At 54.4% G+C, this 330,654-nt stretch carries 312 protein-coding genes, 4 tRNA genes, 1 other RNA gene, 1 pseudogene and 1 other annotated feature; of the genes and pseudogenes, 163 read left to right on the top strand and 155 right to left on the bottom strand.

Features of this window, described 5'->3' with window-relative positions:
• The 7 genes from RT644_RS13540 to RT644_RS13570 form a co-directional block, all read left to right on the top strand.
• A partial coding sequence (locus RT644_RS13540; RefSeq protein WP_313627188.1) for a hypothetical protein occupies positions 1-110 on the top strand: 110 nt, incomplete at its 5' end.
• A gap of 21 nt (positions 111-131) precedes the next feature.
• Positions 132-464: a preprotein translocase subunit YajC gene (gene yajC / locus RT644_RS13545; RefSeq protein WP_020456740.1), complete on the top strand. Its 333-nt coding sequence runs from the start codon at positions 132-134 to the stop codon at positions 462-464.
• A gap of 27 nt (positions 465-491) precedes the next feature.
• Positions 492-2,339, top strand: a complete 1,848-nt coding sequence (gene secD / locus RT644_RS13550; RefSeq protein ID WP_313627040.1) for a protein translocase subunit SecD — start codon at positions 492-494, stop codon at positions 2,337-2,339.
• Between the two features lie 10 nt (positions 2,340-2,349).
• Positions 2,350-3,321, top strand: a complete 972-nt coding sequence (gene secF / locus RT644_RS13555; RefSeq protein WP_313627041.1) for a protein translocase subunit SecF — start codon at positions 2,350-2,352, stop codon at positions 3,319-3,321.
• Between the two features lie 233 nt (positions 3,322-3,554).
• A complete protein-coding gene (locus RT644_RS13560) occupies positions 3,555-4,187 on the top strand; it encodes a response regulator (protein ID WP_097406303.1) in 633 nt (210 codons plus the stop codon).
• A 16-nt stretch (positions 4,188-4,203) separates the two neighbouring features.
• On the top strand, positions 4,204-4,929 hold the full coding sequence (locus tag RT644_RS13565) for an Hpt domain-containing protein (protein WP_313627043.1): 726 nt from the start codon (positions 4,204-4,206) through the stop codon (positions 4,927-4,929).
• 81 nt (positions 4,930-5,010) lie between these two features.
• Positions 5,011-6,909, top strand: coding sequence for an ATP-binding protein (locus tag RT644_RS13570; protein WP_313627045.1), 1,899 nt, complete (start codon positions 5,011-5,013; stop codon positions 6,907-6,909).
• Positions 6,910-7,005: 96 nt separating this feature from the next.
• Here the strand turns inward: RT644_RS13570 and RT644_RS13575 are convergent, their stop codons facing one another.
• The 5 genes from RT644_RS13575 to RT644_RS13595 all read right to left on the bottom strand — a co-directional run bounded on the left by RT644_RS13575 (position 7,006) and on the right by RT644_RS13595 (position 12,158).
• Positions 7,006-7,689: a response regulator transcription factor gene (locus RT644_RS13575; RefSeq protein WP_313627046.1), complete on the bottom strand. Its 684-nt coding sequence runs from the start codon at positions 7,687-7,689 to the stop codon at positions 7,006-7,008.
• 280 nt (positions 7,690-7,969) lie between these two features.
• The gene (locus tag RT644_RS13580) at positions 7,970-9,244 is read right to left on the bottom strand and encodes a hypothetical protein (RefSeq protein WP_313627048.1); all 1,275 of its coding nucleotides are present in this window, start codon (positions 9,242-9,244) and stop codon (positions 7,970-7,972) included.
• Positions 9,241-10,032, bottom strand: coding sequence for an outer membrane lipoprotein-sorting protein (locus RT644_RS13585; RefSeq protein ID WP_020456748.1), 792 nt, complete (start codon positions 10,030-10,032; stop codon positions 9,241-9,243). The genes RT644_RS13580 and RT644_RS13585 overlap by 4 nt, the downstream gene beginning before the upstream one ends.
• A 35-nt stretch (positions 10,033-10,067) precedes the next feature.
• Complete coding sequence (locus RT644_RS13590) at positions 10,068-11,465, bottom strand: ABC transporter permease (RefSeq protein WP_020456749.1); 1,398 nt, start codon at positions 11,463-11,465, stop codon at positions 10,068-10,070.
• 12 nt (positions 11,466-11,477) lie between these two features.
• Positions 11,478-12,158: an ABC transporter ATP-binding protein gene (locus RT644_RS13595; protein ID WP_045509262.1), complete on the bottom strand. Its 681-nt coding sequence runs from the start codon at positions 12,156-12,158 to the stop codon at positions 11,478-11,480.
• A 247-nt stretch (positions 12,159-12,405) separates the two neighbouring features.
• Here RT644_RS13595 and RT644_RS13600 point away from each other — a divergent pair, with 247 nt between their 5' ends.
• Both RT644_RS13600 and RT644_RS13605 read left to right on the top strand, forming a co-directional pair.
• Complete coding sequence (locus RT644_RS13600) at positions 12,406-12,771, top strand: VOC family protein (protein ID WP_020456751.1); 366 nt, start codon at positions 12,406-12,408, stop codon at positions 12,769-12,771.
• Positions 12,772-12,822: 51 nt separating this feature from the next.
• The gene (locus RT644_RS13605; RefSeq protein WP_045509259.1) at positions 12,823-13,512 is read left to right on the top strand and encodes a helix-turn-helix transcriptional regulator; all 690 of its coding nucleotides are present in this window, start codon (positions 12,823-12,825) and stop codon (positions 13,510-13,512) included.
• A gap of 40 nt (positions 13,513-13,552) precedes the next feature.
• Here RT644_RS13605 and RT644_RS13610 read toward each other — a convergent pair whose 3' ends face one another.
• Both RT644_RS13610 and RT644_RS13615 read right to left on the bottom strand, forming a co-directional pair.
• Positions 13,553-14,422: a nucleoside-specific channel-forming protein Tsx gene (locus RT644_RS13610; protein ID WP_097406294.1), complete on the bottom strand. Its 870-nt coding sequence runs from the start codon at positions 14,420-14,422 to the stop codon at positions 13,553-13,555.
• Positions 14,423-14,716: 294 nt separating this feature from the next.
• Positions 14,717-15,259 carry a DUF3251 domain-containing protein gene (locus RT644_RS13615; RefSeq protein ID WP_017458859.1) on the bottom strand — a complete coding sequence of 181 codons (543 nt, stop codon included), beginning with the start codon at positions 15,257-15,259 and terminating at the stop codon, positions 14,717-14,719.
• A 153-nt stretch (positions 15,260-15,412) separates the two neighbouring features.
• On the opposite strand from RT644_RS13615, the gene nrdR reads away from it, so the two are divergent.
• The 6 genes from nrdR to pgpA all read left to right on the top strand — a co-directional run bounded on the left by nrdR (position 15,413) and on the right by pgpA (position 19,513).
• Positions 15,413-15,862 (top strand): transcriptional regulator NrdR, encoded by a 450-nt coding sequence (nrdR, locus tag RT644_RS13620; RefSeq protein ID WP_017458860.1) that lies wholly within the window; start codon positions 15,413-15,415, stop codon positions 15,860-15,862.
• A gap of 2 nt (positions 15,863-15,864) precedes the next feature.
• The gene (gene ribD / locus RT644_RS13625; RefSeq protein WP_020456755.1) at positions 15,865-16,968 is read left to right on the top strand and encodes a bifunctional diaminohydroxyphosphoribosylaminopyrimidine deaminase/5-amino-6-(5-phosphoribosylamino)uracil reductase RibD; all 1,104 of its coding nucleotides are present in this window, start codon (positions 15,865-15,867) and stop codon (positions 16,966-16,968) included.
• Between the two features lie 89 nt (positions 16,969-17,057).
• Positions 17,058-17,528, top strand: coding sequence for a 6,7-dimethyl-8-ribityllumazine synthase (ribE, locus tag RT644_RS13630; protein ID WP_020456756.1), 471 nt, complete (start codon positions 17,058-17,060; stop codon positions 17,526-17,528).
• A 19-nt stretch (positions 17,529-17,547) separates the two neighbouring features.
• On the top strand, positions 17,548-17,967 hold the full coding sequence (gene nusB, locus RT644_RS13635; protein WP_017458863.1) for a transcription antitermination factor NusB: 420 nt from the start codon (positions 17,548-17,550) through the stop codon (positions 17,965-17,967).
• Positions 17,968-18,042: 75 nt separating this feature from the next.
• On the top strand, positions 18,043-19,020 hold the full coding sequence (gene thiL / locus RT644_RS13640) for a thiamine-phosphate kinase (protein ID WP_020456757.1): 978 nt from the start codon (positions 18,043-18,045) through the stop codon (positions 19,018-19,020).
• Positions 18,998-19,513 (top strand): phosphatidylglycerophosphatase A, encoded by a 516-nt coding sequence (gene pgpA / locus RT644_RS13645; RefSeq protein WP_020456758.1) that lies wholly within the window; start codon positions 18,998-19,000, stop codon positions 19,511-19,513. Before thiL ends, pgpA begins: the two co-directional genes overlap by 23 nt.
• A gap of 37 nt (positions 19,514-19,550) precedes the next feature.
• Here pgpA and RT644_RS13650 read toward each other — a convergent pair whose 3' ends face one another.
• The 4 genes from RT644_RS13650 to xseB are packed head-to-tail and all read right to left on the bottom strand — an operon-like array spanning position 19,551 to position 23,615.
• Complete coding sequence (locus RT644_RS13650) at positions 19,551-20,525, bottom strand: aldo/keto reductase (protein ID WP_313627052.1); 975 nt, start codon at positions 20,523-20,525, stop codon at positions 19,551-19,553.
• A 60-nt stretch (positions 20,526-20,585) separates the two neighbouring features.
• Positions 20,586-22,448, bottom strand: coding sequence for a 1-deoxy-D-xylulose-5-phosphate synthase (gene dxs, locus RT644_RS13655; protein ID WP_313627054.1), 1,863 nt, complete (start codon positions 22,446-22,448; stop codon positions 20,586-20,588).
• Between the two features lie 24 nt (positions 22,449-22,472).
• Positions 22,473-23,372: a (2E,6E)-farnesyl diphosphate synthase gene (gene ispA / locus RT644_RS13660; protein ID WP_045509236.1), complete on the bottom strand. Its 900-nt coding sequence runs from the start codon at positions 23,370-23,372 to the stop codon at positions 22,473-22,475.
• Entirely contained in the window at positions 23,373-23,615 is a 243-nt protein-coding gene (gene xseB / locus RT644_RS13665; RefSeq protein ID WP_017458869.1) for an exodeoxyribonuclease VII small subunit, read from the bottom strand. It abuts the gene before it with no gap.
• Between the two features lie 213 nt (positions 23,616-23,828).
• Here xseB and thiI point away from each other — a divergent pair, with 213 nt between their 5' ends.
• Positions 23,829-25,277: a tRNA uracil 4-sulfurtransferase ThiI gene (thiI, locus tag RT644_RS13670; protein WP_313627056.1), complete on the top strand. Its 1,449-nt coding sequence runs from the start codon at positions 23,829-23,831 to the stop codon at positions 25,275-25,277.
• 92 nt (positions 25,278-25,369) lie between these two features.
• Here thiI and yajL read toward each other — a convergent pair whose 3' ends face one another.
• Positions 25,370-25,963: a protein deglycase YajL gene (yajL, locus tag RT644_RS13675; protein ID WP_045509234.1), complete on the bottom strand. Its 594-nt coding sequence runs from the start codon at positions 25,961-25,963 to the stop codon at positions 25,370-25,372.
• Positions 25,926-26,837: a 2-dehydropantoate 2-reductase gene (gene panE, locus RT644_RS13680; RefSeq protein ID WP_020456764.1), complete on the bottom strand. Its 912-nt coding sequence runs from the start codon at positions 26,835-26,837 to the stop codon at positions 25,926-25,928. The genes yajL and panE overlap by 38 nt, the downstream gene beginning before the upstream one ends.
• Before the next feature lie 139 nt (positions 26,838-26,976).
• Between panE and RT644_RS13685 the strand changes: the two genes are divergently transcribed.
• The gene (locus RT644_RS13685; RefSeq protein ID WP_020456765.1) at positions 26,977-27,468 is read left to right on the top strand and encodes a YajQ family cyclic di-GMP-binding protein; all 492 of its coding nucleotides are present in this window, start codon (positions 26,977-26,979) and stop codon (positions 27,466-27,468) included.
• A 41-nt stretch (positions 27,469-27,509) separates the two neighbouring features.
• On the opposite strand, the gene RT644_RS13690 is transcribed toward RT644_RS13685, so the two are convergent.
• The 8 genes from RT644_RS13690 to RT644_RS13725 form a co-directional block, all read right to left on the bottom strand.
• Positions 27,510-28,871, bottom strand: a complete 1,362-nt coding sequence (locus RT644_RS13690) for an MFS transporter (RefSeq protein ID WP_313627059.1) — start codon at positions 28,869-28,871, stop codon at positions 27,510-27,512.
• 147 nt (positions 28,872-29,018) lie between these two features.
• A complete protein-coding gene (gene cyoE / locus RT644_RS13695; RefSeq protein WP_017458875.1) occupies positions 29,019-29,906 on the bottom strand; it encodes a heme o synthase in 888 nt (295 codons plus the stop codon).
• Between the two features lie 12 nt (positions 29,907-29,918).
• Entirely contained in the window at positions 29,919-30,245 is a 327-nt protein-coding gene (locus RT644_RS13700; protein ID WP_017458876.1) for a cytochrome o ubiquinol oxidase subunit IV, read from the bottom strand.
• On the bottom strand, positions 30,245-30,859 hold the full coding sequence (locus RT644_RS13705; RefSeq protein WP_017458877.1) for a cytochrome o ubiquinol oxidase subunit III: 615 nt from the start codon (positions 30,857-30,859) through the stop codon (positions 30,245-30,247). The genes RT644_RS13700 and RT644_RS13705 overlap by 1 nt, the downstream gene beginning before the upstream one ends.
• A complete protein-coding gene (gene cyoB / locus RT644_RS13710) occupies positions 30,849-32,840 on the bottom strand; it encodes a cytochrome o ubiquinol oxidase subunit I (protein ID WP_020456767.1) in 1,992 nt (663 codons plus the stop codon). The genes RT644_RS13705 and cyoB overlap by 11 nt, the downstream gene beginning before the upstream one ends.
• Before the next feature lie 19 nt (positions 32,841-32,859).
• Positions 32,860-33,807 (bottom strand): cytochrome o ubiquinol oxidase subunit II, encoded by a 948-nt coding sequence (gene cyoA / locus RT644_RS13715; protein WP_017458879.1) that lies wholly within the window; start codon positions 33,805-33,807, stop codon positions 32,860-32,862.
• Between the two features lie 631 nt (positions 33,808-34,438).
• Positions 34,439-35,914, bottom strand: a complete 1,476-nt coding sequence (ampG, locus tag RT644_RS13720) for a muropeptide MFS transporter AmpG (protein ID WP_313627062.1) — start codon at positions 35,912-35,914, stop codon at positions 34,439-34,441.
• Between the two features lie 39 nt (positions 35,915-35,953).
• Positions 35,954-36,532, bottom strand: coding sequence for a lipoprotein (locus RT644_RS13725; protein ID WP_017458882.1), 579 nt, complete (start codon positions 36,530-36,532; stop codon positions 35,954-35,956).
• Positions 36,533-36,830: 298 nt separating this feature from the next.
• Here RT644_RS13725 and bolA point away from each other — a divergent pair, with 298 nt between their 5' ends.
• The 9 genes from bolA to RT644_RS13770 all read left to right on the top strand — a co-directional run bounded on the left by bolA (position 36,831) and on the right by RT644_RS13770 (position 47,253).
• A complete protein-coding gene (gene bolA, locus RT644_RS13730) occupies positions 36,831-37,148 on the top strand; it encodes a transcriptional regulator BolA (RefSeq protein WP_017458883.1) in 318 nt (105 codons plus the stop codon).
• 349 nt (positions 37,149-37,497) lie between these two features.
• Positions 37,498-38,796: a trigger factor gene (gene tig / locus RT644_RS13735; RefSeq protein ID WP_020456770.1), complete on the top strand. Its 1,299-nt coding sequence runs from the start codon at positions 37,498-37,500 to the stop codon at positions 38,794-38,796.
• A 287-nt stretch (positions 38,797-39,083) separates the two neighbouring features.
• On the top strand, positions 39,084-39,707 hold the full coding sequence (gene clpP, locus RT644_RS13740) for an ATP-dependent Clp endopeptidase proteolytic subunit ClpP (RefSeq protein ID WP_017458886.1): 624 nt from the start codon (positions 39,084-39,086) through the stop codon (positions 39,705-39,707).
• A gap of 125 nt (positions 39,708-39,832) precedes the next feature.
• On the top strand, positions 39,833-41,107 hold the full coding sequence (clpX, locus tag RT644_RS13745; RefSeq protein WP_017458887.1) for an ATP-dependent protease ATP-binding subunit ClpX: 1,275 nt from the start codon (positions 39,833-39,835) through the stop codon (positions 41,105-41,107).
• 183 nt (positions 41,108-41,290) lie between these two features.
• Complete coding sequence (gene lon / locus RT644_RS13750; protein ID WP_313627064.1) at positions 41,291-43,645, top strand: endopeptidase La; 2,355 nt, start codon at positions 41,291-41,293, stop codon at positions 43,643-43,645.
• A 210-nt stretch (positions 43,646-43,855) separates the two neighbouring features.
• Positions 43,856-44,128 (top strand): nucleoid-associated protein HU-beta, encoded by a 273-nt coding sequence (gene hupB, locus RT644_RS13755; protein ID WP_017458889.1) that lies wholly within the window; start codon positions 43,856-43,858, stop codon positions 44,126-44,128.
• Between the two features lie 209 nt (positions 44,129-44,337).
• Positions 44,338-46,215 carry a peptidylprolyl isomerase gene (gene ppiD, locus RT644_RS13760; RefSeq protein WP_313627066.1) on the top strand — a complete coding sequence of 626 codons (1,878 nt, stop codon included), beginning with the start codon at positions 44,338-44,340 and terminating at the stop codon, positions 46,213-46,215.
• A gap of 151 nt (positions 46,216-46,366) precedes the next feature.
• Positions 46,367-46,750, top strand: coding sequence for a helix-hairpin-helix domain-containing protein (locus RT644_RS13765; protein WP_045509224.1), 384 nt, complete (start codon positions 46,367-46,369; stop codon positions 46,748-46,750).
• A 95-nt stretch (positions 46,751-46,845) separates the two neighbouring features.
• Complete coding sequence (locus tag RT644_RS13770) at positions 46,846-47,253, top strand: YbgC/FadM family acyl-CoA thioesterase (protein WP_313627069.1); 408 nt, start codon at positions 46,846-46,848, stop codon at positions 47,251-47,253.
• A gap of 97 nt (positions 47,254-47,350) precedes the next feature.
• On the opposite strand, the gene queC is transcribed toward RT644_RS13770, so the two are convergent.
• On the bottom strand, positions 47,351-48,046 hold the full coding sequence (gene queC, locus RT644_RS13775; RefSeq protein ID WP_045509222.1) for a 7-cyano-7-deazaguanine synthase QueC: 696 nt from the start codon (positions 48,044-48,046) through the stop codon (positions 47,351-47,353).
• A 66-nt stretch (positions 48,047-48,112) separates the two neighbouring features.
• Positions 48,113-49,810 (bottom strand): SgrR family transcriptional regulator, encoded by a 1,698-nt coding sequence (locus RT644_RS13780; RefSeq protein WP_313627071.1) that lies wholly within the window; start codon positions 49,808-49,810, stop codon positions 48,113-48,115.
• A 110-nt stretch (positions 49,811-49,920) separates the two neighbouring features.
• Between RT644_RS13780 and cof the strand changes: the two genes are divergently transcribed.
• A complete protein-coding gene (gene cof, locus RT644_RS13785; protein WP_313627072.1) occupies positions 49,921-50,739 on the top strand; it encodes an HMP-PP phosphatase in 819 nt (272 codons plus the stop codon).
• A 42-nt stretch (positions 50,740-50,781) separates the two neighbouring features.
• Here the strand turns inward: cof and RT644_RS13790 are convergent, their stop codons facing one another.
• Entirely contained in the window at positions 50,782-51,828 is a 1,047-nt protein-coding gene (locus RT644_RS13790) for a PLP-dependent cysteine synthase family protein (protein WP_097406280.1), read from the bottom strand.
• A gap of 115 nt (positions 51,829-51,943) precedes the next feature.
• On the opposite strand from RT644_RS13790, the gene RT644_RS13795 reads away from it, so the two are divergent.
• From RT644_RS13795 to amtB, 5 genes are all read left to right on the top strand, one after another.
• Positions 51,944-52,402 (top strand): Lrp/AsnC family transcriptional regulator, encoded by a 459-nt coding sequence (locus RT644_RS13795; RefSeq protein WP_017458897.1) that lies wholly within the window; start codon positions 51,944-51,946, stop codon positions 52,400-52,402.
• Between the two features lie 51 nt (positions 52,403-52,453).
• Positions 52,454-54,217, top strand: coding sequence for a SmdA family multidrug ABC transporter permease/ATP-binding protein (locus RT644_RS13800; RefSeq protein WP_045509212.1), 1,764 nt, complete (start codon positions 52,454-52,456; stop codon positions 54,215-54,217).
• Positions 54,210-55,988 (top strand): SmdB family multidrug efflux ABC transporter permease/ATP-binding protein, encoded by a 1,779-nt coding sequence (locus tag RT644_RS13805; protein ID WP_097406278.1) that lies wholly within the window; start codon positions 54,210-54,212, stop codon positions 55,986-55,988. The genes RT644_RS13800 and RT644_RS13805 overlap by 8 nt, the downstream gene beginning before the upstream one ends.
• A gap of 255 nt (positions 55,989-56,243) precedes the next feature.
• Positions 56,244-56,582, top strand: a complete 339-nt coding sequence (gene glnK, locus RT644_RS13810) for a P-II family nitrogen regulator (RefSeq protein ID WP_002891893.1) — start codon at positions 56,244-56,246, stop codon at positions 56,580-56,582.
• Positions 56,583-56,613: 31 nt separating this feature from the next.
• Positions 56,614-57,900 carry an ammonium transporter AmtB gene (gene amtB, locus RT644_RS13815; RefSeq protein WP_313627073.1) on the top strand — a complete coding sequence of 429 codons (1,287 nt, stop codon included), beginning with the start codon at positions 56,614-56,616 and terminating at the stop codon, positions 57,898-57,900.
• A gap of 84 nt (positions 57,901-57,984) precedes the next feature.
• On the opposite strand, the gene tesB is transcribed toward amtB, so the two are convergent.
• Complete coding sequence (tesB, locus tag RT644_RS13820) at positions 57,985-58,845, bottom strand: acyl-CoA thioesterase II (RefSeq protein ID WP_313627074.1); 861 nt, start codon at positions 58,843-58,845, stop codon at positions 57,985-57,987.
• Positions 58,846-59,060: 215 nt separating this feature from the next.
• Between tesB and RT644_RS13825 the strand changes: the two genes are divergently transcribed.
• Positions 59,061-59,630 (top strand): YbaY family lipoprotein, encoded by a 570-nt coding sequence (locus RT644_RS13825; RefSeq protein WP_020456783.1) that lies wholly within the window; start codon positions 59,061-59,063, stop codon positions 59,628-59,630.
• A gap of 32 nt (positions 59,631-59,662) precedes the next feature.
• Here the strand turns inward: RT644_RS13825 and RT644_RS13830 are convergent, their stop codons facing one another.
• Positions 59,663-59,974, bottom strand: a complete 312-nt coding sequence (locus tag RT644_RS13830; RefSeq protein WP_313627075.1) for an MGMT family protein — start codon at positions 59,972-59,974, stop codon at positions 59,663-59,665.
• A 165-nt stretch (positions 59,975-60,139) separates the two neighbouring features.
• On the opposite strand from RT644_RS13830, the gene ffs reads away from it, so the two are divergent.
• An RNA gene (ffs, locus tag RT644_RS13835) (signal recognition particle sRNA small type) lies at positions 60,140-60,236 on the top strand.
• A gap of 31 nt (positions 60,237-60,267) precedes the next feature.
• On the opposite strand, the gene RT644_RS13840 is transcribed toward ffs, so the two are convergent.
• Entirely contained in the window at positions 60,268-60,678 is a 411-nt protein-coding gene (locus RT644_RS13840) for a GFA family protein (protein ID WP_313627076.1), read from the bottom strand.
• 156 nt (positions 60,679-60,834) lie between these two features.
• Here RT644_RS13840 and RT644_RS13845 point away from each other — a divergent pair, with 156 nt between their 5' ends.
• On the top strand, positions 60,835-61,428 hold the full coding sequence (locus tag RT644_RS13845; protein ID WP_313627077.1) for a hypothetical protein: 594 nt from the start codon (positions 60,835-60,837) through the stop codon (positions 61,426-61,428).
• A 3-nt stretch (positions 61,429-61,431) separates the two neighbouring features.
• Here RT644_RS13845 and RT644_RS13850 read toward each other — a convergent pair whose 3' ends face one another.
• Positions 61,432-62,853 carry a PLP-dependent aminotransferase family protein gene (locus RT644_RS13850; protein ID WP_045509198.1) on the bottom strand — a complete coding sequence of 474 codons (1,422 nt, stop codon included), beginning with the start codon at positions 62,851-62,853 and terminating at the stop codon, positions 61,432-61,434.
• Positions 62,854-62,937: 84 nt separating this feature from the next.
• On the opposite strand from RT644_RS13850, the gene RT644_RS13855 reads away from it, so the two are divergent.
• The 7 genes and pseudogenes from RT644_RS13855 to RT644_RS13885 all read left to right on the top strand — a co-directional run bounded on the left by RT644_RS13855 (position 62,938) and on the right by RT644_RS13885 (position 69,859).
• Positions 62,938-63,549, top strand: a complete 612-nt coding sequence (locus RT644_RS13855) for a YitT family protein (RefSeq protein ID WP_160271074.1) — start codon at positions 62,938-62,940, stop codon at positions 63,547-63,549.
• A 134-nt stretch (positions 63,550-63,683) separates the two neighbouring features.
• Entirely contained in the window at positions 63,684-64,229 is a 546-nt protein-coding gene (locus RT644_RS13860) for a GNAT family N-acetyltransferase (protein WP_045509194.1), read from the top strand.
• A 234-nt stretch (positions 64,230-64,463) separates the two neighbouring features.
• Positions 64,464-64,715 carry a hypothetical protein gene (locus RT644_RS13865; protein WP_017459970.1) on the top strand — a complete coding sequence of 84 codons (252 nt, stop codon included), beginning with the start codon at positions 64,464-64,466 and terminating at the stop codon, positions 64,713-64,715.
• Entirely contained in the window at positions 64,712-64,930 is a 219-nt protein-coding gene (locus tag RT644_RS13870) for a hypothetical protein (protein ID WP_020456790.1), read from the top strand. The genes RT644_RS13865 and RT644_RS13870 overlap by 4 nt, the downstream gene beginning before the upstream one ends.
• Before the next feature lie 256 nt (positions 64,931-65,186).
• A complete protein-coding gene (locus tag RT644_RS13875) occupies positions 65,187-66,266 on the top strand; it encodes a LacI family DNA-binding transcriptional regulator (protein ID WP_313627078.1) in 1,080 nt (359 codons plus the stop codon).
• 105 nt (positions 66,267-66,371) lie between these two features.
• Positions 66,372-69,446 carry a beta-galactosidase gene (locus RT644_RS13880; RefSeq protein ID WP_313627079.1) on the top strand — a complete coding sequence of 1,025 codons (3,075 nt, stop codon included), beginning with the start codon at positions 66,372-66,374 and terminating at the stop codon, positions 69,444-69,446.
• A 60-nt stretch (positions 69,447-69,506) separates the two neighbouring features.
• Positions 69,507-69,859: pseudogene (locus tag RT644_RS13885) on the top strand (DUF1428 domain-containing protein).
• 8 nt (positions 69,860-69,867) lie between these two features.
• Here the strand turns inward: RT644_RS13885 and RT644_RS13890 are convergent.
• The gene (locus tag RT644_RS13890) at positions 69,868-70,413 is read right to left on the bottom strand and encodes a flavin reductase family protein (RefSeq protein WP_313627189.1); all 546 of its coding nucleotides are present in this window, start codon (positions 70,411-70,413) and stop codon (positions 69,868-69,870) included.
• 43 nt (positions 70,414-70,456) lie between these two features.
• Positions 70,457-72,016, bottom strand: coding sequence for an EAL domain-containing protein (locus RT644_RS13895; protein ID WP_045509186.1), 1,560 nt, complete (start codon positions 72,014-72,016; stop codon positions 70,457-70,459).
• A gap of 99 nt (positions 72,017-72,115) precedes the next feature.
• On the opposite strand from RT644_RS13895, the gene RT644_RS13900 reads away from it, so the two are divergent.
• Positions 72,116-72,832 (top strand): GntR family transcriptional regulator, encoded by a 717-nt coding sequence (locus RT644_RS13900; protein WP_045509184.1) that lies wholly within the window; start codon positions 72,116-72,118, stop codon positions 72,830-72,832.
• 2 nt (positions 72,833-72,834) lie between these two features.
• Here the strand turns inward: RT644_RS13900 and RT644_RS13905 are convergent, their stop codons facing one another.
• The gene (locus RT644_RS13905; protein WP_313627081.1) at positions 72,835-74,034 is read right to left on the bottom strand and encodes an enolase C-terminal domain-like protein; all 1,200 of its coding nucleotides are present in this window, start codon (positions 74,032-74,034) and stop codon (positions 72,835-72,837) included.
• A gap of 276 nt (positions 74,035-74,310) precedes the next feature.
• Here RT644_RS13905 and RT644_RS13910 point away from each other — a divergent pair, with 276 nt between their 5' ends.
• Positions 74,311-75,681, top strand: coding sequence for a PTS transporter subunit EIIC (locus RT644_RS13910; protein ID WP_020456798.1), 1,371 nt, complete (start codon positions 74,311-74,313; stop codon positions 75,679-75,681).
• 2 nt (positions 75,682-75,683) lie between these two features.
• On the opposite strand, the gene RT644_RS13915 is transcribed toward RT644_RS13910, so the two are convergent.
• The 4 genes from RT644_RS13915 to RT644_RS13930 are packed head-to-tail and all read right to left on the bottom strand — an operon-like array spanning position 75,684 to position 78,985.
• Positions 75,684-76,343: a methionine ABC transporter permease gene (locus RT644_RS13915; RefSeq protein ID WP_165501864.1), complete on the bottom strand. Its 660-nt coding sequence runs from the start codon at positions 76,341-76,343 to the stop codon at positions 75,684-75,686.
• Positions 76,340-77,131 (bottom strand): ATP-binding cassette domain-containing protein, encoded by a 792-nt coding sequence (locus RT644_RS13920; protein ID WP_313627082.1) that lies wholly within the window; start codon positions 77,129-77,131, stop codon positions 76,340-76,342. Before RT644_RS13920 ends, RT644_RS13915 begins: the two co-directional genes overlap by 4 nt.
• Positions 77,128-77,934, bottom strand: coding sequence for a MetQ/NlpA family ABC transporter substrate-binding protein (locus tag RT644_RS13925; RefSeq protein ID WP_045509176.1), 807 nt, complete (start codon positions 77,932-77,934; stop codon positions 77,128-77,130). The genes RT644_RS13920 and RT644_RS13925 overlap by 4 nt, the downstream gene beginning before the upstream one ends.
• 22 nt (positions 77,935-77,956) lie before the next feature.
• Positions 77,957-78,985, bottom strand: coding sequence for an isopenicillin N synthase family oxygenase (locus RT644_RS13930; protein WP_313627083.1), 1,029 nt, complete (start codon positions 78,983-78,985; stop codon positions 77,957-77,959).
• Between the two features lie 261 nt (positions 78,986-79,246).
• Between RT644_RS13930 and RT644_RS13935 the strand changes: the two genes are divergently transcribed.
• The gene (locus RT644_RS13935) at positions 79,247-79,507 is read left to right on the top strand and encodes a type B 50S ribosomal protein L31 (protein ID WP_017459984.1); all 261 of its coding nucleotides are present in this window, start codon (positions 79,247-79,249) and stop codon (positions 79,505-79,507) included.
• A gap of 3 nt (positions 79,508-79,510) precedes the next feature.
• A complete protein-coding gene (gene ykgO / locus RT644_RS13940) occupies positions 79,511-79,651 on the top strand; it encodes a type B 50S ribosomal protein L36 (protein WP_025263710.1) in 141 nt (46 codons plus the stop codon).
• Here the strand turns inward: ykgO and RT644_RS13945 are convergent.
• Complete coding sequence (locus RT644_RS13945; RefSeq protein ID WP_313627084.1) at positions 79,648-80,349, bottom strand: GNAT family protein; 702 nt, start codon at positions 80,347-80,349, stop codon at positions 79,648-79,650. The two genes, ykgO and RT644_RS13945, sit on opposite strands and share 4 nt — an antisense overlap.
• A gap of 100 nt (positions 80,350-80,449) precedes the next feature.
• Here RT644_RS13945 and RT644_RS13950 point away from each other — a divergent pair, with 100 nt between their 5' ends.
• Positions 80,450-81,898 carry a PLP-dependent aminotransferase family protein gene (locus RT644_RS13950; RefSeq protein WP_313627085.1) on the top strand — a complete coding sequence of 483 codons (1,449 nt, stop codon included), beginning with the start codon at positions 80,450-80,452 and terminating at the stop codon, positions 81,896-81,898.
• Here RT644_RS13950 and RT644_RS13955 read toward each other — a convergent pair.
• The 6 genes from RT644_RS13955 to acrA form a co-directional block, all read right to left on the bottom strand.
• Positions 81,864-82,343: a YlaC family protein gene (locus RT644_RS13955; RefSeq protein WP_045509168.1), complete on the bottom strand. Its 480-nt coding sequence runs from the start codon at positions 82,341-82,343 to the stop codon at positions 81,864-81,866. The two genes, RT644_RS13950 and RT644_RS13955, sit on opposite strands and share 35 nt — an antisense overlap.
• Before the next feature lie 100 nt (positions 82,344-82,443).
• Entirely contained in the window at positions 82,444-83,010 is a 567-nt protein-coding gene (gene maa / locus RT644_RS13960) for a maltose O-acetyltransferase (protein ID WP_313627086.1), read from the bottom strand.
• A gap of 76 nt (positions 83,011-83,086) precedes the next feature.
• Positions 83,087-83,305, bottom strand: coding sequence for an HHA domain-containing protein (locus tag RT644_RS13965; protein ID WP_017459990.1), 219 nt, complete (start codon positions 83,303-83,305; stop codon positions 83,087-83,089).
• A gap of 23 nt (positions 83,306-83,328) precedes the next feature.
• Positions 83,329-83,703 (bottom strand): Hha toxicity modulator TomB, encoded by a 375-nt coding sequence (gene tomB, locus RT644_RS13970; protein ID WP_017459991.1) that lies wholly within the window; start codon positions 83,701-83,703, stop codon positions 83,329-83,331.
• Between the two features lie 527 nt (positions 83,704-84,230).
• On the bottom strand, positions 84,231-87,380 hold the full coding sequence (acrB, locus tag RT644_RS13975; protein WP_097406263.1) for a multidrug efflux RND transporter permease subunit AcrB: 3,150 nt from the start codon (positions 87,378-87,380) through the stop codon (positions 84,231-84,233).
• 22 nt (positions 87,381-87,402) lie between these two features.
• Positions 87,403-88,596: a multidrug efflux RND transporter periplasmic adaptor subunit AcrA gene (gene acrA, locus RT644_RS13980; protein ID WP_045509162.1), complete on the bottom strand. Its 1,194-nt coding sequence runs from the start codon at positions 88,594-88,596 to the stop codon at positions 87,403-87,405.
• 142 nt (positions 88,597-88,738) lie between these two features.
• Here acrA and acrR point away from each other — a divergent pair, with 142 nt between their 5' ends.
• Both acrR and mscK read left to right on the top strand, forming a co-directional pair.
• A complete protein-coding gene (gene acrR / locus RT644_RS13985) occupies positions 88,739-89,392 on the top strand; it encodes a multidrug efflux transporter transcriptional repressor AcrR (protein WP_045509160.1) in 654 nt (217 codons plus the stop codon).
• A 127-nt stretch (positions 89,393-89,519) separates the two neighbouring features.
• Positions 89,520-92,876: a mechanosensitive channel MscK gene (mscK, locus tag RT644_RS13990; protein ID WP_020456811.1), complete on the top strand. Its 3,357-nt coding sequence runs from the start codon at positions 89,520-89,522 to the stop codon at positions 92,874-92,876.
• Between the two features lie 14 nt (positions 92,877-92,890).
• Here the strand turns inward: mscK and rsmS are convergent, their stop codons facing one another.
• Both rsmS and priC read right to left on the bottom strand, forming a co-directional pair.
• Entirely contained in the window at positions 92,891-93,046 is a 156-nt protein-coding gene (gene rsmS, locus RT644_RS13995) for a pleiotropic regulatory protein RsmS (RefSeq protein ID WP_020456812.1), read from the bottom strand.
• Between the two features lie 13 nt (positions 93,047-93,059).
• The gene (priC, locus tag RT644_RS14000; RefSeq protein WP_020456813.1) at positions 93,060-93,587 is read right to left on the bottom strand and encodes a primosomal replication protein N''; all 528 of its coding nucleotides are present in this window, start codon (positions 93,585-93,587) and stop codon (positions 93,060-93,062) included.
• Positions 93,588-93,655: 68 nt separating this feature from the next.
• Between priC and RT644_RS14005 the strand changes: the two genes are divergently transcribed.
• The 9 genes from RT644_RS14005 to RT644_RS14045 all read left to right on the top strand — a co-directional run bounded on the left by RT644_RS14005 (position 93,656) and on the right by RT644_RS14045 (position 103,131).
• The gene (locus tag RT644_RS14005; protein ID WP_020456814.1) at positions 93,656-94,033 is read left to right on the top strand and encodes a DUF454 family protein; all 378 of its coding nucleotides are present in this window, start codon (positions 93,656-93,658) and stop codon (positions 94,031-94,033) included.
• A 153-nt stretch (positions 94,034-94,186) separates the two neighbouring features.
• Entirely contained in the window at positions 94,187-94,738 is a 552-nt protein-coding gene (apt, locus tag RT644_RS14010; protein WP_017459999.1) for an adenine phosphoribosyltransferase, read from the top strand.
• Positions 94,739-94,859: 121 nt separating this feature from the next.
• Positions 94,860-96,797 carry a DNA polymerase III subunit gamma/tau gene (gene dnaX / locus RT644_RS14015; RefSeq protein ID WP_044489580.1) on the top strand — a complete coding sequence of 646 codons (1,938 nt, stop codon included), beginning with the start codon at positions 94,860-94,862 and terminating at the stop codon, positions 96,795-96,797.
• Positions 96,130-96,194: a sequence feature (DnaX frameshifting element), on the top strand. Its footprint overlaps the gene before it by 65 nt.
• A gap of 81 nt (positions 96,798-96,878) precedes the next feature.
• Positions 96,879-97,208 carry a YbaB/EbfC family nucleoid-associated protein gene (locus RT644_RS14020; protein WP_007373594.1) on the top strand — a complete coding sequence of 110 codons (330 nt, stop codon included), beginning with the start codon at positions 96,879-96,881 and terminating at the stop codon, positions 97,206-97,208.
• Positions 97,208-97,813 (top strand): recombination mediator RecR, encoded by a 606-nt coding sequence (gene recR, locus RT644_RS14025; RefSeq protein ID WP_017460002.1) that lies wholly within the window; start codon positions 97,208-97,210, stop codon positions 97,811-97,813. Before RT644_RS14020 ends, recR begins: the two co-directional genes overlap by 1 nt.
• A 108-nt stretch (positions 97,814-97,921) precedes the next feature.
• Positions 97,922-99,796, top strand: a complete 1,875-nt coding sequence (gene htpG / locus RT644_RS14030; protein WP_045509154.1) for a molecular chaperone HtpG — start codon at positions 97,922-97,924, stop codon at positions 99,794-99,796.
• A gap of 235 nt (positions 99,797-100,031) precedes the next feature.
• Complete coding sequence (gene adk / locus RT644_RS14035) at positions 100,032-100,676, top strand: adenylate kinase (RefSeq protein WP_313627087.1); 645 nt, start codon at positions 100,032-100,034, stop codon at positions 100,674-100,676.
• A 124-nt stretch (positions 100,677-100,800) separates the two neighbouring features.
• On the top strand, positions 100,801-101,763 hold the full coding sequence (gene hemH / locus RT644_RS14040) for a ferrochelatase (RefSeq protein ID WP_313627088.1): 963 nt from the start codon (positions 100,801-100,803) through the stop codon (positions 101,761-101,763).
• A gap of 63 nt (positions 101,764-101,826) precedes the next feature.
• Positions 101,827-103,131, top strand: coding sequence for an inosine/guanosine kinase (locus RT644_RS14045; RefSeq protein ID WP_313627190.1), 1,305 nt, complete (start codon positions 101,827-101,829; stop codon positions 103,129-103,131).
• A gap of 78 nt (positions 103,132-103,209) precedes the next feature.
• Here the strand turns inward: RT644_RS14045 and ybaL are convergent, their stop codons facing one another.
• Together ybaL and RT644_RS14055 are read right to left on the bottom strand one after the other, a co-directional pair.
• Entirely contained in the window at positions 103,210-104,886 is a 1,677-nt protein-coding gene (gene ybaL, locus RT644_RS14050) for a YbaL family putative K(+) efflux transporter (protein ID WP_020456820.1), read from the bottom strand.
• Between the two features lie 229 nt (positions 104,887-105,115).
• Complete coding sequence (locus RT644_RS14055) at positions 105,116-106,315, bottom strand: MFS transporter (protein ID WP_313627089.1); 1,200 nt, start codon at positions 106,313-106,315, stop codon at positions 105,116-105,118.
• Positions 106,316-106,485: 170 nt separating this feature from the next.
• On the opposite strand from RT644_RS14055, the gene ushA reads away from it, so the two are divergent.
• Positions 106,486-108,138: a bifunctional UDP-sugar hydrolase/5'-nucleotidase UshA gene (gene ushA, locus RT644_RS14060; RefSeq protein WP_313627090.1), complete on the top strand. Its 1,653-nt coding sequence runs from the start codon at positions 106,486-106,488 to the stop codon at positions 108,136-108,138.
• A gap of 15 nt (positions 108,139-108,153) precedes the next feature.
• Here the strand turns inward: ushA and ybaK are convergent, their stop codons facing one another.
• From ybaK to RT644_RS14080, 4 genes are all read right to left on the bottom strand, one after another.
• A complete protein-coding gene (gene ybaK / locus RT644_RS14065) occupies positions 108,154-108,633 on the bottom strand; it encodes a Cys-tRNA(Pro)/Cys-tRNA(Cys) deacylase YbaK (RefSeq protein WP_045509145.1) in 480 nt (159 codons plus the stop codon).
• A 79-nt stretch (positions 108,634-108,712) separates the two neighbouring features.
• Positions 108,713-109,522: a TraB/GumN family protein gene (locus RT644_RS14070; protein WP_313627091.1), complete on the bottom strand. Its 810-nt coding sequence runs from the start codon at positions 109,520-109,522 to the stop codon at positions 108,713-108,715.
• An 86-nt stretch (positions 109,523-109,608) separates the two neighbouring features.
• Positions 109,609-112,107 (bottom strand): copper-exporting P-type ATPase CopA, encoded by a 2,499-nt coding sequence (gene copA, locus RT644_RS14075; protein ID WP_313627092.1) that lies wholly within the window; start codon positions 112,105-112,107, stop codon positions 109,609-109,611.
• A 164-nt stretch (positions 112,108-112,271) separates the two neighbouring features.
• Complete coding sequence (locus RT644_RS14080) at positions 112,272-112,568, bottom strand: TM2 domain-containing protein (RefSeq protein WP_193821933.1); 297 nt, start codon at positions 112,566-112,568, stop codon at positions 112,272-112,274.
• Between the two features lie 172 nt (positions 112,569-112,740).
• Here RT644_RS14080 and cueR point away from each other — a divergent pair, with 172 nt between their 5' ends.
• Positions 112,741-113,148 (top strand): Cu(I)-responsive transcriptional regulator, encoded by a 408-nt coding sequence (gene cueR / locus RT644_RS14085; protein ID WP_017455692.1) that lies wholly within the window; start codon positions 112,741-112,743, stop codon positions 113,146-113,148.
• On the opposite strand, the gene RT644_RS14090 is transcribed toward cueR, so the two are convergent.
• From RT644_RS14090 to tesA, 7 genes are all read right to left on the bottom strand, one after another.
• Positions 113,105-113,845, bottom strand: coding sequence for a DUF3142 domain-containing protein (locus RT644_RS14090; RefSeq protein WP_313627093.1), 741 nt, complete (start codon positions 113,843-113,845; stop codon positions 113,105-113,107). The two genes, cueR and RT644_RS14090, sit on opposite strands and share 44 nt — an antisense overlap.
• Positions 113,815-116,007 (bottom strand): hypothetical protein, encoded by a 2,193-nt coding sequence (locus RT644_RS14095; RefSeq protein ID WP_313627094.1) that lies wholly within the window; start codon positions 116,005-116,007, stop codon positions 113,815-113,817. Before RT644_RS14095 ends, RT644_RS14090 begins: the two co-directional genes overlap by 31 nt.
• Positions 116,008-116,029: 22 nt before the next feature.
• A complete protein-coding gene (locus tag RT644_RS14100) occupies positions 116,030-116,491 on the bottom strand; it encodes an NfeD family protein (protein ID WP_065369131.1) in 462 nt (153 codons plus the stop codon).
• On the bottom strand, positions 116,488-117,402 hold the full coding sequence (locus RT644_RS14105) for an SPFH domain-containing protein (RefSeq protein ID WP_017455696.1): 915 nt from the start codon (positions 117,400-117,402) through the stop codon (positions 116,488-116,490). Before RT644_RS14105 ends, RT644_RS14100 begins: the two co-directional genes overlap by 4 nt.
• Before the next feature lie 84 nt (positions 117,403-117,486).
• The gene (locus RT644_RS14110; protein WP_200552928.1) at positions 117,487-118,341 is read right to left on the bottom strand and encodes a co-chaperone YbbN; all 855 of its coding nucleotides are present in this window, start codon (positions 118,339-118,341) and stop codon (positions 117,487-117,489) included.
• A 61-nt stretch (positions 118,342-118,402) separates the two neighbouring features.
• Positions 118,403-119,173, bottom strand: a complete 771-nt coding sequence (locus RT644_RS14115) for an SDR family oxidoreductase (RefSeq protein WP_020456830.1) — start codon at positions 119,171-119,173, stop codon at positions 118,403-118,405.
• A gap of 28 nt (positions 119,174-119,201) precedes the next feature.
• Positions 119,202-119,825, bottom strand: a complete 624-nt coding sequence (tesA, locus tag RT644_RS14120) for a multifunctional acyl-CoA thioesterase I/protease I/lysophospholipase L1 (RefSeq protein WP_020456831.1) — start codon at positions 119,823-119,825, stop codon at positions 119,202-119,204.
• Here tesA and ybbA point away from each other — a divergent pair.
• The 6 genes from ybbA (at position 119,796) to RT644_RS14150 (ending at position 127,108) form a co-directional block, all read left to right on the top strand.
• A complete protein-coding gene (gene ybbA, locus RT644_RS14125) occupies positions 119,796-120,482 on the top strand; it encodes a putative ABC transporter ATP-binding protein YbbA (RefSeq protein ID WP_313627095.1) in 687 nt (228 codons plus the stop codon). The two genes, tesA and ybbA, sit on opposite strands and share 30 nt — an antisense overlap.
• Positions 120,479-122,893: a putative ABC transporter permease subunit YbbP gene (ybbP, locus tag RT644_RS14130; protein ID WP_313627096.1), complete on the top strand. Its 2,415-nt coding sequence runs from the start codon at positions 120,479-120,481 to the stop codon at positions 122,891-122,893. The genes ybbA and ybbP overlap by 4 nt, the downstream gene beginning before the upstream one ends.
• 198 nt (positions 122,894-123,091) lie before the next feature.
• Complete coding sequence (locus tag RT644_RS14135) at positions 123,092-124,237, top strand: porin (RefSeq protein ID WP_020456834.1); 1,146 nt, start codon at positions 123,092-123,094, stop codon at positions 124,235-124,237.
• A gap of 302 nt (positions 124,238-124,539) precedes the next feature.
• Positions 124,540-125,376 (top strand): MetQ/NlpA family ABC transporter substrate-binding protein, encoded by an 837-nt coding sequence (locus RT644_RS14140; RefSeq protein ID WP_313627097.1) that lies wholly within the window; start codon positions 124,540-124,542, stop codon positions 125,374-125,376.
• A 57-nt stretch (positions 125,377-125,433) separates the two neighbouring features.
• A complete protein-coding gene (gene sfbB, locus RT644_RS14145; protein WP_313627098.1) occupies positions 125,434-126,456 on the top strand; it encodes a virulence-associated ABC transporter ATP-binding protein SfbB in 1,023 nt (340 codons plus the stop codon).
• Positions 126,449-127,108, top strand: coding sequence for a methionine ABC transporter permease (locus RT644_RS14150; protein WP_020456837.1), 660 nt, complete (start codon positions 126,449-126,451; stop codon positions 127,106-127,108). Before sfbB ends, RT644_RS14150 begins: the two co-directional genes overlap by 8 nt.
• Here the strand turns inward: RT644_RS14150 and mnmH are convergent.
• The 5 genes from mnmH to ppiB form a co-directional block, all read right to left on the bottom strand.
• Positions 127,105-128,184 carry a tRNA 2-selenouridine(34) synthase MnmH gene (gene mnmH, locus RT644_RS14155; protein WP_313627099.1) on the bottom strand — a complete coding sequence of 360 codons (1,080 nt, stop codon included), beginning with the start codon at positions 128,182-128,184 and terminating at the stop codon, positions 127,105-127,107. The genes RT644_RS14150 and mnmH overlap by 4 nt on opposite strands.
• A gap of 90 nt (positions 128,185-128,274) precedes the next feature.
• A complete protein-coding gene (gene purK, locus RT644_RS14160) occupies positions 128,275-129,342 on the bottom strand; it encodes a 5-(carboxyamino)imidazole ribonucleotide synthase (RefSeq protein WP_313627100.1) in 1,068 nt (355 codons plus the stop codon).
• A complete protein-coding gene (purE, locus tag RT644_RS14165) occupies positions 129,339-129,848 on the bottom strand; it encodes a 5-(carboxyamino)imidazole ribonucleotide mutase (RefSeq protein WP_020456841.1) in 510 nt (169 codons plus the stop codon). The genes purK and purE overlap by 4 nt, the downstream gene beginning before the upstream one ends.
• Before the next feature lie 128 nt (positions 129,849-129,976).
• Positions 129,977-130,699, bottom strand: coding sequence for a UDP-2,3-diacylglucosamine diphosphatase (gene lpxH / locus RT644_RS14170; protein ID WP_313627101.1), 723 nt, complete (start codon positions 130,697-130,699; stop codon positions 129,977-129,979).
• 3 nt (positions 130,700-130,702) lie between these two features.
• Positions 130,703-131,197 (bottom strand): peptidylprolyl isomerase B, encoded by a 495-nt coding sequence (ppiB, locus tag RT644_RS14175; protein ID WP_020456843.1) that lies wholly within the window; start codon positions 131,195-131,197, stop codon positions 130,703-130,705.
• 173 nt (positions 131,198-131,370) lie between these two features.
• Between ppiB and cysS the strand changes: the two genes are divergently transcribed.
• The gene (gene cysS, locus RT644_RS14180; protein WP_020456844.1) at positions 131,371-132,771 is read left to right on the top strand and encodes a cysteine--tRNA ligase; all 1,401 of its coding nucleotides are present in this window, start codon (positions 131,371-131,373) and stop codon (positions 132,769-132,771) included.
• A gap of 63 nt (positions 132,772-132,834) precedes the next feature.
• On the opposite strand, the gene RT644_RS14185 is transcribed toward cysS, so the two are convergent.
• The 5 genes from RT644_RS14185 to folD all read right to left on the bottom strand — a co-directional run bounded on the left by RT644_RS14185 (position 132,835) and on the right by folD (position 137,430).
• Positions 132,835-133,359, bottom strand: coding sequence for a metal-dependent hydrolase (locus RT644_RS14185; RefSeq protein ID WP_313627102.1), 525 nt, complete (start codon positions 133,357-133,359; stop codon positions 132,835-132,837).
• A gap of 166 nt (positions 133,360-133,525) precedes the next feature.
• The gene (malI, locus tag RT644_RS14190; RefSeq protein WP_313627103.1) at positions 133,526-134,542 is read right to left on the bottom strand and encodes a Mal regulon transcriptional regulator MalI; all 1,017 of its coding nucleotides are present in this window, start codon (positions 134,540-134,542) and stop codon (positions 133,526-133,528) included.
• A 70-nt stretch (positions 134,543-134,612) separates the two neighbouring features.
• Complete coding sequence (locus tag RT644_RS14195) at positions 134,613-136,112, bottom strand: PTS transporter subunit EIIC (protein WP_044489584.1); 1,500 nt, start codon at positions 136,110-136,112, stop codon at positions 134,613-134,615.
• Positions 136,113-136,349: 237 nt separating this feature from the next.
• On the bottom strand, positions 136,350-136,562 hold the full coding sequence (ybcJ, locus tag RT644_RS14200; RefSeq protein WP_045509114.1) for a ribosome-associated protein YbcJ: 213 nt from the start codon (positions 136,560-136,562) through the stop codon (positions 136,350-136,352).
• 1 nt (position 136,563) lies between these two features.
• A complete protein-coding gene (folD, locus tag RT644_RS14205) occupies positions 136,564-137,430 on the bottom strand; it encodes a bifunctional methylenetetrahydrofolate dehydrogenase/methenyltetrahydrofolate cyclohydrolase FolD (protein WP_020456848.1) in 867 nt (288 codons plus the stop codon).
• 536 nt (positions 137,431-137,966) lie between these two features.
• Between folD and fimA the strand changes: the two genes are divergently transcribed.
• The 6 genes from fimA to sfmF all read left to right on the top strand — a co-directional run bounded on the left by fimA (position 137,967) and on the right by sfmF (position 143,656).
• Positions 137,967-138,512: a type 1 fimbrial major subunit FimA gene (gene fimA, locus RT644_RS14210; protein WP_020456849.1), complete on the top strand. Its 546-nt coding sequence runs from the start codon at positions 137,967-137,969 to the stop codon at positions 138,510-138,512.
• A 69-nt stretch (positions 138,513-138,581) separates the two neighbouring features.
• Complete coding sequence (locus tag RT644_RS14215; protein WP_114413889.1) at positions 138,582-138,770, top strand: hypothetical protein; 189 nt, start codon at positions 138,582-138,584, stop codon at positions 138,768-138,770.
• Positions 138,771-138,816: 46 nt separating this feature from the next.
• Entirely contained in the window at positions 138,817-139,509 is a 693-nt protein-coding gene (fimC, locus tag RT644_RS14220; protein ID WP_313627104.1) for a type 1 fimbria chaperone FimC, read from the top strand.
• 24 nt (positions 139,510-139,533) lie between these two features.
• Positions 139,534-142,119, top strand: a complete 2,586-nt coding sequence (locus RT644_RS14225; RefSeq protein WP_313627105.1) for a fimbrial biogenesis usher protein — start codon at positions 139,534-139,536, stop codon at positions 142,117-142,119.
• A 4-nt stretch (positions 142,120-142,123) separates the two neighbouring features.
• The gene (gene fimH, locus RT644_RS14230; RefSeq protein WP_097406240.1) at positions 142,124-143,128 is read left to right on the top strand and encodes a type 1 fimbria D-mannose specific adhesin FimH; all 1,005 of its coding nucleotides are present in this window, start codon (positions 142,124-142,126) and stop codon (positions 143,126-143,128) included.
• 9 nt (positions 143,129-143,137) lie between these two features.
• Positions 143,138-143,656 carry a fimbria assembly protein gene (gene sfmF / locus RT644_RS14235; protein WP_097406239.1) on the top strand — a complete coding sequence of 173 codons (519 nt, stop codon included), beginning with the start codon at positions 143,138-143,140 and terminating at the stop codon, positions 143,654-143,656.
• Between the two features lie 52 nt (positions 143,657-143,708).
• On the opposite strand, the gene fimZ is transcribed toward sfmF, so the two are convergent.
• The 3 genes from fimZ to RT644_RS14250 all read right to left on the bottom strand — a co-directional run bounded on the left by fimZ (position 143,709) and on the right by RT644_RS14250 (position 146,338).
• The gene (gene fimZ, locus RT644_RS14240; protein ID WP_020456855.1) at positions 143,709-144,341 is read right to left on the bottom strand and encodes a fimbria biosynthesis transcriptional regulator FimZ; all 633 of its coding nucleotides are present in this window, start codon (positions 144,339-144,341) and stop codon (positions 143,709-143,711) included.
• Positions 144,342-144,945: 604 nt separating this feature from the next.
• On the bottom strand, positions 144,946-145,671 hold the full coding sequence (locus RT644_RS14245) for a DNA-binding response regulator (RefSeq protein ID WP_233500408.1): 726 nt from the start codon (positions 145,669-145,671) through the stop codon (positions 144,946-144,948).
• Positions 145,672-145,690: 19 nt separating this feature from the next.
• Complete coding sequence (locus RT644_RS14250) at positions 145,691-146,338, bottom strand: hypothetical protein (RefSeq protein ID WP_313627106.1); 648 nt, start codon at positions 146,336-146,338, stop codon at positions 145,691-145,693.
• 274 nt (positions 146,339-146,612) lie between these two features.
• Here RT644_RS14250 and RT644_RS14255 point away from each other — a divergent pair.
• Positions 146,613-146,689: transfer RNA gene (locus RT644_RS14255), tRNA-Arg, on the top strand.
• Between the two features lie 459 nt (positions 146,690-147,148).
• On the opposite strand, the gene RT644_RS14260 is transcribed toward RT644_RS14255, so the two are convergent.
• The 4 genes from RT644_RS14260 to RT644_RS14275 all read right to left on the bottom strand — a co-directional run bounded on the left by RT644_RS14260 (position 147,149) and on the right by RT644_RS14275 (position 149,607).
• Positions 147,149-147,379 carry a hypothetical protein gene (locus tag RT644_RS14260; RefSeq protein ID WP_020456859.1) on the bottom strand — a complete coding sequence of 77 codons (231 nt, stop codon included), beginning with the start codon at positions 147,377-147,379 and terminating at the stop codon, positions 147,149-147,151.
• A 496-nt stretch (positions 147,380-147,875) separates the two neighbouring features.
• Positions 147,876-148,202, bottom strand: a complete 327-nt coding sequence (iraP, locus tag RT644_RS14265; RefSeq protein WP_045508675.1) for an anti-adapter protein IraP — start codon at positions 148,200-148,202, stop codon at positions 147,876-147,878.
• Positions 148,203-148,709: 507 nt separating this feature from the next.
• A complete protein-coding gene (locus tag RT644_RS14270; protein WP_216848957.1) occupies positions 148,710-148,880 on the bottom strand; it encodes a YnfU family zinc-binding protein in 171 nt (56 codons plus the stop codon).
• A gap of 259 nt (positions 148,881-149,139) precedes the next feature.
• Complete coding sequence (locus tag RT644_RS14275) at positions 149,140-149,607, bottom strand: Hsp20 family protein (RefSeq protein ID WP_020456862.1); 468 nt, start codon at positions 149,605-149,607, stop codon at positions 149,140-149,142.
• A gap of 958 nt (positions 149,608-150,565) precedes the next feature.
• Here RT644_RS14275 and RT644_RS14280 point away from each other — a divergent pair.
• The 6 genes from RT644_RS14280 to RT644_RS14305 all read left to right on the top strand — a co-directional run bounded on the left by RT644_RS14280 (position 150,566) and on the right by RT644_RS14305 (position 156,742).
• Positions 150,566-150,790, top strand: coding sequence for a hypothetical protein (locus RT644_RS14280; RefSeq protein WP_017455732.1), 225 nt, complete (start codon positions 150,566-150,568; stop codon positions 150,788-150,790).
• Between the two features lie 154 nt (positions 150,791-150,944).
• Positions 150,945-151,148 carry a hypothetical protein gene (locus RT644_RS14285; RefSeq protein WP_313627107.1) on the top strand — a complete coding sequence of 68 codons (204 nt, stop codon included), beginning with the start codon at positions 150,945-150,947 and terminating at the stop codon, positions 151,146-151,148.
• A 166-nt stretch (positions 151,149-151,314) separates the two neighbouring features.
• On the top strand, positions 151,315-153,459 hold the full coding sequence (gene scpA, locus RT644_RS14290; RefSeq protein WP_313627108.1) for a methylmalonyl-CoA mutase: 2,145 nt from the start codon (positions 151,315-151,317) through the stop codon (positions 153,457-153,459).
• A complete protein-coding gene (meaB, locus tag RT644_RS14295) occupies positions 153,452-154,450 on the top strand; it encodes a methylmalonyl Co-A mutase-associated GTPase MeaB (RefSeq protein ID WP_160271020.1) in 999 nt (332 codons plus the stop codon). The genes scpA and meaB overlap by 8 nt, the downstream gene beginning before the upstream one ends.
• 12 nt (positions 154,451-154,462) lie before the next feature.
• Positions 154,463-155,248 (top strand): methylmalonyl-CoA decarboxylase, encoded by a 786-nt coding sequence (gene scpB / locus RT644_RS14300; RefSeq protein WP_020456866.1) that lies wholly within the window; start codon positions 154,463-154,465, stop codon positions 155,246-155,248.
• A 15-nt stretch (positions 155,249-155,263) separates the two neighbouring features.
• Positions 155,264-156,742 carry a succinate CoA transferase gene (locus tag RT644_RS14305; RefSeq protein ID WP_160271019.1) on the top strand — a complete coding sequence of 493 codons (1,479 nt, stop codon included), beginning with the start codon at positions 155,264-155,266 and terminating at the stop codon, positions 156,740-156,742.
• Here the strand turns inward: RT644_RS14305 and srsR are convergent.
• Both srsR and RT644_RS14315 read right to left on the bottom strand, forming a co-directional pair.
• A complete protein-coding gene (srsR, locus tag RT644_RS14310; protein ID WP_160271018.1) occupies positions 156,713-157,642 on the bottom strand; it encodes a LysR family transcriptional regulator SrsR in 930 nt (309 codons plus the stop codon). The two genes, RT644_RS14305 and srsR, sit on opposite strands and share 30 nt — an antisense overlap.
• A 166-nt stretch (positions 157,643-157,808) precedes the next feature.
• Positions 157,809-158,486: a hypothetical protein gene (locus RT644_RS14315; protein WP_020456869.1), complete on the bottom strand. Its 678-nt coding sequence runs from the start codon at positions 158,484-158,486 to the stop codon at positions 157,809-157,811.
• Between the two features lie 208 nt (positions 158,487-158,694).
• On the opposite strand from RT644_RS14315, the gene RT644_RS14320 reads away from it, so the two are divergent.
• The 4 genes from RT644_RS14320 (at position 158,695) to RT644_RS14335 (ending at position 162,563) form a co-directional block, all read left to right on the top strand.
• The gene (locus tag RT644_RS14320; protein WP_313627191.1) at positions 158,695-159,120 is read left to right on the top strand and encodes a GNAT family N-acetyltransferase; all 426 of its coding nucleotides are present in this window, start codon (positions 158,695-158,697) and stop codon (positions 159,118-159,120) included.
• A gap of 281 nt (positions 159,121-159,401) precedes the next feature.
• Entirely contained in the window at positions 159,402-159,938 is a 537-nt protein-coding gene (locus RT644_RS14325) for a FlhC family transcriptional regulator (RefSeq protein WP_313627109.1), read from the top strand.
• Positions 159,939-160,306: 368 nt separating this feature from the next.
• On the top strand, positions 160,307-161,137 hold the full coding sequence (gene licT / locus RT644_RS14330; RefSeq protein ID WP_313627110.1) for a BglG family transcription antiterminator LicT: 831 nt from the start codon (positions 160,307-160,309) through the stop codon (positions 161,135-161,137).
• Positions 161,138-161,165: 28 nt separating this feature from the next.
• Positions 161,166-162,563: a 6-phospho-beta-glucosidase gene (locus tag RT644_RS14335; protein WP_313627111.1), complete on the top strand. Its 1,398-nt coding sequence runs from the start codon at positions 161,166-161,168 to the stop codon at positions 162,561-162,563.
• 52 nt (positions 162,564-162,615) lie between these two features.
• On the opposite strand, the gene RT644_RS14340 is transcribed toward RT644_RS14335, so the two are convergent.
• Entirely contained in the window at positions 162,616-162,741 is a 126-nt protein-coding gene (locus tag RT644_RS14340) for a hypothetical protein (protein ID WP_269231522.1), read from the bottom strand.
• Positions 162,742-163,285: 544 nt separating this feature from the next.
• Here RT644_RS14340 and RT644_RS14345 point away from each other — a divergent pair.
• Positions 163,286-165,172 (top strand): beta-glucoside-specific PTS transporter subunit IIABC, encoded by a 1,887-nt coding sequence (locus RT644_RS14345; RefSeq protein WP_313627112.1) that lies wholly within the window; start codon positions 163,286-163,288, stop codon positions 165,170-165,172.
• Positions 165,173-165,367: 195 nt separating this feature from the next.
• Complete coding sequence (locus RT644_RS14350; protein ID WP_313627113.1) at positions 165,368-166,957, top strand: carbohydrate porin; 1,590 nt, start codon at positions 165,368-165,370, stop codon at positions 166,955-166,957.
• A 109-nt stretch (positions 166,958-167,066) separates the two neighbouring features.
• Here the strand turns inward: RT644_RS14350 and RT644_RS14355 are convergent, their stop codons facing one another.
• Both RT644_RS14355 and RT644_RS14360 read right to left on the bottom strand, forming a co-directional pair.
• Positions 167,067-167,471, bottom strand: a complete 405-nt coding sequence (locus RT644_RS14355; protein WP_017455745.1) for an H-NS family nucleoid-associated regulatory protein — start codon at positions 167,469-167,471, stop codon at positions 167,067-167,069.
• Positions 167,472-168,389: 918 nt separating this feature from the next.
• Positions 168,390-169,295 (bottom strand): LysR family transcriptional regulator, encoded by a 906-nt coding sequence (locus RT644_RS14360; RefSeq protein ID WP_020456875.1) that lies wholly within the window; start codon positions 169,293-169,295, stop codon positions 168,390-168,392.
• Between the two features lie 165 nt (positions 169,296-169,460).
• Here RT644_RS14360 and RT644_RS14365 point away from each other — a divergent pair, with 165 nt between their 5' ends.
• From RT644_RS14365 to RT644_RS14390, 6 genes are all read left to right on the top strand, one after another.
• Positions 169,461-170,210 (top strand): glucose 1-dehydrogenase, encoded by a 750-nt coding sequence (locus tag RT644_RS14365; RefSeq protein WP_313627114.1) that lies wholly within the window; start codon positions 169,461-169,463, stop codon positions 170,208-170,210.
• Positions 170,211-170,264: 54 nt separating this feature from the next.
• Complete coding sequence (locus RT644_RS14370; RefSeq protein ID WP_313627115.1) at positions 170,265-170,630, top strand: nuclear transport factor 2 family protein; 366 nt, start codon at positions 170,265-170,267, stop codon at positions 170,628-170,630.
• A 164-nt stretch (positions 170,631-170,794) separates the two neighbouring features.
• On the top strand, positions 170,795-170,965 hold the full coding sequence (locus RT644_RS14375) for an antibiotic biosynthesis monooxygenase (protein ID WP_313627116.1): 171 nt from the start codon (positions 170,795-170,797) through the stop codon (positions 170,963-170,965).
• 202 nt (positions 170,966-171,167) lie between these two features.
• Positions 171,168-172,133 carry a fatty acid desaturase gene (locus tag RT644_RS14380; RefSeq protein ID WP_313627117.1) on the top strand — a complete coding sequence of 322 codons (966 nt, stop codon included), beginning with the start codon at positions 171,168-171,170 and terminating at the stop codon, positions 172,131-172,133.
• The gene (locus RT644_RS14385; protein WP_313627118.1) at positions 172,099-172,917 is read left to right on the top strand and encodes a PhnD/SsuA/transferrin family substrate-binding protein; all 819 of its coding nucleotides are present in this window, start codon (positions 172,099-172,101) and stop codon (positions 172,915-172,917) included. The genes RT644_RS14380 and RT644_RS14385 overlap by 35 nt, the downstream gene beginning before the upstream one ends.
• Positions 172,918-173,072: 155 nt before the next feature.
• Positions 173,073-174,164: an NADH:flavin oxidoreductase/NADH oxidase gene (locus RT644_RS14390; protein WP_313627119.1), complete on the top strand. Its 1,092-nt coding sequence runs from the start codon at positions 173,073-173,075 to the stop codon at positions 174,162-174,164.
• Between the two features lie 50 nt (positions 174,165-174,214).
• On the opposite strand, the gene RT644_RS14395 is transcribed toward RT644_RS14390, so the two are convergent.
• The 4 genes from RT644_RS14395 to RT644_RS14410 all read right to left on the bottom strand — a co-directional run bounded on the left by RT644_RS14395 (position 174,215) and on the right by RT644_RS14410 (position 179,298).
• Positions 174,215-174,412, bottom strand: a complete 198-nt coding sequence (locus tag RT644_RS14395) for a hypothetical protein (RefSeq protein ID WP_020456882.1) — start codon at positions 174,410-174,412, stop codon at positions 174,215-174,217.
• Positions 174,413-174,573: 161 nt separating this feature from the next.
• Complete coding sequence (locus RT644_RS14400; RefSeq protein ID WP_313627120.1) at positions 174,574-176,238, bottom strand: methyl-accepting chemotaxis protein; 1,665 nt, start codon at positions 176,236-176,238, stop codon at positions 174,574-174,576.
• Positions 176,239-176,813: 575 nt separating this feature from the next.
• Positions 176,814-178,523 carry a pectate lyase gene (locus RT644_RS14405; protein ID WP_313627121.1) on the bottom strand — a complete coding sequence of 570 codons (1,710 nt, stop codon included), beginning with the start codon at positions 178,521-178,523 and terminating at the stop codon, positions 176,814-176,816.
• Between the two features lie 73 nt (positions 178,524-178,596).
• Positions 178,597-179,298 (bottom strand): oligogalacturonate-specific porin KdgM family protein, encoded by a 702-nt coding sequence (locus RT644_RS14410; RefSeq protein ID WP_044489587.1) that lies wholly within the window; start codon positions 179,296-179,298, stop codon positions 178,597-178,599.
• A gap of 811 nt (positions 179,299-180,109) precedes the next feature.
• Here RT644_RS14410 and RT644_RS14415 point away from each other — a divergent pair.
• Entirely contained in the window at positions 180,110-180,646 is a 537-nt protein-coding gene (locus RT644_RS14415; RefSeq protein WP_020456886.1) for a helix-turn-helix transcriptional regulator, read from the top strand.
• Positions 180,647-180,698: 52 nt separating this feature from the next.
• On the opposite strand, the gene RT644_RS14420 is transcribed toward RT644_RS14415, so the two are convergent.
• Together RT644_RS14420 and RT644_RS14425 are read right to left on the bottom strand one after the other, a co-directional pair.
• Positions 180,699-181,592 (bottom strand): proline iminopeptidase-family hydrolase, encoded by an 894-nt coding sequence (locus RT644_RS14420; RefSeq protein ID WP_020456887.1) that lies wholly within the window; start codon positions 181,590-181,592, stop codon positions 180,699-180,701.
• An 84-nt stretch (positions 181,593-181,676) separates the two neighbouring features.
• Positions 181,677-182,432 carry a LuxR family transcriptional regulator gene (locus RT644_RS14425; protein ID WP_020456888.1) on the bottom strand — a complete coding sequence of 252 codons (756 nt, stop codon included), beginning with the start codon at positions 182,430-182,432 and terminating at the stop codon, positions 181,677-181,679.
• A 265-nt stretch (positions 182,433-182,697) separates the two neighbouring features.
• Between RT644_RS14425 and RT644_RS14430 the strand changes: the two genes are divergently transcribed.
• The 5 genes from RT644_RS14430 to RT644_RS14450 are packed head-to-tail and all read left to right on the top strand — an operon-like array spanning position 182,698 to position 187,987.
• Positions 182,698-183,636 carry an ABC transporter permease gene (locus RT644_RS14430; protein WP_045508744.1) on the top strand — a complete coding sequence of 313 codons (939 nt, stop codon included), beginning with the start codon at positions 182,698-182,700 and terminating at the stop codon, positions 183,634-183,636.
• On the top strand, positions 183,633-184,478 hold the full coding sequence (locus RT644_RS14435; protein WP_313627122.1) for an ABC transporter permease: 846 nt from the start codon (positions 183,633-183,635) through the stop codon (positions 184,476-184,478). The genes RT644_RS14430 and RT644_RS14435 overlap by 4 nt, the downstream gene beginning before the upstream one ends.
• Positions 184,475-185,455 carry an ABC transporter ATP-binding protein gene (locus tag RT644_RS14440; protein WP_313627123.1) on the top strand — a complete coding sequence of 327 codons (981 nt, stop codon included), beginning with the start codon at positions 184,475-184,477 and terminating at the stop codon, positions 185,453-185,455. The genes RT644_RS14435 and RT644_RS14440 overlap by 4 nt, the downstream gene beginning before the upstream one ends.
• On the top strand, positions 185,455-186,492 hold the full coding sequence (locus RT644_RS14445) for an oligopeptide/dipeptide ABC transporter ATP-binding protein (RefSeq protein ID WP_313627124.1): 1,038 nt from the start codon (positions 185,455-185,457) through the stop codon (positions 186,490-186,492). The genes RT644_RS14440 and RT644_RS14445 overlap by 1 nt, the downstream gene beginning before the upstream one ends.
• On the top strand, positions 186,473-187,987 hold the full coding sequence (locus RT644_RS14450; protein WP_160271008.1) for an ABC transporter substrate-binding protein: 1,515 nt from the start codon (positions 186,473-186,475) through the stop codon (positions 187,985-187,987). Before RT644_RS14445 ends, RT644_RS14450 begins: the two co-directional genes overlap by 20 nt.
• 40 nt (positions 187,988-188,027) lie before the next feature.
• On the opposite strand, the gene RT644_RS14455 is transcribed toward RT644_RS14450, so the two are convergent.
• Positions 188,028-188,960, bottom strand: coding sequence for a nucleoside recognition domain-containing protein (locus RT644_RS14455; RefSeq protein ID WP_305736849.1), 933 nt, complete (start codon positions 188,958-188,960; stop codon positions 188,028-188,030).
• Positions 188,961-189,276: 316 nt separating this feature from the next.
• On the opposite strand from RT644_RS14455, the gene RT644_RS14460 reads away from it, so the two are divergent.
• Together RT644_RS14460 and RT644_RS14465 are read left to right on the top strand one after the other, a co-directional pair.
• A complete protein-coding gene (locus RT644_RS14460; protein WP_313627125.1) occupies positions 189,277-190,581 on the top strand; it encodes a hypothetical protein in 1,305 nt (434 codons plus the stop codon).
• Position 190,582: 1 nt separating this feature from the next.
• Positions 190,583-190,987, top strand: a complete 405-nt coding sequence (locus RT644_RS14465; protein ID WP_020456896.1) for a hypothetical protein — start codon at positions 190,583-190,585, stop codon at positions 190,985-190,987.
• Positions 190,988-191,032: 45 nt separating this feature from the next.
• Here the strand turns inward: RT644_RS14465 and RT644_RS14470 are convergent, their stop codons facing one another.
• The 3 genes from RT644_RS14470 to RT644_RS14480 are packed head-to-tail and all read right to left on the bottom strand — an operon-like array spanning position 191,033 to position 193,829.
• The gene (locus tag RT644_RS14470) at positions 191,033-191,791 is read right to left on the bottom strand and encodes an ABC transporter ATP-binding protein (RefSeq protein WP_045508757.1); all 759 of its coding nucleotides are present in this window, start codon (positions 191,789-191,791) and stop codon (positions 191,033-191,035) included.
• Positions 191,788-192,828, bottom strand: coding sequence for an iron chelate uptake ABC transporter family permease subunit (locus RT644_RS14475; RefSeq protein ID WP_313627126.1), 1,041 nt, complete (start codon positions 192,826-192,828; stop codon positions 191,788-191,790). The genes RT644_RS14470 and RT644_RS14475 overlap by 4 nt, the downstream gene beginning before the upstream one ends.
• Complete coding sequence (locus RT644_RS14480; protein WP_313627127.1) at positions 192,825-193,829, bottom strand: ABC transporter substrate-binding protein; 1,005 nt, start codon at positions 193,827-193,829, stop codon at positions 192,825-192,827. The genes RT644_RS14475 and RT644_RS14480 overlap by 4 nt, the downstream gene beginning before the upstream one ends.
• A gap of 206 nt (positions 193,830-194,035) precedes the next feature.
• Between RT644_RS14480 and RT644_RS14485 the strand changes: the two genes are divergently transcribed.
• Complete coding sequence (locus RT644_RS14485; protein ID WP_313627128.1) at positions 194,036-195,277, top strand: MFS transporter; 1,242 nt, start codon at positions 194,036-194,038, stop codon at positions 195,275-195,277.
• Here the strand turns inward: RT644_RS14485 and RT644_RS14490 are convergent.
• The 3 genes from RT644_RS14490 to RT644_RS14500 all read right to left on the bottom strand — a co-directional run bounded on the left by RT644_RS14490 (position 195,274) and on the right by RT644_RS14500 (position 196,608).
• A complete protein-coding gene (locus RT644_RS14490) occupies positions 195,274-195,372 on the bottom strand; it encodes a YoaK family small membrane protein (RefSeq protein WP_017455774.1) in 99 nt (32 codons plus the stop codon). The two genes, RT644_RS14485 and RT644_RS14490, sit on opposite strands and share 4 nt — an antisense overlap.
• 104 nt (positions 195,373-195,476) lie before the next feature.
• The gene (locus RT644_RS14495; protein ID WP_020456901.1) at positions 195,477-195,710 is read right to left on the bottom strand and encodes a KTSC domain-containing protein; all 234 of its coding nucleotides are present in this window, start codon (positions 195,708-195,710) and stop codon (positions 195,477-195,479) included.
• 418 nt (positions 195,711-196,128) lie between these two features.
• Positions 196,129-196,608, bottom strand: a complete 480-nt coding sequence (locus RT644_RS14500) for a hypothetical protein (protein WP_020456902.1) — start codon at positions 196,606-196,608, stop codon at positions 196,129-196,131.
• A 1,357-nt stretch (positions 196,609-197,965) separates the two neighbouring features.
• Here RT644_RS14500 and RT644_RS14505 point away from each other — a divergent pair.
• Positions 197,966-198,853 (top strand): LysR family transcriptional regulator, encoded by an 888-nt coding sequence (locus RT644_RS14505; protein WP_020456904.1) that lies wholly within the window; start codon positions 197,966-197,968, stop codon positions 198,851-198,853.
• A 471-nt stretch (positions 198,854-199,324) separates the two neighbouring features.
• Here RT644_RS14505 and RT644_RS14510 read toward each other — a convergent pair whose 3' ends face one another.
• The gene (locus RT644_RS14510; protein WP_269231508.1) at positions 199,325-199,891 is read right to left on the bottom strand and encodes a LuxR C-terminal-related transcriptional regulator; all 567 of its coding nucleotides are present in this window, start codon (positions 199,889-199,891) and stop codon (positions 199,325-199,327) included.
• A gap of 302 nt (positions 199,892-200,193) precedes the next feature.
• On the opposite strand from RT644_RS14510, the gene yjbE reads away from it, so the two are divergent.
• Positions 200,194-200,442: an exopolysaccharide production protein YjbE gene (yjbE, locus tag RT644_RS14515; protein ID WP_020456906.1), complete on the top strand. Its 249-nt coding sequence runs from the start codon at positions 200,194-200,196 to the stop codon at positions 200,440-200,442.
• 301 nt (positions 200,443-200,743) lie between these two features.
• Here the strand turns inward: yjbE and RT644_RS14520 are convergent, their stop codons facing one another.
• The 3 genes from RT644_RS14520 to RT644_RS14530 all read right to left on the bottom strand — a co-directional run bounded on the left by RT644_RS14520 (position 200,744) and on the right by RT644_RS14530 (position 203,369).
• Complete coding sequence (locus RT644_RS14520) at positions 200,744-201,595, bottom strand: Vmh family MBL fold metallo-hydrolase (protein ID WP_313627129.1); 852 nt, start codon at positions 201,593-201,595, stop codon at positions 200,744-200,746.
• Positions 201,596-201,607: 12 nt separating this feature from the next.
• The gene (locus RT644_RS14525) at positions 201,608-202,246 is read right to left on the bottom strand and encodes a DsbA family protein (RefSeq protein WP_045508775.1); all 639 of its coding nucleotides are present in this window, start codon (positions 202,244-202,246) and stop codon (positions 201,608-201,610) included.
• Between the two features lie 142 nt (positions 202,247-202,388).
• Positions 202,389-203,369, bottom strand: a complete 981-nt coding sequence (locus RT644_RS14530; RefSeq protein ID WP_313627130.1) for a helix-turn-helix domain-containing protein — start codon at positions 203,367-203,369, stop codon at positions 202,389-202,391.
• A 129-nt stretch (positions 203,370-203,498) separates the two neighbouring features.
• On the opposite strand from RT644_RS14530, the gene RT644_RS14535 reads away from it, so the two are divergent.
• The 4 genes from RT644_RS14535 to RT644_RS14550 all read left to right on the top strand — a co-directional run bounded on the left by RT644_RS14535 (position 203,499) and on the right by RT644_RS14550 (position 205,815).
• Entirely contained in the window at positions 203,499-204,272 is a 774-nt protein-coding gene (locus tag RT644_RS14535; RefSeq protein ID WP_409521861.1) for an alpha/beta fold hydrolase, read from the top strand.
• 27 nt (positions 204,273-204,299) lie between these two features.
• Positions 204,300-204,926, top strand: coding sequence for an FMN-dependent NADH-azoreductase (locus RT644_RS14540; protein ID WP_160271526.1), 627 nt, complete (start codon positions 204,300-204,302; stop codon positions 204,924-204,926).
• Between the two features lie 17 nt (positions 204,927-204,943).
• Positions 204,944-205,252: a YciI family protein gene (locus RT644_RS14545; protein WP_313627131.1), complete on the top strand. Its 309-nt coding sequence runs from the start codon at positions 204,944-204,946 to the stop codon at positions 205,250-205,252.
• Between the two features lie 230 nt (positions 205,253-205,482).
• The gene (locus tag RT644_RS14550) at positions 205,483-205,815 is read left to right on the top strand and encodes a helix-turn-helix domain-containing protein (protein ID WP_020456913.1); all 333 of its coding nucleotides are present in this window, start codon (positions 205,483-205,485) and stop codon (positions 205,813-205,815) included.
• A 78-nt stretch (positions 205,816-205,893) separates the two neighbouring features.
• On the opposite strand, the gene ompC is transcribed toward RT644_RS14550, so the two are convergent.
• Positions 205,894-207,021, bottom strand: a complete 1,128-nt coding sequence (gene ompC, locus RT644_RS14555; RefSeq protein WP_097406385.1) for a porin OmpC — start codon at positions 207,019-207,021, stop codon at positions 205,894-205,896.
• A 680-nt stretch (positions 207,022-207,701) separates the two neighbouring features.
• Here ompC and RT644_RS14560 point away from each other — a divergent pair.
• Complete coding sequence (locus RT644_RS14560) at positions 207,702-208,592, top strand: LysR family transcriptional regulator (RefSeq protein ID WP_313627132.1); 891 nt, start codon at positions 207,702-207,704, stop codon at positions 208,590-208,592.
• Positions 208,593-208,602: 10 nt separating this feature from the next.
• Here RT644_RS14560 and RT644_RS14565 read toward each other — a convergent pair whose 3' ends face one another.
• The 3 genes from RT644_RS14565 to RT644_RS14575 all read right to left on the bottom strand — a co-directional run bounded on the left by RT644_RS14565 (position 208,603) and on the right by RT644_RS14575 (position 211,707).
• Positions 208,603-209,016, bottom strand: coding sequence for a transcriptional regulator (locus RT644_RS14565; protein ID WP_020456916.1), 414 nt, complete (start codon positions 209,014-209,016; stop codon positions 208,603-208,605).
• Positions 209,017-209,111: 95 nt separating this feature from the next.
• Entirely contained in the window at positions 209,112-210,347 is a 1,236-nt protein-coding gene (locus RT644_RS14570) for an EAL and HDOD domain-containing protein (RefSeq protein ID WP_269231501.1), read from the bottom strand.
• Between the two features lie 595 nt (positions 210,348-210,942).
• Positions 210,943-211,707 (bottom strand): SDR family NAD(P)-dependent oxidoreductase, encoded by a 765-nt coding sequence (locus tag RT644_RS14575; RefSeq protein ID WP_313627133.1) that lies wholly within the window; start codon positions 211,705-211,707, stop codon positions 210,943-210,945.
• A 184-nt stretch (positions 211,708-211,891) separates the two neighbouring features.
• Here RT644_RS14575 and RT644_RS14580 point away from each other — a divergent pair, with 184 nt between their 5' ends.
• The 3 genes from RT644_RS14580 to RT644_RS14590 all read left to right on the top strand — a co-directional run bounded on the left by RT644_RS14580 (position 211,892) and on the right by RT644_RS14590 (position 216,064).
• Positions 211,892-213,229, top strand: a complete 1,338-nt coding sequence (locus tag RT644_RS14580) for an aspartate aminotransferase family protein (RefSeq protein WP_045508790.1) — start codon at positions 211,892-211,894, stop codon at positions 213,227-213,229.
• Positions 213,230-213,389: 160 nt separating this feature from the next.
• Positions 213,390-214,103 (top strand): GNAT family N-acetyltransferase, encoded by a 714-nt coding sequence (locus tag RT644_RS14585; protein ID WP_044489588.1) that lies wholly within the window; start codon positions 213,390-213,392, stop codon positions 214,101-214,103.
• A gap of 281 nt (positions 214,104-214,384) precedes the next feature.
• Positions 214,385-216,064, top strand: coding sequence for a methyl-accepting chemotaxis protein (locus RT644_RS14590; protein ID WP_313627134.1), 1,680 nt, complete (start codon positions 214,385-214,387; stop codon positions 216,062-216,064).
• A gap of 162 nt (positions 216,065-216,226) precedes the next feature.
• Here RT644_RS14590 and RT644_RS14595 read toward each other — a convergent pair whose 3' ends face one another.
• Positions 216,227-218,500 (bottom strand): TonB-dependent siderophore receptor, encoded by a 2,274-nt coding sequence (locus tag RT644_RS14595; RefSeq protein ID WP_269231498.1) that lies wholly within the window; start codon positions 218,498-218,500, stop codon positions 216,227-216,229.
• 252 nt (positions 218,501-218,752) lie between these two features.
• Between RT644_RS14595 and fes the strand changes: the two genes are divergently transcribed.
• From fes to entF, 3 genes are read left to right on the top strand one after another with little or no spacing between them, the layout of a single operon-like run.
• Positions 218,753-219,964, top strand: a complete 1,212-nt coding sequence (fes, locus tag RT644_RS14600; RefSeq protein WP_313627135.1) for an enterochelin esterase — start codon at positions 218,753-218,755, stop codon at positions 219,962-219,964.
• Positions 219,965-219,992: 28 nt separating this feature from the next.
• The gene (locus RT644_RS14605) at positions 219,993-220,196 is read left to right on the top strand and encodes an MbtH family protein (protein ID WP_249882611.1); all 204 of its coding nucleotides are present in this window, start codon (positions 219,993-219,995) and stop codon (positions 220,194-220,196) included.
• Positions 220,197-220,206: 10 nt separating this feature from the next.
• On the top strand, positions 220,207-224,094 hold the full coding sequence (gene entF, locus RT644_RS14610; protein ID WP_313627136.1) for an enterobactin non-ribosomal peptide synthetase EntF: 3,888 nt from the start codon (positions 220,207-220,209) through the stop codon (positions 224,092-224,094).
• A 152-nt stretch (positions 224,095-224,246) separates the two neighbouring features.
• Here the strand turns inward: entF and fepC are convergent, their stop codons facing one another.
• From fepC to fepD, 3 genes are read right to left on the bottom strand one after another with little or no spacing between them, the layout of a single operon-like run.
• Entirely contained in the window at positions 224,247-225,047 is an 801-nt protein-coding gene (gene fepC, locus RT644_RS14615) for an iron-enterobactin ABC transporter ATP-binding protein (protein ID WP_097407226.1), read from the bottom strand.
• Positions 225,044-226,036, bottom strand: a complete 993-nt coding sequence (fepG, locus tag RT644_RS14620; RefSeq protein WP_313627137.1) for an iron-enterobactin ABC transporter permease — start codon at positions 226,034-226,036, stop codon at positions 225,044-225,046. The genes fepC and fepG overlap by 4 nt, the downstream gene beginning before the upstream one ends.
• Positions 226,033-227,037, bottom strand: coding sequence for a Fe(3+)-siderophore ABC transporter permease (gene fepD, locus RT644_RS14625; protein WP_313627138.1), 1,005 nt, complete (start codon positions 227,035-227,037; stop codon positions 226,033-226,035). Before fepD ends, fepG begins: the two co-directional genes overlap by 4 nt.
• A gap of 112 nt (positions 227,038-227,149) precedes the next feature.
• Between fepD and entS the strand changes: the two genes are divergently transcribed.
• On the top strand, positions 227,150-228,391 hold the full coding sequence (entS, locus tag RT644_RS14630) for an enterobactin transporter EntS (RefSeq protein WP_313627139.1): 1,242 nt from the start codon (positions 227,150-227,152) through the stop codon (positions 228,389-228,391).
• Here the strand turns inward: entS and fepB are convergent, their stop codons facing one another.
• Entirely contained in the window at positions 228,392-229,279 is an 888-nt protein-coding gene (fepB, locus tag RT644_RS14635) for a Fe2+-enterobactin ABC transporter substrate-binding protein (RefSeq protein ID WP_313627140.1), read from the bottom strand.
• 259 nt (positions 229,280-229,538) lie between these two features.
• Here fepB and entC point away from each other — a divergent pair, with 259 nt between their 5' ends.
• The 7 genes from entC (at position 229,539) to RT644_RS14670 (ending at position 236,857) form a co-directional block, all read left to right on the top strand.
• Complete coding sequence (gene entC, locus RT644_RS14640) at positions 229,539-230,714, top strand: isochorismate synthase EntC (RefSeq protein ID WP_313627141.1); 1,176 nt, start codon at positions 229,539-229,541, stop codon at positions 230,712-230,714.
• Positions 230,715-230,723: 9 nt separating this feature from the next.
• Positions 230,724-232,334 (top strand): (2,3-dihydroxybenzoyl)adenylate synthase EntE, encoded by a 1,611-nt coding sequence (gene entE, locus RT644_RS14645; protein WP_313627142.1) that lies wholly within the window; start codon positions 230,724-230,726, stop codon positions 232,332-232,334.
• Positions 232,335-232,344: 10 nt separating this feature from the next.
• Complete coding sequence (locus tag RT644_RS14650; protein WP_313627143.1) at positions 232,345-233,196, top strand: isochorismatase; 852 nt, start codon at positions 232,345-232,347, stop codon at positions 233,194-233,196.
• Positions 233,196-233,951: a 2,3-dihydro-2,3-dihydroxybenzoate dehydrogenase EntA gene (gene entA, locus RT644_RS14655; RefSeq protein ID WP_020456938.1), complete on the top strand. Its 756-nt coding sequence runs from the start codon at positions 233,196-233,198 to the stop codon at positions 233,949-233,951. Before RT644_RS14650 ends, entA begins: the two co-directional genes overlap by 1 nt.
• Entirely contained in the window at positions 233,952-234,365 is a 414-nt protein-coding gene (gene entH / locus RT644_RS14660) for a proofreading thioesterase EntH (protein ID WP_313627144.1), read from the top strand.
• Between the two features lie 168 nt (positions 234,366-234,533).
• A complete protein-coding gene (cstA, locus tag RT644_RS14665; protein ID WP_045508832.1) occupies positions 234,534-236,639 on the top strand; it encodes a pyruvate/proton symporter CstA in 2,106 nt (701 codons plus the stop codon).
• 20 nt (positions 236,640-236,659) lie between these two features.
• The gene (locus RT644_RS14670) at positions 236,660-236,857 is read left to right on the top strand and encodes a YbdD/YjiX family protein (protein ID WP_017455812.1); all 198 of its coding nucleotides are present in this window, start codon (positions 236,660-236,662) and stop codon (positions 236,855-236,857) included.
• A 120-nt stretch (positions 236,858-236,977) separates the two neighbouring features.
• On the opposite strand, the gene RT644_RS14675 is transcribed toward RT644_RS14670, so the two are convergent.
• On the bottom strand, positions 236,978-237,721 hold the full coding sequence (locus RT644_RS14675; RefSeq protein WP_313627145.1) for a 3-oxoacyl-ACP reductase family protein: 744 nt from the start codon (positions 237,719-237,721) through the stop codon (positions 236,978-236,980).
• A 110-nt stretch (positions 237,722-237,831) separates the two neighbouring features.
• On the opposite strand from RT644_RS14675, the gene RT644_RS14680 reads away from it, so the two are divergent.
• Positions 237,832-238,422: a TetR/AcrR family transcriptional regulator gene (locus RT644_RS14680; RefSeq protein WP_020456942.1), complete on the top strand. Its 591-nt coding sequence runs from the start codon at positions 237,832-237,834 to the stop codon at positions 238,420-238,422.
• Positions 238,423-238,450: 28 nt separating this feature from the next.
• Here RT644_RS14680 and RT644_RS14685 read toward each other — a convergent pair whose 3' ends face one another.
• On the bottom strand, positions 238,451-240,481 hold the full coding sequence (locus RT644_RS14685; RefSeq protein ID WP_045508842.1) for a choline transporter: 2,031 nt from the start codon (positions 240,479-240,481) through the stop codon (positions 238,451-238,453).
• Between the two features lie 238 nt (positions 240,482-240,719).
• Here RT644_RS14685 and betI point away from each other — a divergent pair, with 238 nt between their 5' ends.
• Genes betI through betA form a run of 3 tightly spaced genes read left to right on the top strand, consistent with a single transcriptional unit; the run spans position 240,720 to position 244,508 of the window.
• Complete coding sequence (gene betI / locus RT644_RS14690; RefSeq protein WP_044489591.1) at positions 240,720-241,316, top strand: transcriptional regulator BetI; 597 nt, start codon at positions 240,720-240,722, stop codon at positions 241,314-241,316.
• A 12-nt stretch (positions 241,317-241,328) separates the two neighbouring features.
• A complete protein-coding gene (betB, locus tag RT644_RS14695; RefSeq protein ID WP_313627146.1) occupies positions 241,329-242,801 on the top strand; it encodes a betaine-aldehyde dehydrogenase in 1,473 nt (490 codons plus the stop codon).
• Between the two features lie 27 nt (positions 242,802-242,828).
• Positions 242,829-244,508 carry a choline dehydrogenase gene (betA, locus tag RT644_RS14700; protein ID WP_313627147.1) on the top strand — a complete coding sequence of 560 codons (1,680 nt, stop codon included), beginning with the start codon at positions 242,829-242,831 and terminating at the stop codon, positions 244,506-244,508.
• 54 nt (positions 244,509-244,562) lie between these two features.
• Here the strand turns inward: betA and RT644_RS14705 are convergent, their stop codons facing one another.
• Positions 244,563-245,651: an oxidoreductase gene (locus RT644_RS14705; protein ID WP_269231481.1), complete on the bottom strand. Its 1,089-nt coding sequence runs from the start codon at positions 245,649-245,651 to the stop codon at positions 244,563-244,565.
• 162 nt (positions 245,652-245,813) lie between these two features.
• On the opposite strand from RT644_RS14705, the gene RT644_RS14710 reads away from it, so the two are divergent.
• Genes RT644_RS14710 through RT644_RS14725 form a run of 4 tightly spaced genes read left to right on the top strand, consistent with a single transcriptional unit; the run spans position 245,814 to position 250,645 of the window.
• The gene (locus tag RT644_RS14710; RefSeq protein WP_313627148.1) at positions 245,814-247,316 is read left to right on the top strand and encodes a sugar ABC transporter ATP-binding protein; all 1,503 of its coding nucleotides are present in this window, start codon (positions 245,814-245,816) and stop codon (positions 247,314-247,316) included.
• A complete protein-coding gene (locus RT644_RS14715; RefSeq protein WP_313627149.1) occupies positions 247,313-248,308 on the top strand; it encodes an ABC transporter permease in 996 nt (331 codons plus the stop codon). Before RT644_RS14710 ends, RT644_RS14715 begins: the two co-directional genes overlap by 4 nt.
• Before the next feature lie 18 nt (positions 248,309-248,326).
• Entirely contained in the window at positions 248,327-249,391 is a 1,065-nt protein-coding gene (locus RT644_RS14720; RefSeq protein WP_313627150.1) for a sugar ABC transporter substrate-binding protein, read from the top strand.
• Between the two features lie 9 nt (positions 249,392-249,400).
• Complete coding sequence (locus RT644_RS14725) at positions 249,401-250,645, top strand: LVIVD repeat-containing protein (protein ID WP_160270974.1); 1,245 nt, start codon at positions 249,401-249,403, stop codon at positions 250,643-250,645.
• A 36-nt stretch (positions 250,646-250,681) separates the two neighbouring features.
• Here the strand turns inward: RT644_RS14725 and mtnK are convergent, their stop codons facing one another.
• Positions 250,682-251,881: an S-methyl-5-thioribose kinase gene (gene mtnK / locus RT644_RS14730; RefSeq protein ID WP_313627151.1), complete on the bottom strand. Its 1,200-nt coding sequence runs from the start codon at positions 251,879-251,881 to the stop codon at positions 250,682-250,684.
• Positions 251,882-251,982: 101 nt separating this feature from the next.
• Here mtnK and mtnA point away from each other — a divergent pair, with 101 nt between their 5' ends.
• The gene (gene mtnA, locus RT644_RS14735) at positions 251,983-253,005 is read left to right on the top strand and encodes an S-methyl-5-thioribose-1-phosphate isomerase (protein ID WP_313627152.1); all 1,023 of its coding nucleotides are present in this window, start codon (positions 251,983-251,985) and stop codon (positions 253,003-253,005) included.
• 75 nt (positions 253,006-253,080) lie between these two features.
• Here mtnA and RT644_RS14740 read toward each other — a convergent pair whose 3' ends face one another.
• Both RT644_RS14740 and RT644_RS14745 read right to left on the bottom strand, forming a co-directional pair.
• Complete coding sequence (locus tag RT644_RS14740) at positions 253,081-253,650, bottom strand: hypothetical protein (RefSeq protein ID WP_313627153.1); 570 nt, start codon at positions 253,648-253,650, stop codon at positions 253,081-253,083.
• Positions 253,651-253,741: 91 nt separating this feature from the next.
• The gene (locus RT644_RS14745; RefSeq protein WP_045508868.1) at positions 253,742-254,167 is read right to left on the bottom strand and encodes a hypothetical protein; all 426 of its coding nucleotides are present in this window, start codon (positions 254,165-254,167) and stop codon (positions 253,742-253,744) included.
• 217 nt (positions 254,168-254,384) lie between these two features.
• Here RT644_RS14745 and RT644_RS14750 point away from each other — a divergent pair, with 217 nt between their 5' ends.
• The 3 genes from RT644_RS14750 to RT644_RS14760 are packed head-to-tail and all read left to right on the top strand — an operon-like array spanning position 254,385 to position 257,367.
• Positions 254,385-255,503 carry an ABC transporter substrate-binding protein gene (locus RT644_RS14750; protein WP_313627154.1) on the top strand — a complete coding sequence of 373 codons (1,119 nt, stop codon included), beginning with the start codon at positions 254,385-254,387 and terminating at the stop codon, positions 255,501-255,503.
• Between the two features lie 50 nt (positions 255,504-255,553).
• Positions 255,554-256,582: an iron ABC transporter permease gene (locus tag RT644_RS14755; RefSeq protein ID WP_313627193.1), complete on the top strand. Its 1,029-nt coding sequence runs from the start codon at positions 255,554-255,556 to the stop codon at positions 256,580-256,582.
• The gene (locus RT644_RS14760; protein WP_313627155.1) at positions 256,579-257,367 is read left to right on the top strand and encodes an ABC transporter ATP-binding protein; all 789 of its coding nucleotides are present in this window, start codon (positions 256,579-256,581) and stop codon (positions 257,365-257,367) included. Before RT644_RS14755 ends, RT644_RS14760 begins: the two co-directional genes overlap by 4 nt.
• 44 nt (positions 257,368-257,411) lie before the next feature.
• Here RT644_RS14760 and RT644_RS14765 read toward each other — a convergent pair whose 3' ends face one another.
• The 3 genes from RT644_RS14765 to RT644_RS14775 are packed head-to-tail and all read right to left on the bottom strand — an operon-like array spanning position 257,412 to position 259,680.
• Positions 257,412-257,891, bottom strand: coding sequence for a tetratricopeptide repeat protein (locus RT644_RS14765; protein WP_045508879.1), 480 nt, complete (start codon positions 257,889-257,891; stop codon positions 257,412-257,414).
• A gap of 59 nt (positions 257,892-257,950) precedes the next feature.
• Complete coding sequence (locus RT644_RS14770) at positions 257,951-259,249, bottom strand: sorbosone dehydrogenase family protein (protein WP_313627156.1); 1,299 nt, start codon at positions 259,247-259,249, stop codon at positions 257,951-257,953.
• 11 nt (positions 259,250-259,260) lie between these two features.
• A complete protein-coding gene (locus RT644_RS14775) occupies positions 259,261-259,680 on the bottom strand; it encodes a DUF2231 domain-containing protein (protein WP_313627157.1) in 420 nt (139 codons plus the stop codon).
• Between the two features lie 286 nt (positions 259,681-259,966).
• Between RT644_RS14775 and RT644_RS14780 the strand changes: the two genes are divergently transcribed.
• From RT644_RS14780 to RT644_RS14810, 7 genes are all read left to right on the top strand, one after another.
• Positions 259,967-262,063, top strand: coding sequence for a TonB-dependent receptor (locus tag RT644_RS14780; RefSeq protein WP_409521863.1), 2,097 nt, complete (start codon positions 259,967-259,969; stop codon positions 262,061-262,063).
• 36 nt (positions 262,064-262,099) lie between these two features.
• Positions 262,100-263,008 (top strand): iron-siderophore ABC transporter substrate-binding protein, encoded by a 909-nt coding sequence (locus RT644_RS14785; RefSeq protein WP_313627158.1) that lies wholly within the window; start codon positions 262,100-262,102, stop codon positions 263,006-263,008.
• Positions 263,005-263,991 (top strand): iron ABC transporter permease, encoded by a 987-nt coding sequence (locus RT644_RS14790; protein ID WP_313627159.1) that lies wholly within the window; start codon positions 263,005-263,007, stop codon positions 263,989-263,991. Before RT644_RS14785 ends, RT644_RS14790 begins: the two co-directional genes overlap by 4 nt.
• On the top strand, positions 263,981-265,012 hold the full coding sequence (locus RT644_RS14795) for an iron ABC transporter permease (protein ID WP_313627160.1): 1,032 nt from the start codon (positions 263,981-263,983) through the stop codon (positions 265,010-265,012). The genes RT644_RS14790 and RT644_RS14795 overlap by 11 nt, the downstream gene beginning before the upstream one ends.
• Positions 265,013-265,027: 15 nt before the next feature.
• Positions 265,028-265,822 (top strand): ABC transporter ATP-binding protein, encoded by a 795-nt coding sequence (locus tag RT644_RS14800; protein ID WP_020456966.1) that lies wholly within the window; start codon positions 265,028-265,030, stop codon positions 265,820-265,822.
• Complete coding sequence (locus RT644_RS14805; RefSeq protein WP_313627161.1) at positions 265,809-266,555, top strand: IucA/IucC family C-terminal-domain containing protein; 747 nt, start codon at positions 265,809-265,811, stop codon at positions 266,553-266,555. Before RT644_RS14800 ends, RT644_RS14805 begins: the two co-directional genes overlap by 14 nt.
• A 62-nt stretch (positions 266,556-266,617) precedes the next feature.
• Complete coding sequence (locus RT644_RS14810) at positions 266,618-267,379, top strand: helix-turn-helix transcriptional regulator (protein ID WP_313627162.1); 762 nt, start codon at positions 266,618-266,620, stop codon at positions 267,377-267,379.
• Here the strand turns inward: RT644_RS14810 and leuA are convergent.
• The gene (gene leuA, locus RT644_RS14815) at positions 267,369-269,039 is read right to left on the bottom strand and encodes a 2-isopropylmalate synthase (RefSeq protein WP_313627163.1); all 1,671 of its coding nucleotides are present in this window, start codon (positions 269,037-269,039) and stop codon (positions 267,369-267,371) included. The two genes, RT644_RS14810 and leuA, sit on opposite strands and share 11 nt — an antisense overlap.
• 183 nt (positions 269,040-269,222) lie before the next feature.
• On the opposite strand from leuA, the gene RT644_RS14820 reads away from it, so the two are divergent.
• The 7 genes from RT644_RS14820 (at position 269,223) to RT644_RS14850 (ending at position 277,488) form a co-directional block, all read left to right on the top strand.
• A complete protein-coding gene (locus tag RT644_RS14820) occupies positions 269,223-269,420 on the top strand; it encodes a hypothetical protein (RefSeq protein ID WP_020456970.1) in 198 nt (65 codons plus the stop codon).
• A gap of 1 nt (position 269,421) precedes the next feature.
• On the top strand, positions 269,422-270,192 hold the full coding sequence (locus RT644_RS14825; protein WP_020456971.1) for a hypothetical protein: 771 nt from the start codon (positions 269,422-269,424) through the stop codon (positions 270,190-270,192).
• A 278-nt stretch (positions 270,193-270,470) separates the two neighbouring features.
• Positions 270,471-274,646: an MBG domain-containing protein gene (locus RT644_RS14830; protein WP_313627164.1), complete on the top strand. Its 4,176-nt coding sequence runs from the start codon at positions 270,471-270,473 to the stop codon at positions 274,644-274,646.
• Between the two features lie 100 nt (positions 274,647-274,746).
• Complete coding sequence (locus RT644_RS14835) at positions 274,747-276,408, top strand: ShlB/FhaC/HecB family hemolysin secretion/activation protein (RefSeq protein ID WP_313627165.1); 1,662 nt, start codon at positions 274,747-274,749, stop codon at positions 276,406-276,408.
• A 170-nt stretch (positions 276,409-276,578) separates the two neighbouring features.
• A complete protein-coding gene (locus RT644_RS14840; RefSeq protein WP_313627166.1) occupies positions 276,579-276,914 on the top strand; it encodes an SdpI family protein in 336 nt (111 codons plus the stop codon).
• The gene (locus RT644_RS14845) at positions 276,914-277,186 is read left to right on the top strand and encodes a MafI family immunity protein (RefSeq protein WP_020456975.1); all 273 of its coding nucleotides are present in this window, start codon (positions 276,914-276,916) and stop codon (positions 277,184-277,186) included. Before RT644_RS14840 ends, RT644_RS14845 begins: the two co-directional genes overlap by 1 nt.
• Before the next feature lie 41 nt (positions 277,187-277,227).
• The gene (locus RT644_RS14850; RefSeq protein WP_269231681.1) at positions 277,228-277,488 is read left to right on the top strand and encodes a hypothetical protein; all 261 of its coding nucleotides are present in this window, start codon (positions 277,228-277,230) and stop codon (positions 277,486-277,488) included.
• Positions 277,489-277,561: 73 nt separating this feature from the next.
• On the opposite strand, the gene RT644_RS14855 is transcribed toward RT644_RS14850, so the two are convergent.
• The 6 genes from RT644_RS14855 to RT644_RS14880 form a co-directional block, all read right to left on the bottom strand.
• Positions 277,562-278,014: a DUF1311 domain-containing protein gene (locus RT644_RS14855; protein WP_313627167.1), complete on the bottom strand. Its 453-nt coding sequence runs from the start codon at positions 278,012-278,014 to the stop codon at positions 277,562-277,564.
• 317 nt (positions 278,015-278,331) lie between these two features.
• Complete coding sequence (locus tag RT644_RS14860) at positions 278,332-279,870, bottom strand: methyl-accepting chemotaxis protein (RefSeq protein WP_313627168.1); 1,539 nt, start codon at positions 279,868-279,870, stop codon at positions 278,332-278,334.
• A 436-nt stretch (positions 279,871-280,306) separates the two neighbouring features.
• Positions 280,307-280,879, bottom strand: coding sequence for a DUF1349 domain-containing protein (locus tag RT644_RS14865; RefSeq protein ID WP_313627169.1), 573 nt, complete (start codon positions 280,877-280,879; stop codon positions 280,307-280,309).
• A gap of 567 nt (positions 280,880-281,446) precedes the next feature.
• Entirely contained in the window at positions 281,447-281,989 is a 543-nt protein-coding gene (locus RT644_RS14870) for an acireductone dioxygenase (RefSeq protein ID WP_313627170.1), read from the bottom strand.
• Positions 281,986-282,675, bottom strand: coding sequence for an acireductone synthase (mtnC, locus tag RT644_RS14875; RefSeq protein ID WP_313627171.1), 690 nt, complete (start codon positions 282,673-282,675; stop codon positions 281,986-281,988). Before mtnC ends, RT644_RS14870 begins: the two co-directional genes overlap by 4 nt.
• On the bottom strand, positions 282,672-283,286 hold the full coding sequence (locus RT644_RS14880; RefSeq protein ID WP_045508930.1) for a methylthioribulose 1-phosphate dehydratase: 615 nt from the start codon (positions 283,284-283,286) through the stop codon (positions 282,672-282,674). The genes mtnC and RT644_RS14880 overlap by 4 nt, the downstream gene beginning before the upstream one ends.
• A 116-nt stretch (positions 283,287-283,402) precedes the next feature.
• Between RT644_RS14880 and RT644_RS14885 the strand changes: the two genes are divergently transcribed.
• Positions 283,403-284,563 (top strand): pyridoxal phosphate-dependent aminotransferase, encoded by a 1,161-nt coding sequence (locus tag RT644_RS14885; protein WP_313627172.1) that lies wholly within the window; start codon positions 283,403-283,405, stop codon positions 284,561-284,563.
• Positions 284,564-284,603: 40 nt separating this feature from the next.
• Here RT644_RS14885 and dsbG read toward each other — a convergent pair whose 3' ends face one another.
• Positions 284,604-285,350, bottom strand: a complete 747-nt coding sequence (gene dsbG, locus RT644_RS14890) for a thiol:disulfide interchange protein DsbG (protein ID WP_020456990.1) — start codon at positions 285,348-285,350, stop codon at positions 284,604-284,606.
• A 367-nt stretch (positions 285,351-285,717) separates the two neighbouring features.
• Between dsbG and ahpC the strand changes: the two genes are divergently transcribed.
• A complete protein-coding gene (gene ahpC / locus RT644_RS14895; protein ID WP_002894394.1) occupies positions 285,718-286,281 on the top strand; it encodes an alkyl hydroperoxide reductase subunit C in 564 nt (187 codons plus the stop codon).
• Between the two features lie 241 nt (positions 286,282-286,522).
• Positions 286,523-288,088 carry an alkyl hydroperoxide reductase subunit F gene (ahpF, locus tag RT644_RS14900; RefSeq protein ID WP_313627173.1) on the top strand — a complete coding sequence of 522 codons (1,566 nt, stop codon included), beginning with the start codon at positions 286,523-286,525 and terminating at the stop codon, positions 288,086-288,088.
• A gap of 80 nt (positions 288,089-288,168) precedes the next feature.
• On the opposite strand, the gene uspG is transcribed toward ahpF, so the two are convergent.
• The 4 genes from uspG to dcuC form a co-directional block, all read right to left on the bottom strand.
• On the bottom strand, positions 288,169-288,597 hold the full coding sequence (uspG, locus tag RT644_RS14905) for a universal stress protein UspG (RefSeq protein ID WP_017455865.1): 429 nt from the start codon (positions 288,595-288,597) through the stop codon (positions 288,169-288,171).
• Between the two features lie 149 nt (positions 288,598-288,746).
• Positions 288,747-289,157 (bottom strand): nucleoside diphosphate kinase regulator, encoded by a 411-nt coding sequence (rnk, locus tag RT644_RS14910; protein ID WP_249882561.1) that lies wholly within the window; start codon positions 289,155-289,157, stop codon positions 288,747-288,749.
• A 138-nt stretch (positions 289,158-289,295) separates the two neighbouring features.
• Positions 289,296-290,099 carry a ribonuclease I gene (gene rna / locus RT644_RS14915; RefSeq protein WP_313627174.1) on the bottom strand — a complete coding sequence of 268 codons (804 nt, stop codon included), beginning with the start codon at positions 290,097-290,099 and terminating at the stop codon, positions 289,296-289,298.
• A gap of 97 nt (positions 290,100-290,196) precedes the next feature.
• On the bottom strand, positions 290,197-291,573 hold the full coding sequence (gene dcuC, locus RT644_RS14920; protein WP_313627175.1) for an anaerobic C4-dicarboxylate transporter DcuC: 1,377 nt from the start codon (positions 291,571-291,573) through the stop codon (positions 290,197-290,199).
• A gap of 346 nt (positions 291,574-291,919) precedes the next feature.
• Between dcuC and RT644_RS14925 the strand changes: the two genes are divergently transcribed.
• The 7 genes from RT644_RS14925 (at position 291,920) to cspE (ending at position 299,708) form a co-directional block, all read left to right on the top strand.
• Entirely contained in the window at positions 291,920-292,330 is a 411-nt protein-coding gene (locus tag RT644_RS14925; protein ID WP_044489809.1) for a hypothetical protein, read from the top strand.
• A 55-nt stretch (positions 292,331-292,385) separates the two neighbouring features.
• The gene (locus tag RT644_RS14930) at positions 292,386-292,736 is read left to right on the top strand and encodes a copper-binding protein (protein ID WP_313627176.1); all 351 of its coding nucleotides are present in this window, start codon (positions 292,386-292,388) and stop codon (positions 292,734-292,736) included.
• 12 nt (positions 292,737-292,748) lie between these two features.
• Entirely contained in the window at positions 292,749-294,002 is a 1,254-nt protein-coding gene (locus RT644_RS14935; RefSeq protein WP_313627177.1) for a TolC family protein, read from the top strand.
• The gene (locus RT644_RS14940; RefSeq protein ID WP_313627178.1) at positions 294,002-295,456 is read left to right on the top strand and encodes an efflux RND transporter periplasmic adaptor subunit; all 1,455 of its coding nucleotides are present in this window, start codon (positions 294,002-294,004) and stop codon (positions 295,454-295,456) included. Before RT644_RS14935 ends, RT644_RS14940 begins: the two co-directional genes overlap by 1 nt.
• Positions 295,453-298,572, top strand: a complete 3,120-nt coding sequence (locus RT644_RS14945) for an efflux RND transporter permease subunit (RefSeq protein ID WP_269231450.1) — start codon at positions 295,453-295,455, stop codon at positions 298,570-298,572. The genes RT644_RS14940 and RT644_RS14945 overlap by 4 nt, the downstream gene beginning before the upstream one ends.
• A 200-nt stretch (positions 298,573-298,772) precedes the next feature.
• Complete coding sequence (gene pagP / locus RT644_RS14950) at positions 298,773-299,306, top strand: lipid IV(A) palmitoyltransferase PagP (protein WP_409521869.1); 534 nt, start codon at positions 298,773-298,775, stop codon at positions 299,304-299,306.
• A gap of 192 nt (positions 299,307-299,498) precedes the next feature.
• Positions 299,499-299,708, top strand: a complete 210-nt coding sequence (cspE, locus tag RT644_RS14955; RefSeq protein ID WP_007373839.1) for a transcription antiterminator/RNA stability regulator CspE — start codon at positions 299,499-299,501, stop codon at positions 299,706-299,708.
• 62 nt (positions 299,709-299,770) lie between these two features.
• On the opposite strand, the gene crcB is transcribed toward cspE, so the two are convergent.
• On the bottom strand, positions 299,771-300,154 hold the full coding sequence (crcB, locus tag RT644_RS14960; protein ID WP_017455875.1) for a fluoride efflux transporter CrcB: 384 nt from the start codon (positions 300,152-300,154) through the stop codon (positions 299,771-299,773).
• A gap of 89 nt (positions 300,155-300,243) precedes the next feature.
• On the opposite strand from crcB, the gene RT644_RS14965 reads away from it, so the two are divergent.
• Together RT644_RS14965 and tatE are read left to right on the top strand one after the other, a co-directional pair.
• Positions 300,244-301,032 carry a deaminated glutathione amidase gene (locus RT644_RS14965; RefSeq protein WP_020457000.1) on the top strand — a complete coding sequence of 263 codons (789 nt, stop codon included), beginning with the start codon at positions 300,244-300,246 and terminating at the stop codon, positions 301,030-301,032.
• Positions 301,033-301,159: 127 nt separating this feature from the next.
• Positions 301,160-301,354, top strand: coding sequence for a twin-arginine translocase subunit TatE (gene tatE, locus RT644_RS14970; protein WP_017455877.1), 195 nt, complete (start codon positions 301,160-301,162; stop codon positions 301,352-301,354).
• A 69-nt stretch (positions 301,355-301,423) separates the two neighbouring features.
• Here the strand turns inward: tatE and lipA are convergent, their stop codons facing one another.
• The 11 genes from lipA to RT644_RS15025 all read right to left on the bottom strand — a co-directional run bounded on the left by lipA (position 301,424) and on the right by RT644_RS15025 (position 312,204).
• Positions 301,424-302,389, bottom strand: a complete 966-nt coding sequence (gene lipA / locus RT644_RS14975; RefSeq protein WP_020457001.1) for a lipoyl synthase — start codon at positions 302,387-302,389, stop codon at positions 301,424-301,426.
• A 210-nt stretch (positions 302,390-302,599) separates the two neighbouring features.
• On the bottom strand, positions 302,600-303,553 hold the full coding sequence (locus RT644_RS14980; RefSeq protein WP_160270948.1) for a YbeF family transcriptional regulator: 954 nt from the start codon (positions 303,551-303,553) through the stop codon (positions 302,600-302,602).
• A gap of 304 nt (positions 303,554-303,857) precedes the next feature.
• On the bottom strand, positions 303,858-304,499 hold the full coding sequence (lipB, locus tag RT644_RS14985) for a lipoyl(octanoyl) transferase LipB (RefSeq protein WP_313627180.1): 642 nt from the start codon (positions 304,497-304,499) through the stop codon (positions 303,858-303,860).
• An 88-nt stretch (positions 304,500-304,587) separates the two neighbouring features.
• A complete protein-coding gene (gene ybeD / locus RT644_RS14990) occupies positions 304,588-304,851 on the bottom strand; it encodes a DUF493 family protein YbeD (protein WP_017455881.1) in 264 nt (87 codons plus the stop codon).
• Between the two features lie 104 nt (positions 304,852-304,955).
• On the bottom strand, positions 304,956-306,167 hold the full coding sequence (gene dacA, locus RT644_RS14995; RefSeq protein ID WP_020457003.1) for a D-alanyl-D-alanine carboxypeptidase DacA: 1,212 nt from the start codon (positions 306,165-306,167) through the stop codon (positions 304,956-304,958).
• A 139-nt stretch (positions 306,168-306,306) separates the two neighbouring features.
• Complete coding sequence (rlpA, locus tag RT644_RS15000) at positions 306,307-307,500, bottom strand: endolytic peptidoglycan transglycosylase RlpA (protein ID WP_313627181.1); 1,194 nt, start codon at positions 307,498-307,500, stop codon at positions 306,307-306,309.
• A gap of 10 nt (positions 307,501-307,510) precedes the next feature.
• Complete coding sequence (mrdB, locus tag RT644_RS15005) at positions 307,511-308,623, bottom strand: peptidoglycan glycosyltransferase MrdB (RefSeq protein ID WP_020457005.1); 1,113 nt, start codon at positions 308,621-308,623, stop codon at positions 307,511-307,513.
• 1 nt (position 308,624) lies between these two features.
• Positions 308,625-310,526: a peptidoglycan DD-transpeptidase MrdA gene (gene mrdA, locus RT644_RS15010; protein ID WP_020457006.1), complete on the bottom strand. Its 1,902-nt coding sequence runs from the start codon at positions 310,524-310,526 to the stop codon at positions 308,625-308,627.
• A gap of 29 nt (positions 310,527-310,555) precedes the next feature.
• Positions 310,556-311,023, bottom strand: a complete 468-nt coding sequence (gene rlmH / locus RT644_RS15015) for a 23S rRNA (pseudouridine(1915)-N(3))-methyltransferase RlmH (protein WP_017455886.1) — start codon at positions 311,021-311,023, stop codon at positions 310,556-310,558.
• A 3-nt stretch (positions 311,024-311,026) separates the two neighbouring features.
• The gene (gene rsfS, locus RT644_RS15020; protein WP_017455887.1) at positions 311,027-311,344 is read right to left on the bottom strand and encodes a ribosome silencing factor; all 318 of its coding nucleotides are present in this window, start codon (positions 311,342-311,344) and stop codon (positions 311,027-311,029) included.
• 242 nt (positions 311,345-311,586) lie between these two features.
• The gene (locus RT644_RS15025; RefSeq protein ID WP_045509062.1) at positions 311,587-312,204 is read right to left on the bottom strand and encodes an adenosylcobalamin/alpha-ribazole phosphatase; all 618 of its coding nucleotides are present in this window, start codon (positions 312,202-312,204) and stop codon (positions 311,587-311,589) included.
• A gap of 99 nt (positions 312,205-312,303) precedes the next feature.
• Between RT644_RS15025 and cobD the strand changes: the two genes are divergently transcribed.
• On the top strand, positions 312,304-313,398 hold the full coding sequence (gene cobD, locus RT644_RS15030; protein WP_313627182.1) for a threonine-phosphate decarboxylase CobD: 1,095 nt from the start codon (positions 312,304-312,306) through the stop codon (positions 313,396-313,398).
• Here cobD and nadD read toward each other — a convergent pair.
• Genes nadD through leuS form a run of 4 tightly spaced genes read right to left on the bottom strand, consistent with a single transcriptional unit; the run spans position 313,373 to position 318,207 of the window.
• Complete coding sequence (gene nadD / locus RT644_RS15035) at positions 313,373-314,014, bottom strand: nicotinate-nucleotide adenylyltransferase (protein ID WP_313627195.1); 642 nt, start codon at positions 314,012-314,014, stop codon at positions 313,373-313,375. The two genes, cobD and nadD, sit on opposite strands and share 26 nt — an antisense overlap.
• Position 314,015: 1 nt before the next feature.
• Positions 314,016-315,047, bottom strand: a complete 1,032-nt coding sequence (gene holA, locus RT644_RS15040; protein WP_313627183.1) for a DNA polymerase III subunit delta — start codon at positions 315,045-315,047, stop codon at positions 314,016-314,018.
• Positions 315,047-315,610 carry an LPS assembly lipoprotein LptE gene (gene lptE / locus RT644_RS15045; RefSeq protein ID WP_045508977.1) on the bottom strand — a complete coding sequence of 188 codons (564 nt, stop codon included), beginning with the start codon at positions 315,608-315,610 and terminating at the stop codon, positions 315,047-315,049. Before lptE ends, holA begins: the two co-directional genes overlap by 1 nt.
• 14 nt (positions 315,611-315,624) lie before the next feature.
• Complete coding sequence (gene leuS, locus RT644_RS15050) at positions 315,625-318,207, bottom strand: leucine--tRNA ligase (RefSeq protein ID WP_114413825.1); 2,583 nt, start codon at positions 318,205-318,207, stop codon at positions 315,625-315,627.
• 235 nt (positions 318,208-318,442) lie between these two features.
• Here leuS and RT644_RS15055 point away from each other — a divergent pair, with 235 nt between their 5' ends.
• A complete protein-coding gene (locus RT644_RS15055; RefSeq protein WP_313627184.1) occupies positions 318,443-318,925 on the top strand; it encodes a zinc ribbon-containing protein in 483 nt (160 codons plus the stop codon).
• Positions 318,926-318,964: 39 nt separating this feature from the next.
• Here RT644_RS15055 and gltL read toward each other — a convergent pair whose 3' ends face one another.
• The 9 genes from gltL to miaB form a co-directional block, all read right to left on the bottom strand.
• Positions 318,965-319,690, bottom strand: coding sequence for a glutamate/aspartate ABC transporter ATP-binding protein GltL (gltL, locus tag RT644_RS15060; RefSeq protein WP_313627185.1), 726 nt, complete (start codon positions 319,688-319,690; stop codon positions 318,965-318,967).
• Positions 319,690-320,364: a glutamate/aspartate ABC transporter permease GltK gene (gene gltK / locus RT644_RS15065; protein WP_020457016.1), complete on the bottom strand. Its 675-nt coding sequence runs from the start codon at positions 320,362-320,364 to the stop codon at positions 319,690-319,692. The genes gltL and gltK overlap by 1 nt, the downstream gene beginning before the upstream one ends.
• A 2-nt stretch (positions 320,365-320,366) precedes the next feature.
• Positions 320,367-321,107 carry an amino acid ABC transporter permease gene (locus tag RT644_RS15070; protein WP_020457017.1) on the bottom strand — a complete coding sequence of 247 codons (741 nt, stop codon included), beginning with the start codon at positions 321,105-321,107 and terminating at the stop codon, positions 320,367-320,369.
• Between the two features lie 158 nt (positions 321,108-321,265).
• On the bottom strand, positions 321,266-322,192 hold the full coding sequence (locus RT644_RS15075) for an amino acid ABC transporter substrate-binding protein (RefSeq protein WP_017455899.1): 927 nt from the start codon (positions 322,190-322,192) through the stop codon (positions 321,266-321,268).
• A gap of 385 nt (positions 322,193-322,577) precedes the next feature.
• Entirely contained in the window at positions 322,578-324,116 is a 1,539-nt protein-coding gene (gene lnt, locus RT644_RS15080; RefSeq protein ID WP_313627186.1) for an apolipoprotein N-acyltransferase, read from the bottom strand.
• Between the two features lie 5 nt (positions 324,117-324,121).
• A complete protein-coding gene (gene corC / locus RT644_RS15085) occupies positions 324,122-325,000 on the bottom strand; it encodes a CNNM family magnesium/cobalt transport protein CorC (RefSeq protein WP_044489811.1) in 879 nt (292 codons plus the stop codon).
• A 105-nt stretch (positions 325,001-325,105) separates the two neighbouring features.
• Positions 325,106-325,573, bottom strand: a complete 468-nt coding sequence (ybeY, locus tag RT644_RS15090; protein ID WP_045508988.1) for an rRNA maturation RNase YbeY — start codon at positions 325,571-325,573, stop codon at positions 325,106-325,108.
• Positions 325,570-326,616 (bottom strand): PhoH family protein, encoded by a 1,047-nt coding sequence (locus RT644_RS15095; RefSeq protein ID WP_045508990.1) that lies wholly within the window; start codon positions 326,614-326,616, stop codon positions 325,570-325,572. The genes ybeY and RT644_RS15095 overlap by 4 nt, the downstream gene beginning before the upstream one ends.
• Before the next feature lie 142 nt (positions 326,617-326,758).
• Positions 326,759-328,183: a tRNA (N6-isopentenyl adenosine(37)-C2)-methylthiotransferase MiaB gene (miaB, locus tag RT644_RS15100; protein WP_020457022.1), complete on the bottom strand. Its 1,425-nt coding sequence runs from the start codon at positions 328,181-328,183 to the stop codon at positions 326,759-326,761.
• 171 nt (positions 328,184-328,354) lie between these two features.
• Between miaB and ubiF the strand changes: the two genes are divergently transcribed.
• A complete protein-coding gene (gene ubiF / locus RT644_RS15105; RefSeq protein ID WP_313627187.1) occupies positions 328,355-329,530 on the top strand; it encodes a 3-demethoxyubiquinol 3-hydroxylase in 1,176 nt (391 codons plus the stop codon).
• Positions 329,531-329,559: 29 nt separating this feature from the next.
• On the opposite strand, the gene RT644_RS15110 is transcribed toward ubiF, so the two are convergent.
• The 4 genes from RT644_RS15110 to RT644_RS15125 all read right to left on the bottom strand — a co-directional run bounded on the left by RT644_RS15110 (position 329,560) and on the right by RT644_RS15125 (position 330,571).
• Entirely contained in the window at positions 329,560-330,147 is a 588-nt protein-coding gene (locus tag RT644_RS15110) for a hypothetical protein (RefSeq protein ID WP_269231438.1), read from the bottom strand.
• 119 nt (positions 330,148-330,266) lie between these two features.
• A tRNA-Gln gene (locus tag RT644_RS15115) sits at positions 330,267-330,341 on the bottom strand.
• A gap of 33 nt (positions 330,342-330,374) precedes the next feature.
• Positions 330,375-330,449, bottom strand: a tRNA-Gln gene (locus tag RT644_RS15120).
• A gap of 45 nt (positions 330,450-330,494) precedes the next feature.
• A tRNA-Met gene (locus tag RT644_RS15125) sits at positions 330,495-330,571 on the bottom strand.
• Positions 330,572-330,654: the final 83 nt, after the last annotated feature.

The following is a 330,654-nucleotide window of genomic DNA, read 5'->3' on the forward strand; positions in this document are numbered from 1 at the left end:
GTTTAATGGCTGGTTTACGCAAGGCTATCGAAGAGGGTAAATTAGAGAGCTTCGTCGCGGATTTTTACCAGCGTCAGGGGCGGTCTGTACCACCTTTGAACGTTGATTAATTTAATAATGAGGGAATTTGAATGAGCTTTTTTATTTCTGATGCGGTAGCAGCAGCAGGCGCACCGGCAGCCCAAAGCCAGTGGACGTTGATTCCGATGCTGGTGGTGTTCGGTCTGATTTTTTACTTCATGATCCTGCGCCCGCAGCAAAAACGCACGAAAGAGCATAAAAAGCTGATGGACTCCATCGCCAAAGGTGATGAAGTGCTGACCAATGGTGGTCTGATCGGCCGCGTGACCAAAGTAGCAGACACTGGCTACATTGCTATCGCACTGAACGACACCACCGAAGTGGTAATCAAACGTGACTTCGTAGCTGCCGTTCTGCCGAAAGGCACGATGAAGGCGCTGTAATCTATTGTTTTCCCAAAGGGAACTGCCGTGTTAAACCGTTATCCTTTGTGGAAGTACATTATGCTGGTCGTCGTCATTATCGTCGGCCTGCTTTACGCACTTCCCAACCTGTATGGTGAGGATCCGGCTGTTCAGATCACTGGCGTGCGCGGTGTCGCCGCCAGTGAGCAAACGCTGATCCAGGTCCAGAACGATCTACAAAAAGAAAAAATCAACGCGAAGTCTGTGGCACTGGAAGAGGGCGCGATTCTTGCTCGCTTCGATTCTACTGATACGCAGCTGCGCGCCCGCGAAGTGCTGGTCAGCGCGTTAGGCGATCAGTATGTTGTCGCGCTTAACCTTGCTCCGGCAACACCACGCTGGTTGACCGCCATTAAAGCCGAACCGATGAAACTCGGTCTCGATCTGCGCGGCGGTGTGCACTTCCTGATGGAAGTGGATATGCAAACAGCGCTCAGTAAACTGCAGGAACAAAACATGGACAGCCTGCGCAGCGATCTGCGCGACAAAGGCATTCCTTACACCACCGTGCGTAAGGAAGATAACTATGGCCTGAGCATTCAGTTCCGCGACAGCGCGGCGCGCGATCAGGCGAATGCTTACCTGACAGCCCGCCACCGCGATCTCGTTATCTCCAATCAGGATGACAACGTACTGCGCGCCGTGATGAGCGATGCTCGTCTGAGCGAAGCCCGCGAATATGCCGTTCAGCAGAACATCAATATCCTGCGTAACCGTGTAAACCAACTGGGCGTGGCTGAGCCACTGGTACAGCGGCAGGGTGCTGACCGTATCGTGGTTGAGCTGCCGGGGATTCAGGATACCGCGCGTGCGAAAGAGATTCTGGGCGCCACTGCGACGCTGGAATTCCGCCTCGTTAACAGCAGTGTGGATGCTTCTGCCGCCGCCGCTGGCCGTGTACCGGGTGACTCCGAAGTGAAACAGACGCGCGAAGGTCAGCCCGTTGTGCTGTACAAACGCGTGATCCTGACCGGCGACCATATCACCGACTCCACGTCCAGCCAGGATGAGTACAACCAACCGCAGGTGAACATTTCACTGGATAGCGCGGGTGGCAACATCATGTCTAACTTCACCAAGGACAATATCGGTAAACCGATGGCGACCTTGTTTGTGGAGTACAAAGACAGCGGTAAAAAAGATGCCAACGGACGTGCGGTGCTGGTGAAACAGGAAGAGGTGATTAACATCGCCAATATCCAGTCTCGCCTTGGCAACAGCTTCCGTATTACCGGTATCAGCAACCCGAACGAAGCGCGCCAGCTCTCCCTGCTGCTGCGTGCCGGTGCGCTGATTGCGCCGATTCAGATTGTTGAAGAACGCACCATTGGCCCAACGCTTGGTTCGCAGAACATCACGCAGGGTCTGGAAGCGTGCCTGGCAGGTCTGGTGGTTTCCATCATCTTTATGATCTTCTTCTATAAGAAGTTTGGTCTGATCGCCACGTCCGCGCTGATTGCCAACCTGGTGTTAATTGTCGGCATTATGTCGCTGTTGCCTGGCGCAACGCTGACGATGCCGGGGATTGCGGGTATCGTGTTAACTCTTGCGGTGGCGGTAGATGCTAACGTCTTGATAAACGAACGTATTAAAGAAGAGCTGAGCAATGGCCGTTCGGTGCAGCAGGCGATTCATGAAGGTTATCAGGGCGCGTTTTCATCCATTTTCGATGCGAACGTCACCACGTTGATCAAAGTGCTTATCCTTTACGCGGTAGGTACTGGTTCAATTAAAGGGTTTGCGATCACTACCGGTATCGGTGTGGCGACCTCAATGTTCACCGCTATTGTCGGTACCCGTGCCATCGTCAACCTGTTGTACGGCGGCAAACGCATTAACAAGCTGTCTATCTGAGGAGTGCGTTGTGGCACAGGATTATACTGTTGAACAATTGAACCACGGCCGTAAAGTCTGGGACTTTATGCGCTGGGACAACTGGGCTTTTATCATTTCCGGCGCGCTGCTGATCCTCTCCATCGTTGTGATGGGCGTTCGCGGCTTTAACTGGGGCCTGGATTTTACCGGTGGTACGGTTATCGAAATCTCGCTGGAAAAACCAGCGGATATGGATTTGATGCGTGACGCGCTGGAGAGAGCGGGCTTCCTGGAGCCGCTGCTGCAAAACTTCGGTAGCAGCCGCGACATCATGGTACGTATGCCGCCTGCTCAGGGCGAAACCGGTGGCCAGGTGCTGGGAAGTAAAGTCGTTAGCGTGATTAACGAAGCGACCAGCCAGAATGCTGCTGTAAAACGTATTGAGTTTGTCGGTCCGAGCGTGGGCGCTGATCTGGCGCAGACCGGTGGGATGGCGCTGCTGGTCGCGTTGATCAGTATTCTGGTTTATGTCGGTTTCCGCTTTGAGTGGCGTCTGGCGGCGGGCGTGGTTATCGCGCTGGCGCACGACGTTATTATCACCATGGGCGTACTCTCGCTGTTTCAGATTGAGATTGACCTGACCATCGTGGCGTCGCTGATGTCGGTAATTGGTTACTCACTTAACGACAGCATCGTGGTATCTGACCGTATTCGTGAGAACTTCCGCAAGATCCGCCGCGGTACGCCATACGAGATCTTTAACATCTCTCTGACGCAAACATTGCACCGTACGTTGATCACGTCCGGTACGACATTAGTCGTGATTTTGATGCTTTATCTCTTTGGCGGCGCGATGCTGAAGGGCTTCTCACTGACCATGCTTATCGGTGTTTCCATCGGTACGGCTTCGTCTATCTATGTCGCGTCTGCTCTGGCGCTGAAAATGGGGATGAAGCGCGAGCATTTACTGCAGCAGAAAGTGGAAAAAGAAGGGGCGGATCAGCCGTCTATTCTGCCGTAATCATTCGTTGCACAGAACAAACCGCAGCCATGTGCTGCGGTTTTTTTTATCTGTAGTATTTTTTCTATTTATAATAAAGGAGTGTTTATTTATTGAAGATATTAATCTGCTTTTTTTATTTTTATAAAATGTGAGCGCCTTTCCTTTATTCAATATTCATTCTGCATTGCCATTTTTTTTTGTTAAAGTGCGAGAACTCGTAATGCTATGGCTGTGACCAGAGATTTGTAAGCGTGTTGAAACCTAAAAAAGTGTTGATTGCTGATGATCACCCTATTTATTTAATGGGGATGCGAACGTTGCTCGCACCACTTTCCGCGCAATACCTCATTATTGATGAAGCCAGGACCGCCGATGAAGTTGTGGCAAAGCTGGAGCAGCACGCAACCGATATTCTGATAACCGATCTCAGCATGCCCGGAGAACGATACAACGATGGTCTGGCGCTCATTCAATTATTAAAAAGACGCTGGCCAGATTTGCTGATAATTGTCGTTTCGATGATCAATAACCCCGGAATTCAGCACTCGTTACTCCGTCTCGGAGTGCACAGAGTATTAAATAAAGCCAGTTTGTCGACAAAGCTATTACAGACATTGCAAGCGCTCACCTCGCCTGCTATTTCCCCAAAAACGAATACGCCGCAAGTGGACGCTGTAGCGCAACTTGAGGTGAGGCTAACGCCAAAAGAGAATGAGGTGCTGCGCCTGTTACTGCGCGGTATGACAGTGAACGATATCAGTACCCGGCTTAACAGGACGAAACAAACCGTCAGCGCACAGAAAAAAAGTGCCATGCGTAAACTGGGTGTCACCTCCGAGTACGAACTCTATCAATACTTACAGCAAATTGGATTAACAAGTTAACGACACGGAGTTTGTTATGCATGGAATGCAGACACTACTTGCGACGTACAGTGCTGAACAGCAGCGCACTCTCGCCCAACAGCTGCGTTTTTGCAGTGATTTAAATATCGCTACTGTGAATATAAGCGATGCGCATGATGCGCTTTCCCGTCACGTCTGGCACGCGCTACTGGTCGATTTAAGCGAGAATGCAAATTCAGGTGTTGCGTTAGTTGAGAAGCTACTCGCAGCGGAACTGGCAGGAGAATTAACACTACCTCCGTTATTACTGGCCTGCACAGACGATGAACAGGCGGAAACAGAATCAATGCTGCGTCTGAAAGGTTTCGATCATATTTTGTATTTTCCTTTATCTGAAGCGCGCTTACGCTGCGTATCTCAATCGAGGGATATGGCACAACCGGAACTGCATGAATTACATAAGCTGGCGAATCATCAGCAGACAGTCATTGATGCAATGCTCCCGAAACTTTTGCAAGCGTTGGCCAGTGATATTCAACAACTCGAAATCATCGCGCGGGCTGGAACACTTCTTCAGATCGCCAGGCTTGCCCACCGAATGAAATCTTCCTGGTATCTTTTGGGAATGCGCCGGGCGATACGCTGCTGCATTGTGATGGAACAATTGCCGAAGTTGATTGATGAGGGAGTTATAAATCAAAGAAGTATTTCTAAAATGCGTCAGCGTTTTATTTCGCTCATGTTTAAAGATTATAAGCAACTGGTTTTATTATTGGGTTGATTTATTGTGAGTATGCTCGCGTCGAATTATTAATAGGTTTCACATATTGCATCGACCAGCAATTGCAAACGGGAAAAGCGAATGTCTTCTTTTATTTTTCACCGTATTAAGTGGTGCATCTTTTTATTATCGCTCCTCTTTACTTGCTGCCTCGTAGTTAATGCTCGTCCGACAAATATCGCTTTTTATACAGCCGATATTTCCGGCAGCAGAGCAGCAGAAAAGCAAATAGCTCAAGCAACGCCTCCTGTCGGGTCGGCAGTCGTGAACACGTTTCCGGTGAATAATGCTGGGTTTGCTGCGCAAAAGAGCGTGTTCTGGCAGGGCGGGCGTCGTCATATCAAGGTCATTAGCCTGATGATGTTGGCGATTGTTGTCATCTCGATGCTGTGGATTATTTCGCTCAGACGCCAGGTCAACCAGCGCATACGTATGCAGCAGCGGCTTAAAGAGCAACTCTCCTGCATGAGCAATATGATGTTTTCCGTCCCCTGGCCGGTTGCGGTGCGTAATCTGCGCGGGGAGCTTGTCAGTTGTAATAGCCGCTATCTGGAAGAGATGAACGTCACGCGCGAAGAGGTGTATGGGAAAACCGTCGATGTTTTGCCTTTGCCGGATTTCATGATCCGCGAGTTTCACCGGGACTATCAACGGGTGATTACCACAGGTGTCCCGCACATGCGTGACAGGTTGCTGATGTTTAACCACTCTGCGCAATCACGCACTGTTTTTTACTGGATCATTCCTTTTCACGGGAGCGATGGCAGAAACAATGGTGTTTTAAGTGGCTGGATAGACATGACCGAGCGGCAGGAATTTATTCAGCAATTGAATGAAGCGAGGGATGAAGCCGTAGCGGCAAACCGGGCGAAGACGAATTTTCTCTCGGTGATGAGTCATGAAATTCGCACGCCGTTAAACGCAATCCTGGGCATTCTGGAACTGCAAATCAAACAGAATGTGCTGGCGCAACAGTCACAGCCCATGCTGGAAGTTGCGCACGATGCCGCAAAAAATTTACTCGCTGTCGTGGGGGATATCCTGGATATTTCACGGATTGAATCGGGCCGTATGGCAATAGCGCCGCGAAAAGAGGAGCTGATTGCGTTGACACGCTCGGTGGCGCTGTTATTCAAAGAGGCGACCGATCAAAAACAGCTAACTATTAATATGCATGTCGAAGGTGGCGATCGGTGTCTGCTAAAAATTGACCCTCATCGTTATAAACAGATCCTTTCTAACTTGCTAAGTAATGCGGTTAAATTTACTCGCAAAGGTTCAATAGAGGTCATTCTAAAACATGAACCGGCTGTTGAGGGGATGATTGCGGTTTCGCTGACCGTTAAAGACACCGGCATCGGGATTACGCCCGAAGACCAAAAAAGACTTTTTAAACCCTTCACCCAGTTGGGTTCCGATAAAGACGCCTCGCGGCTCGGCTCAGGGCTGGGGCTGTTTATCTGCCGTACCCTGTGTGAACTGATGAAAGGCGAATTAACGCTGGAAAGTACTCCAGGCGTAGGTACTGCGGTCCATGTGCGCCTGCGCCTGCCTGCTGTGGCGATAAATCCCGCTGAGCTCGTGTCGATTGCGCCAGTAAGGCGCTCATCTTGTGGCGTTAAACGGGTACTCATTGTTGATGATTACCCGCCAAACCTTATGTTGTTGCGTCATCAACTCGAATTTCTCGGTCATCAGGTCAGCGAAGCAACGAATGGAGAAGAAGCGCTAACCCTTTGGCTGATGACCCGCAATTACGATTACATACTGATTGATTGCAACATGCCGGTGATGGATGGTTTCACGCTTGCAAAGCTGATACGTGCGGAAGAGCTGCGCTCCGCAGAGACGCGTGCAACCCTGTTGGGGTTTACCGCCATTGCGCAAGCCGAGGTTGTTGAACAGTGCATCGCGGCAGGAATGGATGGCTGTTTGTTCAAGCCTTGCAGTCAGGAAGTTATCAATAAATGGATTAAATAACCGGTGATAATTTTAAAGTTCTACATAAAGGCCTGAGTGGGAAAATACAGAGGCCTTTTCATTTACCGGGTAATAGATTAAATGCGGGACAGCGATTTACATGGCGATATCAAACATCCGCGTCTGAAATAATAAACAGTAAAGCTGGCAATCCGTTCGCACATTTAGTTTTCCCATGGCGCGGAGTTTATGTGCGCTGACTGTTTTAATACTGATATTCATGCGTTTGGAAATCGTTGTTAACGAAAGCCCGCGGCACAGTAAGCGTAATACCTCACTTTCGCGCGTTGATAATTCCTGCGGTGCCAGCGCATCGCGGCGGAAAAGTGAATCCATTAGCCCTCGTTCAATATAGACTTCGTCCATCAGCACGGTAGTAATGGCACGCCAGAGCGTTCGTTCGCTGGTGTTACGGCTGATATAGCCTTTGGCACCCGCCTCCAGCGCAATACGAATAAGATTCGTATTGTTATAAGGGGATAAAACGATGGTTTTTGTATTGGGGTAACGGCTTGAAATCCATTTCACCAGCGCAACGCCATCGAGCTCCGACACAGGGTTACCGGTTTTAATGGTGTGCAGGCCATAACCCAGAAAGAGAAGGTCCACTTTTTTACTGGCGAGAATATCAAGAAGCTCTGTTTGCTCATTGGTATCACCGATAACGTCGATATCAAGTTTATCGGTATTAAGATTGCTGTTTTTTAGTGAGTTAATCATCGAGGTCATTCCCCGACGTATAATTGCATGCTCATCCACAATTAAAATATTAATGGGCATAGATTAACCTCCTAAACCTGCCTGAGGAATGTAAGCGGGATAGAGAAGATACGATGTTCTATTCCTGTTTTCTATCTGACCAGTAAGAAAAATGACCATTATATTTAAGCCTGGTTTGTAAGGTGTGATAAATAAACCGTCAACGTTATTTTCAGGGCTGCTCGTTATATTCCTGAAATGGATAGATTCCCATTCAACAATTGTTGAGGTGATGAGTCAGGTTATTCGTATTATCATTGCGGGTGGGGGATTGATGATGCCCCCGGCAATATCACGCAGTTTAAAAATAGTAATCCACGGAGAGTTGCCAGCGCCTGTCTGGCTGCACGCTATAAGTCTTTTTCACCTCAGCGCGGTAGATTTTTTGCCACTGAAGGGCGATATCCACCGAATTCAGGTGACGCCTTAGCTCCACAAATGCCATATTTTTCTGGCGCTGCAAATCCCGCTGCCAAATCAGATTGAAATCATACTGGTCGGCGATGTCTTTCCAGTATGCCTGAAATAGTGCACCACGGCGTGGTGTCAGCCCGTCTTGTGCTAACTGCGCTGTGCTGTCTGCGGGAGCGGCGGCAATCTGCGCGGCAATATAAGGGGGCGCTGCACGAAGTGCGGAGATGGCCTTTTTGCTGTCGGCACTGCCGTTATAGTGGCCCTCCAGGCGCAGAGTTAGATGGTTCTCGCCAGTCCAGGTTAAACCAACGGCTACACGGTTACGCCACGCCGTATCCCACTGGCTTTCGGGCAGCGCTTCCTGCCAGTTGAAGGGCTGGCGTCCTCCCGCCCATTCAGCATAGACCAGCGCGGAGCGCGACAGCACCCGCGAAAGATTTACGCCCAACTGTGCAGAGCGGTGTTCTTCCTGTAGCAGCAACAATTGCGGATTAAGGTTTTCGGCAAAGCGATAGCTTCCCGCCAGCAAGACGCGTTCCCGGGGATTACTGGCATTCCAGTCCAGGCTGGCGCTGTTCTGCCGCCGGCTGGCACTGATTTTTGGCGACCAGATCACCGTTGCAGCCGCCTTGTCCCAAAACTTTTGCAAACGGATCATCGCATTGCCCAGACGGTTACTGCGCAACGACTCCGGATCGGCCGAAATGGCTGAACGCACCGTACCGCGACCAAGAAAGTCGGTAGGGTTGTAGCCCAGCGCAACGCCATAACGGGTGTTAATGCGCCCGACATCGACGGAAGCCTGAGAGGTCAGCGCATGGCTAAGCCAGGCTTCACGCAACGTATTGATATTGCGGTTTTGGCGCAAGTGGCTGGAGAAACGGCTGTCGAAGCGGTTCGAAAGTACAACCCGCCAGTTGCGTAACAGGTTTTTGTCCCAGCGCATATCCAGTGACACGCGTTGTTCTTTGGCGCTGTTTTCGTTCAGGCTACCGGCAATTTCGAGTAGTGCACTCAGCGCCTTGTTTTCCACGGCGGTAAACTCGGTTTTATCCGCCAGTTCAAGCGCCGCCATGGTGCTGTCCTGCTGTGCGCTGGCAGAGGCGTTGCACAGCGCGCCGAGTGCGATGAACCAGCTTAAGTGCGCGCGCGTTGCCTTCATTGATCTGTATCCTTAAAGTGCGCCAGATAATCGCGTTGTAGCCACGCTTCCGGAACATCCCGCCAGGCAAAATTCTGCTGGCGCAGAACAGTAACAAGCTGGGCGTTGACGCCATCTATGATCACCGCCTCGGTGGGACGCACACCGCCCAGCGCGGGTTCGTAGCGACGATACCAGGTCGTTTTCAGCAGGTTGCCATTAACGGCGTAAAACTCCGCTTTACGGCTTTTGAAATCGTTTTTATCGACCCAAAGATCCATCGAAGGGTACGGCGCGTCCGGATTGGTTGCGACCAAATGCAAGTGGTAGCAGTCGCGCATTTGCTTTTCACCATCCATGATCTGCTCTTCCGCCAGCAGGCTTGCCTTGTAATCTTCAGCCCAGTTTGCTGTTACGACATCGCCGTTAGACGCTTGCCCCAACAGGCGCTGTTGCGGGGAAATTGGCACGCTCGCCTGGCTTGCCGGGTCATAAAGCCAGAGATCGCGACCGCTTTTCAGGGTCAATTTACCCGCATCGCGTTGCGGGCTGATAAAGCGCAGCAGGCTGCGGAATTGGCCGCCATTCGGCGATGCGCGCGAGTAAAGTACCAGTTTGCTGGTGTCGTTCTGCTTGCCGTTTTTATAGCTAATGAGCGTTGTGACCAGGCTAAAGGAGCGATCCGGGTTACGCACCTCGTCGCTTTTTTTCAGGATTTGTTGCGCATCAAGCGCGGCACTTGCTGGCATAGCGGCCAACAGGAGCCACACCAGGCACAATGGTGCCAGTGGTTTCTTTTGCAATTGCATGACGTTCTTCCTTGTTAATAGATGAAGGGCAGGAGTCAGATATGGCGCAGCGCCTCGACGATCGAGACATTCGCCGCGCGGCGTGCAGGCCACCACGATGAGATCACGGTTATTAGCAACAACACACCGACCACACTGCTAATCATTGCCCACTCTCCCCACACGCTGATATGGATCCTGATTGGCACTGTCACGCCGGGAGGCTGCCAGGTAAGCCCGGCGTGATTAATCAGAAACGCCAGCAATAAAGAGACGATGACCCCGATAATCGAGCCAAACATCCCCAGGAGCGAGCCTTCGCTGAGGAACAGGCGCTGGATATCACGCCGTTTCTGCCCGACAGCACGCAGCGTACCAATCTCCACCGTGCGCTCCATTACCGCCATTCCCATGGTGTTAGTTACGGTAAATAATGCGATGGCGAGGATAAGAACCAGCATGAAATTGAGCATATTGGCGAACATTTTCAGCACCTGGTTATACAACGGCTGTAGCTCGGTGAAGTCGTATACTGCCAGTGGGTAATCCGCGAGTTCGCTGGTAAAAAGCTGCTGGAGACGCGCTCGCGCTGCCGCCAGTTGCGAGGTGCTGTGCAGTTGCAGGATGATTGCCGTCACGCCTGGCGTCTCCTGACCAAACAGCAGTTGTTGCGCCTGGTGCAGGTGGATGCCGACGAAGCTATCATCCAGCTCGCGAGCGGGTTGCGGCTGAATCCCTTCCACTTTAACGCGCACAATATTTGGCGCACCGTTACCGGAAGCCGCCAGCAGTTCGATGTAATTATCACTGTCCGCAGCGTGTGCCTGCCGCGCTTGTTGCGACAGTTGCAAAAGATCGCTTGGGAGATCGGCGGCGTGGTTCTCTTTGGCTGGTGGAGCACTGCAAGGCTGGTTTCTGGCGAGGTTGCACAGTTGCAGCAAACGCGCCAGACCGCCGCCAATAAATGCCGAATCCGCTGCGGCACCAGAGTATATCTGGCGGTTTTGCAGGAAATCCCCGAGGTGGTATTCGTCCCATTTGTTCAGTTGTACTTTTCCTGCGGCTTCACTGCCGTAAATAAGTGCCGGACGTGACGTCCCGACCGCGTAATGCCCGGCGATGCCTGTCAGCATGAGCACTGGTGTGCTGACGGTGAGCATTGGTTGCAGTACCGGATCGTGGGCAATGATATCCATCACTTTCTGGTAATGGCGGATGCTGTATTGCGCCGGGTTTCCCGTACCGTGCAGTAAATAATCCCGATGCTGGATTTGCAAATGACCGGTGCTACGCACAAAAGTCGTTTGCAAACTGTATTTGATCGAGTGGTTATAACCGCCAAACAGCAGAATACCGACGGCGCCAACCACGATGGCGCAAAGCGTTGATAAGGTACGGCGACGGTTACGCAGAAGGTTGCGCAGCGCGTGTTTCAGCGTTTTTAGTTTCAGCATGTTCTCTCCTTATCAAGCCCCCGGACCGTTCACACTGCCATCGTGGACGACATACAGGTCATCGGCCTCGGCAATCACCTGCGGATCGTGGGAAGAGAACACCACCGTGACGGCATGCTCCTGCTGCAAACGCCGTAACAGCTGTAAAATGGATTTGCCGGTTTTGCTGTCAAGATTCGCCGTGGGTTCGTCGGCCACCACCAGCGCTGGGCGGTGAATAAGCGCCCGGGCGATGGCGACGCGCTGGCGCTGCCCGCCAGAGAGCTGGTTCGGCAATGAATCGGCTTTATCGCCAAGACCGACGCTCTCGAGCATGTCGTTGACCGCCTGTTTGCGCCAGGCCGCCGTTCGATGCTGTGCGAGAAGTGGAATTTCGACATTTTCACGTGCGGTCAGCACCGGGATAAGATTGAAGTTCTGAAAGATAAATCCAAGGTTACGGGCGCGAAAAGCGCTGCACTGGTCATCATTGAGGCTGTTCATTTCGCGATCGGCAATCACCAGACGGCCACTGTCGGGCGTATCGATGCCGCCGATTAAGTTCAGTAGTGTCGTTTTGCCACTGCCGGACTGACCGGATAATACGGTAAACCGTTTTGCTGCAATGTTGAGCGTCACCTCTTTTAATGCGTCAACACGAACCTGTCCTAACAAATAACTTTTACTGACGGCCTGCATTTCAACTGCCCACATCGTTCCCTGTTCCTTAGCGTGTAATTCCTGTTTGTGTCGGCTACCCATTACGGCAGGGGGCGGAGTTTATAGATATCATTTTGCTTTGAATATATAGCCTGCTCATTAATGCTTTGATTAATTATGTTTTTCGGATAATTATCGCGGCGGAACGGAAAATAGTAAGACGATCCCTACTGACAATATGCTGTCAGTAGCCCTCTGGCAGACTCGCTGTGTTGATTTTTTTAACGCAGAGGAACAGAGCATGAATACATTAGTGAATTGGTTTGAATTACCGGTACAGCAACTGGATCGTGCGGTAGCGTTTTATGAGCATGTATTGGGCGGTCAGTTTCGCCACGAGAGCGTAGCCGGTATCGAAATGGCGGTATTTCCCCATGTCAAACCCGCCACCGGCGGTGCGCTGGTAAAAGGACCAATGTTCCAGCCGGTAAGCGGTGGTACAGTGGTTTACCTGGCGACGGCAAACCTTGCGGCTGCGCTGGAGCGCGTGCGTGAAAAGGGCGGTGAATGCTGTTTTGGCCCGGAAGTATTGCCGCAGGGCATTGGTACTATTGCCCTGATTATTGACAGTGAGGGTAACCGGGTTGGACTGCATCAACCTGCATGAACCACTGATGCCCGCGCTGAAAGCGCGGGCTTTTCCTCAACCGGATAAGTTATGAGCCGCCGTGCTGATCGATTGTTTCAGATAGTTCAGGTTTTGCGTACCCGGCGTCGCGTGACCGCGGCGCTCCTGGCCGAGCGGCTGGAGGTTTCTGAACGCACCATTTACCGCGACATTCGCGATTTGTCGCTCTCCGGCGTACCGATTCAGGGCGAAGCGGGTAGTGGCTACCGTTTGCTGCCCGGTTTCGATTTGCCGCCGTTAATGTTTACCGGTCTGGAGGTTGAAGCATTAATTGCCGCTATCGGTATGTTACAAACCTGGAGCGGCGATACGCTGGCACAGGCTGCCGGTTCGGCGCAGGAAAAACTTTTGGCAGTGCTACCCTACGACAAGCGCATTACGGCTGAACGCAACCGCATCGTTTCACCCAATTTTGATAAATACCCGCAGGTACGCGTCTGGTTTGATGTGATGCACCAGGCGATGCGGCTGCATCAGGAGCTGCATCTGCATTATGAAGACGACAAAGGAAAAGCCTCGGAGCGGGTGATCCATCCGTTAGGATTGTCGTTTATGGGAAGCGTGTGGGTACTGGTGTCGTGGTGTACGTTACGCGATGACTATCGTTGTTTTCGTCTCGATCGCTGCACGTCGGTTGCTTTTACAGGCAAGACATTTACGGAACGCGCGGACAGAACGATGCAGGATTTCGTTAACCTGCAGAAAGCGCGCTTTCAATAAAAAAGCCGACCATAGGTCGGCTTTTTGCAATGCAGTGGGATTAGAAGTTGTAACCAACAACCAGGTAACCACCCCAACCGGTAGAACGCACATAGCTATCGCCCAGGGCTGCATCATCTTTGAACTGACCGCCATTGTGCCAGTAACGCGCAACCACAGAGTAGTGCCAGTGATCATAGCCCAGGGAGAGGATATGGCTGGAGGCAATCGAGTTGTTGGTGCGGAACTGTTCGCCGTTAACATAGTAGCGGCTGTCACCCAGTTTTGAGCCCCAGTCAAAGTTGGTAAAACCGATATAGCTCAGTTGGCCGCCCCACAGGCTGGTGATCGGCACGAAATATTTCACTTTGAAACGGTAACCGTCCCACTCGTTCTGGTTTGGCGCATCGTAGTTCTGCCACTGGTATTTCGCATAGACGTTCAGGGAGAGGCTCATCGGCAGACCGGTGTCGATGTCGGTACCCAGGCCCATGTACCAGGTGCTCTGGCGACCGGAGGCGTTGCGACCCATGTCGTAAATGTAGTTGTTGGCGAAGTACCACTCTTTGAACGGACCGAAACTCAGGTCGGTTCCAGTCAGTTTATCAATAGAGAAACGCGGCTCGATTTCCATAAACAGCGGCGAACCGTGGTTCCAGATCCCCTTCGCACCGGTGTTACCACCGAAGAAGACCGGCGCATCCAGGTAGCCGTAGAAATCAAACCAATCTTTCTTGGCGAACGCTTCATATTCCAGATAAGTATCGTTACGCGGAACAGGTCCGAAACGGGTGTGGTAACTGCCCACCACGTTTACGCTCTGGTGCCACCAGTCGGAAACGTATTCAGGTTTGCTGTTTTCCGCTGCGTTAGCAGTAAAAGAAGCGGAAAGCGCCAGAGCAGCACCGGCTGCGAGAATTGTTTTTTTCATCATTACGCCACTGATTGAGATCCCAGACGGGAGTGAAAGAAAGCACGCATGGAGTTTCTAAATGTTTCATATTTCTGCGCGCCTATTATAAGTATCCGCGTTCACAAAAATATGTGTTGTTTCACATTATTGACACACGCGTAATCGATTGCGTTCACGTTTGCGTGCAATAAACGACGGCGATTGTACTGGCATTTATCGATATTGCAAATTGGTGAATGTGATGAAGAGATGACAAAAAAGAAGAAAATGCATGACAGAGAGTAAGAAAGGGCGACAGCGTCGCCCCAGATGTTACTGCAAATTGGCGGGCTGGATATCATGAATGCGGACAAAGCCTAACTGTTCTGGCGTGATGCCGTTAAGTTGCAGCGGAATATCAACGTCGCTCGGTGCGAGTGTACTGGCCGGTGCGTTAATCAGTTGGTTTTGTACATTCACTTCCTGATAGTTCTCGGTGGTGCCCTGAATTTGTCCCCACTCAACGGTGCCGCTAAAAGCCGGTAACGGATCGTTGGATTCGCCCTGGATCCGCAACACGACGCGGGTTCCCGCTGCATTCGGCGCGATATTTTGCAACGACATTCGCAGCATACCGATTTGGCTATTCAAGCGGGCGGGCGTGTTCGCACCGGGCAGCAGGTAAACGCCGCTCCCGGATTTGGCATTCAGCGTGTTCTGCTGGGTGATTTTCACCGTCTCTTTGTTCAGCTTGCTCATTTCATTATTTAGCGTACTGACACTTTGGTGAAGCTGGCGAACTTCGCTTTGCTGGGCGCAGGCACTGAGGGCAAAAAGGCTTCCCAGTAACAGGGTTCTTAGGTAACGTCTTGTCATTGTGTCTGTTTCCTTGGATAGGATCTTCTCTGTAATGGTAGATCGCAACGGCCTCGTTGCCATCGATCCATTGTCTCAAAAACGGTCTGCCTTTGTTGTCATGCCAGTTCAGGGTAAAATAGATTTCAGTTAACTCTAACATCAGGACGCCGTATGCATTGCCCATTCTGTTTCGCCGTGGATACCAAAGTTATCGATTCTCGCCTGGTGGGTGAAGGTTCATCCGTTCGCCGTCGCCGGCAGTGCCTGGTCTGCAATGAGCGTTTCACCACCTTTGAAGTGGCGGAGCTTGTGATGCCGCGCGTCGTGAAAAGCAATGATGTGCGTGAACCTTTCAATGAAGAGAAGCTGCGTCGTGGCATGTTAAAAGCGCTCGAAAAGCGCCCGGTCAGCGCAGATGACGTCGAAATGGCGCTGAATCACATTAAATCGCAACTTCGCGCAACCGGCGAAAGGGAAGTGCCGAGTAAGATGATTGGCAATTTGGTGATGGAGCAGCTGAAAAAGCTCGATAAAGTGGCCTATGTCCGCTTTGCCTCCGTTTACCGTAGCTTTGAAGATATTCGCGAATTTGGCGAAGAGATCGCCCGTCTACAGGACTAATCATGCACGACGAAATGTACATGGCGCGGGCGCTGAAACTGGCGCAGCGCGGGCGTTTTACAACTCACCCGAACCCGCGTGTCGGCTGCGTAATTGTCAACAATGGCGAAATTGTCGGCGAAGGTTTTCATTACCGCGCTGGCGAACCGCACGCGGAAGTTCATGCGCTGCGCATGGCGGGCGAACGGGCTCGCGGCGCGACGGCGTACGTCACGCTCGAACCGTGCAGCCATCACGGACGCACACCGCCATGCTGTGAAGCGCTGATTAATGCCGGCGTTGCGCGCGTGGTTGCCGCAATGCAGGATCCGAACCCACAGGTTGCCGGGCGCGGTTTGTATCGCTTGCAGCAGGAGGGCATTGAAGTCAGCCACGGGTTAATGATGAGTGAAGCCGAAGCGCTGAATAAAGGCTTTCTCAAACGCATGCGCACCGGGTTCCCTTACGTGCAACTCAAGCTTGGCGCGTCGCTTGATGGCCGTACCGCGATGGCCAGCGGCGAAAGTCAGTGGATCACTTCAGCGCAGGCGCGCCGTGATGTACAGCTTTTACGCGCGCAAAGCCACGCGATACTGACCAGCAGCGAAACGGTGCTGGCGGACAATCCGGCGCTGACCGTGCGCTGGGCAGAGTTAAATGCGGATACACAGGCGCTTTACCCGCAGGAAAATTTGCGTCAACCGGTACGCATTGTTGTAGACAGCCAGAACCGGGTGACACCGCAGCATCAATTAGTCGGCCTGCCGGGAGAAACCTGGTTTGCCCGCACGCGCGCCGATGCGCGCCAGTGGCCAGAAAATGTGCGTGAAATTATTGTGCCGGAACATAATGGCCACGCCGATCTGGTCACGCTGATGATGCTGCTCGGCAAACAGCAGATCAACAGTGTGTGGGTCGAAGCGGGTGCGCACCTTGCCGGCGCGTTACTGCAGGCAGGTCTGGTGGATGAGCTGATTGTCTATCTGGCACCTACACTGTTAGGCAGCGATGCGCGCGGTCTGTGCGTGCTGCCGGGGTTATCGGCGCTTGCGGACGCACCACACTTTAAATTCAATGAGATACGTCAGGTTGGCCCGGATGTCTGCCTGCATCTCACTCATGCGTGATGCCTGCTGTAAAAGGGAAGCAGCGCGTAAAATATTATGCTAAAATCCGCCCCCCTGCGGGGTCCGAACTGAACCTGTGAAGGAAGTGTATGAACATTATTGAAGCCAACGTTGCTGCTCCGGACGCTCGCGTCGCCATCACCATTGCGCGTTTCAACAACTTCATCAACGACAGCCTGCTGGAAGGCGCGGTTGATGCGCTGAAACGCATCGGTCAGGTGAAAGATAACAACATCACCGTTGTGTGGGTGCCTGGCGCTTACGAACTGCCGCTGGCGGCAGGTGCGCTGGCCAAAACCGGCAAATATGACGCGGTGATTGCACTTGGCACCGTGATCCGCGGCGGTACCGCGCACTTCGAATATGTTGCTGGCGGTGCAAGCAATGGCCTGGCGCATGTTGCCCAGGACAGTGAAATCCCGGTGGCTTTCGGCGTGCTGACCACTGAAAGTATTGAACAAGCCATCGAACGCGCTGGCACCAAAGCCGGTAATAAAGGTGCGGAAGCCGCACTGACCGCGCTTGAAATGATTAATGTATTGAAAGCCATCAAGGCCTGATTTTTGTAAGGGGAATTCCGTGAAACCTGCTGCTCGTCGCCGCGCTCGTGAGTGTGCCGTCCAGGCGCTCTACTCCTGGCAGTTGTCCCAGAACGACATCTCTGATGTTGAATACCAGTTCCTGGCAGAGCAAGACGTTAAAGATGTTGACGTCCTGTATTTCCGCGAGCTGTTGACCGGGGTGGCGACTAATAGCGCATATCTCGATGGCTTAATGAAGCCTTACCTGTCCCGTTTGCTCGAAGAGCTGGGCCAGGTCGAGAAAGCGGTATTGCGTATCGCACTGTTCGAACTGTCCAAACGTGATGATGTGCCGTACAAAGTGGCGATCAACGAGGCTATCGAACTGGCAAAAACCTTCGGCGCTGAAGACAGCCACAAGTTTGTTAACGGCGTGCTGGATAAAGCCGCACCTGCGATCCGTCCCCACAAGAAGTGATCCGCAAGCCGGAAACTGGCGCTGCACGTTGCGCGTCGGTTCCGGCTTTTTCTTTTTTCTACAGAGGCATAACGTATGGCATGCGGCGAATTTTCCCTGATTGCCCGTTATTTTGACCGCGTACGAAATTCCCGTCGCGATGTAGAAACTGGCATCGGCGACGACTGCGCGCTACTCAATGTTCCCGAAAAACAGACGCTGGCGATAAGCGTCGATACGCTGGTGGCGGGCAACCATTTTCTGCCGGATATCGATCCGGCCGATCTGGCGTATAAAGCGATGGCATCGAATCTCAGCGATTTGGCGGCGATGGGTGCCGATCCGGCGTGGTTAACGCTGGCTCTGACGCTGCCCGAGGCGGATGAAGCCTGGCTGCAAGCCTTTAGTGATAGCCTGTTCGAACAGCTCAATTACTACGATATGCAACTGATTGGCGGCGACACCACGCGTGGCCCGCTGTCGATGACGATTGGCATTCATGGTTATGTGCCGGTTGGGCGGGCAATGAAACGTTCTGGTGCAAAGCCGGGTGACTGGATCTATGTCACCGGTACGCCGGGCGACAGCGCTGCCGGGCTGGCGATTTTGCAACAGCGTTTAGCCGTGAACGATAGCGCTGATGCACAGTATTTGCTCAAGCGCCATCTACGACCAACGCCGCGCGTATTGCAGGGGCAGGCGCTGCGCAATCTCGCAAGTTCGGCGATTGATCTCTCTGATGGCCTGATTTCTGACCTCGCGCATGTGCTGAAAGCCAGCGGCTGCGGCGCGCGTATCGATCTGGATGCGTTGCCATTTTCCAACGCCGTTCGCCGCCATGTTATGCCGGATCAGGCGCTACGCTGGGCGCTTTCCGGCGGGGAAGATTACGAGTTGTGCTTTACCGTGCCGGAGCTGAACCGCGGTGCGCTGGATGTCGCGATTGGTCAGTTGGGTGCGCCTTTTACCTGTATCGGGCAGATCAGCGCGGATATTGAAGGGTTGCATTTCACCCGTGACGGCAAAGCCGTGACGCTTGACTGGAAAGGATATGACCACTTTGCCGCGCACTAAAGATGTGGCTAAAAGCCGTCTCAACTTACGCAACCCCTGGCATCTGCTGGCTACTGGCTTTGGTAGCGGTTTAAGCCCTATCGTTCCGGGAACGATGGGATCGCTGGCGTCGATTCCCTTCTGGTGGGCGATGACCTTTTTGCCCTGGCAGCTCTACTCGCTGCTGGTGATGTTTGGGATCTCGCTTGGCGTTTACCTCTGCCACCAGACGGCAAAAGATATGGGTGTGCACGATCACGGCAGTATTGTCTGGGATGAGTTCATCGGCATGTGGATAACGCTCATGGCGCTCCCGACCAATGACTGGCAATGGGTCGCCGTGGGGTTTGTGCTGTTCCGTATTCTGGATATGTGGAAGCCGTGGCCGATCCGCTGGTTTGATCGTAATGTTCACGGCGGAATGGGGATCATGGTCGATGATATTGTCGCCGGGATCATCGCCGCCGGGCTGCTCTATCTGATTGGCCATCACTGGCCGCCTGGCCTTATCTGAGCTTTCCCTCTCCCGGCGGGAGAGGGAGGTTTCGCGTTTACTTAAAGCCAACCACTGGATGCGGTTTATATGGCGTCTCCAGCTCGGCTATCTGCTCCGGTTTCAGCGTTAAATCCACCGCGCCCAGCAAGTCGTCCAGTTGCTCTTCACGCGATGTACCGATAATCGGCGCGGCAACACCGGGTTTACTCAGCAGCCACGCCAGCGCGACCTGTGCGCGCGATGCGCCAATCTCTTCTGCCACACCCGCCAGCCGCTCGGCGATCTGCGCGTCGTTGTCATCCGTTTCGCTGTATAGTGTTTTGCCAAATTCATCCGACACCAGACGCGCAGTGGTTTCCCCCCACGGGCGCGTTAAACGACCGCGCGCCAGCGGGCTCCACGGAATAACCGCCACGCCCTCTTTGTAGCACAGTGGTAGCATCTCGCGCTCTTCTTCGCGGTAGATCAGATTGTAGTGATCCTGCATGGTGACAAAGCGCGCCCAACCGTTTTGCTCCTGCAATGCTAACGCCTGGGAAAACTGGCGGGCGTGCATTGATGATGCGCCGATATAGCGGGCCTTACCGGCTTTAACAACCTCGTCCAGCGCTTCAAGTGTCTCTTCGATAGGCGTGGTGTAATCCCAGCGATGAATTTGCAGTAAATCCACATAGTCCATGCCAAGACGCCGCAGGCTGTCGTCAATGGAGCGCAAAATTTGCGCGCGTGACAGGCCTTCGGGCAGGTCGCCAACCTGGTGATACACTTTGGTCGCGACGACCACATCTTCGCGGCGGGCGAAATCACGCAGCGCCCGGCCAACAATCTCTTCACTGCTGCCGTCTGAGTAGCTGTTTGCGGTATCGAAAAAGTTAATCCCGCCTTCCAGGGCGCGTTTGATGATGGGGCGGCTGCTCTCTTCGGGCAAAGTCCAGGCGTGTTTACCGCGATCCGGTTCGCCAAACGTCATGCAGCCCAGGCAAAGGCGGGAAACCTTCAGGTCTGTTTTTCCTAATGTGTTGTATTGCATGGTTCCACTCCTGCTTGTCAAAACGTACGTTTAAGCATAGCAGGAGCGGATGGGGGAGGGTCAGGCAAGCCAGTTTCTGATGCGGGATTCAATGCCTGCGGCATTCAGGCCTATTTCAGCGCGGGCTTCATCCTGCGTACCCTGCGGGATAAAGAAATCCGGCAGCCCAAGATTCAGCACCGGTACAGGTTTGCGGTGGGCCATCAGCACTTCATTCACGCCGCTACCTGCGCCACCGATAATGGCGTTTTCTTCCAGCGTTACCAGCGATTCATGGTGTGCGGCGGTTTCCAGAATCAGCGCCTCATCCAGCGGTTTGGCAAAACGCATATCGATAAGCGTGGCGTTCAGCGCTTCGGCGGCTTTTTCGGCCTCCGGCAATAGCGTGCCAAAATTAAGAATTGCCACTTTTTCGCCACGGCGTTTCACCACACCTTTGCCGATAGGCATTTTTTCCAGCGGTTGCAGCGGCACACCAACTGCATTACCGCGCGGGTAGCGCACCGCGCTTGGGCCATCTGCGTAGTGATAGCCGGTAAACAGCATCTGGCGACATTCGTTTTCATCGCTCGGTGTCATCACCACCATTCCCGGGATGCAGCGCAGATACGAGATATCAAACGCCCCCTGGTGAGTCTGACCGTCCGCGCCAACGATCCCGGCGCGGTCGATAGCGAACAGCACCGGCAGTTTCTGGATCGCCACATCATGAATAACCTGATCGTAGGCGCGTTGCAGGAAGGTGGAGTAAATCGCCACCACCGGCTTGTAGCCGCCAATCGCAAGACCTGCGGCAAATGTCACCGCGTGCTGTTCGGCAATCGCCACATCAAAGTATTGATCCGGGTATTTGCGTGAGAACTCGACCATGCCGGAACCTTCACGCATCGCCGGTGTGATCGCCATCAGCTTGCTGTCTTTCGCCGCGGTTTCGCACAGCCAGTCGCCGAAAATCTTCGAATAGCTCGGCATGCCGCCGCTGCTTTTTGGCAGCGTTCCGCTGGTCGGATCGAATTTCGGTACGGCGTGGAAAGTGATCGGATCTTTTTCGGCCGGTTCATAACCGCGCCCTTTTTTGGTCATGATATGCAGGAACTGCGGGCCTTTCAGATCGCGCATATTGCGCAGCGTCTGCACTAACCCCAGCACATCGTGACCGTCGACCGGGCCGATATAATTAAAACCCAGCTCTTCAAAGAGCGTACCCGGCACCACCATGCCTTTGATGTGCTCTTCGGTGCGCTTAATCAGCTCTTTAATCGGCGGTACGCCGGAAAGCACTTTTTTGCCGCCTTCGCGCAGCGTGGAGTAGAGCTTGCCGGAGAGCAGCTGCGCCAGGTGATTATTCAGCGCGCCGACATTCTCAGAAATGGACATCTCGTTGTCGTTTAACACCACCAGCATATCCGGGCGGATATCACCCGCGTGGTTCATGGCTTCAAATGCCATGCCAGCGGTGATCGCGCCATCGCCAATCACGCAGACGGTGCGGCGCTGTTTGCCTTCTTTTGCCGCCGCGACGGCGACACCAATACCGGCGCTAATGGACGTCGATGAATGGCCTACGCTCAGCACGTCGTATTCGCTTTCGCCGCGCCAGGGAAAAGGGTGCAACCCGTTCTTCTGGCGGATGGTGCCGATTTTGTCACGACGTCCGGTCAGAATTTTATGCGGATACGCCTGATGGCCCACGTCCCAGATCAACTGATCAAACGGCGTGTTGTAGACGTAATGTAGCGCGACGGTCAATTCAACCGTGCCAAGCCCGGAGGCAAAGTGCCCGCTGGAGCGGCTCACGCTGTCGAGCAGGTAGCGGCGCAGTTCGTCGCATAGCTTCGGCAGGCTCTCTTTCGGCAGCAGGCGCAACTCTTGCGTGGTATCAACCAGCGCCAGCGTCGGGTATTTGGCTATATCAAAACTCATCAGAGACTCATCGTGGTGTTTTCGTTATTTATCACGCTGGATTATGTAATTCGCCAGTGCTTCCAGTGCCGTCGTATCCAGCGACTGTGCCGCAAGCAGGCTTAAAGCTTGCCGGGCGTCGTCAATCAGGTCGCGGGCTTTTGTCCGGGCTTGCTCAAGGCCCAGTAGTGCGGGATAGGTGCTTTTCCCCAGTTGCTGGTCAGCGCCCTGGCGTTTGCCAAGCGTCGCAGTATCGCCGACAACATCCAGAATGTCATCCTGAACCTGGAACGCCAGACCAACGCATTCGGCATAGCGATCGAGCAATGGCAGGGCTTCGCGGCCTTTATCCCCAGCGCTTAGCGCGCCCATTCGCACCGCTGCGCGAATCAGCGCGCCGGTTTTGTGGCGATGGATCTGCTCCAGTTCAGCCAGCGAAACCCGCTTGCCTTCCGCTGCGAGATCCAGCGCCTGGCCGCCGCACATTCCTGCGACGCCGCTGGCGTGAGCCAGTTCCGAAACCATCGCGAGCCGGTCACGCGCATCGACTTCTGCCATTGGCGCATCTGCAAGAATGGAGAAAGCCAGAGTTTGTAACGCATCACCCGCGAGGATGGCGCTGGCTTCACCAAACTTAATATGGCATGTCGGTAAACCCCGGCGGAGATCATCATCATCCATGGCGGGCAGATCGTCGTGGATCAGCGAGTAAGCGTGAATACACTCCACCGCCGCTGCAGGCGCATCCAGCGTTTGCTGGCTAACGCCGAACATGTTGCCTGTGGCATAAACCAAAAAAGGACGCAGACGTTTACCGCCTAATAATGCGCCATAGGAAATGGCCTCAACCAGAGGAGTGTTCTGAAAGGGCAGTGGCGCGATAAATCGGCGCAGCGCTTCATTGGCCTGAGAGACACAGGCCTGTAGCTGTTGATCGAAATCCATTTATTCAGCGTCCGGAGCAAAAGGCGTAAGGGGAGCCTCTTGTGAATCAGAGAGCAGGATCTGCACGCGTTGTTCCGCTTGCTGGAGTTTCACCTGTCCCTGGCGCGCCAGCTGCACGCCGCGTTCGAATTCATTGAGTGCCTCTTCAAGCGGTAGATCGCCGCTTTCAAGACGAGTGACAATCTGTTCCAGTTCGCTTAGCGCTGTTTCAAAACTGGCCGGTGCGTCGTTTTTCTTTGGCATAGTGAATGTCTGACTCTTCTATTGTTCTGGCTCAACGTAGCTATGGTAGCGAAGTCACGGCGCTTAGCAAATAACGCGCAATGGTAATGCAATGTGCGCAGCTTTATTGCGATGGTGGTATACTCCTGCGCCTGGATGCAGCCGCGGGTATGGGGCTGCTGTACTATTTTCCTATACAGGCCCAGCCGGGCTTGCCAACGAACCATTGCCGCCATGAAGTTTATCATTAAATTGTTCCCGGAAATCACCATCAAAAGCCAATCTGTGCGTTTGCGCTTTATTAAAATTTTGACCGGGAACATTCGTAACGTTCTGAAGCACTACGACGAGACCCTCGCCGTTGTCCGCCACTGGGATCATATCGAAGTGCGCGCCAAAGATGAAATTCAGCGCCTGGCTATCCGCGACGCGCTGACCCGTATTCCGGGCATCCACCATATTCTCGAAGTGGAAGATGTTCCTTTCACCTCGCTGCACGACATTTTTGAGAAAGCGCTGGTGCAGTACCGCGAGCAGATCGAAGGTAAAACCTTCTGCGTGCGCGTTAAACGCCGCGGCAAACATGAGTTTAGCTCGATTGAAGTTGAACGTTACGTCGGCGGCGGTCTGAACCAGCATGTCGACTCTGCGCGCGTCAAACTGACTCACCCGGATGTGACGGTGAATCTGGAGATCGAAGACGATCGCCTGCTGTTAGTGAAAGGCCGTTATGAAGGTATTGGCGGTTTCCCGATCGGCACTCAGGAAGATGTGCTGTCGCTCATCTCCGGCGGTTTCGACTCCGGCGTTTCCAGCTATATGCTGATGCGTCGCGGTTGCCGCGTACACTACTGCTTCTTTAACCTGGGCGGCGCCGCGCATGAAATTGGTGTTCGCCAGGTCGCGCACTACCTGTGGAACCGTTTTGGCAGTTCTCACCGTGTACGGTTTGTGGCGATCAACTTTGAGCCAGTGGTCGGTGAAATCCTCGAAAAAGTGGATGATGGCCAGATGGGCGTGGTGTTGAAACGCATGATGGTGCGCGCAGCGTCAAAAGTGGCTGAACGCTACGGCGTGCAGGCGCTGGTGACCGGTGAAGCACTGGGCCAGGTTTCCAGCCAGACGCTGACCAATCTGCGTTTAATCGATAACGTTTCTGACACGCTGATTTTGCGCCCGCTTATCTCTTACGATAAAGAGCACATCATCGATCTGGCGCGTGAAATCGGTACTGAAGATTTCGCCCGTACCATGCCGGAGTATTGTGGTGTGATCTCGAAAAGCCCAACTGTAAAAGCGGTGAAGGCGAAAATCGAAGCGGAAGAGGAACATTTCGACTTCTCCATCCTCGATAAAGTGGTCGCTGAAGCGAGCAATATCGATATCCGCGAAATCGCCCAGCAGACCCAGGAAACCGTGGTCGAAGTTGAAACGGTCAATGGTTTTGGCCCGAACGATGTGATCCTGGATATCCGCTCTATTGATGAACAGGATGACAAACCGCTGAAGCTGGAAGGGATCGACGTGGTTTCGCTGCCGTTCTATAAACTGAGCACCAAATTTGGCGACCTCGATCAGAACAAAACTTGGTTGTTGTGGTGCGAACGTGGCGTGATGAGCCGTCTGCAGGCGCTCTATCTGCGCGAGCAGGGTTTTACCAACGTTAAAGTTTATCGCCCATAAAAAACTGCCGGAGAGGGTGACCTTTTCCGGCAGTTTTCGCGTTACTTTGCATTGAAAGCCCGGCAGGCATCGCACCGCCGGGCTTTTTGTTTTCAGGCTTCGTAGTAGTTATAAATTCCGGCAGCCATCACCAGTTGTGACGCCACTTCGTGCGCTTTTTCGCGCCCCACCAGTAAGTCAATGATCTTCAAACCAAAATCGATGGCGGTACCCGGCCCCTGGCTGGTGAGCAGATTAACGCGCGGATCCCACACGACGCGTTTATCCTGCCACTGTTCGGCGGGAATAGTCTCTTTCAGGCCTGGAAAGCCGGTCATATTGCCCAGCGGGAAAATCTCATGCGGCACCAGCACGGTGCCCGCCGCCGCACAAATTGCGGCGACGATACGGCCCGAGAGGTGAAACTGGCGCACGGTTTCCACCAGTAACGGACTATCGCGAAAACACTCCGCCCCTTTCAGACCGCCGGGCAGCACAATCACGTCGTAATCGCCATCGGCTACTTCTACTAACGGCGCATCCGCCAGCAGTTTTACGCCGCGTGAGCAAGTAACGACCAGGTTGCCATCACTGGCGACGCTGGCGGTAGTAACGGCAATTCCACCACGTACCAGCAGATCAATAGTGGTGACCGCTTCGGTTTCTTCACTACCAGGGGCGAGACATATCAGAGCCGATGCGCTCATACTCACTCTCCTTACGTTTAATCATTTCATACAGACGGGCGTTTTCCGGCACCGCAATACCGTGCGCGCGGGCGCGTCTGAGCAGGTAACCCGTAATATAATCACACTCGGTATGGCGCATCGCGCGTACGTCCTGCAGCATAGATGAGATATTTTCTGCCGTGTTTTCAATAATCTGATTCACGTAGCTCAGTAAATCATCGGCAGAAATATGGTGGCCTTCACGTTCAATCACCGCAGCAACTTCACGCGTCACCTTTTGGATCTCCTCCGGGAACGCTCGCAGATCGCCATTTTTACAGTCATGCAGCGCGGTTAACGGGTTGATGACGCAGTTCACCGCCAGCTTGCGCCACAGCGCCGGACGGATCGTGTTATGCCAGGCCACGTCCGGCAGCACATCCTGCAGGATGTCGGCCAGATAGCTGAACTCGCCATCCTGCTGTCGCGCCGGGCCAATGTGCGTGGTACCGCTGGCAACGTGCACGATAACGTTGCCATCACGGCGCGCAGCATGAGTAGTCGTACCGATCAGTAACGGATTCGCCAGTGCTTTCAACTCTTCGACAGTACCCATGCCGTTGTGAATCAGGAGCACGGGGGTTGAAGGTGAGAGTGTTGCTGCCAGCCCTTTCACCGCATCGGAAACTTGCCACGCTTTTAACGTCACCAGCAATAAATCGCTACGCGCCAGGAATTCAGGATCGTTGGCCGTCAGGGATTCGTTAAATATTGAGCCGTCTTCATCAACGACATTCACACTGCAAAATGGCTGTGGCACGCGCAACCAACCCTGTACCTCATGTCCCTTTTTACACAACGCGGTTAACCACAATTGCCCTAAAGCACCGCATCCGAGTACGGTAATTCTCATTTATCCTCCTCACCTGCAACGTCGCCAGGTGTTGCTTTCACCATTATAGCGCTGTCGGCTAAGCTTCCCGTATTACAAGTTGAGTTATGCCTCGTTGCGGGTATTATGCAACGCAACAAATGCAGAGGGAGAAGAAAAGATGCCATCTTTCGATATCGTTTCCGAAGTTGAAATGCGTGAAGTGCAAAACGGCGTTGAGAATGCGACCCGTGAAGTAGGGACTCGCTTTGATTTTCGCAACGTTGAAGCCACGTTTGAACTGAACGAAGAGAAACAGACCATTAAAGTTCTGAGCGAATCCGATTTCCAGGTTAACCAGCTTCTGGATATTTTACGCGCGAAATTGCTGAAACGCGGCATTGAAGGGGCGTCGCTGGACGTGCCGGAAGAGTTTGTACACAGCGGCAAGACCTGGTTCGTGGAAGCAAAACTGAAACAGGGTATTGATGCAGCGACGGCGAAGAAAATCATCAAGCTGATTAAAGACAGCAAGCTGAAAGTGCAGGCGCAGATTCAGGGCGAAGAAATTCGTGTGACCGGGAAATCCCGTGATGACTTGCAGTCTGTTATGGCACTGGTGCGCGGCGGTAATCTTGGCCAGCCGTTCCAGTTCAAAAACTTCCGCGATTAATGTGCGCGCTCTCTCCCCGGCGGAGAGAGCGTGTCGCAGCGTTAACCCGCTACGGCTTGTTCAACCTCAAAGCGGTTAGTGACCTTACTGTCAATCTTGACGTAAGCGCTACGCTCTTCGGCAACCACCAATACTTCACTTACTCCCTTTGTTGCCAGCAAACGTTTTTCCAACGCTTCATTGATGGTGACATTTTCCGGGATCGCGATGCGCAGGCTGCTGACATAGGGCGGTTCCTGCATGGTGCCTGCGACAAGCAGCCAGACCATCGCCAGCAATGCACCGGCAAGAAATACCGTTTGTGAATCAAACAGACCATCTACCCAGCCGCCGAGCGCGCCGCCAATTGCCACGCCGATAAACTGGCTGGTGGAGTAAATCCCCATCGCCGTGCCTTTATAGCCCGCGGGCGCTTCTTTGCTGATTAACGAGGGTAGTAATGCTTCCATCAGGTTAAAGGCGAGGAAAAAGATCTGTACACCAATGACAATTTCCCAGAAATGTGGCCCCGCGCCCCACAACACGATTTCCGCAATCAGCAACAGCGCCACGCAGAACACGAAAACGCGCTTCATGCGGCGCTTCACTTCGGCGTAGATAATAAATGGCACCACCGAAACGAAAGAGATAAGCATGGTGACCAGGTAGATTTTCCAGTGATCCGGTGCGAGAAAACCGGCGGCTTCGAGTTGGCCTGGCAGGGCAACAAACGTCGACATCAGCAGGATATGCAGGCACATAATGCCAAAGTTGAGTTTTAGCAGCTTCGGGTTGACCATCACCATCTGGAAACAGTCTTTCACCATGCCGGATTCGCGGTTACGCACATGTTGCTGACTGTCTGGCACGACCCAGATAGTCAACGCAATACCGGCAGTTGCCAGCCCGGCAATCATCCAGAACAGCGCATGCAAACCCAACTGATGTGTGATAATCGGGCCAAGAACCATGGCGATGGCGAAGGTGACGCCAAAACTAACGCCGATAAAGGCCATCGCTTTAGTGCGATTCTGTTCGCGAGTGAGATCGGAAAGAAGCGCCATAACAGCGGCGGCGATGGCACCGGAGCCTTGTAATGCGCGGCCAAGAATAATGCCCCAGATAGAATCGGAAAGGGCGGCAATCACGCTACCGGCGACAAAAATCGCTAACCCGCCAACGATAAGCGGCTTGCGGCCGATGCGGTCAGAAAGCAAGCCAAAGGGAATTTGAAACACGGCTTGCGCGAGGCCATAAATACCAATCGCCAGACCGATGAGCGCTTCACTGGCGCCCTGCAGCGCCATACCGTACGTGGTCAGAACGGGCAGGACCATAAACATGCCGAGCATGCGCAGTGAGAATACAGTCCCTAAACCCCAGGTGGCGCGCAACTCGCCTGGCGTCATTTTATAATCGTTCATTACCACCTCAATTTGAAAACCGGACATAGTGTAGTGCGGGGGCAGGGCGGGGTAAATAACAGCTTAATTAACAAATATTACCTGTAGAGCGGGGCGTTTGGGCATGAAAAAAGGGTGCCGTAGCACCCTTTATAATGGCGGTTTGGATCACCAGACGTAGGTCAACAGGTTATGGGAATCCGGCACCATAAAATCGACCGACATCATCACGCTGAGCGAGGTGATAGCGACAATGGAGAAGACGAACAGTTTGCGCGCCCACACCTTGTCATCCTCAACTTTATAACCACGTAGCGCCATACCCAACCACCAGAGGCTTACCGCTGCGGCAACGACCAGGTATTTGTAACCGGCGTAGCCGCCAAGCGACAGCATCAGGGTGGCGATAGCGAACGCCAGGATGTAGAGCGTGATATGGTTTTTCGCCACGGAAATACCTTTCACCACCGGCAGTACCGGGATATTCGCTGCCTGATAATCCTTAAAGCGGAAAATCGCGATGGCATACGAGTGAGGCATCTGCCACAGGCTGAAAATCGCCAACAGGATCGCCGCGCCGCTGTCAAACTCGTTGGTGACGGCGCAGTAGCCAATCACCGGCGGCGCAGCGCCGGAGAGTGAACCAATCAGCGTACCGTAAACAGAGTGGCGTTTCATATACAGGCTGTAGACGCCCACATATACCACGAACCCCATTACCCCGAGCCAGCAGGCCAGCGGGTTGGCGCCAAACCACAGCAGCATGAAGCCAGCAATACCCAGCAAGGCGGCGTAAACCAGCGAGACTTTTGGCGAGATCAGCCCTCTGACCAGCACCCTGTTTTTCGTCCGTTCCATCTTTTTGTCGATGTCACGATCGATGTAGTTGTTAAAAACACAACCAGAGGCGACCACCAGCGACACACCAATCAGCGTGTAGATGAACAGGGGGTAATCAATGTGGCCTTTAGAGGCCAGCAGGAATCCCCCGATCACGGAGATCAAGTTGCCAAAAATAATGCCCGGTTTCGTGACTTGCAGGTATTGCTTAAACATACTTCGCCGCTCTTATCGAACCATCATGTTGTAGTTGAGGTTCCACATAATCCAGATGGAACCTACCACCACGATCGCGATGATCAGCACAGTAAAGACGAAAGCCGTCATGTTCCAGCCTTCATCAGACTTGGTGTTCATGTGCAGGAAGCACACCAGATGCACCAGAATCTGTACCACTGCTGTCACCAGCACAGTGCCGAGAATCGCCACGTGGGACGCAGTACCGCTCATCACCATCCAGAACGGGATCACCGTCAGGATGATCGACAGGATAAAACCTGTCATGTAGGTTTTTACGCTACCGTGGGAAGCGCCATGATCGGTTGAATGACTCATTACATCGCCCCCATCAGATAAACGACTGAGAATACACAAATCCATACGACGTCCAGGAAGTGCCAGAACAGGCTCAGGCACAGGATACGCGTACGGTTTGTACTGGTCAGGCCGCGACGGGAAATCTGGAACATCAGCACTGCCATCCAGATCAGACCCGAGGTCACGTGCAGACCGTGGGTGCCAACCAGCGCGAAGAACGCTGACAGGAAGCCGCTGCGATCCGGACCCATACCTTCAACAATCAGGTGATGGAATTCATAGAGTTCCATCCCGATGAAGCCTGCGCCGAACAGCCAGGTCAACGCCAGCCAGGAAACAACCTGGCTTTTGTTGTTCTTATACATGGCGATCGCCGCCATGCCATAGGTGATGGAGCTGAACAGCAGCAGGGCGGTTTCCACCAGAACGAACGGCAGTTCAAAGATGTCTTTACCCGACGGGCCACCCGCCGTGTTATTCACTAACACGGCATAGGTCGCGAACAGGATCGAGAACAGAATGCAGTCGCTCATCAGGTAGATCCAGAAACCGAAGACTTTGGTCGGTCCTGAATCATGGTGCCCATGTTCGTGCGCGTGGGCGTTCGCAGTCGTCAGAGTATCAGTTGCCATTTTTCAGCCCTGCCTTTTTGATCTCATCGAAATGCTGGTTTTCCAGTTTTTCGATTTCTGCAACCGGTACGTAGTAATCCACGTCCTCGTCAAAGCTCTTCACAATCCAGCTAATTACGATGCCGGCGAAACCGACGATCGCCATCCACCAGATGTGCCAGATCATGGCAAAGCCAAACACCGTTGCGAAAGCGGCAATAACAATGCCCGCACCGCTGTTTTTCGGCATATGAATTTCTTCATAATGCGCAGGTTGCTTGTACGCTTCGCCTTTTTCTTTCATTTCCCAGAATGCATCACGCTCATGAACGTGTGGCACTTCAGCGAAGTTGTAGAACGGCGGCGGAGAAGAGGTTGCCCACTCCAGCGTACGGCCGCCCCACGGGTCACCGGTCAGGTCACGGTTGAGGTGACGGTCGCGGATGGAGACGTAGTACTGAATCAACTGGCACAGAATACCGCAGGCAATCAGCGCAGCGCCGCAAGCGGCAACCACCAGCATTGAGTGGAACTGTGGATCGATCTGCTGGCTCAGGCGACGGGTCATACCCATAAAGCCCAGCACATACAGCGGCATAAATGCTACGAAGAAGCCGATGATCCAGAACCAGAACGCGCGTTTACCCCAGGTTTCATTCAGGGTGAAGCCAAACGCTTTCGGCCACCAGTAAGTGATACCCGCAAAGCAACCAAATACCACACCGCCGATGATGACGTTATGGAAGTGAGCAATCAGGAACAGACTGTTGTGCAGCACAAAGTCCGCGCCCGGTACCGCCAGCAGTACGCCGGTCATACCGCCCACAGAGAAGGTCACGATAAAGCCGATGGTCCACATCATTGCTGAATGGAACACGATACGGCCCTGGTACATGGTGAACAGCCAGTTGAAGATCTTCACCCCGGTCGGGATGGCGATAATCATGGTGGCGATACCGAAGAAGGCGTTAACGTTCGCGCCTGCACCCATGGTGAAGAAGTGGTGCAACCAAACGATAAACGACAGTACGGTAATACACACGGTCGCCCAAACCAGCGAGGTGTAACCGAACAGACGCTTACGCGAGAAGGTCGCGGCGACTTCCGAGAACACACCGAATACCGGCAGAACCAGGATGTACACTTCCGGATGGCCCCAGGCCCAGATCAGGTTGATGTACATCATCATGTTGCCGCCCATTTCGTTGGTGAAGAAATGGGTACCCAGATAGCGGTCCAGGGTCAGCAGCGCGATGGTGACAGTCAGGATCGGGAACGAGGCGATGATCAGCACGTTGGCGCACAGCGATGCCCAGGTAAATACCGGCATCTTGAACATGGTCATGCCCGGCGCACGCATCTTCAGAATGGTCACGAAGAAGTTGATACCGGTCAGCGTCGTACCGATACCGGAGAGCTGAAGCGCCCAGATCCAGTAATCAACCCCGACACCAGGACTGTATTCAATTCCCGATAGCGGAGGATAAGCCAGCCAGCCAGTCTGCGCGAATTCACCCACGCCGAGAGACAGGTTAACCAGGATCACACCGACAACCGTGAACCAGAAGCTCAGGTTGTTCAGGAACGGGAACGCCACGTCGCGAGCGCCGATCTGCAGTGGGATCACCACGTTCATCAGACCGATAACCAGCGGCATTGCTACGAAGAAGATCATGATCACGCCGTGGGCGGTGAAGATCTGATCGTAGTGGTGCGGCGGCAGGAAACCTGCTTCACCCGCCGAGGCGAGTGCTTGCTGGCTACGCATCATGATGGCGTCAGCAAAGCCACGAATCAGCATCACAATACCGACGATGCAGTACATGATACCGAGCTTTTTGTGGTCAACCGAAGTCAGCCACTCTTTCCACAAGTAGTTCCACTTACCGAAGTAAGTAATCAGGGCCAGTAATGCCAGGCCACCGATGATAATGGCAGCCACCGTAACCACAATAATGGGTTCATGGTAGGGGACTGCATCCAGTGTCAATTTTCCGAACATCGTTTTCTTCCTCGACCCCTTAGTGAGAGGTTTCCGCGTGGCTCATGTCCATGCCTTCCATACCTTCGTGCTCGCTATGCTCGCCCTTCGGTTGGTTCATGTCCATGCTCATGCCGTGGCCCATAAATTTGTTGATAACGTCTTTAAACAAATCGGGTTTCACGCTGGAGAAGTATTCAACCTTGTTGTATTCGCTTGGCGCAGCAAGTTTGTCATACGCTGCCATATCCGGCAGGGTATTCGGAGCTTGTTTCGCTTTTGCGACCCACTGGTCGAATGCGGCACGGTCCGGCGTAGCAATTGCTTTAAACTTCATACCCGAGAAGCCCGGGCCGCTGTAGCTTGCGGAGATACCATCGTAGGTACCAGCTTCGTTGGCGATCAGATGCAGGTTAGTCTGCATACCGGCCATCGCATAAATCTGGCTACCCAGTTTCGGGATAAAGAACGAGTTCATCACGGAGTTGGAGGTCACTTTGAACTGAACCGGAACGTTAGCCGGGAAGGCGATTTCGTTCACGGTAGCAATGCCCTGCTCCGGATAGATGAAGAACCATTTCCAGTCCATAGAAACAACTTCAATGGTGATCGGTTGTTCGTCATGGGCTAATGGTTTGCTCGGTTCGAGCGCGTGGGTGGTTTTCCATGTCAATACGGCGAGGAACAGGATGATCAGAATAGGTACCGTCCAGACCACAGCTTCCACTTTATTGGAGTGTGACCAGTTAGGGCTATACTTCGCATCTTTATTGCTCGCACGATACTTCCAGGCGAAACCAACGGCCATCAAGATGGCGGGAATAACGACAATCAACATCAGGCCAAAAGCCGTCAGTATCAGTGAACGTTGCTCCAGTCCAATCTGTCCTTTGGGGTCAAGAAGTGCAGAATCGCAGCCACTGAGTAAAACAGTACCGGCGATTAATGACAACCATCCCAAACTTTTATTGTATTTCCTGAGTCTCATTTAACGACCTCAATTCCACGGGATCTGGTGGCGCTTAAAGTGTGCGGGCATTTTACGGAAAGGTTACGTTACTGTAAACATGATTGGCTCCGTGTCAGTAAGGTGTTACTGGCTTTTGCCGTTTATGTCACATCGAATGCAACAATCTGTAAAAAAAGCGATTCGCACTGCCAGAGAGTGAGATTATAACGGAAAAATTACATGACAATCAGTCCAGGGGGTAAATTGGTATAACCAATCAGTTAAATATACATTTATTTAACAAATATCCAGCAAATATCGAACATTATTGGAACGAATTTGAAACCCAACAATTAATAACCGTGCTGAATCGTTAAAGAGTAGCCTTTAATTTATAAGGCACAAAACAATTAAGATTTTTTTATTTGCTCAATTTGAATTAGGCGATTTGCTAAAAAGATGCGGTGTTTAATTATTGAACATAATAATAACTGCGGTGAATTGTTTTAGGTCGTTTTTATTTTTTGGTGGCCTGATTTTAATAGGAAAATAGCCAGTAAATATATTCTTAAGCGATTTTATTTGCCATTTTACTGTTTTTTAACATTTCGAGGCTTTGACGCCAAAAAAAGCGCCCGCAGGCGCTTTTTTATCACGTCGTTTTAACACGTTATAGCAACTCTGTTTTACGTAGCGCCAGCAGATCCAACACACCGCCAAACACAATGCCGATAAACGCTAACAGTGCGCCCCATTCCAGCAGCGTGGTGCCGAAAGACCAGTCGGTAAACCCTGCGGCATTGATCATTAACACCAGCAGCCAGCATCCTAACAGTACGCAACCGGCGCTCAGTATGCGCAGCGCCAGCCGGTAGGCCGTAGCGTATTCGGTTCTGCAGAGAAAACTTTCACTCTGTTGCGTAAATGCCAGTGTTTTTTTGCACAGCATCAGCAATAACAGACCGGGAAGCGCGGCCACAATCGAAAAGAGATAGAACGTCGACCAGCTGTAACTTTCAACAAACCAGCCAGCCAGCGGGCCGACATAGACGCGTCCTACCGCCGATAGCGCCGAGAGCAGAGCAAACTGCGTTGCGGAGAAGGATTTGTTGCAGAGCGTCATTAATAGCGCAACAAACGCCGCAGTCCCCATGCCGCCACACAAGTTTTCTAAAAAGACGGCTGAACCCATCGTAAAAATGCTTTTCGCCGTTATCGAAAGCAGCCAGTAACCGGCATTCGAAATGGCCTGCAGTACGCCGAAAATTAACAGCGCACGGAACAGGGATAACCGCTGCATCAGTACGCCGCCAAACAACGCGCCGATAATCGTGGCGATAAGCCCCAGCGTTTTGTTCACCACTCCCACTTCTCCGGCGTCAAAACCAACGCCGCGGATGAGAAATGTTGTTGTCAGGCTCATGGCGAACGCATCGCCCAGTTTGTACAGCACTATTAATAGAAGAATAAGCCAGGCGTTGTTACGCCCAAAGAAATCACGCAGCGGCTCGACAACGGCGCGTTCCAGCGTTTTCGGCACCGGAATCACATCCTCTGGCTCCGGTGCGAGCAGGGTGGCGATAATGCACGGGACCAGTAGCACGGCCATCAACCAGTACATTCCCTGCCAGCCGAGCCAGCGATCCGCCAACCATAAAGCCAGTCCTCCGGAAACCAACATTCCGAGTCGATAGCCCAGCACGCTTATTGCCGCACCTGCGCCTCGCTCTTCGAGCGGCAGTACATCCGTTTTCCAGGCGTCGAAAACAATATCCTGAGACGCAGAGCAGAAAGCGATAAGCACAGCCAGCGCCGCCATCCAGCGCAGATGGTTGGCCGGATCGAGGAAACCCATTGCGGCAATCGACACTAGCAGCAGAATTTGCGTGAGGAGCAGCCAGCCGCGACGACGCCCGAGTAAAGGCGGCGTGTAGCGATCCATCAGCGGCGACCACAAAAACTTAAACACGTAAGCCTGGCCGACCAGAGAGAAGAAACCGATGGTTTTTAAATCGATGTTTTCAACGGTCATCCACGCCTGGAGCGTGCCGCTGGTCAGGGCGAGAGGCAAACCGGAAGCAAAACCCAGAATCAGCAGGATGGCTGATTTCGGTTGGGTGAAGATACGTAAGTAGTGACTGGACATGAGTTAAAAACTGGCCCGGAAAACCGGGCCAGAAAAAGATTAACGAGCGTTTTGCTTGATGAAGTCGTGAATGCTGGTGTCCTGAGACATATCAGCGATGGTGTCAGTCAACACGCTGTTAACCGCACCGGCAATCTTGTCGTTGGTAGCCTGGAATGCGCCTTCGACGTTATAGCTTGCGCGGTAGTTTTTGGTCATCTTGTTGCCGTTCGCAGCAGTCGCGATGATTGCGATATCCGCTTTGGTCGCGATGTTGTAGCGGACGTTGCCCTGAGAGACATCCGCATATAGCTGGTTAACAATAATCTGCAGGTTTACCGCGCCGTTCGGCCCGATCATATAACCGCGCGCGGTCATCTGTTTTTCCAGCACTTCTTGCAGCAGGAAACGCAGATCGCGGGAGGCTGTCAGGGTAACCAGCTGGTTATCGCGTGTCACTTTGGCCAGCGCTTGATCCGGGCGCTGATCGGCACCGTTGATGCTCACGGTGACACCCATCAGGCTTGGATCCTGCTGCGGCAGAGTAATTTTTGGGGTGACATCAAGTGTTGTCGGTGGGGTTGCGCACCCGGCCAGCATAAATAAAGCGACCAACGGAAAGAGTAGTTTTTTAAACATGTTCAGGCTCTCAAGGATCTAAGCTTCTGGGGGAAAATTCTCGCCATCATAACATTGCCGCTGTTAAGAGGAAGTCCTCAATGCATGGAAATTCATCGTCTTGTGCTTTTTTTGCCGTCAAAAACCGTTTTATGGGCAATGCCACGCAAAAAAAGCTGCTTTCAGTAGAGTTCATCCCCTTGAGCGGGAAAATAGGACGAACGCTAATTTTTTGTTGTTTTATTGTTATAGAGACGGTAAAAGCGGCTAACATTTAAAGAGATGGCTGGCATCTCAGCGTTGTCGGAGGTGTAATATCATGATGATGCGTGAACAAATAGAAGCAAAGCTGAAGGCGGCGTTTGAGCCCCTCATTCTCGAGGTTGTTGACGAGAGCTATCGTCACAATGTCCCCGCAGGTTCTGAAAGTCACTTCAAAGTTGTACTGGTGAGCGACCGTTTTACCGGAGAGCGTTTTCTTAACCGTCATCGCATGATTTACGGCACGTTGGCAGATGAACTGTCTACGACGATTCATGCACTGGCTCTGCATACTTACACACTTAAGGAGTGGGAAGGTTTGCAGGATACCCTGCTAACCTCGCCAGCCTGTCGCGGTGCCGGAAGCATCGCGTAGAAAACCTGGTTGCAACAGCCCAAACTTTTCCAGTATGTTGCATGCAGATTATGTAAAAACGGCCTACGGGCCGTTTTGTTTTGTCTGAATTTTGAGCGAGAAACGCCCTTTTTTGAGCGAAATTGCTTCAGAAGTGTGAAAAATGACGCACCATTGCGACATTCCCGTTCTCGACTCATATCTGTGATGCCGCTATAATGCTGCGTCTTATTTTTCGGAATGTCTTCGGGATGATTCTGACGACAGGGAATGTATATCTGATTTGAGAGAACATCCCGGTTCTGCAAGCGAAACGGTTTGCTTCGCAGAGTAGAGTTGACCGAGCACTGTGATTTTTTGAGGTAACAAGATGCAAGTTTCAGTTGAAACCACTCAGGGCCTTGGGCGCCGTGTAACGATTACAATCGCTGCTGACAGCATCGAGACCGCTGTGAAGAGCGAGCTGGTCAACGTAGCGAAGAAAGTGCGTATTGACGGCTTCCGTAAGGGTAAAGTACCGATGACTGTTGTTGCTCAGCGTTATGGCGCGTCTGTTCGCCAGGACGTTCTGGGCGATCTGATGAGCCGCAACTTTATCGATGCGATCATTCAGGAAAAAATCAACCCAGCTGGCGCGCCGAACTATGTTCCGGGCGAATACAAACTGGGCGAAGACTTCACGTACTCTGTAGAGTTCGAAGTGTACCCGGAAGTTGAGCTGAAAGCGCTGGATACCATCGAAGTTGAAAAACCGGTTGTTGAAGTGACCGATGCTGACGTGGACACCATGCTGGAAACGCTGCGCAAGCAGCAGGCGACCTGGAAAGACAAAGACGGCGCTGCTGACGCTGAAGATCGCGTGACCGTTGATTTCACTGGTTCCGTTGATGGCGAAGAATTCGAAGGCGGCAAAGCCACTGATTTCGTACTGGCAATGGGCCAGGGTCGTATGATCCCGGGTTTCGAAGACGGTATTAAAGGCCACAAAGCGGGCGAAGAGTTCACCATCGACGTGACCTTCCCGGAAGAGTACCACGCAGAAAACCTGAAAGGTAAAGCGGCGAAATTCGTCATTAACCTGAAGAAAGTTGAAGAGCGTGAACTGCCGGAACTGACCGAAGAGTTCATCAAACGCTTTGGCGTGGAAGATGGCTCCGTTGCGGGTCTGCGCGCTGAAGTACGCAAAAACATGGAGCGTGAGCTGAAAGGCGCGGTGCGTAACCGTGTTAAATCTCAGGCGATTGAAGGCCTGGTGAAAGCGAACGAAATCGACGTTCCGGCCGCACTGATTGACAGCGAAATCGACGTTCTGCGCCGTCAGGCTGCACAGCGTTTCGGTGGCAACGAGAAACAAGCTCTGGAACTGCCGCGTGAGCTGTTCGAAGAGCAGGCAAAACGTCGTGTTGTGGTTGGTCTGCTGCTGGGCGAAGTTATTCGTACCCACGAGCTGAAAGCTGACGAAGAGCGCGTTAAAGGCCTGATCGAAGAGATGGCTTCTGCATATGAAGATCCGAAAGAAGTGATCGAATTCTACAGCAAAAACAAAGAGCTGATGGAAAACATGCGTAACGTTGCGCTGGAAGAACAAGCGGTTGAAGCGGTTCTGGAAAAAGCGAAAGTGACTGAAAAAGCCACTTCCTTTAACGAACTGATGAACCAACAGGCTTAATCGACTTCTGCGATAGCTAAAAGCAATAAGCCCGTCACCTGCTTGCTGGTGACGGGCTTTTTTTATCGCATCAGGACTATCAGATCTGTGCTAAAAGGTCGTTTCAGTGTTAGCGTAACAGCAAAAGATTGTTATGCTTGAAATCAGGTAATGTCATCCCCACTAAGGGAATAGCGACAGAAAAGACTCTGGCTGATAATCCGTCCGTGAGGCGTCGTAGTCAGACCCCGCTCACTCAAGTACAATCAGTACAGCAGGTTTGTTAATTTTTTATCCAGGAGACGGAAATGTCATACAGCGGCGAACGAGACAACTTTGCACCCCATATGGCCCTGGTGCCAATGGTTATTGAACAGACCTCACGCGGTGAGCGCTCTTTCGATATCTACTCCCGTCTTCTCAAGGAACGCGTAATTTTTCTGACTGGTCAGGTTGAAGACCACATGGCGAACCTGATTGTGGCACAAATGCTGTTTCTGGAAGCGGAAAACCCGGAAAAGGACATTTACCTGTACATTAACTCCCCTGGCGGGGTAATTACCGCAGGGATGTCAATTTATGACACCATGCAATTTATTAAGCCGGACGTCAGCACAATTTGTATGGGCCAGGCTGCGTCAATGGGCGCATTCCTGCTGACGGCGGGTGCGAAGGGCAAGCGTTTCTGCCTGCCAAACTCACGTGTGATGATTCACCAGCCGCTGGGCGGCTATCAGGGCCAGGCGACGGATATTGAAATCCACGCGCGCGAGATTCTGAAAGTGAAAGGGCGCATGAATGAACTTATGGCGCATCATACGGGTCAATCTTTAGAACAAATTGAACGCGATACAGAACGTGACCGCTTCCTTGCCGCGCAAGAGGCGGTTGAATACGGGCTGGTTGATTCAATTTTAACCCATCGTAACTAAGCTCAGGCTGCAGGTGCCGCTATACTAATGAGTACAAGCGGCACACGCTTGAGTAACGTTTTGCGCCTGGAATGGCATATGCGTCGTCATGTGCGGCACAAAGAACAGATAAGAGGTTTTGACTCATGACAGATAAACGCAAAGATGGTTCGGGCAAACTGTTGTACTGCTCTTTTTGCGGCAAAAGCCAGCATGAAGTGCGTAAGCTGATCGCCGGGCCATCCGTGTATATCTGCGACGAATGTGTGGATCTGTGTAACGACATTATTCGCGAAGAGATTAAAGAGGTTGCGCCGCATCGCGAGCGCAGCGCGCTGCCGACCCCGCATGAAATTCGCCACCATCTTGATGATTATGTCATCGGTCAGGAGCAGGCGAAAAAAGTGCTGGCGGTCGCGGTATATAACCACTACAAACGTCTGCGCAATGGCGACACCAGCAACGGCGTTGAACTGGGTAAAAGTAACATCCTGCTTATCGGGCCGACGGGTTCCGGTAAAACGCTGTTGGCGGAAACGCTCGCGCGTTTGTTGGATGTCCCGTTCACCATGGCCGATGCTACGACGTTAACCGAAGCAGGTTACGTGGGTGAAGACGTAGAAAACATTATTCAGAAACTGTTGCAGAAGTGCGACTACGACGTGCAGAAAGCGCAGCGTGGGATTGTCTACATCGATGAAATCGACAAGATCTCCCGTAAGTCTGATAACCCGTCGATTACTCGTGATGTCTCCGGCGAAGGTGTACAGCAGGCGCTGCTGAAGCTGATCGAAGGCACCGTGGCTGCGGTTCCGCCACAGGGTGGACGTAAGCATCCGCAGCAGGAGTTTTTGCAGGTTGATACCTCTAAAATCCTGTTTATCTGTGGCGGTGCGTTCGCAGGCCTGGATAAAGTGATTTCTCACCGTGTTGAAACCGGCTCCGGCATTGGTTTTGGCGCAACGGTGAAAGGAAAATCTGAAAAAGCCAACGAAGGCGAACTGCTGGCGCAGGTTGAACCGGAAGATTTGATTAAATTTGGTCTGATCCCTGAATTCATCGGCCGTCTGCCAGTTGTTGCAACGCTGAGTGAATTGAGTGAAGAAGCGCTGATTCAGATCCTGAAAGAGCCTAAAAATGCCCTGACTAAGCAGTATCAGGCGCTGTTCAACCTGGAAGGCGTGGATCTCGAATTCCGCGACGAAGCGCTCGACGCTATCGCGAAGAAAGCAATGGTGCGCAAAACCGGCGCTCGCGGGCTGCGTTCTATCGTTGAAGCCGCGCTGCTGGACACCATGTATGATCTGCCATCACTTGAAGATGTCGAGAAAGTGGTGATTGATGAGTCGGTCATCGCGGGTCAAACCAAACCCTTGCTGATTTATGGCAAACCGGAAGCGCAGCAGGCGTCTGGCGAATAATTAGCCAAATCTTACAATCAGTTAATCGAAAAGGGGGGATTTTATCTCCCCTTTTATTTTTCCGTAAACACAGCGTTGAATGTGTGGGAAACATCCCCATATACTGCTTTACATGTTAATGGTGCGTGTTGCACAGTCACGTCACCTGATTACCTGGCGGACTTTAAACTAAGAGAGAGCTCTATGAATCCTGAGCGTTCTGAACGCATTGAAATCCCCGTATTGCCGTTGCGCGATGTGGTGGTTTATCCGCACATGGTCATTCCGTTATTTGTGGGACGGGAAAAATCTATCCGTTGTCTGGAAGCGGCCATGGACCATGATAAAAAAATCATGCTGGTTGCACAGAAGGAAGCCTCAACGGATGAGCCGGGTGTAAACGATCTATTCACCGTCGGGACCGTGGCGTCTATTTTGCAAATGTTGAAACTGCCCGATGGCACGGTAAAAGTGCTGGTCGAGGGGCTTCAGCGCGCGCGCATTACCACGCTTGCTGACGATGGTGAGCATTTCTCAGCGAAAGCAGAATACCTTGACTCGCCGGCTATCGATGAGCGCGAGCAGGAAGTGCTGGTGCGCACTGCGATCAGCCAGTTTGAAGGCTATATCAAGCTCAACAAAAAAATCCCGCCAGAAGTGCTGACGTCGCTCAATAGCATCGACGATCCTGCGCGTCTGGCTGACACCATCGCTGCACACATGCCGCTGAAGCTGGCGGATAAGCAGTCCGTGCTGGAGATGTCCGACGTCAACGAACGTCTGGAATATCTGATGGCGATGATGGAGTCTGAAATCGATCTGCTGCAGGTTGAGAAACGCATCCGCAATCGCGTGAAAAAGCAGATGGAGAAATCCCAGCGTGAGTACTATCTGAATGAACAGATGAAAGCCATTCAGAAAGAGCTGGGCGAAATGGATGACGCGCCGGACGAAAACGAAGCGCTGAAGCGTAAAATCGACGCTTCGAAAATGCCGAAAGAGGCAAAAGAAAAAGCCGAATCGGAGCTGCAAAAGCTGAAAATGATGTCGCCGATGTCTGCGGAAGCAACCGTGGTGCGCGGCTATATCGAATGGATGGTGCAGGTACCGTGGAACGCGCGTAGCAAGGTCAAAAAAGATCTGCGCCAGGCACAGGAAATCCTTGATACCGACCATTACGGCCTCGAACGTGTCAAAGACCGCATCCTTGAATATCTTGCGGTTCAGAGCCGTATGAACAAACTGAAAGGGCCGATTCTGTGCCTGGTTGGACCTCCGGGAGTAGGTAAAACCTCTCTGGGTCAGTCGATAGCGAAGGCTACCGGGCGCAAATACATCCGTATGGCGCTGGGCGGCGTGCGTGATGAAGCAGAAATCCGCGGTCACCGCCGTACTTACATCGGTTCTATGCCGGGTAAGTTGATTCAGAAGATGGCAAAAGTGGGCGTGAAAAACCCGCTGTTCCTGCTCGATGAGATCGACAAAATGTCATCCGATATGCGCGGCGATCCGGCTTCAGCGCTACTGGAAGTGCTGGATCCGGAACAGAACGTGGCATTTAGCGATCACTATCTGGAAGTGGACTACGATCTCAGCGATGTTATGTTCGTTGCGACTTCCAACTCCATGAATATTCCGGCGCCGCTGCTGGACCGTATGGAAGTGATACGTCTTTCTGGTTACACCGAAGACGAAAAACTGAACATTGCCAAACGTCACCTGTTGACCAAACAGATTGAGCGTAACGCACTGAAACCGGGTGAGTTGACCGTTGATGACAGCGCGATCATTGGTATTATCCGTTACTACACCCGCGAAGCGGGTGTGCGTGGTCTGGAACGCGAAATTTCGAAACTGTGCCGAAAAGCGGTGAAACAGCTGCTGCTGGATCCGTCTCTGAAGCATATCGAAATCAACGGTGAAAACCTGCATGACTACCTTGGTGTGCAGCGCTTTGATTACGGTCGAGCGGACGATGAAAACCGTGTAGGTCAGGTCACCGGCTTGGCCTGGACGGAAGTGGGCGGCGACTTGCTGACTATTGAAACCGCCTGTGTCCCAGGCAAAGGTAAGCTGACTTATACCGGTTCTCTGGGTGAAGTGATGCAGGAGTCTATCCAGGCTGCGCTGACGGTTGTGCGTGCCCGCGCGGAAAAACTCGGTATCAACGGCGATTTCTATGAAAAACGTGATATTCACGTTCACGTGCCGGAAGGTGCGACGCCAAAAGATGGCCCAAGCGCAGGGATTGCGATGTGCACCGCGCTGGTTTCTTGTCTGACCGGTAATCCGGTTCGTGCAGACGTGGCGATGACAGGGGAGATCACCCTGCGTGGCCAGGTTCTGCCGATTGGCGGACTGAAGGAAAAACTGCTGGCGGCGCATCGTGGGGGCATTAAGACTGTTCTGATTCCTTACGAAAACAAGCGCGATCTGGAAGAGATCCCGGACAACGTTGTAGCGGATCTGGATATCCATCCGGTCAAGCGTATTGAAGAAGTTCTCGCCCTCGCGCTGCAGAATGTACCCTTTGGTATGCAAGTCGTAACGGCAAAATAGTGACCTTGCGCAAAGTGCGTTAATAAAAACAAGGCTGGTGAGTGATTTCGGACTTGCCAGCCTTTTTTTGTATAGCTAATTTAGATTGCTGGTTGGGTGTGTCATCATCAACTGGTGTTGTAAGGGCATGACAGGCCTGATATAACTGCTGCGCGGTCGCGCTGTGAAGGATTCAGGTGCGATATAAATTATAAAGAGAGGAAGAGTAGAGTGAATAAATCTCAACTGGTAGACAAGATTGCCGCAGATGCTGACATCTCTAAAGCTGCGGCTGGACGTGTGTTAGATGCTTTTATTGCTGCCGTTACTGATTCTTTGAAATCCGGGGACGACGTAGCGCTGGTAGGTTTTGGCTCTTTTGTTGTTAAAGAGCGTGCTGCCCGTACAGGCCGCAACCCTCAGACCGGCAAAGAAATCACCATTGCTGCGGCTAAAGTTCCTGGTTTCCGCGCAGGCAAAGCACTGAAAGACGCAGTAAACTGATCGCCTTCCCCTTGAAGGGATAGCGACAAACTACAAGGGCGCATCGCGAGATGTGCCTTTTTTATTTGTGCAAACGCACTTTCTGCGAGTTAATACGCGATGCGGGCTAACAATTGCCCCGTTTTCTTGTCAAAATACGCGTTTACACGCAGCGGGCAACTTGAGCTGCCTGAGATCTACAGTCACCTACAGCGGAGTGTTGTTACACCATGATGGACAATTTACGCGCGGCGGCAAATCACGTCGTGCTCAAGATCATTCTGGGTTTGATTATCGTGTCATTCATTTTGACTGGCGTAGGTAACTACCTGATTGGCGGTAACAATAATTACGCCGCAAAAGTAAATGGTCAGGAAATCGGCCGTTCACAGTTTGAAAATGCGGTGAATAGCGAGCGCAACCGCATGGCGCAACAGCTGGGCGATCAGTTCTCGGAGCTGGCGGCCAACGAAAACTACATGAAATCTGTGCGCCAGCAAGTGCTTAACCGCTTAATTGATGAAGCGCTGCTGGACCAGTACGCAAAAAGCCTGGGTCTTGGCATTAGCGATGATCAGGTGAAAAAAGCGATTTTCGCTACTCAGGCATTTCAGGCTAACGGTAAATTTGATAACAATCGCTTCAGCGCCATCGTAAACCAGATGGGGATGAGCACCGATCAATATGCTCAGGCGCTGCGCAACCAGTTAACCTCGCAGCAGCTGGTTAACGCCGTTGCCGGTACTGATTTCATGCTCAAAGGTGAGACTGACGAGCTGGCTGCACTGGTCGCTCAACAGCGTGTTGTGCGCCAGGCAGTGATTGATGTCAACGCGCTGGCGGCGAAGCAGACCGCAAGCGATGAAGAAGTTGCCAGTTATTACGATCAGAACAAGAGCCGCTTTGTTTCGCCCGAGCAATTCCGCGTAAGCTATATCAAGCTGGATGCTGCATCGATGCAGGAAAACGTCACCGACGAGCAAATCCAGGCCTATTACGATGAGCATCAGGATCAGTTCACGCAGCCGCAGCGTAATCGCTACAGCATTATCCAGACCAAAACGGAAGATGAAGCGAAAGCGGTGCTGGATGAGCTGAAAAAAGGCGCGGACTTTGCGGCTCTGGCAAAAACGAAATCTGCGGACATTATCTCTGCGCGTAACGGCGGTGATATGGGCTGGCTTGAAGACGCCACCACGCCGGAAGAGCTTAAAAACGCCGGTTTGAAAGAGAAAGGCCAGCTATCTGGCGTCATTAAATCTTCTGTGGGTTACCTGGTTGCACGTCTGGATGATATCCAGCCTGCGCAGGTGAAACCGCTGAATGATGTGCGTGATGAACTGGCAGCAAAAGTGAAGCAGGAAAAAGCGCTGGATGCATGGTACGCGCTGCAGCAGAAAGTGAGCGAAGCGGCGAGCAACGATAACGAATCGCTGGCAGGTGCGGAGCAGGCTGCTGGTGCCAAAGCAGTACAGACCGGCTGGTTCGGTCGCGATAACCTGCCGGAAGAACTGAATTTCAAACCGGTAAGCGATGCCATTTTCAATGGTGGTCTGGTAGGGCAGAACGGCACGCCGGGCAGCAACTCCGACATCATCACCGTTGATGGTGACCGCGCATTTGTGCTGCGTATCTCCGATCACAAAGCCGAAGCGATCAAGCCACTGGACGAGGTAAAAACCCAGGTCAGAGAAATCGTGAAGCACAACAAAGCGGAGCAACAAGCAAAACTCGATGCGGATAAACTGCTGGGTGAGCTGAAAGCCGGTAAAGGTGATGATGCGCTGAAAGCGGCGGGGCTGAGCTTTGGTGAGGCGAAAACGCTGGCACGTACTGGCCAGGATCCGGTAAGCCAGGCGGCGTTTAATCTGCCGCTGCCAGCAAAAGATAAACCTTCCTTCGGTACCGCCAACGATCAGCAAGGCAATGTCGTTATCATGGCGCTGGACGAAGTGAAAGCAGGTACGATGCCGGATGCGCAGAAGAAAGCGATGGTGCAGGGCATCACGCAGAACAATGCGCAAATCGCTTTTGAAGCGTTGATGAGCAACTTGCGTAAAGAAGCGAAGATCAAACTGGGTGACATCGTCGCTGAGCCACAGCAATAAAAAGGCTCGATGCGTCTCGCAAAAAAAGAGTAATACTCTGCAAACCTTAAAGGCCGCTTTCGCGGCCTTTTCCATTTTGAATGTTTGTGTTTTGTCTGCGTCCTTTGTTGTGGTTATTGTTGCCTGGCGTTGAAAACAAAGGAGAAACACGATGAAACATGGAATCAAAGCACTCTTAATTTCGCTGTCCTTCGCTTGCGCGACGCTGAGCCACAGTGCGCTGGCAGCGCCTTCTGCTGCGGCTAAGCCACCCGCTGCGCAGCAAAGTAAAAGCGATACCGCCACATCAGCGCAAACCAAAGCGCAGGATGCGGCGAAAAGCGCGGATGATGAAGGTGGTACCCGGGTGAGTATCAATAGCGCAACGGCGGAAGAGCTGTCACGGGTCATGAATGGCGTGGGTATCAAGAAAGCCCAGGCGATTGTCAGCTATCGGGAAGAGTACGGCCCGTTTAAATCTGTAGACGATCTTAAGCAGGTGCCAGGCATAGGAGGGACGCTGGTTGAGCGTAATTTGTCGAATCTGAAGCTGTAAGCCGCTTGCGTAGTCGCTAATCTTTGCCAGAATAGAGAGGTCATACCAGTATGACCTCTGTCTCTATAACTATAAACAGTGAAGGTTAAAGCGCTATGCAGACGCAAATCAAAGTTCGTGGTTTTCATCTTGATGTCTACCAACATGTGAATAATGCCCGCTATCTTGAGTTCCTTGAAGAGGCGCGCTGGGATGGGCTGGAAAACAACGAGAGCTTTAAATGGATGACTGCCAACAACATCGCTTTCGTGGTGGTCAATATCAATATCAACTATCGCCGTCCGGCCATATTGGGCGATGTGCTTACAGTGACCAGCCATGTGCAGCAGATTAATGGCAAAAGCGGTGTACTGAGCCAGGCGGTGACATTGAACCCTGAGGGGCAAATGGTTGCTGATGCGCTGGTGACGTTCGTCTGTATCGATCTCAAAACGCAAAAAGCGCTGGCGCTGGAAGGTGAATTAAGAGAAAGGCTTGAGAAGATGATCCGCGAAGGCGATTAATTCATCCTTTTCGCGTCGTTTCGTCGTTCGGATAAAGCAATGCCGCCATCAGGCTAAAGCCCGGTGGCGAGCATACTCACCGGGCCATGTATTGTGCTTACTTCAACCCGGTTTTTTGTTTCATTGCCGCCATCACGGCGGGTTTGTCCGCCAGGTAGTGCTGTAAACCGTTGGCGCGCAGGTTACAGGCTGCGCAATGCCCGCAGCCATCGCCTTTGATGCCGTTATAGCAGGTCAGTGTCTCGCTGCGTACCAGATCCAGCTTGCCCCAGTAATCAGCGAGCGCCCAGGTTTCGGCTTTATCAATCCACATCAGCGGCGTTTCGAAACGAATCTCTTTTGCCAGGCCCAGGTTAACCGCATGATTCAGCGCCTTAACAAACTCATCGCGGCAGTCGGGATAACCAGAAAAATCAGTTTCGCATACGCCGGTGATCACCGCTTCCGCCTGTACCTGATAGGCATACACGGCGGCCAGCGTCAGAAACAGAATATTACGCCCCGGTACGAAGGTGTTCGGAATGCCGGTAGCGTCGGGTTCATAATCCGGAACCGGGATGCTGTCGCGCGTCAGGCTACTCACCGCCAGTTCATTCAGCAGCGTTACATCCAGCACTTTATGCGCGCGTGCGCCCAGCGTTAGCGCCAGTTCTCGTGCCACATCAATTTCAGCACGATGGCGCTGGCCGTAATCAAAGGTTACGCAATGCACTTCATCGTACTGCTGTAACGCCTGGACCAGGCAGGTTGTGGAGTCTTGTCCGCCACTAAACACAACAACGGCACGTTTCATAATTCTTCCTGACAATGACAAATAAAGCGCTATGGTAGCGCGAGCGACTGGCAGCGACCAGCTTCTTCACAGCAATGGGGCAGGGAGCCAGGCTTCGGCAAAATCAAACCAGCCGCGCGTATTTAAGTGGATCCCTTCCACGCCCGGCGGCGCACTGATACGGTACTGATAATTAAACATCGGCGTGAGAATGGCGTTGTCCATCAAGTGATAAAAAACATCCTGTAGCGCGCGGTTGCGCTGCTGTTCGTCGGGCTGGCGCTGAACCGCATCCAGTGTAGCTTGCAGATGCGCAAATTGTTGCGTACTCAGCAGGTTTGGCCACAGCGGATCGCAGCGCAACCACTGTTCCATCGTGCATTCTGGCGCTTCGCCGATCAGCCTGTCACCCATCATCAAATCGGCGCTGACGAGATGAGTACAACCTTCCCAGTTTTTGCCGTCATGGAAAATCACCGTCAACTCGCAGCCAAGCGTCTGCAAATGCCGCTTAAACTGTTCCGCCATGGTGTGTAACTCCACGGGTAAGTGATAAACCAGCGTAAGTTTGCCCGGTAGCGAAACCTGTTCAGTGGGCCAGTCTGGCATTTGCCAGCCGGGTAATAGCTCCTGGCTTGGCGTGATGAGATTCTCATCCAGCGGCAGCGTTTGCAGCAGCGAAGAGTGATGAATAATCTGCACCAGCCTGCGTAACTGGGCATCATTCAACCGTGCACCCGGGCGCAGAGTAAGGTAGCAGAACCCCAGGCTGATACTGTTACTCACCGGCTGCAAGTGTTGCAACTCATCGGCCTCGCCAATGGCAATCTGTACCGGGTGCCGACAACTGGTGCCGAGATCTTGCTCAAAGAGTTGCGGGGTTATCCAGAATTCCACCGCTTTAAGCAGCGGGTGGCCCAGGTGGTAATAGTCGTGGCTTTCCAGGCGAACCAGTTCCCGGCTGAATGTCACCAGCCGAAAAGGCCCGGTGCCCAGCATCGGCTGCTGCGGGTGCGCCAGGCGGCTGCCATAGCTGGCTAGCCTGTGCGCCAGCCAGTAATCCGGGTGATGCAGCTTGAAGGTCAAACACCAGGGATGCGTTATGTCGATGCGTTCGACACTGGCAAATAGCTTTTGCAGGGCGGGCAGCGTCAGCAGCTTGTGCAGTTGCGCCTGCAACTGTTCAGCCGTCACGGCGTCGCCGTTATGCCAGTGCAACGTTGAGTGCAGATGAAAATGCCAGCACAAGCCATCCGGGCTGATATCCCAGTGATGCGCCAGGTCGCCCTGCGGCTGGAAACTGCGCGTGACGAAACGCGTTAAGCCGCTAAAAATCTGCCCGGCTAAATGCTGCTCCGCACGGCCGGGGAGAAAGCCCGGTACCAGCGGATCCAGCGGGCGATAATAGGGAATACGCAGCGTCGGCGTTTCGTTTTGCCATAAGCCACCCAGAAAGGGATTGAGCAACGCGCGCAGATCGTCAGGATCGAGCTGCGCCAATGCCAGCGCGTTCTGCTGTTGCCCGGCGTTTAACGCGAACTCCAGCATTTCGCTACGCAGGGATTCAGGCGTGGCGAGAAAATGGAGCTCGCCGCGCTTGCCGCGCCCGGATTGCGACTGCCAGGTTAACCAACCTGCTTCCTGCATCTGGCGCAGTAGCGTGCGCATATGCCTCTCGCTGCAAAAACAGCGCGCTGCCAGTTCACCAATGCTGACGGATTGCGCCTCACCGGCGGATGCCTGCCACAGACGCTGGTATTGATTAAGCCGATTGAGTTGTCGCATAAACCCGGAACAATAATTTTTATCTATTCACTATTACTTCCGTATATCCCACGCAATACTGGAACACAACACTGAACTTCACAAAAACGCACGACAAGCGGAGAAAAATCATGGCACGTCTGGCCGCTTTTGACATGGATGGCACCCTGTTAATGCCCGACCATCGTTTGGGCGACCAAACCTTAGCAACCCTCCGGCGCTTGCATGAGCGGGAGGTGACGCTCGCTTTTGCCACCGGGCGTCACGCGCTGGAGATGCGCCGTATTCTTAGCGCTATCGCGATCGACGCTTTTTTAATTACCGGCAACGGTACGCGGATCCATTCTCGTGAAGGTGACGTATTGTATCGCCAGGATCTCAGCCCGGAAGTGGCCGATCTGGTGCTGCACAGCCGCTGGGAAACCGAGGCCACTGTCCATGTTTTCAATGATTCGGGTTGGTTGACCGACAAAGCGCTGCCAGAGACATTGCAGGCGCACCTTTACAGCGGGTTTACTTACCAGATCACCGATCTCAAACGCCTGTCCGCGCATGACGTGACCAAAATCTGCTTTGTTGGCGATCACGACGATCTTTGCCGTTTGCGCATTCAGTTAAATGAGGTGCTGGGCGCACGCGCACACTTGTGTTTCTCCGCGATGGACTGCCTGGAAATCCTGCCGGTGGGGTGCAATAAAGGCTCGGCGCTGGCGGTGCTCAGCACAACGCTGGGTTATTCGTTGCAGGATTGCATGGCATTTGGCGATGCGATGAATGACAGAGAGATGCTCGAAAGCGTCGGAAAAGGAATGATCATGGGCAACGCCATGCCGCAACTGCGTGCGGCGCTGCCCCATTTACCGGTAATTGGACACTGCCGGGATCAGGCAGTATCACACTTTTTGACCCACTGGCTGGACACACCCAATCTTCCTTATTCCCCCGAATGAAAAGATCTTTCCAGCGAGCCAGGCGCTACTGCCTGGCTTTTTTTATGCCGTAAGGCGGGTGATTTCGGCTTTCCACTGCTCAATATCACCAAAGTTCGCCGCTACCCATTGCGGGTTGTAGTAAGTGTCCAGATAGCGTTCACCGCTGTCGCACAGCAGCGTCACGATTGAGCCGCTGCGACCTTCTTCACGCATTCGTGCGGCAAGCTGCAACACGCCCCACATATTGGTACCGGTGGATGCTCCCACTTTGCGCCCCAGTTGCGTTTCCAGCCATTGCGCGGTGGCAATACTTGCCGCATCCGGCACGCGCAGCATCTCATCAACAACGTCGGCAATGAACGAGGGTTCCACACGCGGGCGGCCAATGCCTTCGATTTTACTGCCTACCGCGCTTCGCAGACTGGCGTCGCGATGCTGCCAGTAGTCGAGAAACACTGAATTTTCAGGATCGACCACCATCAACTGGGTGTCATACCCCTGGCTGCGAATATAGCGGCCAATGGTGGCGGAAGTCCCGCCAGTACCCGCGCTCATCACAATATAGTCGGGTTGCGGATGCGGTTCATTTTTCATCTGGCGGAAAATACTGTCGGCAATGTTGTTATTGCCACGCCAGTCGGTTGCGCGCTCGGCAAAAGTAAACTGATCCATATAGTGACCATTCAGTTCTTTCGCCAGCCGTTCGGACTCAGCGTAAATCTCGCAGGCGCTATCGACAAAGTGGCAGCGACCGCCGTAGAACTCAATCTGTTCAATCTTGCGTTTCGCCGTACAGTGCGGCATCACGGCAATAAACGGTAAACCTAAAAGCCGTGCGAACCACGCCTCTGAAACCGCCGTGGAACCGGAGGAGGCTTCAATAATCGTGGTGCCCTCTTTGATCCAGCCGTTGCATAAGCCGTAAAGAAACAGCGAGCGCGCCAGACGGTGCTTCAGGCTGCCGGTCGGGTGAGTGCTTTCATCTTTTAAATAGAGGTTGATGCCTGCAAAACCCGGCAATGCCAGGCGGATCAAATGGGTATCTGCTGAGCGCTGTGCGTCCGCATTGATTTCATTGATAGCGTATTTAACCCAGTTGCTATTCATGGTGGTTATCCGTTTGTCATTTTGTGCCCAGTCTAGCGAAAGAGAAAGAAAAAAGGGTTGTCATTTCGCCTTTGTATTAGACTGTTAAGAGAAAAATATTCTCCTGAGGTGGGTAATGTTAGATAAAATTGACCGCAAACTGCTTTCGCTGCTGCAACAGGATTGTTCGCTCTCTTTGCAGGCGCTGGCAGATGCCGTTAATCTGACCACCACACCGTGCTGGAAACGTCTGAAGCGGCTGGAAGATGACGGCATTTTACTCGGTCGGGTGGCGGTGCTGGATGCCGAAAAACTGGGGTTAAATTTAACGGCATTTGTGCTGATCAAAACCCAGCATCATAGCAGCGACTGGTACTGCCGTTTCGTTAACGAAGTCACGCAGATGCCGGAAGTGCTCGGTTTCTGGCGCATGGCGGGAGAATACGACTATCTTCTGCGTGTGCAGGTGGCAGATATGAAACGCTATGACGACTTTTACAAGAAGCTGGTGAACAGCGTTCCGGGGCTGTCAGATGTCACTTCTAGCTTCGCCATGGAACAGATAAAATACACCACGGCTTTGCCCATTGAATAACCCTCGCGGCAGTAATTCACTGCCGGAAAATCACGTTCAGGATGTAACCGCGTGCGATTATTTGCTCAGTTAGGCTGGTACTTTCGCCGGGAATGGCAACGCTATCTCGGGGCTGTCGCCTTACTTATTATCATTGCTATCTTGCAGCTCATCCCGCCCAAAGTAGTGGGGATCGTGGTGGATGGCGTCACCGAACAGCACTTCACCACGCAACAAGTGTGGATGTGGGTAGGTGTTTTGGTCGCTGTGGCTATTGTCACCTACTTGCTGCGCTACGTCTGGCGCGTCTGGCTGTTCGGTGCATCCTATCAACTGGCCGTTGAGTTGCGGGAAGATTTTTACCGTCAGTTGAGCCGACAACACCCGGAATTTTATCTCCGCCACCGCACCGGTGATTTGATGGCCCGCGCGACCAACGATGTCGATCGCGTCGTTTTTGCCGCGGGCGAAGGGGTGCTGACGCTGGTGGATTCGCTGGTGATGGGCTGCGTGGTGCTGGTGGTGATGTCAACGCAAATCAGCTGGCAGCTCACGCTGCTGTCGCTATTACCGATGCCGATTATGGCGCTGGTTATCAAGCGTTACGGCGATCAGTTGCATCAGCGCTTTAAGCTGGCGCAGGCGGCGTTTTCCGCGTTAAACGATCGAACCCAGGAGAGCATGACCAGCATTCGCATGATCAAAGCGTTTGGTCTGGAGGATCGCCAGTCGGCGTTGTTCAGCCGTGAGGCGGCAGATACCGGAGCAAAAAACATGCGCGTGGCGCGCGTAGATGCCCGTTTTGATCCCACTATTTATATCGCCATTGGTATGGCAAATATGCTGGCGATTGGCGGCGGTAGCTGGATGGTGGTGCACGGTTCCTTAACGCTCGGCCAGTTGACCAGCTTCGCTATGTATCTGGGGCTGATGATTTGGCCGATGCTGGCACTGGCGTGGATGTTTAATATCGTCGAGCGCGGCAGCGCGGCTTATAGCCGTATCCGCGATATGCTGGCGGAAGCACCGGTAGTGAATGACGGCACCGAACCTGTGCCGGAAGGGCGCGGTAACCTGAATATCGCCATCCGTGAATTTCGTTACCCGCAGACCGGGAGCGCGGTGCTTAACAACGTGGCAGCGACGCTGGCGCCAGGCCAGATGTTGGGCATTTGCGGCCCGACAGGCGCCGGGAAAACCACATTGCTTTCTCTGATTCAGCGCCATTTCGATGTTGAGCAGGGCGATATCCGTTTTCACGATATCCCCCTGACGCGCCTGCAACTGGACGCCTGGCGCAGCCGACTGGCGGTGGTCAACCAGACGCCATTCCTCTTTTCCGATACCGTGGGCAACAATATTGCGCTGGGTAAACCTGGCGCGACGCAGGAGGAGATCGAGCATGTGGCGAAACTTGCCAGCGTGCACGACGATATTCTGCGTTTGCCACAGGGGTATGACACCGAAGTGGGTGAGCGCGGTGTGATGCTTTCCGGCGGGCAAAAACAGCGGATCTCGATTGCCCGTGCGCTGCTGCTGAATGCGGAGATTTTAATCCTTGATGATGCGCTCTCCGCCGTGGATGGCCGTACTGAACACCAGATTTTGCACAACCTGCGCCAGTGGGGCGAAGGACGCACCGTTATTATCAGCGCGCATCGCCTGTCGGCGCTGACCGAGGCCAGTGAGATTATTGTCATGCAGCATGGGCACATCGCACAACGCGGCCAGCACGAGCAACTGGCGCGCCAGCCGGGCTGGTATCGCGATATGTATCGCTATCAGCAACTTGAGGCGGCGCTGAATGATGTTCCGCAGGAGGCGGTTGATGCGTAATTTCACCAAACAGTGGCCAACGCTGAAACGCTTGCTGAAATACGGCTCGCCGTGGCGCAAACCGTTGGCTAAAGCGGTGCTGATGCTGTGGGTCGCGGCGATTGCCGAAGTCTCCGGCCCGGCGCTGATCAGCTACTTTATCGATAATATGGTGGCGAAAAACTATCTGCCGCTCGGCGTGGTTGCCGGGATGGCGGCGGTGTATGTCGGCCTGCAATTACTTGCGGCCCTGCTGCATTATGCGCAAGCGCTGCTGTTTAACCAGGCGGCGGTCGGCGTGGTGCAACAGTTGCGTACCGATGTGATGGATGCCGCCCTGCGTCAGCCGCTCAGCGCGTTTGACACCCAGCCTGTCGGGCAGATTATTTCGCGCGTGACCAATGATACTGAAGTGATCCGCGATCTCTACGTCACGGTGGTGGCAACGGTGTTGCGCAGCGCGGCGCTGATTGGCGCGATGCTGGTAGCGATGTTTAGCCTCGACTGGCGCATGGCGCTGGTAGCGATGGCGATTTTCCCGGCGGTGCTGATAGTGATGCTGCTTTACCAGCGTTACAGCACGCCGATTGTGCGGCGTATGCGTGCTTATCTGGCGGATATCAATGATGGTTTCAACGAAATCATCAACGGGATGAGCGTTATTCAGCAGTTTCGCCAGCAGGCGCGTTTTGGGGAACGCATGAGCGAATCCAGCCGTTCGCACTATATCGCCCGCATGCAAACCCTGCGGCTGGACGGCTTTTTGCTGCGTCCGCTGTTGAGCCTTTTCTCCGCGCTGGTGCTGTGTGGCTTGCTGATGCTGTTCGGTTTCTCGTCCGTAGGCACGGTAGAGGTTGGGGTGCTGTATGCCTTCATCAGCTATCTCGGGCGTCTTAACGAGCCGTTGATTGAACTGACAACGCAGCAGTCGATGCTGCAGCAGGCGGTAGTCGCTGGTGAGCGCGTGTTCGAGCTGATGGACAGGCCGCGCCAGACTTACGGCTACGATGACGCGCCGCTGCAAAGCGGGTCTATCGATATCGACAATCTCTCTTTTGCTTACCGCGACGATCAACTGGTGCTGCAGGATATCTCCTTGCACGTGGAGCCGCGCAGTTTTGTCGCGCTGGTCGGGCACACCGGCAGTGGCAAAAGTACGCTGGCCAGCCTGTTAATGGGCTATTACCCGCTGACGAAAGGGGAGATCCGGCTGGACGGGCGTCCTCTGTCTGCATTAGGGCATGCGCCGCTGCGCAAAGGTGTGGCGATGGTGCAGCAGGATCCGGTAGTGCTGGCGGACAGCTTCTACGCCAACGTGACGCTGGGGCGTGAAATCAGCGAAGAACAGGTGTGGAAAGCGCTGGAAACGGTGCAGTTAGCTGAGCTGGCGCGCACGATGAGCGACGGTATTTACACACGATTGGGCGAGCAGGGTAATAACCTCTCGGTGGGGCAAAAACAGCTGCTGGCGCTGGCGCGCGTGCTGGTTGATACGCCGCAGATCCTGATTCTGGATGAAGCGACAGCGAACATCGATTCCGGCACCGAACAGGCAATTCAGCACGCGCTGGCGGCCGTGCGTGAGCATACGACGTTGGTGGTGATCGCCCACCGTTTATCGACCATTGTTGAGGCAGAAACGATTCTGGTGCTGCATCGCGGTCAGGCAGTTGAGCGCGGTACTCATCAGCAACTGCTTGAAGCGAAAGGCCGTTACTGGCAGATGTATCAGTTGCAGCTTGCCGGTGAGGAGCTGGCTGCCAGCGCGCGCGAAGAGTCGCTTATCGCCTGATGCACCAAAATTAAGCACGCACCTTCACGGACTCTCTGTTGGTGCAAAAAAGTAACGCACCATGCACTGTCATGGTGCGTTTTTCTTTGCGCTTAACCTGCCGAATCACAAGCAAACTTTTTCCCCTTTCTTGCTCTGCCCGTCCGGGCGCACTAACAACCTGAAATCTTCCCTGTTTTCATTCCTGGCACAACGATTGCAATGTCTATTGCGTGTTAGCTGCGGCCATTATCGAATTCGACTGGAGGGGGATCTATGAAGCTGGTTACCGTGGTGATTAAGCCATTCAAACTTGAAGACGTGCGTGAAGCGCTTTCTTCTATTGGTATTCAAGGGCTGACCGTAACTGAAGTGAAAGGCTTTGGCCGTCAGAAGGGTCACGCAGAGCTGTACCGCGGTGCGGAATATAGCGTCAATTTCCTGCCAAAAGTGAAAATTGATGTGGCTATCGCTGACGATCAACTCGATGAAGTGATCGATGTGATCAGCAAAGCGGCCTACACCGGAAAAATTGGCGACGGCAAAATCTTCGTTGCCGAGCTGCAACGCGTCATTCGTATTCGTACCGGCGAAGCCGACGAAGCGGCACTGTAATACAAGACACACAGTGATGGGGATCGGAACAATGAAAAACACAACATTAAAAACAGCTCTTGCTTCGCTGGCATTGTTGCCAGGCCTGGCGATGGCGGCTCCCGCTGTGGCGGATAAAGCCGACAACGGCTTTATGATGATTTGCACCGCGCTGGTGCTGTTTATGACCATTCCAGGCATTGCGCTTTTTTACGGCGGTTTGATCCGCGGTAAAAACGTACTGTCGATGCTGACGCAGGTTGCCGTCACCTTCGCTCTGGTGTGCATCCTGTGGGTGGTGTATGGCTACTCGCTGGCATTTGGCGAGGGCAACAGCTTCTTCGGCAGCTTCAACTGGGCAATGTTGAAAAACATCGAACTGAAAGCCGTGATGGGCAGCATTTATCAGTACATCCACGTGGCGTTCCAGGGTTCCTTCGCTTGTATCACCGTTGGCCTGATTGTCGGCGCGCTGGCTGAGCGTATTCGCTTCTCTGCGGTGCTGATTTTTGTGGTGGTATGGCTGACGCTCTCTTACGTGCCGATTGCACACATGGTCTGGGGCGGCGGTCTGCTGGCAACCCACGGCGCGCTGGATTTCGCGGGCGGTACGGTTGTTCACATCAACGCCGCGATTGCAGGTCTGGTGGGTGCTTACCTGATTGGCAAACGCGTGGGCTTTGGCAAAGAAGCATTCAAACCGCATAACCTGCCGATGGTCTTCACTGGTACCGCTATCCTCTATGTTGGCTGGTTTGGCTTCAACGCTGGCTCTGCAAGCTCGGCGAACGAAATCGCGGCGCTGGCCTTCGTGAACACTGTCGTTGCTACTGCGGCCGCTATTCTGGCGTGGGTATTTGGCGAATGGGCAATGCGCGGCAAGCCGTCTCTGCTCGGTGCTTGTTCTGGTGCCATCGCGGGTCTGGTTGGTATCACCCCGGCCTGTGGTTATGTGGGGGTCGGCGGCGCACTGATTGTGGGTCTGATTGCCGGTCTGGCTGGACTGTGGGGCGTTACTGCGCTGAAACGTATGTTGCGTGTAGATGACCCGTGCGATGTCTTCGGTGTGCACGGTGTGTGCGGCATCGTCGGTTGTATCCTGACGGGTATCTTCGCGTCTACGTCGCTGGGCGGTGTCGGTTTCGCTGAAGGTGTGACCATGAGCCATCAGGTGCTGGTACAGCTGGAAAGCGTTGCCATCACTATCGTGTGGTCTGGCGTGGTGGCCTTTATCGGCTACAAACTGGCGGACATGACGGTAGGTCTGCGCGTACCGGAAGAGCAAGAGCGTGAAGGGCTGGATGTGAACAGCCACGGCGAAAACGCCTATAACGCCTGATTACGTTGAGTTATCTCCTGAGCATAAAAAAGCCTCCGATCGGAGGCTTTTCTTTTTAAAGCATTTAAAGCGTTTAAAGCGCAGTTAGTTGCGATTGCGCATAACGCCTTCCTGCACGCTGGAGGCCACCAGCACACCCTCTTGCGTATAGAACTCGCCGCGCACAAAACCGCGAGCGCTGGAAGCTGACGTACTTTCCACACTGTAGAGCAACCACTCGTTCATATTAAACGGGCGATGGAACCACATGGAGTGGTCAATGGTGGCAACCTGCATACCACGCTCAAGAAAGCCCACACCATGCGGCTGAAGCGCAACCGGGAGGAAGTTAAAGTCCGAAGCATATCCAAGCAGATATTGATGCACGCGGAAATCGTCCGGCACGGTGCCGTTTGCGCGGATCCATACCTGGCGGGTGGGATCGGCAACGTGGCCTTTTAGCGGGTTATGAAACTCAACCGGGCGGATCTCCAGAGGCTTGTCACTGAGAAACTTTTCTTTGGCCTGCGGAGGCAACAAGTGGGCAAGCGCGCGGGCAATATCCGTTTCGGATTGCAGTGAATCCGGCGACGGTGCCGGCGGCATCGTTTTTTGGTGCTTGTAGCCGGTTTCGGGTGCCTGGAACGACGCGGTCATATAGAAAATAGGTTTGCCGTTCTGGATGGCCGCAACGCGTCGGGCGCTGAAACTGTTGCCATCACGCAGCACTTCCACATCATAAACAATCGGTTTTTCGCTATCGCCCGGACGTAAAAAGTAACTATGGAATGAATGCACCAGGCGCTCGGCAGGAACGGTCTCTTTGGCGGCATACAAAGCCTGGCCTACGACCTGGCCGCCAAAAACCTGGCGCAAGCCGAGATCTTCGCTCTGCCCGCGAAACAAGCCCTCTTCAATTTTTTCCAGGTTCAGTAATGCCAGCAGATTGGATAACGCCTGACTCATAGATTTCCTCAAATTAATAACGGCTGACGGAGCGAATTATCCGAATAGTATAACCTGGAAAAATTGCTGGTCCGATGGGTTCAATAATCTGAATAGATGGCAGTTTGCAGGAATATATCTCGCACGTGTGCCACACTTGTTCAGGTTACGATGGTTTGACCACACATCCTGGCGGGCGAAACGCCTGCCGGTGCATTGAAGATAAGGAGAAATCAATGAAACTCGTGCACATGTTAAGTGGTTTAGCAGTCGCGGTCGCGCTGTCTGCCTGCGCCCAAAAGGGCGGCGATATTCCGACACCTGCACCTAACCCAAATGCACCTGCGGCAACAAATAAACCGGCGATCACGCAACCGAATGTTTCGGGTACGGTTTGGATCCGTCAGAAAGTGGCGTTGCCGCCAAACGCGGTACTCACCGTGACGGTTTCTGATGCTTCGCAGGCAGATGCGCCGTCGAAGGTACTGGCGCAGAAAGCTGTCCGTACTGAAGGTAAACAGTCACCGTTTAGCTTTGTGCTGCCATTTAACCCGGCGGATATTCAGCCCAACGCCCGCATCCTGCTGAGCGCGGCGATTACCATTGACAACAAAATCGTCTTTATTACCGATACGGTTAAGCCGGTTATCAACCAGGGCGGTACGAAAGTTGACCTGACGCTGGTGCCGGTACAGCAAACCGCTGTGCCGCTGCAACAAAGTGGTGGGGCGGCAACAACAGTGCCTTCCACTTCTCCGACTCAGGTAAACCCGTCGGAAGCGACACCTGCGCCGACGCAGTACTAATCTGATTGTGCTCCTCCCGGTTGGGAGGAGCCTTAATAGATCCAGCGATAATGCTGTAAATCGATTTGCCCATTTCCCGACACCACCACGCCTTCCGCCAGCAGCGCCTGACGCTGACGCTGTAGATCCGGCCCGGTCAGCGAGATACAACCATGACGATTCACCACCCGATGCCACGGTAATGTGCTGCCTTCCGGTAAGCGTTTCAGCACGCCGCCCACCTGGCGTGCCGCGCGCGGTGAACCGGCCAGCTTCGCCACATCACCATAGGTCGTGACATAGCCTTCGGGTATGGCGGCAACGATTTGCCACACTCGCTGCGGGAAAGAGTCCTGTGTATCCATTGTGATGTCCTGAAGGAAGAAGAGGCAGCATAAACAGCCAATCGTGTGCTGTGAAGAGGGGATTGCGCAAGAAACCAGCATCCGCCCCGGCGCGGCTTGCAATTGCCATCCCGGATAGGGATAATGCGCCAGCGCGTTGGTTAACAACGCTCTCAATGGGGGCTCTGTTGGTTCTCCCGCAACGCTACTCTGTTCACCAGGTCAGGTCCGGAAGGAAGCAGCCAGGGCAGATGACGTGTGTGCCGGGATGTAGCTGGCAGGGCCCCCACCCAATTCTGCTTCCTTTGTTTTTCTCACTCGCGTGAATAACGCAAATACCCCGCAATGCCATCTTCTCCGCCATCCGAAGGGTGATTAACACCTTCTGAAACCGGAACTTGCGCAAAATCGAAGGGCGAAACGCCAGCAATACAGGCCACATTGACACCATACTGATCCGGGTTTGAGCGCCGCTGATGGAAGGTGTAGATGCCGCAAATCGAGCAAAAATAGTGCACAGCTGTTCCGGTGTTAAAGCGATATTCGGTCAATTTATCCTTGCCTTTAATCACCTCAATGCCCGAGAGCGGGGCCGACACGGTAACTGCGCCGCGCATTCGGCAAAAAGAGCAATTACAGCGCCGCACAGTGTTAAAACCGTCCGAAAGCTGCACAGAAAACGCCACCGCGCCGCAGTGACACTGCGCCATTAATTTTTCCGCCATCGCTTTCCTCATCAAGACAAATCAAACGGGTCTTTCAACCTTAGCCTTTTTTACCTTTTTTGGTGGGGGAAAACGCGTGGGTTCACTGGTGATGTTTTTATGCAGAAACGGTACGCTGTAGCCGCAAAAAATAATTCTGATAAAAGGGCAGGGAGTATGCGCAACATCGTATTGGCATTGACGTTATGGGTACCGACGGCATCTTTTGCCGCTACGTTGCAGTCGGGGGTTTATGAAGAGCTGCAACTGGCGGTATCACCCTCCGGGCAGGTCACGGGCTACTACTCTGAAACCATGGGTGTTGGCATGACGCGAAACTGTTCCTTTGCGTTGGCGGGTAACGTCTCTCCGGCCGGGGAGGCGGAAATTTCCAGCTGGTCTTCCGATATGCTGCCGGGGCATCTTTCCGCTACGGCGGACGGCGTGACATTGAAGATTGCGAACGGGCAAAACCATGACGGCTGCATGAATGTGATGGTGCCGCAGATCAACGAGGGGATTGTGTTGAGTAAAACCCAGTCGACACAATGGGTTTCTCTCGCCGAAGTGGTTGATGAGCGGGTTTATCTCAGCAGCACACCGGATACCAGCACGCGGCGCAAGGCGTGGATTGTTAAAGATGATGTGGTGGGAGTGCTGAAAACCGGGCAGGGCTGGACGCAGATCCAGTTTATTAGCGAGTCAGGGAAAAGCACCACTGGCTGGGTTAACAGCCAGTCGATAAAGCCGCTGACAGCGCCTGCGGCCTGAGTTTTACACCACGCTACGTTTTAATGGCGCTTGCGTTTCGCGAAGCGCCAGCCACAAGGGTTTAAGTCGCAGTAGCGCGTTTTCCAGCTCATTTGAATCCAGCGCGAAAGGGATACGCAGATAACGCTCAAACGCCCCTGTCAGCCCAAAACGCGGGCCAGCGCCGAGGTGGATACCAATCGTTTCTGCACGGGCAGCAAACTGCGTTGCCAGCATATCGGGCAGCTCTATCCAGAAAGAGAGGCCGCCTTCCGGCAGTGAGAAACGCCAGTCGGGGAAATGTTCCCGCAGCAACGCTGCACAGCGATCGCGTCGTGCTTTGAGCATATCGCGACGCGCGGGCAGGAAGTTTTCGCCATTTTCCATCAGCCATAGCGTTGCCAGTTGTTCCAGCAGCGGTGAGCCGAGTTCCAGCGTATCGCGCGTCTGCACCAGCGTGGCAATGGTTCGCGATGAGGCGCGGATCCACCCTAAACGCAGCCCACCCCAGAACGTTTTCCCCGCCGAACCGAGCGTAATTACCGTGCTGCTACTATCAAACGCCGCCATTGGCGGTGGTGGCGGAGATTCGTACCACAAATCCACCATCGTTTCGTCAACCACCAGGGTGGTGCGCGCTTGCGCGGCAACGCTGACGATGGCCCTGCGCGTGGCGATATCCATACAGCGGCCGGTTGGATTGTGATAATCAGGCATTAAATAAGCCAGCCGTGGCGCGGTCTGCGCCAGCGTCGCGGCGAAACCGTCGATGTCCCAGCCCGTTTGTGGTAAAGAAACGCCAACCGGCCTGCACGACGCTCCCTGAATGGCGGCAATCGCCAGCGGGTAGGTTGGATGATCGACCACCACGCGATCGCCGGGCCCGGTCAGCATGCGCAGAATCAGCGCCAGACCGCTGAGCGCGCCATTGACTACCATCACTTCATCAGCATGCGTGGGTAAACCGCGGGCGGTGTATCGTGTGGCAATCGCTTCGCGCAATGCCTGCACACCTAATTGCCCGTAACCGGTGCGGGAAAGATAGGGCGGAATGGCCGCCAGCGCGTGGGTATAAGCCTGGTGAATTTCCGGGCCAGCGCTGAGCGCGGCAGTGGAGAGATCGAGTGCTGTGCCCGCCGTGCTTAGCGTGGGTATCGCGCGGCTATCGGGCAGGATCACCCGCGAGCCACTGCCGTGGCGGCTTTCCAGATAACCTTCATCACGCAAGTGTGCGAGTGCGCTGGCAACGGTTGTGCGGCTGATCTCGAGCATTGAGGCCAGTTCACGCTCTCCGGGAAGGCGTGTCTCCATTGCCAGCCTGCCATCAAGGATCAGCAGGCGCAGCGCGTCGGCAAGTTGTCGCCATAACGGTGTACGCGAAGCGGGTTGTTGCCAGTGGCCCAACAGACGGTGTAACGAGTGGCTACCCAGACGGCGTGATGACATATACAGTCCACTATTTGAAAACTGGACATTAATAATAAGTCCATTTCCGGTAAAGATGAAAGCCTGGACAACCGGAGAAAAATAATGCTGCGTCGATTAATTCAACTGTATACAGGTCTGGTTCTGTACGGCGTTTCTACCGCCATGTTTGTACGCGCGGATCTGGGCGCGGACCCATGGAACGTCTTTCATTTAGGCATAATGAAATTGTTATCGCTGGATATTGGTACGGTGATGATCGTGACCGGTGCGCTGGTGCTGCTACTGTGGATCCCGCTGCGCCAGCGGCCCGGATTGGGAACGATCAGTAATGTGATTGTATTAGGTCTGGCCGCCGATGCTGCGTTGTCGCTGATGCCGGTGCTGAATTCGCTGGTGGCTCGCGGCACCTTACTGGTTTGCGCCGTGGTAGTGAATGCCATCGCGACCGGAATGTATATTGGCGCGGGGTTTGGTGCCGGGCCGCGTGATGGGTTAATGACCGGTATTCATGCGCGCACCGGCTGGTCGGTGCGGACTATCCGCACGGCGATTGAAGTTTCTGTGCTGTTTATCGGCTGGCTGCTGGGGGGAACCGTTGGCGTGGGCACGGTGGTTTACGCACTGGCGATTGGCCCGCTGATCCAGCTTTGCCTGCCGTGGTTTCGTCAGAAACCAACGCGAAAGCCTGAGCCACAAAGCGAGCCAGCCTTATAAATGTGTATTCACTGCAATGCGCTGCGCCATTCACCCCCCTCAATTTTGGTGTTGAGCGGGCGGTTTACTTTATAAAACGACCAGGGGATTCTGGTGTAACAACATCCGTTGGCGTTGAAAAGGAGTGATGGTCAATGGCAACACCCGAGCTCGAAACCGCAAGACTTCTTCTCAAGCCGCTGGCATCGGAAGATGCCACACAAATTCAGCGTATTTTCCCGCGCTGGGAAATCGTACGCTACCTGATAGCCAGTGTGCCCTGGCCCTACCCGGAAGGTGCCGCGCAGCATTATGTAGATAATGTTGCGCTGGCGGCAAACCGCGCAGGGGAAGGCTGGTTTTGGACGCTGCGTCGCAAAGCAGACCCGACAGAGTTGATGGGGGTTATTTGCTTAATGAATACGCCAGATAATAACCGGGGTTTCTGGCTGGCACCGGAGTGGCAAGGGCAGGGCTATATGACGGAAGCTTGCCATGCGGTGAATGATTACTGGTTCAATGTGCTCGATCGTGATGTGCTGCGCGCACCGAAAGCCGTGGCGAATGCGCGTTCGAAAAAGATTTCTGAACGTAGCGGAATGCGGCTGGTTCGCTGCGAGAAAGGGCAATACGTCTCCGGAGAACTGGACACCGAGCTTTGGGAGATAACGCGCGATGAATGGAATAATTTTCACCGCTGAAACCTGTCAGCCGCAGGAGGCTGACAGGTTATTTAAATTTCATTGTCGATATATTTATTTACGCAGGTTTATTTGTCATTTAAATGACATATTAATTTAATGTTTTTGTCATAATTCTTAGGCAGATTAATCTAGGGTTTTTTTAAGTTGTTATAATTCTGAAATATATTTCTGGATCAGTTCCATAAGTTCGTGTATTAATTAGCATGTTTATTCACACAAGAAGGGATAATCATGGCCAGTGCTGTATTAAACGTCAAAATTGATGAAGCGCTAAAAGAGAAACTTCGTCATTACGCAGAAGTAAATAGTGAAAATCTCGGTACCGCGACAGAAAAACTGTTGCTGCTGGCTTTTCAGGCTGCGGAAGAGGCGGGAGTATCGGAAGACGACATTGATAACCAGCATACCGAAGAAGAGAGTTCTACTCCGTTAACTCCTAAAGAAATTAAAGCGTTACGTAAACTTCTGAAGAAGAAAAAATGAACCAACAACTCCTATCAACCGCCAGCAACTATGGCGAAGCCTGTGAGCTGCTGCGCTCAGGTTTTGTTAAACAAGTTCGTCTGGACTGGAATATCGGAAGTGATGAGTTTTTTCGCATCGCATCAGACTGGTGCGACGCCGGAGCGAAAATTAAAAAAGAAGGGCACAGCTTTATTATTTCGATAAAAGGCTTCCCGATCCCGCGTCAGCAGTAATTTATTTGTCATGAAACTGTCATTTTAATTGCATTAAAAAATGTGATGGTGGTTTCATAATAAAAATACGTAACCATCTCAAATGCACATTACGGATGATGTTTCCGACGAGCCTTTTGTGGCTCGTCGCTATTTCTTTTCCCGCACAATATCCTTCAACTGTATTTAGCCCCGTCTGGTATTTTCTCCGAAGCGCTCACAGGCACTGACCTGCAAACCGGGTATACTGGAAAACTGTTTGCAGCCGGGAAGCGCTATGAAAACCATCACTCTTTATGATGTCGCCAGCCATGCGGGCGTCTCTTACCAGACCGTTTCGCGCGTGATTAACGATGCGGCACATGTCTCGCCAAGGACGCGCGAGAAAGTGCTCGCTGCAATGGCGAAACTGCATTACATCCCCAATCGCGGTGCTCAGCAACTGGCAGGTAAACGCACAAAAACGCTCGGTTTGTTGACGACCGATCTGGCTTTGCATGCGCCATCGCAAATCGCGTCGGCGGTAAAATCCCGCGCCGGCCAGGCCGCGGCCAGCGTGATCATCTCTATGCTGGAGCAGCACGATGCAGCCAGCTGCTCGGCTGCCTTACAGGAACTGCTGGCGCAGCGCGTTGAAGGCGTGTTGATCAACGTGCCGCTTGATGATGCGCTGGCGCAGCAACTCGCGGCGCAGGCGGCACCCACGCCTGTGCTGTTTCTGGATGTTGGCGAGACGGCCGCGGTGAATAGCCTGGTGTTTGACGCCATGCAAGGCGCGCGGCTTGGCGTAGAACATCTGCTGGCGCAGGGGCACCGTCAGATTGCGTTACTCGGCGGGCCGCAGACTTCGGTTTCCGCGCGCACCCGCTTTGCTGGCTGGCTGACGGCGCTCCAGCAGGCAGGGCTTACGCCTTGTGCCAGCGCGCACGGTGACTGGAGCGCGGCTTCCGGTTATGAAAAAGCGCACAGTTTGCTTGCGGGCAACCAGTTACCCGACGCGGTGCTGGTGGCAAATGATCAAATGGCGCTTGGCGTTATTCGCGCCTGCGTCGAGAAAGGAATTGATGTGCCGGCGCAAATCTCGGTGGTGGGTTATGACGATACCGCCGATAGCGCCTGGTTTTCCCCTCCGCTCACCACTATCCGTCAGGCATTTAAAGAGGCCGGGGAGCGAAGCGTCGACTGGCTACTCAGCCCGTCAGCTCAGGGCGATGTCACAGGTCAAACGCGGCTGCCGGTGATGCTCATCGAACGCCACTCCACCGCGCCAGCCCAGCAACAGAAACTGAGTGGTGAAACCCTTGCCAGACGCTTAAACGAACTGGCGCAGCAGATTGCGATGCTGGATCGCCGTTAACACTTTTGTGATCCCCTTCGCTTTGATCCTGCTACCGGCTTTACCTGTGGTGAAAAATGCGTCATCGTGCCGTTAATTGTGAGCGCTTCGCAAAATGAGGTTTTTATGTCTGCTTTCGCGTTAAATTCGCTTCTCTCCCGCCGCGACTGGGAGAACCCGGTCCTCACGCACTGGCACCGTTTAGCCGCGCATGCGCCGATGCGCAGTTGGCGCGATGAAGTCTCTGCGCGTGATAACGCGCCATCGCCCGCCCGCCGCTTACTCAACGGTCAATGGAAATTCAGTTTTTTCGCTGCGCCAGAAGCGGTGCCGGCAGGGTGGATCGAGGAAGATTGCGCTGATGCGGTGGCAATGCCAGTCCCTTCAAACTGGCAAATGCAGGGTTTCGATACGCCGATTTATACCAATGTCACTTACCCGATCCCGGTAAATCCTCCGTTTGTACCACGACAAAATCCGACCGGTTGTTACTCGCTCACATTCGAGGTGAGCGAATCAGAACTGGCGCACGGGCAAACCCGTATTGTTTTTGACGGGGTGAACTCGGCTTTTTATCTGTGGTGTAACGGGCAATGGATCGGCTACTCACAGGACAGCCGCCTGCCTGCTGAGTTTGATTTAAGTCAGGCACTGAAGGTCGGAGAGAACCGGCTGGCGGTGATGGTGCTGCGCTGGTGCGATGGCAGTTACCTGGAAGATCAGGATATGTGGCGGATGAGCGGCATTTTCCGTGACGTTTCTCTACAGCGTAAGCCCGTCACGCACATTGCCGACTTTCACCACGTTACGCAGTTAAATGCGGAACTGACTCACGGGCAGTTGCAGGTTTATGCCCAGCTTGCAGGCGATTTTACCGATTGCCGCGTCGCTTTTGCGTTATGGCGAGGGGAAGAAAAAATCGCCGAAGCGCAACAAACACCGGGCAGCGCAGTGGTTGATGAGCGCGGATGCTGGGCAGAGCGCCTGAGCGTCACGCTGCCGGTGGCTTCTCCATTGTTGTGGAGCGCCGAAACGCCGCACCTTTATCGCCTGACGCTAACACTGCTCGACGCACGGGGAAATGTACTGGAAGTGGAAGCCTGTAATGTCGGGTTCCGCCAGGTTGAGATCAGCAACGGCTTGCTGAAACTTAATGGAAAACCGTTGCTGATCCGTGGCGTTAACCGCCACGAGCACCACCCGGAAAACGGGCAGGCGATAGATGAAGCCACCATGCGTCGCGACATTGCGCTAATGAAACAGCATAACTTTAATGCGGTGCGCTGCTCTCACTATCCCAATCATCCGTTGTGGTATCAGCTGTGCGATGAATACGGTTTATATGTGGTGGATGAAGCCAATATCGAAACCCACGGTATGGTGCCGATGAGCCGTCTCGCTGACGATCCGCTCTGGCTTCCGGCGATGAGCGAACGCGTAACCCGCATGGTGCAACGCGATCGTAACCATCCATCGATCATCATCTGGTCGCTGGGAAATGAGTCTGGGCATGGCGCGAACCACGATGCGCTCTATCGCTGGCTGAAAACCACCGATCCGACGCGCCCGGTGCAGTATGAAGGTGGCGGGGCGAACACCGCCGCGACCGATATTGTTTGCCCAATGTATGCGCGCGTTGACCAGGATCAGCCATTTCCGGCGGTGCCGAAGTGGTCAATCAAAAAGTGGATCGGTTTGCCGGATGAAAACCGCCCGCTGATTTTATGTGAATACGCCCACGCGATGGGCAACAGCTTCGGCGGCTTTGCCAAATACTGGCAGGCCTTTCGCGCCGCGCCGCGCTTGCAGGGCGGTTTTGTCTGGGACTGGGTCGACCAGGCGCTAACGAAAAAGGACGAGAACGGACAACCGTTCTGGGCGTATGGCGGTGACTTTGGCGATACGCCAAATGACCGACAGTTCTGTATGAATGGGCTGGTTTTCCCGGACAGAACACCGCATCCGGCGCTGTATGAAGCGCAGCGCGCCCAGCAATTTTTCCAGTTCAGCGTGCTGAGTACCCAGCCGCTGGTTATTGAGGTGGAGAGCGAATACCTGTTCCGCGCTGCCGATAACGAGTCCCTGCGCTGGCGCGTGGAGCGTGATGGCGAGGTTCTGGCACAGGGAGAAACGGCACTCGATATCGCGCCGCAAGGAAAACAGAAAATTGCGCTCACGCTCCCTGAACTGCATGCGGCCCCGGGAGATGTATGGCTGAATGTCGAGGTTTACCAGCGGGCGGCAACGCGCTGGTCGGCGGCGGAACACCTTTGCGCGTGGGATCAGTGGCGTTTACCTGCCCCGCTGTATAGTGCACCGCGTGAGGTTAAAGGTACGCGTCCGGCGTTGCAGACGAGCGAGCTGGATTACACAGTCAGCGCAGGTCATCAGCGCTGGCAGTTCAGTCGCCAAAGCGGCAACCTGGTGCAGTGGTGGCGCGATGAGCAACCGACGCTGTTAACGCCGCTCACGGACTGCTTTGCCCGTGCGCCGCTGGACAACGATATCGGCATCAGCGAAGTGACGCGCATTGATCCCAACGCCTGGGTAGAGCGCTGGAAAGCGGCTGGCATGTATGACCTGCACGCGCAGTTGCTCTATTGCGAGGCGGAAGAGGGGGCAGCAGACGTTGTTATTCATACGGGACATTGCTGGGTGGGCGCGGGAAAAACGGTGTTTATCAGCTATAAGCGCTGGCGCATTGATAGCCACGGTGTATTGCACGGTGACGTGGAGGTACAGGTGGCAACCCATATTCCGCCACCGGCGCGTGTCGGTCTGGTTTGCCAGCTCGCAGAACTCCATTCGCAGGCAAGCTGGTTAGGGTTAGGGCCGCATGAAAACTACCCCGACCGTAAACTGGCGGCGCGCCAGGGTTTGTGGACATTACCGCTTGCTGCGCTGCATACGCCCTATATTTTCCCCGGCGAGAATGGCCTACGTTGCGATACGCGCATGTTGCGCTATGGCGCGCATCGGCTGGACGGCGATTTCCACTTCTCGCTGGGGCGCTACAGCGATAAGCAACTGCGCGAAACCACACATCATCATCTGCTGCGTGAAGAGGCTGGTTGCTGGCTGCATGTTGATGCGTTCCATATGGGAGTCGGCGGCGATGACTCCTGGAGCCCAAGCGTGTCGGCAGAGTTTATTCTCAACACGGACAAGGTGCGCTACGCCTTTTGCTGGCGGCAAGACTAAACTTATCGGGCCTGATGCGGCGGGGGTGTCCTGCCGCACGGCCACTTCGGAGATCAACTCATGAAGTATGTTGATGGTTTTGTGGTTGCCGTGCCGGCCGATCAAAAAGAGGCCTACCGCCAGTTGGCAGCAAAATCTGTCGCGTTGTTTAAAGCGTATGGCGCCACGCGGATTGTCGAATGCTGGGCGGACGATGTTCCCGACGGTAATTTCACCGACTTTCGCATGGCCGTGAAAGCTGAAGACAACGAAGAGGTCGTCTTCAGCTGGATTGAATATCCATCAAAAGAGATACGCGACGCCGCGAATCAGAAAATCATGGCTGACCCGCGAATGCGCGAGCTGGGCAACGAGATGCCCTTTGACGGCAAGCGTTTGATTTACGGGGCTTCGTTCCCATTCTTGACGAATAAGTGGCCGCTCAGGAAACTTTGGTAAACAGCGCCTTGCGCTCCAGCACGTCGCCATCAGTACGGAATACTCCCCCACCGACATAATGCAGGGTTTGCGGCCACTCCGGCTGGGGGGTAACCCGTGCGGCAACCACTTCAAAAACAAAGAAGTTGTAGTTATCCACCATCGCGTCATCGTAGAGCCGGCACTCGAACTGCCCGAAACACTCTTTTATCGACGGTGCGCTGACCTTGTCGCTTTTTTCTGCCGTCAGGCCAAATTTCGCGAACTTGTCGACGTCATCGCCGGTGCAGTTACCGATGCGTGAAACGGTATCAATCATGCTGGCTTCCGGCAGATTAATCACACATTCACCGCTCTGGCGAATGCGCGCAAAACTGGCGTTTCCCGCTGAAATCATGCAGCCCACCAGCGACGGCGTAAACTCCAGAATCGTGTGCCAGCCCAGGGTCATAATATTGTTTTGCCCTTGCCAGTGGCTGCTGAGCAGTACCACCGGGCCGGGTTCCAGCCAGTGCCGGACATCATGCAGCGGCCAGGATTGCTTTTTCATCATGCTTCCTCCGCGTGTTAAACCACTTTTAACAGTAGCAAAACTAGGCGGCGCGCAGGTTGTTTTCCGCCCACTGAATAAACGCGTCAGGCGGCAGCGCTTTGCTGTAGAGCCAGCCCTGGCCGTACTCCACGCCATACTTCTTTAGCCACTGAAGCTGGCCTTCGGTTTCAATGCCTTCCGCCACCATCGCCAGCCTGAGCGCTTTCGCCATATCGATGATGTGCGGCGTTACGGCTTTGTACTCCAGCGCATCGACAAACGATTTGTCGATTTTGATGATGTCGACATCCAGATTTTGCAGATAGCTCAGGCTGCAATAGCCGGTGCCAAAGTCATCAATGTAAATTGCGTGTCCGGCGGCGCGCAGCGCACTGATTGCCGGGCCGCTCACCGCCGGATCGGCGAAACCGCGTTCGGTGAGCTCAAGGGCGATTTGTGTTGGCGAGAGCTGCCACTGGGCGATGAGACGCGCCAGCAGATCCGGCAGTGTGGGATCAAGCAGATCCGCCGGCTCAAGGTTAATCGAAATATGTTGATCCGGGTGTTGGTGCAGCCAGGATCCGAGAGTGGAAAATACGGTTTCGACCACCAGTTTGGTCAACTGCGGCATCAGACCGCTGTGCACCGCCAGCGGAATAAAAATATCTGGCGCAAGGTAACTGCCATCTTTCTGCCGCCAGCGTGCCAGCGCCTCCGCGCCGACTATCTTGCCGTTATCGAGCTCAACAATCGGTTGAAAAAAAACGGTAATTTCGCGTCCGTGAATGGCGTCCTGCAACTGCGCGCGCGGTGAATGCAAACGGCGCAGCAGCCTTAACATGACAAAAGCGAGCAGCAGGCTTACCAGCAAACCGAGTGGCAACCAAATCATCAGTAACCGATGCCAGTTTTTTTCCAGCGGCGCAATCGCCATCCAGGTAACAATTGCCAGCCCCATGTCCGCATCGCGCTCGATCCGGTAGACCTCGCCATTGGTAATGATGCGCGTTGGACCCTGCTGGTTTATTTGTGCCAGCCTGGCCGCAGTCAGCCGGGGGCTTCCGGCAATGCGCTGGTGCGTTTTGGTATTGATAAGCGCGATATAAACGGGGGCGGTGCCATGCGACAAAATATCAATAAACGACGTCGGATCGACCATCACCACATAGTGCGCACTGCCGATCGCGACCATATATTTCGCCAGACCCAGATCGTTGTGGCGAGTCAGCCAGGCGCGAAAGCCATCGGTGGTGATCTTCCCGGGCTCGGGAAAAGGCGGAATATGGCTGTCGGCTTGTAGTGATGAGCAGATCGGTTGCAGCCCGTTCATATAAAGAACTTCGCGCACATAGCGCCATGAATAAGAAATACGCCGCATCGTCAACAAATGTTCTGGCGTACAGGGCGCGCCATCGTAGGCATCCAGCTCACGAAGCGCGGCTTTACTCTGGTTGATGACGCGTTGGGTACGCATTTCTGCCAGCGTAGAGTACGCGTCCAGATCATTCATAAAGTTTTCTTCAGCCTGGCGGTGACTCATCCAGATACTCAGGCTCACCGGCAGGAAAATGGCGAGCACCAGAGCAACTGTCGCAAGACTCATCAGTCGTCGGTTGGTCATGATCAAAAATCCTTCTTTGATACTGATAAACGAGGAGTATCTTTTAGCCGCTGATGTTATAACACGCGGCAGCGATTGTTTTCTTTCAGGAAAGAAAGGATGAAGAAAAAAGAGTTTGTGACCCAGGATTTGCTAAGCAAAATTTATCAAATCAGCGCGCCTGGCCCGCGCAAACTCCCGCCTGAACGCCAACTGGCTCAGGAGTATGGCGTCTCGCGCTTTACTATCCGACAGGCGCTGGAAAAACTCGCGAGTATTGGTGTGGTGAATATTGTGCAGGGTTCCGGCATCTGGATTAACGAGCAGGCGCGCAGCAATCCGCTGGTTTACAACTCCATCACCGAAAAGCGTTTTGATCAGATTCGTTTTCGCATGATTAGCCTGCATAAAAAGCGCCCGGACCGCGATGAACAGCAAATCTTTGGCCTGAACGAAGAGAGCTTTATCTGGCAATTTTGCCGCCTGCGGTTTGTCGACGAACAAGCGGTACAGATTGAGATTTCCCGCATGCCGGTGGAAGGGTTTGCCGATCTCAACCAGCAGGTCATTGAACGTTCGATCCAGCAGTATGTGCTGGGCAAAGGCTACCGGATCTCACATCTCCTGACCACCTACCGGGCGGTGAGCGTGAGCCGCGAACAGGCGGTGCTGTTGGGCTGTAAAAAGGGCAGCCCGGCAATGCATATTAGTAACCGCGGTATCCTGGAAGGCGGGCAGGTGTATGAGATCAGCGACATTATTGATATCAACTACACCTGTACGTATGTCATTCCGCATAACCGCGAAAACCTCACCTTCCGCCAGGGCGGTGGCTGACGTTACGGCGTGTGGATGGCGCCATCGGCAAGGCGGCTTTGTGTCCACTCATGCGGGCGATAGATGCCAGGGTGCGCCAGCGCTTGCTGCTCGTCGAAACTGACGCCAATGCCTGGTTTTTCCGGCGCATAGACGAAGCCATCTTTGACTTCCGGCGCGCCAGGAAACACCGCGTCTGTGCTGGCGGAGCGGGGGATATACTCCTGGATCGCCGCATTATGCAGATGAATATTCAAATGCGTATTCACCGCCACACCAATGGGCGTCATATCTCCCGGCCCGTGCCAGGCCAGTCGTACACCGAATGCCTGGCACAGAATCGCCAGTTTTAATGCCGGTGTGATGCCGCCAATCTGCGAAATGTGGCAGCGGATGAAATCGATGCGGCGATTGACAATCAACTCGTGCCACTCTGCCGGGTTGTTAAACAACTCGCCCATCGCCAGCGGCGCACTGCTGTGCTGGCGCACTTGATCCAGCCATGCGCTTTGCGCTGGCGGCAGAATATCTTCAATAAAATAAGGCTGATACGGTTCAAGCTGCTTTGCTAACTGCACCGCTTGTTGCGGGAATAAGCGCTCGTGAACATCGTGCAGGATCTGCAAGCGATAACCATATTTTTCCCGCAACGCTTTAAACATCGCCACGATGTTGGCCATGTACTCCTGCTGATCAAAATAGGCGCCGGTTGTGGGATTTTCCGGCGTATGCAGTTGCGCGGGCGTGCCGCCGTAAAAACCGAGCTGGCAGCGAATGTGGCGATAGCCCTGAGCCGCCAGCTTGTCGACGGCGGTGAATAATTCTTCCAGCGTTTCGCCACTGGCATGGCTGTAGGCGGCGATAGCATCCCGTGATTTCCCGCCGAGCAACTGGTACAGCGGCATGCCCGCCAACTGACCTTTGATATCCCACAGCGCCATATCAACGCCGGAGATGGCGTTGTTCATGATCGGGCCGTTACGCCAGTAGGCGTTAACGTTCATCATTTGCCAGAGATCTTCAATGTTGTTGGCATCACGGCCTATCAGCAAGGGTTTCAGATATTCATCGACCAGCGTTTTCACCGCCAGTGGGCGTTGCTGGAAAGTGGCACAACCGTGCCCCGAGATGCCTTTATCGGTTGTCACCCGCACTACCACCAGGTTGTGGCGGTCGGGCCGGGTGATAAAACATTCGATATTCTGGATAAGCGTGGGCGTCACGGGAACTCCTTTACAACGTGAGATAAGCGAGTGAGGGCTATTATCTTCGCCCTAATTTTGGCGAAAGGTAAACTGTTTTGTGGAATAAATTTTTTGGTCAGTTATTTCTTCCTTTTTTAATTAAAAACCAAACCAATTTAAGGTTTGTTGCGTTTTTATGGCTTGTTGATTGGTAATTGTGATGCGATTCATATTTTATTGGTTTGTTTTAAAATTTTGCTTTCTCTACTATTTGAGGCAATGAGTAAAACGACAACACATCCGGCAGGAGTTTTTATGGGGACGCAAGAAGCCATTGGCAATATTATTCGCCTGGTGGGCGGACGGGATAATATCAACAACGTCTGGCACTGCATGACACGCTTACGTTTTGATCTGATCGACGATGACAAAGTGGATCAGAACGAAATTAAAAAACTGCCGGGCGTGCTGGGCGCACAGCTGCAAAGTGACCAGTTCCAGATTGTGATTGGTCCAAAAGTGAATAGCTGGTACGAGCAACTACTGGCCATGCTGGGTAAGGCACCAGAACACGCGGCAGGGCAGGGGAAAGCGCGCAAAAGCCTGGTGTCGATGTTTATGGATACGGTATCTGGCGTGTTTGGGCCGATTGTGCCCGCCATTGCTGGTGCCGGGATGATTAAAGGTCTGCTGGCCGGGTTGATTGCGCTAAAAGTGGTATCGGCGAAAAGCGATACGGTGATGGTTATCGATCTTATCGCCAGCGGTGTTTTCTATTTCCTGCCGTTTTTCCTTGCGGTTTCGGCGGCAAAAATATTCAAGACCAATGAATATCTCGCAGCGGCGATTGCCGCTTGCCTGATGTATCCGTCGCTGATTGAGGCGGCAAAAGCGCTGGCAACACATCAGGATGGCGCGGTCAGCGCGTTCTGGTTGCTTAATGCGCTGCCGGTGTCGGTGTTTAACTACTCGGCCAGCGTCATCCCGGTTATCTTCTCGATCCTCGCGTTAAGTTACATTCATCGCTGGGTCGATAGCATCATGCCCGATGTGTTGAAAACCGTTTTTACCCCAACATTGACGCTGTTTCTCGGCGCGCTGGCGGCGCTGGTGGTGATTGGCCCGATTGGTATTTACCTGGGCAAAGCGCTGGCGTGGTTTATTGAAGGGCTGTTTGGCGTGTCGGCGAGTTTTGCCGGGCTGATTGTCGGCGCGATTCGCCCGGTGGCGATCCTCACCGGGATGCATCACGCGATGACGCCGATTGCCTTACAGAACTTTAGCGAGCGCGGCTACGACATGCTGATGCCGATGATGTTTATGGCAAACATGGCGATTGCCGGGGCGACGTTTGCTATCTGGCGGCTGAGTAAAAACCGCCAGGACAAAACCGTTACGCTGTCGGCGGCTATCTCCGCGCTGCTCGGGATCACGGAACCGGCGCTGTTTGGCGTACTGACGCGCTACAAAAAAGCCTTTATCGCCGCCACCGTCGCAAGCTCGCTGGCCTCTGCGTTCATCGCCTTCTTCGGCGTGCGGCTGTATGGCTATATTTTGTCGAGCATTTTCAGCCTGCCGGCCTATATTGGCCCGTACTTTGTCTTTGCGGTTTCAGGTGTGATCATCGCGCTTGTCCTGTCGTTTGTGCTGACCACCTTGCTCGTGGGTAAAGAGGCGCAAGAGTAACCTTATCGTCGGTGCGCCAGGCGGCGCACCAGCCTGTCTCCCGCCATTTGTACCCCTTGCACCAGCGCCACCAGAATCACCACTGTGCCGACCATGACCTGATCGTTAAACCGCTGATAGCCGTAACGAATCGCCAAATCGCCAAGACCGCCGCCGCCAATTACGCCAGCCATCGACGAGAAACCAATCAGCATAACAATAGTAAGCGTGATACTTGCCAGCAGGGTGGGTAACGCCTCCGGCAGCAGCGCTTTGGCAATCACATGCCACAGATTACCGCCCATCGAAAGAATGGCTTCAATACGCCCGTAATCCACTTCATCGAGCGCGTTTTCCGTTAACCGTGCGAAGAAGGGAAATGCGCCGATGGTCACCGGCACCACGGCCGCCGTGCTGCCAAGCGTGGTACCAATCAGCGCGCGGGTAAAAGGGATGAGCGCAATCAGCAGCACAATAAAAGGCAGTGAGCGGCCAAAGTTAATCACCGCACCCAGCAAGGCATTCAGTTTTGGCATTGGTGCCAGCCCGTTACCGCGGGAGACAAATAACAGCACGCCGACGGGCAAACCGATCAGTACGGTGAAAAATGCCGCCAGCCCAACCATATAAATCGTCTCCAGCGTGCCGTTAAGCAGCAGCGGCCAGAGATCGTCCCAGCTCATGCGACCACGCATAACGGCCTCCCGTTAAAACCATGGCGGGCTAAAAACGCCTGTTCGGCTCTTGGATCGTGCAGTAGCGCCTGGCGCAGTTTTGACCACGGCGCGACCAGCAAATCGGCGATTTTTCCGCTCTCGATAAGCTCGCCGTTCTCCAGCAGCGCGGCGTGATCGCACAGGGTTTTCACCACTTCCAGCTCGTGGGTGATCAGCACTATGGTGAGCTTCAGTTTCTGGTTGATATCTGCCAGCAGCTCAAGCACAGACGCGGTGGTTTGGGGATCTAACGCGCTGGTGGCTTCATCACACAGCAGCACGTCTGGCCTTGTCGCCAGCGCGCGGGCGATACCGACACGCTGTTTTTGCCCACCGGAAAGCTGCGAGGGAAAGGCATCGGCTTTTTCACTCAAGCCGACCAGCCAGAGCAGCTCTTCGACGCGCGCCTGGCGCTGCGCTTTTGCGACGCCAGCGATTTCGAGCGGCACGGCAATATTGTCGGCCACTGTGCGCGCATGCAGTAAATTGAAGTGCTGGAAAATCATGCCGGTGCGCAGGCGATGCTCGCGTAATGCCGCTTTGTCTAACTGCGTGATGTCGTTGCCGTTGATAATAATGCGGCCCGCCGTGGGCCGCTCCAGCAAGTTAAGACAGCGAATTAGCGTGCTTTTGCCTGCGCCACTGCGCCCAAGGATGCCGTAAATCGCCCCCTTCGGTACGCTCAGCGAGACCTCTTTCAGCGCCGGTCGGCCTGTTCCGGCATAGGTTTTGCTCAGCCCTTCAATCTCTATCATGACTGCGGTGCGACCGGGATCACCGAGCCGTTATATTGCTTACGGATAAACTCCGCCACCTGCGGCGAGGTGAGATCTTTCGCCAGCTCTTTGATGCGCGGATCGTTAGCCAACTGCGGGTTGGTAACCAGAATATTGGCATACGGGTTGTGGCTCGCGCTTTCCAGGCCGAGCGCATCTTTCGCCGGGGTTAACCCGGCTTCCAGCGCGTAGTTACCGTTTATCACCGCCAGATCGACATCATCCAGCGAGCGTGGGATCTGCGGCGATTCGATCTCAAGGATCTTCAGATGTTTTGGGTTTTCGGCAATATCTTTCGGCGTTGCCAGCGTAGTTGCCGGGTCGGTGAACTTACTGTTGAGTTTTATTAATCCCTGCGCTTGCAGCAGAAACAGCGCGCGACTCAGGTTGGTGGCGTTGTTCGGTACGGCTACGGTGGCGTTATTGGGCAGCGATTTGAAATCTTTATATTTGTGCGAGTAAATACCCAGAGGTTCGATATGTACCGTCGCGGCAACCGCAAAGGTTTTGCCCAGCGCTTTTTCCTGATCCTTCAGGTAAGGAACATGCTGGAAATAGTTCGCATCGACGTCGCCGTTCGCCAGCAGTTCGTTGGCGTTAGCACCACTGGTTAGCTCGACAACTTGCAGATCCAGTTTGGGGTCGATCTTTTTGATGTAGTTAAGGATTTCCGCGTGTGGTACCGGATCGGCAGCAACGCGCAGAGCGGCAGCCTGGGCGGAAGACCAGGCCAGTGAAAGAGACAGTGCAACCCCTGCCAGAGTGAATGCGGCATGTTTCATGATGTGTGTTCCTGTGTTGTTATTAGACGATCAGTTGTTCTGTGCGTTCGCGCAGCACATCGCGGTAATAGCGTTCCGCCACATCCGGGTGGGAGCGCAGACGCCCTTTCAGGTAGTTCCATCCCACGTCGCGCAGTAGCGGATTTTGTGGGTCGCTCTCTGGCCCGCGCGCTTCCTGTGCCAGCTCAGGCGGCAGTGTGTAAAGCGGGACGACGGCATCCAGTTGCGCGCCGAGGAAGAAGGCGATAGAGAGGCGCTGCTGGCCGGCCGGGGGCGATACCACGCGATGCACGGTGGCGCGCAGATAACCGTTTGTCGCCAGCTCCAGCAACTCGCCAATATTGACCACAAAGCTGCCTGGCAGCGGTAACGCATCGATCCAGCGGCCGGGTTCGATTTCGACCTGCAACCCTTTTTGCTCGTCCTGCAGCAGGAAACTGAGGAAACCCGAATCTTTATGCGCGCCGACGCCCTGTGAGCTCTGCGTGTTTTGCTGGCCGGGATAGCGGATCAGTTTGATGTGTTCGTTGGGCTTGCTGCCATACAACGCATCAAAGGCGTTGGCTGGCAGGTGCAGTGCTTCGGCAAAGGCGCGCAGCAAGGTGATCGCCATGTTGGTCATTGCCTGTTGCCAGTTAAGTAGGGCGGGTTTTAGCGTCGGCTGCGCCGTCGGCCACAAGTTTGGGCCTTGTAACCGTCGCCAGCGCGGGTCATTTTCATTGAGCTGCAAAGCCGGGCGTTCCGCGCCGATATCAAACTGTTCGCGCCAGTCAGGCTGCCCGCGGGTGATTTCTGATGCTGCGCGGTTGTAGCCGCGAAAATGCGGAGAGTGGATCATCGCCACTTGCTGTTTTTGCGCATCAGAAAGCGCGAAAAATTGCCGGGCTTCGTGCTGGACAGTCTGCTGCAGCGCGTCATCGACGCCGTGGTTAATAAGGTAAAAGAAGCCGATATCGCGCGCGGCATGGCGCAGGTCGGCAAGAAAGGTGTCGCGCTCAGCGCGTTGCGTATAGCGGGCGAGATCGAGAATAGGCAGTGTTGTCGCGGTCATTGTGGTCTCCGGGGACGTTAAAAAGATGTCGGTTCTGGCTCAGGGTTCGGCGGCAACAACAGCGCATTTTCTTTTCCTCACATTTTGGGTGTCGTCACAGCTTGCCTTATGACAAACACTTCAACCAATAACGTTCTTTTCTAATTTATGACCGGGCAGGATCATGTGCTTTTGCAAAAAACGCATAACGCGGAATGCTTGAAATGGGCAAATAAGTTCGATAGACTTTTGTTATGTTATAACAAAACAAAAGAGTGAATAATGAGACCTGATATCCACCCCCATTACCGTACCGTTGTGTTTCACGACACCAGCGCCAATGAGTATTTCAAAGTGGGTTCGACCATTAAAACGGACCGCGAAATTGAACTGGAAGGCGTGACGTATCCGTACGTCACGATTGACGTCTCTTCCGCTTCGCACCCGTATTACACCGGTAAACAGAAAGTGATTGCTAACGAAGGCAGCGCGGCGCGTTTCCAGCAGCGTTATGGCCGCTTTTTTGCCGATAAAAAGGAGTAAATGATGCAGGTGCTGAATTCACTACGTAGCGCGAAGCAACGCCACCCTGACTGCCAAATCGTTAAGCGCAAGGGGCGTTTGTATGTGATTTGCAAATCTAACCCGCGCTTCAAAGCCGTGCAGGGTAAAAAGAAAAGACGCTAAGCGCGAAGCGATGCCAGGGAATAACGCTGCTTGCCGTCAGCCGTGAAATTATCGGCGGCAAGCCAGCGTTGCAGCGCGCTATTCACGGCAGGCCATTCACTATCAATAATTGAAAACCAGTCTGTGTCGCGGTTATAGCCTTTACTCACCAGTGCCTGACGAAAGCGGCCTTCAAACTGAAAACCTAAGCGCAGCGCGGCCTGGCGTGAAGGTTCATTCAGACTGTTGCATTTCCACTCATAGCGGCGATAGCCAAGCGTGTCGAAAATGTAGCGCATCAGTAACCATTGGGCTTCTGTCGATGCCGGGGTACGGCTTAGCAGGGGCGAAAAATGCACGCTGCCCACTTCCACCACGCCGTTTTTTTCATCAATGCGCATCAACGATAAGCTGCCAACCGGCAAACCGGTTGACTTATCGATAACGGCAAAATGCAGCGGATCGCGAAGGTCGCATACGCTGGTGACCCACGCGCTAAATGCGGCTTCATCCTGCTCGGGTTCGCGCAACAACCATGTCCAGCTACGGTTGTCGCCTGCACGTTGATGCGCCTGAAACAGCGCGGCGGCGTGTCCTGGTTGCAAGGGTTCGAGACGACAATAATCGCCTTTCAGCACTACGCGCTCGGGGAAAGGTCGCGGCTGCCAGCCCGGCAGCGCTGCACCGATCGGCTGTTGATACACGTTGAATGCGTTCATTTGTGGCTCCTTTTGATATGCCGCCAGCGTAACGTGGTACTGGTTCCCTAAAAAGAGCCATACCGCTATAGTCTTATGGGGCCACGATTGAGAGCGTGAAATGAACATTCCGGACGATGAGTTATATGCGCTACTGCGCCAGCCGCTGGCGGCGCGCGCGGGAGTGACGCGGCAGCGGACGCTTTATCTGGCGCTGCGTGATGCGATACGTAATGGCAGGTTAAAATCGGGCAGCCTGTTGCCGGGGTCGCGCGTGCTGGCGCACGCGTTGGTGCTTTCGCGCAATACCGTTAACACGGCGCTTGAGCAGCTGGCGGTGGAAGGATATGTATTGCGTGACCGGCAAGGAACGCGTGTCGCTACACTGACAAGTGTTGAACGTTCACCGCAGACGCCGCCACCGGTCAGGCTGGCGCGCGGCGTACAACAGCTACCCGGCGGTGTTCAGCGTAATTCACCCGCGCTGGCATTCACTCCCGGCATTCCCGCCGCCAACTATTTTCCGCTGGCTATCTGGCGGCGTCTGACGGAGCGAGTATGGCGCGACGAGGGCAACACGTTGCTGAATTATGGCGCGTCTGCCGGTGAACTGCGTCTGCGCGCGGCGATTGCGCGCCATCTGGCGATTTCCCGCGGTATTCATTGTGACGCCGAACAGATTGTGATCACTGAAGGTGCGCAGGAAGCACTGATGTTGTGTGTGCGTTTGTTGTGCGATGCCGGTGATGAAGCGTGGGTGGAAGAGCCAGGTTATGGCGGTGCAAAAACCGCGTTTTTATCGGCGGGGTTAAATGTCACGGGAATCGGCGTCGATAGCGAAGGTATGCGGCTGGATGTGAAGGCAACTACGCCGCGCATTATTTACACCTCGCCGTCGCATCAATATCCCTTAGGCCAGGTGATGAGTGCAACCCGGCGACTGGCGTTGCTGGATTATGCCCGTCGTGCGGGGAGCTGGATTATCGAGGACGATTATGACAGCGAGTTCCGTTATCCGGGCGAGCCTATTCCCGCGATGCTCGGCATGGTGGCTCATCCGCCGGTGGTCTATATCGGGACATTCAGCAAGACGCTGTTTCCATCGCTGCGTATTGGCTTTATGGTCATGCCGCCCGCCCTGGCGCAGATTGCTGCGCCGGTTATTGGTAGTTTATTACGCGGCGGCCACCGGGCAGAGCAACTAACGCTGGCGCGTTTTATTGAAGAGGGACATTACACGCGCCATCTGGCGGCGATGCGGCGTCTTTACCGCAAGCGGCAGGCACATTTGCTGGAGGCGTTACACAGCGAAATGCGGGTTGATCATTATGTATATGGTGGCGGCGGTGGGCTGCATTTAGCGTTGTCGATTCCGGGGATTGACGATCAGGCTCTTGTTCGCGAAGCGCATCAACTCCAGCTTGCGCCGCATGCGTTAAGCCGTTTCTGGCTTAAGCAAAACGCGGCATCAAGTGGGCTGGTATTGGGTTACGGTAATACCTCCGCCGCGCGGTTTCCGGCGGCGGTAAGTGCGCTTAACCGGCTGATTGTGCGCCAGCAGGGCGGGTAAGAGTGAAAACATCGTAAAAAGAGAGTTCGCCTTTACGCTCAACCATTTTCCGTAGCTGCGCTTTGTGTTCCTCATCCACACTCGGCGAGTGAAGAATGGCCTCAATCAAACCATCAGGTACAAAGCGGGTGTTGTACCACTCGCCGTTGTAACAGACGCGAAAATCGAGAACATCGATATCGTCGTAGTTGTAGCGCGGATATACATCGAAAAAGAAAAAGCCGTTTAGCACGATGAACAGCACAACCAGCAACCATACCGAACCGGAGAGGGTTTCGGACTGCAGCATCACGGCGAGCGTAGCCAGCCAGGCCAGATACATGCCGATAAACAAGCCAGGATGTTTGCGGATAAAACTGATACTGAAGCGCGGCCGGTTATCCCGTTTCTCGCGCTGATTTATCTCTTCAATCGTTTCGGTGAGCAGCCGCTGTATCTCTGTCATCTTACGCCTTTGTTGATACTGTTTTGCAGGTGGACAGCCTATTTTAAGTTGCCACCATGTATGAAAAAAGTAACAGTTTCAGCACAAAAAACGATAACAGTTACAGCGCGGCGGGGGGCAGTGTTTTGATGATCTGCGCCGGGTTACCGCCGACGATCACATTGGGTGGTACATCTTTGACCACAACCGCACCGGAAGCAATCACGGCGTTATCCCCGATTGTGACGCCAGGATTAATCACCGCTCGCCCGCCAATCCAGACGTTATGGCCAATGGTGACGGGCTTTCCATATTCAATGCCGCTTATGCGTTCAGCGGCATCAACCGGATGCGTTGCTGTGTAAATATGCACGCCAGGTGCCAGCATGCAATTGTCGCCGATGTGAATAGGGCAGACATCGAGCATCACGCAATCAAAATTAGCGTAAAACGACTTACCGAGGAAAATATTGTACCCATAGTCACAGCTGAAACTGGGTTCAATGTAAGCATCTTCACTTTTACCAAGCAGATCTTTGAGAATGGCTTTGCGTTCACCTTTTTCCTCAGGGCCTGAATGGTTATAGCGATGAAGCAACTGCCGGGCGCGCAGACGGTCGGCACGCAAGGTTTCATCAGACGGGCGATAGGGCAGGCCGGCTGTCATTTTTTGTTTTTCATCATTCATTGGGAGCGGATACACCTGTCACCAAGGTTGAACGCCATGTTGCGGTAGAAAAATCTTCGATAAACATTCAGGATAATTAGCGCACAAACTTCCACACGGAGGAGGGGATTTTGTCATAAAGCTTATTCATGGTCAGTTCTGCCAGACGATGATCCGCTGCTGAATAAAACACCGCGAGTTCCTCGTCGGGAAGTTCATATTTATTTTTTTCAATTACACGTTCAAGGGTATCAATTGTCTGACAGCGTCTTAAACGCATCAAATAATCAATTTTTGTTAATGGTTTTTCGGACATACCTTCACCTTAGTGTTGAAAAATTAACAAGAGTGGCTAACAGGATTAGCCTTGCTTACATTGACGAAACTGCGGAACAGTTTGTTACCTGTTTTACGCCATTTCTGTAAGTCGTGTGTATTTATGCCATAGCTGCTGAACAACATAAACGTATCGTCGAGGTATTCGTCTATCAGTTCAATCAGCTTATTATCTTCATTGTACTTAATTTTATAATTAAGTGCGAAAGTGGCTATGTGTTCTATCAGCTCGTTTAACTGCAAATTGATTGCTGAAGTAGGATCGTTAACCCACCCATGATGGCTCTCTTCAAGATTAACGAGGCAATCATGGTACAACGTTTCGCAGAGAAATTTGAGCTGCGCAATATCATGCCTTTTCGGCGAGTATTCGTCCATAACGCATCCCCTTCTGAGTGGTAATTTTTTTACTAACCAAACGCTGTTTCAGGATGGGAAACTTCTGCTCTGACCAGAGACACAGGCTGCTTTATGATGTTGATATAACTATAAGCTAGTCTGAATAGGATTTCATGGTGCCATCATGAAAAATTACAAATAATATGTTTTTCTGCCCAAAATGGACGAAATAGCAATCGACTCAATGGAGATAAAATGTCGCGGATATGCGTTTTATTGTTCGCGCATCCTTATGATTCATTAAGTTAGCGCAATTGAGATTATTCCTCAAATGGGAATATTTTTATACCAGGATTTTTCTGACTTAATCTGATTGTACCAGCTAATTAAGAGTATTACCTGGCGATCAAAGTTTTATCCCAAATACACAGTAATTATATGCTTATATTTGCAGCATAAAATAAACAAACAGACAATAAATGCTTTTAATGGCCGTTTATGGACGAATGCGTTGATGTGAAAAAGGCCGCTAAGCGCGGCCTTTTCTAATATAGAGACTGAGAAACTTACTGCTGCTCAACCTTGTGGCTATGTTCGATATCTTCGCTGCGGCGGCTAAAGCGGCGGCGGACCACCACAAAGAACACCGGAACAAAGAAGATAGCCAGTACGGTTGCGGTGATCATGCCGCCCATTACGCCGGTACCTACGGCGTTCTGCGCGCCGGAACCTGCACCGGAGCTGATAACCAACGGCAGTACCCCGAGGATAAACGCCAGAGACGTCATCAGAATCGGGCGCAAACGCATACGTACTGCTTCGAGCGTCGCTTCTATCAGCCCTTTACCCTCTTTATCCATCAGATCCTTGGCGAATTCGACGATAAGTATCGCGTTCTTCGCCGACAAGCCAATGGTTGTCAGCAGGCCTACCTGGAAGTACACGTCATTGGTCAGGCCACGGAAAGTCGCCGCCAGCAATGCGCCAACTACCCCCAGTGGCACCACCAGCATGACCGAGAACGGAATCGACCAGCTCTCATACAGTGCCGCCAGACAGAGGAAGACCACAATCAGCGAAATGGCGTACAGCGCTGGCGCCTGGTTACCGGAGAGACGTTCCTGGTAGGACATCCCCGTCCAGTCATAGCCGATGCCGGTAGGCAACTTGCTGGCCAGTTCTTCCATCATTGCCATTGCTTCACCGGTACTTTTACCCGGAGCCGCCTGGCCAAGAAGTTCCATTGACGGTAAACCGTTGTAACGTTCCAGACGCGGTGAACCATATTCCCAGTGCGTGGTGGAGAAGGCCGAGAACGGCACCATCTGACCATCGGCTGCACGGACGTACCAGTTACCGATGTCGCTTGGCAGCATGCGGTATTTCGCCTGTGACATCACGTACACTTTCTTCACGCGACCACGATCGATGAAGTCGTTAACGTAGCTCCCACCCCATGCTGCTCCCAGCGTGGTGTTGATATCGCTAATTGAGACGCCCAGCGCCTGCGCTTTTTCCTGATCGATATCGATCTTGAATTGCGGCGTATCTTCAAGTCCGTTAGGACGCACACCGACCAGCAGATCCGGATGCTGCGCGATTTCACCAAACAACTGGTTACGTGCCTGCGTTAACTTCTCATGACCGAGGTTGGCCTGATCGATTAACTGGAAGTCAAAGCCGGTAGCCGTACCCAGCTCGACAATCGCTGGCAGGTTAAAGGCGAAGACCATCGCATCTTTAATTGATGCAAAGTGCGCACTGGCACGACCCGCAATGGCCGGAACCTTGTTCGCTTCACCTGGGCGTTCATCCCAGTTTTTCAGCGAAACGAATGCCAGACCGGTGTTCTGACCGCGACCGGAGAAGCCGAAACCGTTAACGGTAAAGACGGAGTTAACGTTGTCTTTCTCGTTTTCCAGATAATACTTCGTCACTTCATCCAGCACTTTCTGCGTGCGTTCTTGAGTCGCACCCGCAGGCAACTGAGCCATGGTCAAAAATACACCCTGGTCTTCATCCGGCAGGAACGAACTTGGCAGACGCACAAACAGCACCGCCATGCCCGCAACGATAATGATATAGAGCAGTAAATAACGACCGGTGCTGCGCAGGATGTTGCCCACGCTGTCGGTGTAGTGGTGCGTGCTCTTCTCGAACATGCGGTTGAACCAGCCGAAGAAGCCTTTTTTGCCTTCGCCGTGATCGCCTTTTGCGACCGGTTTCAGCATCGTGGCGCACAGCGCAGGCGTCAGGATCAACGCCACCAGTACAGAGAGCACCATCGCAGAAACGATAGTGATCGAGAACTGGCGATAGATAGCGCCGGTAGAACCACCAAAGAAGGCCATCGGGATAAATACGGCTGACAGAACCAGCGCAATACCGACCAGCGCGCCCTGAATCTGCTCCATCGAGCGGCGTGTCGCCTCTTTCGGGGGCAAGCCCTCTTCCATCATCACACGCTCGACGTTTTCCACCACCACGATGGCGTCGTCCACGAGCAGACCTATCGCCAGCACCATACCAAACATGGTGAGGGTGTTTATCGAGTAGCCAAACGCGGCGAGTATGGCGAAAGTACCGAGCAACACCACCGGCACCGCGATGGTCGGGATAAGCGTTGCGCGGAAGTTCTGCAGGAACAAATACATCACCAGGAACACCAGCACGATCGCTTCAACCAGCGTTTTCACCACCTCGTTAATCGAGATTTTAACGAACGGGGTGGTGTCGTACGGGTAAACCACTTTCAGACCGTGCGGGAAGAACGGTTCCAGTTTGGCAATAGTCGCGCGTACTGCCTCGGCGGTATCCAGTGCGTTCGCGCCGGTTGCCAGTTTAATCCCCAGACCCGCTGCCGGTTGACCGTTGTAGCGGGCGATAACGTCGTAGCTTTCGCCGCCCAGTTCGATCTTCGCGACATCACGCAGACGAACCTGCGAGCCATCGCTGTTCACTTTCAGCAGGATTTTGCCAAACTCTTCGGTCGAGGTCAGACGGGTCTGCGCGATGATGGAGGCGTTCAACTGCTGCCCTTTCACCGGCGGTGTACCGCCTAACTGACCAGCCGCTACCTGGGCGTTCTGCGCTTTAATAGCCGTAATCACGTCAACCGGCGTCAGCTGGAAGTTATTGAGTTTGTTCGGATCCATCCAGATACGCATTGCGTACTGCGCACCGAACAGCTGAACATCACCCACGCCTGCTGTACGGCTGACCGGATCTTTAATGGTCGCGCCCACGTAGTCGGCGATATCTTCCTGCGTCATTGAGCCATCGGTGCTGATCATACCGAGAACCATCAGGAAGCTACTGGATGATTTCTCAACGCTAACGCCTTGCTGTTGTACTTCCTGCGGTAACAACGGCATCGCCAGCTGCAGTTTGTTCTGCACCTGAACCTGCGCGATATCCGCATCAGTACCGGAATCGAAGGTGATAGTGATCTGCACCGTACCAGAGGAATCACTGGCAGAGGACATATACAGCAGGTTATCGATACCGTTCATGTTCTGTTCGATAACCTGCGTTACGGTATCCTGCACCGTTTTCGCATCAGCACCTGGGTAGGAAGCCGTGATCTGAATTGCCGGTGGCGCGATCGTCGGATACTGCGCTACCGGCAATTTGAGGATCGAAAGCGCCCCCGCCAGCATGATGATAATCGCGATAACCCACGCAAATATGGGGCGATCGATAAAAAACTTAGCCATGTCTTAACGGCTCCTGTTTAAGTTAAGACTTCGGTTTTTCTGACTGGCCGCCGGCCTGGGCTTGCTCTTTATTGTCAGAAGTCACTTCCTGCGCTTTCACCTGCGCGCCCGGTTTGACTTTTTGTAAGCCCGTGATGATCACGCGATCGCCGGTTTTCAGGCCATCCGTTACGAGCCATTTGTCGCCAATGGCCTGGGTCGCAGTGATATTACGGATTTCAACTTTGTCACCTTCGCCCACAACCATCACCGTTGCATCGCCGCGCGGTGTACGGGCAACGCCTTGCTGCGGAACCAGCATCGCGTTCGGGTTTACACCCTCTTCAAGCCTGGCGCGCACAAACATGCCCGGCAGCAGAGTGTGGTCAGGGTTCGGGAACACCGCACGCAGCGTGATAGAACCGGTGGTCTGGTCAACGGTCACACCGGAGAACTCCAGCGTACCAGTCTGCGAATACTGAATGCCGTCATTGGTGACCAGTTGCACTTTCGCTTTGCCGTTTTCCTGTTTCAGAGAACCATTGGCCATCTCTTGTTTCAGGCGCAGGAAGTCGTTGCTCGACTGGGTTACATCAACGTAGATCGGGTCAAGCTGCTGCACAGTAGTCAGCGCAGTCGTTTGCCCACTCTGCACTAACGCGCCTTCCGTTACGGTCGAGGTACCGGTGCGGCCACTAATTGGCGAGGTCACTTTGGTGTAAGCCAGATTGATACGCGCGCTTTCAACCGCTGCTTTTGCGGCGACAACCGACGCATTAGCCTGCTGTGCATCCGCCTGCGCGGTGTCGTAATCCTGTTGGCTGATGTACTTGGTGCCGAGCAGCTTTTTATAACGATTCACGGTCATCTGCGCGATATTCGCCGCAGCTTGCGCCTTAGCAAGATCGCCTTTCGCGCTGTCGTAAGCAGCCTGATAAGTTGCCGGATCAATCTGATAGAGCGAGACACCAGCTTCAACGTCACTGCCTTCCGTGAAGTTGCGTTTTAAGATAATGCCGCTAACCTGCGGGCGGACTTCTGCGATGCGGTACGCACTGGTTCGGCCCGGCAGTTCTGTGGTGATTTGCAGAGGTTCAGTTTTGACCGTTACGACGCCAACTTCTGGCATCTGGCCTGCTCCCTGCTGCGCAGGTTTTTCGTCACATCCTGTAAGCGCTAAGCTGCCCGAAAGCATCAGAACGACCGCCAGAGGCGTTAACCCTCTGTTTTTGTTCATAAGTAAACCTCGAGTGTCCGATTTCAAATTGATCAATGGATCAATGGCCCAAAAACCCATTGCTGCGTTTATATTATGGTCGTGCTATGGTACAAACATTCACAAATGTATGTAAATCTGACTCCTGTAAATTCACCAACATATGGCACGAAAAACCAAACAACAGGCGCTGGAGACTCGTCAGCACATTCTTGATGTCGCCATGCGTCTATTTTCGCAGAATGGCGTTTCTGCAACTTCGTTGGCTGAAATTGCGCAGGCGGCAGGCGTGACTCGCGGCGCGATTTACTGGCACTTCAAAAACAAGTCGGATTTGTTTAGTGAAATATGGGAGCTATCAGAGTCCAGTATTAGCGATCTTGAGACTGAGTATCGGGCAAAATTCCCCGACGATCCACTCTCTGTATTAAGAGAAATATTGGTTTATATCCTTGAAGCAACAGTTGTTGAAGAACGGCGTCGCTTAATGATGGAGATCATTTTTCACAAATGTGAGTTTGTCGGCGAAATGGCGATTGTGCAAGAAGCGCAGCGGAATTTGTGCCTGGAAAGTTATGATCGAATCGAGCTTACACTCCGCGAATGTATGCAGGCAAAATTGCTGCCGGACAATTTACTCACCCGCCGCGTCGCAGTGCTTATACGCGCCTATATTTCAGGGATTATGGAAAACTGGCTCTTTGCCCCGCAATCTTTTGACCTCAAAAAAGAAGCGCGTGATTACGTTTCTGTCTTGCTTGAGATGTGCCAGCTCTGCCCGACGCTGCGCGCTGAGCCGCACGCGCTCAACGCATGACATTGAAAGCCGCCAGGATTTCTCCTGGAGGCTTCTCACTTCGCTAGGTTGTTGCATAACAGCGTGATATTCTTGCGCGCGTGGCTATTCCGGCCGCCTTCCCGAACAGAAAACGATCGCTCAAATTATGTTGCACAACTATCGCACGCGAAATACGTTCGCCGCTTTTGCCGCCGCATTGTTTCTTGTCTTTATTTGCCTTGCGAGTAACGTCGCCCGGGCGCAGACAACCAACGATTTGCCTTCCCGCACCGATGTGCAAAGCCAGCTTGACGCGCTGAATAAGCAAAAAGAGCACTCCGCGCAGGACAAACTGGTTATCCAGGATTTAACGGAGACGCTGGACACGCTCGACAAAATTGACCGGGTCAAGCAAGAAACCGCGCTGCTCAAGCAGAAAGTCGCACAAGCGCCAGACAAACTGCGCCAGGCAACGGATGCGCTCAACGCGCTTAACGATAAAGACAACGACGACGAGACGCGTAAAACGCTGGCCTCGCTCTCCCTGCGCCAGCTGGAATCCCGCGTGACACAACTGCTGGAAGATCTGCAAACCGCGCAAAACGACTTATCCAATTACAACAGCCAACTGGTGTCATTACAGACTCAGCCGGAGCGTGTGCAGAATTCTATGTACTCCGCTTCGCAGCAGTTGCAGCAAATTCGCAACCGTCTGAACGGCACCGCAGCGGGCGAGGGCGCACTGCGTCCTTCGCAGCAAAACTTGTTGCTGGTACAGCAGGCATTGCTCAATGCGCAGATCGAGCAGCTGCGCAAAAGCCTGGAAGGCAACACGGTATTGCAAGACACGCTGCAAAAGCAGCGCGATTACGTTACTGCGAACAGTAACCGCCTTGAACACCAGCTCCAGTTATTGCAGGAAGCGGTAAACAGCAAGCGCCTGACGCTAACCGAAAAAACCGCGCAAGAAGCGGTCACGCCGGACGAAACGGCGCGTATCCAGGCGAACCCGCTGGTAAAACAAGAGCTGGATATTAACCATCAACTGAGCCAGAAATTGATTGCCGCGACAGAGAGCGGTAACGCGCTGGTGCAGCAGAATATCAAGGTGAAAAACTGGCTCGATCGTGCGTTGCAGTCTGAGCGCAATATAAAAGAACAGATTTCCGTATTGAAAGGCAGCTTGCTGTTGTCGCGTATTCTCTACCAGCAACAGCAGACCTTACCGTCGGCGGATGAACTGGAAGATATGACCAACCGCATTGCGGATCTGCGTCTTGAGCAGTTCGACATCAACCAGCAGCGTGATGCCCTGTTCCAGAGCGATAACTTTGTCGCCAAACTGGAAGAAGGGCATCAGACCGAGGTTAACGACGAAGTCCATGACGCGCTGTTGCAGGTGGTGGATATGCGCCGCGAACTGCTCGATCAACTGAACAAGCAGCTTGGCAACCAGCTCATGATGGCCATCAACTTGCAGGTGAATCAGCAGCAATTGATGAGCGTGTCGAAAAGCTTGCAGGAGATCCTGACCCAGCAAATCTTCTGGGTGAACAGCAATAAGCCGATGGACTGGGAGTGGTTCAAAGCTTTCCCGAAAGCGCTACGCGACCAGATTAAAAGCACCAAAATCACCGTTAACTGGGAAAAAGCCTGGCCAGCGGTGGCCATTGCTTTCCTGGCCGGTTTGCCATTATTACTGATTGCCGGGCTGATCCGCTGGCGTTTGCGCTGGCTGAAAAACTACCAGGCAAAACTTGCCGCCCAGGTCGGGCAATTGCGAAGCGACAGCCAGTTGCATACGCCGAAAGCGATCTTTATCGATCTGATTCGGGCCTTGCCAGTCTGTTTGCTAATCCTGGCAGTCGGTCTGATCCTGCTTACCATGCAGCTAAACATTAGCGAGCTGCTGTGGGCATTCAGTAAAAAACTGGCGCTGTTCTGGCTGGTATTTGGCCTGTGCTGGAAAGTGCTGGAAAAAGACGGCGTTGCGGTCAGTCACTTTAATATGCCCGCCCAGCTTACCAGCCACTGGCGTCGGCAGATTGTGCGTATCAGCCTGGCATTATTGCCGCTGCACTTCTGGTCGGTGGTATCAGAACTCTCCCCGCTGCATCTGATGGATGATGTGATCGGGCAGTTTGTCATTCTGGTCAACTTGCTGGTGATCACCGCGCTGGTATGGCCGATGTTCCGCGAAAGCTGGCGTGATAAAGAGTCGCACAGCATTCGTCTGGTGACGGTCACCGTGCTGGCGATTGTACCGATTGCCTTAATGGTGCTGACGGCGACAGGTTATTTCTACACCACGCTGCGCCTCTCCGGGCGCTGGATTGAAACGGTTTACCTGGTCATTATCTGGAACTTGCTTTACCAGACGGTGCTGCGAGGGTTAAGCGTAGCGGCACGCCGTATTGCGTATCGTCGTGCGCTGGCGCGTCGGCAGAATATGGTGAAAGAGGGCGCAGAAGGGGCTGAACCGCAAGAAGAACCGACCATTGCGCTGGAACAGGTTAACCAGCAAACATTGCGTATCACGATGTTGGTGATGGTCGCGCTGTTTGGCGTGGTGTTCTGGGCGATTTGGTCTGATTTGATCACCGTTTTCGCCTATCTCGACAGCATCACCCTGTGGCATTACAACGGCACTGAAGCTGGTGCGGCGGTGACGAAAAGCGTGACGCTTGGCAGCTTGCTGTTTGCGGTGATTGTCTTTGTGGTGGCATGGGCGCTAATCCGCAACTTACCGGGCTTACTTGAAGTGCTAATCCTCTCGCGGCTGAATATGCGCCAGGGCTCGTCTTATGCCGTCACTACTATCCTTAATTACGTCATTATTGCCGTTGGCGCATTAACCGTGTTCGGCTCGCTTGGCGTCTCATGGGATAAACTGCAATGGCTGGCAGCGGCGTTGTCGGTTGGTCTCGGGTTCGGCTTACAGGAAATTTTCGGTAACTTTGTTTCCGGCCTGATTATTCTGTTTGAACGCCCGGTGCGCATAGGCGATACGGTAACAATTGGGACTTTCTCCGGTACGGTCAGCAAAATTCGTATCCGTGCCACCACCATTACCGATTTTGACCGCAAAGAGGTCATCATCCCGAACAAAGCGTTCGTCACCGAACGTCTGATTAACTGGTCATTGTCCGATACCATCACCCGCGTGGTGATCCGCATTGGCGTGGCCTATGGTTCAGATCTCGACAAGGTGAAAAAAGTGTTGTTGAAAGCGGCGATGGAGCATCCAAAAGTGATGCACGATCCGGAACCGTCCGTCTTCTTCACTACTTTTGGCGCCAGTACGCTGGATCACGAGTTGCGTCTGTATGTGCGTGAACTGCGCGATCGCAGCTATACGGTGGATGAGCTCAACCGCACCATCGATAAACTGTGTCGCGAGAATAATATTGATATCGCCTTCAATCAGCTGGAAGTACACCTGCGTAATGGTAAAGGTGATGAGCTGACAGAAGTGAAGCGTGAGCTAAAAGGTGATGATCCGACACCGTCGGTCGGGCAGTAAAAATGTGGCCCCTCTTACGGAAGAGGGGCAGCCAGTTGTTTATTTTCAAAATCTTTTTTAACAATCTCCAGCGCCTTGAGCACCAGCTCAGGCGCAATATCATGCTGCTCCAGCAACATAATCAAATCCACCGCCAGCTTGACCTCATCCGGGGCATTTTCCAGTGACATTCTCTCTCCTGGGTTAACGGGTTAAGCGCGTCAGCACGCCTTCGATCTTCTCCAGCGCATGGCGGCAACGGGTGAGCCTGCCGGCAAACGCTTCAACTTCCTTCTGCAACTGTTGCTGTTCAACAAGCGTAGTGACCGAGCGCAAACGCTGTTCGCGTTCTTGTTTCATTGCCAGCAGCCGACGCTCATACTCCTGATGCTTCAGGCGTCTGCGCTGCCAGCGTGCGATGCCCGGCGATGCGTGATCCCACTCGCGTAACGACCAGACGGCGCTTTCACGCGTCAACGCCGCGATTTGCGCGGTCAAATGCTCCGCCAGCCAGACCACTTGTTCTACCCGCCCATGTTCAACCGCGTGGCGTAACGCCGCCATATTTGCTGTACTTTCATCAAGATAAGATTGCATCCGCGTACTGCGGGTTTGAAAAAGATGCCTGTCAAAACGGGCGCTAACCGTGGCGTGATGCGCCAGCGGTGCGACCTGCTGGCGTAGCGTCGCGAGTTGTTGTTCCAGCCTCTGTAAAAGCACGGCGCTTTTCACGCGTCTTCCCCCTGTAAATCATCCTGACTGTGCTACATTAGCCGCTCATCCTGATAACGATTCGCATTATGCAACGCACTATTTTAATCATCATAGGCTGGTTGGCGGTAGCCCTTGGTACGCTCGGCGTGGTGTTGCCGCTGCTCCCAACCACTCCTTTTATATTGCTGGCGGCATGGTGCTTCGCCCGCTCTTCGCCGCGTTTTCACCAGTGGTTACTCTACCGTTCCTGGTTTGGTGGCTATCTGCGCCACTGGCAGCAGTACCGTGCGATGCCGCCGGGCGCGAAGCCGCGTGCGATTGCGGTCATCCTGGTTACGTTCGCCATTTCATTATATTTCGTGAACATGCTATGGGTTCGAATTCTGTTACTGATCATTCTGGCCTGTCTGCTTTTCTTTATGTGGCGCATTCCGGTGATTGACGCAAAGCAACAAAAACCATAAAGCGCAGCGAAGGCAGTTGCAATTGTGGCGGACTGCCAGTAAATTCGAGCGTTTTCGAGCACGGGTGCGGCTGATTAAATGTTAATCAGTGGTTACATCAAGCCTTCAACGCGCGTACCGTGAGTAATACCGTTTCTATCAGGCAAAAAATCCATGACAGCGACTGCGCAGCAGCTTGAATTTCTTAAAAACAGCATCAAAAGCATTCAGGATTACCCGAAACCGGGCATCCTGTTCCGTGATGTCACCAGTTTGCTGGAAGACCCGAAAGCGTACGCTCTCAGCATTGAACTGCTGGTTGAGCGTTATAAAAACGCCGGGATCACCAAAGTTGTCGGTACCGAAGCGCGCGGTTTCCTGTTTGGCGCGCCGGTCGCACTCGGTCTGGGCGTCGGTTTTGTACCGGTGCGTAAACCGCGTAAACTGCCGCGCGAAACCATCGCCGAAAGCTATGAGCTGGAGTACGGCACCGATCAGTTAGAGATCCACGTTGATGCGATCCAGCCAGGCGATAAAGTGCTGGTGGTGGACGATCTGCTGGCAACCGGCGGCACCATTGAGGCGACGGTAAAACTGATTCGCCGTCTGGGTGGTGAAGTAACCGACGCCGCATTTATCATTAATCTGTTCGACCTCGGCGGCGAACAGCGCCTGCAAAAACAGGGCATTACCAGCTACAGCCTGGTGCCGTTCCCGGGGCATTAATCGCGCTGTTTACACCAATTACCTCCATTCCTCACGCCTGAGGGATGGAGTGTATTCACAGCCTGGCTGTGTTAGCATTATCCCTTCGTAAATCCACCTTCCAGCGTTTCAGAGCCTGCCAATGAGTTATCAGGTCTTAGCCCGAAAATGGCGACCACAAACTTTTGCTGACGTCGTCGGCCAGGAGCATGTGCTGACCGCACTGGCGAACGGCTTATCCTCAGGACGCATCCATCATGCGTATCTGTTTTCTGGCACCCGTGGTGTCGGAAAAACCTCTATTGCCCGCTTGCTGGCGAAGGGGCTTAACTGCGAAACCGGCATCACCGCCACACCGTGCGGCGTCTGTGATAACTGCCGCGAAATCGAGCAGGGCCGCTTTGTTGATTTAATCGAGATTGACGCCGCCTCGCGCACCAAAGTGGAAGACACGCGCGATCTGCTGGACAACGTACAGTACGCACCGGCGCGTGGGCGTTTCAAAGTTTATCTCATCGATGAAGTGCATATGCTCTCGCGCCACAGCTTTAACGCGCTGTTAAAGACGCTGGAAGAGCCGCCCGAACATGTCAAATTCCTGCTGGCGACCACCGACCCGCAAAAACTGCCGGTGACCATTCTCTCTCGTTGCCTGCAGTTCCATCTTAAAGCGCTGGATGTCGACCAGATCCGTAACCAGCTCGAACATATTCTCGACGACGAGAAGATCGAGCACGAACCCCGCGCGCTGCAACTGCTGGCGCGCGCCGCTGACGGCAGCCTGCGTGATGCGCTGAGCCTGACTGACCAGGCGATAGCCAGCGGCAACGGCCAGCTTTCCGCCGACGTGGTCAGTTCCATGCTCGGCACGCTCAATGACGACCAGGCGCTTTCGCTGGTTGAAGCGATCGTCGCCGCCAACGGCGAACGCGCAATGGCGCTGGTGAACGATGCGGCCTCGCGCGGCGTTGAGTGGGATGCCTTGCTGCTGGAAATGCAAACGTTACTGCACCGCATCGCGATGGTTCAGCTCACACCTTCGGCGCTTGGCAGCGATATGGCGCCGGTTGAACACCGTCTGCGCGAACTGGCCCGTACGGTACCGCCTGCCGATGTGCAGCTCTATTACCAGACGTTGCTGATTGGCCGCAAAGAGCTGCCGTTTGCGCCGGACAGGCGTATGGGCGTCGAGATGACGCTGCTGCGCGCGCTGGCTTTCCACCCGCGGATGCCGCTGGCCGCGCCGGAAGCAACACAACACTCTTTTGCTCCCGTGGCACCCACGGCGGTAGTCGCGCCGCAGCAGGTTGCTGTCGCACCGCAAATGCCTTCGCAGATGCCACCGCCGCAAGATGTAGCGATGCCCGACGCGACCAGCCAGGTGCTGGCGGCGCGCAGACAACTGCAACGCGCGCAGGGAGCCGACAAAGCAAAAAAGAGTGAACCGGCAGCCGCAACCCGCGCGCGGCCGGTGAGTAACGCCGCGCTGGAACGACTGGCTTCGGTGACCGAGCGCGTGCAATCGCGTCCGGCTCCGTCGGCGCTCGAACAGGCTCCGGCCAAAAAAGAAGCCTATCGCTGGAAAGCGACAACGGTCGTGGAGACGGTAAAAGAAGTTGTCGCCACGCCAAAAGCGTTGAAAAAAGCGCTCGAGCATGAAAAAACGCCAGAGCTGGCGAAAAAACTGGCGGAAGAAGCGATAGAACGCGACGCCTGGGCGAAAGAAGTCAGCCAGCTTAAATTGCCGAAACTGGTCGAGCAGGTTGCGCTGAACGCCTGGAAAGAGCAGGACGGCGAACGGATATGCCTGCATTTGCGTAGTTCTCAGCGCCATCTAAACTCGCAGGGCGCGTTGAAAACGCTGGGCGAGGCGCTGAGTGAATTACATGGCGCGGCGGTTGAACTGACTATCATTGAAGATGATAATCCGGCAGTGCGTACGCCGCTGGAGTGGCGCCAGGCAATCTATGAGGAAAAACTTGCGCAGGCGCGCGAGTCGATCATTGCGGATAGCAACATCCAGACGCTGCAACGCTTTTTCGATGCGGATCTGGACGAAGAGAGTATCCGCCCCCTTTGACGGGCAGCTGCGGCTACCCGTTTTCAACCCTGAATGTGACTTATCACTCTGGTTAGTCACCACAGCTAAAGAGAGAAGCCTATGTTTGGAAAAGGCGGTCTGGGTAACCTGATGAAGCAGGCCCAGCAGATGCAAGAAAAAATGCAGAAAATGCAGGAAGAGATCGCGCAGCTGGAAGTGACCGGCGAATCGGGCGCGGGTCTGGTGAAAGTGACCATCAACGGCGCGCATAACTGCCGTCGCGTGGAGATCGATCCGAGCCTGCTCGAAGACGACAAAGAGATGCTGGAAGATCTGGTTGCCGCTGCTTTTAACGATGCCGCTCGCCGCATTGACGAAACGCAGAAAGAGAAAATGGCCTCCGTCTCTTCCGGTATGTCGCTGCCGCCAGGCTTTAAGATGCCGTTCTGATGCAGACCAGCCCGCTGTTAACGCAGCTTATGGAAGCACTGCGCTGCCTGCCGGGCGTTGGCCCGAAGTCGGCGCAGCGTATGGCGTTTACGCTGTTGCAGCGCGATCGCAGCGGCGGCATGCGGCTGGCACAGGCGCTCACTCGGGCAATGTCGGAAATCGGCCACTGCGCCGATTGCCGCACATTCACCGAGCAGGAAGTCTGCAACATTTGCAGCAACCCGCGCCGCCAGGAAAACGGTCAAATCTGTGTGGTGGAAAGCCCGGCAGATATCTACGCCATTGAGCAGACCGGGCAGTTCTCTGGTCGCTACTTTGTGCTGATGGGGCATCTGTCACCGCTCGACGGTATCGGCCCGGACGACATTGGCCTTGACCGGCTGGAGCAGCGTCTGGCGTCTGAGAAAATCCAGGAGTTGATCCTCGCCACCAACCCGACGGTGGAAGGCGAAGCGACCGCTAACTATATTGCTGAGCTTTGCGCGCAGTATGGTGTGGAAGCCAGCCGTATCGCCCACGGCGTGCCGGTGGGCGGCGAACTGGAAATGGTTGACGGGACGACACTGTCGCACTCGCTGGCCGGCCGCCACAAGATTCGTTTTTAACCAAACGGAGGCAGAAATTTTTGCCTCCGCTTGAAAATTCCCGCCAATATCCCCACTTCTCCCTCAACGCATTTTTACCTTGTAAATGGCATTGTTGAGGTTTTCCCAATGAAAGGACAAGAAACTCGCGGTTTTCAGTCTGAAGTGAAACAGCTTCTGCACTTGATGATCCATTCTCTTTATTCGAACAAAGAAATCTTCCTGCGTGAGCTTATCTCCAACGCCTCGGATGCGGCGGACAAACTGCGTTTCCGCGCGCTGTCCAAACCGGAACTGTACGAAGGCGATGGCGATCTGCACGTGCGCGTCTCCTTTGATAAAGAGAACCGTACGCTGACCATTGCCGATAACGGCATTGGTATGACGCGCGATGAAGTGATCGACCACCTGGGGACGATTGCAAAATCGGGTACCAAGGCGTTTCTGGAATCCATGGGTTCCGATCAGGCGAAAGACAGCCAGCTGATTGGTCAGTTCGGCGTCGGTTTCTATTCGGCATTTATCGTTGCCGATAAAGTGACCGTGCGCACCCGCGCGGCGGGTGAAAGCGCTGAAAACGGCGTGTTCTGGGAATCCGAAGGTGCGGGTGAATACACCGTTGCCGATATCACCAAAGCCGATCGCGGTACCGAAATCACGCTGCACCTGCGCGAAGGGGAAGACGACTTCCTCAACGACTGGCGCGTACGCTCGATCATCAGCAAGTATTCCGACCATATTGCGCTGCCGGTTGAGATCGAAAAACAGGAAGAGAAAGACGGCGAAACCGTGGTTTCCTGGGAGAAGATCAACAAAGCGCAGGCCCTGTGGACGCGTAACAAAGCGGAAATCAAAGACGAGGAATACAACGAGTTCTACAAACATATTTCCCACGACTTTACCGATCCGCTGATCTGGAGCCACAACCGTGTGGAAGGTAAACAGGAGTACACCAGCCTGCTTTACATTCCGTCGCAGGCACCGTGGGATATGTGGAACCGCGATCATAAACACGGCCTGAAACTCTATGTTCAGCGCGTGTTTATCATGGACGAAGCCGAGCAGTTCATGCCGAACTACCTGCGCTTTGTGCGTGGCCTGGTCGATTCCAACGACCTGCCGCTCAACGTTTCCCGTGAAATCTTACAAGACAGCAGCGTGACGCGCAGCCTGCGCACCGCGCTGACCAAACGCGTACTGCAAATGCTGGAAAAACTGGCGAAAGATGACGCGGAAAAATACCAGACCTTCTGGCAACAGTTTGGCCTGGTGCTGAAAGAGGGCACGGGCGAAGATCACGCGAACCTGGAAACCATCGCCAAACTGCTGCGCTTTGCCTCCACGCACAACGACTCTTCCGCACAAACTGTGTCACTGGAAGAGTATGTGTCGCGCATGAAAGAAGGGCAGGAAAAAATCTACTTCATCACCGCCGACAGCTACGCTGCGGCGAAGAGCAGCCCGCATCTGGAGCTGCTGCGTAAGAAAGGCATCGAAGTGCTGTTGCTTTCCGATCGCATCGACGAGTGGATGATGAGCTACCTGACCGAGTTCGATGGCAAGCCGTTCCAGTCTGTTGCCAAAGCCGACGCTTCGCTGGACAAACTGGCAGACGAAGTGGATGAAAGCGCAAAAGAAGCCGAGAAAGCGCTGGAGCCGTTCGTTGAGCGCGTGAAAACGCTGCTGGGTGATCGTGTGAAAGAAGTGCGCCTGACTCACCGTCTGACCGATACGCCAGCCGTGGTAGTGACCGATGCCGACGAAATGAGCACCCAGATGGCGAAACTGTTCGCCGCGGCGGGCCAGAATGCGCCGGAAGTGAAGTACATTTTCGAACTCAACCCGGATCACGCCCTGGTGAAACGCGCGGCTGACACGCAGGACGAAACCCAGTTTAAAGAATGGGTCGAGTTACTGCTGGATCAGGCGCTGTTTGCTGAACGCGGTACGCTGGAAGATCCGAACCAGTTTATTCGCCGCATGAACCAGTTACTGGTTTCATAAGCCGCGTTTGAGCTGATACCGATAAGGGGCCATTGGCCCCTTTTTTTATTTCTCAATGGACTTATTTGCGCCGGGTTGATGTTACCGGGCACTTTTCCGTTTATGCCTTGCGCATGATAAGAAAACGTATCATTAACCGTTTCAGCCGATCCCGCTTCCTTGAGCGTGGGTCGTTCTGGTGGTATCTTTTAGCGCTTTTTGAAAAATTGAACCAACATTTGAGGGGATTTTCGCAATGCGTATTATTCTGCTTGGCGCTCCGGGCGCGGGTAAAGGAACTCAGGCTCAGTTCATCATGGAGAAATACGGTATTCCGCAAATCTCTACCGGTGACATGCTGCGCGCCGCTGTTAAATCTGGCAGCGAACTGGGCAAACAGGCAAAAGACATCATGGACGCGGGCAAGCTGGTCACTGACGAGCTGGTTATCGCACTGGTGAAAGAGCGTATTGCCCAGGAAGATTGCCGCAATGGTTTCCTGCTGGACGGTTTCCCGCGCACCATTCCGCAAGCGGACGCGATGAAAGAAGCCGGCATCAACGTTGATTTCGTTCTTGAGTTCGATGTGCCGGACGAGCTGATCGTCGATCGCATTATCGGTCGCCGTGTACACGCTGCTTCCGGTCGCGTTTACCACATCAAATTCAACCCGCCGAAAGTGGAAGGCAAAGATGACGTGACCGGCGAAGAGCTGACCACACGTAAAGACGATCAGGAAGAGACCGTACGTAAACGCCTGGTGGAATACCATCATATGACCGCGCCGCTGATCGGCTACTACCAGAAAGAAGCGCAGGCGGGTAACACGCGCTATGCGAAAGTCGACGGCACCAAAGCCGTTGCTGATGTACGCGCAGAGCTGGAAAAAATCCTCGGCTAATCGCGCCCGCTCACCCGGACTCTCCGGGTGAGAATTTTTCTCATCTTACCTATTGCAGCAATGGGTTCCGTTTAACCGCTTTTACGCTACAATTACCAACCATTCAAAAGGTTAAGAGGCGTGAATGAGTCAGGCGAAAACCGGCATCCTGCTTGCCAATCTGGGCACTCCCGATGCCCCGACCCCCGAAGCGGTGAAACGCTATCTGCGGCAATTCTTGAGTGACAGACGCGTGGTCGATACGCCGCGTTTATTGTGGTGGCCGCTACTGCGCGGTGTGATCCTGCCCATTCGTTCTCCCCGCGTCGCCAAACTCTATCAATCTGTCTGGATGGAAGAGGGCTCACCGCTGATGGTTTACAGCCGCAGGCAGCAGCGGGCACTGGCAGCGCGCTTGCCTGACGTGCCGGTCGTGCTTGGGATGAGTTACGGTTCGCCATCGCTGGAAAGCGCGGTCAATGAGTTGCTGGCGCAAGGGGTCGAGCATATTGTGGTGCTGTCGCTCTACCCGCAATACTCCTGTTCTACCGTTGCCGCCGTGTGGGACGAGTTGGCGCGCATTCTGGCGAAAAAGCGCCATATTCCGGGCGTCTCCTTTATTCGCGACTACGCCGACAATGCGGATTACATCGCTGCGCTCGCCAATAGCGTGCGTGCCTCGTTTGCGCAGCATGGCGAGCCGGATTTATTGCTGCTCTCTTACCACGGTATTCCCCAGCGTTATGCGGCAGAAGGGGATGATTACCCGCAGCGCTGTCGCGATACGACGCGCGAGCTGGTTTCTGCGCTCGACTTACCGCCGGAAAAAGTGATGATGACGTTCCAGTCACGCTTTGGTCGCGAACCGTGGTTAACGCCATACACGGATGAAACTCTGAAAATGCTCGGCGAAAAAGGTGTGAAGCATATTCAGGTAATGTCTCCGGGTTTTGCAGCCGACTGTCTGGAAACGCTGGAAGAGATCGCCGTGCAAAACCGCGAATTCTTCCTGGAAGCCGGTGGCGAAAAATATGAGTACATTCCGGCGCTTAATGATTCTCCTGAACATATCGAGATGATGGTCAATCTGACGGCCAAATATCGCTGATCGCAGCGCGGGCTGAGAGTGTGTTAACATTCCCGGCCCGAATGTATGGCGCTAATTACAATCATGAAATTTCCCGGTAAACGTAAATCCAAGCATTATTTCCCCGTTAACGCCCGCGACCCGCTGTTACAGCAAATTCAGCCCGAGAGCGAATCCGGTACGTGTTGGGTTGTCGGTATCGACCAGACGCTGGTGGATATCGAGGCGAAAGTGGATGATGCGTTTATTACCCGTTACGGCCTCAGTGCCGGTCATTCGCTGGTGATCGCCGACGATATCGCGGAAGCGCTCTATCAGGAACTGGTCAGGAACGATTTGATCACGCACCAGTTCGCGGGGGGCACCATCGGCAATACCATGCATAATTACTCTGTGCTGGCGGATGACCGCTCGGTGCTGCTTGGTGTTATGTGCGACAACGTGAAAATCGGCAGTTATGCCTACCGCTACCTGTGTAACACCTCCAGCCGTACCGATCTCAACTATCTGCAAGGCGTCGATGGCGCCATTGGTCGTTGTTTCACGCTGATTAGCGACAGCGGCGAGCGCACCTTTGCTATCAGCCCTGGCCATATGAACCAGTTGCGCCCGGAGAGCATCCCGGAAGCGGTGATCGCCGGAGCGTCTGCGCTGGTGCTCTCTTCTTACCTGGTGCGCTGTAATCCCGGCGAACCGATGCCGGAAGCCACCATGCAGGCGGTGGCGTACGCCAAAAAGCATAACGTGCCGGTGGTGCTGACGCTCGGCACCAAATATGTGATTGCCGATAACCCGCAGTGGTGGCGTGATTTCCTTAAAGAGAACGTCTCGATTCTGGCGATGAATGAAGAGGAAGGCCACGCGCTGACCGGCGAAAGCGATCCGCTGCTGGCGGCCGATAAAGCGCTGGACTGGGTTGATCTCGTCCTGTGTACCGCAGGCCCAATTGGTCTGTATATGGCCGGTTTCACCGAAGACGAAGCGAAACGCAAAACCCAGCATCCCTTGCTGCCGGGCGCGATTGCCGAATTTAACCAGTACGAGTTCAGCCGTGCGCTGCGCCACAAAGATTGTGAACATCCGCTGCGCATTTACTCGCACATTGCGCCGTATATGGGCGGGCCGGAAAAAATCATGAATACCAACGGCGCGGGCGATGGCGCACTCGCGGCAGTGCTGCATGATATCACCGCCAACAACTACCACCGCACCAACGTGCCGAACTCCAGCAAGCACAAATTCAACTGGTTGACGTACTCTTCGCTCGCACAGGTGTGCAAATACGCCAATCGCGTCAGTTACCAGGTGCTGAACCAGCACTCGCCGCGTTTAACGCGCGGTCTGCCGGAACGCGAAGACAGCCTCGAAGAGGCGTACTGGGAACGTTGAGGTGATTGCCCGACGAAGCCGGGCAGACAATAAGATGAGACAAAGCCGGAGCAGCGTAAGCACTCCGGCTTTTTTGGATTAACCCGTTACGGCTTCTTCAGCCGGCGGTTTTTCCAGCAATGTCAGCATGGTGTTAGCGATTTCGCGCTCGCCCATGACCACCTGATTCGCGCCACGTTCAGTGATGTAGTCCACCTCATCGTCGTAGTGCGCACGAGCGATAATTTCAATGTGCGGGCACTTCTCACGCGCGGTGGCGACAATCTCCCCGGCTTCGTAACCATTTGGAATAGTCAGCAGCAACCAGCGGGCGCAATCGAGATGCGCCAGGTTCATGATCTCTTCGTTGGCGGCATTGCCCAGCACCGCGCGGATGCCACGCTCACGCAGTTCATCCACGCGGGTACGTGAAGTTTCAATCACCACCAGCGGAATGCCTTGTGCCATCAGTTTTTCACCCAGCAGGCTGCCGACGCGGCCAAAACCTACCAGCAACGCGTGGTTGCAGATATCGACCGGGATCTGTTTCTCTTCTTCGATAGCCTCTTCCAGCGTTTGCTCTTCCAGCGTCTCGGTTTTGTCGAGGTATTTTTCCAGCAGGGTAAACAGCACCGGGTTGAGCATAATCGACAGAATCGCGCCCGCCAGCACCAGATTTTGCCCGGCCTGCGGCAGCAGGTTCAGCGACATGCCGAGGCCCGCCAGAATAAAGGCGAACTCACCGATCTGCGCAAGGCTTGCGGCGATGGTCAGCGCGGTGCGCGGCGAGTGGCCAAACATGCGCACCAGCAGGAACGCGGCAACAGATTTACCAAAGATGATGATCGCCAGCGTAGCGAGCACCGCCAGTGGTTGCTCAATGAGCACCAGCGGATCAAACAGCATACCGACGGAGACAAAGAACAGCACCGCAAACGCGTCGCGCAGCGGCAGCGTATCGTGCGCCGCACGGTGGCTCAGCTCGGATTCGTTGAGCACCATTCCGGCGAAGAACGCGCCCAGCGCAAACGAAACATCAAACAGCTCCACCGCGCCAAAAGCGATACCGAGCGCCAGTGCCAGCACGGAGAGCGTAAACAGCTCGCGTGAACCGGTCGCCGCGCTGCGCGCCATGATCCACGGCACCAGACGGCGGCCAACCAGCATCATGATGGCGATAAAGGCCACCACTTTGCCGATGGTGATACCCATATCCACCGCCAGCGATGCCAGCCCGACATTGCCTTTTTCCACCATTCCGGCGACGGCAGGCAGCAACACCAGTGTTAGCACCATCACCAGATCTTCTACAATCAGCCAGCCGATAGCGATTTGCCCTCGCTGGCTGTCGATAAGCTGCCGTTCCTCAAGCGCGCGCAGCAGCACCACGGTACTGGCGGTGGAGAGACAGAGCCCAAAGACAATGCCGGTCATCAGTGACCAATCCAGCATTGCGGAAAGCGCCATACCCAGTAGCGTCGCAACAGCAATCTGCGCGATCGCACCGGGAATGGCGATGGACTTTACCGCCATCAGATCCTTCAACGAGAAATGCAGCCCGACGCCGAACATCAACAAAATCACGCCCAGCTCCGCAAGCTCAGGCGCGAGTTGGGTATCGGCGACAAAGCCCGGCGTAAACGGCCCGGACAATACACCCGCTATCAGGTAGCCCACCAGTGGAGAAATACGCAGTTTATTGGCAAGCATGCCGAGGATAAAAGCGAGCACAAGGCCGCCGACAATGGTGGTGATAAGCGGTGTGGCGTGATGCATTCCGTCTCCTTTCGTTGGTGCGTGGATCCCGCGGTTAAAAACCGACAACTGCGTTACAGTTTATGACAGTTTTCGCCACTATGTTTATGAATAATTGTTGAATTATGAAGAAAATGGCAATTTAGCTGAAAAAAGATAGCCTGTAGGGTGCCCGTAACAGAAATCATGCGCCAGGCGCGGGCAGGCAAGAGAAAGCAGCGGCCAAAGTCATACTTTGGCCGTGAATAAATCAGTGTTGCGGGCGGTTATCGGGCAGGAATATGGTCAGGATGCCGAGTAAAGGCAGGAAAGCACATATTTTATAGACCAATTCGATGCTGGTATGATCGGCAACCAGCCCTAATACTGCTGCGCCAAGGCCGCCCATTCCGAAGGCAAAACCAAAAAACAGCCCGGAAACCATGCCGATACGGCCTGGTAACAGCTCCTGCGCATAGACCAGAATGGCTGAAAACGCCGAGGCGAGCACAAAACCAATAATCACCGTTAAAATCCCGGTCCAGAAAAGGGTTGCGTAGGGTAAAAGCAGGGTAAATGGCGCGACGCCGAGGATAGAGCCCCAAATCACATATTTTCTGCCAATCTTATCACCCAGTGGCCCGCCAATAACCGTGCCTGCCGCCACCGCAAACAGGAAGATAAACAGATGCATCTGGGCGTTTTGCACCGACAAATCAAATTTTTGCATTAAATAAAAGGTGAAGTAGCTGCTAATGCTCGCCTTATAGAAGTATTTCGAGAAAATGAGGATCAGCAGCACGCAAACTGCCAGCACCACTTTGTTGCGCGGCAGTGGATTGATTACTGAAACGGTTTTTTTACCTTTATTCACCCGGTGCTGCGCGGCGTACCAGCGGCTTACCTGCATCAGCACAATAATCGCCAGCAGGGCAGCCAGCACAAACCAGGCAACATTGCCTTTGCCGTAAGGCGCAATGATCACCGCCGCCAGCAATGGTCCAAGCGAGGCCCCAAAGTTGCCGCCGACCTGAAAGATGGATTGCGCCAGCCCGTGACGCCCGCCAGAGGCCATACGCGCCACGCGCGACGATTCCGGGTGGAAAACCGATGACCCCGTTCCAACCAGCGCAGCGGCAATCAGCACAGTGGTAAAACTGCCCGCCAGAGCCAGCAGCACCAGACCGCTTAAGGTGAAACACATGCCGATGGGCAGCGACCACGGCATCGGGTGTTTATCGGTCAAATAGCCAACCACCGGCTGCAGCAGCGAGGAAGCGACCTGGAAGGTCAGCGTGATAAAACCGATCTGTACAAACGACAATGCAAAGTCGGCTTGCAACAGCGGATAAATCGCCAGCAGCAGGGATTGGATCATATCGTTAAGCAGATGTGAGAGGCTGATAGCGCCAAGAATACCGAACGAGGTGCGCGCAGCAGGCGGTGTCTGCGACGTTTCACTGATTGCCATAAATACCACGTATGTTGTCAGAAGAGGTTAGGGATAAAGCACGGTAATGATTCCCGTACTACCATACCTTTGCTGAAAGTTTGAAGGAAGTTGCGATTCTGAATACATATTTGTCTATTATTGGCAGGCGCTGTAATTTCTCAGTTTATCAATGGGTCAGGGAGGGAAGCATGAGATTGTTAAAGAAGAGCATTACGCTGGGGCTGCTGGCGGCGATGGGCGTTGCCAGCTGGCAGGTACAGGCTTACGAGCAGGATAAGACCTATAACATCACCATTCTGCATACCAACGATCATCACGGTCATTTCTGGCGCAGTGATTACGGCGAATATGGTTTATCGGCGCAGAAAACACTGGTTGATGGCATTCGCAAAGAGGTAGCGGCCGAAGGCGGCAGCGTGCTGCTGCTGTCCGGCGGCGATATCAACACCGGGGTGCCGGAATCGGATTTACAGGATGCCGAACCCGATTTTCGCGGCATGAACCTGATTGGTTATGATGCGATGGCCGTGGGTAACCATGAGTTCGACAACCCGCTCAGCGTACTGCGCCAGCAGGAGAAATGGGCTAAGTTCCCGTTCCTTTCCGCCAACATTTACCAGAAAAGCACCGGCGAGCGCCTGTTTAAACCGTGGATGATGTTTAATCGCCAGGGGCTGAAAATTGCCGTTATCGGCTTAACTACCGACGACACGGCGAAAATCGGCAACCCGGAGTTTTTCACCGATATCGAATTCCGCAAACCGGCCGACGAAGCGAAGCTGGTGATTGCTGAGCTGAAACAAAACGAAAAACCGGATGTGATTCTGGCGACCACGCATATGGGCCATTACGACAATGGCGAGCATGGCTCGAATGCGCCAGGCGATGTGGAGATGGCACGCAGCCTGCCAAAAGGCGCGCTGGCAATGATTGTGGGTGGTCACTCACAAGATCCGGTTTGCATGGCGTCTGAAAATAAAAAACAGGTCGATTACGTGCCTGGGACGCCGTGCGCGCCGGATCAGCAAAATGGCATCTGGATTGTGCAGGCGCATGAGTGGGGCAAATATGTCGGCCGCGCGGATTTCCAGTTCCGTAACGGCGAGATGAAACTGGTGCGTTACCAGTTGATTCCGGTCAACCTGAAGAAGAAGGTCACCTACGACAACGGCAAAAGCGAGCGCGTACTCTACACGCCGGAAATTGCTGAAAACGCGCAGATGCTCTCCCTGTTAACGCCGTTCCAGAACAAAGGTAAAGCGCAGTTAGAGGTGAAAATCGGTAACGCGAATGGTCATCTGGAAGGCGATCGCAGCAAAGTGCGTTTTGTGCAAACCAACCTCGCACATGTGATCCTCGCCGCGCAAATGGCGCGTACCGGCGCGGATCTGGCGGTGATGAGCGGCGGCGGTGTGCGTGACTCTATCGAGGCGGGCGACATCACTTACAAAGACGTGCTGAAAGTGCAGCCGTTCGGCAACACGCTGGTGTATGTCAACCTGACCGGTAAAGAGCTGACGGATTACCTCACCGCGGTGGCGCAAATGAAGCCGGATTCAGGCGCGTATCCGCAGTTCGCCAACGTCAGTTTTGTGGCGAAAGGCGGCAAGCTCAATGATCTCAAAATCAAAGGCGAACCGATCGATCCGGCGAAAAGCTACCGTCTGGCAACGCTCAGTTTCAACGCAACCGGCGGTGATGGCTATCCGCGTCTGGATGATAAAGCAGGCTATGTGAATACCGGTTTTATTGACGCTGAAGTGCTGAAAGAGTACATCCAGAAAAACTCACCGCTGGATGTGAACGCTTACGAACCTAAAGGGGAAGTGAGCTGGCAGTAACCAGCTCCTTATCCGTCAATCGCGGCGGGCGATATCGGCAAATTTCGCGTCCAGCATTTTTGCCAGATCGCTCGCCGCCAGTTCAATATCCAGCCCGCGTTTGCCGCCGGAAACATAAATGGAAGCGAAGTCTTGCGCGGGGGCATCAATCAGCGTCGGCAGACGTTTTTTCTGCCCCAACGGGCTGATGCCGCCCACCAGATAACCCGTGGTGCGCTGCGCGACCAGCGGATCGGCCATATCGACTTTTTTCGCGCCAAGCGCTTTGGCGACTTTTTTCAGATCTAACTGCCCGGCGACCGGCGTGACCGCAACGGCAAGATGTTTCATATCGCCATTGATCGCCACCAGCAGCGTTTTATAGACCTGATCGGCGTTCAGCCCCAGTTTGCGCACCACTTCATCACCAAAGTTGGTTTCATTGGGATCGTGATCGTAAGTGTGTACCTGAAAGGGAACCTTGTTTTTTTCGAGTAACTTCACGGCGGGTGTCATAATAATCCTTCTTACCACGGTCATCTCACGGCGCTTAGCATACGCCTGCTCGCGTGTGCGAAAATAGTACCATCTTGCGCTATTGCGCCGCTCTTTCGCGCAGCAACGCCGGTAAATTCCCTTCGCCATAGAGATGCAGGGCGCCTGCTGCCACCACATAGCGCCCTGGTGGCAGCGCAAACAAACGCTCGCACCACACCTGGTTACGCTGGTGCATCAAAACATCATGCAGCGGCTGGCTGAATGTTGATGGCAGCGTCAGTTCATCTTCTGCGGGCGGATTTTCCAGCCACCAGCTCATCATCACCTGTAATAAACGCGCATTTTCGTGCCAGTGGGTCAGAGTGTCCTGCAACAGTTCATTTCCTTCGTCCGGCAACCTGCGCAGGATATCCAGCTGGCTGCTGGTGCCTTCCAGTTCCATGATATTGACGTGATACTGCTGCGCCGCCTGTAGCAACTGATAGTCGATGCCGTACTCCGGGCGTAGCCCCAGCCGCTGTGCCTGCGTGGCCTGCAATACCAGCGCGATATGCCAGGCGGGCCGCTGGTTGAATTCATCTCGGTGAAGCGACAGGGTTTGCAGCGTGTTGTCGAGCCGGGTAAGAAGTTCAGGGGGAAGGCGTTGCTCAAGCGGTTCGACCGGCGGCAGATTGTCGAATGGCGAATCCGACCCGGCGATATCCGCTTCCACGATGAGCGCGTCGGCATCGCGCAGTTTTTGCAGGAGCTGCGCCGGGAGCGGCGACATACCGTAGGTGCCCATATGAATACTGCCCACCAGGTGCAGATGGCGGCCGCCGGGCAAATCCACATCCAGTGCAGGCCAGCGGTAATGAGGCACACGAAGCGCAAGAAAAAAGGTTTTCAATCGTTGAAACAGACTCATACGCGCTTCCTGAGTGAAAAATCTCATGCTAGCGCGCGCGGCCAGAAGGTGCAAACCCCGCCGGATAAACGGCGGGGTTGTGGCATTTATTGATGAGGTTTAAAGCGCAATAACCGGTTGGCGTTGCTGACCACGGTAATGGACGAGAGCGCCATTGCCGCGCCTGCGACCACCGGATTGAGCAATGTGCCGGTTAGCGGCCAGAGAATGCCCGCGGCAATCGGAATACCCAGCGAATTGTAGACAAACGCGCCGAGCAGGTTCTGTTTCATATTGCGCAGCGTCGCTTTTGAAATCGCCAGCGCATCGGCAACGCCCAACAGGCTGTGGCGCATCAGCGTGATGGCGGCGGTTTCGATTGCCACATCGCTGCCGCCGCCCATCGCGATCCCCACGTCGGCCTGCGCCAGCGCGGGTGCATCGTTAATGCCGTCGCCAACCATCGCCACCTGGCGGCCCTGCTGTTGCAGGTTTTTTATCGCCTCGGCTTTGCCATCCGGCAGCACGCCGGCGATCACCTCATCGATACCCGCCTCTTTAGCGATAGCGTTGGCGGTGGTGGGGTTGTCACCGGTCAGCATCACCAGGCGGTAGCCTTCACGGTGCAGACGTTGCAGCGCATCGATGCTGTCTTCGCGTAACGGATCGCGGATCGCCAACAGCGCCACGGCTTTCCCGTCGATCGCCAGCAGTACCGGCGTGGCGCCCAGGCTTGCCTGAGCGTTCAGCTCATCATCAAGCGCGCGGGTATCCACGTTTTGCTCAGCCAGCAGCGCCTGGTTGCCAAGCAGCACACTGTGCCCGTCGACCTCACCGCTCACGCCCAGCCCGCGCAGTGTACGGAACTGATTGACCACCGGCAGCGTCTGCGCGCCTGCTTTTTCGATAATCGCCCGCGCCAGCGGATGGCTGGAACCTTGCTCCAGCGCCGCCGCCAGACGGAGCGCCGTTGCGTCGTCGATATCCAGCGTTTTCACGCTCACCACTTCCGGTTTGCCGCGCGTCAGGGTGCCGGTTTTATCAAACACGATGGTATCCAGCGTGCTGGCGCGTTGCAGCGCATCGGCATCGCGAACCAGCACGCCAAACTCCGCCGCGCGACCGACGCCGGAGATAATCGACATCGGCGTTGCCAGCCCCAGCGCACAAGGGCAGGCGATGATCAGCACCGTGGTGGCGATGACCAGCGTGTAGACAATTTGCGGCGCAGGGCCGAAGACGTACCAGATAGCGCCGCTGAACAAGGCGATAGCGACCACCACCGGCACAAACACGGCGGAAATGCGATCGGCAAGCTGGCCGATCTCCGGCTTGCTGCTTTGTGCCTGGCGCACCATGCGAATAATGCGCGACAGCGTGGTGTGGCTGCCGACGGCGCTGGCGGTAAACAGCACGCTGCCGTCCTGTACTACCGTCCCGGCATGAATGCTCTCGCCGGAGCTTTTCTCCTGCGGCACCGGTTCGCCGGTAAGCATGGCTTCATCGAACCAGGCTTCGCCCTGGCTGATTTCACCATCCACCGGCACGCGATCGCCCGTTGTCAGGCGCAGCGTCATACCCGGCTGAACGTCCGCCAGCGGTACATTTTTCTCGCCGTCGGTGGTGATCACGCGTGCGGTGGGCGGGGTTAAATCTAATAACCGCTCAAGCGCTTTAGACGAGCGCTGTCGCGCGCGGGCTTCCAGCATATGACCGAGGTTAATCAAACCGATGATCATCGCGCTGGCTTCGTAATAAAGGTGACGCGCTTCCATCGGGAACCACTGCGGCCATATATTGACGCTCATCGAGTAGAGCCAGGCCGCGCCTGTCCCCAGCGCCACCAGCGTATCCATGGTCGCCGTGCCATTACGCAGACTTTTCCAGGCGCTAGTGTAAAAATGGCCACCCGCTACGATCATGACCGCTAGCGTGACAACACCGAGCATGAGCCACAGCGTGCGGTTGGCGTCGGTGACCATCATGTTATCGCCGAGCATGCCCCACACCATGATCGGCACGCCAACCAGCAGCGCGACAATCGCCTGCCAGCGGAAGCGTTTCATGGTGGCGAGCGCGGTTTCCTGCTGGCGCTCGCGGCGTTTGATGTCATCTTCAATGGCTTCAGCGCCGTAGCCTGCGTTCTCTACGGCGCTGACTAATTCAGCGGCGGGCGCGCTGCCCATAACCAGCGCGGTGCGCTCCGCCAGATTGACCCGTGCCTGCGTAACGCCCGGTACGGCCTGTAAGGCCTTTTGCACCCGGGAGACACAACTGGCGCAACTCATGCCGTTGATCAACAGTTGTTGGCTGTCATCAAGCTCGCTGGCTGCCGGAAGCTCAGGTGTGGCCGCTGTCAGTGCTTCCGACGGGAGTGATGACTCTGCCAGCGGTTTAGCCTTTGGGTGGCTTAAGCTCGCACCATATCCGGCTTCTTTGATGGTTTCGATCAACGCGTCAGCGCTGGCGCTGCCGGTGACTTCCGCACGTTCAATGGTGACGTCTGCCTGTTCTACATCCGGGCGTTTTTCCAGGCTCTCTTTGACGCGTTTTACGCAATGACCGCAGGAGAGGCCATCAAGGTCTAGCGCTATGGTATGAGACATACTTAATCTCCTTGGTTGTGGTGCTTCAATAGTGACTGTGTAGAAGCTTAAACCTTCCATCAAGGGGAAGGTCAAGGTTTTATCATGACAAAGAGGCGACAGGTGTTCCATAAACGACAAACCCCACACAAGGCGGGGTTTGTTTATTACCGGCGGGGTAAAACTCAACCGTATTTACGGGCAAATTCCTGATCGGAGTTGCACAGATAAATAATAAATTCGATGAAAGAGACGATCGCCGGAATAAAGGTCCAGCAAAACAGAAGATAAAGGATCCCCTGCCATGGTTTCCCTAAATAAAATTTATGCGCGCCAAAACCACCTAAAAAGAAGGCGAACAGCGCAGCAGAAATTCGGCTTTTCTTCCCGGCGGTGTTTTGAGGCGCGCCGCACTGCGGGCAAGCCACCGCTTCTTTATGTATTTGCTTTCCGCAACCACGGCAAAACGCCATATCACTCATAACCACTCCTGTGTGTAAATCATTTATCATTCTTAGAAATATCCGGCCACATGTTATAGCGAAGCGGCAAGGTGGGTAAATAAAAAACCATTAACAATATGGATATATTTGTTTTATTACATAGCAGCCATTTATAGTGATTAGCGCAGGTTCTGGCAGTGAGGGGGAAAACGTGAATATCAGCGATGTGGCAAAAAGAACCGGTTTAACCAGCAAAGCGATTCGCTTCTATGAAGAGAAAGGGCTGGTGACACCGCCGCTGCGCAGCGAAAACGGCTACCGCAGCTACAACCAACAACACCTGAATGAGTTGACGCTGCTGCGCCAGGCACGGCAGGTAGGATTTAATCTCGAAGAGTGCGGCGAGCTGGTGAATCTGTTTAATAACCCGGCCCGTCATAGCGCAGATGTCAAAGCGCGCACGTTACAGAAAGTGGCCGAGATCGAGCGGCATATTGGCGAACTGCAACAGATGCGGGTACAACTGCTGGCACTGGCGGATTCCTGCCCTGGTGACGACAGCGCCGATTGCCCGATTATTGATAACCTTTCTGGCTGCTGCCACCACGCGAAGGGTTGAGCATAAATGTCACCGTGCCGCGATACCACGGGGAGGCGGCGAGTTGCTGCTCTTCGTGTGTATCACGCGCGCCGTTCTGCACCAGCCCCAGTTTAAACGGGATGCGTAACGCTAAAAGTGCGGGCAGGTAGTCGGTGTAATTCGCAACGGTGCTGCGCCCCTGATAGCTCTGCACCACCAGTTCATCTACCGGCAATGCGTTAAGGGTTTGCACGCTGCCGGTTTTCGCCCAGTCCAGTAAACCGGTGACGCCCAGAGCGTAGTCTGCTGGCAGCGTCTGGCGTAGACGGTGCAAAAACAGGGCGTAATCGCCAAGGCGGTGAGTGGCGGCATCGAAATCCACCTGCAACCCGACGACATGGTTTCCCGCCGCTTGCCAGCGAGCTAACAGCCGGGTAAGACGTAACAACAGCGCATCCGGCACGTCCAGCGTGGTAAAACGCACCGTGAGCCAGATGCGCGGAAAGGTAAGCTGATTGACCGGCAGCCCTTTACGCTCGAATACGGTTTGACCGGCAACGCTGACGACATCGCCCTGATGCAGATAGACAATATCGGCATCACGCAGCGTTTGCGTGGGGCGCACGCCAGACCATAACCAGTACGCTGCTGCCTTCCCCTGAGCGGCTAACGCCGCAGGGCAGAGCAGCGCACCTGCCAGCGCCATTACCAGTAATATTTGAGCTCTTTGGCCCATACGCTTCCCGGATAACGGCTTTTCAGTTGCTGGAACCATGCTTTACGCACGGATTTATCGACGTCTTCGCCGCCGCAATCGTTATAACCGGAGGGGGCGTAACACATTACGGCGCGATACAGCGCGTAGCTCTTATCTTCCGGCTCGGCTTTGGCATCGTTGATAACCTGCTGATACCAGGCCAGACGGTGCGCGACGCCGGGCGCAGCGTTAAGCTTTGTTGCGCCGTCCAGCGCGTCGTTACCCCACTGGTCGGTTTCCCGGTTAACGCGGGTTTGCGTGATACGGAAAAATTCGCCGAGGCAGTTCAGCGCATGGCCATCCTGCGCTTTCTGGCTCAGGGTAGTAACCGTTTTTTCCAGCGCAGCGCAGAAGTAGACGCTCTCTTTGTCGGTGCCTTTCCAGGTAAATGCGCTCAGATTGACGTCATCAAACGCTTCGCCAGTGACCGGCGGTGCGATCGCGGCGAGCAGCTGTTTGTCTTGTAACCAGTCGGCGTAATGCCCTTCGGTCAAATCGCGCGTCAGCAGCGTGTGCAGTGCGATGGTGCGCTCTTCGTTGTTCGGCCCATTGCTGGCCTGCTGGCGCAGTAACTCGCGTGGTGCTTTGGTTTTCAGCACTAAGGAACGGTAACGCAGATTCGTGACCTTGCTGTCAGGCGTAAAAATCTGCGCCAGCGCGTCGCTTTCCACCAGCGTTGCCGCCAGTTTGGCCTGCAGCAACTGCTGCTGTTCGACATCTTTGCTCAGCTCCAAAAGATGCAGCCAGTGCGCTTTGGCCTCCGGCCACTGTTTTTCCGCCATCAGTGCTTCGCCGTACAGCACTTGCTCGCTAAACGCGAGAATATTGTGCTGTGCCAGTGTTTGCGCAGGGGGGATGGCGCTGCGCACGGTGGCGTAATCCTGTTTGCTGAAAGCCAGCTTCAGACGCAGGTAATTCCACAGATCGCCGCGTTTATTTTTGTCGAAATCGGCTTTGATGCTGTCGAGCCAGGCTTGATCGATACAGGGATGCTTTTCATCGCATTTGTTATCGCGCAGGCGGCGCAGCGTCAGGATAAAGGTCATCAGCGAGGCATCCGGCGTGCTGATAAAATCATCACCGCCCCATTCGAGAAGTTTGTTGTCGCTTTCATTCACCAGCGCGATTAACGCATCACCGCTGGCCGTCTGTGACAGCGCCTGTTCGTAGAGCGCCGCCAGCGTGTTCCAGTCCTGCAAATACCAGTTGATACGGCGCAACATCCCCTGCGCCGATTCTGCGTAGTGGCCCTGCGGCCAGCTTTTCAGGTAATGAAGCGCTGCATCCCGCGCTTTCTGCGCCTGGGATTTGTCCACTTTTGTGACGTCGAAATCGCCATATTCACCGTTGGCATTCGCGCTACTGGCGTTGAGCGCGGTGCGCATCAACATATAGCTGGCCGTTTCGGCAAGCCATGGCTGCGGGCTGCCGGTCAGCGCGGTAAAATCCTGCGCGGCGGCCTCATAATCACCGGCATAGAAAGCGTTAGCGCCGTGTAAATAGGTACGGAAACCGAGAGCAACTGAACCTTGCGGGAAACTCAGTGCATTGATAATGACTTCACCGCGGCCATCCGCTGCCGTCCGCGCTTTCGCCAGCGCTAGGCGCTGTTCCGGTGTTAAGGCTTTTTCGTCCAGCAGGGCGGCGAAAAAGCCAGAAAGTGTCTCGTTATTACGCGACACAAAACGGTTTTCCATCTCATCGGATGCAAAACCTTCACCAGTTACTGTCTGCGCCGCGTCACCTTCGGCGATCAGGCGCAACAGCGCGGGGGGAATTTGGTCATCAGGTTTGATGCCCAGCGCTTTCATTTGCTGGCGCAGGGTGTCGTCACTGGAAACGGGTTCCGCCGTTGCTGCCGGGGCGGTAGTGTCATCGTGATGAATACCGAAATAGAAGCTTCGGCTGCGCGTGAAATCTTGCGGTACGGGCTGGCGCAGTGGCAAAAATCCTTTTTGCTCATCCACCAGGCGCAGCAGGTTATCACGGGTATCGGTATCAATGCCCAGCACCGGCGGGCTGGTGATGAAACATCCCGTGCTCCCCCATGTGCAGCTATCGATATCAGACGACGCCAGCACGGGTGCGCTGGCGGTAAAGGAGAGACACAAGCCCAGCGCGAGGCGACGGCGTTTTATCATTCCCTGAATCCTTGCGTTATTGTTATTCGTTTACGGCTTTGATGCGTAAGGTGATGCCTTCAACGGCCGTTACCTCAACGCGCGTTCCGGCAGCGAGATCGTCGTCGGCGCTGACCGGCCACGAACTGTCGCCCACACGCATATGGCCTCGACCGTTCACCAGTGCGTTATCAAGCTGGAAGCGGCGGCCGATGAGCTGTTGCCCACGCAGATTCAGCGACGCGTCGGCGGGTTTTTGCTGTTTTACCCGCCGCGAAAGCCATTGCCACCACAGCCAGGCGGCCAGCATGGTCAGCACGGCGAACAGCACACCCTGCCACTCCCAGCCGAAGGGAATAACCCACGCCAGCAGCCCGGTGACCACCGCCGCGACGCCGCTCCACAACAGATAGCCGTTACCGCCCAGCATTTCCGCAGCCAGCAACAGGCCGCCGAGCACCAACCAGGCGAGGTGTGTATGTTCGAGCAGCAGGGCGGCAATCATTTTTTACGCTCGCCGGCGCTGTCTTTCACCAGTTCGGCGATCCCGGCGATCGAGCCCATCAGGCTGCTGGCATCCAGCGGCATCATCACCACTTTGCTGTTGTTCGCCGAGCCAATTTGTTGCAGCGCATCGGTATATTTCTGCGCTACGAAGTAGTTCACTGCCTGAATATCCCCGGCGGCAATCGCTTCAGAGACCATCTGCGTGGCGCGGGCTTCGGCTTCTGCCGAACGTTCACGCGCTTCCGCCTGCAGAAACGCCGACTGGCGATCGCCTTCCGCTTTGAGGATCTGCGACTGTTTTTCCCCTTCGGCTTTGAGGATCTCCGCCTGACGGATCCCTTCAGCTTCAAGAATGTAAGCGCGTTTGGTACGTTCCGCTTTCATCTGCGCATTCATCGAGGCAATCAATTCCGCCGGTGGGCGCACATCGCGGATTTCAATACGCGTGACTTTCACACCCCACGGATTGGTTGCTTCATCCACAATATGCAGCAGACGGGTGTTGATGCTGTCGCGCTGCGAAAGCATTTCGTCCAGCTCCATTGAGCCGAGCACGGTACGGATGTTAGTCATGGTCAGGTTGATGATCGCCAGCTCCAGGTTGCTCACCTCATAAGCGGCGCGCGGAGCGTCGATCACCTGAATAAAGCATACTGCGTCAATGGTGACGTTGGCGTTGTCTTTGGAAATAACTTCCTGCGAGGGGATATCGAGAACCTGTTCCATCATATTGATCTTACGACCAATACGATCCATAAACGGCACCACCAGGCTTAAACCTGGTTGCAGCGTGCGGGTGAAACGGCCAAAGCGTTCCACAGTCCACTGGAAGCCTTGCGGGACGATTTTCACACCGGAGATAACCACCACCAGCGCGACGAAGATAAGAACCAGAATGACGATTGGCATCAAAAAAACCTCCTGTTTAATTTGATGCCATCTTAGCCCGAATTAGCGATTAAAACAGCGCGATCGCCAAATTTAGCAGGGGAATTAGTAGAGCAGGGAGTAGAGCTGGCGGCGGTATTTCGATGCCAGCGCGTCGCCGGTGCCGAGCGCGGCCAGGATCTCTTGCAGCATTTTGCGCGCTTCACCGTTTGCCGCAGCCAGATCTTTACGCAGGTGGCTAAACAGCAATTCCAGCGCTTCTTCGTTGCGGCCCACCTGGTGCAGTTGCAGCGCCAGTTGTGTTGCCAGCAGTGCGTCCTGCGGGTTGTCTGCAACCTGCTGTTGCAGCTGCTGGATTTCCGGCGTATCCGCGGCTTTTTTCAGCAGTTCGATCTGCGCGATAAGGCCCTGATAACGGGTGTCTTGATCCTGTAACGGAACTGCTTTCAGCGCCGCTTCGGCTTCATCCGCACGGTTCAACACAATCAACGTTTCTGCCAGCAGCAGGGTGATTTCGCTGTTTTGCGGTGCTAACTGGCTGGCCTCTTTCAGCAGCGGCAGCGCGTCGATGTGTTTGCCTTCCTGCATCAACTGCATAGCTTGTTGCGCTTTCAGCTCCTCTTCGCGCGGCAGCACTTTATCCAGCAGCGCGCGAATGGCTTCTTCCGGCTGCGGCCCCTGGAAACCGTCAACCGGCTGGCCATTCTGGAACAGGTAAACAGTAGGAATGGCGCGTAAGCCAAACTGCGATGCCACCATCTGCTCTGCGTCGCAATCGACTTTCGCCAGGATAAACTGCCCGTTGTACTGGGCGGCGAGGTTTTCCAGCACCGGCGTCAGTTGCTGGCAGTGCTGGCTGCGTTCGGACCAGAAATAGAACAGCACCGGCGTGGCAACGGATTGCTCCAGCACCTGTTGCAGGTTCATTTCGGTAATATTGACAATATTCTGTGCAGACATACTAAGTTCTCTTTATTTCACTGTTTCGTCATACATGGGGGACAGGCTTCGCGCCTTCAACTCACCCGTGCAAAATTTTATCCATCATGCGCGTTGGCAGCAGGCGTTTTAAAAAGGTAACCGCCCATGTCACCAGCGTTACCGGGTAGCGCACTTTCGGGTTGCTGCTCTCAAAAGCATGGCGCACTTTGGCGACGACTGCCTCCGGCCCCAGCGTAAAACGTGCGGCGATACCGGGGTTTTCCACCGGCTTATCGCGTTGTGTCTGATTCACGTTGTCGGTAAAGCGCGTGCGAATCGGGCCGGGTTCAATCAGGCTCACTTTGATGCCTGTATGGCGTAGCTCCATTCGTAAAGCGTCCGACCAGGCTTCCAGCGCATACTTGCTGGCGGCATAAGCGCCGCGGCCTGGCGTTGAGATCAGCCCCATCACCGAGGAGGTCATCACGATGCGCCCCTCGTCGTGCGGCAGCATCGCAGGCAGCAACAGCATGGTGAGCTGGTGAGTGCCAAAAAAGTTACTGGAAAATTGCTGTTCCAGCTGTTCGCGGCTGATGGTATCGAGCGGGCCATAAACACCGTATCCGGCGTTGTTGAAGATCCCGTACAGGCGATTGTCGGTCAGCGCTATCACTTCGGCGGCGGCGCGTATCACGCTTTGCGCGTCGTCAAGATCGAGCAAAATGCCGGTAAAGCCTTCGCTTGCCATCCGGGCGACATCGTCCGGTTTACGGCAGGCCGCCAGCACGCGAAAACCCTGACGCTTCAGTTCGCGTGCGCTTTCCAGCCCGATGCCGCTGGAACATCCTGTTATTAAGACCGTTTTTTGCATAACTTTACCTGGGGGCGTGCCTGAACAATCAGGAGTCGTGGTTAACTAAAGGCGCCAGTCGCGTTGCCATCCAGTCTGCAATAAACGGCTGCGCATCGCGGTTGGGATGGATGCCATCATCCTGCATCCATTGCGGTTTCAGATAGACCTCTTCCATAAAAAATGGCAGCAGAGGAACATCCAACTCCTTGGCAAGCTTAGGATAAATGGCGCTAAAGGCTTCATTATAGCGGCGACCGTAGTTAGCAGGGAGCCGAATTTGCATTAACAGCGGTTGCGCGTTGGCGGCTTTCACCGCCTGCACCACCTGGCGCAGCGTTTGCTCTGTTTGCTGCGGCGCGAAACCGCGCAGACCATCGTTACCGCCCAGCTCCACCAGCACCCAGCGCGGTTGATGCTCTTTAAGCAGCGCAGGCAGGCGCGCCAGCCCCTGCTGCGAGGTGTCGCCGCTGATGCTGGCGTTGATAACCGTCGGTTTTTGCTGCCATTTGTCATTGAGCAGCGCAGGCCACGCGGCATTCGCCGCCATGCGATACCCGGCGCTCAGACTGTCGCCAAGAATCAGTAACGTGTCCGCCGCCGCGGCGCGAAAGGTTAACAAAAGCAAAAACAGGAAGGGCAAATGCCAGCGGAAAACATTGTTGAAGTTCATCATCTTAAGAAGTCCGTCGGTCAGGGGGAGCATGAGCTTTCCATCCTTACCGGAGTTGAGCTGGTTGTCAAACCAGCCGAGACCATCGCCCTGATTGGCGAATCCGGCTCCGGAAAGTCCACCTTATTAGCGATCCTCGCCGGGTTAGACGATGGCAGTAGCGGCGAGGTGAACCTGCTCGGCAAACCTCTGCATAAGATGGATGAAGAGGCGCGCGCGCAACTACGTGCGCAAAATGTCGGCTTTGTTTTTCAATCCTTTATGCTCATTCCCACGCTAAATGCGCTGGAAAATGTTGAACTCCCGGCCTTGCTGCGCGGCGAAAACAGCAATCAAAGCCGCAGTAGCGCGAAAGCGTTACTGGAAGAGTTAGGGCTGGGTAAACGGTTGGATCATCTGCCTGCGCAGCTCTCCGGCGGTGAACAACAGCGGGTGGCGCTGGCTCGCGCGTTTAATGGCCGACCGTCGGTGCTGTTCGCCGATGAACCTACCGGCAATCTCGACCGGCAAACCGGCGACAAGATCGCTGATTTGCTCTTTTCCATGAATCAACAATATGGCACCACGCTGCTGCTGGTAACGCACGATCCGCAGCTTGCCGCGCGTTGCGATCGGCGGTTGCGGCTGGTCAATGGTGAACTGCGGGAGGATGTATGATAGCCCGTTGGTTCTGGCGCGAATGGCGCTCGCCGTCGCTGCTGATTGTCTGGATGGCGCTAAGTCTGGCGGTGGCTTGCGTGCTGGCGCTCGGCAACATCAGCGATCGTATGGAAAAAGGGCTCAGCCAGCAGAGCCGGGAATTTATGGCGGGCGACAGAGCGCTACGCAGCTCTCGTGAGATACCCCAGTCGTGGCTGGATGAAGCGCGAAAAACAGGGCTGCGAGTCAGCGAACAAATCAGTTTTGCCACCATGACTTTTGCTGGCGACACGCCGCAATTAGCCGATGTGAAAGCCGTTGATGAGATTTACCCCCTTTATGGTGAGCTGCAAACCAGCCCGGCGGGGTTAAAACCGCGAGCGGGAACGGTGTTACTGGCGCCACGGTTAATGGCGCTGCTCAATTTAAAAACCGGTGATGCTATTGATGTGGGGGATGCCACATTGCGTATCGCCGGAGAAGTGATACAGGAGCCGGATTCAGGCTTTAACCCTTTTCAGATGGCACCACGTCTGTTGATGAATATTGCCGATGTGGCGAAAACCGGTGCGGTGCAGCCGGGTAGCCGCGTCAGCTGGCGGGTAAAATTTGGCGGCACACCCGCGCAATTAGATGCATACGAAAAATGGTTGCTGCCGCAGTTAAAACCGGAGCACCGCTGGTACGGGCTGGAGCAGGATGAAGGCGCACTGGGCAAATCCTTGCAGCGTTCGCAGCAGTTCCTGTTGTTATCTGCGCTATTAACGCTGTTGCTGGCAATAGCTGCCGTCGCGGTGGCGATGGGGCACTATTGCCGTAGTCGCTACGATCTGGTGGCGGTACTGAAAACCCTTGGTGCGGGCCGCGCGCAATTACGCAAATTGATTGTCGGGCAGTGGTTAATGGTACTGGCGCTATCAGTGGTGACCGGTGGCGTCATCGGCCTGGTGTTCGAAAGCGTTTTAATGGTGCTGCTCAAGCCGGTGCTGCCTGCTGCGCTGCCGCCCGCAAGTTTGTGGCCGTGGCTGTGGGCGGTCGGGGCGATGGTGGTGATTTCGCTGCTGGTAGGGTTGCGGCCCTATCGCTTGCTGCTGGCGACGCAGCCGCTGCGTGTGCTGCGACGTGATGCGGTGGCCAATGTCTGGCCGCTGAAGCTCTACGTGCCGGTGATCTGCGCGGTAGCCGTGCTGCTACTCGGCTGGCTGATGGGCGGCAGTATGTTGCTGTGGGCTGTGCTGGCGGGGGCGGTGGTGCTGGCCTTGCTGTGCGGCGTGGTGGGCTGGCTGCTGCTTAATGTGCTCAAACGACTGACATTTAAAGCGCTGCCGTTGCGTCTTGCGGTGAACCGGCTGCTGCGTCAGCCGTGGTCAACGCTGAGCCAGCTTGCGGCGTTTTCGCTCTCCTTTATGTTGCTGGCGATGCTGCTGGTGCTGCGCGGCGATCTGCTGGACAGGTGGCAACAGCAGTTACCGCCGGAAAGCCCGAACTACTTTTTAATCAATATCGCGCCGGAACAGGTGACACCGCTGAAAGCGTTTCTTTCTGAGCACCATGTTGACGCCCAGGCATTCTTCCCGATTGTGCGCGCGAGGATGACGCAAATTAACGGCCAGTCGACGGAGGGCAACCAGGATGAGGCGCTGAACCGCGAACTCAATCTCACCTGGCTTCAGCAGCGCCCGGATCATAACCCGGTCACCGCAGGACACTGGCCGCCGAAAGACGGGGAGGTCTCGGTTGAGGAGGGGCTGGCGCAGCGGTTAGGCCTGAAGCTGGGCGACTCCGTGACGTTTATGGGCGATACGCAGGAATTCAGCGCCACCATCAGCAGCCTGCGCAAAGTGGACTGGGAAAGCCTGCGGCCAAATTTCTTCTTTATCTTCCCCCAGGGGGCGCTGGACGGCCAGCCGCAGAGCTGGCTCACCAGTTTCCGCTGGCAGAACGGCAACGGCATGTTAACGCAACTGAACCGGGAGTTCCCGACCATCAGCCTGCTCGATATTGGCGCGATTTTAAAACAGGTCGGTCAGGTGCTTGAGCAGGTCAGCCGGGCGCTGGAAGTGATGGTCGTGCTGGTCACGGCCTGCGGCGTGTTGCTTCTGCTCGCGCAGGTACAAGTCGGTATGCGTCAGCGTCACCAGGAGCTGGTGGTTTACCGCACGCTCGGCGCGGGCAAGCGGCTGCTGCGAACCACGTTATGGTGTGAGTTCGCGCTGCTGGGGCTGGTCTCCGGGCTGGTCGCGGCGATGGGCGCGGAAACCGCGCTGGCGGTGCTGCAAACGAGGGTGTTTGATTTCCCGTGGGAGCCGGACTGGCGTTTGTGGGCAACGTTACCGTTGTGCGGCGCGTTACTGCTTTCGCTATGCGGCGGCTGGCTTGGCGCGCGTTTGCTTAAAGGAAAAGCACTGTTTCGTCAATTCAGTAATTAATCCCTTCATCAATATTTGCTCAACGAAACGCATGCCGATAATTCTATCGGTGTGCGTCTGTTTCAAAGTGTAAAAGTTCCCCTGGCAATTATTTACCAGCACAAAACAACAAAAAAACCCCACCAAATAGAAGCTTTTAGACGTTAATATTTCGCCGCTAGTAACTTACTAGTGGTGTCTATCCATCAAGGAAAAACCATGAAAATAAAAACAACCGCCCTGGCGACAGCCATCGGCGCAGCAGTGGCATTGATGTCTTTTGCAACTCAGGCGGAAATTACTGTACTTAAGCAAGATCCGCAGGCCGGTAATCCGTTAAGCCGCCTGAACTTCACCGTTGGTGGTTCTATTCGTCCGCAGTTCGATAACATGATGGGCGACGGTGATAAAGGCTCCTTCAAACGCAACGGCTATGACGGTGGCACCCGTTTCCGTTTTGCGACCGATTACTACCTGTTCGATGATATTAGCTGGGTTAACTACTACGAGCTGGGTGTGAACATTCCGGCACTGTTCGACTGGGATAACCACTATGCAGACGGCGCGCATAATACCACCCGCCGTATGCTCTACACCGGTCTGAAAAGTAAGACCTGGGGTACGATGACCTTCGGTCAGCAGAACAGCGTGTACTACGATGTGGTCGGTGCGAAAACCGATATCTGGGATTACGACATGAAAGCCCAGGCTTCCGGTAACGGTATTAACGGCGATTACGACGGTTCCTACCGTTCACGTAAGATGCTGAAATACAAAAACACCTTCGGTGATGCTGACATTTATGCATCTTACCTGTTCTCTGATAACGATCTGCTGCGTGGCAATGGCCTGCGTTACAAACGTAAAGGCGGCGGTTCTCTGGGCGTGGATTACCACATTGCCAAAGATCTGACATGGGGTACGGCGTGGAACTATACCCAGGCCGATATGCGCAACGTCAACACCGGCGGCAGCGATACCTACAGCCAGAATATCTATGGCACCGCGCTGAGCTGGACGCCGGATAACTGGACCTTCTCCTTCGGTGGCGGCTGGTACGAAAACTATCTGACCACTGGTAAAAAAGATATTCATAACTACTTCGCGGGCGACGCGTGGGGTATTGAATACTTTGCCGGTTATAAAATCCCGGTCGGTCAGTACGCGCTTAAATACGTACAGCCGTACGTCATGGGTGACCGTCTGCAATACACCACTGGTCGTGATTACCAGCGTATTGATAACGGCGTGGGTGTGACCTTCCAGCTGGATTACGGTTTCCGTGTCGATTACGAACACGTATTCACCAGCAGCACCGACGACCTGGGCGACATGAACATCGTTCGTCTGCGTTACGACTTCTAAGAGGTCTGCATCAGCCGGGTTTAACGCTTCGTTTAAATCCGGCAATGCTTAGCAACAAAAAGCATAACGGAAGGCCAGAAAACCCATCATGGGCAGGGCTTTTCGTTATGCTTCATCGCCTTACCCCGCAAAGATCTCCCTGCCATTCAGTGACATAGTTCACAGCATGTTGAATTTATTTCAATTACCGCTGCGCTGTGTTTATGCCATCTTATTCAGCAGCCTTATCAATCAGGTGAAAATGGAACGCGCCGCACTGTACGTCGCGTCAACACAGCAGCTCAACTCGTTAGGGAGAATTTATGGGACGTCGTCTCAGCTTGCGCGCGACCTTCGGCGCGTTACTTCTGGCCTGCGGCTTACCGTTTGCTCACGCCAGCAGCGATCCGCACACCATCGTTTTCGGCGTCGCACCTGGACCATACGGCGATATGGTGAAACAGGCTATTGCGCCGTCGTTAAAAGAGAAAGGCTATAAAGTGGTGGTGCGTGAATTTAGCGATTACGTACAGCCGAATATGGCGCTGGCGAACGGCAGTATTGATGCCAACCTGTTCCAGCACAGCCTCTATTTTGACAAATTCACGACCGATAAAGGCCTGAAATTAACCAAGCTGATTACCGTGCCGACAGCGGGTATGGGCTTTTATTCACGCAAAATCAAAAGCCTGGATGAGTTGAAAAAGGGCGACATTGTGACGCTCTCCAATGACCCGACCAACCTGGCGCGCGGGCTGCGTTTCCTGCAATCGCTCGACCTTATCACTATCAAAGATAACATCGACCCGACTAAAGCCTCCGAGCGCGATATTGCCAGCAACCCGAAAGGGCTGGTGTTTAAACCGCTGGAAGCGGCGCAACTGCCGCGCACGCTGGACGGTGTGACCGCGTCGCTGGTGAATGGCAACTTTGCCATTGCCGCCGGGCTGAAACTCTCCTCTGCGCTCAAACAAGAGCATCTCGATGAGAACCTGAAAAACATCATTGCGGTGCGCACGGAAGACGCCGACAAACCGTTCGCGAAGGATATTGTCGGGGTGGTTAAATCGCCGGCTTACCGTGCAGTAATTGACGATCCGAACAATGTTTATGGTGCGTTCCAGAAACCAGACTGGATGCAGGGCACGGATAAAAAGTAACACTCCGGCTGATTTGACGGGCAGGCTGCGGCCTGCCTTTTGTCGTTTGAGGTTTGCATGATTGAAATCGAAAAAGTATGCGTGGATTTCCCCGCAGCGCGCGGCAGTACGAGCGCGACCCGGGCGGTAGAGGATGTCACGCTGCGTATTGCGCCGGGGGAGATCTTCGGCATTGTGGGCACCAGCGGCGCGGGCAAAAGTACGCTGCTGCGCACGCTGAATGCGCTGCAGCGCCCAAGCCAGGGCAGCGTCAAAATCAATGGTGTTGCTATTTCGGCGCTGGAAGGCATCACATTACGCAAAGCGCGCCAGCGCATAGGCATGATATTCCAGCACTTCAACCTGATGCATACCCGCACCGTGGCGCAAAATGTGGCTTTCAGCCTGAAAGCGGCGGGATGGGAACGCAGTAAAATCGCCCCGCGCGTGGCGGAGATCCTGCAACTGGTAGGCTTAAGCGATAAAGCCAGTCGCTACCCGGTGCAACTCAGTGGCGGGCAGAAGCAGCGGGTCGGTATTGCGCGCGCCATCGCTAATCACCCGGATGTTTTGCTATGTGATGAGCCAACCTCGGCGCTGGATCTGGAAACTTCCGCCACCATTCTGGCCCTGCTCAAGCAGATCAATGAACAACTGGGGATCACCATTGTGCTGATCACCCACGAGATGAACGTGATCAAATCGATCTGCGATCGGGTGGCGGTGATGTCTGGCGGCAAAGTGGTGGAGGAGGGCGACGTGTTTGATATTTTTGCCCATCCGCAGCACCCCTTCACCCGCCAACTGGTGTCGCACACGCTCAATTTGACCTTGCCGGAGCGTTTGCAACAGCATCTGCCAGGGCAATTATTGAAGATCCTGTTTATTGGTGACTCCGCTGAGCAGCCGGTGCTCTCTGACGCGGCGGTAAAATTTGGCGTCGCGGTTAATATTCTGCACGGCAAAATTGAGTATATCGGCGAGCGGGCGCTGGGCATTCTGGTGGTGCAACTGACGTCGGTGGAAAACCCGGCGGCAGTAAGTGACGCCGTGGACTATATTCGCAACCGTACCGCGCAGGTGGAGGTGATCCGTGGATGATTTAATGGCCGATCTGAGCCTCGCCTTTGGCGAAACTTTCCAGATGTTAAGCATCTCGACGGTGCTGGCGATTGTCGGCGGTTTGCCGCTCGGTTTCCTGATTTTCGTTACCGACAGGCACCTGTTCTGGCAAAACCGCGCGGTCTATCTGGTGAGCACGGTGCTGGTGAATATTATCCGCTCGGTGCCGTTTGTGATCCTGTTGGTGCTGCTGTTGCCGGTGACGCAGTTTTTGCTCGGCAACACTATTGGACCGATTGCCGCGTCGGTGCCGCTGTCTGTGGCGGCGATTGCCTTTTATGCACGGCTGGTCGACAGCGCCCTGCGCGAGGTGGATAAAGGCATTATTGAAGCGGCGGAAGCCTTTGGTGCCAGCCCGCTGCGCATTATCTGTACCGTGCTGCTGCCGGAAGCCAGCGCGGGTCTGCTGCGCGGCCTGACCATTACCCTCGTCAGCCTGATTGGGTATTCCGCGATGGCCGGGATTGTCGGCGGTGGTGGTGTGGGCGATTTGGCGATCCGCTACGGCTATTACCGTTATGAAACCCAGGTGATGATCGTAACGGTTATCGCGCTGATTATTCTGGTGCAGATAGTCCAGGTACTGGGAGACTGGCTGGCGAAACGCGCCGATAAACGCGATCGGCATTAAGCCGTGTGTGCCGCCAGCCAGGCCGCTACTTCTGCAAAAGTGCCGCGAAAGCGAATGGCTTTCGCGCGCTTCTCAAGCTGGTAGCGGTACATTGGATCGTAGTACTCCTCCAGCAACGGCACCAGCCACGCGAAGTGTTCCTCGGTACTGCCGCTGCGCTGCTGCTGGCTCAGCGCGTTCTCCAGATGTCGCGCCAATTCCGCGTAACGCTGTAATCCCAGGCGGCGGCGAATGGCAAAAAGCCCGTGACGCAGATATTCGGCATACTGACGCCAGCCCTCTTCCTCACCGTCGCGGGTGATAAACGCCGCGTGCATCTCTACGAAATAGTCGACGCGCAAACGCTCCAGGCGTTGTGCAAAGGGATCTTCCACTACCACCAGCGGCGATTGCGCCATTCTCTCGCGCACCACGGCTGGCAGATGGTTCGCCCCAATCGCGGCGCTTTCGTCTTCCAGCAGCCAGAACGCGGGTGTCACTTTCAGTAGCGCCGCTGCCAGCTGGTTTTCGAAACTGGCTTGCGAGCGCTGCGGTTGCAGCGTCCGGCCAAACGAGGAACCACGATGCCGGGCGAGCCCTTCAAGATCGATGCCATTACGCTGCGAACGCACCAGCAACGTTTTGCCGCTTCCCGTGCAGCCACCCACCAGCAGCGCCGGGCGTTGCATGCACTGTTGAGTTGCTTCGATGGCGGCCTGGCGCAGCGCTTTATAACCGCCGACCACCAGCGGATAGTCCACTTGGCATTCTCGCAGCCATTGCTGAACGATATGCGAACGCTGACCGCCGCGGGCGCAACAAAGATAACCCTGCGGATATTGCGCGCAGGCTTGCCGCCATGCTTCGATGCGTTGTTCACGGGTTTCGCCACTGACCAGTTGATGCCCCAGACGAAGCGCGGCTTCTGCGCCTTCGCGTTTATAGCAAGTGCCTACCGCTGCGCGTTCATGGTCGTTCATTAAGGGCAGATTGATAGCCGCGGGCATGGCACCTTTGGCGAACTCAACCGGTGCACGAACATCAATAAGAGGCGTTTCATCCCGCAGGAGGGCGAGATAATCCGTGGTGTCGTTCATTGGGCTTCCTTCTGCAAAACGCTGGTGGTAATCCCACCAGCGTGCAGATTTTACGCCCCGAACAAGGGAGATCAATTCCCCGGCGGGAGATTACTGCAGTTTTGACTGTGCCCAGGCAATGCCGCTCGCGTACTCGGGCGGCAGCAGTGGCACCAGCGCTTCCAGCGTGGCACTCAGACGCGCCATGTCATCATCGTTCAGGTTCAAATGACCTACTTTGCGCCCCGGACGTACCTCTTTGTCGTACCAGTGCAAATGCACCAGCGGCAGTTTCAACCAGTCGTAATTCAGATCGCTGCCAATCAGGTTGATCATCACCGACGGGCTGTTGACCACCGGCGGCGGTAACGGCAGATCCACCACCGCGCGCAGATGCAGTTCAAACTGGCTGATAGAAGCACCGTTCTGCGTCCAGTGGCCGCTGTTGTGTACGCGCGGCGCCAGCTCGTTAATCAGCAACCCACCCGGTGTGACAAAGCACTCCATCGCCATCACGCCGACGTAGTTCAGCTCATGCATGATGGCGGAAAGCATGTTTTCCGCCTGCTGTTGCTGAGCGGCGTTAGCCTGCGGGAAAACCACGCTGGTACGCAAAATGCCATCCTGATGCAGGTTATGCGTCAACGGGTAGAAAACGGTGCTGCCATCACGCGCGCGCGCGCCGACCAGCGATACTTCACCGGAAAAATTGATGCCCTGTTCGACAATGCACTCGCCGTAGCAGTCGTCCGGCAGTTGATCCGTTTCGCCTGTGCGTAAACGCCACTGCCCACGACCGTCATAGCCCCCCACGCGGCGCTTAACAATCGCCAGCTCGCCCAAGCGGGAAAACACGGCGGGCCATTCGCTTTTATCCGCCAGCAACTGCCACGGTGCGGTAGCCAGTTCGAGTTTGTCGAATAACTGTTTTTGCGTCAGGCGATCGGCAATGATCGGGAACACATCGCGGTTAACAAACGCCGGATGGCGCGCCAGCTCGCGCGTTAACGCTGTTTCCGGCCAACGCTCAATTTCGGCGGTGATAACACTCTGTTGAAACGGCACCGCTTCCGGTGCGTCATCCAGCCCAACCGGCCAGACCGCGATGTTGAGCGGTTCACCGGCCTGGCGCAACATCCGGCCAAGCTGGCCGTTGCCTAATACGCAAACCTGTTTCATGCCGCGCCTCTCGGATCCGGATTATCCAGCACCTCATCGGTCTGAGATTTGCGCCAGTCCGCCAGACGCTGGTGCAGTTGCGCGTCATGCTGCGCCAGGATCTGTGCGGCCAGCAGCGCGGCGTTGGCCGCACCGGCTTTGCCAATTGCCAGCGTTCCCACCGGAATGCCGCGCGGCATCTGCACAATAGAGTAAAGGCTGTCCACACCGCTTAACGCAGCGCTTTGTACCGGCACACCCAGTACCGGCACCAGTGTTTTCGCCGCGATCATGCCCGGCAGATGCGCCGCGCCGCCGGCACCGGCAATAATCACCTGGTAACCATTTTGTTCCGCACTTTCGGCGAAGCTAAACAGTTTATCCGGGGTGCGGTGTGCGGAGACGATTTCAACATGGTGCGGAACGTTCAGGGTATCGAGGATTTCTGCGGCGAATTGCATGGTGGCCCAGTCGCTTTTCGAGCCCATAACAATGGCGATGCGCGCCGGTTGGTTGCTTGAAGACATACGTCTCAAAACTCCTGTGGGTGTGCTTCAGACTACATAAGAGGGCACAGAGAATAGCATGTAAAACGGGCAAGGAAAACGGTTGCGTAGCGATGTTTCGCGCGTTTGACGCGTAATCACAAGCGTATTCAGAAAGGGAAATGAATCAGTTCGACATCGCTGTCGCTGACGCGCACCATCGAACCTTCGCTGTGCCATGCGCCCAAAACGGCACGGTATGCGGGCGCGTTATTCGCGGTGAGTTCATGCACTGCCGGGCGATGGGTATGACCGTGGATCAACCACTGCACCTGGTGTTTTTCCATGGCTTCCACCACGGCGTGCTGGTTTACATCCATAATCGAAAGCGACTTGCTGCTGTTGGCGGCTTTACTGCCGGCGCGCATTTTCGCGGCGATACGTCGGCGAATAAACAGTGGCAGGGTGAGGAACAGCTTTTGCAGCCAGGGCTGGTGCACTTTGGCGCGAAAGGCCTGATAACCGGCATCATCGGTGCAGAGCGTATCGCCATGCATAATCAGCACATTACGGCCATACAAATTGAGCACCTGTTCCTGAGGTAACAACTGCATACCGCAGGCTTGCGCGAAGCGTTGACCGAGCAGGAAATCGCGGTTGCCGTGAATGAAATAGCAGGGAACACCGCTATCGACAACGGCTTTGATCGCCTGGGCTATTTGCTGATGTAGCGGGTTCGGATCGTCGTCGCCAATCCACGCTTCAAACAGATCGCCCAAAATGTAGAGCGCATCGGCTTCACGCGCTGTACCGGCCAAAAAACGCAGAAAACCGGCGGTGATCGCCGGTTCTTCTGTTTGCAGATGCAAATCTGCGATAAAGAGTGTCGCCACCAATTACTCGCTGACGTCCACGCTTTCAATCACCACGTCTTCTTTCGGCACGTCCTGGTGCATGCCGCTGCGACCGGTGGAAACGCCTTTGATCTTGTCAACAACGTCCATGCCTTCAACTACTTCGGCAAACACGCAGTAGCCCCAGCCCTGCATGCTTTCGCCGCTGAAGTTCAGGAAGTCGTTATCAGCCACGTTGATGAAGAACTGTGCGGTAGCGGAGTGCGGAGCCTGAGTACGCGCCATGGCCAGCGTACCACGGGTGTTTTTCAGACCGTTGTTGGCTTCGTTTTTGATTGGGTCTTTGGTGACTTTCTGGTTCATGCCCGGTTCGAAACCGCCGCCCTGAATCATAAAGCCATTGATAACACGGTGGAAAATCGTGTTGTTGTAGAAACCTTCACGGCAGTAGTCCAGGAAGTTTTTAACTGTTTCAGGCGCTTTGTCATCAAAGGTTTTGATTACGATGTCGCCGTGATTAGTGTGGAAAGTAACCATTATTGCATCCTGTTCTGATAGTGTAGTGCGTAGACCCGCCAGTGGGTCAGAGATAGTCGCTTGTTATAGCATAACCGCGAGGCTGGATCACCTTGCAAAGTGTGCTGCTTCGGGTTTGAATTACGGGTAATATATGCGGTTTTCGTTCCACACACGTCCACATGGAATCTTCGATGTTAAAAATCTTTAATACACTGACGCGCCAAAAAGAGGAATTCAAACCTATCCATGCCGGGGAAGTCGGCATGTACGTGTGTGGTATTACCGTTTACGATCTCTGTCATATCGGTCACGGCCGTACCTTTGTCGCTTTTGACGTGGTATCCCGCTATTTGCGCTTTCTCGGCTATAAGCTGAAATATGTCCGCAATATTACCGATATTGACGACAAAATCATTAAGCGCGCTAATGAGAATGGCGAAAGTTTTGTCGCGCTGGTCGACCGAATGATCGTTGAGATGCATAAGGATTTTGACGCGCTCAATATCCTGCGCCCGGATAGCGAACCGCGCGCAACGCACCATATTGCAGAAATTATTGAAATCACACAGCGTCTGCTGGATCGCGAACATGCGTACGTGGCTGAAAACGGCGATGTGATGTTCTCGGTGCCGACGGATCCGACTTATGGTCAGCTTTCGCGTCAGGATCTGGATCAGTTGCAGGCGGGGGCTCGCGTCGAAGTCGCGGAAGTAAAACGCAACCCGATGGACTTCGTGCTGTGGAAAATGTCCAAGCCTGGCGAGCCGAGCTGGCCATCGCCGTGGGGCGAAGGGCGTCCCGGCTGGCACATTGAGTGTTCGGCGATGAACTGCAAACAGCTGGGTTCGCATTTCGATATCCACGGTGGCGGTTCCGATCTGATGTTCCCGCACCACGAAAACGAAATCGCCCAGTCAACCTGTGCGCATGACGGCGAGTACGTAAATTACTGGATGCACTCCGGCATGGTGATGGTTGATCGCGAGAAGATGTCAAAATCGCTCGGCAACTTCTTTACCGTGCGTGACGTGCTGAAGTATTACGACGCGGAAACCGTGCGCTACTTCCTGATGTCCGGTCACTATCGCAGCCAGTTGAACTACAGCGAAGAGAACCTGAAACAGGCGCGTTCTGCGCTGGAGCGTCTGTACAACGCGCTGCGTGGTACGGATAGCAATAACGCCGAACATCGTTATTTTGAGAACGGTGAATTGTTCCAGAAACGCTTCTGCGACGCCATGGATGACGACTTCAACACCCCGGAAGCCTATTCCGTGCTGTTTGACCTCGCGCGCGAAGTGAATACGCTGAAACATGACGGGGATGCGCTGGGCGCAAATGCGGCGGCGAAAAAGCTGCGTGAACTGGCGGGCGTTTTGGGTCTGCTGGAGCAGGATCCGGATCTCTTCCTGCAAAGCGGCGCGCAGGCGGATGACAGCGAAGTGGCTGAGATCGAAAAGCTTATCCAGCAGCGCCTCGATGCGCGTAAAGCGAAAGACTGGGCGGCAGCCGATGCCGCGCGTGACCGTCTGAACGAGATGGGTATCGTGCTGGAAGATGGCCCGCAGGGCACGACCTGGCGTCGTAAGTAAGAAAAAAAGCGGCTTCGGCCGCTTTTTTGTTGTCCCTTCAAAACCACTGGCGGTGGTCGATATTTATCCCCGCCGCATTTTCCATAACAGCAGCACCAGAATCACACCCGGCAGCCACACCCACAGCAACTCCGAAATGATCACCTGGTGACCATACGGTGTGTTATAGCGCGACAGCGCAAACGGCGCGACTTTGATCACCTGCCATGGCGCAAAGAACCGTTCATCCGACCACGGCCACAGCCAGCCGACGCCTTTCCCACCGGTAGTGATGGAATCCAGCAGGCTGTGCGACAGCAGCGACACGGTGAGAAACGCCCAGCAGCGCGCCAGACTCGCTTTGAAGTATTTTCGCCCAAACCAGGTCACCAATAGCGGCACCACAAAAGCAAACAGCAACGAGTGGGTAAACCCGCGGTGGCCGAAAACATTGCCGTAAGCGACACCGAATTTAAACGCCAGCACATCGGCATCGGGCAACATGGCAAGCCCTATCCCCGCCAGCAGTAAGCCGCGAGGGATCACTTTATTGCCAAGCCCCAACCCCAGACAAAGCGGGACAGCAGCATGTGTAACAATCGTTGGCATAACGCAGGTCTCTGAAGAAAAAAGAAATTATAGCCGAAGCGCCAGGCGGGTAAACTGCGGGGTTTTCTGAATCTTTTCTCATCAAAACAGAACCGGGCTGGCTGGTTTTAAGCCGACGTGAGGTTACCGCTCGCGAGGACGCCGCTGTCTGCCCGACGTGTTCGGATTACGCGGACTCGCGGGCAATCAGCTGGCCGGAAAGCGTGATGCGCTGCGTTTGCAACTCGGGCTCTTTCAGCTTGCGAATGATCAAGCCCGTCGCCTGGCGTCCGGTCTCTTCACTGGCGGACGAAACATAAGTAAAGGAAGGCGAGGTGAGATTGACGTGCAGCATATCTTCAAAGCCGACGAGCGCCACTTGCTGAGAGAGGAACACATCTTTGCCCACCGTATGCCCGGTCTGGTGGATCCCGGCGATGGAGCCAATCATGGCATCCGGCGAGTGGCAGAGCAGGGCGGTAATAGTGCTATTTTTTTCCAGTAACTGGCGGACAGCGTAGCTTGCCGCGCGGGTATCGTCGCTGCAGGCCGGAGTAGCTTCTTCGCGTACTACCAGCCCGTTCTGCGTCATTGTGGTGCGAAACCCCAGCAGACGTTGCTGGCGCATTAAATCGCCTTCAATGCCGCCAATATAGGCAATATTGCGGTGCCCGCGTTCGATGAGATAGCGTGTCGCCAGGCTGGCGGCCTGACGGTTATCGCGCATGACCAGGTTGCACGCTTCATTGAGCAGTGACTGTGACACCACCACCAGCGGCAGCGGGCAGTCGCGAATTTGGGCGGGAAGCGTTGAGCTGCGCGTATCGGAGGCGAGATAAATCACCCCGGCAACCCCTTGTTGTTTGAAAGACAGCAGGCAGCGTTCCAGGTGATCGCCATCGTTGAGCGGCTGACCGAGAAAAACCATGTAACCCTGTTTTTCCAGCTCCTGCACGATGCTGGCCATCACTTTTATCGAGAAGCTGTCGCTGAAATCGCGCAGGATAAGCCCAATCAGGTTGGAGGTATTGGCACGCAGATTCGCGGCAGCAACATTGTGAACATAGCCAAGCGCATCGATAGCGGCATGGACTTTAGCGATCGTCGCTTGTGATATTTTCCCTTTCTGGCGCAGCACCAGCGAGACGGTGGAAACGGAAACGCCCGCCTGTTTAGCGACATCAATGATGCTGACTTTCTTCAAACTCGCTCCCTGATTTTCCCGGTTTTCCACCTGATATGGCGCGTACTGGACGCGCCAATCCGGTATCTTATTATTTGCCGATCATTGTGGACATGGTCTGGGCGATAAATTGCGCCCTCGCACCGAAAATAACCTGAATACCGCTATCACCGACAAATACTACGCCGCGCGCGCCCAGGCCATTAAGGCCATCTTTATCCACCATTTCACTTTTCGCCACTTCCAGGCGCAAACGGGTGATACAGGAACCGACGGAGTCGATATTTTGCGCACCGCCCAGCATGGCGATGATCTCGGTTGCCAGTTCGCTGTCAGTTTTATCATCTGCCACAGCGGTAACTTCCGTGCGTCCCGGCGTTTTCACGTCGAAGCGACGGATCACAAAACGGAAGGTGAAGTAATAAATCAGCGCCATCGGGATGCCAACGATCACCGCGTTAAGGAAGTTGGTCTGATAACCGTTAAACGACGGCAGGATGCCGAATGACAAGTAGTCGATAAATCCGGCGGAGAAGGATTTCGCGATGTGCGCGTGCAGCAGGTACATCGTCATATACGCCAGACCGGCCATAATGGCGTTAAAGACGTAAAGAATAGGCGCGACGAAGATAAAGGTGAATTCAACCGGCTCGGTAATGCCGGTCAGGAAGCAGGTCAGCGCCGCAGAGAAGAGAATACCGAACGCGATCTTCTTATTGCGGGTGTGCGCTTCGTGGTACATCGCAAGGCAGGCCGCAGGCAGCGCAAACAGCATCAGCGGGAACTCACCCTGCATAAACTTACCGGCGTTCTGGTAGGTATCACTGCTAAAGGATTTTACGCCTTCTTCCAGCATTTTGAACCAGATAGTCTGATCGCCATGGATCACCTGGCCGGCCTGCGTGGTGTAATCGCCAAACGAATACCAGAACGACGGATACCAGATATGGTGCAGACCGAGTGGGATCAGCGCGCGTTCCACTAAACCGAAAATAAACGTCGACGCGGCCTGATTATCGCCGTTGACGATAACGGAAAGCGCATCGATGCCCGCCTGAATATGTTGCCAGACATAGGGCAGCAGCAGGCCGAGCACAAAGGATAAGAATGCGGTAGCGATGGCAACAAAACGCTTACCAGAGAAGAAGCCGAGGAACTCCGGTAACTGCATGGTGTGGAAGCGGTTATAACACCAGGCGGCAAGAATACCGCAGATCAGCCCGCCAAAAACGCCCATTTGCAGGGTAGGAATGCCGACCACCATGGCATATTTTCCGCCCTGCGAGGCCATTTCCGGCGTGATACCTAACATGGTGCCGATAGTGATATTGGTAATGAACACCGATACCGCGGCTGAAAGCGCCGCAATACCCGATTCTGAAGCGAGACCAACCGCCGAACCGATGGCGAACAACATCGGCAGGTTATCGAAGATAACGCCACCTGCGTTCATCATCAGCGGCAGGTGAAATTTATCGCCGAAAGCAAGTAACAGACCTGCGGCTGGCAGCAACGAGATTGGCAACATTAACGCGCGGCCAATCATCGACAACTTAGACAATGATTTAACAAACCCTGATATCAGACTCATGCTGATTTCCCCCGAAGTAGCGCTCTTTTGGCGCCGTTATTGTTAGTAGAACGTTTTAGTAGAACGTTCTACTCATCGTGAGATAAGTCGTAACGGGCTGCAACTAAATTTTCACATTTAGCCAGATGAATTAATGATTCTTTGAGGTTGATCGGTAATTAACCGTGATGACGGCAGGGGGAAGGAGAAAGAAGGTGCCGGGCTGCGGTGATGCGACACCCGGCTTGCTACGCGTGATTACGCGATGACGGTAACGCTTTGGCCTTCAAAACTCACCGTTTGACCGGCGACGATTTTGCAGCGTTTGCGCGTTTCAACCGCGCCATCCACTTTGACAAAGCCATCGGCAATGGCGATTTTCGCCTGTGCGCCGCTTTCGCTCCAGCCTTCGAGTTTCAGCAGATCGCACAGCTCAACGTGCGGATGTTTACCGAGAGAAAATGTTGCCATCTTATACGCCTTTTACATCATGGTATTCTTCACACGCCTGCAGCGTGTTCTGGATCAGGGTGGCGACCGTCATTGGGCCAACGCCACCCGGTACCGGCGTAATATACGCTGCTCGCGCGGCGGCTTCTTCATAAATCACATCGCCTACGACTTTGCCGTTTTCCAGACGGTTAATACCGACATCAATCACAATCGCGCCTTCTTTGATCCACTCGCCGGGAATAAAGCCCGGTTTACCCACGGCGACAATCAGCAGGTCGGCGTTTTCAACGTGCTGGCGCAGATTTTTAGTGAAGCGGTGCGTCACGGTGGTGGTGCAACCGGCCAGCAGCAGTTCCATGCTCATCGGACGGCCAACGATATTGGACGCGCCAATCACCACGGCGTTGAGGCCGAAGGTGTCAATGTTGTAACGCTCCAGCAGCGTGACAATACCGCGTGGCGTGCACGGGCGCAGACGCGGCGCACGCTGGCAAAGGCGGCCTACGTTATACGGGTGGAAACCATCTACGTCTTTGTCCGGCGCGATGCGTTCCAGCACTTTCACATTGTCGATGCCCGCAGGCAGCGGCAACTGCACCAGAATACCGTCAATGGCGGTATCGGCGTTCAGCTTGTCGATAAGCGCCAGCAGTTCCGCTTCGCTGGTGGTTTCCGGGAGATCGTAAGAGCGGGAGATGAAACCCACTTCCTCACAGGCTTTGCGCTTGCTGCCGACATAAATTTGTGATGCCGGGTTGCTGCCAACCAGTACGACCGCCAGGCCCGGAGCGCGAAATCCTGCCGCGACGCGCGCCCGAACTTTTTCAGCAACCTCAGAGCGCACCTGCTGCGCAATCGTTTTACCATCAATAATCTTTGCTGCCATCAGAGAGAGGATTCCATCTGTCATATCAACTAAGGGGATGGCGGCTATTTTGTCAGAAGCGCGGCGCGCTGTCAGTCACCGTTTGCGGATTTCGCCGCCGCTGCGCCTGAAATCTCAGCAGATCAAGGGCTTCGCCGTTGCTGGTTGTTAACCAAATTTCAACAATTCATCACCCTTAAGAAAGTCCGCTATTAAGCCACTGTTACAGGCGTTTACGGCTATTTCTTATCCCTTTAATAAATAAAAGCCAGGCCTTTTCTTAAGCCCGAATAAGAACAGACCTGGTGTAATGACAGTAATGGCGAATATTTTAACTTTTACGAAATCACTACTGTCGTGCTGTGGCTAGTTGTTATGTCCACAGAGAAAAATATTGGGTGTTTTCCCAGGGAAGAAATGGGAAGCGAATAAGTTGTTCCCGATGCGTTATATCTTCACAGGAAAAGATTCTTTCATCTGGTATTTAGCGTATTCAAGTCTCAAACGGTTTTCGGCAGGATGTCGGAATCGCAACTTTTTATTTCAAGGAGAATATTATGAAAATGAAATTAATGGCTAGTTCTGTTGCAGCTGGATTGATGCTGATGGCAGGTGCCGTACAAGCAGACACCGTAAGCGGCGGTAATATACATTTTGACGGGGAACTGGTGAACGCAGCATGCGCGGTCAGCACTGCTTCCGCCGACCAGACAGTGACGCTGGGGCAATATCGCACCGCTTCATTCCCGGATGTGGGGGCAACCAGCGGCTCTGTACCGTTCAACATTGTGCTTAATGACTGCGATCCTGCCATCTTCCCGACGGCTTCTGTCGCGTTCTCGGGCCAGGCCGATGCCGCCGATAATACGCTACTGGCGGTCACCTCCAGTGACAACAGTGCAACGGCAAGCGGGGTGGGGATCGAAATTCTTGATAATGCCTCGAAAACACTGAGCCCGGACGGCGCAAGCTTCTCCACCGCTCAGGCGCTGCTTGAAGGTACCAACACATTACACTTCTCCGCACGTTACAAAGCCACCAGCGCGACCGCGACACCAGGGCAGGCAAATGCGGATGCGACGTTCATCATGAAATACGAATAACCCATTACTTCCAGGGATGACATGGCCTCAGGGACGAGGCGCTTGACAATGTAATGCGAGAAATTATTCATGATGAGGACAGGTCTCACGCTGGCGCTGTTTGATCAAAAGCAGCGACACAGCATGCCGCTCTCTTATTTCCCCACGATCGCTAATGAAGTGGCAATCCATTTTTATGCACGCTACCGCGCGATTACAGAGCGTATTACGACACGACGTTTACATTCTGTTGTCTGGTTTCCGCTGGTCTACCCCTGACATATTTCTTATGGCCCGCATAATATTCTGAAGAGTTATTTGCGCTATGAACATTTTTTTAAAATCAGGTTGGATTATCAGTCTTTTATTATCTATCGCGCTGCCAGTAAAAGCCGCTGGGGGAATAGCGCTTGGCGCAACCCGGGTTATTTATCCTGCCGGGGATAAGCAGACCTCGCTTTCTATTTCTAATAGCGATGGAAAAGCACGTTTTCTGGTGAATTCATGGGTGGAAAATAGTCGTGGAGAAAAAGAAAAAACGTTTGTCGTGACCCCGCCGCTGTTTGTTAGCGAGCCGGAAAGTGAAAACACGCTGCGTATTATCTACGCCGGGCAACCGTTACCCGACGACCGCGAATCTCTGTTCTGGTTGAGCGTAAAAGCGATTCCATCGGTGAACAAAGAGAATGCCACAGACAAAAACGTGCTGCAGTTGGCTGTTCTCTCTCGCATAAAGCTATTTGTTCGCCCGAAAAGTCTATCGGGGTTAACAGAGGATGCGTCTGCGAAACTGCAGTTTTCGCGTCTCGATAAACACCTGAACATCACTAATCCCTCCGCGTATTACATCACTCTGGTGAATGTTCGTATGGGCAAACAGAGGCTCGACAATGTCATGGTTGCGCCTAAAGGCCGCACTCAGTTGCTTATTCCGCCTGATGTTCAGGGCGGAGTGACTTTCCAGACGGTGAATGATTACGGCGCGCTGACGCCGGTGAAAACCGTTGGTCTGCCATAACAGAGACAAATGACAGGGATGCCTATGAATAAGCGCACGTCTCCTTCAGCTTACTCACGGCTGGCGTTGTCGCTGCTGGCGGTGTTGCACCCGGCGATGAGCCGCGCTGAGAACTACTTCAACCCGGCGTTTTTATCAGAGGATGCCGCTGCCGTTGCCGATTTATCACGCTTTGAAAAAGGTAACCAGCCGCCGGGCGTTTATCGGGTGGATATCTGGCGCGATGGTGAATTTATCGCCACCCAGGATCTGCGTTTCGATATTGCCCATCACGGGGCGACGCCCGCTTCCGGTGGTCTGATGCCATGCTTCACGCTCGATTTGCTCAAGCGGTTGGGCGTTAATATTCGCGCTTTTCCGGCGCTGCTCACCGACAAAGGTGACGCCTGTATCGATATCACGACCGCTATACCGGGGGCTGAAGCTGTTTTTGATTTCTCAGCAATGCGGCTGAATATTGGGTTACCCCAGGCTTCGATGCTGAACAGCGCGCGCGGTTACATTCCTGCCGAGGAGTGGGACGAAGGCATTACCGCCGGGTTGCTTAACTATAGCTTTACAGGGAGCCACAGCACCGGCAGCAATAACGGTTTTCTGAGCTTACAAAGCGGGCTGAATTATGGCCCATGGCGGTTGCGTAATAATGGTGCCTGGCGCTACAGCAGCAGCGGAGCGGGACACACCCGCAGCTGGAAGACCATCGGAAGCTGGTTGCAACGTTCCCTTATCCCGCTGAAAAGCGAGCTGGTGATGGGCGACAGTAATACCGGCAGCGACGTGTTTGATAGCCTCGGTTTTCGCGGGGTGCGCCTTTACTCTTCCGATAATATGTTTCCCGATAGCCTGCAAGGTTACGCGCCAACCGTACGCGGCATTGCGCGCACGCCTGCCAAATTAACCATCCGCCAGAACGGTTATGTCATTTATCAGAGTTATGTCTCGGCGGGTGCTTTTGTGATTTCTGATCTGAACCCTACCTCATCCAGCGGCGATCTGGACGTTACCGTCGATGAGAAAGATGGCCGTCAACAACGTTACACGGTGCCGTATTCGACGGTGCCGATCCTGCAACGTGAAGGACGCTTTAAATATGACCTCGTGGCCGGGAATTTTCGCAGCGGCAACGATCAACAATCTTCCCCTTCTTTTGTTCAGGGGAGCGTGATCGGCGGCCTGGCGGGCGGTTACACCGCCTATGGCGGAACCCAACTGGCAAAGCGTTATAACGCCTTTGTGCTGGGGGCTGGCAAAAACCTTGGCGGCTGGGGGGCGATATCGCTCGATTTTACCCAGGCACGCAGTGAACTGGCGGATGGCAGTACGCATCAGGGGCAATCGTTGCGCTTTTTGTATGCCAAATCACTCAACCAATATGGCACCAACTTTCAGCTACTCGGGTATCGCTACTCAACGCGCGGTTTTTACACGTTGAGTGATGTCGCCTATCGCCGCATGGAGGGTTATGAGTATGAAGATCAGGACGAAAGTGAGGGGGGACGGAAGCCAAAACCGGTGCTTGTTAGCTATCACAACCTCAACAACAACAGAAAAGGGCGCTTTCAGGTCAATATCTCGCAAAACCTGGGGGATTACGGCTCGTTGTATATTTCCGGCAGCCAACAAACTTACTGGAACAATGTTAAGCCCAGCAGTTGGTATCAGATTGGTTACGCCAGCGGCTGGCGGGGGATAAGCTACTCGCTTACCTGGTCGTGGAATCGCTCACCCGGCATCAATAATACGGATCGTATTATTGCGTTGAATCTTTCCGTACCGTTTAGCGCTTTGAGCGGGCAGCGCTTCAGCCGGGGAAGCGCGCTGGATCACACGTATGCCAGCCTTAACGCTAGCCGTAACAGCAATGGACAAAATAGCTGGCAGAGCGGGGTTGGCGGCACCTTACTTGAAGGACGTAACCTTAGTTACATCGTAAGCCAGGGGCACAGCAGCACAAGTGGTTACAGCGGCAGCGCCAGTGCCAACTGGCAGGCCGGCTGGGGCACGCTCGGCCTCGGTTATAACTACGATCCCTACCAGCACGAATATAACTGGCAGCTTGGCGGTGGCGTGGTCGCGCACGCCGACGGGGTAACTTTTGGCCAGCCGCTTGGCGATACCAACGTACTTATCAAAGCGCCGGGCGCGCAGGGCGTGCGGGTGGAAAATCAGACCGGGGTGCAAACCGACTGGCGAGGCTACGCCATCGTCCCTTATGCCTCCGTTTATCGATACAACCGCATTGCGCTTGATACCAACACGATGGATAACCACACCGATGTGCAAAACAGCGTCAGTAGCGTCGTGCCCACGCAGGGCGCGCTGGTCCGCGCCAGCTTTGACACCCGGATTGGCGTACGCGCGCTGATTACGCTTATGCGCGGCGATCGCCCGGTGCCGTTTGGTTCGGTGGTACGTGAAACCGGCAGCGGCGTGACCAGCATGGTGGGCGAGGACGGACAGGCGTATTTAAGCGGTTTGCCATTGCAGGGTGAACTGTTGGTGCAGTGGGGAGACGGCACGCAATCGCGCTGCCTTGCTCGCTACTCCTTACCGGAAGACAGCCTGCAACAGGCGGTGGTGATGACAAGCGCCCGTTGTGAACAAGGATGATTTTATGAACAAATTTCATGCACTGCTTTGCGGCTTGTTGTTACTGGCAGCGACGTCGGCGCAGGCCACAATTTGTGTGAACGCGAAGGGCATACCGACAGATATCTATTATGACCTGTCGAACCTGTTTACCAGCGGGAATAACCATGTTGGTGAGGTGGTGACGTTGCCGGAAAAATCCGGCTGGGTTGGCGTCCAGGCTATCTGTCCTGCCGGCACCAAAGTGAATTACACCTACCGAAGCTATGTCTCTGACTTGCCGATACATACCATCGATGGCGGTTACAAATACATGAGGTTAAATGATTATCTGGAAGGGGCGATGAGCATCACCGATGATTACGCCGGCATCTTTTTCCCGCCGAGAAATTTTATCCGCATGGGAACACACCCCAACGTACCCAATCAGAAACCTTTTGGTGTAATGGACTCGAAGCTTATCTTTAAACTTAAAGTGGTGCGGCCGTTTATCAATATGGTGCCGATCCCGCGCCAAACCATGTTCAGGGTATATGTCACCAGTACGGACATCGATGCCCTCACGGTACCGGTCTATACCATTAGCTACAGCGGCAAAGTGGAAGTGCCGCAAAGCTGCAAACTCAATGCAGGCCAGGTCGTTGAATTTGAGTTTGATAAAATTGGCGCCGCGCTCTTTAGCCAGGCCGGGCCGGGGAACCGCCCGAACGGCGTTGATCCGCAAATTAAAACCGTGGCAATAGCGTGCACCAATGTTGACGCGCAGGCCTATCTTTCGATGCGTCTGGAAGCGGAAAAAGCCAGTGGGCAGGTAATGGTTTCTGATAACCCTGATGTGGGGTTTGTCGTGGCCGACCGTGAGGGCAATCCGCTTACCCCCAACACGCTGGGTAGCAAAATCCCTTTCCAGCTTGATGACAACGCCGCTGCGCGTGTTGATATCAGTGCGTGGCCGGTCAGCGTCACAGGTTTCAAACCCGCCGAGGGCGATTTTGTGGCGCGGGGCTATTTGCGCGTTGATTATGATTAAGGAGCCGTGATGTTTATCAAACCACGCCATGTCATGCTCGTTGGCTGCTGGCTGAGCCCGTTTGCGATCGCCGATACGCCGCTTGGAGAAATCAACATTCAGTTACGCGCAACGGTAGTGGACTTTACATGCTATGCCGAGACGGCCGACAACGACAAAACGGTGCAATTAGGACGTTGGCCAACCAAACAGCTGCAAAATGCGGGTAATACCACGCCACTGGTACCTTTTAGCTTGCGGTTAGTGGGGTGCCCGCCAGGTAGCGCATCGATCACCTTTTCGGGGAAAGCCGCCAGCAACCCGGCACTGCTGGCGTTAAAAGATAGCGTGATGGCACAGAAAGTGGCTATTGAGCTGCGCGACAGAGATCGTACGCCGCTAGCGCTGGCGACAGCCAGCCAGGATATAGCCGTGGACAGCAATGGCAATGCAACGCTGCAGTTCTACGCAAATTACATCGCGCTGGCAGATAATCCTGTACCCGGTACGGCAAATGCCGATGCCACTTTCGCGATTAATTACTATTAATTTTATTTTCAATAAAGCATACGCCCGGTAATCTTTTTCCGGGCGTATAGTGCTATAGCAGTTCGTGTGATTTGGCGTAATCAATCAACTCGACGATGGTATGTACACCGAGTTTCGAAAAAATATTCGATTTATGGGCGCTGATCGTCTTGTTGCTTAATAAAAGCTGTTCCGCAATTTCTTTGTTCGATAATCCGTTGGCGAGGTAACGTAATACCGTTACTTCTCTATTAGATAGTGGCATGTCCCGCTGTTCTCCTTTCTTTTTACCCGGTTGGTTTATATAACTCAGCGTCTCAGATGGGAAGAAAGAGTACCCGGCAAGAATCATCTTTACGGCGTTATAAATATCGTTGAGCTCTTTCCGCTTACTGACAAAACCATTAGCGCCAGCGCGAATGGCTCTTGCAGCATAGAACGATTCAGATTTTGATGATAAAAAAAGCACGTTGACATCTTCTCGTATCGCTTTGATTCTTCTCAATAAAGTAAAGCCATCTGTTTTAGGGAGTTCAATATCCAGAATAACCAGATCAACGGGAAGCGTACGGATATAATCAAGTGCCGCACGACTATCATCCGTTTTTAGTACCACTTTAACATTCTGGTTTTTCTCTAAAAGCACTTCTATCGACATCCTGACAATAGGATATTCGTCCATAATGATAACGGAAGCCGGTTTCATCTTTTTGCCTCAGATTGTTTTTTTAACGCTACGCCTTTGTGTAAATGCGATAGGCGTCGAAAAGGTAAATGTAACTTCAAGTATTCTATGAGGAAAAATAATTCCCTTGAAAAACCGATAGCATCCTTACTCGCCAAGTTATTTTCATTCGTCATTTACGAACGCGGGGAATATCAATTACGTGCTAATACAGAGAGATATCGTAATTATTAATAAGTTACTGTAATTATACCTGGGAAGTTCTGGCAGAAAAGCGTTAAGAGTTCATGAAGGCTATTTCTAAATATGAAGTTCTGAGAGCAATAATAGGTGATTGAATATTTGGCATGATAGCTTGCTGATTTTGATAAGCATGGTTTTTTACGCTCTTTTTAATGGTTAAAACAATTTAATTATTTGATTGTTTTCTTATTGTTAATCGCTGTTATCGCAATTTCATTGCTACAACGCTGGATAACAACGTGCGCCTTGGGTGGAATCTGAGTGGATTTTAAAAACAGACAGTACCAGGAATAGTTGTAATTGTTGGTTTTATGTAAAAAAACATACCCGGCAAGAAAAATTGACTAAGTAATTTCTTAGATAAGGAGGATGGCAACGCCTGTTATCCCCAATAGTGATTAGCATCTATCGTTAAGCGGTGCAGTAAATGAAGCAAACTTTGACGATCGGGCAACCCAAGTTGCCTCAGTTGTAGGTTGAGACGATAAACCATGCGATGGTAAGGCAGATTGAGTAGCTGAGCGACATGTTTCAGCGTTTTTCCTTGCGCCAGCGCGGTGAACATCTGCCACTCTACCGGCGGAAATTTGCGCGAAACATCAACAGGTGAGGCAGGAGCCAACAGCGCCTGCCTGAATGGCTTGACGGGGAGATCCCGTTTTATTACGCGAAAGGGACCAGCCGCGCGCAGGAAATTGAACAGTGGCGCGTCGCTTTTTGTCGCTAACAGATAGATATGAAGTTTGCGATTGTGCGAAGCGAGCTGCCGCAGGGTTTCCAGGGCGCTAAAACGCGATGTGAGCAGGCTCTCCATATCCACGATCAGGTGCGAGAGATGCGGCTCCGCGAACCGATGATGTGCTGAATCAAGCGATGAAAACACGGCGTTGCGTTTACCAGAGAAGAGCCCCCTGTTCCAGGCATAGCTGAGAAAACTATCGGTTGAAATTAATATCTGGCTGATGATGCATTCAGGCAGGGCGAAACTGAGCTGCTGAGTAAGGTGTTCCAGCCTGTCAAACACCGGCGGCGGATATTCCCGATAGGGTAAAACCCGGTAATCGGGTCTGTGGAGGCGATTTTTTTCCCGGCGGATGAAAGTTCGCATTTTCCCTCGCAAACGTATTTCACTTTTCGTGACCGAAAAGTGTTGGCCAAAAAAAGCCATGCGCAAACTGCGCATCCGGCTGTTGTGCTGTTTCGCGCCATGTAATGGATGCCATATGAGCAAAATGACTGGGCTGGTTTATGCCCGGTTTGAGAATATCGGGCGTATAAAGGCGCTGCCAGGTTGCCGTTTTATCAACCAGTAAGCTGGAAATATGCAAGCCTGTATCAGCAAAAGCCTCTGGCGCTTCCCGGGTGCGATTGTCCAGAAAAAACGCGACACCAGAAGAGTGAAGTTGTGTGACGGTGTGATGGCAATGGATATGTTGCGCGCCACCATGCACCACAAAAGCCTGTAAGTTCAATGATTCAACCGCTAAATCAGGGCGATATACTATCGGGATGTCCATAAATGAGATGGTGTAAGACTGAGAGTGAAGTGGCAGATTAGGCAAGGATTGGCGTGTTGATCCTGGCAATGTTAAGTTTCGCGTCTGGTCGTGTAATAACCGCAGCGCAAACGAACTGTAATCGCGTTCAACCCTGTTTCCGGTCGCGGCAATAGCTGGCTGACGGTTAAGCATCCCATCACTATTATCGCGCTGTATAATCGGTTTTGATTTACATTGGTAACCCCGGCCTTTTTTATGTTTTGCTCTATTTGTCACGTATAGGCTCCATTACATTAGTTAATGGAAACATTTTGTCCTTCACAAAGCGGGGGATATAGGCGCGAATACTTAAAGAGACATGGGACTTTTCCCAGGAAGCGATCAGGATAAGTAGAAAGACCAGGTCTTTTCGGGCATAAATGGGACAGGTGTTGCGAAAATGCGCAGCGTCGTTCACTAAGCAAGCAACCAGCGGAAAATACATTGACTCACCAGGCGCTGACCGTATAATTCCAGGCGTTTCCACCTCAACGGTGAGCATCCACATAATGCGCCCTTAGCTCAGCTGGATAGAGCAACGGCCTTCTAAGCCGTAGGTCACAGGTTCGAACCCTGTAGGGCGTACCATTCAGAATCAACGCATTACGTTTCCTTCACTTTCTCCTCATTTCCGTTGTGGGACATATTTGGGTCATCAGGCCCGAAAATCAAATCAATATGCTTCGGGTGCTCCGTTAAATGGTCAGGTGTCAGGTGAGCATATCAACGTGCTGTTTTTATGCTTTCCCATCCCTTCATTTATCGAAGAACAGATAACGGCACTCCGGGCCGTATTAACCCGTTAGTCCATGCATCTAAGGTAGCGAACTGAAAATCCTTGGTGGCGTTCAGACTTGCATGCGCGGCTATCATGGACGCTCTTATTTCGTGCTGTCGGGTCAGTGAAGCGGCAGGCCTGTTTCCTGCCTTTGAGTGAGCGAATCCCCATTTCTGACCATAACAACCATGACAACACAGCAAGAGAAAAAGCGGAGAAGAAAGGATGGTGATTTCCTCTCCATCTTAGGATCCAGCCTGGGAGAGAGGTTAAATCTTTGCTCCTATAATTCTCGAGGCAATCGCTTTCGCTGCTTCAAGCTTTGCTTTCCCTGCTTCAGAATGCGTGCCAGATTCAAATGCTTTGAAGTTAAGCTGAATGTTCTCTGCGGCTTTCTCGATGAACACTTGCGGCAACTCGGAGCAAATGGACTGAAAAATGATTTCATACGCTAAAGCACGACACTGCAGGTCATTAATCGCGTCTTCTACTGGCTTCATAACCTCTCCTTAAGAAATACTGTGGCGCTCACCGACAAACAAGGAATGTTCTGTCGCGAATATCGGTGTGATGTGAATATTTAATATCGTTCAGTTAGGCAAATAAAACCAGTGGAGCCACGGCCAAACCGGATCGGGATAACATCAGGACGGCGTATCAGGTCGGAGTAGCGTCAGAAGATTGCATCACTGTCGACATGTCAGGTTCTCCCGGTCACGGCTGATGAACCAGATCTGCGGGATGATTTCACCCTCAGCGAGCGAATCGAAACATCACTCATCCATTAACCGGGCTGCAGGGGGAGCTGCGCTAATAGCTACTTGAGTTGGGGTAAAGGAAACGCTGGTCATAGGCAGGCTTTACGCATTGCGGCTGGCTCTGTCGGGCATTTGGGTTCACAACAAACGGGTCCAGGTAAAGAGATGACCCGGTGGCAGCGCAAATAAAAGGCCGGAGGTTTATTTTTCCAGCCTTATGATTAATAAACGAATTGCGTTAGATTTTATCGGACGCGCCCTTTAACGCTTCTATATCAATTTCCGCGTCGCTTGTTTCAAGCAACTGAGTTAACTGAATAAGATTGTTAAATTCATTCATCAGTAATTCTGCGTCTGATTTCAGTGGAATATCAGCCGCATCAAGCGCTGCATTAATTGCTTTTTTTACATTATCAAGCATTTCATTCATGCCACCGTTTTTGCCAAGTGTCAGCAGTAATGCCCCGATAAGTAAAGACTGAGCTTCCACTTTAGCTGCAAGTAGCTTGGCTTCCGCATCCATTTTCGAGATTTTTGCAATCACACTGAGTATTAAGTTTTTCATAAGTGCCCCTGTTATTAGCCGCATCACCCCTGAATATATTATGGTCGAGATTTCTATAATGAAGGATGAAATAGTTTTGTCGTGGTTATACATCCTTCCGGCATCAGGCTGGCCAGGTATCTGGCTGAATTCATTGATACTCAAAGCGTTATTGATAAGGCACCAACGGCACCTACTGATGCGGTAATCACGACTGGGGCGACAACATTGAGAGCACATTCTACGCGGCTTAAAGGGTGTACGATGCTTGCACGGTGACGGCTGATACGCTTTGTGATGTGAGCAACACGGTTAATGAGGGTAACAACCACGCGGCTGATGAAGTGTCTGGACAGTTCTGCGGCTTTACCCATACCAACGCTCTTTGCATGCCGGCCTGCGGTTACTGCTGCACAATTATGCTGGCGTGATTCAGGCCGAAATGATTGCCGTGACTTTTGCTTGTCAGGACCGCCAGGTTGATAACCGGCCCTGATATTTCGACCGGTTTCTCAACGTAGCTCGGTTTTAAGCGAAAGCGGCCTTGTCCTGATGGAAGATCTTACTGCAGTGCGGGCACATTAACGCTGCGCCTTTCTGGACTCGGGAGAAGCTGTGTTCTGACTGTTGTGAACAATGCGGGCAGGTGCATTTGGTGAGGAAGTTGCGATTGTTTTTTGAGTCTTTGCGTTGTGGCATAGAGTATTTCCTGATAAATGGCCTGCAACCATACACTATCCCTGAACATATTGCCCGTACTCCTTTGCCGCAGAGCCAGAATCGTGTGGCTTGTTTATGCTGTCGCTCGATGGTGGAATCGCCGCAGGAATGAATTGCAACGACGTCCTGCTGGTTATACGTTCTGCGAAAAGTTTATATGTGTCGGCAAAACAGCGTATCAGAGCCAGGGTAAGAAAAAGGCCCGCATGCGCGGGCCGTAAAGAAAAAAGGAAAGCTATCAAGCCTGATGTTCAATGGCTTTTTGTGTATTTTCAATGGCAATTTTGCGTGGTTTTTCGCTCTCGGGAATTTCCTGATAAATGGACACCTGCAATATGCCATTTTCAAGTTTTGCGTTGCTCACTTTAGTATGTTCCGGAAGCGAAAAGCTCAGACGGAAATCCGCGCGGCGAATACCTTTGTATATCCAGCCCTGCTCATCATGAGATTCATTTTCCGCGCGTTTACCTGATACATTTAATACTCCGCCGACGGTCTCGATTTCGAGTTCGTCTTCTTTCCAGCCAGGGACGCTTACGTGTAACTGATAATTGCTTGCATCGACTTTTTTCAGGTCATAAGCAGGTAATGATGCCACCGGCGAGTCGCCGGTTAACTGGCTGAAAAGCCGGTCGATACGATTGAAGCGGTCAGCAAAAACAGAGTCAGTGAAACCGGGGAGTGCTGACAAGGTTTTGAGTGCCATAACTTAACCTCCTGAATAATCCATTCAAAAGTTCAACTTAAAGGCAAGCTTTGCTTGTCCGCTTATATAAATAATTCCTGCAACGGTTTTTTCAAGGCCACAAATAAAAATTTTTTTGCCTGTATCGAACCGACGAATTGCATGGTTGAATACCCCTGAAATGGCCGTTGGCATGAAGAAAATAACAGGCCTGTAATAGGAGGGAAAAGAAGCCGTTAATACAAAATTGCTCCTGCCACTGGGTTTTTACGTGAGCCGCAGAGGGAGCCGTTCGGGAGGATATAACTTTTCTGTACGCTATTTCATTTCAGAGAAAAGGGGAATTATCTTGATAAGAAAAGACCCTCAGGAATAGGAAATCCGGGCTGCTCCTGAGGGATGCAAATGCATATTCGTTACGTTTATTAGTTTGCTAATTATTAACCTGACGGCAATGAGATTGTTCTCATTTGTAATCGATTTCTGATAGCTATTGGCTCTCTATGTAATTGGTTTAATTAATGCTTTTAAAACTGGCAGAGCGACAGAAAGTAACTATAGTTAACGCGCTATCATCGTTAACCCTATTTTCCCTGGTGATGTTCTTCTACCGCTCTGTCCGAGCGGTTTTTTTTGCCCGGATTTTAGCTAACGCGCAGCGCGATAAACGCTTCTTCTCAAACGACATCAAGAGCGGGTGAACAACCGGGCAACAACACCGGCGCTGTGATCGCACTCTTTACCTTCACGTTTTCGTATTTTCGGTGCTGGTATTCGGCAGGTATCTTCTTTACGACGCTCACAAAACCCGAACCCTCGTCCGATAACCCTTCTTATCGTTATGCTTTGCGCCATGTTGTCTATTTCAAACACTCGCCATAACGTCGTTATACGAGGCTGCTCGCACGCGTTTACGTTTTCATCCCCTCGCTTAACTGTGTATGCTTGGCCTTTGCTGGTAAACCCGAAGGAGAAAGTAATGTTAGAAGGATATTTTGATCTTGATGGCGCGACAGGGGATGAGGCGGTAGAAAACAGAAAGCGCTTATTAGCTGTACAGGCAGCGCTGGAAATTTCAAAAGCGGCGGTTTCGGCAACCACGGCCAACGCGGGCATTCGTAGCCAGATGGATTTACGTAACGTCTCGCAAGAAGTCGCCACTCTCGCCGATGCGATTCAGGATGCGTTAGAATCTGACCTGTAAACATACCGCCTGAGGGCGGTTTTTTTTGTTTCCTCTCTCTTTCATTTCCCACGGCTGATTACAACTGCCGGAACAGGTTTGAACATCCCTGACACTTTCTGACGCTTTCTCATTCAGTATGTTGCCTGTTAACTCTCTCTTGAAAGGTATAGGCATGATGGGAAAAAAGTTAAGCGTAGCCTGGTTTTTTCTTCTTTTGACGTTCGCCTCGACTGCCAGTTCGGCGGCACCCGCTTTCCCGCAACTTCTTGGGCACAATCACTATATACGTCATGGCGCAGGAGAAGGGGATATTGCAGAAAATCCTGATGAGCATGTACAGGAAACGATTGAGCGATTCTTTTCCCATAAATATTAAATAAGTGACGTGTCCACGCTATTAATTGGCGCGTGATAGAAAATCAGAATATAACCTGCGGCAAAAAATGAATCGCCGCAGGTCTTTTTTTGCTGGCGACAATGTTGATAGTGGAAATTACTATTTCTTCCCAGTGAGTTATTGATTTGGAATAACGGAGATATTTATGGCTACCATGACTGACTGGCAAAATGTCGCGAATAAAGAGCTCAGTCGCAAGGGAAAACGCGTTGAATCGCTGGTCAAACTGACGCCAGAGGGCATTGCGATTAAGCCTTTATATACTCCTGACGATCTGAACGCGCTGGAAATCACCGGCACGCTACCGGGTCTTCCGCCTTATACTCGCGGGCCGCGTGCCACAATGTATACCGCCCAACCGTGGACGATACGCCAGTACGCCGGGTTTTCAACGGCCAGGGAGTCGAACGCGTTTTACCGGCGTAATCTTGCCGCCGGGCAGAAAGGGCTTTCCGTTGCGTTTGATCTGCCAACTCATCGGGGATATGACTCGGATAACCCGCGCGTAGCGGGCGACGTAGGAAAAGCGGGTGTCGCTATCGATACTGTGGAAGATATGAAAATACTCTTTGACAATATTCCGCTGGATAAAATGTCGGTATCGATGACGATGAATGGTGCGGTTTTACCTATCATGGCGTTTTATATTGTTGCAGCGGAAGAGCAGGGCGTTCCTCCTGAAAAATTAACCGGTACTATTCAGAATGATATTTTAAAAGAGTATCTCTGCCGCAATACCTATATTTATCCACCTAAGCCATCGATGCGGATTATTGCCGATATTATTGCCTGGTGCTCTGCCAATATGCCGCAATTTAATACGATTAGTATCAGCGGTTACCATATGGGAGAAGCGGGAGCTAACTGTATTCAACAAGTGGCGTTTACCCTCGCGGACGGCATTGAATATATAAAAGCCGCGCTCTTCGCAGGCTTGAAAATAGATGACTTCGCGCCGCGCCTCTCTTTCTTTTTCGGTATCGGCATGGATCTGTTTATGAATGTCGCCATGCTGCGCGCAGCCCGCTATCTATGGAGCGAAGCCGTTAGCGGGTTTGGCGCGACCAATCCGAAATCGCTGGCGCTGCGCACCCATTGTCAGACATCCGGCTGGAGCCTGACAGAACAGGATCCCTACAACAACATTGTTCGCACTACCATTGAAGCGCTGGCAGCGACGCTTGGCGGCACCCAGTCTCTGCACACCAATGCGTTTGATGAAGCCCTGGGGCTACCGACGGACTTTTCGGCGCGTATTGCGCGTAACACGCAAATTATCCTGCAGGAAGAGGCGGAGATTTGCCGCACCGTCGATCCGCTCGGCGGTTCCTATTATGTCGAATTTCTGACCGATCAAATCATAAAAGAGGCGCGGGCAATCATCCGTCAGATTGATGATGCCGGAGGGATGGCAAAGGCTATCGAATCGGGCTTGCCAAAACGCATGATCGAGGAGGCTTCCGCGCGCGAGCAATCTCTTATCGACCAGGGTAAACGCACCATTGTCGGTGTTAATAAATACAAGCTTGATAAAGAAGCCGTTACGCCGGTACTGGAAATCGACAATGTGAAGGTGCGTAACGAGCAAATCGCCGCACTTGAACAGATCCGCGCCACACGTGATTCCGCTGCCGTTCGCAATGCGCTGTCAGCGCTGACTCATGCCGCCCAACACAACGAAAATCTGCTCGCTGCGGCGATTCATGCCGCACGATTGCGTTCGACGCTTGGTGAGATTTCCAGTGCGCTGGAAGCGGCGTTTGACCGCTACCTGGTCCCCAGCCAATGCGTAACGGGGGTGATCACGCAAAGCTATCAGCAGGACAGCGAAACGGCGGCGGAATTCGACGCCATCATTACGCAAACACAACACTTTCTTGCTGAGCATGGTCGTCGTCCGCGAATTTTGATTGCGAAAATGGGGCAGGATGGGCACGACCGGGGGGCAAAAGTCATTGCCAGCGCATATTCCGATGTGGGTTTTGATGTCGATCTCAGCCCAATGTTTTCTACACCGCAAGAAATTGCCCGGCTGGCCGTGGAAAATGATGTGCACGTAGTTGGCGCATCGTCGCTGGCGGCAGGTCATAAGACGCTTATTCCCGAATTAATTAATGAGCTAAGAAAATATGGTCGTGAGGATATTTGCGTGATTGCGGGCGGCGTGATCCCGCCACAGGATTATGACTTCCTGCGTGAACGTGGCGTGGCAGCGATTTATGGCCCAGGTACGCCGATGCTGGAAAGCGTGCGCGATGTATTGAAGCGGATTAGTCAGTGCCATGATTAATGAACAAACCCTTGATGAATTCGTTCGCCGGTTATGCGCGGGCGATCGCGTCGCGCTTGCACAGGCTATGACGCTGGTGGAAAGCCAGCTTTCACGGCATCAGAGGCTGAGCCAGCAATTGCTGGACACGATTATGCCGGCGACAGGTAGGGCAATACGCATTGGTATCACCGGGACACCCGGAGCCGGGAAAAGTACCTTTCTTAATACCTTTGGCATGATGCTCGTTGGCCTGGGAAAGCGGGTGGCGGTTATTGCGGTCGATCCCAGCAGTCCACTCAGCGGCGGCAGTTTGCTGGGTGATAAAACCCGTATGACGGAACTGGCCAGAGCCGATGCGGCGTTTATTCGGCCGGTGCCTTCCGGCGGCGCTACGGGGGGGATCAGCCCGCACGCTGGCGAATTGATACTGCTCTGCGAAGCCGCCAATTACGATGTGGTGATAGTGGAAACGGTCGGGGTTGGCCAGTCTGAAACGGAGGTCGCAGGCATAGTCGATTGCTTCGTTTCGCTGCAAATCGCTGGTGGTGGAGATGAGTTGCAAGGCATCAAAAAAGGCATCATGGAAATGGCCGATGTCATTGTTATCAACAAAGATGATGGCGACAACCGCGCGGCAGTTGCCATCGCCCGGCAAATTTACGACAGCGCGCTTGCTATCGTTCGCCACAAATATCCGCCGTGGCGACCAGCAGTGTTGAGCTGTAGCGCACTGGAAAAGCGCGGCATAGAGGATGTGTGGCAGGCAGTTGTTCATTTCTACGACGTGATGACAAAAAGTGGTTATCTCAAGTTATTGCGCCAGCAGCAGACCGTGACGTGGCTACGAAAACAGGTTGAAGAAGAGGCGGTGCGTCAGCTTTATGCCCACCGCGCTTTCCGTGAAGATTTCAACCAAACGCTAGATGAGGTGAAAAATCATCAGCAAGCACCGCGTACAGGTTTACAGCACATCCGTGAATACCTTCAGCATCACTATTTTGCACGGTAAAAAGGAACTGATATGTCGTATGAGTATGTGGTTGTAAACATTATTCAAAAAGTGGCTGTCATTGAATTTAATTACGCACGCAAGCTTAACGCGCTCAGTAAAGTATTTATCGATGATTTGATGCGGGCGCTGGAGGACCTTAACAAGCCGGAGATCCGTTGCGTGATCCTGCGTGCGCCGCACGGTGCGAAAGTCTTCTCCGCCGGGCATGATATCCACGAATTGCCTTCGGGGCGGCGCGATCCTCTCTCTTATGACGATCCGCTGCGCCAGATCACCCGTATGATCCAAAAATATCCGAAGCCCGTGATCTCCATGGTGGAAGGAAGTGTCTGGGGAGGGGCGTTTGAAATGATCATGAGTTCCGATTTGATCATTGCCGCCAGCTCTTCAACTTTCTCTATGACGCCCGTTAATCTCGGCGTTCCTTATAACCTGGTTGGCATTCATAACCTGACGCGCGACGCCGGGTTCCATATCGTTAAAGAGCTGATTTTCACTGCGGCCCCCATCACGGCGCAGCGGGCGCGGGAAGTTGGCATTCTGAATCATGTTGTTGACGCCAGCGATCTGGAAGATTTCACCTTGCAGATGGCGCACCAGATCTCGGAAAAAGCACCGCTTGCCATCGCGGTAATTAAAGAAGAGCTACGCGTGCTTGGTGAAGCACACACCATGAATTCGGATGAGTTTGAGCGTATTCAGGGGATGCGTCGCGCAGTTTATGACAGCCGGGATTATCAGGAAGGAATGAGCGCGTTTATGGAAAAACGCAAACCGAACTTCCTTGGACGCTAATTAACGGAGACGATAATGAAACAATCATGGCCCCGGCTGAGCGCCGACGAAGCGGCAGAACTCATCCACCACGATGACATGGTTGCTTTCAGTGGTTTTACTGCAGCAGGTTCGCCCAAAGCGCTTCCCGCCGCCATCGCTCGGCGAGCACGGGAGCTGCATCAAATGCAGCAACCGTTTCAAATCCGTTTGCTCACTGGCGCGTCTATTAGCGCGGCGGCTGATAATGCCTTATCGGAGGCGGAAGCGGTTAGCTGGCGCGCGCCATATCAATCTGCGGCGGGAATGCGGCAAAAAATTAACCAGGGGCAGGTTAAGTTTGTTGATCTGCATTTGAGTGAAGTTGCGCAGATGGTGAACTACGGCTTTTTTGGCGAGATTGATATCGCCGTGATCGAAGCCTCGGCGTTGACATCTGATGGCAAAATCTGGCTTTCCAGTGGGATTGGCAACGCGCCGACCTGGTTGCGCAAAGCAAAAAAAATCGTCATTGAGCTTAATCACTACCACAGCCCGCGGGTGGCTGAATTTGCCGATATCGCTACGCCCGGCGCACCGCCGTATCGCCACAGTGTCGCTATTTTTAGCGCATTGGACAGGATTGGCTTGCACTATGTGCAGGTGGAACCTCAAAAGATTGTGGCGGTGGTGGACACCGAATTACCGGATGCCGGTAACGTGCTGGATGGCGCGAAACCTGTCTGCCAGCAAATTGCCGACAATGTTGTGACGTTCCTGCTCCATGAAATGGCGCAGGGGCGTATTCCGCGCGAATTTCTGCCGTTACAAAGCGGCGTAGGCAATATCAATAATGCCGTGATGGCGCGGCTCGGTGAAAGCCCGGACATCCCTGCGTTTATGATGTATTCCGAAGTGTTGCAGGAGTCGGTAGCGCATTTACTTGCCGCAGGAAAAATCCTCGGTGTTAGCGCATCCAGCCTGACCGTTTCCGACAATACGCTGCGCAACATTTACGACAATATGGATTTTTTCGCCGGGCGTATCGTTTTGCGACCACAGGAGATTTCCAATAACCCGGAGATCATCCGCCGTCTTGGAGTAATAGCGCTGAATGTCGGGCTGGAATTTGATATTTACGGACACGCCAATTCAACGCATGTCGCGGGCGCTAACCTGATGAATGGTATTGGTGGCAGTGGAGACTTCGAGCGTAATGCCTATTTGTCGGTATTTATGGCCCCCTCGATTGCTAAAGAGGGAAAAATTTCTTCCATTGTGCCGATGTGCAGCCATGTTGATCACAGCGAGCATAGCGTCAAAGTGATCATTACGGAGCAGGGTTTCGCCGATCTGCGCGGGTTGTCGCCAATTGAGCGCGCCCGCACCATTATTGATAACTGCGCACACCCACTCTATCGGGATTACCTTCATCATTACCTGGAAACGGCTCCCGGCGGGCATCTTCATCACGATCTTAGCCGCGTATTCGAATTGCATACGAATTTACTGAACACAGGATCGATGCTCGGCTAAACAGGACGAATCGTCGCGATCGTCATTAATACACTGACAGACTTCAGCGGTATGACGATGGTTTTTCAGTGAATAGAGATATTCCTGCATATACATTGGTCCGTTTGGCGCATCGAAATATCGCAGTGTAGTGGGGTTAACCAGATGCCAGGCGAAATAGGGGATCACGGTAAGAAACTGCCCGCGTTCCACCGCGCTGATTTTCGCCATAAAACTGTAGGCCCGGTAGATAACGGTTGGGTGGATCCCACAGGGGCGCATGTGAGAATCGAGCATGGCTTCAAAATTCGCGCGGTTCTGAAAACGCATCTGCAACCACGGGAGTTCTCGCAGCAACTCCTGCGGCTGTTTTTGCTCGTAGCGGCGGGAAACTAAAAAACCCAGACGCAGCGGAGGTAACTCGGTAGCCGTGAGGTTCTCCAGCCCCAGAACACGCGGGGAAACCTGCTGGGGAGAAATAATAAAATCAAGCTGGTGGCCAAGCAGGTCGTCAATCACGCCGTTGTCACTGAATTCGATGGCCTGGGTGCTGATATTGTCATATTTATCGCCCAGGCTTAACAGTTGATCGAAAATGATGGTGGGATAGGTATTGTCGACGCCAATAACGATTTTGTGCGAGCGCAGGGCGGAAGAGTGAAGTTCATTTTCAATTGCCGATAAGCGCTCATAAACCGGGAACAGTTTCTGATAAAGTTCCTGCCCGGCTTTATTCAAACGGATACTGTTATCTTTGCGGGTAAAGAGCGGATAACCAATCTGTTCTTCCAGCGAGACAATACTTTTGCCAAACGGCGACGCAGTCATGTGTATTTTTTCTGCCGCTCTGGCGATGCTTTTCGTCTGCGCCAGTAAAATGAAATTGCGCATTCTTTTGGAAATAAAAATAGAGTTGCTCATCTGAAAATCCCTCTCTGACTAAATAACCGATGCGTATGGCCATCCGTGCCATCATTAGCATGCTATTTATTGCTGTCAGCAATGGTATAACACTGCTGTCTGGCTCGAACCAGAGGCATCAATACAGAGTGGAAGAAAAGCCGCAGTTATTTGCGGCTTTTTCAGATTATTTCTTCAACAGTCGTGGCAGTTGGTTTTCCAGCTCAAGCAGACACGCATCCATCATTTTCTGCGTTTCTTGCGTCACTTTTTGGTAATTATTTGCCCGCCAGTCGGCCAGCGGCGCGGTTTTCGCCGTTGGTGCACATTCCGCTTTTACAAACGTGCTCAGCATATTGCCATCTTCTGCACGTTTATAGAACAACACGCGGTAGGCCAGATCATAATTACTGTTTCCCGCAGACATATCTGTGTAGACCAGCGACCACTGTGCTGCTGCGATATACAGCGGCTGTTTGTAGACATAATTACCGCCCTGTTTATCGAGCCATTCGCGAATTTTCACTTCGGCTTTTGGGCTTAAATAGCGCGATGTCGGTTCCGGCATAGAATCTATCGCGTTGCCTTTGTAGCTATTTTTATCAAAGGCATCGCCACTGCCCGCGCCGCCGCCAAGCGCGGCGCTGAGTAACGAAAGCCCCATACCGGCGCCAGCATGGGCAGGGCTCACTTCACGCAGTTTTACATCAGGGTAGCGATTGTTATTCATTTCAGGCGGGCTAAAAATGGTGGCAACCTCAAGCGTTGTACCGTTGGTGGCCTTTACCGGGTGCGTACTGGTTCCCGCACATCCGGCCAGCAGGGCGACAGAGAGTGCACTGAGCGCTAATGCTTTAATTTTCACTTTTTTTCCTTCTTTTTTCTGTTTACAACGTTTTATCCGGCGGAGCGGTTCTTTCAGTGAACACGCCGGTAGCCTGACTTTGAGTAAAAAGTGGTTAATAAAGATAACGGTCTGATTTAAATAAGCTTTAGCGGGGATTTAGCACTGAATTTTCATCTTTATTGGTGCAAATCAAGGAATCTATGAGTGCTTTCGTGTGGGGAAGATCATGGCAAATTACGTGGTCAGCGTTTCAGACCAGGCTGTCGCGGCAAATTTTTTTCCGGTGGAACAAGGCCTGAACGCTTTTAATGATGAGATCACCGGTATCAGCGATCGTAAGCCTATGAGCGTATTGGTTAAAGATGCGAATACTGGTGAAGTGATTGGCGGGATGATTGGTCGTACGTCACTGGGACTGCTGTTTATTGATCTGGTTTATCTTCCGCAAGTACTTCGTGGGCAGCGTTTAGGCGAAACACTACTACGGCAGTTCGAAGAGGAAGGGAGAAAGCGCGGCTGTATCTCTGGTTTTCTTTACACCATCAGTTTCCAGACCCCTGAGTTTTATAAAAAAAATGGTTGGCAAGAGTTTGGCCGGATTGATTGCCTGCCTGAGGGAACCAGCCGGATTTTTTTGCGCAAACAGCTTTAAGAAGCTCCGCGGAGCCGCCTTTCCGTCATCACGGGCATTTGCTGAATGCCCGTGCAATTACCCTCACACTCATGCAGGTTTGTACAAACTCTGCTCGTATGTTCCGCTTTAGGTCTATTTATTAAGAAAACATTAGTTTGCGTTTTATTTAAGTATTGTTTTTGGGATACGGGTAACAAATTTTTATTAAGTATCATTGAAATGTTTGTGGCAAAGTTTCATGTAAAATGTATTATTGATTATGGGTGCTACAGTAAATTCTTATATTCTTTTGTGACGCAATGAATAAATCTTATATTTCTGAACTGCAAAAGATGTCTCTGGTATTATTTTTAGCGAACAGGGGCGTCTGCAATATATTCGCTGATAATGAAGGAGATAAGCATACTTACAGCAGCTCTCCTTTCACAAAAGCGTGGTTTTTGGATCATACTCACCGGATACACGTCCGTCATTTTGGCCGCATATGGCGGCTGCTAAAAAAGCGAGACACGGAGGCGACAAGCCGCACAGCACTTGAAGCCTACTCGCTTTATGTCAGTGACTGCCTGCTGGAGTTACAGTCTGCTCCGGTGTTGACGCTGGTTCAGGGCTGGGTGTTAATCGAGGCTTATGAGAAGTGTCTGGCCTGTAGTGATGGGTGCGAACCTGCATGCTGTTTTGGCGAGCAATCCGCGCCTTCTTTGCTGGAAAAATATATATATCAGTTGTGTTTCGAACCTGATTTGCAATTAGAGTCCGGTTTATTAAAGCAAGCCTGTTTAGTGAGTCGGAATAATTCTTATTTATTAAATAAAACGCAACAGCTTAGTGATTAATTCTTGATGGCCTTTATATAGATAAAGGATTTAAATTCAACATTCTTTTACTCTGCTGTATGTCAATGTTCCCGGTAAAATATTTCCGCCCGTCGCAAAAAATACATGTATAACCCTGCAAGGGATTGCACGGTTATCGGGGCACTGATCACACATCCATGATTATCATCACAGTTCCCGTTTTGAAGGCTTGAGCCGCCTCGTCTGATTCGTTATAAGGGTTCCCGGGACGTAATCAGTAGAGAACTGAGCGAAACCTGATTCCATTGTTGCCTTGTGTGGCGGCAATGGAGTCAGGTTTTTTTTTGCTTTTTATCCGGGCGCACGCTTTTGGAAAAACATCAGGATTAAACAGTGAGAAAGCTGAAATGAAAGTAGAAAAAATACTCAGCAACAACGCTGTCCTGCTCATGAATGCAAAGCATGAAGAGATCGTAGCCATTGGGCGGGGCATTGGTTTTGGCAAAAGACCGGGCGATAAGGTCGACCGCAGCCAGATTGAAAGCCAGTTCGTCAAAAAGTCGGAAGGGCTGGCGGACGTCCTTTCGCAACTGCTGGCGGAAATTCCTCCCCCTTACCTGGCAGTCACGCAGCAGATCATTGCGCTGGCTCAGCAGCGGCTGGCGATCACTGTGCAGGACACGCTGTTCCTGGCATTAAGCGATCATTTAAATTTTGCCATCCAGCGGCAAGCCAACGGGCTGGTGATTAAGAACTTTTTACTGTGGGACATTAAACGTTTTTATGCCCAGGAATATGCGGTGGGGCTTGAGGCACTGCAGCTTATCAACAGTAAACTCGGCATTAGCCTGCCGGAGGATGAAGCCGGGTTTATCGCCCTGCATCTGGCGAATGCCAAAAATAACAGCGACATGCAAAGCACCATGCAGAGTGCCACCATCATTAAAGATGTGCTGACAATCCTGAAGTACGATCTGCATCTGACCTATGATGAAGAATCGCTAAATTATCAGCGCCTTATCACACACCTCAAATTTTTCGCACTGCGTTTGCTGAACCGAAATACCGTTGCGCACGGTGACGACAGTATCTATCAGGGGATCACCGGCATGATGCCGGCCGCCTATGCCTGTGCGATGAAAGTTAATGATTATGTTGAGAAAAATTACCAGTGCCAGCTCACCACCGACGAAGTGATGTTCCTGACGATCCATATCAATCGGCTGAGCGGTGGTTAACGGCGGCAAGAAAAAGGAGATAGTAACGATGCAAATGAGATTTCCCGAAGGTTTTCTGTGGGGCGGTTCAGTTGCCGCAAACCAGGTCGAAGGCGCGTGGAACGAGGGAGGAAAAGGCGTTTCCACTTCCGATCTGCAACCGCAGGGAATACACGGCAATGTCGTTGAGCGTGACGCGAACAGCACCGGTATCAAAGATGTAGCCATCGATTTTTACCACCGCTACCCGGAAGATATTCAGTTATTTGCTGAGATGGGGTTTAACGTGCTGCGCACTTCGATTGCCTGGACGCGCATCTACCCGAATGGCGATGAAAGCGAGCCAAACGAAGAGGGGCTGGCTTTTTACGACCGACTGTTTGATGAAATGGCCCGCTATGGCATCCAGCCCTTAATCACGCTTTCACACTATGAAATGCCTTACGGGTTGGTGAAAAACTATGACGGCTGGAGCAGCCGGAAGGTGATTGACCTGTTCGAGCGCTACGCGCGCACGGTCTTTACCCGCTATCGCGATAAAGTGAAATACTGGCTGACGTTTAACGAAATCAACATGGCATTGCACGCGCCGTTTACCGGCGTTGGGCTTGCGGGTGAGCGAAGTAAGCAGGAAATTTATCAGGCCATTCATCATCAGCTGGTGGCAAGCGCCCGCGCGGTAAAAGCCTGCCATGAAATCATCCCGGATGCCAAAATTGGCAGCATGTTGCTGGGTGGCATTCGTTATCCGATCACCTGCAAACCGGAAGATGTATTGCAATCGCAGCGCGTAAATCGCGACTGGCTGTTTTTTGGCGATGTTCAGGCGCGTGGTGCTTATCCGGCGTGGATTGGCCGCTTTTTCCGCGAAAATAACATTGCGCTCAATATCACCGGGCAGGATGAGCTGGACCTGCAAGAGACTGTCGATTTCATCTCGTTCAGTTATTACATGAGCGGTTGCGCCGCCGCACAGCCGGAGCTGTATCAAAGCTCGCGCACCAATATTATGCGCATGATCCCCAACCCGCACCTTGAAAGCTCCGAGTGGGGCTGGCAGATAGACCCGCAAGGGCTGCGTTTTTTACTCAATGAGCTGCACGATCGATACCAGAAACCGCTGTTTATTGTGGAGAACGGGCTGGGGGCGAAAGATGTTCCCGCCGCGGATGGCTCAATTGAAGATGATTACCGCATCCAGTATTTGCAGGCGCATTTGGTGCAGGTCAGAGAGGCGATTGAAGATGGTGTGGAACTGCTGGGGTATACCAGTTGGGGACCGATTGATCTGGTCAGTGCCGGTACCGCGCAGATGTCCAAACGCTATGGCTTTATCTATGTGGATCGCGATGATGCCGGGAATGGCACGCTGGCGCGTCGGCGCAAGAAAAGCTTCTTCTGGTATCGCGATGTGATCAGCAGTAATGGGGCAACCTTAGCGCTGTAATGTGAGCGCAAGAGATGCCGGATGTGGCTTACGCCCATCCGGCATTTGTCGTTTATGGCGTCCCGGTGACAATCGCGCAGCGCCAGGCGAAAAGGGACGGCATGCCGCCATTCTGCACCTGCAAAATGATGTGGAACGGCGTAGCGGTTTTTGGTTTACGGTGCGGTAACGCTGGCATCGGGTAAGTCGCTTTGCCCTGGTGTCAGTTGCGGGGCGAAATAGATCCCCGTGCTGGCCGTACCAGGGGAGAGCGCCAGTAACATGCTTAATCGCGTTTTTGTAAGTGACCTGGTTTTTTCCCCTCTTAAAAATCTGCTTCCCGTCGCTCCGCCAGACAACAGAAAGCAGGTTTCGCCAAAGGTGATGTAGCATGCTGTGGGCATGGTTATAAAAGAGTCGTTCAGCCAGGCCGCCCATAATAGTGATATATGTTACCGGGGGGCTGTATTTGCCTGCCTGCTCAATTCCATGGCAACGCTATTTGCGTGATGATTTTCACAAATTGGTTATTTGCGGTGGTAATTGCCTGCGCGGCTTGTTAGAAAGAGGGCGTTAGTTAAGGACGTCACCAGAGAAATTCTGGGCGAGACCTGGATAAAGCAGTGTGTTTACACACTATTTTATCCAGGTTTTTTTTTGCTTTTTTCCAGCTGGCCAGCGGATACAGGCAACACCAGGGTGTCCTGATTATTACTGTCGTTTGTGAAACGGGAAGTCTCATTATGAATAACAAAGTACTGGCAGAAAATATTCTGCAGCTGGTAGGTGGGGAGAGCAACGTTGCGACGCTGGTACATTGCGCGACACGTTTACGCTTTAAAATCATCGATAACAGCAAAGTGCGGTTGGCAGAGCTCGACGCGCTGGACGGCGTCATTACCGTGGTGAATGGCTCCGGTCAATTACAGGTGGTGATTGGCAACCGCGTGCCAGACGTATTCCGCGCGTTTGGCGCCATCTCAGGATTACTGGAGGATGATAAAAAGAAACAACCTTCGGAGCCGTCGCAAAATACAGCCTCGCTGTTAGGGCGTTTGATCGATTTGGTCGCCGGGATTTTCACGCCATTATTAGGTGCGATGGCCGCAGCCGGTGTGCTAAAAGGCGCGCTGGCGATTGTGCTGGCCGCCGGATGGCTGAGCAATAAAGAGAGCACCTATATAATTTTGCATGCCGCATCCGACAGCCTGTTCTATTTTCTGCCGATGCTGTTAGCCATCACCTCCGCACGTAAATTTGAAACCAATATCTTTGTTGCCGTGTCGATCGCGGGTGCGCTCATTTACCCCAGTATTCAAGGGCTATTTGATGGCGGCCAGCCGGTGAGCTTTTTTGGCCTGCCGGTGGTGATGATGAAATATACCGGTTCGGTGATCCCGATTATTTTCAGCGTCTGGCTGATGTCGATAATTGAGCGCTTTCTCAATCGCCATATTCATGAAAGCGTGCGCAATATTCTGACGCCGTTTTTCCTGCTGACGTTAATGGTGCCGCTGACGTTAATGACCATCGGGCCGATTGGCATTTCGATCAGTGAGTTTGTCGCCTCTTTATTTGTTTCGATTTACGGCTTCAACCCGATTATCGCCAGCGCGCTAATGGCTGCCGCCTGGCAGGTGCTGGTGATTTTCGGCGTGCACTGGGGCTTTGTTACCGTCTTTATCAACGACATTTCGGTGATGGGACACAGTTTTCTTAAAGCAGCCTCCAGCCCCTCGGTTTTCGCCCAGTCCGGAGCCTTGCTGGCGGTGATGCTGCGGGCAAAAGACAAAAAGCTGAAAGCGCTGGCGGGCAGTACCTTTATCGCCTCGCTATTCGGCATTACCGAACCGGGTGTCTACGGTGTCACCTTGAAACTGAAAAAACCGTTTATCTGTGCGGTGATCGCGGCGGCTTTTGGCGGTGCGGTGGTCGGATACGCCAAAAGTTCGGCGATTTCAATGGGGATGCCGGGGCTGTTGACGCTGCCGATTTTCTACGGCGATGGTTTTATCGGCTTTCTTATTGGCTGCGCCATGGCGTTTGCTGGCAGCCTGGTGCTGACGCTGATCGTGGGTTTTGACGAACCTTCCGCGCAAGCGCTACCTGACGCGTCGGCGAGTGAAAAAAAGCATACCGCGCATCAACCGGTGATGCCGAAAACCGCTGCGCTGGCTCCTGAGCAGATTACCGCGCCGGTTTCTGGCGCGTTAATTCCGCTGGCTGAAGTGGATGATAAGGTTTTTTCGACAGGCGTTGTCGGGCCGGGTTTTGCCATTATTCCGGATGAAGGACGAGTTTATTCCCCGGTCGACGGCCATATTGCCAGCACCTTCGCCAGCGGTCATGCCATTGGCATTCGCTCCACGGCGGGCGCGGAAATACTGATCCACGTCGGGATTAATACCGTGCAACTGGATGGGCAATATTTCCATATGCAGGTGAAAGAGGGCGATGAAGTCAAAAAAGGCCAGCTTCTCCTGACATTCGATCTCGATGACATTAAACAGGCGGGTTATGACACGGTGACACCCGTGGTCATTACCAACGGTGAAGCCTGGCGCGAATTACACATTAGCGATAAGTCCCATTCCCGCTTTGGCGAGCCGGTAATGGCGCTCCTGGTGTAACGCCCGCTGCTGGCGGGAGGCTATTTGCGGCGGGGGCAGTTGTCGCCGCAACCTATTAATAACGTGTTTGTGCGTTAATTGATCTACCCCCACAGGACGTGACTGATTTTATTCAGGCGAGACCTGCAACTGACGGAGCATTTTCCGTCGGTTGCAGGTCTTTTTGTTTTCAGGGGGCAATACCGAGGGGAACTCATGAAAGTGAACAACATAATTTCTAAAAAGACGTACATTGCCGTGGCGTTATTATCCTGTTATGGCGCAAGCAGCGGCGCAACGGCGCAGCAGCTAACGCTTGAACAGCGCATGGCGGCACTGGAAGCGCAGTTGCGCGTTACGCAGCAGAAACTGCAAGCCTATGAAGAAAAAGATCGCGCGCAGCAACGCAATGTTGCCTCGTCAGCCGTGCCTGCAGGGCAATCCGGTGCGACGGTGCAGGCTACGGCAGCGCAAGCGAAAACGGAGCCGGAGCTATCGCCAGCGACTCTGAAAAAAATAAGCCAGTATGTGCAGGATGATACCGGCTTTAAATATTCCGGTTATTTCCGCTCGGGTTGGGCAACCACCACCAATGGGGGACCAAAATCCTGGGCAGTGGGCTCTCTGGGGCGTTTTGGTAACGAATATGACGGTTGGTATAACTTGTCATTAAAGAAACGGGCATGGCGCGATGGCGACAAATCTATCTGGGCGAACGTGCAATTTGAGGGCGATCTCGGGTTAACCCAGAGCAATGAATCCTTTGAAAAAGGGATGTCCGGCGGCGGTATGGGCAAACTAAGTAAGCTGTATGTTGAAGGCAATGGACTACTTCCTTTTGCGCCAGAGGCTTCGGTCTGGGTGGGGAAACATACGCTGCCACAATATGAAATTCAGCTTCTGGACTGGAAAAGCAATCGCACACTTTCCGGTGCAGGCGTAGGGATAGAAAACTGGAAGCTACCGGTTGGCGCACTCAGTATGGCGATAACGCGTAACGATATTGATAATTACAGTACGGTCTGCGCCGCAGGCGCTTCCAGCTGTAGCAATACCACGCAGGTTAACGTCAATATCGCTGAAGTTCGCTACAAGAATCTTCCCGTGACAAAAAATGCGACGCTGGAGCTGGGGGCGAAATATGCGTTTGCTAACCAGACGGATGAGCAGAAAAAAGCGCAGGCGGATAATGACTATTATCAGGTCAAATCCTCCTGGCTTGGACAGGCGATTTTGCGTAATCCCATTCTGAAAGGCTCAAATGAATTGACGCTGCAAGTGGCAAATAACTCCCTTGCCAGCCAGTTTATGAATATTTCCAGCGCCAACCCGGATTTTGATTACAACAGTTCTTACTACGGTATTCATAGCGGCGGTATTGGCTGGCGGTTGGTGGATCAGGGGGAGTTTTATCTGGGTGAGAAGATAATCATGGCGCACGCGCTGGTGTATGGTCGCGGCCACGATCTTTACTCGACATATACCGGGGCGCATACGGACTTTACTACCGCGCGTGCGGTTATTCGTCCGTCATGGATCTGGAATCAAAACATGCAGACGGCGCTGGAATTGGGGTATTTCACGCAGAAAAATCGTGTCAATAATTCCACATTGGATGAATCTGGTTATAAGGTGACGCTGGCGCAGGTGTATAAAGTGGATACCAGCATTCTTAATTCCCGACCGGAACTTCGCCTCTATAGTACTTACCTGAAAGCGTTAGAGCATGAGATCGATAACCAGACCTTTAACGACGGTAAGGATTATCAAATAAGTTTTGGCGTGCAGGCTGAAGTGGTCTTTTGAACAACAAAAACAGAATCCCCGCCGTGGCGGCGGGGAACAATAACGCATGCAGATGTTGCGTTAGAAAGCGATAAAAATGCAGGGTGGGATAAAGACAAACCCTTTATTTTTAGATGGCAAAATCTTCCAGTTTTTTACCGTCTTCCAGTGCTTTGGCAATCACTTTCGGTGTGCGGCCCTGGCCGGTCCAGCTTTTTTCCGTGCCGTCTTCATCAATATACTTATATTTGGCTGGGCGTGGTGCACGAACAGATTTTGATTTCGTCGTTTGTCCTTTCAGCGAGGATAAAAGTTCGGTTGGATCGATACCTTCATCCAGCAGTTTTTGACGAAATGCAGCCAGCTTGGCTTCTTTCTCTTCTTGTTCTTTACGTAGAGAAGATTCTTCTTCACGACGTTCTTCAACAACAACTGACAGTTTTTCAAGCATCTCTTCAAGAGCTTCAAGGGTAAGCTCACGGGCCTGAACTCGCAGTGTGCGAATGTTATTAAGTGATTTAAGTGCTTCTGACATAGCGTCACTCCGTGTGCGGAAAAATGAATAATCTATCGGAATTAATTTTTAGTGATAACGACATAAAAATCAATACGGAATTATAGGTTTTAGCAAATATATATGTGATTGTGCAACCCTATGACTTTGTGGGTATCTGGCTCTGGCTAATTTAGTCACAATGCGGCATTAAAAAAGCCACAGAATTTAAGGGTTATTTTTATCGGAATCGTTAGTTAATGCCGCTTGTTCATCATAAAATAACCTATATCTTTGCATTGACTTTCGCTTGCCGGGTGCAGATTTTTCTTAACAAAGAGGCATTACAGGTATAGCGCCTGTGGCTAACGGTAAACGTTATCTCTGAACTGACGCGTTTTTTCTTTTTGATTTGCGTTAGCGCAAGCGGCAATTTCAGCATGGCTAAATGTTCCATTAAACATGACCACATATTGATGGCTCAGGTTTCTCCACAATAAGCCGCTAAGAAATTTGATCCGCGTCAGACGCTGTTGAGAATATTCTCGATTAGTAGCAAGCACAGCACGCTCCAGTTCATATCGGAGGTCATAAAATCGACCTTATTGACCCTCCGCTGGGGTTTCTTTTTCATACTCAACTTTTAATTACGTGCAGTAATAATTGCATTGCTGTATATCGCTTGTTGCATCGCACGCAGCGTGTCGCATAAATGATGAAGTGCAGGTTTTATCCTGTTATCAGGTTTTGCTGATATTAAACTTAAACTGCAGATCTTATCGCTATCCTGTTTTTTAACGGGTTCGGCCTGCGAGAAAACGTGCGGCGCGATAAATTCACCGTTCAATATCACCATAACGTTGCTGCCAATCGCAGCCGCAGAAACGCGCTATCGCTGCGTTGGCGCTTTCCCGCGCGAATAAACAGATTCAGATAAAAGCGTTGCGGATTATTTTGCGATTATTTCCCCACTCGCTGGGGAAATATCTCCAGCAGCCAGTCAATAAACACGCGCAGACGATGCGTAACGTGGCGGTTTTGTGGATACACCACATGAAAAGGGTACGGCTCTGGCCGCCACGGGCGTAGGATCTCCACCAGCGTGCCCGCTTTTAACGCCGCACCGAGTGAATAACTGAAGGTCTGGATAATCCCCAGCCCCGCCATCCCGGCGGCGAGATGCGCATTGCTCTCATTAATACCAATCCGGTGCGGCACTTTAATTTCGGTTTTTTCGCCATCGCGCTCAAAGCGTAACGGAAACGCTCGGCCGGTTTGTGGCGAGAGGTAGCTGACCAGCCGGTGGCCGTTTTTTAGCTCTTCGGGATAGGCCGGTGTACCAAATGTTTTCAGATATGCCGGCGTTGCGCAGGTAATGAGCGTGGCGGCGCCAATACGGCGGGCAATCAGCGAGGAGCTGTCCAGTGGCCCGCCACGGATCACGCAATCCACATTGTCGCTAATCAGATCCACCGGGCGATCGGCAACGCCTAAATCAAGACGAATGTCCGGATAACGCGCCAGAAAATCCGGCAGGGCGGGGATCAACACATCTTTCGCCGTTGAGCCGCCAATATCGACGCGAAGCTGTCCGCCTGGCGTTCCGCGTGCGGCATTGAATGAACCGTCGACATCTTCGAGATCGCGCAGGATACGGGTTGTTTTTTCATAATAGTCGCGCCCTTCCGGCGTAACCGTCACGCGGCGGGTGGTGCGCTGCAATAACCGCACGCCAAGGTGGGCTTCCAGTTCCTGCACCAGTTTGCTCAATGTCGCGTTGGGCATCTCCAGCGAATCCGCCGCCCGGGTAAAGTTCCCCGCCTCGACCACGCGGGCGAAAGCGCGTATTGCCAGTAATTGATCCATGCGAGTTCCTCCGTTGCTGTGATGTTGATTATACATAGTGGTGAATAGTCATTTTAATTTTTCGGTATTTTTCAATAAAAACGGGGGAGGTAGAGTTGCGCCATACCTGAGACGGCAGGCTTGTCTGCCGCAGGCACATCCCTTAACTGAACCGAGGAATACCACATGAGCACACAACTGAATGGCAAAATCGCACTGGTGACTGGCGGGACAAGCGGTATTGGTCTGGCAACCGCACAAGAACTGGCAGAGCAGGGGGCGCGCGTCTTTATTACCGGTCGTCGCCAGGCAGAACTGGACGCGGCGGTTGAACGTATTGGTTCCAGCGCCACGGGCATTCGCGCGGATGCGTCGGTAATGGCGGATCTTGATGCCGTGTTTGCCCAGATTGCGAAAAGCGCCGGGCGACTCGACATCCTGTTTGCCAACGCCGGTGGTGGCGAAATGCTGCCGCTGGGGGCGATTACTGAAGAGCATTTCGACCGCATTTTCGCCACCAACGTGCGCGGCGTACTGTTTACCGTGCAAAAAGCGCTCCCGCTGCTGGTAAACAACGCTTCAATCATTCTCACCGGATCGACCACATCGGTGAAAGGCACCGCCAGTTTCAGCGTTTACAGCGCCAGTAAAGCGGCGGTGCGTAACTTTGCCCGTTCATGGGCGCTGGATCTGCAAGGGCGCGGTATCCGCGTTAACGTGGTCAGCCCAGGCCCAGTCCGCACGCCGGGTTTAGGTGAACTGGTGCCGGATGAGCATCGTCAGGGCTTGTTTGACGCGCTGGCAGCCCAGGTTCCGTTGGGGCGTTTAGGTGAACCGCAAGAGATTGGCAAAGTGGTCGCGTTTCTCGCTTCGGATGCTTCCAGCTTTATCAATGGCGCTGAGCTGTTCGTCGATGGCGGCATGGCGCAAATCTAATTCACCACGCCGGGCTGGCCATCGCTGCGCCAGCCCGCAACGCAGGAGCAGAACATGCACACTTCCGCACTTTTGGTTGCTCAGCAACTGATCGACAAGCATTTTATTATCTGGAATAGCGCACACCCTGAACAACAGGTCGCCACCTTTTCGGATGTCTATGCCGACGATTTTTTCGTGGCGGATGATGCCGATGTGGCAACCGGGTTTGAGAACGTCGCGGCACTGATTTCTCGCGTACAAGGTGAGCATCCGGGGTTTTCGTTCACCCCCGAACCGGTGACGTGGAACCACGGTTTAGGGCGCGTTAGCTGGGGTTATGGCCCGCAGGAGAACCCGAATCTGATCCGCGGTGAGGATATTTTCACCCTGCGCGATGGCAGACTTGCCAGCCTGTGGGTATTTATTAACACGCCGTGACGGTCGGCAAGCCGCACCATTCATTGCCCACTGAGAAACCCCTATCAACATACCGGTAAACCTGAGTTTTCCAGTGCCGACATAACCGGTTCCTGGCTGGCGATATTGTTGTCAGCACTTACTACCACGTTCATCCTGAGGACGGGCAAACCTTTATTGATGCTGTGGTGCCGGAAATGGCGGCGGCGCGCAAACTGCCGGGCTGTATCTATTATGCTTTCGCGCAGGATTTGGCCGATGCCAACGCCTATCACCTGGTGGCAGGCTGGAAAGATGAAGCCTTCCACCAGCGCCATGAAAACGCGACAACCTTTCTGCAGGCCCTGCGACGGTAGTTAAAAATGTGCGCATCCTTAACCGCCAGGGTGTTCGCTACGATGTTGCCCTGCAACACGTGGATGATCCGCGCGGCAAAGTGGCCTGAGCCGCTGCCGCATTAAGCGATTTTCAGCAATAGCTAAGCCATTTAAATACTTTGTCATTTCTGGCGTTCTCTCACATCGTGGCGACATGAGAATGCGGGGAGTCAATGAGTGAATGGCGAAAAGCAGCGCGGTCTATTTAGATAAACAACAACGGGACGCCATCCGGCGGTTATCACGCAGCTGGCTGTGGCGCAGCGAGCTGCCTACCTGGCTGGTGATTGTTACCGTGTATGGCGGTTGGTTCGGCACGCTCGCGCACTGGAAAATGCTCGGCTTATTGCCGGCAACCGCGCTTCTGATCCTCTTCACCACCTGGTATTTATCGGTACAACATGAGCTGATCCACGGGCATCCTACGCGCTGGGCCTGGTTTAACCAACTGCTGGGGGTAATGCCGCTGGCGGTGTGGTATCCGTACGGCATTTATCGCGATTCGCACCTGGCTCACCACCGTACGCACTTACTGACGCTGCCGGAAGATGATCCGGAATCCTACTATTTTTCCACCCAACACTGGCATCGCCTGACGCGCTGGCAGCGAAAACTGATTCAGTTGCGTAATACTTTTGCTGGCCGTTTACTGCTGGCTCCGGCGCTGGATATTGCACACTTGCTGGCAGGAATGGTAGCGGCATTTCGCGTGCGGCAAGGTAAAACCATGCTGATGTGGCTGGTACACGGTGCGCTGTTGGGTGTGACCTTTGCCTGGATAAGCCATTGTGATTTTTCCGTTATCTGGTTTGTGCTGGCGGTGAGCTACCCGGCGCTGGCTATCACGAAAGTGCGTTCTTTTCTCGAACACCGCGCAGCCGACGATCCGTTAGCGCGTTCGGTGATCAACGAAGCCGCTTGGCCGTGGCGTCTGCTGTTTCTTAACTTCAACTACCATTCCGTGCATCACGATCTGCCCGCCGTGCCGTGGTACGGCCTGCGAACGGTTTACCTGCGTGACAAAGCGGCGTACCAGCAGCGCAATAGCGGGTTTCTGGTGCGCGGCTATAGTGAATGGTTACGGCAGTTTTTCTTTACCCCGGTAGAAGTCAATGCACACCCCGCAAGCAAAGTACGCAGTGAATAACATTGCCCTGCCGATGTATGACGTCGCGCAGCCAGAAACCGCCGCGCTGGGCCAGGCGTTGTGCGAACTGCTGGCGGAGCGCGGGCTTCCGGCGCAGCAGATTTGGCCGCAAAGCGACCTGCCTTCCCACTGGCGGCATGACGATGTGCTGCTCAGCCAGACCTGCGGCTACCCGCTGGTAACGCAATTACCGGATGTGCAACTGGTTGGCTGCTTTCACTACCTTGCGCCAGGCTGTGAAGGTTTTCGCTATCGCAGCCTGCTGGTGACGCGTGATGAGGAACGCGCGACTTCGCTGGCGGATTTTCGCGGTCGTCGCGCAGTGTGTAATTCCGCCGATTCGCAATCAGGTTATAACGTGCTGCGTTATCTGGTTTCGCAGCTTGCGGGCGAAGGACGATTTTTCGCCGATGCTCCCCATTTCAGCGGCAGCCACCGGCAATCGCTGGTGGCGCTGCACAACCGTACGGCGGATATCGCCGCCATCGACTGCGTGACGTTCGCCTTATTGCAACGCCACCAACCTTCGCTGTTGCGAGGGCTGCGTGTGATAGCGCAAAGCCCGTTAGCGCCGGGGTTGCCGCTGATCACCGCGCAGCAGAGCAGCGCCGCCACGCTCGCATCTCTAAGAGAGGCGTTGCAGCAACTGGTCAGCGACGCGCGTTTTCACGACATCTGTGCCGCGGTATTGATTGGCGGTTTTAGCGTGGTCACACGACAGGACTATTCTTTGTTGATGAGATGGCGGGATGAGGCCGCAGCACGCGGCGTCACGCAGCTATAATTCGTCAGTCATTTCATTGTGTTATCAAAGGTAAATGCCGTGAAAAGGGCACGTGCCGCCAAAGACAAGCCCGGAAAATTGGCTGAAAGTCATGCAAACCATTCACACTGTAGCCGTCCGGGAGTGCCATTTGCGAAACCGGAAAAGGATGAGATATGAGTCAGTTATTCACCGAAGTTACTATTGGCGACGTTGCGCTGGATAACCGCATCGTTATTGCCCCGATGTGCCAGTACTCCGCCGAAGCAGGAAAAGCGACCGCCTGGCATCGCATTCATTTAGGTAACCTGGCGCTCTCCGGCGCGGGGCTGCTGATAATCGAAGCCACCGCCGTTGAGCCGCAAGGGCGAATTTCGCCGCAGGATCTCGGCCTGTGGGATGACGAAACCGAGCAGGCGCTGCGCGTGGTGCTGGAGGATATTCGCCAGTACTCGCCGGTGAAAATCGGCATCCAGCTTGGGCATGCCGGGCGTAAAGCGTCGGTCAGCGCGCCCTGGCTGGGGGGCAAACAGCTTTCGCCACAAGAGGGCGGCTGGCAAACGATCTCAGCCTCCGCACTGGCGCACGATCCGGCAGAGCGTCCACCGCTTGAAATGACGAAACAAGATTTGGCGCGGGTTAAACAGGCGTTTGTCGACAGCGCCTTGCGGGCGGTAGCGCTGGGAATAGAGGTGATTGAAATCCACGCGGCACACGGTTATTTGTTGCATCAGTTTCTCTCGCCGCTCTCTAACCAGCGCAGTGATGAGTATGGCGGCAGCCTTGAAAATCGCCTGCGTTTCACCCAGGAAGTGTTTAGCGCCGTGCGTGAAGCGGTACCGGCTTCCGTTGCGGTAGGCATTCGCATTTCGGCGACGGACTGGGTAGAAGGTGGATGGGATCTGGAACAATCGGTGGTACTGACGAAAAAAATTGAAGCGCTGGGCGGCGCGTATGTTCACGTCTCCAGCGGCGGGCTTTCGCCGTTGCAAAGCATTAAGGTGACGGCGGGTTATCAGGTGCCATTTGCCAAAGCATTGCGCCAGCAAACCCGTATGCCGGTTATCGCCGTGGGGTTGATCACCGAGCCACAGCACGCAGAAGCTATTTTGCAGCAAGGGGAGGCCGATCTTATCGCGCTGGCACGAGGCGCGCTCTACGATCCACGCTGGCCATGGCACGCCGCCGCCGCGTTGCATGGTGCGGTACATATCGCGCCGCAGTATCGCCGTGCCGAACCGCACGGTGTGAAAGGAACGGTTAAATAACGCATGCATCGGTGAGCTTGCTATTCCGCCAGGCTCACCGCTATTGCCCGTTAAACGCCCTTACGCACCAACTCCGCCGCTTTGAGGAATACGTCATCTTCTACGCCATCGCCCCGGTTTCTGCCTTGCCGTTCAATCTCCTGCACGATGCTGTCACGGTTAATGGCTTTGCGTTCTGAAACAAGGCCAATCACGGCCGCGCCAATGGCTAATCCAATGAGTCCCGTGTGCTCATCATTGAACTTCATGCGTTATCCCTCCCCGATTTGTCTACAGAGAAATTTAGCACACAGATATATTTCCGCCATTTATCAAAATCACTGCATTATTAATGCGTTAGTTGGCTGTTATATAAATAAAAAAGCCCGAAGCGTGAAGCCCCGGGCGTGGTGAAAGGAGAGCGATTTACTTAGAAGGATTGCCAGTTATCACGGCTCTCACCTGTTGATGAGGACGCCAGCGCGAGCTGCGGCGACTGGCGTAACGTGCTTCTGCCTGGCTGCGCGCTACGGCGGTTCTCTTTCAGGCCAGAATCAAACATGGCGATGGTTTTATTCAGGCGCTCGGCCTCTTTTTCCAGCGACACGGCGTTAGCTTTCGCTTCCTGCACCAGCACGGCGTTTTGCTGTGTTACGCCGTCCATTTCGGTCATTGCCTGGCCAATCTGGTCGATACCACGGCTTTGTTCATCGGAGGCGACGGAAATCTCCGTCATCAGTTTATTCACATGTTCAATGGAGTTAATAATTACCGACATGGCACCACCGGCTTCCTGAACCTGTTCGGCTCCGGTTTTTACGCGGGAGACGGATTCATGAATCAGCGTTTCGATCTCTTTTGCCGCCTGCGCACTGCGGCTTGCCAGCGCACGTACTTCACTGGCTACCACGGCAAATCCACGGCCTTGCTCCCCGGCGCGAGCCGCTTCAACCGCCGCGTTCAGCGCCAGCAAGTTGGTCTGGAACGAAATGCTGTTGATAACGTTAGTAATATCAGCAATTTTCTGCGAGCTTTCGGAAATCCCGTGCATGGTTTTCACCACGGTCGCGGTGATCTCGCCGCCTTTTTGCGCGGTCTGCTGAGCGTTTTCCGTCAGTTTACGGGCTTCGCGCACGTTCTCCGCGTTGTTACGCACGGTGGAAGTGAGTTCTTCCATGCTGGCGGCGGTCTGTTGCAGCGCGGCGGCTTGCTGATCGGTACGCCCGGAAAGCTCTTCGTTGCCTTCTCTGATCTCATTGGTACTGCGGTAAATGCTGGTCGAACTCTCCTGGATAGTTTCCACCGTGGTTCTCAGGTTTTCCTGCATGGTGCGGATGAAAGGAATCAACTGGCCCGCACAGTTACGACCAAATTCGTGCAATTCGTGATTCAGTTTACCGGCGGCCATGGTTTCCATATGTGTCTGAATCGCACGAATCGGTTTGACCAGGAAATTCACCAGGTAGCGGTCGGTGAGAAACAGCGTGAAGATACCGGCTATTAAGGCGGCAGCGAGCACGTATTTATTAAAAATCACCTGTTCTTGAGTTTGATCCAGTAAATCGTTGGACTGAATCGATTGTGTGTATTTTTCCGCGGTTGCGCCAAACTGCACGCTCAGCGGAGGATAGGTTTTACGAAATAAGTCGCGAAAAGTATCCGTTTGCTTATTTTTGGCTGCATTCAGCATTGGCACAATGCCGTTATTAAGCAGGGCGTCCCAGTCGCGGATCATAGCGGCAACGGTTTCACTATCAACACCTGGGTGCTGGCTGGCGCGAAACTTCGCCAGCATATCCTGGGTAATGGCCAGCGCTTTTTCAGCGGAGGCGAATGTTTTATTCACATTTTCGTCGTCGCCGGTTTGCTGGTAATCCATGGCGCGCAGCATGCGGGTCACGGTGCGGAAATATTGATCGTTTCCTTTCACCAACAAGGCGTAGACATTTTTTTGCCCGGCGTTTTGCGTCAGTAATTGGTCAATAGTAGAAAAATTGTGAAATGTCAGGACGGTTGCCAGTCCCCAAATAATGCTGAAAAGCGATAAAATGATGATCAGCATTTTGCGGATAGTTATGTCGCGAAGTATTTTCATGTTGTTTCCCCGGTAATAAAAATTACCCTCAGGTTGGCATTGGCCCAGCTCTCTGGCTATTTCACCCTCCATGACATTTTGACCAGAACGCGATTGGCGTTAATAAAACGGTCTTTTAACTTTTTGAAAAGATGTTCTATTTTGTGAATGTTGATTTCAATCAACTTAAATATAATTAATCAGAGTGCAGAATATTATTCCTGGACTTCGATCACATAAACTATCTGAATTCATAACAGGCGTCTATTATTTTTCAGCAATTACTTGAAAAGGTTATTTCTATCGGCTACCAATATTTGATTTGAATTAAGTCTTATTAAATTCAATTTGATGATTATTTCTTAGTGACCGGATAATAAGGTCGCTATCTTATTTAATCTGCGGAAAATAAAATTGCGTGCTAATAATACGCAAGAGAAATGCCGGATTGTTATATCCGGGATTGCGGAGATTAATACATTTTTTGTTCGACATTATCGCTGATAAGGCGTCGTGAACGCCGCCAGAATAGCATGCGAAGGGAAAAATACGGCGCAAGAAAACCTCCCACGGGCGCACCGTGAGAGGTGAAGGGATCACTTTTTACCGTTAGGTTTCAACTGCTCACCCGGTTTGAGCATGAACAACTCATCATCACGCGTGGAGTAGCGCACGGTGCCATCGGTCAGCAGATATGCGCCTTCGGTAAAGCCCGCGCCGTTAATGAATGGCGCAACCGCATCGGTTTTGCCGCGCATGGCCGCTTCCAGCGCCAGCAGTGCATAAGGCGCAATATTGTCGACATTGGCATAGATATATTGCGGATCATCGATGAAAAAGTTATTCAGCCGTTTCGTTGCCAGAATATTGTCCGCCACTTTATCAGCCAGCGTCAGGTATCCTTTGTCGCCAGTAGATTGCCAGAGATCGATCAGCGCAAAAATGGCATATGGCTCGCTGTTTTTGGTGTTCAGATCCAGCTTGCTGTTTTTACCGCCCGGCTCACCGATATCACCCAGCCCCTGGCCTTTGGCAATGCCGCGCGCCACTTTCCACATCTCTGCGTCCGGTGCCAGTGTCCAGGCGCGGGCATAAGAGAGCAGGAATTCATTCCCCGCCGTGTAAGGCTTCAACACGGTGCCTTTCTTGCCGTAGTAACCATCGCGCGGCAGCGTGTAGTTCGACAAGTCGGTGCCGTTTGCCAGCATCGGGCGGAAGGTGTTGGTTTTCTCATCATAGGCGTAATGCGCAAAGGCTTTCAGGCCATCAAGCGTCCACTTTTTGATGTCGTTGCCATCCGCGCCCAGTGATTTTGCCAGCGCTAACTGCATCAGGGCGTTTTCGGAGTAGAGCGTGCTGGTGCGGCCTTTGAGCATCATATTGCCTTCCAGCGCGTCGGGGCCAAATTCCGGACCAAACTGGCGCTGTGCGCGATCGCCATACTTTGAGTTGGTATCGGTGTCGTCGGAGGTTTCGGCGCGTTTCAGCGCTTGCGTAAACTGATAAACACCCAGCTCGGTCTTTTTATCGCGTGGCAACACATACTGCTCCGCCAGTCGCTTCGCCCAGGTGAGCGCGCCTTTCTCACCATCGTGTTGATACAACAGCGAAGCTGAATAAATTAAGTCATTACCGGCGTTAAGAAAGCTCAGACCTTTGGTGGCGAAGAACGGCGGTTGCTGTTCAAAATGGCTGGCCCACAGTTTGCCCATCTCTTTGCCGTATTCGCCGTGGCGGCTGGTTTCGAGGATTTTCCAGTCGTACACATGGGCGTTCCAGAACGCGCGGATAAAGCGGGCGGTTGCCGGTTTATCCACGGCAAACATCAGGTCGTAGTACGGGTAGGCATTTTTCAGTTCATGGACCCTCTCTTTTTCGCTTGGCCCTTGTGGTTCAAGCGTTTTCAGATCGATAAAGCGGTGCCCGCCCCATAGCAGCAGCCCGCTTTTGTCCTGGTAGTGCTGGAAGTAGTAACGGACATTATCTTCCGCCCGCTTTTTATATTTCGCGTCACCCGTCAGGTTACTCAGGCCAACCAGTACGCGCATCAGATTCTGCTGTGCGGAGAAGTTGGAAAGTACCGCCGTTTTTCCATCCGGAAAGACCCACTCCATCTGCTTACCGGTGCGTGGATCAACGCCATCCGCCAGCAGCGGCACATTGCTGTGATATTTGTCACCGGCTTTATCGATGACCGTATCGGCAAACGCTTTTACACTGCTTAACCGCGCGCTCTCCTGCGCAAATGCCGGGCAGGAGAAGATACCGAGAAGACCGACCGCCAGTGCTATTTTTGACAGCTTCATTATTTGCCTCTTAGATAAAAATAAGGATTTCTGCCGAAACCCTTATTTATGTTTGCTACCCTGCAATTACTTATTAGAAATTATATTTCACACCGACACGATAACGGGTCTGACGCTCATCGGTATATTTGCTGCCGGAAACGTTGCCCACGGCAATATACGGAGACCAGTTTTTATCAAGTTTGTATGTCAGTTTGAGATCGTGCGTCCAGTCGTAGTTTTCATTATCTGCAATGAGTACGCCGGCGGACGTGGCATGTTTGTAATCCAGCTCGTAATCGAGTTGGTAATCACCGAAAATTTTCCATGACACCGCAGCCGTCAGGTTATAGCCGTTTTCGCTGGTATCTTTTGCCGTACCGATGTTGTTGGAGTTACGTTTGAAGTACGGGCGGTAACGCAGTGTTGCGCCAACGTCATTGCTGAAGTTCACTTTGCCGCGCAGGTACGGGCGATAACTGTTCGACGTGGAGCTACTGTCGAGTGAGAAACCCGGCTCAATCTGGAAAGTGGGGTTAATTTTATAGACGTAGCTGGCCACCACTTCGGTACCATTACTTACCGTCTCGTGATACGCCTTATCTTTATTTTGTGAACCTTTCCATTTGCCTTCCAGCGATAAACCAAAACCGTTAGCAAAACGGTGTGACATTAATAAACGATCTTTGTGATTATTACCGCCGCTATCATTTAATTCATGGCGATAATCAAATGTTACCGCCTGGGCGGCAATACTCATAAAAGGTACAGTAACTAATAACAAAGTGCGCAACATAATATCCCCTATTATTTATAGTCAAAAGGTACAAGATGTTCTCTGCGAAAAATGCAGATGGTTTTAATTCAAAGAGGAATGGTTTATTCGCTCTCAGTGCAAATTGATATAATTAGCAAGCATAATAATTATGCCAAATATAGTTTCGGTGCAGTTATTGCTGATAACAACAGCAACGCTCACGTTACTTTTAAAGTGGCGTGTGGTGCCGGGTGCCTCCCGGTGAATTGAGTGCCGATCGCCTCAATCCGTCCATAAAAATGAAACTTTATTGAGAATAACCTCATATCAGCATGACCCCTCCGCTTAGGGGGATTCACCACACAAAATACGGTTTTGTCTGCATCAAGATATCTTTATCCTATCAAGTGGAACGGACTTTTACACATTTTGAAATGATGTTTTGAGACTGAGATCGAACATTTAAAAGTAGAACCGAAATTGTTATTTTGCTGATTATAAAGATAATCTTAATTTATTAAAATCCTTTAAAATCAATAAATTAATCAAAAAATATACAAGGGTGCATGTATTCAACTTTGTAAGGTTTACCCGCCAAATAAATAGCGCAGTAAATTTATTCCTGGAATAAAAGGCGAACATTTGACACAAAATGCAATACACTGAGCACATCAGGGAGAGTATGGAAAGGAAAATCAGGGTGATTTATGTTGTCGCAAACTAAACAAACATTAAACGAGCCAGAATCACGCTTGATCTGACAGAACACATCCCGCACATTCAGGAAAAAAGACCATGCCTCCGTTAGCGGAGAGGAAAATAATAAAACATTACCCTCTGGAGTACCTACATGACTATCTACGGGAAGGATCGCCTTTTCATTTATGGTATTGAGAAAATACTCAGACAACTTAACCGGGAAAAGGGCAGCCGTTTTTGCAGTGGTGCGCCTGCTATATATGTCACCACGGGAATGGACATTGTGGAAATGTACTCGCTGTTTTTCACCCGCCCCCCCGCGCACTACTCTATTTTTATCTCCTCAGAACGCCATTTTGACTCGCTGTCGCTACTTTTCCCTGGTCTTGTGAAACTCTGTCTGGCCGAAAGGTTACGCGTTGAAGAGCTGCGTCAGGCGCTGGAAGTGATGAGTTTGTTATCGGCACAGAATCAGCAGCCGGGTTACAACCACGGCACATTTAAATTCACCAGCGCCGAACAGCAAATTATGCGCCTGCTGCTGCGTGGACATTCGGTGGAGGATATCGCCCGTATTCGCGGTGTCAGCCCGACCACCGTCAGTGTGCAGCGCAACGGGTTAATGAAGCGCACCGGCACCAAAAGTTTGCAGGCGCTTTGTTCGCTCTACACCGCAATGCGCGCATAAAAAAAGCGCCTGGCCGGCGCTTAACAACACAACCTGGTGTGGGCAAACAGCCTCAGCATGTGGCCAGTAAAAAGTCGCTGACGGTCTTCATGCACAACGGCCGCTCTTCGACGTGGGGCATGTGGCTTGAGGATTCAAAAATCACCCACTGCGCCCCGGTAATATGGTCTTTGAAGGGTTGCACCACGTCCGGCGTGGCTTCGTCGTAGCGCCCGGAAATCAACAAAGTCGGCACGCGCACTTGCTTTAACCGGTCGATAATCGTCCAGTTTTTCATGCTGCCAATAACGTGGAATTCGGTGGGACCATTCATCGCGTGGTAAACGGTGGGATCAGCCTCCATGGCGTCAAAGGTGCGTTGCACCTCCGCAGGCCACGGGTCGAGCCGACACACATGGCGCTGATAAAATACCTGGCTTGCCGCTTTATACTCTGCGCTATCCACCGTGCCCGCCGCCTCGTGGGTCAACAACGTGTCCTGCACATCCGGCGGTAATTGCGCGCGCAGCTTCGCCGCGCCTTCCAGCCACAGCGCCATCGAGGCCGGTGAGTTGGCGATCACCATCGCTTTCAGCCCCTGTGGCTGCGTCACCGCATGTTCTGCCGCCAGCATGCCGCCCCAGGACTGGCCGAGCAGCGCATAGTTATCGGCAATTTCCAGCGCCTGCAGCAGATGATTGAGCTCATCAAGAAAAAGACCGGGTTGCCAGAAATCGGGGCTTTTATCCGGCAGATGGGTTGAACGACCATTACCCACTTGATCGTAGTGGATCACCGCCCGTCCGGTTTCAGCGATATCTTTGAACGCATCAACGTAGTCGTGAGTGCAACCGGGGCCGCCGTGGGCCACTACCAGCGGCGTCTGCCCGCTTTGCAGATCGCCGCAGATGCGAAACCAGGTCTGATACTCCCGGAAGGGAACGTAGCCTTCGCGAATGGTATACATAGTTGACGTCTACCCTGTTAAGTGAACTGGCTTTCAGGGTAGAACGCCGAAGGCGGCGCTGAACACTAGCAAAATTGCTAGTTATTAGCTGTCGAGCAGACGGTAGTGCAGCGCCCGCACCACCGCCTGTACGCGGTTGGTCGCGCCAAGTTTTTTCGCCGCCGTATTCAGATGCAACGTCACGGTTGCCACCGAGCGGTGCAGCTTGCGGGCAATCTCTTTCGCCGTTAATCCTTCGGCTGACCACGCCAGGCACTCGCGCTCGCGGTTGCTTAATTTGACATGGCGGCAAGTAAGCATCGAGGCGTCAAACAGCGGAAAGGCAGACTCCTGAAAACGGTGGGCGATAAAGGTTAATTGCGCCAGCGTGTCGCTGATATCGCGCGCTTGCTGCTGGCTGGCGACAATGCCGGTCAGGGTGACAAACCCGCCGTGCGGCAAATGCAACGGCACCGTGGCACCGCAGGGCATATTGTGGTCGCGCATGTAATGCGTCACTTCCTGGGCGTTATCATCCAGCCTGCCATGCAGCGCCCCGCTGTCCGGGCGTTGATAGGACCAGACAAACGGCGCGCAGCTCTCCAGCGCGAAGTGCTGCACCGGGTCGACCTGGTAGTAACCGCGCTCGCACCACAAGCGGCGCATATCCTCCGGCACATTACGCATCTCCAGCAGCGACGGCGTGATAAGCGCCCCTTCCAGCGAGCGCGGAACCGGCGTGTAGTCATAAATCACCGCGTCAAAACCCAGCGCCTGCGTCTGGGTAAATAGCCCGGCAAACGCCTCCTCAAGCCTGCTGCCATTAGCAGCAGCAGGGTTTTCAATGTTTATTCGCATCATTCCCCCTCATGGTTGACGGTGCCACGCCACGGGCACGCTTTGTGCAGACTTCTCCCGTAGCGTGAGGAAGGTATGCAATTCCGGTGCCGTCACGCGGGAGAAGCAAAACTAGTATTTTTGCTAACTACCCAGCCTCCATGGATGCCGCTAGCGTAAAGAAAACGCCCGACAAACAAGGCCGGGCGCGGATAACCAGGGGAGTGGCGCACCATCGCGAGGCGTTTTTTTAACCTTACGACCCCGCATGCACCACAGGAGAATGCTGATGCACCGTTACCGTTTTCTGTTATTCCGACCATTGCAGCTGCTGCCGGTGTTGTTGGGAATAAGCATCATCACGTTTGCGATGGTGCGCGCGATCCCCGGCGATCCGGCGCGCATCCTGCTTGGTGTGCGCAGCACGCCAGCGGCACTGGCGCGCATTCGTGCGCAGTTCGGGCTGGATGAACCCCTGTGGGTACAGTATGGCTACTTTCTGCGCAATCTGGTGCAGGGCGAACTGGGAAAATCGATCGTCTACCGCATCGATACCCTAAAATTGATTAACTCCCGCCTTGAGCCCACCTTGTGGCTGGTGCTTGGCAGCGTGCTGCTGGCAGTTATTTTTACGGTGCCGTTGGCAGCGCTGGCGGCGCGTCAGCGTGGGCGCATCGCCGACCAGCTTATTCGCCTGTTCACCACCGCCGGCCTCGGTTTCCCCGCCTTCTGGCTGGGCATCATGATGATCATTGTTTTTAGCGTGGTGCTGGGCTGGTTCCCGGTTTCCGGTTACGGCAGCGATTTTGCCGACCAGTTGCACCATATGGTGCTGCCGTGTCTGACCGTCGCGCTGGCGTTGTCGGCGGTGTTGATCCGCAACCTGCGCGCCAGCCTGCTGATGGAGATGAGCAGCGATTACGTGATGGCCGCCAGAGCGCGCGGGCAGCGGGAAAACCGCATCTTCTGGCGGCATGTGTTACCCAACTCACTGGTGCCGACGCTAAACCTGCTGGCGGTGAATATCGGCTGGCTGATTGGCAGCACGGTGGTGATTGAGAGCGTGTTCGCCATTCCGGGACTGGGGCAACTGCTGGTAAAAGCGATTTTCAGCCGTGACTACATGGTGGTGCAGGGCGTGGTGATGGTATTTGCCCTTGCCACGGTCGCCGTCAACTTGCTGGCCGACATACTGACGGTAGCACTGGATCCGAGGGTGAAACTATGAGTGCTATCAGCGTACTGACCGTGTTACGTCGACGCGCTATTCCACAGCAGCATGCCCTGGGCGTTGGGCTGTTGATTGTTGGCTTGTGGCTGTGCGTCGCGTTATTCGCCCCCTGGCTGGCACCGTTTGATCCGATAACCCAGGATGCGACCGCCAGCTTGCTGCCGCCAGGGAGCGCACATCTTTTTGGCACGGATAACTTTGGCCGCGACATCTTCTCCCGCGTGCTGTGGGGCGCGCGGGTGGATCTGCAAATCTGTCTGCTGGGCGTTACCTTTCCGTTTCTGCTCGGCACCACGCTCGGCGCGCTGTCAGGCTACCTGGGTGGCGCGGTGGATGCGCTGATCATGCGCATTATCGATATCGTGCTGGCGTTCCCGTTTCTGGTGTTGATGCTGGCGATTATCGCCATTCTCGGGCCGGGTCTTGGCAGTTTTTACATCGCGATGGCGATGGTTGGCTGGGTCTCTTACGCCCGGCTGGTGCGGGCACAGGTATTAACTCTCAAGCAGCGTGATTTTGTGCTGGCGGCGCGTAGCCTCGGCTATGGTCATGCCCGCATTCTGTTTCGCCACTTGCTGCCTAACGCTATGACCGGCGCGCTGGTGTTTTCCATGTCGGATTGCGTGCTGGTGCTGTTAAACGGCGCGGCGGTGAGCTACCTCGGTCTTGGCGTACAACCGCCGACGGCCGAGTGGGGCGTGATGGTGGCAGAGGGGCAGAGTTTTATCACTACCGCCTGGTGGATAACCACCTTTCCGGGGCTGGCGATTGTTCTGCTGGCAATGGGCTTCAGCCTGCTGGCGGATGGTCTTGGCGACAAACTGGGAGCGCGCGTATGAGTTTGCTAAACGTCTCGCAACTGACCATTTCCCGGGGGGATGATGGTGCGCTGGTGGATAAGGTCTCTTTCCGGCTGCAGGCCGGGGAAATGCTGGGGCTGGTGGGCGAGAGCGGTTCCGGAAAAACCGTGACCTGCCGGGCGCTAATGCGACTGCTGCCGGGGCAGGGATTGACGATTAGCGGTGGCGAAGTGTGGTTTGGCGGGCGCGATCTGTTGTCGCTTAGCGAAGCGCAGATGTCGGCGGTGCGCGGACGGGAAATTGGCATGATTTTCCAGAACCCGGCCAGCCACTTAAACCCGGTAATGACCATTGGCGAGCAGATTGCCGAAAGCCGCCGCCTGCATTTCGGCGTTAACCGTCGGCAGGCAAAAGAAGATGCCAAAGAGCTGCTGCGCCAGGTGGGCATTCCCGATCCGCAAAATCGCATTAACAACTATCCGCACGAATTTTCCGGCGGTATGCGCCAGCGCGCGATGATTGCCGTGGCGCTGGCGCCGGAACCGTCGCTGCTGATTGCCGATGAGCCGACTACCGCGCTGGATGTCACCGTGCAGATGCAGATCCTGCGTTTGCTCAGCACCCTGCGCGAGCAGTTAGGCTTGGCGGTGGTGATGATCACCCACGATCTTGGCGTGGTGGCGCAAACCTGCGATCGCATTGCGGTGATGTACGGCGGGCGTTTATGCGAAGTGGGCGGCAAACGCGAAGTGCTGGCGCAGCCGCTGCACCCGTACACGCGCGGGTTAATTGATTGCCAGCCCTCCAGCGAAGGCGGGCAGGGAAGGCTGATCACCATCAATGGACAACCGCCACTGGCAGGAAGCTTCCCGACCGGCTGCCGCTTTCACCCGCGTTGCCCGCAGGCGAGCAGCGCATGTCAGCAGCAGCCTTCGTTACTGTTCGGGCGCGACAGCCTGACGCACGCGGCGGCGTGCCATCACGCCTTACAGCCACTGACTCAGCGGGAGGGATAATGTCGACACCGGCAAACTGGCCTTTGCTGGAAGCGGATAACGTCTCAGTCACGTTTCCGGTTTCCGGCGGGTTGCTCAGCAAAAAACGCGTGGTCCACGCGGTAAACCAGGTGACGCTCAAAATCCACGCGGGTGAAACGCTGGGATTAGTGGGCGAATCCGGCAGCGGCAAAAGCACGCTGGGGCGGGCGCTGTTGCAGCTAGAAAAGATCAATGATGGTGAAGTGCGTTTCGACGGTCACCGCGTCACTCACGGTCTGAAAAGCGACATCGCGCGGCTGCGTCTGCAAACGTCGATGATTTTTCAGGATCCGTTCGCCTCGCTTAACCCGCGGCAGACAATAGGCGAAAGCATCAGCGAAGTGCTGCGCGTCCACCAGAAAGTGCCGCGCGACCGGATTAGCGCACGGGTTGAAGAACTGCTGACGTTGGTCGGCTTGCGCCCGGAGCACGCCGCAGCCAAACCCGGCCAACTGAGCGGCGGGCAGTGCCAGCGGGCGGGGATTGCGCGGGCGCTGGCGATCGAACCCCGGTTGATCGTCGCCGACGAGTGCGTGGCGGCGCTGGATGTCTCCATTCAGGGGCAGATCGTCAATTTGCTGATGGATCTGCGCGAAAAAATGGGGCTGGCGATCCTGTTTATTGCCCACGATCTGGCGATTGTGCGCCGCCTGTGCGATCGGGTGGCGGTGATGTACCTCGGGCGGATCGTCGAAGAAGGCCCCGCAGAAGCCGTCTTTACCCATCCGCGCCACCCTTATACCGCTGCGCTGATCTCCGCCATCCCGGAAATCGATCCGGATAAACCGTTGCCGCAGGAGACGCTTACGGGCGAGCCGCCGAGCCCGGTTGCCATTCCACAAGGTTGCGCGTTTCATCCGCGCTGCCCTTACGCGCAGGTGCAGTGCCGCACTGGCGCATTACCCCCGACCCGGCAGATTGCCGATCACGCCTGGACCTGTGTGCTGACGCACGCAGGCGAGAAGAGTGTTTTTCCTTTGACTGAGGGATCCTTTGATGAAGCACAAGCAAGTTAAGTTATTGGCAGCCAGCGTTTTTCTGGCGCTCAGTGTGGTCAGTGAAATGGCGCAGGCGGCTGGCGTTCTGACGATTGGTCGTCGGGAAGACAGCACCACGTTTGATCCGATCAAATCGGCGCAGAACGCGGATAACTGGGTCTTTTCCAACGTTTTTGATCCGCTGGTGCGCGTCGATAAAACCGGCACCAAACTGGAACCGGGCGTGGCGGAAAGCTGGACAATTTCCCCGGATGGCAAGGTCTATACCTTTAAAATCCGCGATACCAAATTCTCTGACGGCACGCCGGTAAGCGCCAGCGATGCGGCCTTCAGCCTGCTGCGCATTCGTAGTGATGAAGGATCGCTCTGGCGCGACTCGTACAGCATTATTGATAAAGCCGAAGCGCCGGATGCGCGCACGCTGGTGGTGACGCTGAAATCGCCCTCTGCGCCGTTCCTGTCACAGCTGGCGCTGCCGAACGCGTCGGTGATCTCCGAGAAAGCGCTGAAAGCCGAAGGCGAAGAAACCTTCGCGGAAAAACCGGTCGGTTCCGGCGCGTTCAGCGTAAAAGAGTGGGTGCGCGGCGAAAAAATCGTGCTGGTGAAGAACCCGAACTACTGGCAGGCAAAAAATGTCAGCCTTGATGAAGTGGACTGGCTGACCATCCCGGATGACAACACGCGTATGTTGAAAGTGCAGGCCGGCGAACTGGATGCCGCGCTGACGGTGCCGTTCTCGCGCATTGCCTCGCTGCAAAAAGATAGCAACCTGAAAGTGGAGCTGGATCCGTCAACCCGCGAAGATCATCTGCTTATCAACCATTCGCACGGCGCGCTTGGCAAAGTGGAGGTGCGCCAGGCGCTGGACTTTGCCATCGATAAAGACGCGATTGTCAAAACCGTGACCTTTGGTTACGGCCAGGTGGCGAACTCCTATATTCCGGCCGGTGCGCTCTATCACTACAACGACAACTTGCGTCGCCCCTACGATCCTGAAAAAGCGAAACAGATGCTGAAAGCGGCGGGCGCGGGCGATCTGACGCTGAATTATGTGGTTAACGCCGGGGATGAGGTGGATGAGCAAATCGCCATTTTACTGCAACAGCAGCTGGCGAAAGCGGGTGTTAAGGTGAACTTGCAGAAAGTTGACCCCAGCCAGAGCTGGGACATGCTGGTGGCCGGTGAGTACGATATTTCGGTGATGTACTGGACCAACGACATTCTCGACCCGGATCAGAAAACCACCTTTGTGCTCGGCCATGACACGAACATGAACTACATGACGCGTTATAAGAACGACAACGTGAAAGCGCTGGTGGCGGCGGCACGTGTCGAAATGGATGCGAAAAAACGTGAACAGATGTATATCGAGCTGCAAAAAATGGCGAAAGCTGATGTGAACTGGATCGATCTCTACTACAGCCCATACCGTAATGTGACGCGGAAGAATATTGAAGGCTTCTACCAGAATCCGCTGGGACGTTTCTTCCTCGAAGATACGGTGAAAAAATAGAACAGGCTGCCGGGTGCGCATTGCGTCACCCGGCGTACGCTTAAAACATCACCGTATGCAAAACGGTGCGCACCAGTATCCCGACAATCGCGCCCGGCAGCGCAAAGCGGAACAGACGCACAAAGCGGCTGGCGATGCCGAGAAAGATGCCGATACCGGGCAAGTCCAGCGTCTGCACCAGAAAACCCGCCGAGGCGTTGATTTGCTCAGCCGTTAACTGCCCGTGCTGCACCATTTCGGACGCCACGCCAAAATACGCCGTCCCGCCCGCCAGACATTTGGTTAACGCCAGCAACACATACACCGTCGAAATATGGAAAAACGACAGCAGCGGCGTGAGCAGCGTGGTTAGGGCTTCCACTACGCCCGCGGCTTTCAGTAACCCCACCACCGTTAACGACAGCAGCAGCATCGGTAGTGAACCCAGCGACAAGCGGATGGCATCTGCCCCTGCGCCGTTAATCACCGCAATCAAACCCGCGCGCGGTTTATCTTTGTGTAATTCGCCCTCTTCGTCGCGCAGGCTGGCAGCGGAGAGTTTGCGCCCCGACACATAATAGGTCAGTGTGGAGGCGGCAAGCCCGCCGATAAGCGAAATCACAATCGCCATCCCCCAGTGCAGGCCGAACGGCGTTAGCGGGTAAAAGACGTTTGCCTGACCCATGGCGAACAACATGGCCAGCGTGGCGGCGAGATGGCGGTCGGAGGTGCCTCTTCTTTCCATAATCGCCAGGGCGGCGAGAGGCGCGGCGAAACTGACAAAGTTAAGCTGGATAAGGGCGAAAATCCCCATTCCGCTGATACCAAAAGGTTTCAGAACGGGGGAGGTAAGGCGCACGATTCCATCTAAAACTCCTTTCTCCTCCAGGTATTTCATCATGATGAGCATCACCACCATGATGGGCAGCAAGGTATACAACGCAACATCTACGGAAACCTTGCCCGCCGACATGATGATTTCAATGATATTCATTACTGACTCCGGTGAATGTTTTCACCGCTATAGTACACCCGGCAACGGTTTGGCCGCCGCTTTCACCCCATTGTATTTACTTATTTTCTTTGCAGAGCCGCCAGTTTTACCCGAGCTACGTGATCTGGTAGGTGGCGCGATAAAGCCCCGCGAAATGTGGCATTCTGCAACAAATACAAAGAGATAGGCCGCGCAATAAAAAGAACGGTCGGCATAGCAGTGGTCGGCATCGGGAAAATTTCACTTAACGTTCAGCCGATGATGCCGATAACCCGATTTTATGCCTGGAACACAGTGGGATGATTCGAGGTTACCGATGGGACTGAATATTTTTAAAGCACACAAGCAAAAAAAAGAAGCAGAAGAGATCGTGGTGAATGCGCGTTTTAAAGCGCGGCTGGCGGAAGAGGGGCTGGAAGAAGCCAGAAATACATCGTCAACGCTCATCAACACGCTGCTCGATCAAAAGCAACGCTATGCGGATGTCATTATCCCTGAGGCCTTGTCGGTACTGGAGAAGTGCCAAAAAGTTAACCGGCTGGAGACCAAAGTCTCGCAGGATGTGTTAGATAATTTTGCCCGCTACGACGCGCCGCAGTTGCAAACCCAGTCGGTAAAAATGACCGAAATCATTGGTACCGGGGTGAAAGGTACAGCGACCGGCGCGGCGCTCGCCCTCGGCTCGATGAGCGCGGTTTCGACATTCGGCGCGGCCTCTACCGGCACTGCGATCGCGTCGCTTTCCGGCGCTGCCGCCAGTAACGCCACGCTGGCCTGGTTTGGCGGCGGCGCGCTTTCCGCCGGTGGCGCAGGGATCGCCGGTGGCACCATGGTACTGGGCGGCATTGTGCTGGCACCGGTCGCCATTTTCGCGATGCTGAAATACAGCCAGAATGCGGAAAAAAAACTGACCGAAGCGTATGAATATCGCAGTGCGGTTAACAAGGAAGTGGCAAAAATCAATGCGGTAATCGAAGTAGCGCAGGCCATTAACCAGCATATTTCGCTGTATGCCTCGACCATTGAAGGTATTGCTCAGCGCCTGAAAACAAGTTACCAGATGCTGGATCAGGCACTCTCAACCAATGTTGCGCACGAGCGTGTCGTTTTCCTGAAACTCCAGACCGTACTGCTGGTAAAAGCGATGAAACAGTTGCTGGCGATACGTCTGGTGGATGATCAGAATAGCCCAACGCAGGAATCCGTGACGGTGGTTTCCCATGCGCAGGCCTTCACCGAGGAGCGTGTGAATACGCTGGTGACAAACCTGATCGCCGCAAATGATCACATGACCATGACCAGCGATGTCTCTTCTCTCGCACCTGGCGAGCAGAGCGCGCTCTATTTCTGGCTGGCAGACAGCCAGCGGCGCAAAGCAACTGCTGATGATGATGAACCTTCGTTTCTGGTGTGGATCGTGCTGTGCCTTCTTTTTGGCGCGCTGGGGTATTACCTGCACAGCATTGAGTGGACTTACACCTCGCTTGTTGCCTTTTTGTTCAGTTTCACCGGCTTTTCCGGGGCGTTAGGTCGTCTGTTTAATTTTGACAGCTCAGGGCTGGTGGGGACGGGCATTCTGGCCGTGATGGGATACGCAGCTTATTTATTCTGGTGGGCATAATATGAAAGCACTGTTTAACGCCTCGAAAGTGGCGGCAAAAGCGTCGCCGTTACAAGCGGCCTCGGCGGCGAAAGAGATTTTTGACGCCTGGCGTGATTTACAAAAATACCGTGCGGAGCAGGAAACGGCTCGCCATCAAATCACCAGGGAAACCGATGTGCAAATTGCGCGGATTCAGGCGCAAAAAGAGGTGCTATTGGAGGCGTTGAATCAGGATTTCGCGCTGCGCCAGACCTCGCTTACCCAGACGTTTGCCGTGCTGGACAAAGCGCTGGAAACGAACAATCTGGACCTGTTAGATAAATCGTTAGGTGCGATTGTGGCCATCACCCAGCAATCTTCGGTGGTATCGCTGAAATCGTTACATGCCACGTTGCAGGACAGCCGCAACGTGATTGACCTTTAAGCCCGCTTTGCGCCAGAACCGTGCCGCGTTCTGGCGCAATGGCGTTCACAAAAAGTGAATGTGCTTTTTGCCATGATCGGGTGAGATCTCAATGCGTGCCCGCACCTGAAACACCTCGGCCAGCATCGCTTCCGTGAGCACCTCGTCCGGCGTGCCGCGCGCCACAATCTGCCCTTTTTGCATCACGATCAGCGCATCGCAGAACATGGCCGCGTGGTTCAAATCATGGATCGCAACAATGCTGGTCACCGGCAGTTCACTGATAAGGCGCATTAACTGCATCTGATGATGAATATCGAGATGGTTGGTGGGCTCATCGAGCAAAATTTCGCTCGGCGCTTGCGCCAGCGCACGGGCAATATGCACCCGCTGACGTTCGCCACCGGAGAGGCTTTGCCAGCCCTGCTCGCTGTGCTCAAGCATGCCCACGCGCTCAAGCGCCGCCGTGACTATCTCATCATCACTGTGCGACCACGGGCTAAACGGCGAGTGGTGCGGAATGCGCCCCAGTTTCACCACATCGCGCACGCGAATGTTGGCTTCCGTCGCCGCATGCTGCTCAACAAACGCCACCCGCTGCGCCAGCGCTTTTTTTCTCAGCGTTGCGACATCGCGACCATCCAGCATCACGCTGCCGTCATCCGGGCGGCGCAGCCCGGCCAGAATGCGCAGCAGCGAGGATTTCCCTGAACCATTCGGCCCCAGCAGGCCCAGCGTCTGGCCCTTTGCTACCTCAAGCGAGACGTTATCGACAATGGTTTTTTTCCCTGCCCGCCAGCAGAGGTTTTTGGCGCTGATACTCATGCGAATTTCCTTGAGCGATAGAGAATAACCGCGAAGAACGGCACGCCCACCAGCGCGGTAACCACGCCAACCGGCAGGCTTTGCGGCGCAATCAGCGTACGCGAGGCAATATCTGCCAGCACCATCAAAATCGCACCGGCCATCGCACACGCCACCAGTAACTGGCGGTGCAGCGGCCCGATGAAATAGCGCATCACATGCGGTACCACGAGACCCACAAAGCCAATGGAACCCGCCATGCTGACAATGGTGGCGGTGATGAGTGCGGTAACGGAAAAGAGAATCAAGCGTACCGCACCTACCGGAATGCCCAGCGAGGCGGCAGCGTCATCGCCAAAGGTAAAAGCGTCCAGCGCTTTGGCGTGATGCAGACACGCCAGCAGACCAACGAGAACCACGACTAACACCAGCTGGAATTCCGGCCAGCGCACGCCGCTGAAACTGCCCAGCAGCCAGAACATCACATCCCGCGCTTGCTGCGCGCTGGCGGAGGTGCTGATGCTGTACGCGGTGATGGCGTTGAAAAGCTGGGACGCCGCGACCCCGGCGAGAATGGTGCGTTCGTTACCGCCGCGCGCGCCGTTAGTCAGCACGGCGACAAACAAAAAGGCGGCAAACGCGCCAACAAATGCCCCGGCAGAGAGCGACACCGCGCCTGCGCCGAGACCTAACACCACCACCGATACCGCGCCGGTGGATGCCCCGGCGGACACGCCCAGCACATAAGGTTCTGCCAGCGCGTTTTTCAGCAGGCTTTGCAGCACCGCGCCGCAAATTGCTAACCCGGCGCCGCAGCAGGCGGCAACCAGCGCGCGGCTTAGGCGGAAGTCCCAAATCACCGTTTCATGGATACGGTTTAGCGGCTCACTGGTCAGCCCCAGTTTATTGCTGACGGCGTAAAAGGTGGTTCTCAGCGGAATCGCCAGTTCGCCGACGCCGACGCTGACGGCAATCACCAGTGCGAGCAGCACCAGCGATAACAACAAGAGTACCGCGTGCTGCGCTTTTTTAAGCGCAGCCGGTGAGGGCGTGGTCATTTATCCAGCCCCAACTTCTCCAGTTGTGCGCCCACTTGTTCTGCGCCGTAGAACGTACGGATGGTCGGGTTCATCGCCTGGCCGTCCATCACCACGATATGGCCTTTTTTCACCGCCTCAAGCTGGCTGACCGCCGGATCGCTTTTCAGGAATTTGATCTTCTCTTCCGCGCTGTCCAGCGTCCAGCGGTTACGATCGAGACTGGAGACAACAATCACATCCGGGTTAGAAGCAATAATGCTTTCCCAGCTGAGCGTCGGCCACTCGCTTTCCGAGGTGATAGCGCTGTGCCCGCCAAGCAGGCTGGCGATATAACCGGAAGCGCTGTTCTTGCCGCCGACATAGGCATCCGCCGAGGGCGAGGCGCTGGAGAACCAGAAGACAAACGACAGGTTTTTCTTGCTGTGGCCGAACTTACTGCGCAGCGCCTCTTCGCGCTGTTTAAACCCGGCAATCAGCTTCTCGCCGCGATCCTGTACATCGAAAATTTCGGCCAGATCGCTGATCTCTTTATAAAGCAGCGACGGGTTCCACAGGGTATGGCGGCTACCGTAAATATCGCCGTTATCCTGTTTGGTTGCGCAGACACCCGGCGAGAGATAACTGTTTGCGCCAATAGCGGACAAATCTTCGCGCTTCGCCACTTTGCTGTCCGGCCCCAGCAGGATCGGCAACTGGGCGGCCACGAAATCGGGCTCCTGGGCAATGATCGACTCAAGCGTTGGGATCTCGACCGTCAGCACTTTCACTTTGGCATTCTGCGCGGCAAGCTGCGGCAGCACTTTGGTCGGCCAGAACGCGCTGGCCACCATTTTGTCCTGCAAACCAAGCAGCAGCATGATTTCTGCCGTGTTCTGCCCCAGCGCCACCACGCGCTGCGGCGCTTTGTCGAACGTAACCTGCACTCCGCAGTTTTCAATGGTCAGCGGATAATGGGTGGCTTGCGCCAGAGCGGAACCCGCAAACAACATCCCCAGTGCAAACAACGATTTTTTAAACATTGGCATCATCATGACCTTGAGAAAGTATTAGTTTTGTAAATGCAAATCATTCTTATGGCGGCTCTTATACCGAGCGGCATGGGCCTTGTCAATATGGGGGATTATCAATGAACACCTTGTTTTCAATGTGTGTTTAAAGAGAGTTGCCAGCAGGAAATTTCCCCGGTATTAAAGACCCTTGCGCGTTTTGCTGACCTGGATCCTTCATGCTTGCCCAAATTTCTGCCCCGTCGAAAGTGACCTCGCCGTATCTGCTCGCCGGTAGCCAGCTGATTTTTAATATCGGTTTTTATGCGGTGGTGCCGTTTCTGGCGATCTATCTGCGCGACGATTTGCTGCTTTCTGGCTCGTTGATTGGCTTGATCATCGGTCTGCGCACTTTCTCTCAGCAGGGCATGTTTTTATTAGGCGGCGCGTTATCCGACCGCTTTGGCGCAAGGATCATTATTCTGTGCGGCTGCGTGGTGCGTATCAGTGGGTATCTGCTGCTGGCGTTTGGCGGGGAGCTGTTGCCGGTGGTACTGGGCGCCTGTTTAACCGGCGTTGGCGGGGCGCTGTTTTCCCCGTCCATCGAAGCGCTGCTGGCGAAAGCGGGCACGCAGAGTGAAAAAGCGGGAAAGCGCAGCCGCGCTGAGTGGTTCGCGCTGTTCGCCATTTGCGGCGAATTGGGCACGGTGCTCGGGCCGCTGCTGGGTTCGCTGCTTGCCGGTTTTGGTTTCCAGCGCGTGGCGCTGGCCGGGGCGGGCGTGTTTGTGGTTGCGCTGCTGGTGCTCTTTTTCTGCCTGCCGGGTGGCAACGGGAAAACGGAAACGCTGCATGTGCTGCCGTGGTGGAAAACTTTTCGCAAACCGCGTTTTGTCGCGTTTATGGTGGCCTACAGTGCTTATCTGTTCAGCTATAACCAGCTTTACCTGGCGTTGCCGGTTGAGCTGAGCCGCTCGGGCAGCAGCGAGAAAACCCTCGGCCCGCTCTTTATGCTGGCGTCGGTGCTCATCATCACGTTACAGATGCCGCTTGCGCGGCTTGCCCGCCGTGTTGGCGCGGCACGCATGTTGCCGGTGGGGTTTGCGCTACTGGCTGCGTCATTTATCAGCGTTGCACTGTTTGCCGCGACACCGGCACCGGAAAACTGGCAGCGCTATGTACCCGCCGCCTGCATGGTGACGCTATTAACGCTCGGGCAAATGCTGATTGTCCCGGTGGGGAAAGATCTGGTGCCATGGTTCGCGGATAACCAGAACCTCGGCGCGCATTATGGCGCACTGGCGTCGATGGGGGGCGTGACGGTGCTTGCGGGAAACTTCCTGTTAGGTGGGCAACTGGATAACGCGCTGACCCCTTCAGCGGCGGCGAGTATCGCCTGGTTGTGGCTGGCGCTGATCCCGTTGCTCAGCGCACTGGCCATGATATTTATCTGTCGCCCGATGGCGCAACACGCCGGGCGTTAGCTGCCTGGCGTGGCGTAACCGCCAGCGATAAACCACGTCAGAAAGGCGACGGCGACAATAAAAACCAGGATAGGAAACGCAATACCAATTCTCATAACACCTCGTTACGCTGTCGCCAGCATGAACACGCACCAAACCGCATCGTCTGCGGGCAGACAACGTTAGCACAAACGCGGGCAAAAAATTACCGCATCAGCGGTTAAAAACGGCTGCGATTTGCCTGCTCGACGGTAATTTTCAGGTAGCTACTGGCGATATGCTCGCGAAAATAGTTTTCCTGCTCGTGGCTCATCAAAAATGCCTGCCAGGTTTTGGGGGGCACGCCAAGATATTGCTCAACCCGGCCGTTGCTGTGTTCAAGCTCAAGTACGCAGGAGTTTGGATCGTATCCGGCGGCGCGCAGCGCGCGGCAGGAAAGGGGATGTCTTTTCATAATGTGTTCTGCTCAACGTCAATGTCAAAGTGGCACTTCTGCTATTGCTATCGGCAGTGGACGCGGAAAATTTACACTGCGGCCAGGGATTTAGCGGCGTGCCGTTTAACCAGCGTTTACTAAAAGGGGTGTCATGCACAGAGCGGGATGCGCATTGCGCGTCGTTTCACGGTGTGAATCAGACGCCGGCAGGACGTTGCACCGCATGACTGTAGCCGTTTGGTCGATCGGGAAGAGGGCTGGTGAAATGCCCTTTTACACTCTCTCGCGCAGCGAACCGGTGAGCAAAACGTCATGACGCGCGTTAACAAAAGGGAATAACCGGTTCAGTGATGTTATTGATGACTCCACGCGTTAAACAGTGCCCTCACTAAGCAGGAGGGCACTGTTTCGCGTCGAGCAGGGCTGCACGATCCGGTTAGCTGAGTAACGAAATCCAGTCGCTGGGTATATCAGTAAAAAAAGTGGCTTCCTGCGTGGCTGTTCTGGTGCCAACAATAACGTATTGGCTTAAGTCAGGGTTCGCGTCGGTTAAAATATAGTACGGCTTGCGTCCATACATATGCCCTTGATCGGGCAGTTGTGCTCCCACGCTGCCGTCGAGATTAAATTCAAAAAACAGCGCACTCTTCGGGGCGGTGATGCGATATTTATGTTTGCCATAAGAAGCGCCATCTTCAATACAGGAGGTCGAGACAGAATCCCCTTTAGAATTACTTATGATGTAACCGCCAATATCCACAAGGTTTTTAAAACCGTTGGTGACAATAAGCTGCTGAATATAGGCAATTGCCTGGGCTGGAGTTCGCCCGCGGCACGATTCAATGCGCGGTTGGAACCCGGTTTTTTGTATTTCTGAAATAACGCGGTTATCACCGCGATAATAAATAGATGGCATCTCTTTAACTCCTCATGATTACGATGGGTGTTTATCGTGCACAGCTGGTATTTAATTTTGGTTATCGGATGTGCATCAAAAAAATAACGCACCTCTCACCGAAGGCAAACGGTCGGTATAGTGACGTCATATTTATATCAACCCATTTGAGCTGATTTAAATATTATCCGCTACCGCGTGTCCATCCGATAATCACTTAAAGATAACGGTGGAAATAAAAAAACAAATCGGGCTTTTGGCGTAGACCTTTTATCCGGGGAGGGTAACGTATCCATTTGATTGCATAACTCTGCGCGTGCGCGGAAAGCACAAACATAATCCAAACGGTCAGAATGTAGGTAACTTACTGAATATAAGTGAAAAAATATTAAAATGGCACCCCGGCTAACAAAAAAGTGCTGGCGAACTCGCGCCAGTTTTTTATGGGCTGCAAAGGAGTGATCGTTGCATCGCAGGTCTGTTTATTCGTCCTGTTGGGTAGAAACCACAGACGTTTTTTCAGCGTTCCGCTTTATAAATGCTCGCACAACAGGGATTGCGTAAACCACAAACAATAAACAGTTCGCTGCAAATAACAGTGAAGTGTAAATATTGATCGCCAGGAAGGTATCCAGTGAGCCGATTTTTACTATTACATCCAGTATTAACCTGCAGAACAGACTGGAAAGATAATAATGAGCGTAAGACAGAAACATGAAACAGAATAAAATGGTGTAGTTATCGCTATCGTTTGTTTTTCTTATGCTGAATGAGCAATAGTAACGATTTAGCAAAAATAATAGTTCTTTATTGTTTGATACAAATAACAGTGCTGCAAACACCGAGCACATGACTATTGTGAAGACATTCTGTACCTGGTACGTGAAGGGTAAATCTGCCATCACCGTAGAATATGAGTAGGCATAATAGCCAATCGATAAAACAGACAGCAGTAACAATATTTTTCGTATCATTTTTCTCATCCACGGTTTCCCGCTCAAAACACATTCAGGTATTTGCATTGCCAAAGCATTGGCCCACCGATATGACTAACGGCACACCGCCTGTAAACTTTATGCATAAATTGCCGGCGCGAAGATATGAAGGTGCCGTAAGCGCAGTACACCGATGAGTGACATCGTGCGCAAAGGGCTGGCATTGTTGGTTGAAAAAGCGCCAGATGTCATGCGCCTTCGTTGGCATGACAGCCATTTCATCACCATGTGACGTTAAAACGGCAGCGTCACAGAACGCGGACTTACACAAAAAGCGGGAAGCGCGCGGTACTCAAAACACAAGGTATGCGAGGAAGGCTGTTTTGCCTGGCACATTTCTGAAACAATGCGCGTTACGTTTCACAAACCGAACAGGTGCACAGATGGACAGAGTGATGGCGGTGGTGGTGTTTAATCGCATCTGCGAGCTGGGAAGCCTGAGCGCCGCCGCGCGGGCGCTGGGTATTTCTCGCCCGATGGTCAGCCGCTACCTTGATGAGATGGAAAAATGGGCGGGCGCCCGGCTTATTCATCGTTCGTCACGCCGCCTGACGCTTACGCCTGCCGGGGAGAATACGCTACTAAAGACGCGGCAACTCGCACCGCTGTTTGGCGATATCGAAGGGCAATCGACGCGGGAAACACCCTCCGGCACATTGCGTGTCGCCTGTGCCCACTTCACGGCCAGCCACATTATCGGGCCGGTATTGCCGGATTTTCTGGCGCGTTACCCGGCGTTAAGAATCGAAGTCGAAGTGGGAAACCACCCGGTCAACCTGATTGGTGAACGCATCGATTTGGCGATTCGCATCACCAATAACCCGGAAGCAGGGGCGATAGCCACCCGTCTCGGCGAGTGCCGCTCGGTACTTTGCGCATCGGCGGATTACCTGCGTCTGCACGGTACACCGCACACGGTACACGAGCTTGAGCACCACAATTGTCTTCACTATAGCGGTTTCGCCGGGCAGTCGTGGCACTTCACCGACAGCGCACAAAACACGTGGCAAGTGATGGCGAACGGTAATCTGAGCGCGGGGATCTCGGCGGTGCTGCGCGATGCGGCGATTGCCGGGTGTGGGCTGGCGCTGGTGCCGGAACGGGAAGCGCAGGAGGCGCTGAATAATGGCCAACTGGTCAGGGTGTTACCCGATCTCGAACCGCAACGACTGGGGATTTATGGCCTGTATCAGTCTCGGGAACATCAACACGCCGCGCTGCGGTTGTTTATTGATGCTATCCGCCAGCAGTTAACCAGCGTGCCAGAATAAATAGCCATTTTATGTGGGGAATTCGCCGGGTAATAACGATGAAAAATCTAAAGATAATAGCGGTGTTGCGTACTCGTGCTGGCAATGCGCGGCAGCGCCATTGTTTTCCTTAGGTTTAATCTCATCATTAGCATTTAATTATTTGTGCTGTTGAGGCCAGTCTTATTTTTTGGTCAGCTATTGACGGCTGCGGTTATTTATCGGTTAAATGAAAGCCCGCCCGTTGTGAGTGAAACTAAAATGGTGATGATGAACCTGGCCTTGATAGGCGTGCTGCTGATCGTTATCGCGTATTCTTTTTACAGGCACTTTCGACTTGTACGCTCAAGAAAAGTGGGTCAACCGCGTAAATACGGCAAGAAGACTTAACGGTATTTAATGTGAATTGCCTTTTTATCGATGGGATAAAAAGGCAATTTCACGTTGCGTCCTGGTTTTTATTTTGCTGAGTGTTGTAGTTATTTTTCTTTCTTAGCCGTAAGCGACCATTCTATTTATTTGCTCGCCCGGCGGCATAAAAAGTGGATCTTCACTCGAACTCTCATTTAATGTGGAGTCGGTAAAGGAAAAAATGCTAAACGCATAGAAAATGTCAATCTTTGTACTCGCGGAGATTTTCTTTTTTATGTTGTCCTTGTGCGATGAAACGGTTTTTTTATTGATGTTTAATAGCGTTGAAATCTCCTCGTCACTTTTTTCGAAAATCATCTCTTTAAGAATCGCAATTTCGCGCCTTCCCAGACGGATCGTCTTAACATGCTGGCTGACTCTTCCGTAAACAAATTCGGTTAATATGTCCATTAAAACGCTGACCGGAACTTTATCGGGTATCACAATCATAGGCGTATGTGCCAACGTAAAGGGTATAAAATTACCTTTGGTTACCACTAATGTTCCCCGGCCGGAATAAGGAGCTGTAAAGTTAATTCCAATGTGCAAACCACTGCCGTTTCTGATTTCATTAACTAATTGAGTGATGCCTTTTTTGGTATAAGAGCAGGTGATTTTGCATAATATGACATCTATTTTTCTTTCCATATTACACCCTCCTGGAGCGTCTGGATGTGCGTGTGTAAAATTTGCAGTTTGAAATTTTTCTCAATCCTTTGTGGTGTTCTTCTATGTCTTCTTTGATCTCTATCATACTGCTAAAAAATTGTTAACTGAGGATTATCTTATTTTTATTTTTAAGCGAAATGTGCATCCGTTGAGATAATTTGGTTTCGCTGAGGAATCTCCCATTTGTTTTCATATTGTCGAGGAATGTCCTATTTTGCGATCCGTTTTTGCGATGGCGATTTAAAGTGCAGATGATCCCAAATAAATATGAGGACAGGATTATGGTGCTTTTAAAATACATTATTATCGCTTTCGTATTTGTTATTTCTGAAATTTGCTACGCAGCGCCCGCAGAAGAAGGAAAAGCCGCCGGGGAGAATGCAGCGGAATATGCAGTTGGCAGTTCAGCCGTCACCGGCGTGGCAGTTGTTTCTGCCGTAGCCGGTTTGCTTTTATTATCAATGGGCGGGGGAGATAACGGCAGCAATACCTCAACCAGCACAACGACGACGACTACGCCTGCCAATTAACGGTGACGCTTTTTTAATTCGCCACGCCAGGGCTTTTGAGGATTTAAAACACAATGTCTGATCGCACCGGAAGGTGTGAGGGGACGCGTCATCCCGACGCGAGCCGACAGCCTATCGGCACGCGGAAGGTGAGTATAGTGCGAGTTGTGGGAGTTGCAGGAATGGATAAGGGGGACGCAGTGGGCCCCTTATCTTGTTCATGACGCGGCGTTTAATTCATCACGCCGCGCTGGCGTGTGTGGAACAATATTGCAGATGATGCGTAAATTCTGATCTGGGAAATCAGGATTCCGCGTGACGATCACCACGTCATTTCGCCGGTGTTCACTTTTGCGCTCAGCTCCAGTGAACCCGCTTCTGCCAGCTTCGGATAAGCGGCGCCCATTGCTTTGATAACGCCCGCCGAGGTGTTATTCGCTTTCAGCGCCTGCTCGAAGGTATCGAGGTAATTAAGGGTAAACGTAATAGCCTGCTCACCGGCGGGACGCGCCCCCAGGTAATGACCGGGGATCACCTGCTGCGGCTTCAGGCGTTGCATTTCGCCCAGCACGTCACGCCACTGCGCACGTGCAGCCGGGGTTTGCGTATCGGCGCTCCAGACGTGGATGCCGCTGGAAATCGCCGTGCCGCCGAGAATGGCTTTATTCGCCGGGATCCAGACATAAGCCGCATAGCTTTGCGGATGGCGCAGCTCCAGCGTTTCACCATCGATAGTAAAGTGGGTCGCCGTGGTCGCTGTCGGTACGGTTAAGGTGTGCGGCGCGCCGTCCTTCATCTGCGGCCCCCAGTACGCCAGCTTGGCCTCTTTTGTCGCTTCGATATGTTTCACCACCGCCGGCGAGGCAACCACCTTGACCTGCGGCCAGGCTTTAACGATCGGTTCAAGGCCAAAATAGAAATCCGGATCGCCGGAGGTGATCACCACTTGCTTGAGCGTTTTGCCGCTGGCTTTGATCATCTCCACCAGTTTTTCGCCATCTTTCACGCTGAATTGCGCATCAAACAAAATGGCTTCCGTAGGACCGGAAACCAGCGTGGATGAGACGGCGAAAATCGCTTTTTCCTGCGGGTTATAAACCTGCAATTGTAACGGTGCGGCAACAGAAGAGGCGCTGGCGAGCATCAGCAATACGCCGGATAGTTTACGGTTCATGGTGGAGTTCCTTTAACGATATGTTTTTACGAGCGACATAAATGCATCCGGATTGCCGTAATACTGGCTGACCGGAAGCCGCGTGTAACGGCCATCTTCCTGCACCAACACGGCGCAGGGGAAACCCGCTCCGGCGGCTTGTGCCATGACCATGCGGCCATATTGAATGGCGGCGCGGGCTTCGCTTTCCGCCACCTGACCGTTGACAACAGGCAGACCGGTGGCGTGCTGAATCACCGCATTGACCACCTCATCGCGGGTGATATCACGGCCGTCCCGATACCAGGCTGTCTGAATGGCGTTAAGAAAGCGCAGTGCGTCAGCCGGTTCGCCAGATTGCTGTAAGGCTAACAAACCGCGAGTGGCCGGTAGCGAGTCGAGCAGCAACCCGTCGCGGGCGAGCAACTCTTCTTTATAAGCACGGCCAAACGGCATACCGGTTAATTTCGCGATCCGATCATCATGTTCGTGCACATGGGCCAGCCAGTCGGCGTCCAGGCGGCGGCGCTGCGCGTCGATAAACAGGCCGCCGGGCAAAATATGTTGTCGTTCAGTGAAATGTTCAGCCGTGCGGTTAATCAGCGGCAGTGCGCCATAACTCCAGCCGCAGAGCGGATCGATTATCCAGTACAGCCCAGCCTGAAATGCCATGGTTATTCTCTCTTGTTGTGCAGGTGCCGCCCATTGTAGGCACATTGACGGTGAAGAGAATTCCCGTAACCGGACATGCAGCGTTTCGTAAAACGATCAGATAACCCCGCCATGACGACAAAAATGCCGCAACGGCGGGGCGTTAATGCCCGTGCTTCGTGTTTCGCGCGGCAACCCAGTGCTTGTACTGCGCAGGTGTCATGTTGATGAGCTGGCTAAAGGCTTTGCGAAACGCCGTATCTTCCGTATAGCCACACGCGGCGGCGACGTGCCTGATATTGGCTGACGGGTTTTCAAGCAGCAGGCAGGCCGATTCTATGCGCACACGCGTAATAAAATGTTTAGGGCTTTCGTGGGTTAAATCGGCCAGTTTTCGGTGCAAGGTGCGCGGGCTGAGGTTCAACGCGCTGGCGAGTTCTTCGACGGTAATGGCCGGGTTTTCATAGCGGATAAGCTGTTCGGCGCGCAGTAACAGCGGATCGATGGTGTTTAAAAAGCCGCGCGGCGCATAGATTTGCTGGGAGATCGGCTGGCTGTCGGCAACGGTCATATCCGCTGCCATCCTTGCCACTTCGTCCCCGGCATGCTGGCGAATAATGTGCAGCGCCAGATCCACCCACGATAGCGGTCCGCCGGTGGTGATCACGTTGCGCTCTTCGATTAACGCTTTGCCCCACACCATTTTGGCGCGCGGATAGCGGGCGCGGAAAGTGGGATACAGCCACCATGTGGTGGCGCACTCTCTGCCATCCAGCAATCCGGCGTCACCCAGCAGATACCCCCCGGCGCAGGCGCCGCCAATTTTCGCACCGCGCTGATGCTGTTGGCGCAACCACGCGATGGCCTCCGGGCTGGTGAGCGCAGGCAGTTTATTGCTGCCGAGCGCCATGCCGCAGGCCAGAATCACATCGGGCGCGGTTATGCTGGCAAACGCGCCATCCACCGCAATCGTGCGACCTTGCGCGTCCGCGACCGGCTTCCCGTCAGGGCTGACAATGGCGATCCTGAACCGGCTGGCTTCAATGCTGGCGGGCAGAAGCTGGTTGGTTATCCAGAACATATCCGCAAGCCCGCTAATCGCAGACATCATGCTACCTGCCGTGGCCATTATCGCTATCTGCATTGTGGTTCTCCGCGTTATGTCTGATTTTGCCTGTTTAATGTCAAGTTCGCCATCTTACCACGCCAGAAACCCCTGATTACACTCTGCGCATGGTGTTTATAACTTCATCAGTAGGTGGTGGGAGAGAACATGCGGAACGCTTTTCGCAAAGGAAAACGGTTTATCACAGCGGCATCTTGTGCGGCCATGTTGAGCGTGATGTCGGCGCAGGTGGCCGCGCAGCCGATTAAAAATATTGTGTTGGTACACGGCGCGTTTACGGACGGCTCCAGTTGGGCCGCCGTGACCGAGCGCTTACAAAACATGGGCTACCACGTTTCGGCGGTACAAAACCCGCTGACCTCGCTGGATGATGATGTCGCCGCCACCGGGCGTGTGCTGGCACGCCAGCACGGCGATGTGCTGCTAGTCGGTCATTCGTGGGCCGGTGCGGTTATCAGCCAGGCCGGTAATAACAGCCACGTGCGGGGGTTTGTCTACCTTTCGGCGCTGGCACCGGCAACGGGGGAATCGGTGACGGATTTACTGGCACGGCTTAACGCGCCAATGAGCGGGTTAACGCCGGATGCGCAAGGGCTGGTGTGGTTAGATGATGCCAGCCAGTTTCAACAGGTGATGGCGAACGATATTTCAACCAGCAATGTCCGGGCGCTGGCTGCGGTTTCACAACCGATCGCCCTCGCGGCATTTCAGGGAAAAATCACTCATGCCGCCTGGGAAAATAAACCGAGTTGGTATTTGCTGACCGAAAACGATCATGCTTTGTTACCCGCCGTTCAGCAGAAAATAGCCAGACAGATCCACGCCACGGTATATAGCGTTAACAGTTCACATTTGTCTATGGTTTCGCAACCCGAAGCGGTGGCGAAATTTATCGATACTGCTGCTAAATCCTTTAAATAACTGCTGTGTTTATTGTCGGAGAGTATGATGAAGATTCTGCATATTGATTCCAGTATTTCGGGTGACCATTCCGTCACTCGCGCACTTTCCGCTGATGTTATGCGGGAAATAAAAGCGCATTATCCGCAAGCGGAAATAACCTATCGCGATGTGGTTCGCGACGAAATAAACCATTTAACCGCAGATATTGCCGCCGGATTTCGCGTTGTTCCCGGTAGTCAACCGACAAGCGACAGGCAGCCGGAGCACCAGATTTCACAGCAACTGGTCGATGAATTCCTGGCGCATGACCTGATTGTTATCGCGGCGCCAATGTATAACTTCTCCGTTTCCAGTCAGTTAAAAGCCTGGCTGGACAGGCTTGCGCAACCGGGAAAAACCTTTCAGTACACCGCCACCGGGCCGGTAGGGCTGGCGGAGGGAAAACAGGTATTGATTATTTCAGCCCGCGGCGGCTTTTATTTACAGCCGCCTTTTGATGGCATGGATTTCCAGGAGAAATATCTGCGTGCCTTTTTCGGTTTTCTGGGTATTGACGCTATTCATATTATCCGCGCGGAAGGTACCTCGAAAGGAGATGACATTAAACACCAGCAAATTGCCGCCGCGCGATCGGCGATAAATAACATTATTGCTGCGCTGCCATTACATTAATCTGCGGGGAATAAATTATGTTATATGCAATTACGCTTAGTTACGCCAGTGAGCCGGATATTCTCGGTGCGTATGTTGATGCGCACAAATTGTGGCTGGGCGAGATGATCAAAAAAGGGCATATTATTTTCGCCGGGCCGCTGCAAAATAAACCGGGTGGATTTATCCTGGCGACGGCCAGCGACAGCCAGAGCCTGGAAAATGACATAGAACGCGATCCTTTTGTTAAATTTGGCCTGGTCAGCGTCGATATTGCGGTTATCGAGCCAGCTCTTAGCTCCGCGCATTTCCTGCGCGAATGGGCGGGGGAGGCAAAAGCGCTATAGCCTGACCGAAAACGGCAACAGGGAGGCTGCGCTCAGCCGCCTCCCTTGCGCATTGCAGGCCAGTCAGGATGGTGTACGCGCTGACAGGTTTCCCCGCGACGGGCGCGCTGCCCCATGCCATATGGCGTTGCGGCATGGACATTTCTGACAAAATTATTATTTTCGCGTCATGTTTGCGTAAGTATCACTTCGCTAAGGTGAATGCTCCTGTTCTCAAGGAGGTTTCAACCATGGGTATGCAACACGCGGTGATTCTTGAGATCCAGCAATGGATTGACGATAACCTTGAAAGGCCGCTACGGATCGAGGATGTCGCCACGCGGGCGGGGTATTCGAAATGGCATCTTCAGCGCCTGTTCCAGCAAGTGATTCAGATACCGCTTGGCATCTATATCCGCGAGAAAAAGCTGGAAAGCGCCGCGCATGAACTGCTGGCGACTGAGCAGTCGATTATGGCTATCTCCACCAAATACGGTTATGACTCGCAGCAGACTTTTACACGCACCTTTACGCGCAAATACCAGATGCCGCCCGGCGTCTGGCGACGCCAGCATCAGCGCTAAGGAAAAAAGCGTAATGAAAGGAAAACGTGCGGGAAAAGACGGTGAATAAAAGGCGGCCTGCGCCGCCTTTTTGCTGGTTCAGAACTGGTAAACCATACCCACTGCCACCACGTCATCGGTGTTGATACCGGCGGCGGTGGTGAATTTATCTTCATCAATCAGGTTGATTTTATAATCAACAAACATGTTGAAGTTCTTGTTGAAGTAATAGGTGGCACCGAGATCGACATATTTTTCGATATCCTGATCGCCATATTTATCACCCGCGCTGTTGCTGCCAATATTCTTCCCTTTCAGCGCGTTATACGCCACGAATGGCTGCAAGCCAAAGTCGAACTGGTAGCTGGCGTACGCTTCAAAAATCTGTGATTCGTTAGCGTAGCCGTAGGCGGTCGTCGTATCGGAAGCACTGCCAAAACGCGAAGCGTTATAAGCCTGAGTAAACATCGCCGCCAGGTAGATATTATTGGCGTCATATTTAATTGCGCCAGAATAGGCTTCGGCGCGATCGCCATTACCGAGGATATTGGTGGCGGTATTTTGCTCTTCTGTCCGTTTGGCGCTGGTCATGGCACCAACAACGCTTACGCCCGCGCCAATGTTATATTCCACGGATAAGCCGTAGCCGTCGCCGTTCTGGCGTAATACATTTCGACCGGCGCCGGATTCGCCGCCGCCATCATTTTTGCCCTGGTACTGCAGGGAGAAATTCAGGCCGTCAACCAGACCGAAGAAATCCGTATTGCGGTAGGTCAGCATGCCGTTGCCACGGCTAAACATAAATTGGTCGGAACCGTATGTCATGCCATCGAATTCGGGCTGCATATCGGTATAACCGAGGGAGTCATATAAAACACCTTTGTTACGGCCATAATCCACTGAACCGTAATTGGCGAATTTTAACCCGGCGAAGCCATAACGCGTGCGTGGCGTATTGGTATCACCTTCCGATTTATTGGCGTCAATATGCATTTGCCACTGGCCGTAGCCGGTCAGTTGGTCATTAATTTGCGTTTCACCGCGAAAGCCAAGACGCATATAAGTCTGGTCGCCGTCCCAGCCGCTGTTATCAGAAAAATAATGTTCTGCTGATACCAAACCATATAAGTCTAACTTATTACCGTCTTTATTATATATTTCCGCCGCCTGTACTGACGAGCACAGTACCGCAGCAGAGACGAAAAGACTCAGTTGAGAGATTTTCATATAAATAAACCCTTGATGTTTGCCACTGTGTTTTTTAATAACAACAAGAATACACTGCCACTTATGAGAGTGGTTCATGGATTATTCAGGTTGCAGGATATTGTTTATCATCTGAGTTCTTCTGGTGTAAATATTTAAATTCTTTTTAGCACATAATGACAAATATCGGTTGGAACTTTTTTTTGGTTATTTTTAATCGCACAGATCGCTAATATCAACTCGCGTTTGATCGGTTACCGTTAAGACGCTTTATTAACCTCATTGCATTTTTTGTGTCTACTATTACTTTTTTCCCTATCCGGGGGTAATTCCCCCCGGCTTTTATTGGCAAAAGGTGCGGTTAAATATGCAGGTTGATTAAGTGGTTATTTAAGGTGGGTAATAAAAGCGGATGTTTAATTATTAAATATCTGCCGCTGCTGCATGGTTAATTTTAATGGTGTTCAGTGCGTTTATGCGTGGTGAATAATAAAGCGTATTGATTAAGTAATATGGTTCATTGCGGTTATGAATGTGGCTCATTAAAAAGAAGGGCGCTGGCGCTTATTAACATAAAAAGAGGTGACCTGCTTCACGATCAGAGCCCTTTTATTGCGGGATTAGTGAATTATAGACATATATTAAAACGCAGCCGAAGTGTAGCATAAACGCTATTTTCATGGTCTGGTCACGGGGCGGAAATGCTGAAAGATAATTTTAATGATCTTTTCTATTTAATTGTGGTGGCCCGCGAACGTAGCTTTACTCGCGCGGCAGCAAAATTAGGTGTCTCGCAATCGGCGCTCAGCCATGCTATTCGCGGGCTGGAAGAGCGTCTGCAAATTCGTCTGCTTACCCGTACTACGCGCAGCGTCGCGCCCACCGATGCAGGCGAGGCATTAATTAATAGCATTGGCCCGCGCTTTAAAGAGATTGAGGAAGAACTGATTGCCTTAACCGATATGCGCGATCGCGTGGCCGGCAATATCCGCATCACGCTTGGCGAGCACGCATTGCATTCGACGGTGTGGCCAGCCATTAAGCCTTTTTTAGACGCTTACCCTGATGTGAAAATGGAATTAACTATCGATAACACCCTGACGGATATTGTCAGTGAGCGCTACGATGCCGGTATTCGCCTTGGTGAACAGGTTGCCAGAGATATGGTCGCGGTGCGAATTGGCCCCGACTGGCGCATGGTGGTTGTGGGCTCGCCGGGCTATTTTTCCCGTCATGGTAAACCGCAAACGCCGCATGACTTACAGCAGCACAACTGTATTAATATGCGTCTGCCGACACTTGGCGGACTGTATGCCTGGGAGTTTTCCAGAGACGGCCAGCCAATGCGCGTGCGCGTGGAAGGGCAATTAACCTTTAATAACCTGGCTTCCAGAGTCGAAGCGGCAACCAGCGGTATGGGGCTGGCGCTGGTACCGGAAGATTGCGTGGCGCAGGCTGTTAGCGAAGGCAAACTTGAAACGGTGCTCGACGACTGGTGTGAACCATTCCCCGGCTATTACCTCTATTATCCCAGCCGTAAACAGCACACTGCCGCGTTTAGCTTACTGATTGACGCGCTGCGTTATGCTTAATTATCTGGCCTTACAGGGCGGAGTAATCTACCGCGAGGTGTTGCTGAAAAAACGTCTCCCGGCAATACAGCGTCAGCACCTTTTCCGGCGGGATAAGATACCCTTTGCCGGCCACGCGCAGAATAAAGTCGTCGGGCAAACCGAATACCGCCAGTTTACGCTTCAGGTTGTTCATCACTTGCCACAGCCGCTGGCTTGAGCAACTCAATCCATTATTTTCCCATACCTGAATCTGCAACGTTTTGTCGGCCACAATATTCCCCACGGCGTGCGCCAGCAGGTAGGTCAGCAGGTTGCTCATGGTGTTACGTAAATAGGTGCAGCTACCGGGGATCGCGCAGGTCGTCAGACTTTGCTTATAAGGCACGAATTCCACCTGATATTCGTTACCGAGTCGATATCCATATACCGTTAACTTTTCCATGATGTGCGTCCAGTGATCAGCCGAGTGAAACAAAGTAGCGGTGTAAGTAACACCCTACTGATTAAATCGGCTTTCCGGCGCGAAAACTGAAATGCTTAGCTCACGTCTGACGGGATAGCGTTGGTCCATTTGGTGGCGGCTTTAATCAGCTCTGCCACCATGCTGCGGTTAAAACCCAGCCGGTGACCGAGCGCGCTGACCTCTTCCCAGTTGTGATTTTCGTACAGCTCAATCAGTTGCAGGTAAGGGTAGAGCGGGCCTTTTTGCTCTTTAAGCGCCATCATGACGCTGGCGGAAATATCAATCTGGCTTAATAAATCTGCCATCGGCATTTCAAAAATCCTGTCGAGCTGTGAAAACAGACCGACGATAAACGCGTCATCGGCTGAGTGACGGCTGATGGAGTGCGCCGAGGCCAGTTCGCAAAACTTGGCGCGGATCAGGCTCTGGTAGTAAATGTCGTCGGTCTTTACTTTGTTGACCGAGGTCAGGCAGGAAACCAGCACAAAGCGGCGTAACTCATTGGTGCCAAGGTAAAAAATAACGTCCTTTAACGACTGGCTGCGGAAGTTTTTAATCCCGCGCGCGTTGAAGACAATATTTTGTGCATAGCGCATGATCTTAAACGACAGCGCCAGATCCTGTTTCAGCAGGGCTTCGATTCGGCCAAAATCCGGCGAGTCGGCATTCACCTCTTTCATCAGTTTTAAGGTGATTTCCTGATTCTGAAACAGTTTATTGGCTGAATGGATCACCGGCTTGCTGAAAAAATGCCCCTGAAACAGCGTACAACCCATATTACGGAAACACTCATACTCTTCCTGGGTTTCCACCTTTTCGGCAAGAAATATGGTGTCTTTCAGCAAATGGGCTTTGGCATTGATATAGCCGCTGATCTCGTCCGGCGTATTTTCCCGCACGTCGAATTTGATAATGCTGATATAAGGTAAAAACGCGTTCCAGGTGTCGCCTAACGCGAAGTCATCCAGTGCGATACGAAAGCCGTGCGCAGAGAGTTTTTTTACCGTGTTGAGCAACTGAGGCGTGGGTTTGGCGGTTTCGAGGATTTCCACAATCACGCGGTCTTTCGGCAACGTTTCCGCCATCCCTTGTATCAGCAGTTCATAGGGGAAGTTAACGAAGATCGCGCTGTACTCTTTCAGACGGCCCAGCGGTGCGCCCAGAAACTGTTCGACAATAATTTGGGCAGTGGCGTACTCCGGCGTAACGTCGGGAAACCGGTTCGTCATACTGTCTCTGAACAACAACTCGTAACCGACTGTGTTCATATTTGCATCAAAAATCGCCTGCCGGGCGACAAAAGAGAACATGCGATACTCCACTTACAGATGCCTGCAAATCTTAAAATAGTCGGTAAAACGCAAATCTGAACCGGTCAATCCGCACCATTTTTACGCTGGGTAAAATGGAAGCCTGGACGAAAACGGGAAAGACGCAAGTCGGACTTAAGGAAGGCAGTATCTTTTGTAAACGTCTGAAGGATTTAAGTCAAATTCCGAATGGCGCAATCATAACGCATTGCCTCTTTTATCGACAATGGCGGCGAAAAATTCATCAATTTTGCGCTCGCATCGCGATACGCGTCACGCTTCGTCTGTTTTCTGCGGCTCGAAAATTGTTAGCGCCTGCTGATGAGTGACCGTCGTCACGCGGGTTTCCGGGAGGATCCGGCAAATTATGATGAGCATCAAAAAACCGAAAATTGCAACCAAAAGACTATTGTTCAGAACATTCCGATGGACTATTGTGGTCTCACCCCATAAAGAGCTAACGCCACCTAAGAGTGAGTGCCGGAGATAAGCGCCGGGCGGGGTAAAACAATTAAACACCCAGGAAAAAAGAATAAAAGCAGGCCCCGGCATTTATGCCGGGGCGTTTTATTTTGTGGCTCAGAACACTCCAGATTTAATCCCGGTCGATGGCAAACGGCTGCCAGGCCTGGCGCACCGGCATCACTTCTACACGGTTAATATTCATATGATCCGGCAGGGTGGCGATGTAGAACATCTGCCCGGCAATATCCTGCGCGCTGAGCGGCGTCGTGCCGCGATACAAATTATCAGACGCCGCTTTGTCGCCTTTGGTGCGTACGAGGGTAAATTCCGTTTCGGCAATCCCCGGCGCAAGATCGGTTACCCGCACGCCCGTTCCCAGTAAATCGCAGCGCAGGTTGTAGCTAAACTGCTTCACAAAGGCTTTGGTCGCGCCATACACATGGCTGCCAGGGTAGGGCCACTGCCCGGCGATAGAGCCAATATTGATAATCGATGCCCCCGCACCGTGCGCAATTAGCGTGGGCAGCAGCGCGTGTGTCACGTTAACCAGTCCGGTGACATTGGTGTCGATCATCGTTTGCCAGTCCTGCAACTCCACTTTCTGGGCGGGCTGTGGGGCGAGCGCCAGTCCGGCGTTGTTGATAAGCGTCGTGATATCGGCAAATGCTGCAGGCAGTTCGGCCACCGCTTTTTTTACCGCGGCGTTATCGCGGACATCGAGTTCAATAATGTGTACCGGCACCTTGCTATGCAGGCGTTCTTTTAGGTTTTCCAGACGCGTAAGCCGACGCCCGCTCAATACCAGCGCCCATCCGGCGTCGGCAAAAACCTGCGCCGCCGCTTCGCCAAATCCGGAGGTCGCGCCGGTAATGAACACCACGTTTTTCGCTGCCATTGTTCTCTTCTCCTGTGCAGGGTTATTGCGCCACTATAAAAATCCTCACGCCTGCCAGACAGTGCCAGTTACACCACTGACGTGTGACACGGGTGTCACATCCCGCGAAGCCGACTGGCTCTACCCGCCTCTTTATGGCGCGCAGCATGATGCAGACAACAACAACGGCATGAGAGGATCTGGCATGAAACTGGCACTTCACAACGAGATGGCGATAACGAACGACGACGTGCGTCAACTGGACCGGTCATATGTGTTTCATTCATGGTCGATGCAGGGCAACCTCAACCCGATGGTGATTGCCGGGGCGCAAGGCTGCGAGCTGTGGGATTACGACGGTAACCGCTACCTCGATTTCAGCAGCCAGTTAGTGAACGTCAATATTGGTTATCAACACCCGCGCGTGCTGGCGGCGATGAAAGCGCAGCTGGAAACGCTGGTAACCATTGCGCCGGCCACCGCCAACCTGGCGCGTGGCGAAGCGGCAAAACGCATTGTGGAGCTGGCACCGGAAGGCTTCAGCAAAGTCTTTTTCACCAACGCCGGGGCGGATGCCAACGAAAACGCCATTCGCATGGCACGGCTGTACACCGGGCGTGACAAAATTTTCTCTGCCTATCGCTCTTATCACGGCAACACCGGCAGCGCCATTGCGGCGACGGGCGACTGGCGACGTGTGCCAAATGAGTATTCGCGCGGGCATGTTCACTTCTTTAACCCGTACCTGTATCGCAGCGAATTTAATGCCGCCAGTGAAACCGAAGAGTGCGAGCGCGCGCTGGCGCATCTGCGCCGCATGATTGAGTGCGAAGGGCCGTCGTCGATTGCGGCGATCCTGCTGGAGTCCATTCCCGGCACGGCGGGCATTCTGGTGCCGCCAGCCGGGTATATGCAGGGCGTGCGCGCGCTGGCTGATGAGTTCGGCATTGTGCTGATCCTTGATGAAGTGATGGCCGGTTTTGGCCGTACCGGTAGCTGGTTTGCTTTCGAACAGGATGGCATCGTGCCGGATCTGATCACCTTCGCCAAAGGGGTGAATGCGGGCTATGTGCCGGCGGGCGGTGTGCTGATTTCCGCGCCGATTGCTCACTACTTTGACGACCATTTCTTCGCCGGTGGGCTGACATATTCCGGGCATCCGCTGGCGATGGCGGCGATTGTCGCCACGCTTGATGCGATGAAAGAGGAGAACGTGGTGCAGAATGCGGCAGAGATCGGCAACGGCGTTCTGCGTCCTGCGCTGGAGGCTCTGGCAGCAAAACATCCGCTGATTGGCGAGGTGCGCGGGCGTGGCATGTTCCAGGCGCTGGAGCTGGTGAGCAACCGCAAAACCAAAACGCCTTTAGCCGCGACAGAGATGGCTGCGATCAAGGCGGCGCTAACCGGAGCCGGAATGTTAACTTTTGTTGTCGAAAACCGCATTCATGTGGTGCCACCTTGCATAATGAGCGCGAAAGAAGTCCAGCAGGGAATGGCCATTTTTGACCAGGTTTTGGCTCAATTTGGCCACTTTGGTCAGTAAGTGTAAAGGCATCAGACTATTCTGATGCCAAATCTGGTCAGTCCTCTGATTTCAAAGAGATTTTTCTCCACTTACCCCCCAATTTTAGGCACTATATTCCGGGCTTAACTGCTGTTAAAACACTCTTTTTCTGTTTAACTTTTTTGCCTGGGAGAAAAAAGTGCCGGAATTGAATCATTATGGTCAAACCGTCGGTGACATGTTGCCGCACTGGCACGGCGTCCAGCCGCTGCCGCGCAGCGTGTTGCACGGACAATACTGTCGGCTGGAACCGCTTGACGCCAGGGTACACACGCACGATCTTTTGCGCGCTTACTCTCAGGCGGAAAACGAGAGCGACTGGACATGGCTGGCGGGTGAGCGCCCACAAACCGTGGACAGCATGGCGCAATGGGTGGTGGGTAAAATGATCGACACCACCATCGCGCCTTTCGCCGTGGTGGAGTGTGCCAGCGGTGAGGCGCTCGGCGTTGTCGCCTGGCTTGCCATCAACACACAAAATGGCTCGGTGGAAATCGGCCATGTCACCTGGTCACCGCGCATGAAAAATAGCGTGCTGGGAACGGAAGCCATCTGGTTGATGCTGCGCCACGCGTTTGCCTGCAACTACCGCCGCGTAGAGTGGAAGTGTGACACGCTCAATGTCGCTTCCCGCCGCGCTGCCGAACGTCTCGGCTTTAGCTGGGAAGGGCGTTTTCGCCAGCATATGGTGCGTAAAGGGCGCAACCGCGATACCGACTATTTATCCATGCTGGATAGCGAATGGCCGCAGCGCGACGCGGCGATTTCCGCCTGGCTGGCGGCCAGTAACTTTGACGAGCAGGGCAGGCAAAAACAAAAACTCAGCGCCTTCTTTGCTCCCTCGTCATCTTAATGAACGTGGCATCGGTATCCGCCGATGCCCCCGCTTTACCCCTTCCGCGCGCCACGCAACTCGACATCTTTACCGGTTAAACGCCTGCCAAATTACCACTTTACTTCCGTTTCAAAAGTTAAGCCACGGTAAACTACGTGTTATCACCATTTCAATAGAAAGGTTATTGCCTTACTTCTTTTTATTCTTAATTAACCCGGAAACTTAGCCGATGGGGTTTATGACAGCGAGGAGATCGCTGCTTTAAAACGTTATTTCACAACTATTTACCGGGGTTTTTTATGCACTTTATTCGAAATTTAAAAATCAAGGTCGCAATGCTGGCGATCCTGGTCATTTTCACTTTGCTCTGGGGCGGTGTCTCGTTTTATTCGTTACATGCGTTGAGTGCCTTAACCGATGAAGTGGAACTCACCAACGTTCAGCAAATTAACGGCGACATCATCAACAACGCCAGCGATCGCTATTACCAGGTCAAACTGCTGATGGACCGCGCGCTGGTTTTCCAGGCCAATAACGATACGCAAAACTACCAGCAAACCCTCGATCGTATCGGCAAAGATATCGATTTTCTGCAAAACGGTCTAAATCAGTTCAAAGTGACCGATCATGCGAATATCAGCACCGAGGCCATCGATAATATCTATAACAGCTCGTTGAACCTGTTTAATCAGGCCATTACGCCGATGTTCGCCGCCGTTAAAGCCGACAATGCCGAGAGTTATAACCAGTTGTCGAAAGCGCAGTTCAGCCCGCTGCGCAGCGGATTCTCACAGGCGATCGTCGCGTATAACCAGCAAATTCACGAGCTGAAATCCGCCGCTAACGCGCGTATTGCCAGTTGGGTTTCGCTGACGCGCGCCATCATTATCATCGCCATGATCATTGGCCTGGCGATGCTGGTGATGTCCGAGCGCTACCTGGCGCTGTGCCTGGCGCGCTCGCTGGAGTGGGTTAAGCAACATCTGCAGGTGTTGTCGGTGGGCAAGCTGGATAAGCCGACAAAAGATCTGGGTAACAACGAAGTGGGGCAACTGATTCCCTATCTGGAAACCATGCAGAACAACTGGGTGAACACCGTTACGCAGATCCGTAACAGCGCGGGTGAAATTTACCAGGGGGCGAGCGAAATTGCGTCCGGTAACACCGATCTCTCTTCGCGCACAGAAGAACAAGCCGCCGCGCTGACGCAAACCGCCGCCAGCATGGAAGAGCTGAGCGCGGTGGTCAAACAGAACGCCGACAACGCCAGCGAAGCCAGCAACCTTGCACACGTGGCGTCAGCCGCCGTGAACAAGGGTGAAGAGCGCGTGCAGGCGGTCATCGCCAGCATGAAAAATATCACCAACAGTTCGCAGAAAATCACCGACATCATTAACGTCATCGACAGCATTGCGTTCCAGACCAATATCCTGGCGCTCAACGCCGCTGTTGAAGCGGCGCGTGCCGGTGAGCAAGGGCGCGGGTTCGCGGTGGTCGCCAGCGAAGTGCGTAATCTGGCGCAGCGAAGCGCTGGAGCCGCGAAAGAGATCAAAGTGCTGATTGATGAGTCGGTCACGAACGTCAATAACGGTTTTGACCAGGTGACGTTGACCAGCGAATCGATGGACAACATCCTGCGTTCCGTCACCAGCGTAACGGATATCATGGGCGAGATCGCCTCGGCGTCCGTGGAGCAGAGTAAAGGGATTAGTCAGGTTGGCACGGCGATTTCGCAAATGGACAGCGTGACCCAGCAGAACGCCGCGCTGGTGGAAGAATCTTCCGCCACTTCCGCTTCGCTGGAGCATCAAGCGTTCCAGTTAACGGAAATTGTTTCGGTGTTTAAACTGCCGGGCGATACAGAGCAGGGGGCTACCGGCAAACCGTCAGCGGCTGCGCCAAAAGCGGGGAAAGCCTTGCGCCGACCTGCGCTTGCAGGCGGCAGCAAAGCGCCGGAACATGACTGGGAAGCGTTCTGATAAACCCTGCCCGGCGGCATTGTCCGGGCAATAGATAAATCCGGCACGCGCACCGTTTCAGGTGGCGTGCCGTTTTCATTTCGCCATCGCTTGATAACGTAAGTGCCCTTCTCCCCGTGGGGAAGCGGGGGATCTTCCGGCGGGGGAGAGGGCGGACAGCGGTTAGAAGCGGGTGTTTACCCCCATATACCAGGTGCGGCCCGACTCGTTATACGTTGCGGCACCCGCGCCGTACATCCAGTTTGCGCCGCCGCCGGTGGTCTGAGCGTTACCTTCACGCCAGTGACGTTTATCAAACACGTTGCTGACACCGCCCGTCAGGCTGACGTTTTTGGTCACGTCCCAGGTGCCACTCAGGCCAACGATGCTGTACGGGCTCACTTCGTTGGTGGCGGAACCGGTGACGCGGTTACCTTTGTAGTCATATTTCTTCGGCTGCTGTTTACCGTACCAGGTAAAGGTGGATTGCAGCGAAACATCCTGAGTAACCTGCCAGCTCAGCGTGGAGTTCCAGGTGTATGCAGGAATGATCGACAGACGCTCACCGGTGGTTTTGTTTTTGCTTTGCAGCATGTAGGTGACATTGTTGGTCCAGTTTACCGTCTCGCTTACCGGTACATTCAACGCACCTTCTAACCCTTCCACCACTGCTTTCGGCACGTTATCCCACTGGTAGATATAGGTGTTCAGGTTTGAGTTGCCGCTCTTGATAGAGGTTTGCCCAACCGGCGAGTAGCCTGACTCAATCTTGTTGCGGTAGTCGTTACGGAACCAGGTGACACCCGCCAGCCAGCCGTCACGTTTGAACTCCAGACCAATCTCTTTGTTGATGCTGGTCTCCGCTTTCAGATCGTCGTTACCTTGCAGATAACAGCCGATGTCTCGGCCGTTAGCATCCACGGTGACCGCGTAGCAACCCTGACCACGGCTGTAGAGAATGTAGTTCGGGTTGGTCTGGTACAGGCTTGGTGCTTTGTACGCGCGGGCGATGCCCATTTTCAGGGTGAAATCGTCGCCGAGGCCCTGAGACAAGTTCAGCGACGGGCTCCAGTTGTTGCCAACAATCGTGTGGTGATCAAAGCGCAGCGCCGGAGTGAGCATGGTGCTGTCGGTCAGCTCAATGTTGTCTTCGGCAAACACCGAGAAGATATCGGCATTGGAGTAAGGACTACGGCCGGTGCTGCTGTAACCCGGAATATTGCCACCCATAAAGGTCTGGGTATTTGAGGTGGAATCTTTCATGCTCTGGTGATCCCACTCGGCGCCGAGCGTCAGGTTCTGCTTGAATAGCAGTTCAAACGGTACGCTCGCTTCGCTGTGCAGCAACAGATCGCTGTAGTCGATATCAGAGAATTTTTGCGCGTTGAACAGGCCTTCCGTACCGCCCGCCAGCCCTTCCGGGATGCGCGAGTTACGGGTGTGTTCATAACGCACCCAGTTGTTGGTGGTGACGCCATTATCCCAGCCGCCGGTCCAGGTCGCCGAGTAGTTCTGGCGATAGAGACGGTTGGTCTCTTTGCCATAGTTTTCATTGACGTAGTTATTGGTACTGCTGTCGTTGTTGGTGTTCTGCGTATCGCCCGCGTAGAGGTTGCCCTGGCGGCTGTAACCGGCCTGCAACTCCAGCGCCTGCATCGGGGCAAAATCCCAGCGCACGACGCCGGTAATGTCTTTGTTGATTGAACCTTCACGGCCGGCAACGACGGTGTTGGCGTAAGTGCCGGTGCGTTCCGACTGGTGATCTTTGTTGATGTCCTGCGCGTCGGCCTGGGTTTTGGCGAGGTTGCCGTACAGGCGGAAGCTAACATCGCCACCAAGCGGGCCGCTCAGGCTGAAGTTGGTGCGTTTGGTTGACCCTTCATCTTTGTGTTCCGGCGCGTTGAAATAGGTATTCCACGAGCCGTGCCATTCGCCAGTATTCTCTTTTTTGGTGATGATATTCACCACACCGCCCGCCGCGCCGTTACCGTAGCGCGCCGCCGCCGGGCCGCGAATCACTTCGATACGCTCGATCATCTCCGGCGGCACCCAGTTGGTGTCGCCCCGGCTGTCGCGCTCGCCGCGCCAGCCAAGACGCACGGAGTTACGGCTGGTGACCGGTTTGCCATCCACCAGAATCAGCGTGTTCTCCGGGCCCATGCCGCGTATGTCGATCTGGCGGTTGTTCCCGCGCTGACCGCTGGTGGCGTTACCGGTTAAGTTCACGCCAGGCATGGTACGGATAATTTCGGAGACATCACGGGAAGGCGGGTTCTTACGAATTTCGTCTGCCGTGATGGTGGAAACGCCTGGTGCCTGCAAATTTTGCTGCTCAGCCGTGACAACAATCGTCTCTTCGCCAGAAGCGGTGCGGGTTTCTGCCGCCAACGCTGGCACAGCAACGCCGTAGATCCCCAGATTGACCAGAACGGCCAGAGATTTGATTTTGTTATTCATTTTTTACCTGCATTTCGTCGCCGCATCCCCGGCAATTCCTTTCCCAGGGGAGAGGAGGCGGCATGATGAAGCCAGCTCGTAGCGAGGCGCTCACTCCTGAGAAAATTCGCCCACGGCGGCCGTTTTAAGTGAAAGACGCGCTTCCCACAGCGCGCCAACACGCTATTGCAAATGAAAATAATTATCAATAATATTATCGATATTTTTTGATCTGCAAGCAAAAATTTCCACAGCATATTTGAGGTTAAAGCCGTGACGTCAACAACGGGAAGTGATGCCTGGTGGGAGTCGAAACAGGGGCCCGAATGGGTCAAAAACGCGCAGGGAAATTATGAGGTCACTTTCTGGTGGCGCGATCCCGCCGGGACAGAAGCAACCTCCCGCGTGCGCCAGGTGTGGATCTATATTACCGGCGTGACCGATCACCATCAAAAATCGACGCCGCAATCGCTGACGCGCATTGCCGGAACCGATGTCTGGTACTGGAAAACCACGCTTGCCGCCAGTTGGCGCGGCAGCTACTGCTTGATTCCTTCGCAAAACAGCGACGATTTCGCCGCCGACGTTTTCACGCTTACGCCGCCGGATCGCACCGCGTTGCGCGAAGGCTGGCGAAAACTATTGCCGCGCGCGATTGCCGATCCGCTCAATCCGCAAAGCTGGCGCGGCGGGCGTGGCCACCCCGTTTCGGCGCTGGAAATGCCCGATGCACCGTTACAGCCTGGCTGGCGCGAAACGGATACGCCATTCAACGAACCGCAGCGCCTGCAATGGCGCAGTGCGCGCCTGAACAACACGCGCCGCGTCTGGGTTTACACTACCGGCAACAGCCATAGCGCTGAACGCCCGCTGGCGATCCTGCTCGACGGGCAGTTTTGGGCGCAAAGTATGCCGGTATGGCCTGCGCTGGCTGCATTGACCAACACCGGGCAATTGCCGGACGCGGTGTATGTACTGATTGATGTGATTGATAACGCCCACCGCAGCCAGGAGCTGCCGTGCAATGCCGATTTCTGGCTGGCGGTACAGGACGAGTTATTACCGCAGGTCCGTGCCATTGCGCCGTTCAGCGACAGCGCGGATCGCACCGTGGTGGCCGGGCAGAGTTTTGGCGGCCTGTCGTCACTTTATGCCGCGCTGCACTGGCCGCAGCGGTTTGGCTGCGTGTTGAGCCAGTCCGGATCGTTCTGGTGGCCGCATCGCGGCGGCGAGCGTGACGGCATCATTATCGAACACCTTAAAAACGGTGAGTTGAACCCGCAAGGCCTGCGCATTGTGCTGGAGGCCGGGGTGCGCGAACCGCTGATTTTTCGCGCCAACGAGGCGCTTTTTCCCCTGTTACAACGCACACAGCAGTCGGTTTTCTGGCGTCAGGTTGACGGCGGACACGATGCGCTTTGCTGGCGCGGCGGGCTGACCTCCGGGCTTATCACCCTCTGGCAGCCGCTTACCCGCGCCCGTTAATCGCACTTTTCTACGACAGGAGTTTGCTATGGAATTCACCAACCCCTTCGATAACCCGCAAGGGCAATTTTATATTCTGCAAAATACCCGGCGGCAGTTCAGCCTGTGGCCCGCGCAGTGCGCGCTTCCCGCAGGCTGGAACGTGGTGTGCGAGCCGCAACCGCAGGATGCCTGCAACGCCTGGCTGGCGGCAAACTGGCAAACATTAACCCCGGCGCACCATGCGCAATGAGGAGCGGAAAATGACCCGACGTTTACCGCTGGTCGCCGCACAGCCGGGGATATGGATGGCGGAAAAACTCTCCACGCTGCCCAACGCCTGGAGCGTGGCGCACTATGTTGAACTGAAGGGCGATATCGACGCCGCGCTGCTGGCACAGGCGATTGCCAGCGGTTTGTCGCAGGCCGATACGCTGCGTATGCGCTTTGAAGAGGTGAACGGCGAAGTGTGGCAGTGGGTCGACGAGGCTCATGTCTTTGCCCTGCCGGCGATCGTCGATTTGCATGACAGCCGCCAACCGCACGCTGCTGCATTACAGATAATGCAGGCCGACCTGGCGCAAAACCTGCGCGTGGAGAGTGGTAATCCGCTGGTTTGCCACCAACTGTTACGCGTGGGCGAGCAGCACTGGTACTGGTATCAGCGTTATCACCATTTACTGGTTGATGGCTTCAGTTTTCCGGCCATTACCCGCCAGATTGCCGCCATTTACAGCGCATGGCGACGCGGCGAGGCAACACCGACATCGCCCTTTACGCCGTTTGCCGGGGTGGTGGAAGAGTATCAGCGCTACTGTGAAAGCGATGCCTGGCAGCGTGACCGCGCTTTTTGGGCGCAGCAGCGCAGCGCGTTACCTTCTCCGGTCTCCCTTTCCGACACGCCGCTGCCGGGGCGCGCGGCAACAACCGATATTTTACGTCTCAACGTGGCGATGGATGCCGGGGCATTTCGCCGCGTAACCCAGGCTTTTAGCCACCATTCACCCGCCGATCTGGCGCTGGCGCTGGCCGCACTGTGGCTTGGTCGGCTATGCGGACGCACCGACTATGCCGCCGGGTTTATCTTTATGCGCCGCATGGGTTCGGCGGCGTTAACCGCTACCGGGCCGGTGCTTAACGTACTGCCGCTGGGCATTCATCTGGATGGTACTCAAACGCTCTCCGCGCTGGCGACAACGCTTGCGGGCAGCCTGAAAGCGATGCGTCGCCACCAGCGTTATGACGCCGAGCAAATTGTGCGTGACGCCGGGCGTGCAGCGGGCGACGAGCCGCTGTTCGGCCCGGTATTTAACGTCAAAATGTTTGATTATCTGCTGGATGTTGATGGCATTAAAGGCACCACGCACACGCTGGCGACCGGCCCCGTGAACGATCTGGAAATCGCTCTGTTCCCGCACGAAGAGGGCGGGTTGTCGCTGGAAGTGCTGGCGAACCGCAGCCGTTATGATGAATCCACCTTAAAAACACACGTCGGGCGGCTGGCGCATCTGCTCAGGCAGTTTGCCGAAAATCCACATCTGCGCTGCGGCGATGCTGAGTTGCTCTTATCGCCAGAAGCGCAGCGGCTGGCAGACATTAACGATACCGGCAAGATACTGCCGACTACCACCTTAAGCGCGTTGGTTGCCGCGCAGGCGGCGAAAACGCCGGATGCCCCCGCGCTGGCAGATGCGCAGTGGCAATTTAGCTATCGCGAAATGCGCGAGCAGGTTGTTGCGCTGGCGCACCAGCTTCGCCAGCTTGGTGTTCAGCCCGGCGACAGCGTGGCGGTGGCGCTGCCGCGCTCGGTGTTCCTGACGCTGGCGCTGCACGGCATTGTCGAAGCAGGTGCCGCCTGGCTACCGCTGGATACCGGTTACCCGGACGAGCGGCTGAAAATGATGCTAGACGATGCCAAACCGCGTCTGCTGATCACTGCGCAGAACCAACGGGCGCGCTTTGCCGATATTCCCGCGCTTCGTCATTTCTGCTACGAAGCCCCGCTGGAAACCCACGGCAGCGACGCGCTCAATCTGGCGCGTCCGGAGCATACCGCGTACATCATTTTCACCTCTGGGTCCACCGGGCGGCCAAAAGGGGTGATGGTCGGGCAAACCGCCATCGTCAACCGTCTGCTGTGGATGCAGGAAAGCTACCCGCTCACCGCCCAGGATGTGGTGGCGCAGAAAACGCCGTGCAGTTTTGACGTGTCGGTGTGGGAGTTCTGGTGGCCGTTTATCGCCGGGGCAAAGCTGGTGATGGCGGAACCGGATGCGCACCGCGATCCACAAGCGTTGCAGGACTTCTTTACCCATTACGGCGTGACCACCACGCATTTTGTGCCGTCGATGTTGGCCGCGTTTGTCGCCTCACTCACGCCGGAAAGCGCAACGCGCAGTTGCCGCACGCTAAAACAGGTGTTCTGTAGTGGCGAAGCGCTGCCTGCCGAGCTCTGTCGCGAATGGCAGCAGCTGACTGGCGCGCCGCTGCATAATTTATACGGCCCGACGGAAGCGGCTGTGGATGTGAGCTGGTATCCGGCTTATGGCGAAGCGCTGGCGGGTGTACGCGGCAACAGCGTGCCGATTGGTTTCCCGGTCTGGAACACCGGGCTGCGCATTCTGGACGCGATGATGCGTCCGGTGCCGCCGGGCGTGGCGGGCGATCTCTACCTCACCGGCATCCAGCTGGCGCAGGGCTATCTTGGCCGCCCGGATCTCACCGCCAGCCGCTTTATCGCCGATCCGTTTGCCGCAGGCGAACGCATGTATCGCACCGGTGATGTCGCACGCTGGCTGGAAAATGGCGCGGTTGAATACCTCGGGCGCAGCGACGACCAGCTGAAAATTCGCGGTCAGCGCATTGAATTAGGTGAAATCGACCGTGCCATGCTGGCGCTGCCAGACGTGGCTCAGGCGGTGGCACATGCCTGTGTCTTCAATCAGGCCACCGCCAGCGGCGGCGATGCACGCCAGTTAGTCGGTTATGTGGTTTCTGCCTCCGGACAGCCGCTGGAGACAACGGCGCTACTGGCGCAACTGCGTGAGCAACTGCCGCCGCATATGGTGCCGGTGTTGCTGGTGCAACTGGACGCGTTGCCGCTGAGCGCCAACGGTAAACTCGACAGAAAAGCATTGCCACTGCCTGAACTGGCGGTGCAGCAGGGTGGCCGCCCGCTCAACGCCGGTATGGAAACGCTGATCGCGCAGGCATTTTCCGGTTTGCTCGGATGCGAAGTGAACGACGCGCAGGCGGATTTCTTCGCGCTCGGTGGGCATTCGTTGCTGGCGATGCGCCTGGCGGCGCAACTGAGCCGCGAGTGCGAACGGCAGGTCACACCCGGGCAAATCATGGTCGCTTCCACGGTAGAAAAACTTGCCGCGTTGCTCGAACAAGCGCTTTCGGCGGAGCAGACCGGGCGGCTGGGGCTGGAAACCTTGCTACCATTGCGGCAAAGCGACGGGCCGACCCTCTTTTGCTTCCACCCGGCCTCCGGTTTTGCCTGGCAGTTTAGCGTGCTGGCCCGTCACCTTGCGCCGCGTTGGTCGATCACCGGTATTCAGTCACCGCGACCGGATGGCCCGCTGCAACAGGCCGCGACATTAGACGAAGCCTGTGAGCAACACCTGGCGACGCTACTTGCGCAGCAGCCGCACGGGCCGTATTACCTGCTCGGGTATTCGCTCGGCGGCACGTTAGCGCAGGGCATTGCCGCGCGTCTGCGGCAGCAGGGTGAGGACGTGGCGTTCCTCGGGCTGCTCGATACCTGGCCGCCGGAAACGCAAAACTGGGCAGAAAAAGAGGCAAACGGGCTGGACCCGGAAGTGCTGGCAGAGATTGAACGCGAGCGTCAGGCGTTTCTCGCCGCGCAGCAGGGGCAAGCCTCCGGCGAGCTGTTCTCCGTTATCGAGGGCAACTATGCCGATGCGGTTCGCTTGCTGACCACCGCCCACAGCCTGCCATTTGACGGGAAAGCAACGCTATTTGTCGCCGGGCGCACCTTACCCGCAGGCACCGATCCGCACACAACCTGGGCACCGTGGGTTCGTGAACTGGAGGTCTACTGTCAGGATTGTGCTCACGTCGAGATTATCTCGCCGCAGGCGTTTGAGCGTATTGGGCCGGTGTTAAGGGAAATTTTGGGGGAATAGGGAAAGACCCGACGCTTCTGCATTTATAAGGGGCATACAGGCCCCTTTGTCCTGGTTCTGCGCCTGTTGAACCGCTGAAACAGGATACGTCTGGTGAACGGAACACAACCGTCACCACACCAAATATCGGGTAAACATCACCCGCAATGCATTTATCTGCCGCAACGCCCGAGCGGCACCACCAGCGGGGTATGAGCGATGGGATCGTCAATGATCATGCAGCGCATACTGTACACCGCCTCAATCAGCTCAGCGGTCACAATCTCTTTTGGCGCGCCCTGCGCCACAATTTTGCCGTCGCGCAGCGCAATCAGATGCGTGGCGTAGCGGCAAGCCTGGTTCAAATCATGCAGCACTGCCGCCAGCGTGTAACCCTGCTCGCGATTCAGCTCACTCAACAGTTCCAGCAAGTCGATCTGGTAGCTGATATCCAGCCAGGTTGTTGGCTCATCAAGCAGCATGATCGCCGTCTCTTGCGCCAGCACCATGGCAATCCATGCGCGCTGGCGTTGCCCGCCGGAGAGCGTATCGACGCTCTGCGTGGCCAGGCTTTCCACCCCGGTGGCCCGCATCGCCCGCTGCACCGCCTCGTCATCCTCTTTGCGCCAGCGGGTGAACAGCGGCTGGTGCGGATAGCGCCCGCGCGCGACCAGTTCCTGCACGGTGATATCGCCGGGCGTGGTGGCGTTTTGTGCAAGCAACCCTATACGGCGTGCCACTTCTTTGCTGGCATAGCGCTGGATCTGCTCACCATCAAGATAAACATGGCCCTGCGCGGGCGTCATCAGGCGGCTCAGCGTGCGCAGTAAGGTGGATTTCCCGCAACCGTTAGGGCCGATAATGGCGGTAAAATGGCCGTCGGGGATCGCCACGCTTAAGTGTTCGGCCACCACTTTTTTGCCGTAGCCAAGGGTGAGCGCTTCGCCGCGCAAACGGGCAGATAAATCGGTCATTTCTTGCGAGACTCCTGAATTAACAAGGCGATAAGGTAAATGCCACCGAGGCTGACGGTCACCACGCCGACCGGCAACTGATAAGGCGTAAAACCTTGCTGGGCAATCATATCCGCCAGCAACAACAACAACGCACCGCACAGCGCGGACTGGGTTAATCCCCAGCGTGCAGTGGCGCTGACGCGACGGGCAATATGTGGCGCGACCAGTGCGATAAACGAAATCGGCCCCGCCAGTGCTGTTGCGGCAGCGGTGAGTGCAACGGCCACCAGCATCAGCATCAGGCGCGAACGCTCAACGCTGACACCGAGCGCACAGGCGCTGTCATCGCCCATTTCCAGCAGCCGCATACGGCGCGCCAGCAGGGCGGCAAAAAGAAACATCACCAGCATGATCGGTGCGGAAGGGACGGTTTTCGCCCAGGTCAGGCCATTGAGCGACCCGGCGTTCCACAGCCCGGCGGAGAGCGCGGTTTCCAGCGAGGCATGCAGCAACAGCCAGGTATTAAACGCCACCAGCATTGCGCGCACGCCAATACCGACGATGATCAAGCGGAATGTTTCAATGCCGTTGCGCCAGGCCAGTAGCCAGACCACCAGCGAAGTGAGCATACCGCCGACCATCGCCGCCAGTGCGATAGCGGCCAGATGCTGACCAAACAGCACCATCGCCACCAGCACGCCGCTCCATGCGCCGGTGTTAAAACCCATCACATCCGGGCTGCCGAGTGGGTTACGCATCAGCGACTGGAAAATCGCGCCGCTCACGCCAAGCGCTGCGCCCACCAGCAGCGCCATCAGCACGCGCGGCAAGCGCCACTCCATCACGACCCGTTGCATGGCACGCGGCGCGTCGCCGGTGAGCACGTCAAGCACCTGTGAAAATGCCAGCGTCACCGAACCGCTGCGTAAACCCCAGTTGGCTAAAAGCAACGCGGCGATAACCATAAACACGCAACTGCCGAGCAGGCGGCGGGAGGGTGCCATCATAAGTTGCCTCCGCGTGCGCGGCGCACCAGCACGATCAATACCGGCGCGCCGATAAAGGCACTGACCACGGAAACCCGCAGTTCGCCCGGCACCAGCAGGCGGCCAATGATATCGGCAAACAATAACAGGGCAGGGGTGGCAATCAGTGTGACCGGCAGCGACCAGCGGTGATCCGCGCCCACCAGCCAGCGCGCCATGTGCGGCATCATCAGGCCGATAAAGGCAATCGGGCCGACAACCGCCGTCGCGCTGCCGCACAGCACCGTGATTACCACTAAACCGAGCAACTGCGTGCGTGCCACGCGGCTGCCCAGCGCCGTGGCGGTGTCGCTGCCGAGGCTCAGGCTGTTAAGCGCGCGGCTCAGCATCAACGCCATGAGCGCTGCCAGCAGCACCGGGATCAGAACAATTTTTAGCGTTTGCAGGGTGCGGATATCCAGCGAACCGGCCTGCCAGAAGCGCAACTGGTCATAAACGTCGGCGTTAAGCAATGAAATACCGCTGGATAATCCTTCCAGCACCGCCGCCAGCGCCACGCCCGCCAGCGTCAGGCGAACCGGGCTGAGTTGCCCACCGCCCTGGCTGCCGGTAAAGGCGACCAGCAGCGACGCCGCCAGTGCGCCGCAAAAGGCGAGCAGTAATTGTTCGACAGGGGAGACAGCGCCCAGCAGCGCCGCGCCGAGCACAATGGCGAAGCTGGCACCGGCGTTAACGCCGAGTAAGCCTGGATCGGCGAGCGGATTTCTCGTGAGCGTTTGCATTAACGCCCCGGCAATGCCCAGTGCGCCGCCCGCGAGTAAACCTGCCAGCGTTCGCGGCAAACGGGCATCGTTGACGATGGTGCAGTCCGCGCTCTGACAGACGTCAGTGAGGGCGTCGATGATGACCGCGGCGGGCAGAGCTTTTGCGCCAATAAACAGGCTGAGTGCAACGGCAACAACCAGCAATATCAATAACCCGGCGAGGGTAACGGGGCGCGCCGGGAAAGCAGAACACGACATAAAACGTCCCAAATTTGATAATGATATTAATTATCGTTATCGATCTTGTTTTGGTATGTTACCATGCGCAGCCTGCGAATGGACATAGAAAGTGTGTATTTAAGGCATTGGAATGAAGCAACAATCCTGGCTGTTGAACCTGAGTCTGCTGCGTACGCATCCGGCTTTTCGCGCGGTATTTCTGGCGCGTTTTATCTCGATTCTCTCGCTGGGCTTGTTGGGCGTAGCGGTGCCGGTACAAATCCAGGCGATGACCCACTCCAGCTGGCAAGTTGGCCTTGCCGTTACACTGACCGGTAGCGCCATGTTCGTCGGCCTGATGTTTGGTGGTGTTTTGGCGGATCGTTTTGAACGCAAGAAACTGATTCTGCTGGCGCGTTCCACCTGCGGCGTCGGTTTTATTGGCCTGTATTTGAATGCGTTGTTGCCGGAGCCTTCGCTGCTGGCAATTTATCTGCTCGGTTTGTGGGATGGTTTTTTCGGCGCGCTGGGCGTAACGGCGCTGCTGGCGGCGACACCTGCGTTGGTCGGGCGGGAAAACCTGATGCACGCTGGCGCCATTACCATGCTGACGGTGCGGCTGGGTTCCGTTATTTCGCCAATGTGCGGCGGTTTGCTGCTGGCAACCGGCGGTATTGCGTGGAACTACGGGCTGGCGGCGGCGGGCACGTTTATCACCTTGTTGCCGTTACTGAGCCTGCCTGCATTACCGCCACCACCACAACCGCGCGAGCACCCGCTGAAATCGCTACTTAGCGCCCTGCAATTTTTACTGCACAACCCTTTGATTGGCGGCATCGCGCTGCTTGGTGGGTTATTGACGATGGCAAGCGCGGTGCGCGTGCTCTACCCGGCGCTGGCGATAAGCTGGAACATGTCGGCGGCAGAAATTGGCTTGCTGTATGCCGCGCTGCCGCTCGGCGCGGCCATTGGCGCGTTAACCAGCGGCAAGCTGGCGCACAGTGAGCGCCCCGGCGTGATTATGCTGCTGGCGTCCGTTGGCGCGTTTATCGCCATCGGTTTATTCAGCCTGATGCCCCTCTGGGCGCTGGGCGTGCTGTTTCTGGCGCTGTGCGGCTGGCTGACGGCGGTGAGTTCGCTGCTGCAATACACGCTGCTGCAAACGCAAACCCCGGAAGCGATGCTCGGGCGAATTAACGGTTTATGGACGGCGCAAAACGTCACGGGTGACGCCATTGGTGCCGCGCTGCTGGGCGCGATGGGGTCAATGATGACGCCCGCCGCATCGGCGAGCATCAGCGGTTTTGTGCTGGCGATAGTGGGCGTGTTGCTGGTGGTGGTGCTCGGCGAGCTGCGGCGTTTTCGCCAGGTGCAGCCCGCCGCCGAAGCCTGATTAACCAAACAGCGCCGCCAGGCGTTGTAACACGCGGGTGGCGCTGTAGTAATCAAGGCGGAAAGTTTCCGCGCCGAGTGCGTACACGCGGTGATTTTGCACCGCGGGCAGGTGCGCCAGCAGCGGGTTCTGGCTGAGCGCATCCGCGTCTTTCTGGTCGCTGGCAAACAGGAACAGCGCTTCGCCATTCAGCCCGGCGGCCAGGTTCTCGCCGCCTAACTGGACAATGTCATGACGTTTCCCCTGGCTCTGGCTGGTGTGCAGATTCGCCGGTAACGGCGCGAGGGTAAAGCCCAGTTGCTGCATCAATTGGCCCTGCGCGGAATCTTCAGTCCACAGATTGGCGCTGTGTGCCGCCGGGGTATAGACCAGCGTGCTGACCGGCTGCGGCGGCAGTTTCATGCGTGCTTTAACGTCCGCAAGCTGTTGATTGAACTGGCTGATACGCGCCGCCGCCTCTTTTTCGTGACCGGTAATTTCGCCAAGCTGCGTTAACAGCGCCTGCCAGCTTTTGTCGTCGTAGTTGATGATAAGCGTCGGGGCGATGGTTGAAAGCTGATCATACAGCGGCAACGCGGAGTCGCCACCGGTGGCGCTGATCAGGATTAAATCCGGCATCTGCGCGGCGACGGCTTCAGCGTTGGGTTCCCCAATGTAAAGCCGCGCGACATTGCGCTGCCGGGCAATTTCCCCCCACTGGCGTAAAAAGCCTTGTTCGTCGGCAAAACGGTTATTTGGCGTGGTCGCGCCGCTGGCGATAACTGGCGCATCAATCGCCAGTAGCGAACCGGTGAGCGTTACGCTGGTGGAAACAATACGCAGCGGCTTAGTCGGTAGCGTGTGCGTTCCACGGCTGTCCGTGGCCTGGCGAGGCCACTCTGCCGCCATCGCTGAGGTAATTCCTAAAACAAAAATTCCTAAAAACACTAAGGGTTTACAGCGCAAAAAAGAGCATCTCACAACGCATATCCTGTTTTTGTCGAGGTTAATGCTTCTCATTTTCATATCTGAATGAAGCAGATGCAAGCATTCGCCGCGCGAGAGAACAATCTGCTGTTGACAGAGCGGGCAATAACTTTTTATCTTACCTACTCAAAAACACAAATGATAATCATTATTAGTTAATTTATCACTGTTGGAGGATGATATGGATACGTCCCTGGCTGAGGAAACCTGGCAGTCTGCGAAGACGCTGGCCGCGGATCAGTTTTTCTTTATGTCGCCGTACCGCAGTTTCACCACCTCCGGGTGCGTGGCGCGTTTTTGCGAGCCTGCCGCGGGCGGCGATGCGCCCGAGAGCGCTTTCCAGCAAAAACTGGCTCAGGCGTTTGCCGATGCGAAAGCGCAGGGCATTGCCCACCCGGTGATGGTTGGCGCGATCCCCTTCGACACCACCCAGCCATCTGCGCTGTTTATCCCACATAGCTGGCAAACCTTCTCCCGCCCGGAGAAACAGCGATCCGCGCGCTATTTCACCAGTGGCTCGATGCCGAACGTCACAGCGCAGCAGGCGATCCCATCGCAGGAGACGTTTATGCAGATGGTGGCGAATGCCGCCGCGCGCACCGCCACGCCGGAAGTCGACAAAGTGGTGCTCTCGCGTCTGATTGAGTTAACCACCGACCGCCGTATCGACAGCGGCGTGCTGTTAGAGCGCCTGATTGCCCAGAACCCGGCCAGTTACAACTTCCTCGTTCCGTTACCGGATGGCGGCGTACTGCTGGGCGCAAGCCCGGAACTGTTGCTGCGCAAAGAGCAGGAGCACTTCAGTTCGCTGCCGTTAGCCGGTTCCGCTCGTCGCCAGCCGGACGACATTCTTGACCGCGAAGCGGGCAACAAGCTGCTGGCTTCGGAAAAAGATCGACACGAACACGAACTGGTGACGCAGGCGATGAAAAACGTGCTGCAGCCGCGCAGCCAAACCCTGACATTGCCGGAATCACCGCAACTGGTAACTACCCCCACTTTATGGCACCTGGCCACGCCGATTACCGGCACTGCAGTCGCCGGGGAAAACGCGCTGACGCTGGCCTGCCTGCTGCACCCAACGCCCGCGCTGAGCGGCTTCCCGCACCAGGTGGCGAAACAGGTGATTGCCGAGCTGGAGCCCTTCAACCGTGAGCTGTTTGGCGGCATCGTTGGCTGGTGCGACGCCGAGGGTAACGGCGAGTGGGTGGTCACTATTCGCTGTGCGCGGCTTCACGATAACCATGTTCGTCTGTTCGCCGGTGCCGGGATTGTTCCGGCCTCTTCGCCGCTTTCCGAGTGGCGCGAAACCGGCGTCAAGCTGACCACCATGCTGAACGCATTTGGTTTGCACTGAGGATCAACCATGACCATTCCGTTTACCCGCTGGCCGCACGAGTTCGCCGAGCGTTACCGTGAAAAGGGCTACTGGCAGGATTTACCGCTGACCGATATTTTGACCCGCCACGCGCGCAGTGATGCCACGGCAGTGATCGAGGGCGAACGCCGCTTGAGCTACCGCCAGCTCAACGATGCCGCAGACAATCTGGCCTCGGCGTTACAGGCGCAGGGCATCAGGTGCGGGGAAACCGCGCTGGTGCAACTGGGCAACGTCAGCGAGTTCTACATTGTTTTCTTCGCGCTGCTGAAAATCGGCGTGGTGCCAGTGAATGCGCTGTTCAGCCATCAGCGCAGCGAATTGAACGCGTATGCCGCGCAAATCACGCCGGCGCTGCTGATTGCCGATCGCGCCCACACGCTGTTTGAGAATGACCATTTCCTCGCCGCGTTTGTTGCACAGCACCCGTCGGTGCGCACCGTACTGCTGCGCGGCGACAGCGGCGTGCAGGCGCTCGAAAACGCCATTGCCCGCCCGGCAGATAATTTTATCGCCACGCCAACGCCCGCCGATGAAGTGGCGTTTTTCCAGCTTTCTGGCGGCAGCACCGGCACGCCAAAACTTATCCCGCGCACGCACAATGATTACTACTACAGCATTGTGCGCAGTAACGAGATCTGCGGATTTAACGCGCAAACCCGTTACCTCTGCGCGCTGCCGGCGGCGCACAACTACCCGTTGAGTTCACCCGGCGCGCTTGGCGTCTTCCATGCCGAAGGCTGCGTGGTGCTGGCTGCCGATCCGAGTGCCACGCTCTGCTTCCCGCTGATTGAAAAACACCAGATTAACGTTACCGCGCTGGTGCCGCCGGCGGTAAGCCTGTGGTTACAGGCGATCGCCGAGTGGGGCAGCAATGCGCAACTCGCCTCGCTGCGGCTGTTGCAGGTCGGCGGGGCGCGTTTATCGGCAACGCTTGCGGCGCGTATTCCGGCGGAGATCGGCTGCCAGTTGCAGCAGGTATTTGGCATGGCGGAAGGGCTGGTGAACTACACCCGTCTGGACGATCCCTTTGACCGCATTATCAACACGCAAGGCCGCCCGATGTGCCCGGATGATGAAGTGTGGGTGGCGGATGAAAACGGCAATCTGCTGCCGCCAGGCCACGTTGGCCGCCTGATGACGCGCGGCCCGTACACCTTTCGCGGTTACTTTAACAGCCCGGAACACAATGCCAGCGCCTTTGACGAACACGGTTTTTACTGCTCCGGCGATCTGATTTCGATCGACGAACAGGGCTATATCACCGTGCAGGGACGGGAAAAAGATCAGATCAACCGTGGGGGCGAGAAGATTGCCGCCGAGGAGATCGAAAACCTGCTGCTGCGCCATGAGTCGGTGATCCACGCTGCGCTGGTCAGCATGGAAGACAGCCTGCTGGGTGAAAAAAGCTGCGCTTACCTGGTGGTGATAACGCCGCTGCGCGCGGTAGCTGTCCGCCGCTTTCTGCGCGAGCAAGGGGTGGCCGAGTTCAAACTGCCGGATCGTGTGGAGTGCGTGGACGCGCTGCCGCTGACGCCGGTGGGTAAGGTCGATAAAAAACAGTTACGTCAGTGGTTAGCGCAACGCGCACCGGCGTAAAGGAGAGAAGATGGCGATTCCAAAACTACAGGGCTACGCGCTGCCTGGCGCGGCCGATATCCCGCAAAACAAAGTGAGCTGGCCGTTTGAGCCGGAACGTGCGGCGCTGCTGATCCATGATATGCAGGATTACTTTGTTAACTTCTGGGGCGAAAACTGCCCGATGATGCAGCAAGTGGTGGCGAACATCGCCGCACTGCGTGATTTCTGCAAGCAAAACGCTATTCCCGTGTACTACACCGCGCAGCCGAAAGAGCAGAACGATGAAGACCGGGCGCTGCTCAACGATATGTGGGGGCCAGGCTTAACCCGCTCGCCGGAGCAGCAAAAAATTGTTGCTGCGCTCGCGCCGGATGAGGCCGACACCGTGCTGGTGAAGTGGCGCTACAGCGCGTTTCACCGCTCGCCGCTGGAGCAGATGCTCAAAGAGACCGGCCGTAACCAGTTACTCATCACCGGGGTGTATTCACACATTGGCTGCATGACCACCGCCACCGATGCGTTTATGCGCGATATCAAACCGTTTATGGTTGCCGACGCGCTGGCGGATTTCAGCCGCGAAGAGCATTTGATGTCGCTTAATTATGTCGCCGGGCGTGCTGGTCGCGTGGTGATGACGCAAGAATTACTGGCTGTGCCGGGCAGCAAAGCGGCATTACGCACGCTGATCCTGCCGCTGCTGGATGAGTCCGACGAACCGTTAGATGACGAGAATCTCATCGACTACGGCCTCGATTCCGTGCGCATGATGGCGCTCGCCGCGCGCTGGCGCAAAGTACATGGCGATATCGACTTTGTTATGCTGGCGAAAAACCCGACCATTGACGCCTGGTGGACGCTGCTTTCGCGTGAGGTGAAGTAATGGTTGGTCTGGATTTTACCGGCAAAATTGTCTGGGTGACCGGGGCCGGTAAAGGCATCGGTTATGCCACGGCGAAGGCGTTTGTCGGGGCGGGCGCGCACGTGATCGGTTTCGATCTCGCCTTTGGCGGCACGGATTACCCTTTCTCCTGTGAAGTGCTGGACGTTGCCGACGCCGCACAAGTTCAGGTGGTTTGCCAGCGCGTGCTGGCGCAATGCGAGCGGCTGGATGTGCTGGTCAACGCCGCCGGGGTGTTGCACATGGCCGCCACTGATGAACTGACACCAGACGCCTGGCACAGCACCTTCGCTGTTAACGTCGGCGGGGCGTTTAACCTGTTTCAGCAGACGATGGCGCAATTTCGCCGTCAGCAGAGCGGGGCGATTGTCACCGTCGCATCCGACGCGGCGCACACGCCGCGTATCGGCATGAGCGCGTATGGCGCATCAAAAGCGGCGCTCAAAAGCCTGGCGCTCACCGTTGGCCTTGAGCTGGCGGCAAGCCATGTACGTTGCAATGTGGTTTCACCGGGATCGACCGACACCGACATGCAGCGTTTGCTGTGGGTGAGCGATGACGCCGAACAGCAGCGTATTCGCGGTTTTGGCGAGCAGTTCAAGCTCGGCATCCCGCTGGGGAAAATCGCCCGCCCGCAGGAAGTAGCGAACACCATTTTGTTCCTCGCTTCCGATCTGGCAAGCCATATCACATTGCAGGATATCGTGGTGGATGGCGGCTCGACGCTGGGGGCGTAGATGATCTGGAAACGTCATTTAACCCTTGATGAACTGAACGCGACAAGCGCCAACACGCTGGTGGCGCATCTCGCGATTACTTACACCCGCATCGGCGATGATTTCCTTGAGGCGGAAATGCCGGTAGACAGCCGTACGCATCAACCGTTTGGTCTGCTGCACGATGGTGCCTCGGCGGCGCTGGCGGAAACGCTGGGATCGATGGCGGGCTACCTGATGACCCGCGACGGCCAGTGCGTGGTGGGCACGGAATTAAACGCCACCCATCATCGCCCGGTTTCGCAGGGAAAAGTGCGCGGCGTTTGCCAGCCGCTGCATCTTGGCCGGCAGAACCAAAGCTGGGAAATTGTGGTCTTCGACGAACAAGGCCGACGCTGCTGCACCTGTCGTCTCAGCACGGCGGTGCTGGGGTAATCTCGCCCTCTCTTTGACAGGAGAGGGCGCATTCTTGCGATCCCGGTAACACAATCAGGTAAATGCCTGGTGGCAGGGCAAATTTCCCATGTTTCAAAGTTGTTAAAATCCGCGAGTTGATATAGATACAAAATGTAACATCTCTCTGTCTCTCAACGGATACCCGCTATGAACAACTCAGGGAAATACCTTATTTGGGGCGTGCTGTCGCTGGTTGGCGCATTCGCCCTCGGCTATATCGCGCTTAACCGCGGCGAACAGATCAACGCACTGTGGATCGTGGTGGCCGCGGTCTGTATCTACCTTATCGCTTACCGTTTTTACGGCCTCTATATCGCTAAAAATGTGCTACAGGTTGACCCGACTCGCATGACTCCGGCGGTGCGCTACAACGATGGTCTTGATTACGTGCCGACAGACAAAAAAGTGCTGTTCGGTCACCATTTTGCGGCGATTGCCGGCGCAGGCCCGCTGGTAGGGCCTGTGCTGGCGGCGCAAATGGGGTATTTGCCGGGCATGATCTGGATCCTCGCAGGCGTAGTGCTGGCCGGTGCGGTGCAGGATTTCATGGTGCTGTTTATCTCCACCCGTCGGGACGGGCGTTCGCTCGGTGAGATGGTGAAAGCGGAGATGGGGCCGACCGTTGGCGTGATTGCGCTGGTGGCGACCTTTATGATCATGGTGATCATCCTCGCGGTGCTGGCGATGATTGTCGTCAAAGCGCTGACCCACAGCCCGTGGGGAACCTATACCGTCGCCTTTACCATTCCGCTGGCGATTTTTATGGGTATCTACATTCGCTATCTGCGCCCCGGTCGAATTGGCGAAGTGTCGGTGATTGGTCTGGTGCTGCTGGTGTTCGCCATTATTTCTGGCGGCTGGGTGGCGGCAAACCCGGCGATTGCACCGTACTTTGATTTCACCGGTGTGCAGCTAACGTGGATGCTGGTGGGCTATGGTTTTGTCGCCTCAGTGCTGCCGGTGTGGCTGCTGCTGGCACCGCGTGATTACCTTTCCACTTTCCTGAAAATCGGCACCATTATTGGCCTGGCGATCGGCATTCTGATCATGCGCCCGACGCTGACCATGCCTGCGCTGACCAAGTTTGTTGATGGGACTGGCCCGGTGTGGACCGGTAATCTGTTCCCGTTCCTGTTTATTACCATTGCCTGTGGCGCGGTTTCCGGTTTCCATGCGCTGATTTCCTCCGGCACTACGCCGAAAATGCTCGCCAGCGAAGGGCAGGCTTGCTTTATCGGTTACGGCGGCATGCTAATGGAGTCGTTCGTGGCGATCATGGCGCTGGTGTCGGCGTGCATTATCGATCCGGGCGTTTACTTTGCGATGAACAGCCCGATGGCGGTCTTAGCCCCTGCGGGCACCACCGATGTAGTAGCGTCGGCGGCGCAGGTGGTGAGCGGTTGGGGCTTTAGTATCACCCCGGATGCGCTCAGGCAGATTGCCAGCGAAGTGGGCGAGCAGTCGATCATTTCACGCGCCGGCGGCGCGCCGACGCTGGCAGTGGGCATGGCTTATATCCTGCACGGCGCGCTCGGCGGTCTGATGGATGTCTCGTTCTGGTATCACTTCGCCATTCTGTTTGAGGCGCTGTTTATTCTGACGGCAGTGGATGCCGGGACACGCGCGGCGCGCTTTATGTTGCAGGATCTGCTGGGCGTGATTTCACCGAACCTCAAACGCACGGAATCGCTGCCCGCGAACCTGCTGGCGACCGGGCTGTGCGTGCTGGCGTGGGGCTACTTCCTGCACCAGGGCGTGGTTGATCCGCTCGGCGGTATTAACACCCTGTGGCCGCTGTTTGGCATCGCCAACCAGATGCTGGCAGGCATGGCGCTGATGCTGTGTGCGGTGGTGCTGTTCAAGATGAAACGCCAGCGTTATGCGTGGGTGGCACTGCTGCCAACCGCCTGGCTGCTGGTTTGTACGCTCACCGCAGGCTGGCAAAAAGCTTTTAGCCCGGATGCGAAAGTCGGCTTCCTGGCCATCGCCAACAAGTTCCAGGCGATGATCGACAGCGGCAATATTCCGGCGCAATATACCCAGTCTCAACTGGCGCAACTGGTGTTTAACAACCGTCTCGATGCTGGCTTGACCATCTTCTTTATGGTCGTGGTGGTGGTACTGGCGTTCTACTCGCTGAAAACCGCGCTGGCGGCGCTGAAAGAGGATCAACCGACCGCGAACGAGACGCCGTACCAGGAAATGACGGGCGACGTTGAGCAGATTGTCGGCCAGGCAAAAAGTGTGCATTAATCGCGTAACGCGGGGGGTTTATGTTCGATACGCTTTCAAAAGCCGGGAAGTATTTAGGCCAGGCGGCGAAAATGATGATTGGCGTTCCGGATTATGACAACTATGTCGAGCATATGCGCGTGACGCACCCGGAGCAGACGCCGATGACTTATGAAGAGTTTTTCCGCGAGCGCCAGGATGCGCGCTACGGCGGAAAGGGCGGTGCACGCTGCTGTTAACTCTCGTCTTGCTCAAAAAGCGGCGCTCATAGCGCCGCTTTTCTTTATCTACAGAAAATCCCCAGCCAGGCTGGTGCTTCCGGAAAGCTTTCAGCTATAGGCCGGTTATTTTCGCCAGGATCAGGCGTTGGTGCCGCCATCAACCACGATATCCGCACCGGTAATCTGCTTCGCCGCCGGGCTTGCAAGGAAAGCGACCGCTTCGGCGATATCCTGCGCTTCACCATAATGCCCCAGCGCAATCATACGACGCTGCTCTTCCGCGCCTTCGCCGTCTGCCGGGTTCATATCGCTGTCCGTCGAACCGGGTTTCACCATATTCACGGTGATCCCGCGTGGGCCCAAATCCCGCGCCAGCCCGCGTGTTAATGAGTTCAGCGCGGATTTGGTCATCGAATAAATGGCGATATCTTTAAACGGCACGCGATCGGAGAGGCAACTGCCGATATTGATAATGCGCCCGCCGTCGGGCAGGTGTGCAATCGCCGCCTGGGTGGCGTAGACCACGCCGCGAATATTCACGTTGATCATCGCATCGATATCCTCCTGCGACATCGCTTCTAACTGGCCACCGCGCGCGATGCCGGCGTTATTAACGAGAATATCCAGCCCGCCGAGTTGCTGCACGGTTTGATCAACAGCGGCGCGGGCAGCTTGTGGTTCGGCGCTGTTGGCCTGGATCGCCACGGCGTTACGCCCCAGCGCGCGGATCGCTTCCACAACGGCTTGTGCTTTATCGGCGGATTTCTCCCAGGTGATGGCGACGTCCGCTCCGTCCCGCGCCAGCGTTAAGGCGATGGCTTTTCCCAGACCGCGGCTCGCACCGGTGACCAGCGCGCGTTTTCCTGCAAGTGAATGTGACATGGTGGCTCCGTAATTATGTGTCGATTGATACATAATTAAAATAAACAGGCTTCCATACATTCGTCAATCTTATTAATATACCGATCAGCACAAAATGCGAGGAGGCGAAAGTGAGCCGGGGAAGACCACGGGAATTTGACCGTACCGAGGCGCTGAACAACGCGATGAAACTCTTCTGGCAGAAGGGGTACACCGCGACATCCATGAACGATCTGTATGAGGCGATGGGCATTAAATCGCCCAGCTTGTATGCGGCGTTCGGTAGCAAAGAAGATCTCTACGACGAGGTGTTGCAGCACTACGAACAATGCGTTGCGCCAGCGATCTGGGGCGATATGGCAAGCGAGCCATCGCCGAAAAAAGCCATTGCGGCGTGGCTGGAGCGATCGGCTGAGGTGTTAACCCGCTGCGATTTGCCGCATGGCTGCATGGTGACGCTGTCAGCGGTTGCCAGCGAAGGCCATGAACGGTTGGGCGAGCGGGTTCGTCAGTTGCGTAATGGCGGCGTTGCGCAGCTAAAAGCGCGCCTGAGCGAGGCGCAGCAGCGCGGCGAGTTACCTGAGACCACCGATATCGATGCGCTGACCCGGTTGTATGTCAGCATTCAGCAGGGAATGTCGATTCAGGCGCGCGATGGCGCGAGCCGGGAAACGCTACTCGGCGTCGCGCGTATGGCAATGGGATTGTGGCCTGCGCCGTAAAAACAGGCCACCGAAGTGGCCCGTTGCGTTATGGCTGAGGGAAAACAATATTATTGCCCGGCGCTTCGCGGTGCAGATGGATAAAGTTCAGGTGGCGCTCGTACTGATCCAGTATGTCGATGATCACCTGCTCTTTGTTGTAGTCCATTAAATCATTACCCTGGCTGCCCTCCAGCAGGAAGGTTTCCAGCCGGAAGTAGTGCGATTTGCCGCTGCGTGCGCGGTAGGTAAAGCCCGGTACGGAGTATTGCTGCGGCCATACCTGGTAGACAAAATCCTGCTCCTCACCGAGGTGGACGCGAAGATCCAGGTAGCCCAGCGGCTGACCTTCTTCCGGCGCGACATTTTCAAGCGATACCCGTCCGCCGCGCAGTTCCAGCTCTTTTGCCACATCCTGCATTGCCGGGTAAATCACCGTTTCCATCATCTGCCGGGTGTAATGCGTACCCGGATAATTCATCAGCCGCGAGAGGCGTTTTTTCCAGCTCAGACGATCGTTGCTCGCCGGAATATAAGGTGCGGTTTCGCGGCTGGCGCTGGCGCGGCGGTGATCTTCCACTTTCAGCGATTTATACAGCCCGGCCATAATAAAGAAGATCACAAAACTGAACGGCAAGCCCATGATCACCGTGGTATTTTGCAGCGCGGAAATGCCATTGGTCATCAGCATGCCCATGGTCAGCACGCCGATAGCGACCGACCAGAAAATCCGCAGCCAGTTCGGCGCATCGCTATTGATATCTTTCAGCTTCGAGGTGAAATTGCCCAGCACCAGTGATCCGGAATCCGCCGAGGTGACATAAAACAACAGGCCGGTAATGGTGGCGACAGAAGCGCTGAGTTTGAACGCCGGATATTGCGCCAGCAGGCTGTAGAACCCGCGTTCGGCATGGGCGATCACCTCCTGGGCGAACCCCGCATCACCGTGAATGATTTCATACAGCGCGGCGTTACCAAACACCGACAGCCACAGCAAGGTGAAGGTAAACGGAATAATCAGCGTGCCGAGCACGAACTCGCGAATGGTGCGCCCGCGGGAAATACGTGCAAGGAACAGCCCGACAAACGGCGACCACGCGACCCACCAGGCCCAGAAGAAGAGCGTCCAGCTGTTCATCCACTGCGTCGGGCGATCAAACGCGAAGGTGTTGAGCGTCATGCCCATAAAGCGGTTGATGTAATCGCCAACGTTGAGCACCAGCGCGTTGAGCAGGAAATCGGTCTTGCCCATAAACAGCACGAACAGGATCAGCCCGAGCGCCAGCGCCACGTTCAGTTCCGAAAGGATGCGAATGCCTTTATCCACCCCGGAGGTGACCGAAATGGTAGCGATCACCACCGACAGCACAATCAGCGCCATCTGCGCGGTCAGCCCTTCCGGCACGTCGAACAGCACTTTCAGCCCGTAATTAAGCTGCACCACGCCAATACCGAGCGTAGTGGCAATACCAAAAATGGTGCCGATCACCGCCGCAATATCCACCGTGTGGCCAATCGGGCCGTTAATGCGTTTACCGAAAATAGGGTACAGCGCAGAACGAATAGTGAGCGGCAGATTATAGCGGTAGCTGAAGTAGCCCAGCGCAATCCCCATCAGCGCATACATCGACCAGCCGGTTAAACCGTAGTGGAACAGCGTCCACACCATCGCCTGGCGCGCGGCTTCCATCGTCTGGCCTGCGCCCTCCGGCGGCTGCATATATTGCGTCACCGGCTCTGCGACGGAGAAGAACATCAGGTCGATACCGATCCCGGCGGCAAACAGCATCGCCGACCAGCTCAGCAAACTGAACTCCGGCTTGGACTGCTCCGGCCCGAGTTTAATCGCCCCGTAGCGCGAGCAGGCCATATAAATAACAAAGACGATATAGAGCGTCGCGGCCAGCATGTAATACCAGCCAAAGGTGGAGGAGACCCAGTTAACGGTGGTCTGGATCCAGGTCGCAGCGAAATCGCTGTACAAAATGGTGACCAGTGAAAATGTCAGAATCAGTCCGGCAGAGGTGTAAAACACCACGGGATTGATTCTGTCTTTTTCACTGGCAGGTGGATTAATCATCGGTTACCTCTGGTTAATTTCCTGTAATTTTTCAAAATATTAATGCCAAACATCGGTTGTTTAATCGCGTTTGCTCCTCTCTGTTCTCACGGTTTGCGTCGCCGTATTTAGCTTATACATTCCCGCTTCGTTTATTTAACAATTGAAGCACAGTATCCTAACAAAATCTTTTTTTATATTGAACGTGCAATCAAAAAAAGATTAAATAAGGCCCTTACATTGCGGTGGAGATGGAGCCATGCCAAAGGTGGGAATGCAGCCGATACGCCGTCGGCAGCTGATTGATGCGACCCTGAGTACCATTAACGAAGTAGGAATTAACGACGCCACGATTGCGCAGATTGCGCGCCGCGCTGGCGTATCGACCGGCATTATCAGCCACTACTTCAGGGACAAAAATGGTCTGCTGGAAGCGACCATGCGCGACATCACCCGCCAGTTGCGCGACGCCGTGGCGCAGCGATTAAAACCGCTCGCGCAGGCCAGTACCGAAACGCGTTTGCTGGCGATTGTCGAAGGCAATTTTGATGACAGCCAGGTTCACAGCGCGGCGATGAAAGCCTGGCTCGATTTCTGGGCCAGCAGTATGCATCAGCCGCAGCTTGGTCGCCTGGAGCGCGTCAGCAGCCGCCGGCTGTTTTCCACGCTGGCGGCGGAGTTTCGCCGCGATCTGCCGCGTGAACAGGCACGGCTGGCGGCGCATGGCCTTGCCTCGTTGATCGATGGCCTCTGGCTTCGCGCGGCGCTGAGCGGCAAACCCTTTAACCTGGACATTGCCAGAACGCTCACCACCCAATTCATTCGCCAGCAACTGGCTGGCGCGACGAATCACTGAGAAGGAGGAAGTATGTCCCGATTCGCAGAACAGCAGCTCTATATCCATGGTCAATACGTCCCGGCTGCGGCGGGTAACACATTCCAGACCATCAATCCGGCGAACGGCGAGGTGCTGGCCGAGGTGCACGAAGCCGGGCAGGCCGATGTCGATCGCGCCGTTGCCAGTGCGCAAAAAGGGCAGAAAATCTGGGCCGCGATGACCGCCATGGAGCGCTCGCGCATCCTGCGCCACGCCGTCGATATTCTGCGCGAGCGCAATGATGAACTGGCGGCGCTGGAAACGCTGGATACCGGCAAACCGCTGAGCGAAACCCAGGCCGTTGATATCGTCACCGGCGCGGACGTACTCGAGTATTACGCGGGGCTTATCCCCTCTCTTGAAGGCCAGCAAATTCCGCTGCGCGACACCTCGTTTGTCTACACCCGCCGTGAACCGCTTGGCGTGGTGGCCGGGATTGGCGCGTGGAACTACCCGATCCAGATTGCGCTGTGGAAATCTGCGCCTGCGCTGGCGGCCGGTAACGCCATGATCTTTAAACCGAGCGAAGTCACGCCGCTCACGGCGCTGAAACTGGCGGAAATTTACAGCGAAGCTGGCGTGCCAGACGGCGTATTTAACGTGCTGAACGGCAGCGGCGCGGTGACCGGACAGTTGCTGACCGACCATCCGGGCATCGACAAAGTCTCTTTCACCGGCGGCGTTGCCAGCGGCAAGAAAGTGATGGCGAATGCGGCTGGTTCGACGCTGAAAGACGTGACCATGGAGCTGGGCGGTAAATCGCCGCTGATTATCTTTGACGACGCCGATCTCGATCTCGCCGCCGATATCGCCATGATGGCGAACTTCTACAGCTCCGGCCAGGTGTGTACCAACGGCACGCGCGTGTTTATTCCGAAGGCCTTGCAGCAGGCGTTCGAAGCAAAAATCGTTGAGCGCGTGGCGCGCATTAAGGCCGGTGATGTCAACGATCTGAACACCAATTTCGGGCCGCTGGTCAGCTTTGCGCACCGCGACAACGTAATGCGTTATATCGAAAGCGGCATCAACGAAGGCGCGCGCCTGTTGTGCGGCGGTAAGCGTCTGACCGGCGGGGAATTCGACCTCGGGGCGTGGGTCGAACCCACCGTATTTACCGACTGTCGCGATGAGATGACCATCGTGCGTGAAGAGATCTTCGGTCCGGTGATGTCGATTCTGACCTATGAGCGCGAAGAGGAAGCGGTGCGCCGCGCCAACGCTACTGATTACGGCCTGGCGGCGGGCGTGGTGACACAGGATCTTAACCGCGCGCACCGCGTCATTCACCAGATTGAAGCCGGTATTTGCTGGATCAACACCTGGGGGGAATCCGCCGCTGAAATGCCGGTGGGCGGCTACAAGCACTCCGGCGTTGGGCGCGAAAATGGCCTCATGACGCTGCAAAACTATACGCAGGTTAAATCCGTCCAGCTCGAGCTGAGCCGTTTTCAGTCCGTATTTTGAATAAAGTTTTAACCTGAGGAGCGACGAATGGAATTTGATTACATCATCATTGGAGCCGGATCCGCAGGGAACGTTTTGGCAACAAGACTGACCGAAGAGAGCGATGTGAATGTCCTGCTGCTCGAAGCGGGTGGTCCCGATTACCGTTTTGATTTCCGTACGCAGATGCCTGCGGCACTGGCTTACCCGCTGCAGGGCAAGCGCTACAACTGGGCCTATGAAACGGAACCTGAGCCGCACATGAATAACCGCCGCATGGAGTGCGGGCGCGGTAAAGGGCTGGGCGGTTCATCGCTGATTAACGGCATGTGCTACGTGCGCGGCAACGCGATGGACCTCGATAACTGGGCGCAGCAGCCGGGTCTTGAGCACTGGACCTACCGCGACTGTCTGCCCTATTACCGTAAATCGGAAACGCGCGATATCGGCGCGAACGATTACCACGGTGGCGACGGCCCGGTCAGCATCACTACCTGCAAGCCGGGCAACAACCCGCTGTTCGCCGCGATGATTGAGGCGGGCGTGCAGGCCGGTTACCCGCGCACTGACGATCTTAACGGCTACCAGCAGGAAGGTTTTGGCCCGATGGATCGCTTTGTCACGCCGAAAGGCCGCCGCTCGAGCACCGCACGCGGCTATCTCGACATGGCAAAAACGCGGCCGAACCTGAAAATCATTACCCATGCCACCACCGATCGCATTCTGTTTGAGGGGAAACGCGCTGTCGGCGTGGCCTATTTGCAGGGCTCCAGCGACACGGTACATGAGGTGCATGCGCGCCGGGAAGTATTGCTCTGCGCCGGGGCGATTGCTTCGCCGCAAATTTTGCAGCGCTCCGGCGTCGGTGCCGCTGATCTGCTCAAGCAGTTCGATATTCCGCTGGTGCATGATTTACCGGGCGTGGGCGAAAACTTGCAGGATCACCTGGAAATGTACCTGCAATATGAGTGCAAGGAGCCGGTGTCGCTCTATCCGGCGCTGAAGTGGTGGAACCAGCCGAAAATTGGCGCGGAGTGGCTGTTTAACGGCACGGGTATTGGGGCCAGCAACCAGTTCGAGGGCGGCGGGTTTATCCGCAGCCGCGAGGAGTTCGCCTGGCCGAATATTCAGTACCATTTCCTGCCGGTGGCGATTAACTACAACGGCTCAAATGCAGTAGAAGCGCACGGCTTCCAGTGTCATGTGGGTTCGATGCGCTCGCCAAGCCGGGGTTTTGTGCGTCTGAAATCGCGCGATCCGCGCCAGCACCCGGCCATTCAGTTTAATTACATGGCCCATGAGCAGGACTGGCACGAATTCCGCGACGCGATTCGTATCACCCGGCAGATCATCAACCAGCCGGCGCTGGACAAATATCGCGGGCGGGAAATCAGCCCGGGCATTGAGTGCCAGAGCGATGAGCAACTGGATGAGTTTGTGCGTAACCACGCCGAAACCGCCTATCACCCGTGTGGCACCTGCAAAATGGGCAGCGATGAGATGGCGGTGGTCGATGGCGAAGGGCGTGTTCATGGGCTGGAAGCCTTGCGCGTGGTGGATGCCTCGATCATGCCGCTGATCATCACCGGTAACCTCAATGCCACCACCATTATGATTGGCGAGAAGATTGCCGATAACATCCGTGGCCGCACGCCGCTGCCGCGCAGCAATGCGGATTATTTCGTGGCGGGCGATCGCCCGGTTCGCGGTACACCGCAGCGGGCGTAAAAGAAAATGCCGCCGGTAAGGCGTTTACCGGCGGCATTACGCAAAGAAGGGCGATCAGCGCGACAGCGCTTCCACTTTTTCAAACGCCGCGCGCAGCGTATCGGCAGAGAGTTCCACCGGCAGGTAGTGAATCGACTCCACCGGGCGCAGAGTGTGAGCAATCACTTTATCCAGCTCCGCGCGGTTATTAATGTCCACATCTAGTGCTGCCAGCGAGGTCGGCAAGTTGAAACGCTGATAGGCGTTAATCAACTGTGCCAGCACATCGTCTTCGCCGAGCAGGGCGCTCTGCACCAGAATGCCATACGCTACTTTGGTGCCGTGCAGGAATTTCTCCGTTTGCGGCAACACGGTTAAACCGTTGTGCACCGCGTGTGCGGCGGCAACGCGGGTGTAACGCTCGCCCAGCCCGCCGACCATCCCACCCCCGGCAATAATCGCATCCACCACATCGCGAAACGCCTGCGTCAGCTCGCCGCGCTGCTGGTCAGCAAGAGCTTGTTCACTGCTCTGTAGCAACACATCGCGGATCGCCAGTGCGCCGTTTAGCCCCAGACGTACGGTGAGCGGCAGCTTTTCTGGTTGTGGTGCCAGCACTACCGCTTCGTACCACTTCGCCAGCGTATCGCCGATGCCTGCCAGCAGATATTCCGCAGGCGCATTAAGGATGATTTGCGGTTCAACCAGCACCAGAAAATTGGCGTCGTCGAAAATTTCAAAGTGCAGCGCCTGACCAGCGTCGTTATACCACACCGACAGTGGCGTCCACGCCGCACAGGTGGCGGCGATGGTCGGAATGGCGACCACCGGTAAACCAAGACGGCGCGCCACCGCTTTGGCGGTATCCAGCAAGGCGCCGCCGCCAAGCCCAATCACCACCGCGCGATCGTCGCCCGCCTGCTGCGCCAGTTCGTTCACGTCGTGCTCGCTACAGTGGCCTTTAAACAAAATGTGTTTCGCGCCCGGCGTGTTAAACCCTTGCGGCAAAAACGCTTTTGCCCCGGCAAAGGCGCGCTCTCCATAGATCCATACCGCGCGCGCCAGTTGTTCTGCGCTGAAGAAATCATGCAACCGCGCGAGGCTGCCAGCGTGGGAAAAGTAGTTGGCCGGGCCGGGTACGACGCGGATATCAGTGCTGCTCATGTGTTGTGTCCTTGTGCGTGATCGCTAACCCGATGTTATGTCTGGACATCCGGATGGCTAATAATATTTAGCTTTATCTTATGCATTTTCTGTCGTTGCCAGTCAAGCGAGGCTGTGAAAAATTCGTTAAATCAACCTATTAATTGCAGGAACAGCGTGCGAATGAGCAGCAACCACCTCGAAATGCGCGGCATAAGCCTGGCCTTTGGCGGTTTTAAGGCGCTGTCGCATGTCAATTTCTCCCTGCGCGGCGGCTCGGTGCATGCCTTAACCGGCGCGAACGGCGCGGGGAAATCGACGCTGATGGCGGTGCTGTGCGGCACGTACGAACATTACGAAGGCGAAATCGCCATCAATAACCAGGCGGTGTCGATTCGCACCCCACGCGATGCCAAACAGCTGGGCATTCATCTGGTGCAGCAGGAAGTGGATGTTGCGCTGATCCCGGGTTTGAGCATTGCCGAGAACATCATGCTCGATAAGCTGGCGGAAGGCGGACATCGTTTCCGCTGGGGCGAGATCCGAAAATCGGCGCGCGAGGCGCTGGCGCAACTCGATGTAATGTTTGATGTAAAACGTTCGATCGATAGCTGCACGCTGGCGGAGAAGCAGCAGATCCTGCTGGCGCGCGCGCTTTCGCACCACTGCCGTTTTTTAATTCTTGATGAACCCACCGCACCGCTCGATCAGCATGAAAGTGAGCGCTTGTTCACCGTGGTCAAACACCTGCAACAGCAGGGTATTGGCGTGGTGTTTATCTCGCACCGCATCCACGAACTGAACGCGATTTGCGACACCTTAACGGTGCTGCGCGACGGCAAACTGATTGAATCCGGCCCGATGCACACCCTGAGCGGCGAAGCGATTGTCGAGAAGATGCTCGGTCATGAGTTGAGCGACATCTATCCGCCGGCCCGTCCACCGCACAGTGATGAAGTGCTGCTAAGCATTGACGGCTTGCACGACGAGGGGCTGCTGAAAGATATCTCGCTGCGCCTGCGTAAAGGGGAAATTCTGGGCATTGCTGGTCTGGCGGGTGCGGGGAAAACCGAGCTGTGTAAGGCGCTGTTCGGTGCGAGTAAAAGCCGAATCAGCCGTGGCGAGCTGAATAACCAACCGTGGCGGCCGCGCGATCCGGCCGATTCCGTGATGCGCGGGCTGGCGCTGGTGCCGGAAGAGCGGCGCAAAGAGGGCATTTTTATTGACGAGCCGGTGAGCATGAATTTGTCCATTAGCGCGGATAACAGTTTCTCGCGCTGGGGCTTTTTTGCGCATCGCCAGGCCTGGCGCTGGGCGCAGGAAGTGATTGCCCGCGTTGGCGTACGCACTACCGGGCCGGGGCAAACGCTGCGCCGTCTTTCCGGCGGCAACCAGCAAAAAGTGGCGATTGGCAAATGGCTGCGCGGTCACGCCAATGTGGTGATTTTCGATGAGCCGACCAAAGGCGTGGATGTGAAAGCGAAAACCGACCTGTTCCAGTTGATTGATGGCCTGGCGCGCGAAGGCAAAGGGGTGATTTACGCCTCGGGGGAATTCGCCGAACTAGTGGGGTTGTGTGACCGGATTTGTGTGCTGTGGGATGGGCGCATTGTTGCGGAAGTGCAGGGCGAGGATGCCCGCGAAGAGACGCTTCTTTATTATTCCACCGGAGGAACGGCGCCGTGAGTAAGGCCCTTTCAGTCAATGCGGCGGCGACGCCCCGCCAGCAGTTTTTTGATTTTCTCTATAAATGGGGCATGTTGCTTACCGTGGTCGCGCTTGTCGCCATCTTTGGCGTGGCGTCGGACAACTTCCTCGATCCCTTCAACATCATCAACATTTTGCGATCCATCGCCATCGTCACGGTGATTGCGATTGGTGTCTCTATTTCGCTGACCATCGGCGGGTTTGATCTGTCGGTCGGTTCCACCGCCTCACTGGCGAATGCGCTGGTGATTTCGTTGTTTGTCTGGCACGGCGTTGGTACCACCGAAGCCATCATTATCACGCTGGCACTGTGTACGCTGGTGGGCTTGTTCAACGCCTTTTTAATTGTGGTGCTGCGCATTCCCGACATGCTGGCGACGCTTGGCAGCCTGTTTGTGATTCAGGGTGTGGCAATGACCTACAGCTATGGCGGTTCGATTACCGAAAATATGGTGCTGCCGAGCGGCGATATGGCGGAGGGCACCATTCCGGCGGCGTTTGGTCTGCTCGGCCAGGTGCCGACCATTGTGATCATTATGCTGGTGGTGACGGTTGTCGCGCAGTTGGCTTTGTCGCTGACCACCCACGGTCGTCGCATGTATGCCATTGGCGGCAACCCGGAAGCGGCGCGCCTGTCCGGCATTCGTACCACGCGCTACAAAGTGGCGGCATATGTTATCGCCTCGCTGCTGGCGGGGCTGGGCGGCATTCTGCTGGCGTCACGCATTGGCTCTTCGCAGGTCAACGCCGGTGGCGGTTATTTGATGGATGCGGTGGCGGCGGCGTGGATCGGTTTCTCGCTCGCCGGTTCCGGCAAACCGAATGCGCTCGGCACGCTGGTGGGAGCGGTTATTCTCGGTGTGCTGCAAAACGGGCTGGTGATGCTGTCGGTGCCCTATTACGCGATGGACATTATTAAGGGGCTGGTGCTGGCCGGTGCCCTTGCGTTGACTTACTTCCAGCGTCGTTAATTCTTCAGGGGAAAACAGATGAAAAAAATTGCACTCTCACTGCTGGCGCTGGGCTTACTGAGCGCGCTGCCAGGACACGCCACGACACCTTCGCCGGTGCCGGACGCCATTGCTAATCACCACGGCCCGATACGCATTGCGCTTATCCGCAACCTGGGGTCAGACGATAACACCACCCAGTTTGTCTCCGGCGCGTTGCAGGAAGGAAAAAAACTCGGTTTTAAAATCAGCACCTTTTTGAGCAACGGTGATGACGCCAAATTCCAGGATTTCGTTAACCAGGCGATCAGTCAGAAATATGACGGCATTATTCTGTCGCAGGGGCGCGATCCGTACTCCACCGATCTGATTAAAAAAGCGGTCGCTGCGGGCATCAAAGTGGCGGTGTTTGATACCGCTGTTAACGGTGAAATTCCGGGCGTGACGGTGACGCAGCAGGATGACGCCTCGCTAACCAAACTCTCCTTTGGCGAGCTGGTGAAAGATTTCAACGGCAAAGCCAACATTATCAAACTGTGGGTCGCCGGTTTCCCGCCGATGGAGCGCCGCCAGGCCGCCTACGCCGAGTTGTTGAAAGCCAATCCAGGTATTAAAGAGCTGGAGTCGATTGGCGCGGTCTCTTCCGATGTGCAGGGCGACACGGCAAATAAAGTGGGCGCGGTGCTGGCGAAATACCCGAAAGGGCAGATTGATGCGATCTGGGGCACCTGGGATGCGTTCAGCCAGGGCGCGTATAAAGCGCTGAAAGAGAACGGTCGCACCGAGATCAAACTCTACAGCATCGACGTTTCCAACCAGGATCTGCAACTGATGCGCGAGTCGGGCAGTCCGTGGAAAGTAAGCGTGGCGGTGGATCCGAAACTGATTGGTGCCACCAATGTGCGCCTCATCGCCAATAAAATTGCCGGTGAACAGACCCCTGCCACCTACGATTTTAAAGCCGCTGCCATTCCGCAAGCGCTGCTGGCAAGCCAGCCGGGCGCGGTGAATGTGGCGTCGCTCGGCAAAATCATTCCGGGCTGGGGCCAGACGGAAGATTTTATCGCGCCGTGGTTCGCCACGCTGGAAGCGAAAAACAAGTAAGGAACGGACATGGCGAGTGAATTACCGCGTCCTGAATACAGCCGCAATATGCGGCTGATTGGCCACAGCGATCAGGGCGGTCGCCCGGACGGTGTGCAACTGATGGTGCACCGTGGCTTTGCCTATATCGGGCATATGGTGTCGCAGGGGTTTTCGATAGTGGATGTGCGCGACCCGAAAAACCCGAAAGCCGCCGGTTACGTCCCGGCCCCGCCGGGCACCTGGAATGTGCATCTGCAAGCCCATGACGATCTGCTTTTAGTAATCAACGCGCGCGATCTGTTCGCCGATGCGCGCTTTGCCGATGAAAAGGTCTACTACACCCGCTCGGTCGGCGAGACGGTCAGCGATGTGCAGGACAAAGGCTGGAGCGCCGGGCTGCGCATTTTTGATATCTCCACGCCCGATAAACCGCGCGAAATCAGCTTCCTGTCGCTCAACGGCATCGGCATTCACCGTATCTGGTATGTGGGCGGGCGCTGGGCGTATGTCTCGGCGCTGATCGACGGCTTTACCGACTATATTTTCCTGACCATCGATCTGGCCGATCCGCGTAAACCGCAGGTTGCCGGGCGCTGGTGGCTGCCAGGAATGAACCAGGCCGCAGGGGAAACGCCAGCGTGGCCGGAAGGCAAACGCTATGCGCTACACCACGCGATTATCGCCGGGGATACGGCGTACGGTAGCTGGCGCGACGGCGGGTTAACGCTACTGGATGTGAAAGACAGAACCCAGCCGAAGCTGATCAGCCACCGCAACTGGAGCCCGCCGTTTGGCGGCGGTACGCACACCGCGCTGCCGCTACCGGACCGGGACTTGCTGGTGGTGCTGGATGAAGCGGTGCTCGACAATCAGGAAGATGGCGAGAAGCTGATCTGGCTGTTTGATATTCGTGAGCCGTCAAACCCGGTAAGCATCTCGACGTTCCCGCAACCGGACGAAACCGATTATGTGGCGAAAGGGGCGCATTTCGGGCCGCACAATCTGCACGAAAATCGCCCTGGCAGCTTTATCAGCTCGACGCTGATTTTCGCCACTTACCAGAACGCGGGCGTGCGGGCTTACGATATTTCTAACCCGTATCGCCCGGTGGAAACCGGCGCGCTGGTGCCTGCCGCGCCAGCGAAGATGATGGATACGCGGCCTGCACGCCCGCGCGTGATCCAGTCTTGCGATGTGTTTGTTGATGCGAACGGCATTATCTACAGCACCGATTACAACGGCGGGTTGTCGATAATCGAGTATCTCGGGTAGTGAGGTTCTCTCCCCCGACAGGGGGAGAGGGCTGCGTTAGCTGTACTGACGCACGCGGGCAATCAATTCATCGACGTTCTCAATGCGCTCGGCGATGACAATCAGCGCTTTACCGAGCGTGATGGCGTGGCGCAGGCAGGCGTGGCGCATCTCTTCATCGTTGATGGTGTCGATATCGGCGACGTGTGAAAGCCCAACGCTACGGCGAATCAGCTCCGTGCCGCAAAAACCGATCGCGTCGGTCCACACTTTTTTCAGGAAGGCGCTGGCATAACCCGGTTGCGCTAACGCCGCGTCGCGGGTTTTCTCTCGCGCCAGCGCCTGGAAGCGCTCGGCAAAGGTGGTCCACAGGGTTTGAATATCGGCCAGACGCTGTTCACGCGCGCTGGCCGCATCGCGAATGCCCAGATGCCCTGGTAAACCGCAGTAGTTGAGCAGCAGGTTGCCGATGGCGGTGCCGATATCAAAACCGATGGGGCCGAAGTAACCAAACTCGGCGTCAATCGCCTTCAGGCTACCGTCGGCGACAAAAATCGAGCCGCTGTGAATATCGCCGTGCAGCAGTGCTTCGGCGTGAGAGAAGAAGCGGTGCTTTAACGCCGCCACCGCCAGTTTCAGTTGCGCGTCATCGCGCAGGGCGGCGACCTCCGTTTCCAGGGCCGCCGGGTAGTTGTTGCGCTCATGAACCTGGTAGGGATCGTTGAAGAACAGATCTTCAGTGATTTCGCACATTTCCGGGTTAATGAACTGTGCGACCAGCGCTTTTTTGTCATGCGGATGGAGGTAAAAATCACTGGTGTGAAACAGCACCTGCGCCAGGTATTCACCCAGTTGCGCAGCCGCTTGCGGGTAAAACACATTGTTAATGAGCTCGCCGCGCCAGATTTTATGATCGGAGAGATCTTCCATTACCATCACCGCCAGTTGCGGGTCGAAGTGGTGGATTTTTACCGTATGCTGCGGGCTGTGCCGGTAATGTTCGACCAGCGTTTGCGCTTCCAGCCGGGCGCGATCAAGCGTTAACGGCCAGGATTCACCCACGCAGCGCACATAGGGCAGCGCCTGTTTGACAATAATGCGGCTCACACCCTGGGTATCGAAAATTTTGAACACCAGATTGAGGTTACCGTCGCCCACCTCCTGTGCGTCCACCAGTTCGGACGGGTTGTCCAGGCCGCCAAATTGTTGTGCATACGCCACGGCATCGCGGGCGGAGAAGGTACGGTATTGCGACATTGCCTCGATCCTCTTTTGCTAATAAAGCCATTTAGACGTCTATACATCCGAACGTCATCCTGACACAATACGCTACAACAACGCAACAGGGATTTAACGCAATGCAGCCATTACAGACCACCAGCCTGCGAGTCGCCGACAATCAATTATTTATTCTCGACCAACAGGCCTTACCGCAGCAGAAACAGTGGCTACCGGCTAGCACGGTAGAGGATCTTGTCGGCCATATTCATGCCCTACGGGTGCGTGGCGCGCCGTTGATTGGCCTTTCTGCCAGCTTATTGCTGGCGCTGCTGGCAGAACAGGGCGCAAACCGCGACCAACTGGCGCAGGCGCTGGAAACGTTGCGCGCGGCGCGCCCGACGGCGGTGAACCTGATGAATAACCTTGATCGCATGAAACAGGCGCTCACGCAGGAGCACTTTGTGGCGGCGTTAACCGCCGAAGCGCTGCGGCTTGTCGAAGAAGATAAACAGTTGTGCGACAACATTGCCGAAGCGGGCAGCGCGCTGGTGCAAGCGGGCAGCCGACTGCTGACCCACTGCAACACCGGTGGGCTGGCGACAGCGGGCGTCGGCACCGCGCTGGGTGTCATTGCGCGGGCGCATCAGCAGGCAAAAATTACCCATGTGTGGGTGGATGAAACCCGCCCATTATTACAGGGCGGGCGGCTAACGGCCTGGGAACTGGGCGAGCTGGGGGTGCCGTATCAGTTAATTACTGATTCCATGGCCGCCAGCCTGATGGCGAAAGGGCAGGTGGATGCGGTATGGGTTGGCGCCGATCGCATTGCCGCCAATGGCGATGTGGCGAACAAAATCGGTACCTATTCGCTGGCGGTACTGGCGAAATTCCACAACGTGCCGTTTTATGTGGCTGCGCCGCAAACCACGCTCGACCCGCACTGCCCGAATGGCGATGCCATTCCCATTGAGCAGCGCGCTGCCGCGGAAGTGACCGGGGTGGCCGGGAGTTTTGGCGCAGTGAACTGGGCGCCGGAAAATGCGCGGGTTTACAACCCGGCATTTGATGTCACACCGGCGGCGCTCATCAGCGTCTGGGTACTTGACAGCGGCGTGGTGACACCTGCTGATGTGGCGAACGGGATCTTCCAGCCACGCTAATTACCAACGTACCGGCTTAACACCGCTGTTTGCTTGCCAGACGGCGGTAACTCTCTATGCGGGAAACGGCGCCGATCACACGCACGGCCCGGTGGCGCAGCCGTAAATCATAATCAGTGGAAACGCCGGGATCAGTAGGGGCGCCGTCCACGAGACATGCTGTTTGGTGGTGTCGTTAATCGTGACGGTCACCGGTTTTTCCAGCGTACGGGTATCAGGGCCGTACGGGTGTTGCAGAATGTAGACCACGTCACCCTGCGCTCTGAAGGTCACCGCCAGCTTTTTATTCGGCTCAATAATGTTTGCCCCGTAGTGATAACGCAGGCGCTCAATTTGCGCGGCACTGAGCCCGGAGACATCAACGAGCGCTTTGTACTCAGCCGTCACCTTTTTATCTTTCACCACAAAGTTAACAGCAACGCCGGGAACATGGCTGGCAAACTCCTGATAAAACTCAGCGTACCGGGCGTAGGCATCAGCATGCGGGTCGTTGCGGATGAAGTTGTAGGCGTAATGGTCGGAATAGGCGGTGATGCGATCCTGGCGCACTTCAAGTGCGTTGATGTTGTCCCATTCCGGCATTGGCGACGTCGTCGCGCAGCCCGAAAGCAGCACGATAACTATCAACATAATGAATTTTTGCATGATGACCTCCCTGTATGCCGCAGCGGCGCTGGCAGCATACACGCCTTGCGGCGTGTCACAAAGGGAGGCTACTGGATTGGGTAGGGGAAATTCAGGTCGCCGGGTGTAGCAAAATCACATCCTTATCAATGGTGCTGGCCTGGCTTTGCGGCGTACTGGCGTTTTTGTCATAGCGCGGCGGGGTGATCACCGGGTAGACAAAACTGCCCAGTTCGCTGCACTGTTCAGGCGCATTCGCGCCGGCATAAAAAAGATAGTACTGACCGGAATCCGGGAAAAAGGCTAAGTTGTCGCCGTTGCCAAACGTGGTACTCCAGAACGGGACGCCCGCTTTGGTTTTGCTGCGCTCTTTGCCCGCCGCGACCTGAAAATGGTCGCTCCACTTCATGGTTATCAGGTTGTAGTCAAAAAAAGAGACCGTCAGGTTGCCGCGTGTCGGGCAGTGAAGTCGGACGGCATCATCCGCGCGCACGCTGGAGATAAAGGTACAAAGGAATAAAAACAGGGCGTATTTCATCAACCGTTTCCGCAGGTTTTTGGCAAAGCACGAAGGTAATCCATCGCGGCGGTGAAAATCCGTAAGAAACGATGTCAGCAAAAGAGAAAACGAATCAGGATGTTAACGCGGGGTTGCGGTCAGCCTATTTTTTGATGTTGTATATGTTTCGTTTATTTAGACATGATAATAATTATCAAAATCATTAATATCTGACTATCTGCAGGGTTGTTTTTTTATGCAAGGGAAATCAATCTATACGTTCGTGCTCTCCGCTTTACTCGCTGTTCCCATGCTGGCGCACGCCACGCAATATCCGCTCACCGTAACCGATTTCGATGGCCGCGAAGTGACCATTGAACACGAACCGCAACGCATTATTTTGCAGGACGGGCGCGATATCATGACGATGGCGCTGCTGGATCGCGACAATCCGTTTAAACGGCTGGTGGCATGGAACAATCTGGCGAAAAAACAGGACATTGCCACCTGGGAAATGCTGAAAACCCAGTGGCCGGAAGCGACCCGCATTATGGACATGGGCTTTAGCGATAAAGGCAATGTTGATCTGGAAAGCGTGCTGGCGAAACAGCCAGATCTGATGATTGCGCAGCTGCGCGCGAAACCGGCGCTGGCCGATAGCGGCGTGCTGGCTAAACTGACCGCGCTGCACATTCCGGTGCTGTTTGTTGATTACGAAGTGAACCCGGCGAAAGACACCGCGCCGAGTATCGATCTGCTGGGTAAAGTGATTAACCGCGAAAGCAACGCGGCGGCGTACACCGCCTATTATCGCCAGCAATTAGCAGCGATTGAGCAGAAAACCGCCGCCATCAACCCGAAACCGAAGGTATTCGTCGAAGCGCTGGCCGGTAACGCGGATAGCTGCTGCTTTACCCACGGGCACAGCGGTTGGGGCGGGCTGGTTGAAGCGGTAGGCGCGAAGAACCTTGGCTCTGAGCTGCTACCGGGTGCAACCGGGTTTATCTCGCTTGAAAAACTCATCAGCGCCAACCCGGATGTCTATATCATGACCGGCTCTAAACGGGGCAACAGCCAGGTGCTGCCGCTTGGGCTGAACGTCTCACAAGATGAGGTCAATAAACAGGCGCAGGTGCTGCTGCAACGCACCGGTGTCGCGCAGATCCCGGCGCTCAGCGCAAAACGTGTGTATGGCGTTTACCACCACTTCTACAACCATCCGTACAACATTGTCGGCATGGAATATCTGGCGAAAGATATCTATCCGCAGGCGTTTGCGGATTTGAACCCGGATGCGACCTACCATCACATCATCAAAAACTTCACCAAACTGCCGGATAACAACTTCGTCTATAGCTGGCAGCAGGGCAAATGAGTACCACGCTGGAAACAAACGAGCAGAGGCAGGAGACGGCTGCGGACAGCCTGATGCTCAACTACCGCGTGATCCTTCGCCGCCGCGTCAGTTTACTGGCGCTGCTGGTGGTGTTCATTGCCGCCTCAATGCTGCTGGATTTCACCCTCGGCCCCTCTGGTTTGCCGCTGGATACGCTGTGGCAAACGCTGGTTGACCCGGCGAGCGCCGATGCCGGAACGCGGGTGATTGTCTGGGATATCCGCATGCCGTACGCGCTGATGGCGATCATTGTTGGGCTCACGCTGGGTCTGGCGGGTGCGGAGATGCAAACCATCCTGAATAACCCGTTAGCCAGCCCATTTACGCTGGGCGTGTCGTCGGCGGCGGCGTTTGGCGCGGCGCTGGCGATTGTACTTGGTATCGGTATTCCCGGCGTTCCAGGGCAGTGGTTTATCTCGGCGAACGCGTTTCTTTTTGCGCTGCTGGCGGCGCTGTTGCTGGACGGTATTACCCGCTGGACGCAGGTGGCGACCTCCGGCGTGGTGCTGTTCGGTATCGCGCTGGTGTTTACCTTCAACGCGCTGGTGTCGATGCTGCAATTTATCGCCAACGAAGACACGCTGCAGGGGCTGGTGTTCTGGACCATGGGCAGCATTGCCCGCGCGTCGTGGGAGAAACTTGGCATTTTGCTACTGGCGCTGGCGGTGATTATGCCGCTGTCGATGCTCAGTTCATGGAAACTGACGTCGCTGCGCCTCGGCGAAGATCGGGCGATAAGTTTTGGCATTAACGTGCGTCGCCTGCGGCTGGCAACGCTTTTACGCATCAGTATCTTGTCGGCGCTGTCGGTAGCGTTTGTCGGCCCGATTGGTTTTATCGGCCTGGTCGCTCCGCATATTGCCCGCATGTTGTTTGGCGAGGATCACCGTTTTTATCTGCCGGGTAGCGCGTTGATTGGCGCGCTGGTGTTATCGCTGGCTTCTATCGTTTCCAAAAACCTGATCGACGGGGTAATTATTCCGGTGGGCATTGTCACCTCGCTGGTTGGCGTGCCGTTCTTTATCACCACCATTGTGCGCCACCGGGGGAGTGTATGAGCCAGAGCGGCCTGAGCCTGCGCGGTTTTGGCGCGGGCTATCACAAGCGACAGATTATTCGCGATCTCAATATTTCCCATTTGCCGCGCGGCAAAGTGACAATTCTGCTTGGGCCAAACGGCAGCGGCAAATCGACGCTGCTGCGGGCAATGGCCGGGCTGAACAAAGCAGAAGGGGAATTGCTGCTCGATGGCGAAGAGCTGCTCAGCCAGCCGTTTGCAAAACGCGCCGAGCAGGTCGTCTATCTGCCGCAATCGCTGCCAGCGGGCGTTCATTTGCATGTGCTGGAGTCGATTATCGTCGCACAACGTGCTTCCGGCGGCTTACACAGCGCGGCAAAGCAGGCGGAAGTGATGTCGCTCCTGCGCCAGCTCGGTATCGAGCATCTGGCGCTGCACTACCTCGACCAGCTCTCCGGCGGGCAGAAACAGTTAGTCGGGCTGGCGCAATCGCTGATCCGCCAGCCTTCACTGTTGTTGCTCGATGAACCACTCAGCGCGCTGGATCTCAACTACCAGTTCCACGTGATGGATCTGGTGAAGCGGGAAACGCGCAGCCGCAATATCGTCACCGTGGTGGTGGTGCACGATATCAATATCGCGCTGCGCCACGGCGACCATGTGCTGATCCTCAAACAAGGCGAGTTAGTGGCGAACGGTGTACCTGGCGAGGTGATAACGCCGGAAAGTCTGGCGCAGGTCTACGGTGTGCGCGGGCGTGTGGAACCCTGCTCGCAAGGGATGAAGCAGGTGATCATTGACGGTTTAACCCAGCAGGCAAGCTAGTCCCAGCGCGCCGTCCACTGCGGCAAACGGCACCGCTACACCGGTCACCAGCGTTGATGCGGGTGCTGCGCGTAGTGGTGCAGCACGGCTTTATAGGGTTCGGTGCGGGCGTCGGGATGCTGAATAATCGACGCCAGCAGCACGGCAATGGCGTTGTCGTGTTCGCCAAGATTGTGCAGACACAAAGCATAAAATGGCCGCACTTCGGTGGCCTGCGGCCAGCTTGCCATGATCTCTTCAAACAAGCTTTTCGCCTGCGCGTATTTGCCCAGGCAGCGCCACGTTGACGCCAGCCCAAACTGCGCTTCGAACTTATCTTCACCGCTTAATCCGGCCGCAAGCGCCGCCAGGTAATGAGGCTCGGCGTCGCGCTCTTTGCCTTCGTTATCATACGACCAGGCGATATTGAGCAACGCCTGCGCACGTAGCGCGGGCTCTTCTGCCAGCGCTTGCAGCGCCTGACGGCTTTTATCGTGTTGACCCTGTTTGCGCAGCGCAATCGCTGCCTGCAATCTGCTATCCATCGTTTTCATCCATTAAGCGTGTCTGAACGTTATAAAGCAGGGAACAGGCAGCGACAAGATTAGCGCGCGCTGATTCGCCAGATGGCGTTACCGGCATCGTCGGCAATCAGCACGCCGCCTTGTTTATCCATCGCCAGCCCGACCGGTAGCCCGCGCACCTGTTTCTGATCATCGGTAAGAAAACCGGTTACGACCGGCTGCGGTTGCCCAACCGGTTTGCCGTTGGCAAATTTCACCCACACCACCTGGTAGCCATTGAGCGGTTTACGGTTCCAGCTTCCATGCTCGCTGATAAACGCGCCGCCGCGATATTGCGGCATATTGTCGCCGGTATAGAACAAGAACCCGAGCGGTGCGACGTGCGAGCTGAGCGCGTAATCCGGCTTGATGGCCTGCGCCACTAAGTCCGGGCGCGGTGGTTTGACGCGCTCGTCCACGTGCTGCCCAAAGTAGCTATATGGCCAGCCGTAGAAACCCTTCTCTTTTACCGATGTCATGTAGTCCGGCACCAGATCGGAGCCAATTTCGTCGCGTTCGTTGACGATCGCCCATAACGCACCGCTTTCTGGCTCCCATTGCAGCCCGGTCGGGTTGCGCAGCCCGCTGGCATAGATCCGGCTCGCGCCGGTGGAGGCATCCACTTCCAGCACCGCCGCGCGGCGATATTCCGCGCCGATACCGTTTTCGGTGATATTGCTGTTGGAACCCACGCCTACATAGAGTTTGCTGCCGTCGGGGCTGGCGAGCAGGGATTTTGTCCAGTGGTGGTTAATCGGTCCGCCGGGCAGTTCGGTGACGATTTCTCCCGGCGCGCTGAGGGTGGTTTCTCCTTGTTGATACGGGAATTTCACCAGATTGTCGGCATTGGCGACCCACAAGGTATTTCCTATCAACTGCATGCCAAACGGTGAGTGCAGGTTTTCAATAAATGTGTGCTTTTGCCATGTGCCTCCAGCGTTACGCAACAACGTGATGCGGTTACCGCCGGGGCCGCCTTTGCCGGAGGCTTTTTGCACCAGACCCATAATCAGCTGTTTCGGGCGCGTGGTCGGTTTTTCCGGGGCATTGGCTTCGGCGACCAGGATGTCGTTATTCGGCAAAACGTACAGCTGGCGTGGGTGCAGCAGGCCATCCGCTATTTTTTCGATTTTTAACCCCTGCGGAACTGTTGGTGTCTCTCCCGCTTTCCACGCCACGCCCTCCGGCACCTGCATCGGCGGCAACAGGAAATTCTGCGCTTTTGGCAACTCTGGTTCTGGGCCAACTTGCTTCATCGGGTCTATGTTTGCTCCCTGATCGCAGGCGGTGAGCAGGGCGGTGAGCGCGGCAACGGTCAGTAAGCGATTAGGCATATTCATGGTTTGTTTCCTTACTGGACACGCATGCGCAGGGCGAGTTGAAGATGGGCAATCAGCAGCAAAATCACTAACGCCGTTGAGAGGATCACGCCAAGCGGTACCACCGCGTAAGCATCCCGGCTGTGCACAAAGGCGTTAAAAATCGCCAGCACAATCGCCAGCAGCCAGAGCCAGAAATGGATTTTTTCCGCGTTTGTAACGCTATGGCGCTGCGTTACCCAAACCTGCACAAGGCTGATGAGCCGGGGAAGGATGGCAATCAACAGACCGATGGCGATAAGCCAGCTTGCCGCGTCGGTCCACATGATTTGAAAGGTTTTGAGGTACAGAATATCGAAGATCCACGCTGCCACAAAAAAGCCGGTGGGCAGCGGATTAAAGAGTTCGTAAAGCGCAAGCGTCGCGCGCGATGGCCCGGAGAGTGTTTGCATTGGTCGTTCCTTTTGGTGGAAACAAGCGGGATAAGCCACAGGATCTGCTGGTTAAAGGGTAGACCGCTTACACAAAATTTAATTAATTTTGCTTATATGTTGTGTTTGTTCCATTCACGTCTCGCTCTTCAGGCGGCCCTCAATTTCGCCTGGAAAATATTCACTTTACATTCTTTTATCGATAATGATAATCGGTATCAAAATGTTTCTTATTGTTGTCATTTGATTTTGTTACGGAATGATCCCCGCAAACGGTGGGGAATAATAAAAATTGAGGGTTGTTTAGATGAGAATTTCCCCTTTGTACGGCGCGATGGCTCTGCTTTTCGCCTCGCCACTTTATGCGCAGGATGCGAAAAACAGTGATGATGAACTGATTGTGACCGCCACCCGCACCGACGGTTCGCGTAATGATTCCCCGCAGGTCATCAAAGTCATCAGCGAAAAAGAGATTGCCCAGCAGCGGCAAATTACCTCCGATACCTCGCAGATCCTCAGCAACCTGGTGCCGTCGTTTTCACCGTCACGGCAGAAAATGTCCGGCAGTGGCGAAACGCTGCGCGGGCGCACACCGCTGGTGATGATTGACGGCATACCGCAATCAAACCCGCTGCGCCCGACCGGGCGCGAAATGCATACCATCGACGCTTCGATGATCGAGCGCATTGAGGTGATCAAAGGGGCGAACGCCAGCAACGGCGTCGGCGCGACGGGCGGGGTGATCAACATCATCACCAAACGCGCGAAACCGGGCACCGTCAACCAGCATGTCAGCGTGGAAACCACCACGCCCACCGCGGAATTTAACCGCGATACGCTTTCCTATAAAACCAACTACAGCATCAACGGCAGCGAAGAGTACATCGATTACCTGTTCGCCCTGAGCTACGAAGATCAGGGGTTGTTCAAAGACGCCAATAACCACGCGATTGGCGTGGATAACACGCAGGGCGATTTGATGGACTCCCGCGCCTGGGATCTGCTGGCGAAAGTGGGTTACTGGCTGGATAACGATCAGCGCGTACAGTTGAGCCTTAACCGTTACCGCCTGAAAAACAAAGATAACTATGTCAGCGTGCGAGGCGATCGCGATGACGGTGAAGTAACCACCTCGAAAAAAGGTAACCCGCCGGGCAGCGCGCCGCATAACGATGTGTGGACGGTGGGAGCCACCTACGATAACTACAATCTGGCAGGCATGAAGCTGACGGCGCTGGCCTATTATCAGCGCTATGAAGCGCTGTTCGGCGCGACCAATTCCTCGTCGTTCCAGGATCCGGCTATTGCTCCCCTCGGCACGTTGTACGATCAGAGCCGTGCGTATACCGATAAGTACGGCAGCAAAATCGCGCTCACCAAAGACGATCTATGGGATGACCGCATTAAAGCGACGGTGGGTTTCGATACCCTGTTTGATAACTCGAAACAGGATTTATGGGCTACCGGGCGCACCTACGTTCCGGAAATTAACTACACCGATCTGTCTCCGTTCCTGCAACTGGAATACACGCCGGTTGAATCGGTGAAATTAAGCGGCGGTGTTCGCTATGAATATGCCCGGCTGAATATCGACAGTTATCAAACCGTGTGGGCCAACGACCGCGTGACGGTAGAAGGCGGCACGCCATCGTTCGACCAGACGCTGTATAACGCCGGTGTGGTCTGGACACCGGTTGAACCGTTAAGCCTGTTTGCCAGCTACAGCGAAGGGTTTACCGTGCCGGATGTCGGACGCGTGCTGCGCGGCATCGACACGCCGGGCATCAAACTGGATGACTACAACGGTCTGAAACCGATCGTCACCAAAAACAGCGAAATCGGTTTTCGCGTACAACACGCGCCGTTTGATTTCGAAGCCAGCTACTACCAGTCCACCTCGAAGCTTGGCAGCCGCGTTGAGCTGGTCAACGACGCGTTTGTCGCCCGTCGCGAAAAGACCGAGATTGACGGTGTGGAAGTGAGCGCGGGTTACAGCCCGAATGCCGATCACAAGTTAACCTTGTCGTGGTCACACATGCGCGGCCGGTATGACAGCGATGACAACGGCAGCCTGGATGCGAAACTCGATGGCTTAAATATCGCCCCGGATCGCATCATCGCCAGCTGGTCGGCAAACTGGAATGCGCAACTGAGCACCTTCCTGCAAGCCAACTGGGCGCTCAGCAAGACATTCGACGATGCGGAAAAAGACTTTTCCGGTTATGCGCTGGTGGATGCGGCGGTCGGCTACAAGCTGCCGTACGGGCAGGTGAGCCTTGGGGTTTCTAACCTGCTGAATAAACAGTACATCACCTACTATTCGCAAAGCGCGTCAGTCGATCCGGATCGCTATTTCGCCGGTCGGGGTCGCACCGCGACGCTGGGCTACAGTCTCGATTTTTGAGTGTTACCGCCCCGGTTAGCGGGGCGGTTTGAGTGGATGATGAAAAACGAACTCGCTTTCTCTCTTTCGCGCCGACGCAGCTTACAGGCGCTACTGTTGTGCAGTGTCTCACCATTGCTGTTTGCCAAACCCGGCGTACCGCGCGCGGTTTCTCTGTTTCAGGGGGCCACCGACAGCCTGGCCGCGCTGGGCGTTACGCCCTGCGGCATTGTTGAATCCTGGGCGGAAAAACCGGTGTATCGCTATTTGCGCCCGCAGCTTTCCGGCGTGCCGCAACTGGGGCTGGAGACGCAGCCTGCGCTGGAAAAAATCGCGCTGCTGCAACCCGATATCATTTTCGCTTCCCGATTTCGCCATCAGGATGTCGCGCCGCTGATGGCGAAAATCGCACCTGTTACGCTGCTCGACGATGTCTTTGAATTCAAAAAAACGCTGACGGTGGTGGCGCAAAAAATGGCCCTGACCAGCTCCGCCGCACAACTCCTTGAGCGCTGGGATGCGCGTATCGCCACGCTGCGCAGCCTGCTGCAACAACGTTTTGCCGGGCAGCGTGCGCCGCAGGTGTCGGTAATTGAAGTGCGACCCGATCACATTCGCAGCTATGTGGCGAACAGCTTTCCCGGCTCGGTGATGTCTGAAGTGGGATTTGCCTGGAATGCGCAGGCCATGCAGGCGCACAGCGCGTCGTTGCGCTTTTCCAGCATGGAAAATATCCCGCTGCTGGATGCCGATCTGTTTTTTATTTTGCTGCGGGCCAACAGCCCGGCCATCACGCGACAGTACCACACCCTCACCGCGCACCCGCTGTGGCAGCAACTGCGCGCGGTGAAAACGCGGCTACTGTGGGAGGTGGACAGCGTGCCGTGGAGCTTATCCGGCGGCATTCTTGGCGCCAACCAGATCCTCCGTGATGTTGAACAGGCACTCAACCGGGGGCGCGTATGAGTGGGCGTTTTCTGCTCTGCGGTCTGCTGCTGGTGGCGCTGATGTTGCTCAGCATGATGACCGGCGCGCGGTTTTATTCACTCAGCCAACTGACGCAGGCGCTGCTGCATGCCGATCCCACCAGCGCGGTGGATATCATTATTCGCACCTCGCGTCTGCCGCGCACAGTGCTGGCTGTTGGCGTTGGCGCGTTTCTCGCCGTGGCGGGGGCGTTGATGCAGGCCTTGACTCGCAATCCGCTGGCCTCGCCGGGGTTGTTTGGTGTCAATGCGGGCGCGGCGCTGTTAATTGTGCTGGCGGGCAGTTTTTTTGCCATCGGCGATCCGTGGATCACGCTGCTGCTGGCCTTTAGCGGTGCCTGCGCCACCGGCACGCTGGTGTGGTTTACCAGTAAAGTCAGCAACGGGCAGCTTAATCCGCTGCGGCTGGTGCTGGCGGGTGTGGCGATCACTGCGCTGTGCAATGCCTTTACCCAGGCCATTCTTGTTATCGATCAGGAAAGTCTCGACACCATGTTGTTCTGGCTGGCCGGTAGCCTTGCGGGCAATGACGTACAGCTCGTCTACCCGATGCTGCTCCCCGGTGCGCTGCTGGTGGTGGCCGCCTGCTTTTTCGCCGGGCAGATGAACGTGCTCAACGCCGGAGAAGAGATTGCCCGTGGGCTGGGGCTGAACATCGCGCTGGTGCGCCTGCTGGCGAGCATGCTGGTAGTAGGGCTGGCGGGTTGTGCCGTGGCGCTGGCGGGAAATGTCGGTTTTGTCGGCCTGATGGTGCCGCATATGGCGCGCCAGTTATTTGGCAGCGACCTGCGCTATACGCTTCCGGCCTGCGCGCTGCTCGGCGCGTTACTGCTACTGGCCGCCGACATCGCCGCGCGGGTGGTTATTTTGCCCCAGGAGCTGCCGGTCGGGGTGATGACCGCACTGATGGGCGCGCCGTTTTTTATCCTGCTGGCGCAACGTAGGGGGAACCATGCCGGATAGTCAGCTTTTGCGCTGCGGGCCGTTTTTCCGCCACTACTCCCGGCGTTTACTGCCGCGATTACTCGGCTGTACGGCGATGACTTTGCTGATCGCGCTGGTGGCACTGAACACTGGCGATGTGGCGATCTCGCTGGCGCAAACGCTTCGGCTGCTGGTGCAACCGGATGCCAGCGCGCACAGCTTTATTCTGCACCAGTTGCGTCTGCCGCGCGTGGCGCTGGCGATGCTGGCAGGTGGCGGGCTGGGGCTTGCCGGGTTGATCCTGCAAACGCTGGTGCGTAACCCGTTAGCTTCGCCGGATACGCTCGGCGTGACCGCCGGGGCGAGTGCCGGGGCGTTGCTGTGGCTCTCCTTTTTCAGCCTGCAATATGGCAGCGCGCCCTTGCCGTACGCGGCGATGGGCGGCGCGGCCTGTGCCGTCGGGCTGATCTTTCTGCTGTCGTGGCGCAGCGGTTTGACACCCTTGCGGCTGATCCTCACCGGCGTTGGCGTTTCAGCCCTGGCGGGCGCGGTAGTGACGCTGGTGCTGGTCTTCAGCCCGCTGACCACCACCTTTTCCGCCTGGATATGGTTGAGTGGCAGCGTGTATGCCGCTACATGGGACAAAGTGCTGCGCCTGCTGGCGGTGTATGTGTGGGCGTTGCCGGTGCTGCTGTTTCTGGCGCGCTATCTGAAAACCCTGCAACTGGACGACGCGCTGGCCACCGGCCTTGGCGTACGGGTGCAGCCGCTGCGGGTGCTGTTACTGCTAAGTTGTGTGGTGCTCTCCGGCGGGGCGATTGCGCAGGTGGGGGCGATGGCGTTTGTCGGGCTGATTGCGCCGCACCTGGCAAGGCTTGTGGTGCGCAATGGCTTTTTCGGCCAGGCGTATGTCACCGTCTGTAGCGCGGGCAGTATGGTGGTTATCGCTGACCTGTTCGCCAGAACGCTATTCCGGCCTGCTGATTTACCGGCAGGGATTTTTGTGGCGCTGGCCGGTGCGCCGTTCTTTTTGTGGCTGCTGATTCGGCAGCGGACGTAATCTGATGGGGAAAATGTGTCTCTCTCAACGCAAAAACTGAGCGTCAGCTATCAACAGCGGCAGGTGATTAACGCGCTGGATTTAACCCTGCCTGGCGCGAAAGTCTCGGTGCTGATTGGCAGCAACGGCTGCGGCAAAAGCACGCTGCTTAAAGCCATGGCGCGCTTGCTGACGCCGCATTCCGGCACCGTTATTCTCGATGGCCTGGACATTCACGCCAGCAATACGGCGGAAATTGCCCGCAAGCTGGCCATTTTGCCGCAAACGCCTGTCGCGCCGGAAGGTATCACGGTGCGTCAACTGGTGAGTCTGGGGCGTTTTCCGTATCAGAACTGGCTGCGCCAGTGGTCGCAAGAGGATGAGCAGCAGGTGAATGCCGCGCTGCGCCTGACCGCAACCGACGCATTGCAGCATCGCCCGGTGGATGCGTTATCCGGCGGGCAGCGCCAGCGCGTGTGGATTGCCATGACGCTGGCGCAGGCCACGGAGACACTCTTGCTGGATGAACCGACCACCTATCTCGATCTGGCGCACCAGATTGAGATCCTTGAACTGTTGCGCCAGCTCAACCGGCAGCAGGGCAAAACCATTGTGATGGTGCTGCACGATCTCAACCTCGCCTGCCGTTATGCCGATCACCTCGTCGCCATCCATGACGGGCGGGTTTACGCCGAGGGCGCGCCGCAGCAGATAATGACCGAAACGCTGGTCAACGAGGTGTTTAATCTGCGCTGTCGCATCATCGACGATCCTTTCTTCCACACACCGTTGTGCATTCCTTTTCCGGGAGCGTCCGATGCTGACGGTTGAAGAGCGTTCGTACCTGCAACACACTTTCCGTCTGCGTTCGCGCTCGCAAGCCGATGCGCGCAGCGTACCGGCACAGGCGCTGCTGGATGCACAAAGCTGTCGCGCGCTGTTAGCGCGGGTGATGCCGCTGATTGGCGCGCCCGATCTGGCGATTGCCGCGTCGCTGCTCGCCAAACGGCTTGCATTCCTCGCGACCGGCAATGTGCTGTACGCAATGAGCGTGTTTGATAAAGGCTTGCCGTTAAGCCTTTACGCCAGCCGGGTGGAGTACGCGCACGACAACGGGCTGTGGAGCTCGTCGCTGCCGGTGGATGTTGACGTAACGCATTACCTTTCCGGCCAGCGCGACGCATGGCGCGAAACGGTGGTTGGCGCGTTGTTTCGCGACTATTTATCGCCGTTGTGGCAGAGCCTGGCGCAGGTAAGCGGCCTGCCGGAAGCTATTTTGTGGGAAAACACCGCCGTGCGCGTTTACTCGCTCTACCAGGGGCGAATGGAGGGGCTGAACGCCCAGCAGACGCAGCGCCAGCAGGCGGATTTCGCCTGGCTGCTGGACGCCGCCACACCCGATCTGTTTGCTACGCCCTGGAATCCGCTCAGGCGCTTTCGCCGGCCTGCGCAAAAGAACGCAGCGGGCAAGATGGTGCGTTTTCGCCGCACCTGCTGTTTTTATTACAAAGCCTCAACGCCGGTGGCGTATTGCCACAACTGCCCGCTGTGCCGGGAGAAATAAATGACAGCGAGCGCGGCGGTGATTAAGGTAATGTCACCCTGCAACATAACAACGGTCGCGCCGTGAAACAGACATTCGCCCTCGATTTTTCCCAACGCGCAGTGATCCCCTACGCCCATGATTACCGGCACGGGGAGCATGAGCACTGGCACACTCACCCGTGCGATCAGCTGATCCACACCCTGAGTGGCGTGATCCGCGTGGAAACGCAGCAGGGCATGTGGATTGTGCCGCCAGGGCGTGGCGTGTGGATCCCGGCGCAGGTGTCTCATGCGCTGCGTATTGACGGGGAAGTGCAGGCGCGCGGCGTGTTTGTTGAACCGCTGGCGCGGGCCGATTTACCGGTGGTCTGCCAGGTGGTGCGGGTCAGCGATTTGCTGCGCGCGCTGATTCTGAACGCGCTGGAGTTGCCACAGGCGTATCAGGCTGGCAGCCGTACGGAGCGCATTTACGAACTGATTCTGGATGAAATCCGCCTGATGAATACGCTGCCGTTTTGCCTGCCGGAACCCACTTCCGCGCGGTTAAGGCAGCTTTGTGACGCGGTGCGGCGCGATCCGGCGGGTGAGTGGACGCTGGAAAACGCTGCCCGCCAGGTCAACATGAGCGGGCGCACCTTGTCGCGCCATTTCTACCAGCAGACCGGTTTACAGTTCAGCGAATGGTTACGGCGGGCGCGTTTGCTGGCGGCGTTAACCCGGCTGGCGCAGGGTGAGCCGGTCACGCAGGTGGCGCTGGAGTGCGGCTACGCCAACCCCAGCGCCTTCAGCGCCATGTTTCGCCGGGTAATGGGCGTGCCGCCCGGCGATTACTTTACCTCGTAATAAACGGCCGGGCGGCATTTAACACCGCCTGCAACGACGCACGGGTAATGTCGCTATCGATACTGACACCCCAGGCGCGCGCGCCGTGTTTATCCTCGCAACAGACATAGGCGACCGAGCGGCTGTCGCTGTGCTTGCCGAGCGTATGTTCGTGGTAGCTCTCAATGTTGATCTCCACCTGCAAGCTGCGGCACAGGGCGGTGATGGCGGCGGAAAGAAAGCCGTTGCCGCTGGCGTCGAGTTTGAGTTTTTTATCGTGGCAAAGGATCTCCGCCTGTAACGTGGTGCGCTGCCCTGGCTGGTTGGTGCAGACATATTCAATCAGTTGCAGTGGCGGATGTTCCACCAGCCCGTAAGTCTGGCGAAACAGGTTCCAGATAGCCATTTGCGACATCTCTTTTCCGTCCGCATCCGCCGCGTTTTGCACATGCTGGCTGAATTCCTGCTGAAGTTTGCGCGGCAAATTCAGGCCGTGGTTCTGCTCCAGCAGCCATGCCGCACCGCTCTTGCCTGACTGGCTATTGACGCGGATAACCGCTTCATAACTACAGCCTATATCCGCCGGATCGAGCGGCAAATAGGGCACTTCCCAGAAGGCATTCGGGGTGTTTTGCCGCGCGGCAAAGCCTTTTTTGATCGCATCCTGGTGAGAGCCGGAAAAGGCCGTGAACACCAGTTCTCCGGCATAGGGATGACGCGGCGCTACCGGCAACTGGTTGCACTCTTCGACGATCTCAACCACCTTTTTCATCTGGCTAAAATCCAGCTCCGGCGCGATGCCCTGGGTATAAAGATTCAGCGCCAGCGTCACCAGGTCGGCATTGCCGGTGCGCTCGCCGTTGCCAAACAGGCAACCTTCCACGCGCTCCGCACCGGCGAGCAGCGCCAGTTCCGCACTGGCAATCCCGGTGCCGCGATCGTTATGGGTATGCACGCTGATGCACACTTGCTCGCGGCGCGAGAAGTGGCGGCAAAAATGCTCAATCTGGTCGGCATAGACATTTGGCGTGCTCACTTCCACCGTGGCGGGCAGGTTAACGATCATTGGTCGTGTCGCGCCCGGTTCCCAGACATCGGCCACCGCTTCGCAAATCGCCAGTGCAAACTCCGCTTCGGTAAAGCAGAAGGTTTCCGGCGAGTACTGGAAAATCCACTCGGTTTCTGGCGCGTTTTCACAAAGGGCGCGAATTTGCCGCGCGGCGTTTACCGCCAGCGCGACGATCTCCTCGCGGCTCTGGCGAAAAACCTGCTCACGAAACACCGGGGCGGTGGCGTTATACAGGTGCACGGTGGCGCGCTTCGCGCCCTGCAGCGCGGCGAACGTGCGGGTAATCAAATCTTCCCGCGCCTGGGTTAACACCTGTATGGTCACATCGTCCGGAATTCGGCGTTCCTCAATCAACTGGCGCACGAAATTGAAATCCGTTTGCGACGCGGACGGGAAAGCGACTTCAATCTCTTTAAAACCGCAGTCCAGCAGCAATTCCCAGAATTTCAGTTTCCGCGCGGCGTCCATGGGCTCGGCGAGCGCCTGGTTGCCGTCGCGCAAATCGGTCGAGAGCCAGCGCGGAGCGCGGGTCAGCGTGTTATCCGGCCAGCGGCGATCGCGCAGCGTTACGGGCATGTGGCGTTGATATTTTTCAGCAGGGGTCGTTAACATTTTTCGGGTCTCCGCAGGGTGTGGTGTCAGTTTCCACGCCGCGACTATTCGTCGCCCCCGCGTAACGGACAACCTGTTGCGTAAAAGTGACAATCTGAGCGAAAAGCCGTGCGGCAGTAAGAATCCGGATGAAAAACGCCATACACGCGGCAGGGTTTCTATACTTGGCTGCGGAGGTACGAAATGAAAAAAATGCTGTATTCATTATTCGCAAGCCCGGACCGATTGTTACAGGTGATGAGTCACAACGACATTCAGGATGCCATTGAAGATGGCGAACGCATTGTGGTTGATGCCGATGGCAATACCTCGGTGAATATTCATTGCCAGCGCGTGCAGGAAGATTTCAAACGCCACGTCGACACGTTGAAGAGGGCGTAGCATGGGAACCGCTATCTTTATGGTGTTAATGGTTTGTGGCTACTGGTATACCTCGCACGATCTCTCCACCCGTTTTAAATTCAAACGCAGCTTCGGCTGGGATGTTTACTTCCTCGTGGCGCTGTATGGCTGCGTCTTCGTGTTACAGGGCATTCTGGCGACGGGGCTACTGTGGCTGTGTCTGTTGATCACCTCTACGGTGATGAATGCGTGGCCAGCGGTGTTTGGCCCGGAGCAGCACCACCTGCATATGAGCTTTATGAACTGGAGCTTTTTAGGCATCCAGGCGCCGGTGGTGATTATGCTCGCGTTTGCGGTGCTGTTTTGCCTGTGGCGCTCGAACTGGTCCGGCAGCGCCAGGCTGGACAGCAACGGCCGCCGCGAGTTGTATAAACACCTCTCGCGCGCTAACGGCGTGGAAGGGCTGATTTATCAGTGTATGGAAAAGGGCGATCTGGCGTGGATCACCCTCAAGTCACAACGCATTTACATTGGCATGATTCACACGGCCACCTTTGATAGCGGCGATGCGAACAACATTGTGTTGATCCCCATGCTTAGCGGCTATCGCGATGAAAACACCCTCGATCTGCACGTCGAGCATAACTACAGCGCCTGGTATGACGAGCATGGTATCGACCTTGCTTCAGAACCACGCTCGGCGCTTGATTTTCGCAAAGTACTGCTGCTTTCGCAGGTGGAGAGTTTGTCGCTGTTCGACCCGGCACAGGTGATGGCGATGGGCATCAACCGCGTAACGCCCCAGCATTGACCATTCCGGCTAGCCGGGTCAGCACATTGCTACCCGGCAGAACATTCAGCTAATCAATCGCTTATTTTTGTTTGTGAAAATATGCAACGAGATATGTCCGAAATGATAAAGATTTATCTTAAGGTGACGATAACCTTATTGTTACGGCGCATTTACATAATTCTGCGATAGCGACAGTTCAGACCTGTTGATCTGCAAGGGATGTAACGTTGCTCTGCAAAGAGCAGCTTGCGAGTAAACACCCCATTACTCTTCTTGCCATCACAGGAATGATGCTCATGACATCATCGTTTTGCCGTTCTTCAGCTCAGCACCAGGGCAGTAACACGCCACCGGTTTTTACAAAACGTTTTATCGCGCTGTTTGTCAGTGCCCTTTGCGCCGCACCGGCGCTAGCGGGCGAGTTGCCCACCGGTGCGAATGTCGCGGCAGGGCAGGTCTCCATTGGGCAAAATGGTTCCGCCGTCACGGTGAACCAGCACTCCGGCACGGCGATCGTTAACTGGAACAGTTTCTCCGTCGGCAAGGGCAATTCGGTCGATTTCGTTCAGCCGAGCAGCTCTTCCGCCATTCTTAACCGCGTCACTGGCACAACAAAATCCACCATCGCCGGTTCGATAACGGCTAATGGTCAGGTCTACCTGGTGAACCCGAACGGTATCGCCATTACACCGGGCGGCACGGTGAAAACCGGCGGCGGCTTTGTTGCCTCGACGCTGGACATCAAAGATGAAGACTTCCTCAAAGGGAAGCGCGTCTTCATCGGCAACGGTTCATCGGCTGAAGTGAGCAACGCAGGCGTGATAAGCGTTGGTCGCGGCGGCTATGCCGCATTGATTGGCGGCAACGTCAAAAACGACGGCTTAATCAATGTCCCGGTCGGCAAAGTGGGGCTGGGCGCGGGGGAGTCTGCCACCCTGGATCTCTCCGGCGATGGCTTCCTGCAGGTCGCTGTACCGGGTAATTCCGGCATGAAAGAGGCGCTGATCCAAAATAGCGGCACGGTGTCGGCACAGGGCGGCTCGGTGGTGATGACAGCCGCCACGGCGCGCAATGCGGCGCGTAACGCCATCAACCTGAGCGGCGTGGTCGAAGCCGACAGCGTTAGCGGCCAGAACGGCTCCATCGTCATTGGCGGCGGTGAAGGCGGCAATGTGGTGCTTTCCGGCACGCTGAGCGCGAAATCGGGCGACGGCGCAGGCGGGAAAATCACTGTCACCGGCGATAACATTGCACTGGCGGGGGCGAAAGTGGACGCTTCCGGCAAAACCGGCGGCGGTAACATTAACATTGGCGGCGAGCGTCAGGGCAAAGGCAGCACGCAACGCGCCACGGATACACACATTGACAGCGCCAGCCGTATCACCGCTGATGCGACAGCCCAGGGGAATGGCGGCGATGTGGTGGTGTGGTCGGATAACCAGACAACCTTCAGCGGTAAAATCAGCGCACGCGGCGCGGGCACCGGTAAAGGTGGCGAAGCGGAAGTCTCCGGCAAAGCCAAACTGGCTTATAGCGGCAGCACCGATCTCTCTGCGCAAAGCGGCAAATTCGGCAATCTGCTGCTGGATCCGCATAACGTGGTCATCTCCTCGGCGGCGGATAGTGGCTCCGGTTTTAGCGCCAGCGCGGACGATAGTGTTATTAACGTGACCACGTTACAAAACGCGCTCTCGACCGCCAACGTCACGGTCTCCACCGGCTCGACCGGCAGCCAGAATGGCGACATCACGCTTGCCACGAACCTTGGCTGGACGACCGACACCACCTTAACGCTGGCGGCGGCTGGCAACATCATTCTTAACGGTAATATCTCGGCGACGGGAGCGAATGCGGGCCTGGCGCTGAACTATGGCATCGGCAAAGATTACACGCTGCTCTCCGGCAAACAGATAACAATACCTGGCGCGAATGCCTCACTGACCATTGGTGGGCAGAATTACACGTTGATCCGCACGATGGCGGATCTCGATGCCATTGACAGCACCGGGCTTGGCGGCAAATACGCGCTGGCGCAAAACATTCTTGCTATTGGCAACACATATACCTCTTCACTGGTTGGCGTCTCGTCCAGTGCGCCGTTTAGCGGCATCTTCACGGGGCTTGGGCACACCATCTCCAGCCTGACCATTAACAGTGCGGATACCTATGTTGGCTTGTTTGGCTATAACACCGGCACCATCCGCAACATGGGGCTGAACTCGGCGCAGCTCACCGCGTCTTCGACATCGCCGTTCTACGCCGGACTGCTGGCAGCCTACAACACCGGCACTATCGCCTATTCTACGGTGCTTGGCTCATTGACCCGCTCGTCCGATGCCACAGCCTACATGGGCGGGCTGGTGGGTAACAACGCCGGGCAGATCTCCTACAGCCGTTCCGGGGTGTCAATTAGCGCGACGAACAGCTCTAACTGGTCTTACTGGGGCGGTCTGGTCGGGCAGAACAGCAAAAACATTACGCAAAGTTATTTCGACGGCTCCCTGAATCTCTCCGGCACCAGCGGCAACGGCTTGCAGTATGTCGGCGGTCTGACCGGCTACAACATGGCGGGCGGCACGATTAGCGCAAGCTACGTTTCCGGTAGCGTTACCGGCAGCGGGATGGGCGGTGCGATTGGTTATGTCGGCGGGCTGACCGGTAATAACGCCGGCAGTATCAACAATGTCTACTCCTCCGGCGTGATTAACGCCGGTTTGAACGCGCAGGCAGGCGGACTGGCAGGCAGTAACACCGGAACGATCAGCAATAGCATTGCAACCAATACCATCAACGTGACCTCCACACCCAGCGCGATTGGCGGGGTGGTGGGTTCCAAAAGCGGTAGCGGAACGCAGAGTAACCTCTACTGGAATAGCGATAACGTCGCGGCAGGCATCGGGCGCGGTGCCAACGGTACGGAAGCGATCACCGGTTTAACCACCGCGCAAATGAACAACAGCGCGAATTTTATCGGGCTGGATAATAAAGTCTGGGCACCGGCCACCGGTTCCGCTACACCGGCGCTGTTCGGCGTGTCCGGTATTGTTGGCGTGGCGCAAACTGCTATCTACGGTACGACCCCGATTACAACTTACTACGGCGCCGGGTTCTGGAACGCTATCAGCGGCAGCCTGACAAACGGGCTTAGGAGCACCGATAACGTCGGCAGCTATGCACTGGACACCACCGGTGTCAGCGCGCTTAAACCCAACGGGCAGCCAGCCAGCATTGTGGGCGTTGGCGCCACGGTGACGCCAGCTACGCTGACCATTAACGTGGCTAACGCCAGCAAAGTGTATGGTCAGTTCCCGGGAAGTGTGAATTACTCCGCGCAAGGCCTGGTCAATGGCGATTCCGTGAACGGCTTGACCTATACCAGCCTGGGCTTTGCCACCACGGCTAACGTTGGCAGCTACAGCATTGTGGGCAGCAACGTGACAGGCACCGGGCTTGGCAACTACAACGTTGTCTATCGCAACGGCAACCTGACCGTCACACCCGCGACGCTGACCATCACCGCCGCGAACGCCAGCAAGGTTTATGGCGATGCGGCGAACCTAAGTGGCTACAGCATTGTGGGCTTGTTAAACGGCGATACGGTAACAAATGTCGCCCTTAACAGCGCAGGGGCCGCCATCACCGCAGGCGTGGGCAGTTATGCCATCAACGCCAGCAATGCGAACGGCAGCGGCTTGTCGAATTACACCATTAGCTACGGCGCAGGCTCGCTGAACGTGACGCCGGCACAACTGGTGATCAACGCCGGCAACGCCAGCAAAACCTACGGCGACCTTATCAGCCTGAGCGATTACAGCGTGCTCGGCCTGCTCAATGGCGACACGGTGACCGGCGTGGCGCTGAGCAGCGCAGGTGCAGCGGCGACGGCTAATGTTGGCAGCTACGGCATCAATGGTAGCGGTGCAACCGGCAGCGGTTTGTCCAACTACGTTATTAGCTACAACGGCACGCTGAACGTGACACCTGCTGCGCTGACCATCACCGCGAATAGTGGCAGCAAAACGGTTGGAAGTACCGCGCAACTGGGCTATAGCGCCAGCGGCCTGCTGAACAGCGATGCGATCGCGCACGTGGATGTCACCAGTGATGGCGCAGACAGCACCGCCATTGCGGGCAGTTACGCGGTGATTGCCGCCAATGCCACCGGTAACGGGCTGGGTAATTACACCATCAACTATATCGACGGTACGCTTGTGGTAAATGACCAGCCGGGCACGCCAACCCCGACTCCGACATCAACACCGGTAGCGACGCCGTTAGCCGCCACCATTGGCAACCGTGTCTTTGCGCAGGACGTGACGCGTCAGTTAACCGGTAACACGATGCTGGTGACCCATGATGCCAGCAGCGCTGGTAGCGCGGATAACGCGGTTATCGCCACGGCGGATCCTCGCCTGGCGGGTGCGGTTTGTTCCATGGGCGCCGATTTAGCCCTTTCCTGCTCCGGCAAGTAAAAATAAGAGATAACTCATGCGTTTATTTTCACACTCTTCACTTTTAGCACCGACATTGTTGAGCCTGAGTATCGCCGCGAGCTTACACGCAGGAACCGCGATGGCGGCTCCTGGCGCCGGCCAACTGGTGCAACCCTCTTATGCGCCGGTTCAGCAGCACACCGGCGGCGGCATTACGCTGCCTACCACCACCGGGCTTACTGCGCCGAACGGCGCGGAAAAACTGTTTGTCACACCAGCCGGTCTGCTGGTTGAAGGCGGTTTTCCGCAGTTAGCGAGCGAAACTGCGCGCATTGAATCGCGCGTCAAAGGTCGCCGCGTCTCTGCCGCGAATTTGTTTGCCGCCGCGCAGGAACTGGAAACCGCCTACATCAAAGCGGGTTACTTGCTGGCGCGCGTCAGCCTGCCGCCGCAACAAATCAAAGATGGTGCGCCGCTGCATGTGGTGGTAACCGACGGTTACGTGGAAAAAGTGGATGCCTCTGCGCTGCCGGACACCGCGCGCCGCCGGGTGGAAAGCCTGTTGCAACCGCTGGTGGGCGAGAAACATTTAACCCGTAAAGCGCTCGAGCGGCGTTTGCTGCTGGCGGGTGACACGCCGGGCGTGATGTTGAAATCGACCCTCAAACCGGGCAGCAAACCGGGCTCAACGGTGCTGATTGTTGATGGCCGCTACGATCCGCTTGCCGGGCTGGTAACCTTTGATAACGGCCTTTCTGACGAACTGGGTAAATACTCACTCGGGCTTGGCGGGCAGCTTAATAACCTGACGGGTTTTGGCGAGCAGGTATACGCGCGCCTGAACGGTTACCCGCGCGGCGATAACCCGTTTACGGATACGCAGCCGCGTAACCGCCAGTGGGCGCTCGGCGTGGTTGTACCGCTTGGCACAGATGGTTTGTGGATGAACGTCGAAGGGGTGGACAGCCGCACCAAACCGAAAACCGACAGCGGGCTGACCTCGCGCGATCATTTCCAGCGCCTGTCGACACGCCTGGGTTACCACTGGGTGCGTGCGCGTGATTTTAACACCTCGACTTTGCTGTCGCTGGATGTGCAAAACGAAACGCAGCACTTGCAGTTCAATAACACCGACGTGCCGTTTACCGAGGATCATCTGCGCATTGTACGCGTGGCACAGTCGATGGATTACACCACCGATTTTGACGCGCGTTTCGCCTCCAGCCTGACAGCCTCTTTTGGTATCGACGGCCTGGGCGCACGCCACGGCACCATCGATCTGCCGATGAGCCGAAACGGTGCCGATCCCGATTTCCAGAAACTGGAGCTGACCATGAACTACAGCCAGCCGCTGGTGGATGGCAAAGTACAACTCTCCCTTTCTGGCCTGGCGCAAACCTCGTTTGACCAGGCCCTGCCATCTTCTGAGCAGGCTTCACTTGGCGGCAGCAGCTGGCTGTCGGCGTTTGATTCCGGCACAGTCAGCGGAGATAGCGCTCTGGCCGCGCGTGCTGAAGTTGGCTTACCGCAGCCGCTAGGCGCGTTCTCCTGGGCACCCGACTTTGGCAGCGCGGTAATGCCATACGTCTTCGGTTCGCTGGGTTCGGTAAGCCAGGCAAAACCGACGGCGCTGGAGAAAAAAGAGGTGCACGGTAGCGCGTATGGTGCTGGTTTGCGCCTGAGCGCCAGCCAGGCCGCGAGCCCGAACAGTGCCTTGCTAACGCTGGAGTACGCGCGCGGCAATCAAAGCGGCGAATCGCAGGACAACCGCTTTAACCTCAGCCTGCTGACCTTCTTCTAAGCCTCGCACTTTCCCGCGCACCGTCCGGTGTGCGGGTTTCTATCTCTCCGCTAAACATATGCGCGATCCCGCTCAAGGGATAGCCGTTGCTTTATCCCGTTGTCGGGCACATGATGTTTTGCCATAACAAACGTCCGGAATGTATGTCTGCTCAGCATAAGGAGCCTGCAATGAACGACATCTTTTTCTCCCTCAGCGTTGGGATGCTGGTGCTAATGGCGATTGCTATTCCGCTGGCGCGACAACGTATCAAACCCAATCGTTTTTACGGTGTGCGCACCGCGCTAACCTTGCGGGATGACACGGCCTGGTATCGGGCAAACCGCCTTTTTGGCAAGGTGATGCTGCTCTGCGGTGTGGGATTTTTTCTGCTTTCGGCGCTGCTTGGTAACTGGCGTGAAAACGCGGGTAACGCAATGATCAGCATCATGCTGTTTTTGCTGGCGGTATCTGTGCCGGTGGTTTGCGCGCTGGTCAACGAATCGCGGGAAAAAAGAGGATCATAATGCGCGAGGGCATTAAAACCTTTGGTGCGCGTTTTGCTGGCCGCGTGAATGCAGAGAAACTGCGCTTTGCCATTGAATATGTCGATTTCGGTGAAAGCGGCTTAGCATTTGAAACAATCTGCGATTATATCGTCGAAGAAGACGCGCCTATCAGCGAAGAGGAGTACCGCCTTGCCGTAGAGATTTTTAACGACTATGGCGGTAAATGGGGTGTTTTCAGTATTGAACATATGAAAGCGCTGATAGTTAAAGAAGGCGGTTCCGCTTTGTGATATTTGCGCCGAAAAAACTGAAAATGCATCCATAAGGAGAGGTGAAATTGCCAACACGTTGTGAAATTGCGCTGGCGAAGGTGGTCGCCGATTTGGCTATTTTCCTTGAGTTCACCGATGAAAACCAACTGGATCAGGACGCCGCCATCAACGCGCTGGAGCAGGTTGCCGCTGAACTGCAAACATTAAACGCAGATGATAAACATCACCTGACGGCGATATTTATTGAGTTATCGCGGTACTATCCAGCCGATAAAACCGCGTTTATTAGCCATTTACCGGAAGCGTTAGGCTTACTGTAGAAGCCGGGAAGATCACCACCAGATTTATTTCCTGCGACAGCAAAAATACTCCGGCATAAAGGTGCCTGGCAGCTTATTTTATATAGGTCGCTTTTAATAACTGCTCGCGATTAGTGTTTTGATTAATAATGCATTGCGTCTGTAAATCATCCTGGCTTGCCGCCCACTCGCCAACTAATAACGCTGACGCTGCACAGAACTCATTTCGTGATGCGATCCAAAGCTGTTGAGATTTATTAAATCTCTCCCAAAACAGATCTTTTATCTCACTGCCTTCAGGATCATTAAGGTGATAGGGCGTATCGTAATCGTTGTTTATCCGTGTTTTTATCTTAGTGATTGTTTCTTGTAGTGATTTTTCTGATTTATTTTTTAAGTCCTCTTTGCATTGTGTCTGGTTTTTTTCATCACCATAGGCAGGCAGTGTAAGGCATTGCTGGATAGCTTTGCCTGAATCAAGCGTGATGGCACCCGCACTGAAAATTGATAGCGATACGATGACAAGTGCAATTTTTATGATTTGCATGGCAGAAGGCTAATCCTTTTTCAGTTCTCTTCAAAGGGTATATAAAAACCACGCTTACGAATTAACTCAACGATTTTTTTATCGTTTTAGCTACGCAAACCGCCAGGGTTTTTATGGCCCAGCGCCCCGCAATGCCAAAGTAGGCCTGTGTGATTTTCTGTTTGTATTGCGTTGCAAAGCAGAGTCTGGCACTGCTGCTAAGCAGTTTCAGGGGGAATGCAGCAAAAGTAAATATTTGGGGGATTTATCGAGGAAGGCCGGAGAGAGGTAAGATTGTCAGACAAGTGCGTAGGGGGCACTTGCCTGACAATGATGGGTTACAGCTTAAAGGCGTTTACATCGTTAAGCAGTTTACCGGCCTGGTGGCTGAGTGAGTTCGCGGCGGTGGCCATCTCTTCAACCATGGCGGCGTTCTGCTGCAGGTTGCCCTCCATCTGGCTGACCGCCACGTTAACCTGCTCAATACCGTGGCTCTGCTCGGTTGAAGAGTTATTCACCTGGTTAATCAGTACTGTGGTTTCATCAACCGCGCCCAGCGCCTCGTTCATCCGCGTAGTCACGTTGGCCGCATAGCTGACGCCCTGACCGACATTCTTGATCGCTTCATCGATTAAACCACGAATATCGCGTGCCGCCACCGAGGAACGCTGCGAGAGCGATCGCACTTCGCCGGCCACCACCGCAAAGCCTTTGCCCTGCTCACCGGCACGGGCGGCTTCCACCGCTGCGTTGAGCGCGAGGATGTTTGTCTGGAAGGCGATGCCGTCGATAATGTCGGTGATTTCAGAGATTTTGGCCGAAGACGCGGAAATATCGTCGATGGATTTTTGCAGGGAACTCAGCTCACGATGGCTTTCATTCACCATTGACTGTACGCGACCAATAAAGGCGTTCGCCTCCTGGGCGTTATCCATATTGTGGCGCACCGTGGCTGACAATTCGTTCATGCTGGCGGCGGTTTGCTCCAGCGATGAGGCCTGCGATTCGGTGCGGGATGACAGATCATCATTGCTTTTGGCGATCTCGCTCGCCGCGACATCCACTTCGTTGCTGGCATCTTTTACGCTGCTCAACACTTCGCGGATTTTCTCCATCAGGTTATTAAAACTGCTGGCAGTTGCACCCAGTTCATCTTTTTTATGCAGATCAACTTTAAGCGTCAGATCCAGCGTGCTGCTGATGGTTTCCATACTTTTTTGCAGGCTTTTTAAACCCTTGTTTAAATAGCTCAGGATTGACGAAGCAAATACGGCAATTAACGCCAGCAAAAAGATAATGGTTCCCACTAATAGCCAAAAAGTATTGATATATTGTGCATGGTTATTTTCGGCGTATTTAGCAGCAATATTATAATTATGAATCAGCATATCTTTAATATTTGCGCTCAGAGCAACAGAGGCATTGGCAGTTATACCGCCATCAGAAACCATTTTTCGAGCCGCGTCAACACCTTCGCTGTGATAAACACCAACCATGGATTCTGCTTTTTGCAAATAGTCATCAAAGGAATCTTGCGTCTTTTTTAATTGCTGTGCATCAATGTCGTCACTAATAAGCTTTTCACGATAATATTTAAATATCTCGTTGGTTTTATTTAGCTCATCTTTCGCTTGCGCCATATGTTTGGTAAACACTGCCTCATCGGTGACCAACAGTGACATCAGGATTTGTCGACGCGCCTCTTCGCGGTGCTGGAGCGCCTCGCTGAGCTTACTGATACTCGGTAAACTATTTTCCACAACGTAATCGAAACGTAATTGCGCATTATCTAATGCCCGGATGCTAAGACCACCGAGCACAATCATGGCAACAAATGTTATAGCAAACACGACTAATAATTTCTTAAGAATGGTCATAACAGCCTCAGGTACTTTCCATATCCAGGGGAACACTATTTTTATCGGCGACTAAAGTGAAACCTTCATAGCGAAATGAATAAAAAGAGAGGTGAGTTTTACTTTTTCATTAGCTTGGTAAGTGTTCGGGAAAATAACCTTTAAATACAAGCGCTAAATTTTTAATGAAATGACTAAAAGTATTATCTATATAATATATTCAAAGCGTGTTGTTATTGAGTGAATAATATATTGTGTATTTTTACCACTATTTAACGCGTGAGTTTAGTAAAGCTGAAATAATGTGTAGCGCAAGAAAAAGTTTATCAACGAAATTATTAGAAAGAGATATTTATGAGTGAGTGTTTTTCTCGGCCTGGCTGGGTAAGGCAGCCTGTAGCGTCAATAACGCGTCGACTGCCTGCGTTGTACTTGAGGCGCTGATATTCTGGTGAACCTAGCTCAGATCGTGGAGATCTTTTTCCAGCAGCGGCGTGAGCGCCATTTCAGAAAAGACGACTTCCAGCCCGGCTCGTTCCGGTGTGCAGCACATCATGCCAACCGCGCAACGCGAGTGGGGAAAATGGCACAGCCGCAGCAGCGGCCAGATGTGACCATCGGTGGAGTATTGTAGCCGTAGCGCGTCGCCTTTGCGGCTCAGGCGCAGCCAGAAATCGCCCGCGTCGCCGGGAAAAATACCGGTCGCCCAGTCTGAATAACCCTGCGTCAGCACGCTGCCGATAGCGGGCGCGCCATCATTAAACTCAATCCCGGCTTTTAGCCAGTTCTGTTCGTCCGCGACCAACAACACGCCCGCCTGGTCATACAGCTCGGAAAAACGCGCCTGAATCCGTACCTGAAAGGTGAAATCACCCGTCACATCGCGCACAAAACCGTGGCCGCTGAAGCGCTCAAACCCGTACCAGGTTTTGCGCCAGAAATCGGTGCTGCCATCCGTGACCACTTCCATTTTGCCCTGCGCTTCACGCCACTGCTGCGGTTCGTTAATCCAGTAAAAATCACCCGTCATGTTTCGCTCCTTTATCTGTGCTGGCGGCTTAAAGAGTGTCGCTGGTGGCGGGGGAGATTGCCAGTGCGGGGCGCGGTCTATTACGCAGGGATCACAAATGTTTCGTCGTAACAAAGGCGTTGTGAAAATAATGAGATATCGTTTTTTCCCGTAAAACACTGCGCTCCAAAAAACGTATCCCATTCAGGAATGAAGGCTTGCAGGGATATGGGGGTTTTGGCTTAGCAAAAGGAGGTGAGTAAGTGGCTTGTGTCTATTCAGAAGAATATCAGTACATCATAAAGGCACTTAAAAAAGCGTGAACCGGGCAGGCTCCCAAAAGCGTTAACTGAGCGTAGTGGAAGCCGTATGGGTTAGATCTGATACTCTTCTGCGGCGATTTTCCGCTCAGTCATTTGATGCGATGAAAGAAGATGGCGCGCCAACAAAGCAGGGTGTAGCAAGCGGTTGCTGCGTTGGGAATGGGATCGACGAGATAGACAGAAAAGTAATCCCTTAGATGCCTGTATGGAGGTTAGATAGCCACCATGAAAATCTAAAAATAGGGCTCCAAAAGGAGCCTTATTATCACGCCAACCGTGGATACCCGTCCGCAATTTCACTGCCAGTAAACTGCGCGATCCACCCCTCTGGATTATCAAAAATCCGGATGGCGGTGAAGTTCGGCTCTGAGCCCATATCAAACCAGTGCGGGGTTCCGGCGGGAACGGAAATCAGGTCGTTTTTCTCACACAGCACCTGGTAAACGTCGCTGCCGATGTGCAGGCAAAACAAGCCCGCGCCTTCCACAAAGAAGCGCACTTCATCTTCGCCGTGCGTATGTTCATTGAGGAACTTGGCGCGCATCGCCTCTTTCTGCGGGTTATCGGCGCGCAGACTGATCACATCCCAGCTCTGATAACCTTTCTCGGCCACCAGTTTGTCGATGGCGTGCTGGTAAGCGGTGATCACCGTCTCCGGTGTCGGGTTTGCGCCGAGATCGCGGTCGGCCTGCCAGCGTTCAAAACGCACACCTTTGGCGTTCAGTTTTTGCTGGATCTCTGTGGTGTCGGTGCTGTGCCACACCGGCGTGCTGGCATCGGTATCGGTGTAAATCGTCAGTGCGCTCATGAAGGGATCTGCTCCGGCTTAATGTTGCTGAAAGAGGGAACCTGGTAATGATGGCTGGCTGCGTCATCATCGCCGCGAATCAGTTGCGTGGTGCGAAAACCTGCCGCTTCGGCGGCGTCCAGCTCCAGGTGAATATCGGAGAGGAACAAAATGGACGCGGGCGGCAACCCAATCTGCGCAGCAATATTGCGGTACGACTGCACATCGCGTTTCGCGCCAACCAGCGTGTCGAAATACCCGCTGAACAGAGGAGTAATATCACCTTCGTCGCTGTAGCCAAATAACAGTTTTTGCGCTGCAATCGAGCCAGAGGAATATACATACAGATCAATACCCTGCGCTTTCCATTTCTCAAGCTGGGGCAACACGTCCGGGTAAAGGTGGCCTTTGAAATCGCCGTTCACATAACCGTCGCGCCAGATGATGCCCTGCAACGCTTTCAGCGCCGTTGATTTGCGATCTTCATCCATAAAAGCAAACAGCACGTCAATCAGTTCGGCGGTGCTGGCTTGTGGTTGATCGATCTCTTCCCGCAGGTTATCCAGGATGGTGCTGACCGGCTCGTTGTACTGCTCGGCTGTGACAAACGCTGCCAGGCGTTCGCGGGCGTAAGGGAACAAGACGTTGTGCACAAAGCGGATATCACTGGTGGTGCCTTCAATATCAGTAACGATAGCGCGGATCATGGTCTCTCCAGCAGGCGACGCTGCATTTCGCATTCAAATAAAAACTCCAGCCCTTCCAGGTGGCGGCGGGCTTCGGCGACATCGCGCCCCCAGCAGGTTAGCCCGTGGCCACGCAGCAGAAAACCATAGCGCAGCGGATGGGTCTGCGCATAGTCGGCGATGCGAGCCGCCAGCGCGTCGATATCCTGGTCGTTGTCGAAAATGGCCACCGGCACGGTGTCCAGATGTGTGGTCTGGCCGCTCAGGGATTTTTGCATCTCAAAACCGTTCAGCAGCAGGGCAGGGGATTTCTCCACCCGAGACAGCACCGTCGCGTTCACAGTGTGTACGTGCAGCACTGCGTTGGCCTGCGGGTAGAGGCGGTAAATCAAGGTGTGCAGGCCAGTTTCCGCCGAGGGTTTACGACCGGAAGGGGCATGGTTATCGGCAATCGACACCTGCAAAAAATCCGCCGTGGTCAGGCTGCCTTTGTCTTTGCCGGATTCGCTCAGCCAGCACCAGTCGGCGTCCTGGCGCACGGACATATTCCCGCCGGTAGCGGGTGCCCAGCCTTTTGCGCCTATCCAGTGGCAGGCGGCAACGAGTTGTTGGAGTTGCAGGTTGTCTGTCATCACCCTTCCTTATAAGGAATATTGTTATCGTATAGACGTCTAAGCGTCTTGATTGCCAAATACTAGCATCGTGTTATAGTGGCGGCAACACGCGTATCACAGGCAGGCAGCTAATAATGAGCAATAATGCACTGATTCCACAAAGTAAACTTCCCGCGCTTGGCACTACCATCTTTACGCAAATGAGCGCCCTGGCGCAGCAGCACCAGGCGATTAATCTGTCGCAAGGCTTCCCGGATTTCGACGGCCCACGCTATTTGCAGGAGCGGCTGGCGTTTCATGTGGCGCAGGGGGCGAATCAGTACGCGCCGATGACCGGTGTGCAGGCGCTGCGTGAAGCGATTGCCGATAAAACCGCCGCGCTGTACGGGCATAAACCGGATGTGAATACCGATATCACCGTCACCGCCGGGGCGACCGAAGCGTTGTACGCGGCGATTACTGCGCTGGTGCGCCAGGGCGATGAGGTGATCTGCTTTGATCCGAGCTATGACAGTTACGCGCCAGCGGTCGAGCTTTCCGGCGGGGTGCTGAAACGCATTGCGCTGCAACCGCCGCATTTTCGCGTCGACTGGCAGCAGTTTGCGGGGCTGCTCAGCGATCGCACGCGGCTGGTGATTTTGAACACGCCGCACAACCCGTCGGCGACGGTGTGGCAAAAGGCGGATTTCGCTGCGTTGTGGCAGGCGATTGCCGAACGCGAAATCTATGTGCTGAGCGATGAAGTCTACGAGCATATCTGTTTTGCCGAAGAGGGGCATGCCAGCGTGCTGGCGCATCCGCAATTGCGCGAGCGGGCGGTGGCGGTATCGTCATTTGGCAAAACCTACCATATGACGGGCTGGAAAGTGGGCTACTGCGTGGCGCCTGCCGCCATCAGCGCGGAGCTGCGCAAGGTTCATCAGTATCTGACGTTCTCGGTGAATACTCCGGCGCAACTGGCGCTGGCGGATATGCTGCGCGCCGAGCCGGAACATTATCGTGAGCTACCGGAGTTTTACCGCGCGCGGCGCGATGTGCTGGTCAATGCGCTGCGTGACAGCAAGCTGGAGATTTTGCCGTGCGAAGGCACCTACTTCCTGCTGGCGGATTACAGTGCGATTTCCGCTCTGGACGATGTGAGTTTCTGCCAGTGGCTGACGAAAGAAGTTGGCGTGGCGGCGATCCCGCTGTCGGTGTTCTGCGCCGATCCTTTCCCGCACAAACTGATTCGTCTGTGTTTCGCGAAACAGGAATCGACGCTGCTGGTGGCGGCAGAGCGCCTGTGTAAGCTGTAACAGGTTAACGGCGGTGCTGCCTGCGCCGCCATGACTGCTTTTACTTCTCGCCCATAATCGTGTTCAGTTTTTCCGCGTCCGGCAAACCGACTTCCTGCTGCAACACATTGTCTTCATTCATGTAGTAAATAGCAGGTGTGGCGTTCGCACCGAGATCGTCCATGATTTTCTGGTTGATGTTGAGCTTTTTCATCATTTCCGGCGGTACGCTTTTCGGTAACGTCAGCGCCATTTTGCCGTTCGACTGCTCAAAGTCGTGCCAGCTTTTTGCCGGATCCTGCGCGCTCATAATCGCTGCTGCGGCTGCCGGGCTTTCCGGTTTGATCACGCCAACCAACAACGTGCGGATCTGCACTTTGCCGGACTCCACCCACGGGCGTGCCTGCTGCCAGAACTGTTTGCAGTACGGGCAATACGGGTCGGCAAAGACGTACACCACGCGCGGTGCCTCTTTTTTGCCGTCCAGCAGCCAGTCGGCTTTTTCCATCTGCTGCCACAGCGCACGGCCTGCCGGGGCGTAAATCTCTTTGGCGATCAGCTTTTCGCTCAGGTTGGTGCCTGCATCGTCGTACATGTAGCCGGAGATAGCGTGTTTGCCGTCCGGCGTGACATAAATGGTGACGCCCATTTCCTGATATTTACCGAGATAGCCTTTCATGCCGCCCGGCGCGTCGAAGGATTTAATGATGGTGATGCCTTGTTTTTCAATGGCTTTTACCGGCGCAGGCAGTTCTTCGGCGTGCAGAGTCAGCGGGAGCAGGGTCAGCATTAACAGGCGCTTGAGCATAAAAATCCTTATAAAAACAGTGGGAAAGAGCAAGGGTAGAGAAAACCTATCACAACCATCGGTAAGACCGCCGGGCAAGGCATTGTCCTCACGTGCCCGCAGTGGTGTAATCAACAACGCTTGATGACCAACAGGTTATGAGCGCAACGCAAAGCCAGCTTGCTGGCGCTGAAGTTACCCACGGGTATTTCAGGTATCGAGGCCACCCGTCGCGGTGGCCTTTTTACTTTTGGCAATTCAGCCGTTCACAAGGTTGCTCGTTGCGGGTTGTTAGCTAACACTTATTGATTTGATAAAGCAAACGCATTGGCTCAATCAATCGAAGTTCGTTAACTTACACCCCAACGAAAACACGGAGGAAGTATAGATGTCCTTAATTAATACCAAGATTAAACCTTTTAAAAACCAGGCGTTCAAAAACGGTGAGTTCATCGAAGTAACCGAGAAAGATACCGAAGGCCGCTGGAGCGTCTTCTTCTTCTACCCGGCTGACTTCACCTTCGTATGCCCGACTGAACTGGGCGACGTGGCTGACCACTACGAAGAGCTGCAGAAACTGGGCGTGGACGTTTACTCTGTTTCCACCGATACCCACTTCACCCACAAAGCGTGGCACAGCAGCTCCGAAACCATCGCGAAAATCAAATACGCGATGATCGGCGACCCGACTGGCGCCCTGACCCGTAACTTCGACAACATGCGTGAAGATGAAGGTCTGGCCGATCGCGCCACCTTCGTTGTTGACCCGCAGGGCATCATCCAGGCTATCGAAGTCACCGCTGAAGGCATCGGCCGCGACGCATCTGACTTGCTGCGTAAAATCAAAGCAGCACAGTACGTGGCTTCTCACCCAGGTGAAGTGTGCCCGGCGAAATGGAAAGAGGGTGAAGCGACGTTGGCTCCGTCCCTGGATCTGGTTGGTAAAATCTAAATTTCCTGTCGTCTTTCACGCCATAGCTGCGTTGGCGTCGCCTGCTCGCCCCGGTCACTTACTGGTGTAAGCTCCCGGGGACTCTCAGGCTAGCCGCCTTGCTCTGGCGTGAAATACTGGGGAAATTATCTGGCAAACGGGTACTTTTGGGTGCCCGTTTTATTCAGCACCATGATGCAAGTTGCATTGATGCAGCCTTAAACAATTCGGCTTGCATGATGATGTTTTAAGGGAGAACGTTATGCTCGACACTACTATGAAAACCCAACTCAAGGCCTACCTTGAGAAACTGACTAAACCTGTTGAGCTGATTGCTACGCTGGATGACAGCGCGAAATCGGCAGAAATCAAAGAGCTGCTGGGCGAAATCGCTGAACTGTCAGACAAGGTCTCCTTTAAAGAAGACAACAGCCTGGCGGTGCGTAAACCGTCGTTCCTGATCACTAACCCTGGCTCGCATAACGGCCCGCGTTTTGCCGGTTCGCCGCTGGGGCACGAATTTACTTCTCTGGTGCTGGCGCTGCTGTGGACCGGTGGTCATCCGTCAAAAGAGGCGCAGGCGCTGCTTGAGCAGATCCGCGATCTGGATGGCGATTTTGAGTTTGAAACCTACTATTCGCTCTCCTGCCATAACTGCCCGGACGTGGTGCAGGCGCTGAACCTGATGGCGGTGCTGAACCCGCGTATTAAACACACGGCGATTGATGGCGGTACGTTCCAGAACGAAATCACCGATCGTAACGTGATGGGGGTGCCGGCCGTGTTCGTTAACGGCCAGGAGTTCGGTCAGGGGCGTATGACGCTGAGCGAAATTGTCGCCAAAATTGATACCGGTGCGGAAAAACGCGCGGCGGAAGAGCTGAACAAGCGTGACGCTTACGACGTGCTGATTGTCGGTTCCGGCCCGGCGGGTGCGGCGGCGGCGGTTTACTCAGCGCGTAAAGGCATTCGTACCGGCCTGATGGGCGAGCGTTTCGGCGGCCAGGTACTGGATACCGTGGATATTGAAAACTACATTTCTGTGCCGAAAACAGAAGGCCAGAAACTGGCGGGTGCGCTGAAAGCGCACGTCTCGGATTACAACGTCGACGTGATTGACAGCCAGAGCGCCAGCAAACTGGTTCCGGCTGCGGTGGAAGGCGGTCTGCACCAGATTGAAACCGCCTCCGGCGCGGTACTGAAAGCGCGCAGCATTATCATTGCCACCGGCGCGAAATGGCGCAACATGAATGTGCCGGGCGAAGATCAATATCGCACCAAAGGTGTGACTTACTGCCCGCACTGCGACGGCCCGCTGTTTAAAGGCAAGCGCGTGGCGGTGATCGGCGGTGGTAACTCCGGTGTGGAAGCGGCTATCGATCTGGCGGGGATTGTCGAGCACGTAACACTGCTTGAATTCGCCCCGGAAATGAAAGCTGACCAGGTGTTGCAGGACAAAGTGCGCAGCCTGAAAAACGTCAACATTATTCTGAACGCGCAGACTACCGAAGTGAAAGGCGACGGCAGCAAAGTGACCGGTCTTGAGTACCGCGATCGTGTGAGCGGCGATGTTCACAGCGTGGCGCTGGCGGGGATTTTTGTGCAGATTGGTCTGCTGCCGAACACCACCTGGCTGGAAGGCGCGATTGAGCGCAACCGCATGGGCGAAATTATTATCGACGCGAAATGCGAAACCAGCGTGAAAGGCGTGTTTGCCGCAGGCGACTGCACCACGGTGCCGTACAAACAGATCATTATTGCCACGGGTGAAGGTGCCAAAGCCTCTCTGAGTTCCTTTGACTACCTTATCCGCACGAAAACTGCGTAAGCAAAAATAAGAAAGTAAACAATACCTGCAAATGTAAAGAGGCTACCGTTGGTAGCCTCTTTTTTTACGCCTGAGCGTCTTTATCTGACCACCAGCACCGGAATGTGCGCGTGGCGCACGATATTCGCGGCGTTCGAGCCGAGCAGGTGGGTGGAGATGGACGGATTGCGCGAGGCAATCACCACCATATCGGCATTCAACTCTTCGGCTAACTCATTGACCACATCGCGCACGTTCCCTGAACGGACATGAACATGAATGCGTGAAGAATCAATGTGAAAGTGCGTGATCATGGTACTAAGGCGTGTTTGCGCTTCCTGATGCAGATGCTCTTCGAAACGGCGTATATCAGCGGCGAAACGGTGCAGACTCAGGCTGGCGGAGGCGGGTAGTACATGCAAAAGATGGATAACGCCTTCACTCTGAGCGAGAAATTCAGCGTGACGCACGGCTTTGTCGCTTAACTCCATTTCGAAAACATCGACCGGCATAATGATTGTCTGATACATAAACGTTTCTCCCTGTAGATTATGTCCTTCTGATTGAATCATAAACGGGAGGAATATTTTGCTGCCTGGATGGCAAATCTGAAGAATAAACGGGCGGGAACGGAAAGAGGATGCGGGCGCATCCTCTGCATAACAACGCAGGGCGGGGCTTAGCGCATGAAATCGCCTGCGGCTTCGGGCTGGTACAGCAGTTCGAGTACTTCAAGGTCGGTGCTGGTGCCGCCCGGCAGTTCCCAGTGAATGGTATCGCCAACGCGCAAACCCAGTAGCGCTGCGCCGACAGGCGCAAGCACCGAAAGCTGGCTGGCGCTGTCGGTCACATTCGCCGGATAAACCAGCGTGCGCACGCGCTCTTCACCGCTTTTCAGCTCACGGAATTTTACCGTGCTGTTCATCGTCACCACATCATGTGGCATCGCTTCTGGCGCGCACATCTGGGCGCGATCCAACTCTTCATTTAGCGCATCCGCGACCGGCAGGTTAGCGTGAGCGGGCTGCTCAAGCAGACGGTCGAGGCGCTCGGCGTCTCGCTCATTAATGATAATGGCAGGTCTGGACATCTGGTACTCCATGTCAGGTGATTGATCCAAAGAAAAACCCTCGCCGACTGGCAGCGAGGGTTTGTCTAAAGGGGATAATACTGACACGGCAGCGCGCTGTGAAGTGATGCCGCGCACATTTGCCGGAATTATGATTTATCAGTAGCCCGCTTTATCAATCACGAAGCTGTTTCCGCAGTTGCCGGGGTGCGGTTGCGGCAGCAAAGAGGTGGCTGCGAGCGGTGCATTTATCGCCCCGGCTTTGATGGCGATCTGCATTTCCGTCAGCCACGCCGGGTTGCCGCTACAGGTCAGCTTCACCGCTTTCACGCTTTGATCGCCGTAGGCTTTCGCGACGGCGGCGTTGAATGCGTCACGGGTGACGGTTTTCCCGTAGTTTTCCGCCAGAAACTGGCCGAGCGCGCTCTGTTTGATTTCCGTGTCCAGGCGTACCATCGCGCCGAAATAGTCGTCCGGATCGAAGCCAAAACAGACGCCGTGCTTGGCATATTCATAACGCTCAAGGCAGGTGGTGCTGCCTGCGCCCGGCATGACGGCGTTGAGTTTATTAGCAACTTCCAGCGACAGGCCGGTTTCCGCCGCGGCACATTTCTGGCTGGCTTTCGCCTCCGGCATGTTTGGAATCGGACGCGTGGCGCAGCCGAAGCGCATCCAGCGGCGCTCGTCGACACCGCGCGCGGCGATGGATTTCGGCAGGCCAGGCCACAGGCCATGCACAGTCAGATAATCGGCTTTGTTGGCGGGTTCTTTTTGCGGTCGGCACTCATCGGGCTCATTGCGACCTTGTGCATGCAGGCTCTGGCAAAAACCGGTTTGCCAGGAGAGCGCCAGAACATAGCGGTCAAAGTCACCATACTGTGTGGGCTTGAGCGGTGCGGCATAAGCGATGGAGAACAGCGTTGCGGCAAGGCTTGCGCAGGTGAAGAATCCCTTTATAAACATATCGGTTCCTGATGGATGTATCCGGGTAATTGCCATGCGTTATTAAACCATAAAAAAAGCGCCGGGCAGGCGCTTTTTCATAAATGGCATTTATAAATTAATGTACTGCGACACCCGGGACTAATACTTCGGTGGCGATGATCACCACAATCAGACCGACGATCACTGGTACCGAAGTCCGTTTTACCACTTCAAACGGGGATATGTTCGCCATCCCCGCCACGGCAACTACCACGCCGGAAACCGGAGAGATGGTGCGACCAAGATTGGATGCCTGCAACATTGGAATCGACAGGTAAGCCGGGTTGATACCGGATTCGTGCGCCAGTTTCGGGATCATCTCGACAAAGGCGTAGAACGGCGCGTTACCGGAACCGGTGGTCATTGCCGCCAGCATGGTCAGCGTGACCAGCACCAGCATCAAAATAATGCTCGCTGAACCGAACGAGGTGGCAATCGAAATCAGGCTCTGGATAAAGCCAATGGTGCTTAACCCCTGGGCGAAAACCCCGGCGGCGACCAGCAACATCACCACGCCAGCAAACGCGTCAGCCATACCGCGATAAGCCACTTCCAGCCCGGAAAAGACGTTTTGTGTATTGAAACCACGTAAAAATTCCAGCACTGCCGCCAGTAACATGCAAATCACCAGAATGGTGATGATATGCAGTTCCGGGCCCCATTTGCCGTCGAAAATCAGCACGCCGATAATCGGCGTAAACGGCAGAATGGCGTAGAAGGTGGGCGCGTTGGTAGTGATGTCTTTCACATCCAGCATTTCGCTGACGATACGCTCTTTTTTATCCAGGTAGCGCTGCCAGAAAAAGTGGGCAATCGCCATGGCAATTATCGCCGCGATAGAGATGGGCAGGGTGGTTTTAAACGCGAAGTCGATAAGCGGCATCTCTGCGGCTTTCGCGGCCAGCACTACGTCACCGGAGGTGGGCGAAAGAATGATTGCCGCCGGAGAAGCACAAATGGCTGCCGCCGCACCACGGCTGATACCGACGTTGACCATCACCGGGAACAACGTTGCCATCAACAGCACGCCAAGGCCGGTTGCGGAAGAGACCGCCAGCGACATCAGGCAAGCGACAAAATAGGCGGCAATCATCAGCAGGTAAGGCGAGTTGATAAAGCGCAGCGGCCGCGAAGCCAGCTTCACCACCATATCATTGGCGCCGATGTGGGTCATATAAGCGGCAAACCCGCACAGCATCATGATCATCATGCCGAGATCGCCACCGCGACTCATCAGCAGGATTTTAATGTATTCGACAATATCGGTAGCGCTATAGCCAGTGCTGGTGGCGCTGCCTGGTAATATTTTGTGGCCCATCAGCGCGCTGACAATTAATAGCGCCAGACCGCCGACAAACAGCACGCCGGTGGCGGAGTAGCCTTTGATGATGTAGCGCGCCACGCCGACAATCACCACCACGCCTATCAGCAGTTCAATGAGTGTTAATAACATGTTGTTGGCCCCGGAGGTTGACCTGAATGAAAAGTAAGTAAAAAAACTGGCAACGCAATGTGCCGAATAATAGCCAGCGGGTAGATGATTAAAATCAACAAAGCGATGTGTTGAGCGAATAATCGCGTCAAATTGTTATCACCCCACTTAATTAATACTGCTTAAGCAATAATTGGGATTAATAGGAAATGATAAATTTGTTATTTAAAAGGTGCTGATAAGTTAATGAATTTAACGGTTTCGGTTGCGCTTTATTTCCGGGCGTAAATTAGTTAAAAAACGCTTTAAAATTAAAAATAATGCTGCTTATACTCGCCGTTACTTTCCTTTCACCCATGGCGACGTTATGCACGCAGGCTGGCTATACCGATTGCGCTTTATTAAGCGGCATCTATTGATGCTGCTTTTGGCGTTTGGTTGGCTGCTGATTCAAAGCCAGGTGGCGCTCGCTTCCCATGACTGCAGTGTCAGCGTGCAGGGTGAACATATGCTGGTTCAGCATATGGACCATCGAATGATGATGTCGGACAGCGCGCCGCATATGGACATGATGAAAACGCCGCTGTGCGAAAAGCATTGTGTACCGGATCTGGCGCAAAAAGATACCGATAACGCTTCACTGGTAGCGCTGCCCGTTTCGCTGACGCTGGTGGTCGCTGAACCTGTTTGTTCCCCCGTCGCGCATGACGGATGGTCGTTAACCCCTCCCGCTATAGGCCCGCCGGCAACGATTCGTTTTTGCCGGTTCCGTGAATAAAAACCTGTTAATCCATTGAATTTTATTAATTTCATTGTTTAACAGGAGTTTTATTATGCGTTCTTCTCTTCTTTGCATGCTCTCTGGCGTGCTGTTTTTCTCCCTTGCCGCTTACGCGGAAGATATGCCCGCAATGCACGGCATGCACGATATGTCTTCGCATGGTGCAATGCACGCTCAAGCGCAGACCTATCAAAGCCAGGGCGTTATCAAGAAAATTACCCCCGATGCGATTTCTATTGCCCATCACGCTATTCCCGCGCTGAACTGGCCGCCAATGACCATGCAGTTTGCCCTGGCCAAAGGCAGCACGTTTGCACCGGTGAACGTGGGCGATAAGGTCGAGTTCAGCTTTGTGCAAAGCGAAAACGGCTACCAGCTCGTTTCATTAACGCCGCAACGCTAACCGGGGGCAACAATGAAACGTTACTCGCTGAGCCTGCGGCTCGGCGGGGTGTTGCTTGGACTGATGTGCTCCGCCGCGCAGGCGGAGTCACTGACGCTGACGCAAACCCTTGCCGCCGCTGAGCGTTATTCCGCAGAACTTTCCGCTAATCGCAACGAAGCGCAGGCGCTGGATGCGATGGCAGATTCTGCCCGCCAGTTACCCGACCCGAAGCTGAAATTCGGTATTGAAAACGTCCCGGTACAGGGCAACAACGATCGCCGTTTAACCCGCGAAGGGATGACGATGCAGCGGATCGGGATCATGCAGCAGTATGTCAGCGCCGAAAAACGCGATCGTAAAGCCGATACGTTGTTAGCCGAAGCGCAAAGTGTTAGCGCCAAATCTGCCGTCGTACGCGCCAATTTACAGCGCGACACCGCCCAGGCGTGGCTCGACTTAGCGCTTTCACTACAGGCGTTGCAGACCGCGCGCAAACTGCTGGCAGAAACCGAACGCCAGCAGGGCGCGCAGCGCGCCAGCGTGGGAGCTGGCAATGCTGCACCAGATAGCGTGCTGGCTTTCCGGGTGGGCCTGAGTGCAATGCGCGACAAGCTCACGCTCGCCGAACGCGATGTGCAACTGGCGCAAACTCGCCTGGCGCAGTTGACTGGCGAGGATGTGAGTGCCGTTTCCGGCGAGCTTCCACGGTATCAACGTCTGCCCGCGGATGAAAAAACGCTGGAGCAGGGCATTGCGCAGCATCCGGACATTATCGCTGCGGCCAGTATGGCTAACAGCGCGAAAGCCCGTTCCGCCGAATCCGCCATTGCCGCCATTCCGGATGTCGAGGTGGAAGTGTGGTACGGACGCCGCGCCGAAGGGTATGAAGATATGGCCGGGGTGATGTTTACCGTCGATTTGCCGCTGTTCCAGTCGCACCGTCAGGATAAAGATCACGCCGCTGATGTTTCCCGCACTATGCAGGCTAACGACCAGTTGGCGCTGGCTGAGCGCGATCACGCCGCACAGCTGCATTCGCTCATTGCCGAATATAACGCCGCTCAAACGCTGTGGATGCGCCAGCGTGACGAGGTGCTGCCGCTGGTTCGTCAGCGGGCCACGTTACTGGCGGCGCAATACCGTTCGGGGCAATCGGATCTCTCCGGGTTACTGGAGGCCCGGCGTAATGTGCTCGATAGCGAACTGGCCGCGAACCAGGCCGAAAAAGAGATGGCGCAGAAATGGGCCGCAATCCGTTGGCTGATCCCGCAGGAGTTAAGGTAATGAAAAAAACGATTTTAGCCGTCGTGATTACGGCTTGCCTGGCGGCGGGCGTAGGGTATTTCGCCGGTCGCCAGCATAGTGCGCCTGCGGCTTCAGGCGAGCAAACAACACAACGAAAAGTGCTCTACTGGTACGATCCGATGGTGCCGGATCAGCGTTTTGACAAGCCGGGTAAATCCCCGTTTATGGATATGCCGCTGGTGCCGCGTTATGCCGATGAAACACCTGCCAGCGGTGGCGTCAGCGTCAGTGCGCAGCAGCAGCAAAACCTGGGGATGACGACGGCGAAGGTGGAAAAACGCGCGCTTGCTGACGCGTTTTCCGCCTTTGCCACGGTAACCACCGATGAGCGCAGCATTCAGAGCGTGCCGTCTCCGGCGGCGGGCGTGGTGGAAAAACTGTTTGTTCGCGCGCCGCAACAGTGGGTGAAGAAAGGCGAAGCGCTGGCGCAACTGTGGATCCCGCAATGGACAACGGCGCAGCAGGAGTATCTGGCGGTGCGCCAGTTGGGCGATGGCGAACTGACACGCGCCGCCCGTGAGCGGCTGGCGTTGCAGTTTATGCCGGATGCCATTATTCGCGCGGTTGAGCGTAGCGGGAAACCGCAAACCCGGCTCACGCTGCGCGCCGATCGCGATGGCTATGTGGTGAAACTTGATTCCCGTGAAGGCGCGCAAGTTGCCGCTACGCAAGTTCTCTTTGAGCTGGCGAACCTTGATCCTGTCTGGCTGGTGGTCGATTACCCGCAAAGCCAGGCGCAGGCGCTTACTGCGGGTAGCGAAATTATTGCCACATCGGGTAGTTGGCCGGGTGAGCAGTTTCACGGCCGCGTCAGTGAGTTGTTGCCGCAGCTTGAAACCACCACCCGGACGCTGAAAGCGCGTATCGTGCTGGATAACCCACAGCAAAAACTTAAACCCGGCATGTTCCTGACCGTAACGCAGCCTGCATCGGCGCAACAGCCTGCGGTACTGGCTATTCCGGAAGAGGCACTGATTGAAACCGGTGCGGCAAGCCGCGTGTTACTGGCGACGGGTGACGGGCATTTCCAGGCCGTTAACGTCACCACCGGGCGTAAGGCAGAGGGCTGGACCGAAGTGCTGTCCGGATTACAGGAGGGCGATAAGGTCGTGACCTCTGGCCAGTTCCTGATTGACTCAGAAGCGAGCTTGCGTAGCGCACTGCCGCACCAACAGGCGCCGCAAACTCCCGCGAAGAAAGTGCAAACCTACGACGCAACCGGTGTGGTGAAAGCAATTGATGCTGGTAGCATCACGCTGTCGCACCAGCCGATTCCGGCGCTGAACTGGGGAGCGATGACGATGGACTTCGTTCTTAAACAGCCTGAACCCGCCATCAAAGTGGGCGATAAGGTGATGTTCAGCTTTACGCTCGATGACGAGCAGGGTGCTGTCATTACTCATCTGATGCCCACGCAGGAGACGATGAAATGATTGCTGCCGTGATTCGCGCCTCGCTGCGTAACCGCTTGTTAATCCTGCTGGCCGCGCTGGTGCTCACCGGCTGGGGGATTTGGTCAATCCAGCGCGCGCCGCTGGATGCTCTGCCGGATCTCTCCGATGTACAGGTGATTATTCGTGCCAGCTATCCGGGTAAAGCGCCGCAACTTATTGAAGATCAAGTGACTTATCCGTTGACTACCGCCATGCTTTCCGTGCCGGGGGCGAAAACGGTGCGCGGCTATTCGATGTTTGGCGATGCCTATGTCTATGTGCTGTTTGATGATGATACCGATCTCTACTGGGCGCGTTCTCGTGTGCTGGAGAACTTAAGCCAAATCCAGTCTTCATTGCCTGCGGGCGTGAACGTTGGGTTAGGGCCGGATGCGACCGGTGTGGGCTGGATTTATGAGTACGCGCTGGTGGATCGCAGCGGTAAACATAATCTGGCGGATTTGCGCGCGTTGCAGGACTGGACGCTGAAATTTGAACTTAAAACCGTGCCGAACGTTGCGGAAGTGGCAAGTGTTGGCGGTATGGTTCGGCAATATCAGGTTGTGCCGGATCCCGCGAAAATGCGGGCGCTGAATATTACCCATGAACAGATCGTCAGCGCTGTGCAGGCGGCGAACCAGGAGAGTGGCGGTGCGCTGCTGGAGATGGGCGAAGCCGAATTTATGGTGCGCACCACCGGTTACCTGCGGCAACTGGCAGATTTTCGACAGATAGTGATCGCCAGCCGGGATGGTGTACCGGTGATGCTTTCAGATGTAGCGACGGTGCGCCTGGGGCCTGAGCTACGCCGCGGCGTGGCGGAATATAATGGCGAAGGTGAAGTCGCGGGCGGCATTATCGTTATGCGTTATGGCAAAAACGCGCTCGATACCATTCATGCGGTGAAAGCGAAACTCAGCGAGGTGCAAAAAACGCTGCCCGACGGCGTGGCGATCGTACCGGTTTATGATCGCTCGACGCTGATTGAGAGCGCGGTTGAAACGCTGACGCATAAATTGATTGAGGAATTTATCGTTGTTGCGCTGGTTTGCACGCTGTTCCTGTTCCATTTCCGTTCGGCATTAGTGGCAATTGTGTCACTGCCGCTGGGGATCCTCGGCGCGTTTATCGTCATGCATTACCAGGGCATCAACGCCAATATCATGTCGCTGGGCGGGATTGCGATTGCTATCGGTGCGATGGTGGATGCGGCCATTGTGATGATTGAGAATATGCACAAGGTGATGGAGCAGTGGCGGCACGATAACCCTGATCGACAGCCGACCGGAGCGGATTACTGGCATTTTTCAGAACAGGCGGCAGTCGAAGTGGGGCCGGCGTTATTTTGCAGCCTGTTGATCATTACCTTGTCGTTTATTCCTGTGTTTTCACTCGAAGCGCAGGAAGGGCGTATGTTCTCGCCGCTGGCATTCACCAAGAGCTGGGCGATGGCTGTAGCGGCCGGGCTTGGTATCACGCTGGTTCCGGTGCTGATGGGCTTGTTTATTCGCGGCAAGATCCCTGATGAGAAAGCCAACCCCATTAACCGTTTCCTGATTCGCCTGTATGAGCCACTGCTGGATAAAGTGCTGGCGTGGCCGAAAGCGACACTGGCGGTGGCGTTGTTGCTGTTGCTGGCAACGTTATGGCCGTTGAGTCGGCTGGGCAGTGAGTTTATGCCGCCGCTCAACGAAGGCGATTTACTGTATATGCCGTCGACGTTACCGGGGATCTCTGCGCGGGAAGCCGGGCGTTTATTGCAGCAGACTGACCGGCTGATTAAAAGCGTGCCGGAAGTGGCGAGCGTGTTTGGTAAAGCAGGTCGAGCAGAGAGCGCGACCGATCCTGCGCCATTAACCATGCTGGAAACCACTATTCGCTTTAAACCGCGCGACCAGTGGCGGCCAGGTATGACGCCGGAAAAACTGGTGGAAGAACTGGATAAAACCGTCAGGGTGCCGGGCATTGCCAATGTCTGGGTGCCGCCTATCCGTAACCGCCTGGATATGCTGGCAACCGGGATTAAAAGCCCGGTGGGGATTAAGGTGAACGGCAATAATATTGCTGATATTGAACGTGTGGCGCAGCAAATCGAGCAGGTGGTGAAAACAGTGCCAGGCGTAACATCGGCACTGGCCGAGCGTCTGGCGGGGGGGCGCTACGTCGATATCAACATTAACCGGCAGCAGGCTGCGCGTTATGGTGTGTCGGTAAAAGAGTTGCAATCGCTGGTCTCTACGCTGGTTGGTGGGGAAAATATTGGCGAAGTGCTGCAGGGGCGGGAGCGGTATCCTGTCAATGTACGTTACCCGCGAGAAATACGGGATAACGTCGATGATTTGCGTAAATTGCCGGTGATCACCGAAAATGGCAGCCAGATCGCGTTAGGTGAACTGGCGGATATCGTGGTGAAAGAGGGGCCGCCCATGCTGAAAAGCGAGAACGCGCGCCTCTCAAACTGGATCTACGTTGACCTGCGCGGTCGCGATTTGAAATCGGCAGTGGACGAGATGCAGCAGCGTGTAGCACAGCAGGTGAAACTGCCGCAGGGGGTTACGCTCTCGTGGTCCGGACAGTTTGAATATCTGGAACGCGCCACGGCAAAATTGAAAATCGTTTTGCCGGTAACGCTAATGATTATCTTCGTCCTGCTATTTATTACCTTTAAGCGTATATCTGATGCCCTGTTAATAATGGGGACATTACCATTCTCGTTGATTGGCGGTGTCTGGTTATTGTGGCTGCTGGGATATAATTTATCCGTTGCGGGGGCGGTCGGTTTTATTGCTCTGGCCGGCGTGGCGGCAGAGTTCGGCGTTATTATGGTGCTCTATCTTAATCACGCGCTTAAGAAATATCGCACACGTGAACCGGAGGGGGGAAATAAGGTACTGCTACAGGCAATCCATGAAGGTGCGGTACTCCGCGTGCGGCCAAAGGTAATGACGGTTGCGACGATAATGGCGGGACTGCTTCCCATTATGTGGGGCGGTGGCAGCGGTTCGGAGGTGATGAGCCGTATCGCTGCGCCGATGATTGGCGGCATGATAACGGCACCTTTGCTGTCGATGTTGGTTATCCCGGCAGTTTATTTCTTACTGCATCGCAAACGTTAGTCGCTTTTTTGCGCCCCTGTGATGGGGCGCATTGAACGATATTCTGTGTTTAGTGACGTAATACTGCGATTATTCCGTAGGTTTTTTCAGAATTAATCCGATCTTGTTAAGGAACCATTCAGATAACATGCCCAAGAATATACGTTGTTGCATAACATGGAATAAATACGGTGTCTGTAAATAAGAAGTTTTTAGCTATTATTTTGTCTTTATTTTGCCAGTTTTCGGTGGTTACCACAGCGCTTGCTGCAGAGAATTCCTGGTTCTCGAGTTTTACTGACAATGTGAAGCAAACCTGGCAGCAGCCAGAGCATTTTGATCTCTATGTTCCTGCTATCACCTGGCATGCGCGTTTCGCCTATGACAAGGAGAAAACGGACCGCTATAACGAACGTCCATGGGGCGCGGGTTTTGGTCAGTCACGCTGGGACGAAAAAGGGAACTGGCACGGCCTCTATCTGATGGCATTTAAAGATTCATTTAACAAATGGGAGCCTATTGGCGGCTACGGATGGGAGAAAACATGGCGTCCGCTGGCAGATGATAACTTCCGTCTGGGATTGGGTTATACGGCCGGGTTTACCGCGCGTGATAACTGGAAGTACATTCCCGTTCCGGTGCTGTTGCCACTGGCATCTATCGGTTATGGCCCGGCGACCTTCCAGATGACCTACATTCCGGGCACCTATAACAACGGGAACGTTTACTTTGCCTGGATGCGCTTTCAGTTTTAGCTGCAAATGCGGTGTTAAGGCGATGTACAAATTTTAATCATCGCCTAAAACGCGGAATAAACTCACTTTTGCAAAAAAGTTAGCGACATTTATCACTTTTTCACGAATAACGACTGGACAAAAGTCGTCACAATTGTTGTACTGATACCCGACACAGCATTTGTGTCGATTTTTCATGTAAAGGTAATTTTGATGTCTAAGATTAAAGGTAACGTTAAGTGGTTTAATGAATCCAAAGGATTCGGTTTCATTACTCCGGAAGATGGCAGCAAAGACGTGTTCGTACACTTCTCTGCAATCCAGAGCAATGGTTTCAAAACCCTGGCTGAAGGTCAGCGCGTTGAGTTTGAAATCACTAACGGTGCCAAAGGCCCATCTGCTGCGAACGTAATGCCTGTTTAATTCAGCTACGTACGTACAGTAAGAATTCCAAAACCCGCCGCAAGGCGGGTTTTTTTATCCTTTCAGTTTGCGTTAACTGAGGAAAATAGCCAAAACGCCAGTGCCGTCATAGCAAACGAGCCCAGCAGGTTTACCGCCACGTTCAGCAGCGCCCAGTTAATTCGCCCCTCCTGTAACAAGAACACCACTTCCGCGGAAAAGGTAGAAAAGGTAGTCAGACCGCCACAAAAACCGGTTGTTAACAGCACTTTCCAGACGGGATCGATGTGCGTCATCCGATTGAACCACGCTAACCCCATACCGATAATAAACGCGCCAAGCAGGTTGGCGGTGAGCGTCCCAACAGGGATCGCCTGATGCGCCGGATTCAGTTTCATGCTTAACATCCAGCGCGCAACGCTGCCGGTTCCACCGCCAATAAATACCGCTAAAAGAAGTTGTAACACCGTGAGATCCTGCTATTTGATTTGTTAGAGTGTTGAGTTTAGCGTCGCGGCTATTTTCTGGCTATCACGACGAAGCGAGAGGACTAAAGATGATTGTTGCAGCCGGGCAATTTGCGGTCACGCCAGACTGGCGGACCAATGCGCAGACGTGTGTTGCGTTGATGGCACAGGCGGCAGCGCGTCAGGCGTCGCTGCTGGTGCTGCCAGAGGCATTACTGGCAAGAGATGATGCAGACCCACACCTTTCGGTCAAATCGGCGCAGACGCTTGATGGCGGCTTTCTGAGCCTGTTGCGTACGGAGAGCCAGCGTAATGCGTTGACGACGGTGTTGACGGTGCATGTTCCGTCAACCGAGGGCAGGGCAGTTAATACGCTGGTGGTATTGCGCGGTGGAGAGGTGATCGCGCAGTATGCCAAGCTGCATTTGTATGACGCGTTCAACATGCAGGAATCTGCGCGGGTGGACGCCGGGCGCGATATTCCGCCGTTGATTGAGGTGGAGGGCATGAAGGTCGGGTTGATGACGTGCTACGATCTGCGTTTCCCGGAACTGGCGTTGTCGCTGGCGTTGCAGGGGGCAGAACTGCTGGTGTTGCCTGCCGCCTGGGTACGCGGTCCCCTCAAGGAGCAGCACTGGGCGACGCTGCTCTCGGCAAGGGCGCTGGACACAACATGTTATATTGTCGCAGCAGGCGAATGCGGCAATAAAAATATCGGGCAGAGCCGGGTCGTTGATCCGCAGGGCGTGACGGTTGCGGCGGCGGCGCAAGTGCCACAGCTTATTTTCGCCGAGGTCTCGCCTGAACGTGTGGTGCAGACCCGCGAGGCACTGCCGGTGTTACGTAATCGCCGTTTCGCTGCACCACATTTAGTGTGATGTTTTTTTAAACAACACTTGATTCATCTCGTTACACATTGCTATTGTGTGCGCGCGTCGAATGACCGTTAATGAAGTCCGGTTATAATGGCGTTTTATGCAGCCTGTTTTACGAAAGAAGGTATCTATGGGTGAGATTAGTATTACCAAACTGCTGGTTGTGGCCGCACTGGTTGTTCTGCTGTTTGGAACCAAAAAATTGCGTACGCTCGGCGGTGACCTGGGCGCAGCCATCAAAGGCTTTAAAAAAGCTATGAATGATGATGATGCAGCGAAAAAAGCTGACGAAGTCACAGCAGAAAAACTCTCTCACAAAGAGTAACAGCGGCTTTGACAGGCGAAAAAAAACCGGCGCAGAAGCCGGTTTTTTTGTCTGCAGTGTAAGCAAGTATTACTTTACTTCCACGCCTTTTGCCTGCAGATCGGCATGGTAAGAGGAACGAACGAACGGGCCACACGCCGCATGGGTAAAGCCCATCGCCAGTGCTTCCTCTTTCATTTCGTCAAACTCATCCGGGCTGACATAGCGCTGTACCGGCAGGTGATGGCGGCTTGGCTGTAAATATTGGCCCAGCGTCAGCATCGTCACGCCGTGACGGCGCAGATCGCGCATAACCTCAATGATCTCTGCGTTGGTTTCACCTAAGCCAACCATCAGACCGGATTTTGTTGGGATTTCCGGATGCGCTTCTTTAAAACGCTCCAGAAGTTTCAGCGACCAGTTATAATCCGCGCCCGGGCGAACCTGGCGGTAAATACGCGGCACGTTCTCCAGATTGTGGTTAAAGACATCCGGCGGCGTGGCGGTGAGGATATCCAGCGCACGATCCATGCGGCCACGGAAATCCGGCACCAGCGTTTCGATTTTGATCGATGGGCTTTTTTCGCGGATGGCGGTAATGCAATCAGCAAAATGCTGAGCACCGCCATCACGCAAATCGTCACGGTCTACAGAGGTGATAACCACATAACGCAGCGCCATATCAGCAATGGTCTGCGCCAGTTTTTGCGGTTCGTTGGCATCCGGCGCCACAGGACGTCCGTGTGCCACATCGCAGAATGGGCAACGGCGCGTGCAGATAGCACCAAGGATCATAAAGGTTGCCGTACCGTGGTTGAAACACTCAGCAAGGTTCGGGCAGGAAGCCTCTTCGCACACAGAGTGCAGCCCGTTTTTGCGCATGGCTGCTTTAATACCCTGGATACGGGAGGAGTCGGCCGGGAGTTTGATTTTCATCCATTCCGGTTTTCTTAACAGGGCTTCGCGCTCTGTCGCCACATTTTTAACCGGGATAAGCGCCATCTTATCGGCATCGCGGTACTTAACACCGCGTTCCATCACAATGGGTTTACTCATAGCGTGCGTGTTCCAGTTGCGGATAACGAAGTAAGCATTTCAATTCAAATGAATGTTGTATTTATCAACTATTTTTGAATTAACTTGCGTGCAGTATACCATTGATGGGGGATAGAAAGCAGCCTGACAACGGGGCAATTTGTAAAATAGTTGTTGTTTTGTGCCAAATGCCCAATAAGGGGTAGCGCTTTCGCCTGGCACGGACGGGCGTTAAAAAGCCCGTCGTATAACGTTAATAACGCTTTCCAGCACCGGGTCACGCAGGCTCAACTTATTGTAAAAAAGCGAGATTTCAAGGTGCTCGTTACTGATTGGCGGGTAATCAATTTCAACCAGCGGCCAACAGCCACTAAATAATTTAAACAGCCGCGCTGGCATTAATCCCAGCATATCGCTGTTGCCGATCAGTGCCGCAATCGTAAACATATTGTAACTACTGAAGCTTACCTGACGCTCAGGGAAAAGATCCTGTACACGCTGGCGCAGCCCGCTAAGATTTTGCCCTTCCAGCATGAGCAGCGTGTGTTCGTACTGCTGTAAAACCGCTTCATTAATCGGCCCATTTAAACAAGGGTGCCCTTTGCGGCAAACCAGCATGACACGGTCGCTATAGAGGACGTGATGATTAATGGTACGAGAGCCTGCAATATGCGTATCAATAATTAAATCGGTTTGAAACTGGCTGAGCTGGCTTTCCGCATCATTAACAGGAATATTACGCATCATCAGATGCGGCGAACTCTCTTTTATTGCCTGGAAGATAACAGGTATAACTAATGCACCAATCGATGGTGGCGTGCCGATGGTAATCGTACGTTGTTTGTCATAGCTGCCGGTCAGATCTAATGCGCCAAGAATAGACTCCAGTCCCTGGCTGATATATTCGTGCAGATGGGAAGCATAAGCCGTAGGCGTCACGCCCTGACCTTTACGAATGAAAAGCGGATCGGGAAATATTGCGCGTAATTTTTGAATGGACTGGCTAATTGCGGAAGGCGTTAAATTGAGCACTTTCGCCGCGTTGACTATCCCTTTGTGCACATATACTGCCTCAAAAATAGTCAGTAAATTGAGATCAATATTGCGCAGCGTTCTGAAGACTTGCGGCTTATCATCGTCGGGGCGCACGGTTATTCGCTTTTCCTGCAGGTTATTATTATCCACGCTTGTGCTCCGTATTCATTCAAAATCTGAATGATAGTTGAATTTATTTTTTTTGTTGATTATTAACTTGAGTAAACATCCTGTCTCTCGTCATCATGACGTAGTTTTTCATCGCGAGGCCAGACAATACACTAAAAAAAGATTGGACTGGAGCGTGTATACAAAGCCTGGCAACGTGCTTTAATGCTAATTTTCCCGACAAAGCAGGCAGGTTGAAAATAGAGAATATGGCTTCTATTGTAAAGCGCTAACAGGCCAAATAAATAACTACCCGCACAAAATGCGGGCTTCTATACATGATATATTAAGCGCTCATATATTGATGCGGTGGATTGTTTAGTAGCGCTAAAAATTGCTGGATAAGAATCGTCCTTAATTTATCCATATCGCTATTTTCCACCAGTTGGCTGACCTGGGTCATTTCCATACCGGCGTAACCGCAAGGATTGATGCGCATAAACGGCGCCAAATCCATATCGATATTCAGCGCCAGGCCATGGAATGAGCACCCTTTACGGATCCGCAGACCCAGGGAACAGATTTTCTTGCCTTGCACATATACACCCGGTGCGTCAGCGCGTGCCTGTGCGTTAATCCCGAGTGTGGCCAGCGTATTGATAACCGTATTTTCCAGCAATGTGACAAGTTCGCGCACGCCTACTTTGCGCCGCTTCAGATTAATTAATACATACATTACCTGCTGGCCTGGTCCATGGTAGGTTACCTGGCCGCCGCGATCGCTCTGGATCACAGGAATATCCCCCGGGGCGAGCACATGTTCGGCTTTGCCGGCCTGGCCTTGAGTAAAGACGGGATGGTGTTCTACCAGCCAGATTTCATCCGGCGTCGTCTCGTCGCGAGCATCAGTGAATTCATGCATTGCCAGAGAAATCGGATCATAAGGCTGCAAACCAAGATTGCGGATAAGAATGGTGTCCTGAGACAAAACGGCATCCCCGGGGGAGAAAAAGAGTGGGGGAAGTATATCACAGCGAAAACGTTACCCGAATGGCTCCGGGTAACGTGATGAACAATTACAGCACCATACGAACAATTTCGATATTGCCGAGTTCTTCGTACAGCGTCTCAACTTGCTCAATATGCGTGGCGTTAATGGTGATGGATACCGAGTGGTAATTGCCTTTGCTGCTCGGTTTTACCTGCGGAGAGTAATCACCTGGCGCATGGCGCTGTACCACTTCAACCACCAGATCAACCAGCTCTGGTTTCGCCAGACCCATCACTTTGTAAGTAAAAGGAGTCGGGAATTCAAGCAGTTCTTTAAGATTGGTTTTCATGTCAGCTCCGGCGTAAAAAATAAGAACTCCTGCCGCAAGGGCAGGAGTTTTTCTGAGATGCTAAGTATATGGGGACGGAAATCACACTTTCAAGTGTTCAATTTTTAGCCAAACCAGTGATGGAACATCAATTTAATGTAATCAATGATTTTGCCGAAGAAATTACCTTCCGGGATCTCCTGCAGCACCACCAGCGGGCGCTGTTCGATGGTTTTGCCATCCAGCTGGAAGTTAATAGAGCCAACCACCTGATTTTTCTGCAGCGGTGCGTGCAGCTCGCTGGTGTTCAGCACATAGCTGGCTTTCAGATCTTTCATACGGCCGCGCGGAATGGTCAGGTACACGTCTTTATCAACACCCAGCGAAGCGCGATCGCTGTCGCCAAACCATGCTGGCTCTGAAGCAAACTCTTTACCGGCTTTAATTGGGCTTACGGTTTCAAAGAAACGGAAGCCCCAGGTCAGCAGTTTCTTGCTTTCGGTTTCACGGCCTTTAAACGTGCGACCACCCATTACAGCAGATATCAGGCGCATCTGGCCTTCGGTCGCTGACGCCACCAGGTTATAACCCGCTTTATCGGTGTGACCGGTTTTAATCCCGTCAACATTCAGGCTGTTATCCCACAGCAGGCCATTACGGTTGGTCTGACGAATGCCGTTAAAGGTGAACTCTTTCTCTTTATAAATGGAGTATTCGTTCGGCACATCGCGGATCAGCGCCTGACCAATCAGCGCCATGTCACGCGCGGAGCTGTACTGACCATCAGCATCCAGGCCATGTACGGTCTGGAAGTGACTGTTTTGCAGGCCCAGTGCTTTCACATAGTTATTCATCAGGCCGACAAACGCGTCCTGGCTGCCCGCCACATAATCGGCCATCGCCACGCAGGCATCGTTACCGGATTGCAGGTTGATACCACGGATCAACTGTGAAACCGGCACTTGCATACCAGGTTTCAGGAACATCAGGGAAGAGCCACGGAACACCGGGTTGCCGGTCGCCCAGGCGTCGTTACCAATCGTGACCAGATCGCTGTCTTTAAATTTGCCCGCTTTCATGGCCTGGCCAATGACATAGCTGGTCATCATTTTGGTCAGACTTGCCGGATCGCGGCGCGCATCGGCGTTTTGCTCAGCCAGCACTTTGCCGGAGTTATAGTCGATCAGGATATAGGATTCCGCGTCAATCTGCGGAACGCCCGGGATCATGGTCTTAATATTCAGGTCATCGGCATGCGCAGCGGAAAGAGAGGCTGCAGTCAGCGCCGTGGTGAGCGCCAGGCGCTGCATAAAACGAACGGAAAAAGTGGTCTTCATGGTCGAACAACGACATCCGTGATGGAGTTAAAAAAAGTGCCTTACTATAGCAAAAGCTATACATGCAGGCATCTGACTTTCAGCATGACTTTGTTAATGTTGCTGACATAAGTTGACAAAGTCAGACACCTTCGCATGTTTACTGGGCATTCGTGACAAATGACTGCAATTGCGCCTCGTTTTGCAGACGTTGCTGCAATGCGCTGGCGTCCGCTTTGTTGCTGAACGGCCCTAACTGTACGCGCCAGACAGCACCGTTTTGCGTGACGCGGCCAGGAACCGCAAACTGCTGCGCCAGGCGCTGCTGATATTGCTGAGCACGGGTCTGATCGCTGACGGCTCCCACCTGCACCATATAACCGCCACTGCTTGCCGCCGCAGCGCTGCTGGCAGGCGCGGCCGTATGTACGTTGCCCTGTACCGAACCCGGTGCTGTAACGGGTGAAGTGCGCGTCGGTGTGTAAGTTTGTACAGACGGAGCAGTCTGCGCGGCCGGCGTAGCCGTTGGTGTCACAGATGTTGTTGCAGGTTGCGCTACTGTCGCGGTGGAAGTATTAGCGCTTCCTTCCAGTACGCCAGCGGCGAGTGGGGTCGGCGCGCCCAGGAAGCCACCGCTACGTACCGGCGCAGCAGTGGTGTCGTCGCTTTTCAGCGTATCATTGCTGATCGCGTGTACGTTGCCCTGCGGTTCTTCAGGCTGCGGAGCCGAAGAGACACTGCCAAGACCGTCGCCAAGATCGGGACGCGCTGGCAAGGCGTAGGTTTGCTGTGCAACTTTCGTACATGCCATACCCGGGCCGGAAAGGGAACCATCCTGCGCAACGATAATCGGATCAATACGCACTTTGGTGTTATTGGAGGTATTCAGTCGATCCGCTGCCGCGCGCGACAGGGAAATTACGCGATCGTTACCGTAGGGCCCGCGATCGTTAATACGCACCACGATCATGCGACCATTCGCCAGGTTAGTGATACGCGCATAGCTCGGAATGGGCAGCGTCGGATGCGCTGCGGTAAGCTGCATCGGATCGAACGCTTCGCCGGAGGCGGTCAAATTACTGCCGGGTTCGGCATCGTAAATCGCCGCAAAACCCGCCTGGCTAAAGTTCGCCGGATTCTGCACGATTTTGTAGCGCTTACCGTCGCGTTCATAATCCTGATTCGCCGTGGCGACAGGCGCTTCGTAATGAGGCTCCGCACCGCTAATTTCAACGACAGGGCCGTTACACACCGCAGGTTGCGGCGCTACGGTCGTCTGCTGCTGACCATCATCGTTCGAACATGCCGCCAGTAATCCTGCTGCTATGCAGATCCCAAGCCATTGCTTACGCATTGCCCACCTCTTATACGCTCTTTGACAACATTTTCCTGTGGGTATGGATCGACATAACGATACCAAACCCGGCCATGAGTACGATCAGGGCAGAACCCCCGTAACTGATCAGTGGCAGCGGAACGCCCACCACTGGCAGGATACCACTCACCATACCAATATTTACGAACACATAAACGAACAAAATCAACATTAAACCACCGGCCATAACGCGTCCGAATGTGGTTTGCGCCCGGGCGGCAATCCACAGCCCACGCATAATTAGCAATACATATAGCGCCAGCAAAATCAGGATACCGATGAGGCCCAGCTCTTCTGCCAGCACGGCAAAGATAAAGTCGGTATGGCGTTCGGGCAGAAACTCCAGTTGCGACTGGGTTCCATGCAGCCAGCCTTTACCGCTCAGACCGCCGGAGCCGATGGCGATTTTTGACTGAATAATATGATAGCCCGCGCCGAGCGGATCGGTTTCCGGATCGAGCAGCATCATCACGCGCTGGCGCTGATAATCATGCATCAGGAAGAACCACAACACCGGGATAAATGCCGCTACCAGCACTGCGGCAATGCCAATCAACCGCCAGCTTAACCCGGAAAGAAACAGCACAAACAGCCCGGAGAGCACCACGAGGATCGAGGTTCCCAAATCCGGTTGCGCCGCCACCAGCAGCGTCGGTACGAAAATCAGCGCCAGCGCGATTGCGGTATTTTTCAGCGAAGGCGGGCAGACATCGCGGTTAATAAAGCGCGCCACCATCAACGGTACGGCTATTTTGGCTATTTCCGAAGGCTGGAAACGCACCACGCCCAAATCGAGCCAGCGCTGCGCGCCTTTTGAGATAGCGCCGAAAGCGTCCACCGCGACAAGCAACACGACGCAGAAAATGTAGAGATAGGGCGCCCAACCTTCATAGACGCGTGGCGGCACCTGCGCCAGGATAACCATGATAATCAGCCCCATGGCGATTTGGCCGATTTTGCGCTCGGTCATACCGATATCCTGGCCGCTGGCGCTCCAGATAACGATCGCGCTGTAAAACAGCAGCGCAAGGATAATCAGCAGCAGCACCGGATCGATGTGGATTTTATCCCAGAACGATTTCTTGTTCGGATTATCCGTCATGTTATTGGTCCTCCACTGCTGCCGTGGACGGGTTTTCCGTTGGCAGCTCGGTGTTGTTATCGCCAAGCATAATGTGATCGAGGATCTGGCGCATGATCGTACCCACCGCCGGACCAGCGCCACCGTTTTCCAGAATGACAGCGACGGCGACCTGCGGGTTGTCGTAAGGGGCGAATGCCGTCATCAGTTTATGGTCGCGCAGACGTTCGGCAATACGGTGGGCGTTATAGGTTTCGTTGGCTTTCAAGCCAAAGACCTGGGCGGTACCGGATTTCGCCGCGACTTTGTACGGTGCGTTGGCGAAATACTTATGACCCGTACCGTTCGGACGGTTGGCTACTCCATACATCCCGTCTTTGGCAATCTCCCAGTAGCCAGAGTGAATATCACCCACCGGCGGCTGTGCCGGCTGTTGCCACGGCACTTGTTTGCCATCTTCTACCGTGCTCATCAGCAGGTGCGGCACTTTAACAACGCCATCATTGATCAGCGTCATCATCGCTTTGTTCATCTGCAATGGCGTTGCTGTCCAGTAACCCTGGCCGATCCCTACTGGAATGGTATCGCCCTGATACCACGGCTTTTTAAAGCGCTTCAGTTTCCATTCGCGGGTTGGCATGTTCCCGGCGCGCTCTTCCGAGAGGTCAACGCCGGTATAGTGACCGTAGCCAAATTTGCCCATCCATTCTGCCAGGCGGTCAATGCCCATATCATAGGCGACCTGATAGAAGAAGGTATCGGCGGACTCTTCCAGCGACTTGGTAACATTCAGGTGGCCGTGACCCCATTTTTTCCAGTCGCGGTAACGTTTTTCCGAGCCGGGTAATTGCCACCAGCCGGGATCGAACAAGCTGGTATTGCGCGTGATCACCCCGGCGCTGAGTGCGGAAACGGCCACATACGGTTTCACCGTCGACGCAGGCGGGTAAACCCCTTGTGTGGCGCGGTTGATCAGCGGCGTATTTGGGTCGTTTAACAGTGAAGAGTAATCTTTGCTGGAAATGCCATCGACAAACAGGTTCGGGTCGTAGCTTGGCATCGACACCAGCGCGAGAATGCTGCCATTACGTGGATCGGTCACGACCACAGCGGCACGGCTGCCGGCGAGCAGCGTTTCAATATATTGCTGAAGTTTTAAATCCAGCGTCAGGTAGATATCGTGACCTGCCTGCGGCGGCACCTCTTTGAGCTGACGGATCACGCGGCCGCGGTTGTTGACTTCCACCTCTTCATAACCGGTCTGACCATGCAGCACATCTTCGTAATAGCGCTCGATACCCAGTTTACCGATATCGTGGGTGGCGGCGTAGTTTGCCAGCTTGCCCTCTTTATCCAGCCGTTCGACATCTTTATCGTTAATTTTCGACACGTAGCCAATAACATGCGTCAGCGCAGAACCATACGGATAAAAGCGGCGCTTATAGCCCTTGACCTCAACGCCGGGAAAACGGTACTGGTTCACCGCAAAGCGCGCCACCTGAACTTCCGTCAGGTTAGTTTTTACCGGGATTGAGGTGAAGCGGTGCGAGCGTGAGCGCTCTTTTTTGAAGTTGGCAATATCGTCGTCATTCAGATCCACCACATCGCGCAGAGCATCCAGCGTTTGCTGCACATCATCAACTTTCTCCGGCATCATCTCGACCTGATAGATGGTGCGGTTCAGCGCCAGCGGCGTACCGTTGCGATCGTAGATAATGCCGCGGCTTGGCGCGATAGGCACCAGCTTGATGCGGTTTTCGTTGGAGCGGGTCTGGTAGTCCGCAAAACGGACGATTTGCAGGTTATAAAGGTTGGCTACCAGCACGCCGGTAAGCAGCAAAATCCCCGTAAAAGCGACCAGCGCCCGGCGCACAAACAGCGCGGACTCAGCCGTATAGTCGCGAAAAGAATTCTGTAATTTCATCCGCTGCTTAATCTACCCAAGACTCGTCGTTACTCACGGTGATAAGGATGGTTGGTGGTAATACTCCATGCGCGATACAGGCTTTCGGCAACCAGCACGCGCACCAGCGGGTGAGGTAACGTTAGCGCAGAGAGTGACCAACTTTGTTCTGCCGCCGCTTTGCAGGCCGGGGATAACCCTTCCGGCCCGCCAATAAGCAAGCTGACATCGCGTCCGTCTTGCTTCCAGCGTTCCAGTTCGTTTGCCAGCTGCGGCGTATCCCAGGGTTTGCCCGGAATATCAAGGGTAACGATACGATTTTTGCCAGCCGCGGCCAGCATCAGTTCACCCTCTTTATCGAGAATGCGTTTGATATCTGCGTTCTTGCCGCGCTTTCCCGCCGGAATCTCGATTAACTCGAACGGCATATCTTTTGGAAAGCGGCGCAGGTATTCACTAAAACCTGTCTGTACCCAGTCCGGCATTTTCGTGCCGACGGCGACTAGTTGCAGTTTCACGCATTAACCCCAGAGTTTTTCCAGTTCATACAGGCGACGGCTCTCTTCCTGCATGACGTGGACAATCACATCGCCTAAATCGACAACGACCCAGTCCGCGGCGCTTTCACCTTCGACACCCAACGGCATCATGCCGGCGGCGCGCGATTCCTGCACCACATGATCCGCAATAGAGATAACGTGACGCGTAGATGTACCGGTGCAGATAATCATGCAGTCGGTGATACTGGATTTACCCTGAACGTCAATGGCGACGATATCCTGACCTTTCAGGTCATCAATTTTGTCGATAACAAAATCCTGGAGTGCTTTACCCTGCAAGTGTTCCCCCTGGGGTGAGTAAAAAATGTACTGTTAATGAACGGCCTGACATTATACCTGAACTGCATCGATTGTCGGGGTATGAGAGACCCGGCAAGTTTAAAAGTTGGCTATCATCCCATCACGGGCGCGTGATTGCATTGCCATTTTTGTAAAACAATTTCTGCGCGCGGAGGATAACAGCCTGTGAGGGCGTGTCAATGACCGAATCAGCGGTGTGAATAGGATGCATGAAAAACAGGCTATGCATCGTCCGCGTGCCATGCTGCCCGGCTATTTAATACCCGCAGCGTGGCGAAATCATCATGGATATCAATAGCGCTCCAGCACCCTTGATCAACACGAAAATGCCACAGTGATGCAGCAGGCATGTTAAGCAAACGGGCGATCAACAAACTCAACACTCCCTGATGGCTGGCGATCAACACATTCTTGTGCTGACTTTTTATATCGGCAACGAGCGCAATAACTTGCTCAATTCGTGCAGAAAATGCCTGAAATCCTTCACCATTGGTTGGAACGGCGTGCTGCCAGTCAGTACACCAGGCGGCATAGCTTTGCGGATCTTCTCGCGTTAAATCGCGATGATGGCGCATTTCCCAGTCGCCAAAAAACATCTCATTAAGTAATGGTGTGGTATGAACGGTCAGCGTGCGCGATTCCAGCACGCGCGCGGCCGTCTGCTGCGCGCGCTCCAGTTCGCTACACAGCACATAATCGAAGGGTACATGAGCGAGTAGATCGCGCAGAGTTTTCGCCTGCGCCAGCCCCTTGGGCGTCAGCGGCGTCGGTGAATGGCCGCTATAAAGCCCGGCGACATTCGCTTCGGTTTCTCCATGGCGTATCAGCCAGAGTCGCATGATGGTCTCCCGTCTGGATTAGTGCGCAAAGTTTACCATCGCGCCCTCAATCACGGCCTCTTTTTCGTTTAAGATAACGGCTTTTAACCGGAGCGGAAGATGGCTTTGTTTCACAGTGCGCACGGTGGCAACACGCGTGAGGCGGCAGAACTGTTGGGGATATCAGCGGAGCAGTTGCTTGATTTCAGTGCCAACATTAATCCGGCTGGTATGCCGGCATCGCTTAAACATGCGTTGCAAAATAATCTGTCGCTCGCCGAGCGCTACCCGGATGTTGAGTATCAGCGTCTGCATCAGGTACTGGCGGCTCATCACCAGGTGCCTGCTTCATGGATACTTGCCGGAAATGGTGAAACGGAAGCGATCTTTGCGCTGGTCAACATGCTTAAGCCACGTCAAGCGATGCTGATAACGCCTGGATTTGCCGAGTATCGCCGGGCGCTGGCGTTGGTGGCGTGCGGGATTCGCGACTATCAATTACGTGAGAGTGATGGCTGGCAGCTTACGGATGCGTTGCTGGGCGCACTGACCGCCGATCTCGACTGTTTATTTCTCTGTACACCCAATAACCCCACCGGTTTGTTGCCGGACGAGGTTCTGCTGCACGCGATTGCCGCCCGTTGTAAATCGCTGGGAATTACGCTTGTCCTCGACGAAGCCTTCATGGATTTTATTGCCGAACGCGAAGGTTTTATTCCTTATCTGGCAAACAATCCGCACGTTTGGGTGCTGCGTTCACTCACCAAGTTTTACGCCATTCCTGGCCTGCGACTGGGGTATGTGCTGGGCAGCAACGAACAGCAAGTCCGGTCTATGCGCGATGCGCAGATGCCATGGTCCATCAATGCCTTTGCCGCGCTCGCCGGTGAGGTAATTTTGCAGGACAGTGACTATCAGCAGGCAAGCTGGAACTGGCTCAATAATGAACGTCCGCGTCTGTTCGCCGCGCTTAGTGTGCTGCCGGGGTTAACGGTCTGGCCTGGCTGTGCAAACTATCTTTTTTTGCGCTGTGACGTGCCGGGTCTGGAGTTACAACAGGCCTTGCTTTCCCGCCATATTTTGATTCGTAGCTGCGCCAATTATCCAGGGCTCGATGCGCGCTATTATCGTGTGGCGGTGCGAAGCGAAAGGGAGAATGATCGGCTCATCGCTGCCATGACGGCGGTGATCAGCGGTACAAACCCTGCTCGTTGATATATGCCAGGACGGACTCAGGGAGCAGATCATCACACTTTTCACCGTGCTCCAGCCGTTCACGGATAAGCGTTGCCGAAATGTTGAACCACGGCGTTTCGGCAAGGTAAATCCGTCCGGCTGGTAAAACATGCAGCTCTTCAGGATTGGTGGTGAGATGGGCTTCCAGCCACTGCTGGTGCGCGTCCTGCCCCATCGTCAGCGGGTAACCCGGGCGGCGGCAGACAATCAGATGGCAGTTATCCAGAATGGTCTCGTAGTGATGCCAGGTGGGGAAGGTGAGCAGTGAATCCTGGCCAATGATAAACGCCAGTGGGTGTTGCGTACCTTGCTCTTCCCGCCACTCCTGTAAGGTTTGCGCCGTGTATGATGGGGTGTCGCGGCGAAGTTCGCGTTCATCAAGGGTGAATAAGGGCTTGTCGGCAATGGCCAGCTCGACCATTTTTTTGCGTTGCTGGCTGCTGGCCTCCGGTTGTGCGCGGTGTGGCGGCACGTTATTGGGCATGATGATCACCCTGGAAAGGCCAATCTGGTTCGCCAGCGCTTCCACAGGTTTCAGGTGTCCATAATGGACCGGATCGAATGTACCGCCAAACAGTGCCTGCAACTGATTCATATCAACCATCAATAAAAACGTCTGCCAGTGCCTTATGACAGAGTAGCAGAGAAAGCCCTTCAAGCTCGGGCCAGACCGACTGCCCAAAATCCTGCTTCACAATCAGCTCAATGCGACTCAGCAAATGGACTGCCTGGCGTAACTGAACGAGGCTCAGGCGATTAAGCGCATCGCCCGTGACACCCCGGCGGTTTTGCCACACCCGATGCTTGTCAAACAGCGCACGCAATGGCGTGTTTGCTGACTGGCGTTTCAATGTCACCAGCAACAGCAATTCCCGTTGCACGGTACGCAGCAGGATCACCGGCTCACACGCTTCCAGTCGCAACTGGGTGAGGATGTGCAACGCGCGTTTGCTTTTCCCGGCAAGTAGCGCATCAACCCAGTGGAAGGGTGTGAAGTGCGCCGCGTCGTTTACCGCATGTTCCACGCGGGGCAGGGTGAGTTTGCCATCCGGCCATAGCAGCGCCAGGCGTTCCAGCGCTTGTGCCAGTGCCAGTAAGTTTCCTTCGTAGCAATAACAAAGTAACTGATTGGCGGCGTCGTCCAGTTCCAGTTTGTTTTGCTTTGCTCTGGCGGCAACCCAGCGCGGCAGATTCGCCTGCTCCGGCGTCTGGCAGCTTACCTGCACGGCACGATTATTTAACTGCGTTATCCATGCCGCGTTTTCCTGCGCTTTGGTCAGCTTGTTCCCGCGCACTGTCAAAATGAGGTCGTCATGCAGCAGGCTAACCAGCTTTGCCAGCTGTTCATTGATAGCCGCGTTTGGGCCATTTTCGGGTAGCTGTAACAGTAACGTCTGGCGGCTGGCGAACAGACTCAATGCCTGGCAGATGGAGAAAATCGCATCCCAATCCGTGCTGGCATCCAGTGTAAAGGTATGGTGTTCGATGAAGCCCTGTTCAGCGGCAACCTGACGCACGGCGTCCTGGCTCTCTTGCAACAGCAGCGGATCATTACCGAGGAGTAAATACGCCGCGCGCAGCCCTTCATTAAGCTGCGCGCGGAGTTGTTCCGGATACAACCTGAGCATTAGCTACCCGGTTGCGTGGAAGAGGAGCCAGTCGTCGAGGTGGCTGCGTCCTGCGTGCTTTTCGCATCTGCCGTATGTACGCTAGGCAGTTTACGAATCAGTTGTTCGGCTGCTTTGTCGTACATCTCCTGAACGATCATCTCCTGCTCTGCAGCTTTCGCCAGTGCCGTTTGCGGGTTATCAAAGAAGGAACGATAAACTTTGGTATTGATCGGGTAAATATCATGACCCGGGATCAGTACGCTGGCGTTTACGGTGAGCACCATTTGATATTCCGCAGTTCGGCCATCCTGGAAAACAGAAGCCGTGTCACGGGAGAACGTTACGGCACCAAGACGCAAAGAAGGCACATCCTGACGTGTGGACGTTTTCTCCAACAGTTCGACGCCATTCAGGCGCAACTGGCTGCGGATCGCGCGGCTCAGTGGGCCATTCGGATCCCCGGAATCAAAGAACATCGTTTTCATTTCGCTCGGCACCTGCGTGGTATTACGCAGATGCCAGCCACATCCGGCGGTGATAAGCACCGCCAGTGATACGAACAATGTAGCCAGATATCGCACGCTTCCTCCCGCGCTTAGCCAACGACCAGATTAAGCAGTTTACCCGGTACGTAAATCACTTTACGCACGGTCACGCCATCAAGATATTTTGCTACCAGATGTTCCTGGCCTGCGCGTTCACGCACCTGTTCTTCCGTCGCGTCAACGGCAACAGTAATTTTACCACGCACTTTACCATTGACCTGGACGACGACCAGCGTGGTGTTTTCAACCATCGCTTTCTCATCAGCTACGGGCCACGGTGCGTTGTCGATGTCGCCTTCGCCGCCCAGTTCCTGCCACAGCGTGAAGCTGGCGTGTGGGGTGAACGGGTTAAGCATACGTACTACCGCCAGCAGGGCTTCCTGCATTAAGGCGCGATCCTGCTCGCTCTCCTGCGGCGCTTTCGCCAGCTTGTTCATCAGCTCCATAATCGCCGCGATAGCGGTGTTGAAAGTCTGACGACGACCAATATCATCGGAAACTTTAGCGATAGTTTTATGCACGTCGCGGCGCAGGGCTTGCTGATCTTCACTCAGCGCAGCCAGATCCAGTGCGGCAACAGCACCCCGAGCGGTGTGTTCATAAACCAGTTTCCAGACGCGTTTCAGGAAGCGGTTCGCGCCTTCTACGCCGGATTCCTGCCACTCCAGTGTCATATCGGCTGGCGATGCAAACATCATGAACAGACGCACGGTGTCCGCGCCGTAACGCTCAACCATTTCCTGCGGGTCGATACCGTTGTTTTTCGACTTGGACATTTTGCTCATGCCGGTATAAACCAGCTCGTGGCCCGCCGGATCGGTCGCTTTGACAATGCGACCTTTTTCGTCACGTTCAACAATGGCATCTTTCGGCGAAACCCAGTTACGCTCGCCGTTTTCACCCACGTAATAGAACGCATCGGCCAGTACCATGCCCTGGCACAGCAGCTGTTTCGCAGGCTCATCGGAGTTCACCATGCCCGCGTCGCGCATCAGTTTGTGGAAGAAGCGGAAGTAGAGCAGGTGCATGATGGCGTGTTCGATACCGCCAATATAAATATCTACCGGCAGCCAGTAATTTGCCGCTTTCGGGTCCAGCATACCTTCGTTGTGCTGCGGGCATGTATAGCGCGCATAGTACCAGGAAGACTCCATAAAGGTGTCGAAGGTATCGGTTTCGCGCAGCGCCGGCTGGCCGTTGACGGTGGTTTTCGCCCACTCAGGATCGGCTTTAATCGGGCTGGTGATACCGTCCATGACAACATCTTCCGGCAGGATAACCGGCAGTTGATCTTCCGGCGTTGGAATAACGGTGCCATCTTCCAGCGTCACCATCGGGATGGGCGCGCCCCAGTAACGCTGACGGGAAACGCCCCAGTCGCGCAGACGGAAATTCACTTTGCGCTCGCCCACGCCTTTGGCCGCCAGTTTGTCGGCAATGGCGTTAAAAGCAGCGTTAAAGTCGAGACCGTCGAATTCGCCAGAGTTAAACAGCACGCCTTTTTCGGTCATCGCTTGTTCGCTCAGATCCGGCGCGCTGCCGTCAGCGTTGAGAATGACCGCCTTGATCGGCAGATTGTATTTCGTGGCAAATTCGTAGTCGCGCTGATCGTGACCCGGAACGGCCATCACCGCACCGGTGCCGTACTCCATCAGCACAAAGTTTGCCGCCCATACCGGGATGGCTTCGCCGGTCAGCGGGTGAATGGCTTTCAGGCCGGTATCAACGCCTTTTTTCTCCATCGTCGCCATATCGGCTTCCGCAACTTTGGTGTTACGGCATTCGTCGATAAAGGACGCCAGCTCCGGTTTGCTCGCGGCAGCTTGCTGCGCCAGCGGATGGCCTGCCGCAACGGCCAGATAGGTTGCGCCGATAAATGTGTCCGGGCGGGTGGTGTAGACCGTCAGTTTCTGGTCGCTGTTCTGCACGTCGAACGTGATCTCCACGCCTTCAGAACGGCCAATCCAGTTGCGCTGCATGGTTTTCACCGTATCCGGCCAATGATCCAGATTATCCAGGTCATTCAGCAGCTCGTCAGCGTAAGCGGTGATTTTAATAAACCACTGCGGGATCTCTTTGCGTTCAACTTTGGTATCGCAGCGCCAGCAGCAGCCGTCGATAACTTGTTCGTTCGCCAGCACGGTCTGATCGTTCGGGCACCAGTTCACCGCGGAGGTTTTCTTATAGACGAGACCTTTTTTGTACAGCTCGGTGAAGAACTTCTGTTCCCAACGGTAATATTCCGGGGTGCAGGTCGCCAGCTCGCGGCTCCAGTCATAGCCGAAACCCAGCATTTTGAGCTGGTTTTTCATGTACGCGATGTTGTCGTAAGTCCATGGTGCCGGTGCGGTGTTATTTTTTACCGCCGCGCCTTCAGCCGGCAGACCAAACGCATCCCAGCCAATCGGCTGCAGCACGTTTTTACCCAGCATGCGCTGATAACGGGAGATCACATCGCCGATGGTGTAGTTACGGACGTGGCCCATGTGTAGTCGGCCAGAAGGATAGGGGAGCATCGACAAGCAATAGTATTTCTCTTTGCTCTCGTCTTCAGTGACTTCAAATGTGCGCTTCTCTTCCCAGTGGCGCTGTACTTTGGATTCTATCTCTTCCGGGCGGTATTGCTCTTGCATGGCAGCCAGTAGTCCTGTTTTTGCTACAGCTACAAATGTAGCGTTGTTACGTGATTTTTCGAAAGGCATAGCATAGCCCAAACGCCACTCTCAAAACAGCCTTTCCGCGAGGCGGGAATGAAATTGCCGCAGCCGTTGGCGGCGAATTTTTTGTCGACAGTGCGGGCGAGTCGGCACAGCGAGTAAGAAATAACGTCTACCATTAGAGAGAGTTACTGAACCGGGAGGCGAAACGATGAACAAGGTTGCTCATTTTTACCGTGAACTGGTGGCGGCGTTGACTGAGCGTCTACGCAATGGAGAGCGTGATATTGACGCCCTGGTTGAACAAGCGCGCCTGCGCGTGGCGAAGACCGGTGAGTTAACGCGCGCCGAGGTTGACGAGCTGATGCGCGCCATTCGCCGCGATCTGGAGGAGTTCGCCCTCAGTTACAGCGAAAGCCAGGAAGAAGTCACCGACAGCGTATTTATGCGGGTGATTAAAGAGAGTATCTGGCAGGAACTGGCGGATATCACCGATAAAACGCAGCTTGAGTGGCGTGAAGTGTTCCAGGATCTCAATCACCACGGCGTGTATCACAGCGGCGAAGTGGTAGGACTCGGGAATCTGGTCTGCGAGAAGTGCCACTTTCATCTGGCGGTCTATACGCCGGATGTGTTGCCGTTATGCCCGAAATGCGGACATGACCAATTCCAGCGCCGCCCGTTCGAACCATAATCCAGAAAGCGCCTGCCCGGGGCGGGCAGGCGCAGGTTGTTAATGCAGGATTTTTGCGAGGAAGTCTTTTGCACGTTCGGATTTCGGATTATCGAAGAAGGCGTCTTTCTCTGAATCCTCGACAATTTTCCCTTCATCCATAAAGATTACCCGGTTCGCCACTTTGCGGGCAAAGCCCATTTCGTGGGTCACCACCATCATCGTCATGCCTTCGTTTGCCAGTTCAACCATGACATCCAGCACTTCGTTGATCATCTCTGGATCGAGTGCCGAAGTCGGCTCATCAAACAGCATCGCCACCGGATCCATACAGAGCGCACGGGCAATCGCCACACGTTGCTGCTGGCCGCCGGAGAGCTGCGCCGGAAACTTATTCGCATGCGCTGACAAGCCAACGCGCTCCAGCAGCTTGAGCCCTTTTTCCCGTGCGGCGGCTTTATCACGTTTGAGCACTTTTACCTGCGCCAGCGTCAGGTTTTCGATAATCGACAGGTGCGGGAACAGTTCAAAGTGCTGAAACACCATCCCGACGTGAGAACGCAGCTTTGCCAGATCGGTTTTCCTGTCATTCACTTTGGTGCCGTTGACGAGAATCTCGCCTTTTTGCACCGGTTCCAGACCGTTGACGGTTTTTATCAGCGTGGATTTACCGGAGCCGGACGGCCCACAAACCACCACCACTTCGCCTTTTTTCACTTCGGTGGAGCAATCGGTCAACACCTGAAAGTGACCATACCATTTAGAAACATTTTTCAGGGAAATCATTAGACGGTCCTTTTCTTCAGCCAGCTGACCAACAGCGAAGCACTAAGACTGATAACAAAATAAACTGCACCGGCAAACAGGATCATTTCGACCTGCGTTCCATCACGCTCGCCAATTGTTGAGGCCGTGCGGAAGAAGTCCGCCAGACTCAAGACATACACCAGCGAGGTATCCTGGAACAGGACGATCCCCTGCGTAAGCAGCAGCGGCACCATGGCGCGAAACGCCTGCGGCAGGATGATGAGCTTCATCGACTGCCAGTGCGTCATCCCCAGCGCCAGTGCGGCACTGGACTGCCCGCGGGAGATACTCTGGATGCCGGCGCGAATAATTTCTGAATAGTAGGCCGCTTCAAACATTGAGAAGGCCACCATCGCGGAAATCAGGCGGATATCGGTTTTCGGTGACAGGCCAAGCACGTTTTGCAGAAAGCCCGGCACAATCAGATAGAACCACAGCAGCACCATGACCAGCGGTATGGAGCGGAACACGTTCACGTAGCTCTTGGCGAACCAGCGCAGCGGGGCGAAAGTCGACAGGCGCATCACCGCCAGCAGCGTTCCCCAGATTATGCCGACCACAATAGCGATAGCGGTGATTTTCAGCGTCACCACCAGCCCGGCCCACAGATAGGGCAGGGAAGGGATCACAGAACTCCAGTCAAACTCATACATGATTATTTGCCCCCCATATTGCCCGGCAGGCGAATTTTGCGTTCAACCAGGTTCATCGCCAGCATGATGATGGCGTTAATCACCACATACGCGACGGTGATGGCAGTGAAGGATTCCCATGCGTGTGCCGAGTAATCCAGCAGTTTCCCCGCCTGCGCGGCCATATCGACCAGGCCGATAGTGGAGGCGATGGCCGAGTTTTTTACCAGGTTCATCATCTCCGAGGTCATCGGCGGCACAATCACGCGATAAGCGTTTGGCAGCAACACATAACGGTAGGTTTGCGGCAGCGTCAGCCCCATTGCCAGACCGGCATTTTTTTGCCCGCGCGGTAGCGACTGAATCGCCGCGCGTACCTGCTCGCAAACGCGAGCGGCGGTAAACAGCCCAAGACAAATCATTGATGAGAGGAAGAACTGGATATTCGGATCCAGTTCTGATTTGAACCACATGCCGATATCTTCTGGCAGTAATTCCGGTACCACCAGGTACCAGGTAAAAAACTGCACAATCAGCGGCACGTTGCGGAACAGTTCGACATAAAGGGTGCCAATGCCGGACAAGAAACGGTTAGGGACGGTACGCAGAATGCCAAACAGGGAACCGACCAGAAAAGCGATAATCCAGGCCGTCACGGAAAGCGCGATAGTGACCTGAAAACCACTCCATAGCCAGCCAAGATAGGTGGTGTTGCCGAACGGGGCCTGTTGCAGGAAGATCCCCCAGTTCCAGTCTATGGACATAAATCTACTCCGGAAAAAAAAGGGTAGCAGCGCTACCCTCGAAGATTGTGTGAAGAGCGAGTTTTCGTGTTGAGTGGGGAACGACCACTCAGCATATAGTCTGTCCGTGCTACTTCGACAATCGAGAGGGCAGGTAAACCCGCCCCTAATGGTTTTAATTAGTTCAGAGCTTTGTCATTCGGTTCTTTGAACAGCGCTTTCATATCGTCAGAGAGATCGAAATTGAGGTTCATGTTTTTTGGCGGAATTGGGTTTTTAAACCATTTATCGAAGGATTTTTCCGCCGCACCGGATGTCTGCAACTGAGCGATGGTGTCATCCATCAGCTTTTTGAACTCAGGATCGTTTTTACGCAGCATACAGCCATAGGCTTCTTTTGATTGCGGCGTGCCAACGATGTCCCAGTTGTCCGGTTTTTTCGCTTTCGCACGTTCACCCGCCAGCAGCGCGTCATCCATCATAAAGGCTACCGCACGACCGCTTTCCAGCGTACGGAACGAGTCGCCATGGTCTTTCGCGCTGATAATGCGCATGTCCATTTTCTTCTCGTCGTTCAGCTTGTTCAGCAGGATTTCTGAGGTAGTACCGGAAGTCACAACAACCGCTTTGCCTTTCAGATCGGCGAAGTCTTTAATCGGGCCGCCTTTTTTGGTCAGCAGACGTGTGCCAACCACGAAAATGGTGTCAGAGAACGCCGCTTGTTTCTGACGTTCAACGTTATTGGTGGTGGAACCACACTCAAAATCGAAGGTGCCGTTTTGCAGCAGCGGGATACGGTTTTGTGACGTGATTGGAATCAGTTTTACCGCCAGATCCGGCTTATTCAGTTTTTTCTTCACCGCTTCAACGATAGCGTTGGAGTAGTCTTGGGAGTAACCGACGACTTTTTGTTCATTGTCGTAGTAGGAGAACGGTACGGAAGATTCGCGGTGACCGACGACGATAACGCCGTTTTTAGCAATTTTAGCCAGTGTAGCTTGTTGATCAGCCGGCGCTGCGTCGGCAGGTTTTGCATCTTCAGCATGCACCAGACCGGCGGACAGTCCCATCACCAGCATCGCGGCGGCCAGTTTACGTAATTGCATATCCAGACTCCTTTATCGTCAGCGCCAGAGACGCGTATTGATACCCATTGTGTGTATTGTGTTTTTGTTGTTCTGCGACAATATCGTGCAGTGTCGTGTGTGTTTGTTACATTCAGTCTGGCTTAATGTAAAGATTTTGCTGCGGTATTGTTTATTTTTGCGAGGCGCGCCGCACCATTTAGAGGCAAAAATCTTCCATTGCACCAAAATGGTGCTGCTACTGTTTCCTGCTGGTGCGACATAAGTTGCACATAAGCGGATTACATAGCTGCCTGATAGATATAAGCAAACCGCATGCCAAAACGGCCTAATCGTAAATTTTGTGTAGCGAAGAGAGGATGCCCGGCAAGCAGATCGCCACCGGGCAGAACAACGAGGAGAGGGATTAACGGCGGCGCTGACGCAAGCCCATCACCAGGGCGCCAAAGCCCAGCAAGGCGGTGATAATCCACAGCGGCCAGTTACCCGTGCGGGCATACGGCGTGAGACCAGAGGTTGGCGTCACCTTCGCGGTTAATACTTCACGAGTAAATTGCGGGATCATCGCCTGGATTTCACCCTGCGGGCCAATGACTGCGGTGATGCCATTATTGGTGCTCCGCAACAGCGGGCGCGCCAGTTCCAGCGCACGCATCCGTGCCATCTGGAAGTGCTGCCACGGGCCGATGGATTTGCCAAACCAGGCATCGTTCGAGATGGTCAGCAAGAAATCGGTATCCGGACGGAAATTATCACGTACCTGCTCGCCAAGGATGATTTCGTAGCAGATTGCCGCCGTCAGCGTTAGCCCATGTGCCGACAGCGGAGGCTGCACATAAGCGCCACGGCTGAATGAGGACATCGGCAAATCGAAGAAGGGTGCCAGCGGACGCAGAATCGACTCCAGCGGTACAAACTCGCCAAACGGTACCAGATGGTTTTTGTTGTAGCGATCGCTTGAGCTGTAGCTATAAGCGTTGTCTTTGCCCAGCGTAATGATGGTGTTGTAGGTATCGTAACGGTTTTGCTTATTGAGACGTGAATCGACAATCCCGGTGATAAGCGTACTGTTGTTTGCCCGCAGCAGATTATCCATGGCGCTTAAAAAGCGTTGCTGGTTAATTTCCAGATCCGGAATGGCAGACTCCGGCCAGATAATCAGCTGCGATTTACCCATCACCTGCGCACTGGCTTCGCTGTAGATTTTCAGCGTATTGAGCAGCTGGTTTTCGTCCCACTTCATTGATTGTGGAATATTCCCCTGCACCATCGACACCTGAGTGGTGCGCTCCGGCAGCAGTTGATACCACTGGATATAACGCAGCGGGAAGGGCAGAGCGAACAACACGACGGCGACAACCAGCGGGCGCAAGCGACGCTGCGCTATAGCCAGTACCACCAGACCGCTCACCACCATCAGTAAGAAATTGATTGCTTCAACGCCAAGCACCGGCGCAAGACCTTTCAGCGGCCCATCTATCTGGCTGTAACCAAACTGGAGCCACGGGAAACCGGTCAGCACCCAGCCGCGCAGGAACTCGGTAATTTGCCAGACGACCGGCGCGGCAACGGCCAGGCGCAACCAGGTAGTATGCGGCCACAGATGCGACAAAATACCGGCGAACAGCCCGGTGTAGAGCGACAGATAGGCCGCCAGCAGCACCACGAGGAAGATATTGACCGGGCCAGGCATGCCGCCAAACTGGGCGATGCTGACATATACCCAGTGCACACCGCTGCCAAACAGGCCAAGCCCCCAGAAATAACCAATCCAGGCAGCTTGCAACGGGCGGCGATTCAGGGTTAAACCCTGCAGACCAATCAGAGAGATAAGTGCGGCGGGCCAGAAGTCATAAGGAGAAAAAGCCAGCGTTCCGCTGGCTCCGAATAACAACGCCAGCAGCAGACGTATGCGCTGGCGCTCAAACAATGCGGCAAATACCATTTACATTACTCATCCAGTTTCGGTTGCGGAGAATCATCCGGCATTCTGACATGGACCTGAATAATACGTCGACTATCAGCCATAGCGACCTTGAATTGGTAACCATCAATGTCAATCGATTCGCCGCGCGCAGGCAAGTGACCAAACGCCTGCATCACCAGACCGCCAATGGTGTCTACTTCATCATCACTGAAGTGGGTGCCGAAGGTTTCATTGAAATCTTCAATCGGCGCCAGTGCGCGTACTGTCCATGTGTGGCGGCTAAGCTGGCGGAAATCGATATCTTCTTCTTCGTCATATTCGTCTTCGATTTCGCCGACAATAAGCTCGAGAATATCTTCAATCGTTACCAGGCCAGAAACGCCGCCGAACTCATCAATAACGATAGCCATATGGTAGCGCTGGGAACGGAACTCTTTCAGCATGCGATCAACACGCTTGCTTTCCGGCACCACTACCGCCTGGCGTAACACTTTTTCCATGCTGAACGCTTCGGCGTCGCTGCGCATAAAAGGCAGCAAATCCTTAGCCATCAGGATCCCTTCGATGTGATCTTTATCTTCGCTGATCACCGGGAAACGCGAGTGGGCAGACTCGATAATGACATCGAGACATTCGTCCAGCGTCTGGTTGCGTTTCAGGGTAATCATTTGGGAGCGGGGGATCATGATGTCGCGAACGCGCTGGTCCGCAATATCCATTACCCCTTCCAGCATGTCGCGCGTATCGTTGTCGATAAGCTCGTTCTGCCCGGAGTCTCGGATCAGTTCCAGCAGTTCATCACGGTTTTTCGGTTCGCCGTGAAAGAGCTGGCTGAGCAAAAGGGAGAAGAATCCCTTTTTGTTGGTGGTGTTGTCGCTACTGTGTGAGTTATCGTCGCTCATGGCGTCGTGTGGGTTCTCGTGTTGGTTAATCTGTCGCTCGTCGCGCGTAAACTCAGCGCCGGACGGCATTTTTAGCGAGTGGCGCGCAGCAATCTGCGCGCCAACTTACTCTTTCTCGGAAATGTACGGATCCTCATAGCCCAGAGCAAGCATTATCTCTGTCTCGATCCCTTCCATCTCTTCGGCTTCATCATCCTCAATATGATCGTAACCGAGCAGGTGTAAACTACCGTGCACCACCATATGCGCCCAGTGTGCGTCCAGCGGTTTGCCTTGCTCCTGGGCTTCCTGTTCCACAACCTGGCGGCAAATGATCAAATCGCCAAGCAGCGGCATCTCGATGCCCGGCGGCGCTTCAAACGGGAAAGAGAGCACGTTAGTCGGCTTATCTTTCCCGCGGTAGGTCAGGTTCAGTTCATGGCTTTCCGCATTGTCGACCACGCGAATGGTGACTTCCGCTTCTTCCTGAAACTGTGGGATAACGGCGTCAAGCCACTTCTGGAACTGCGCTTCTTCCGGCAGGCCGCTGTTATCTTCACACGCCAGCTGTAGATCAAGGATCACCTGACTCATTTCTGCTCCTGCTCCTGGGCTTCGCGTTTGCGCTCGGCGGCCAGTTCTGCTTTACGTTTCTGTTCGGCCTCTTCCCAGGCTTCATAGGCGATAACGATACGGGCAACCACCGGATGGCGCACCACATCTTCGCTGTGGAAGAAGTTAAAGCTGATTTCGTCGACGTTCGCCAGCACTTCAATGGCGTGACGCAGACCGGACTTGGTGTTGCGCGGCAGGTCAATCTGCGTGACATCGCCGGTAATCACTGCTTTGGAGTTAAAGCCAATACGCGTCAGGAACATCTTCATCTGTTCGATGGTGGTGTTCTGGCTCTCATCAAGAATGATAAACGCGTCGTTTAGCGTACGACCGCGCATATAGGCTAACGGCGCGACTTCAATGACGTTGCGCTCTATCAGCTTTTCGACGCGTTCAAAGCCAATCATTTCAAACAGCGCGTCATACAGCGGGCGCAGATAAGGATCGACTTTTTGGCTGAGATCGCCGGGCAGGAAGCCGAGCTTTTCACCTGCTTCTACCGCCGGGCGCGTCAGCAGAATGCGGCGTACTTCCTGACGTTCCAGTGCATCCACTGCTGCGGCGACCGCGAGGTAAGTTTTACCGGTTCCCGCCGGGCCAACGCCGAAGGTGATGTCGTGATCGAGCATATTAGCGACGTACTGCGCCTGGTTCGGCGTGCGCGGTTTAATCACACCACGCTTGGTCTTGATATGAATCGCTTTGCCGTACTCCGGCACGCTCTCGGCGCTCTGCTCCAGCACGCGCGCTTCTTTGATAGCCAGATGGATCTGTTCCGGTTCGATATCCTGGATCTGGCCGCGCATCGGAGCGGTATCGACATACAGGGTGCGTAGAATATCGGCGGCGGCATTAACGCAAATTTCGCGTCCGGTGAGTTTGAAGTGATTATCGCGGCGGTTGATTTCGATGCCCAGTCGCCGCTCCAGTTGTTTGATGTTGTCGTCAAACGGGCCGCACAGACTTAGCAGACGTGCGTTGTCCGCTGGCTCAAGGGTAATTTCACGCGTATCTATATTCAAACTGTTCCTCTTTTCGATGTGTCGAGGGCTATGCCCATTAGGGAATTATTCACGGCATATAAAGAAGTCGCAAGCATTGCGCAAGATGTTGGGGTCGGCGAGGGGAAAAGCAAGGCCTGCCAGAAATGGCAGGCCGGTGGTATTACGGTTGGTACAGACCGACGCCGAGGTCGTTCTCTTTACGCGTACGGGCAATAACAGATTGTGGCGATTCCACCACGCGCAGACCCATTTCTTCTTCGGTACGCACCAGCACGCCGCGCAGGGAGTTCGGGTAGACATCGACGATTTCCACATCGACAAATTTACCGATCATCTCTGGTTTGCCTTCGAAGTTCACCACGCGATTATTTTCGGTGCGGCCGGACAGCTCCATGATGTTCTTACGCGAAGTACCTTCCACCAGGATGCGCTGCGTCGTGCCAAGCATACGGCGGCTCCAGGCCATCGCCTGCTGGTTAATACGCTCTTGCAGAATGTACAGGCGCTGTTTTTTCTCCTCTTCCGGCACATCATCTACCATATCGGCAGCGGGCGTGCCCGGGCGTGCGGAGAAGATAAAGCTGTAGCTCATGTCGAAGTTAACATCGGCAATCAGCTTCATGGTTTTTTCGAAATCTTCGGTGGTCTCACCCGGGAAGCCGACGATAAAGTCGGAGCTAATCTGAATGTCCGGGCGCGCCTCGCGTAGCTTACGGATGATCGCTTTGTATTCCAGCGCGGTATGCGTGCGGCTCATCAGATTCAGTATGCGGTCAGAACCACTTTGCACCGGCAGATGCAGGAAGCTCACCAGCTCCGGCGTGTCGCGATAGACGTCAATGATGTCATCGGTGAACTCAATAGGGTGGCTGGTGGTGAAACGGATGCGATCGATACCATCAATCGCCGCCACCAGACGCAGCAGTTCGGCAAAGGTGCCGATACTGCCGTCAAAGTTCTCACCGCGCCAGGCGTTCACATTCTGGCCGAGCAGGTTCACTTCACGCACGCCCTGCGCCGCCAGTTGAGCGATCTCAAACAGGATGTCATCGGCAGGGCGGCTGACTTCTTCACCACGGGTATAAGGCACCACGCAGTAAGTACAGTATTTGTTACAGCCTTCCATGATCGATACAAACGCGGTCGGACCTTCGGCGCGCGGTTCCGGCAAACGGTCGAATTTTTCAATTTCCGGGAAGCTGATATCGACTACCGGGCTACGGGTGCCGCGCACGGAGTTGATCATTTCCGGCAAGCGGTGCAGGGTTTGCGGCCCAAAAATAATGTCGACATAGTGCGCGCGCTGGCGAATATGATCGCCTTCCTGAGACGCCACGCAGCCGCCAACACCGATAATCAGATCGGGGTTTTTCTCTTTCAGCAGCTTCCAGCGGCCCAACTGATGGAAGACTTTTTCCTGAGCCTTTTCACGGATTGAGCAGGTATTAAGCAGCAGCACATCCGCTTCTTCCGCCACCTCGGTCAGTTGATAGCCGTGCGTGGCATCCAGCAGATCGGCCATCTTCGATGAATCGTATTCGTTCATCTGACAGCCCCAGGTTTTTATGTGGAGTTTTTTTGTCATCGACTTGCTCTTGCTTAAGTTCGTATACCCTGAGTATGACGGGTATCAGCCAGGATTGCAGGCCGCGTATTGTAATGCTTTGGTCGCGTGCTGACCAGTATGACGGTTGTCAGCCTCAAGGGGTAAAAAATCCGGTAAACTTAACGGATTCTCGTTGAAGGACAAGTAGCCATGACAAATCAATCCACTGAAGTTGCCATCGTTGGCGGCGGAATGGTCGGCGGAGCGCTGGCGCTGGGGCTGGCGCAACATGGTTTTGCCGTGACCGTGATTGAAAAACAGGAACCCGCGGCGTTTGATGCAACGTTACCGCCAGACGTACGTATTTCGGCAATCAGTGCCGCATCGGTGGCGTTGCTGCGCGGGCTGGGCGTCTGGGAGAGCATTCAGGCCATGCGCTGTCACCCTTATCGGCAACTGGAAACCTGGGAGTGGGAAAATGCGCATGTGCTGTTCGACGCTCGCGAGCTGAAGTTGCCGCTGCTCGGTTACATGGTGGAAAACACGGTGCTCCAGCGTGCGCTGTGGGAGGCGTTACAGGCGCACCCGCAGGTAACGCTACTTACGGCGAAAGAATTAACCGCGCTGCATGCGCACGATGCGCATCAGCAATTAACGTTTGCGGATGGTGATACGTTAACCGCGAAACTGTTGGTAGGGGCCGATGGCGCGAATTCCTGGGTACGACAAGCGGCGGGAATTGGCATTCACGCCTGGCAGTATCAGCAATCCTGCATGTTGATCACCGTTCAGTGCGAACACGAAGCGGGTGACAGCACCTGGCAACATTTCACGCCTGCTGGTCCGCATGCCTTTTTACCGCTGTTTGATAACTGGGCATCGCTGGTGTGGTATGACAGCCCGGCGCGTATTCGTCAGTTGCAGACATTAACGATGGCGCAACTGGAGCAGGAGATTGCCCGACATTTCCCGGCGCGCTTAGGTGCCGTTAAACCGGTTGCTGCGGCCTCTTTTCCGCTGACTCGCCGCCATGCTCTGCAGTATGTCAGGCCGGGGCTGGCGCTGGTGGGCGACGCAGCGCATACCATTCATCCGTTGGCCGGGCAGGGCGTTAATCTGGGGTATCGCGATGTGGATGCGCTGCTGGATGTGCTGACCAGCGCGCGTACGCAGGCGGAAGCCTGGGCCAGCCATGCGGTGTTGAAGCGTTATCAGACGCGACGTATGGCGGATAACTTTATTATGCAAAGCGGGATGGATCTGTTTTACGCCGGATTCAGTAACTCCCTCGGTCCGGTGCGGCTGCTGCGCAATATCGGCCTGATGGCGGCGGATCGCGCCGGTGTGCTGAAACGGCAGGCGCTGAAGTACGCATTAGGATTATAAAAGGTCTGCGGGCGCAGCGCCCGCAGTACTCACATAATGGCCAATAACTTATCCAGTGCTGTGCGCGCGCCTTTTTTGTCGATAAAAAAGGCCTGATACCCGTCAATCCCTTCAAGCTGTTGCAGCGCCCATTCGCCACTGTGCATTTTGCGCAGCAACAGCACTGTGCGGTAAAGCGGCACCAGCAGAATAATCAGCGCCACGAAGGCTGCCGCCCCATAGCCAGGGGAGAGCGGGTTTGCGCTGGCCTGTTGCACCAGTAGCGCGACAGACGCAACTTGCAGCACGAGCCTGGCGAGCAGTGTCCGCATACAGAATTGCTGCAGGCGCTGTGGCGTAGAGAAGCAGGGATTTTTCAGCGATGAGCGTGTTTCCTGCACCGGAATGCCCTGCACATACACCGTCCAGTGAGTTGTCTCCTTCAGCAGCAGGGCCTGGCCGCTTTCGCTCAGCGTATGCAGACGCATGGATATGACGACCGGGAAGATCAACCCCATACAGAGGCCATAAAAGATCGGCGCGGAGAGGCCCATAAAAGCAAGACCGAAACCGGTCACCACAAAGAGTACATACAGCGGGGCATAAATTAATAGGGCAGTGTTTTGATAGTTCATCATGCTGGCTCAGAGGAGAGAGGCGGATAAATTACCATACGGTTTATGCAGTGATTAACTACCAACATCCGTGGATGTGCAGAAAACAAAAAAGCCCGCCGAAGCGAGCTTTTTTGTTTTGTTGGCTGGGGTACGAGGATTCGAACCTCGGAATGGTGGAATCAGAATCCACTGCCTTACCGCTTGGCGATACCCCAAAAGTGCGTTTGCGAAAGCAAACGTCTTTGAGATGGCTGGGGTACGAGGATTCGAACCTCGGGATGGTGGAATCAGAATCCACTGCCTTACCGCTTGGCGATACCCCAACAAATCTTTTTCAGGTTTAACGTCTTAACATTAGACCTTAAATATGGTGGCTACGACGGGAATCGAACCTGTGACCCCAGCATTATGAGTGCTGTGCTCTAACCAGCTGAGCTACGTAGCCAAGTTTTACTGCTTTCCCAGTCATCGACTGGCTGGGGTACCTGGATTCGAACCAGGGAATGCCGGTATCAAAAACCGGTGCCT

Source organism: Kosakonia sp., assembly GCF_032104925.1.
GTDB lineage: Bacteria > Pseudomonadota > Gammaproteobacteria > Enterobacterales > Enterobacteriaceae > Kosakonia.

What these genes read in the sequence shown, in the direction of transcription:
- RT644_RS13575 (WP_313627046.1), bottom strand. Translation starts at nt 7,689, where the DNA reads ATGCCCATTAATATTTTAATTGTGGATGAGCATGCAATTATACGTCGG.
- RT644_RS14830 (WP_313627164.1), top strand. Translation starts at nt 270,471, where the DNA reads ATGACATCATCGTTTTGCCGTTCTTCAGCTCAGCACCAGGGCAGTAAC.
- RT644_RS13705 (WP_017458877.1), bottom strand. Translation starts at nt 30,859, where the DNA reads ATGGCAACTGATACTCTGACGACTGCGAACGCCCACGCGCACGAACAT.
- RT644_RS14590 (WP_313627134.1), top strand. Translation starts at nt 214,385, where the DNA reads ATGCACTTTATTCGAAATTTAAAAATCAAGGTCGCAATGCTGGCGATC.
- ybaK (WP_045509145.1), bottom strand. Translation starts at nt 108,633, where the DNA reads ATGACACCCGCCGTGAAGTTACTCGAAAAAAACAAGGTTCCCTTTCAG.
- RT644_RS14450 (WP_160271008.1), top strand. Translation starts at nt 186,473, where the DNA reads ATGAAGCACAAGCAAGTTAAGTTATTGGCAGCCAGCGTTTTTCTGGCG.
- scpA (WP_313627108.1), top strand. Translation starts at nt 151,315, where the DNA reads ATGGCTACCATGACTGACTGGCAAAATGTCGCGAATAAAGAGCTCAGT.
- RT644_RS14595 (WP_269231498.1), bottom strand. Translation starts at nt 218,500, where the DNA reads ATGAATAACAAAATCAAATCTCTGGCCGTTCTGGTCAATCTGGGGATC.
- fimA (WP_020456849.1), top strand. Translation starts at nt 137,967, where the DNA reads ATGAAAATGAAATTAATGGCTAGTTCTGTTGCAGCTGGATTGATGCTG.
- cyoB (WP_020456767.1), bottom strand. Translation starts at nt 32,840, where the DNA reads ATGTTCGGAAAATTGACACTGGATGCAGTCCCCTACCATGAACCCATT.
- RT644_RS14430 (WP_045508744.1), top strand. Translation starts at nt 182,698, where the DNA reads ATGCACCGTTACCGTTTTCTGTTATTCCGACCATTGCAGCTGCTGCCG.
- RT644_RS13890 (WP_313627189.1), bottom strand. Translation starts at nt 70,413, where the DNA reads ATGAAAAAGCAATCCTGGCCGCTGCATGATGTCCGGCACTGGCTGGAA.
- mtnK (WP_313627151.1), bottom strand. Translation starts at nt 251,881, where the DNA reads ATGTCGCAATACCGTACCTTCTCCGCCCGCGATGCCGTGGCGTATGCA.
- iraP (WP_045508675.1), bottom strand. Translation starts at nt 148,202, where the DNA reads ATGAAAAACTTAATACTCAGTGTGATTGCAAAAATCTCGAAAATGGAT.
- RT644_RS15075 (WP_017455899.1), bottom strand. Translation starts at nt 322,192, where the DNA reads ATGCAATTACGTAAACTGGCCGCCGCGATGCTGGTGATGGGACTGTCC.
- RT644_RS13795 (WP_017458897.1), top strand. Translation starts at nt 51,944, where the DNA reads ATGTTAGATAAAATTGACCGCAAACTGCTTTCGCTGCTGCAACAGGAT.
- RT644_RS13690 (WP_313627059.1), bottom strand. Translation starts at nt 28,871, where the DNA reads ATGAACGATTATAAAATGACGCCAGGCGAGTTGCGCGCCACCTGGGGT.
- acrR (WP_045509160.1), top strand. Translation starts at nt 88,739, where the DNA reads ATGGCACGAAAAACCAAACAACAGGCGCTGGAGACTCGTCAGCACATT.
- RT644_RS14135 (WP_020456834.1), top strand. Translation starts at nt 123,092, where the DNA reads ATGAAAATAAAAACAACCGCCCTGGCGACAGCCATCGGCGCAGCAGTG.
- licT (WP_313627110.1), top strand. Translation starts at nt 160,307, where the DNA reads ATGAAAGTAGAAAAAATACTCAGCAACAACGCTGTCCTGCTCATGAAT.
- ppiD (WP_313627066.1), top strand. Translation starts at nt 44,338, where the DNA reads ATGATGGACAATTTACGCGCGGCGGCAAATCACGTCGTGCTCAAGATC.
- sfbB (WP_313627098.1), top strand. Translation starts at nt 125,434, where the DNA reads ATGATTGAAATCGAAAAAGTATGCGTGGATTTCCCCGCAGCGCGCGGC.
- RT644_RS13570 (WP_313627045.1), top strand. Translation starts at nt 5,011, where the DNA reads ATGTCTTCTTTTATTTTTCACCGTATTAAGTGGTGCATCTTTTTATTA.
- copA (WP_313627092.1), bottom strand. Translation starts at nt 112,107, where the DNA reads ATGTCTCATACCATAGCGCTAGACCTTGATGGCCTCTCCTGCGGTCAT.
- RT644_RS14785 (WP_313627158.1), top strand. Translation starts at nt 262,100, where the DNA reads ATGATGAAAAACGAACTCGCTTTCTCTCTTTCGCGCCGACGCAGCTTA.
- RT644_RS14500 (WP_020456902.1), bottom strand. Translation starts at nt 196,608, where the DNA reads ATGCCATCTATTTATTATCGCGGTGATAACCGCGTTATTTCAGAAATA.
- RT644_RS14360 (WP_020456875.1), bottom strand. Translation starts at nt 169,295, where the DNA reads ATGGATCAATTACTGGCAATACGCGCTTTCGCCCGCGTGGTCGAGGCG.
- tesA (WP_020456831.1), bottom strand. Translation starts at nt 119,825, where the DNA reads ATGAACTTCAACAATGTTTTCCGCTGGCATTTGCCCTTCCTGTTTTTG.
- ampG (WP_313627062.1), bottom strand. Translation starts at nt 35,914, where the DNA reads ATGTCCAGTCACTACTTACGTATCTTCACCCAACCGAAATCAGCCATC.
- ppiB (WP_020456843.1), bottom strand. Translation starts at nt 131,197, where the DNA reads ATGGTTACTTTCCACACTAATCACGGCGACATCGTAATCAAAACCTTT.
- cysS (WP_020456844.1), top strand. Translation starts at nt 131,371, where the DNA reads ATGTTAAAAATCTTTAATACACTGACGCGCCAAAAAGAGGAATTCAAA.
- RT644_RS14485 (WP_313627128.1), top strand. Translation starts at nt 194,036, where the DNA reads ATGCTTGCCCAAATTTCTGCCCCGTCGAAAGTGACCTCGCCGTATCTG.
- RT644_RS13725 (WP_017458882.1), bottom strand. Translation starts at nt 36,532, where the DNA reads ATGTTTAAAAAACTACTCTTTCCGTTGGTCGCTTTATTTATGCTGGCC.
- ybcJ (WP_045509114.1), bottom strand. Translation starts at nt 136,562, where the DNA reads ATGGCAACATTTTCTCTCGGTAAACATCCGCACGTTGAGCTGTGCGAT.
- RT644_RS14545 (WP_313627131.1), top strand. Translation starts at nt 204,944, where the DNA reads ATGTTATATGCAATTACGCTTAGTTACGCCAGTGAGCCGGATATTCTC.
- RT644_RS14305 (WP_160271019.1), top strand. Translation starts at nt 155,264, where the DNA reads ATGAAACAATCATGGCCCCGGCTGAGCGCCGACGAAGCGGCAGAACTC.
- RT644_RS14340 (WP_269231522.1), bottom strand. Translation starts at nt 162,741, where the DNA reads ATGCCAGCGTTACCGCACCGTAAACCAAAAACCGCTACGCCGTTCCAC.
- acrB (WP_097406263.1), bottom strand. Translation starts at nt 87,380, where the DNA reads ATGGCTAAGTTTTTTATCGATCGCCCCATATTTGCGTGGGTTATCGCG.
- RT644_RS13880 (WP_313627079.1), top strand. Translation starts at nt 66,372, where the DNA reads ATGTCTGCTTTCGCGTTAAATTCGCTTCTCTCCCGCCGCGACTGGGAG.
- RT644_RS14965 (WP_020457000.1), top strand. Translation starts at nt 300,244, where the DNA reads ATGATTGTTGCAGCCGGGCAATTTGCGGTCACGCCAGACTGGCGGACC.
- queC (WP_045509222.1), bottom strand. Translation starts at nt 48,046, where the DNA reads ATGAAACGTGCCGTTGTTGTGTTTAGTGGCGGACAAGACTCCACAACC.
- entH (WP_313627144.1), top strand. Translation starts at nt 233,952, where the DNA reads ATGATCTGGAAACGTCATTTAACCCTTGATGAACTGAACGCGACAAGC.
- RT644_RS13870 (WP_020456790.1), top strand. Translation starts at nt 64,712, where the DNA reads ATGAACCAACAACTCCTATCAACCGCCAGCAACTATGGCGAAGCCTGT.
- mnmH (WP_313627099.1), bottom strand. Translation starts at nt 128,184, where the DNA reads ATGAACGACACCACGGATTATCTCGCCCTCCTGCGGGATGAAACGCCT.
- fepB (WP_313627140.1), bottom strand. Translation starts at nt 229,279, where the DNA reads ATGGCGGCAGAGTGGCCTCGCCAGGCCACGGACAGCCGTGGAACGCAC.
- RT644_RS13925 (WP_045509176.1), bottom strand. Translation starts at nt 77,934, where the DNA reads ATGAAACATGCCGCATTCACTCTGGCAGGGGTTGCACTGTCTCTTTCA.
- RT644_RS14260 (WP_020456859.1), bottom strand. Translation starts at nt 147,379, where the DNA reads ATGAAGCCAGTAGAAGACGCGATTAATGACCTGCAGTGTCGTGCTTTA.
- RT644_RS15110 (WP_269231438.1), bottom strand. Translation starts at nt 330,147, where the DNA reads ATGATGAACTATCAAAACACTGCCCTATTAATTTATGCCCCGCTGTAT.
- RT644_RS14565 (WP_020456916.1), bottom strand. Translation starts at nt 209,016, where the DNA reads ATGGAAAAGTTAACGGTATATGGATATCGACTCGGTAACGAATATCAG.
- RT644_RS14080 (WP_193821933.1), bottom strand. Translation starts at nt 112,568, where the DNA reads ATGAGTGATATGGCGTTTTGCCGTGGTTGCGGAAAGCAAATACATAAA.
- RT644_RS13780 (WP_313627071.1), bottom strand. Translation starts at nt 49,810, where the DNA reads ATGCGACAACTCAATCGGCTTAATCAATACCAGCGTCTGTGGCAGGCA.
- RT644_RS14045 (WP_313627190.1), top strand. Translation starts at nt 101,827, where the DNA reads ATGAAATTTCCCGGTAAACGTAAATCCAAGCATTATTTCCCCGTTAAC.
- RT644_RS14505 (WP_020456904.1), top strand. Translation starts at nt 197,966, where the DNA reads ATGGACAGAGTGATGGCGGTGGTGGTGTTTAATCGCATCTGCGAGCTG.
- RT644_RS14845 (WP_020456975.1), top strand. Translation starts at nt 276,914, where the DNA reads ATGCGCGAGGGCATTAAAACCTTTGGTGCGCGTTTTGCTGGCCGCGTG.
- RT644_RS14550 (WP_020456913.1), top strand. Translation starts at nt 205,483, where the DNA reads ATGGGTATGCAACACGCGGTGATTCTTGAGATCCAGCAATGGATTGAC.
- dnaX (WP_044489580.1), top strand. Translation starts at nt 94,860, where the DNA reads ATGAGTTATCAGGTCTTAGCCCGAAAATGGCGACCACAAACTTTTGCT.
- RT644_RS13915 (WP_165501864.1), bottom strand. Translation starts at nt 76,343, where the DNA reads ATGAGCTGGGACGATCTCTGGCCGCTGCTGCTTAACGGCACGCTGGAG.
- RT644_RS14405 (WP_313627121.1), bottom strand. Translation starts at nt 178,523, where the DNA reads ATGAAGCTGTCAAAAATAGCACTGGCGGTCGGTCTTCTCGGTATCTTC.
- RT644_RS14855 (WP_313627167.1), bottom strand. Translation starts at nt 278,014, where the DNA reads ATGCAAATCATAAAAATTGCACTTGTCATCGTATCGCTATCAATTTTC.
- RT644_RS14705 (WP_269231481.1), bottom strand. Translation starts at nt 245,651, where the DNA reads ATGAGCAGCACTGATATCCGCGTCGTACCCGGCCCGGCCAACTACTTT.
- lon (WP_313627064.1), top strand. Translation starts at nt 41,291, where the DNA reads ATGAATCCTGAGCGTTCTGAACGCATTGAAATCCCCGTATTGCCGTTG.
- adk (WP_313627087.1), top strand. Translation starts at nt 100,032, where the DNA reads ATGCGTATTATTCTGCTTGGCGCTCCGGGCGCGGGTAAAGGAACTCAG.
- RT644_RS13865 (WP_017459970.1), top strand. Translation starts at nt 64,464, where the DNA reads ATGGCCAGTGCTGTATTAAACGTCAAAATTGATGAAGCGCTAAAAGAG.
- RT644_RS14325 (WP_313627109.1), top strand. Translation starts at nt 159,402, where the DNA reads ATGAATAAATCTTATATTTCTGAACTGCAAAAGATGTCTCTGGTATTA.
- RT644_RS14455 (WP_305736849.1), bottom strand. Translation starts at nt 188,960, where the DNA reads ATGAATATCATTGAAATCATCATGTCGGCGGGCAAGGTTTCCGTAGAT.
- RT644_RS14475 (WP_313627126.1), bottom strand. Translation starts at nt 192,828, where the DNA reads ATGACCACGCCCTCACCGGCTGCGCTTAAAAAAGCGCAGCACGCGGTA.
- RT644_RS14530 (WP_313627130.1), bottom strand. Translation starts at nt 203,369, where the DNA reads ATGCAGATAGCGATAATGGCCACGGCAGGTAGCATGATGTCTGCGATT.
- RT644_RS14575 (WP_313627133.1), bottom strand. Translation starts at nt 211,707, where the DNA reads ATGGCAGCGAAAAACGTGGTGTTCATTACCGGCGCGACCTCCGGATTT.
- RT644_RS13605 (WP_045509259.1), top strand. Translation starts at nt 12,823, where the DNA reads ATGAGCCGCCGTGCTGATCGATTGTTTCAGATAGTTCAGGTTTTGCGT.
- RT644_RS14225 (WP_313627105.1), top strand. Translation starts at nt 139,534, where the DNA reads ATGAATAAGCGCACGTCTCCTTCAGCTTACTCACGGCTGGCGTTGTCG.
- RT644_RS14320 (WP_313627191.1), top strand. Translation starts at nt 158,695, where the DNA reads ATGGCAAATTACGTGGTCAGCGTTTCAGACCAGGCTGTCGCGGCAAAT.
- RT644_RS14870 (WP_313627170.1), bottom strand. Translation starts at nt 281,989, where the DNA reads ATGAGCGCACTGACGATTTACACCGATACCGATGCCAGCACGCCGGTG.
- rnk (WP_249882561.1), bottom strand. Translation starts at nt 289,157, where the DNA reads ATGTCCAGACCTGCCATTATCATTAATGAGCGAGACGCCGAGCGCCTC.
- tig (WP_020456770.1), top strand. Translation starts at nt 37,498, where the DNA reads ATGCAAGTTTCAGTTGAAACCACTCAGGGCCTTGGGCGCCGTGTAACG.
- RT644_RS13850 (WP_045509198.1), bottom strand. Translation starts at nt 62,853, where the DNA reads ATGTCATCACGCCGTCTGGGTAGCCACTCGTTACACCGTCTGTTGGGC.
- RT644_RS14345 (WP_313627112.1), top strand. Translation starts at nt 163,286, where the DNA reads ATGAATAACAAAGTACTGGCAGAAAATATTCTGCAGCTGGTAGGTGGG.
- RT644_RS14880 (WP_045508930.1), bottom strand. Translation starts at nt 283,286, where the DNA reads ATGACAGACAACCTGCAACTCCAACAACTCGTTGCCGCCTGCCACTGG.
- RT644_RS14745 (WP_045508868.1), bottom strand. Translation starts at nt 254,167, where the DNA reads ATGAAATACGCCCTGTTTTTATTCCTTTGTACCTTTATCTCCAGCGTG.
- ahpF (WP_313627173.1), top strand. Translation starts at nt 286,523, where the DNA reads ATGCTCGACACTACTATGAAAACCCAACTCAAGGCCTACCTTGAGAAA.
- RT644_RS13590 (WP_020456749.1), bottom strand. Translation starts at nt 11,465, where the DNA reads ATGCTGAAACTAAAAACGCTGAAACACGCGCTGCGCAACCTTCTGCGT.
- RT644_RS14780 (WP_409521863.1), top strand. Translation starts at nt 259,967, where the DNA reads ATGAGAATTTCCCCTTTGTACGGCGCGATGGCTCTGCTTTTCGCCTCG.
- dcuC (WP_313627175.1), bottom strand. Translation starts at nt 291,573, where the DNA reads ATGTTATTAACACTCATTGAACTGCTGATAGGCGTGGTGGTGATTGTC.
- RT644_RS14945 (WP_269231450.1), top strand. Translation starts at nt 295,453, where the DNA reads ATGATTGCTGCCGTGATTCGCGCCTCGCTGCGTAACCGCTTGTTAATC.
- RT644_RS14865 (WP_313627169.1), bottom strand. Translation starts at nt 280,879, where the DNA reads ATGACGGGTGATTTTTACTGGATTAACGAACCGCAGCAGTGGCGTGAA.
- RT644_RS14435 (WP_313627122.1), top strand. Translation starts at nt 183,633, where the DNA reads ATGAGTGCTATCAGCGTACTGACCGTGTTACGTCGACGCGCTATTCCA.
- RT644_RS14370 (WP_313627115.1), top strand. Translation starts at nt 170,265, where the DNA reads ATGCACACTTCCGCACTTTTGGTTGCTCAGCAACTGATCGACAAGCAT.
- fimC (WP_313627104.1), top strand. Translation starts at nt 138,817, where the DNA reads ATGAACATTTTTTTAAAATCAGGTTGGATTATCAGTCTTTTATTATCT.
- fepC (WP_097407226.1), bottom strand. Translation starts at nt 225,047, where the DNA reads ATGACCGATTTATCTGCCCGTTTGCGCGGCGAAGCGCTCACCCTTGGC.
- cspE (WP_007373839.1), top strand. Translation starts at nt 299,499, where the DNA reads ATGTCTAAGATTAAAGGTAACGTTAAGTGGTTTAATGAATCCAAAGGA.
- panE (WP_020456764.1), bottom strand. Translation starts at nt 26,837, where the DNA reads ATGAGAATTACCGTACTCGGATGCGGTGCTTTAGGGCAATTGTGGTTA.
- miaB (WP_020457022.1), bottom strand. Translation starts at nt 328,183, where the DNA reads ATGACAAAAAAACTCCACATAAAAACCTGGGGCTGTCAGATGAACGAA.
- RT644_RS14670 (WP_017455812.1), top strand. Translation starts at nt 236,660, where the DNA reads ATGTTCGATACGCTTTCAAAAGCCGGGAAGTATTTAGGCCAGGCGGCG.
- leuS (WP_114413825.1), bottom strand. Translation starts at nt 318,207, where the DNA reads ATGCAAGAGCAATACCGCCCGGAAGAGATAGAATCCAAAGTACAGCGC.
- RT644_RS14090 (WP_313627093.1), bottom strand. Translation starts at nt 113,845, where the DNA reads ATGGGCCAAAGAGCTCAAATATTACTGGTAATGGCGCTGGCAGGTGCG.
- fimZ (WP_020456855.1), bottom strand. Translation starts at nt 144,341, where the DNA reads ATGAAACCGGCTTCCGTTATCATTATGGACGAATATCCTATTGTCAGG.
- RT644_RS14285 (WP_313627107.1), top strand. Translation starts at nt 150,945, where the DNA reads ATGATGGGAAAAAAGTTAAGCGTAGCCTGGTTTTTTCTTCTTTTGACG.
- betA (WP_313627147.1), top strand. Translation starts at nt 242,829, where the DNA reads ATGGAATTTGATTACATCATCATTGGAGCCGGATCCGCAGGGAACGTT.
- RT644_RS14480 (WP_313627127.1), bottom strand. Translation starts at nt 193,829, where the DNA reads ATGTTTAAAAAATCGTTGTTTGCACTGGGGATGTTGTTTGCGGGTTCC.
- ybeY (WP_045508988.1), bottom strand. Translation starts at nt 325,573, where the DNA reads ATGAGTCAGGTGATCCTTGATCTACAGCTGGCGTGTGAAGATAACAGC.
- RT644_RS14710 (WP_313627148.1), top strand. Translation starts at nt 245,814, where the DNA reads ATGAGCAGCAACCACCTCGAAATGCGCGGCATAAGCCTGGCCTTTGGC.
- RT644_RS14115 (WP_020456830.1), bottom strand. Translation starts at nt 119,173, where the DNA reads ATGCAAAAAACGGTCTTAATAACAGGATGTTCCAGCGGCATCGGGCTG.
- tesB (WP_313627074.1), bottom strand. Translation starts at nt 58,845, where the DNA reads ATGAGTCAGGCGTTATCCAATCTGCTGGCATTACTGAACCTGGAAAAA.
- ahpC (WP_002894394.1), top strand. Translation starts at nt 285,718, where the DNA reads ATGTCCTTAATTAATACCAAGATTAAACCTTTTAAAAACCAGGCGTTC.
- mtnC (WP_313627171.1), bottom strand. Translation starts at nt 282,675, where the DNA reads ATGATCCGCGCTATCGTTACTGATATTGAAGGCACCACCAGTGATATC.
- RT644_RS14805 (WP_313627161.1), top strand. Translation starts at nt 265,809, where the DNA reads ATGCTGACGGTTGAAGAGCGTTCGTACCTGCAACACACTTTCCGTCTG.
- entA (WP_020456938.1), top strand. Translation starts at nt 233,196, where the DNA reads ATGGTTGGTCTGGATTTTACCGGCAAAATTGTCTGGGTGACCGGGGCC.
- xseB (WP_017458869.1), bottom strand. Translation starts at nt 23,615, where the DNA reads ATGCCAAAGAAAAACGACGCACCGGCCAGTTTTGAAACAGCGCTAAGC.
- ybbA (WP_313627095.1), top strand. Translation starts at nt 119,796, where the DNA reads ATGCCAGCGGAAAACATTGTTGAAGTTCATCATCTTAAGAAGTCCGTC.
- RT644_RS13565 (WP_313627043.1), top strand. Translation starts at nt 4,204, where the DNA reads ATGCATGGAATGCAGACACTACTTGCGACGTACAGTGCTGAACAGCAG.
- purK (WP_313627100.1), bottom strand. Translation starts at nt 129,342, where the DNA reads ATGAAACAGGTTTGCGTATTAGGCAACGGCCAGCTTGGCCGGATGTTG.
- RT644_RS14070 (WP_313627091.1), bottom strand. Translation starts at nt 109,522, where the DNA reads ATGAGTCTGTTTCAACGATTGAAAACCTTTTTTCTTGCGCTTCGTGTG.
- acrA (WP_045509162.1), bottom strand. Translation starts at nt 88,596, where the DNA reads ATGAACAAAAACAGAGGGTTAACGCCTCTGGCGGTCGTTCTGATGCTT.
- entE (WP_313627142.1), top strand. Translation starts at nt 230,724, where the DNA reads ATGACCATTCCGTTTACCCGCTGGCCGCACGAGTTCGCCGAGCGTTAC.
- RT644_RS13765 (WP_045509224.1), top strand. Translation starts at nt 46,367, where the DNA reads ATGAAACATGGAATCAAAGCACTCTTAATTTCGCTGTCCTTCGCTTGC.
- RT644_RS14460 (WP_313627125.1), top strand. Translation starts at nt 189,277, where the DNA reads ATGGGACTGAATATTTTTAAAGCACACAAGCAAAAAAAAGAAGCAGAA.
- RT644_RS14825 (WP_020456971.1), top strand. Translation starts at nt 269,422, where the DNA reads ATGGGAACCGCTATCTTTATGGTGTTAATGGTTTGTGGCTACTGGTAT.
- ybbP (WP_313627096.1), top strand. Translation starts at nt 120,479, where the DNA reads ATGATAGCCCGTTGGTTCTGGCGCGAATGGCGCTCGCCGTCGCTGCTG.
- ribD (WP_020456755.1), top strand. Translation starts at nt 15,865, where the DNA reads ATGCACGACGAAATGTACATGGCGCGGGCGCTGAAACTGGCGCAGCGC.
- dacA (WP_020457003.1), bottom strand. Translation starts at nt 306,167, where the DNA reads ATGAAGACCACTTTTTCCGTTCGTTTTATGCAGCGCCTGGCGCTCACC.
- glnK (WP_002891893.1), top strand. Translation starts at nt 56,244, where the DNA reads ATGAAGCTGGTTACCGTGGTGATTAAGCCATTCAAACTTGAAGACGTG.
- RT644_RS14885 (WP_313627172.1), top strand. Translation starts at nt 283,403, where the DNA reads ATGAGCAATAATGCACTGATTCCACAAAGTAAACTTCCCGCGCTTGGC.
- cyoA (WP_017458879.1), bottom strand. Translation starts at nt 33,807, where the DNA reads ATGAGACTCAGGAAATACAATAAAAGTTTGGGATGGTTGTCATTAATC.
- ykgO (WP_025263710.1), top strand. Translation starts at nt 79,511, where the DNA reads ATGCAGGTGCTGAATTCACTACGTAGCGCGAAGCAACGCCACCCTGAC.
- RT644_RS14425 (WP_020456888.1), bottom strand. Translation starts at nt 182,432, where the DNA reads ATGATGCGAATAAACATTGAAAACCCTGCTGCTGCTAATGGCAGCAGG.
- RT644_RS14355 (WP_017455745.1), bottom strand. Translation starts at nt 167,471, where the DNA reads ATGTCAGAAGCACTTAAATCACTTAATAACATTCGCACACTGCGAGTT.
- lnt (WP_313627186.1), bottom strand. Translation starts at nt 324,116, where the DNA reads ATGGTATTTGCCGCATTGTTTGAGCGCCAGCGCATACGTCTGCTGCTG.
- RT644_RS14750 (WP_313627154.1), top strand. Translation starts at nt 254,385, where the DNA reads ATGCAAGGGAAATCAATCTATACGTTCGTGCTCTCCGCTTTACTCGCT.
- purE (WP_020456841.1), bottom strand. Translation starts at nt 129,848, where the DNA reads ATGTCTTCAAGCAACCAACCGGCGCGCATCGCCATTGTTATGGGCTCG.
- cof (WP_313627072.1), top strand. Translation starts at nt 49,921, where the DNA reads ATGGCACGTCTGGCCGCTTTTGACATGGATGGCACCCTGTTAATGCCC.
- RT644_RS14195 (WP_044489584.1), bottom strand. Translation starts at nt 136,112, where the DNA reads ATGAGTCTGATATCAGGGTTTGTTAAATCATTGTCTAAGTTGTCGATG.
- RT644_RS14840 (WP_313627166.1), top strand. Translation starts at nt 276,579, where the DNA reads ATGAACGACATCTTTTTCTCCCTCAGCGTTGGGATGCTGGTGCTAATG.
- RT644_RS14720 (WP_313627150.1), top strand. Translation starts at nt 248,327, where the DNA reads ATGAAAAAAATTGCACTCTCACTGCTGGCGCTGGGCTTACTGAGCGCG.
- tatE (WP_017455877.1), top strand. Translation starts at nt 301,160, where the DNA reads ATGGGTGAGATTAGTATTACCAAACTGCTGGTTGTGGCCGCACTGGTT.
- RT644_RS14740 (WP_313627153.1), bottom strand. Translation starts at nt 253,650, where the DNA reads ATGCAAAAATTCATTATGTTGATAGTTATCGTGCTGCTTTCGGGCTGC.
- yajC (WP_020456740.1), top strand. Translation starts at nt 132, where the DNA reads ATGAGCTTTTTTATTTCTGATGCGGTAGCAGCAGCAGGCGCACCGGCA.
- RT644_RS14100 (WP_065369131.1), bottom strand. Translation starts at nt 116,491, where the DNA reads ATGATTGCCGCCCTGCTGCTCGAACATACACACCTCGCCTGGTTGGTG.
- RT644_RS13825 (WP_020456783.1), top strand. Translation starts at nt 59,061, where the DNA reads ATGAAACTCGTGCACATGTTAAGTGGTTTAGCAGTCGCGGTCGCGCTG.
- ispA (WP_045509236.1), bottom strand. Translation starts at nt 23,372, where the DNA reads ATGGATTTCGATCAACAGCTACAGGCCTGTGTCTCTCAGGCCAATGAA.
- srsR (WP_160271018.1), bottom strand. Translation starts at nt 157,642, where the DNA reads ATGAGCAACTCTATTTTTATTTCCAAAAGAATGCGCAATTTCATTTTA.
- RT644_RS13610 (WP_097406294.1), bottom strand. Translation starts at nt 14,422, where the DNA reads ATGAAAAAAACAATTCTCGCAGCCGGTGCTGCTCTGGCGCTTTCCGCT.
- RT644_RS15055 (WP_313627184.1), top strand. Translation starts at nt 318,443, where the DNA reads ATGAACAAGGTTGCTCATTTTTACCGTGAACTGGTGGCGGCGTTGACT.
- RT644_RS13595 (WP_045509262.1), bottom strand. Translation starts at nt 12,158, where the DNA reads ATGTGGGCAGTTGAAATGCAGGCCGTCAGTAAAAGTTATTTGTTAGGA.
- RT644_RS14560 (WP_313627132.1), top strand. Translation starts at nt 207,702, where the DNA reads ATGCTGAAAGATAATTTTAATGATCTTTTCTATTTAATTGTGGTGGCC.
- RT644_RS13930 (WP_313627083.1), bottom strand. Translation starts at nt 78,985, where the DNA reads ATGACCGCGACAACACTGCCTATTCTCGATCTCGCCCGCTATACGCAA.
- RT644_RS14725 (WP_160270974.1), top strand. Translation starts at nt 249,401, where the DNA reads ATGGCGAGTGAATTACCGCGTCCTGAATACAGCCGCAATATGCGGCTG.
- RT644_RS14005 (WP_020456814.1), top strand. Translation starts at nt 93,656, where the DNA reads ATGCAACGCACTATTTTAATCATCATAGGCTGGTTGGCGGTAGCCCTT.
- ubiF (WP_313627187.1), top strand. Translation starts at nt 328,355, where the DNA reads ATGACAAATCAATCCACTGAAGTTGCCATCGTTGGCGGCGGAATGGTC.
- RT644_RS14420 (WP_020456887.1), bottom strand. Translation starts at nt 181,592, where the DNA reads ATGTATACCATTCGCGAAGGCTACGTTCCCTTCCGGGAGTATCAGACC.
- RT644_RS14525 (WP_045508775.1), bottom strand. Translation starts at nt 202,246, where the DNA reads ATGGCATTTCAGGCTGGGCTGTACTGGATAATCGATCCGCTCTGCGGC.
- cyoE (WP_017458875.1), bottom strand. Translation starts at nt 29,906, where the DNA reads ATGTTTAAGCAATACCTGCAAGTCACGAAACCGGGCATTATTTTTGGC.
- RT644_RS14795 (WP_313627160.1), top strand. Translation starts at nt 263,981, where the DNA reads ATGCCGGATAGTCAGCTTTTGCGCTGCGGGCCGTTTTTCCGCCACTAC.
- betB (WP_313627146.1), top strand. Translation starts at nt 241,329, where the DNA reads ATGTCCCGATTCGCAGAACAGCAGCTCTATATCCATGGTCAATACGTC.
- RT644_RS14495 (WP_020456901.1), bottom strand. Translation starts at nt 195,710, where the DNA reads ATGAAAAGACATCCCCTTTCCTGCCGCGCGCTGCGCGCCGCCGGATAC.
- RT644_RS14685 (WP_045508842.1), bottom strand. Translation starts at nt 240,481, where the DNA reads ATGATTAATCCACCTGCCAGTGAAAAAGACAGAATCAATCCCGTGGTG.
- pgpA (WP_020456758.1), top strand. Translation starts at nt 18,998, where the DNA reads ATGACCACTTTGCCGCGCACTAAAGATGTGGCTAAAAGCCGTCTCAAC.
- RT644_RS13650 (WP_313627052.1), bottom strand. Translation starts at nt 20,525, where the DNA reads ATGCAATACAACACATTAGGAAAAACAGACCTGAAGGTTTCCCGCCTT.
- fimH (WP_097406240.1), top strand. Translation starts at nt 142,124, where the DNA reads ATGAACAAATTTCATGCACTGCTTTGCGGCTTGTTGTTACTGGCAGCG.
- clpP (WP_017458886.1), top strand. Translation starts at nt 39,084, where the DNA reads ATGTCATACAGCGGCGAACGAGACAACTTTGCACCCCATATGGCCCTG.
- folD (WP_020456848.1), bottom strand. Translation starts at nt 137,430, where the DNA reads ATGGCAGCAAAGATTATTGATGGTAAAACGATTGCGCAGCAGGTGCGC.
- RT644_RS14940 (WP_313627178.1), top strand. Translation starts at nt 294,002, where the DNA reads ATGAAAAAAACGATTTTAGCCGTCGTGATTACGGCTTGCCTGGCGGCG.
- uspG (WP_017455865.1), bottom strand. Translation starts at nt 288,597, where the DNA reads ATGTATCAGACAATCATTATGCCGGTCGATGTTTTCGAAATGGAGTTA.
- RT644_RS14930 (WP_313627176.1), top strand. Translation starts at nt 292,386, where the DNA reads ATGCGTTCTTCTCTTCTTTGCATGCTCTCTGGCGTGCTGTTTTTCTCC.
- RT644_RS13900 (WP_045509184.1), top strand. Translation starts at nt 72,116, where the DNA reads ATGAAGAAAAAAGAGTTTGTGACCCAGGATTTGCTAAGCAAAATTTAT.
- RT644_RS14395 (WP_020456882.1), bottom strand. Translation starts at nt 174,412, where the DNA reads ATGAAGTTCAATGATGAGCACACGGGACTCATTGGATTAGCCATTGGC.
- RT644_RS14540 (WP_160271526.1), top strand. Translation starts at nt 204,300, where the DNA reads ATGAAGATTCTGCATATTGATTCCAGTATTTCGGGTGACCATTCCGTC.
- RT644_RS14570 (WP_269231501.1), bottom strand. Translation starts at nt 210,347, where the DNA reads ATGTTCTCTTTTGTCGCCCGGCAGGCGATTTTTGATGCAAATATGAAC.
- RT644_RS14270 (WP_216848957.1), bottom strand. Translation starts at nt 148,880, where the DNA reads ATGCCACAACGCAAAGACTCAAAAAACAATCGCAACTTCCTCACCAAA.
- RT644_RS13580 (WP_313627048.1), bottom strand. Translation starts at nt 9,244, where the DNA reads ATGAAGGCAACGCGCGCGCACTTAAGCTGGTTCATCGCACTCGGCGCG.
- dxs (WP_313627054.1), bottom strand. Translation starts at nt 22,448, where the DNA reads ATGAGTTTTGATATAGCCAAATACCCGACGCTGGCGCTGGTTGATACC.
- RT644_RS14140 (WP_313627097.1), top strand. Translation starts at nt 124,540, where the DNA reads ATGGGACGTCGTCTCAGCTTGCGCGCGACCTTCGGCGCGTTACTTCTG.
- mscK (WP_020456811.1), top strand. Translation starts at nt 89,520, where the DNA reads ATGTTGCACAACTATCGCACGCGAAATACGTTCGCCGCTTTTGCCGCC.
- RT644_RS13855 (WP_160271074.1), top strand. Translation starts at nt 62,938, where the DNA reads ATGCTGCGTCGATTAATTCAACTGTATACAGGTCTGGTTCTGTACGGC.
- RT644_RS13770 (WP_313627069.1), top strand. Translation starts at nt 46,846, where the DNA reads ATGCAGACGCAAATCAAAGTTCGTGGTTTTCATCTTGATGTCTACCAA.
- RT644_RS14925 (WP_044489809.1), top strand. Translation starts at nt 291,920, where the DNA reads ATGCACGCAGGCTGGCTATACCGATTGCGCTTTATTAAGCGGCATCTA.
- RT644_RS13945 (WP_313627084.1), bottom strand. Translation starts at nt 80,349, where the DNA reads ATGAACGCATTCAACGTGTATCAACAGCCGATCGGTGCAGCGCTGCCG.
- corC (WP_044489811.1), bottom strand. Translation starts at nt 325,000, where the DNA reads ATGAGCGACGATAACTCACACAGTAGCGACAACACCACCAACAAAAAG.
- hemH (WP_313627088.1), top strand. Translation starts at nt 100,801, where the DNA reads ATGAGTCAGGCGAAAACCGGCATCCTGCTTGCCAATCTGGGCACTCCC.
- gltK (WP_020457016.1), bottom strand. Translation starts at nt 320,364, where the DNA reads ATGTATGAGTTTGACTGGAGTTCTGTGATCCCTTCCCTGCCCTATCTG.
- betI (WP_044489591.1), top strand. Translation starts at nt 240,720, where the DNA reads ATGCCAAAGGTGGGAATGCAGCCGATACGCCGTCGGCAGCTGATTGAT.
- RT644_RS14935 (WP_313627177.1), top strand. Translation starts at nt 292,749, where the DNA reads ATGAAACGTTACTCGCTGAGCCTGCGGCTCGGCGGGGTGTTGCTTGGA.
- nadD (WP_313627195.1), bottom strand. Translation starts at nt 314,014, where the DNA reads ATGAATCAGTTGCAGGCACTGTTTGGCGGTACATTCGATCCGGTCCAT.
- RT644_RS14350 (WP_313627113.1), top strand. Translation starts at nt 165,368, where the DNA reads ATGAAAGTGAACAACATAATTTCTAAAAAGACGTACATTGCCGTGGCG.
- RT644_RS14020 (WP_007373594.1), top strand. Translation starts at nt 96,879, where the DNA reads ATGTTTGGAAAAGGCGGTCTGGGTAACCTGATGAAGCAGGCCCAGCAG.
- entF (WP_313627136.1), top strand. Translation starts at nt 220,207, where the DNA reads ATGACCCGACGTTTACCGCTGGTCGCCGCACAGCCGGGGATATGGATG.
- RT644_RS14440 (WP_313627123.1), top strand. Translation starts at nt 184,475, where the DNA reads ATGAGTTTGCTAAACGTCTCGCAACTGACCATTTCCCGGGGGGATGAT.
- entC (WP_313627141.1), top strand. Translation starts at nt 229,539, where the DNA reads ATGGATACGTCCCTGGCTGAGGAAACCTGGCAGTCTGCGAAGACGCTG.
- RT644_RS13935 (WP_017459984.1), top strand. Translation starts at nt 79,247, where the DNA reads ATGAGACCTGATATCCACCCCCATTACCGTACCGTTGTGTTTCACGAC.
- RT644_RS14245 (WP_233500408.1), bottom strand. Translation starts at nt 145,671, where the DNA reads ATGCGAACTTTCATCCGCCGGGAAAAAAATCGCCTCCACAGACCCGAT.
- RT644_RS14650 (WP_313627143.1), top strand. Translation starts at nt 232,345, where the DNA reads ATGGCGATTCCAAAACTACAGGGCTACGCGCTGCCTGGCGCGGCCGAT.
- meaB (WP_160271020.1), top strand. Translation starts at nt 153,452, where the DNA reads ATGATTAATGAACAAACCCTTGATGAATTCGTTCGCCGGTTATGCGCG.
- RT644_RS14580 (WP_045508790.1), top strand. Translation starts at nt 211,892, where the DNA reads ATGAAACTGGCACTTCACAACGAGATGGCGATAACGAACGACGACGTG.
- RT644_RS14280 (WP_017455732.1), top strand. Translation starts at nt 150,566, where the DNA reads ATGTTAGAAGGATATTTTGATCTTGATGGCGCGACAGGGGATGAGGCG.
- RT644_RS13805 (WP_097406278.1), top strand. Translation starts at nt 54,210, where the DNA reads ATGCGTAATTTCACCAAACAGTGGCCAACGCTGAAACGCTTGCTGAAA.
- lipA (WP_020457001.1), bottom strand. Translation starts at nt 302,389, where the DNA reads ATGAGTAAACCCATTGTGATGGAACGCGGTGTTAAGTACCGCGATGCC.
- RT644_RS13895 (WP_045509186.1), bottom strand. Translation starts at nt 72,016, where the DNA reads ATGACCAACCGACGACTGATGAGTCTTGCGACAGTTGCTCTGGTGCTC.
- RT644_RS13875 (WP_313627078.1), top strand. Translation starts at nt 65,187, where the DNA reads ATGAAAACCATCACTCTTTATGATGTCGCCAGCCATGCGGGCGTCTCT.
- cobD (WP_313627182.1), top strand. Translation starts at nt 312,304, where the DNA reads ATGGCTTTGTTTCACAGTGCGCACGGTGGCAACACGCGTGAGGCGGCA.
- scpB (WP_020456866.1), top strand. Translation starts at nt 154,463, where the DNA reads ATGTCGTATGAGTATGTGGTTGTAAACATTATTCAAAAAGTGGCTGTC.
- RT644_RS14445 (WP_313627124.1), top strand. Translation starts at nt 185,455, where the DNA reads ATGTCGACACCGGCAAACTGGCCTTTGCTGGAAGCGGATAACGTCTCA.
- recR (WP_017460002.1), top strand. Translation starts at nt 97,208, where the DNA reads ATGCAGACCAGCCCGCTGTTAACGCAGCTTATGGAAGCACTGCGCTGC.
- tomB (WP_017459991.1), bottom strand. Translation starts at nt 83,703, where the DNA reads ATGGACGAATACTCGCCGAAAAGGCATGATATTGCGCAGCTCAAATTT.
- RT644_RS14510 (WP_269231508.1), bottom strand. Translation starts at nt 199,891, where the DNA reads ATGGAAAGAAAAATAGATGTCATATTATGCAAAATCACCTGCTCTTAT.
- rsmS (WP_020456812.1), bottom strand. Translation starts at nt 93,046, where the DNA reads ATGTCACTGGAAAATGCCCCGGATGAGGTCAAGCTGGCGGTGGATTTG.
- RT644_RS15070 (WP_020457017.1), bottom strand. Translation starts at nt 321,107, where the DNA reads ATGTCCATAGACTGGAACTGGGGGATCTTCCTGCAACAGGCCCCGTTC.
- RT644_RS14675 (WP_313627145.1), bottom strand. Translation starts at nt 237,721, where the DNA reads ATGTCACATTCACTTGCAGGAAAACGCGCGCTGGTCACCGGTGCGAGC.
- RT644_RS13840 (WP_313627076.1), bottom strand. Translation starts at nt 60,678, where the DNA reads ATGGCGGAAAAATTAATGGCGCAGTGTCACTGCGGCGCGGTGGCGTTT.
- RT644_RS13685 (WP_020456765.1), top strand. Translation starts at nt 26,977, where the DNA reads ATGCCATCTTTCGATATCGTTTCCGAAGTTGAAATGCGTGAAGTGCAA.
- RT644_RS14860 (WP_313627168.1), bottom strand. Translation starts at nt 279,870, where the DNA reads ATGACCATTCTTAAGAAATTATTAGTCGTGTTTGCTATAACATTTGTT.
- RT644_RS14535 (WP_409521861.1), top strand. Translation starts at nt 203,499, where the DNA reads ATGCGGAACGCTTTTCGCAAAGGAAAACGGTTTATCACAGCGGCATCT.
- RT644_RS14215 (WP_114413889.1), top strand. Translation starts at nt 138,582, where the DNA reads ATGATGAGGACAGGTCTCACGCTGGCGCTGTTTGATCAAAAGCAGCGA.
- RT644_RS13585 (WP_020456748.1), bottom strand. Translation starts at nt 10,032, where the DNA reads ATGCAATTGCAAAAGAAACCACTGGCACCATTGTGCCTGGTGTGGCTC.
- RT644_RS13845 (WP_313627077.1), top strand. Translation starts at nt 60,835, where the DNA reads ATGCGCAACATCGTATTGGCATTGACGTTATGGGTACCGACGGCATCT.
- thiL (WP_020456757.1), top strand. Translation starts at nt 18,043, where the DNA reads ATGGCATGCGGCGAATTTTCCCTGATTGCCCGTTATTTTGACCGCGTA.
- RT644_RS14275 (WP_020456862.1), bottom strand. Translation starts at nt 149,607, where the DNA reads ATGGCACTCAAAACCTTGTCAGCACTCCCCGGTTTCACTGACTCTGTT.
- RT644_RS14055 (WP_313627089.1), bottom strand. Translation starts at nt 106,315, where the DNA reads ATGGCAATCAGTGAAACGTCGCAGACACCGCCTGCTGCGCGCACCTCG.
- RT644_RS14110 (WP_200552928.1), bottom strand. Translation starts at nt 118,341, where the DNA reads ATGTCTGCACAGAATATTGTCAATATTACCGAAATGAACCTGCAACAG.
- entS (WP_313627139.1), top strand. Translation starts at nt 227,150, where the DNA reads ATGAAGCAACAATCCTGGCTGTTGAACCTGAGTCTGCTGCGTACGCAT.
- RT644_RS14415 (WP_020456886.1), top strand. Translation starts at nt 180,110, where the DNA reads ATGACTATCTACGGGAAGGATCGCCTTTTCATTTATGGTATTGAGAAA.
- RT644_RS14775 (WP_313627157.1), bottom strand. Translation starts at nt 259,680, where the DNA reads ATGCAAACACTCTCCGGGCCATCGCGCGCGACGCTTGCGCTTTACGAA.
- RT644_RS15025 (WP_045509062.1), bottom strand. Translation starts at nt 312,204, where the DNA reads ATGCGACTCTGGCTGATACGCCATGGAGAAACCGAAGCGAATGTCGCC.
- RT644_RS14185 (WP_313627102.1), bottom strand. Translation starts at nt 133,359, where the DNA reads ATGCCAACGATTGTTACACATGCTGCTGTCCCGCTTTGTCTGGGGTTG.
- RT644_RS14490 (WP_017455774.1), bottom strand. Translation starts at nt 195,372, where the DNA reads ATGAGAATTGGTATTGCGTTTCCTATCCTGGTTTTTATTGTCGCCGTC.
- ribE (WP_020456756.1), top strand. Translation starts at nt 17,058, where the DNA reads ATGAACATTATTGAAGCCAACGTTGCTGCTCCGGACGCTCGCGTCGCC.
- RT644_RS14095 (WP_313627094.1), bottom strand. Translation starts at nt 116,007, where the DNA reads ATGATAAAACGCCGTCGCCTCGCGCTGGGCTTGTGTCTCTCCTTTACC.
- cstA (WP_045508832.1), top strand. Translation starts at nt 234,534, where the DNA reads ATGAACAACTCAGGGAAATACCTTATTTGGGGCGTGCTGTCGCTGGTT.
- thiI (WP_313627056.1), top strand. Translation starts at nt 23,829, where the DNA reads ATGAAGTTTATCATTAAATTGTTCCCGGAAATCACCATCAAAAGCCAA.
- RT644_RS13955 (WP_045509168.1), bottom strand. Translation starts at nt 82,343, where the DNA reads ATGACAGAGATACAGCGGCTGCTCACCGAAACGATTGAAGAGATAAAT.
- mrdA (WP_020457006.1), bottom strand. Translation starts at nt 310,526, where the DNA reads ATGAAATTACAGAATTCTTTTCGCGACTATACGGCTGAGTCCGCGCTG.
- sfmF (WP_097406239.1), top strand. Translation starts at nt 143,138, where the DNA reads ATGTTTATCAAACCACGCCATGTCATGCTCGTTGGCTGCTGGCTGAGC.
- rna (WP_313627174.1), bottom strand. Translation starts at nt 290,099, where the DNA reads ATGTTTATAAAGGGATTCTTCACCTGCGCAAGCCTTGCCGCAACGCTG.
- RT644_RS14470 (WP_045508757.1), bottom strand. Translation starts at nt 191,791, where the DNA reads ATGAGTATCAGCGCCAAAAACCTCTGCTGGCGGGCAGGGAAAAAAACC.
- RT644_RS14790 (WP_313627159.1), top strand. Translation starts at nt 263,005, where the DNA reads ATGAGTGGGCGTTTTCTGCTCTGCGGTCTGCTGCTGGTGGCGCTGATG.
- RT644_RS14760 (WP_313627155.1), top strand. Translation starts at nt 256,579, where the DNA reads ATGAGCCAGAGCGGCCTGAGCCTGCGCGGTTTTGGCGCGGGCTATCAC.
- RT644_RS13700 (WP_017458876.1), bottom strand. Translation starts at nt 30,245, where the DNA reads ATGAGTCATTCAACCGATCATGGCGCTTCCCACGGTAGCGTAAAAACC.
- RT644_RS13830 (WP_313627075.1), bottom strand. Translation starts at nt 59,974, where the DNA reads ATGGATACACAGGACTCTTTCCCGCAGCGAGTGTGGCAAATCGTTGCC.
- RT644_RS13790 (WP_097406280.1), bottom strand. Translation starts at nt 51,828, where the DNA reads ATGAATAGCAACTGGGTTAAATACGCTATCAATGAAATCAATGCGGAC.
- ompC (WP_097406385.1), bottom strand. Translation starts at nt 207,021, where the DNA reads ATGAAAATCTCTCAACTGAGTCTTTTCGTCTCTGCTGCGGTACTGTGC.
- RT644_RS13600 (WP_020456751.1), top strand. Translation starts at nt 12,406, where the DNA reads ATGAATACATTAGTGAATTGGTTTGAATTACCGGTACAGCAACTGGAT.
- RT644_RS13950 (WP_313627085.1), top strand. Translation starts at nt 80,450, where the DNA reads ATGAACATTCCGGACGATGAGTTATATGCGCTACTGCGCCAGCCGCTG.
- RT644_RS14380 (WP_313627117.1), top strand. Translation starts at nt 171,168, where the DNA reads ATGGCGAAAAGCAGCGCGGTCTATTTAGATAAACAACAACGGGACGCC.
- RT644_RS14765 (WP_045508879.1), bottom strand. Translation starts at nt 257,891, where the DNA reads ATGGATAGCAGATTGCAGGCAGCGATTGCGCTGCGCAAACAGGGTCAA.
- dsbG (WP_020456990.1), bottom strand. Translation starts at nt 285,350, where the DNA reads ATGCTCAAGCGCCTGTTAATGCTGACCCTGCTCCCGCTGACTCTGCAC.
- RT644_RS14400 (WP_313627120.1), bottom strand. Translation starts at nt 176,238, where the DNA reads ATGAAAATACTTCGCGACATAACTATCCGCAAAATGCTGATCATCATT.
- RT644_RS14770 (WP_313627156.1), bottom strand. Translation starts at nt 259,249, where the DNA reads ATGAATATGCCTAATCGCTTACTGACCGTTGCCGCGCTCACCGCCCTG.
- RT644_RS14385 (WP_313627118.1), top strand. Translation starts at nt 172,099, where the DNA reads ATGCACACCCCGCAAGCAAAGTACGCAGTGAATAACATTGCCCTGCCG.
- maa (WP_313627086.1), bottom strand. Translation starts at nt 83,010, where the DNA reads ATGAATGATGAAAAACAAAAAATGACAGCCGGCCTGCCCTATCGCCCG.
- yajL (WP_045509234.1), bottom strand. Translation starts at nt 25,963, where the DNA reads ATGAGCGCATCGGCTCTGATATGTCTCGCCCCTGGTAGTGAAGAAACC.
- ybaL (WP_020456820.1), bottom strand. Translation starts at nt 104,886, where the DNA reads ATGCATCACGCCACACCGCTTATCACCACCATTGTCGGCGGCCTTGTG.
- RT644_RS14335 (WP_313627111.1), top strand. Translation starts at nt 161,166, where the DNA reads ATGCAAATGAGATTTCCCGAAGGTTTTCTGTGGGGCGGTTCAGTTGCC.
- amtB (WP_313627073.1), top strand. Translation starts at nt 56,614, where the DNA reads ATGAAAAACACAACATTAAAAACAGCTCTTGCTTCGCTGGCATTGTTG.
- RT644_RS14605 (WP_249882611.1), top strand. Translation starts at nt 219,993, where the DNA reads ATGGAATTCACCAACCCCTTCGATAACCCGCAAGGGCAATTTTATATT.
- leuA (WP_313627163.1), bottom strand. Translation starts at nt 269,039, where the DNA reads ATGTTAACGACCCCTGCTGAAAAATATCAACGCCACATGCCCGTAACG.
- RT644_RS14365 (WP_313627114.1), top strand. Translation starts at nt 169,461, where the DNA reads ATGAGCACACAACTGAATGGCAAAATCGCACTGGTGACTGGCGGGACA.
- RT644_RS13910 (WP_020456798.1), top strand. Translation starts at nt 74,311, where the DNA reads ATGGGGACGCAAGAAGCCATTGGCAATATTATTCGCCTGGTGGGCGGA.
- RT644_RS14390 (WP_313627119.1), top strand. Translation starts at nt 173,073, where the DNA reads ATGAGTCAGTTATTCACCGAAGTTACTATTGGCGACGTTGCGCTGGAT.
- nrdR (WP_017458860.1), top strand. Translation starts at nt 15,413, where the DNA reads ATGCATTGCCCATTCTGTTTCGCCGTGGATACCAAAGTTATCGATTCT.
- RT644_RS14465 (WP_020456896.1), top strand. Translation starts at nt 190,583, where the DNA reads ATGAAAGCACTGTTTAACGCCTCGAAAGTGGCGGCAAAAGCGTCGCCG.
- RT644_RS14520 (WP_313627129.1), bottom strand. Translation starts at nt 201,595, where the DNA reads ATGAACCGTAAACTATCCGGCGTATTGCTGATGCTCGCCAGCGCCTCT.
- ushA (WP_313627090.1), top strand. Translation starts at nt 106,486, where the DNA reads ATGAGATTGTTAAAGAAGAGCATTACGCTGGGGCTGCTGGCGGCGATG.
- RT644_RS14410 (WP_044489587.1), bottom strand. Translation starts at nt 179,298, where the DNA reads ATGTTGCGCACTTTGTTATTAGTTACTGTACCTTTTATGAGTATTGCC.
- RT644_RS13615 (WP_017458859.1), bottom strand. Translation starts at nt 15,259, where the DNA reads ATGACAAGACGTTACCTAAGAACCCTGTTACTGGGAAGCCTTTTTGCC.
- clpX (WP_017458887.1), top strand. Translation starts at nt 39,833, where the DNA reads ATGACAGATAAACGCAAAGATGGTTCGGGCAAACTGTTGTACTGCTCT.
- gltL (WP_313627185.1), bottom strand. Translation starts at nt 319,690, where the DNA reads ATGATTTCCCTGAAAAATGTTTCTAAATGGTATGGTCACTTTCAGGTG.
- holA (WP_313627183.1), bottom strand. Translation starts at nt 315,047, where the DNA reads ATGCTCAGGTTGTATCCGGAACAACTCCGCGCGCAGCTTAATGAAGGG.
- mrdB (WP_020457005.1), bottom strand. Translation starts at nt 308,623, where the DNA reads ATGACGGATAATCCGAACAAGAAATCGTTCTGGGATAAAATCCACATC.
- rlpA (WP_313627181.1), bottom strand. Translation starts at nt 307,500, where the DNA reads ATGCGTAAGCAATGGCTTGGGATCTGCATAGCAGCAGGATTACTGGCG.
- yjbE (WP_020456906.1), top strand. Translation starts at nt 200,194, where the DNA reads ATGGTGCTTTTAAAATACATTATTATCGCTTTCGTATTTGTTATTTCT.
- RT644_RS13860 (WP_045509194.1), top strand. Translation starts at nt 63,684, where the DNA reads ATGGCAACACCCGAGCTCGAAACCGCAAGACTTCTTCTCAAGCCGCTG.
- RT644_RS13965 (WP_017459990.1), bottom strand. Translation starts at nt 83,305, where the DNA reads ATGTCCGAAAAACCATTAACAAAAATTGATTATTTGATGCGTTTAAGA.
- apt (WP_017459999.1), top strand. Translation starts at nt 94,187, where the DNA reads ATGACAGCGACTGCGCAGCAGCTTGAATTTCTTAAAAACAGCATCAAA.
- RT644_RS14835 (WP_313627165.1), top strand. Translation starts at nt 274,747, where the DNA reads ATGGCGGCTCCTGGCGCCGGCCAACTGGTGCAACCCTCTTATGCGCCG.
- ybeD (WP_017455881.1), bottom strand. Translation starts at nt 304,851, where the DNA reads ATGAAAACCAATCTTAAAGAACTGCTTGAATTCCCGACTCCTTTTACT.
- fepD (WP_313627138.1), bottom strand. Translation starts at nt 227,037, where the DNA reads ATGTCGTGTTCTGCTTTCCCGGCGCGCCCCGTTACCCTCGCCGGGTTA.
- RT644_RS14820 (WP_020456970.1), top strand. Translation starts at nt 269,223, where the DNA reads ATGAAAAAAATGCTGTATTCATTATTCGCAAGCCCGGACCGATTGTTA.
- htpG (WP_045509154.1), top strand. Translation starts at nt 97,922, where the DNA reads ATGAAAGGACAAGAAACTCGCGGTTTTCAGTCTGAAGTGAAACAGCTT.
- mtnA (WP_313627152.1), top strand. Translation starts at nt 251,983, where the DNA reads ATGCAGCCATTACAGACCACCAGCCTGCGAGTCGCCGACAATCAATTA.
- fepG (WP_313627137.1), bottom strand. Translation starts at nt 226,036, where the DNA reads ATGATGGCACCCTCCCGCCGCCTGCTCGGCAGTTGCGTGTTTATGGTT.
- RT644_RS13920 (WP_313627082.1), bottom strand. Translation starts at nt 77,131, where the DNA reads ATGATAGAGATTGAAGGGCTGAGCAAAACCTATGCCGGAACAGGCCGA.
- bolA (WP_017458883.1), top strand. Translation starts at nt 36,831, where the DNA reads ATGATGATGCGTGAACAAATAGAAGCAAAGCTGAAGGCGGCGTTTGAG.
- RT644_RS14105 (WP_017455696.1), bottom strand. Translation starts at nt 117,402, where the DNA reads ATGCCAATCGTCATTCTGGTTCTTATCTTCGTCGCGCTGGTGGTGGTT.